Origin of the sequence: Sphingobium amiense (assembly GCF_003967075.1) — a bacterium.
Classification (GTDB): Bacteria; Pseudomonadota; Alphaproteobacteria; order Sphingomonadales; family Sphingomonadaceae; genus Sphingobium; species Sphingobium amiense.
The window spans coordinates 1,129,737-1,576,699 of record NZ_AP018664.1 but is presented as its reverse complement, the minus strand read 5'-3'; the positions used below and the strand labels follow the sequence as shown (position 1 = coordinate 1,576,699).

The window sequence follows — 446,963 nt, the reverse complement described above, 5'->3', positions numbered from 1 at the left end:
CTGGCGCAGACGCTGGCCAAGACGTTCGACGTGCCCTTCACCATGGCGGACGCGACGACGCTGACCGAAGCGGGCTATGTCGGTGAGGATGTCGAGAACATCATCCTCAAGCTGCTGCAGGCGTCGGACTATAATGTCGAGAAGGCGCAGCGCGGCATCGTCTACATCGACGAGATCGACAAGATCAGCCGGAAGGCGGAAAACCCGTCGATCACCCGCGATGTGTCGGGCGAGGGCGTGCAGCAGGCGCTGCTCAAGCTGATGGAAGGCACGACCGCTTCAGTGCCGCCGCAGGGCGGGCGCAAGCATCCGCAGCAGGAATTCCTTCAGGTCGATACGACGAACATCCTGTTCATCTGCGGCGGCGCGTTCGCGGGGCTGGAAAAGATCATCGGCGACCGTCTGGAAGCCAAGTCGATCGGGTTCGGTGCGCATGTCGCCGCGCCCGAGGAACGCCGCACCGGCGAGCTGCTTCGCCAGAGCGAGCCGGAGGATCTGCTGAAATTCGGTCTCATCCCCGAATTTGTCGGCCGTCTGCCGGTGATCGCGACGCTGGAAGATCTGGATGTGACCGCACTGGTCAAGATTCTGGTCGAGCCGAAAAATGCGCTGGTGAAGCAATATGGCAAGCTGTTCGACATGGAGAATGTGGAACTGAGCTTCACAGACGATGCGCTGACCGCGATCGCCCGGAAAGCGATCGAGCGCAAGACCGGCGCGCGCGGCCTGCGTTCGATCCTTGAAGCGATCCTGCTCGACACGATGTTCGACCTGCCGTCGATGGAGGGGGTGGGCGAAGTCGTGGTCGACAAGGATGTCGTCGCGGGCACGAAGGAGCCGATTCGCGTGTTCAGTGAGAAGGAAAAGCGGGCCGAAGACGCCGCTTAATCCAGATTAGAATTTGGGCAAAATGAAGGGGGCTGGCGATCGTTCGCCGGCCCCCTTTTTCGCGTTCTCTTCGCGTCGCCAAAGATTTTTGCGCTGCGTTGCAAAATTGCACCATCGTCAAACTGCTATAAAATTCCCTATTTTATGTATGTAATACAGCATTTTATTGACCGGTCCTGAGATCGCACATCCCTCGCGACCCGTCTATCCACCGTCCTGTCCCGGCTATCATGCTGCATTGTAACAAAAGTGCAGCCGCCGCATCACAAGGGCGACGCCGGCGGTCGCCAGAGAGCGGCTACAGCTTGCAGCAATCGCTTGGTGGAGCGGTGAACCGACCGCTTGGGAAAAAGGGACTAGGGGTCACATGAAACATCTGAAGATCTTGCTGGCGGCGAGCGTCGCCGGCATCGGCATGGCGGCAACCATGGGTGCGCCGGCGCATGCGCAGGAAACCACCTCGTCGATCCGCGGCACGGTGACGGCGGAGGGCGCGCCGGTCGTGGGCGCTCGGGTCCAGATCACGCATGTGCCGACCGGAACATCGGCGTCCGCCACCACCGATGCGTCCGGCGGCTTTTCCGCCACGGGCCTGCGCGTGGGCGGTCCCTACAGCGTTCGCGTCACCGCATCGGGCTACAGCGATGCGACGGTGACGGACATCCAGACCGTCGTCGGTCAGGAATTCTCCCTGCCCGTCGCACTGGTCAGCGAAGGCGACGCAATCGTCGTCACGGCGTCCAAAATTCGCGGCGCTGGCAATATCTCGGCGGGTCCGGCTCTCGTGTTGACAGCGGCGCAGATCAGCAAGATCGCGTCGGTCAATCGCGACATTCGCGACATCGCGGCGCGCGATCCGTTCGCGACGCTCGACACGAGCCAGACGACGGGTCGTCAGGTTTCCTTCGCGGGGCAGAACCCGCGCTTCAACCGGTTCACCGTGGACGGCGTCCCCATCACCGACAGCTTCGGTCTCAACCCCGATGCGCTGCCTTCGCGCCGGGGGCCGGTGCCGCTCGATTCCATCGGGCAGTTCGAAACCAAGGTCGCGCCTTATGACATTCGCGAAGGCTTTTTTCAGGGCGGCGTTTCCAACGCGATCCTGAAATCGGGCACCAACGAATTTCATGGCACCGCCTTCTACACTTTCAGTTCGGACGAACTGACGGGCAAGCGGACGAAGCCCTATATCCTCAACCCCACGGGGCGCATCGTGCAGCCCAATTTCACCAGCAAGGATTTCGGCGCGGAGATTTCCGGGCCGATCATCAAGGACAAGCTGTTCTTCATGATCGCGGCGGAGCGGGTGCGCGCGGCGCGTCCGGTCGCCTTCGGCACGCAGGAGGATAATGCGGGGACGCCGGTCATCAACGCGCGCGATGCCGACCTTGAGCGCATCGTTCAGATTTCGAAGGACAAATATGGCTTCGACCCCGGCGGCATCCTGCGGTCCGACGGAGACGAGGACGATCGTCTGGTCGGCAAGATCGACGCGAACCTGTCCGAAACGCAGCGCGTATCGCTGACGGGCCTGTATACCAAGGACTCGCTGAACGTCAGCACGACGACCGGCACGCGCGACCTTGGCCTGATGTCGAACGCCTACAAGAAGCCCAACAAGATGAAAGCGGGCATCGTCAACTGGAATGCCGACTGGACCGATGCGTTTTCGACCGAAACGCGCGCGCTCTACAAGACATATGACAGTGGCCAGTTCCCCCTCATGGGGCGGACGGCGCAGATGTCTGTCTGCGCCGCGCCGACTTCGGAGCCGCGGAATGTCCAAACGGGCACACCACCCGTGCCCAGCGTCGCGACCAATGTCAGCATCGTTTGCGGGACCGGCACCGGAACGCCGCAGTTCGTTCTGGGATCGGGCGGTCCCAGCCAGTCGAACATCCTGCGCATCCGCACCTGGGGCGGATCGGTGTCGGCCAAGCTGAAGGCGGGGGATCATAATTTCCGCATGCTCGCCGAATGGAACCACACCAAGTCGTTCAACCTGTTCGTAAATCCGTCAGCAGGCACATATTATTTCGACAGCATCCAGGATTTCGCCAACGGCACGGCGACATCGTTCAGCTATAATAACGCAGGGTCGCTCGACCCCAACGACGCGGCGGCGAGCTTCTCCTACGACGCATACACCTTCGGTCTGCAGGACGACTGGCGCGTCAACAGCCAGCTCAATATCGGCATCGGCCTGCGCTACGACCTGTTCGGAATGGACAGCAAGCCGGCGGTCAATCCGAACTTCGCCCGCCGTTACGGCTTCACCAACGCCAGCAATATCGGCGGCATCGGCCTGTTTCAGCCGCGGTTCGGCATCACCTACAAGCCGACGCCTCGCCTGACGATCCGTGGCGGCGGCGGCATCTTCGGCGGTGGATCGCCCGATGTCTATATCGGCAATTCTTTCTCGAACACGGGCGTCATCAATACGTCGATCACCGCGCGGCAGACGGACGGCGGCGTCTATCAGTTGAACGGATCGGCGGCGAACGGAGGCAGCGCGGCGGCGTCTTCTATCCTCAACAATCCGTCCTACACGAACATCCCCGCCGCCGCGAACACGGCGGTCCAGACGGCGGCTGCCGGCCTCTCGGCCAATCCCAACGCCACGACCTCGCTCAACGCCATCGACCCCAATTTCAAGGCGCCCAACCAGTTCCGGGGCACTTTGTCGGTCGATTATGAGGCCGATTTCGGCGCGCTGGGCGATGGCTGGCGTTTCGGTGCGGACCTGCTTTACAGCAAGGTGCGGCAGCAGGTGATCGTTACCGATCTGCGCTCGGTGCCGATCCCCGGATCGTTCACGCCGGACGGCCGCCAGCGTTATCAGAACCTGCTTCCCGGAACGACGCCCGGCTCGCGTTCGACCGACACAGGGCAGGATCTGCTGCTCACCAACACCAGTTACGGTCGCGGATGGATCGGCGTGTTGCGCGCGGAAAAGAGCTGGGACTGGGGTCTGACCCTGTCGGGTGCCTATACGCGGCAGGACGTCCGGGACGCGGGCGCGCTGACGTCTTCGCAGGCCAGTTCGATCTACGGCAACGGTGCCAATTATGACGCGAATTTCGGCGGCCGCGGCCATTCGAACGACGAAGTGCGGTGGGCGTTCCGATACAATGCGTCGTTCGAACGCGCATTCTTCGGCGACTATAAAACGCGCCTCGACCTGTTCGGCACGACGCGGGCCGGCGCGCGCTACAGCTATGTCATGCAGGATCTGTCGGGCGGCCGTTCGGGCGTATTCGGCACGGCGGGCAGCGCGTCGCGCTATCTCTTCTACGTCCCGACCGGCATCAACGATCCCAAGGTCATATATGACAGCGACGCCACGCGCGATCGCATCAATGCGATCATCGAAGGATCGGGCCTGAACGGCTATCGTGGCCAGATCGCGCCGCGTAACGCGTTCCGCTCCAAGGCGTTCACCCGGATCGACCTGCATGTGGAGCAGGAAGTGCCGTTGCCGCTCGGAGCGCGTTTCTCGCTCTTTGCCGACGTGGAGAATTTCACCAACTTCCTGAACCACAAATGGGGTCAGCAGTTGCGGTCGAGCTTCCCGTTCCGCAAGACGGTGGCGAAGGTGAGTTGCGTTGCATCGGGCGGCAATGCCTGCGCGCAGTATAAATATGAGCAGCCCTCGACCGATACGGTGCTGGCCGACGAACTGGTGACCACCAACGGATCTTCGCTCTATTCGGTGCGGGTGGGCGCGCGCATCAGCTTCTGACGCGAGCGAGATCGAGAAAGGAAAAAGGCGGGATTATCCCGCCTTTTTTCATTTGAGGCAGCCGTCCAGTCCATCCCGCTGAACAATCCCGATCCGCCGGGCGATGGTGTTGCCGTAGCGGCGCGTGAAGCCACCGGGCGCGACGGCGGCCCGTTTCTTGGGGAGGGGGAGGACCGCCGCGATGCGCGCGGCTTCGGCGCGGGAAAGCCTGCCCGCGCCGTGATGGAAATAGCGGATCGCGCCCGCCTGCACGCCATAGGTGCCGATGCCGGTTTCCGCGACGTTCAGGTAAACCTCCATGATGCGCCGCTTGCCCCACACAGCCTCGATCAGAACGGTGAACCACGCTTCCAGCCCCTTGCGCACGAAGCCGCCGCCCTGCCAGAGAAAGACATTCTTGGCGGTCTGCTGACTGATGGTCGACCCGCCGCGGATGCGTCCGCCGCTGGCATTGTGGATCGCCGCCTTGGCGATGGCGTCGACGTCGAAACCGTGATGTGTGCAGAATTTCCCGTCCTCCGACGCGATGGCGGCGCGCGGCATGTTCGGGTCGATCTCGTCCAGCGGTGTCCAGTCCTTCGTGATGCCGTTGGGATCGAACAGCATGGTCAGCGTCACTGGCGGCGGCACGAAGCGGTAGATCAGCACCATCAACAGCGACAGGGCGGCAAAGCCGAGCAGCAGCTTGAGCGGGAGGAGCAGCCAGCGGCGGCGGCGGGGTGCGGTTTTTGCGATCATGCCCGTTCGTAACGCGCTCGCACCGTCGGGTTCAAGCGGGACCGTCATGCAAAGAAAAAGCCCCGGATCGCTCCGGAGCTTTTCTTCTCGACCGATGAGGGACTCAGGCGGCGGCGAGTTTCGCCATCCGGCTCAGCCGGTCGCCCGCGATCCGCATCATCGCCTTCTGCAGCTTTTCGAAGGCGCGCACCTCGATCTGGCGGACACGCTCGCGGCTGACGCCATAGACCTGGCTCAGTTCCTCCAGAGTCTTCGGCTCTTCCGCGAGGCGGCGTTCGGCGAGGATGTGCTTTTCCCGATCGTTAAGATCGGTCATCGCCTCGACCAGCATCTCGTGGCGCTGGGTCTTTTCCTGCTCCTCGGCAACGCGTTCGTCCTGAAGCGGGTCGTTATCCTGCAACCAGTCCTGCCACTGACCCTCGCCATCCTCGCGCATCGGGACATTGAGCGACGTGTCGCCGCCCATCGCCATGCGACGGTTCATCGACACGACATCGTCTTCCGACACGCCAAGATCGGTCGCGATCTTCGTGACGTCTTCAGGATGCAGATCGCCGTCCTCGAACGCCTCGATGCTGTTCTTCATGCGGCGGAGGTTGAAGAAGAGCTTCTTCTGCGACGCGGTGGTGCCCATTTTCACAAGGCTCCACGACCGCAGGATGAATTCCTGGATCGAAGCCCTGATCCACCACATCGCGTAGGTCGCCAGACGGAAGCCGCGATCCGGCTCGAACTTCTTCACGCCCTGCATCAGGCCGATATTGCCTTCGCTGATGAGTTCGCTCACGGGCAGGCCGTAGCCGCGATAGCCCATCGCGATCTTCGCCACGAGGCGCAGGTGCGAAGTTACAAGCTGCGCCGCAGCTTCAGGGTCCTGATGCTCCTGATAGCGCTTCGCCAGCATATATTCCTGCTCAGGCTTGAGCAGCGGAAATTTGCGGATTTCCGACAGATAGCGGTTGAGGCTGGCTTCACCGCCCAGCGCCGGAACCGCAGGGACATTGCTCCTGGCCATGTCGTCACCTTTCCCTTTCATGCGCGGCGGGACCCAGAAGAGGCGTCGCTGCGCCGTCGCAAACTTATCCAAAACTATACGTGAAGCGCGCTTAACAGTTCCTGCATATCGCTCGGTAATGCACTTTGGAACAGCAGAGGCTTATCCGTTGACGGATGTATGAACCCCAGCGTTCTTGCGTGCAATGCCTGCCTTTTGAAACCCAGCGTTTCCAGTATCGTTTTGAAACCTTTTCTCTCTCTACCGTAAAGCGGATCTCCGATCAAGGGGTGACCCGCATGCGCCATGTGGACGCGAACCTGATGCGTGCGGCCGGTTTCGAGCCTGCATTCGACCGCAGCAGCGCCCCGCAGCCTTTCCATGATCCGATAATGGGTGACGGCATGTTTGCCGCGCCCTTCCCGATGAACCGCCATTTTCTTTCGATCGGCGTCGGACCGGCCGATCCATGTGTCGACGGTCCCGGCCGCAGACTGCGGATGGCCGTACACGATCGCGGTGTAGAGCCGCTGGATACTATGGTCCTTGAACTGCCGCGCCAGCCCTTCATGCGCCCGGTCGGTCTTGGCGACGACGAGCAGGCCCGACGTGTCCTTGTCGATGCGATGGACGATGCCGGGCCGGGCCACGCCGCCGATGCCGGACAACTGCCCGGCGCAATGATGCAGCAGCGCGTTGACCAGCGTTCCGTCGAGATTGCCCGCAGCGGGATGAACGACGAGACCGGCGGGCTTGTCCACGACGATCAGGTCCGCGTCCTCATGCACGATGGTGAGCGGGATATCCTGTGCCACCGTGTCGAGCGGCGTCGCTTCGGGCAAAGTCACCAGAAAGGACTGGCCGGCGGCGACCTTCATGGAGGCGGTCATGCGCCCGGCCTGATGGCTGCGCACATGGCCTGCGCCGATCAGCGCCTTGAGCCGCTCGCGCGACAGGTCGGGCAGCAGGTCCGCCAGCGCGCGGTCCAGCCGCAGCCCGTCCTGCGCCTCGCCGATGGCTGCCTCGATGATGGAAACCCCCGAACCCATGGACTAGGGATGTAGGAATGCGGGTTACAATATCAAGAGCCGATCTGGAACAAATCGTGACTGCGGCGGCGGGCAGCGAGGAGGAGATCTGCGGTCTGCTGCTGGGTGAAGGGGCGAACATCAGGGAGGTCCGCGCGACTCTCAACGTCGCTCCCGACCCCGCCCGGCATTTCGAGATCGACCCCGCCGCCCTGATCGCGGCGTACCGGTCCGCGCGGGAAGGGGGGCGGCAGGTGCTCGGCCATTATCATTCGCATCCTTCGGGCGTGGCGGCGCCATCCGCCACCGATGCCGCCTGCGCCTCGCCGGACGGGAGCCTCTGGCTGATCGTGGCGGACGGGAAGGCGGCCCTGTGGCGAGCCGGGGCGGACGACGCAGGGCAGTTGCGTTTCACGTCCGTTGCGCTGGACAGCCGGTGACCGAAAGGCGTCGAGCCGGGCTTGCATAGTCGAACCGGGCAGCGCATTAGCCTGATTGCGCTTTTTCTCCAATTATCCGGCGATCCCAAACCGCATGACCAACCCGACCGACAGCATCGAATTCGCCAGCCTGCTCTGCTCGCGCCTGTGCCATGACCTGCTCAGCCCCGTGGGTGCGCTGAACAACGGGCTGGAACTGATGGCGGACGAAACGGACCCGGAAATGCGCGCCCGCTGTCTGGAACTGCTGACCGATAGCGCGCGAACGTCCGCGAACAAGCTCAAATTCTTCCGCCTGGCCTTCGGTTCGGCGGGCGGGTTCGGCGACGCCGTGCCGCCCCATGAAGCGCGCGTTGCGATCGAGGGCATGTTCGCGACGGCGGGCCGGGTGAAGGTAGGCTGGATGGTCGAGGAGCAGTTGCTCGACAAGCTGGCGGCCAAGATCCTGCTTAATCTGGCGCTGATCGCGGGGGACGCGCTGGTGCGCGGCGGTCAGCTCGACATCGGGGCGGAAACGCGGCCCGGCGTGACCGAGATCGTCGTGCGCGCCGAAGGGCCAAAGGTCGTGCTCGATCCGGACCTGCGCGCCGCGCTGGCGGGCACGCTGCCGGTCGAGGGGCTGGCGTCGCGCACGGCAGCCGCCTGGATGATCCGTCAACTGGTGCTGGGCGCGAAGGGAGAGATCGCGCTCTCCCCGCCGGGCGAGCCGGTTCTGCTTTTCGGCGCGTCCATCCCCACCCGCGCCTGACACCGGCGGTCCGCCGCCAACCCGCGCTCAGCCGTCTCCGTCGCTGTCGCATCCATCAACGAAAAGCCCGGCCGCATCGCTGCGACCGGGCTTTTTCTTTACCGTCCTGATCGGGATCAGGCGCTGTAATACATGTCGAATTCGACCGGCGACGGTGCCATTTCCCAGCGGTACACTTCGGGCCACTTCAGCTCGATATAGGCTTCGATCTGATCCTTGGTGAACACGTCGCCCTTCAGCAGGAAGTCATGGTCGGCTTCCAGGCTGTTGAGCGCTTCACGGAGCGAACCGCAGACGGTCGGCACCTGGCTCAGTTCTTCGGGCGGCAGATCGTAGAGATTCTTGTCCATCGCGGCGCCCGGATGGATCTTGTTCTCGATGCCATCGAGACCGGCCATCAGCAGCGCGGCGTAGCACAGATAGGGGTTCGCCATCGCGTCGGGGAAGCGGAATTCCACGCGCTTCGCCTTGGCGCCCGCGCCATAGGGGATGCGGCAGGAAGCCGAACGGTTGCGCGCCGAGTAAGCGAGCAGCACCGGCGCTTCGAAGCCCGGCACCAGACGCTTGTAGCTGTTGGTGGTCGGGTTGGTGAACGCGTTGAGCGCCTTTGCGTGCTTGATGACGCCGCCGATGAAATAGAGGCAGGTGTCGCTGAGGCCCGCATAGCCGTCGCCCGCGAAGAGCGGCTTGCCCTTTTCCCAGATCGACATGTGGGTGTGCATGCCGCTGCCATTGTCCTGCGCGATCGGCTTGGGCATGAAGGTCGCGGTCTTGCCATAGGCCTGCGCAACCATCTGAACCACATACTTATAGATCTGCATGCGGTCGGCGGTCTGAACCAGCGTGCCGAAGGTCAGGCCCAGTTCGTGCTGCGCGGCGGCGACTTCGTGGTGGTGCTTGTCGCAGGGCAGGCCCATTTCGAGCATGGTCGAAACCATCTCGGCGCGGATGTCGGTGCAGGGATCGACCGGCGCGACGGGGAAATAACCGCCCTTGGCGCGGGGGCGATGGCCGAGGTTGCCGCCTTCATATTCCTTGCCGGTGTTGGTCGGCAGTTCAATGTCGTCGATCTTGAAGTAGCTCTGCGAGTAATCATTCTCAAAGCGGACATCGTCGAACATGAAGAATTCGGCTTCTGGGCCGACATAGATGGTGTCGCCGAAACCGGCCGACTTGACGAAGGCCTCCGCGCGCTTGGCGCAGGAGCGGGGGTCGCGGCTGTAGAGTTCGCCGGTGTCCGGCTCCACGATGTCGCAGAAGATGATGAGCATCGGCGTCGCACTGAACGGATCGACATAGACGGCGTCGAGATCGGGCTTGAGGATCATGTCCGATTCGTTGATCGCCTTCCAGCCTTCGATCGACGAACCGTCGAACATCAGCCCCTGGGTCAGTTCATCCTCGCCCAGCACGCTCGACACCATGGTCAGGTGCTGCCACTTGCCCTTGGGATCGGTGAAGCGGACATCGACCCATTCGATTTCCTTTTCCTCGATCATCTTGAGGATGTCTTTTGGCGTGTTGGCCATGTGCAGTTGCCCTTCTTTCATAAGGAACCCCCCCGAAGGGGTCGTTGACGTTGCGGATCGCCGGCCCCCTGCAAGCCGGCGGCGGAAATATCAGATGGCGTCGCTGTCGCGTTCACCGGTGCGGATACGCACCGCGCCTTCGATGTTGGAGATGAAAATCTTGCCGTCGCCGATCCGGCCCGTCTGGGCGGCGGCGCTGATGGCTTCGACGACGCGATCCGCAAGGCTGTCGTCGACGACGACTTCCAGCTTCACCTTGGGAAGGAAATCGACGACATATTCGGCGCCCCGATAGAGTTCGGTATGGCCCTTCTGCCGGCCGAAACCCTTGGCTTCGGTCACGGTGATGCCGGACACGCCCACTTCGTGCAGCGCTTCCTTCACCTCGTCCAGCTTGAACGGCTTGATGATCGCCTCGATCTTTTTCATCACTTCAAATCCCAACCCATGACGCTCGCCCATGGCAGCGGTGCGAAGCCCGCTGGCCCTGCCTCGAACAGACGATCATCATGCCCTCGAGGCGGCGCCGTCCATCCTTACCAAACAATTACCGTGCCAAGTCGCGAATCGCTAGGACATGCTTTCGGCGATGCAGCAATCTTTGTCCATATTGCCCGCTTTGCATGCAATTTTGCGGCGTCATGCCTGTTTTTTGAGCAACGCTGTTCTGCTATCAGGCGCCGTAGGGCGGGCAGTCCAGACCGGTCGGGCTTCTGGTGAAAATCTCGCAACCGGTTTCGGTGATGCCGATGCTGTGTTCGAACTGGGCCGACAGCGACCGGTCGCGGGTCACGGCGGTCCAGCCATCGTCCAGCATCTTCACGCCCGCCTTGCCGATGTTGATCATCGGCTCGATGGTGAAGAACATGCCGGGCCTCAGTTCCGGCCCGGTGTCGGGGCGGCCGATATGCACCACTTCGGGGCTGTCGTGGAAGACGCGCCCGAGACCGTGGCCGCAGAAATCGCGCACCACGCCGTAGCGGTGCTTTTCGGCGTGCCGCTGGATCACATGGCCGATATCGCCCAGATGATTGCCCGGCTTTGCCTGCTCGATGCCGAGCATCAGGCATTCATAGGTCACTTCGATCAGGCGGCGCGCCTTGATCGAGGTTTCGCCCGCCACATACATGCGGCTGCTGTCGCCATGCCATCCGTCGACCAGCGGGGTCACGTCGATGTTGAGGATGTCGCCGTCCTTCAGCCGGTAGTCGCCGGGGATGCCGTGGCAGATCACATTGTTGAGGCTGGTGCAGCAGCTGTGGGTGTAGCCCCGATAGCCCAGAGTCGCAGGCACGCCGCCGCCGTCCAGCGTCATCGCGCGCACGATGTCGTCCAGTTCGCCCGTGGTCACGCCCGGCACCACATGCGGCACCAGCGCGTCGAGGATCTCCGCCGCCAGCCGCCCCGCCTTGCGCATCCCGGCAAAGCCCGTTTCATCGTAAAGCTTGATCGCGGCGGAGCGCGTAACCGGCATGTCCGCCGTCATCGTCATATAATCCGTCATGCAGCGTTTATAGGGCGTCATCCCGGATATTGCGAGAGGCGCTAGGCAGGGCGCGATACGCGGGTTAAAGGCTGGGCATGGCCGACCACCAACGCATCTGGATCGCCGCGCTGATCGTGATCGGCGACGAAATTCTTTCCGGCAGAACGCAGGACAGGAATATCGCGCAGATCGCGGCCTGGCTGAACGTGCAGGGCATCCGGTTGCGCGAAGTCCGCGTGGTTCCCGATGTGACCGAAGCGATCGTGGAAGCCGTCAACAGCCTGCGCGTGCGCAACGATTATCTGTTCACGACCGGCGGGATCGGTCCCACGCATGACGACATCACGGTGGACGCGATTGCCGCGGCGCTTGGCGTCGGGGTGGTCGTCCATCCCGAAGCGCGCGCGGTGCTGGAGCGCTATTATGAAACGCGCGGCGGCCTGACCGAAGCGCGGCTGCGCATGGCGCGGGTGCCCGAAGGCGCGAGCCTGATCGAGAACCGCATGTCGGGCGCGCCGGGCATCCGGCACGGCAATATCTTCATCATGGCGGGCGTACCGCATATCACGGCGGGGATGCTCGACGCGCTGACCGGAACGCTGGAGGGCGGATTGCCGCTGCTGTCGGCCACGATCGGCTGCTGGGTGGCGGAAAGCGAGGTCGCCGACCTGCTGCGCGCGGTCGAAAAGGCGCATGGAGATTGCCAGATCGGCAGCTATCCGTTTTTCCGGGAAGGGCGGACCGGGGCGAATTTCGTCGTGCGCTCGACCGATCGGGCCGCGCTCGATGCCTGCGCCGGTGCGTTGACCGAGGCGCTGGGCGCGGGCGGGTGGATCGCGACGCAGGGCGGCATCTGAGCCCTCCCTCGCCGGAAACGAAAACGGCGCCCGACAGGGGGCGCCGTCTCCTCAAGTCAGTGCAGCGCGATCAGCGCTTGTCGACCGGCACATAGTCGCGCTCGGTCGGGCCGGTGTAGAGCTGGCGCGGGCGGCCGATCTTCTGCGCCGGGTCGGAGATCATCTCGTTCCACTGCGCGACCCAGCCCACGGTGCGGGCGAGGGCGAAGAGCACCGTGAACATCTCGGTCGGGAAGCCGATGGCCGAGAGGATGACGCCGGAATAGAAGTCCACATTGGGATAGAGCTTCTTTTCGATGAAGTAAGGATCGTTGAGCGCGATCTGCTCCAGTTCCTTCGCGACGTCGAACACCGGATCGTTGACGCCCAGCTTTTCGAGCACGTCCTTCGCGGTCTTCTGCATCACGGTCGCGCGGGGATCGTAATTTTTGTAGACGCGGTGGCCAAAGCCCATCAGGCGGAACGGATCGTCCTTGTTCTTGGCGCGGGCGATATATTCGGGGATGCGGTCCACTGTGCCGATTTCACGCAGCATGTTGAGCGCGGCTTCGTTCGCGCCGCCATGCGCCGGACCCCAGAGGCAGGCGATGCCCGCCGCGATGCAGGCAAAGGGATTGGCGCCCGAAGAACCGGCGAGGCGAACGGTCGAGGTCGAGGCGTTCTGCTCATGGTCGGCGTGCAGGATGAAGATCTTGTCCATCGCATCGGCGATCACCGGATCGACCACATATTCCTCAGCCGGGACGGAGAAGGTCATGCGCAGGAAATTGGCGGTGTAGCTGAGGTCGTTGCGCGGATACACGAAGGGCTGGCCCACCGAATATTTGTAGGCCATCGCCGCAATCGTCGGCATCTTGGCGATCAGGCGGTGGCTCGCGATGCGGCGCTGGGCGGGATCGTTGATGTCCGTCGAGTCGTGGTAGAAGGCCGAAAGCGCGCCGACCACGCCCACCATGATCGCCATCGGGTGCGCATCGCGGCGGAAACCGCGGAAGAAGGTGGTGAGCTGTTCATGCACCATGGTGTGACGCGTGATGGTGGTGGTGAACTCTTCCAGTTCCGCCTTCGACGGCAGTTCGCCGTTCAGCAGCAGATAGCAGACCTCCATGAAGCTCGACTGCTCGGCCAACTGGCCGATGGGGTAGCCGCGATGCAGCAGCACGCCTTCGTCGCCGTCGATATAAGTGAGGCCGGATTCGCAGCTCGCCGTCGAGGTAAAGCCGGGATCATAGGTGAACATGCCGGTGTTGGCGTAAAGCTTTCGCACGTCGATGACCTGCGGCCCTACGGTGCCATCCATGATGGCATAATCCTGGCTGTTCTCGCTGATGGTCAGACTGGCTTTGTTATCGGACATCTTGTTCTCCTTGAGTGCCATCAACCGGCTGAAGCGTGCCCTGCCGCAGCCAGTCGTTCCAAGCTCTCCTCTTTTCCCAGAAGGAAGAGGACATCAAAAATACCTGGCGAGACGGTGCGCCCGGTCAGCGCCGCCCGCAAAGGCTGCGCCACCTTGCCCAGCCCCAGGCCGGCATCCTCCGCCACGCGGCGAATTGCTTCTTCGATCGCCTCGACCGTCCAGAACTGGACGGGTCGGAGAGCGTCGGCTGTCCTGGCCAGCAGCGCGCGCGCGGGTTCGTCTAGCAGAGCCGAAGCCTTCTCGTCAAAATCGAGAGGGGCGATCTTGAACAGGAATTGCGCGCCCTCGGCGATTTCCACCAGCGTCTTTGCGCGCGGCTTGAGCTGGGGCATCGCCTGAGAGAGGAGAGCGCGGTCCTCATCCGACAGCGACTTGCCCGACCATGCCTCCAGCCGGGGCGCGACGAGAGCGGCGAGGCGAACGTCGTCGGCTTCGCGCAGATAATGGCCGTTGAGATTTTCGAGCTTCTTGATGTCGAAGCGGGAGGGCGAGCGGCCCACGCCGCCGATGTCGAACAGTTCGATGGCGCGGTCGAGGGAAATGATCTCCTCGTCGCCATGGCCCCAGCCCAGACGGAGCAGATAGTTGAGCACCGCTTCGGGGAGCATGCCCATCTCGTCGCGATAGGCGTCAACGCCCAGCGCGCCGTGCCGTTTCGACAGCTTGGCCCCGTCAGCGCCGTGGATCAGCGGAATGTGGGCGTAGACCGGCTCTTCCCAGCCCCCCTCGATATTGGCCATAGCCTTGATGATCGTCAGTTGCCGGAAGGCGTTGTTGAGATGATCGTCGCCGCGAATGACGTGAGTGACGCCCATGTCATGATCGTCCACGACAACGGCCAGCATATAGGTAGGCGTGCCGTCCGACCGTAGCAGGATCATGTCGTCCAGCTCTGCATTCTGCACGACGACGCGGCCCTGCACCGCATCCTCGATCACCGTTTCGCCTTCGCGCGGCGCCTTGATGCGGATGACGAAGGGCGCGGCTTCGGGCGCTTCCTCGGGCGAGCGGTCGCGCCAGCGCCCGTCATAGCGCAGCGGCTGTTTTGCCGCGCGCTGCTGCTCGCGCAGTTCGGCGAGTTCTTCGGGCGTGGCGAAACATTTATAGGCATGCCCTGCCGACAGAAGCTGATGCGCGACTTCGGCGTGGCGGGGCGTCCGTTCGAACTGGAAAACGGCAGGTTCGTCCCCGGCGAGGCCCAGCCACTCCAGCCCGTCGAAGATCGCGGCGACCGCCGCGTCGGTGGAGCGCGCCCGGTCGGTGTCTTCGATCCGCAACAGGAACCTGCCGCCATGGTGGCGCGCGAACAGCCAGTTGAAGAGCGCGGTGCGGGCGCCGCCAATATGCAGAAACCCCGTGGGAGAGGGCGCGAAACGGGTCACGATGGCTTTGTTCATTCCCGTTGCACTCGCCGTCATAATCTTCGACATTCGCCCTTGCGACCCATGAATGCGACGCCCCCTAGCATGGCTTTTGCGCCACGACAAACCTCCCTTGCGGGTGGAATCGCCCTTGCGGGCGCGCGGAGTTTTGCGAGTCTGGAAGCCGTTCTGGAGCGGGAGCGCGAGCAGATCGGCCTTTGGGTGCCGGTTGCGCTGGGCGCGGGGATCGCCGCGTGGTTCATCCTGCCCAGTGCGGCGCAATGGTTCGCCTTCTGCTGCGCGATGCTGTCTTTTGGATGCACTGCGCTCTTTTTGCCACAGGGCGCGCGTATTCGGCAGGTCGTGCTGGCGGGCGCGCTGCTCGCCTGTTTCGGCTGTGTCCTGATATGGGGCAAGGCAATGCTGTTCGGGCAGCCGCCGATGGCGCGTCCGCTGTTCACGCAGGTGGCCGGAGAGGTGCGGTCCGTTCAGGCCGTTCCCGCGCAGGCCATGGTGCGGGCGATGATCCGCCCGATCGCCCGGCCCGATCTTCCCGCGACGATCCGCGTCAATATCGCGGAGGTGGACGTGCCCGCAGGGCTGGGGGCAGGCGCGGTCATCCGGTTTCGCTCGCGGCTCATGCCGCCCGCCCAGCCGAGCCTGCCGGGCGGTTATGATTTCGCGCTGCGCGCCTATTTCCTGGGCATCGGGGCCACCGGCAAGGCGCTGAAGCCTGTCGAAGTCCTGAAAGCCTCGAATGCGCCGCCGGGCCTTCGGGCACGACTGTTCAGCCATATTCTCAGCCGGGTCGACGGACCGGCGGAGGGCATTGCGGCGGCGCTGGCGACCGGGGATCAGGGCGCGATTGCCGATGCCGATGCCGAAGCGATGCGGCGCAGCGGTCTGGCGCATCTCCTTTCCATCAGCGGGCTGCATGTCACGGCGCTGATCGGCGCGGTGATTTTCCTGCTGATGCGCGTGCTGGCGCTCAGCCGCCGGGCAGCGCTCGACTGGCCGCTCATGATGATCGCGGGGGCGGGGGGCGCGCTTGCGGGGATCGGCTATACGCTGCTGACCGGCGCGGAAGTGCCCACGGTGCGATCCTGCGTCGCGGCGCTGCTGGTGCTGGGCGGGCTGGCGATGGGGCGCGACGCGATCACGCTGCGGCTGGTGGCGGCAGGCGCGATCGTGGTGCTGGTCTTCTGGCCCGAAGCCCTTGTCGGTCCCAGTTTCCAGATGAGTTTCATGGCGGTGACGGCGCTGGTGGCGCTGGGCGAGCATCGGCGCTTCCGTGCCTTTGCGACGGCGCGGGACGAGCGCCGCTGGAGGAAGGCCGCGCGGCTGCTCGCCGTGACGCTGGCGACGGGGTTCGCGGTCGAGCTGGCGCTGATGCCGATTGCGCTGTTTCATTTTCACAAGGCGGGGCTGCTGGGCGCGTTCGCCAATATCGTCGCCATTCCGCTGACCACCTTCGTCGTCATGCCTCTGGAAGCGGCTGCGCTGCTGATGGACAGCGTCGGCGCGGGCGCGCCTTTCTGGTGGCTGACGCGGCAGGCGCTCGACCTGTTGCTGGCCATCGCGCATGGTGTGGCGGGCAGTCCGATGGCGACGATGCTGGCCCCGACGACGAGCGCCGCGGCATTCGGAATTGCGATGACGGGCCTGCTGTGGATGCTGTTGTGGCGGGGGCGGATGCGCTGGTGGGGGGCGCCGCCCCTTGTCGTGGCGATGGCTCTGGCGCTGCTCGCGCCCGCCCCGGACCTGCTCGTCACGGGGGACGGGCGGCATGTGGCGGTGCGTACCGCCGATGGCATGGCGATCCTGCGCGACCGGGCGGGGGATTATGTGCGGGACAGTTTTTCCGAAAGCGCCGGGTTCGATGGCGCGCTTTCAGCGCTGGCGGATCATCCCGCCGCCCGATGCTCGGACGATCTGTGCGCCATGCACCTGACCGGCGGCGGGCGAAAGTGGCGGCTCCTCTTCACGCGCAGCAAGGTCCGGATCGACCGCGATCCTTTCGAGAAGCAATGTGCCGACGCCGACATCATCGTCAGCGACCGCCGCCTGCCGCGCTGGTGCCGCCCCCGCTGGCTGAAGGCCGACAGCCGCCTGCTGCGGCGCACCGGCGGCCTGTCGATCGACCTGCGAAGCGGCGAAGTTCACACCGTTCTCCAGCCCGGCGACGCGCACCCGTGGATCGCGCCCGCCGCAGGCTGGCCGCGCCCTCAGTTATATCGGCGCAGCAGGCCAGCGAGCTTGCCCTGAATGCGCACCTGCCGGGGATCGTAGATCTGCGGTTCATAGGCGGCGTTGGCGGGATCGAGCCGGACGCGCGATCCGTCGCGGCGGAAATATTTGAGCGTCGCTTCGCTTTCGTCGATCAGTGCCACGACGATCTGCCCCTCGCGCGCGACGTCGGTGCGCTGGATCAGGGCGAAGTCGCCGTCGAGGATGCCCGCCTCCATCATCGAATCGCCCGACACTTCGAGCGCATAATGATCGCCCGCACCCAGCAGGGCGGCAGGCACGGACAGCATATTCTGCCCCTCCATCGCCTCGATGGGAACGCCCGCCGCGATCCGGCCGTGCAGCGGGATTTCGATCACGTCATTGGCAGCGACGGGAAGGGCGGGGGATGCCTTCGCCTTCGGGGCGATGGACGGCACCGGCGTGCGATGCATGGCGTCGGGGAGCTTGAGCACTTCGAGCGCACGGGCACGATTGGGCAGGCGGCGGATGAAACCGCGTTCCTCCAGCGCGTTGATGAGGCGGTGAATGCCCGACTTGGACCGCAGGTCGAGCGCGTCCTTCATCTCCTCGAAAGAGGGCGAGACGCCGCCTTCTTCCAGTCGGGTCTGGATGAAACTCAGCAATTCCTGCTGCTTCGGCGTCAACATCGCATCGGTCCTCCGTGGAACGTATGAGGAACGCATAGGAAACACATGGAGGTTCGTCAAGCGGCAAACCGTGTGGCGAGCCGCATGGAACGGAAGGATCAGCACGGCGTTCGTGCGGGGAAGCCGACGACGATCGGTGCAGGAGAGAATGCATGCCCGATACCCGCCCTGACCTCCGCCACAATCCGCCGGTGCGGGTCAGGGAGCGGGATGTTCGCCGCCTGCGGCCGCTCGACCGGCAGATGGGCGACGAGCAGCGTCACAATTCCCCTCCGGGCGAGCAGCAGTTCCGCTAGGCCAGAAGATTCACAGCGGCAGAATCGACACGATGTCGCCCGGTGCGGCAGGTGGGCTGCCAGCGGCGCGGACAATCAGGCAGTCGGCGAGCGAAAGGGCGGCCGTGGCCGCGCTGTCCTGCGATGTGACAGAGACGACGCCGCCGGCACCCCGATAGGCTCTCAGATAGTCGTCACGCTCCCCGACCTGCGGCAATGCGGAGGCGAGGCGTGCCTGAGCGGTGCGGGGGAGCGGGTCCGCCGCCCCGCTCATGTGGCGCACGAGCGGCAGCAGGAAGAGCGTGGCGGTGACGAAGGCCGATACCGGATTGCCGGGCAGGCCCAGGAACAGCGCATTCCCCATCCGTCCGGCCATCAGCGGCTTACCGGGGCGCATCCGGATCTTCCAGAAGTCGAGCGCGCCGCCCGCTTTATCGAAGGCGGGGCGGACGAGGTCGTGATCGCCGACCGACGCGCCCCCGGTCGAAACGATGATGTCAGCGTCCTTCGCGCGTTCGAAGGCGGTGGCGAGCGCCGGAAGGTCATCGGCGACGATGCCGATGTCGACGATGTCGCAGGGCGGCCCCGCCAGCATGGCCGCCAGCATCGGCGCGTTCGACGAAGGCAGCGACCCCGGCGGAACGGGCGCGCCCGGCGGGACGAGTTCATTGCCCGTCGACAGGATCGCGACGGTCAGGCGGCGGCGCACGGGCAGGCGATCATGCCCGGCGAGCACGGCGACGGCGATCTGGGCGGCTCCGATTGCAGCGCCGGACTTCAACAGAATATCGCCGGTCGCGAAGTCGGATGCGGCCTTGCGGACATGCTGGCCTTTGGCAAGAGGGTCGGGGGAGGCGGCGATGTGGTCGCCGTCGCGCCGGGCATTCTCCTGAATGAGGATCGCGTCCGCGCCGTCGGGCAGGGGCGCGCCGGTGAAGATGCGGCAGGCTTCTCCCGGCGCGAGAGGAAGGGGGAGCGGGCCGCCCGCCGCGCTTTCCTGCGCCACGCGCCAGCGGCCGGGATGCTCCGACGCGCGCACGGCATAGCCGTCCATCGCCGAAAGCGCCGCCCAGGGCTGATCGCGCAGCGCCCGCACGTCCCGCGCCAGCCATCGGCCGACCGCCTGTGCGACAGGCACGCCTTCTTCCGCCAGCGACTGGGCCAGAGCGAAGAGGCGCGCCTGCGCTTCCGCCACCGGCAGCAGGCTCATGCGCCGCGCTTCCAGTCGCCGGACCGGCCGCCGCTTTTGGCTTCAAGCCGGATGTCGCCGATGACCATCGCCTTATCCAGCGCTTTCGCCATGTCATAAATGGTCAGCAGCGTGGCGGAGGCAGCGGTCAGCGCTTCCATCTCTACGCCCGTCTGCCCCGCCGTGCGGGCGGTGGCGACGACCCTGACGCCATCGTCGAGCAGGTCAAAGTCAACGGTCACGCTGCTGAGCGCGATGGGATGGCACAGCGGGATGAGATCGGCGGTGCGCTTGGCCGCCATGATGCCCGCGACGCGCGCGACGGCGAGGACATCGCCTTTCTTGACGAGGCCGTCGCGGATGGCCTGCGACGCCGTGGCGCTCATGGCGATGCGGCCCGAAGCGACCGCCTCGCGCGCGGTCACGGCCTTGGCCGACACATCGACCATGCGGGCCGCGCCGTCCTCGTCCAGATGGGTGAGGCCGCCGGTCATGCGCCGGTCAGCAGCGCGCGGGTCGCCGCTTCGACATCGGCCTGCCGCATCAGCGTTTCGCCGACGAGGAAGCAGCGCACGCCATGATCCGCCATCGCGGTCAGATCGGCATGGCCGGTCAGGCCGCTTTCGGCGACGAAGGTGCAGCCTTCCGGCGCTTTCCCGACGAGTTCATAGGTGCGGGCGAAGTCCACGCTGAAGTCGCGCAGGTCGCGGTTGTTGACGCCGATGAGGCGGGAGCGCAGCGCAAGGGCGCGGTTCAGTTCCGCTTCGTCATGCACTTCGACCAGCGCGTCCATGCCAAGGCCGAGCGCGGCGTCCTCTATCTCCGCCATCTGGCGGTCGTCCAGCGCGGCGACGATGATGAGGATCGCGTCCGCGCCCAGCGCCCGGCTTTCGAGCACCTGCCAGGGATCGACGATGAAATCCTTGCGCAGCACCGGCAGGGCGCAGGCGGCGCGGGCGGCGACCAGATAATCGTCATGGCCCTGAAAATAGGGTTCGTCGGTGAGGACCGACAGGCAGGCCGCGCCGCCCGCGGCATAGGCGGCGGCGTGGGCCGGGGGATCGAAGTCGGGGCGGATCAGGCCTTTGGACGGGCTGGCCTTCTTGACTTCGGCGATGAGGCCGAAGCCGTCCTGCGCCGCCCGGTCGAGCGCGCGGCGAAAGCCCCTCGGCGGGGTCTGGCCAGCGGCGCGGGACTGGAGTTCGGCCACGCTGACGGCGGACCTGCGCCGTGCGACATCCTCGCGTTTGAATTCGCAGATTTCGGTGAGCTTGTTCATGAATAGGCTATCCAGCAATTGAGCAGCGCGTTGGCAAGGCCGCGGTCGATGGTTTCGGCGGCTTCCTCCACGCCTTCGCGCAGCGTCTCCACCGCGTCCGCCACCAGCAGCGCAGCGGCGGCGTTGAGCAGCACGGCGTCGCGATAGGGGCCATGTTCACCCTGAAGCAGCGCCCGCAGCGCAGCGGCGTTGTGCGTGGCGTCCCCTCCGCGAATGGCGGAAACGGGGTCGGTCGAAAGGCCAAGGTCGATGGCGGCGAGGCGGCGCATAGCGACCACCCCGTCACTGGTGACTTCGGCGACATCGTTGCCGCCCGCCAGCGACAGTTCGTCCAGCCCTTCATCGCCCGACACGACCATGGCGCGGTCGATGCCCAGGAGCGCCAGCGCCTGCGCGTAGATGGGCACATAGGCCGGGCGGGCTATGCCGACGAGCTGGCGGCGAACCCCCGCCGGGTTGGCGAGCGGTCCCATGAGGTTGAAGATGGTGCGTTCGCCGATCGCCTTGCGGATGGGGGCGAAGCGCTTGAGCGACGGGTGGTAATTCTGCGCGAAGAGGAAGCAGATGCCGAGATCGGCGAGCGTCGCCTGCGCCGTCGCGGCGGCCCTGTCGAGGTTGAGGCCCAGCGCTTCGAGCGTGTCGGCCGCGCCTGCTTTGGAGGAGGCGGCGCGGTTGCCGTGCTTGGCGACGGGGACGCCCGCTGCCGCAACGACGAGGCTGACGGCGGTGGAGACGTTGAGCGTGTGGTGGCCGTCGCCGCCCGTGCCGCAGACGTCGATGGCTCCGGCAGGTGCGTCGACCGGGATCATGCGGGCGCGCATCGCGCGGGCGGCGGCGGCGATCTCCGTCGCGGTTTCGCCCCGGCGCGCCATGACGACGAGGAAGGACGCGATCTCCTCCTCCGGCAGATCGGCATCGAACAGCAGGTCGAAAGCGGTCTCCGCCGCTTGCGGCGAGAGCGGGGTCGCAGGATCGGGCAGGCGGGTCATCGCCCTCGCCTTAGTCGGCGGGAGGGCGGGCTGTCGAGAGGGGCGCTTGCCCTTAGCTTCGCATATTTCCCGCAAATTTTGACATTTTCTGTCCTATTCCCGCAACATCCATAAAGAAGCAGCGTGCAGCTTAGGCCGCCCGTTACGGGATAGGACAGGATCAGGCCGCTTCGCGCGTCCGCACCGGAAGGCCCGCGAGGGTCATGAAATTGGCCAGCATCTCATGCCCATATTCGGTGGCGATGCTTTCCGGGTGGAACTGCACCGAATGGATGGGGAGGCTCGCGTGGCGGAAGGCCATGACCGATCCGTCCTCGCTGGTGGCGTTGACGACCAGCGCGTCCGGAATGTCCTCCACGATCAGCGAATGATAGCGGGTCGCGGTGAAGGGGGAGGGCAGCCCGGCGAAAAGGCCGGTGCCGTCATGCGTCACGGGCGACGTCTTGCCATGCATCAGGCCGCCGCGCACCACCTTGCCGCCGAAATGCTGGCCGATCGCCTGATGGCCGAGGCACACGCCGAGCAGCGGCGCGCCCGCATCGGCGCACGCGGCCACGAGGTCGAGGCTGACGCCCGCTTCGTTGGGGGTGCAGGGGCCGGGCGAAAGCAGGAAGGCCTTGGCTCCGGTGGACAGCGCCTGACCCGCTGAAATGGCGTCGTTGCGGACGACTTCGACCTTTGCGCCCAGCTCCATCAGATAATGGACGAGGTTCCAGGTGAAGCTGTCATAATTGTCGATGACGAGGATCATGGGAAAGCGCTGTAGCGCGGGAGGGGCGCTGGGGGAAGGGCGGAGCGAAAAGGGCGTTTTTGTCCCGGCTTCGTCATACCGGGCTTGATCCAGTGTCCCGCTTTTCACTTTTCCCTGCCGCGCAGGCGTCTGGCGCAAAGATGTAGCTGGACCCCGGATCAAGTCCGGGGTGACGATAAAATCAATATTGGTTTCATCCCTCGCGCCATTTTTGGAGCGCTTTTTCGTAGGCTGTGCGCTGCCCTTCCACCTTTCGGTCGAGTGTTTCGACGCTGCGCCGGGCCGCCGCGCGCATGCTGGCGATCCTGCGGTCGAGGCTGGCGCGTTCGGCTTCGAGAGTCGCGACCTCTTCGTCGAGCGTCCGGCGGCGGGCGTCGCGTTCATCCTCGGCGGCGCTGAGGGCGGCGCGGCTGGGACGAGGCGGCGGCTTTGCGGCGGCCCTTTTGCGTCCGGCCCTGGCGCGCCGGGGGGCGGGGGCGCTGGCGGCGAGATGATCCTCCGCCGTGCCGCGCGGGCGCCTGATGACATCGCCGGGCCGAGCGAGCGGCTCCTGCATCAGGGCTTCGTCCGTCACCTGTTCCGCCGCGCCGCGCGCGAACAGGTCGGCCTCCGCACCCCATGCTTCGAGCGCGGCTTGCGGCTGGGCGCGGCGACATAGGCGTCGTGAAAGCCGATGGGCGTGCGGAAAACCTTGAGCCGGGGCATGGCGCCTTTAACGCGCCGCTATGGCGGCGGCTCCGGCGACGGCTTGTAAAAGTGTGCGGGCGGGGCCATATGGGGACTGCCGGGTTCGCCCGGCTATGGTGATAAATCGTGTCGTGCAATAGGCGCAGCGGACCCGGGGGCAGTACCCGGCGGCTCCACCACAAAGGCCTTGCAAGGGGCTTTCTGACGGGGCCGAACTAGGATCGACGTGTGTTGAAAGGCGATGCTTTTACCCGGCCCGTGTAAGCCGTTAAACTGTGCAAAACTCACAAGTGCCAACGATAACGAAGCACTCGCCATTGCAGCGTAATTGATGGCCTCACGGCCTGACATTACTCTAAAATAGCGCGGTTGAACCCACCGGGCAACAGAAGGGAATTCAGCGGTTCGGGAGGCACCGGGCAACAGAAGCCTCCCACCTCATCCCTTTCCCTTGACCGGTCTCGATCGGGTTTCCCGACAGGCGCATCTGCGCCGCAATGATGGGTTGTGGGAGGGAAGGGTGGTCGGGGAGACAGGATTCGAACCTGCGACATCCTGCTCCCAAAGCAGGCGCGCTACCAGACTGCGCTACTCCCCGCGCCGCGCGGCCTTAGCGGTCCGGCGCTCGATCCGTCAATCGCGTTTCCGCGAAAAAGCGCCGACGGGGCGCGAAGTGTTCCGGCTTGCGGGCAAACGAAAAGGGCGGACCGCATGCACGGCCCGCCCTCCACGAAAATCTTGCTTACGCGAAGATTACATCGCGTTCGCAGCGTTCGCAGCGACGTTCGCCGAGTTGGCGGCAGCGTCGGCAGCGTTAGCGGCGTTGTCCGCAGCGTTGGTGGCGTTCTCAACGACGTTTTCGACAACGGCGTTCGAAGCATTCGCGGTTTCGTTGGCCGGCTTCTCACCGCAAGCGGCGAGAGCCATCAGGCTGGCCGAAGCGAAAACAACAGCGATCTTCTTCATTGTGTACGGCTCCCATAGCATTATGCCGCGTCTGGCACGTCCATAAGTGGCCCTACGCGAGCGACCGGCATTAACGTGTGCGATGCACAAATCAATGCTTTTCTGCGTCGGTGAAGCGGCAGAATCACGCGACGGAATGTTGTCTACCTCAAAAGTTCAGTTAGCGGACAATGTTTCTGAAGCATTGGCGACAAGGTTCAGCGTCACCGCCCAGGCCGCAACATTCTGCCGGAGCTGCACAGGGTCGATCTTGTCCAGCGTATCGTCGGGCGTGTGATGCAGGTCGAAATAGCGCGTTCCGTCCTGCTGAAGGTCGATGACCGGAACCCCGGCCTGCACCAGCGGGGCGATGTCCGCGCCGCCGCCCGCAACCTGTTCGCCCGAACCGACGCCGAGCGGCGCCAGACCCTGTTTGATCCGCGTCGCCAGAGCGCCATGGCCCTTGGGCAGCTTGAAATCGACGCGCCAGACCCGGTCCGCGCCGAAATCCGATTCGATGGCGAGGGCGTGCTTTTCAGCGCCATGGGCCTTGAAGTAAGCGCGCGATCCATCGCCGCCGACTTCCTCCGCGCCCGCCATCAATATGCGGATGGTCCGGCGCGGCGTTCCGGCTTTTGCGACCTGAAGCGCGGAAGCCACCGCGATGCCGCACCCGGCGGCGTCGTCTATCGCGCCCGTGCCCTGATCCCAGCTATCGAGATGACAGGCGGCCACGACCACGCCCGCGGCCGGATCGCTGCCGGGAATTTCGGCGATGACGTTGCCGGAGGGCTGGTCCTTCAGCATCTTCGACAGGAGCGTCAGATGGACCCGGACCGGCTGGCCGCGCTTTGCGATGCGGGCAAGCTGCTCGGCGTCGGGAACCGAAAGCGCGGCGGCGGGGATCGGCTCCACGCCATCGGCCCACATCTGCACGCCGGTATGGGGCACGCGGTGATGATCCGTGCCGACCGAGCGGATGAGGATGGCGATGGCGCCCTTTTTCGAGGCGATGCTCGGCCCCTGCCGCCGCGCCGCGCCGAAATAGCCGTAGGACGACCCGTCCTGCGTCGCGCTCATGCCATGGTCGACGAAGGCGATCTTGCCCTTGAGCGCGGCGTCGGGCGCAGCCTCCAGATCGGCAAGGCTGGGGAAGTAGACGACTTCGCCCTCGACCCCCTTCTCACCCGTCGACCCGCTGTTGCCCAGCGCCGCCAGCACGAGATTTTGCGGGAAGGGGGAGACGATGCGCGCGTCTTCGCGCCCGCGCAGCCACACGGGCATGGTGTAGGGTTCGGCGCGGACGTTGGAAAAGCCGAGCGCCTTCAGCCGCGCGACGGCCCATTCGCGCCCCCGTGCTTCCTGTGGGGTGCCGGCGGGGCGGGGGCCGACTTCGGTCGTAAGCCCTTCGGTGAAGGACCATGCGACGTCGTCCTTCAGCGCTGCTTCCCGAATCGCCGCGCTGTCGGCGGCGTCGGCGAGGGCCGGGGAGGAGGCGAGGAGGCTGCCGAGGAGCAGGACGGCGCGCGGGCCTGATCGGATTTTGTGCATGGGCCAAGGCTTAACCGGCGCGTCGCCATTTGCCAATGCGCTTGCCCTTCGCTAACTCCCGCCCAAATCCTTTCTCTCTTCCTTCCTGGAGCCTTGCGCGAACCATGTCCGCCTCATCGCAATATGCCTATGTCATGAAGAACATGACCAAGAGCTTTCCCGGCGCGCAGAAGCCGGTGCTCTCCAACATCAACCTGCAATTCTATCGCGGGGCGAAGATCGGCATCGTCGGTCCCAACGGCGCGGGCAAGTCGACGCTCATGAAGATCATGGGCGGCATCGACACCGATTTCACCGGCGAAGCATGGCCGGGCGAGAATATCACCGTCGGCTATCTGCCGCAGGAGCCGCAGCTCGACCCGACCAAGACCGTGCTGGAAAACGTCAAGGACGGCGCGCGGGAGATGGCGGACAAGCTGGACCGCTTCAACGAGATCAGCATGATTATGGCCGATCCGCCGGAGGATGCGGATTTCGACGCGCTGATGGAGGAGATGGGCACATTACAGGAAGCGATCGACGCAGCCGACGGGTGGACGCTCGACAACCAGCTTGAAATCGCGATGGAAGCGCTGCGCTGCCCCCCTTCGGACTGGGCGGTCGACAATCTGTCGGGCGGTGAAAAGCGCCGCATCGCGCTCACGCGCCTGCTGATCCAGAAGCCCGACATCCTGCTGCTCGACGAACCGACCAACCATCTGGACGCCGAAAGCGTCACCTGGCTGGAAAACCACCTCAAGGAATATGCGGGCGCGGTGCTGATGATTACCCACGACCGCTATTTCCTCGACAATGTGGTGGGCTGGATTCTGGAACTCGATCGGGGGAAATATTTCCCTTACGAGGGCAATTATTCCACCTATCTGGAAAAGAAGTCCCAGCGTCTCGATCAGGAAGCCCGCGAGGAATCGGGGCGGCAGAAGGCGATCAAGGACGAGCTGGAGTGGATCAGGCAGGGACCGAAGGGCCGCCAGACCAAGTCCAAGGCGCGTATCGCCAAGTTCGAGCAGTTGGTCGCATCCCAGGAAAACCGTACGCCGGGCAAGGCGCAGATCGTCATTCAGGTGCCCGAGCGCCTCGGCGGCAAGGTGATCGAGGCGAAGAACATCAGCAAGGCCTATGGCGACAAGCTGCTGTTCGAAAACCTGTCCTTCATGCTGCCGCCCGGCGGCATCGTCGGCGTGATCGGGCCGAACGGCGCGGGTAAATCGACGCTGTTCAAGCTCATCACGGGGCAGGAACAGCCCGATTCGGGCGAGATCGACATCGGTTCGACCGTGCGTCTGGGCTATGTCGACCAGAGCCGCGATCATCTCGACGCGTCGAAGAATGTCTGGGAGGAGGTTTCGGACGGCCTCGATTACGTCAAAGTCAACGGCCACGACATGTCGACGCGGGCCTATGTCGGCGCGTTCAACTTCAAGGGGCAGGACCAGCAGAAGAATGTCGGCAAGCTGTCGGGCGGCGAACGCAACCGCGTCCACATCGCCAAGATGCTGAAAAAGGGCGGCAACGTCCTGCTGCTCGACGAACCGACCAACGACCTCGACGTCGAAACGCTGGCGGCGCTGGAAGAAGCCATCGAGAATTTCGCGGGCTGCGCCGTGGTCATCAGCCACGACCGCTTCTTCCTCGACCGGCTGGCCACGCACATCCTCGCCTTCGAAGGCGACAGCCATGTCGAATGGTTCGAAGGCAATTTCGAAATGTATGAGGAAGACAAGCGCCGCCGTCTGGGCGATGCGGCGGACCGCCCGACGCGGCTTGCCTACAAGAAATTGACAAGATGAAATAATCTATGTGATCTGCCGTTTCAGCGGGGGATCATCATGGACATCGTTATTGGTGTTATTCTTGTCGGCGCCATTCTCGGCGCGATTTTTGTCAAGATGAGCGGTGAGGGCACGGTCGTTGAAGGCGCACTTCAAGGAGGGTGCGCTGCGGGTGGTTGCTTACTACAGTTATTGATTCCCGCCGTCGCCCTTCTTTTAGGACTGTGGTTGCTGCGCGCAATTTTAACCTAGTGCTTCGTGAATTTACGAGGCGACTTCCGGTTGCAATCTTTGCAACTGCGAAGGTTTGTTTCGCACTTGCGATGGTGACGCTACCACAGCATATCGGAGAGGCCTTTCAGGCATCCTCTCCTAAAAACTTCCGGCCGGTCCCTCATGGATCGGCCTTTTTTTATGCCATCATCGGTTGGCAGGCGGAGATCAGCGGACCCGCTTGATCCACGTCTGGCCGCCCTCGCGCACTTCGGTGATAAAGTTGGGAATGGCGGCGACGAGGTCGGACAGGCGCTTGAACCCATAGTTGCGCACGTCGAAGCTCGACCGGTTGCCGACGCGCTGGCCGACCGGTCCCAGCGCGACGAAGCCGCGCTCGTCGCGCTTCGCCTCGTCATAGGCGTCGATCAGAAGACGGACGACTTCGGGATCGACGCTCTTGGCCGGTGCGGCGGGCGCGGGCTGCGGGGCGGCAGGCGTTTCCGCTTTCGCAGCGGCGGGCGCCTTCGCGCGGGTGGGCGCGGCTTTCTTCGCGACGGGCACGTCTGCGGGCTTCAGCGCCGCCACGTCGATGAAGCGGGTGCAGGCGCGGCGAAATCCTTCGGGCGTGTTGGCGGTGCCGAAGCCGTAGACGGGAATGCCGTCCTGCCGCAGCCGCGTGACGAGCGGCGTGAAATCGCTGTCGCTGGACATGAGGCCGAACCCGTCGACGCGCCCGCTGCTGAGCAGGTCCATCGCGTCGATGGTCATTTTCATGTCGGTGGCGTTCTTGCCCTTGGTAAGGTCGAACTGCTGCTGCGGCTCGATCGCCTGCGCGACGGAGAGCGCCGCCCAGGTCTTGAGCGTCGTCTTGCTCCAGTTGCCATAGGCGCGCCGGATATTGACCGTGCCCAGCTCCGCCAGCACGGTCATCACCGGGTCGAAATGCGCCGCCGACGCATTGTCCGCGTCGATCAGCAGGGCAATATTGCCGCGGCCTTCCTGTCGTGTCGCCATCGGGCCGTCTCCATGAACAAGGGAATCAGGCGGGCGAGAATGTCCCGCCTGCCTCGTCGAGAATATGCAACTGGCCGTCCGAAATGGCGAAGAAGCTGCCGACGAGCTTCAGTTCGCCCGCCTTCTCCTTCTGCTTCACGCAGGGGAAGGTGCGCAGGTTAGCGAGGCTGACCTTGACGCCTTCCTGCTCCATCGCCCGTTCCGCGTTGCGGCTGCGGTCGTCACCATATTCGCCGATCACGATCTCGCGCGCCGGATCGAGCAGGCTGATCCAGTTGTGGACGAAGCCGCCTTCGCCCGGAGGCGCGTCTTTCAGGTCATGGCTGAGCGCCGCCTTGCAGCCGCCGCACTTGCCGTGGCCCATCACCACGATCTCGCCGACTTTCAGCACCTGAACCGCAAATTCGAGCGCCGCCGACACGCCGTGCAGGCCCGGAGTCGTTTCGAACGGCGGCACGAGCGCGGCGACGTTGCGCACCACGAAGATTTCGCCGGGGCTGGTGTCGAAGATCTGAGACGGGTCGACGCGGCTGTCGGAACAGGCGATCACCATGACGCGCGGGCTTTGCCCTTCGTTGAGTTCATCCCAGCGTTCGCGCTGCTGCGCCCAGCCGGTTTCACGGAAGCGGCGGTAGCCCGCCAGCATATCGGTAAAGTCTGTCATGGTCGGTCGCTCTGCCCCATCAACTCCGGACTGGCAAGAGCCGCTCCGGATCGCTATCTGGGGGCCATGAACGACATCAGCCCGCTTTCCGTTCCCGCCAGGCAGGAGCGCGTCCGCAAGCCCGACTGGATTCGCGTCAAGGCGCCGACCAGTCCCGGTTATCACGAGACGCGCAAGCTGATGCGCGAAAAGGGTCTCGCCACCGTGTGCGAGGAAGCGGCCTGCCCCAATATCGGCGAGTGCTGGACCAAGAAGCACGCGACGGTCATGATTCTGGGCGATGTTTGCACGCGCGCCTGCGCCTTCTGCAACGTCAAGACCGGCATGCCGCGCAAGGTCGATCCCAATGAGCCGCAGAATCTGGCGGATGCGGCTGCCGAAATGGGGCTGGAGCATATCGTCATCACTTCGGTCGATCGCGACGACCTGCCCGACGGCGGCGCGTCGCAGTTCGTCAAGGTGATCGAGGCGCTGCGCCGGACGACTCCGGGCACCACCATCGAAATCCTGACGCCCGATTTCCGCAACAAGCATGAGCGCGCGGTCGAGAAGATCGTCGCGGCGCGTCCGGACGTGTATAACCACAATCTCGAAACCGTGCCACGCCTCTATCCCACCATTCGTCCCGGCGCGCGCTATTATGCCTCGCTGCGCCTGCTGGAGACGGTGAAGAAGCTCGACCCGTCGATCTTCACCAAGTCAGGCATCATGCTGGGGCTGGGCGAGGAGCGGCTGGAGGTCCATCAGGTGATGGACGACATGCGCTCGGCCGACATCGACTTCCTCACCATGGGCCAGTATCTCCAGCCCACGCCCAAGCACGCGAAGGTAATGGAGTTCGTGACGCCCGCCGCCTTCAATGCCTATGCCGGCATCGCGCGGGCGAAGGGCTTCCTTCAGGTCGCGTCAAGCCCGCTTACGCGCTCAAGCTATCATGCGGGCAAGGACTTCGCCGAAATGAGGGCGGCGCGGGAAGCGCAGCTTGCAAGGGCTGCGGCGAAGGTCTGATCGTCGGTGCCAAGGCATAATGAAACCCGGCGCCTGCCCTATACGCCGGAGCAGATGTTCGACCTGGTCGCCGATGTCGGCGCCTATCCGCAGTTCCTGCCGTGGGTCAGCGCGATCCGCATCCGGTCGAACAGCGACACCGAAATGGTCGCCGACATGATCGTGGGCTTCAAGGGCGTGCGCGAGAGTTTCACGTCGCGGGTCGTCAAGGAAAGGCCCGCTCATGTCCGCGTCGATTATCTCGACGGGCCGCTCAAGCATCTGCACAACGAATGGGCGTTCCGCGACGACGGGGAGGGCGGGGTGCTCGTCGATTTCGAGGTCGAGTTCGAATTCAAGAACCGCATCTTCGAAATGCTGGCGGGGCAGTTTTTCGACAAGGCGCTGCGCAAGATGATCGGCGCGTTCGAAACGCGCGCCGCGCAGCTTTACGGCGCGTCGGGCAGCAGCAGTTCCAGCGCGCACAACGCCGCCTGAAGGCGCACGCCGCCCCGGCCGTTATCCTCGAAATGGCGCATGTCGGCGACGATCTTGTCGGGGCTGGCGCCGCGTTCGGCGCGGGCGAAGACGACCGTTCCGACGGGCTTGTTTTCCGACCCGCCGCCCGGCCCCGCGATCCCGGTGATCGCGACTGCGACATGCGCGTGGCTTTTGTTGAGCGCACCCTGCGCCATGGCCCAGGCGGTAGCGATGGACACGGCGCCGAAGGTTTCCAGAACGTCCTGCGACACCTTCAGAAGTTCGGTCTTCATATCGTTGGAATAGGTAATGAAACCCGCCTCGAACACGTCGGATGACCCGGCGATTTCGGTGAGGGCTGCCGACACCAGACCACCGGTGCAGCTTTCCGCGACCGCCACGGTGCGGCCCGCGCGGCGGTTGGCGATCACCACCCTTTCGGCAAGGGAGACGAGATCGGCGGGAAGGACGGTATCGGGCATGGCTTCAGGATAGCGCGGGGAGGGTGAGGGTGGCAACCGCCTGCGCCGCGATGCCTTCGCCTCGGCCGGCAAAGCCCAGCCGCTCGGTCGTGGTCGCCTTCACGCTGATCCGGTCGAGCGGAACCGCCAGTATCTCCGCGATGCGGGTGCGCATGGCGTCGCGATGCGGCCCGATCTTCGGCGCTTCGCAGATGATGGTGAGGTCGACATGCCCGATCGCGCCGCCGCGTGCCGCCACCCGATCGCGGGCGTAGGCGAGGAACCTGTCCGACGCCGCGCCGCGCCACTGCGCGTCGCTGGGCGGGAAATGGCTGCCGATGTCGCCTTCGGCCAGCGCGCCGAGAATCGCATCGACGATGGCATGCAGCGCCACGTCCGCGTCGCTGTGCCCGGCAAGCCCCCGGTCATAGGGGACGAGGACGCCGCCCAGCCATAGCTCCTCGTCGGGGGCGAGCCGGTGAACGTCATAGCCCATGCCGACGCGCGTCGTCCGCGCCAGAGCCTGATCCGCGCGTGCAAAATCCTCCGGGAAGGTCAATTTCGCCAGCCTTTCATCGCCTTGCACCAAAATGACGTCATGACCGCAGCGGCGCAGAATCTGCGCGTCGTCGGTCGCTTCTTCCGCCTCGTTCCATGCGCGATGCGCGGCGAGGATCGTCGCGAAGCGGAAGGCCTGCGGGGTCTGCACCCGGTGCAGCGCCGCCCGATCCACCGGGTCCGCCATATGGCCGTCCGCCCCCCGCACCAGCGTGTCGGCGACGGGGAGGGTGGGGATGGCGCCATCCGCATGCTCCAGCGCTTGCACCAGGCGGTCCACCACGGCGGCGGGCAGGAAAGGCCGGGCCGCGTCGTGGATCAGCACGGTTTCCGCGCCGCCAGATGCCGCGATGCTTTCCAGTCCGGCCCGCACCGATCCGCGCCGGCTGTCCGCGCCCGTGATGAAGGATGCGACCCGGCGATCGCCCAGCAGGGCGCGGGCGGCCCTTTCCTGCCCGTCGCCCAGAACGATATGGATAGCGTCCACGTCTTCATGCGCCGCGAGAGCATCGAACGCGTGGGCGATCACCGCCTTGCCCGCGATCATGCGGAACTGCTTGGGCACGTCTCCGCCCGCACGGTTGCCTTGTCCCGCTGCGACGATGAGGGCGACGGTGCTGGGAGGAACTGTCATGACGGGGCGCATAGCCGCTCCCATGCCGGACCGGAAGAGGGCGCGGCGCTCGCTTGCCGCCACCGGCGATTTCCGCTAAGGGCTGCCTGCTTTTTTGGCAGATCATCCGTTCAGACCATGCGCACCCTTGCTCCCATCTCCATCGGTCCCGTGACCATCGACATACCCGTGGCGCTCGCGCCCATGACGGGCGTGACCGACATGCCGTTCCGCACGCTGGTGCGCCGCTATGGCTCCGGTCTCAACGTGACGGAGATGATCGCGTCCGCCGCGATGATCCGGGAAACGCGCCAGTCTTTGCAGAAGGCGGCCTGGCATCCGCTGGAGGAGCCGGTTTCGATGCAGCTTGCGGGCTGCTCGCCGACCGAAATGGCGGAGGCTGCGAAACTGAACGCGGATCGCGGGGCGGCGATCATCGACATCAACATGGGCTGTCCGGTCAAGAAAGTGGTGAACGGCGACGCGGGCAGCGCGCTGATGCGCGACCTGCCGCTCGCCGCTTCGCTCATCAAGGCGACGGTGGAAGCGGTGGACGTGCCGGTCACGGTCAAGATGCGGATGGGTTGGGACCATGGCAGCCTCAATGCGCCCGAACTCGCCCATATCGCCGAGGATTTGGGCGCGAAGCTCATCACCGTGCATGGCCGCACCCGGTGCCAGATGTACAAAGGGTCCGCCGACTGGGCCTTCGTGCACAAGGTCAAGGATGCGGTGAAGCTGCCCGTCATCGTGAATGGCGACATCTGTTCCATCGCGGACGCGGAAACCGCGCTCGACCAGAGCGGCGCGGATGGCGTGATGATCGGGCGGGGCGCCTATGGCCGCCCGTGGCTGATCGGGCAGGTGATGGCGTGGCTGACCGATGGCACGTCCATCCCGGACCCCAGCCTTGATGAACAATATCGTGTGATCGTAGAACATTATCACGCGATGCTCGATCATTATGACAGGCACACCGGCGTCAACATGGCGCGCAAGCATATCGGCTGGTATACCAAGGGGCTGCCCGGATCGGCGGAGTTCCGCAACAGTGTCAATCAGGAGCCGGAAGCGGCGCGCGTGCTCGACATGCTGGCGCGCTTTTACGAACCGCTGATCGCCAGCGGCGCGGACGCGGCCGAACTTCGCCGGGCGGCGTGAACGCCTTGCTGGCGTCCATGCCCGGCCTTCGACCCGATCAGGAAGGGCCGTCGCTCGCCGAGCAGATGACTGCGCTGCCCGTCGCCACGCTGGTGGTGCGGCCGGACAACAGCATCGCCGACGCCAATGTCCGCGCCGAAACGCTGCTGAACATGGCGCGGTCCGCCATCATCGGCAGCGATGTGGCGCGGACCATCCGTATCGCCGAAGCGGGCGCGCGCTTCGACATCTGGCACAGCAACAAGGCGGTGGCCGCCTACGACATCAAGGTTCATGCCGGGCGTACCGCCGAAATGGAGCTGGACCTGATGATCGCGCCCATCGTCGATCATGATGGCTGGCGCGTCGTGTCGCTTCACGCGCAGAGCCAGGCGCGCAAGATCGGTCATCGCGGATCGTCCGGCGGCGCGCGGTCCGCCATGGGCGCAGCGGCGATCCTCGCCCACGAGATCAAGAACCCGCTGTCGGGGATTCGCGGCGCGGCGCAGTTGCTCGAGTCCAGCCACAATGGGCAGGACAGCGCGCTCACCCAGCTTATCTGCAACGAGGTGGACCGTATCGCCGCGCTGATCGACCGGATGCAGGATTTCACGACCGACCGGACGCTCGAATGCCAGCCCGGCAACATCTATCCGCTGATCGACCGGGCGGCGGGCATCGCCGCGGCGGGGTTTGCAAGAAATGTCCGTATTACAAAGCGATATGACCCATCCCTGCCATCGGCAAACATCAATGACGATGCGCTGGTGCAGGTGATGATAAATCTGCTCAAAAACGCTGCAGAAGCGCTGGAGCATGTTCCGAAGCCCCGCATCCGGGTCGAGACCGCCTTTCGCCACGGCGTGTCCGTCATGGTCGGCGATGGCAAGGGCAGCGCGGTGCTGCCCATCGAAATACTGGTGATCGACAATGGCCCCGGCGTGCCGGAACATATTCTCGACCACCTGTTCAATCCTTTCATCACGGCCAAGCGCGACGGGCAGGGGCTGGGCCTCGCGCTGGTCGACAAGCTGGTGCGCGACATGAACGGTTTCGTCCAATATTCGCGGGATAGGGAGGCGGGCGAATCCTGTTTCCGCATCCTGCTGCCGATGGGGATGGCCTGATGCCCGCAACCGGCGCGGTTCTGGTGGTGGACGACGATCCGGCGATCTGCGTGGTCGTGGGCGAAGCGCTGCGGCGGCAGGGGCACAAGGTGAAGACCGCCGCTTCCATCCGCGAGCGCGCCGCATTGATGGACAGCTTCGCGCCCGACGTGCTCATCACCGATGTGATGCTGCCCGATGGCGACGGGCTGGACGGCGTGGCCGACATATTGGCGGCGCGCCCCGACCTCAACGTCATCATCCTGTCGGCGCAGAACACGCTCAACACCGCAATCCGCGCGACGGAAAAGGGCGCGTTCGAATATCTGCCCAAGCCCTTCGACCTCAACGAGCTGACCCGTGCGGTGTCCGACGCCATCGGCGCGCGCGAAAGCGAAATCGCGAGCGAAGCGGGCCTGCCGCATGACGGCCTGCCGCTGGTCGGGCGGTCGCCTGCGATGCAGGAGGTTTACCGCACCATCGCGCGCGTGCTGTCCAACGACCTGTCCATCCTCGTGCTGGGCGAATCGGGCACGGGCAAGGAACTGGTGGCCGAAGCGATTCACAGCCTCGGTCAGCGCCGCACCAAGCCCTTCGTCGCGATCAACATGGCTGCCATCCCGCGCGAGCTGATCGAGGCGGAGCTATTCGGTTATGAGAAGGGCGCCTTCACCGGCGCCCATGCCCGCACCGCCGGCAAGTTCGAACAGGCGCAGGGGGGCACGCTGTTCCTCGACGAGATCGGGGACATGCCGATGGAGGCGCAGACGCGGCTGCTGCGCGTGCTCCAGTCGGGCGAGGTGACGACCGTGGGCGGCTCCAAGCCGGTGCGCGTCAATGTCCGCATCATCGCGGCGACGAACAAGGATCTGCCTACGCTGGTGGAGGATGGCCGTTTCCGGCAGGATCTCTACTACCGCCTCAATGTCGTACCCATCGCGCTGCCGCCGCTGCGTGAGCGGCGCGAGGACGTGATCCTGCTGGCCCGGCATTTCCTGGAGCGGGCCGCGCAGGAAGGGTTGCCGCGCAAGACGCTGTCCGACGACGCCGCCCAACTGCTGATGGCGTGGCACTGGCCCGGCAATGTCCGCGAGCTGCAAAATATGATGCAGCGGTTATCGGTTCTCACCCGTGAGAATGTCATCAACGCGGACATGCTCCGCCACCTGCTGCCGCTTGATGCGGTGCCGGCGGATTTCGCCGCGCCTGACGGTCATCTGGCGCACGCGATCCGCGACTGGGCCAAGCGGCAACTGGGCATCGGCCTGGGTCAGCCCAACCGGACGCTGCACGACGATCTGCTGGCGCTGGTCGAACCGGTGCTGCTGCATGAGGTGCTGGCGAGCGTCGATGGCAACCAGATCCGGGCCGCCGCGATATTGGGGATCAACCGCAACACGCTGCGCAAGAAGCTGACCGACTATGGCCTCGACCCGCTTTCGCTGCGCGTGGCGGACTGAAGCGCCAGGATTGAGGATGAATTGCAGCCTCAATTCGACCAGCGCCGTCGCCAGAATGAAATAGTGTGTTTGAGCGGGCACGGGGTTGTTGTAACAAAGCCACGATGAGTGCGAGCAACCTCCCGCGTCGGGCGACGGCATGGCAGCGACGGCTGCGCCTGCTCCTGCGCCAGAAGAGGCTTGCGGCGCTGGTTGAGGCGCTGACGCTTGCCCTGTTCCTCGGCATGGCGGGGCTGACTTACTATCTGCTGTCGGGCAACGTCGATTCCTACAGCCTGCTGACGCCGCCCATCGTCGCGCTGCTGCTGGTCGCCAATCTGGTGCCGGCCATCGCGCTGCTGGTGCTGCTGGGCCGGCGCGTGGCCAAGCGGCGCGCAGCGCAATCCGCCATCGGCAGCGACGGGCAGCTCCACGTCCGCCTCGTCGCGATCTTTTCCATCGTCGCCAGCGTGCCGATGCTGCTGGTCGTGATCTTCGCGTCGCTGCTGTTCCAGTATGGCGTGCAGTTCTGGTTTTCGGACGGCGCGCGCGGCATGTTGCAGAACGCCAGCGATCTGGCGCGCGGCTATTATGAGCAGAATCTGCGCGAGGTGAGCGACGAAACCGTCACCATGGCGGACGATCTGCGCAACTATCTGCGCGAATCGCCGGTTTCCAGTCCGCGCTTCGCAGAAGGCTATATCTATCAGGTCGTGACGCGGAAGCTGAACCGGTCGGCCATCATCGAGGTCGGCAAGGACGGCATCGCCCGCACCGCCGCCACGGTCGATCCCGAAAATCGCCCCGCGCGCGAGATGCTGTGGCAGGATGCGGTGGACCGGCTCGCCAGGGGCGAGAATATCGTCGTGCGGGTGCGGCCCAATCAGGTCGAGGCGGTGACGCTGCTCTACCCCAATTCCAAGGTCTATCTCTACGCCACGCGCAACGCGATCACGACATCCTTCTCCAATGTCGGCCGTGCGCAGAAGGTCATCGCCGATTACGACCAGTTCGCGGCGCAATCGCGTGCGCTGCAATTGCGGTTCAACGTGTTCCTGTTCGTCGGATCGCTGCTGCTGGTGGGGATCGCGGTCTATATCGCGCTGGCCGTGGCCGACTGGATGGTGCGGCCGGTGAACGAGTTGGTGACCGCCGCCCGGCGCATCACCGCTGGCGACCTGTCCGCCCGCGTCACCAGTCCGCAGGCCCGTGACGAGATCGGTACGCTGGCGTCCGCCTTCAACCGGATGACGCAGCGGCTGGAGGCCCAGACGGGCGCGCTGGTCGCCGCCAACAGCCAGCTCGACGAACGCCGCGCCTTCATCGAGGCGATTCTTTCGGGCGTCAGCGCGGGTGTGCTGTCGGTGGACCTGAGCGGCGTGATCCTGCTGCTGAACAAGTCCGCCGCCGCCATATTGGTCGAGGAAAATGACGATCCGCTGGGCAAGCCGCTGGCGCAACTGTCGCCCGAACTCGCCGAATTCGTGGCGTCGGACGAGGAGGCGGGGATCGTTCAGGTGCGCGCCCATGGCGACCTGCGCACGCTCGCGGTCACGCTGACCCGCGATGTGTCGGGCCATATCCTGACCTTCGACGACATCACGCAGCAGCTTTCCGACCAGCGCCGCGCCGCATGGTCCGACGTCGCCCGCCGGATCGCGCATGAGATCAAGAATCCGCTTACCCCGATCCAGCTTGCCGCCGAACGGCTCCAGCGCCGCTATGCCGACGAAGTGACGAATGACAAGGCGACCTTCACGCGCCTGACCGGCACCATCGTGCGGCAGGTGGGCGACCTGCGCCGGATCGTGGACGAATTCTCCTCCTTCGCGCGCATGCCCAAGCCCGTGTTCCGGCGCGAGGCGATCGGCGACATCGCCCGCCACGCGCTGTTTCTGCACGAGGTCGCGCATCCCGACATCCGCTTCAGTTACGAGGCGGAAGACCCGGATCTGGAAATGGTGTGCGACCGCCGGCAATTGGGTCAGGCGCTCACCAACATCGTCAAGAATGCGGTGGAAGCGATTGAACCTAAACCACAAAATGAAGAGGGCCAGCCGCGCGGCAGGGTGCAGATGCGGCTGGAGCAACGCGACGACGACATCGTCATCACCGTGCGCGACGATGGTGTCGGCCTGCCGCCCGAGCGCGACCGGATACTCGAACCCTATATGACCACGCGGTCCAAGGGGACGGGTCTGGGCCTCGCCATCGTCAAGAAGATCGTCGAGGAGCATCAGGGGGAAATCCGCTTCGACGATGCGGAGGGAGGGGGAGCATGCGTGACGCTGCGCTTTGCCGCGGGCGCGCTCGACAAACTGGAAGAAGGGCAGGTGATTGCCTTGCCCAAGGGAAAAGTGACGGCCAATGGCGCTTGATATTCTGATAGTCGACGATGAAGAGGATATTCGCGATCTGGTCGCGGGTGTGCTGGAGGATGAAGGCTTTTCGACCCGCACCGCCGCGAACAGCGACAGCGCGATCGACGCGCTCGACGCGCGGCGGCCTTCGTTGGTGCTGCTCGACGTCTGGTTGCAGGGGTCGCGGATGGACGGGCTGGACCTGCTAGACGAGATCAAGCGGCGCGACCCGACCATCCCTGTGCTCATGATTTCGGGCCATGGCAATATCGACACGGCGGTCGCCGCGATCCGCAAGGGCGCGGCGGACTTCATCGAAAAGCCGTTCGAGGCCGACCGGCTGATCCACCTCGTCGCCCGCGCCACCGAAACGGAGCGCCTGCGGCGCGAAAATCAGGTGCTGCGTGCCCGTTTCGGGCAGGATGACGAACTGACGGGCACCTCCGCCTCGATCAACGGCGTCCGCGCCACAATCAAGAAAGTGGCGGGGACGGGCAGCCGTGTCCTCATTTCCGGACCGGCGGGCGTCGGCAAGGAAGTCGCCGCGCGCATGCTCCATAGCTGGAGCGGGCGGGCGGATTCGCCCTTCATCATCGTCGCCGCCGCGCGCATGGACCCTGACCGGGTCGAGGAGGAGCTGTTCGGCGTCGAAGATCCGAGCGGCCTCGTGCGGCCCGGCTTCCTGGAACAGTCGCACGGCGGCACGCTCTATCTCGACGAGATTGCCGACATGCCGCTGACGACGCAGGGCAAGATCCTGCGTGTCCTCACCGACCAGAGCTTTACCCGCGTGGGCGGCCAGCGGCAGGTGAAGGTCGACGTGCGCGTCATTTCCTCCACCGCGCTCAATCTGGCGCAGGAGATCGAGGAACGCCGCTTCCGCGAAGACCTGTTCTACCGTCTGAATGTGGTGCCGCTGTCGATCCCGCCGCTGTCGGAACGGCGCGACGATATTCCGCCGCTGGTGGAACATTATCTCGCCCGCTTCGCCGCCGACCGCCGCGTGCCGCCGCCCGAAATCGCGAGCGACGCCATGGCCGCGCTTCAGGCGAATGAATGGCCGGGTAATGTGCGCCAGCTTCGCAACGTGATCGAGCGCACGATGATCCTCGCGCCGGGCGACCGGATCGCGCGGATCGAGCTGGACATGCTGCCCGCCGAACTGACGAGCGGCGGCGGCGGGGAGGGGATCGGCCAGTCCGCCATCATGGGCGCGCCGCTGCGGGAGGCGCGGGAGAGTTTCGAACGCGAATATCTGCGCATCCAGATCCGCCGCTTTTCGGGCAATATCTCGCGCACGGCGACCTTCATCGGCATGGAACGCTCCGCCCTGCATCGCAAGCTCAAGCTGCTCGGCATCACCGAAGACAAGGATTAGAGGGCAAATTTCCCGCGCCGCCCGGTCGGCCATGGACGCCTGTTCGCAATTGCGGTAGAAGCCCCCTGTCCCCGGTGCGCGGGGGCAGGCAAGACGCCCTGCTTAAGGGCGCGAGAGCGGGTAACGTCCCGCCAAGAACAGGACGGGTTTCGACCATGGCCGACAAGACGAACAACAATCTTCAGGATATTTTCCTCAACAGCCTGCGCAAGAGCAAGACGCCGGTGACCATGTTCCTGGTCAAGGGCGTAAAATTGCAGGGCATCATCACCTGGTTCGACAATTTTTCGGTGCTGCTGCGCCGCGACGGGCAGTCGCAGCTTGTCTACAAGCATGCGATTTCCACGGTCATGCCTGCACAGCCGATGGACCTGACCGACCTGCGCAAGGCGAGCGACGGCAACGGCAAGTCGAAGCTGCTTCAGGAAATCTTCCTGTCCGCCGTCCGCAAGTCCGGCAGCCCGGTGACGATGTTCCTCGTGAACGGCGTCATGCTTCAGGGCGAAATCGCCGCGTTCGACTTGTTCTGCATGCTGCTGGAACGCGACGGCATGGTGCAGCTCGTTTACAAGCACGCCATTTCCACCGTCCAGCCGCTGCATTCGCTCGATCTGTCGGGCGAAAATGAGCAGGACGATTGACCGGCCCGGCGCGCCGCGTTTCCGACAGGGGAGCGGCGCGCGCGCCTGAGCGTTGAGCCGATATGGCCATTTTCAACCGCGATTCCGATGACGAGGTGGCGCGCGGCGCGCGCGCCGTCGTCGTCCATGCCGAAACCCACGGTGCCGACCGCCGCGACAGCGACGCCCGGTTGGAGGAAGCGCGCGGTCTTGCGCTCGCCATCGGCATCGACGTGCGCGCGGCGCAGGCTTTCCGCGTGCGCGACCGCAAGCCCGCGACTCTGTTCGGCAGCGGGCAGGTGGACCAGATCGCGACGCTGGTGCGGCAGGAAGAAGCCGAACTGGTCATCGTCGACAACAGCCTGTCGCCGGTCCAGCAGAGCAATCTGGAAAAGGCGTGCGAGGCCAAGGTCATCGACCGCACCGGGCTGATCCTCGAAATCTTCGGGGAGCGGGCCGCCACCAACGAAGGGCGGCTGCAGGTGGAACTGGCGCATCTCGACTATCAGGCCGGGCGGCTGGTGCGAAGCTGGACGCACCTCGAGCGGCAGCGCGGCGGCTTCGGCTTTCTCGGCGGTCCCGGCGAAACGCAGATCGAGGCGGACCGCCGCATGATCCGCGACCGCATGGCCAAGATCCGCCGCGAGCTGGATCAGGTCACGCGCACCCGCGGCCTTCACCGCGCCCGGCGGCAGCGCGCGCCATGGCCGGTGATCGCGCTGGTGGGTTATACCAACGCGGGAAAGTCCACGCTTTTCAACCGGATGACGGGATCTGACGTCATGGCGGAAGATCTGCTGTTCGCGACTCTCGATCCGACGATGCGGCAGATCACGCTGCCCGGTCTCGACAAGGCGATCCTGTCGGACACGGTGGGCTTCGTATCGGACCTGCCGACGCAGCTTATCGCCGCTTTCCGCGCCACGCTGGAGGAAGTGCTGTCCGCGGACCTCATCGTGCATGTCCGCGACATCGCTCACCCCGACAGCGATGCGCAGCGCGACGATGTGCTCGACGTGCTGGGGGAGCTTGGCGTCGCTGGCGAAGCCGCGCTGGATCGCGGGGAAGGGGAGCCGGAGCCGCCGCCGATCATCGAGGCATGGAACAAGCTCGACCTGCTCGATCCGGACACCGAAGCGCTGGCGCGGGAGCAGGCATCGCGGCGCGACGATGTGGTCATTCTTTCGGCGCTGACCGGCGAGGGGGTGGACATGCTCCAGCGCACGATCAGCGACCGCATGACGCGGGGCGCGAAAGTCTATGGCCTGCGCATCCCGGTGTCGGACGGCGCGACGCTCGCCTGGGTGCATGAGCATGGCGAAGTGCTGTCATCGACCGTCGAGGGGGAAGAGAGCCGGGTGGAGGTGCGCCTCTCCGACGCTGCTTTTGCCCGCTACAATAAGCGCGGCCACGCCTGACCGGGTCGGATCAACGGAGTTTTTCGGCCGCCTTGGCGCGTTGCCACAGTGCCTCCTGAGCGTCGAGCGGAAGCGCCGGAAATTCACCCGCCGCCATATCCTCCATCGCACGAAACCGGCGCTCGAATTTGGAATTGGCCGATCGCAGAGCGACTTCCGCATCGACGTTCAAATGCCTTGCGAGATTGACCACGGCGAAGAGGAGGTCGCCGACCTCTTCCTCTCGCGCTGCCTGATCGGGGGCCGTGCGCACTTCGTCCAGCTCTTCCTCGACCTTCGCGATCGCGCCGCCGGTGTCCGGCCAGTCGAAGCCGGTCCGCGCCGCCCGCTTCTGCAGCTTTTCCGCGCGCAGCAATGCGGGCAGGGCGGACGCCACACCTGCAAGGGCGCTGGGGTCCGGGTCTTTTTCCGCCCGCTCGGCCGCCTTGATCGCTTCCCACTGGGCGTGCCCATCCTCGCGCGGCGTGCCTTCACAGAAGATATGCGGGTGGCGGCGGATCATCTTGGCGGTGATGCCGTCGATCACATCCTGAAGCGCGAACCGGCCCGATTGTTCGGCGATCCGGCTGTGGAACACGACCTGAAGCAGCAGGTCGCCCAGCTCGTCGCACAGCGCCGCCATATCGCCGCGCTCGATTGCGTCCGCGACCTCATAGGCTTCTTCGATGGTGTATGGCGCGATTGACGCGAAGTCCTGCGCAATGTCCCACGGACAGCCGGTCGCGGGATCGCGCAGCCGCGCCATCACCTGTGCGAGCGGCATGATGTCGGCGGGGCTGGCTTGGGTCATTCAGGCGTCCAGATTTCGAGAGGGGCAGATTGAGGGCAATGAATATTTTGTTCGATAATATATATTATGTAAAATTCAGATGCAGAAAACTCCGTTAGCTGTCTACATCGCTGTCTCTTTATCCCCCGGAGAAATCATGGCGTCAGCACCATTTCGCCATTCTGCACGCCCCAGCTTTTGAGCTTCGACAACAGGTTCATGCCCACCACGTTGATATTGCCGAACGCCGGTGACACCACGACCGGCAGATCGCTCGCCGCGACCGGACCGAACGCCAGGCGCGCGACGCTCGACCGCCGGGCCTCGACCTGACCGTTGGCTGTGGTCATGACGACGCCGGGTTCCCCGACATCATAGTTGAGACCGGCAGCCCGCGCGGTTTCCTCCGACAATGCCGTGATCGTCGCGCCGCTGTCGATCAGGAAGCGTGCCGGAGTGCCATTGATGGTGCCTTCGACCCAATAATGCCCGTCGGCCGCAACCGGAATGCGCAGCGTTTCTCCCTCCGCGCGGGCCTTGGGCAAGACCGGCGTCGTATCCTGCTCTCCCACCTCGCTGCTCTGCGCGCCCCAGCGGCCTGTCAGATAGCCCTGCCGCTGTCCGAAGCTGAACAGGCCGAGCAAGGCCGCGAAGATCGCGACCCAGAGCAATGCCATGCGCACCAGTCCGCCCAGGGCCACGCGCCGTCCGATCAGGGCCGACGCCACCAATATGATCGCCAGCACATACCAGATCGTCGATGCCGCCTGATCCGTGCCGCCCATCATGCCTCCCGTTCGTTCGAAGGAACCGTCACTATCATCCCGTCATAGCCCGGTTCAACGCCCGGCGGCAGGGTCTTGCAAAGGGTCGCATAATCCATGCTCTGATCCATATGCGTCAGGACCGCGCGCTTCGGGGCCGCCGCTGCGATCCCGTCCAGCGTCATGGCAAGATGCGGATGCGTGGGGTGCGGCTTTTCCCGCAGGGCGTCCACGACCCAGAGATCAAGCCCGTCGAACAGCGCCAGCATGTCCGGCGTTATATCATGAAAATCCGTGGCATAGCCGACATGGCTGCCGCCGTGGCTGAAGCGGAAGCCGGTGGAATATATGTGCCCATGCGGCATATCGACGCACGCGACCATGATGTCCCCGATCCGCAGCCCATCGGGCAGATCGTGCGCCGCGATGGTGGGCGGATAACCCTCCCGGCCTTCGAAGGCGTAGGTGAAGCGGCCGCGCAGATGCTCCATGGTTTTCGCCCGGCCATAACCCGGCACGGCGGCGCGGCGGCGATGGAATATCTGCCGCACATCGTCGATGCCATGGCAATGATCGGCATGGTCATGCGTCCACAGGATCGCGTCGATGTCGATCACGTCCGCCGCCAGCAACTGCTGCCGCATGTCGGGCGAGGTATCGACGAGGATTCGCGTCGTCGCGCTCTCGACCAGAATGGACACGCGCGTGCGCCGGTTCTTCGGCTCGTTCGGATCGCAATCGCCCCAGTCATTCCCGATGCGCGGCACGCCCGAGGAGGTGCCGCACCCCAGGATCGTGACGGTCAGGCTCATGCGACCTTCGAAAAGAGCGTGCGGAAGTTGGCCGAAGTCGCCTCGGCCAGTCGCTCGACGCTTTCCCCCCTCAGTTCGGCGAGGAAGCGGGCGGTATCGGCGACATAGGCCGGCTCGCACGGCTTGCCGCGATGCGGGACGGGCGCGAGGAAGGGCGAGTCCGTTTCGATCAGCAGCCGGTCGAGCGGCAGGCGCTTCGCCGTCTCCTGAAGATCCTTCGCGCTTTTGAAGGTCACGATGCCCGAAAGGCTGATGTAGAAGCCCAGATCCATCGCGGCATCGGCAAAGGCGCCGCTGGCGGTGAAACAGTGGATGACGCCGCCATAAGCCCCCTCCTCCCTCTCTTCGCGCAGGATGGCGAGCGTGTCCTTCTCGGCATCGCGGGTGTGGACGATAAGCGGCAATCCGGTCTCTCGGCAGGCGGCGATATGCGCGCGAAAGCTGCGCCGCTGACGGTCCCGGTCGCTATGGTCGTAATAATAATCGAGGCCGGTTTCGCCGATCCCGACGACACGCGGATGCGCCGCCCGTTCGACCAGCTTGGCGGTATCGACATGGGGATGCTCGTCGGCTTCGTGGGGATGAATGCCGACCGTCGCCCACACGTCCGGCGCGCGGATCGCGGTGCCGAGCACATCGTCCCACTCGCTTTCGCGGGTGGCGATGTTGAGCATCGTCGTCACGCCCCGGTCCCGCGCGCGTTGCAGGACGTTGCCCTGATCCTCGACCAAGCCTTTGTAATTCAGGTGGCAATGGCTGTCGATCAGCACGGCGTCACGCCTCCTGCGCGTCGGGCAGTTCCAGACGCGGGAAGAGCGGCCTCGGCGCTTCGATGGTGAAGCCGCTCTGGACAAGGTCATCATACCAGTTCGATCCGATGGCGTCATACCGGCGCTTGTCCGCCGGCACGCCCATATGGTCGAGCAGGGCGGCGGCGCTCGCCGGAATGACGGGCAGGATGGCGACCGCGAGTTGCGCGATGGCGACATAGAGCGTCGCCAGCACCACCTCCATCCGCTCGGGATCGGTCTTGCGCAGGGTCCATGGTGCCTGCGCGTCGATATACTGGTTGCAGGCGAAGGCGGCGCGCAGCCAGTGGTCGATGGCCACGGACGGGGCCAGTTCGTCCATGGCTTTGGGCATGTCCATCCGCACGGCGCGGTCGATCAGCGTGAGCAGTTCTTCGTCTGCCTCGGCCCGATTGTTGATCGCCGGAAGCCGCCCGCCCAGATTCTTGGCGATGAAGCTCAACGTCCGCTGAGCGAGATTGCCGAATGCGTTGCCAAGATCGCTGTTCGAGCGCTGGACGATGGCTTCCGCGCTGTAGCTGCCGTCATTGCCGAAGGTGACTTCGGACAGCAGGAAATAGCGGAGCTGATCGACGCCGAATGTGTCAGCCAGAGCCATCGGGTCGGCGACATTGCCGACCGACTTCGACATTTTCTCGCCGCGGTTGAGGAGGAAGCCATGGCCGAACACCCGGCGCGGCAGCGGCAGCTTCGCGCTCATCAGGAAGGCTGGCCAGTAAACGGTATGAAAACGCACGATATCCTTGCCGATGATGTGCGTGATGTCGCCGCCCTCCGCCCAGTAGCGCGCCATGCGATCGGCGTCGTCGGGATAGCCGCAGCCGGTCAGATAATTGGTGAGCGCGTCCACCCACACATACATGACATGCCCCTCCGCGCCCGGAACCTTGACGCCCCAGTCGAAGCTGGTGCGCGAGACGCTGAGGTCGGACAGCCCGCCTTCGACGAAGCGCAGGATTTCGTTGCGGCGGCTTTCGGGCTGGATGAAGTCGGGCTGATCGCGATAAAGCGCCAGCAGACGGTCCTGATAGGCGGACAGGCGGAAGAACCAGCTTTCCTCCACCGTCCATTCGACCGGCGTGCCCTGCGGCGAGAGCTTTGCGCCCCCTTCCCCCTCGACAATCTCTTTCTCGTCGTAAAAGGCTTCGTCGCGGACCGAATACCAGCCTTCATAGCGGCCGAGATAGAGGTCGCCGCTGGCCTCCATCGCCTGCCAGATCGCCTGACTGGCGCGGTGATGATCCGGCTCGCTGGTACGGATGAAGCGATCATAGCTGATGTTCAGCCTGTCGTTCATCTCCCTGAAATAGGACGCCATTTCATCCGCTAGCGCACGCGGTTCGATACCCCTCGCCCGCGCCGTCTGCGCCATTTTCAGGCCATGTTCGTCGGTGCCGGTCTGGAAGAAGACGTCGCGCCCCATCATCCGCTGGAAACGGGCGATCGCGTCGGTGGCGATCACTTCATAGGCGTGGCCGATATGCGGGCGGCCATTGGGATAGGAGATGGCGGTGGTGATCGTGAAAGGCTTCGACATGCCGCCTCCCTACCTTCTGATCGCCCCGCCGCAAAGCCGCTTTTCAGGGCGGTGGCGCAAGCGCGGAGACATGGCCCGCCAGTTCGAACACCACCGCTGCGGGATCGAGCGACAGGATGACGGCGCCGCCCGCCAGATGGCGCGCCTTCTCCCAACGGTCGAGCGCATCGCCCAGCGCCGCGCCCCGCCGGTGCCGCGCCGCTTCGGCGATGAAGGCGGGCGCGCGTTCCAGAAACGCCTCATATCGCGGTCTCGCCGATTTCAGCGCGAGCGCCTTCGCCAGAGCCAGCTTCTGCCGGTTGCCGGGATCGGGCGCGGACGCCAGCCCGGCCAGCGCCCGTTCGATGTCGGACAGATTGAGTCCCGCATAGCGCAGCGCCTGCCCCGGCGACCCGTTGCCCGCGCGCACCAGCGCATCGACCTCCTGCGGAGACAGTGTTTCGTCGGCTCCCCTCAGCACCGCGCGCATCGCCGCGTCGTCCAGCGGATCGAAGCGGAGCGTGCGGCAACGCGACCGGATCGTCGGCAGCAATCGTCCCGGCGCGTGGCTGACGAGGAAAAACAGCAGGTTGGCGGGTGGCTCTTCCAGAATTTTGAGAAGGGCGTTGGCCGCGCCGCGCTCCAGATCGTCGGCGCTGTCGATCAGGATGATCCGCCGTTCGGACAGCGAAGGCGCCGACTGGATCAGCCGCTGAAGGCCGCGCACCTGATCCACGCTGATGTTGCGGGCGGTGACGCCATCCTTCTCCAGTGGTGACAGTTCGGCATAGTCGGGATGCGCCGACGCTTCGATCAGCTTGCGGATCGGGTGATCGTCGGGCACATCCAGCCCGTCTCCGGGGACCGCAGGGCCAGCCGCGTCCGCCAGCAGCCGCATCGCCAGCGAGCGGGCGAAACCGCCCTTCCCGATTCCCCTAGGACCGGCCAATATCCAGCCATGATGCATCCGCCCGCCTGCGGCCGACGCGAGCAGCATCCGCGCTTGCGCATCATGCCCCAGCAGGCGCGTCACGGCAGCAGGTCCGCGATGGCGGCGAGGAGCCGGGCCGTCACATCCTCCACTTGACCGGAAGCGTCGACCGCCCGAACCCTCGCCCGCTCCGTTTCGGCAAAGCTGACGAAGGCTTCGCTGACCGCGCGATGAAAGTCGCTGGATCGCCCTCCGATCCGGTCCGTTGCGTCGCCATCGCGCGCCTGCGCCCGGCTCGCGGCCTGATCCTCCGGCAGGGTCAGAAGAAGCGTCCGGTCGGGCAGGAAGCCGCCGCTGCCGATGCGGTGCAGCGTCACGATGTCTGCGTCAGTGAGGTCGCCCTGCCCCTGATAGGCGCGGCTCGAATCGAGAAAACGGTCGGACAGAACCCATGCGCCCCGCACCAGCGCGGGGCGGATCGTCTTTTCGACATGGTCCGCGCGCGCGGCGGCGAACAGCAGCGCTTCGGCGCGTGGACTCCATCGGTCGGCGCCGCCCGTCAGCAGCAGCGTGCGGATCGCCTCCGCCCCGTCGCTGCCGCCCGGCTCGCGCGTCTCGACGACCTCGATGCCGCGCTGGCGTAGAGCCTGCGCCAGCGCGCGGAGCTGCGTCGATTTGCCCGCCCCCTCGCCGCCTTCCAGCGTGATGAAGCGCCCGGTGGTCAAGCGAAGAGCGACTTCATGCCGTTCCACAGCCGGCCGAAGAAGCCCGCCTCGCTCACATCCTCACCCGCCACCAGCGGCATGATCTGCGGCGGCGTGTCGGGCGTCTGCACGATGAGCTGCGCGATCTGCTGGCCTTTCGCGATGGGCGCCTTGATCGGGCCGGTGTAAACGACCTTCACCTGCACATTGGCAGATGCCGTGCGCGGCATCGTGACGGCCAGATTCTGCGGGGCGACCAGAGGCACGCTCGTCGCGCTGCCCAGTTGCACCTCGGCAGTTTCGACCGTCTGCCCCTTTTTGAACAGCGGCTGCGCCTTCCAAGCCTTGAAGCCCCAGTCCATGAAGCGGACCGATTCGGAAATCCGGCTGTTGAAGGTCGGCAGGCCCGCGACCACCATCACCAGCCGGCGGCCATCCTGTTCCGCCGATCCCGTGAAGCCATAGCCCGCTTCCTCGGTATGCCCGGTCTTGAGGCCGTCCGCCCCCGCGATCTTGCCCAGGATGGGATTGCGGTTGGCCTGCTGGATGTCGGCCCCGCCCATGGTCTTGCCCCAGGTGAAGGACGTGGTGGCGTAGAAGCGCTTGTAGAGGTCGGGCGTCTCCTCGACCGTGGCCTGCGCCAGCTTGGCAAGATCCTCCGCCGTCACATAGGTGACGCCTTCATCGGGCCAGCCGTTGCTGGTGCCGAAATGGCTGTTCCGAAGGCCGAGCCGCTTGGCCTCCTCGTTCATCAGCGCGACGAAAGCCTGCTCCGTTCCCGCGATCCCTTCGGCCAGAACGACGCAGGCATCGTTGCCCGACAGCGTCACGATGCCGTGCAGAAGATTTTCGACCGATACCTGCTCGCCCGCGGAAAGGAACATGGTCGAACCGGCGGCGGGACCGTGCCACTGCTTCCACGTTTCGGGGCGAACGGTGAATTTCGTGTCGAGCTTCAGATCGCCCTTCTGGATCAGGCGGAAGGCGACATGCGCCGTCATCATCTTGGCCATGGAGGCGGGCGGCATCCGCGTTTCGCCGCCCTTGTCGTAAAGCACCGCGCCCGACGACAGATCCTTCATATAAGCGATCGGCGCTTCGCTGGTATAGGGCGGCGCGGCGGCGATCAGCGGCGATGCCAGCAACCCGGCGGCGAGGAGGATAGCAAGGCTCTTCTTCATGGTCTTCAAGTCTTTCACTTCCCCGGAATCGCGTCTAGCGCCCGTCATGCGGGATGACGGAGCCATTCTCAACCCCCTTGGCGGCGGCAGTCTTCAGCGCCGCCTGCGCCGCCTCCCGCGTCGCGAACGGTCCCATCCGCACGCGCCAGAGAGCGCCCGCCTGTTCCACCCGTCCACCCACGCGACCGGCCAGAGCCTTCGCCCGCGCCTGCGTGGAAAAGGCGCCGAGCTGAACGATGTAGCGGCCATCGGGCGCGGTCGCCTTCACAGGCGCGGGAGCCGGAATGACCGCTTTTGGCGGCGCTTTGGGAGGTGGAGCGGCCGTTGGAGGAGACGGGCGGTCGAAGTCCGCGCCGGGGCGGGATCTGGCGACCGGCTCCGCTTTGGCAGGACGGACGGGCGGCGCTGCCGCATGGGCCGGAGCCGGAGGCAACTTCGCGCGCAGAGCCTTGAGCAGCGGGGCGGGCGTCGGCAGCCGTTCCGCCGCCCTGCCCCCGGACCGCAGGATGGCGCGCTCCTGCTCGGGCGGGTTTACACGCCGAACGCGCACTGCGCCCCCTGCCGCTACTCCGAGCTGCGCCGCTGCTCCCGGCGACAGGGCAATGATCCGGTCATTGGCCATCGGGCCGCGGTCGTTCAGGCGGCCAAGTATCGTCCGCCCGCTATCGAGCGCCGTCACTTCGACATAGGCTGGCAGCGGAAGCGTTTTATGGGCGCCCACGACGCTATCGGGGGCAAATGCCTCGCCCGTGACGGTCTTGCCGTCCCTGCTCCCAGCGTCGGTCAGTGCGGCATAGCCGACCTCGTCATAATAAACGGGATCGGCGGGTGTATAGGTCGTCCCGCCCACATCATAAGGCGCGCCCAGCACGGCTGGTCCGTCGACCGCCGGCCCACGGCTCTGCCCGAGTCCTGCGTCCGGCCATGCCGCCGCCAGCAGCAGGATGGCGAGCGCCGCGCCTTTATTGTTTGACCGCATCCGCCAGCAACCCCACCGACAAGGCATAGAAATTGGAACAGTTATAGTCCAGGATCGCGCGATAGTTGCCGGTCAGCAGATAGGCGGTCTTGCCCGGCCCGTCCGGCTCCAGCAGGGTCGCGAGCACCGTGTCGCCCGGCCAGATCGTCCCCTGCACCGCCAATCCCATGCGCCGCCATTCCGCCATCGTCAACCAGCGGCTGTGCCGGTTGAAGACGCGCGGGCAGCGCGGTGGATTGGTCCGCGCCGCGACGGAAGCGCGGTCGAAACCGGAGGGCACGGTGACGGCGACACCCCAAGGCTGCCCCCTGCGCCAGCCCGACTGCACGAAATAATTGGCGATGGATGCCAGAGCATCGGCCTCACTGGTCCAGATATCGGCCTTGCCGTCGCCATCGCCGTCCCTTGCGAGGCGCAGATAGACGCTCGGCAGGAACTGCGGATATCCCGTCGCGCCGGCCCAGCTCCCGACGAGGCGGCTGCGCGGGACGCCGTTGTCCAGCATCTTGAGTGTCGCGAGCAGCTCCGGTTCGAACAGGTCGCGCCGACGCCCTTCCCACGACAGGGTCGCGAGCGAGCGGATCAGGTCGAAATCGCCGACATAGGAGCCATAGTTCGTCTCATGCCCGTAGATCGCGACCATGATCTCGTCCGGCACGCCCGTTTCCGCCTCGATGCGGGCGAGCCTGGTCCGGTTCGCCTGATAGACCGCCCGCCCCCGGCCGATCCGCGCGGCGTCGACATGCGCGCGGCGATAGGGTTCGAAATTCGGAATGGGGGAATAGGCTCCGCCGCCCGGCTGGTTCCGGTCCAGCTCGACCACGCGGGGGTTGGGCGTCAGCGTCGGATAGACCGCATCGAGCGTCGCGTCGGAAATTCCCATCGCCCGTGCCCTTGGCCGCAGGCTTTCGAGATAGGCGCGAAATCCTGCGTCATCCTGCGCCCGTGCGGCCTGCTGCGGCATTAGCCCGCACGCGACACCCGTGACCGCGAGGAGCAAAGACAGGGAAAGAACACGCCAAGAATCTCGCATGCGCATGTTGTGGCACAGGCCATGCGACCCGCGAAACCCCTTATCGGACCATCCGCGCAATCGGGCGACGAATGGAGCGGGCGCGTTTTTGTTCTTGGCAAGCGGCACGGGCGCGCTAGGAAGCAGGCGACGGACAGGTGGCCGAGTGGTTTAAGGCAGCGGTCTTGAAAACCGCCGTGGGTTTACGCTCACCGTGGGTTCGAATCCCACCCTGTCCGCCATCCTTTAGGTGATCCATGAAACAGGCGGTGGCAATCGTTGGTTTGAGCGTTCTTATCAGCGCGTGTTCCGACCCTTGCGTCAATACCATTGTTTCGAAGGTCAATTCTCCCGATGGTCTGCATAGCGTCATTTTGTTCCAACGCGACTGTGGCGTAACAACCGGCTTCTCAACGCACATCTCCGTTCTCGTTAGGGACGAGGCGCTGACGGAGAGCGGCAATGCGTTCCGGGCCGATGACGACCATGGTGCTGCGCGTGTCGGTGAATGGGAAGGATCATGGGCAAGCGTGACGTGGCTCACCAATGACCAGCTACTCATTAGATACGCTCAGGCGTCTCGTATCTTCAAGCAGGCGGCAAACGTGGACGGCGTGCAAATCACTTACAAGGTTGATTGAACCGCACCCCACGCCCGAAGGCGCAGGGTGCTGGCAGCGTCAGGGCGGAAGGAGTGTCGCCCATCCCGCTGCTGCGGATGTTCGATTAACGAGGGACCGTCCGCTGGTCATCGGCGCGGCACCGTCACCACGCGGCGCTGGAGTGCCCGGAGGCCCGCCACCGTTCAGGCGTAGCGGTTCTGGCCGACGCGTTGCAGGGTGATGATCGGGGCTGTGTCCTGCATCAGTCTGGCGTCTTCGATGAAGGCATCGGGATCGACCGCGTGGCTCAGGAGCAGGCCGCAACGGTCCGGCCCTTCCCATATCACGGTGCCTTCTATCTCCAGCCCTCCCGCGACCAGCGTGACCTTTTTGCCGACCGGCGGCAGCCATCCGCCGATCAGCAGAGCGCCATAAATGGAGATATTGCGGATCGTCACCGGCTGCTGGAATTCCTCCCAACGGAGAGATGCGTCGATATCCGCATGGCTGCGGTTGTCCCGCGGCTGTTCGGTCCTCGCCCGATAGGAAACATGATCCAAGGCAGTTCTCCTGACCCGTCATCCCCACAAGCGAACATGATCGTGCCAAGAAGTTGATGAAGAGCCAAGAAAACTGGTTAATGCGTTCTAATCAGGCAGAAATATCATTCCTTCGCCGATGGGGTCAGGCCAGTGCGCCATGGCAGTGTTTGTATTTCTGACCCGAACCGCACGGGCAGGGCGCGTTGCGGCTGATGTCGAGGTTGGCGAACTCGCCGTCCTGTCCGCCGCCCACAGGTGCGCGAGGAATAGCTGTGGTGATGATGCCCTGCTGACCCGCGTCGATGTCGGCGCTGTTGTCCTCGCCCGAGAAGGGGTCGATGTGCGTCGTGATGAAATCGGGCAGCACGGGCAGCGCGAAATCCTCCATCGGCGGCTGCTCCATGCGGAACTGGACGCGGGCGATGGAGCCGGTCACATCCTCGCGGATATTTTCCAGCATGCGTTCGAACAGGGCGAAGGCTTCCTGCTTATATTCGTTGATCGGCGTTTTCTGCGCATAGGCGCGCAGATGCACCACCTGACGCAGCGCGTCGAGCGTCGCCAGATGCTCTTTCCAGTGATGGTCGAGGCTCTGGAGCAGGATCGACTTTTCGATCATGTGCCAGTCACCAGCGTCGAGTTCGGCGACCTTGGCGGCCACGGCTTCGTCGGCGAGGGCCACGAGCCTTTCCTCGATCATTTCGGGATCGACCTGATCCTCCGCGAGCCACGCGTCGAAGTCCGGTTCGAGGCCCAGTATTTCAACCGTGCGGGCCTTCAGCCGTTCGATGTCCCACTGTTCGGGATAGGTGCCGGGGGGGCAGGATGCGCCGACCAGATCGTTGACCGTTTCATGCCGCATGTCGGTGACGACATCGTCGACCGTGTCCGCGTCCATGATGTCGCTGCGCTGTTCGTAGATCACCTTGCGCTGATCGTTCATCACATCGTCATATTCGACGACCTGCTTGCGGATGTCATAGTTGCGCGCCTCGACCTTCTTCTGCGCGGTCTCGATGGCCTTGCTGAGCCAGCGCGAAGGCGGCAGCGCCTCGCCATCCTCGAGGTTTGAGCGGATCATCTTGGCGAACATCGTGTCCGGGCCGAAGATGCGCATCAGATCGTCGTCGAGGCTGAGGTAGAAGCGCGACAGGCCCGGATCGCCCTGACGGCCTGAGCGGCCGCGAAGCTGGTTGTCGATGCGGCGGCTTTCATGCCGTTCCGTGGCGAGCACGAAAAGGCCGCCCGCATCCAGAACTTCCTGCTTCTCGACTTCGATCTCCCCCTCGATCCGTTTGATCGCCGCTTCGCGCTCGGCTCCCTCGGGCACGTCGCGCAGTTCGTCCTCGACCCGCATTTCGAGGTTGCCGCCCAGCTTGATGTCGGTGCCGCGCCCGGCCATGTTCGTGGCGATCGTGACCGCGCCCTTGCGGCCCGCCTGCGCGACGATATGCGCTTCCATCTCGTGAAAACGGGCGTTCAGAACCGCATGCTCGACCCCTTCCTGCGTCAGGAAGTCGGACAGCATTTCCGATTTTTCGATGGAGACAGTGCCGACGAGGACAGGCTGCCCCTTTTCCTGATGTTCCTTGATGGTGCGCGCGATGCCGCGGAACTTGTCTTCCTGATTCTTGTAGAAAGTGTCTTCCTCATCCACCCGCTGCACCGGCCTGTTGGTAGGGATGGTGACGACATTCATCTTGTAGATTTCGTAAAATTCGGTGGCCTCGGTCGCGGCCGTGCCCGTCATGCCCGACAGTTTGGGATACATGCGGAAATAATTCTGGAAGGTGATGGACGCGAGCGTCTGGTTCTCCGGCTCGATCTGGACGCCTTCCTTGGCTTCCACCGCCTGATGCAGGCCATCGGACCAGCGGCGGCCGTCCATCATGCGGCCGGTGAATTCGTCGATAATGACGATCTTGTCGTCCTTGACGATATAGTCGATGTCGCGGCGGAACATGACGTTGGCGCGCAGCGCCTGGTTCACATGGTGAACGACGGCGGTATTTTCGAAGTCGTAAAGGTTCGCGCCCTGAAGCAGGCCCGCTTCCTCCAGCATCCGCTCGATCTTCTCGGTGCCGTCTTCGGTCAGCGTGACGTTGCGCTGCTTCTCGTCCTTCTCATAATCGCTTTCGACGATCTGCTTCACGATCTGATCGACGGCGACATAAAGCTCCGACTTGTCGTCGGTGGGACCGGAAATGATGAGCGGCGTGCGCGCTTCGTCGATCAGGATCGAGTCCACCTCGTCGACGATCGCATAGTTGAAGGGCCGCTGGACCATCGAGCCGCGATCGAATTTCATATTGTCGCGCAGATAGTCGAAGCCGAGTTCGTTGTTCGTTGCATAGGTGATGTCGGCAGCATAGGCTTCGCGTCGCTGGTCTTCCGACAGGTTGGGCACGATGACGCCGGTGGTGAGGCCCAGAAAACGGTAGACCTGACCCATCCATTCACAGTCGCGGGTCGCCAGATAATCGTTCACGGTGACGACGTGAACGCCCTTCCCCTCCAGCGCATTGAGGTAGGTCGCGAGCGTCGCGACCAGCGTCTTGCCCTCACCTGTGCGCATTTCGGCGATCTCGCCCCGATGGAGCACGATGCCGCCGACCATCTGCACATCGAAATGGCGCATCCCCAGCACCCGGATCGACGCTTCCCGCACGGTTGCGAAGGCCTCGGGCAGCAGGTCGTCCAGCGTCTCGCTCGCCGCCAGCCGTTCGCGGAAGCGCGCCGTCTGCGCCACCAGTTCGTCGTCGCTCATCGCCTGGACCGTCGGCTCGAAGGAGGCGATCCTGTCGACGGTCCTGCCCAGCGATTTCACATAGCGTTCGTTGGACGATCCGAAGATGGACTTGGCGAGTGCGCCGAACATGCAGATTCCTGACAAAAAGGGTGCGCGCAGACGTTGGACGACATGCGCGCGTGGATGCGCCGCGATTTAGGCACGGCACGTCCTTTAGTCAATCAGACTGGCCGTGATCCGGCGCTGAACCGAGGCTGCGGGCTTCCCCTGTCGCGTGGATGTCATGGGCGGCGGGCATGCGGCTTTGGTCCGGCCGTGGCGTCATGTGGCCGCAGGGTCTTTGGCCCGGCGCAGCCTTTCCGGCATCAGCTTGGCCCAAGGGATCGCAACCGCCATGTATCCAACCCTTCCCCTTGCGCCGCCGGGCCGCCGCGCGATGACGGGCGCAGCATTGCTGTGGGCGTCGCTGCTTCTCTGGTTCGTCGCGCTGGCGCTCGCTACGCCCTTCGATCATGATGAGAGCCAATATGTCGCGGGCGCGATGCTGAGCGGGCGGCTGACGATTTTCCGGGATTTCCTCTACCTCCAGCCGCCGCTGCACGCATGGGCCTATGCCCCGCTGGCATGGCTGTTCCCGTCGCATGTGCTGACGGCGATGCGGCTGGCGACTGCGTTCAGCGCCATTGGCGCTTTGTGGCTGATCCGTTCGGCGCAGCGGACCGCAGGCATATCGCGCGACAGCGCAACCCTGGCGCTCATGCTGATGGCGTCGACCGCCGCGTTCCAGTTCACGGCGGGCGTCGTGCGCAACGACATGCTGCCGACGCTCCTGCTGGCGGGCGGGACGATGCTTTCCCTGCGCGCGCTCAAAGAGCGGCGTCGCGACCTCTGGCTGGTGGCGGGACTGTGTCTGGGCCTCGCCATTTCGGCCAAGCTCAACTTCGCGCCGGTCGGCGCTGCCGTGGGGCTTTTTCTGTTGTTCGGGGACCGGCGGACCGGGTTTGGGGACGCGGGACTGTTGGCGGCGGGCGCGGGGTTCGGTCTTGTCCCGCTCCTGTTGGCATGGGCCGCCGCGCCCGAGGCGTTCGTCTATGGCGTCATCACCTATGGCGCCACCGCGCCCCACGCATGGTATGCCGCAAACGGAGCGGGCGACGAATTGGCGCTGTTGGGAAAGACGGCCCAGCTTCTTCTGGCTCTGGTAAAGGGACCGACGCTGATCGCCCTGCTGCTGATTGGCTGCGACCGCTTCATGACCCGCGACCGGCCGCGTTCGGCGGAAAGGCGTCTGGTCCTGTGGATGGTGGCGGGCGCGCTCACAGGAGCGGCTTTACCGACCCCGGCGCAGCTTCAATATGTGATGCCGCTGATCCCGCCGCTGGCGCTGGCGCTCGGCCATTTCCTCGACGATGCGCGCGACTGGAACGCGAGGCGGCGCCACGTCCTGCTGGGACTGCTGAGCGCAGGTGTGGTTCCCGGCATGATCGCACCGATCGGCGACATCGCAGCCATGACTTCTCGCGGATCGCCCGTGCTTGAAGCCGAAGCAGGCGCGGAATGGGCGGGCAGCGTCGTTCGCCACGAAACGCGCGGGGCCACCGTCGCTACCCTGTCGCCGCATATGATGGCGGGCAGCGGGCTGCGGCTCGATCCCCGTTTCGCTGCGGGGCCGTTCGCTTACCGCACCGGCTGGACGGTCCCCGTAACGCAGGCGCGTCGGCTGCACATCATGACGCCGCAGACGCTTTCGGATATGGATGCCGCCCCTCCGGCGGCGATCCTGACGGGCTATGAGCGCGGCACCCGGACCCTTCCCCTCGCAGTCGATGCGGGCCTCATCGCTTATGCGCGGCGGCGTGGCTATCGGGCGATGGCGATGCCGGACGGAACCGGCACATTATATGTGCGGATTCCGGCTGACCGCTCGCCTCTTCGGAGAGAGGCGCGACCGGTGCAAGCACGTTGACGCAAAGCGGCATTTGCATCATGCCGCCGCCATGACCGACCGTTCCCCCCTCGCCCCCGCCGCCTTTCCGTCCCTGCCGCCCGTCGAAGGCGTGACGCTCCGCGTGGCGCGCGCCGGGTACAAGGCGTGGGAACGGTGCGACCTCACCTATGTCGAACTCGCGCAAGGCACCGCGGTCGCGGGCGTTACGACGCAGAGCAAATGCCCATCCCCCGAGGTGGAATGGTGCCGCGACGCCATCCCGCTGGGGCAGGCGCGGGCGCTGGTGGTGAATGCGGGCAACGCCAACGCCTTCACCGGCCATCGCGGGCGCGCGGCGGTGGAAGCCATCGCCGCCAAGGTCGCCAATCGGCTCGACTGCCAGCCTTCGGACGTCTTCATCTCCTCGACCGGGGTGATCGGCGTGCCGCTGCCTGTCGACAAGGCCGAAGCGGGCTTGGAAGCCGCCTTCTCCGCTGCACCGTGCGGCTGGGAGGATGCCGCCAACACCATCGGCACCACCGACACCTATGCGAAGGGTGCGCATGCCTCCGCCCTGATCGGCGACACGCGCGTGGAGTTGGTCGGCATCGTCAAGGGGTCGGGCATGATCGCGCCCGATATGGCGACGATGCTGGGCTATATCTTCACCGACGCCGCCATCGAGCCGGGCCTGCTGCAACAGATGCTGTCCGCCGCCAACCGGCGCACCTTCTCCTGCATCACGGTCGACAGCGATACGTCGACCAGCGACACCGTGCTGGCCTTTGCCACCGGGAAGGCCGGGAATGCGCCGCTTTCGACCATGGACGATCCGGGCGCGGATGCTTTTGCCGCCGCCCTCGCCGACCTGTGCCGCCAGCTTGCCCATCTGGTCGTGCGGGACGGCGAAGGCGCGTCCAAATTCATCGAGATCACCGTGGACGGCGCGGCCAGCGACGACAGCGCGCACCGCATCGGCCTTTCCATCGCCAACTCGCCGCTGGTCAAGACCGCCATCGCCGGGGAAGACGCCAACTGGGGCCGCGTCGTCATGGCGATCGGCAAGGCAGGCGAACCGGCGGATAGGGACAAGCTGTCCATCCGTTTCGGCGCGACGCAGGTGGCGACCGGCGGCCTTGCGGTGGAGGGTTATGACGAAGCGCCCGTCGCCGCGCACCTAAAGGGGCAGGATATCGAGATCGGCGTGGACCTCGGCCTTGGCGACGGGCGTGCGACGATCTGGACCTGCGACCTGACGCATGGCTATATCTCGATCAACGCGGATTATCGCAGTTGATGCTGGAACTGCACGATCCGGTCGTGTCCCTGATGCGTCAGGTCGGGTGCGACGTCGTGATGCCGCGCTACCGCAATCTTGCCGCCGATGAGGTCAGTGAGAAGGCGGCCGACGATTTCGTCACCATCGCCGACAAAGAGAGCGAACTGCGCCTTGCCGAAGGGCTGGCCGCGATCCTGCCCGAAGCCGGGATCATCGGCGAGGAAGCGTGCGCCGCCGACCCCGCCATCCTCGACCGCGCGGGCGAAGGGCTGAACTGGATCATCGACCCTATCGACGGCACCGGCAATTTCGCGAGCGGCAATCCACCCTTCGGCATCATGATCGCTCTCAGCGATGGCGGGACGACGCTGGCGGGATGGATACTCGATCCGCTGACGGGCCGCCTGTGCCATGCCATGCTGGGCGGCGGGAGCCATATCGACGGCGAGAAGGTGCGGGCGCGCGAGAGTGGGCAGGCTCTGCCCATCGCCGCGCTCGCCGTCTATTTCATGACCGGCGAAGAGCGCGCCGACATTCAGGCGCGCGCGAAGGACCGCTTCACACTGGTCGACATTCCCCGCTGCGCCGCCGAACAATATCCGCGCCTCGTGCTGGGACAGAATGACGTATCGGTCTTTGCCCGCACCCTGCCGTGGGATCATGCGGCGGGCACGCTGTTTCTCAACGAAGCGGGCGGATGCTGTCAGCGGCTCGACGGCAGCGCCTACCGGGTGGGTGACACGCGGCGCGGGCTGCTGGGCGCATCGTCCCCGCGCCTCTGGGATCAGGCTGCGGACATCCTGATACGCCAAGGATAAAGCAACAGCAATGTGGACAGCAAAACGGCCGCCTCGCCGGGCGGCCGTTTCCCGTTTACCTGTCTACATCGCTGTCGCTTTAGAGGACGCTTTCGATCCAGCCCTTGAGCGCGCTCTTGGGCGCTGCGCCGACCTTGGTGGCGGCGGCTTCGCCATTCTTGAACAGGATCATCGTCGGAATGCCGCGCACGCCATATTGGCCGGGCGCTTCGGGGTTCTCGTCGATGTTGATCTTGGCGATCGTCACCTTGTCCGCCAGTTCGTCCGAAATCTCTTCCAGAGCCGGGCCGATCATCTTGCAAGGGCCACACCATTCCGCCCAGAAATCGACGAGCACGGGCTTGTCGGCATCAATCACGTCGGTCTTGAAGCTGGCGTCGGTAACTGCCTTGGTGGCCATGGTGGGAAACTCCTTTGCGTTGGAAACTATCTAGGATGGCTGCACGCCCGGCTCAACGGGCGGCAGGGGCAAAGTTTGCTGCGCGCCAACAAAGCCGGGCTTGTGCGCTTTGAGCAGGGCCGGGGGCAAAGCGATGAGACGCGGTGCGCTGGTGTAAAGCAGGCCCGCCTCGATGGCCCGTCCGGGGAAGATCGCGCCAAGCGCGGCGGCATAGGCCGCCATCTGCCGGATATGCGCGCCCGGCACTTCATCCAGCGTCAGCGGAGCCACCCGCCCCGTCTTGAAATCGACGAACTGGACGCGATCCTCGCCGATGCAGAGCCGGTCGACCGTGCCCGCGATCACCGCTTCGCCGACGACCGCCGCGATGGGCGCTTCGGCAAGGGCGTGGGGACCGAAAAGATCGGCGAAGGCGGGCGCCTCAATCACCCGCAACGCCTGTTCGACAAGGCCGGAGCGCTGCGCGGCGTCGCCCTGCCCCTGCTGCGTCAGCCAGCGGTCCGCTGCCTCCCGACGCCGTTCGGGCGGAAGGTCCGGCAAGCGTTCGAAGAGCGAATGGAGCAGGCGTCCACGCTCCGCCGCGTCGCGCATGGCCGGGGTGGGCGGCGGATAAGGCACATCGTCCTCCACCTGCGCCGAGGGTGCGAGCGGCCTTGGCGGGCGCGCTTCCGCCGGTGCGGGGCGACGCAGCCACGCAGGCGGTTCGACCTCCACCGCAGACGTCGCGACCTCCGCCTCCGCGCGCCGGGGCGCAAGCTGTTCATGACCGCGCCACCGCCGCACCGCGCCCCAGAGCGGATCGGCTTCCCACTCCGCGCCCAGCGACACCATCGCGCCCTCGACCGCCGCGAACCAGCTTTCGGGCTTCACCTCGCCCTTGGCGCGCGGCCCGAGCGATCCCGCGACAATCAGCTTTTCCTCCGCCCGCGTCAGCGCGACGTAGAGCAGCCGCCAATGCTCCTCGCGCTCGACCCGCGCCGCCGCTTCGGCCACCTCGCCGATCGGTCCCTGCCGCTCCGCCTTTCTCGGGGCGAGGATGGGCAGGCCGTTCCATTCCAGCGAATCGGCCCTGTTCCCCGCATCGGGATCGAGGCAGGCGTCGGCGAGGATGACGATGGGCGCCTGCAATCCCTTTGCGCCATGGACGGTCAGCAGCCGCAGCATGTCCCCCTGCCCCGCCGCGTCGCGCACGATTTCCACCTCGCCCCGGTCGAACCAGTCGATGAAGCGCTGAAGCGAGGGATGCTCGTCGCCTTCGAAGGCGAGCGCCGCGTTTAGCAGTTCTTCGACAGGGTCCGCCGCTTCGGTGCCCAGCCGCTCGATCAGCCGTCGCCGCCCGTCCATCGGCCCCGACAGGATCGCTTCCAGATAGCGATAGGGCGTGGTCAGGTCAGCCATGCCCAGCAGATCGCGCAGCGGCCGCAAAGCCGCTTCGTCCAGCGTCCGGGTCAGGTGTCTCCACAGGCCCGCTTTGCGGCGGATCAGCCGCTGCATCAGTTCGTCCTGCGTCCACCCGATCAACGGCGACACGAGCAGCGCCGCAAGGTTCAGCTCATCTTCCGGCTGCACCGCAAAGCGCAGAGCCGCCAGCAAGTCGCGCACGGCGAGCGGCGCGTTGAGCCGGAGCCGGTCGATGCCTGCGACTGCGACTTTTTCCTCATAGAGCCGCGCGACGATGAGCCGGGCCAATTCGCTGCGGCGGCGCACCAGAATCATGATGTCGCCTGCGCGGACAGGCCTGCCCCGGCTTTCCAGCATCAGGTCGGTGTCGATCCATTCCCGAACTTGCCGCGCGATCCGCGCCGCGAGCACCCGTTCCTGATCCGCCGCCCAGTCCTCCTCACCCTCGGCATCTTCGTTGAGGTGCGCGACGACAGGTTTCCAGAGCTGAACCTCGCCGGGATGGCGATTGGCGCTGTCGTGCCGCACCTCGCCCGGCTCCAGCCCCAGCCGTTCCGCCTGCACGGTCGCGATGGTGCGGTCCACCACGTCGAGCACGGCGGGCGTGGAGCGGAAGCTGCGGTCGAGAGAGAGGTTGAAGAAGGAATGTCCGGCGTCGCCCGCATCCCGCTCGAACAGGATCTGCGCGGCGGCGAAATTCTGCGGACTGGTGCCCTGAAAGCCGAAGATCGCCTGCTTGAAATCGCCGACGGTGAAGATGGTGCGCACCCTGTCGCCCTTCGCGCCCTCGCCCGCGAAGAACTCCGCCGCCAGCGTCCGCACGATCCGCCATTGCGCGGCGTTGGTGTCCTGCGCTTCATCGACAAGGATGTGGTCGATCCGCTGGTCGAGCTTGTAGCGTATCCATTCCGCGATTCCGTCGCGCTCCAGCAGCGCCGCCGTCCGTGCGATCAAATCGTCGAAATCGACCGCGCCCGCCAGCCGCTTCGCTTCGGCATAGGAGCGGGCATAGGCGCGGCCCGCATGGAGCGCCTGCGCCAGCAGGGCGGCATAATCGGCACGGAGTTTCGTGGCCAGCAGTTCGCCGCATGCGCCGTGCAGCCGGGCGGCAAGCTCGGCATAGCCGTCGACCGGCGGCACCCATCCTTTGGCGTCGATGATCCCGCCATCGGCCTTCGCCCATGCGCGATGCAGGTCGGCAAGGCCCGCTGCCCGCGCTGCGGGGTCGAGCGCCCGCCATGCCGCGATCCGGTCGCAACGCTCCAGCGCCCGCGCCGTGCCCCAGTCCGCATTGGCGCGGGTGAGCGCGTCGAGCGTCCGCATGTCGAACCGGTCGTCGCCGCACCGGTCCGCCAGCCATGCGTCCACGTCGCCGTCCGGCAGATCCATCTCCGCCGCCAGCCATGGCGCGATGTCGGCGGGCAGTGCGTCCATCGCTTCGGCCCGCGCGGCGCATCGCAGCAGGAACTGTTCTGCACCGCCTTCGCCCAGCCGCAGGCTGATCGCCTGAAGCGCTGCGATGAGGGCATCGTCCTTCCTTTCCTCCGCACGAACCGCCAGATCGGCAAGGCTTTGCCGCGCGAGCGCCGACTGCTCACGCTGGTCGAGCGGGCGGAAGCCGGGGGCCAGCTCCGCCTCCAGAGGGAAACCCGCCAGCAATTGCTGGCAGAAGCCGTGGATGGTCTGGATGCGCAGACCTCCGCCTGTCGATTCGAGCACTTCGGCGAAGAGGCGGCGCGCCTGTTCCTGCATGTCCGGCCCGTGATCCTCGCCCAGCGCCAGAAGATCGGCGGCGAGCGAAGGGCCGTCCATCTGCACCCATGCCGCGAGCCGGTCATGGATGCGGTCGGCCATTTCCGCCGCGCCCGCCTTGGTGAAGGTCAGGCAGAGGATATTTTCCGGGCGCACGCCCTGCAGCAGCAGGCGAAAGACCCGCGCCGTCAGCACATGGGTCTTGCCTGTGCCTGCCGATGCCGACAGCCAGACATGCGCGTCCGGGGCGGCGGCGCGGGCCTGCGTGCCGAGCAGCTTCTGCAAGGGACTGGGCCGTTTAGCCATCGTCGCGGCCATACCATTCCTCCAGCCGCATGAGCTGGTCATAGTCGCCGTAATTGGCGACTTCCGGATTGATCTCCGCGCGGAAAGGCGCGGTCCCGAGCAGCCACGCATCGGCGGCCTGCGTGAACTGGTCCAGGGCGAAGGCGGTAAAATCCTCCGTCACGATCCTGTCGCGCTTGCCCAGCGGATCGACCGGACGCTCGCGATAGCCGAACTGGTCCGCCTTCTTCGCCAATGACCAATATTCGAAGTCGCCAGCCCTCGGGCGATCGCCCAGTCCGACGAACCCCTCATGCTCGGCGATGAGGCCAAGCAGGCCGAGTTGCAGCGCGAAGCCCGCCTTCACCTGCCGGGCGCTGGGCGGCTTGCCGGTCTTATAGTCGATGATGCCGATGCGCCCGTCCGGCAGGCGGTCGATCCGGTCGGCCTTGCCCATCAGCGTGACGCCAGCAATCTCCGCGCGCCCTTCCTGTTCGACGGCGAGGATGCGGCGCCCTTCCGCCCTGTCGCGCGCGACTTCGGCGGCGATCCAGCGTATCGCCTCGATGAGGCGTGGCTGCCACAGGGCTTTCAGCAGCGGATGCACCTGCGGCTCGTCGAACATGGCGCGGGCGCGGCGTTCGAGATCGGCGGGATCGAGCGTGCCTGCCTCCGCCCAGCGTTGCAGCACGTCGTGCACTGCCGTCCCGCGCCATGCCGGACCTGCATCGGCATCCACCGGATCGAGCCGCGCGAGGCGGAGGATGCGCCGGGCGTAGAAAGCGAAGGGGTCGGCCTTCAGCCGGTCCACATCGGTGACGGGAATGACGGCGGGCCTTGCCTGGACCGGCGGGCATGGCGCGGGACGAGCGGCGGGCCTGTGATCGGGCGGGGCGTCGATGGCGGCGGCGAGGGCGGCGTAGCGGTCCGCGCTCTTCCACTGCGGCCCCGCCATAGCCTTCAGCCGTAGCCAGAAGCGGGACGCGACCGCCGGCCCGCCGCTCCCCCGCCGCGCGCGGGTGATGAAGATCTGGGGCGCGCCCAGCGCGCTCGCGAAATCATGCGAGGCAAGCCCGATCCGGGTTTCAAGGCCGGGCAGGCCCAATTCCCGCCGGATGCGTGGCGCGAGCCAGGGATCGGGCGCTGGCAAACCCGGCCAGGTGCCTTCGTTGAGGCCGCCCAGCACCATGAGGTCGGCCTGCACCAGTTGCGCTTCGATAAGGCCGAGGATCGCGATGCGGGGGTGGCCGCCCTGCGGCGGGCGCACCGCCACGCCGCCCAGCATATGATCGAGCAGGGCGGGCAGCGCGCGTGGATCGGCCTGACGCGGGCCATCGGGCGCGGCAGCTTCCATTTCGGCGAACAGTTCGGCCGCCGCGCGTCCCTGATGCCCGGCCCAGACCGCATCGCCGGTCAGCATGCCTGCCTGCTCACGCAAAGCGGCGAGTTGTCTGCCGAGGTCCGCTGCCTCCGCGAAGCCGGTTTCCAGCGGCTCCAGCAGGGCGCGGGCCTGCGGCCACCACTGGCTGACGCTTTCCCGCAGCGCGCGCTGCCGGTCGTCGGGCTTTTCCTCCAGCAGCAGGTCGATGCCACGTAATCCCGCCTGCGGTCGCGGCCCACGCAGCAACAGGTCGAGGCCGCGTGCGCCCTCCAGCCAATCGAGCCGCCCTTCCCCGCGCATCACCAGCGGATGCTTGAGCAGGCTGAGCAACGGCACCGGCGCAAAGCGTTCCGCCACCGCTTCCGCCATCGCGATCAGCAATGCGCCGGGCGGCAGGCGCGACAGAGGCTGGCCCGCCGAATCGTCCGCTTCTATTCCCCAGCGCCGCAGATGCGCCGACACGCGCGTGGCCAGTTGCCGGTCGGGCGTCACCAGCGCGGCAGTCCGGCCGGGCGTCTCCAGCGCCTCGCGCAGCGCGATGGCGATGGCCTGCGCTTCCTCACCCGGTGTGGCGACTTCCAGAGCCTCTACGCCGGAAAGCGAGCGATCCGCCGTCTTCAGATCGCGCCAGCGGCCGGTGAGGCGCGGCGGCAGCATCGCATTGGAGATGTTCCGCGCCCGGACGGCCCGCGCATCATGCTCGCTGCCCCAGCGCCACAGCGCCACATCGTCGCGCGTCGCGCTCATGCGGTCGAGCAGGCGCTTGAGCGCATATTGCGGATGGCTCTCCTGCCCCGGCGCGGCGCGGCCCGTGGCCGGATCGGCGTCGAACGGCCCGATGGCGTCCCACGCATCCTCGTCCATATGCTGATCGAGACCCGCAAACACCACCAGACCGCGCGGCAGTTCCGCTATTCGCCGCAAAAGGCCGGCAACGGCGGGCGCGGTCGTGGAAATGCCCGCCGCCGCGACGGAACCGGCGGGAGGATGCGCCGCCCAGCGGGCGCTCAGCCGATCGAACAGACGGTTACGCCGGTCGGCGAGGTCGATGCAACCTGTCCGTGCGAGCGCTTCGGGCCAGCGCGCGATCACGATTTCGAACAGGGCGAGCGAGGTCTGCCAATGCCGCGACAGATCCTCCGACAGCGAAAGGCCATCGCGCAGCGCGCCGGGCGGTACCCGCTCCACCTGCATCTGGTCCAGCACCGCGCCCAGCGCCTGCCCCAGCAGCAGCGCCTGTCCGGCGTCGGTGCCGGGCCTCTCCTCCTGAACCATGCGCGCCAGCATCATCTGCCGCCGTATTGGCGCAACGGCGGGCGGGATCGGATCGTCTTCGCCCAGAGGATCGAGTGCGCCGCCGACCTGTTCGCCCAGATCCGGATCGCCGATGGCGACGAGGCGGGGGAGCAAAAGCCCGCCGCCCGATTGCCGGACGAAAGCGTCGCTCACCGCCCGGACGGCGCGGCTGTTGGGCAGCAGAACCATGCCCTGCGCCAGTTCCATCGGGTCGCGGTGCAGCGCCAGAAGCCCCGTGACCAGCGCGTCGGCAAAGGCGCGATGCGCGGGAATGGTGAACAGTGCGGGCCGCGCCCTGTCACCCATGGGCGATCATCGATTCCACCACCGGGATCGCGCCGGGTGTTCCGACGTCGAACCACAGGCCTTGATGCGACATGCCGTAGAGCCGCCCGGCCTCTATCGCGCGGTTCCAGAAGATGTTGGTCGAAAACACATCGCCGGGCGGATCGGTGAGCAGCGCTGGCGAAAGGATCTGCACGCCGGTGAAAACGAAAGGCGCAACGTGCGCGGTCTTGCGCCGGGAGAGACGGCCTGTCGCGTCCATGTGGAAATCGCCCGGTCCCGCGTGGCAGGTCGCCCGCGCCAGCGGCACCAGCAGCAGGAGCGCGTCCATCCGCTCCGCATCCCACACGCGCTGCATCGCGCCCAGCGTTTCCTGCGGCCCGTCGATCCACAGATTGTCGCTGTTCGCGCAGAAAAAGGGGCGGTCGCCCAGCAATGGCTTCGCTTTCATGAGGCCGCCGCCGGTTTCCAGCAGCTTGCCTCTTTCATCGGAGATGATGAACTCTGTGCCGCAGCGGCGCGCCTTCAGATGCGCCTCGACAGTATCGGCGAGATAGTGGACGTTCACGACGACCCTGCGGATGCCGCCCGCTTCCAGCCGGTCGAGCGCATGGTCCATCAGCGGCTTGCCCGCGACCTTCACCAGCGGCTTGGGACGGGTCGCGGTGAGCGGGCGCATCCGCTTGCCAAGGCCCGCGGCCATCAGCATCGCCGTGTCGATCATGCGGGCGCGAACCCGGCGAGGGCGTCGTGCCGTTTGTCCACGGGGATATTCGCCGCGAACCATTCGGCGACGGGCGCCAGCGCCGGATGCGCCAGATCGCGTTCGAGCAGTCCCCACATGCGCGGCAGGAAGGAGAGGTATCGCGCCTTCCCGTCCCGCTTCCAGAGGCGCGTGAAGATGCCGATGATCTTCGCATTGCGCTGCGCCCCCAGCACGGCATAGGCGGCGTCGAAATCGGCGGGCGGAGACGCCATGGCCTTGTAATGGGCCAGCATCGCCGCTTCCACCTCGACCGGCACGTCGCGGCGGGCATCCTGCAGCAGCGATACGAGATCATAGGCGGGGTGCCCCGCCAGCGCGTCCTGAAAGTCGAGCAGGCCAAGGCCGTGGGGCGCGCCGCCTTCGATCAGCATGATATTTTCGGCGTGATAGTCGCGCAGGACGGTGACGACCGGGCTCGAGGATCGCTCGACCAGCGGCAGAACGGCGTCCCACGCGGCGACATAGGCTTCGGCATCGGCGTAGATCCCCGCCGCCGGGCAATACCATTCGGTCAGCAGGCCCGCCTCGCGCTGATAGACCGCCCGGTCATAGGGCGGGACATCGGCTGCGGGCAGCCGGTGCAGGTCCGCCAGAAGATCGACGGCGCGGCGATAGGTCGCCAGTTCCGCGCCCGGCTCAGCCTCCAGATGTTCCTTGATCCGCAGATCGCCGAAATCCTCGATCAGCACCAGCCCCTGCGCGAGATCGCGCGCGAAGATGCGGGGCGCTGCGAAACCATCCGCCTGAAGCTGTTCGGCGATGGATATGAAGGGGCGCGGGTCTTCGTGCGGCGGGGGCGCGTCCATGAGCACGGCGCGGCGACCGCCATCGAAGACGCGGAAGTAACGGCGGAATGACGCGTCGCCCGCCAGCGGCTCAATGGCCGCCCCTCCCCAGCCTGCGTCGGCGAGAAAAGCGGGCGCGGCGGCGGGCGGGATCATATCTGTGACCATCGCTCCGTCCAAGCGTCCGGCACGTCCGCTGTCAAGCGCCGCGCGCCATCCTCCAGCATCTCGATGGTGAGCCGCAGGCTGTGCGGCCAGAGCGCGTCGCCGAGCCGGGCGGGCCATTCCAGGATGAGCAGGCTGTCGGCCAGATAATCGCCCAGCGCCAGCTCCGCCGCTTCCTCCGCACCGTCCAGGCGATAGAGATCGACATGCGCGACCGGCAGCCGCACCTCGGGCACGTCATAGGGCTGGACGATGGCGAAGCTGGGGCTTGGCGCTTCGCCTTCAAGGCCCAGCGCCGCCAGCAGGCCGCGCGCGATGGTGGTCTTGCCCGCGCCCAGCCCGCCATAGAGCGCGATCACGTCGCCGATCCGCGCCTGCGCCGCGATCCGTGCGCCGAACGCCAGCATCGCGGTCTCGCCTTCGATGACGATGCCCGTATCAGCCACGCGGCAGCGCGATGGTCGCCATCGTCCCCTGCCCCGGCTGCGACACGAGATCGAGCGTCCCGTCATGCGCCTCGACCAGTTGCCGGGCAAGCGGCAGGCCGATGCCGGGCTTGCCGCCATTGCGCGCCTGATCCGCGCGGGCGGCGGCGTCGAACAACGCCTTCTGCCGTGCCGGAGGGATGCCGGGGCCGTTATCGGACACGACGATCCTCGCGCTGTTCTGGTCGCCGTCGCCATGCAGCAGGATGCGCGCGCCCTGCCCGCAATAGCGGATCGCATTTTCGAGCAACTGGTCGATGGCCTGACCGATGCGGCGCGCGTCGCCCTGCACCGTGCCGAGGCTGTCCTTGAGCGTGATGGCAAGGTCTATCCCCTTCGCCGTCGCTTCCGGCAGCAGCCGTTCCAGACAGGTCTGCGCGACCTTCGCCAGTTCGACCGGTGCGCGATCCAGCGGCAGCGTCCCGACCTCGCCCTGCGTCAGGTCCAGCACATTGTCGATCAGCGAGGACAGCCGCGCCGTGCTTTGCAGGATGCCGTCGACATAATCCTTCGCCGAATCGCTTAGCTCCCCGGCGTAGCCCGCGCTCATCATCTCGGCGAAACCCGATATGGTGGTGAGCGGCGTGCGCAGTTCGTAGCTCATATTGGTGACGAAGGCGGTCTTGACCTGATCGGCCTGTTCCAGAGCCTCGTTACGGTCGCGCAATATCTGTTCGACCCGACGGCTGTCGGTGACGTCCAGCATGGTGAAGAGCGCGTTGCCGTCCGGCAGCGGAATCGCCGCAAATTCGAAGATGCGCCCGTCCGCGAAGCCGACATGTCCGCCGCGCTGCTTGCGCTCGACCGTAGCGGCGCGCACCAGTTCGCGCACCAGTGTCGACTGCTGCGGCTTGGCGAGCTTGGCCTGCACCGCGCGCATGAGGTCGTCGATGCGGGGATGCGACGCCAGCAGTTCCTCGGGCGCGCCCCAGACACTGCGGAAACGGCTGTTCCACATCTGGAGCCGCCCGTCTGCCGAGAAGACGCCGATCGATTCGAACAGCGTGTCGAACGTGGCCGTCCGCACCCGCAGCAACGTGTCGCGCGCGCTCGACAGTTGCACCTGCTCGGTCCGATCCTCGAAGATCAGCAGCAGACCGCCGTCGGGCAGGGGCTGCGCATAGACGCGCAGATGGGTGCCGTCCTGAAGCAGCCAGTTTTCCTCCTGCGGGTCGGGCGAAAGGAACCAGTTGCGCCGCTCCGCCCGCCATGCGGGAAAGTCGCGATGTTCGGGCAGGCGGCGTGCGTCGCGCATCTGGTCGAGCACCCGTTCGAACAGCGGCGCATCCGTCAGCTCCTCCTGCCGCAGCCCGAACAGGCTGATGAATGGCTGGTTCCAGAACCGCAGCGCGCGGTCCGGCCCGAACCGCGCCACGCCTGCGGAAAGGCGGTCGAGCAGGTCGCGCTGCGCCGTCTCCAGCCGCCGGTGCTCGACCCGCGCCTGCTCCAGCTCATGCTGATCGACGGCATAGCCCGCAACGCCCGCCGCGCCCAACGGCACGTCCACGACCCGCATCGTGCGGCGCGCGCCGTCGATGGTCGCGGGCACCATCCGGTCGATGGGCTGATCCTCCGCCACCGCCTGCGCCGCCGCGGCCTGAGGCGTCACGCCGCCCGCCACCTCGACCAGTTCGACGCCGTTGGCGATCACCTCCGCCGCATTCTCGCCATCGACCGCACGGACATAGGCGCTGTTCACTAGGCTCAGGCGGAAATCGGGGGTGCGGTGCCACATCGGGAAGGGCGCAGCCTCGACAAGGCCCGCCAGCGCCTCCAGCGCTTCGCGCAGTTGCTCGACATGACCCTTCAGCGACTGGATTTCAGCCTGGCTCTCGGTCGCGTCGAACACCCAAAGAACCACGCCGCCGCTGGTGGCAAGGCCCGGTCCAGCAGGCGCGCCGCGCACCAGCAGGAGGCGCGACGATCCAGTGCCGCGCACGGGGAGCGAGAAGCTCTTGCCCGCACGCTGGGCCGAGGCGATCTCCAGCGCGAGTGCCGCTGCATCCTCCGGTTCCAGCCCGCCGTCGGGGGCCGTCAGTTCGGACACGAAGTTGGGGACGCGCGCCTTGCCCAGCCATTTGGCGAGGCGGTCGGCCGCTTCGAGCCGGCCATCGGGATGCACGATGATCGGCGCAGCCGGGGCCGAAGCGAGCAGTGTCGCGAGCCGTTCCAGCTTGCCCTGCGCCTGCGTCCCTTCCTGCCGCATCCGGCGTCCGACAGCCAGCGCCCAGACGGCCGCACCCAGCCATAGCGCCAGCACGACGCCCAATATGATCGCGGCATAGGGTGACAGAGACGTCATGCCGTCCGCGTCCCTCCGCGCTGCGCCTGCTGGTCCCTGTTCATGGTCAGACCGGGCCTAACCCAGATCGGCCGCATCGGGAAGGCGGCATGCGAAGAAAAAGGGCGGGGATCGCTCCCCGCCCTTATGGCATCGCCTAGTAGCGGTAATGGTCGGGCTTGAACGGCCCTTCCACCGGCACGCCGATATAGTCTGCCTGCCGTTTGCTGAGCTTGGTGAGCTTCACGCCCAGCTTTTCGAGGTGCAGGGCGGCGACCTTTTCGTCCAGATGCTTGGGCAGCACATAGACGTCATTCTGATACTGCTCGCTGCGGGTCCACAGTTCGATCTGCGCGAGCGTCTGGTTGGTGAAGCTCGCCGACATGACGAAGCTGGGGTGGCCGGTCGCGTTGCCGAGGTTGACGAGGCGGCCCTTCGACAGGACGATGATCTTCTTGCCGTCGGGGAATTCGACCTCGTCGACCTGCGGCTTGATTTCGGTCCATTTGAAGTTCTGGAGGCCGGCGATCTCGATCTCGCTGTCGAAGTGGCCGATGTTGGACACGATAGCCATGTTCTTCATGGCGCGCATGTGATCGACGGTCAGCACGCCTTCGTTACCGGTCGCGGTCACGAAGATGTCGGCGCGGGGCGCGGCTTCTTCCATCGTCACGACTTCATAGCCTTCCATCGCCGCCTGAAGCGCGCAGATGGGATCGACTTCGGTCACGAGCACGCGCGCGCCGCCGTTGCGGAGCGAGGCGGCCGAACCCTTGCCGACATCGCCGAAGCCCGCGACGCAGGCGACTTTGCCCGCCAGCATCACATCGGTGCCGCGACGGATCGCGTCGACCAGGCTTTCCTTGCAGCCGTAGAGATTGTCGAACTTCGACTTGGTGACGCTGTCGTTCACGTTGATCGCGGGGAAAGGCAGCTTGCCCTTCTTCGACAGTTCATAAAGGCGATGGACGCCGGTGGTCGTTTCTTCCGACACACCCTTGATGGACTGGACGGTCTTGGTGAGGAAGCCGGGACGTTCTTTGAGCACGCGCTTCAGGACGGCGCAGAAGATTTCCTCTTCCTCGTTCGACGGCGTGAACAGTTCCTCGCCCGCCTCGACGCGCGCGCCCCACAGGGCGAACATGGTGGCGTCACCGCCATCGTCGAGGATCAGGTTGCACACGCCGCTTTCATGATTGTGCCAGTCGAAGATGCGCTCGACATAATCCCAATATTGCTGGAGCGTCTCGCCCTTGATCGCGAACACCGGCACGCCCGATGCGGCGATCGCGGCGGCGGCATGGTCCTGCGTCGAATAGATGTTGCACGTCGCCCAGCGCACTTCGGCGCCCAGCGCCGTCAGCGTCTCGATCAGAACGGCGGTCTGGATCGTCATGTGCAGCGAACCGGTGATGCGCGCGCCCTTCAATGGCTGGCTCGCGCCAAATTCCTCGCGCAGCGCCATCAGGCCCGGCATTTCCGTTTCGGCGATCTCGATTTCCTTGCGGCCGAAACCGGCAAGGCCGATGTCGGCAATCACATAATCCTGCGCCTGGGTGGCGGGTGCGGTGGCCACGTGCGTGTCTCCGTTCTACTAGAATGGCCCGCCGGGGCCGTCAGGGCGCAAGGCGGAAGATGGCGGCGGCTTTACCAAGCGCACTGCCCGCTGGCAACCTATATAAACTTTTCTTTATGTCTATCAGGCAGAACCGGCGCCCGGAACGAGGTGCGACGCATCGACGCCCGCTGCGGCAAAGGCCTGCGACCATTTCCGCCTGCATGGCGTGTCGAACAACAGATCGGCGTCGCCATCGGCCAGAAACCAGCTTTCGCCCAGCATCTCCTGCTCCAACTGTCCCGCAACCCACCCGGCATAGCCTAGCGCAATCAGATAGCGGCTCGGTCCCCGGCCTTCGGCGATGGCCTTGAGGATGTCGAGCGAACCCGACAGCCCCCATTTTCCGCTCACGTCCACCATGTCCTGCCCGCCCCAGTCGAGCGAGTGCAGCACGAAGCCCCGGCGCGGCTCCACCGGGCCGCCGCGAAGGACCGGAACGTCCGGCACATCGCTCGCGTCGATGTCGAAACTTTCGAGCAGGTCGCGGAAGCGCACGCCTTCCATCTCATCACCCACCGCAATGCCCAGCGCGCCATTTTCGTCGTGAACGCAAAGGGCGATCACCGAATGGTCGAAACGCGTGTCGGCCATGCCGGGAAGAGCGAGCAGGAAGTGCCCGCCATAATAGCGCTCTGCTGTCATGTGGCCGAATATAGCCCTCCTCCCGCCCTTGCCAAGGACGACGAAGGTCCGGCGCGAGGCGGCGCGAGTTATTCGCGCGGCGTCTTGACATGGCCCCCTACAGGGCCGACCTCCCGCGCTCCACAGGCAGGAGCCGCAAGCATGACGATTTCCAAGGGCGACGAGATCCCCAGCACATCCTTCGCCACCATGACCGATCATGGTCCCGAAACCATTTCGTCCGACGATTTCTTCAAGGGCAAGACGGTCGCCATCTTTTCCGTCCCCGGCGCTTTCACGCCGACCTGCTCGGCCAAGCATCTGCCGGGCTTCATCGAAAAGGCAGGGGATCTCAAGGCGAAGGGCGTCGACGCCATCGCCTGCACCGCCGTCAACGACGCGTTCGTCATGGGCGCATGGGGCAAGCAGGCGGGCGCGGGCGATGCCGTGACGATGCTGGCCGACGGCAATGGCGATTTCGCCAAGGCGGTGGGTCTGACCATGGACGGCAGCAAGTTTGGCATGGGCACGCGCGGACAGCGCTTCTCCATGCTGGTCAAGGACGGTGTGGTCGAACAGCTCAACGTCGAGGAGCCGGGCGATTTCAAGGTGTCGTCGGCCGAACATCTGCTGGGCCAGCTCTGAATTCCGCATGACGCGCCGGCCAAGCCGTGCCGGCGCGTCATGCCCCGTCTTCCTTCCGTCACTCAAAGGCGGTAGCAGCGGGCGATGACACAGAGCATCGGCAGCGCCGCGGTCGCGCAACTCGACCGCATTTACCAGACATCCATCGAAACCCTGCGCGACGCCATGCGCGCCTATGCCCGCGACGGCAGCATTCCGCCGCCAGAGGCGCGGACGGACCGCCGCTTCTGCTATCCCGAACTGCGCATCACCTATCATGACGAGGGCAACGCGCCGCCGCCGGGCCGATCCTTCGCGCGCCTGTCGAAGCCGGGGCGCTATGTGACGACGGTGACGCGGCCAGCCATGTTCGCCGACTATATGGCCGAACAGATCGACCTGCTGGTCCGCGACTATGGGGTCGAGGTGGATGTGGGCCTGAGCGCCCAGCAGATCCCCTTCCCCTATGTGCTCGACGGTCTCGACATCAGCGCGCTGGACGGCACGCCGCCGACCGAGCTGGCGCGCCATTTTCCGGCCACCGAACTGGCGGAGATCGGGGACGAGATCGCCGACGGCCTCTTCATTCCTGACGCCAATGGCGACCGCCCGCTGGCGCTGTTCGACGGGCTGCGGACCGATTTCTCGCTGGCGCGCCTCAAACATTATACCGGCACGCCGCCCGAACATGTGCAGCGTTACATCCTCTTTACCAACTATCACCGTTATGTCGATGAATTCGTCGCCTGGGCCTGCGCCGAGTTGCAGCGGGACGGCAGCCGCTTCACCGCGCTGTCGGGCGCGGGAGGGGTGCATGTGACGCGGGAGACCGCCGATCCGCACGGAGCCATTGCCGAAGGGGCGTGGCGCAAGCACCAGATGCCCGCCTATCACCTGATTGCGCCCGACCGCAGCGGGATCACGCTGGTCAACATCGGCGTCGGGCCATCGAACGCCAAGACGATCTGCGACCATCTGGCGGTCGTGCGGCCCGAGGCATGGCTGATGATCGGTCATTGCGGCGGCCTGCGCCCCAGCCAGCGGATCGGCGACTATGTGCTCGCCCACGCCTATCTGCGCGACGACAAGGTGCTGGACGACATGCTGCCGCCGGAAATTCCGGTGCCCGCCATCGCCGAGGTGCAGGTGGCGATGGCGAGCGCAGCCGAAGCCATATTGGGCAGCGGCAATCCCGAGGATTTCAAGCGCCGCCTGCGCACGGGCACGGTCGTGACCACCGACGACCGCAACTGGGAACTGCGCTATTCCAGCTCGGCCCTGCGCTTCAGCCTGTCGCGCGCGGTCGGCATCGACATGGAATCGGCCACCATCGCGGCGCAGGGCTATCGCTTCCGCGTACCGTACGGCACCCTGCTGTGCGTGTCGGACAAGCCGATTCATGGCGAACTTAAACTGCCCGGGCAGGCCAACCGCTTTTACGAGGAAGCCATTGCGGGCCATCTGCGCGTCGGCCTCATGGCCTGCGAACTGCTGCGTCAGGAAGGGCCGAAGCTGCACAGCCGCAAGCTGCGTGCCTTCAACGAACCGCCGTTCCGGTAGTCGTCAGGCGGCTTCGCGCCAGATGGTGACGCGGTCCCTGCCGCCATTTTTCGCCATGTAGAGCGCGGCGTCCGCACGGGCGACCATGTCTTCCAGACTGGCGTCGCCCGAACGGAGTTCCGCCACCCCGAAGCTCGCCCGCAGGCCCGGTTCATCGAGGCGGGCAAGGGAAAGATTGGCGACTTCCGCCCGCACGCGCTCCATCACATCGGCGGCAGCGCGGGCGTCGGTGTCGATCAGCAGCAGGCCGAATTCGTCTCCGCCCATGCGCGCGACCACATCGCCGCGCCGCACCGTGCTTGCCAGCAGCCGGGCGAAGGCGGCAAGCGCCTGATCGCCGACAATATGGCCATGCCCGTCGTTGAGCGCCTTGAACCCGTCGAGATCGCAGACCACCAGCGCCAGCGGGCGGCGATGCCGCACCGCCAGCGCCATCGCCTGCTGCGCCGCTTCCTCAAGGCCGCGGCGGTTCAGCACCTGGGTCAGCGCATCGTGGCGGATTTCGCGGCCCAGTTGCTGCGCGAGATCGCCCGCGACCAGCAGCACGGCGGTGACGGCCGTCGCGACATAGTTGGTCGGCGTGAAGATGCTGAAGATCAGGCGATAGACCTGCTTGCCGTCTTCCGGCCCGCGAATGAGCAGCGCCGATGCTGCCAGTGCCAGTTGCACGACCGCAAACAGAAGGAGCGCCGCGAAGAAGGCCCGTTCCGGCGGGGTGAAGCGGCGCTCCCTCGGCCAGAGCGACAGGGCGCTGACCGCCAGCAGTCCGCCCACATAGGCGGGGATGATGAAACCCTGCATCAACTGGCTGCCGGTCGTCCCGATGGCTATCGCCATCGCCAGCACCACCGTCACACCCGGCACGGCGAATGCGGCGATGCGAAGGGGCCGCCCGGACCGCTGCCGCACCCCGATCGCAAGCAGCGATCCGCTGACGACCAGACCGATGCCGGTCAGGATGTAGAGGGGCGGACTTTTGAGGAAATAGCCGCCTGCGTTGGCTGCCCACTGCAATATGCCGACCGCATAGGAGGCAGTCCATGTCAGGACATGCCGCTGCCGCCCGAAGTGCTGCCATGCGACGGCAAGGGCGATCGTCATGACAAGGGCGGTTCCGAACAGCAGGGCAAGCAGGATGACTGGCGCGTTCATGCGCCAGCCGCCTACCAACTTTTACTGTTGCTTACCAGCCGCAAGACTTGCCTTTATTTTGCGCGATCAACCACTTCTGCAACGGCGCGAAGTAACTGACCAGAGCCTTGCCCGACATCTGGCGGGTGCCGGTGAATGCCTGAAGCGCATCGGGCCATGGTTTCGATGCCCCCATCGCCAGCATCGCGTTCAGCTTTTCGCCCACCGCCCTGTCGCCGTAGAAGGAACAGCGGTGCAGCGGTCCCTTCCACCCCGCCTGCCGGCAGGCCGCTTCGTAGAACTGGAATTGCAGGACGCGCGCCAGGAAATAGCGGGTATAGGCTGTGTTGCCGGGGATATGATATTTGCCGCCCGCATCGAATTTGGTCTCGTCGCGCTCCACGGGCGGGACGATGCCCTGATATTTCAGGCGCAGGTCGGTCCAGCTCTTTTCATACTGGCTTTGCGGGATCGACCCGTCGAACACGCCCCAGCGCCATTTGTCGATAAGCAGGCCGAAGGGCAGGAATGCGACCTTGTCCATCGCCTGACGCAGCAGCAGGCCGATGTCCTTGTCGGCACCGGGCACCTTCGCCGGATCGAGCAGGCCGATCTTCACGAGATAGTCGGGCGTGATCGACAGGGCGATGAAGTCGCCGATCGCTTCGTGGAACCCATCGTTCGCGCCGTCCAGATAAAGCGGTTTCTGGACCTGATAGGCGCGCTGGTAATAATTATGGCCCAGTTCGTGGTGGATCGTGACGAAGTCGTCGCCATTGACCTTCGTGCACATCTTGATGCGGATGTCGTCCTTGTTGTCGATGTCCCAGGCCGACGCATGGCACACGACTTCGCGGTCGCGGGGCTTCACGATCTGGGACCGTTCCCAGAAGGTCGCGGGCAGCGGGTCGAAGCCGAGCGAGCTGTAGAAGCCTTCGCCCGCCTTCACCATCTTCACAGGGTCGTAATTCTTCGCCTTCAAAAGATCGGTGACATCATAGCCAAGGTCGCCCGCACCCGCCGGTGCGACGATATCGTAGATATTGCCCCATTCCTGCGCCCACATATTGCCCAGCAGGTCGGCGCGGATCGGGCCGGTCTTCGGCTGGACCGCGTCGCCATATTTCTGATTGAGTTTGGCGCGGGTATAGCAATGGAGTTCGTCGTAGAGCGGCTTCACTTCCGCCCAGATGCGGTCGGTCAGCTTCGCGAAATCGTCGGCGGGCATGTCATATTTGGAGCGCCACATCGCTCCGGTGTCGGCAAAGCCCAGTTCTTTCGCGCCTGCGTTGGCGATGCCGACCAGCTTCGTATAATCCGTCCGCATCGGCGCGCCGACATTGTCGTGCCAGCTTACCCACATTTCCTTGAGTTCGTCGGGGTTGCGGTTGATACCCATCTGCTCTTCGATGTCGCTGCCGTTGATCGGCTGCCCCCTGAGCATCCCCTTGCCCTTGCCATAGGCGGACTGGAGCTTCGTCGCGAGGTCGTTGAGCTGCTCCGCCGCGCCCGGCGTCGTCGGCGCGGGGAGCGTCAGCGCGGTCCGCAGCAGGGTGAGGCGGCGTTTGGTTTCTTCGGTGAGGCCCGGCGCGGCGGCGAATTTGGCCGCTTCCAGCGCGTAGTCGACGCGCTGCTTCGTGTCGATTGCACCGAAATAGGAGGAGATCGCGTCGGTATCGTCGGTGATGTAGGTGGCGTTGATCCACGCCGCGCGGCCGCTGACGATCGACTGGTCGAACAGCGCCTTCTCCGCCTTCGTCAGGAAGGCTTCGGCATCGGCGGCGGTGGGCGGAGTCGTCTGGGAGGCGGCGGGAGACTGTTGCGCGGAGGCGGGCGAAACGGCGAGAGCAGCCGCGAGCGCGGTCAGCGAGAGTGCGATTTTCATGGGTATCCCCTTATGGCTATAGGGGAAAGGTGACTTGGTGCCGCGATACAGTCAAGCGGTCAGGAAGTCGGCGATTGCCTGTCCCAGTTCCTTGCGGGTGACGGCATTCATGTGATTGCCCGGCACTTCGAAATAGCGGCCGTCGCTGAGCAGGTCCGCCAGTTCATGCGCGCTGCCGTTGCTGTCATCGTCCCTGCCGCAGATCACGGCGGTGGGTTGCGGGAAGGCCGCGATCACGTCTGCCGGGGTGTCGACGAAGGTGCGCAGGATGCGGAGCAGCGCGATGGGATCGCCCTTCGTCGTCTTGAGGAAGGCTTCGGCCATCCATTCTGACGTGCCCCGCTCGAACGTGCCGAGATTGGTGAGGACGTTGGTGTAATAGCCGCCATTATCGAGCGTCTGCGTCAGACCGCGCAGCCCCATGCCGGACAGGATCACGCGGCGCGGCGTGGCTCCGTTCGCCAGCATCCGCACGGTCGTCCGCGCGCCCAGCGAATAGCCACCGAGGTCATAGTCGGTCAGGCCGAAATATTCGACCACGGCAAGATTGTCCCGCGTCAGCGCGTCGGGCGGATAGGCGGCGGGATCGTGCGGCTTTGCGCTTTCCCCGTGGCCGCGCAGGTCGGGCAGAATCAGGCGGAATCCAGCCTCGACCAGCCGCGCCGCATGGCCGTAGCGAATCCAGTTGGTCCGGGCGTTCGAGAAATAGCCGTGGATCAGCATCAGATCCCGCCCCTTCCCCGCGACATGCACGGCAATCGGCAGGCCGTCGAAGCCCTTGATCTCATGCCGTTCGAGGGGAAGGTCGGTCATGGTGGCGATCCTCGTCAATCAGCGGCTGCCGATATGGCGTCAGGCGCGGCGACGCAAGAGCAGGAGCACGGCCGCGATGCTGCCCACCTGCGCGCAGGCCATGTCTTTCTGCGCGTCCCACATGTCGCCCTGCTGGCCGTTATAATAGTCCGCCGTATCGCCAGCGGCGACGACGGTCAGGAGCCATTCGAATATCTCGTAGAGCGCGCTGCCAAGGCCGATGGCGGCAAAGGCGATGGCAAGGCTCCATCCCCTGCCCGCCCCGCCATAGCGCCGTGCCGCCTGCGCGACGGGCATGGTCCATAATGCGCCGAAGCTGAAATGCACCAGCCTGTCATAGCCGTTTCGCGCCATGCCGAAATGGCTGGATAAGTCGGTCCCGGTCAGCGCGCGCGACCACCGGTCATAGGGCACGTAGCTGTAGATCCACCGTGCGCCCAGCGTGTGAAGAAGCAGGAAGAGCAGAAGGCATGCCGCCGAGCCGTTAGACAGCGGCCATCGGCGCAACAGCCATGGCGAGGCCAGAAGGAGAATGACGGTCGGGCCGTGCTGGAGCGGCGCCAGATCGGGATAGGGCTGGGCCACATTGGCGAGCGCGACCGCCGCGGACAGTATCAGGATCATCCGGCGCTGCGCGGGTGGAAGCGATTTCCACGCTAGGGCAGCGCCGGCGATCATGGACGCCGTCAGCCCTTCTTGAGGTGACGGCGGCCGAGCAGTTCGGCGATCTGGACGGCGTTCAGGGCCGCGCCCTTGCGCAGGTTGTCGCTGACGCACCAGAGCGACAGGCCGTTGTCCACGGTGGAGTCCTCGCGCACGCGGCTGATGAAGGTGGCATAGTCGCCGACGCATTCGACCGGGGTGACGTAGCCGCCGTCCTCACGCTTGTCGACGAGCATGACGCCCGGCGCTTCACGCAGGATGTCCTGCGCTTCCTTGGCCGAAATCTCGTTCTCGAACTCGATGTTGAGCGCTTCGGAATGGCCGACGAACACGGGGACGCGGACGCAGGTGGCCGTCACCTTGATCTTGGGATCAAGGATCTTCTTGGTCTCCGCGACCATCTTCCATTCTTCCTTGGTCGATCCGTCGTCCAGGAACACGTCGATGTGCGGGATCACGTTGAAGGCGATCTGCTTGGTGAACTTCTTCGGTTCGGCGGGGTCGCCGACGAAGATGTTGCGGCTCTGTTCGAACAGCTCGTCCATGCCCGCCTTGCCCGCGCCGGAGACCGACTGGTAGGTGGCGACGACGACGCGCCTGATCTTCGCGGCGTCATGCAGGGGCTTCAGGGCCACCACCATCTGCGCGGTCGAGCAGTTGGGGTTGGCGATGATGTTCTTGCGCTTATAGCCGTCGATGGCGTCCGGATTCACTTCAGGCACGACCAGCGGCACGTCCGGGTCCATGCGGTAGAGCGAGCTGTTGTCGATCACGACGCAGCCGGCCGCCGCCGCCTTGGGCGCATATTCGGCGGTCGGGCCGCTGCCCGCCGCGAACAGGGCGATGTCCCAGCCGGTGAAGTCGAAATGCTCGATATTGCGGCATTTGAGCGTCTTGCCGGTGTCACCGAAATCGACGTCGGTGCCGTGCGACCGGGGCGAAGCGACCGCCGCGATCTCGTCAATCGGGAACTCGCGCTCGGCGAGAATGGTCAGCATCTCGCGGCCCACATTTCCGGTGGCTCCGACGACGACGACCTTATAACCCATGACAAAAGACTCCATGTGCAGCGCCTGATTGCGCAGGCGCGCCATAGCGGGGCGGCTGCGTTTGTCCAGAAAGAAGGGATTGGGTGGGACAAAGCGCGCAGCCGCTTAGCTTCGCATATTTCCCGCAAGTTTTGACATTAAATTGCAGAAGCAGGATATTTTTGGTCGCTCGGTCTTCAGAGCCGAAGGATCAGGATGGCCGCCGCCCCCCGGATAGGACAGCGGCCCGCCCCGTGTCACCGATCCGGCGCGACACCCCGGCGCGCCAGAAAATCCTCTATCGAGCGCCAGAGATGCACGCCGATCTTCGGCCCGCCCACGCGGTGCGTCTGCCCCGGATAGACCATCAGTTCGAACGGCACCGCCGCGCCCTGCATCTTTGCCATCAGCGCGGTCGAATTGTCGAACACGACATTGTCGTCCGACATGCCGTGGATTAGGAGAAGCGGGTCGGCGATCTTCACCGCGTCTTCGATGGCGTCCGAGGAAGGATAGGCGCTGGGCCTGTCCTGCGGCCGACCCAGATAGCGCTCGGTATAATGGGTATCGTAAAGCTCCCACTTCGTCACCGGCGCGCCGGAGATGGCTGCGGCGAAGGTGCCGGGCGCCTTTTCCAGCAGTTTCAGCGACATGTAACCGCCATAGGACCAGCCATAGGTGGCGATCCGCTTGGGATCGACGAAGGGCTGGTCCTTGAGCCATTCGACGCCCTTCAACTGATCCTCGACCTCCACCGTGCCCATTGCGCGGTAAAGCTGATCCTCGAACGCCTTGCCGCGATCGGGCGTGCCGCGATTGTCGATGGCGAAGACGATCCAGCCGCGGTCCACCAGATATTGATTCAGCGCCCCGCTCCATGTGTTCGTCACCTGACGCCCCGCGCCCGGCCCGCCATAATGGATCATGAAGACCGGGTACCGCTTCCCCGGTTCCAGCGGGGGCGTCATCATCTTCGTGTAGAGCGTCGATCCGTCGCGCGCCTTCACCGTGCCGAATATCGTCTTCACATGGCTGGCGAGATAGGGCGCATAGGGGTGGTCGCCCGTCAGCGCATTCTGCGAGAGCCACTGCATCTGTTTACCCGTGCTGTCGGCGAGGTAGACCTGCTTGGGCTGGTCGCTGTTCTGGCGCGTCACGATGACGCGCGTGGCCGCGCCGTCCATCACGGCATCGTTCCACCAGCCCTGCTGCGTCAGCGCCCGCGCCGCTTCGGGCTTGCGGAGCGAAGTGACGTAAAGCTGCTGTTCCAGCGGCGTTTCGCGGTTGCCGGTGAAGTAGACGAGACCCCTGCCCTCATCCACGCCGACGACCTGGCGCACTTCCCAGGGGCCGCTCGTCAGCGCCGTCCATTTGCCGCCGTCGATGCGATAGAGATGCCCATGGCCGGACTTTTCCGACCACCAGAGGAAGCTCCCGTCCTTGAGGGGATGGAAATTGTCGGACAGGTTGATCCAGCTTTTCGCGGTTTCGGTGAGCACCACCTTGGCCTTGCCCGTCGCAGGATCTACGGCCAGCAGATCGAGCCGCTTCTGGTCGCGGCTCTCCCGCTGCACGTAGAGTATGCGCCCGTCCACCGACCAGTCGACCCGCGCGAGGTAAATGTCCCGGTCCGGGCCGAGATCGACCTTCACCTGTCCCGATCCGTCCGGCCGCATGACATAGAGGTCGACGATGGCGTTGGGCGTTCCGGCGGCGGGGTAACGCTGCGTGTAGACCTTCGTCCCCTCCCCGCCGATGGCGGTGCGGGTTACGGTGCCGACCGGGCTTTCGTCCACGCGGGCGACGGCGATCAGGGTATCGTCGGGCGACCACCAATAGCCGGTGCGGCGGTCCATTTCCTCCTGTGCGACAAATTCGGCAACGCCCCAGCTTACCGTGTCGCTCGCGCCCTGCGTCAGTTGCCGTTCCTTGCCGCCCATCGGCTGCACGAACAGGTTACCGCCGCGCACGAAGGAGACGAAGCCGCCCTTCGGGCTGACGACGCCGTTGAGTTCGCCGTCGGGCGTATCTGTGAGGCGCGAGACCCTGCCATCGAGGCTGGCGAGGTAGAGATCGCCGTCGACGGGGACGAGGATGCTTTTACCATCGGGCGACCAGTCGTAGGTGGCGATGCCGGTGCTGCCCGCCACGGTCCGGTCGCGTTCGCGCTGCATCTTTTCGGCTTCGGAAAGGTCCGCGCCGCTGCCGGTCTTCTTCGAATCGACCAGCATCCGTTCTTTGCCGGTGCGCGTGTCGATGGCCCAGAGATCGAGCCGCTCCTTCTCGTCCGCGCGGGGTTTGAGCAGCGTCACCAGCGATCCGTCCGGCGAGAGCTTGAGCGCGCGGGGTTGAGGCCCGGCGAGATCGGGGCTGGCGAAAACGCGCTCCAGCGTCAGCGCCTGCTGCGCCTGCGCGGCAGCCGGGATCAGGCCCAGAGCGACAAGCGCCGCACCGGCTTTCCAATAAGGGGGCATGTTCATCCTTTCCGGCGGCATGACGCCGCAATCATGACCACGGCTTAACGCGCCGCGACGGAAAAGATCAACAAAGGGAAATAATCTGTCCTGCCATGCCCTGCCGGGTCATGGTGGGCGCGACAGGGATTGAACCTGTGACCCCACCCGTGTGAAGGGTGTGCTCTACCGCTGAGCTACGCGCCCCCTGCAAGGAGGAGGCGGCCCATTGGCATTGCGGGCGGATGCTGTCAAGCGATGAGGGCGAAAATCCGGCGGATCACTGCACCGCCCGGATCGTCGGGCCGGGGTCGCGCATCAGGCGGACGCCATCGCAGTCCGGCCCGCCGCAGGTGCACGCTTCGATCGTGTAGCGAACGCCGCACATCACCAGAACGTCCTGATCGAAGCTGTAGTTCGAAATGCCGGCGCGCTCGACCTTTTCCTGAGCCATGATTTTGAGAGTCATGCGCCGTGCTCCATCCCGTCATTTCCCTGTCATGATCCGTTGTGCACTGCACAATGTCAATCGGGGGCGCTTTGTTCCGCGCGTCCGCTGCCGGTGTTCCGTCGCGCACAGGGAACGTCCTGACGCGGATGGAACCGAGTCTTGCAGCGCCGACGCCCTCGTCCCATATGGCGGGCATGAACAGTTCCTCCTCGTCCGCCATGCCGGTCTGGCATGGCACCACCATCATGTCGGTCCGCAAGAACGGGAAGGTCGTCGTCGCAGGCGACGGCCAAGTGTCCATGGGCCAGACGGTGATGAAGCCCAACGCCCGCAAGGTCCGCCGCCTGCACGACGGATCGGTGATCGGCGGCTTTGCCGGCGCGACCGCAGACGCCTTTACCCTGTTCGAGCGGCTTGAAGCCAAGCTGGAGCGGCATAATGGCCAGTTGATGCGCGCTGCGGTCGAACTCGCGAAGGACTGGCGCACCGACAAATATCTGCGCAATCTAGAAGCGATGATGATCGTCGCGGACCGGGACGTGACGCTGATCCTGACGGGCAATGGCGATGTGCTGGAGCCGGTTGCCCATCCGAACGGAACCGTGGCCGCGATCGGGTCGGGTGGCAATTTCGCCCTCGCCGCGGCGCGCGCTCTGGTCGATTATGAAGCCGATGCCGAAACGCTGGCGCGCAAGGCGATGGGCGTGGCCGCCGACATCTGCGTCTATACCAACGATCAGTTGACCATCGAGACGCTGGACAGCGCGGCCTGAACTCCCCCCTTCTCCCAAGAAAAGATCCATGAACGACAATCTGACCCCCAAAGCCATCGTCGCGGCGCTCGACGCGCATATCATCGGCCAGCAGGACGCCAAGCGCGCGGTCGCGGTCGCGCTGCGCAACCGCTGGCGGCGGCAGCATCTGTCCGCCGACCTGCGCGACGAGGTGACGCCCAAGAATATCCTGATGATCGGCCCCACCGGCTGCGGCAAGACGGAGATCAGCCGCCGCCTCGCGAAGCTCGCCGACGCGCCCTTCGTCAAGGTCGAGGCGACCAAGTTCACCGAAGTCGGCTATGTCGGGCGCGACGTGGAGCAGATCGTCCGCGATCTCGTCGAGGAAGCCGTCCGACTTGAGAAGGACCGCCGCCGCGAAGCGGTGCGCGAGGCCGCGTCGGAGGCCGCCATGTCGCGCCTGCTGGACGCGCTGACCGGCAAGGAAGCGAGCGAAGCCACGCGCCTGTCCTTCCGCCAGCGGATCGAGGGCGACCAGATGAACGAGGTCGAAGTCGAGGTGGAAGTCGCCGACAGCCCGTCGATGCCGATGGAAATCCCCGGCATGGGCGGTCAGGTGGGCATGATAAACCTGTCCGACATGATGTCCAAGGCCTTTGGTCAGACCCAGAAGAAGCGGCGCAAGATGCGTGTGGTCGACGCTTGGGACAAACTGGTCGAGGAGGAACAGGACAAGAGGCTGGATCAGGACGATGTCGCCCGCGTGGCCATCACCAGCGCCGAGCAGAACGGCATCGTCTTCCTCGACGAGATCGACAAGATCGCGGTCAGTGACGTGCGAGGCGGATCGGTGAGCCGTGAGGGCGTGCAGCGCGACCTGCTGCCCCTGATCGAGGGGACCACCGTTTCGACCAAATATGGTCCGCTCAAGACCGACCATATCCTGTTCATCGCGTCGGGCGCTTTCCATGTCGCAAAGCCCAGCGACCTGCTGCCGGAATTGCAGGGGCGCCTGCCGATCCGCGTCGAGCTGAAAGTGCTGACCGAGGAGGATTTCGTCGCGATCCTGTCCGACACCAAGGCCAGCCTCGTCACGCAATATCGTGCGCTGCTGGCAACCGAGGAAGTGACCATCGACCTGACGCCGGACGGCATCCGCGCGGTGGCGAGGATCGCGGCGGAGGTGAACAGCGAGGTCGAGAATATCGGCGCGCGGCGGCTCCAGACGGTGATGGAGAAGCTGCTGGAGGATGTCAGCTTCGACGCGGAGGATCGCCGCGGCGAAACGCTGGTGATCGACGCGGCCTATGTCGAGAAGCAGTTGAGCGCGGTGGCGCGGGATACGGATCTGAGCAAATATGTGCTGTGACGGCTCTTTCCCCCTCCCGTAAACGGGAGGGGAGACAATTGCTCAATAACTCCGGCCGACCAGAACCCGCTCGACCGCCTTTTCGCCGGTGAAGATGCAGGCACCGTCCGCTTCCGCCGCACCCAACGGCACGTTGCGCAGGGTGAGCTTCTCGCCCTTCAGCCACTGGACCACCCTATCGAGCGCTTCGCCGGAGGGCTTGCTCCATTGGACCAGCGCCCAGCCGGGCTTGGCGCTGGCCTTGAAGTGGGCTTTCAGGGCGTCGATGTCGCCGATCGACGCGTCGATATTACCATCAAGGCGCGCCTTGGCTTCGGCGAAGAGCGTCGTCTGCACATCCTCCAGCATCGCCACCGCACCGCTGACGAAATCGCCTTTCGCGACGATCTGGCTGTCGAGCTTGCCGTCCTCGCGGTAGAGGCGGTCGCGGCGGATGACCGAGACGTTGCCGCCCGCCACGTCGCGTCCGCCCACTTCGATGACGATGGGCGCGCCCTTCTTGACCCAGCCCCAGCGTTTGGTCGCGGCCTTTGCGGGGCGCCTGTCGAGCAGCGCGCGCACCGGCTCGCGGAAAGCGTCCAGTTCGTTGAGCGAGGCGACCAGTTCGCCGCAATAATCGAGGATCGCCTGATCCTCTTCCGTGTCGCGCAGCATAGGCACGACGACGATCTGATAAGGCGCGACGCGGGGCGGGACGCGCAGCCCGTCATCGTCGCCATGGACCATGATGAGGCCGCCGATCATGCGGGTGGAGACGCCCCAACTCGTTGTCTGCGCCAGTTCCTGTTGCCCTTCGGCATTCTGGAAACGGATATTCTGCGCGGAGGAGAATGTGGTGCCCAGGAAATGCGAAGTGCCCGCCTGTAGCGCCTTGCCGTCCTGCATCATCGCTTCGATCGAATAGGTTGCGACGGCACCGGGGAAGCGTTCATTCTCGGGCTTTTCGCCAGCCACTACGGGGAGCGCGATGCACTCCTCCGCGAAGCTGCGATAGACTTCGAGCATCTTCAGCGTTTCGTCCATCGCCTCGTCCACCGTGGCGTGGGCGGTGTGGCCTTCCTGCCAGAGAAATTCGGCGGTGCGCAGGAACATGCGGGTGCGCATTTCCCAGCGCACGACATTGGCCCACTGGTTGATGAGCACGGGCAGGTCGCGCCATGACTGCACCCAGCGGCTGAACGCCGCGCCGATCACCGTTTCGGACGTGGGGCGCACGACCAGCGGCTCTTCCAGCTTCGCTTCGGGATCGGGGACCAGCCTGCCGTCCTTCTGGATCAGGCGGTGATGGGTAACGACCGCCATTTCCTTGGCGAAGCCGTCGACATGCTCGGCCTCCTTCTCGAAATAGCTGAGCGGGATGAAGAGCGGGAAGTAGCAATTCTCGTGCCCGGTCGCCTTGATCCGGTCGTCGAGCAGCTTCTGGATGCGTTCCCAGATGCCATAGCCCCACGGACGGATCACCATGCAGCCGCGCACGCCGCTTTCCTCGGCCATGTCGGCTTCGGAAATGACGGCCTGATACCAGGCGGCGAAATCCTGTTCGCGGGTGACGGAAAGGGCATGTTTCACAGGCGGGGAACCTTAAGGCTGGCAGGACGGAAAAGATGGCGCGCCATAGGACAGACGCGCCACCTGTGTCGACCCCCAGAGCGACAGGCGCGAAGGGCGGTCAGTCCGCCGCGCCCATCTGCGCCAGCCATGCCTTCGCCTGTTTCGGTTCCCCCACCGCGTCCGCCGCCACCGGGCCGCGCGCCGCCAGGAACTGCCGATGAAGCGTGAAGGGTTCCAGGCCCAGTTGCTCGCGCAGACGGTCTATATCGTCCGCCAGTTCTTCCAGTTGGTCGAGCGCGGGTTTGGCCGCCGCGCGCGCATGACGGTCGGCATGATGGCCGAACAGACCCCAGCGGCCCGCCGCCGTGGCGCGCAATGCGGCGATCAGGGCATCGCGATAGTCGGCCTCCAGTTCAGCCCGGCGCATGTCGAGCCGCTCCAGACGATCCGCCTTCGCCATGCCGGGATCAGCTCAGCCTGTCGATCTTTGCATTGAGGGCGGCGAGCTGTGCCTTGAGGTCGTTGATCTCGTCGTCCTTGCTGCCTTCCGATGCGGAGGGCGCGGGCGGGGTCATGCCGGGCATGCCCGGAACGCCGGTGCCGAACGCGCTCGCCGCCGCTTCGAACATCTGCATGTTGCGCTTGGCGATTTCCGCAAGCGGGCCGCCGCCGAACGCGCCCTTCATCGCTTCCTGAAACTGCTGCTGGTTCTTGCGGAAAGCGTCCATCGACGCTTCGAGATATTGCGGCACCATCGACTGCATGGAATCGCCATACATGGCGATCAACTGGCGCAGGAAGTTGACGGGCAGCATGTTCTTGCCGCGCTGTTCCTCTTCCATGATGATCTGGGTCAGGACATTATGGGTGATGTCCTCCCCGTGTTGATTTCCACTGAGAGTTGACCCGGGATTTTCATCGAGAAGTGACCCGGTTGGAAGGTATGTCCCGCTATGCGGGTGGTGGGTCAAGCGGGTTATTTTTCCTTTCGTGATTTGGGGTCCGCGGCGCTGGCCCTGAACCGAAAGCTGTCATTGCCGGTCTCGAGGATGTGACAGTGGTGGGTGAGCCGGTCCAGCAGAGCCGTTGTCATCTTGGCATCACCGAACACGCCAGCCCATTCGCTGAAGCTGAGGTTGGTGGTGATGACGACGCTGGTGCGCTCGTAAAGCTTGCTCAGCAGGTGGAACAGCAGCGCGCCGCCTGACGGGCTGAACGGCAAGTATCCGAGCTCGTCGAGGATGACGAGGTCGAGGCGCAGGAGCCGTTCGGACAGTTGGCCTGCCTTGTTCATGGCCTTTTCCTGTTCCAGCGCGTTGACCAGGTCGACGGTGGCGAAGAAGCGGACCTTCTTGCGGTGATGCTCGACCGCCTGGACGCCAAGTGCGGTGGCGACGTGCGTCTTGCCGGTGCCGGGGCCACCGATCAGGACGACGTTATGGGCGCCATCGATAAACTCGCCGCGATGCAACTGGCGGACCATGGCTTCGTTGACCTCGCTGGAAGCGAAGTCGAAGCCGGCCAGGTCCTTGTAGGCCGGGAACCGGGCCGCCTTGATCTGGTAGGCGATGGACCGAACCTCGCGCTCGGCCATCTCGGCCTTGAGCAACTGGGAGAGGATGGGGATGGCCGCATCGAAGGCGGGTGCCCCCTGCTCGATGAGGTCAGCGACGGCCTGGGCCATGCCGTACATCTTGAGGGAGCGCAGCATGACCATGACGGCGGCGCTGGCGGGATCATGACGCATGACGCAGATCCTTCCCGCGCAGCGTATCATAGCGCGCGACATTGGCCTTCGGCTCCCGGCGCAGGCTCAACGCCTGTGGGGTATCGATGGCGGCGATGCTGGTTGGCTTGCCGTCGAGCAGCCGGTGGAGGATGTTGAGGATATGGGTCTTGGTCGGCACGCCAGCTTCCAGCGCCAGTTCGACGGAACAGAGCACCGCCTGCTCATCATGTTGCAGGACCAGCGCGAGGATCTCCACCATCTCCCGGTCACCGCCGGGGCGCTTGAGCAGGAAGCCCTGCAACTGCCGGAAGGCCTCGGGCATCTCGGCAAAGGGCGCGCCGTTGCGCAGGGCGCCAGGCTTGCGCTGGATCACCGCCAGGTAATGCCGCCAGTCATAGATGGTCCGCCCTGGCTGGTCATGGGACCGCTCGATGATCCGGCCATGCTCGCACAGGACCTGGCCCTCGGCGGCGATGACGAGCCGGTCAGGGTAGACCCGCAGGCTCACCGGCCGGTTGGCGAAAGAGGCTGGCACGCTGTAGCGATTGCGCTCGAAGGAGACCAGGCAGGTCGGCGATACCCGCTTGGTGTGCTCGACGAAGCCATCGAAGGGCCGGCCCAGCGGCATCAGACTGGCGACCTCTTCGGCATGCACATCGGCGATGGTGCCGGGCAGGACGCCATGCTGGATCTGACCCCATTGCGCGATGCACTGCTCCTCGAGCCAGACGTTGAGCGCATCGATGTCGGGGAAGCTGGGCATGGGTTGCCACAGCCGGCGCCGTGCATCCTGCACGTTCTTCTCGACCTGTCCCTTCTCCCAACCGGAAGCCGGGTTACAGAACTCGGGCTCGAACAGGTAATGACTGGCCATCGCGGCAAAGCGCGCGTTGACCTGCCGAGCCTTGCCCGTGCCGATCCGATCAACCGCGGTCTTCATGTTGTCGAAAATCCCGCGCTGCGGCACGCCGCCCAGCACCCGGAAGGCCTGGGTCAGAGCGTCGAACAGCATCTCGTGAGTCTGGAGCAGATAAGCTCGGACGGTGAAGGCGCGGCTGTGTGACAGCTTGGTGTGCGCCACCTGCAGCTTGGTCTGCTTGCCGCCCAGCAAGGCCCAGTCCTCGCTCCAGTCGAACTGGAACGCCTCGCCCGGCGCAAAGACCAGCGGCACGAACGTGCCGCGACCACTGGTCTGCTGCTCGCGCTGACGATCGGCCTTCCAGGTCCGCACGAAGGCCGCAACGCGCCCGTATGAGCCGTTATAGCCCAGGACCACGAGATCGGCGTGCATCTGCTTCGCCGTGCGCCGCTGCTTGCGCGACTTGCCAGCCTCGATCCGCAGCCAGCCTGACAGCTTCTCCGCATACGGGTCCAGCTTGCTCGGCCGCTCGGGAACCTTGAACTGCGGCTCTACCGTGTCCGCCCGCAGGTACTTGCGGATCGTGTTGCGCGACAAACCAGTGCGCCGCTCGATCTCCCGGATCGGAACCTGCTGCCGGAAATGCCAGCGCCGGATTACACTCAATAACGCCATGTCGATCACTCCTGAATCCTCCGACCAATCAGCCAGAGGGAAGTCAAAACATGGGTCACTTCTCAGTGGAAACTTATGCCCCTCCCGGGTCAACTCTCAGTGGAAATCAACACTCCCCGGTCTTGGCGTCGACGACGGTGAACTCGCGCCCTTCGCGGGTCATCTGTGACAGAAGGTCGAGGGTGATGTAGCTGGAGGTTTCGGTGTTATAGAGACGCCGGTTGGCGTACTTCTTGATGACGACCGGTTCCGATTGATTGGCGGTCTTGGATTTGGTCATGCATTCCTCTCCCTCACCTGCATCTTCCGCAATAGCACAAGCCGTTGCCGCACCGCAACATGGGCCGCGGCCTTTACCCCTTTTCCTCAATATTTTATGGCGCGAAACGGAGGGCGATCCCGCGCTGCGGCAAAAGGCGATGGCGGGGCTGCGCAAATATCAGGAGGCGGCAAGGCCCGATCCCGTTCCTCCACCGCCCTGCGCCGCCGCTTGCGGGGCCGCGCGCCTGCTGCATTTCGGGGCGGACAATGGTCGCCATCCGGTTGTTTTCATTCCCTCGCTCATCAATCCTCCCGCCATTTTCGACCTGTCGGAAAAGCGATCCATGCTGCGCCACATGGCCGCAGCAGGGCATGACGCTTATCTGGTCGACTGGGGCACGCCGGAGCCGGACGACGCGGATCTGGGGCTGGACCATCATGTGACCGAAAGGCTGATGCCGCTGCTCGCAGGCCTGCCCCGCCCCCCTGTTCTCGTGGGCTATTGCCTTGGCGGAAGCCTGACGCTGGGCGCTGCAAGGGCGGTCGGTGCGAAAGCCGTCGCCACCATCGCGACGCCGTGGCGGTTCGATGCCTTTCCGGAAGAGGATCGCTCGCTCGTCATCAGGCTGTGGACGGACGCGCGGGCGGTGTGCGAGCGGCTGGGCTATGTGCCGATGGAGGTGCTGCAATCGGGCTTCTGGGCGATGGACCCGGCGCGCACGATCCGCAAATATGCGGCCTTTACCGACATGGAGCCGGGGTCCGAAGCGGAGCGCGCCTTCCTCGCGGTGGAGGACTGGGCCAATCAGGGCGCGCCGCTGACCTTCGCGGCGGGACGCGATCTGTTCGAGCGGCTTTATGCCGACAATGTGTCCGGGCGCGGCCTGTGGCAGGTGGCGGGGGAACGGGTGGAGCCGCAGGCGCTGTCCTGCCCTTCCCTCTCCATCGTGTCCGCATCCGACCGCATCGTGCCCGCCGCCGCCGGTCCGGCTCTCGCCGAACAATGGTGCCTGTCGCTCGGCCATGTGGGGATGGTGGTGAGCGGACGCGCGCGGGAAATGCTCTGGCGCCCCCTCTCCCTTTGGCTTTCCAGTCATGGCGGCTGATGCTATGTGCGCCTGCGAAGAGAACAGGCATACAGATTGAGGATCAGCCCATGTCAGACATCGTCATCACCGCCGCCAAACGCACCCCGGTCGGCAGTTTTCTGGGCGCTTTCGCGTCCGTTCCGGCGCATGAGCTGGGGCGTCAGGCAATCCTCGCTGCACTTGCTCAGGCCGGAGTCGCGGCGGACGAAATCGACGAGGTGATTCTGGGTCAGGTGCTGGCTGCGGGACAGGGGCAGAACCCTGCGAGGCAGGCCGCCGTCAATGCGGGCATCCCGGTCGAGCGCACCGCCATCGGCCTCAACCAGCTCTGCGGCTCGGGGCTGCGTGCCGTGGCTCTGGCGGCGCAGGCGATCCGGGCCGGGGACGCGCGCATCATGGTCGCGGGCGGGCAGGAAAGCATGTCGATGGCGCCGCACGCCCAGTTTCTGCGCGCGGGCGCGAAGATGGGTCCGGTCAGCCTTGTCGACACGATGATCCACGACGGGCTGACCGACGCCTTCAACAATTATCATATGGGCATCACCGCCGAAAACCTCGCGGAGAAATATCAGATCAGCCGCGAGGCGCAGGACGCTTTTGCCGTGGCGAGCCAGAACAAGGCGTCGGCGGCGCGCGCGGCGGGCCGCTTCAGGGATGAGATCGCGCCCGTCACCGTCAAGGGTCGCAAGGGCGACACCATCGTCGACACCGACGAATATATCCGTGACGGCGCGACGGTCGAGGCGATGCAGAGCCTGAAGCCCGCGTTCAAGAAGGACGGCACCGTCACCGCCGGGAATGCGAGCGGCATCAATGACGGCGCGGCGGCGCTGGTGCTGATGACCGCGGACGAGGCGGCGAAGCGCGGATCGGCCGTGCTGGGGCGGATCGCGGGCTTTGCGACCTGCGGCGTCGATCCTTCGATCATGGGGATCGGGCCGGTTCCGGCCAGCCGCAAGGCGCTGGAGAAAGCGGGCTGGTCGGTCGGCGACCTCGACCTCATCGAAGCGAACGAGGCCTTTGCCGCGCAGGCGCTGTCGGTCGGGCAGGAACTGGGATTCGATCCCGAAAAGCTCAACGTCAATGGCGGCGCGATCGCCATCGGTCATCCGATCGGCGCTTCGGGCGCGCGGGTGCTGACCACCCTGCTCTACGAAATGGGCAAGCGCGACGCGAAGAAGGGGCTTGCGACGCTCTGCATCGGCGGCGGCATGGGCGTCGCCATGTGCATCGAGCGCTGAGGCGTTGAGGATGCCGCCGGTCAGAGGATCGGCGGCCCTCGCTATTTTCCCCGGCGGCAGCGGTCGGAGCAGTAGACGACATGCTCCCAGTCGCGCGCCCATTTGCGCCGCCACGCGAAGGGGCGGCCACAGGCGGGGCAGGTCTTCGTCGGCAGGTCGCCCTTGGCCACGCCATTGGGCATCAGGCCCAGATCCGGTCGTATCGCGCGCCGAGGCCGGTCAGCAGTTCATATTGAGACAGGCCCGATGCCGCCGACCCTTCCCGCAGGTCGTAGGCGATGTCGAGCCAGTCGCCCTCCGCCACATCGGGTCGTGCAGTCACGTCCACCGCAATCAGGTCCATCGACACCCGCCCCAGCAGCGGCAGGCGCGCGCCATCGAGTAGCGCCGCTCCCCGGCCTGAAAAGCCGCGCAGATAGCCATCGGCATAGCCGAGGTTCAGGATCGCGACTTCATGCGTCCGGGTCGCGGTGAAGATGGCGTTGTAGCCGATGCTGTCGCCTGCGATCAGCGTGCGGCGTTGCAGTATCTGCGCCTGCGGCGTCACCACGGCGCGGATATGATCCTGCGCCTCCGGCCGGGGGATGCCGCCGTACAGCGCGAGGCCGGGGCGGGTCAGGTCGAAATGGAAGTCGCCGCCGTGGCAGATGCCCGCGCTGTTGGCGAGGCTGGCGCGCCTGGCCGTCACGGCCCCCTGCAACCCGGCGAAGCGGTCGCGCTGGACCCGGTTGAGCGGCCTGTCCTCATCCGCCGAAGCGAGATGGCTCATCACCGTTTCGATCCGCAGTCCTGCGGTCATCGCCGTAACGTCACCGCGCCAGTCGAGGCCGAGACGGTTCATGCCAGTGTCGATCATGACGTCGCACGCTCCGCCGCCCGCCTCGCGCCAGCGCGCGATCTGCGTGGGCGTGCTGAGCACCGGACGCGCGCGGGAGGCGAGCGCGTGACGCATGTCCTCGTCCCGGACGCCGTGCAGGACGGACAGTGACAGGCCGTCCTCGAGCAGCGGCTCCAGCGCCGCCGCTTCGCCCCAGTTGGACACGAAGAAGTCGCGGCATCCCGCCTGCGCCAGCCGCCGCATCACCTCTGCCGCCCCAAGGCCGTAGCCGTTCGCCTTGATCGCCGCGCCGCACGCCGCGCCGCCGCTCATGCCATCGAGCCAGCGCCAGTTGGCGACAAGCGCCGCGCCATCGAGGCGCAGGCGCAGGGGAGCGACATAATCCTGCATCATCCCGCCGATAGCGCCCCCATCGTCAGGCGTCGAGGGGGCGGTCTTTCGTTTCGGGCAGCGCGATGAGGCAGGTCAGCAGCGCGGCCGCCACCACCGCCAGCGTATACCACAGCCCGGCATAGGGATTGCCGGTGCGCGCGACGATATACTGGCTGACCAGCGGCAGGAACCCGCCGAAATAGCCGGTCCCGATATGATAGGGGATCGACAGCGAGGAATAGCGGATGCGCGCGGGGAAATATTCCGACAATAGCGCGGCGACGGGGCCGTAAGTCGCACCCGAGATGCACCAGAGCAGCAGCATGGCGAGGAATAACAGAGCCGCACGCGGCCAGTCCGGCGTCACCGCGCCGGTGGGATAGCCCGCTTCGCCCAGCGCCGCGTCGAGACCCGCCGGGGTCAGGTCGATGACCGCAGCGCCGCCGATACTGACGGCAGGCGCGTCGCCCGCCTGCTTGTCATAGGGGATGCCGCGCTTCGAGAAATGATCGAGCAGCCTGCCGCAGGCGGTGGGCTGCACTTTGGCGAAGGGATCGAAGCGGCAGTCGGGGCCGCTCACCACCACGGGCGCGCGCTCCGCCGCCTGCTCCAGCGCAGGGTTCGCGGTCGACCCCATGAACTGATAGATGGGCAGCGCCAGAAGCAGCATCAGCGCATAGCCGATGATGACGGGCCTGCGCCGCCCCACCCTGTCGGACAGCCAGCCGAAGAAGATGAACGCGCCCATGCCAACGAAGGCGCTGCCGCCCACCAGCATCTGCGCGACGCCGGGCGCGACGTGCAGGCCGCTCTGCAGGAAATAGAGCGCCTGGAACATGACTGTGTAGGCGATGACGGTGAAGCCCGCCGCGATGCCGATCATCGCCACCAGCATGCGCTTGACGTTGCCGGGGGCGGTGAAGGCTTCGCGCAGCGGGTTCTTCGCCTGCGCGCCTGCCGCCTTCATCGCCATGAAGACGGGGCTTTCGCGCAGCATCAGGCGCATCCAGAGCGAGATGGCCAGCAGCGCGAGCGAGAGGATGAAGGGAATGCGCCAGCCCCACGCGTCCCACGCCGCCTGTCCCACCACCGCCTGCGTCGCGACGACGACGATCAGGGAGAGGATGAAACCGCCGATCACGCCCGCCTGAATGAAGCTGGTGTAAAAGCCGCGCTTTCCGGCTGGGGCATGTTCGGCGACATAGATGGCCGCGCCGCCATATTCGCCGCCCAGCGCCAGCCCCTGCGCGATGCGCAGCGCGATGAGGATGACGGGCGCTGCGACGCCGATGCTGGCGGCGGCCGGGGTCAGCCCGACGCCTGCCGTGGCGAGTCCCATGAGGACGATAGTGGCGAGGAAAGTGTATTTGCGGCCCAGCCGGTCGCCCAGATAGCCGAACAGCACCGCGCCCAGCGGCCGGAACGCGAAGCCGATGGCGAAACCGGCCAGCGTGTAGAGCAACTCGACCGTGGGATTGTCGGTGGGGAAGAAGGTGCGACCGATGATCGGCGCGAGGACGCCGTAGATGTAGAAATCATACCATTCGAACACCGTGCCCAGCGCCGACGCGGTGATGACCAGCCGGTCCCGCCGCGCGTCCATGACATAGGCCGGTGCCGCCGCCTCGCTCATCATTCCCCCTTAGCTTCGCATATTTCCCGCAACTTCTGACATTTCGATGCGCGAGTGGGAAATCATATTTCCTATGGCGAAGGGGGGTGCGTTTCGCGAGGGGGATGGTCGCACGGGTTCGTCGGAATAGGACAGGAAGGTGGCGAGAAGACGCTGACCCTCCACCATGCTTCGCATGGTCCCCCTCCCCGAGCAAGCTCGGGGAGGAATTGACGCCTATTCCAGTTCGAGGATGACCGCGTCCACGGGCAGGCTTTCGCCCTGTGCGGCGGACACGCTCTTGACCGTGCCTGCCTTGCCCGCGCGCAGGATATTTTCCATCTTCATCGCTTCGATCACCGCGAGCGGCTGGCCGACTTCGACCTTGTCGCCTTCCTTGACGTTGAGCGCGACCAGCAGGCCGGGCATCGGGCAGATGAGGAAGCGCGACAGGTCCGGCGGCACCTTTTCGATCATGTGCACGGCGTGCTGCGCGGCATGGGCGGGCAGGATGCGCAGCTTGTGGCTCGCGCCATGGGCGGTCAGCACGAAGCCCGAACGCACCGGCGCGATCCGCACCGCCAGCGCTTCGTCTCCGAACTCCGCCTCGATCAGCCGGTCGCCCGGCGTATATTCGAGCGCCATGTCGAGCGCTTCGCCATCGACAGTCACATCATCGCCGTCGATGACGACATCGTGGATCGCGTCCCCGATCTTCACCTGCCATCCGGTCGGCGGGGCGAGGCGCTTGCCGAGCTGCCCCTCGATCCGGCGGGCGCGGTCGGCCTGCGCCATGGCGGCGAAGGCGCCGATGGCGGACAGGCGCTTGAGCAGTTCGGGCGATGCGGGCGCGCCATGGAAGCCTTCGGGATATTCCTCCGCGATGAAGCCGGTGGTGATGTTGCCCGAACGGAAGCGCTCATGCTGCATCAGCGCGGACACGAAGTCGATATTGTGGCCCGGCCCGTCGATCTCGAAACGGTCGAGCGCCTCGATCTGCTTGTCGATGGCTTCGATGCGCGTGGGCGCCCAGGTGATGAGCTTGGCGATCATCGGATCGTAGAACATGGAGACTTCGCCGCCTTCGGTGACGCCATCGTCCACGCGCACTTTCGCGCCGCTTTCGTCGGTGCCCGTTTCGGGCGGATTGTAGCGGATGAGGCGGCCGGTCGATGGCAGGAAGCCGCGATAGGGATCTTCGGCATAGACGCGGTTCTCGATCGACCAGCCGTTGATCTTCACATCGGCCTGCGTGAAGGCGAGCTTCTCGCCATTGGCGACGCGGATCATCTGCTCGACGAGGTCGACGCCAGTGATTTCCTCGGTGACGGGATGTTCGACCTGAAGCCGGGTGTTCATTTCGAGGAAGTAGAAGCCGTCGCCGGTCTTGTCCTCGCCCGACACGATCAGTTCGACCGTGCCTGCGCTGAAATAGCCGACCGCGCGGGCGAGCGCGACGCACTGTTCGCCCATCTTGCGGCGCATCTCGGGGCTGACGAAGGGCGACGGCGCTTCCTCCACGACCTTCTGGTGGCGGCGCTGGATCGAGCATTCGCGTTCGTTGAGATAGACGATATTGTCATGCTGGTCGCCCAGCACCTGAATTTCGATGTGGCGCGGGCTTTCGATGAACTTTTCGATGAACACGCGGTCGTCGCCGAAGCTGGCGAGGCCTTCGCGCTTGGTCGCCTCGAAGCCTTCGCGGACATCCTGTTCGCTATAGGCGAGGCGCATCCCCTTGCCGCCGCCGCCCGCCGACGCCTTCATCATCACGGGATAGCCGATCTCGTTGGAGATTTTGACGGCATGTTCGGTGTCGTCGATCACGCCGACATAGCCGGGGACGACATTGACGCCCGCTTCCATCGCGAGCTTCTTGGACTCGATCTTGTCGCCCATGGCGGCGATGGCGTTGGCGGGCGGGCCGACGAAGACGATCCCCTCGGCGTCCAGCGCCTTGCGGAAGGATTCCCGCTCGGACAGGAAGCCATAGCCGGGGTGGACCGCGTCGGCGCCGGTCTGCTTGCAGGCTTCGATGATCTTGTCGGCGATCAGATAGGACTGGGCGGCGGGAGATGGGCCGATATGGACGGCTTCGTCCGCCATCAGCACATGCGGCGCGCGCGCGTCGGCATCGGAATAGACCGCGACGGTGGCGATACCCATCTTCTTCGCCGTGCGCATGACACGGCACGCGATTTCGCCACGGTTCGCGATCAGGATTTTTTTGATCATCTGTCTTTGACCTGCCTCATGACTTGCTTGGCAATGGAATTTCCCAGGTATCGGCAGAACAGCCAACACAGGACGGCGTAAATCAACGTTGGGATGATGATCGCAACACTACCGACATCAACTGGCGGGAATGTTCCGGCGCTTCCTCGATAAGCGCTCACTATCATCATCCAGAGGCCCAGAACCCCGAACCAGTAGATCATAGAAACCAAGGTAAAGATGCGGACGAACCATCCGACCTTGATCCTCATCCTCTCACCCGGCATTTTTCACCCGTCATGCCGGACCTGATCCGGCATCCCGCTTTCTCTCCACACGACGGCAAGAAAGAAGCGGGACCCCGGATCAAGTCCGGGGCGACAGAGGGTGGTGAGTGGATCACTCCGCCGCCTCCAGATGGCCGTGCGGCTGCGCGGCCATCGCGCTTAGCCCCAGCTTCCCCAGCAGCGCCGCGTCCTTGTCGTCGCCGGCGTTGGCCGCCGTCAGCAGCTTGTCGCCGGTGAAGATGCTATTCGCGCCGGCCATGAAGCAGAGCGCCTGACAGGCCTCGCTCATGCTCTCACGGCCCGCGCTGAGGCGCACCATCGAGCGCGGCATGACGATCCGCGCGACGGCGACGGTCCGCACGAACTCCACCTCGTCGATCTTCGCGAGCGGCGTGTCCTTCAGCATGTCGCCCAGCACCGTGCCAGCAACCGGGACCAGCGCGTTGATCGGCACGCTTTCGGGGTGCGGCATGGTGGCGAGGGCGTGGAGGAACCCGATGCGGTCGCTGCGCGTCTCGCCCATACCGACGATCCCGCCGCAGCACACGTTGATGCCCGCATTGCGGACATTTTCCAGCGTTTCGATGCGATCCTCGAACGTGCGTGTCGTGATGACGTTGGCGTAGTTTTCGGGCGAGGTGTCGATATTATGGTTGTAATAGTCGAGGCCCGCGTCGGCGAGCTGCTTCGCCTGCCCCTCGTCCAGCATGCCCAGCGTCATGCAGGTTTCCATGCCCATCGCGCGGACGCCCTGCACCATGGCGACCAGCTTGGGCATGTCGCGCTGCTTGGGGTTGCGCCACGCCGCGCCCATGCAGAAGCGGCCCGATCCGTGATCCTTCGCCTGCGCGGCGGCTTGCAGCACGGCCTGCACGTCCATCAGCTTGGTGGCTTTAAGGCCGCTGTCCGCCTCGGTCGACTGCGAGCAATATCCGCAATCCTCCGGGCAGCCGCCGGTCTTGATCGACAGCAGGGTCGAAAGCTGCACCTCGTTGCGCGGGTGATTGGCGCGGTGGACCGACTGCGCTTCGAACATCAGGTCGTTGAAGGGCAGGTCGAACAGCGCGGCGATTTCCTCGCGCGTCCAGTCGGTGCGGGGAGTGGTGGGGGTATTCAAGCGGCTTCCTCCAGCCCGGCGGGGGGCATGTTGTGGCCGAGGAGGCGCAGCACGTCGGCGGCGCATTCCACGACATTGGAACCCGGTCCATAAATGCCCTGAACGCCCGCGTCACGGAGGAAGTCGTAATCCTGCGGCGGGATCACCCCGCCCGCGATCACCTTGATGTCGTGGCGGCCATGTTCGCGCAGGCGGTTGATGAGTTCGGGGATCAGCGTCTTGTGCCCCGCCGCGAGGCTGGACGCGCCGACCACGTCGACGCCGCTGTCGAGCGCCAGCACCACCGTTTCCTCCGGCGTCTGGAACAGCGGGCCGGACACCACATCGAAGCCCATGTCACCGAAGGCGGACGCGATGATGTTGGCGCCCCGATCGTGCCCGTCCTGACCCATCTTGGCGACGAGCAGTCTGGGCTTGCGACCGAGGCGCCGTTCGACGGCCTGCACGCCGTCGAGAACCTGTTTCCAGCGGCTGTCATCCTTGTAGGGCGCGCCATAGACGCCCTTCACGGGCGTGGGCTGGGTGCCGTAGCGCTGGAAGCTGTCTTCCATCGCGGAAGAGATTTCGCCGAGCGTCGCGCGGGCGCGGGCCGCTTCGACCGCATGGGCGAGGAGGTTGTTTTCGATGCTCTGCGGCCCCGCCGCCGCTGCGCGCAGCGCTTCGAGCGCGGCCTGACAGGCGGCCTCGTTGCGCTCCGCCTTGACGCGGTTGATGCGGGCGATCTGCGCTTCGCGCACCTTGGTGTTGTCGACCTCCAGCGTTTCGAGCAGGTCTTCGCTGGCGAGGCGATATTTGTTGACGCCGACGATCACGTCCTCGCCCCGGTCGACGCGGGCCTGCCGCGCGGCGGCGGCGGTTTCGATCATCGCCTTGGGCCAGCCAGCGCCCACGGCTTTCGCCATGCCGCCTTCGGATTCCACGCGGTCGATGATCTCCTGCGCGGCGTCCACAAGCTGCTGCGTCAGCGCCTCGACATAATAGCTGCCGCCGAGCGGATCGACGACATTGCACATGCCCGTTTCTTCTTGGATCACGATCTGCGTGTTGCGTGCGATGCGGGCGGAAAAGTCGGTGGGGAGCGCGATGGCTTCGTCGAGCGCATTGGTGTGGAGCGACTGGGTGCCGCCCAGCATCGCCGCCATCGCTTCGATGGTGGTGCGCATGACGTTGTTATAGGGGTCCTGCTCGGTCAGCGAGACGCCTGAGGTCTGGCAGTGGGTGCGCAGCATCTTGGAGCGCTCGTCGCGGGCGCCGAGCTTCGTCATGACCCGGTGCCACAGCACGCGCGCGGCGCGCAGCTTGGCGATCTCCATGAAGAAGTTCATGCCGATGGCGAAGAAGAAGGAGAGCCGCCCGGCGAACTTGTCGATGTCGAGGCCCGAGGCGACGCCGTAGCGCACATATTCGGCGCCGTCCGCGATGGTGAAGGCCAGTTCCTGCACCTGCGTCGCGCCCGCTTCCTGCATATGATAGCCGGAAATGGAGATGCTGTTGAACTTGGGCATCTCACGCGAGGTGTAGCCGAAAATGTCGCTGATGATCCGCATCGAGGGTTCGGGCGGGTAGATATAGGTGTTGCGGACCATGAACTCCTTGAGGATGTCGTTCTGGATGGTCCCGTCGAGCAGCTTGCGTTCGACCCCCTGCTCCTCGCCCGCGACGATGAAGAAGGCGAGGATCGGGATCACCGCGCCGTTCATCGTCATGGAAACCGACATCTGGTCGAGCGGAATGCCGTCGAACAGGATCTTCATATCCTCGACGCTGTCGATGGCGACGCCCGCCTTGCCGACATCGCCCACGACGCGCGGATGGTCGCTGTCATAGCCGCGATGGGTTGCAAGGTCGAAGGCGACCGACAGCCCCTTCTGCCCGGCGGCGAGGTTGCGGCGGTAGAAGGCGTTGGATTCCTCTGCGGTCGAAAAGCCCGCATATTGGCGGATGGTCCATGGACGGCCCGCATACATGGATGCACGCACGCCACGGGTGAAAGGCGCAAAGCCGGGCAGGCCGGGATCGACCGTCACGTCGTCGGCCGTGTAGAGCGGCTTCACCGTGATCCCTTCCGGGGTCTCCCAGTTCAGATCCTTGCCCTTCACCTCCTTGGCGGCGGCGGCGGCCCACTGGTCGATTGTGGGCTTTGGCGTTGGCTTGTCGGTCATCGTTTTCCCTTACCTCTCATCCCGTTCGGGCTGAGCTTGTCGAAGCCCCCGCCTGAGCGAAGCGAAGGCCTCACTCCGTTCGGCCGAGCCCTTCGACAGGCTCAGGGCGAACGGGTAATGCATCAATGCGCCTCTTTCGGCGTCTCCATGATCTCGGTCAGCACCCCGTTCATGTCCCTGGGGTGGACGAAGAAGATCGGGGTGCCGTGCGCGCCGATGCGGGGTTCGCCCAGCACCTTCTTGCCGAGGCTTTCGAACCACGCTTTCGCCTCGTGGATGTCGGGCACTTCGTAGCACATATGATGCTGGCCACCCGCCGGGTTCTTCGCGATGAAGCCGTGGATCGGGCTGTTTTCGCCGAGCGGCTCGATCAGTTCGATCTGCGTGCCCGCCGTGCCGCCCTCGCCCGGCGTGTCGACGAAGCAGACCTTCACCCCCTGCGCAGGCAGGTCGAACGGCTCATGGCTAAGCGTCGCGCCCATCACGTCACGATAATAGGCAAGGCTCGCCTCCAGCGAAGGCGTCGCGATGCCGATATGGTTCAGGCGTCCGAGTTTCATCCAGCGTTCCTAATCTTCGTCATTCCCGCGCAGGCGGGAACCCATCTCCCGCCTTGTCCCCTGAACGCAATGCCCGGAGATGAGTCCCCGCTTTCGCGGGGATGACATTCTCTAAAGCGGAATATTGTCGTGCTTCTTCCACGGATTTTCGAGGTTCTTGTTCCTCAGCTTCCGCAGGCCGAGCGCGATGCGCTTGCGGGTCGAGTGGGGCTGGATCACCTCGTCGATGAAGCCCTTGGATGCGGCGACGAAGGGGTTGGCGAAGCGGTCCTCATATTCCTTCGTGCGCGCCGCGATTTCCTCCGGCGTCTTGCCGCGGAAGATGATCTCCACCGCGCCCTTCGCGCCCATCACCGCGATTTCGGCGGTGGGCCATGCATAGTTGAGATCGCCGCGCAGATGCTTGGAGCTCATCACGTCATAGGCGCCGCCATAGGCCTTGCGCGTGATGACGGTGATCTTGGGCACGGTGGCTTCGGCATAGGCGAAGAGCAGTTTCGCGCCATGCTTGATGATGCCGTTCAGTTCCTGCTGCGTCCCCGGCAGGAAGCCTGGCACGTCGACGAAGGTCACGATCGGAATTTCGAACGCGTCGCAGAAGCGGACGAAGCGCCCCGCCTTCTTCGAAGAGTTGATGTCGAGCACGCCCGCCAGCACCATCGGCTGATTGGCGATGATGCCCACGGTCTTGCCCTCGATGCGGCCGAAACCGCACAGGATGTTGCCCGCGTGGGCCGGCTGAACCTCGAAGAAATCGCCCTCGTCCACCACCTTCCGGATGAGTTCGTGCATGTCATAGGGCTGGTTGGCGTTGGCCGGGATCAGCGTGTCGAGGCTTTCCTCGACGCGATCCCACGGATCGGCACTGGGCCGTTCGGGCGCGGCATCGCGGTTCGAGGCGGGCAGGAAATCGACGAAATCGCGCACCGCCAGCAGCGCCTCGATGTCGTTTTCGAACGCCACGTCGGCGACGCCCGACTTGGTCGTGTGCGTGATCGCGCCGCCCAGTTCCTCCTGCGTCACGACCTCGTTGGTGACGGTCTTCACCACGTCCGGGCCGGTCACGAACATGAAGCTCGAATCCTTCACCATGAAGATGAAGTCCGTCATCGCGGGGGAATAGACCGCGCCGCCCGCGCACGGACCCATGATGACGCTGATCTGCGGCACGACGCCGGACGCCATCACGTTGCGCTGGAAGATTTCGGCATAGCCGCCGAGCGACGCCACGCCTTCCTGAATACGCGCACCGCCCGAATCGTTGAGGCCGATCACGGGCGCGCCGACCTTCATCGCCATGTCCATGATCTTGCAGATCTTCATCGCGTGCCGTTCCGACACCGCGCCGCCATAGACGGTGAAGTCCTGACTGAAGACGAAGACCAGGCGTCCGTTGACGGTGCCCGATCCGGTGACGACGCCGTCGCCGGGGATATGTTCGGCATCCATGCCGAAATCGACGCAGTTATGCTCGACATACATATCCAGCTCTTCAAAGCTGCCTTCGTCGAGCAGGACGTCCAGCCGCTCGCGCGCGGTCAGCTTGCCCTTCGCGTGCTGCGCGTCGATGCGGCGCTGGCCGCCGCCCATGCGGGCAGCTTCGCGCTTCGCTTCGAGCTGTTCGATGATCGCCAGTTTCGACATGGTCGCTTGCGTCTCCCAAAATACGTGATGTCGCTCATTTCAGTCCGTCACATTTTTCGCAAATGCAAATTTGCCAATTTGCAAATCTCAACTTCGCAAAATAGAGTGCGGTTTATGGCACGCGGCAACCGAATCTTCGCAGGACCGCGCCTGCGCCAGCTTCGCCTCGATCATCGGATGGATCAGGCGACGATGGCGCAGGCGCTGGGCATATCCGTCTCCTATCTTTCGCAACTGGAGAATGACGACCGTCCGTTGACCGCCAAGGTCAAGGCGGCGGTCGCTAGCGCCTTTCCGACCGACTGGGCGAGTTTCGACGCGCGCGAGGAGGAACAGTTGCTGGGCGCGTTCACCTATGCGCTCGCGCATCCGGAGCTGCCCGGCGCGCCGATGGAGCCGGAGCGGATCGAGAAGCTGCACCTGCAATTCCCGGAATTCGCGGCGCGCTACGTCGATCTCTACAACGCGCATATGCGCGCGAACGAGCGCATCAACATGATCGAGGAAGCGATCGCCAACGATCATGAGGTGCAGGCGCGGCTGCCATGGGAAGCGGCGCGCGACTGGTTTCATGAGGCGGGCAACTATGTCCACGCGCTCGATTGCCTTGCCGAAGAGATGGCGGAGAGCTTTACCGCGGGGCAGGTGCTGGACGAAGGGATGCTGGTGGAGGCGCTCGCCCGCCGCCACGGCATCGCGACGCTGATTGCAGAGACGCCCGACAGCGCGCTGCGCGCCTATCGCGCCGCCGACCGGCAGCTCTTCATCAACGCTGCGCTGCCGACCGAGAGCCGCAAGTTCATGCTCGCGCATCAGCTCATGATGCTGGAGGGGCAGGCGGTGATCGCCGACGTGGTGCGCAAGGCGGCGCTCCCGGTGCCGGGCGCGGACCGGCTGCTGGCCATCGGCCTTGGCAATTATGCGGCGGGCGCGCTGCTGATGCCCTACGCCCCGTTCCGCGAGGCGGCGCGGGCGATGCGGCACGATATCGACCGGCTGGCGCGGACCTTCGGCGTCAGTTTCGAGCAGGCGTGCCATCGCCTCTCCACGCTGCAGAGGCCGGGGCTGCGCGGCATTCCCTTCTTCTTCTGCCGCGTCGACATGGCGGGCAACATCACCAAGCGGCATAGCGCCACCCGCCTGCAGTTCGCGCGCTTCGGCGGCGCGTGCCCCCTGTGGAACGTCCATGAAGCCGTCGCCGTGCCCGACCGGATCAACGTGCAACTGGGCGAGACGCCGGACGGGGTGCGCTATGTGTCGATGGCGAAGGGGCTGGTGAAGCCATCGGGCAGCTACAAGCGCACGCCGCGCCGCTTTGCCGTGGTGCTGGGCTGCGAGGTCGCGCATGCGGCGAACTTCGTCTATGCCGACGGACTGCAACTGGAGGTGGAGGGCGCAGCGACGCCCATCGGCATCACCTGCCGCCTGTGCCCCCGCCAGAGCTGCGACCAGCGCGCCTTCCCGCCCGCCGACCGGCCGATCCATGTCGACCCGGACAACCGGCAGATCGTGCCTTACTGGATCGGATGACCCCCCTTTCCCCCATCCACCCTGCGGGAAGCGGCCCTGCCGTTCGTTTTCGGCTGTCGATAGGATGACGGGATGAACGACACGGTCTGCCTTGCCCCAATGGACGACGCGCTGGCGCGGGACGGCTATGCGCGCGTCGCGGGCAGCACGTTGCTGGGCGATCTGTGTATCGGCGCGCAGGCGTGGGAGGCTCTGGCGGAAACGTGGAGCGATCTTGGTCCCGATCTCTATATGGCGGACGGCGGCAGATACCGGCGGCGGCGACATGCGGCCTTTGCGCTGGAGGGCGGGCGCTTCGTCCGCAAGCCGCACCAGCCCCATTATCAGAGCCGCGATTATAACCCCCTCAACGGCGACGTGCAGCGCTGGTTCGATCCTGTGGCCGACGCGACCGTCGCGCTGCCCGCGATGCAGGCGATCCTGTCCTTCTGCGCGGCGAGTTTCGATCCTGCGGCGGCGCGGCGCTGGCATGTCGAGATGCACCAGTTCCGCATCGAGGCGAGCGCCGCCGAAAGCGGCCAGCCGACTCCCGAAGGGATGCACCGCGACGGGGTGGATCATGTGCTGGTGATGCTGATCGAGCGGCATAATGTCCGCGAAGGGGTCACCCGCATCGGCACCGCGGCGGGCGAGCCGCTGGGCGAGTTCACCCTGACCGATCCGGCCGACACGATGCTGATCGACGACCGGCGCATTCTGCACGGGGTTACGCCGATCCATCCGCTCGATCCGGCCATGCCTGCGTGGCGCGACGCCCTGGTCGTGACGCTGGCGGAGGATCTGCCCTAGCGTTTGTGCCTGCCCCGCTTTGCCCCCATGTGGCGGATGTTGGCGGGGCGGCCGCGTTTGATGCCGGGGCGGGTGCGGTCGCGCTTCATCGGACCGCCGCGTGGCGCGGGACTGTCGGGCAGTTCGAAGCGGAGCGATCCGTTGATCGGATCGGCATCCGCCAGCCGCAGGTCGAGCCGCTGGCCGACCGTATAGCGATCTCCGCTTTCGACGCCCTGCAGCGCCCGGCCCGCCTCATCGTAGAAGAAATGTTCCGCCCCCATGGTGGACACCGGCACCAGCCCGTCGCCGCCCAGCCCTTCCACGGTCGCGAAGAAGCCGAAATTCTGCACGCCCGTGATCCGCGCGGGCATGATTTCGCCGACATGGGCGGCGAGATAGGCGGCGACATAGCGGTCGACCGTCTCCCGCTCCGCCTCCATGGCACGGCGCTCATGGCCCGAGATCATCTCGCCCACGCGGCCCATATTCTCATAATCGTCCTGGCTGAGCGCCGTGCGGTCGGGAATATCCTTCCCCTTGGGCGCGGGGAGTTCGAGACCGTAGGCTCCGACCAGCGCCCGGTGCACCAGCAGGTCGGCGTAGCGGCGGATGGGCGAGGTGAAATGGGCGTAGCTGCCGAGCGCGAGGCCGAAATGCCCCATATTCTGCGGGCTGTAATAGGCCTGCGTCTGGCTGCGCAGGATCATCTCCATGATCTGCGGCTTTTCCTCCGCCTCGCCGATCTTCGCGATCAACTGGTTGAAGGTCGATGGCTTCACCACCTGACCCAGCGCGAAGGATATGTCGAAGGTGGCGAGATAGTCCTTCAGCGACACCAGCTTGTCGCGGCTGGGCGGTTCGTGGACGCGATACATGACAGGCGCCTTCTTCGCTTCCAGCGCCTTGGCCGCCGCGACGTTGGCGGCGATCATATAATCCTCGATCAGCATATGCGCGTCGAGCCGTTCCCGCACCGCAACGCTGACGATCTGGCCGCGCTCGTCCAGCACGACGCGGCGTTCGGGGAGGTCGAGCGCGAGCGGATCGCGCGCCGCCCGCGCCTTGCGCAGCAGCGCCCAGCAGGCCCAGAGCGGTTTCAGCGCGGGTTCGAGCAGATCGTTGTCCTTCGTGCCGTCGATGGCCGCCTGCGCATCCTCATAGGCGAGCACCGCCGCGACGCGGATGACGGCGCGGGTGAAGCGCCATGCCGTCACCCTGCCCTGCGCATTGACGGTCAGGTGGCAGGCCATCGCCGCCCGGTCCTGCCCCGCGCGCAGCGAGCACATGTCCGACGACAGTTCGTGCGGCAGCATCGGCACGACCTGATCGGGGAAATAGACGCTGTTGCCGCGCTTCCTCGCTTCCTTGTCGAGCGCGCTGCCGGGGCGGACATAATAGCTGACGTCGGCGATGGCGACGATGGCCCGGTAGCCGCCCGGATTGGCCGGATCGTCATCGGGCGCGGCCCAGACGGCATCGTCATGGTCGCGCGCATCGACCGGGTCGATGGCAAGGATGGGCAGGTGGCGCAGATCCTCGCGCCTGTCTTCATGCAGAGGCAGGGCGGACGCCTTGACCGCCTCCTCCTCTACCCGGTCGGGGAAGACGTGCGGAATGCCATGTTTGTGGATCGCGATCAGGCTGAAGCTGCGCGGGGCAAAGGGGTCGCCGAGAATGTCGGTAACGCGCGCCGAAATGCGCGGGGGACGGCCATGGGGTTCGGCGAGGACGAGGTCGCCGGGCTTTGCGTCGCCCGCATCGCTGATCGGCGTGTCCTTGCGGATGCGCTTGTCGACGGGGCGGAGCCACAGCTTACCGTCCGCCATTTCCTCGACGACGCCCAGCAGTTCCTCGCTCGCCTTGGCGAGCTTCTTCATGACGTGTGCGATCCAGCCGCGCCCTGCCTCCTCCGTGCGGGCAAGGATGCGGTCGCCGATGGTGAGCGCGCCCCTTTTGCCGCGCTCCACCACGCGCAGGCGGGGCGCGGGCTGACCCTCCGCCTCCCACCGTTCGGGCGTGGCGATCAGCGTCGTGTCGTCCACGTCGACGATGCGCAGCACCGTGACCTTGGGCACGCCGCCCATCTTGTGAAAGGCGCGCGCCGGGCCGATGTCGATCAGCCCTTCGTCGGCCATGTCCCTGAGCAGCGCCTTGAGCGCGATCTTTTCCTGCCCCTTGAGGCCGAATGCCTTGGCGATTTCGCGCTTGCCGGCGGGCGTATCCGCCTCGGTGATGAAGGCCATCACCTGATCGCGAGTGGGGAATCCGGCGGGCCGCACCTTGCTTTTGGCGACGGGCTTCTTGTGCTTCTGGGTCGATGCCATGTTCCGGCTATAGGGACGCCCCGCCCCCCGCGCCAGCGATATGGCGGACTGCGGCAGGCGGACCGTTGATGCAGGCTATGATCGCCCTCCTCCTCGCCGCCGCCGCGCCCGCCGCTCCCGCCATCGTCCGGCGCGAGGGGGCGGAGCATTATGTCTGGGGCGGCGTCAATGACGGCTGGCATATGGTAAAGCGCGACGATCTGTCTGTGATCGAGGAAAGGCTCCAGCCCGGCAGCAGCGAGGTGCGGCATTTCCATACGAAGGCGCGGCAGTTCTTCTATGTGCTGCGCGGCGAACTGACGATGGAGGCGGGCGGCGTCACGCAGACGCTCACCGCCGGTCAGGGGATCGAGATCGCGCCGGGCGTGCCGCATCGGGCCGCCAACCGCAGCGCCGCCCCGGTGGAGATCCTCGTCACCTCATCGCCAAAAAGCCATGGCGACCGGGTGGAAGCGCCCGCGGACTAGAGGGAGAGCTTGCTGGCCCGGTCGCGCCAGACTTCGGCGAGCAGGGTCATGTCGGCAAGCTGTCGCACCGCGGCGGCATCGTGCCGGTGCCCGCCGCCGATCAGCAGGCGAAAAAGGCGCGCGACGCTCCAGTCGGGCAAGGGGCGGTCGAGCAGGTCCATGCGCCCGCCCGCCTCCGCCTCCCCTTCGCGAATGACACGGAAATAGACGCCGCAGCGCGCGGTCCTGATGATCGTCGTCATCACGTCCCGCCCGCCAAAGCGATGGTCGAGCTTCCAGCAGGGCTGGCGACCGTGACTGACCTCCACGATGGCGGTGCCCAGCGAAAAGCGGTCGCCGAGGCAGATGTCCTCCTCCGTCATGCCGCGCGATGCGATATTTTCCCCGAACGCGCCGGGCGCGGCCAGCAGCGGGTGGCCGGGCCGCCTCTCCAGCCACCAGTCATAATGATCCTGCGGGTAGAGGTGGATCGCCTTGTCCCAGCCGCCATGATGGATGCGGTCGGCAACGGCGTCGCCTGCAAAGCCGTCCCATGTGATGCGCACCGGTCCTGCCACCGGCTGTTTGGCGATGGCGCTGTGATCGTCCCCGCGAAAAGGGCGGGGCGTGCCCGTCAGCAGGGCATCGACGGTCATGAACGGTCGCGTCATCCCACCCCCATGCCATGTCCGCAAGGCCAAGGCGACAGCCTGTCAGCGGGAAATGGCTGGCCTCATGCTTCCTTGGGTTTTGCGCCGTCCTGCGTTAAGGGGCGGCGGATGGATGTCACGGGTCTGCGTGTCGCGCTTTTCAGCGGCAACTATAATTATGTGCGCGATGGCGCGAATCAGGCGCTCAACCGCTTCGTCGCCTATCTGCTGGGTCAGGGCGCGGCGGTGCGCGTCTATTCGCCGACCGTCGCCAACCCGGCGTTCGCGCCGACCGGCGACCTCGTCAGCGCGCCGTCCTTCGCCGTGCCGGGGCGCAAGGAATATCGCGTGCCCTATCGCCTGTCGGCGGGGCTGCGCCGCGACCTGCGCGCCTTTGCGCCCAACCTCGTCCATGTGTCCAGCCCTGACCCGCTGGGCCATCGCGCGGTGACATGGGCGCGGCAGCACAACCTGCCCACCGTCGCGTCGGTCCATACACGATTCGAAACCTATCCGCGCTATTACGGGCTCGCCTTTCTGGAGCCGCTGGTCGAATCGATGCTGCGCCGCTTCTATCGCCGCTGCGACGCCATCGTAGCGCCGTCCGAATCCATGGCGCAACTGCTGCGGGAACAGCGGATGAGCTATGATGTCGGCATCTGGACGCGCGGGATCGACCGCGACATCTTCAACCCCGGTCGGCGGGACATGGCATGGCGGCAGTCGCTGGGCATCGGCGACGACGATCCGGTGATCGGCTTCATCGGGCGGCTGGTGATGGAAAAGGGGCTGGACGTCTTTTCCGACACCATCGACCAGCTCAGCGCGCGTGGCGTGCGGCACAAGGTGCTGGTGGTGGGCGAAGGCCCGGCACGCGAATGGTTCGAGAACCGGCTGCCGCAGGCGGTTTTCACCGGGTTTCAGCAGGGCGCGGATCTGGGCCGCGCGGTCGCCAGCATGGACATGCTGTTCAACCCGTCCGTCACGGAGACGTTCGGCAATGTGACGCTGGAGGCGATGGCGTGCGGCCTGCCGACCGTCGCGGCGCGGGCGACCGGCAGCGAAAGTCTGGTGACGCAGGGCGTGACCGGCCGCCTGATCCGCCCCGGCGCGATCGGCGGCTTTGCCGACGCGCTGCAATCCTATTGCACCGATCCGCAGACGCGCGCCGCCGCCGGGCTGGCCGCGCAGGCGCGCGCGGAGCGTAACGGGTGGGATCAGGTCAATCAGGCGCTGGTCGATACCTATCTGCGTATCATCCGTCAGCGCGCGCAGGGGCTGGCGCCCCGGTCCAGCCCTGTTCCCTGACGACGAAAGCCACCCTATATCGGCATGGATGGCTGATCTTTTCGCGCCCGACGAACTTCCCGGCTCCGGTGACGGGACCGAAACCGCCCCGCTCGCCGACCGGCTGCGCCCCCGCGCGCTGGACGAGGTGGTGGGGCAGGAACATCTGACCGGACCCGATGGCGCCATCGGGCGGATGGTAGCGGCGGGGCGGCTGTCCTCCATCATCTTCTGGGGGCCGCCGGGCACGGGCAAGACGACCATATCCCGCCTGCTCGCCGACGCGGTGGGAATGCGGTTCGAGCCGATCTCCGCCGTCTTTTCCGGCGTCGCCGACCTCAAGAAAGTGTTCGCCGCCGCGAAGGATCAGGCGCGGCGCGGTGAAAAGACGCTGCTTTTCGTGGACGAAATCCACCGCTTCAACCGGGCGCAGCAGGACAGTTTCCTGCCCTTCGTCGAGGATGGCACGGTGACGCTGGTCGGCGCGACCACGGAAAATCCGAGCTTCGAGCTGAACGCGGCGCTGCTGTCGCGGGCGCAGGTGCTGATCCTGCGGCGGCTGGACGCGGCAGCGCTGGGCCTGTTGCTTGACCGCGCCGAGGAACTGATGCATCGGCCCCTCCCCCTCGATCCTGCGGCGCGCGAGGCATTGCTGGCGAGCGCGGATGGCGATGGGCGTTTCCTGCTCAATCAGGTCGAGACGCTCTATGCCATCGACATTGCCGAACCGCTCGATCCGGCAGGCCTGTCGGCGCTGCTCCACCGCCGCGTCGCGGTCTACGACAAGGATCGGGAGGGGCATTACAATCTCATTTCCGCGCTCCACAAATCGCTGCGCGGGTCCGATCCGCAGGCGGCGCTCTATTATCTCGCGCGGATGCTGACGGCGGGGGAAGAGCCGCTTTACGTCCTGCGCCGCCTCGTCCGTTTCGCGACGGAGGACATCGGTCTCGCCGATCCGCAGGCGGTGGTGCAGTGCCTTGCGGCGAAGGACGCCTACGAGTTTCTGGGGTCGCCCGAGGGGGAACTGGCGATCGTGCAGGCGTGCCTTTATTGCGCCACCGCGCCCAAATCGAACGCCGCCTATGCGGCGATGAAGGCATCCTTCCGCACGGCGCGAGAGACCGGATCGCTGATGCCGCCGATGAACATCGTGAATGCGCCCACCAAGCTGATGAAGCAGGTCGGCTACGGCAAAAATTACCAATATGACCATGACGCCGAAGGGGGCTTTTCCGGCGCGAACTACTGGCCCGAAGAGATGACGCCGCAGACCTTCTACACGCCCACCGACCGGGGATATGAGGCGCGGGTGGCAGAGCGGATCGCCTACTGGAACCGGCTGCGCACGGAACGCGGGACGGAGTGAAAAGGCTGTTCGAGCAGTTCGCCGTGATCGACTGGTCGGGTGAGGCGGTCGCGCGACCGAAGGGGCTGGCGTTGGCGATAGCGGAGCGGGACCGGCGCCCGCCTGTCCTGCTGCGCCCGGACGGCGGGTGGAGCCGGGGGGCCGTGACCGACTGGCTGCGCGAGCATGCGCAGGCGGGCACGCGATTGCTGGTGGGACTGGACCTGTCGCCCGCCTTCCCCTTCCTCGACCAGGGCGCTTATTTCCCCGGCTGGGACGGATCGCCTGCCGATGCGGTCGCGCTTTGGGCGATGGTGGACGCGATGGCGCAGGATGATCCGCATCTTTCGGTCGGAAGCCTGCTGCGCCACGCCGAGATGAAGCGGCATTTCCGGCTCCAGCGCGATTGCGGCGACCTGTTCCCCGCCGGGCGCGGGCGGCTGCGCCTGTGCGAGGTCGGTCAGGCGGCGATGGGGCTGTCGCCCTATAGCTGCTTCAACCTCGTCGGCGCGGCGCAGGTGGGCAAGTCGAGCCTGACCGGGATGCGCACGCTCCACCGGCTGCGCGGGGCGGTGCCGGTCTGGCCGTTCGACCCGGTGCCGGATGAAGGGCCGCTGATCGTGGAGATCTACACCGCGCTCGCCGCGCGCGCCGCGCTGGTGCCGAAGGGACGGTCGAAGATGCGCGACGGCGCGTCGCTGGACGCGGCGCTTGAAGCGTTCGGGACCGCGCCGCATCGGCCGCTTGCCCGCTATGACGATCACGCGACCGACGCGATCCTGACGACAGCGTGGCTGCGCCACGTCGCGGACGATACGCACCTGTGGAACCCGCCCGGCCTGACGCCGCCGATCGCGCGAACGGAGGGCTGGACCTTTGGCGTGATGTGACGCGCAATTCGTCAGAGAATAGCCAGGTCGCAACTCAGGCAAAAACGGTTGTTGCAGTCATCGACCTCCGCGCCGCATATTTCGCATGGAGAATGGCGGATCGCTTCTGCTTCCACTCTGACGGCCTTGCGCACACGCGCTTTTACGGACAGCGTCGTTGCGATCCGCGACAGCAACGACGGCCTGCGCAGCGATTCGATTTTGGTTGCCATGTCCACCCCCTGAACAAGGCAGTTTGTAATGATTTAAATTAAACGGCTCAACCCGAAAATCTCACCAACTGTCCCGACATTGACCAAGATGGTGTCGCCGCGCGAAAGACTACGCCTGTGCTGTCATGGAGCTTCCATAAGCATCGTAAATCTGGGCACGCGAGTTGCTGTCCTGCCTTTTCGGCGTTGACCAAAAATCCACGCTTCTCTACGGACACCGTCGGTGCGCCGGCTTAGCACAGCGGTAGTGCAGCGGTTTTGTAAACCGAAGGTCGGGGGTTCGATCCCCTCAGCCGGCACCATGTTGAAGCACATCGCCGATCTCCTAACGCAAAATGGGGGCCGGCATTGCTGCCGGTCCCCACTTCCGTCGAGTCTTGCGATCCGCTTTCCTGACGGAATGCGATCATCGGCTCGGCGTATCCCTCGTCAGCGCCTCAGGGCGAGGCGATAACATGGGTTTGCTCGGGGCTTCGGGCCTTAAGCCTTCTTCCCTTTGCCGGTCTTTCGATCCTGCTGCCCGACGTTCACTTTCGCGCGTACCCGGCAACGATCCCGATCGACCCGTCTTAGGTCCACCCGTCTGAAAGACGGCCGTCCCATCCGACAATCAAGCGCAAGGAATTTCCTGATTTCTCAGTCTTTTCCGTAGGTTCGGATTGCTCCGTTCCCGTCTCGATAAAGCCATGCTGTCACTGCCCGCGAGTCGTTCAAAGCGGAAAAAGATGCGGTTGAGGCAGGCCGTGCGACAAAGCTGTGGATATATGTGGATAAGTCGGGACGCCGCACGCCGCGGCGCGGCATGCGGTCCGGGCGTCGCAAATTTCTGCCTTTTCTTTCATGATGTTGCGCTGTTGCCGCACGTTCATGCAACCTGCTTCAAGGTCGGCGGGTTCAACCGCACAACGACGCAGATGGAGGAGATATTATGCGTAAAGCCCTGATGGCCCTGGCCGCCGTTTCGCTGGCCGTTCCCGTTTCGATGGCTGTTCCCACCGACGGCGCTCAGGCCCGTAAGCATTATCGCTACAAAGAGTGGCGCGGCCGCGACGGTCGCACCTATTGCCGCAAGTCGGACGGCACAACCGGCTTGATCATCGGCGGCGTCGGCGGTGCGCTGGTCGGCCGAGCGATCGACACGCGCGGCGACCGGGCGACCGGCACGATTCTGGGCGCTGCGGGTGGCGCGCTGCTCGGCAAGTCCATCGACAGCAAGCGCCGCTGCCGCTGATCCGAAAAGTCATCAAAAAGGGGGCGGAACCATGTGGCTCCGCCCCCTTTTTCGCATTGAAAATTATCAGTTGGAAGCGGCTCCGCGCGCATCCTCGACATCGAAGGCAACCTGCTCGTTGCCCGACACGCCCGAAACCTTGCCATTCTTGACGGCGAGATTGAACGCCACGGCGTCGGGATAGCGGCGGCCGGAAATTACCTTGCCCGCCTTAGTGTCCTTCACCTTGTAGACATAGGTGTAGCCTTCGTGCGTGAAACGCTGCTTCGCGGCGTCTTCGGCATGGGCGGCGGTGGTGGCGGCAGCGACGGCAACGGTCGCGATCATGAACTTGGACAGCATTCGCATGGGTTTACTCCTTGTGAATGCCGATCAAACACCTCTGAATATTCTTGTTCTGTTGAGGGCCAACCTAGGTTGCATCCTGAAATGGACAATCGCAAAACGCGTCGCGCCAGTTGCACCGCGCGCAACCATGCCCTGTGACCAAGCCTAAGCCTTTGACAATTCCACGATATGATCGAACTGTGCCTTCGTCAGCGGAGACACCGAAAGGCGCGACTGGCGCAGCATCACCATGTCCGCCAGCGCGGAATCGGCCTTCATTGCCTTCAGTGTCACCGGCTTCGCGAGCTTTTCCTTCGGCGCGACATGGACGGCGATCCACTTGCCGGTTTCATCGGTGCTGTCCGGCGCGGCCTCCTCGACGATGGTCATGATCCCGACCGCCTCGACACCGATATTGCTGTGATAGAAGAGCGCGAGATCGCCCTTCCGCATGGCCCGCATATGGCCCTGCGCCGCATGGTTGCGCACGCCGTCCCATTCCGCCTTCCCCTTTTTCACGAGATCGTCGTAGGAAAAGACGTCGGGTTCGGATTTCATCAGCCAGTGGTTCATTTTGCCTCCTTGCATCACCGGTCCGCCGCGATCAAGGATGCGGATATACGCGGGCGTCCTCATCTGTGGCTGCGACGCCCGGTCACGAAATCTGGAGAATGAACGTGTCGCAAACGGTGCTGGAGCAGGTGCCCGTCCTGTCCATGGCGGACCTCGCCAAACCCGATTTCGCAGAGGCTTTCGGCCAGTCCTTCCAGCGGTTCGGCTTCGCCATGGTGAAGGATCATGGCATGGACATTGACCTGATCGGTGAAGGGTGGGCGCTGGCGCGGCGCTTCTTCGCGCTGCCGGAGGAGGTGAAGCGGCGCTACGACGCGAAGCTGAACGGCGGCCAGCGCGGCTATACCGCCTTCGGGACGGAGATCGCAAAGGGCGCGAGCGAGAACGACCTCAAGGAATTCTGGCATGTCGGCCGCGACCTGCCCGTCGGGGACAGGCTGGCGCTGACGATGCCGCCAAATGTCTGGCCGGACGAAATGCCCGAGTTCAGGCCGGTGTTCGCGCGGCTCTATGCCGAGTTCGACCGCGTCGGCGCGGAACTTCTGTCCGCCATCGCCCTCTATCTCGGCCTGCCGGAACGCTGGTTCGACGGGCCGGTCGAAAATGGCAATTCGATCCTGCGCCTGCTCCATTATCCCCCGGTATCGCCGGAAGCGCCGGGCATTCGCGCGGGCGCGCATGAGGACATCAACCTCATCACTCTGCTGCTGGGGGCGGAGGAAGGCGGGCTGGAGCTGAAGGATCGGGACGGGAACTGGCTGCCGGTGGTGCCGCCGCCCGGCGCGCTGGCGATCAACGTGGGCGACATGCTCCAGCGGCTGACCAACCATGTGCTGCCTTCGACCAGCCACCGGGTCGTCAATCCGCCGCCCGAGCGGCGCGGCCATTCGCGCTATTCGATGCCCTTCTTCCTGCATCTGCGTCCGGACTTCATGATCGACGCGCTGCCCCAGTGCGTCACCGCCGACAATCCGCGCCGCGATCCGCCGATCAGCGCGCACGACTATCTGACCGAGCGCCTCATCGAAATCGGCCTTATCAGGAAGGACTGATCGCTATTTCCGCCCGCGGCCGAGCGTGATGCCGATCTGCTCGCCGCGTTCGGACAGAGCGAGTTTCACGATTTTCACCTCGACATGGCTGACCTTGTCGTCCTGAAGGAAGATCGTGTCGATGATATGGTCGGCCACCGCCTCGATCAGGGTGAAGTGCACGCCTTCAGGCAATGCGGTGGAGGCCGCATGTTTCAGGTCCATATAGTTTTTCGACCGGCTGAGCGGGGTCGTCGGGTCGTAACGATCGGCGATTCGCAGCCGCGCGCGGATCGAGATGCGCAGCGGCTGGGGAAGATGCGTCTCCTCCGAATAGATGCCGGTCAGCACATCGACATGAAGATCGTTGACCTCCAGCGTCAGAAAATCGTCAAATCCAGTCTGCATAGCCTGCCATATGCGGCCCCTGTCCCGGTTTCAGGCGGGCCTCTTTAGTCTTTCATTTTGCGGAAGGGGCGCTAAAGCCCCCCGCTCCGGCGCTGCCCATGCGCCATCAATGGCGGAACGGCAAGTCGTGTCTCACCTGTTGCCCCTGGACAGTCAGCCCGCAGAGGCGATCGAGGCGCTGCTGGACAGCGCTTTCGGCGCGGACCGCCATGGCCGCACTGCCTATCGCATCCGGGATGGGATGCCGTGGCTTCCGGCGCTCTCCTTCGCGGTGGTGGAGGACGGGCGCGGGCTGATCGGGTCGCTGCAGAGCTGGCCGGTGGCGCTGACCGATGCGGCGGGCGGGCAGATGCCGCTCATCATGGTCGGCCCGGTCGCTGTCGAGCCCGCGCATCAGAAGGGCGGCCATGGCCGCGCGATGATGGATGCCGTGGTGGCCGCCGCCCGCCATATGGGCACCGAGCCGCTGATGATGATCGGCGATCCGGAATATTACGGTCGCTTCTGGGGCTTTTCGGCGGAGGCGACAGCAGGCTGGGATGCGCCCGGCCCGTTCGAGCGGCACCGGCTGCTGGCGCTGTCGGTCGATGGCCGCCCCGTCGGCGGGCAGGGAATGCTGACGCCCCGGATCGCGGTCGCCGCCTGATTCCCCCTTTGCGTTCGGGGCGGGACGCCCCTATCTCCGCCCCATGCCCATGGAGCCGCTGCCCGACCTGTCCACCCTGTCGCTGACCGACATCGCGCGTCTGGCGCAGGAGAAGAAACTGCCGCCCGTCGAGCAGTGGAACCCCGATCATTGCGGCGACAGCGAGATGCGGATCGCGCGCGACGGCACCTGGTATCATCAGGGATCGCCGATCGGGCGGGAAGCGATGGTGCGCCTCTTTTCGAGCATCCTGCGCCGCGAGCCGGACGGCCGCCATGTGCTCGTCACGCCCGTCGAGAAGCTCGACATCGAAGTGGAGGACGCACCCTTCGTGGCTGTCGAGGTCAAAAGCGAGGGCGAAGGGCGAGACCGCACGCTGGCCTTCCGCCTCAACAGCGGCGATTTCGTGACCGCCGGTCCCGACCATGCGCTTGTGCTGCGGGAGACGCCCGACAGCCCGCATCCCTATCTGCATGTGCGCGGCGGCATGGAGGCGCTGATCGCGCGCAGCGTCTATTATGAACTCATGAACCTCGCCCTCGATGAAGAGAGCGAGCGCGTGGGTCTTTGGAGCGGCGGAGCCTTCTTTCCGCTGGACGGAGCGGCATGAGGCTCGCGGAGCGGCTGCGCGCCGCGCTGGACGAAGGGAGCCGGTTGATCCTGCCGCCCGAGGAGTTGCGCGATCCGCGCATCACCGGCGACATCGTGCTGGCACCGGCGGCGGTGCTGGTCGCGATCACCGACCGGCCCGACCCCGGCCTCATCCTTACCGAGCGGTCCTCCTCGCTGCGCAAACATGCCGGACAGATCGCCTTTCCCGGCGGCCGGGTGGATGCGGAGGACGCGGACGAAATCGCGGGCGCGCTGCGGGAAGCGCGGGAGGAAATCGCCCTTCCCTCCGAAAGCGTGGAGATTGTCGGCACGTCCGACCGATACCCGACCTTTACCGGGTTCGACATCGTGCCCGTGCTGGGCGTCATCCCGCCCGACCTGCCGTTGCGCGCGCAGGAGGATGAAGTCGCCGACCTGTTCGAACTGCCGCTCGCCTACGCGCTCGATCCGGCCAACCGCATCCGGCGCGAGATAGAGTTCGGCGGATCGACGCGGCATTATTATGAAATCTTCTGGGAGGGACGCCGCATCTGGGGGATCACAGCCGCCATTCTCGCCAATCTGTCGCGGAGGCTGGGCCATGACCGACTTGCTGCCTGACGCGCCGTGGCGGCATCGCGCGGGGCTGGACGGCCTGCTTGCGGCGCTGGATGCAGCGGGAGGCAGGGCGCGCTTTGTCGGTGGGGCGGTGCGCGATACCCTGCTCGGCCTGCCGGTGAACGATCTCGACATCGCCACGACGCTGGACCCGCACGCGGTGGTGGATCGCCTGAAAGACGCGGGGATCAAGGCCGTCCCGACCGGGATCGAGCATGGCACGGTGACGGCGATCCTGCCGGACGGCCCGGTCGAGATCACGACCCTGCGCCGCGATGTGAGCACCGACGGGCGGCGCGCCACCATCGCCTATACCGACGACTGGCGGGAGGATGCAGCGCGGCGCGACTTCACCATCAACGCGCTCTATGCCGATCCGTCGAGTGGCGCGATCAGCGACTTTTTCGGCGGGGTCGACGATCTGAAGGCCCGCCGCCTGCGCTTCATCGGCGATGCCGCCGCGCGCATCGCGGAAGATCATCTGCGTATCCTGCGCTATTTCCGTTTCCTTGCGCGATATGGCGGGGACGAACTGGATGCGGCTGCCTACGAGGCGTGCAGGGCGGCGGCGAACAGCCTGATGGCGCTCTCAAGGGAGCGGATTGCCGACGAACTGCTGAAGCTGCTGTCTGGCGCTGCGCCGGTCCATGCGCTGAAACTGATGGTCGAGGGCGGCATACTGACTCCGGTCCTGCCCGAGGTTACGGCAGACGGCGTGACGCGGCTGGACCGGCTCATCGCGCGGGAGAAGGAAGCGGGCGCGGAAGGTTCCGCCATTCGCAGGCTCGCGGCGCTGCTGCCCGCCGACCCCGCCGTGGCGGATCAGGTCGGCGCCAGGCTCAAACTGTCGAACAAGGCGCGCAAGCGGCTCGCCACGGCCAGCGAGCATGATACGGCCGAGCCTGCCCGCGTGCTGGCCTACCGGATCGGCGTGGAAGGCGCGACGGACCGCATCCTGCTCGACCCGGCGCGCGTTGCGGCGGATGTTGGCGAGCTTCGGGGGTGGACGCCGCCGCAACTGCCCATCGGCGGCGGAGCGCTGATCGCGCGCGGCCTTACGCCCGGCCCGGATGTGGCCAGAGCGTTGCAGGAGGTCGAGCGGGCATGGGTGGCGGAAGGCTTCCCCGATGCAGACCGGGTGGACGCCATCGCGGATCAGATCGTTTCGAAATTCCAGCGGGCGCGCCAATAGTCATAGGCTTCCGCCTCGGTCATGGCCTTGGCGAAATAATAGCCCTGCCCCTGCCAGCATCCCATCTGTTGCAGGGCGTGCGCCAGTTGCTGCGTCTCGATACCTTCGGCTGTCACCTTGAGGTTCAGCGATTCGGCGAGCGACAAGATGGTGCGGACGATCACCTGCTTGTCATGATCCTCCAGCATGGAGGTGACGAAGCTGCGGTCGATCTTCAATATGTCGATGGGCAGGCTGTGCAGGCTGGCGAGATTTGAATATCCGGTGCCGAAATCGTCCATCGCGATCGGCATCTGCAAGTCCTTGAGGGCCACGAGCAGCTTCCGCGCCTTGTCGGGGTCCGCGACGATGGCGCTTTCGGTGATTTCCGCGGTCAGGCGATGGCCCGCAACCCCGGAATAGCGCAGCGCTTCCTCGAACATCGAGGCCACATCGTCGCGCGCCATCTGGATCGGCGACAGGTTGACGTTGACGCCGACCGAAAGCGGCTGTCCGAACTTGGCGTCCCAGCGCGACAGCGCCTGCGCCGCCTCATAGGCGGCCCAGCGGCCGAGCGGCGTGATGAGGCCGCTTTCCTCCGCCACAGCGATAAATTCGGCGGGCGAGACGAAGCCCAGTTCCTCATCTTCCCAGCGGGCGAGCGCTTCGAAGCCGGTGATCTCGCCCGTGGGCAGATGGATGAGCGGCTGATAGGCGAGCGTCAGCCCGCCCCGCGCAAGCGCATCGCGCAGCCGGCTCTCGATGGAAAAGCGCCGCTGCGCTTCCTTGAGCACACCGTTGCGATAGATTTCGACCTTGCCCGTGCGCTTGGCGATCTTCACCGCTGCCTGCGCCTTGCGAACGACATCGTCGGGATCGTCATCCTGATTGATCGACAGCGCGCATCCGATGGCGCAGTCCACCCGGATCTGAAGATCGCTGAGGCGAATGGGCATGCTCATCGATTCGCGGATGCGCTGGACGATGTGCAGCGCGTCGGACAGGCCGTTGTTGAGCCGCGCGAAGATGGCGAAATCATTGCCCCCGATCCGGGCCAGCACATCGCCCTGCCGCAGGCTGGACTTCAGGCGCTTGGCCACGGTGATGAGCAGTTCGTCGCCCGCCATCGGGCCGAGCGATTCGTTCACCCGGCTGAACCGGCTGAGGTCGATGGCGATGATGCCGAACTGCGCGCTGTCGGGCCAGGCCGAATTGGCGATCCGGTCGTCGATCTCCTCGCCGAAGCCCGTGCGGTTGGGCAGTGCGGTCAGGCCGTCCGACAGAAGTTCGCGGCGGAGATTCTTCTCGATCGTCCGTTCGGTCGTCCGGTCTATGGCGGTGAAGAGATATTGCGCCTTCATCCCCTGCCTGTCGGGCAGGCGGCCGATGGTGCAGAGGAAATATTCCGGCCCCAGCTTGCCTTCGCGCCGCATCTCGAAACTGTCGGAGGCACGGCCCGACTGCACGAAAGCGATCACGCGGTCGCGCCATTCGGTCGCGGGCTTGTTGGTCTGACGCCGGTCGGCGGGTTCGCCAAATGCGGTCCGGAAGGGCAGGTTACCGTTGATCGAGGCGATGCCGCTGTCGTCGCAGGTCAGAATGGCGGCGGCCTGCGGCAGCGCAGCCAGCCAGTCCGTGAAGGGCATGCGCTGGGCCGGATGCGTCTCTCCCTCCCCAAGCAGAGGCGTATCGTCGGTCGTGTCGACCGTCCAATTGCGGACCGAGACGGAATCCATGCACCCGCTCTACCGCCAAGAAGTAAATTTTCGGGAAACGCTATGCGCTTCTGATTTCGTCAGAATTTATTGTCGCGGGGGAAGCCTGTCGGGGGCATGCGCCCCGCCGCGCCGCGTGCGACTTTCCACGGCAGCATGTCGCTTTCCGTGCGGGTCCGCCCCGTATCGCCGCCCATGGCCCAGCTCAGCCCGTCGCTCAGACGGAACGCCACCGCGTCGGACAGGCCGCCGTCCCGGTAGCGCTGCATCTGCACCCCCTGCCCGCGCGCCATGCGCGGCATTTCGGTGAGCGAGAAGACGAGCAGCTTGCGATTCTCGCCGATGACAGCGACGCTGTCCGCTTCCGCCGGAACCGGCCGGATCACCGCGAGCTTTGCGCCGGTGCGGACGTTGACAACCTGCTTGCCCTTGCGGGTTTCGGCCATGAGGTCGCCTGCCGCCGCGATGAAGCCGCGTCCGTCCGAGGAGGCGAGCAGCAGCTCGCCGCCGGTCCGGGCTGGCAGCAGCGCGACGATGGCGCCTTCATTGTCCATGTCGACCAGCGACCGCACGGGGTCGCCGAAGCCGCGCCCGCCCGGCAGCTTGTCCGACGCCAGCGTGTAGACCCGTCCGCTCGATGTCGCCATCAGCAGCTTGTCCGTCGTGTAGGCGTGGAAGGCGAACTGAGGCCCGTCGCCTTCCTTGAACTTCAGCGTATCGGCGGCGGACAGGTCGCGATGGCCGCTCATCGCCCTGATCCAGCCGCGTTCGGACAGGATGACAGTGATCGGCTCGCGCTCGATCATCGCCTCCAGCGGAATTTCGCGGGCGGGCGCGGCTTCCTCCACCAGGGTGCGGCGGCGGCCCATGTCGGTTTCCGGGCCGTAGCGCTTGCGGAGAGCGGCGAGATCCTTTTTCAGCCGGGTCCGCTGCCGCGCCGGGCTTTCGACCAGCTTCTCCAGCTCGTCCTTTTCCCTGAGCAGTTCAGTATGTTCGCGCCGCAGCTCCATTTCCTCCAGCTTGCGCAGGGAGCGCAGCCGCATGTTGAGGATCGCTTCGGCCTGCCGGTCGGTCAGGGAGAATTCGGCCATCATCACCTGTTTCGGTTCATCCTCTGTGCGGATGATCTCGATCACGCGGTCGAGGTTCAGATAGGCGATGATATAGCCGTCGAGCAGTTCGAGCCGATCGGCGATCTTGGCGAGGCGATGCTGCGCGCGCCGCACCAGAACGTCGATCTGATGCCTGAGCCATTCGATCAGCAGCGGCTTCAGCCCCAGCACGCGCGGCGTGTGTGTGGCGTCGAGTACGTTGAGATTGAGGGGGAACCGGGTTTCAAGATCGGTCAGGCGGAACAGGCTGTCCATCAGCACCTGTTCGTCCACGGTGCGCGCGCGCGGCTCTATGACGATGCGGATTTGGGTGTCGCTCTCATCGCGCACGTCCGCCAGGATCGGCAGTTTCCGGTCGTTGATGAGCGCGGCGATCTGTTCGATCAGCTTGGATTTCTGGACCTGATAGGGAATTTCCGTGATGACCGCGACCCATGTGCCGCGCCCGCCATCCTCCTTGTGCCAGCGCGCGCGCGTGCGGAATGCGCCGCGGCCGGTGGTATAGGCTTCCGAGATGATCGCGGCGCTGTCCACCAGCACGCCGCCGGTGGGGAAGTCCGGGCCGCGCACCACCTGCATCAGCGCGGCATGATCGGTATCGGGGTCTTCGATCAGCAGGTTGGCGGCGTCGATCAGTTCGGCAACATTGTGCGGCGGGATGCTGGTCGCCATGCCGACCGCGATGCCGGTGGCGCCATTGGCGAGCAGATTCGGGAAGAGGCCGGGAAACACCTCCGGCTCCTCATCCTCGCCATTATAGGTCGGGCGGAAATCGACCGTTCCTTCGTCCAGCCCCGCCATCAGGTCGGCCGCCGCCTGCGTCAGCCGCGCTTCGGTATAGCGCATGGCCGCCGCGTTATCGCCGTCGATATTGCCGAAATTGCCCTGCCCGTCGACCAGCGGCGTGCGCAGCGAAAAATCCTGCGCCAGACGCACCATGGCGTCATAGACGGAAGCGTCGCCATGGGGGTGATATTTGCCGATCACGTCGCCCACCACGCGCGCGCATTTCTTGTAGGCGGTGGTGTTGCGCGCGGGATTGGCGACCAGCACGTCAGGGTTCGCACCGCCCGGCTCCATCCGCAGCAGACGCATCGCCCAGAGCAGGCGGCGATGCACCGGCTTCAGCCCGTCGCGCAGGTCCGGCAGGGATCGGGCCGTGATCGTCGAGAGCGCATAGACGAGATAACGCTGCGACAGCGCTTCGTCGAAAGGATGATCCCTGATAGCGTCGAACGGGTCGCGAAAGTCACTCATCGCGTATCGGATAGCAAAGGCGGGACGAAACGGAAACGGTTTCGATTTTTGCGCGGCTCACCCGCGTGGAAATTGCGCGTCGGGCCAGAACAGGACTTGCCAAATCGCGGAGGAACGCCACCTTGCCCGCGTGACTCCGCCTCTGCCGTCTTCCAAAATCGCCCTCCCCCCTCCTCCGCCGTCGCTGCTGGCGGGAGCGGCGCTGTTCCTCGACTTCGACGGGACGCTGGTGCCCATCGTCGATAATCCCGACGATGTCGCGGCGGATGCCGATCTGCTGCGGGTGCTGCATGCGCTGCGCGCGGGGCTGGACGGTCGCCTGGCCATCGTCAGCGGACGGTCGGTCGCCACGTTGCGCGCCATGGGTCTGGGCGACTTCATCCTCGCCGGAACGCATGGGCTTGAATTTGCGGAGCCGGGCGCAGCGGTCGAAGCGCCGCACCGGCTGGCCGCCATCGACAGCATCGAAGCGGCCTTCAACGCCTTCGCCGCCAGACGGCCCGGCATGTTGGTGGAACGCAAGTCGATCAGCGTGGGGCTGCATTATCGCGGCGCGCCCCGGTTTGCCGACGACGCCGAAGCGCTGGCGATGGCGCTTGCCGCCGAAAATGGCCTGATGGTCCAGCGGGGCAAGATGCTGTTCGAAGTCCGGCCGGGCGGCGCGGACAAGGGCAGCGCGGTGCGCCGCCTGATGCAGCGCGCGCCCTTCGCCGGGGTCGCTCCGGTCTTCTTCGGCGACGATGTGACCGATGAGGAAGGCTTCGACGCTGCTGCCGAGCTGGGCGGCCATGGCGTGCTGGTCGGTCCGGCGCGCGAGACGGCGGCGCGCTTTTCCTTGGAACAGGTTGATGCCGTCAGGCATTATCTAGGTGAGGAGGCTGCCCGGCTGGTCCGATAGGCGGCCTATCCGCTTGGATAACGCACCATGGGGGCAAACCGATCAGCAATCGTTCCGACACTTCGCCCGCTGGGCCGCTGGCCGACGCCGCCCGCACCCTCGACCTCTGGCCGATCGGCAACTGCCAGGCCTCCGCGCTTATCGACCGGGCCGGGCGGATGGTCTGGGCCTGCGTCCCCCGTGTGGACGGCGATCCGGTCTTTTCCGCGCTGCTCGACGACAAGGACTGGGACGATGGCCAGTCCCGTGGCTTCTGGGCCATCGAGCTGGAAAACTGCGTCGCGGTCGAGCAGCATTATATCCGCAACACCCCGATCCTCGTCACGCGCCAGTCCGACGCACAGGGCAATGCAATAGACATCGTCGATTTCTGCCCCCGCCACCGGCATAAGGGGCGCATGTACCGGCCGGTCGCGTTCATCCGCATCGTCCGCCCGGTGTCCGGTTCTCCGCGTATTCGCGTGAAGCTGCGCCCCTCGACAAGCTGGAATGCGGACCATGTGCCGATCAGCTATGGCTCCAACCATATCCGCATGGTGCTGTCCTACATGGCGATGCGCGTGTCGACCAACGCGCCCATCGGCCTCATCAGTCAGGAAAGCTGGTTCCGGCTGGAGCAGGACATGCATTTCTTCATGGGGCCGGACGAGGGCTTCTCCGACGCGCTGCGCCCGGCGATCGAGCGGATGTTCGACGACACGGTGAACGAATGGCAGCTCTGGGTGCGCGGTCTCGCCATTCCGGCGGAGTGGCAGGAGGCGGTGATCCGTTCCGCCATCACCCTGAAACTCTGCCAGCATGAGGAGACCGGCGCCATCGTCGCGGCGCTCACCACCTCCATCCCCGAACATGCCGACAGCGGGCGTAACTGGGACTATCGCTACTGCTGGGTGCGCGACGCCTATTATACGGTGGAGGCGCTTAACCGGCTCGGCGCGCTCGATGTGCTGGAAACCTATCTCGTCTATCTGCGCAATATCGTCGATGGCGCGAAGGGCGGGCATATCCAGCCGCTTTACGACGTGCGCGGCAATGCGACGCTGACGGAGTGGGAGGCGGAAAGCCTGCCCGGCTATCGCGGCATGGGACCGGTTCGCGTCGGGAATGCCGCCTACAGCCAGATCCAGCACGATGCCTATGGCCAGATCGTGCTGTCGTCGGTTCAGGGCTTCATCGACCGCCGTCTGCTCCGCATGGCGGGCCATGCCGACTTCGAATCGCTGGAGGCGGTCGGCGAACGGGCGTGGCAGGTCTATGACCAGCCCGACGCTGGCCTGTGGGAACTGCGCACCCGCGCGCATGTGCACAGCTACAGCGCGGTGATGTGCTGGGCGGCGTGCGACCGGCTGGCCCATGCCGCCGCCGCGCTCGGCCTCGACCTGCGGGCGGCCCACTGGCAGAACCGCGCCGACACGATGAAGGCGCGCATCCTCGACATGGCGTGGCGGGAGGACAGCCGCGCGATTTCCGCCAATTTCGAGGATGACGCGCGCGACGCATCGCTGCTCCAGTTGCTCGACCTGCGCTTTCTTGCCGCCGACGATCCGATGTTCGTCGGGACGCTCGCTGCGCTGGAGGCGGACCTGCGGCGCGGCAACGACATGCTCCGCTACAGCACGCCCGACGATTTCGGCGAGCCTGTGACGGCGTTCAACGTCTGCACATTCTGGCTGATCGAGGCGCTCCACCGCACCGGGCGCACGGAGGAAGCGCGCGCCCTGTTCGAAGAGATGCTGTCCCGCCGCACCGCCGCCGGGCTTCTGTCCGAAGATATCGACCCCCAGAGCGGCGAGCTTTGGGGCAATTATCCGCAAACCTATTCCCTCGTCGGCATCATCAACTGCGCCGTCCTGCTGAGCAAGCCGTGGAGCGTAATGCGATGAGCCGCCTGATCGTGATATCCAACCGGGTGAGCAGGCCCAACAGCACCGGCAATCAGGGCGGACTTGCGGTCGCGCTGGCGCAGGCGTTGCGGGAAAGCCGGGGCATGTGGTTCGGCTGGTCGGGGGAAACCACCGACAGCTTCACCGGACACATCGCCTTTTCGGAGGATCAGGGCGTCAAGACGGCGACCATCGACCTCGAAGAACAGGATGTGGACGAATATTATAACGGCTATGCGAACAAGACGCTCTGGCCGCTTTTCCACTTCCGCATCGACCTTGCCGAATATGCCCGCGATTTCGAAGGCGGATATAACCGCGTCAACAAACGCTTCGCCGAAACCGCCAGCCCGTTGATCGAACCGGACGACATCATCTGGATTCACGATTATCACCTGATCCCGCTTGGCCAGATGCTCCGCGACCGGGGTCTGAAGAACCGGATGGGCTTCTTTCTCCACATCCCATGGCCTCCCACGCGTCTGCTCGTCTCGCTGCCCCATCACAGCAGGCTTGTCAGCACGCTGTTTGCCTATGACGTGGTGGGATTTCACACCGAAGAGTGGCTCGAATCCTTCCGCCATTATGTCGAGCGGGAAATGGGCGGCACGGTGGACGGCGATTATGTGACGGTCGGCGACCGCACGATTCAGGCCGTCGCCTGCCCCATCGGCATCAATGCGCAGGACTTCAAGGATGCCGCCGCCAGCGAGACCGCCCGGTCGATGTTCGACAAGGTCCGCGCCTCGCTTCAGGACCGCCCGCTGATCGTCGGGGTCGACCGGCTCGATTACAGCAAGGGGCTGGAGGAGCGTTTCGGCGGTTATGCGCGCTTCCTCAAGGACCATCCCGAACATCATCGCAGGATCGTGCTGACGCAGATCGCGCCGCCCTCGCGCGGGGACGTGGAAAGCTATCAGCAGATCCGTGCGACGCTCGATTCGCTGGCGGGGCGGATCAACGGCGAATATAGCGACGTGGACTGGACGCCGATCCGTTACGTCAATCAGGGCTATCCGCGCGACGAGCTGGCGGGCATTTACCGCGCGGCGCGGATCGGGCTGGTCACGCCGCTGCGCGACGGAATGAACCTCGTCGCCAAGGAATATGTCGCGGCGCAGGATGCCGATGATCCCGGCGTCCTCATCCTGTCGCGCTTCGCAGGGGCAGCGATGCAGCTTCGCGACGCGCTGCTCATCAATCCCTACAGCCCGGAGGAGATGTCCGATGCGATCCTGCGCGCGCTGGCCATGCCGCTCGATGAGCGCAGGCGGCGCTGGCGCGCGATGATGGACAGCGTGGAACAGCAGGACATCGGCTGGTGGCGCGAAGCCTTTACGAGCCGCCTCGCCGCTTCCGGTCCGGCGGCCGCGGCGGAAGTCGAAACAACCGCCGGTTGAACCTGCCCTCCGCTGCCGCTAGGCGATGGGGATGCAGCATGATGCCGAAGCCGAAGACGAACAGGGTGGCCTCTGGTCCGCGATCCGCGCCCGGTCGGGCGTGATCCTCGGCGCCGTAGGGCTTGTCGCCTGGCTTGCCCTCATCTGGTTCATGTTCGGCGACGTGCTTTAAGGGCGTTCCTCCAGCACCGGCAGGTCGCGCCCCGGCACGGCGCTGATCGCGACATTGCCGAACATGACAAGGCCCGCCACGATCATCAGCACGCCGCGCTTGCGGTCCTTGCGCCTGACGATGGCGTAGACGCCGCCGCCCGTCAGGATGACGCCCGCCAGCATCAATATGGACAGGATGATGTCGCTCATGATGGCCGCCCCTATGCGCGATTGCAGCGGGAAGGCCAAGGGGCCAGGCGCAGTCTTCGGCGCGGCAAGCGCTGCTTTACGCATCCCGCGCAAGACATCGTGGCCAAAAGCGCGCCGCGACACTAGATAGGCGCCGAGCACCCCGAATCACCTGTCGCGAGGTATCCATGCGCATCGCCATTGCTTCCGACCATGCCGCCGTCGACCTGAAGGCCGAACTCGCGGCGTGGCTGCGCGGCGAGGGGCATGAGGTCGACGATCTGGGACCGGAAACCGCCGACCGCGTCGATTATCCCGATTATGGTTACAAGCTGGCGACAGCGGTCGCTTCGGGCGCGGCGGAGCGGGGCATCGCTCTGTGCGGATCGGGCATCGGCATTTCCATCGCGGTTAATCGCAATCCCGCCTGCCGCTGCGCCCTGGTCGGCGAACCGCTTTCCGCCGCGCTCTCGCGCGAGCATAATGACGCGAACGTGATCGCCATGGGCGCGCGCCTGACCGGCATCGACATGGCGAAAGCCTGCGTCACTACTTTCCTGACCACCGATTTCGGCGGCGGCCGCCACGGCCCGCGCGTCGACAAGCTCTCTCATCCCGCGCTCTGAAAGGACATTTCGATGAGCACCGACACTCTCTCGCCCGCCATCCGTCAGGACGGCTTCTTCAGCGAAAATCTCGCCAGCGCGGACCCGGAAATCTTCGACGCGATCGGCAAGGAACTCAAGCGCCAGCAGGACAAGATCGAACTGATCGCGTCCGAAAACATCGCTTCCAAGGCAGTGCTGGAAGCGGCAGGCTCCATATTCACCAACAAATATGCCGAAGGTTATCCGGGCAAGCGCTATTATGGCGGCTGCGAATATGCCGATGTGGTCGAAACGCTGGCCATCGAGCGCGCCAAGACCCTGTTCGGCGCCAACTTCGCCAACGTCCAGCCCAATAGCGGCAGCCAGATGAATCAGGCGGTGTTCCTGGCGCTGCTCCAGCCCGGCGACACCTTCATGGGCCTCGACCTCTCGTCGGGCGGACACCTGACGCACGGGTCGCCGGTCAATATGAGCGGCAAGTGGTTCAACCCGGTCGCCTATGGTGTGCGTGAGGACGACCACCTGATCGACATGGACGAAGTCGCCCGCATCGCGCGGGAGAGCAGGCCCAAGCTCATCATCTGCGGCGGCACCGCCTATTCGCGCGTATGGGATTTCCAGCGCTTCCGCGAAATCGCGGACGAGGTGGGCGCCTACCTGCTCGCCGATATGTCGCATTTCTCCGGCCTCGTCGCGGGCGGTGCGCACCCCTCGCCGGTGCCGCACGCGCATGTCACAACGACCACCACGCACAAGTCGCTGCGCGGCCCCCGCTCGGGCATCATCCTGTCCAACGACGAAGCGATCGCCAAGAAGCTCAACAGCGCGATCTTCCCCGGCCTTCAGGGCGGACCGTTGATGCACATCATCGCGGCGAAGGCCGTCGCCTTCAAGGAAGCGCTGGCGCCCGAGTTCAAGGCCTATGCCCATCAGATCGTCGCCAACGCGCGCGCGCTGGCGGCGACCCTGGCGGATGCCGGTCTTTCCATCGTGTCGGGCGGCACGGACAATCACCTGATGCTGGTTGACCTGCGGCCCAAGAGCACGACCGGCAAGGCGGCGGAAAAGGCGCTCGACCGCGCCTATATCACCTGCAACAAGAATAATGTGCCGTTCGACACGGCCAGCCCCTTCGTCACCTCGGGCGTTCGCCTCGGCACGCCTGCGGGCACGACGCGCGGTTTCGGCGAGGAGGAGTTCCGCGAGATCGGCCGCCTGATCGCCGAAGTGGTGGAAGGGCTCAAGCGCAACGGCGACGAAGGCGACGGCCAGGTCGAAGCGCATGTGCGCGAGAAGGTGCTGGCGCTGACCGCGCGCTTCCCGATCTACTGAGGTCGAAGAGAGCCGTTCGTTTCGAGCTTGTCGAGAAACGGGTCTCACGCCAGGGTTTCCCGACGTCGCTCGAAACGAACGGAGAATGACGTAAATGCGCTGCCCCTTCTGTTCCCACGAAGACAGCCAGGTCAAGGACAGCCGGCCGACGGAGGATGGCGCCGCCATCCGCCGCCGCCGCCAGTGCGAAGCGTGCGGCGCGCGCTTCACCACGTTCGAGCGCATCCAGCTTCGCGACATCTGGGTGGTGAAGAGCGAGGGACGGAAGGAAGCGTTCGACCGCGACAAGCTCGCCCGCTCCATCGGCATCGCCTGCCGCAAGCGTCCCATCGACCCCAGCCGCCTCGAAAAGCTGATCTCCGGCATCCAGCGCCAGCTCGAAACCAGCGGCGAAAGCGAAGTCCCCGCCCGCTCCATAGGCGAAATGGTGATGGAGGGGCTGAAACGCCTCGACAGCGTCGCCTACATCCGCTTCGCCAGCGTCTACAAGGACTTCACCGACGCCAAGGATTTCGAGGAGTTCGCGGGGACCGTGCAGGAGGTCGCGCGTGAGTGAGGGGACGGCGCCCTACCCCGTCATTGTGCTCGTCCGCCCGCAACTGGGCGAGAATATCGGCAAGGCGGCGCGGGCGATGCTGAATTTCGGGCTGACGGAGATGCGGCTGGTGTCGCCGCGCGACGGCTGGCCCAATCCCGATGCAGGCCCGGCGGCTGCGGGCGCGGACATCGTGCTCGACGGCGCGCAGGTCTTCGATACGCTGGCCGATGCGGTGGCGGACTGCGCGCATGTCTATGCAACCACGGTGCGCAAGCGGGGCGTCACCAAGCCGGTGGTGACGCCGGAGGAGGCCGCGCGCGAAGTTCACACTGTTCAGGGCCGCAGCGCCTATGTCTTCGGGCCGGAGCGGTCGGGCCTTGAAACCGAGGATGTCGCGCTCGCCCGCAAGATCCTGACGGTGCCGATCAATCCCGATTTCGGTTCGCTCAACCTCGCGCAGGCGGTGATCCTGTGCGCCTATGAATGGTCGAAGCAGGCGAGCCTCGTCCAGCCAACCGTCACCGACCTTGGCGAACCTGCGCCACAGGAAGAGTTGGAAGGCATGATCGTCCAGTTCGAGGCGCTGTTGGAGAGCACGGGCTATTTCTTCCCGCCCGACCGCGCGCCCGCGACCAGGCGGACGCTGCGCAACCTGCTGACCAAGCCGGGCTGGAACCATCTGGAAGTGCGCACGCTGCGCGGCGTGCTGTCGTCGCTCGGCCACCCGCGCGAGCGTTAGCTGCGGGTGCGGTCGAACTCGTCCATTTCATAGGCGATGGACAGTTCGACCAGATGATCCCACAGGTCCGCGATCATCTCGCCCGGCAGGCCCGCGGCTTCCGCTTCGGCGCGGGCGTTCGCGATCACTTCCGCCTTGCGCGCTTCGTCGCGCACCGCACCGCGATCGCTCTTGATCCGCGCGGCGGCGCGCATATGGGCGAAGCGCTGGGCCAGCAGGGCGACGATCTGGCGGTCGAGATTGTCGACGCCTGCGCGCACCTGCGCCATGGTGGAGTAGCTGTCGGGGTTCATGCGGGCGTTGCTAGGCCGCTCGCCCGCCGCTGTCGAGGGGTTGACAGCGCCGCCCGCCCTCTTCATAGGCGCGCCTTCGCAATTGGCTCCGCACTCCGGTGAAGCGGCGGCCCTGCCCCTGAAATACGGGATACAGGCGAGACCGGAACCAACGTTAGAAGCAATTGAGGAAAATTTTATGTCGAAGCGCTCCAGCGCCAAGTACAAGCTCGACCGCCGGATGGGCGAAAACATCTGGGGTCGTCCGAAAAGCCCGGTGAACAAGCGTGAATATGGCCCCGGCCAGCACGGCCAGCGCCGCAAGGGCAAGATGTCCGACTATGGCATCCAGCTTCGCGCCAAGCAGAAGCTGAAGGGCTATTACGGCGACATCACCGAAAAGCAGTTCAAGAAGAACTATGTCGAGGCCGCCCGCATGAAGGGCGACACCGGCCAGAACCTCATCGGCCTGCTGGAGCGTCGTCTGGACGCGGTCGTCTACCGCGCCAAGTTCGCGCCTACCATCTGGTCGGCCCGTCAGATCGTCAGCCACGGCCACATCTATGTGAACGGCGTGAAGTGCAACATTGCCTCGCGCCTCGTGAAGCCGGGCGACGAAATCACGCTGGGCAAGAAGGCGCAGGAAATGGCGCTGGTTCTCGAAGCGCAGAGCCTGCCCGAGCGCGACATCCCCGACTATGTGTCGCCGGACGGCACCGCGAAGGTCACCTATGTCCGCGTGCCGACGCTGGACGAAGTGCCCTACCCGGTGAAGATGGAACCGAACCTCGTCGTCGAATTCTATTCGCGCTAAGTCTTCGGACCCACGAGATAAAAAAGGGCGGCCCCGGAAGGGAGCCGCCCTTTTTGTTGCGCGCAACAATCTTGCTTGCGGTTCCGGCCAGTGGCATCACCTGCCCATTCGTAAAACAGAGGTGCCACCCATGCGCAGTTCCATCGCGGCGATTGCCGCCATCCTCGCCCTTTCCCCGATTTTCGCCGCTCAGGCCGCTCCGGCCAGAAGCGCGGCCGCAAGGAACGCCGTCGCGCCGTCCATCGACACCATGAAGCGGCTGGTGAAGGAATTGTCGTCCGACGCCTATGAAGGTCGCGCGCCCGGCACGCCGGGCGAGGAAAAGACGCTGGCCCTCCTCGCGGCGGAGTTCCGCAAGCTCGGCCTCAAGCCGGGCAACAAGGGGAGCTGGTTTCAGGACGTGCCGCTGGTCGAGATCACGGCGAAGAACGTGTCGCCTCTGACCTTCACCGGCGGAAAGGGCGCGGTGAGCGCCGTCTATGGCCCCGAAATGGTGATCGGCACATACCGCACCACCCAGCCCCGCGTCGAGGTGAAGGACAGCCCTGTCGTCTTCGTCGGCTACGGGATCAACGCGCCGGAAAAGGGCTGGAACGACTATGCCGGGCTGGACGTGAAGGGGAAGACGGTCATCATCCTCGTCAATGATCCCGACTATGAGACAAAGGGTCTGACCGGCCCGTTCAACGGCCGGGCGATGACCTATTATGGCCGCTGGACCTACAAATATGAGGAAGCCGCGCGACAAGGCGCCGCGGCCGCGATCATCGTCCATGACACGGTTCCCGCCGCCTATGGCTGGAACGTGGTGCAATCGAGCTGGACCGGCGCACAGCAGGTCGCCGACAGCGCTGACGGCAACGCCGGTCAGTCCGCCGCGATCGGATGGGTGCAGAAGGACAAGGCCGCCGCCCTCTTCGCCAGCGCAGGTCTCAATCTCGACGAGCAGATGGCGGCAGCCAAGCGCAAGGGCTTCAGGGCTGTGCCGCTGACCGGCGTGAAGGCGAACGTCTCGTTCGACAATGCGCTGCGCAAGCATAAGAGCAAGAATGTCGTGGCCCTGCTGCCCGGCAAGGCGCGCCCGAACGAATATGTGCTCTACAGTGCGCACTGGGACCATCTGGGCCATTGCGAGGCTGCGCCCGACGGTGACGACATCTGCAACGGCGCGGTGGACAACGCCACCGGCACCGCCGCGCTGGTCGCTCTGGCGCAGGCCAATGTGAAGGCCGGGCCGACCGACCGCAGTCAGGTGTTTCTGGCCGTCACGGGCGAGGAATCGGGGCTGCTGGGTTCCGCTTATTATGGCGAACATCCGGTCTTCCCGTTCCGTCAGACGGTGGGCGGCGTCAACATGGATGCGCTCAGCGTTGCGGGGCTGGCGAAGAATGTCGTCGTCATCGGCAAGGGCAAGTCGCAGCTCGACGCCTATCTCAACCGCGCGCTGAAAGCGCAGGGCCGCGTGGCGAGCGACGAGCCGACGCCGGAAAAGGGCTTCTACTACCGCTCCGACCATTTCAGCTTCGCCAAGCACGGCCTGCCGATGCTCTATTTCGAAGGCGGCGAGGATCTGGTGAAGGGCGGCACGGCGGCGGGCATGGCCGCGGCGGAAGATTATACCAAAAAACGCTATCACGGGCCGAAGGACGAATATGATCCCAACTGGGACTGGAATGGCGTGCTCGCCGACCTGAAACTCTATTATGCGGTCGGCCGCGATCTCGCGACCACGAAAGACTGGCCCAACTGGATGCCGGGTGACGAATTTCGCGCGATCCGCGACAAGGATCGCGCAGGCAAATAAGCGGCGAAAGACGCTCCCCTTTGCGGCGGACGGCTGCTAGGGGGAGCGGCACCCTGCTTCCTCGTGTAAAGGCCGTTCCGATGACATTCCGCATGCCCGCCGAATGGGCGCCGCACGACTGGACCTGGATCGGCTTTCCCACCAATGCGGACGAATGGCCGGGCGCGTTCGACGCCGCCCGCCAGCAGATCGCCGCCTTCGCCAATGCGCTCCACGCCGGGGGCAAGGGCGAGGAGGTGCGGCTGGTCGTGGACAATGAAGCGGACGCCGCGGCGGCGCGGGCGATGGTCGATGAAGCTGTCCACATCGTTGTCGCACATCTGGGCGACGTCTGGCTGCGCGACACCGCGCCCATCGCCGTGCTGAACGGCGTGGGAGGGCGGGCCTTGGTCGATTTCGGCTTTAACGGCTGGGGCGGCAAATACCGGATGCCGGGCGACGAGGACATTGGGGCGAGGCTTGCCGCAGGCACCGGCTTTCCCACGCAGACCCAGCATTGGGTGTTCGAAGGCGGGGCGGTCGATACCGATGGCACGGGCCTGTTCGTGACGACCGAACAATGCCTGCTCAATCCCAATCGCAACCCGGATCTGGATCGTGGCAAGATCGAGACGCTGCTTGCCGGGTCGCTTGGCCTGTCGGACATGCTGTGGCTGGGCGACGGACTGCTCAATGACCATACGGACGGCCATGTCGACAACCTCGCCCGCTTCGTCGCGCCGGGGAAACTGGCGCTGCCCGTCGCGACCGCCGACGACGATCCCAACGCCGCCATCTACGCCGACGCCCGCGCCCGCGCGAAGGCGCACGGGATCGAGGTGGTGGACATGCCCTCCCCCGGCCTCGTCATGGTGGATGGCGACCCGATCCCGGCCAGCTACATGAATTTCTACGTCGGCAATGCGGCCGTCGTCGTCCCCGTCTATGGCCGGCCCAACGACCAGGCGGCGCTCGACGCCTTGCGTCCCTTCTTCCCTGGGCGGGATATTGTCGGGCTGCGCAGCGACGCCATATTGTCGGGCGGCGGCAGCTTCCACTGCTGCAGCCAGCAGATGCCCTCCCTCTGACATTGCCGGAATCGAGAATGACCAAGGTTACAGTCGCCGCCCTCCAGCTCGCCTTTTCGGACGATATGGGCGACAATATCGCCATGGTGGCGGGGCATGTGCGCAAGGCGGCGATACGCGGTGCGAAGATCATCCTGCCGCCCGAACTGTTCGAAGGGCCGTATTTCTGCCGGGTGGAGGACGAGGCGCTCTTCGCCACCGCCCAGCCGACCGACAGCCATCCTGCAGTGCAGGAAATGCGCAAGCTGGCGAAGGAACTGGGCGTTTACATCCCGACCAGCTTTTTCGAGCGGGACGGGCATCATTATTATAATTCGCTCGCCATGATCGACGATGAGGGCGAAGTGATGGGCGTCTATCGCAAGAGCCATATTCCGGACGGGCCGGGTTATGAGGAGAAATATTATTTCCGCCCCGGCAATACGGGGTTCAGGGTGTGGAGCACCCGCTACGGCACCATCGGCGTCGGCATCTGCTGGGACCAGTGGTATCCTGAAAGCGCGCGTGTCATGGCGCTGATGGGCGCGGAAATGCTCCTTTACCCGACCGCCATCGGCTCCGAACCCTATGACGCGGACCTCGACACCAGCCGCATGTGGCGGCGCGCGATGATTGGCCATGCGGTCAGCAACTGCATGCCCGTGATCGCCGCCAACCGCATCGGGGAGGAAGACGGCCAGAAATTCTACGGCCACAGCTTCATCAGCGACGAATGGGGCGATTTCCTCGCGGAAGCGGACGCGAAGGATAATGGCGCGCTGGTTGCGACGCTGGATCTGGCGAAGGCGAAGACGCATCGCGCGGGCATGGGCTTTTTCCGTGATCGCCGCCCGGAGCTTTACGCCCGCATCGCGCAGGATATCTGAGCGGCAGGGCGGCTAGTCGGGCCGTCCGTCCCCATGGAGTTGCTTCCAGAGAGCGCTCGTCCCGGCTTCCTGCGCGCGCGTGGTGAACTGCGCGGCGACCAGCCACCCCTTGATCGGGCGCAGCGGCAGGATGGTGGTGAGGAGCAGCACCGGTACGCCGACGACGATATGCACCCAGAGCGGCGGGCGCGCCAATATCTCCAGCATCAGGATGAAGATGACGCCCGGCACGCAGGCGAAAAGCTGGACGAACACGGCCGGACCGTCCGCCGGATCGGCGAAGCTGTAGTCGAGGCCGCACACCTCGCAATGGTCGCGCACGGCCAGGAAGCCGCGGAAGATATGCCCCTCTCCGCAGCGCGGGCAGCGCCCGAGAACGCCGGTTTCATGCGGCGGGCGCTTCTTCCAGCGCCTGCCCGCGCCATCGGTCCACCATGTTTCGCCCTGATCGGTCATGTTCGCTCCTGTGCCGCCCCCATGTCGTGTGGAGGAGCGGAAATGCAATTGCGCCTTTTGTCCTACACCGCACGCGCCCTGACCTGCATGACCAAGGCTGGCCTTTCGCGCGGCGAAGCGCTATCGGCGCGGCATCCGGTCATTTTCGTTCGTATAAGGCAATCAGATGGGTTTTCGTTGCGGTATCGTCGGCCTTCCCAATGTGGGCAAGTCCACCCTGTTCAATGCGCTCACCGAAACGCAGGCGGCGCAGGCGGCGAACTATCCCTTCTGCACCATCGAGCCGAACGAGGGCCGCGTCGCGGTGCCTGACGAGCGGCTTCAGGTGATCGCGAAAATCGGCGGATCGGCCAAGATCATAGAGACGCAGTTGAGCTTCGTCGACATTGCGGGCCTCGTGCGCGGCGCGTCGAAGGGCGAAGGCCTTGGCAACCAGTTCCTCGCCAACATTCGCGAGGTGGACGCCATCGTGCACGTCCTGCGCTGCTTCGAGGACGATGACATCACCCATGTCGAGGGCAAGGTCGATCCCATCGCCGACGCCGAGACGGTCGAGACCGAACTGATGCTCGCCGATCTCGAAAGCCTCGAAAAGCGCGTGCCCGCCTTCGCCAAGAAAGCGGCGCAGGGCGACAAGGATGCCAAGGCGGCGGCGTCCGTACTCGGGCAGGCGCTCGACCTGCTGCGCGACGGCAAGCCCGCCCGCCTCACGCAGCCGAAGGACGTAGAGGAAGAACGCATCTTCTCGCAGGCCCAGCTTCTGACCGCCAAGCCCGTCCTCTATGTCTGCAATGTCGAGGAGGAAGCGGCGGCGGAGGGCAATGCCCATAGCGCGCGCGTGTTCGAGAAAGCGGCGGCGGAAGGCGCGAAGGCGGTGATCGTGTCCGCCGCGATCGAGGCCGAACTCGTCACCATGCCGGTCGAGGAGCGCGCCGAATATCTCGAAGCGCTCGGCCTTTCCGAAGCCGGTCTCGCCCGCATCATCCGCGCGGGCTATGAACTGCTGGGCCTCATCACCTTCTTCACCGTGGGACCGAAGGAAGCACGCGCCTGGACCGTGGCGAAGGGCAGCAAGGCGCCGCAGGCCGCCGGCGCCATCCACTCCGATTTCGAGAAGGGCTTCATCCGCGCCGAAACCATGGCCTATGGCGATTATGTCCAGTTCAACGGCGAAGCAGGAGCCAAGGAAGCGGGCAAGTGGCGGTCCGAAGGCAAGGACTATGTGACGCAGGACGGCGACATCATGCTGTTCCGGTTCAACGTCTGACATCATGGCGCTGCGGCCCGGCCAGATGCCTGCGCAGCGCAAGGCCGCCTTCCCGCCCAGTGTCGATGCCGATACCCGCCTGCTGATCCTCGGCAGCCTGCCGGGGGAAGCGTCGATCCGGCAGGGCGAATATTATGCCCATCGGGGCAATGCCTTCTGGCATCTGCTGGGCGGCGTGCTGGAGGAAGACCTGCGCGCCATGCCCTACGCCATGCGCCTGAAGCGGCTCCGCGCACGGGGCGTGGGCCTGTGGGACGTGATCGAGAGCGCGGAACGCGAAGGCAGCCTCGACAGCAGCATCCGGGGCGAAGAACTGCGCGATCTGGGGCGGTTCGTCGAGCGGCTTCCGGCGTTGCGGGCCGTCGCGTTCAACGGAAAGACAGCGGCGGCGCACGGGCGCAGGCAATTGGGCGACCGGCCCGGCCTGACGCTCATCGACCTCCCCTCCTCCAGCGGCGCCTATGCCAGCCTGTCCCGCGAAAAGAAGGCGGAAGCATGGGCCGCGCTACGCCAATGGGCGGCTTAGGGCGCACCTTGTCCTGTCATATTGCGCGACTAGGGCAGCGGGCTAAGGTCCATGTCATCGAATCCGAAAAAGGTCGCCCGATGTTCACCCGCCGCCAGATACTGACCACCGCCACCGTCGCGCCCACGCTGGCCGCACCCGCGATCCTGAGGGCGCAGACATGGTTTGCGGGCTATCCCTTCGCGCTCGGCGTCACGTCCGGCGACCCCGCGCCCGACGGTTTCGTGATCTGGACCAAACTCGCCCCCCGTCCCATGGAGCCACATGGCGGAATGCCGATGGTGCCGCTGCCGGTGAAATGGGAAGTCGCGGGCGACGACCGGTTCAAGACGATTGTCGCGTCGGGCGAAGCGACGGCCCGGCCGGAGCTGGGGCACAGCGTTCATGTTGAGGTGACGGGACTGCAACCCGACCGCCCCTACTGGTATCGCTTCGCCATCGGGAACGACCAGTCGACGCGGGGCCGCGCCCGCACCCTGCCCTTGCCCGCGGCCAGCCTTTCCACGCTCAAATTCGGAGTGGCGGGATGCCAGAATTATGAGGATGGCTACTTCACGGCCTTCCGCCATCTGGCGCGCGAGGATGACCTTGCCTTCGTCTTTCACTATGGCGACTTCATCTATGAATATCAGCAGCGCACGCCCGATTATGACAAGGACGGCCTGCCGATGGACCAGGTCCGCCACCATGTCGGGCAGGACTGTTTCGACCTGACCGACTATCGCCTGCGTTATGCGCAATATCTGAGCGATTACGATCTTCAGGCCGCGCGCGCCCGGCATACATGGTTCCCGACCTTCGACGATCATGAGGTCGAGAATAACTGGGTCAGCGATTTCGACTGGAAGGACGCGCCGCCTGACATGTTCCGGCTGCGGCGTCAGGCCGGGATGCAGGCCTGGTATGAATATATGCCGGTGCGCGCCGCCCTGCTGCCCCGCAACGGCATCATCGCCAACGCTTTTCGGGAAGCGCGCTTCGGCGACCTGCTCTCCATCGATTTCCTCGACACCCGATCCTTCCGCTCCGACCAGCCCTGCGATGACGGATTCAAGACGCATTGCGCCGGGATCGACGACCCGAAGGCGCAGGTGATGTCGCCCGAGGAGGAAAGCTGGCTGGTGCGAAACCTGACCCGGCGGCAGACGAAATGGAACTGCGTCGCGCAGCAGGTGATGATGATGTCGCTCGACCGCCGCCGCTCCGCCGACGAGAAGGAGAAGATATACAATCTCGATAGCTGGGCAGCCTATGAGGCGCCCCGCAGGCGGCTGCTGGCGAAGATGCGCGGCCTCGACAATGTCGTCGTGCTGACCGGCGACGAGCATCAGAATTTCGCGGGGCTGCTGGAAAGCGAGGGCAAGCCGGTGGCGGTGGAGTTCGTGTCCACCTCCATCTCCTCGGGCGGCGACGGATCGGACCTGCGCGCGGGCAGCGACATCATGGTCCGCAACAATCCGCAGCTCAAATTCCTGAACGACCAGCGCGGCTATCTCACCTGCGAAGTGACGCCCGATGCATGGACCACGAAAGTACGCGTCATGGATCAGGTGTCCACGCCCGGCGGCGCAATCAGCACGCGCGCGACGCTGACGGTGCCGCGCGGTCAGGCGACCCTCGACGTCGCCTGACATTGACGTTAACGGAAACCGATCCTAGGTGTGCGTCGTCAACAGGAAGGAATGCAGCCGTGGCCGACGACATCATCTATTTCGAAGACCTGACGGTCGGCGACAGTTTCGATTTCGGCCCGATCACGGTCACGCGCGAGGAAGCCGTCGCCTTCGCCGCAGAGTTCGATCCGCAGCCCTTCCACCTGTCCGACGAGGCCGCCGCCTCCACCCATTTCGGCACCATCTCCGTCAGTGGCTGGCATACCACCGCCCTGTTCATGAAGATGTTCGTTCGCGCGATGCAGAAGGAGCCGGGCCGTCAGGCGGCAAGCCTCGGCGCGATGGGCGTCGATGAGCTGCGCTGGCTGCGCCCGGTGCGCCCCGGCGACACGCTGCGCGGACGCAACGAGGTGATCGACAAGAAAGCGTCGAAGAGCCGCCCGGAAATGGGCATCGTCCGCAACAAGGTCACACTTTTCAACCAGCAGGACGAGCCGGTGCTGACGATGATCCCCATCGCGATGTGGCGCACCCGGCCCGCCTGATCCGGCGTTACTGGTTGGCCTGAGCGTCGGCGGCCATGACGCGGATTTCGCGGGTCTTCGATCCCGCGATCTGCACCACATGGCGGCCGGGGGGAAGGTCGAACCAGACGATCTTGCGGATGCCCGAGCAGTCCGGCCCATGACCATGATCGACCGACGCCTGCACCGCCGTTCCAGTCACCACATCGACCCACGCCGGTCCCGAAAGCGCGATCCCGATCCGCGCCGCCTGCCTGACCGACAGGGTGAAGATGCCGCCGAAGCCCTGCCGGCCGTCCTTCCCCGGATCGGCGGCGAACTGCAGATAATTCGCCGGACTGAGCGTCGCAGTGACGGGCTTGCCCAGCAGCAGCGAAGGCGCGCCGTTCGGCTGGGTTCCGGCGGTCGCCGTCCAGCTTTGCGTCCAGCTCGTCCAGGGCACCGGCAGAAAGGGGGCGACCGCGCAGTCGGGCGCGGCGGCGGCTGCTGCCAGCATCAGAAGCGGACCCATCATCGTCATTTCCTTCCGAACAGCTTTTCGATGTCGCCATGGCCGAGCTTCACCCATGTCGGGCGGCCATGATTGCACTGGCCGGAGCGCGGCGTCACTTCCATTTCGCGCAGCAGCGCGTTCATTTCGGCGACGCTCAGCACCCGTCCTGCCCGCACCGATCCATGGCAGGCCATGGTCGCGGCGACGAGATCGAGCCGCTCCTTCAGTGACAGGGCCGTATCATAGGCGGCAAGATCGTCGGCAAGGTCCGATACCAGCCCCTGCACGTCCGACTGGCCCAGCATCGCGGGCGCCGCGCGCACCAGCATCGCGGACGGCCCGAACCGCTCCAGTTCCAGCCCGAAATCGCGCAGTTCGACAATGCGCGCCTCCAGCCGGTCGCACGCCGGTTCGTCCAGTTCCACCACTTCGGGCAGCAGCAGCGCCTGGCTTGCCACGCCCTGCCCTTCCATCGCGCGCCGCATCCGCTCCAGCGTCAGCCGCTCATGCGCGGCATGCTGATCCACGATGACGAGGCCGTCCTCGGCTTCCGCCACAATATAGGTGCGCGCTACCTGCCCGCGCGCGACGCCCAGCGGGAAGCTGGCGCCTTCGGGCGCGGGCGCGGTGGCGGTTTCGGCGCGGGCCTGCGGCGGCGGAGTAGTGAAGGACGGGCGATGATCCGCGACGCCCTGAAACAGCGGGTTGTAGCTGACAGGCCGCGCCGCCGCGTCGAAGATCGGCATCGCGCCGATGGGGGTGGGCGACACCGGCTCGGGCCGCCATGCCGCCAGCGCTGCCGGGTCCGCCATCTGCACCGCGCGAAATCCTTCCGCGTCGAGCGCGCGCCGGACGCCCGATACGATCATGCCGCGCATCAGCGCCGGATCGCGGAAGCGCACCTCCGTCTTCGCGGGATGGACGTTCACGTCGACCTCATGGGGCGGCACGTCGAGGAACAGCGCGACCACCGGATGCCGGTCCCGCGCCAGCATGTCGGCATAGGCTCCGCGCACCGCACCGATCAGCAGCCGGTCGCGCACGGGCCGCCCGTTCACGAACAGATATTGATGATCGCCCACGCCCCGGTTGTAGGTCGGCAGCGATGCGACGCCCGACAGGCGCACCCCTTCCCGCTCAAGGCTGACGATGACGTGATTGTCGGCCAATTGCCGGTCGGTGAGCGCGGCGACGCGATCTTCCCGCGCTTCCCCGCCCTGCACGCCCAGCACGCGCCGCCCGTCATGCTCGACGGAGAAGGCAACGGCAGGATGCGCCATCGCAAGTCGCCGCACCACGTCCAGACAGGCGGCATATTCGGCCTTCGCCGACCGCAGGAATTTACGCCGGGCGGGCACCTTGCCGAACAGTTGGTCGACCGTGATACGCGTGCCGGGAGGCAGCGCCGCCGGTCCTTCCGCCACAAGCTGACCGTTGTCGACGGTGCGGTTCCAGCCCTCCCCGCCGCGCGGGCGGCTGTCGATGGAAAGGCGCGCGACGCTGGCGATGGAAGGCAGCGCCTCGCCCCGGAAGCCCAGCGTCGCGACATTTTCGATGGCGTCGTCCGGCAGCTTCGACGTGGCATGCCGTTCCAGCGCGAGCGCCATTTCAGCCGAATCCATGCCGCATCCGTCGTCGCTCACCTCGATGCGGTCCAGCCCTCCGCCGGACAGCCGCACCGCTATACGGGTCGCCCCGGCATCGAGCGCATTTTCAACGATTTCCTTGAGCGCGCTGGCGGGTCTTTCGACCACTTCACCGGCAGCGATACGATTGACCAGATGTTCGGGCAGGCGGCGTATTGACATTGATTAGGGACTAGCCCAAGCGAGCGCTTTCCGCGAGCCGCGAACCTCATATTTTTTGCGCTGCAAGGGGCAAGGAACCGGGAGAGCGGACGAGCGAACAGCATACCGCCTCGCCCCGGCACGCGCGCGAGGGGACGGCGGGCGAAACAGGATAAGGCATGTCGATTTTTTCGCGTCTCTTCAAATTCTCCTCGCAGGATATGGCCATCGACCTCGGCACCGCTAACACGGTGGTCTATGTGCGCGGGCGCGGTATCGTTCTCAACGAACCGTCGGTCGTCGCAGTGGAGACGCTGAACGGCGTCAAGCGGGTGAAGGCCGTGGGTGAAGACGCGAAGCTGATGATGGGCAAGACGCCCGATTCCATCGAAGCCATCCGCCCCCTGCGCGACGGCGTGATCGCCGACATCGACGTCGCCGAACAGATGATCAAGCATTTCATCACCAAGGTGCATGGCGGCAAGCATAGCCCGTGGCGCGCGCCCGAAATCGTGATCTGCGTGCCGTCCGGCTCCACCAGCGTCGAACGCCGCGCCCTCCGCGACGCGGCCAGCAACGCGGGCGCGAGCCAGGTCTTCCTGATCGAGGAACCTATGGCCGCCGCAATCGGCGCGGACATGCCCGTCACCGAACCCATCGGTTCCATGGTGGTCGACATCGGCGGCGGCACGACCGAAGTCGCGGTGCTCTCGCTGCGCGGCCTTGCCTACACCACGTCGGTGCGCGTGGGCGGCGACAAGATGGACGAGGCCATCGTCTCCTTCGTCCGCCGCCATCACAACCTGCTCATCGGCGAAGCCACCGCCGAACGGATCAAGAAGCAGTTCGGCGTCGCCCAGCCGCCCGAGGACGGCGTCGGCGAAACGATCCATATCAAGGGCCGCGACCTCGTGAACGGTGTGCCCAAGGAAATCTCGATCAATCAGGGCCAGATCGCGGACGCACTCGCCGAACCGATCAGCACCATCGTCGAAGGCGTGCGCATCGCGCTGGAAAACACTGCGCCCGAACTGGCCGCCGACATCGTCGATCAGGGCATCGTGCTGACCGGCGGCGGCGCGCTGCTCAAGGGGCTGGACGACGAGCTGCGCGACGAAACCGGCCTGCCCGTCACCATCGCGGAAGATCCGTTGACCTGCGTCGCGATCGGCACCGGCCGCGCGATGGAAGATCCGATCTTCCGGGGCGTTCTCCAGACCGCCTGACGGGAGGGGCTTTGAGCGATGGCGCGGCCACCCAGCCGACGCCCTGGCATCAACCGCAGGGCGCAATATAGCCTGTTCGCCAGCTATGTGGTGGCGGTTGCGGGGGCGGCGGCGGGCCTGTTGCTGGTGGTCGTCGCGATCTTCGATCCTACCGGCTTTTCCGCGCTGCGCATCGCGGCGGCGGAAGTCACGCGCCCCGCCTCCGTCGCGATGAAGTCCATGGTGAGCGGTGTCAGCTCCATCGACGAGGTTCTGGCCGCCTATTGGCGCGCGGGATCGCAGAATGTGACGCTGCGCCGTCAGGTCGAGGCGGACCGCAACCGCATCATCGAAGCCAAGGCCATCGCGCAGGAAAATATCCGCCTCAAGAAGCTGCTGAAGCTGGTGGATGAGGACAATAGCGAGCTTTTGACCGCCCGGCTCATTTCGTCGTCGGCCACCAGCGCGCGCCGCCTCGCACGCCTCAACGCCGGAAGCTGGCAGGGTGTCCGCACCGGCATGCCCGTGCGCGCGCCGGAAGGACTGATCGGGCGGGTCCACAGCGTTACGCCCAACAGCTCCGACGTGCTGCTGCTGACCGACACCAGCAACATCGTGCCCGTCCGCCGCGCCAGCGACAATATCCCCGCCATCTCGACCGGCCTTGGCGACGGATCGCTGGAGATCCGGGCGCTGACGGCCGGGCGCAACCCGTTCAAGCCGGGCGATCTGCTGGTGACTTCGGGAACCGGGGGCGTCTATCAACCAAATATTCCGGTCGCGGTCATCGTGCGCGCACAGGGCGAGATCGCCTATGGCGTCCCGCTCGCCAATCCGGCGCGCGTCGACGCGGTCGTGGTCGAACGGGTGTTCGAGGAGGCGGTGACGCCTCCCGGCCCCGCCGCGACGCCGGTCGCCGCGCAGGACAATGCCGCGAACGGCGCCGCGCCCGCGCCATGATCGACCCGCATCTGCACCATGTGCCACGGCTCGGACGGCACCCGTCGCGCTTCCGGCTGGAAGCGACGCCCATCCTCACCGTCCTGATCGGCAGCGCGCTGACGGCGCTGCCCCTCGTCGCGCAGTCGCCGGTCATGCCGCCCTTCGGCCTGCTCATCCTGCTGTCGTGGCGGCTGCTGCGACCGGAACTGTGGCGGGCGTGGATCGGCGTGCCGCTGGGCCTGATGGACGATATGCTGAGCGGGCAGCCGATCGGATCGGCGATGTTCCTGTGGACTGTCACCCTGATCGGCATCGACGCCATCGAACATCGCATGGTGTGGCGCGGTTATCGGCAGGACTGGCTTATCGCGACGCTCGCGGTTATCTTCTGTCTTTCCGGCGGCCTGTTCTTCGCAAGGATCGCTGGCGGAGGTTCCGTGCGCTTTGCCCTCATCGCCCCCCAGATGATCTGGACGATATTGCTGTTTCCCTTTGTCGTCCGGCAATGCGCGCGGGTCGACCGCTGGCGCGTGATGGCATGAAGTTTCCCGGCCTCAAGAGCAAGACCCTCACCGAAGCATCGCAGACCCTGACCTTCAGCCGCCGGGCGATGGTGGTCGGCGGCATTCAGGGTCTGATCGGCGCGACCCTGATCGGCCGCATGGCGTGGATCAGCGTGGCGGAGAATGAGAAATACAGCCTTCTGTCGGAAAGCAACCGGGTCAACCTGACGCTCATTCCGCCGCGTCGGGGCTGGATCATCGACCGCAACGGACGCCCGCTCGCCAACAACCGCACCGACTTTCGCGTCGACCTGATCCCGCAGCGGCTGGTGGATGCCGACGCGACGATCAGGCAGCTCGCGCAACTGCTGAAGCTGGAAACGGACGATGTCGACCGCATCCGCGAGGAGCTGGAGAAATCCGCCGGTTTCCGCCCGGTGCAGGTGGCGGACAAGCTGAGTTACGACCAATATGCCGCGATCAGCGTGCGCCTGCCCGACTTGCCCGGCGTTGCGCCCAGTCAGGGTTTTTCCCGCAACTATCCCGCAGGGGCGGCGGTCGGGCATCTGCTGGGCTATGTCGGCGCGGCGACGGCGGAAGACTACAAGGCGCGCCGCGACCCCCTGCTCATCACGCCGGGGTTCAAGGTTGGCAAGGACGGGCTTGAAAAGACGTTCGACCGCCCGTTGACGGGCAAACCCGGAGCCAAGCGCGTCGAGGTGACGGCGCGCGGCAAGATCATGCGTGAACTCACCACCCGGCCGGATTCGCCGGGCCGGTCAATCAAGCTGACCATCGACGCGGGGCTGCAGGAATTTGCCGGCCGCCGCCTCGCCACCCAAAGCGGATCGGTGGTGGTGATCGACTGTCATAGCGGCGACGTGCTGGCGCTCGCGTCGATGCCCAGCTTCGACCCCAACAGCTTTTCCGACGGCATCAGCCATCTGGAATATGAGATGCTGTCGAAGGACGATCACGTCCCCCTGCGTAACAAGACGTTGCAGGGTCTCTATCCGCCCGGATCGACCGTTAAACCCATGGTGGCGCTGGCGCTGCTGGAAGCGGGCATATCGCCGGCCGAGACGGTCAGTTGTGGCGGCGCGATCCGTGTCGGCAACACCTTGTTCCACTGCCATAAGCGGCGCGGCCACGGCCCGCTCAACATGCGCGGCGCAATCGCGCAGAGCTGCGACATCTATTTCTACCAGATGGCCCAGCGCATCGGCATGGACCGCATCGCCAGCATGGCGCGGCGCGTGGGCATGGGGCAGAAATTCGACCTGCCTTTCCCCAGCCAGAGCTACGGCACCGTGCCGGACCCGGCGTGGAAGGAGCGGAAATACAAGCAGAAGTGGCAGGTCTACGACACGGTCAACGCCACCATCGGGCAGGGTTATATGCTCATCAACCCGCTCCAGATGGCGGTGATGGCCGCGCGCCTCGCCACCGGCAAGCAGTTGATGCCCAACTTCCTGTTCGGCGCCCCCCATGCCGCGCCGCAGCCGGTCGGCGTCAGCGAGGAGCATCTGGTCGTCATCCGCGACGCGATGAACGCTGTGGTCAACGGCGGGGGCACGGGCGGCGCGGCGCGCAGCTCCATCCCCGGCGTCATGATCGCGGGCAAGACCGGCACCGCGCAGGTCCGCCGCATCACCATGACGGAGCGCGCCGGCGGCGTGCGCGGCAATGCGGGGCTGCCCTTCAAGCTGCGCGACCATGCCCTGTTTCAGGGGTTCGCGCCGTTCGACAATCCGCGCTACGCCATCGCCTGCATCATCGAACATGGCGGCCACATCAACCGGGTCGAGGACGCGCCGATGATCGCGAGCGATACGCTGTCCTATCTGTTCGATCCGGCCAAGGCGATGGAAAAGCTGGAAACGCTGGAAAAGGACTGGGGCGGAACGCCCGCAGAGCGGCAAGCGAAGCAGATGGCGGCATTCCGCCTCGCCAAGGCTATCGAGAAGGGCGAAGCGCCTCCACCCGCTGCGCCCGAGGCGGCCAACGCCGCTGCCGACGCGTCGGCGGCCCCGGCGTCCGCGCCCGATCCTGAAGCCAGCGACCTGCCCGCCCCGCCCGGCTCCAACGCGACGGACGCGCCATGAGCATCGTCCCCAGACCCGTCACCGACTTTCCCTGGCGTATCCTGGCGCTATTGTTCGCGATCGCTTTGTTCGGCACCGTCGTGCTCTACAGCGCGGCGGGCGGCCACATACGGCCATGGGCCGTCAATCAGGGCGTGCGCTTCGTCATTTTCTCGATCATGGCGCTGGTGCTGAGCCGCGTGCCCGTGCAGGTCTTCGCCCGTTACGCTTTTCCCGCTTATGGCGCGGTGCTGGCGGCGCTGTTTCTCGTCGAACTGATCGGCGGCGTCGCGGGTGGCAGCCAGCGATGGATCAACCTTGGCTTCATGCAGTTGCAGCCGTCCGAATTCATGAAGCCCATCATCGTGCTGGCCATCGCCCGCTTCTACGCCATGCTGCCGGTGGGAGAGATACGCCGGTGGAACGCGATTTGGCCTGCGCTGGTGCTGATTGGCGTGCCATGGGCGCTGGTGCTGATCCAGCCCGACCTCGGCACCGCGACGATGATCGCGGCGGGCGGCGTCACCGTCATGTTCCTCGCCGGGTTGCCGCTCCGGCTGTTCATCGGCACAGGTCTGGCGGGCGCTGCCGCCATCCCCATCGCGTTCAGCTTTCTTCACGATTATCAGAAGAACCGCGTCCTCATCTTCCTCGATCCCGAAAGCGATCCGCTGGGCGCGGGCTATCATATCAGCCAGTCGAAGATCGCCATCGGGTCGGGCGGTTTCTGGGGCAAGGGCTTCCTGCAGGGGACGCAGAGCCATCTCGACTATCTGCCTGAGGGCCACACCGATTTCGTCTTCGCCACCATGGCGGAGGAATGGGGGCTGGTCGGCGGCACGCTGATGATCCTCGCCTTCCTCCTGCTGTTCCGCTGGGGCATACAGGTGGCGGTGCGCACGCAGGACAAGTTCGCGCGGCTGGCGGCGGCAGGCCTCACCACCACGATTTTCTTCTACGTCGCCATCAACCTGATGATGGTCATGGGGCTGGCGCCGGTGGTCGGCATTCCCCTGCCCTTCATGTCCTATGGCGGCTCCTCGATGCTGACGGTGATGCTGTGCGTCGGCGTCATCATGGCGATCGACCGGTCAGGCAGACGCAGGGCCAATCCCGGCCACTGGGCGTGACGCGGGCAAACCCGGAAAATTCCCTGCACCCGCGATTTTCTGTTTGCAAAGCACAAGCCGCCTGCTAACAGCCCGACCTCGCCGGCGGTTCCTGCCCCGGCCGATGGACGCATAGCTCAGTTGGTAGAGCAGCTGACTCTTAATCAGCGGGTCCTTGGTTCGAGCCCAAGTGCGTCCACCAAATTCTCTAGTGAAATCAATAGTATGCAAGGAAATCGCCGCAAGGTGATTTTCTCTTTTTGCGTTTTGCGCTACAAACTGCGCTACAGATTCCATGTGATGCGCGGCTCCAGGATGTTCAAAAAAGTGCCGGCACAGCTGATGCCCGGGGGCCGCATCCCGTCACGACATGACTGGCACCCGCATGGATGCACCGCGGGTACGGGCGATTCGCGTGTTCAGATAACGCGCGGAGTTCAGCCAGAGGCTGTTCTACACCGTTGGCGATGGGCGAATTGCCCCTGCGGTCCTAGGCGCGTGCCTCACGCGCTTTCAATAATGCGTCGCGATCGGCTTTACGCAGATCGATCCAGTCGTCGATTTCGGACGATATCCAGCGGTTTGTCCCGACGCCCAACTTTATCGGCGCGGGAAACCGCCCTTGCTTGATCAGGCGTGCTACATGCTGCCGGGTGAAAGGAATGCCCTTCGCCTTCAGGTCGGAGAACGCGAGCAGGTCAGGCATGGTAACATCCAATCTGACCGTCTGCTGACTCCAGAGGCGCGATTGGGGAAATGGAGCTACCGGCAGCGATCTCTCCACGGCTTGCGCTTTCTCCCTTCCCCCTCCTCTTCCGATAACTCTGAGATGATCGGACGATGCAGCGACCACAGGGTGCAAAAGGGCGCCACACTCGGCCAGAAGCATTCTGATTGAAATAGTGCATGGATCGCTGACCCGTCGGGCAGCGCGGGGAGACCACAACGCAATGTCAGGTTAGCATTTCACGGAAAGTCCCCAAAGGGGCCAAGATCGCATTTTTGGGCAATCCAGTGCCTACTTGTCGGCTCTCGGTGCTTTATAGCCTTACACGAGGCTAGGACGCCAAGGCTACCGCGCCAATACCACGCCGATCCTGAGGCGTGTCGCATTGCGGTCATAGTCGAACAGATTCTCGCCATAGCCGACGAAGAACTGCCTTCAGAAGGAAGACGAAGCCAAAGACAAATGCGGCTGTCCGCCCGGATTGGCGCGGATGAATGTCAGGCTGGCAATTGGGCATTGTCTTCCTCATGGCGCGCGCGATAGTCCTGCCCGGCAGCGTTCAGGCCCGCGAGCGCGAAACGATGCAAATGGTCCGCCAGCGCCCGGCGATCGATCCGCAATATGTCCCTGCCCGGTGCGGGCAGGTTATCGCCGGCGATCAGCAGCATGGCGCATGGCGCGGCCACGCTGATCAGGCAGCAGAGCAGTTCCGGCGCGCCGATGGGTATCCCGCTCACGTCGCTCAATATCCGCAGCGCGACGCGAAGCTTGGGCGGCGCTTCCTCGTCGCGCAGGACGGCAAAATGCGCGGACGGCGCCGCAAGTTCCCGAACCAGCACGGCAGTACTCCAATGCGAGGGCCCGGCGAGGCGGCCGACGATGGCATCGAGCAGCGTGCCAAGCTTTTCTTCGGGCATCACCTGGCTTGCAGATATCCGCTCGAGTTCCTCAAGCCGTACAAACCGTCGATGCGCCTCGACCAGCACGGCCCGGTAGAGGCCATCGCGATTGCCGAAATGATAGTTGATCGAGGCAAGGTCGACTTCCGCCTTCGCGGCGATCGCCTTGCTCGTGGTAGAGGCCAGCCCCTGCGACGCGAACAATGTGCCAGCGCTTTCCAATATGCGCGCGCGGGTCGCCGCACCGTCCGACCGGGGGCCTCGGAGGGGTTTGCCATTCATGATTTGCTCTTGAACCGGATCAGATTGTAGGACAAGTCGAACATTAAATCCGATTTAGACTAACATTCTTTTCGCCGCAGTCCTCACCGTCCGGAGTCGTCACATGCACAATCGCACCCTTAGTATCCTCGGCATGGCCGGACTGGCGCTGAGTGGGTGTGGCGGGAAAGATGCCGGCAAGACCGAACTTGTCCTTCAGGGCAATGTCGATGTGCGGCAGGTTTCGCTCGCGTTCGAGGACAGCGGCCGCATCGCACAAGTGCGGGCGGAGGAAGGTGACAGCGTGAAGGCGGGAAGCATCCTGGCCACGCTCGATACCGTGTCGCTCAACCTGCAGGCCGAGGAAGCCAAAGCCCAGGGCGAGGTGCAGCGGCAGAATCTGCTGCGCCTGCGCAATGGCTCCCGGCCGGAGGAAATCGCCCAGGCCCAGGCGCGCCTGACGTCGGTGGAAGCCGAGGCGGCGCGCGCGGAAGGTGATCTCGCGCGTCTTCGCGGCATTGCCGCCTCGACCCAGGGGCGCGGGGTCAGCGCGCAGGATGTCGATCATGCCAGCAAGACGGCAGTGGCGGCGCGGGCAAGGGCGCGCGAACAGGCCGAAGCGCTCCGCCTTGCCCGGCGTGGCCCGCGGGCGGAAGATGTCGCGGGTGGTGAAGCCCAGGTGAAGGCGGCGCAGGCGCAGGTCGCGCTGCTCCAGCACCGGATCGACCAGGGCGTGCTGCGCGCGCCGGTCGATGGGGTGGTGCGCTCGCGCCTGCTCGAACCGGGCGACATGGCCTCGCCGCAGAAGGCGGTGTTCGCCATCGCCCTCGCTGATCCCAAATGGGTGCGGGTCTATGTGAACCAGCCCGACCTTGGCCGCATCAAGCCGGGCATGGCGGCGAGCGTGGTCAGCGACAGCATGCCCGATCAACCGGTGCCCGGCAGGATCGGCTATATCTCGTCGGTCGCCGAATTCACGCCCAAGTCGGTCGAAACCGAGGAACTGCGGACCAGCCTCGTCTATGAGGTCCGGGTGCAGGTCGAGGACAAGGCCAACCGCCTGCGGCTTGGGCAGCCGGTGACGGTGCGGATCAATACCGGCAATGGCGGCGCGGCGCGGTGAGCGAGCCCGACATAACGGTCGCGATCGAGGGCTTGCGAAAACGCTTCGATGCGCCCGACGGCAAGCCGTTCGATGCGATCGACGACATCTCGCTGACCGTCCGCGCGGGCGAGCTGACCGCCTTCGTCGGTCCCGACGGCGCGGGCAAGACCACGCTCATGCGAATGATGGCGGGGCTGCTGCGCCCCGACGAGGGCAGCCTCAATGTGCTGGGCATCGACGTGCGCGCCGATCCGCAATCGGTGCAGAACCGCATCAGCTATATGCCTCAGCGCTTCGGCCTCTACGAGGATCTGAGCGTCCAGGAAAATCTCGATCTCTACGCCGACCTCCACGGCGTGCCGCAGGAGGTGCGCCGCGAGCGCTTCGGCCGGATGCTCGAGATGACCGACATGGCGCGCTTCACCGACCGGCCGGCGGGCAAGCTGTCGGGCGGCATGAAGCAGAAGCTGGGGCTAGCCTGCACGCTGGTGCGCTCGCCCGACCTGCTGCTGCTCGACGAGCCGAGCGTCGGGGTCGATCCGCTCTCGCGCCGGGACCTGTGGAAGATCATCGACCAGCTCATCGCCGACGAGCAATTGAGCGTCATCGTCAGCACCGCTTACATGGACGAAGCCGAGCGCTGCGGGCAGATTTTCGTTTTCCATCACGGCAGGATACTGGCCGACGGCCCGCCGGATGCGCTGCGAAAGAGGGCCGAAGGCCTCGGTTATGTGGCCGACGCCTTGCCGGATCGGCCCGCGCGGGTTCTCCAGGCCCGCCTGATCGATGCACCGGACCGGATCATCGATGCGGTTCCCAAGGGCGGCGACGTTCATTTCATTCGCAGGCCGCAATGCGACGAAGCAGCGCTGGCCGACCTGCTGTCCGACACAAGGGTCCAGCCACGCGACGCCGAACTCGAAGACGCCTTCATGCTGCTGTTGCGCGAGCATGAGAACGAGCCGGCACAAGCAGCCGATGATGCGAACACGAACAAGGAAGACGGGGATCGGTACGGTACGGCCGAAACCGCGTCGCCATCTGCCGGGGAACGGGACGGGCCAGTGATCGTCGTGCGGGATCTCGTCCGCAAGTTCGGCGATTTCACTGCCGTTGCCAGCACGTCCTTCGACGTGCAGCGCGGTGAGATCTTCGGGCTGCTCGGCCCCAATGGCGCGGGCAAGACCACCACATTTCGCATGCTGTGCGGCCTGCTCCCGGCGACCAGCGGTCATCTCGAGGTGGCGGGTGTCGATCTGCGCACGGCACGCGCCAAGGCGCGGGCACGGATCGGCTATGTCAGCCAAAAGTTCGCGCTCTACGGCAACCTCTCGGTCAGGGAGAATCTCGAATTCTTCGCCGGCGCTTATGGTCTGCGCGGCGAGCGGAAACGCGAGCGGGTCAAGGCGGTGATCGCGCAGTTCGATCTTGATGCGTCGGCGCAGAGCGGCATCCTGCCGGTCGGTTACAAGCAGCGGCTCGCCATGGCGGCGGGGCTGCTGCACGAGCCCGACATCCTCTTCCTCGACGAGCCGACCAGCGGCATCGACCCGCTCGCGCGCCGCGCCTTCTGGCGCACGATCACCAGCCTGGCGCAGGGCGGCGTCACGATCATCATCACCACCCATTTCATGGAAGAAGCGGAATATTGTGACCGCATCGCCATCCAGGATGCCGGCGAACTGCTCGCGCTCGGAACGCCTGCCGAGGTGCGCGAACAGGCCGGCGACGACGCAAGCGACATGAACGAGGCTTTCATCGCCATCGTCGAACAGAACCGTGCCCGCCAAACCAATGAGAAGGTGGCCGCATGAGCAGCGCCTCAGGCTTCCACAGGCGGCTGATCGCGCTGACCCGCAAGGAAGTGCGCCAGCTCCTGCGCGACAAGAGCAACCTGTTCGTCGGTCTGCTGCTGCCGCTCGCGCTCATCTTGCTGTTCGGCTACGGCCTGTCCTTCGACGTGAAGGATGCGCCGGTCGCGATCGTGCTGGAGGATCGCTCCCCCGCCGCTCAGGAAGCGGTCGCGGGGATCGGCGGCTCACCCTATCTCGTGCCCGTCGCAGCCGCGAGCATGGACGAGGCCGTCAGGCTGATCCGCGCGCATAAGGTCGAGGGCATCGTGCGTGTGCCGGTCGATTTCTCCCAGCGCCGAGCCGCGGGCGATGCGCGGATACAGCTTATCGTCAACGGCGCGGATTCGACGACAGCGTCCGCAATCGAAGGCTATGTGAACGGCGGGATCCAGACAGCCTCTCGCCATATAATGGATCGATCCGGTAGCGGATCGGGAGGCGGTATCACGCTGGTGCAGCGCACCTGGTTCAACGAGGCGGGCGTCAGCACCTGGTATCTGGTGCCCGGCCTCCTCGTGCTGGTGATGACCCTGATCGGCGCGTTCCTCACCTCGCTGCTGATTGCGCGGGAATGGGAGCGCGGCACGTTGGAATCGCTGTTCGTGACCCCGGTTCGCCCGCTGGAGCTCGTGCTCTCCAAGCTTGCGCCCTATGTGGTGATCGGCGCGATCGATATGGGCGTCTGCCTGATATCAGCGCGCTTCCTGTTCGAGGTGCCGATCCGCGGCTCGCTCCTCGTCATCATTGTCGCCTCGCTGCTCTACCTGATCGTCGCGCTGCTGCTCGGCCTGTTCATCTCGGGAACGACCCGTAACCAGTTCGCCGCCAGCCAGATGGCGCTGCTGGCGAGCTTCATGCCGGCGATGATGCTGTCGGGCTTTGTCTTCGACCTGCGCAATGTGCCGCTGGTGATCCAGATCGTCAGCCAGCTTCTGCCCGCAACGCACTTCATGGAGCTGGTGAAATCGCTGTTCCTCGCCGGGACGATCTGGCCAATGGTCCTCAAGAATTGCGCGATTCTCGCCGCCTACGGCGTCCTGCTGGCCTTCGTCACCGGGCGCACCTTGCGCAAGAGGCTGGACTGATGCGCGTTGCTGGACTGACACTCGGCGCCGACTTCATCGCCTGGCTCGCCCAGACCTTCGCGCTCGTCCGCAAGGAGATACTGGCGCTGGTCAAGGATCCCGCCAACCGCACGATCCTGTTCGCCCCGGCCCTCATGCAGGCCCTGCTGTTCGGTTATGGCGCGACCTACGACCTGACCCATGTGCCCTATGCGGTGGTCGACCAGAGCCGTAGCGCCGCCTCCACCGAATTGCTTGCGCGGCTCGACGGCACCGGCGTGTTCCGGCGCGAGGCGGCGCTCGCGTCCAACGCGCAGATCGGCGACCTCATCGACAGCGGCAAGGTGCTGCTCGCGATCAGCATCCCGTCCGACTTCGAGCATCGGTTGACCGTGGGCGATACCGCGCCGATCCAGATCATCCTTGATGGCCGCAACAGTTCGACGGCGGGGGCGGCGGCAGGCCAGATCGGCGCGATCGTTGCCGATTATGGCCGCTCGTTGGGCGGCAGGCCAGATCGGCGCGATCGTTGCCGATTATGGCCGCTCGTTGGGCGGCAGCCCGCCGATCACCGTCGAGCGGCGGGCCTGGTATAATCCGAACCTGGAATCGCGCTGGACGCTGATGCCCGCAATGATCGCGGCGCTGAGCTTTTTGCAGACCCTGCTGCTGTCGGCGCTGTCCGTCGCGCGCGAGCGCGAACAGGGAACGTTCGACCAGCTGCTGGTGACGCCGCTGGGTCTGATGCAGATCCTGATCGGCAAGGCTATTCCCTCGATCCTCGTCGGCCTCATCCAGTCGACCATCATCCTGCTCATCATCCGCTTCTGGTTCGAGATTCCGATGAACGGTTCCTACTGGCTGCTCTATCTGGGGCTCGTCACGTTCACGGCCGCGGGTGTCGGCATCGGCATGTCGATCTCGGCCCTGTCGCTCACCATGCAGCAGGCGATGCTCTATACCTTCCTGCTGGTGATGCCGTTGATGCTGTTGTCGGGCATGCTGACGCCGGTGCGCAACATGCCGCAGATCCTCCAACTCATCACCTACGTCAATCCGCTGCGCTTCGGCATCGATATGGTGCGCCGCATCTATCTTGAGGGCGCGGTCTTCGCCGATGTCGCCCTCGACTTCGTGCCGATGCTGGTGGTGGCAGCCATTACCCTGCCGCTCGCCGCATGGCTCTTCCGCAACCGCCTCGCCTGATGAACTGGACTTTCGCCATGCCCTTCATTCCGCCCGCATCTAGCATCCCGATCCGGCAGGCAATTGCTTCTTCCCTGATGGCACTTGCCCTGGCCGGCTGCACCATGGGACCGAACTTCACGAAGCCGGCGCCCTCCGCGCCCGCCGACTGGACGAGTTGGCGCAGCGGCGACGCCAGCCTGCATGGGGCCATCGGCACGGACGCCACATTGCCTGCCGATTGGTGGCGGGCGTTCAATGATCCCGTGCTGGATGAACTGGTGCGCCGCGGTTTCGCCGCGAGCCCGGACCTCCAGACCGCCGCGCTGCACGTCGCGCAGGCGCGCGTCCAGCGTGGTAGCGCGGCGGTGCAGGGCTTGCCGCAGATCAATGCCAGCGGGCAGGTGTCGCGCCAGCGCCAGAGCGAACATGGCGCCAGTACGCGGCTGCTCAACGTGGTATCGAGCTCCTCGTCAGGTTCTGATCGGGATGCCCTGGTCAAGCTATTGAGCGAGCCGTTCACGCTCTACCAGACCGGGCTCGACGCCTCCTGGGAGCTCGACCTTTGGGGCAAGGTCCGGCGGTCGCTCGAGGCGGCCGATGCGGGCGTCGCGCAGCAGGCCGCGCTGCTCGATCATGCCCGGCTCAGCCTTGCCAGCGACGTCGCGCGCAATTATTTCGATCTGCGCGCGACCCAGCGCAAGATTGCGCTCGCGCGGGAGGACATCACGGCGCTCAAGGAACGCACCGATCTTCTCTCGGCCCGCACCACGGGTGGGATTAACAATCACTTCGATCTCGAACGCCAGCGTAGCGAATTGCAGGGGATCGAGGCGCAACTGCCCGCGCTGCTCGCCCAGGAAGCCGCGCAGGCCAACCAGATCGCCCTGCTGCTGGGGGAACGGCCCGGCGCCCTAGGCGATCTGCTGAAGCCGGTGGCCGATGCCGGCAAGCCCGCGCTGCCCGATCTGGCGCTCGGCCTTCCCTCCGAGATCGCGTTGTGCCGGCCTGATATCCGCGCGGCAGAAGCCCGGTTGCACAGCGTCACTGCCAATATCGGTGTCGCCAAAGCGGACATGTATCCGAGCATCCGCCTCGGCGGTGGGTTCAACCTCGAATCCTATCGAGCCGAGAACCTGTTCGACTGGGCGAGCCGCGCCTGGTCGATCGGGCCGAGCGTCAGCCTGCCGCTGTTCGATGGCGGGCGGCGCAAGCGCGTCGTCCAGCTTCGCGAGCTGGAGCAGAAGGAAGCGGCGGTCTCCTACCAGCAGACCGTGCTTCAGGCCTGGCAAGAGATCGACGATGCGCTCAATGGCTATACCGCCGAGCAGCAGCAGAACGCGATGCTGGCCGCGCGGCTCGACAGCGCGCGGGCCGCGTTCGATCTGGCATCCGCGCGCTATCGGGGCGGGGTCATCACCTGGCTGGACGTCATCGACAGCCAGCGGACGATGCTGCAGGCGTCGCGCGATCTGGCGGACAGCAATGGGCGCCTCGCAACCCGCTATGCCGCGCTCAACAAGGCGATCGGGAACGCATCGGAATCGACGGCAGCTAAAGCGAATTGAGTGCGGCGCCAGAAGCGGCGATGAGCAAAGCCACCGATGTTCATCAACGTAAGGTGTTGTCAGGATGTTTGCCGGGCGCGCGCCGCGATGCGCTTGCGGGCCACGCCGATATGCGCAACCGGTGCCGCCTTAATGCCACGTTCTTCATTGGATCGATGATCGACGCGGACATCATATCCCAGCGCCGCGAACTTATCGTTCAGGACCCTCGCCCAAGCGGCACGGATGTCGAGCAGCTTCCCGCGACTGTTCCATTCGCGCGGTTTCTGGCCAAACAGCCCGTCAACGATCGGACGGGTCGGTATCAGCAGATAGCCATGGTGGCGCTTGCCCCTGGGCGTGTCGCCCATCTCGATCAGCGTCAGGTCGGCGGCAAAACCCGCGACGCAAAATATCTCGCTGGCGAAACGCCGCAGGACCGCGATCGACGCCGGCAGGTCCAGTTCATCGGGCAGCGCGACGTCGAACTGCCTGGCGAGCTGCGCGTCCTTGCGGATTTCGGCTGCTGCCAATGCGTTCCAGAAACACTCGCGATCCTCCCACTGCGCGGGGGCCCCGGACGGCAGTATCAGCGCCGACCAGGCGACCGCCCGCTTGTTCGCGAAATTGGAAAACCGGCCGTAGCGCTCATCGTACAGCCGGCAGCTGTTTTGCCAGGCCGCGGCCGCGACGATGCTGCGTCCAGCGCCGCGGCTGATGATATTCACATGGAAATGAAAGATCGCCATCTTTTCCTCCTGTCCCAGCGTCACGCCCGAACCGGACCGTCAATTTTCATGACCGGTCCTTCCCGTCGTTCCGCGACCATTCCGGCAAGAGGTCCTGTTTCAACCCGGTGATCACCGCGTCCGAGATCGCCTCGATGCACTTGCGCTCGATGTAGGCGAGGTCGCCGTGGATCAGTTGCCGCGGGAACCGCATGCGTTGGCCCGCATAGAGGACAGGCAGCGCGATATGCGCGGTCGATGCACCGAGCCGGAGCAGTGCGATCAGATGATCCTCCAGCCTTATCCCCGGATCGCCGGACTCGATCGCGCGATACCAGCGCAGGCTTCCGCCCATTTCGGTGGCGACCTCCAGCTGCGTCAAACCGAGCGCCTTTCGCGCCTGCCTGATCTTCTCGCCGGAGAGCTTCTTGAGTTCCTTGAAGATCGACAGGTCGACGTCGGCGAATTTTCCATCGGATGCCATATGTCCTTCCTCCCCGGTTCGGCCCGTCGGGCTCTGTGGGTTATCCGGCGAAGGTAGAATCGCGAAGCGGTCGGCATCAAGAATAGATGCCGATGATTTTAGAGGAATATTTCTGCTCATTTGCAACGGATGCGCGAGCATATTTATTTTCTGACGCGCAATGGGCAGATAATTTCCCGTTTCCTCCACATCGGATCATTCAGGAACTTCATTGTCGAACCGGCACCGGATCAGGCCATGTGATCCCGAAAGCGAGTTTATAAGGCTAAGTTCGCATATTTACGGCTAATATCGCCATTTCAGGCACTACGCTGCCGGGTCCTGTTGCAATCCTCTTCGTTTCAAATCACTCAGATCGTGTTCCGAGGGTTCAAGTCGAATCGGACCTGATACTTCGGACCATTAAGTATTCATCAACCATGGCGCGGGGCGCCAGCATGGAGTCGTGCATGATGCCGATTGCCAAAGCGATGACGGCTGCCCTGGGCGCACTGATCGTCACGACGACGGCCTGTGCCGGACCCGGCGGACATGGCCGACAGACAGTTGTCGCGCCGGTGGCCGAGCAGCCGCGCATCGTGGTGGCGACGGTCGATGGGTTCGTTCTGCGCGCCGCCGCGACGAACCGGACGGAGCCGATGCCCGCAACCGTCACCGCCGATCACATCCCGGTGGGAACGGGCACGCATATCGATGCGCGCCTGCTCTCCCGCCCCGCCAGCACTCTTCAGGAGACTTCGCATGCGCATCCGTAAGTTGGGGGCCACAACCCTCGCTCTCCCCCTGTTGGTTGCCGCTCAAGGCGCGGCGTTCGCGCAAGCCGCCGATCCGCTTACCGCCGCCGCGCGCGACGCGGAAAGCGAATTGCGGCAGACATTCGTCAATCTGCAATTCGAGGATTTCGGGCCGGCGCCCGTCAAGGGCCCGATCTATCAGGCGACGGCAGGCGGCCGCATCATCTATTATGCGCCTGACAGCGAACATCTGCTGTTCGCGGAAATCTACGACCGCAACGGCCAGAACCTCACCGCGCTGGCGCAGAACACCGCTTCAGCGAAGAAACTCGCCGGGATCGACACCGGCATGGCTCTCGCCATCGGTCCGGCGGGCGCGCCCACGGTTGTCGAATTCACCGATCCCGATTGTCCCTATTGCCGCGCGCTCGAGCGCTTCTGGGCGGCGAAGGCCGCCGAAGGCAAGCCGGTACGGCGCCTGATCTTCTTCGTCTCCGGCATCCACGCCGAGGCCGCCGCCAAGGCCGAGCATGTCCTTTGCTCCCCGGACAAGGAAGCGGCGTTCAAGGCGATCTACGCCGGAGCCGCGCCCACGCCTTTGCGCACATGCGCGGAAGGTAAGGCCAGGGTCGAGGCGCATGCAGGAATCGTCGGCAAGACCGGCATCACCGGCACGCCAACCCTGATCGCGGACGGACAGATGATTTCCGGTTTCCGGCAGGCCGAGATCGAGGCGTTCCTCGACGGTAAGAAGGCGCTCGCCAATGCCGGCCGCTGATCGCCTTCCGGCTCCTCACATCGCGAACGCGCGGTGCATCGGCCCTGCCGCTGCCGCGCAAATCCCAATGCCGGCGGCGGGACCCGAACCGGGCCGTCCAGCCTCGCCGTCGGCCGACAGCGATCCTCATCGATGCCGGCAAGCAGTCCCCGGAGCGGCCCATCTTCCCTGGAGCAAGTGCATGTTGAAAACACTCGGCAGACAATCCGCCTCAATCGCCAATGTCGGCATTCCCGTAACCCTGCTCGCGCTGCTCGGGGCCGGTGGGGCTCACGCCTTCTCGGCGCCGGCGGCCGGCGACCTCGGCTACGACATCTACGATATCGTGGTCAATCAAGGGGTCAAAGGCCCGCTCGGCTTCGTCGGCGGCGTCGCGGCCTTCCTGTTCGGCGTGAGCAGGCTCTTCTCGAACATCATGATCGGCATCCCGACCATCGTGGCGGCCGTCTGCCTGATCAAGGCGGACTCGATCCTCCAGACATTCGGAATGGTCATCTGACGGATTGGTCCGCCGCCGCGCCTGGGCGCGGTCGGCGGACCTCAACGGGCCAGGGCGCATGAGGCGCACTGGCGGGACAACCCCCGAAGTTCAACCAGCTTCGCAGGGAGGTCACGACGCAAGGAGGAGAAGGCTCGTGGACGAGCGGCTACCCCAATATCTGCACAAACCTGTCCAGATCCTGTGGTTTGGATCGGACGAGTTCGTGCTCGTGATCACGGTGATCTTCGTCGCCGTGATCGTGGGCGGGATGCTCGGTTGGGCGCTCGTCGCGGGTCTTCTCCTTTTCGTTCCCTGGCTCCGCACCAAGCCGCGCGGCTTCATCCCGCACATGGCCTGGCGCTGGGGGCTTGTCCGCTGGTCCAACTATCCGGGTCCGACCCAGACCCGGTTCTACGAGTGAGGCGGGCCATGTTCGGACGCAAATCCCCCGACACACCCCCACGCGATCCGCTGATCGGCAAGCCCGGCAGCTATGGCATCCACCGCTACCTGCAGGGAGCGAGCAACCTGTTCGAGGAGAACCGACTGCTGAAGCTCGCCGTCATCGGCCTGTTCGGTATCACGGCGGTGCTGGGCATGGTGATCTACACCTCCAACCAGAACACCCGGACGGTCATCGTCCCCTTCGGCGCGGGCGGCGACCTCTATGTCACGGGCGGCGAGCCGTCCGAGGCCTATCTGCGCTCGATGACTCGCAATGTCGTGTCGCTTTCGGGAACCTATTCAGCCTACTCGGCCGACCGGCAGTTCCAGGAACTGCTGAGCATCACGCATCCGTCCACCTACAACAGCCTGCGCGACAGCCTCAACCGGCTGCTCGACGAACTGGCCAACAACCCCACGCTCTCGATCGCGACCTACATCCGTCCCGATCAGCCCGTGACCTGGACCCGGACCGAGATACTCGTGCCGGTCGAGAAGGTCCGGGTGATCGGCGGCGTGATCCGCAAATTCCGGGGCAATCTGCGGATTCGCTACGTGATCGACAATGGCCGTTTCTGGCTGACCGCCCTTACCGAGGAAAATTTCGATGCGAACCCCCGTTAAGCGGGCGTTGGCGCTCGCCCTCCTGGCCACGCCATTGCCCTCAATGGCGCAGACCGTCACCGCGCTGCCCGATCAAACCAGCACCATTCGCCTGTCCAATCGCGACATCAACCATGTCGTCTGCGCGGGCGGCGAAATCGAGGACGTCAGGTTTTCGGCCGAAAAGGCGATCGCCGTCGAGCGTGCCGGATCGGACGCCTGGATCAAGTTCCTCGTTCGCGAGATCGACGATGCCGGGATGGTGACGCGCAGCTTCGTCACCGTACCGTCCGAATTCTTCATCACCTGCAACGGCGCGGTCTATGCGCTCTATGCCGAGCCGTCGGACATTCCGGCGCAGACGGTGTTGCTCCAGCCCGGTGCTCCCCAGCGCGCCCGCGCCAATGAGGAACTGCTAGGGCCCCTGGTCGAAGAAGAACGGGCGGTCTCGATCACGCTCTCGATGCTCCAGGACCGGATCCCGGCGAGCTTCACCAGCGTCGCGCCGCGATCAGGTCCGATCCGGCTCCGGGCGCTGCCGGGCGCCACGCTGGAGGAACGACGCCGGATCGAGATCGACGGGTCCGGCCTCTCGGCATCGGAATATCTGGTCTCTGCCGCTGGCGGCGCGCAGCTCGACGAACGCGGTTTTCTCGACGGCGCGCTCGGCGCCAACATCTTCGCGATCACGCTCGACCGGGGCAATATCGAGGCCGGGGAAGCCGCGCGGCTGATCGTCGTTCGCCGGGGAGCCGGGCAATGAGCGGCGGGGACTCTCGCGGCGGTCGCGGGCCCCGCGGGCGCGGTCCTGACGATCGCGCGGAGGAACTCGACCTCGACGGCTATGAGGCGGACCGCCCTCGTTCTGGCGAGAATACGCGCGGCCCCGCGCTGCTCGATCTCAAGACGCGGTGGCAAACGCTGACCGCACGCCAGCAGCTGCGCTTAAGGCAGCTTGGCGTCGCCGGCGCGATCGGCGTGCTGGGGCTCGGCCTCTATACGGCGAGCGGCAACAAGACCGAGCAGGCCGCGCCATCGCCCAGCTCGAAGCTCGACATGGGCGCGGGGCTTCGCGGCGACAGCCTCGAGGTCAAGCTGCGCGGCGACCTCCAGAAGATCCTCGACGGACAGCAATTGCTCGGCGATCGCGTCACCGCCATCGAGGAAGGCAAGGTCGTGCCCGGCGCCGGCACGCCGCCCCATGCGCTCGACGGCGATCTGCCTCCGGCAATACCCGGCTCGGTTCCCGATTTTCCCGAACCGCCCGCGACCGGTGACATCGATCCGTCCGTCGCGAAGCCGCCCTCACCGCCTGCCGCGCCGCCCGCGCCTCCGGCCCCGCCGGTCGAGAAGACCGTGGGCGCGATCGGCGCCGCGACCAGCCCGGTCGCGGCCGCCGATGGGGCACAGGCCGCTAAAAAAAAGACGCGGACCATCTATTTGCCACCTGGTTTCATGAAGGCGCGGCTCCTCACCGGGATCGATGCGCTGGCGAGCCGGGATGCGACCAACAATCCCGAACCATTGATCGCGCGGGTGCAAGCCCCCGCCGTCCTGCCCAATGACGTCAAAGCCAACCTCGCCGGCTGCTTCGTCATCGGCAACGCCACCGGGTCGCTCGCGAAGGAACGGGTCGAGGTCCAGTTGGTCAGCCTCTCCTGCGTCGATTTCGACGAACGCTCGGTCGTCGACCAGCCCATCAAGGGCTTCTTCGTCGACGCCGACGGCAAGAAGGGCCTCTCCGGCAAGGTCGTCACCCGCGCCGGGGCTGCGCTCGCCCGCGCGTTCATCGCCGGCACCATCACCGGGGTCGCCGATACGGTCCAGAACACCGTCGGTGACGTCTCGACCTCGGCGCTGGGTTCGGTGCGCACGCTCGATGCGGGCGACGCCGCACAGGCCGGCATCGCCGGCGGCCTGTCGCGATCGTCCGAGAAGCTCACGGATTTCTATCTCGATCTCGCGCGTCAGGCGGGGCCGATCGTCGAGGTCGGCGCGGCGAAGGACGTCGTGGTCGTGATTCAGGAGGGCGTCACCCTCGAAATCAAGCCGACCGCCGGGAGCAAATTCTGATGCGCCGGCTCCTCATCCAACAGGGAGTATCGCCCATGCGGCCTCTATCGCCCGCGCGCCGATCGCGCGCCCTCTCCCGGCTTCTTCCGGTCTGCGCCGCCTTCATGCTGAGCGGCTGCGCCACGCTGGGTTCGGTCATGTCGCCCTATAGCGAGAAGTTCAGCTGCAAGAACGACGATCATGGCCAATGCATCCATCCTGAGAAAGCCTATGCCGATGCCGTTGCGGGCGTCGCATCGAAGTCCGATCCGGCGGTCACCAGGGACAGGAAACTGCTCAAGGACGGCAAGTCCGCACGCAGTTCGGGCGGATCAGGCTCTGGCAAAGCGGCATCGGGCGCCTTCGCCGGTTATCGCGACAGCGTCTATCGCGAGCTGCAGGGGCTGATCGAGCAGCCGGTCACGCCGATGCTCAAGCCCCCGCGTTCGGTCCGCACGCTGATCCTGCCCTATGCCGACCGGCAGCGTCCCGACCGGCTCTACATGCCGCGCTATGTCTATTCGCTGGTCGAGCGCCCGCAATGGGTGGTCGGCGACTATCTTGTCGCCCCGGTTTCGCCCGCGTCCCGCGTGAACGTGCTCGAACAGGTCCGGGACCACCTCGACGATGGCCAGAATGAAGTGGGCCCCCGGCCATGACCAGCTATCAATCGGGCATGACGCTGGCGCGGCTGCGCCGCAGCGTCGAGCGCGACAGCTATTCCGACTTCCTGCCGCTCGCTGCCTGGGTCGAGGAAGAACAGGCATTCCTCACCATCGACGACGGCTGGGGATATAGCTGGGAGCTGGTCCCCTCCCCCTATATGTTCGCCCATGTCCATGAGGCGCTGCTGGGGCTGCTCAACGTCAATTTTCCCGAAGGCACGATCCTCCAGCTCCAGAGTTTCGCCGACCCGCTGATCGACGATGCGCTCGACGCCTTTCTCGACCTCAAGACACGGCCCGATCCGCTCATCCAGGCCTCGGCCCGGCGCACCTTCGACTATCTGCGCGCCGGCACCATGGGCTTGAAGGCCCTGCATGGCATCCCGATCCGCGATTTCCGCGCATTCCTGTCGGTCAAGACGCGCGCGCCGATGGACAGCGACCTGCGCCGCCAGATCGAGGAGCAGCTCGCCAAGCTCGGCATCCGCCCGATGGCGCCGAGCGAGATCATCTCGCTCTACCGGCGCATTTTCAACGGCGTTCATGCGCCCGCGCCCGGCGTCTTCACCCAGACCGCCGACGTGCCGCTGCGCCGCCAGATCATCGATGCCGGGCCGGCGCTCCGCTTCGACGGGCCGGAAGTATATCTGGGCAACCAGGTGGCGCGCTGTCTGACGCCCAAGTCGCCGCCGCGGCGGATCACCGCCGAACGTGCCAATCGTCTCACCGGCGGCATGCGCGGGTCGTCCGAGGACAGCGACCAGATCGGCGGGCCGTTCCTCTATACGCTCAATGTCCTCTTCGATCACTCGGCCTTCGAGATCCACAAGCGCGCGCAGATTCTCTCGGCGCAGAAGGCGGCGGGGTCCTTCGCGGTCGAGGTCGGCAAGCAGATCGAAGAGATCGGGTGGATCCTGGACGAGGCCGGAAACACCCGGTTCGTCTCGGTAATCCCCACCATGTGGGTGTTTGGCCGCGACCGCCATCAGGCCCGCGAGATGGCGGCGCGCGCCAAGCGGCTGTGGGAGAGCGAACCGCTGCCGTGGATGGTCCAGGAGGAATCCTACCTCAACCCGATCCTGCTGGCGGCAAGCCTGCCCTTCGGCCTGTACCCCGAGCGACGCACGATCGGTATGCTGCAGCGCGATTTCCGCGTGCCGGTGCGCGCGGGCGTGCTGATGTCGCCGATCCAAACCGATTTCCGGGGCGGCGGGCGGCCGGCGCTGCTCTATACGGGCCGCAAGGGGCAGCTCATCACGCTCGACCTCTTCGATCCGCGTATCAACAACTACAACTTCATCGTCTCGGCGGAATCGGGCGCGGGCAAGAGCTTCCTGCTCAATAACCTGTGCCAGCAGTATTTCGCGCAGAACGCGCTCATCCGCATCATCGACATCGGCGGCAGCTACAAGAAACTCTGCACGCTCTGCTCGGGCCGTTACATCGATCTGGGCGAAGAGCATCTCGTCCTCAATCCGTTCGACCTGGGGCTCGCTCTCGACGGCGACGATCGAGAGTCCGCGATCTCGATGGCGGTGTCGATCGTCGCGGAGATGGCCAACGCCGGGACGCGCAAGCCCGTCACGACGTCCGAATGGAACCTGCTCAAGTCCGCCGTGCAATGGGCGATCGAGAGCGGCCGCGCGGAAGCCGGGATCGATGCGGTGCGCGAATGGCTCGGCTCCTATCCGGCCAACACCGTCTCCGATCTCGACCGGGTCGACCACCTCGTGCCCACGGCGCGCGAATTGGCCTTCAACCTGCGTGATTTCGGGTCGGACGGAGCCTACGGCCATTATTTCAACGGTCCCAGCACGTTCGACATCTCGAACGATGAATTCGTGGTGCTCGAACTCGAGCGCCTGAAGGCCATGCCTGACCTGTTCAACGTGGTCGTCATGGTGGTGATCAACGCGGTAACGCAGGAACTCTACCTGTCCGCCCGTGATCGCCCCCGCTTCGTGCTGTGCGATGAAGCCGCGCAGTTCATGACCCGCGAAGAGGGCCAGGACCTGTCGCGCCTCGCCGAGGCGATCAGCCAGGGCTATCGCCGCGCCCGAAAATATCGCGGCAGCTTCGGCATCATTCTCCAGAGCATGAACGATCTGCTGCTGTTCGGCGGCACGGGACAGGTGATCCTGGAAAATGCCGCGACGCGCTTCCTCCTGCAGGGATCGACCTATGACAAGGCGGTCGAAAACAAGATCCTCGACTATTCGGGTTTCGTCCTCGACCTCCTGAAATCGGTCCGCAACAACAAACCGAACTATTCGGAAGTCTTCATCGACAGCCCGCTTGGCCTCGGCATCGCCCGGCTCGTCGTCGATCCGTTCAGCTACTGGATCAACACCTCCGCGCCCGAAGACGTGGCCGCGTTCGAGGCGCTGGTCCGCGCCGGACGCTCGCCGCTCGAAGCGGTGTGCGATCTCGCCGGCGTCGATCCCGCCGGGATAATCGGCACGTCCTTCGATGACGCAGCGCCGCTGAAGCGGAGTGCGCTGTCATGACGCGGCGCTCCCCCTCCCCCGACCAGTTGCCACTCCGGCTCGTGGAGAGCCCGGATGAGGATATCGAGCGGATCATCGAGGCGCGCGTCGCCGCACGGGCGGAAGCCGACGCATTGCGCTGGCGCTTCCGCCTGGTGGTCATCGAATCCGTGATGATCGCATCGCTCGTGCTCGCGGCCGGGCTGGTGCTCGAACAGCCCGCCGGCATCGTTCTTCGCGGCGCGGCGATCGTTGGCGGCGGCTGTTTCCTGACCGGGCTCATCCTCATCGGCCTGACCGGGGCCGCGGGCCGCTTGCTCGCAAAACTCAGGAGGAAAAGATGATGCTGGACATACTCCCGCCCAGTGGCGGCAATGAGCGCCTGACCCTCGTCGTGCGCAGGCCGGACGAATCCCTTCACGACTACCTGGTCCGCTGCCAGTGGGAACTGGGCGACCGGGTCCGGTTCCTCGCGTCCGTTCGCGATGCGCAATGGACCATCCTGGAAAGCGAGCGCCAGCGCTGGCGGCGGCATGCTCTCCTGCTGACCTTCACCGGGCCGGTCATCGCCGCCCTGGCCTATGCCGGCCTAGGGTTGTGCGGGGCCGCAGACAGCGTGCCCGTGCCGCTCGTGGCCGGGCTGATCGCCTGTGCCGGACTCACCGGCGCCGCGCTGGCGATCGGCATCGCCCGCATCATCGACAGCATCCCGAATTGGCTGGTCACGCGGAGGGCACGCAGATGGGCATGAACGGCAGCTTCTCCGGATCGCCCGACCCGTCGTCGATCCGCCCGCTGGTCGGCGACATGATCCGCTGGCTTGCCCGGCAGATCGACGGCGGGATCGACGAAATCCCTCCTCGTCCCGGAAAACGGTCGGAGGATCTTTTGGTCCGTCCAGGGATGGCGCCGCGCCTGCCGGGCGAGACGCAGGAAGCCTATGTCGAACGCCTGCATCGCTCGAATGAAGCCGTGCTCCTGATCATGGCCCGCGCCGCGCTTGCCATGGAATATACGTCCGGTCGGGACGAGAGGATCGCGGCTCTGCGCTTTCGGCAGATCGTGGGCCTCGAAGCGGCGGCGGCCTCGATCATCGTCGGCCTGTTCCTGCTCGTCCCGGAAATGCCCCTGTTCATGCGGGCGGCCATTATTGTCCTGACGCCGATCGCGCTTGTGCGGGGAGGACTTTGGTTCCTGCACCGCGCGTCGAGGATGGCAAATGCCCTCGCCCGACATGCCGAAAGGTGGGGCCGATGAACGGCATCTTCTCCGGCGCGCCTTGTCCGTCATCCATTCGCCTGCTGGTCGGCACGCATCTGCTGATGATCCTCCAGTCTTCGCTGGTGCTCTGGTCGGCCCCCGACCTCGGCGGCAGCCAGGCGCTGATCTGGCTCACGCTGTTCCTGGGCGTCACCGCGTTCATCTGCGCGGTCTGCGGCGAGAGTCGCACGCCTGCCGTTCCCTGGAGGGAGCGCCGCCGTGGTCGATAGACGTGTCCCCCAAGGCTGGCATGTCGTCGCCATCCAGTCCACGCTCATCGCCGGGTGTCTGGCCGGCGCGCTGATCGTCGCGGGGGTGGCCCACGCCGAGACATCGACCATCGGGCGCACCTGGCTGATCGCCGAGCCCGACGCGATGGCCGAGATCGAGGCGCGCGCCGCAAAGCAGCCGCCCAATATGGCGGAAAAGTTCGGACCGCGTTCGGGCTGGAGCGCATTGAAAGGCGCGACGCTCGGTGTCGCGCGCCAGACCCAGGTTCGCAGCGTTGTGCCGTTCTACACGCTCGATCAGGAAATCCGGCTGCCGGACGGCAAGCTGCTCTATCCGGCGGGCTTCACCTTCAACCCGCTGACCTATGTGTCGCTGCCGCAGAAGCTGGTGGTCGTGCATCCCCGCGATCTGGGCTGGGCGCTGAAGACCGCCGCGCTCACCGACTGGATCATCCTCACCGGCGGTGGGGACGCAAAGGACGATGCGCTCTCGCTTGGCGAGAAGCACGGCCGCGCCCTCTTCATTCTCGAGGAGCGCGTGAAGGAGCGGTTGGGCCTCACCGTCGCGCCCGTGATCGTCCGGCAGGTCGGCCAGAAGCTGGAGCTGACAGAGGTGCGCGCCGATCGCACTCCCGTACGAAAGGCCATCCCATGAGTCGGCTCATCTCGATGCTGCGCACCGGCGCGGCGGCCCTCGCTCTGGCGCTCGTCGCGCCCGCCACGCCTGCGCATGCCTCCAAATGCGAGGCGGGCACGGTGTTCAATCCGATCACCAAGGTGCGCTGGAACTGCATCTTCCCGATCACGATCGGGGGCGTGCGGGTGGGCTCCTACGATAAGCTCGACAAGGAACTGGACGCCCAGTCGGCCTCCAAACCGCTCTGCGCCTGCCGCAAGGGTGCGACCTTCTGGTTCGGGGTCAAGGTTTCGTTCTGGAGCCCGAACCGCATGATCGATGTCGTGACCGAGCCGGGCTGCATGATGGCGCTCGGCGTCGATCTCATGCCGACCGGCGGCAAGCTCCAGGGCAGCCAGTCGTCGATCTCCGACGGCACCAACACCCGCAAGATGTTCGCGCAGGCGCACTACTACATCAGCCCGGTCTGGAAGATGCTCGACATGTTCACCGACCTGCCGTGCATCGAAGATGACGGGTTCGACGTCGCGATGATCACCGAGGTTCTGCCGACCTGGCAGTCGGGGACGCTCGGCGCGATCATCCAGCCCGAAGGCATATTGTTCGGCAATCCGGCGGCGGGTCTTGCCTGCATGGCCGACAGCGCCGCGGCGGCCGCTGGCAAGGTCATTGACCCTCTATTCTGGTGCATGGGGTCCTGGGGCGCGACCTATCCGGTCGCCGGCGATATTCATTTTGGCGATAGCGTCGAGGCCTGGGCCGGGCTCGCCGCGCGCTCGACCTTCATGATGGGCAGGCTGGGCGCTCTCACGATCCATTCGGCGGACGGCTGCTCGTTCAAGGCGCAGCCGATCTGGACCAAGTCCCGCTACAAGCTCCAGATCATGGAGCCGGTCAAGGGCGGTAAGTGCGTCAATATCGGGCGGCCCGGCGCGCTCTGGACATCGGGCAAGCACGCGCCGGGCAAGGACAATGCCCAATTCATGTTGTTCGAGAAGGCGATCTGCTGCGCGGGGATTTCCACGCCATGAGCAGATCGCTTCCCCCAAACCGTGCGTCTCGCGCGGGTAGCTGCCCCGCTCGTCACGGAACGCTCCCCACCGTGAGCGGGCGCGCGGAAGGAGCGGCGGTGTGCCTTTCAACCGCCGCTCCCCCCTCGGTCAGCGCGGCCGAAAGCCCCCCGCCGGGGCCGGCAATGCCCCCTCCCGCCGTATCTCCGGTGGCGGCCGCGCTGACCATTTTTGAGGGACAGGCCGTCTTCAGGATACTCTCGCCCGGATCCAGCGCGTTCCGGGCGGGAGACATGCTGCGCTTCGCCCATGGCTCGCGAACCACCCGCGCGAGGACGCCATGGTGAAGCGCGGCATCCTCCTCCTCGCGGCCAGCGCTCTGGCGCCGGCGCCGCTCTCGGCCCAGACGGTCGAGGACCGCGCCCGCGCCGCCGCCGAAGCATCCCGCGCGAAGACCTCGGACAGCGATGCGATCCAGCAGAATTATCTGACGCCGGGGCTTGCCGGACAACCGATCTCGACAGTCGACAACAGCCGGACGTTCAACCCCAATATAGCGTGCCAGAAGACGGCGACGCTGCTCGAACTGATCGCGCAGCCGGCGGCGACCGGCGATATCGGCACGCTGCGGATATCGCGCGACAAGGATCTCGACGGCACGGTCGACCAGACATTGACCCTGCCGGTGCCGGTATCGGGCATTTGCGCCAATGGCGTCGTCTCCTGTCAGCCGGGCACCTGGAACCAGTGCAAGAGCTTCAAATGGGATGTTGCGTCAGGCGGCGATCTCAAGCTCGCGCAAGTCGACCTGACCGATCTCGCCGGTTGCTACTGCATCAACAACAGCTGCGGCAGCAACCTCGTCTGGGGCAATATGGCCTCGGTGCTGAAGGACCTAGGCGGCGGCGTCATCGGCGCGCTCACCACGGCCGATCCGCGCGTCGGCGTCGCGCAGGCGGTGATCGACGGCCCGGCCATCCGTTACACTGGCGCCCAAAGCACGGCCTGCTCGCCCAACCCCGCGCTCCCGCAGACGGCCTATCGCGCCAGTCCCGCCACGATCCAGGGCGATGCCGCGAGCGTCGCCGCATCGAACAGCATCTTCCAGGCGCTCAAGGGCTCGCCCGCCGGCGTCGGCAAGGCCGAGCAGATCCGGTCCTGCACGATCACGCGGGAGGTGTCGTTGAACGCCGTCAAGGCGGACGATGTGATCGCGCATCTCGGCGGCGCCTATGCGATCTATGCGCCCGCACCCGATCAGCTCACATTGCAGATGGGCTCGCCGCGCGACGACAGCCTGCGAGGCGGGAGCTGCCGCATCTTCGAGTTTTCCATGCGGCTGCGGATCGATGATCCCGATCGCCTCGCGCAGTTCCGGCTCTCGCACTATTTCTTCGACGACTGGCTCCAGCTTCGCATCGACGGCGAGCTCGTGCTGTCCAATCCGGCGAACTGGACCGGGACCGGCCTGCCGCCCGGCAAGTGCGAGCGGAAACGGACCTGGCATGCCTATCCCAATCTCGACCTCAAGCCGTGGCTGACCCGCGGCGAGCATGTCATTTCCATGCGCATCGCGGTCGGCGGTGAAGGAGAGGCCTTCGCGCAGTTCGATGCAATGCTCGATCTCAGTTGCAACCCGACCGAGCGGATCGTCGACCTGTGCGCGGGCTATGCCGGCGACGTCAATTGCGCGCTTCATGACGAAAGCGTCGATGGCGTCGAGACGTTCCGCAACGGCGTCGGCACCGGCCTTACGCCCCTCCCCCAGGCACGCCTGTTCGAGAGCGGCGCCTGCTCGCTCCGTCTCGCGCGGCCATGGTTCGAGCGTCAGCGCCGTTATCGTTGTACCGTCGATACCGGATCGATGCCGGAACCTGATCTGAGCCGCGGCGCCTATATCATCGACCATTCGACCGAGACCATGCTGGCCGACCGGACGAGGACCTCGGACGGGGGTTATGCCACCGCGTCACGGCCCTTCGCGCTGCCCGATCGCGGTTCGGTTCCGGCCTGCGAGCCGGTCTGCAAGACCCGCGCGCCCGCGCGCAATACGGCGGCTACCCTCGACGGAGTGGTCGGCACGAAACAGAATGCGCCTGTCGGGTGGGACACCTTCTACCATGCCTGCACGGCGGCAGGCGGCGGCGATGTCTGCCCTGTGGGTCCGGGCGAGGAAATCGTCTCGGCCTGCGGCTGCCTCGACGATTTTCCCGAAGCCGTCGTCATGATGCAGACCGTCCGCCTCGGTGGGGCCGACATGGTCTGCACGGGGGAAGTGCGATGATCGGGCGCCTCCTTCCCTGGCGGAAGCGCGCACAGCTGCTTGCGCTCGGCCTGTCCGGCTTGCTGCTCGCGGGGCATGTCACGCCAGCGCAAGCGCAAACGCTCCCGGTCTGCGCGGTCGATCTCGATGGCAACGGCGATGCCGGTGATCCTGGCGAGGTCGCGAACTGCACAATCATGGCGGATGAAGAATGGCTCTGCCCGATCCAGCAAGTGATGTGCGTGGCCGATGCCGAGGGCGCGTATAGCTGCCCGCTCGGCAGCCAGCACTCATGCCTGACGCCGGTCGGCGGCGGCACGCCGATGTGCTCGCCCAATGCCTGCACCGGCAGCGACGGCACCGGAATTGAGGACGATCCCATCGTCGACGATCCCGGCGCGCCTGCCGATGGCGAAGTCGACGCCGAAGGGCATTGCCTTGGCAATATCGAGATATTCGCGGGACGCGCGGTGCGCTGCCGCCCGGCGGGCCTCAAGACCACCTTTTCGAACTGCTGCAAGGACAAGGGCAAGATCGTCAAGGACGGGATGGGCTCATCCATCTCGTCGATCGGCACGAAGATCGCGGTGGCGAAAGGCGTCTTCACCGGCATGAAGGCCGCCTATGGTGCGTTTAAGGCGGGCGCGACCGCTGGCCAGGCCGCAAGCTCCGGCGCGAACGCGATCATCGCCGGGATCGATCCGACCTCGATCGCCATCAGTCTCGCCATCAACTTCATGATGGATTTCCTCCTGTCCGGCTGTGACAGCCAAGACATGGAAGTGGGCATGCTCCGGGGCTCGGGCATGTGCCACGAAGTCGGGACCTATTGCAGTTCGAAGATCCTCGGCATCTGCGTGCAGAAATCCAAGGGCCACTGCTGCTTCAACACCAAGCTTGGCCGCATCATCCAGGAACAGGGTCGCCCGCAGCTCAAGAGCTTCAACGGCTTGGGCTGGGGCACGCCGAAGAACCCCTACTGCCGCGGATTCACCCCCGAGGAATTCCAGGCGCTGGATTTCTCCAAAATGGACCTTTCCGAATATTATTCCGAGATCGAGGCCCGCGCCCAGGCCGACATCCAGATCGACATGAAGGACAAGATCGATGCGTATATGCGTGCGGTCACGCCATAGGCTGCGCGGTCTCTCCGCGCTCACCCTCCTCCTCGCCGCCTCCGCGCCCTCCCACGCGCAGGATGCCGCGCCACCGGTGAACGCCAGGGAACGCGCGCAGGCGCAAGGCGACGCGGCGATGGACCGGCTCGAACGCGCCACCGCCGCGCGAAAGGCCGAAGCGGAAACACGAGGTCCGACCGCGCTGCCCGCGCCATCGGAAGAGACCCGCCGCCGCGCCTTCGAGGGACTGCGCAAACGCGCCCCGTCGCCAGCGATGGACGCGCGGGCGCGCACCGCGCTCGACAAAGGGAGGCAAGCGATGGCCGCCGAGCGCGACGCCATGGCCAGACGGCTCGGCCAGGCGCTCGGTCTCGATGCGCCCGACATGGAGGCGGTCGCGGGCGCCACCGTACCGCCCGAGGCCAAAGGCTGGGTGCCGGTCCTGTTCGTCTCGTCCTCGATGCCGCTGACGACATTGCGCACCTATGCCGGGCAGCTCGAACGGGTCGGCGGCGTGCTGGCGTTCCGGGGAATGCCCGGCGGGCTGACGAAGGTCGCGCCGATGGCGAAGCTCTCGGCGGAAATCCTGCGCCATGATCCCGGCTGCGAAGGCCCGGCCTGCGCGATGCGCGACGTGCAGTTGATCGTCGATCCGCTCATTTTCCGCCAGCACGGCGTCACCCGCGTCCCCGCGCTCGCCATGGTGCCCGGCGATCCGGCGCTCCCCTATTGCGAGCGCGAGGATGATGCCCCGCGTGCCGCCCATGTCATCTACGGCGACGCGGCGCTTTCCGGACTTCTCGAAGAATATGCCCGCCTCGGCGGCAAGCAGGAGGTCAGCGATGCTCAGACTCGCCTTCAGGGCCGCTAGATCCGGCTGGGCCGAACTGAAGCTGCTGCCGCTGAAAGCCGCGGTCGCGCTCGGCAGTTCCGGCCTCGGCCAGCCACCCCGCCCCAAACAGCTCTGGAAGGCGTTCGGCATAGTCCTGCCGGTCGGCCTCCTGACCTGGTGGGCGATTCCCCAGGCAACCATCGTGATGAGTCCCTCGATCGACGCCTGGCTCGTCCGCAAGGCGCCGGGGCCGATCCACCGCGGCGATTTCGTATCGTTCACCCTGTCGCATCCGCTCGCCGGCCCCAGGCCGGTCGATGTCACCAAGATGGCTCTGTGCCTGCCGGGTGACCGCATCGACTGGATCGAGAAGCCGTCGTCTGCATCTGGCCCCATGCATCCCGGCGAATGGGATGGCTGGTACTATTGCAACGGCAAGCTGCTCGGCATCAGCAAGCCCTATGGGCACAATGGGCAGAAGCTCGACCATTGGCGGCCGTTCTATCCGACGATCCCCGCGGGCATGATCTATGTCGGCTCGTCACACGCCAGCGGGTTCGACAGCCGCTACTACGGCCCGGTCGAGATCGAGCGGCTGAAGCGCATGGAGAAGCTGCTGTGATCCGCGCCGCCCTCCTCATCGCGGCGGTGCTCCTGCCGATCCTGCCTGTCCATGCGCAGACCGTCGATCAACGCACCGGCTACTGGTGGTATCAGGCGCCGCCCAAACCCGCCGACGATGAACCCGATCCCGACGCGCTCGTCAAACCCCGCATTCCACCGATGGTCGAGCTGGCGACATGGACGCCGCCCAAGATCAGGAAGCTTATCGAGGAGCAACGGGATTACGCGGCGACCGTGCTGACGGTCGATGCGGTGGCGGATTTCTGGCGCCTGCAGGACTTCGCCCGGCGCAAGGCCCGCGCCTTCGCCGGCGTCACCCAGATCGCCATGCTGCAAAATCCCGAACTCAACGCCAAATCGGCGAACCCTATGGTCGGCGAGGCGCGCGATCAGCTTTCCGCGCAGAAGGATCAGGTCCGCCGCCAGTATCTGCGCAGCCGGTCCAATGAATTCGCGCTGGTCATGTTCTCGCGTTCGACCTGCGGCTATTGCCGTGTCCAGTGGCCGATCGTCCAGCGCTTCCAGGACGAGATGGGCTGGCAGGTCACGCTGCAGGACATCGATCGCAAGCCCGAACTCGCGCAGCGCTTCGGGGTCGAGGTCACGCCCACGACGATGGTGATCCGGCGAGGCAGCCAGCAGCGCATGGTGATCGCGAGCGGAGTCGAGGCCTATCCCAACCTCATCCAGATGGCCTACCAGGCAGTCCGGTTGCTAGCGGGCGATATCCGGCCCGAACAGTTCCTGACCGGTGCGGGCGAGGAAGACGGGTTCTTCGACGCGCTCGCCAACGGCCCGGTGTCGGCCACCGATCCGCGCGTGCTGGGGGGCGATCTGGTGGACGTTCGGATGGAGCCCCGGCCATGATCCGCTTCGCCCCCATCCTGCTTGTGGCGCTGGTCATGGCGAGTGCACCTGTTCAAGCGCAGGCGCCGACGCACGAACAGGCGATGCGCGCGGCGATCCACCCTGTCGCCACCGACCCGGAGATGCGCCAGTGGCTCGCCCGCGTTCCGGTGACGCGCGACTGGCCGCCCGACTTCGCCGAAACCATGAAAGGCCAGGCCCCCGCGTTCATCGTCGAGATGAGCACGGCGCCCGGTTGCATCCCCTGCGCCGATCTCTGGGCGCGGCTTGGAACCCTGGGGCAACGCTATGGCTGGAAGGTCCGCACGATCGGCAGCCAGGAAGCGATGCTGCGCTCCGGGCGTCTCGGCCTGCCCTGGGTCGGGCACCCTGTCGCCTGGGTCCGGCCCGTCTCCGACTCCAATCGCGTCATTCCCGTCGCGATCGGCACCGATCATGCGCCCAACCTCGCGCGCAATCTCTACCTCGCCGCCAAGATGCTGACCGGGGTGAAGCCCGCTGTCGGCGTGCGCGGCATGGCCAAGTTCACCGGAATCGTGGCCGCACCCACGCGTCCCTCCTCCAACAGGGCAAGGAACTGACATGGGGAGCCAGCCCCTTGCCCGCGTAAACGAAAGCTGCCCGCCATGGCAAACCCGCGCCGCCGCCTGACCCTGCTCGCCCTTCCCCTGCTGGCTTGTCTGTCCTTCGCCTCGCCCGCGTCCGCGCAAAGCTGGGCCGAAAGCTGGTTCGACAATGTGACCTACACCAGCCCCGGCTCCTTCGAGGACCAGACCCGCGGCTATATCACCGCGGGCGGCATGTCGGGCCGGATCGATGTCCATAACGACTATCTCATGTCGGTCACGCTGCCCAAGGTCCGCGCGGGCTGCGGGGGAATCGACATGTTTTTGGGCGGCATGTCGTTCCTCGATCCCGACTATCTCGTCCAGAAGCTCGAAAGCATCCTTCAGGCTGCCCCGGCTGTCGCTTTCCAGTATCTGTTGGAAACCCTCGATGAAAAAATGGGTAACATCATCTCGAAGATGGAGGCGGCGACCAATTTCCTGAACTCGATCCAGGTCAACGATTGCCGGCTCGCCAACCGCATGGTCCAGATCGCCCGGGGCGACGACAATATGTCGGGCATCATCGAGGAGATGACCGGCTACAAGAGCGTCCGCGAGGGCTTCTCCAAGAGCTATCAGCAGAGCCGCGAGAAGATCCAGGCGAACCAGGGCAATCCGACCGAGGATTTGCGCGATGCGCTGGAAAACTGCCCGGCGGAAGTCACGGAAATCTTCAAGACGGGCTCGCTGCTAGCCCATGCCGCCGCGCGTGTCGGCGCGTCCGACTGGGCCGGCGTCATGCGCGCCCGCGTTGGCGACGTCTATATGCGCTGGGACCCGGCGGACAAGGTTCCGCTGTTCACGGCCATCCCCGCCTGCGCACGGCAGGACACCGAGAGTGTCGACGATTTCCTGACCGGCAAGGTTCAGACCCGCGCGATCGCGGTGCCGCCGACCGCCGCCGACTGCTCGACCGACGGCAGCGGTAAGGGCGCGCTGGTGCTCGCACGCGGCCGGATGGAGTCGATCGCGGTCAAGATCCGCACGCGCGCCACTCTGACGACGGAGGAACGCCAGTTCGTCGCCAATGTGCGGACCCTGCCGGTCTATCGCCTGCTCGAATGGGGCGTGCGCCAGGGGCTGGTCGAGAGCGTGATCGGCGATACCGACGAGCTGGTTGCGCTGACGCTCGCCTATCAGATGCTCAACGACCTCACGCGCAGCATAGATTTTGCCGTGTCGAATGCCGAACGCGGCGTGACCGCCGCCGGTGCGGCCGATGCAGGCAGCGCCAGGATCTGCCAGACCCGCATCCTCGCCAAGGGCATCGAGCAATTGAGCGGGCTGCGCGACGAGGTGCTGCGCCAGCGCGCGCAGATGCGCCAGTCCTACATGGCTGCGCTGAACCAGGCGAACCTCTCGGCCAACTATGCCGGGGTCGTGCGCCAGCGCGACCGTGATGCGCGCGACGCCGCCGGCGCCGCCGCCAACCGCAACCGCTGACGGAGGGCCGCGTCATGCACCGCTTAGTTCGCGCGATCTCGGTCCTGATCGCTCTCTTCTCGGCCAGTCCCGCGCTGGCGATCGATGCGAGTTTCCACACCTATGACGGCTTTGCGGAGACGGTGGACGCCTTCCGCCTCGTCTCGATGATCTTCGGGGATTCGCGTTACGAGACATTGGTGCTGATCGTCGCGGTGGTGGGCATCGCGCTCGGCGTGCTGCTCGCGAGCATCCGCGGGCAAGGCATGGGGCTGGTCGCCTTCGGGTTCCAGATGCTGATCGGGGTCGGGCTGTTCGTCGGCCTGGTCGCGACGACGGGCACGGTCCACGTCTACGACCGCGTCCGCAACGCCTATCAGCCGGTCGGCGATGTGCCGAACCTGATCGTGCTGGTCGCGGGCATGACCAACATGATGGAACGCGCGCTGGCCGAAGTGATCGACGACAACACCACCGATCCCCATGCGAAGCTGGAGTTCGGCGCGGGCGGGCACAGCTTCGATCTGTTCCTCAATGCCGCATCCCCGCGCGGGCCGATGACGGACACCTTCCTCGACGCAACGATCAAGGACTATGTCCGCCAATGCTATCCGGTCGCGCGCGTCTCGCCCGCCTATGGCGTCGACGACGATCAGCTGTTCCGCACGGCGACCGATCTTCCTGCCGCCTTTGCCGCGATGGCGGGGCCGGCGACCTTCAGCACGGTGTTCACGTCCACCGACAAGGGCGGCACGACGGTGAGCTGCAACGAGGCGTGGGAACATATCTCGACACGCCTCTCCGAACCTGCGCTGTTCGACAATTATGTCGCGCAGGTCTGCACCCGCACCGGCTACGACATCGGCAACGCGACACAGCTTCAGCGCTGCCGGTCCAACATCGGCGAACTCGGCCAGATGATGATGGATACGCCGCTCTCGCTCCAGCAGTTCCTGACCAATGTGATGCTCGGCAGCACGGTGGGCGACGTATTGTTCGAGGATAGTCCGGCGACGGCGGCGCGCGTCATGGCCAATCGCGCCGTCGTCTCGTCTGGCCTCGCCACCATGTCGACCGCGAACGAGTGGATGCCGACGATCCGGGCGACCGTGTTCGGGATCATGCTGTTCATGATGCCCGTCGCGCTGCTTTTCATCCTGACCCCGATCAACCTGCGCGTCGCCAGCTTCGCCCTCGGCCTGTTCGTCTTCGTGGCGCTCTGGGGCGTGATCGACGCCGGCATCTATCAGCTGACGCTGGGCCGCGCGACCGATGTGCTGGCCGAGATGCGCGCCAACCATGTCGCGGCGAATGCCTGGATGCTGGCGCCGTCGTCCGCGATGAAGGCGCTTGCGATCTTCGGGAGTTTCCGCACCGCGTCCGCGGGCCTCGCCGGGGCCTTCGTGTTCACGGTTTTCCGGTTCTCCGGCAATGTGTTCACCTCGTTCACATCCGGCGCGCTCGGTGTGCAGGGTCAGGGCACGGCGGCGGCCGCGCCGCTTGCCACCAGCGAAGGCTATGCCGGCGCGCTCGAGGCGCAGGCGGGGGCCGCGGGCACGATGGCGCGCCGGGGCGCGGCCTCGAACTTCGGGGACTTCGGCGAACGCTCGACCTTCGGCGCCAACCGGGCGTTCGGTGCGGCGAGCAGCGTGCTCGGCGAACATGGCGGCGGCGCCAGCGGAACGGCCGCATTCGGCATGGGCAAGCTCGATGCGGCGCGCGAACTGGGCGGGCTCTCCCCTGCCCTCACCGGCCGCAGCCTCACCGATCCCGCGACCGTGCGCGCCGTGCGCGACAATGCCGCGACCAGCGCGATCCACAATTTCGCGGAGAAGGATGCGCTCCGCAGCCTTGGCACCGGCTATTTTGGAGAGGGACAGTCCGGGGAGCGTTCGTTCGCGGCCTTCACGCAGAAGATGGTCCAGTGGAAGGCGTTCGGGGATACGCGCGCCTATGACATGATGCTGTCCGGCGCGCAGCGGCATTTCGAGAGGAGCGGCTACGACCAGCAGGATGCCGCGCTCAAAGCCTCGACGGTGATCGCGCAGGCGTCGGCCGATCCGACCTTCGCCAAGCTGATCGCTAATACCTTCGACCAGGAGCAGATGCTGAGGAACGATCTGACCGGCGCGCAGATCCAGGTCGGCGCGATGGAAGGCAGGCGCGATTTTGCTGGCGACAATGTAAGGCGGATCGAGCGCGGCAATGTCGCGACCGAGCAGGCGCATAGGACCGGCAGCAATGAGGGCCAGCGCAACGCTTCCTCCATGCTCGGCCTCTCCGTTCAGGAAACCTCCCGACGCGTCGCCTTTATCAACGCGCTATCCGGAGAGGCTCGCTCCACCGCCATTTCCCAACTGTCGCGCGCAACGGGCAGAAATGAAGCGCAGGTCATGCGGGCGCTCGAAACCTACAATGCCGCCGTGCAGGTCGGCACCGCCGACGGTGCGACCGCCGAGGCCGCGCGCGAGGGCACCAGCGTCTATGGGCGCACCCGCGAGGCAGCGGGCTTCGATTTTGCCGAACGGTCGGGCAAGCTCGACGCGCAGCGTGAGGTCGGTCACGACGGGACACGGTCCGCCGCCCGGATCGGTGAGCAGCGGCGGCAGGCCGACAACGCCGGGTTCGCGGAAGGCGCGGCCGCGGCGGGCATGTCGGTGCGACAGGCCGCACATCTCGACAGCTTCATCCGCACGCTCAGCCAGGGTGCCGGCAATCAGGTCGATATGGCCGAAGGCGGCGCGGCAGGCATCGCTGATCGCGCCCGCAACGAACGGTTGACGCGGATCATCGACAATGAGCGCTTGACCCGCATGCAGAAGTTGCTGGCCGATCATGGGGTGGACATGTCGAAGCGCGAGATCGCCATGGCGCAGAATGGCGATCTGAGCCTCAATCTTACCCCGGAGACGGCGGCGCAGATGTGGCGTGGCGGGCTCATCAACGAAAGCCAGCTCGGCGCGGTCGCCAATGGCGGGCGGGCAAGGTTCTCGTTCGCCGACAACGATCTTCTCGTCTCCAGCTCGGTCGGGTTCCAGCAATCGGCACGCAACGACACCTCCACGCGGTTCGAGGCGGGCAAGCAGGCAGGCCCTGACACCATTGAACACTTCCTCAGCAGCGGCGAACAGGGCCAGGCGATGATGCAGAACTGGCTGCGCGGCGGGTTCGAGATGGATCGGCATGGCAACTGGCGGCTTAACCCGCAGGTGGCCGATACGCTTACGCGCGACGTCCAGGCGATCATCGCGCAGACCGGATGGCAGCGCGGGCTCTCACGATCCGCGCAGGACCAGACCACGATGGGGACCACTATCGGCGCTCATGTTGGCGGCACTATCAGTGCCAATGAGTCGGAAGCGACGGGCGGTCGCGGACAACCTAGCGGCAAAGGGCAACAATCGAACCAAAGCCCGATCACCCAAAAGGGACGCTCCACATCGGGGCGTGTCGGTGGGAGTCTTGGGTTTGAGAGCCGTGACGTTGGCACCACGAGCGAGACGGCGCAGTCAGCGATTGATATCGTGAACTACGACGTCCGCAATGCAATAGCAGCGGCTGAACGGGCGGCTGCCCGCTCCGGCAGCCCGGAAGCGGCCTTCTCGCGCGAACTATCGGAACGCATTCTTGGCCCGAACGGGATGCGCAATCGCTACCTGCAGGATGCGGATTCCGGGCGAGCTACGTTCGATATCACCGGTCCGCTCACCTCAATCGAACAGAATTCCGTCCTGAAAAGTGGTCGGTTCTCGACCGATCTCGATAACAGCCCCGGCGACGGGGACAGTAGCTTCAAGAAGCGTTAAAGTCGTTTGTGAGGCCAGTGAGAGCTCAAAGGATTTCCGATCCACAATGCACCAGACCTCGGATCGAGAATATCGGAGCTGGCATGGAGATCCTCCATTGCCCGATCATGCTCCTCCCATACATCGGCGATTCTAGCTACCGTTTCATCGGACAGCGAAGTTCCGTCACCCTGCTTTGGAAACTGCGCGAGCCAATGCTGTGCATAGCCGATTCCGAGCACCATAAGCGCCATCATCGGGAAGAACAGGACGTTGAGAAAACCGGCCGCCGCGCTGTCGTAGAACGCCTCAAGCGGCGCGATCCTGGTCGATGCAGCCATGCCGATCCACCAGACCGGAATTGCCGACCACCACAGCTTCGCGTACCACGGACGCCAAAGCCAATCGGCCGGTTTCAGCCGAGGCGATGCCGGTTCGGGCGCTTGAATATGGGCGGCGTTGTTCATCGCTATATCCTCACTGGAGGACTATAGCAGAATTCTGTCGGTGTTCCATCATTTGTGAATCGGCTCGATCTGGAAACCGATTGGGAACAACGCTTCTAATCTATCGGCATTGACCCATCTTTGCGAACAGGGATCGATGTGGCGGCGTCAATTCCAGAGAGAGGGTATTGGCGCCGCCGCAATAACCGTCACCAATGTCAATGCATGACGGTCGTTCTTGCCAGTTCCGGTAAATGTCGCGGTTGGGACAGCTTTTGCGGTGTCCAACACGGACTGCGTCTCAGCCGCTTCTGCTGGGCATATGACTTACAAGGTCGGCACGAGACCGTGCATTTTCCATATCTCGAGCATCTCCATCCCCGGGCAACCCCCTTCTCGGCACCTCCGCTGATGCGAGCGGCGGCGCGACCTGTAAGGCTGGCAGTCATGATGTTTTCAAAATCTGAAGTCCGGCTAACGGCTCGGAAACCATAAAATAGCGCATGGCACCTTCGCGCAAAGAGCCAGCGCACAACAATATCCAAGTTGGGGGTTGTTGTTGATGAAAATCCCGCGATTTCTGTCATGCTCCTCTGCAACTAAGAAGGAGGTGAGAGCATGGGGAGCGGTAACGAGCCGGGCAACGACGAATTAAAAGAACAAGCGCTGGAAATGATGGAGCAGTCCTTGGCGATCCTATACGCCTTGCAGGAACCCGCTGCTGCCGATCTCCACGATGTGATTGAGAGGGTCATGGGGTCGTCGGGCAAGATGGGGGAAGAAGGCGAGGTATGGGATTCTGTTTTTACCGATCTACCGCACCTGACCATGCGGGCCTTGTTCCTTCATCGCAATGACGGCTTTACCGTTGGCCAGATCGCACGCCGCCTCCGCATCAGCGAGGCCGACGCGGCGGAGCGCCTCGACCACGCTGTGCGCTATGTTCGCGCGCCTGCATCACCAAGAATATAGCCAGCGCTGGCGGAAAGACATTGCCCGGCCATTCCGCCAAAATCCATGTCGAACCGTAAGCCTTCAATGTACCTGCTGGTCCCAAACGCGAGCGGCTCCCTCTCCCATCACCTCCACCCTTTCCTCGCTGCTCCCGCACTTCACCTAACCACCACCCTTCCGCGCTGCTCGCCGCAAACAGGCTGACCTGCAGGCGTCGGAGGGGCGCCTGACCTATCCCGGCAGCAATTGCTTCTCCAACGCGGCAACAAGCTCCTGCCTCTTGCCAGGGTCCAACCGGTCCAGGTTACGTTGCTTCCACAAAACCGCGGGCAGTCGCCTCGCCTCATCAATGCCCGCAAGCGCCCAGTCCGGTTCACCACGCTTGAAGCCGACAAGGAATTGCCGATGAGTGTCAGGCATCCCGGCAACCATGCACGCGATGATGTCTTCACGCGCTGATTCCAGTTCCGCCAGAGTGATCGGCTGGTGAGTCATTCCGACGAAACCGCGCTCGAACTCCTCGGCGAGCGGTTTACGGGCGGGAGCGAGAACCTCGGCCATCGGGCGATTATGGCTGGCGAGGTAGACGAGAAATGCACGTCGCAAATCGTCTGTGACGCCTTCGTTCGCCAGCAAGTCGCGGACGTCGAAGAGGTCGCGAGGGTGCTGCCGGTCGAGCGCCGCCACGATTTTTCCCGCATAGAGATCGGCGAAGGACACCACCTGAATCTCAGCAAAACCAAAGGCGTCCTCGACTGCGGGAACGACACCCATAACGACGGGATCATAGACCGTCCCGCGCAACACTGGCGTGACCTCGATCTTGATCTGCACATCATCCGCACGAACGATGAGCTTGGTGACGATTTTTTCGTCAGCGGAACGCGACGCATGAATCCTGGCTCCGACCAGTCCTTCCTCGATGCGTTCCTTGATCCGCAGCATCGCCGCATCGATCGTGGCGAGCGAGGTCGCGCGGTCCTCGATCGGCAGATAGGTGAGGTCGATGTCCACCGAAAGTCGCGGCAGGTCACGCACGAACAGATTGATCGCTGTTCCGCCTTTCAGCGCGAAGATATCCTCCTTCGCGACGTGAGGCATAACACGCAGAAGAAGAGCGACCTGTCTCCGGTAGCCGTCGAGAAACGCCATACAGCTATTCTCCCGCCAGGTCGGAGGGCACGGTGATGTTGTAGCGCCGGTCGAGCTTCCCTCCTTTGACCAGGACGCGTTTGCCCGATCCGAGATCCAGGCGGGAAACATCGAGCTTCGAACGCCAGGCATGGCCATGGCGATCCGCGAAGAAGAGGAAGAGACGCTTCACTTTTACGCTCGCGCACGCCTCAAGAAGTGTCTGAAGGCGACGTGGGCTGAGGTCGCTCATTCCTTCCATCAGCATGTCGACCTGATGGAAGCTCTCATGGGGAAGCTCATCGAGCAGTTCGAGAACGGCGCGTTCCTTGCTCGAACAGCGGATCGGCAAGGTCGTGCCGGCGGTGCTGGACATCCGGGGCGCAGGCTCGGGAGGAATCTCGCCGTCGACTGGAAACAGCCGGAGGCTGTTATGCCAGCGGAACGAGACATCGAGTGGCAGGCTGTCGAGCCATGTCGGCGGCCGGCTTGGCCCATAGAGATGGACTTCGCGCACCGTTATGGAGAGATAATGAGCGTAGCCCTGCTGTTCGAGCGCTGTGCGCCCGCCAACTGTCAAAGGCAGGTCCAACAGGGATTGCAGTGAGATAACGGCCTGTTCCCAGGTGAGCGGTCCACGCGAGCGGCGATAGACGCGCCGGGTCGGGCTATCGAGCCATCCCGCGCGAACATATTGGCTCCGCAGCGATGATGAGTAACCATGGGCTTCCATCCATGCCGCGTCGACCAGCAGGCTCTCTGGGAGATCCCGTTGCAGCCGGTTTAATTTTCCTAATGTTTGCGAAGCCATGCTATGCATTTTGACAGATTGGGAAACTACTGTCGAGTTTATTAATTTCGAAATTAGCTAAGCCTTGCTTGGCATTATCAGAGCTCGGCAAACTGGATCGTGCGACCGTAGGTCAATACACTTATCCGCCCTAGGCATGGCGGTTCGCGGGCCAATTGACGGGATGCGCAACACGGCGACACCGACAGGACTGTCAAGGACTGCGCCGTTTCGCCCTGTGGCGCGGGCGGCGGGGTCCAGCCTCAATGATCCCTTGGTCGTTTCGAAGGATCTGCGCGTCGATGAGCGCCCTGGCGACAAGCTCTGAGCGCTTGTAGACGCCGTAACGCTGCTTTGCGTGGGAGACGAAATAGCGCACCGAGGTCTCGCTCAGACCGAGTATCTGGCTGATCTCCCAATCGCTCTTGCCGACGGCGACCAATGCCGTGCATTGAGCTTCGCGGCGCGTGAGCCTGGGTACGTCATGTCCGCGCGAGGCATGATGTAGTCTGAGGCCCGCCTTGAACCCGAAGGCAGCGACGATGTGGAGCGTCGTCAGTAGCGATGGCGAAGCCATGATCGGCTCCGCGCGTGCGAAAGTGCAAGACGCATGGGATTCGCTCGGTATGTGGAGCGGCACGGTGACACCGTGGACGAGACCATGCAGCCGCGCTTCTTCGAACAGGGCTGATTGTGTGCCTGTGAGATCGACATAACCGGGAATCTCGTCCCAGCTGAACGGGCGGTCCAGCAACTGGCTCACCTCATAGACTGGATCGATGACGTACGCGTGGCTCTCGGTGTAGAAACGCACGAACTCCGCCGGATAGTTGGTAATAACCAGCGCCCGTTCGACCAAGCGTGGGAGGCCGCCATGTTGGATCATCGCGACATAGGGGAAGCCCATTTTCGTGGCGGCATCAGCTAAGGCGGCGAGCAGCGCTTCCATTGAAGAAGCGACATTGAAGCGTGAGAGTGTCTCACGCAGTCTGGCATTGACATACATGGCATCCTCCTTGGGTTGTGTTGGCCGTGCACCGGCAAACGTGCCAGAAGAAGCCGTTGTGATACCTATGGGAGATAGGGGGCATTCACAGCCGTCAGCCAGCGCTATGGCTGACGCGTGAGGCTGCTAGGGCAATCGTGGATTCGCTGTTTCGAAAACCTGGCTCAGGATCCGTGACACCGCCGCCGGTATTATTCTCCTGCGAAACCTGCGCGGAACCGTTCGGCAATCGTTAGTCTGAAGCATCGTTACGATGCCCCACGCAATTTGGTGTTCTGACATTCGACTGCCTCCTCACGCCATCGTGCCGATGGTTCGCCGGAACCTCGCCAACGCAATGGCGAAGAAGATCGCGCCGATAGCAATGATAGCCAGGAACTGGGGCCAGACCACGTCAAAGCCCGCGCCCCGGTAAAGGATGGCCTGCGCCATCTTCACGAAATGGGTGGTGGGCGCGGCCAACATGACCGTCTGGACGAACTCAGGCATGCTTTCGCGCGGCGTCGAACCGCCGGACAACATCTGCAACGGCAGCAGCACCAGCATCAGCAACAAGCCGAACTGCGGCATGGAGCGCGCGATCGTCCCCATGAAGATGCCGATGGAGGTCGTGGCGAACAGGTGCAGCCCCGCTCCGGCGAGGAACAGCGCGATCGACCCTTCGACGGGAACGGACAGTACCCCTTCCACCATCGCGAAAAGCGCGAAAGCGCAGGCGACCAGGACAACGAGCCCCATGGCCCAGACCTTGCTGGCCATGATCTCGAATGGCGTCACCGGCATCACCAGCAAATGTTCGATCGTGCCGTGCTCGCGCTCGCGGATCAGGGCCGCGCCCGTCAGCACGATCGACAGCATGGTGACGCTGTTGATGATTTCCATGACCGCGCCGAACCAGCTTTGCGCCAGCGTAGGATTGAACCGCACGCGCAGCGCCAGCTCGACCGGGACCGGCGTGCTCGCACGCGTGCCTTTCATGAATTCGGCAACTTCGCCCTGCACGATCTGCTGGATGTAGCCGCCGCCCGTGAAAGCCTGGCTCATCCGCGTAGCGTCAACGTTGAGCTGCAAGCCGGGTTGGCGTCCCGCAAGTACGTCTCGCTGAAAATCGGGCGGGATGTCGAGAGCGAACGTATAGCGCCCGGCATCCAGCCCCTTGTCCACTTCGTTCAGTCCCACGATCGAAGGGGGCGTGAAGTGCGGCGGATAAAAGGCGCCGGTTATCCGGCTGGAAAGCTGCGACTGGTCTTCATCGACGATCGCGATAGGCGCCTTGTGCAGCGTTTCCGGCATGGCGGTTGCCGCGACGTAGATCCCCACCGAGAACGAATAGAGGATCAGGAACAGCATCATCGGATCGCGCCACAGGCTGCGCAGTTCCTTGATGCCGAGCCGGTAGATGTTGGCCGCGTGGCGCATATCAGCTCTCCTGCTTGCGCAGCAACGCGACACACAGCGCCAGGATGACGGGAAACGTCGCGAACAGCACGAGAAGGTCGGGCCAGAGGTCGGCGAACCCCAGCCCCTTGGAAAAGACGCCGCGGCAGATGGTGACGAACCAGGTCGCGGGATATATCGATCCGATCACCGCGCCCGCCCCCTCGAGCGAGGACACCGGGTTGATCAGGCCGGAAAACTGCACGGCGGGCAGGATCGTGCCGATGGCGGTGGCGAACATCGCGGCAATCTGGCTGCGCATGAAGATGGAGAACAGCAGGCCGATGGCCGTCGCCGACAGCGTATAGAAGAGAGCGCCCAGCGTCATCGCGAGGAAACTGCCCGTCAACGGCACGCCGAACATCGTGACGGCGAGGAACACCAGCAGGACATAGTTCAGCATGGCGAGCGCGACATAGGGAAGCTGCTTGCCCAGCAGGAATTCCACCTTGCTGATCGGCGTCACGTAGAAATTGACGATGGATCCCAGCTCCTTTTCCCGCACCACGCTCAAAGCCGTCAGCATCGCCGGGAACAAGAGCAGCATCATCGGAATCACGGCCGGCGCGATGGCCACAAGGCTTTTCACGTCCGGATTGTAACGATAGCGCAGCTCGATATTGACGAGACCCATCGATGGCCGCGCACCTGTTTCCTGCACGGCCATTTCACTGAGCCAGTGGGCATGCAGGGCCTGGACATAGCCTTGCACGGTCTCAGCCCGCTGCGGCATGGCGCCATCGACCCATACACCGATCTGCACCGGCACGCCCCGGCGCAGGTCGCGCGCGAAATTGGGCGGAATCTCCAGGGCCACGCTCAGTTCGCCCGAGCGCATCCGCCGGTCCAACTGGCTATAGTCGGTGATCGGCGGCCGTTCGATGAAATAGCGCGATCCGGCCAGGTTGAGGACGTAGTTCTCGCTGGTGGTCGTGCCGTCGCGGTCCAGCACGGCGAACGGCAAGTCCTCCACGTCCATGCTGATGCCATAGCCCATGATGAACATCAGGATGACGCTGCCGAGCAGAGCCAGAGTGGCGCGGATGGGATCACGGCGCAATTCCAGCCCTTCGCGCCGGGCATAGCTCATCATCCGGCGCCGCATGAACCATGGGGAGCGGGCCGGTGCAGCCGAAATGTCCTGATCGGCCGCGGCAGGCGCGCCCGCAGGAACCGGATCGTCCCTCTTTTCTGTCGGCGTCTCGCCGCTCGCATCCTGAAGATAGGCGATGAACGCTTCTTCCAGGTCCGCCGCGCCGCGGTTCTCGACAATGGCGGCGGGAGTGTCGCTGACCAGCACCTTGCCCGCATGCATCAGCGATATGCGGTCGCACCGCTCCGCTTCGTTCATGAAGTGCGTGGAAATGAAGATCGTCACCTTGTCGCGCCGGGACAGGTCGATCATCATCTGCCAGAACTGGTCCCGCGCGATCGGATCGACGCCGGACGTCGGTTCATCGAGGATCAGCATTTCCGGCTTGTGGATCATGGCGACGGCTAGGCTGAGCCGCTGGCGCTGGCCCAGCGGCAAGGCGCCGGGCAACGCATCCATGATGCCATCCAGGCCGAACCGCTGCGCCATTTCCCTCACGCGGGCCGGCACGTCTTCGGCGGGAACATGGAAGAGCTGGGCATGCAGCTCGAGGTTCTGCCGGACCGTCAGTTCCGAGTAGAGCGAGAAGGCCTGGCTCATATAGCCGACGCGCCGGCGCGTCGCCATGTCGTCATTCTCGACCTCGCGGCCGAACAGCCAGGCCTGGCCTTCGCTGGCTTTCAGCAGGCCGGTCAGCATCTTCATGGTGGTTGACTTGCCGCAGCCGTTGGAGCCGAGGAATCCAAAGATCTCGCCGCGCTCGATGCGAAAATCGACATGATCGACTGCCGTGAAATCGCCGAAACGCATGGTGAGCCCCTGCGCCTCGATGGCGATCTCGGCCTCGCCGCCGTCGCTGCGCGGCGGAATTTCCACCGGCTTGTGCCCGCGGCGGCGCTCCTCGGGAAGCATCGAGATAAACGCCTGTTCCAGCGACTGTTCGCCGGTGCGTGCATAGAAGTCGGCTGCGGTGCCGGTGGCCAGCACCTTTCCCGCGTCCATCGCGATCAGCCAGTCGAAGCGTTCGGCCTCTTCCATATAGGCCGTGGCGACCAGCACGCTCATGTGCGGGCGGTTCGCGCGGATGCGGTCGATCAGATCCCAGAATTGCGCGCGCGACATGGGATCGACGCCGGTTGTCGGCTCATCCAGCAGCAGGAAATCGGGATCGTGGATGAGCGCGCAGCACAAGCCGAGCTTCTGCTTCATGCCGCCCGAAAGCTTGCCCGCCGGGCGCTTGCGGAACGGCGCGAGGCCCGTGCTTTCGGTGAGGTCGGCAATGCGGCGCTCGCGTTCGGCCGCGTCCTGCCCGAACAACCGCCCGAAGAATTCGAGATTTTCGTCGATGGAGAGCGTAGGATAGAGGTTCTTGCCCAGCCCCTGCGGCATATAGGCGATGCGCGGACACACGGCGTTGCGGTGGCGGGCCTCGGCCATGTCGCCGCCCAGCACCTCGACCCGGCCCTCCTGGATGGCTCGCGCGCCCGCGATCAGGGAAAACAGGCTGGACTTGCCGACGCCGTCCGGGCCGATCATCGCCACCATGCGCCCGGCGGGGATTTCAAGATTCACATCATCGAGCGCCAGCACCTTGCCGTAATGCAGGCTCACGCCCGAAACGCGGGCGACAGCTTCCGTCATTGCGGCACGTTGACGGTCAGTTTCGCGGGCCATTCGGATTTCGGATCGATCCGCACATAGGCCATGCCCGGAAGGCCGGTCTTGACCTGGGTGATATAGCGATCGAGCAACTTGCGATCGATCTGCGCCTTCACGCGGAACATCAGTTTCTGGCGCTCGCTTTGCGTCTCCACCGTCTTGGGCGTGAACTGGGCCACATCGGCAACGAAGCTGACTTTCGCAGGGATCGCACGATCCGGAAGCGCATCGAGCACGATGCGTACATCGCTGCCCAGCGCCACCTTGCCCGCGACCGTTTCCGGCAGGAAGAAGGTCATGTAGACGTCGCCCAGATTGACCAGGTTGAGCACGCGCCCGCCGCCACCCACGACTTCGCCCGGCTGGGCGACGCGATATTGCACGCGGCCGGCCGTCGGCGCCTTGAGGTCGCTGTCGCGGATATCGGCCTCGATCCGCTGGATGGTGGCGCGCACGGCATCGACCTGCGAACGCGCGCCGATCACCTGGTTGCGCGCCGTCGTGATCGCCGCGTCGACGGCCGCGAGTTGGGCGCGAGCGGCCTCCACTGCCGCCGCCGCGCCTTCGACGCGGGCCTGATCGTCATCCCGTTCCTGCACGGCGGTCGCACCTTCTCGCGCCAGCGTTTCCGATCGCGCCAGCCGCTTGCGCGCCGCGTTCAGCTCCGCCTCACGCTGGCGGACGCCGGCGAGAGCCGCCGCCCGGTTGCTCTGCTGCTGCGCGACCTGGCTGGTCGCGATCTGGATGCCGTTCAGCGCCTGCGCCAGTTGCGCTTCGGCTTCGGCCCTCTGGGCACTCAGCACGTCCGTATCCATATGGGCGACGACTTGCCCCGCCTGCACGAACGCGCCTTCGTCGACCAGGATTTCGCGGATGCGGCCGGGCGATTTGGCGGAAACGTCGATTTCAACGTATCCGTCATCCCAGACCCACGTGGCGGAAACGTGCCGGTCAAGCGTCTTAAGAGGGGGCGTTGCGCCCGGCGATCTTGGGGAAGTGCCAGGGCATGAGGGAATCGAGGTCCTTGTTGCTATGACCGTTGGCAAGCTTGGTGAGGGTGGCGGTGAGCCAGGCGAGCGGATCGACGTCCGAGAGTTTGCACGTTTCGAGAAGGCTGGCGAGCACCGCCCAATTGTCTGCCCCGGCATCGCTGCCGGCGAACAACGAGTTGCGGCGCGACAGGGCAATCGGGCGGATGCTTCTTTCGACCGTGTTGGTATCGAGCTCGACGCGGCCGTCGAGCAGGCAATAGGTGAGCTGCTGCCAGTGGTTGAGCATATAGTTGATCGCTTCGGCCATCTTGCCCTTGGCGCTGAACCGGCCGAGGTTCTTCGAGAGATAGTCGCGCAGGTTATCGAACAGCGGCTTCAGTATCAGCTGCCGCCCTTCGAACCGCGCCTCGGGCGAGGTGTCCCTGAGCGTCGCCTCGATCTTGTAGATCGCCGAGAAGCGACGGAGCACCTCGTCGGCAACGGGCTCCTTTTCGCGGAAATCGTAGAACTTGCGCCGCGCGTGAAGCAGGCAGAATGCGAGGGTGACGCCATTGCGGCGCTTGATCTCATTGTAGCCGGCATAGCCGTCCACCTGGAGCACCCCGGCGAAGTCGCCGAGATGGTCGATCGGATGCATGCCGCCGCGGCCGGCGGCGTACATGTAGACGACGGCGGGCGGCGCGAGTCCGCCCCATGGCCGATCGTCGCGGGCATAGGCCCACAGCTGGCCGCTCTTGGTCTTGCCGGTCCCGGGCGCCAGCACGGGCATGCGCGTCTCGTCGGCGAACAGCTTCACCGAACTTCGCAGCTCGGCGAGCAGATGCTGCCTGAGCGGAGTCAGCCACCATCCGACGCGCCCGACCCAGTCGGCGAGCGTTGCCCGGTCGAGATCGATCCCCTGGCGGGCGTAGATCTGGGCTTGCCGGTAAAGCGGAAGGTGATCGGCGTAGCGCGCGACGATGACCTGGGCGACGAGCGCGTCGGTGGGCAGGCCCTGATCGACGATGAAGCTTGGCGCCGGCGCCTGGGTGACGCCGCCCTCGTCGCAGCCGCGGCAGCCATAGCGCGGACGGCGGGTGACCAGCACGCGGAAGATGGTGGGCACGACGTCGAGGCGCTCGGTGACGTCCTCGCCGATGACATGAAGATCGTTGCCGCAGCAGGCACACTGCTTGTCTTCGATGTCGACGACCTGCTCGATACGCTCGAGATGGGCGGGCAGCGCTCCACGGTTGTTGCGGCGGCGGCGCTTTGTCTCGCCGGTCGCGTCAGCCTGGTCGATCAGCGCTTCGAGCCCGGCCTCGGCGCGCGACAAGGCAGCTTCGAGCTCTTCGAGCACGAGCTGGTACTGGTCGGGATCGAGCCGCTCGGCGCTCTGGCCGAAACGGTGGCGCTTGAACTGGTCGAGAATGTCGTTGAGGCGCTTGACCTCATCGCGGGCGGCCGCGAGCGCGTCCTCCATCTCGGCGGCCTTCGCCTCGGCGATGACGGCGGCGTGTTCGGCCGCTTTCGCGGTGGCGAGCGCGATGATCTCGCGCGCCTCAGCTTGGGCCGCAGCGCGGGCGAGCGCCTCGTTCTCGGCGTTGATGCGAACGATCTGCTGGTCGCGTTCGGCCGCCTCGGCGGTCAGCTTCGCGATGGTCGCGAGCAGCGCAACTGGGTCTTTGCAGGAGGCCGTCAGCGGGTCCATGGCAGGCATCGAATCACATGCGTAACGACGCGTCCAGCGCAGTTGACTCGGCCTGTCGCGACTATCTCACGCATCAGCGAAACCCTCGATTTTAGGCGGATTTACGCGCCTTGGCGCGCGGTGCCGACGCCAGTCCATGCCCGAGGTGAGTGCTGCCATCTGCGCCGCCGTGATCGAAAAACTGCCATCGACCGCCGGCGGCCAGGCGAATCCTTCGGCGGCCTCGGCGCGCTTGGTCATCAGCCAGATGCCGGTGCCGTCGAACCACAGAATCTTCAGCCTGTCCTTCCTCTTGGAACGAAAAATATAGGCGACTCCGCGCCACGGATCCTGGCTCAACTCGTGCTGGACCTTGGCCACCAGCGTGTCGATGCCGCAGCGGAAATCGATCGGCTTGGTGTAGATCAGCACCTTGGCGTCGCTGCCCGGCCCGATCATCGCGCCCTCAGCAGCGCTGCGATTACCGAGGCGACCAGCGTCGAACTTGCGCCGTGGGCGACCATCACTGGCACGCCGCGCACTTCCATTGCGACCTGCACCACCGCGTCCGGCAGCAGCCGCGCGTTCGCGGCCTCCGGTTCGAGCAGCACCGCCGGCACCGATGTCGGCTCGATGACCGCCGGCAGGAACATCGCCCTGTCCTCGCGCGCCGCGTCCTCCGCCATCTCGCGCAACTCGCGGCGCCAGGCATATATCTGGGCCGGAAGGACATCGAAACACGCGGCCACCTCCGCCATGCTGCACGCCGGATCGAGCGACAGCTCCACCACCGCGCGCTTCTCTTCCAGCGTCCAGCGCCGTCGGCGCCCGTTCTCCACGCCGCCACTGCCGTCGATCTCTTGCTCCACAGTCACCCCGCCGAATCAAATTACGCGATATGCACGCGGGACACTCAAAGCTCATGGCCATCTACGCCACGTGGGTCTGGGATGACGGATACATTTCAACCGCTTCGATCCGGCCGTTACCGCCGACGATGCCTTCGGGCAAATCGCCGGGCTTGAGCACCTGCCAAAGGAGCAGAGCTACAACGACGAGCGCCGCCGCGATGCCGCCCCTGATGAGCCATGTCTTCCGGGACGCCGTCATCACCTGTGTTCTCCGCCTTGATCGTTGCTGTCGTGGACGACTTCGGCGGGACCCCCGCCAAGCGCCGCGTAGAGGGCTATGCCGCTCGCCAGATGAGCGCGGCGCAACTGGATCAGCGCCTGTTCGGTGTCGAAAAGGTCGCGTTGCGCGTCCAGCACTTCCAGATAGGCCGAACGCCCGTTGTCGAACCGCAACCCGGCCAGCCGAGCCCGTTCGCGCAAGGCGTCCAGCGAGCTGCGCGCGGTGTCGATCCGCAACGCCAGTTGCCGGCGCCGGACCAGCGCGTCGGAAACATCACGAAACGCGCCCTGCACGGTCTTTTCATAGCTGGCCACGGCTTCGACCTGCCGCGCTTTCGCCAGATCGAGGTTGCCGGAAAGGCGGCCCGCATTGAACAGCGGCAGGGCGATCGTCGGGGTGAAGCTCCACGCGCGGCTCCCGTCGCCGAACAGCCCGTCGAGATCGGAACTCGCCGTGCCGAAGGCACCCGTCAGGCTGATATTGGGAAAGAACGCCGCCCGCGCCGCGCCGATATCGGCGTTGGCCGCCCGCAATTGATATTCCGCCGCCACGATATCAGGCCGGTTGACCAGAAGGTCGGAGGGCAAGCCCGGCGGAAGGGCGATATCCGGTCCGGTTTCGGCAAGACCGAGGGGCCCAGGCACGATCTCCACGGGCCGCCCGACCAGCAGCGCCAGCGCGTTGCGGTTCACGTCGCGGTCCTGCTCAAGCGCTTGCAGCGCATCCTGCGCCTGCGCCAGCAGCAACTGCGCCTGGGTCATTTCCAGTTTGGAACCTGAACCAACTTCATAGCGGCGACGCATGATCCGCAGCGAGTCCTCGCGCGTGACGATCGTCCGCCGGGCAAGCGCGAGGCGTTCCTCATATTCGCGCTCCAGCAGATAGCCATTGGCGACCTGCGCGATCAGGCCGGTGGCAACGGCGCGCTTCGCCTCTTCCGTCGCCAGATAACGATTGCGCGCGGCGTCGTTCAGGTTGCGCAGACGGCCCCAGAAATCGATTTCCCAGCTCGCGCTCACCTGCGCGGTGACCTGCTTGATGTCATAGCTCTGCGTGCCTGCGCCCGGCAGGCTGATGATGGAACGACCCCGCGTGCCGGTGCCGACGGCGTTGAGTTCGGGATAGAGCGCCGATCCCTCGATACGCCAGGCCGCGCGCGCCTGATCGACGCGGGCCGCGGCGATACGGATATCGCGGTTGTTCTCCAGCGCGGCCGCGATCAGCGCACGCAGATGCTCTTCCCGGAAGAAATCATGCCAACCGATCCGCGCGATGGACGCGCCCAGCGCGGCTGGCGCGGGATAGTCCTGCGGCACCGGCTGGGCCGGCCGGACATTGGGCGGCGCGAAGGAACAGCCGGACAGGAAAGATGGCACGATCATCGCCGCCATGACGGCCCGGAACCCGCATAAACGGCCAGTAATATGAGCGCGGCGAGCCATCTAGTCCGGTTCCATTCTGGTTCAAACAGGCGGTACGCCTATGGGCAAGCACCTCTCCGGACTATTAGTATCTACACTTAGTGGTTTTGATATTGCCCGGTATCACTTGCCGATCAAGCGCGAAAGCTGGAATGAAGCAGCGATGGGCCGCGAGCGATTCATGAAAGATGACGGCGCCGCATCGGGAACCGGCTCGCGTCTGCCTGCCCGCGATCCCAGGGGAGGAAGGCCGCCACAGGAGGTCGCAGCCCGGCTTGGACATCATATCCTCGAGACGGCGCTTGCCCAATTCATCGCCGGCGGCGTCGAGGGTACGAGTATGGAAGCTATCGCCGCCGCCGCACAGACATCGAAGCGAACGCTCTATTCCCGCTTCGGCTCAAAGCTCGCCCTGCTCGTCGCCGCCATGGAACACGGCCTTGCCCGCTATCTCGATCCGATCGCGGCATCGGTCCCTCGAGGAAGCACCCGCAAAAAAATCGCCTATATCGCTCGCAGGATGCTCGACCTGTCGCTTCAAGGCGATGTCGTGGGCATCGAAGCGCTCATCATCTGGCTGGCAAACCACAATCCGGGCATGATGCGGGCACAGCCCGCGATCGGCACCCAGTTCGGCATCGATCTGATGCAGACGATCCTTGCCGAGGCGAGCGAACCGAACAGCGAGGAAGCAGGCGATCTTCCGTTCCTCGCTGCTTTTCTCTTCGACGCGCTGGTCACCGTGCCGCGCCAGCGCATCCTGCAGCGCCATGATCTGCACAACACCACCCGGACAAAGGCTGCCTATATCGAGCGAGCGCTCGACCTCATGGCAAAGGCCATTCCGTTCCTGAACGAAGGGCGCGGTAACCGCCTCACATCCTGAAGCCCTCGCCAAGATAGCGATGCCGGACTTCGGGGTTGTCGAGTACCGCTTCTGGGCCGCCCTCGAACAGCATCCTGCCCTGATCGATGATATAGGCCCGCTCGACCAGTTCGAGCATCTCATGCACATTGTGGTCGGTCAGAAGGATCGCCACGCCTTCTCGCTTGAGCTTTCGCACCATCGCCTTGACGTCGGCGATCGACATGGGATCGATGCCCGCGAACGGTTCATCGAGCAGGATGACCGAGGGCGCTGCCGCCATGGCCCTGGCGATCTCGCAGCGCCTGCGTTCCCCGCCGGACAACCGCTGTGCGGGAACGTCGCGAATGTGGGCGATATTGAACTCGGCAAGAAGTTCATCGAGCCGCGCGGCAGCTACATCGCGATCGGCGATATGCAGTTCGAGCACGGCCGCGATATTCTCCGCAGCCGTCATGCCGCGGAAGATCGATCCTTCCTGGGGAAGATAGCCGAGGCCCAGCTTCGCTCTTCGATCCATGGGAAGCGCGGTGACATCCTGACCGCCAATCTCGATCCTGCCGGCATCCACGCTCATCAGGCCGGCAATCGCATAGAAGCAGAGCGTCTTGCCGGCCCCGTTTGGCCCCAGAAGCCCCACGATTTCGCCTGCCCGCACTTCGAGCGCGACATCGTCAAGCACCTTCCGCTTGCCAAAGGACTTCTCGATCCCGGCGATCGAAAGAACCGTCGGCGCGCGCTCGACTGCGACCGGTCCGATTGACGCGGGCGCAAGCGGCTCGCTCTCCGAACGCGCGGCCGGCGATACGAGTTGGGCATCATGCCCGAGATTTCCGCCAAGGTCCCTCAAAAGCCGGGTCAGTACGCGTCTCCATCCCGGCCGGCCAGCACCAGCGCAACCGCTGCCATCATGGCGATCTCGCGGATCATCCATTCTCCTTCAATTTCCCGCAAAATTGCCCGGGATGACGACCGCCGTACACTGTATCTCCAGGCAATGCATCGCCATCGTGAACTATACCTAGTGGCTTTACGCTCAATGATTGAGGCTCCTTTTTCTCCAGCAGGCCATGGCCGAATATCCCCGCGCCCGCGGTTGCGACTGGCCGTCAGACAGCCGTCCGGTCGCAACCAAGCTCCGTGCGGCTTGCATTCTATCTTACCTATGCAGTACCGTTCGGCATAAGAAGAACCGGGAGGGGCGGCCCAAACATCTGCTGTGGAATCCTGTCGGAGAGACGAGGCACCTTCCAGCGGAACTCGGAGTATATAGTCATGGCCACGTCCCCTCCGCCTTCCGACGATCCGCTGGACGGAATCAGCGAAACGCTCGACCGCACGGCATCGGCGGCCATCGCGCAGACGACTTTCGGCCTTTCGCCGGCCACGCTCCTGCTTGCCATGGCCGATTGGGGGATTCATCTCGCCACGTCGCCGGGCAAACAAATGCAGCTTGGCGCCAAGGCCATCCGCAAGCATGCCCGGCTTTTCGACTATCTGCAGCGCCGCATGGAAGACAGCGAGGCCGAACCGGCCATCGAACCATTGCCGCAGGACCGGCGCTTCGCCGATCCCGCCTGGAAAGAATTACCTTTCAATCTCGTCGCTCAGGCCTTCCTGCTCAACCAGCAATGGTGGCACGCCGCGACGACAGGCATTGGCGGTGTCTCGAAACATCATGAAGACATGGTGGAATTCGCCGCACGGCAGATGCTGGACATGCTCGCGCCGACCAACTTTCTCGCCACCAATCCCGTTCTCCAACACAAGATCGCGGAAACAGGTGGCCAATGCCTGGTCGACGGCTTCCGGCACCTGGTCGAGGACATGCAGCACATGGCGCGCGGCCTGCCGCCGGTCGGCGCCGAAGCCTTTCGCGTGGGCGAAAACGTCGCCACTGCCAAAGGCAAGGTCGTCTACCGCAACAAGCTGATCGAACTGATCCAGTATGAACCGACCACGGACACCGTGCGGCCCGAGCCAATCCTGATCGTGCCCGCGTGGATCATGAAATACTATATTCTCGACCTGTCGCCCGAGAACTCGCTGGTCCGCTGGCTGACGGCGCAAGGCTTCACCGTGTTCATGATTTCGTGGCACAATCCCGGCAGTGCCGACCGTGACCTCGACATGGACGCCTACCGGCACCTCGGACCGATGGCGGCGCTCGATGCGGTGACGGCGATCACCGGCGCGACGGGCATCCATGCCATGGGCTATTGCCTTGGCGGCACGCTGCTTTCCATCGCGGCCGCGGCCATGGCGCGCGACGGAGATGACAGGCTCGCCAGCGTCACACTGCTGGCCGCACAGACGGAATTCAGCGAGCCGGGGGAATTGGGCCTGTTTATCGACGAAGGCCAGCTCAACCTGCTGGAGAACATGATGTGGAGCCGGGGCTATCTGGACAGCAGCCAGATGGGCGGCGCCTTCCAGGTCTTGCGTTCCAACGACCTGGTCTGGTCGCGTGTGCTCGCCACCTACCTGATGGGCGAGCGCGAACCGATGAACGACCTCATGGCCTGGAACGCCGACGGCACACGGATGCCCTATGCCATGCACAGCCAGTATCTGCGCCGCCTGTTCCTCGACGACGACCTGGCCGAAGGAAAATACCGGGTGGATGGGCGAACCATCAACCTTGCCTCCATCCGCAAACCGCTGTTCGTGGTCGGAACCGAGCGCGATCATGTCGCGCCGTGGCATTCCGTCCACAAGATCCACCTGCTGACCGGGGCCGAGATCACTTTCGTCCTGACCAGCGGCGGGCACAATGCCGGCATCGTTTCGGAACCGGGCCACAAGGGCCGCCGCTACCGCGTGTTGACCCGCGAGGTCGACGGCACCTCCTACGATCCCGAAGAATGGGCAAGCCGCGCCGAGCAAAAGCAAGGCTCATGGTGGACGGCGTGGGGAGAATGGCTGGCCGCGCGTTCGGGAGAACCTGGTGCGCCGCCGCCCATGGGCGCAGCGGACAAGGGCTATGCGGCGATCGCCGATGCTCCCGGCCATTATGTGCTGGAGCATTGAGCAATGACTGACGGAACCATGATCGAGAACCGCACCTTCGACGAGATAAAAGTGGGCGATACCGCCAGTATCTCGCGCACGCTGACCGAAGAGGACATCCAGCTTTTCGCGCTCGTGTCCGGCGACGTGAACCCGGCGCATATGGACGCCGACTATGCCGCGACCGACATGTTCCGCCGCGTCATCGCGCACGGACTATGGGGCGGCGGTCTCATCTCCGCCGTGCTGGGCACCGAACTGCCCGGCCCCGGCGCGATCTATCTCAGCCAGTCGCTGCAGTTCACGCGGCCGGTAGGCCTTGGCGACACGATCACGGCGTCGGTGACGGTGGCGGAAAAACGCGCGCACCATGATATCCTGTTCGATTGCCGCTGCGTCAACCAGGACGGCGAGGAAGTCATCAGCGGCCAGGCCGAAGTCAAGGCGCCGGCCGAGAAGGTCCGCCGCCCCCGTGCGGCGCTGCCGGAGGTCAGCCTGCGCGACCATGACGGCTACCGCAAGCTGATCGAGATGACCGCCAATGGCGTGCCGGAACCGACGGCGGTGGCTCATCCCTGCAGCGCGGCCGCCATGCTGGCCGCGATTGAAGCCGCCGAAGCCAATCTCATCATGCCGATCCTGGTCGGGCCGGAAGCGAAGATCCGCAAGGCGGCCGAAGACGCCGGCAAGGACATTTCGCCTTTCCGCATCGTATCCGCCGCCCATAGCCACGAAGCGGCGGCAAAGGCCGTGGACCTGGTGCGCGGCGGCGAAGCGAAGCTGTTGATGAAAGGCTCGCTCCATACCGACGAACTGATGGGCGCCATCGTGCGCTCCGCCACGGGCCTGCGGACCGAACGGCGGATCAGCCATGCCTATATCATGGACGTGCCGGGCCATCCGACGCCGCTCATCATCACGGATGCCGCGATCAACATCGCCCCGACGCTCGATGAAAAGGCGGACATCATCCGCAACGCCATCGACCTTGCCCATGTCATCGGCATCGAGAAGCCGAAAGTGGCGATCCTTTCCGCCGTGGAGACGGTCAATCCCGCGATGCAATCCACGCTGGACGCTGCCGCCCTGTGCAAGATGGCGGATCGCGGGCAGATCACGGGCGGCATTCTGGACGGGCCCCTGGCTTTCGACAACGCGATCAGCGAAGCCGCCGCCAAGGAGAAAGGCATCGTCTCGCTGGTGGCGGGCAAGGCCGAAATCCTCGTCGTGCCCAACCTGGAAGCGGGCAATATGCTGGCCAAGCAGTTGACGTTCCTGGGCGGCGCGGACGCGGCGGGCATCGTGATGGGCGCGCGCGTGCCGATCATCCTCACCAGCCGGGCCGACAGCCTGCGCACCCGCCTCGCCTCCTGCGCGGTCGCGGTGCTGATGGCGCGCGCCGCCACCAAGGCCGCGCCCGGCCTGCCGGGAGCGGCGAGCGCATGAAAGCCGTCGTCGCCATCAACTCCGGTTCGTCCAGCATCAAGTTCTCGCTGTTCACGCTCGATGGCCGGGACGGGCTGACGCTCTCGGCAGGCGGCAAGATCGAGAAGATCGGCATCGCGCCCAGCCTGCGGGCCCGCTCCGCGACGGGGGAAACGCTCATCGAGCGGGACTGGCCGGACGGCGCCGCGCTCAGCCATGCCGACCTGCTTATGGACCTCTTCGCCTGGGCAGGAGACCATCCGCTGGAAGGGCGGGACGTGATCGCCATCGGCCATCGCGTGGTGCATGGCGGCCTGGACTTCGTCACGCCCCGCCTGGTCGATGCCGACCTGCTGGACAGGCTGGAAACGCTGTGCCCCCTCGCCCCGCTGCATCAGCCGCACAACCTCGCGGCGATCCGCGCGATCGCGAAGCTGAAACCCGACCTGCCGCAGGTCGCCTGCTTCGATACGGCCTTCCACCACGACAAGCCGGACGTCGCCTCGCGCCTGGCCATCCCGCGCAAGTTCCACGATCAGGGCATCCGCCGCTACGGCTTTCACGGCCTGTCCTATGAATATGTCGCAATGCGTCTCGCGGAGATCGACCCGGCGCTGGCCGCGGGCCGCGTGGTCGCGGCGCACCTGGGCAACGGGGCCAGCCTCTGCGCCATGCGGGACTGCAGGAGCGTCGATACGACCATGGGCTTCACTGCGCTCGACGGCCTGGTGATGGGCACGCGCTGCGGCACTATCGATCCCGGCGTGATCCTGCACTTTCAGCTCCGCATGGGCATGAGCGCGGCCGATGTGGAGGACATGCTTTACCGGCAGTCCGGCCTGCTCGGCGTGTCCGGCCTGTCGAGCGACATGCGGGCGCTCGCGGCCAGCGATGCGCCGGAAGCGGAAGAAGCCATGGCGCTGTTCGCCTGGCGCGCCGCGCGCGAGACGGCCGCGCTCGCCTCGTCGATGGGCGGGCTGGACGGCATCGTCTTCACCGCCGGGATCGGAGAGAACGACGCCGCGATGCGCCAGCGTATCTGCGCACGCCTCGCATGGCTGGGCGTGGAACTCGACGAACAGGCGAACGCTGCCGGCGCCCCGCTTGTCAGCACGCCCGGCAGCCATGTCGCGGTGCGCGTCATTCCCACCGACGAGGAACGGATGATCGCGCTCCACACCTTGCACGTGCTGGGGGAGAATCCATCATGAGGCGCGCGATAAGCCTTGCCACCATCGCGCTTGCCGTCCCTGCCGCGGCTCATGCCGCATCGCCCGTCGAAATCCTGATCAGCGATGCCGGGCAGGAGGACGAAACCGGCGCTGTCCTAGTCGATCTGCGCCTGCTCAATGACAGCGGCGATCCGCAGGGCATGGCCCTTCCGGACCGCATCGAAGCGCAGGTGGAGCAGAGCGGCGTCTCTCGCACCGCCTGGCTGGAGCGCATGGCGACGACGCCTCCAAACCCGATCATTCCACCTGGCGGTTTCACGCGCGCGACCTACCGGCTTGCGCGGAGGACCAATCTGTCGCTGGAAGGCGCCGCGATCTCCGTTCCCGCATGGGGCACGCGGCAGATCACGCTGGCATTGCGGCCCGCGGACCGAGGGGCGCAAATAGCCACGAACACCTCCGCGCAATCCGGGCCTCCCAACGCGCCGGGGTTGGAAAACAAGGCTGTGCCGCCTCCCTCGGACCGGTCGGCGGGCAACGCCTTTTTCGCCAACCTGTCGGCCTATGAACCGATCTATGCTGTCTATGGTCCGGGCACCGACAGCGCCGCACGCATCCAGATCAGCTTCAAATATCAGATTTTCGGAACGAGACGCGCCCAGGGCTTGCCACTTTCCTGGCGCGACGGACTGCATTTTGCCTATACCCAGCGCATGTTCTGGGATCTTGGCGCGGATTCCTCGCCGTTTCGTAACATCGACTATCAGCCGGAACTCTTCTACCTGACCCCTTCAGCTACGTTGACACGCGGCATCTCGCTGAGCGCACAGGGCGGCTTTCGCCATGAATCCAACGGTCGCTCCGGTCTCGATTCCCGCAGCCTCAACACGCTCTATGTGGCGCCGATGGCCGCCTTCCCGCTCGGCGGCGGCTATCGCCTGTCGGTAGCTCCGCGCTTCTCCCTCCTTGTCGGCGACAAATCCGACAATCCCGATATCCGCCGCTACAGAGGCAATAGCTCGCTCTTCCTGGAAGTCGGGAAAGATGACGGCCTACGCCTTACGACATCCACGCGGTTCAGCGTCTCCAGCGGCAAAGGCGCACTCGCCGCCGATTTTTCCTATCCGCTCTCGCGGCTATTGGGCGGGGGACCCGACTTCTATCTCTTCGGCCAGAGCTTCATCGGCTATGGCGAGAATCTGCTCGACTATGATCGCCATACGACCCGTTTTCGTCTGGGCGTGGCACTGGTGCGTTGAAACCCGCCTTCATGCACATCACGCACTTGAGCGACGCCTCCTGCGACATCAGCGCTTCCTGCTCGACTTGAGGTTGCACTCTGGCAATAGTCGACACGCTCACAGCAAAAGTTCCGAGTCACCAAGAAGGAGCCCTTCACATGCCGTCACAATCGAGGCGCTATTCCAGCCCCTATGGTATGGCCGACCCGGCATTGGAGACCAGTTGGGGCTGGGTCCTGGCTTATGGGCTGCTCGTGATCCTGATCGGCGTTTTTGCGCTCCTCAACCCAATCGCGACGGGCTTCGCGACAGGTGTTTTCCTTGCCGTGGCGCTCCTCATATACGGAATACTGGCTATCGCGGCCGGGTTGTCCTCGCTCTCCCGGCGCGCACGCTGGATCGAGATCCTCCTCGGCGTGCTGAGCCTCGTCGCGGCCGCCATCACTTTCTTCAATCCCTTCGCCGGGGCCTTGACGCTCGTCGCGCTGATCGGCGCCTGGTTGCTCATCATCGGCGTTTTCGAAATCGTCGGCGCATTCCAGTCTGCGCATGACCGGGGCTGGCGCCTGCTACTCGGCGTTCTCGACACTGTTCTGGGCGGTCTCCTCCTGTTCAGCGATCCCGCGACCGGACTTGCCTTCCTGGCATTGGCGGTCGGCCTGAGCTTCCTGCTGCGAGGAACCTTCCTCATCATCCTCGCCATGGGTCTGCGCCGCATCGGTAAGCTATAGACTTAGTGCGGCAAGGGTGCCCTGCCCCGAACAACAAAGGAAACGCCAGGATGATCGGAGGATACAAACCGCTTTCGGTCTTGCTCATCCTGGCGGCAACGGTCGGAAATGCTCCGGCATCGAGCATTTCCGGGACTATCTGGCGCAACCCTGCAAACAGTGTGCATATCCGCGCGCAACCGTGCGACGACAGGATGTGCGGTGTCGTCGTCTGGGCTAACGACAAGGCGAAAGCCGATGCGCGCAAGGGCAGCCCGGATCCTCTGGTGGGCGCACAGCTGTTTCGTGATTTCGAGCAGGAGCAGCCCGGCGTGTGGCGCGGCCGCGTTTTCGTGCCCGATATCGGCCGGACCTTCACCGGGCGCGTCACGGTACTCGACAGCAACAGGCTCGAGGCGAACGGCTGCCTCGTCGGGCGCATCGGGTGCCGGTCGCAGATCTGGACGCGCGTCGAGAAGTAGACGCATGGATTGACAGGCTGAAAGACACCTCTCCCATCCGGCTCGCTGACCCTGCGCAAATGCGATAACGCCGAAGGCGAAATGACCGCGTGCCTGATTCTCTTCCTGATCGTCCTTGGTATCAACCTGTTGCCCGCGTTCGGTCCCCCGACATGGTCGATCATCGTTCTCTATGGCCTGACGACCGATCTGCCTGTCGCCTTGATCGTGTTCATTGGCGCGCTCGCGGCCGCTCTTGGACGTTTGCTGCTTGCCTGGGGCTTTCGATTTCTCAAGGACTATTTGCCCGCGAAACAAAAGCGCAACCTCGAAGCAGCGAAAAAAGTCGTCGAGGACCGACCGAAAAGCGCGATTTTCGGGCTCGCGTTGTTCGCGCTCTCTCCGCTTCCCTCGGCGCAACTGTTCGAAGCGGCCGGCCTTGCGGGTATCAGGCTGGGGAAGTTCACAGCAGCGTTTTTCGTCGGGCGTCTCGTCTCCTATTCGATCTATGCCGCGACAGCAGGCGTGATCCGCAAATCGAGCCTGGGTGACGTCTTTACCGAGCGCCTCACCAGTCCGTGGGGCATCGCGATGCAGATCGGCATGATCATCCTGCTTGCTGCGCTCGCCCAGATCGACTGGAGCAGATTTCTGCGCTCCGACAACGATCCGCGCTCAAGCGCATGATCTCAAGGAAACAGGTCCCCGTCGCAGACGGTCCATTCGTCGGCAACACGCAAAATTGAAGACGGCGCCGAAAGCCTGCTTGGGTCAAAGCTGCGATTCCAGCGGCAGAAGGCCAATGGCCTGTGCGGTTAGTCTGCGCCAGAACGAGGCTTCCGGTTCCCGGTCGTATCGGACGGGCACGCCGTTCCGGCTCCCGGCCCATGCCACGTCGCCATCCGACGTCAGACAGACCTCATAGCTGCGGGAGGGCGCGGTATCGCGCTGCCAGATGGCAGCCATCTTCCGGGCCAGGGCCTCGGACTCGAAGAGGACGCCCATTTCCGTGTTGAGGGAAGCCGAACGAGGATCCAGGTTCATCGAGCCGATGAACCCCATATGCCCGTCGGCAGTGAAAGCCTTGGTGTGCAGGCTTGCCCGGCTCGATCCTCGCAGGGAAAAGTCCCGCTCCTGATGCTCGGGGCGCAATTCCCAGAGCTTGATCCCTGCCTCGAGCAGCGGAACACGGTAGCGCGCATAACCGCCATGGACCGCGGCGACATCGGTTGCCGCAAGAGAATTGGTCAGGACCGAGACCGAAACCCCCTTTGCCGCAATCGCGGCGAGCGCCGCCGTGCCTTCCTCGCCGGGGATGAAATAGGGCGAAGTGATTTCAAGCCTTTCCCGCGCCGCATCGAAGACCGGCAGCAGGTCGTGCATCAGCCAGTTCTTGCCCTCCTTGCCCAGCACCTTGCGCGGCGGATCGGCGATCACGCGGGCGGCGCGAGTCCAGTCGGGCCGCGTGGTCTCGGGATCGAGAAGCGAGAGCCGTTTGGCGATGCGCTCCAGATAGGGGCGCGCGGCAGCCTCATTGGCAGCGTTGCTCAATTCGGCGGCGATCCGCGTCAGCGCCGCGCCAGGATCTTTCAAGGGCGAAAGCCTATCGACCGGCAACGCCAGGCCGCTGTTCCAGTAATCGTCGAAGATCTTCTCCGTCTGGGCGACGGCTGGCCCCATCACCAGCACGTCCATGTCGCGGAAATTGGTTTGCGTCGCGGCATCGAAATAGGCGTCGCCGATATTGCGCCCGCCAAGGATGGCAACGCGGCCATCAGCGATCCAGGCCTTGTTGTGCATGCGCCGGGTCACGCTGAAGGCGCGCAGCATCATTTCGATGCCGCGCCGCAAGCCGCCCTGCCGCGCCCGGGTCGGGTTGAAGATACGGATCTCGATATGCGGATGATGCGCCATGGCGATCATCGCATCAGATGTATGGCTGGTGCCGATGTCGTCGATCAGGATCCGCACCCTGACGCCGCGATCGGCCGCGGACAGGGCCTCGGCCAGAAGAAGGCGGCCGGTCAGATCGTCGTGCCAGATGTAATACATCAGATCGAGCGAGCGCTCGACCTTGCGCGCCGACAATCCACGTGCCGCGAAGGCGTCGAGATTCTCGTCCAGCAAAAGCAGGCCGCTCTCACCGGGGTGCGCATCCGTCGTGGCGCCGATACGCTGATCGAGCGGCGTCCGGCCGCGTTCGATCGACAGTGCGTAGGAAGGCTCCCCCTGCGCGCGACTGGCGAACAGGCCGTAGACCCAAGTCGCGAGCATCGACGCCGCGACGAAGCCCAGGCAGGCAAGGATGACGATCCGGATCAGACGGCAGCATCCGCCTGCGGCTGCTGGCGCACGAGCAGGACATCGCAATCGAGACGGCTGAGCAGCGCCCGCGCCGTGCTGCCGAGCACCGCCACCGTCAGGGCCGATCGACCGTGCGTTCCGATCACGGCCAGGTCGGTTTCGCTCAGCTTCACATGATTGCGGACAACCTCGCAAACCTCGCCATAGTCGACATTGATATCCAGCCTGTCGCGTGCGTCGGCGGGCAGATCGGTCCTGTCCAGAAAGGCATCCAGATCATAGGCTATCCTGGCCTGCAGCGCAGCTGCCGGCCCTTCCCGGCCCCGAAGTGCCTCCAGCGGCACGTGATAGGCGTGAACGAGAGTGATCTCGGCAGCGGGGAATGCGGCCATGGCCGTGCGAAGCGCCTGGGCCGAGCAGCCGGAGAAATCGGTTGCGACCAAGACCCGGCGATAGTGGTGCTGGGTCTTTTCCTTCACGATAAGCACCGGCGCATGAGCATGGCGTATCATGCGCTCCACGGTCGTGCCGATCAGGAAATCCCCGATATCGTCATGGCGCGAGATGCCGGTCACGATGAGATCCGCCCCGCATGCGGTTGACGCTTCCAGCACCGCCTGCGAGACGGCGCCGGTGGCGAGGCGTGTCTCGACCGGAATATCCGGGTCCGCCACCTCCGCCCGCAAGCGGGCATGAAGGCGACTCTCGGCGGCCTGCAGTCCGTCGAGCATGTCTGCGGGATCGGGATCCCTCTGAACGTGGAGAAGAACCAGATGTGCGCGCCACTCGCTCGCCAGCTGTATCGCGCGGTCGCGGGCTCGGTCGCAGCGACCGCTAAAATCGGTTGGAAACAGAATCGTTCGCGGGGTCATATCGACGCAACATATCAGCAGTGGTCCGCCAACCAAGGAACGTGTCGCCGTGTATTTGCAGGACGGACAGAAATGTTCTTCGGCAAGGATTCGCTGGCCGTCGCGAAGCAGACCGATATTATGGCCTGATCAGAAGAGGATGGATAAAATCACAACACCAGACATCATATTGCGAACCCCGACGCTCACTGCCGTGGCAACGGCCGGCGCATCCCACGCACCATCGACACGCTTCTCGCGCCGAACGCTTCTTGCCGGCACCATGACTGCCGCGCTCTGCCTGACCGCCGCTCCGATCCGCGCTATGGCGCTTGATCCAGGATCGATCGCGGCGAGCGTGGAAGCGTTACGGCCAGGAGAGTTCCTGTGGGCGCCCGAAGCGGCTCCCGATGGTCCGGTGGTCATCATCGTCAGCCTCGCCAGGCAGCGGGCCTATGTCTATCGCAACGGCGTCCTGATCGGCATCTCGACCGTTTCCACCGGCGCAGCCGGCCACGAAACGCCGACCGGGGTTTTCACCATCCTCCAAAAGAAAGTCGCGCACAGATCGAACCTCTACAATGACGCGCCGATGCCCTACATGCAGCGCCTCACCTGGGACGGGATTGCCATGCACGCCGGCAATCTTCCGGGCTATCCCGCCTCGCACGGATGCATCCGGTTTCCCCTGACGTTCGCCGAGCACCTCTATGATGTCACGCAGCTTGGCCTGACGGTCATCATCACGCAGGCAAGCGAGATTCCGCGCTTTGCCCCAGCTCCCCGTATCCTGCAGGATACGGCCCGGCGCTCGTCGTTCGGGAATGCCTTTTTGACGGTCTGGCAGCCAGAGAAAGCACTCACAGGGCCGATCTCCATAATCGTCAGCGCGGCGGACCAGCGCGCCGTGGTGTTGCGAAACGGCATCGAAATCGGTTCGGCGCCTGTCGCCATCCGCGGCAAGATCTCCGGCCTTCAGGCCTTCAACCTCGCCTCCATCGACGAACACGGGACGCATTGGATGTTCCTCCCTGTATTTGGCGGTGCACAGACGGGGGAAGTCTCGCGGCAGGACCGGGAGCGGCTAATCCTTCCCGAGGACTTCAGACGGGGCCTGCTGTCGGTGCTCAAACCGGGAAGCACGCTGATCGTCACGGCCGATACCCTCGAAAGCGGGAGTACAGGCACATCCCTGACCGTGCTCACGGGCGAGGATGCCCAAGCGGATACAAACGAACGATGACGTTGCGCAATCCCGACTTCGCGTCCATCGCAGCGTCTTACCGCCTGATTCCAAACAGCCCCCTGCCATAATTGCGAAGACCGGCCTAATTACGACATACTCACCAGAGGATTTGACTTCGATGTCCCGATCATTGCGCGTTCCAGTTTCCCTTGCCGCCGCCATCCTGCTGGGGCTGTCCTCGGCGGCTCCGTCACTGGCTGAAACCGCGCCCGCTGCGCCGCCTTCGGCCGACGCCACGGCAATCGCGGTACCCGACGGATTTGAGTTGGCGCCGGACGGCACAACTCTTGTCCACGTGGCCAGCGGCCTGCGCTTCCCGGAGGAATTCGAGGGCTTTACCCGCCTCAGGGAACGGGCATTCGATCCGGGCGGCGAGTATATCGCCATCGGCTACGACCGGCCACTCGGCACCGGCGACGATCGCATCGTGGTGCGGATGGCGGTGGTCCATATCGACCAGATGTCGCCACGCGACCACTATATGATCATGCGTCAGGCTACGATGTCCCATTTTGCCGCGCCGACCATCGTGTCGGAAGGACCGGCGACGATCCCAACCAATCGCCGCCTCAAGGCCTATCGCGGAACTTTCACCGGCTATCGCGACGGCAAACCATGGCGTTCCAGCCTGACGACAGTCGACTATGGCTATTGGAGCGGACGCATGACGGCCGCCTATCCCGAAAGCGAAGCTGCCGAAGCTGAGAAATATCTTGGCGTGCTGCTGGCGGAAATCCGCGCGCAGCGCCCAAAGGCGCCGAAACGGTAGACTGGGGACGATGCCCGCGCGAAACCGCTCACTTTGACGGAGCAAGCAGCGAGAGGAGGCGCCGCCAATCTTGTTCGATCATCCGCCAGCGAAAAACGGCAAGCATGTGGGTCAGCAATCGGGAAAGATAATTCCTTTCCCGTGATCGGGCTACGATTTCGTGGACCTCCCTTTCGGTCCACGGCTTCCATTGTCCAGCGACGGCGATCATGTTCGAGCGGAAGGCCGTATCACTTCATCTCGCAATATACGCTCGGTTTCCGTTATCCGAATGGGGATTGCCGCAGTTATTGAGCGACGCAGTGCAAGTTATCCTTGCCCAGTTCGGCTCCCGTTCCGCTATTTCCTGGGCTGGAAGCTGATGCGGCTTGTAAGCCCCTCTAACGCGCCTCTCACTCATACGCGACGTTCCGCAGCGATCAAAGCGGCCTGATAGGCCGCATCCTCACCCATAATCGCACGCGCTGTCGCGATTAGTTCAGGACTCGCATTACGTGGACGACCCGTATCGAACGGGGGGCTGGATCATATTCGATCGCGAGTTACGTAATTTTTGCAGTCTCTTCACCCCGAAGTTTCGCAAGAAGACGGATTCCGAAATCGATCCCCGCGGTCATGCGAAGGCCAAAGCTGTGAACATAGCCGTCATGCACGTCGAAACCATATTGGAGGCAGCCGTCGAACCGGATGATCTGGAATTGGCGCTGCCTCTCATGAGCCGCCTGCAGGAGGCCATGATCACATGAACTAGGCCGGGTCTCTCCAATCTCTATGGATTCAAGCGTGACGGCCCCTTCACCGAGTGCCGATTTCAGCGTGGTGCGACAAATGTAGACCGATTCAAGTAGGGATTGCTGAGCTATGCCGGCTACCAATCATCGTCAGGGTTTCGTCAGGAAAGACTGTTGAACTTTTTCACGGCATTTTACGAAGGACACCATGAGCCGACTAAGATCCCATCCCGAACGCCATGCGGTGTCACGCATCGGCTGGCTACGCGCGGCAGTGCTGGGAGCCAATGATGGGATCGTTTCGACCGCGAGCCTCATCGTCGGCGTCGCAGCCTCCGGCGCGGGCAAGGCCAATATCCTGGTCGCAGGGATGGCGGCGCTGGTGGCAGGCGCCATGTCGATGGCCGCCGGCGAATATGTCTCGGTCAGCTCTCAGGCGGACACGGAGAATGCCGACCTCGCCCGGGAAAGAGGTGAACTCGCCGTTCAACCGGTGCTCGAGCATCAGGAACTGGCGGACATCTATGTCAAACGCGGTCTGAATGAGGAACTGGCCCGGCAGGTAGCCGACGAACTAATGGCAAAGGATGCGCTGGCCGCGCATGCCCGCGACGAACTCGGCATTTCCGAAGTCGTGACCGCCCGCCCTATCCAGGCCGCGCTCACATCCGCCGCAACTTTCAGCACAGGCGCCCTCATGCCCCTGTTGTTGGTCGCCGTCGTTCCGCATGATAGCCTCGTCGCAATCGAGGTCGCGGCAACCCTGTTGTTTCTCGCACTGCTGGGCGCGCTTGGCGCCTGGGCCGGGGGCGCCCGCCCCATGAAATCAATCCTACGGGTCACATTCTGGGGCGCGCTGGCCCTGGCTGCGACCGCGGGCATCGGGAGGCTGTTCGGAACAGTGGTTTGAACCACGCTGCTCACATCGTCAGGATTCGGTCAGTGAACACCCGTAGCCCTTCCAGCTGGAAAGGCGAACGTGATGACAAATTCTGAATATACAAGGACATTCAAGGTTTGGGACACGCCGCTACGGCTATTCCATTGGCTGCTGGTCCTAGCGATCTCGATCGCGTTTCTCTCTTCCGACGACGATAGTCCGATCGCATCGTGGCATATGGTCGCAGGATGGTCTGCTGCTGCCTTGCTTGCGTTCCGTCTGATCTGGGGCTTCGTCGGAGGCGAGCATGCCCGGTTCGTGAATTTCATTCGGCCAACAGCAATCGCCACCCATGCACGCGACCTTCTAGCTGGCCATCCTCGACGTTCCGTGGGTCATAATCCACTGGGCGCGATCGCAGTCGTGGCGCTGATCGGATTGACCGGAATCGTCATCTGGAGCGGCAGCAGCGTTGCGGCAGGCGGCATGGACAAAGACCTTCATGAAACCCTCGCCTACAGCCTGCTTGCTTTGATCGGGCTTCATGTCGGCGCCGTGCTGTTGATGTCGCTGCTCACCGGCGAAAACCTTGTTCGCGCGATGATCAGCGGCCGCAAGAAGAACAGCCTCTATCCGAATGTGCGTGAGGCTCGGGGACCAGGCTTGTTTGCGGCTCTACTTGGTGCCGCAGCGATCGTTCTGGCAATCATCGCCATTGTCATGGTGGATCCGACCGCCTTCGCGCCGCAGCAACGCCATTCCCATCACGGTTCGCACGAGGAAAGGGATTGAAAACATCGGTTGATGGTCTGGTAGAAAGCTTCAATCCTTCTTGCCTTTCGTTCCTGGTGGAAAGTCTACATTAAACCCATGCGCCTTCTCATCGTCGAAGATAATGAGCGAATGGCGGCACTGATCGCCGACGGTCTTCAGCGCCGGGGCTTCGTGTGCGATGTTGCCCATGATCTCGCACAAGCCGACGCTGCGATGGGCAGCGCGAGCTATGATGCCATCATACTCGACCTCGGCCTGCCCGACGGCGACGGGATCGACTGGCTCGCGAGCCGCCGAAAATATCAGCAGATGCCGCCTGCCATCATCCAGACCGCGCGTGGGGCGCTGGAGGATCGCGTCACCGGTCTCGATTCCGGCGCAGACGATTATATCGTCAAACCCTTCGAGATCGACGAGCTCGCCGCGCGCATCCGCGCCCTGCTGCGCCGGCCTGGCGTTCGAACCCAGCCCGTCATCGAAGTCGGCATGCTGCGTTTCGACACGGCAAGCCGCTCTGCCAGCATTGGCGATCGCGAGATCGACCTTTCGCGCCGCGAGGCGGACCTTCTGGAACTGCTGATGCGGCGAGCCGGCACGGTGGTCCATCGCGAAGTGATCGAGAACGCGCTCTACAGCTTCAACGATCCGGTGACCCCCAATGCGGTCGAAGCCGCCATTTCGCGTCTGCGCCGCAAGCTCGAAGACACGGGCGTGGCCGGCGCGCTCCATACCGTTCGGGGTGTCGGCTATATGCTGAAGGACGGGAAGGCATGACCGTGCAGCGCTCCATCTCACGGCGCCTCAAACGCGGTTTGGGCCTGATTGGTGTGGCGGGCACCGTTCTGCTGCTGGCGGCGGTCGCCTTCTTCTACAGTGTCACCTTCACACATCTCGATGCACGCGCGGCGATGATCCGCGCGATCAAGGAAATGCTTGAGCATGTCGCTCTGCCGCTTGTCGTCCTGCTCGTTCCCGTCGCGATCATGGTGCTCCGAGTGATCCGCCAGGCCTTCGCACCGCTGGAAGATGCCGCCGCCCGGATCGAGGCTGCACAGGGCCACGAACGAGGGTTCCGCATCGATGCGTCGCAAATGCCCGCCGAGGCGCTACCCTTCGTCTATGCGGTCAACGATCTGTTGGCGCGGCTCGATCAGGCCGCGCGGCGGCAGGAAGCGTTCGCCGCCGACGTCGCGCACGAGTTGCGCACGCCGCTCGCCCTCCTGTCTCTCGAACTCGACCGGCTTGACTATGACGACGCCGCGCGCCTCAAGGAAGACGTGGCGGCCATGCGCCGGCTGATCGACCAACTCATGCTGCTCGCGCAGATCGACGCGGCGGAGGCCGCCCAGACCGCTCCCGAACAGGTGTCACTCGCGGATGTGGCGAGCGAGGTCGTCAGCGCCGTGGCGCCGGGGATCATCGCACAAGGCAAGCTGATCGCGTTCGATACCCGCGGTCAGGCTGCGGTCGTGAACGGCAGGCGCGAAGCGATTGCGGCAGCGCTGCGCAATCTGATCGAGAATGCCGCGCGCGTGACGCCGGCTGGTGGCACGATCCAGGTCTTCGCCGGCCCCCACGCGCTATTGGGCGTGCGGGACGAGGGCCCTGGGCTGGCGCTCGAAAGGTTGCGCGACCTTGTGCAACGCCACCGCCGCGCCGACCATGCGAGCAAGGATGGCGCCGGCCTCGGCCTCGCTATCGTCGACCGGATCATGGCGGCCCATGGCGGCACGCTTGAGACCGATCCGGCCGACCGTGAACTGGTGCTGCGTTTTCCCGCGACCTGATCTTCAATCCTCATATCCCGTCAGGGTTCGGTCAGGAACGCTCCCTAGCCCGAGCGCATGTCCAGACGATACACCCTCATTGCGGGCGCCGCGACGATCGCCTTGATTCTATCAGGCCTGTGGTGGTTCGCCAGTCGACCGGTCGAGACGGGCAACTCCGCGCCGGCAAGCAACGCCCAACCGACAGATGGGATCCTGGCGGTGGATGCGCGCCGCGCCGCGCAGATGGGTATCCGCCTTATGCCCGCGACGGCAGCCGCGGATGCGGCGCTCGCCACCATCCCCGCGATGATCGAGCCTCCCGCCAACGCCCGGGTGGCGGTGGCCGCGACCTTTCCCGGCACCGTGTTGCGGACTCTCGTGGTCGAGGGCGACAGCGTGCGGCGGGGCCAGCCGCTGGCGATCATCGCCAGCCGCGACGTGCTGACGATCGGCGCGGACCTCAGCCGCGCGAACGCGCGGCGTGGCGTAGCCGAGGCCAATGCCGCGCGGCTCTCCCTGCTCAGCCGCGAAGGCATCATCGCAGGCGCGCGCGCTGACGAAGCCAATGCCATCGCAGCCGAGGCTCGCGCCGACGTTTCGGAAAAGTCGCGCATCCTGGCGATGGTGGGCGGTCATGGCGCCAGCGGCTCCTATACGCTGACGGCTCCTATCGCGGGTCGCGTCACCAGCGCCTCCATCCAGACCGGCAATCCGGTGGACGGCACCACCGCGCCCTATGTGATCGACGCGACGGATCGCTATGAAGTGGTCGGCCAATTGCCCGAACGGCTGATCGGGCAAGTGCGCCCCGGCATGAGCGTGCGGCTACTTCCCAACCTCACCGGCCGGATCGTCGCGGTGGGAACGGCCATCGATCCCGCGACCCGTTCGGCCGGCCTCAAGGCGGAGATTCCGGCCGGACCCGGTGTTGTCGCGGGGCGCGCAACCAGCATCGTCATCGTCGGCCCGGCGCCGGCGGGCGCGGTCAGCGTGCCCGATACGGCGGTCACCATGATCGACGGCAAGCCGGTTGTGTTCGTGACCGCGCGCGGCGGCTTTGCCGTGCGCGCCGTGACCGGCGGCAGCGGCAGTGATGGCCGCACGGTGCTGCTCTCCGGGATCAGGCCCGGTGAACAGGTGGTGGTTTCCGGTACGAGCGCGCTCAAGGCGCTCGCCACCGCGCAATAGGCTCTCCCGATGCTGCGTTCGCTTGTCGCCACCGCGCTGTCCTATCGTCTGCTCGTCCTGATCCTTGCCGCCGCCACGGCCGGGCTCGGGGTCTGGGCTTTTGTCAACTTGCCGGTCGATGCCTATCCCAACATCGCGCAGACCCAGGTGAAGCTGATCCTCAAAGCCCCCGGCATGACGCCGGAGGAGGTCGAGAGCCGCGTCATCACGCCGATCGAGACGGAGATGCTCGGCATTCCCAACCAGGCGATCCTGCGCTCGAGCGCCAAATATGCCATCGCCGACATAACCATCGACTTTACCGACGGCACCGACATCTACTGGGCGCGCCAACAGGTCGCCGAACGGCTGGCGGGCGTGACGGGCGATCTGCCTGCTGCCGTGACCGGCGGTCTCGCGCCGATCTCGACGCCCCTGTCCGACGTCTACATGTTCACGATCGAAGGGCCGCTGTCTCTCCAGCAGAAACGCGAACTGCTCGACTGGACGATCCGCCCGGCGCTGCGCACAGTGCCCGGCGTCGCGGACGTGAACGCGCTGGGCGGCTATGTTCGTACCTTCGAGGTCCGGCCTGATCCGGTGGCGCTGGCGAGCGCGAAGCTCTCGATCTCCGATCTGCGCACCGCGATCGAAAGCGGCAATCGCAATGACGGCGCGGGGCGCCTGACCGATGGCGAGGAATCGCTGATCGTCCGAGCCGTGGGCGCGATCCGCAGCGTGGAGGATCTGCAAACGCTGGTCATCGCCAGCCGGGACGGCCGCATCGTCCGCCTGGGCGACGTCGCCACAGTCGGCACCGGCAGCCTCACCCGCTATGGGGCGGTGACGCGCGGCGGCAAGGCCGAGGCGGTGGAGGGCCTGGTGATCGCGCTGCGCGGCGCGGATGCGCGGGCGGTGGTCGATGGCGTGCGGACGCGGCTTGCCGGGCTTCAGCACAGCTTGCCCGCAGGCACGCAGATCCATGTCTTCTACGATCGCTCCGATCTGATCGGGCGCGCGGTCGGCACGGTCGAGGAGGCGCTGCTGGAAGCGACCGTGCTGGTCGTCGTGCTGCTGATCCTGTTCCTCGGCGACTGGCGTGCGGCCACGATCGTCGCGGCGACCCTGCCGATGGCCGCGCTCATCACCTTCCTGTTCATGCGCGGCATGGGGCTGTCCGCGAACCTCATGAGCCTCGGCGGGCTCGCCATCGCGATCGGGATGCTGGTCGACGGCGCGGTGGTGGTGGTCGAGAATGTCGTCGAGCGCCTGAGCCATGCCCAGGGCGAGGACACGCCCCGACTCAACCACGTATTCCGCGCAACCAGCGAGGTGATCGTGCCGGTGTCGGCGGGCATCGTCATCATCGCGCTCGTGTTCCTGCCCCTGCTTTCGCTGCAGGGGCTGGAGGGCAAGCTGTTCGCGCCCGTCGCGCTCACCATCGTCTTCGCGCTCGCGGGCTCCCTGCTGCTCGCCCTGACGCTGGTGCCGGTCCTTGCCTCCTTCAGCCTCAGGAGCGGCCATCATGGTGAGCCATGGATCATGCGGCAGATCGGCCCACGCTACCAGGCGCTGCTCGACGCGGCGTTCGCGCACAAGAAGCTGGTCTATGGTCTCTCCGCCACCGGGCTGGTGCTGGCGGGCCTCGCTTATGGCGCGGCCGGGAAGACCTTCATGCCGACGATGGACGAAGGCTCGGTGATCGTGCAGCTTACCAAGCTGCCCTCGATCAGCCTGGACCAATCGGTGGCCGGCGACATGGCGGTGCAGCGCGCGCTCCGCACCGTGCCGGAGGTGGAGGACGTGATCGCCCGCGTCGGCTCCGACGAGATCGGTCTCGATCCGATGGGACCGAACGAGACCGACAGCTTCGTCCAGTTGAAGCCGCGCTCGCAATGGCGCGGGGACAAGGATTTCGTCGTCGGGGAAATGCGCAAGGCGCTGGACGGCCTGCCCGGTATCCAATCGAGTTTCACCCAGCCGATCGAGATGCGCGTCTCGGAGATGCTCACCGGCGCGCGCGGCGATCTAGCGGTCAAGATTTTCGGGCCTGACACCGCAACGCTCGCCGAGCTCGCGGGTCGGATCCAGCATATCCTGTCCGGCATCCACGGCTCATCGGAGGTCCTGACGGTCGCCAACGACAATGTGGACTATCTCCAACTCGACATCGACCGCGCGGCAGCGGGGCGGTTCGGGATGCCGGTCGACCAGCTCCAGGACGCGCTGCGCGGACAGGTCGAGGGCGTGCGGTCCGGGGTCGTGGCCGAAGGTCAGAAACGCATTCCGATCGTCATTCGCGGTGACGACGGCATCCGGAGCGATCCGGCCCGTTTCGCCGACCTGCAATTGCGCACGCCCGATGGCACGCTGGCGCGTGTCAGCGACATGGCGCGGGTGGAGCGCACGCAGGGACCGGTGAAGCTCGATCACGAGAACGGCTCGCGCTTCGCGCTGGTGCAGGCCTTCGTCTCCGGCCGCGATCTGGTCGGCTATGTCGATGAGGCGAAGGCGCAGGTCACCGCCAAGGTACGGCTACCGGCAGGCTACAGCATCGTCTGGGGCGGTCAGTTCGAGAACCAGCAGCGCGCATCGGCCCGGCTGATGATGGTGGTGCCCGTAGCGCTGGTGTTGATCTTCCTCGTCCTGCTGGCGGCGCTGCGCTCATTGCGCGCCGCGCTGCTGATCCTCTCCAACATCCCCTTCGCGATGGTCGGCGGGCTGATCTCGCTGTGGCTGTCGGGCGAGTATCTCTCGGTCCCGGCGTCGGTGGGGTTCATCGCCCTGCTCGGCATCGCCGTGCTCAATGGGTTGGTGCTGGTGGCCTATTTCCGCCAGTTGCGCGCCGACGGGGTGGGTATGGCCGAGACCGTGCGCCTGGGCGCGCAGCGTCGGCTGCGACCGGTGCTGATGACTGCCGGCATCACGGCCTTCGGCCTCGTCCCCCTGCTGTTCGCCAGCGGGCCGGGGTCCGAGATCCAGCGGCCGCTCGCGATCGTGGTGATCGGCGGCCTCATTACCTCCACTTTGCTGACGCTGGTCCTGCTGCCGATCCTGTTCGAGCGCTTCGGGGAAAGCGCCGGGGAGGCCGCTAATGCCTGACCTGCTGTTCACCCTCCATTGCGCCACCCGCGATACCGAGCTTCTCGTGGACGCGATCCGCGCCGTCTCCCCCACGCCAATCCATGTCCGCGGGGAAGCTGTGCGAGGTCGCGATTTTGGCGATGCGGGAACCGCCGAGCGCGTGTCGGGCGAATTGAAGCGTTCGACGCTCGAACTGATCGTGAGCGCGGACGCGGTGCCCGACCTGCTCCGCACCGTAAAAGACGCGCGGCGCGATCTGCCGGTCCGGTGGCGCACGACGCCCCTGCTCGATCATGGAAGGATCGCCTGATGCGGATCGTACTCGCCGCTCTCGGCCTTCTGACGGCCGCGCCTGCCCTGGCCCAGCATACCGATCTGCCGCCTGCCGACAAGGTCAACGAAGCGCTCGACAATCACCCCAGCGTCGCCGCCGCAATTGCGCGCGTCGAAGCCGCACGGGCACGCGGCGATATGCTGCGCAAAGGCCCCCACGAAGTGACGGTGAGCGGCAGCTACATTCGCCGAACCGTCGATCGCGAAGGCGGGTTCGACGAATTCGATACGACAATCAGCCGCCCATTCCGCCTGCCGGGCAAGGCCGCGCTCGACCGCGAAGCCGGTGCGCTCGGCATTGAGGTCGCGGAAAACCAGATGGAGGATGTCCGCCATCAAACCGCGCTGCTGCTGGCCGGCTATTGGCACGACTGGCTCACTGCGGGAAGCCATTATCGCAACGATCTCGACAGCGTCCGCGGGCTGGAGGAGGCAATCGCCGCCATAAAGCGGCGGGTCACGCTGCGAGACGCCGCCCAACTCGACCTCGACCAGGCGCAGGCGGCGCTGGCTCAGGCGCGCGCGCAGGCCGCATCGTCACTCTCGCTGCGCGAACAGGCGCGCGTGACCTTCGCAGCGTCCTTTCCGGAAATCCCGCTCCCCTCCGAACCACCAGAACTGGCCGACCCCATGCTGCCCGCCCAGGGGCTGGAAGCGATGCGCGACCTGGTAATCGAGCGCAGTCACGAGATCCGCGCCGCCGACAAGGAAGCGCAGCGTCTGAACGTGACTTCGCGTCGGGTGCGAGCGGATCGCATCGCAGACCCGAGCTTCGGCGTCCGCCTGTTCAGCGAGCGCGGCGGCGCGGAAGCCGGCGCGGGCGTGGTGGCTTTAATCCCGCTCGGCGGTGGCTATCGCAGAGCCGCAGCCGATCAGGCGTCAGCCGAGGCCAATGCCGCGCGCATGGAACTCGCGGCCGTGCAGCGCAGCATCGAGGCGACCGCCAATGCCGACCTTTCCAACGCGCACACCCGGCTCGATGCCTGGCGCAATGCCGACGCTTCGGCGCGCAGCGCCGGCGACGCCGCCGAAAGGACGGTGCGCGGTTACCAACTCGGGCAGATCGACCTCTCCGATATGCTCTATGCCCGCCGGCAGGCCAATGACGCGCGCCGAATGGAAATCGAGGCGCGCTCCGAAGCCGATCGTGCTCTGCTCAAGATCCAGATCGATTCCCACAGCATCTGGGCACCAGATGAAGCGGGGCACGACTAGCTAACATACGGCAAGCAAACATTCTCGACATGAAACGAGCCTGCACTTAGAGGATGCTGCGTGACCGAAGCTCGCAAATTCCTTGTCCGGCACCATTGGCTGTGCGCGCTCCTGCTAGGCGCTGCGCTGCTCGTGAAGGCGTTGGTGCCGGCGGGTTTCATGCCGGTCGTCTCGAATGGCGTGATCCTGGTCCAGCTGTGCTCGGGGCAAGGGCCTCAGAAGATCGCAATCAAGTTGCCGAGCAAAGGCGGCGAGCAGGACCATGACGAGCACAAGAAGGCGGAAGCGCCTTGCGCCTTTACCGGCCTGTCCTCGCCATCGCTCGCGGCCGTCGATGCGCTGCTCCTAGCCGTCGCCCTCGCCTTCATCCTCGCAACGGTTTTTCGGCGTCCAAACCGCCTAGTCCTCCGGCGCGGCACCTATCTGCGCCCGCCGGCGATCGGTCCTCCCACCACCTGATTCCTTCGACATTCCCCGTTGATGGGCGCCCCTCGCCGGGGCGCCGCATGTGAATCAGGATTCCGACATGACGATTATGCTTGATTCCGCGCATTGCGCGGCAACCACCATGCCTGCCTTCGCTCGCTCCACCAGCAAGCAACCAACTTTCAAGGTTCGCCTCGCCGGGAGCTTCGCTTTTCCCGCACTCGTCGCTGTGCTGGCGGGCGCCCCCATCTCGCGAGCCTTCGCCCAGGACGGGACGCCGCTGCCAGAGGTCGACGTTAGCTCGGCGAGCGAGGCGGGGTCGACGGTTTCGGGTGAGCGGCTTTCCCCCTCGCGCCTGCGCGACCTTCAGGTCGGCTCGAGCGATACCGCAGCGATCCTGCAAAGCGTACCCGGCGTCAGCGGCTATGGGGCCGGGGGCTTCTCGACCTTGCCGGTGATCCGGGGCCTTGAAGCGCAGCGCTTGACCGTGCTGGTCGACGGCGTGGCGATTGCCTCGGCCTGTCCGAACGATATGAATCCGCCCCTGTCCTACACCGATCCGCAAACCGTGAGCGCGATCGACGTCATTACCGGCGTTTCGCCAGTCAGCTATGGCGGCGACAGCATCGGCGGGATCATTCGCGTCGAGAGCGCTCCGCCCCGCTTTGCTAAGCAAGGGGAAACGCTGCTGACCGGCGAAACCTCGGCCTTCTATCGCAGCAATGGCGACGGGTTCGGCGGCGCCCTGTCAGTGACGGCCGCGAGCGACAAGGTCAGCCTGACTTACAATGGCTCCTACACTCAAGCCGACAATTTCAAGGGCGGCGGCTCGCTGGGCGTCGTGCGATCCAGCGAATATGCCAAGACCGACCACAGCCTCAATCTCGCAGCGCAAGTCAGCAACGGCCTGATCGAGCTGAAAGGCGGCTATCATTTCGCGCCCTATGAGGGTTTCCCGAACCAATATATGGACATGACGTCCAACAAGTCGTGGTTCCTGAACGGCCATTATGCCGGCGTCTTCGATTGGGGCAATCTCGATGTGCGGGCGAGCTGGCGCGACACCGACCACGTCATGAACTTCCTCGCCGACAAGGGCGGGACCGCGACCGGCGGGATGCCGATGAACACGGAGGTCCACAGCGCGAGCTATACCGTCCAGGCGGATATATTGCTCGGCGGCGGCACGCTGCGCCTGGGCAGCGAATTCCAGCATCAATGGCTCAACGACTATTGGCCGCCCGTTGTGGGCAATATGATGATGGGGCCGAATGCGTTCATCAACGTCAACGGGGCCAAGCGCGATCGGCTCGGCACCTTCCTCGAGTGGGAAACGCGCTGGGATAGCGGTTTCTCCCTCATCGCCGGCATCCGTAACGATCAGGTCTGGATGAACACCGGCAAGGTCGCGCCCTATGGCACCGGCATGATGCAGATGGCCGATGTCATGGCGGCAGCGGCGTTCAACAAGGCCGACCGCAAGCGCCACGACAGCAATTGGAGCGGCAGCCTGCTGGTCCGCTACGCGCTTTCGGACGGGGCGGATATCGAGATCGGCTATGCCCGCAAGGTTCGCTCGCCCAATATCTACGAGCGCTATAGCTGGGGCCGGGGCAGCATGGCGAGCCGCATGATCGGGTGGTTCGGCGACGGGAACGGCTATGTCGGCAACCTCGACCTTCGCCCCGAAAAGGCCGATACGCTGAGCGCCGCCCTGGCCATTTCCGGAGGCGGCAAGGATGGCTGGTCGTTCAAGATCGCGCCCTATTACACCCATGTCGACGAATATATCGACGCCTTTAAGCTGGCGGACTTCACCGACATGATGGGCAGTCCGACCGGGTTCGTTCAATTGCAGTTCGCCAACCAGAAGGCAGAGATCTACGGCATCGACATATCGGGCGCCGTGCCGCTATGGTCATCGTCGTCGGCCGGCACCGCGCGTCTGACCGCGCGCGCGAGCTGGCTGCACGGCCAGAATCTGACCGACCACGCACCGCTCTATCACCAGATGCCGTTCAATGCGGCGCTGAGCCTCGAGCATCGGATCGGCGGCCTCGAAACCCGGATTGACCTCGACATCGTGACGGAAAAGGATCGCGCCGATCCGACCCGCAACGAACCGCGGACGGGCAGCTACGCGCTGCTCAATGTCCAGCTCGCCTATCGCATCGACAAGGTTCGCCTGACGCTCGGCGCCGACAATCTGTTCGACAAGGCCTATTATGCTCCGCTTAGCGGCATGTCGCTCGGCGATCTGAAGGCGACCGGCGTGCGCCGCCCGGTTCCGGGCCGGGGGCGATCGGTCAACGCCGGGATCACGATTGCGTTTTGAGCGCCCATGCTCCCGAACTCGCACGACATGAACGAGGAGCCGAGGGCAGGCTATGGCCAGCCCTCGGCCTGGTCGCAGCGCCTGGGCGCGGGCCTTGCCGCCGCGTCATGCTGCCTGCTGGTGCTAGTGGCGCTCAATGCCAATCTATCGGGACGGCTGCGAATGACGCAGCCTGTGCAGGTGAGCCGCTTCCGGTTGTTTACCCCGTCGCCACCGTCACCACCGCCTTCAACGTTGTCGCGATCGCGGACAGACGAGGCCCGCCTATCGCCGGAGCGGCGCCCTGCGCACCCGCCCGAGCTGGCTACGACGGGAGAAAGAGGCGGACCAGCTTCGTCGCCTATACCCGCTGCTCCAGCAATCGCCTCTCCGTTCGCTGTCGCGCCGGTAAGCAGACCGCCCGCGCCGGAACCCGAGGTCGCGCCGCCGCAAGCCCAGGATGATAAGAAACAGTCCGCGCTTGCGGCCTATCAGCGCCAGCTCTGGGCGCGAATAGCCGCGCGCAAGCCCGCGGGGATCCACCTCGACGGGGTCGCAACGGTCCGCTTCATCGTCGGGGCTGACGGCGCGCTGATTGCCGTCGAGCTGGCCGGCAGCAGCGGGAATGCCGCGCTCGATCGCCTGGCGCTCCGCACGGTGCGCAATGCTGCTCCTTTTCCAACACCGCCTATGGGCGTGGAAAGCGAGCAGTTGGTCTTTACGATACCATTCAGCTTTCATTGAGGCCGCATGGCGGACGAGGATGGCTCGATCGTCAATAGGGCGACGCGCACACGTTCCAGAAACAAAACACGGTGATCGTCGCGAGCCTTGATGGCAGCCTGCGCCTCATCGACAAGAGCCTGTCCGGCACGTTGCCCATGCGTCTCGATCAGTGCGAGCGCCGCCGCTATTTCCTCGGAATTGGCAGCGTCACCATCGGATGAACCTTTCCCCGGAAGCCGAAGCGATAGCTTCTTGCGCGCCATATTATCACCCTTTTCTTGAATGCTCTCAGGCCCGTGCGCTCACCAGCCAGGCCTTCGCCCCCATATGAACGCCATTCTCATCGCAATGGCGCTCGAACAGCTCGACAAGATGCTGGTGAATGGCCTTGCGTACCTCTGCCCCGTTCTGTCGAACAAGATCGCCGATCTGCATCCCCTCAAGCACGAAGCGAGCGGCGCTCTCGGGATCACTGCCGGGGCCGCCCACGCGCTGCTCACCTGTCCAGGCATCGAATCTGACCTCGCAGAAACCCGCGCTTTGGAGAAGGTCGATCACATAGTCCTGCTCGCCGAGCGCGAATGGTCCCGGCGCGCGCGACTGCGGCGTCGGCAGGTCCATATGCTCCTTGATGATGCCCATGACACTAAGCTGCCACGGATTGTCAGCGATGGACGCCCAGACAGCGATGTCGAGCCGCCCGCCATCGCGCAACATCCGGCGCAGATTGGCGAAAGCGGGATAAGGCTCAGCGAAGAACATCGAACCGAAGCGCGAGAACAGCCGATCGAACGGCGCTTCCTCCAGCATCGTCGTCGCGGCATCGCCCTGCTCGAAGCGGATATTGGCAAGGCCCGCGCGCTGTGCCCGTTCCCTGGCCATCCCCACCAGATCGGGTGAGATGTCGAGGCCGAGCGCAAATCCGGTGTTGCCGACGGCCGTGGCGATCTGCCGCGTGGTCCAGCCACCGCCGCATCCGACATCGACCACCGTTTCGCCGGCGTTGTATGCGGCCTGGGCAAGCAACGCCCTGCCGATCGGCTCGATCATGCTTTCGAAGCGGTCGAGCTGGGCGAGCCAACGCATGCCCGCCTGGCCGGCCCAATCGTGCGCGGCCAAACCTTCCCTGTTCTCGCCAGCATCGTTCATCGATGTACTCCCATCGTCGTTTCAAGAATCAGCCCAGGATCGCGGCGGTACTTTGCCACAGCATGTAGGCGGCAACCGCAAAGATCAGCAGTGCGAATATCGTATTGAGCGCCCCCTTGTGCGCCGACAGCCGCCGAGAGAGCGCCGCGCCCACAAGGCCGCCGATGACGCCGCCGGCGATGAACGCCGCAGCAAGCCCCCAATCAACCAAGCCGGAAAGGGCATAGTTGAGCGCGGCCGTCAGACCAAAAGCGGTGACGGCGACCAGCGACGATCCGACGGCGTTGCGCATCGGCATCCCGGTCGAAGCCATCAGTCCCGGCACGATCAGGAAGCCCCCGCCGATGCCGAAGAACCCGGAAAAGAGACCAGTGGCGGCCCCATAACCGATCACCTTGGGCGCATTCTCGCGCCGGCATTGGACATCGGGATTGCCGGGATCGCCCCGGCTTTTTAGCATCAGCCCGCCAACCAGGACCATCAGCAGAGCGAACAGGAACAGCAGCTTCTGTCCATCGAACGCTTTACCGAGTGTCGATCCGGCATAGGCGCCGGCGACACCAGCAGCGGCGAACATGCCGGCGCAACGCCATTTGATCGTCCGCTGGCGCGCGTGGGGAACGAGATTGGCCCCGGCATTGGCGGCGACCGCCAGCGCGCTGGTGCCGATCGCGACATGCGGCGAGGCGACGCCGACCAGATAGACCATGAGCGGGACGGCGAGGATTGAGCCCCCACCGCCCACCAGCCCCAGCGTGAATCCGACGAGCGAGCCCGATCCGGCACCAAGCAGATATTGGATGGATTCGAGTGCCATGGCCTTACAGCGCGTTTATCGGCAGCTTGAGGTAGCGCATGCCATTGTCTTCCGGCTCGGGCAGGTGGCCGCCGCGCATGTTGACCTGGATGGACGGCAGAATGAGGCGCGGCATCCCGAGCGTCGCATCGCGCGCCTCGCGCATGGCGACGAACTGGTCCTCGCTCACCCCGTCGCGAACATGGACATTATGCTCTCGCTCCTCGCCGACCGACGTTTCCCAGGCATAGGTGTCGCGCCCGGGGGCCTTGTAGTCGTGGCAAAGATGAAGGCCGGTCTGATCGGGGAGCGACAGCAGGCGGCGGATCGACCGATAAAGCGTGCGCGCATCGCCGCCCGGGAAGTCGGCGCGGGCCGTGCCGTAGTCGGGCATGAACAGCGTGTCGCCGATGAACGCCGCATCGCCGATCACATAGGTCATGTCGGCGGGCGTATGGCCCGGCACATGCAGCGCGATCGCCTCGATCGAGCCGACCCTGAAACGGTCGCCGTCATCGAACAGCCGGTCGAACTGCGAGCCGTCGCGAGCAAAGCGCGTTCCCTCGTTGAAGATCTTGCCGAAGACCTCCTGCACGGTGAGAATATGGCGACCGATCGCCAGCGTGCCGCCCAGCTTCTCCTGAAGATAGGGCGCGGCCGACAGATGGTCGGCATGGGCGTGCGTCTCCAGCAGCCATTCGACCTCGAGCCCTTCGCTCCGGATATAGTCGATCACCTTGTCGGCCGACGCGAAGGAGGTGCGCCCCGAAGCCGGATCGAAATCGAGCACGCTATCGATGATCGCGGCCTTGGCCGTGGCGGGATCTGAGATGACGTGGGTCACGGTAAACGTGTCCTCGTCGAAGAAGCTGCGGATGACGGCGGGCCGCGCATTGCTCGCGGCCTCGACGATGCGGGTGGCTTCACGGATTTGCGGGTCGGCCATGGCCTTGTCCTTTCCTGTCTGGCCCGGCGTACCGGCTTCGCACTTGGGACGCGAAGCCGGCCCAGCTGCCTCAGAGGGTCTTCTTGCTGAAATACCAATCGGTGTAGTCGTAGCCTTCGTCCTTGCGGGCCCTGGCGGCTTCGGCCGTCGCGGGCGGCGGCACGATCACCGGCTCGCCGGGCTGCCAGTTTTCAGGCGTCGCCACCTTGTTGGCGTCGGACGTCTGGAGCGCGGTGAGCAGGCGGACGAATTCATCGACCGAGCGGCCGTTCGACATCGGATAATAGACCATCGCGCGGACAATGCCTTCGGGGTCGATGATGAAGGTGGCGCGAACGGCCGAGGTGTCCGAGGCACCGGGATGGATCATGCCGAAGGCCTTGGCGACGTTCATCGACAGATCGTCGATAATCGGGAACGGGATCTCGACGCCGAACTTCTCCTCGATGCTGCGCATCCAGGCGATGTGCGAATGCACCGAGTCGATGGAGAGGCCCAGCAACTCGCAGTTGAGCGCCTTGAAGCGGTCGGCGGCCTTGGCGAAGCCCATGAATTCGGTCGTGCAGACCGGCGTGAAGTCGGCGGGGTGGGAAAAGAGAACGAGCCACTTGCCCTTGTAATCGTCGAGCGAGCGTTCGCCGTGGGTCGTCTTGGCCTTGAAGGGAGGCGCCGGTTCGTTGATCCGCGGCATGGAGGGAGTGACCTGGTCTGTCATTTTATCATCTCCTATGACTGAGTGAGTGACAGACATTGAATACACATTTCTATTAATCGTGATAACACGATAAATCTAATTCCTTTGATCGGATTTTTCAATCACTTCTGCAATCGGCCGAATTAGGCCGGATTCGCAGCGCACGGGACCAGAGGCGCGAACACGTCAAAGCATCGTTTATGCTAAGTATGGGGTCATCACACCCCGAATCAGGCGGTGACGAGCGCCTGCCTTGTCCAGGCGACGAGTCGCGCACGGTCCATCGCCCCGGCCTGTCGGGCGACCTCGCGGCCACCCCTGAACAGGATCAGCGTCGGAATCGACTGAATGCGGTAGCGCCCGGCAATACCCTGCTCAGCTTCGGTATCGACCTTCAGGAGCCGGACATGCGGCTCCAGCTCCGCAGCGGCCGCCTTGAACGCCGGCGCCATGGCGCGGCAAGGTCCGCACCAACTCGCCCAGAAATCGACGAGAACCGGCAGGCTTCCGCGACCTACATGCCGATCGAATGCCGCCTGGTCGACATCGACCGGCTGTCCCTGGAAAAGCGGCATTCCGCATTTCCCGCAAATTGGCGCCGCGCCGATCTTCGCTGCAGGAACGCGGTTGATGCTCGCGCAAACCGGGCAGGCTACCAGCGGGACATCGGACATGCGCTTCTCTCCTGTGGAACGCCAATACCGCTTAATCGTTTACCCGCATGATGTAACCGTGTAAGGGAGAGGGTTCAAGACTTGCCTCTCTGCAGGAGTGAGAAAGTTGAACTCGAACGCAGACGACAATGCCGTGTGCTCCCCTATCCAGATCGGCGATCCCGCGCCTGATTTCCGCGCCCGCACGACGATGGGCGACATGACCCTGTCCGGCCATCGCGGCCGCTGGGTACTGCTGTTCTCTCATCCCGCCGATTTTACGCCGGTTTGCACCAGTGAATTCGTCGCCCTCTCGCGCGCCAGCGATCGGTTCAAGGCGCTCGGCTGCGACCTGGTCGCGGTGTCGGTCGACAGCCTCTATTCCCATCTCGGATGGATCAGGGCGATCCGCGAGCATTTCGGCGTGACCATCGCTTTCCCGATCGTCGAAGATCCCTCGATGGTGATCGGCCGCGCCTATGGAATGCTCGCGGACAACGCCCCCGACGCGGCCACGCTGCGCTCGACCTTCTTCATCGACCCCGAAGGCATTGTCCGCGCCAAGCTCTGCTATCCAGCCACCATCGGGCGATCGGTGGAGGAGCTGCTTCGAGTCCTGACCGCGCTGCAACGGGTCGACAACGACAACATAGTGACCCCCGAAGGCTGGCATCCCGGCGATGACGTGCTTCTTCCGCCCTATCAGGACCAGCACGGTGCGCTCGATGCGGCGGGCGATGGCTGCTGGTTCCACCGCACGCAGCCCGACAAGCATGGGAAGACAGGCAAGTGATGACTTTCACCGATACGCAGCTTGAAGAGGCTGCCAGCGTCCTCAAGGCGATCGCCCATGACGTCCGCCTGAAGCTCCTGCGGACGCTCCTCGAACATGGCGAGAAGTCTGTAGGCGAACTCGAAGCCCTCACCGGCATCGGTCAACCGGGCCTGTCCCAACAACTCGCAATTTTGCGCAAGGCGGAACTGGTTCAGACGCGCCGCGATGCGAAACTCGTTTTCTATAGCATCGTATCGGCCAATATGGAGGGAACAGCGAAATTGCTATGCGCTCTAGCGGGAACTCCGATAAATAGAGGAGACACTGCCGCGAAAACAAAGCGACCTTTTCCCCAGGGATCGGTCGCTACCTTCGCCAAGATTTTGTGACGATATTGTCCTGGACGATGTCTTCCAAGAAAGTTCTGAACATCATCGCTGCAACGTTAGAGAGCATTTCGAGGCTTGTGGAATACCATAACTGCAAGCATTCGCCGTAAGCGCCTCGCCTGATCCGCTCCAGCGCCCGGCTCATGGGAGCAATTTCGCGGTCAAGAAGCGAGGTCTGGCCTTCGAGGGCGGCATCGTCCTCCATTTTCCCTGCTTGAGCTCAACCAGTTCGCGGACGTCGCCCACGTCCTTGCAAGAACTCCATGGAATCAATCTCAGCGCCACTATCGATCCGGGCTTCACCGATCAAATTCGGAACCATACGTAAGGACAGACGAAGATCGGCGAGTTTACAGATGATTGGCCTGCGACCCGCGCATAACCAGCCTATTGGACCGCCGGCGAGAGAATGAGAGGACCGATGAGTAGCGTACCCACCATAACCTTCCACGGCGCTGCCGGCACAGTCACTGGTTCCTGCATGGAACTACGCCATGGCGGAAAGACGATCCTCATAGATTGCGGCTTGTTCCAGGGATCCCGGACGCTGGAAACACTCAATCGCGACCCCTTCGCGTTCGACGTGCGCAAGATCGACGCCGTTGTCCTGACGCACGCGCATATCGACCATAGCGGCCTGCTGCCCAGGCTCACGGCGGAAGGGTATCGCGGGCCGATCTTCGCGACACCGCAAACCCGCGACCTTCTGTATTACATGCTGCCCGACGCCGGACGAATTCAGGAGGGCGATGCGGAGCGCCGCAATCGACGGCAGGATCGCCGGGACGAGGAGCCGATCGAACCGATCTATACCGAAGCGGATTCCAAAGCGGCCTATGAACAGGTCGAGACAGTAGCGCTGCACGACTGGTTCGCACCTGCCGCCGGTTTTCGGGCGCGCTTGTGGAATGCGGGCCATATCCTGGGTTCCACATCCGTGGAGATCGAGGTCGGTGGCGTGCACTTGCTCTTCTCCGGCGACCTGGGTCCAGACCACAAGGCCTTTCATGCCGATCCCGAGGGTCCGGCAGGACTCGATCATGTGTTCTGCGAGAGCACCTATGGCGACCGCGTCCGCGAGGACGTGACGATCGAGCAGCGCCGGACTTTGCTGGAAGCCGAGATCAATGCAGCGCTTACGCGCGGCGGCAACCTCGTCATTCCCGTTTTCGCGCTCGAACGCACCCAGGAATTGCTCCTCGATATCGCGACCCTGATCAACACCGGACGCCTGGCGCATCCGCAGGTGTTCATCGATTCGCCACTTGCGACCCGCGCGACAGAGGTGTTCGCCAAACATGCCGGGGAACTCGAAGACATGGGCTCGGGTGAAATCTTCCGTCACCCCTCGTTCCACTACACTGCCAGCACGATGGAATCGATGCGGCTCAACGACATGTCCGGAGCCATCATCATGGCGGCATCCGGCATGTGCGAAGCGGGACGCATCCGTCACCATCTGCGGTACAATCTCGGCCGCCGTGAATCGACGATCCTGTTCGTCGGTTTCCAGGCCGCAGGCACCCTTGGCCGGACAATCCTCGATGGCGCGAACCGCGTGCGCATCTGGGGGCAGGACGTCGCGGTGCGCGCGCAGATCCGGCGGATCGACACTTATTCGGCGCATGCCGACCAGAAGGATCTGCAGCGCTGGATAAGGGCGCGGAAGCCGATCGATGGCAGCCTGTTCCTGGGACACGGCGAAGAGGGCTCGATCGAGACGTTCCGCCGCCTGATGCAGGCGGACGATGCCGCGGCATCGATTGTCACGCCGAAGATCGGGGAAACCTATTCACTGCCGTCACGCGCCCCGTCCAAGCGCCTGAAGACCGGAAAGCCGGAACTACAGGAGGCTGTCGGCCGCGATTGGCAGAATGACTATGCGGATTTTTCGACCCATCTGAAAAAAGAACTGCAGAATATCGAGAGCGCGTCGGGCCGGCGCGAGGCACTCGCCCGCATGGCCGAGATTCTGCATTCCTATCAGGCCTATCGCGAGCATCGTAAGAGCCGATCGAGCTGATCGGCGAAAACAAAGTGACCAGCCCCAGACATAAACGGGTGCGGCCACCCGCGAATTCGCTATATATCATAGTTTCATCAAAGGAGTAATTATGTCGAATACCCCCCACACCCTGAGCGAGGAATTCCCCGGTCAGATGGACAAGATTCACGCCTTGAAGGCTTCGGACTCTCGCTTCGCGCAGCTTCTTCTCGATTATGATGTCGTGAATGACGAAATCCACGTGGCTGAAACCAATATCGAACCGACCTCGCAAGATCACGAGACCGAACTTCGCAAGCGCCGCCTCGCGATCAAGGATCAGATCGCCGAAGCCCTGTCGCAGGCCGCCTGATCTGCCCAAGGGCCGGATGCCGCGCGTTCGGCCCTTACGACAATAGCCGGCCATGGCTCTGCGTCGCCACAAATTCACGGCCAGCAACGAAAGCGCGCATCCCCGCTCAGGAATGGACCTGAACCAGCTTCGAACCAGTCACGAGCTGCCCGCTCATCGCTCCTAGCGAAACACCATGAGCGCGGCGATACCGGCAGCAGATGCCAGAACTGATGCGAAGAGTGGGCCGGACGCCTTCCAGCCTTGCTTTGATGGCCCTGCCAGTACCAGCGTGAGTACAGCCTTCCACATCGTGTTGGCGAGCACGGGCACCGCAAGCACCAGTCCGGCCGTGTCGGGTTTCAGCATATCCTCAGGCAGCCCCGCGAGCGTGAGTACGGCTGCGTCCACATCCCACATGCCCGTAAGGCCAAGCACAACGACAATGCCCTGATCGCCGAACCGCGCGAGCGCCCAACGTGCCGGGACAGCAATCAACGCAACCGCGCCCGCCAGCAGAAGCGCCGGCCCGAAATCCAGCGGATTGCCCAGCTTCACCTCGCTGGCGCCATCACCATCCACCTTGGAGCGTAGCGCCAGAAGGGTTGTCAGACCGCCGACGACGAAAGCCGGAACCATTGCAAGCGCGAGCGATGTGCTGGCGTAGGGGATGAGGGTAAAAGAGAGTATCTGGACGCGCGCGAACATCACGAGCGAGGCGAGCGCAATACCAGCAATCAAGGGGCCTTGCGGACCATCATTGGCGCGCAAACGCCGGGCATAGGCAACAGTGACCGCCGTGGACGATACCAATGCCCCGAACAAAGCGGTTATCATGACCCCCTTGTCCGCGCCGAGCCGACGACTGGCGACATAGCCGGCGAAGGAGAGTCCGAGCACGACGACGACGACCATCCAGATTTGCCGCGGGTTCCAGGCCTCAAAGGGGCCGTAGCTCGCATCCGGCAGCAGCGGCAGGATGACCAACGCGACGATCGCGAACGTGGCGATCGATTCGACCTCCTTGTGGCTCATCCCTTTGAGCATGGCGTGGGATTGCTGCCTGAGCGTCAGGATCAAGGTGGTTACCGCCGCGACGGCCAGCGTCTCGCTCACCAGGCCCTGCCCGGCCATATATCCCAAGGCGAAGGTGATAATGCCGACCAACGTATTGGTGATGGACAGGCTGGCCGTGCGGGCTTGTTCGCTGCGATATCCAAGAACCAGGCTGGCAGTGACCGCCAGCCCGATTACCGCCGCAAGGCTTTCGGGCATATGGCTGGCAAGGCCGCCGGCAAGACCGAGCAGGCCAAAGGTGCGCAAACCGCTGACCCGGCTGCCATCCGCTGCCTCGCGCTGCCGCCAGCCTCGCTCGATACCGATCAGCACGCCTACCGCGAGCGCCGCAGCAAGCGAACGAAGCAGTTCCATATCAAGCGATATCAAATGATCACTCCACGGCAAGGTAATCGATCGGGAACGGTAGTATGAACGCGGCAGATAGGCTCCTCCTTATGCGCGACGTGGATTGAATGGATTTGATTACGCGCGCCAAATCGATCCGCCCCCAGGCCAGCTACAGATATCCCTATATTAGCGGCGATCCTTCAAGTTGATTGTTCGACCCTTGCCGACGAGACTCAAGAAAATCGGTCGATGACTCACCACCACGACTCCGGTCCCTGTCTCGCGAAGCCACGCGTCGAGGTGGCCCGCAAGCCGCGCCTCCGTCGCCATGTCCAACCCCTCGCTCGGCTCGTCGAGCAGCAGCCACGGCCTGCCGGCAAGCAAGGCGCGGGCGATCGACAACCGCTTGCGCTGGCCGCCCGACAACCGCGCTCCGCCGTCGCCGACCCATTGGTCAAGCCCATGCGGCATCGCGCGAATATCGACAGCGAGGCAGGCGACTTCCAGCGCCGCCCAAAGCCGTTCGTCGCTGAGGCCGGGGCGCGCCACACGCAAATTGTCGCGGATGGTTCCCGACAGGAGCTGGGCATCCTGGGGCGAGAGCGCGAATGCCGCTCGCACGTCCTCGGACGGCAGGGAAGCAAGAAGCTGGTCATCAAGAGCAATGCCGCAATGCTCGCCAGCGGGCCGAATACCAGCGAGCGTTTCCAGAAGGCTGGTCTTGCCGCTGCCGGATTTGCCTGAAATCCCCAAGCGCTCGCCCGCCATGATCCGGATATTCATGCCGTCCCGGTCAAAGGCAATGGTCCGCGCGGGCGCCATGGATGCCGTCGCCTTTCGGACAGGCGCAGACGGTTGACCCGCCATGCCCTCCAATCGCGAGAGGGCGGCCGCGACCAGCGCGCCGCGCGACACCCCGCGCACATAGCCGGAAAGCGCTTCGATCGCGCCCGCCGCCGCCAGCACGGCAAGGACCGTCACCGGCAGGGAGGCATGGGAGAAGATCAGCATCGCGCCCATGGCGATGCCCCCACCCAACACGAGGCCCGCATCGATGATCGCTTCGCCGCGCGCGAACCGAGGTCGCGCGCTGTCCAACTCGGCCGTCTCGACCGCGAGGCTTCGCCCGATCGCCGGAGCGAGATCGTAGGCAAGGATTTCGGGCGAAGCGGCGGCATAGTCCACCATGCTCGCCTTGAGCCGCGCCAGCGCCTCCGCCATATCGGTCGCGGCGCTCGCCAGCAGGCGGGGGGTCGCCAGATGCGCCCAGAGGACAAGACCGGCAAGCAACGCCAGCAAGGCAAGGCTCGTCCAGGGGCTGGCCAGCCACGCAAGGGCAAGGCCGATGGCAGCGCCGGCGAACGCGGCGGGCAATGCCGGCTTACGGACCAGATTGTCCTCCAGCGCGCCGATGTCCTGCACGAGCCGCGTCACGGCATCGCCCGCCGATACGGCCCGCACGTCGCGCACCGACAGGATGCGGTCGAACAGGCGCGCGCGAACCGCGGCGAGCGCCATCAAGGCCGCGCGGTGGCCATAGAGCCGTTCGCCGTAACGCGCCGTCGTCCTTACGATCGCGAGCAGCCTGATCATCGCGCTCGGCACCAGGTAGTTGAAACCCTGCGCGGCCAACACGCCGCCCAGCCCGGCCAGTGCCGCGCCGGTGATGAACCATCCAGACAGGCCCAGCAGCAGGACCGCGGCGATTGTCGCAGCGGAGGCAAGCAAGCCCGCGATTCGGAAGGCGCGGCGTTCGGGGCCGATAGCTTCAGCGAGCAGCAGGTCCATATCCGCGCGGCTCATGAAAGCACCATTTCTTTGGTGGCGATCGCGGCCAGCTCGGCGCTGTGCGTCACTATCAGGACCGTGCGGCCCTTTGCGGCGGACGCCAGTATCCCGGCGATGTCGGCCGCCGATCCCGCGTCGAGATCCGCGGTCGGTTCGTCGAGCAGCCAGAGCGGCGCGTCCTTGAGCAACACGCGCGCGATGCCGACGCGCCGGCGTTCCCCACCGGACAGGCCCGACCCGCGATGATCGAGCGGCAAGGCCAATCCCTGTCCGCGCGCTTCGATCATCGGCCCAAGGCCTGCCAGATGGGCCACGGCTTCGACTGCCGCATCGTCGGCATCGGGACGCGCAAGACGGATATTGTCGGCCAGCGTGCCCGGGACGAACGCAACCGTCTGGCCCGCCCAGCCGACATGGCCGGGAAGCGCAACCTCGGCCGCATCCCGGCCGTCAACCAGAATCCGTCCCCCACCAATGGGGGCCAGCCCCAGCAGCGCATGGAGCAGGCTCGATTTGCCGACCCCGGTGCTTCCGCGCAGGGCAAGGCTGGTGCCCGCCGGGATATCCAGCGTGAAGGGACCGATGGCCGTCTCGCCATAGTCGATCACCACGCCGTCAAAGCGCAGCGCTGGCGGCCCTTCGATCGCGGGTTTCGGCGCGGGCGGAGAAGCGGGCGCGAGCGCTTCAAGGCGTTCCACCGCAGCCTCCCCGACCTGCTTGTCGTGATAGGCGGCGGCAAGGCGGCGCATGGGAAGATAGAATTCCGGCGCGAGGACAAGAACAAACAGGGCTTGGCCCAGGGTCAGCTTTTCGGGAGCCGGAAAGGGCAGGATGCCGAGCAGGTTGAAGCCGCAATAGAGCGCGACCAGCGCCACCGACAGCGCCGCGAAGAACTCGATGATCGCGCTCGACACGAAGGCGACCTTGAGCACATCGATCGTGCGCGCGGCGACCTCGCGGGTAGCGTCGGCAAGGTGGCGGCCGATACGGTCCTGCGCGGCGAAGGCGACGATCACCGGGAGCGCGCGCACCCGGTCGACGAACAGGCCCGACAGGCGACTCAGCGCATCGAGCTGGCGCGCGGCGGCCCGCGCGGCCGCCGTTCCTGCGAGCGCCATGCCCATGGCAAAGGGAATCAGCGTCGCGAGCATGATCACGCCGGCGACCCAGCTCCCAAATACGGCAGCAATCGCGATTATGAGCGGGGACAGGACCGCGGCGCGGCGCAGCGGCAGGAAGCGGGCATGGAAGCCGCCCAGGTCCTCGATCCGGTCGACGGCATCGGCGACCGCCTCGCCCAGCATCCGGCGATCCCCCGGCGCGGCGACGAGAATGCCTGGATACACCCGCTGGCGCCAGTTCGTCTTGACGCGCATAGCAGCCGCTTCGCCGGCGTTGGTCGCACCGATCTGCATCCCGGCGCGAAGCAGGGCGGCGGCTATCAGTCCGCCCGCGGCAAGCGCAAGATGGCCCTGCCCCGCCCCTTGCTCCATTGATGCCACGGCTCCGGCCAGCGCCGCCGCCATGAGGATCGCCGCGCCGCTGTCGCCGATCCAGAAAAGGGCCGCAGCCTGTCTATCTAACGGGTTGCTCATATACTCAATTACGAGTAACGAATAATCATAATCTTTTCAACCGACTCAGGACACCCATGGAAGCCGGGCCGGAACGCAAGGAGTCTTGCCATGGACATGGCTGTGATCGAGCTTTCACGCCTCCAATTCGCCCTGACGGCTCTCTACCATTTCCTGTTCGTCCCCCTGACGCTCGGCCTCTCCTTCATCCTCGTCATCATGGAGAGCATCTATGTGATGACGGGCCGTGAGATCTGGCGCACCGTCACGCGCTTCTGGGGCAAGCTGTTCGGTATCAACTTCGTGCTGGGCGTCGCTACCGGCATTACCATGGAATTCCAGTTCGGCACCAACTGGTCCTACTATTCGCATTATGTCGGCGACATCTTCGGCGCGCCGCTCGCCATCGAAGGGCTGATGGCCTTCTTCCTCGAAGCGACGTTCGTGGGCCTCATGTTCTTCGGATGGGACAAGCTGTCCAGGGTCGGGCATCTGCTCACCACCTTCATGGTGGCTCTCGGCTCGAACCTATCGGCGCTGTGGATCCTCGTCGCCAATGGCTGGATGCAGAATCCGGTGGGATCGCGCTTCAATCCCGAAACGATGCGGATGGAAGTCTCCGACTTCATGGCGGTGCTGTTCAATCCGGTCGCGCAGGCGAAGTTCGTCCATACGGTGAGCGCGGGCTATGTCTGCGCCTCCGTTTTCGTGCTGGGCGTCTCGGCCTGGTATCTGCTCAAGGGCAAGTGGGTCGCGGTCGCGCGGCGCAGCTTCACGGTCGCCGCCGCCTTCGGCCTTGCCTCGTCGCTGTCGGTCGTCGTGCTCGGCGACGAAAGCGGCTACGCGCTGACCGATAACCAGAAGATGAAGCTCGCCGCGCTCGAGGCCATGTGGCACACTGAGCCCGCGCCCGCGGGCATTGCCGTTGTCGGCTTTCCCAGCGTCGCCGACCGCGAGACCTATTTCGAGGTCAAGATCCCCTATGTGCTCGGTCTCATCTCCACGCGCAGCCTGACGGGCGAAGTCTCCGGCATCTTCGAACTGGTCGCCAGGGCGCAGGACCGCATCGAGAACGGCATCAAGGCCTATGATGCGGTGGAAAAGCTGAAGGTGGACCAGAAGGACATGGTCGCGCGCGAGGCATTCGAGGAAGCCAAGGCCGATCTTGGCTATGCCCTGCTGCTGAAACGCTTCGTCGCCGATCCGCGGCAAGCCACGCCCCAGGACATCGAAAAGGCCGCATGGTCGACCGTGCCCAATGTCCCGGTGATGTTCTGGGTGTTCCGGGTGATGGCCGGCCTCGGCTTCTTCTTCATCGCCTTCTTCGGCGCCGCCTTCTGGATGGCTTCGATCCGCAAGCTGAACTGCGACAGCCGCTTCTGCCGCACCTTCCTGCGCGCGGCGGTCTGGGTCATCCCGCTGCCGTGGATCGCCATCGAATTTGGCTGGATCCTGGCCGAGATCGGCCGCCAGCCCTGGGCGATCGATGGCGTTCTGCCGACGTTCCTTGCCGCCTCGAGCCTGACCGTCGCGCAGCTCTGGACGACGATCATCGGGTTCACGGTGATCTATGGCGCGCTCGCCGTCATCGAAGTGCGGCTGATGCTGGCGGCAATCCGCAAGGGACCGGACCAGCATCGGCCTCCGGCGCCATCCCCCGAAACCCACAGCGGCTACGCGCCCATCCCTGCCGAATAAGGAGAACAGGTCATGGCACCTCCCATCGACTATGAAACGCTCCGGCTGATCTGGTGGCTGCTGATGGGCGTCCTCCTGATCGGCTTCACTCTCACCGACGGCTTCGACCTCGGCACCGCCGCGCTGCTGCCCTTCGTCGCGAAGACCGACGCCGAACGGCGTCTCGTCATCAACTCGATCGGCGCGACCTGGGAAGGCAACCAGGTCTGGTTCATCCTCGGCGGCGGCGCGATCTTCGCGGCCTGGCCGTTCGTCTATGCGGTCAGCTTCTCGGGCTTCTATCTGGCCATGTTCCTCGTCCTCGCCGCGCTCATCCTGCGGCCCGTGGGCTTCAAATACCGCTCGAAGAAGCCCGATGCCACATGGCGCTCGCGCTGGGATTGGGCGCTGTTCGTCGGCGGGTTCGTGCCTGCGCTGGTGTTCGGCGTCGCGGTCGGCAATGTCCTGACCGGCATCCCCTTCCGGCTCGATAGCGATCTGCGCTCCTTCTACGAGGGCAGCCTGCTCGGCCTGTTCCATCCGTTCTCGCTGGTCGCCGGGCTGCTCTCGGTCGCCATGATCGTGCTGCACGGCGCGAGCTGGCTTGCGATCAAGATCGAACGCGGCGTCGTGCATGACCGCGCGCGCGCCTTCGGCAAGGTCGCGGCGGTCGCGTCGATCCTGCTGTTCGCGCTGGGCGGGGTCATGGTCGCGAAAATGGGCATGGGCTTCCGCCTGACCCATGCGGCCGATCCGCTCGGCCCGTCCAATCCGCTGCTGTCGGGAACGGTCGCGGCGCCGGGGGCCTGGCTCAACAATTATGGCGCCCATCCCTGGATGCTGATCGCCCCGATCCTCGGCTTCGCGGGGCCGCTGCTGGCGTGGATCGGCATCCGCAAGGGCCGCGAGGTTCTGGCCTTTGGCGGCTCATCGATCGGCGCGATCGGCATCATCGCGACCGTGGGCCTCTCGATGTTCCCGTTCATCCTGCCCAGTTCGATCGACCCGGCCTCGAGCCTGACGGTCTGGAACGCCTCGTCCAGCCATGTGACTTTGTTCATCATGCTGGCCGTGACGGTGATCTTCCTGCCGATCATCCTGCTCTACACCGCCTGGGTCTACAAGGTCCTGTTCGGCCGCATCACGCTGCGCGATGTCGACACCAACCCCGACTATTACTGAAAGGACGACTTTCCATGTGGTATTTCAGTTGGATTCTGGGCGTGGGCCTCGCCGTCGGGTTCGGTATCCTCAACGGCATGTGGCATGAATTCCACGCCGATCCCGATGAGGACATTGCGGCCTGACCGCGACGGATCATGATTGCCATCGGCCCTCTCGCGCTCGCGTTGGAACGGCTGTTCGCGATTCTCGGGATCATCGCCTTCCTGGCGGCGGCGAACTGGATAGGCCGCCGTCGCGGCGTGGATTGCGATACGGCCGCGTGGCGGGCATTGCTCGCTGGCCTCGTTGCAGCTCGCGCGGGTTTTGTGGCGCAGAACTGGCATGCCTTCGCCATCGAACCCGCAACCATCCTCTATGTCTGGCAAGGAGGTTTCTCGCCGCTCCCCGGTCTGGTGACTGCCGCAATCGTGCTGGGCGTGTCACTACGGCGATCTCGCGCCCTAGCACCTTTGACACTCGTCTTCGCGGGCTGCGTCGCGGTCACATCCGGCGCCACGGCAGCGGCCCTTGCCTCGGCGCAGCGACCTCTACCGCAAGGAATCGTTCTCCAGTCGCTGGACAGCGGAACGAGCCTGCTCGACGATCGCCGGGGCAAGCCGTTCGTCGTCAATCTCTGGGCAACCTGGTGCCCGCCGTGCCAGCGTGAAATGCCGATGATGGTCGTAGAAGCGGCACACTCGGCCGTGCCGATCCTGCTTGTCAATCAGGGCGAGGATGCAGACAACGTACGTGCGTGGCTGGACAGCAAGCGCCTTGAAGCGGCGCACGTCCATCTCGACCGCGACCTGCGCATAGCTGCCGCGACCGGCTCGGCCGGGCTTCCCGCGACGCTGTTCGTCGACAGCAAAGGCGTGATCCGTGCGCTCCATGTCGGTGAAATCTCGCGGGCCGCCCTGCTCGCGGGACTACGCGATCTGAAGTAGAGTTTCGATCAAGGAGAAGACCATGACCAGACAAGTGAATATTGGAATCGGCGAGGAAGATCGGGTTGCGATTTGCGAAGGCCTGAGCCGCCTCCTGGCGGACACCTACACTCTCTATCTGACCTCGCACAACTTTCACTGGAACGTGACCGGGCCGATGTTCAACAGCCTCCATGCCATGTTCATGACGCAATATACCGAGTTGTGGAACGCGATCGACCCGATCGCCGAACGCATCCGCTCGCTCGGACAGCCCGCACCCGGTTCCTACGCGCAGTTCGCCAAACTCAGTTCCCTGCCCGACGCGCCGGAAGTGCCGCCGAAGGCGCTCGACATGGTCGACATCCTCGCCAAGGGGCATGAAGCGGCCGCCCGCACGGCGCGCACGCTGTTCCCTCTGGTCGAGAAGGCGAGCGACGAGCCGACCGCGGACCTGCTCACCCAACGGATCGGCGTGCATGAGCAGGCCGCATGGATGCTGCGCGCCCTGCTCGAAGAGTAAGACACGCTCAACGACTGGCCCCGGCCGCGCAATCTCTGCGAGGCCGGGGCCGTTAGCGAACTGCCGCCATTGAAAGGACGAGACCTTGGCTACGTCAAAGCTGGCAAACATCCTCCTCGATGCGCTCGAAGACGAGCGGAAGGCGGAGGCGACCTATGCCGCCGTGATCGAAAAGTTCGGCCCTGTCCGGCCCTTTTCCAACATCATAGAGGCCGAACAGCGCCATGCCGCCGCACTTGAGCGCCAGCTTGCCCGGCTGGGCATCGACGTACCGCCCGATCCATGGACGGGGAAAGTGGCGGCACCAGCTTCTCTCGCGCAGGCTTGCGAAAGCGCGGTCCAGGGCGAGATCGAGAATATCGCGCTTTACGACCGGCTGATCCCGATGGTCGACGACCCCGCGGCGCGCCAGGTGATGGAAAACCTGCAGGCCGCCTCGCGCGAGCGCCACCTTCCAGCTTTCAGGCAATGCCTGGAGCGGGAACGCGATCGCCGTTCGTGACGGCCTCCCTCAATCGCGATCACTCAGGCACAGGCTGCTTTTGGGATCCGTAATCGACGGTGGATGGCATCGACAGAGGGCGCGAGGCATGACCTGTCGGCGTCAGCGCCTTTGGCGTTCCTCGAACAGCTGCGCTTTCTCGTACATTTCCTTCGCCTCGGCGAGGCACACATCACGTCTGTTCAGATAGACATCGCTGTTTCGGACTGCCGGCTTGAGATCCGGTTTCGGAATCATTCCATAAGCCTTTGTGTTCTCGATGGACGCTGAACCTCGGCGAGCGCGACCTCGTCGCTCACTCCATGACCGCGGGCGAGATAGTCCTGCGATCCCATTTCGTTGAGGCGCGAGATCGTCCGCTCGAACTCGAAGGCGTCGTCTGCCGCGCAATACAGCGCGTCGGGTTCGCGATCGGCGGAAGCCAGCAGCTTGACGCCATTTTCATAGAAGGCGTCGATCAGTGTCTTGAATCGCGCCGCTTCCGATTTCCGGTTTGCGTCGAGAACGGGGATCCCGACCAGGATCACGGTGTGATAGCGGTAGGCCAATGCAAGATAATCGGGAATGCCGCGCGGTTCGCCGCATAGCCGCTTGAATGAGAAGACGGCCACGCCTTTCAGCGACTTGGGCACGAACAGTTCTCGTCCGCCCTTGATTGCCAGTGTTTCGGAGGGAACATGCTCCCGGTCCTCGACCGGAAAATCGGTCAACCGGAAGAACGCCCGGCTCAGGGCTTCCGTCGCCGCATCGCCATTGGGCACGTGCCAGGTCTGGAACCCTCCAAGGCGCTGCATGCGATAGTCAGTCGGCCCATCCAGGGTGAGCACATCGAGCCGATCCTTGAGGAGCGCGATGAATGGCAGAAAATGTTCGCGGTTGAGGCCGTTCTTGTAGAGGTCCTGAGGCGGCCGGTTGGATGTAGCGACCACGGTAACGCCATGTCCGATGATCCGGGTAAACAGCCTCGACAGGATCATCGCGTCAGCCGAATTGGTTACGATCATTTCGTCGAAGGCGATCAGCCGCGCTTCGGCCGCGATGGCATCGGCGACCGGCAATATCGGATCGCCGGTCTCCTTGGCGCGTTCGGAGCGTAGCCGGTCATGCACCTCCTGCATGAACTCGTGGAAGTGGACGCGCCGTTTCCCGGCGATCTCGACGCAGTCGAAGAAGAGATCCATCAGCATCGATTTGCCGCGGCCGACCCCTCCCCAGAGATAGACTCCCCGCACGGGATCGGGTTTGCGCCTGACGAAACGCGACAGGAGGCCCTGACGGCGCGCCTGTGCTTCCAATTCCGCAACCGCCTTGCCGAAACGCAGAGCGACCTGCCGCTGGGCGTCGTCAGGGCGCAGCTGACCCGTTGAAATGGCGTTCACGTAACGCGTCAGGACTTTGCTCTGAGGCAAGACAAAGTTCTCCGGCAAAAAGTTGAATTTGAGAAGTCGCGCATCGGCCCGACAGCCTCATACCCTGGTCAATCTCGAGACTGGCCACGGCCGAAGCTGAAGATCATGTATCGGCGTCGTCCGGAATTGCTCCCGGGCGTTCCCTGCGAAACCCATGCATGCCGAACCACCACTGCAAGGCAATGATGGCTCCCTTGGCGGGCTGAAGCAGCCCGACCATCAGGAGCAACGCCAACGGAAGCAGGATCGCCATCAACATCGGCACGGACATTTCCGCGCGACTGGTCACGGCGATAATGAGCGGCGCCATCAGATGCCCCGTCACGAAGATCGAGACATAGGCCGGGAAATCATCAGCTTGCTGATGCGTCCAGTCCTGGCCGCATTGCGGGCAATGAGGGATCGGTTTCAGGAACCGCATGAACAGGCGCGCCTCGCCGCACCGGGGGCATCGCCCGCGCAACCCGCGCAGGATCGCGGCCCAACCTGTGACCGGCAAGACAAGCTTGCCGGTTACCGATCCCTGTTCATGAGCGGGCATGGATTCTGGCTTTTCGTGAAACTTGTCAAAGGGGAACCGGATGAGGTCAGGCATCGAACCATCCGGGAGGGGCCGCCGCGCGGATGCTTTCGTCGACATGAGCGACAAACTGCGTGAAGTTGCGCTTGAAGCGGTCGACCAGGGAACGCGCCGTGCCGTCATAGGCGGCCCCATCAGCCCAGGTGGAACGCGGGTCGAGAATACTCGAATCCACACCCTCTACAGCAACGGGGACCACGAAGCCGAAGTTGGGATCGGTGCGGAACTGTGCGCCTTCGAGAGTCCCGGAAAGCGCAGCATTGAGCAGTGCGCGCGTCACCTTGATCGGCATCCGCGATCCCGTTCCATATTGGCCGCCGGTCCAGCCGGTGTTGACCAGCCAGCAATCGACATTCCCCGCGGCGATACGCTTGCGAAGCAGATTGCCGTAGACGCTGGGATGCCGCGGCATGAACGGCGCGCCAAAGCAGGTCGAGAACGTCGCTTCGGGTTCGGTGACACCGAGTTCGGTGCCCGCGACCTTGGCTGTGTAGCCGGACAGGAAATGATACATCGCCTGTTCGGGCGTTAGCTTCGCGATGGGCGGGAGCACGCCGAAGGCATCGGCCGTCAGCATGATGATGTTCTTCGGCACCGGCCCCATGTTCTCGGCGGAGGCATTGGGGATGAAGTGGATCGGATAGGCGCCCCTGCTGTTCTCGGCGAGCGAGGCGTCGTCGAGGTCGAGTGCGCGGGTTTCCGGATCCATGACGACATTCTCGAGGATCGTACCGAAGCGGCGGGTGGTCGCATGGATTTCAGGCTCCGCCTCGGCCGAGAGACGGATCATCTTGGCGTAGCAGCCGCCTTCGAAATTGAAGACGGCGCTGTCCGACCAGCCATGCTCGTCGTCGCCGATCAGCGTGCGCGAAACATCAGCGGACAAAGTGGTCTTGCCGGTGCCCGAGAGGCCGAAGAAGATCGCGGTGTCGCCATCGGGACCGATGTTCGCCGAACAATGCATCGGCATGACGCCCTTTTGCGGCAGCACATAGTTCAGCACCGAGAACACCGCCTTCTTCATCTCGCCGGCATAGCCGGTGCCGCCGATCAGGATCAGCCGGTGGGTGAAATCGATCGCGATGATGGTTTCCGACCGGCAGCCATGGCGTTCGGGATCGGCGCGGAAGCCGGGCAAGTCGATGATGGTGTAATCCGCCGTGAAATGCGTGAGTTCATCCGCCGTCGGCCTAACCAGCATGGTGCGCACGAAATGCGAGTGCCAGGCCAGTTCCGTGACGACCCGGACTCCGACACGGAATTCCGGCTGCGAGCCGCCGAACAGATCCTGGACGAAGACGTCGTCGAGTGCGGCAAGATGCTTGAGGAAATCCTCGCGCAGATTGGCGAAGGCTTCTTCCGACATCGGCTTGTTGGAAGCCCCCCACCAGACATCATCCCTGGTGACCTCATCACGGACGATGAATTTGTCCTGGGCCGAACGGCCGGTATGTTTTCCGGTTTCAACCACGAAGGCGCCATGCTCGGACAGGCGGCCTTCACCGCGCCGCAAGGCGATCTCGACGAGTTCGGGCGTATCGAGATTTTCGTGAAGCGTCCCACCGGATTTGACCGTGATGTCCAAAGCTGCGGGGATCTGCGTGATTTTGCTGTGTGGCCTTTCGGATCGGGTTGGAAGGAAGCAGGCGGATCGGGCGTCGCCCGAACCTGTTCCGACGGGAAGTTTCAGCCTGAGCTTCGGGCGCCGAAGACGATCGGGTTGCGACACCGGACTCGCCGCCGCCGGGGCATCCGATGGCGGCGCCTGTCGACCTGCACCTTTGCGGCGGTGCTTTTTCTCCACGATCATTTGCTCATCTCCGATCTGGAGGCTCGAAGGTCGCAGCCCTCAAGACCATCGGCTTTCTCAGACGCGGAAATACCTCACCCCGACAAAGCGCGTGTGATCGATTATCCGGTACAATGCACATATACAACTCCCTCCTAATTTGTTAAGAGTGATATTTGATGTATTAAACATCATGGAGCCAACATGATCACGTCGCAGCAAATGCGCGCCGCGCGCGCCCTCCTCGGACTTGATCAACGCCAGCTCGCCGCGCTGGCCGGCCTCTCCCTGCCGACCATCCAGCGCATGGAATCATCCGATGGCCAAGTGCGCGGTGTGGTCGACACGCTGGTCAAGGTGATCACCGCGCTGGAAGGCGCAGGCATCGAACTGCTGGGCGAGAATGCGCCCAGCACGGGCGTGGGCCGCGGTGTGCGTCTGCGCGAAACGACCGCGGGAAAGTCCGGCGGCCAGGGGCAGTCGCTTCTCTATGACAAGGCGGAGGAACCGGTCAGGTGAGCGCGAAAGCCTATACGCCCAAGCTCATCACGACCTTGCGCGAAGGGTACACCGCTCAGACCTTCCGCGCCGACGCCATAGCGGGCCTGACGGTCGCGATCGTCGCGCTGCCTCTTGCCATGGCCCTGGGCATCGCCAGCGGCGCTTCTCCCGACAAGGGGCTTGTCACGGCCGTGGTGGCGGGGTTCCTGATTTCCGCGCTCGGCGGATCGCGGGTCCAGGTCGGCGGACCCACGGGCGCCTTTGTCGTCGTCATTTTCAATGTTATCGCCCAGCACGGCTATGATGGGCTGCTGATCGCGACGCTCCTGGCAGGCATCATCCTCATTGCCGCCGGTGCGTTTCGCCTCGGGCAGATGATCAAATTCATCCCCCATCCGGTCGTCACCGGATTCACCGCGGGGATCGCCGTTATCATTGCCTCGAGTCAGGTGAAGGACTTCCTCGGGCTCTCGATGACCGAGGTCCCGGCTGAGTTCCTGCCCAAATGGCAGTCCTATCTCGCCGCTCTGCCGAGCACCAGTTGGGCAACTCTAGGCGTCGGGGTCGGAGCACTTGCGACCATCATCGTGCTGCGCAAACTCGCGCCCAGACTGCCCGGGTTCCTGATCGCGGTCGTGGTAAGTTCCCTCGCCGTCGCTCTGCTCAAGCTCCCGGTCGACACTATCGGCTCCCGCTTCCCGGACATTCCTTCCGGCCTGCCGATGCCGTCCCTGCCGGAATTCACCTTCGCCAAGATCAATGCGGTGATGCCTTCGGCATTCACCATTGCATTTCTCGCCGGCATCGAAGCCCTGCTGTCGGCCGTCGTCGCCGATGGCATGGCCGGAACGCGGCATCGCTCCAACCAGGAATTGATCGGCCAGGGCGTCGCCAATATCGGATCCGCCCTGTTCGGTGGGCTACCCGCGACGGGCGCGATTGCGCGTACCGCCACCAATATCCGCTCCGGGGCCAGAACCCCGGTTGCCGGAATCATGCATGCCGTGTTCCTTCTTCTGTTCATCCTGTTCGCCACGGACCTGATGGCATTCGTACCCATGGCCGCGCTTGCCGCGATCCTGTTCATGGTCGCCTGGGGCATGAGTGAATATGAGCGGTTCATTGCCTTGCTGCACATGCCCAACAGCGACCGGGCCGTGCTGCTACTGACATTCGGCCTGACGGTACTGGTGGATCTCACCGTCGCAATCGGCGTCGGCGTAACTCTGGCCTCGCTCCTCTTCATGGCCCGCATGAGCGAGGCTGTCGAGGTCGACAGCAGCGGCCGGCAGGACATCGATCTCGATTCCGAAGACGTTCACCAGCGCGACGCGTTGCCGGAGGGTGTCGAGGTGTTCCGGATCACCGGCCCGTTCTTCTTCGGCGTAGCAGGCGAACTGCTCGATACGCTGCGCCGCGTCGGTCAGTCGCCCAAAGTCATCATCCTGCGCATGCGGCTCGTTCCCCTGCTCGATGCAAGCGGCGTCCAGGCGCTCGAACAGTTCATCGAACAAGCGCGCGTCGCCGGCGCAACGGTCGTGTTGTCCGGCGTGCAGCCGCAACCGAAGTCGATGCTTGCGCGCGTTCACCTGGAAGCTGGTTCGGACAAGCTTTTCTATGCCGCGGACTTCGCCAGCGCCCAGTCGCTCGCGGTCAGCTTGCTCGAAGCGCCCAAAACTCAGCCGCACTGATCGGCGCACCCTGCTGCGGTTCGGGCGAACATATTGTCGAAAGGAAGGAAATTTGAACGACGTCGTGATCCTGTCGGGTGTGCGCACCGCTATCGGGGATTTTGGAGGCAGCCTTAAGGACGTCGCGCCGTGGGAGCTTGGCCGCATCGTCATTGCCGAAGCCATCAAGCGGGCCGGAATCGAACCAGGCCATGTCGAGCATGTTGTCCTTGGCCAGGTCATTCAAAGCGAACCCAGCGATGCATATGTCTCGCGAATTGCCGCTATCGCGGCGGGGATTCCCGATCGGACCCCGGCGCTCACCCTGAACCGCCTTTGCGGATCGAGTGTGCAGGCGATTATTTCCGCCGCCCAAATGATCGCATTGGCCGAGTGTGACATCGCCGTTGCTGGCGGTGTCGAGAGCATGAGCCAATCCCCACACGTTCTCAAGGGCCTGCGCTGGGGGCGCAGGATGGGCGATGAAATGATGATCGACGCGATGAACGCGACGCTGAGCGATCCGTTCGGTGCAGGTCACATGGGGGTCACTGCCGAGAACGTTGCCGAACGTCATGGCATCACCCGGGCCGAGCAGGACGCGCTGGCGGCCGAAAGCCATCGCCGGGCAGCAAGAGCACAGCAGGAAGACCGTTTTCGCGAGCAGATCGTTTCCGTCGAGGTCAAGGGCCGTAGCGGCACCTTTATGTTCGAGGCCGACGAGCATGTGCGCACCGACGTTTCCAGCGAAGGCCTCGGCGCACTCACGCCCATCTTCCGCAAGGATGGCGGGACCGTAACGGCGGGCAACGCCAGCGGCATCAACGACGCTGGCGCGGCTCTGGTGCTGGCTTCCGCCGCCGCCGCCGAGAGACACGGCCTGACACCCCGCGCCAGGGTTGTAAGCTGGGGACATGCCGGTGTTGCCCCCGAAGTGATGGGGCTCGGTCCCGTCGAAGCCGTGCCCATCGCCCTCAAGCGGGCCGGACTATCGCTTGACGACATCGACGTGATCGAGGCGAACGAGGCTTTTGCCGCGCAGGCTTGCGCGGTCGCCAAACTGCTCGATTTCCCGCCCGAGAAGGTCAATCCCAATGGCAGCGGCATTGGACTTGGGCATCCCGTCGGGGCAACCGGCGCCATCATCACCATCAAGGCGCTTTACGAGCTCGAGCGTATTGGCGGCCGCTACGGGCTTGTGACCATGTGCATTGGCGGCGGACAAGGCATTGCACTCGTGATCGAGCGATTGCCGAGCCAGGATGCGTAAGAGGCGAGCATGAGCGAACCGGATCGGACAGGCAGACGGCCCAGCTCCCTGGATATCGGCAGAGCGCAGCGCGCGCTGGTCCAACTGGCCGCCATGCTGGCGGCCCTTGCCGGCGCGATCAATGCAGCCGGCTTTCTGGCATTCGGGCACGTCTTCCTTGCCTCGCCCGAGGCCAACGCCACTGTTCTGGGCACGAGCCTTCCCGGTGGCTTTGGTATCACGAAATTTGTGGGCGGAATGATCTTCAGCTTCGTGGGGGGTGTGGTCCTCACGACCTTGATTACGCACTGGCTAGGCCGGTACCGGCGCACAATCGCGCTCGTTTGTACCGCAATCGCGTTGGCCGCCGCCTATCTGACATTCCTCTCGCATCTGGCGATCATCCCGGCCGTGCTGATCGCGATGGCCATGGGTAGTGCTCATTGCACTTTTGAGAGGGATGATCCCGACCTGCAGGAGGCTATTTCGCCCTCCACGCAGGTCGTGCGGTTCGGGGAGGCATTGGCCGGCGGACGGCATCACGCGAACTATCGCCAGCTTGGCTTGCATGCATCCTTTTGGCTGGTCTTCCTTATTGGCGGGCTTGCAGGCGCTGTTGCGTGGATCACGCTCGACGCCAGAGCCTTTGCCGTGGCTGCCCTCGTCGCCGCATTGCTGGCAATGCGCGCCTGGCTGATTGAACGCGATCTGTTCGGTGCCTGACGCACATTCCTGACCGATGGAGAACTCCATGAGCGAAGATGAATATGTCTACGATGAAGAATCCGGTGAATGGATGGCTGCATCCGAACTGAAGGAACGGCGCGCCACCGCGGACCGGATCGAAGTCCGCGATGCCGTGGGCAACCTGCTTGCCGACGGCGACCAGGTCACGTTGATCAAGGATCTGGTCGTCAAGGGCGCCGGCCAGACTCTGAGGCGGGGAACGCTGATAAAGTCGATCCGCCTCACGGATGACCCGCAGGAAATCGACTGCCGGTATGAAGGCATCAAAGGTTTGGTGCTTCGTGCGGAATTTGTCCGCAAGCGCAGCTGACCGGTTATTGCGGTTGTTCGGCGCAAAGCTTCTTGAGAAGGATCAAGGCATTTTTCTCATCTCGCTGGCAATATGAAAATTGATGGGAGGTTCGCCATGAGTACAACCGATATCCGTAACCGCTTCTCTTCCCTGTCGATCACTCTGCACTGGCTCATGGTGCTGCTGATCTCGGTCGTTTACGCTACCATTCTCCTGCGGGAGAACTATCCCAAGGGAACCGACATCCGCGAGGGGCTGAAAACCTGGCATTTCATACTCGGACTCACCGTTCTGGCGCTGGCGATCATCCGCCTGCTGGCACGCCTCAGCCAGCGCACCCCCCCGATCACGCCGGAACCGCCGTCATGGCAGACGCTTTTAGCCAATGCGACGCATCTCGCACTCTACGCGTTCATGCTGGCGATGCCCTTGGCGGGCTGGGTGATCCTGAGTGCGTCGGGCAAGCCGATTCCATTCTTCGGTCTGGAACTGCCGGCTCTTGTCGGCCAGAGCAAAGCCCTGGCGGGACAGATGAAGGATTGGCACGAGACAGTCGGGACCATCGGATATTTCCTGATCGGCTTTCACGCCCTTGCCGCTCTCTTCCATCATTACATCGTCAAGGATGATACCTTGCGCCGAATGCTGCCGGGCCGAACCTGATGGCAAAGCACTCTGGCGATCACGGCGCCGCTGAGCGGTAGGCGACAGCTGCCGCAGCGCTGTAAAATCGGGCCAGCGCAAGCGCGCGCAAGATCGTCATGGGTGCAGACCTCGCTGCGCGCCCTCCCCGCCTTTGATCGCACGCGCCAGGGCTGCCTCCTCCCACCGGATCGAAAAGGCGCCCCGAAGCTGGCCGGAAGCAAAACCCGTCGCCTGATCTGCGGGATAATGCGCGCGGATCGCCGCCATCACCTCCGGGGCGACATTCTCGCCATGGCAAGCGAGGCACATGGGCATGGTCGGTATGGCGCGCATATAGCGATATTGCCCGCCCTCATACGCCGACCAGCGCCTGGGCTTGCCGTCGACGCCAAACGGCGCGGCGGCCCAGCTCTCCATGACGCGGCGTTCGGTAGCGTCAGGACTGGCAGCGGGATTACGCGTGCGCAGCGCCGTGCGCCGGACGGTCGCTCCGCTTTCCTCGGAGATCTGCGCGGCGAGCGCGGGCGCTATGCTCGAACAGACGCTGATCGCGCCTTGCGGACCATCCGCCGCCATCGCGGCGGTCAGCGCGCTCAATAATTCCTTCTGGAAGCGGTCGGCCAGGATATCGGAGCGCGCTTGTGCCTCCTGCACCATCACCGCCGGATCCGACGGCGGCTCATTCGAGGCGCAAGCCCCGAGAGAGACCATGGACAGGAGCGGAAGGACGGCGCGTCGCATCGGATTTCTCAGGATTGTCCAGCACCGGGACCGAAGCGATCGCAGAGCATGTCGATCAACTTGCGGACGTCGCTGTCAGCAAGGCTGTAGTAGATCGTCGTCGCCTCGCGCCGGGTCTTGACCAGACCCCCTTCTCGCAATTTCCCCAGATGCTGGGACACGCTGGATTGCGATTGCCCGCACAACTCCACCATCTCCCCGACGGAGAATTCGCCCTGGGTCAGCCGGCACAGGATCAGCAGACGCTGTTCATTGGCCAGCAGCTTCAGCACGCTCGCCGCATGGGCGGCGTGCTCGGCGAGTTGTGCAAGGGGCGTCTCAAGCGGCATCATCTGGTCGCGGGTTTCCCATCATCTCGAAGCACGATGTAAATGGCCGGAATAACCAGCACGGTCAGCAGCGTCGAGGACGCAAGGCCGAACAGCAGCGAGATCGCCAAACCCTGAAAGATCGGATCGGTCAGGATCACGGCCGCGCCAATCATCGCCGCGGCGGCCGTGAGAACGATCGGCTTGAACCGGATCGTGCCGGCTTCCAGCAGCACGTCGCGCAGCGATTTGTCCGGCGTGGCCGAATGGCGGATGAAGTCGACCAGCAGGATCGAGTTGCGCACGATGATACCGGCGAGCGCGATGAACCCTATCATCGAGGTTGCCGTAAACGGTGCACGGAACAGCATGTGGCCAATGACGATCCCGACCAGCGTGAGCGGCACCGGCGTCAGGATCACGAGCGGCAGGCGGAAGCTTTTGAACTGCGCGACGACGATGATGTAGATCGCCAGCAGCGCGACCATGAAGGCGCCGCCCATGTCGCGGAACGTGACCCAGGTGATCTCCCATTCGCCATCCCAGAGCAGGGACGGCACGCTCTCATCCTCGGGCTGACCGTTGAGACGGATTTCCGGCTTCTGGAGGCCCTTGGCCGCCCAGTCATAGGCATCGACCGCGCGGTTCACTTCGATCATGCCGTAGATCGGCGCTTCATAGGCTCCGGCCAGCTCGGCCGTGACCATGTCGGCATATCGACCGTCACGGCGGAAGATCGCAGGACTCCCCGTCTCGGTGCGCGCTTCGACCACCGCGCCAAGGTCGATGAGCTGGCCGCCCGGCGTCTGTGCGACAGGCATACTCGACAAGGCTTGCGTCCAGCTGCGGTCCTTCTGTTCCAGCGCGATTGTAATCGGTAGTGGGCTGCGGCCATCGCCGCGCGGCGCGTAGCCGACAGTCTGGCTCCCCATGAGCATACCGATGCTGTCGGCGACCTGCCGCTGGGAAAGGCCGTAATAATCGAGCCGGTCGCGCTGCACGTCGAGGCGGAGCTTCGGGCGCGCCTCGCCGAAGCTGTTGTCCACGTCGACGATGAAGGGGACGGACTTGAAGATCTTTTCCAGCTCGGACGCTGTCTTCTGGCGCGTGACTTCGTCGGGGCCATAGACCTCGGCCAGCAGGGTCGCGAGGACGGGCGGTCCTGGAGGCGTCTCGACCACCTTGATAGATGCGCCATTGGGCAAGCGCAGCGCCTTCAGCCGCTGGCGCAGGTCGAGCGCAATCTGATGGCTGGACCGGCTGCGATCCCCCTTGGGCAGCAGCGTCACCATCACATCGCCCTGCTCGGGCTGCGAGCGCAGGAAATAATGGCGGACAAGGCCGTTGAAGTTGAACGGCGCCGATGTGCCGACATAGGCCTCCATCGCCGTCGCTTCGGGCAAGCCTCGCACCACGCCGGCAACATCTTCCAGCACGCGGCCCGTGTTTTCGAGCGCGGTGCCTTCGGGCATATCGACCACGACCTGAACCTCCGACTTGTTGTCGAAGGGCAGCAGCTTCACGGTAACGGCCTTGAAATAGAACATCGAGCAGGCGACCAGTGTCGCCACGCCCACCGCGATCAGGAAATTGCGGGCGGACTTCTTCGTATCGATGACGCGATGCGCGACACGGGCATAGAGCTGCCCCAGCTTGCCGCCGCTCTCGTCATGGCCGTGGCCAGAGCCGAGCGTCTTGCGGGCAAAACGGATCATCAGCCACGGCGCAATGACCACGGCGACGAAGAAGGAAAAGATCATCGCCGCCGACGCATTGACCGGGATGGGAGCCATGTAGGGGCCCATCAGGCCGGAAACGAACAGCATCGGCAGCAGCGCCGCAACCACGGTCAATGTCGCGACCACCGTGGGATTGCCGACCTCCGCCACCGCCTCGATCGCGGCCTGGGTACGGTTGCGGTCATCGTCCATCGCCCAATGGCGCGCGATATTCTCGATCATGACGATCGCGTCGTCGACGAGGATGCCGATCGAGAAGATCAGCGCGAACAGGCTGACGCGGTTGATGGTGTAGCCCATGAGGTTCGAGGCGAACATGGTCAGCAGGATCGTCGTCGGAATGACCACGGCGGTCACGCCCGCCTCGCGCCACCCGATCGCGAAGCCGATCAGCACGACGATGGAGACGGTCGCCAGCGCCAGATGGAACAGCAGCTCGTTGGCCTTCTCGTTCGCCGTCTCGCCATAGTTGCGGGTGACGGCGACCGTGACGTCATCGGGGATGAGCTTGCCTTTCAGGCTCTCGACGCGCTCGAGGATCGCATCGGACACCACCACGGCATTGGCGCCGGCGCGCTTGGCGAAGGCGATGCTGACGGCGGGGGCGCTATGCCACTTGCCGTTTTCCTCCTTCGCCCAGCGCCACGCCCGCGCCTGATCCTCGCGCGGCCCCTGCGTTACGCTGGCAACGTCGCGCAGATAGACGGGCGAGCCGGAGGCAGAGCGCACGGTCAGAAGTCCGACCTCCTGCGCCGATGACAGGGTGCGGCCCGCCGTGACGCCGACCGCCTTGCCGTCCTCGCGGATATTACCCAGCGGAAAGGACCGATTGGCCTGGCTCGCGGCCTCGATCACGCTCCCCAGCGGCACGCCATACTGGCGGAGCCTGGCCGGATCGGGCGCAATGCGGATTTCCTCGGGGCGGCCACCGACGAGGAAGCTGATCCCGACATTGTCGACCTTGGCGATCTCGGTGCGCAGCTTCGCGGCGAGTTCGTAGAGGCTGGCATCGTTCCACTGCCCTGCCGCGCCGGGCTTGGGGGCAAGGGTCAGGACGACAGCGGGAACGTCGTTAATGCCGCGCACCGTCACCTTGGGATCGGGGATGCCGACCGGCTTACGATCCCAATTGGCGCGCAGCTTCTCCTCGATGCGGATCGCTGCATCCTCCGGGTTCGACCCGACGAGGAAGCGCGCCGTCACCATTACGCCATCGTCCTGCGCCTGGGTATAGACATGCTCCACCCCGTCGACGCTCTTGACGATGGTTTCGAGCGGAATGCCCACCAGCTCGGTCGCATCGGCGGCGGACAGGCCGGGCGCCATCACCTGAATGTCCACCATCGGCACGCTGATCTGCGGTTCCTCCTCCCTTGGGATGGAAAGAAGAGCCAGCAGACCGACAGCGATCGCCGCCAGCAGAAACAGCGGCGTCAGGGGGGAAGCGATAGTGGCCCTGGTGAGGCGACCGGAAACACCGAGATTCATGGCCGCGGAGCCTTGGCCGGCTTACCGGGGGCGAACAGCACGTCGCCGGCGGCCGCACCGCTCAATATCTCGACCAGGGCGGGATCGGCCGTCGGCGCGATCTGGACCGGCACCATGCTGAGCCGCTTGCCTTCCGCGACGATCTGCACCTGATCCATGCCATAGCGCGTGGTGATGAAGGAGCGCGGCACGACCAGCGCCTTGCGCGTGCCGATCTCGACCGACGCGCTCACGCGGCGGCCGATGAATTGGGTGGAAAGCCCAGGCAAAGTCGCATCGACGCGGACCTGGCCGCCAGTGATCGCGGGATAGACCTGCGCCACACTGCCTTCGCGCTGCCCGGACGGCATATCCGCTTCATTGACGATCACGCGCGCACCGGGATGGACCTGTCCGGCAACCGACTCCGGCAGCATCAACCGCAGCACCGGCGGCCCCGCGGTAACCGTCGCGATCGACATGCCCGGCGCCACCGGTGATCCGGCGGGAATATCGGCGCGAAGCACCCGACCGCTCGCCGGGGCGATCACCGCCCCCTGCCCCGCGACGCTGACGCTTGCGCCCTGCTGCGCCCGAGCGGCAGCAACCTGCGCATCGGCCGCGCGCGCGGCCGCAACGGCCTGATCCAGGCGCGCCTTGGCATAGACGCCTTGGCCATAGAGATCGCGAATGCGGGCGAGATCGGCATTGGTCCGCGCGGCTTCGGCCTGGGCGGCGGCGGTCTGGGCGCCATAGGCGCTTGTCTCATAGCCGAGCCGCGAATCGACGATCATGCCGATCCGCTGGCCCTTTTGCACCGTGTCGCCGGCACGGACGGAAAGCGACGTGAGGATGCCGGGGATGCGGGCGAGCACTTCGGCCTGGTCGCGCGTGGCGATCTCCGCGCCGACTACCTTCATGTCCGGGATTTCGGTTGCGGCGAGCCGCAGAGTTTCCCCGGCGGGTAGCGTCGCCGCCGCCTGCTCCTGCTCCGGCTTGCTCCCGCATGCCGACAGCGCCAGCGCGGCGCCCGCCAACCAGAGCCACTTGCCCCTGCCGCTCATCATGCCGCCGATACCCCTCTTTTTTGGTTCTCTTTCAGGCTCTCAATCACCAACGACCGGGAAGCCGGCGTCTTTCCACGCACCGATCCCGCCAGCGAGGTGGGTGTCGATCGCGCTCTGCGCCGCCGCGCATTGATCGAGTGCCTGGCCCGAGCGCTTTCCGCCCGCGCATTGCAGCACGACAGTCCGGCCCTTGGGATCAGGGATGTTACGAGGTGAAAAGCCCGACAGTGGCATGTTTATTGCGCCCAGTATGTGGCCGGCGGCGAACTCGCCTGTCTCGCGCACGTCGATCAGGAGCGCCTTGCCGCCCTTCAGCATGGCGTCCAGCTCGGCGGGGCCGATCTCACGGTGGGCATCACGTTTCTTGAATCCGAACATGGCAGCTTCCTCAACTTTGTTATTTGCATATAACGTGTAATGATGATATTCGTCAATGCCATTGAGACATGGAAGGATCGCAGATGGGCAAGCCTTTGATCGTGGTGCTGGGCGCGGGTCTGGGAGGCACGATCGCCTCCTATGAGATCAAGGCTGCCGTCAAAGACCGCGCCGACGTGATGACGGTATCCGATAGCGATACCTACAACTTCATCCCGTCCAATCCCTGGGTCGCCGTGCGCTGGCGCGAGCCTGAAGCCATCCAGGTCCACCTCCCTCCCGTGTTCGCCAAAAAGAAGATCGGCTTCACCTCGGTCGGCGCGAAGCGGCTGCATGCCGGCGAAAAGCGACTCGAACTCAATGACGGCTCATCCATCAATTACGATTATCTTGTAATCGCTACCGGCCCGGAACTCGCGTTCGACGAGATCGAGGGGCTGGGTCCGCATGGCGGCCATACCCTCTCCATCTGCCAGACGCCCCACGCCTCAGCCGCCGCCGATGCGTTCGATGCCTTTGCACAAAATCCCGGCCCGATCGTCGTCGGCGCGGTGCAGGGCGCGTCCTGCTACGGCCCGGCCTACGAATTCGCGATGATCCTCGACACCGAACTGCGCAAGCGCAAGATCCGCGACAAGGTGCCGATGATCTATGTGACGCCCGAACCCTATATCGGCCACCTTGGGCTCGACGGCGTCGGCGATACCAAGTCGCTGCTCGAGAGCGAGCTGCGTGATCGCCACATCAAATGGATCACCAACGCCCGCGTCACCAAGGTCGAGCCCGGCGTCATGCACGTCGAGGAAGTCGGCGAGGACGGCGCGGTGAAGAAGACGCACGACCTGCCCTTCGGCTTCTCGATGATGCTCCCTGCGTTCCGGGGCGTCCCCGCGGTCAGCAATATCGAAGGGCTGGCCAATCCGCGCGGCTTCATCATCGTCGACAAGCACCAGCGCAATCCGGCCTTCCCCGAGATATTCGCGCTCGGTGTCTGTGTCGCCATCCCGCCGACCGGCCCGACGCCGGTTCCGGTGGGCGTGCCCAAGACCGGTTTCATGATCGAATCCATGGTCACGGCGATCGCCGCCAATCTCTCGCTGGTTCTCGACGGCCAGGAGCCGACGGCGGAAGCGACGTGGAACGCGGTGTGTCTCGCCGATTTTGGCGACGGAGGCGTCGCCTTCGTCGCCCAGCCGCAGATCCCGCCGCGCAACGTCAACTGGTCGTCCAGCGGCAAATGGGTCCATCTGGCCAAGGTCGGCTTTGAGAAATATTTCCTGCGCAAGGTCCGCAAGGGCGAGAGCGAGCCCTTCTACGAAAAGCTCGCCATGCACGCGATGGGCATCCGCAAGCTGCGTTTCTGATGCCCCGGCTTCTGGTTTCCCAAGCGAAGGAGTGAGACTGATGACTCTCGATCGTGCCGTGATGGCGTTCGCCGGTTGTGTCGTACTGCTCGGCGTCGTCCTGTCGCTGACCGTGCATCCCTGGTGGATCGCGCTCACCGCCTTTGCCGGCCTCAATATGCTTCAGGCAAGCTTCACTGGTTTCTGCCCGGCTGCGATGGTGTTCAAGGCGTTCGGCGTCCGTCCGGGAACCGCCTTCAAATGACGCTCAGGCGGACGATCCCCCTCCCCCTGCTCGCCGGCCTGCTGGCGAGTGTCGCCATGCCCGCGCAGGCAACGACGCTTGAAGAAGCCATTGCGGCCGCCGTGAACCACGCGCCGGAAATCGAGGCGGCGGGGGCCGATGCCGATGCGGCCGACGCCCGGATCAGGGAAGCACGCGGCCAGGGTCTGCCAACCGCGACGCTGAGCGGGACGATCGGCTATGGACGACTCGATCCGCAGGGTTTCTTCGGGCTTCCGGCGGCCAACGTCACGCCGCGCGCGGCGCAGCTCACTATCGAACAGCCCCTCTTTATGGGCGGCAGGGTCAGCGCCGGGATCGCACAGGCGAAAGCGGGCAGCGAAGCAGCACGCGCCGGTGAAACGATGACCCGCAGCCAGATCGTTGTCGCGACGGTCCAAGCCTATGGCGACGTGCTGACCACGCACCGAATGATAGCGCTCTATGAACAGATGGTCGGCCAGATGGAGGAGATCCAGCGCCAGGCCCGGCTCCGCTTCAAGGCAGGCGAAAGCCCCAGCACCGATGTTGCGCAGGCGGCGGCGCGCCTTGCCGAAGCACAGGCAGCCCTTGAAGGCGCGCGCGGCTTTGCCATCTCGGCCGATGCGCGATTCACCAACCTCACTGGCCTTGCCCCGCAGGATCTCCAGCCCATTCCGGCAAGTCCGGTCCTGCCTGCCTCGCTCGATGAAGCGCTCGACAGCGCCCGCGGGAACAACCCGGCGCTGGCGCAAGCCGAAGCGGCATTGGATGCCGCCCAGGCCGGCGCGCGGGGCGCGCGGGCCGAACGCCTGCCCACGATCGGCGCCTTCGCCGAAGGTTCGACGGTGCGTGACCAGTTCTTTCCCGATTATCGCTCCGATGCCGCCACGGTCGGCGTGCGGGCGCGCTGGCAGATATTCGCGGGCGGGCGAGTCTCAGCCAAGATTACCGAATCCGATAGTGCGGTCAGGGCCGCCGATGCGCGTATGCGCGCCGCACGCGCCGCCGTCGATGAACAGACGATCAGCGCCTTTTCCGGGGTGCGCTCGGCCGCCCTGGTCGAAGCGGCTGCTTCCCAGCAAGCCCTTGCCGCCGGACAGGCGCGCGACAGCGTGCGCCACGAGGTTCGCGTGGGGATGAAGCCCCAGCTCGATCTGCTCGATGCCGAACGCGAGGCAACCGCCGCAGCGGTCAGCGAAGCTCGCGCGCGAAGCGATCGCATCGTCGCGGCTTACCGACTGCTTGCCCTTCTCGGACGCTGAACTTTACAGGAGACGATATGCACAAGGACTGGCCGAAAATGGCGACCGAGCTGAATGGCGCCATCAAGGAAGTGCGGCTCGGCACGCCCGACGTGATGCAGGCCTTTTCCGCCATGGCGACTGCGGCCACCAAGGCCGGGGCGCTCGATGCCAAGACCAAGGAACTGATCGCTCTTGCCATCTCGGTCGCCATCCGCTGCGACGGCTGCGTTGCCTTCCATTCGAAGGCCGCCGTCAAGCATGGCGCCACGCGCGATGAAGTGATGGAGACGATGGGCATGGCGCTCTACATGGGCGCTGGCCCCAGCCTCATGTATGCCGCGCAGGCGGTCGAGGCCTTCGATCAGTTCTCCGATCAAGCGAAACAATAATACGCCGTGAAATCGAAACAGCCGAACACTTGACCGGCAGTGCGCCGAACCGGTCGCGAATTTCGCGACCGGGAACCACGATCATGAACTGGTCGGTGGAGTACGCTCAAGTTCAACGCAAGGTTCAGGAGGCTGCACGGACCTGCGAATAGAGCCGCCGGATGTCTTCGGGTCGCGCAAGATCGTGCCCCGGATTCATCACGGCCGCCGCGCCTGCCGCGATGCCGAAGCGGAACGCTTCTTCGATCTCCCAGCCTGAGGAGATAGCAAAGACCATCGCCGAAAGGAAACTGTCGCCCGCGCCGACCGCGCTTCTGACCTCGATGTCCACTGCGGGAAGCAGGAGTTGGCGCTCGGCCGAGGCAAGGAGAGCGCCCTCGTGCCCCATCGTCACCGCCACATATTGCGCATGACCGCCCCCGACGATCTGCATGGCCGCCCGTCCCACCGACTCCGTGTCGGGAAGATCCCGACCGGTGAACTGGCGCAACTCGCCAATGCTGGGCTTGACGAGGAAGACGCCGCCTTGCTCAAGGCCTCCGCGCAGGCCAGCGCCTGAACTGTCGAGCACGACCGGTATATTGCGTTCCGTCATCATCGCGACGACCTGGCCATAGAAATCATCCGGAATGCCGGGTGAGAGCGAACCGCTCGCGACCAGATAGTCACATTGTGCCGTCTGGAGCTGATTGAGGCACTGCCGCCATTCTGCAGGTTCGACCATCGGTCCGGACGGAACGAGGCGATATTCCTTCCCGCTTTCGCGCTCGAGCACTGCGGTGGCCACCCTGGTATGCCCCTTGATCGGGATACGGTTGCGCACCAGCTGGTGCAGGTCGAGCAGACCATCGAGCGCGTGGCCGGTTGCACCGCCCGAAAGATAGTAGCTCCGCGCGTTCCCGCCGAGCCGGACATAGACACGGGCCACGTTGATTCCCCCGCCACCCGGCGAATAGAATTCTGTCTTCGTCCGCATTTTACGGGTGTGGTAGACATGATCGACTTCATAGGCGACGTCGATCGTCGGGTTCAGGGTGAGGGTCGCGATGTTCATCATGGCCGCCATTGAGGGACCCGGATGGGCTCGGGTCTATCCGGGATTTCCCTAATCGTTACGCTATCGCGGGTCCACGAATGCGAAGGCTCCGATCGAAAGGGTGCGAAGTTCTACCGGGATCGAAAGACCCGCGTTAGCAACCTGACAGCAGCAGCCACCGCCTGCGACCCAAAATCACTGGATAATAGACGAAAGGCGGGAAAATCGCGGCGTTGTCAAAAGATGCCCTCGCGCTTTCCTTATCGGTTAAATCCGATCATTGATCAAATAGGCAAGATATAGCAAGTAGGCACTCACAAACATTCCACCCTCGAACCGCGAAATTTGGCGTCCGCTGATGAATACGGGAATGCAGGCCAGCGCGACCCCCAACATGACCGGGATGTCGACCCGGATCAGTTGCGCGCTGACCTCGATCCCGTTCGACGGAAACAGGCAGGCCGCGCCGAGAATCACCAGAATATTGTAAACGCTGCTGCCGATCAGATTGCCGATCGCGATGTCGCGCTCGCCACGAATCGTCGAAATGATCGTCGTAACGAGTTCAGGAGCGGAAGTACCGATCGCAACGATCGTCAGTCCGATAAAGGCGTCCGATACGTTCCACAACCGGGCAAGCGCGACCGCACCATCCACCAGCCAGTTGGCGCCCACGACGATCACGACGAGGCCGATGGCCAGCATCGCCATTGCGGAGAAACCGTGGCGGCGGGAAAAGCGCGGCGCCGCGAATTCCCGCGCGAACTCCAGCTTCACCGTGATGCTTTCCCGCCGGGCGACGCGAATGACGGTCAGCGTGAAGGCCATTCCCATCGTGATCAAAAACAGCCCCTCAAGGCGCGAGAGCACACCGTCCCAGGCAAAGACGAGTAGCGCGGCCGACGCGATGACGATGACAGGCAGTTCCAGACGCAGCGTCTGCATCCGAATGGCAAGTGGTTGCAGCATCGCGCTGAGGCCGAGGATAAGGAGGATGTTGACGGTGTTGGTGCCGGCGATGTTGCCAACCGCGAGCGAGCCGTTTCCCTGGAGCGCCGCCTCGATCCCGACGGCGAGTTCGGGCGTGCTCGTTCCCAGCGCCACGATCGTGAGGCCGATGAGCAGCGGCGAAACGCCCAGCCGCGCGGCCAGCGCCGAGCCTCCCCTCACCAGCCACTCCGCACCAGCGATCAGGGCGGCGAGCCCCATGAGGCTGGAAACGATCGCCAGCGTCATCCGGCCGGGTTCACCTTGCGCCTGGCGGGATCGGGTACGAGGAGGACATCGCCCGGGACCGCATCAAGGATCTTGCGCGCCGTACTGCCGATCATAGCCTCATAGACGAGGCCACCGCCATGGGTTCCAACGACCGTCAGGTGACGTGCGGCATTTTCCGCACGGTCGCGAAGCAGCGCTTCGGGAACCCCGTGCTCGATCATGCGCGTGACGTTCCGGGCCGCCACATCAGACAGTCCCGCTTCGGCAAGGAACTTGTCGGCCGCAGCCTCGCCATAACCCTCGAATTGCCGTTCGATTTCCGATCGGCCGAGATAGCCCGCGAAGGGCACATCGTAGGCGTGGAAAAGGGAGATAGCCGCATCGGGAAAAAAGCGGACGGCGGTCTCCAGAGCGATCCGGGCGGGCGCGGAGAAATCTGTCGCGACCACCATGGCGCGGTAAGGCTCGAAAGCGCGGTCGCGTACGATCAGGATCGGAACGGGCGCCTTGCGGATCAGCCGGTCCACGGTATCGCCGAGCAGCATCCGGGCCAGCGGCCCATCGCGAGCCACGCCGGTGACGATCAGGCCCGCCTCGCCCTTTCCGGCGATATCGAGGACGACCGGTGCCGGCGAGCCGGTTTCGACGTGGACCGAAATGTCGATTGGCGGCGCCTCGCGAACAAGGTCGTGGTAGATGCGATGGCGCGCCGCCCGCACCGGGTCTTCGAGAGGCCGACGCCAGGACGGCAGATCGCCGAGTCGGACGGACAGCATCCCGTCTTCCGGCGGGTTCAGCGCGTGGATGACCATAAGCTCCGCCCGCCATGCCTGGGCTACCAGCAGGGCGCGATCGAAGGCGCGGTCGCAACGATGGCTGAGGTCGGTCGCGAGCGCGATGCATTTAGGGAAACCGTCACGCGTCATGGCATGTCCTCCTGATTATTAAGTTCGCTAAACCAGCCCAGTCGCCGCATCACATGCTTCTCCACCTCCAGCGACAGCATGAGAAGCATGCCGCACGCCACCAGCAACACCCAGTCCGCGAAGCCCAGCGGCTGCGAGTGGAAAATCGCGTTCATGAACGGCGCATAGGTGAAGAGCGCCTGGCCGATGACGAGAACGCCGATCGCGATCAACACGGCGGGAGTACCGATCGCGCCGCGCCATGTCAGGGACGTCATGTGGAGATAGCGGACGTTGAAGAGGTAGAAGATCTCCGCGATGATGAACATGTTGACGACCATGGTGCGCGCCATCTCCAGGCTCCGGCCTTGCGCCAGAACATGGAAAAAGATTCCGAGAGTGACGGCCGCGAACAGCACAGAGACGAGAAGGACACGCCAAAGCAGGAACGGCGAAAGCAACGGCGCGCCGCGCTCCCGTGGCCGGCGCAACATCGCACCGGGTTCCGTGGGCTCGAACGCCAGCACGAGGCCGAGCGTGGCGGCGAGGACGAGGTTCACCCAGAGGATCTGCGTCGCCGTCATCGGCAGCGCGAAGCCCAGCAGGATCGCCAATACGACCGCCAGTGTTTCACCGCCGTTCGTAGGGATTTCCCAGGAAATGACCTTGCGAATGTTGTCGTAGACCGTTCGGCCTTCGCGAACGGCGCTGACGATCGAGGCAAAATTATCGTCGAGCAGCACCATGGAAGCCGCTTCTTTCGACGCTTCGGTGCCCTTGATGCCCATGGCGACCCCGACGTCGGCCTGCTTGAGGGACGGCGCGTCGTTCACGCCGTCCCCCGTCATCGCGACGATCTTTCCCTGAGCCTGCAGCGCACGGACGATCCGCAATTTATGTTCCGGGCTGGTCCGGGCAAAGACCGAGACATCCGCGACCGCTTGCTCCAGTTCGGTGTCCGGAAGCTTTTCCAGTTCCAGCCCGGTCAGCACGCGCGGGTCGTCGGCAAGGTCGAGTTGCCGGGCGATCGCCAGCGCCGTCGCCGCATGATCGCCAGTGATCATCTTGACGCCGATTCCGGCGGACCGGCATTCGGCGATGGCGTCCTTGACCTCCGCACGAGGCGGATCGATGAAGCCGACAAGGCCCAGGAGGCACACGCCAGTCGAGAGATCTTCGAACGAGATCCGTTCGCTGCCGGCAGGCATTTCCTTCGCGCCGAAGGCGAGAACGCGCTCGCCATCGCTTCCGGCGGTAGCGATGGAACTCTCCCAATAGGAACAATTGTCGGGCGCGGTCATCGCCAAGAGCGCTTCGGGCGCGCCCTTCACGAACAGCAAGCGCGTGCCGTTGGAACCCCGGCAGAGCGTCGCCATGAACCGATGCGCGGCGTCGAAGGGAATCTCGTCGAGCCGCTCCCATTCCGCCCGCTCCTGCTCCGGATCGATGGCCGCCTTCATTGCCAGGGCGAAGAGGGCCCCCTCCATCGGATCGCCCTCGACACGCCATTCCGCACCGACCTTGCGCAGCGCGGCATCGTTGCACAGCAGCCCGCAGCGGATCAGTGGCATCGCATCGGCCATAGCCTCTGCCTGGTCCCCGGACCCGACGATCCGGATTTGACCATCGGGAACATAGCCGGATCCGCTCGCGATCATCGTATGCCGCTCGGTGATGACGCGGCGGGCCGTCATTTCGTTGCGTGTGAGCGTGCCGGTCTTGTCGGTGCATATCACCGAGGTCGCGCCGAGCGTTTCGACGGCCGGGAGCTTTCGGATGACGGCGTTGCGCCCCGCCATCCGCCGCACGCCGATCGCGAGAGTAATCGTGATGACCGCCGGCAGCCCTTCCGGCACGATCCCCACGGCGAGCGCGACCACGGCGATCAGCGCGTCGATCCAATCGTAATTCCGCGCCAGAACGGCAAAGGCGAACAGCGCAAGCCCCCCCGCGAGTACGAACCAGGTGAAGCGCCGGGCAAAACCGTCGATCTGCTTCAGCAGCGGGGTTGCCAGTTGTTCGACCGACTGGATAAGCGAACTGATCCGTCCGATCTGCGTGCGAGATCCGGTGGCAACAGCGAGCCCGCTTGCGTGCCCAGCCGCAACCATCGTGCCCGAAAAGGCCATATTACGCCGATCCGCCAAATCGGTCTGCTCGGGCAGCACCGCTTCCTGCTTTTCGGCAGCCACCGATTCGCCCGTCAGCAGCGCCTCGTCGATAAGCATTCGCCGCGCATGGAGAAGCCTGAGATCGGCGGGAACGCGATCACCGGCCTCGATCATCACGAGATCGCCGGGCACGATCTCGCGGACGGGAATCGTTTGCCTCACGCCGTCACGCACCACGCTGGCCTTGGGCGCGATCATCTGCTGGATGGCCTCAAGCGCCTGTTCAGCCTTTCCTTCCTGGATATGCCCGATCACCGCATTCACGATCACGACGGCGACGATGACCACCGCGTCGATCATGTGATCGAGCAGCGCTGCGGCCAATGCCCCGGCAAGAAGCACATAGATCAACGTGTTATGGAATTGCGCGAGGAACCTAAGGAACACATTGCGACGCGCCGACCGGGGTAGCGCGTTCGGCCCAAAGCGGGCCGATTGCCGATCCACCTCCGGAGAAGAGAGACCCGCACAACCGACGTCGAGTGCCGTGGCAACTTCGCTGGTTGACAGCATATGCCAGCGCACTTCGGAAGTTTCCATGGGTCCTGACATCAAATCTCTTTCGTATTACATCAAACCATCTCGTGTTGAGCATGCGGAGCGAAGACCGTGCGGACCGGTTTCATTCCCGGCCCGCGGTTCCGCGCTTGCGTGCCGCCGATTGAATGGGCTTCAATGCGCAAACAGCAGCGGCAGCGGCGCGCCAGTGAGCAGGTCGCGCGTGACGCCGCCCAGGATCATCTCGCGCAGGCGAGAGTGGCCATAAGCGCCAAGCGCGAGCATCCCGGCGCCACGCCGGTGAGCCGCTTCGACCAGCGCCTCCGCATCCGACACGTCACCGCCCTGGATGGGAACTACGGTCGACGTAAAGCCATGCCGGGCGAGATGGTGGGCGACATCGGCTCCCGGTTCGGAACCGTGGCCCTGGGCCGTCGGCTTCGCATCGAGGATGAGTATATCGATCCTTGCCCCAGGCGCCGCGAACATGGTCGCGTCGCGCAGCGCGTGCGTCGCCTCGCGGGTCGCATTCCAGCCGATCGCCAAGTGATCGATGGCGGCCGGTTTATAGCCGGTGGGCAGGATCAGAACGGGACGCCCAGATGCGAACAGGCAACGCTCAAGCGTATCACGTCGAATTGGCGGATGGTCGTAATTGTCCGAAGGACCGAACAGGACGAGGTCGGCATAACGGGCATAGACCGCGGTCTTGGCGAAGATCACCGCCGGCTGGTCCGAAATCGTCCTCACCTCTACGTTCGTGGAGCGGGCGAGCATCGCGATCCGCTGCTGCTTCGCCTCCACCGCTTCAGTATAATCGGGAAGAAGTACATAAGGCAGTGCAACCGTCAGGGCATAGTCGCTCGCGGGGAGAGCCGACAGCACGACGATGGCAAGGCTGGCGTCGTGGAACTCGGCAAAGGCAAGCGCATCGCGCAAAAACCGCTCGTCCTTGTCTCCGGTATCGACGACGGCGAGAATGTCCTTGATAGCCATATGTCCCTCCAGCTTTGAGCTATTCCTGCTACCCAGCGCCGTGATGGGATTCATTCGGGTGTTATACGTAGCCGACCGGCGCCCCCTTCCATCTGCCGGGCCAGCGCATCGCCAAGCAGTGCGCCAAGAGTGATCGCGTTACTGGCATGCGAGATACTTTCGGTCGTAACCATGCGGCAGCCGACTTCCCTGAGCAAAGCCTCGGCACCAGCCGCGAAGAGGCCGTGAACAGCCAGGCAGATCGGCGGAGGGAAGCCCTGGTCGATGATCTCGCGCGCGGCGTTGGCAAGGGTGTGTCCCGACGAAATCACGTCATCGACGAGGATCGGCGTGCGGCCTTTCCATGCCCCCAGGTCCGAGGCCGCGATAAGGACGTCCCGATCACCGCGCCGCGATTTCGCGAAGACCGCATGGGGCGCTCCGATAAGCCTGGCGATTGCGCCCGCCCACTGCTCGCTCTCGCTGTCGGGTCCTATGATGAGCGGTGCATCGACATTGGCCCGGACCCAGTCCGCCAGAAGCGGAGATGCCGCGAGCGAAGCCGTCTCCATCGAATAGATCTCCCCCAGATCCGCGTAGCGGTGGAGATGCGGATCGACGGTCACGAGCCCATCGAACTCGGATGAAAGGAGCTGGGCGAACTGGCGGGACGTCAGCGCTTCGCCATCCTTGAACCGCCGATCCTGTCGCATATAGGCAAGATAAGGCGCCACGAGATGGACCGACCGCGCCCCGCTCTCGCGCAGCAGCCTTGCAGCAAAGAGCAGCCGCATGATCTGGTCGTCGGGCCGCGCGAGCGTGCATATGACGGCCACGGCTGATCCCGACACCCCGGAGCGGAGCCGGACATAGCTCTCCTGATCGGGAAACCGGCGAACCTCGAGCGTGCCTGTCGCCCACCCGGTATGTTCCGCGATGGATGCGGCCAGCCGTTCGTTCCCGGGCATGGAAAACAGCATCGCCGTCATGGCACGATCGCAAGCATGTCGGCATTGGCGGCGGCGTAGGTCAGCGCATAAGCCATTTCACCCTGCGACTGGGCGTGGAGGGTCAGCAAAGGCTGGCCAGCGATAACGTCGTCGCCCAGGCGAACATGAAGAAGCATGCCCGCGGCCGGCGAGTCGGGCGCGCCCGCCAGCTTCGCAAGGCGCGCTATCCGGCGATTGTCGATATGGGTGACGCGGCCGCTATGCGCCGCCAGGATCGGATGGGTGAGCCTGGCCGTGGGCGGGGTGCGCATGCCGCCCTGGGCCTGGCATATCCTTTGGAACCTGTCCCAGGCGCTGCCGTCGGCCAATGTGCGTTCGGCGCGCGCGCGTCCCTGGCCTTCTTCCGCGACCTTCCCGAGTTCGAGCACCACGCCGGCGAGCGTGCAGGCGCGGTCCCGAAGGCCCGGCGGAGCATCGGCATCGCCTGTCAGCACCGCCAGCACGTCGCGCGCCTCCAGGGCGGGCCCGATCGCCCGGCCGACGGGCTGGGTGCCATCGGTCTGGACACAGCGGATAACAAGGCCAAAACGGGCGGCGACGGCGCCAAGCGTGGCTTCCAGCCGTTCGGCCGCCGCGACGCTGCGCACCTTGGCGGTCGGCCCGATCGGAATGTCGAGCACCACATGGGTCGCGCCCGCCGCTATCTTCTTCGACAGAACGGAGGCGATGAGCTGCCCCTCCGTATCGATGTCGAGCGCGCGTTCCACGCCGATGAAGATGTCATCGGCGGGACTGAGGCAGACCGCGCCGCCCCAGGCGAGGCAGCCGCCCTCGACCGCCACCACGCGCTGCATGGCGCCAAGGTCGAGATCGACCCGGGTGAGCGTCTCCATGGTATCGGCCGTTCCCGCCGGGGACGTGATCGCCCGCGACGACGTCTTGGGCATGGTCAGACCGCAGGCGGCAGCGATGGCGACGACGATCGGGCTCGTGCGGTTGCCCGGCAGACCGCCAACGCAATGCTTGTCGACGACGATCTCGCTCGGCCAGCGCAAACGGTCGCCGGCCTCGACCATCGCCCTGGTGAGATGGTAGGTCTCGTCCTCGTCGAAGGGAAGCGTGGCGGTAGCCGTGAGGAAGGCGGCGAGGTGCACATCGGCATAGCGGCCCGCCACCACGTCACCGACGATGCTGGTCAGCGCGGCCCCGTTCAGCCTGTGTCCGTAGATGCGCTGGCGGACGCAGGCGATCGATTCGAGGGGCGGCGCATGACCGACCTGGACAACGGTTCCCTCCTCCACGCCAAGCGCGACCCAGGCCGCTTCGGACAGACCGATCTCGTCGCCGGCCAGGAAGTCGCCCTCCACCTGATAGAGCGTGGCCGCGATCGGCTGGCTGCCGTTGCGGATATAGACCTGGGTGTGCGCGGCAAGGCCCTCGGCATGGCACACCGGGCTGTCGGTCCGCATGATCGCGACCAGCTCATGATGCGTGTGAAGGCGCAGCCGGCGCGCGCGCGCGAACGATGGTTCCGCCGGTTCGGAACTCCCTATATTCGGATGGAATTGCTGCGCATCGCCCGGAATATCGCTGGAAACCCCGATCACGTGTCGATCACCACCTTCAAGGCATGAGTATCGGCTGCGCGCGCGAACGTCTCATACGCCTCCAATATGTCCGACAACACGAAACGATGGGTGACGAGCTGTTCGGGCCGCAGGCGCTTGGCCTCGACCGTCTTCAGGAGCATCGGCGTGCTGACGGTGTCGACGAGCCGGGTGGTGATGGTGATGTTGCGCGACCAGAGTTCCTCCAGATGGAGGTCGACCTTGGCGCCGTGGACACCGACATTGGCAATTACCCCGCCGGGCGCGACCAGTTCTTCGCATAACGCGAATGTCGCAGGGATCCCGACTGCTTCGATAGCCGTATCGACCCCCTTGCCGTCGGTGAGCTCTCGAACCAGGCTCACGACCGGATCACGTCCGCTGTTGAACGTGTCCGTCGCGCCGAACTTGCGCGCGACGGCGAGGCGATTGTCGTCGAGATCGATCATGATGATCCGGGCCGGTGCATAAAATTGCGCAGTCAGCAGGGTCGCCAGGCCGATCGGTCCAGCGCCGACGATCGCGACGCTGCTGCCCGGTGCAACCTTCCCGTTCAGGACGCCGCACTCATAGCCCGTCGGAAGAATGTCGCTCAGCATGACGAGGGCATCCTCATCGGCCCCCGGCGGGATCGCGTGAAGGCTGTTGTCGGCATGGGGGATGCGCACGAATTCGGCTTGCGTGCCATCGATCCTGTTGCCCAATATCCAGCCGCCCTCGACGCAATGCGAATACATGCCGCGCCGGCAATATTCACACCGGGCACAAGAGGTGATGCAGGAGATCAGGACATGATCTCCGGGCTTGAAGGCTCCAACCGCGGTTCCGACCTCCTCCACGATCCCGACACCCTCATGTCCGAGGATCCTGCCCGGCTCGCACGTCGGCACATCCCCCTTCAGGATGTGCAGGTCGGTGCCGCAAATGGTGGTCTTCGTGATCCGCACGATCGCATCGCCGGGTGCCTGCAAGGCCGGCCTCGGGCGATCCTCGAGACTCTTCTCGCCGGGGCCATGATAAACGAGAGCTTTCATGATCTCCTCCGTTCAACCGTTAGACGGATTCGCCAGTCAGTGTACGAAAACGATCGGCAGGCGCTGATGATCGATCAGTTCCCGCGTCACGCCGCCAAGCACGAACTCGAGTGCGCGCGAACGCCCATAGCCACCGATCACGAGCACATCGGCTTTCTGCTCCACTGCGTAATTCTGAAGGACAGCCGACGTATCCTTACCGGATGAGCTGATCGGACAAACGCCGCCGCTATGGCCATGTCGCGCGAAAAGGCGGGCGATCTGGACACCGCCCCGGTGCTCCCCGGATTCGACACCCGGATCATCGACAATCGCAACGTCGATACGGGCATCGGGTTCGGCCAGATTGAGAAGCGCCCTCGCGGCGCGGAACGATTCAAGTGATGCGTTCCAGCCCAATACGGCGTGATCGATGGGACCAGGATTCCAGGAGGCCGGCAAAATGACCGTCGGCACGCCCGTAAACAGAAGCGCCTCGGAGATACGGCGCCTCAAGCCATCCCTTTGCCAGCGCCCGACACCCGGAATCAGCGCGATATCCGCGTACTGGCCTTCAGCCTTCACGAGACCGGGTATCAGCCCGCTGGCCTCGAACACCGAGTGAACCTCTACTTCGATCGCGGTATTCCTGGTTCGTTCGCGAACGGCCGCCAGATGTTCGTCGCGCTGGTCCTCGGATACCGTGATGGCCTGCGCGAAAGCCATCGCATCAGCCGCCGCGGCGAATGCGAGATTTTCGGTCACGACGACGATCGTAAGCGCCGCTTCATGCATACCGGCATAGGCAAGCGCCTGATCAACGGCGGTCAGGGAATGCTCTGCACCGTCCACGACGACGAGCACATGTTTGATCTGTGAAATGCTGCTCATGATCGCATCATGGCCCCGGCCATTGATGACCGCACTCCGTAACTTTACAGAGGCACCGCGTGACGCGCACTCGCCCCTGGGGCCGTGAAGAGGGCGCTTCGCGGCGAGTGCATACTCAAGCCTTCGCGTAGTTCGATGGCACCAGGACGGCCGCTCCAACAACGGCGCCACTGCGCAACCGCTCAAGCGCGACATTGGCTTGAGCCAGCGGAAAGACCGTCGTCACGGATTTGACGTTGGCTTTCTGCGCGATCTCGAAAAAGCTTGTGCCGTCTTCGCGGGTCAGATTAGCCACCGATGCAATGGTTCGCTCACCCCAGAGGTCAGCATAGGGGAACGACGGAATGTCGCTCATGTGGATCCCTGCGCAGATCACCCTGCCTCCCTTGTGGACTGCACGCAGCGCGCGCGGAACAAGATCACCGACGGGGGCAAAGAGGATCGCCGCATCGAGTTCCACGGGCGGGTCATCCTCCGATGATCCGGCCCAGGCGCAGCCGAGTGATCGCGCAAAAGCCTGTCCCTCGTCGTCTCCCGCCCTGGTAAAGGCATAAACCGCCCGGCCCTGCCACAGCGCAATCTGGGCGATGATATGCGCGGCGGCGCCAAATCCGTAGAGACCGATCCGCGTTCCCTCCCCCGCAGCGCGCAGGGACCGCCAGCCGATCAGCCCGGCGCACAGCAAGGGCGCGGCTTCTTCATTGGAAAAGGCGTCGGGTATCCTGAAGCAGAAGCGAGCGTCCGCAACCGTATGGGTCGCATAACCGCCATCCCGGGTGCATCCCGTGAATGCGGGACTATCGCACAGATTTTCATGACCTGTTCGGCAATAGTCGCAATGGCCGCAGCTATGTCCGAGCCAGGGAACGCCGACGCGATCACCGATCGCGACATCGGCGACCCCTTCCCCCGCCGCAACAACGATGCCGACAATTTCGTGCCCGGGAACGATGGGGAGGCGGGATTCGATCTCCCCATCGACGATATGCAGATCGGTTCGGCAGACGCCGCAAGCAGCGACCTCGATGAGAAGCTCGCCTCGACCAGGCGTTGGAACCTGTCGCGCAACGAGCCGCAGCGGCGTGCCGACCGCTTCGAGCTGCATCGCGAACATCTCGGTCATAGTGATTTCTTCGCCTGTTCGCGCCGCGGGGTCACGCTGCCGACGCGGCACGCGCCGCCATGCCCTGCGCCATGTTCGACAAGGCTTCGGCCATCTTGACGCCCAGGGCAGGATCTACCGTCGAATCAGCGATGGCGCGGCGCATCGCGTCACACCACTGATCCGCTGTCTCACCAGTGATCGGCAGGCGCGCATGGGCCGACATCATGCAAACGCCAGGGTGATCATCAAACCAATCTCGCGGTCCGCCCAGCCATGCGTTGAGAAAACCGGCAAGCGAAACGCGCATCGGCCCCAACTCCGGGGCGTGTAGCGCACGCAACTCCCGATAGGCGTCCTCCTGATCCATCAGATCATAGAAGCGGTCTACGATATTCCGGACGACGACGGCCCCTCCAACCAGATCATAGGGCGCCTGCTGTTTCTGTTCCGCTGCTGTCACACGTTTCTCCTGTTATGCTGCGCACTCCCTTTTGGTCGAGCGTCGTTTCAAATGCGCTTTCCCACGCCCGTCAGCCTGGCAAGCGCGCCAGTCAGCGCATGTTCCCGCAGGGGCTTTTCCAGAACCTGGGCGAACCCCTGCGCCAAGGCACGCTCGGTCAGTTCGGCCGATGGGAACGCGGTGATGAGTATGGCTGGACCCGGCCAGCCACGTTCGCGCAGGCGGCAAAGCACCTCGATGCCATCGCTCTGCTCCAATCGAAAATCAGCAACGAAGCAGCAGGCATCCCCCGATAACGGATCGTCCAGAAGCGCCGCACCAGCCGCATAGGCCCGGACGTCAAAACCCTGCGCACGAAAGAGAAGCTGCAGTGAACGGCGAACACCGGCGTCATCCTCGACCAGAAGAAGACGCGGGCGTTCCCGCAACGGGGCCGCAATATTCTCGCCTGACATCTCACACCATCGGCCCAGCGGCATTGCTGGTCCCTCGGACGATGTCAGGAAACGATCCCCGGGTCGCTACGTAAGTGTCCCGATCCTCAGCCCGTGATCCCCGCGGAAAACGCGATACGGAGCGCCTCCGACAGGCTGCGAACGCCCAGCTTGGTCATGAGGTTGGCGCGATGCACCTCTACGGTGCGCGGCGAAATCCCAAGATCATAAGCGATCGTCTTGTTTGGCAGTCCTCGCGCAAGCCCCTTGAGCACATCCTGTTCGCGCCCGGACAGAGCGGCGATGCGGATCGTTGCGTCGGCGGCGCGGGTTGCCCTGCCTTCAACGTCGGCAAGCCGTTCGAAGGCACTTTCAATAGCCGCGAGCAACACCGCCTTCTCGAACGGTTTCTCGATGACGTCGACTGCGCCGGCCTTCATCGCGCTTACAGCGATCGACACATCGCCATGCCCGGTCAGGATGATGACGGGCATCGCGATACCGCGTTCGTTCAATTCCTTTTGGACTTCGAGCCCATCCATCTGAGGCATACGCACATCGAGGAGAATGCAGCCCTCGGCCGCGTTCCTCACGTCTTTCAGAAATTCAACACCGGAGGACCAGGTTTCGACCGAGAAACCTGATTTCTTGAGCATGAAACCGGCAGATCGACGGATTGCATCTTCATCGTCGACGATGTGGACGATCCGCTTATCCTCCATAAGATTGCTCCCTATCTGCCCTGACCAGTGTGAAATGGAATTGCGTGCCGCCCCCTTCCGCAGGCTCCATCCAGATGCGCCCGCCATTGGCTTCGACAATCGTTCGACAAATCGAGAGACCCAACCCCATGCCGTCCGACTTGGTGCTGACAAAGGCCTTGAAGAGCTGGGCAGCGACCTCGGGGGCCATTCCCGTGCCGGTATCGGACACCGTGACACGCACAAAACCCGCCTGGTCGGGACCGGTGCGGATGGTGAGCACAGGCCTGGCGCGCGCATTCATGGCCTCGACCGCATTGCGGATCAAGTTCACGAGGACCTGCTGGATCTGGACCTTATCGACGAGGACCGTCGCAGCTTCGTGATCGATGTCCATGCGGGTTTCGATCGATTTCTCGCCCGCGCCCATCAGGCCGAAGGCAGCCGCTTCGTTAATGAGGTTGGGCAAGTTCTCGACAGTCTTCTCGACCTCCCCCCTGGCAACGAAATCACGCAAACGGCGCACGATATGACCCGCGCGCATCGCTTCCCCCGCGGCGTCTGTCAGCGCCTCCCGGATGTCGGGCAGATCATCGGGATCTGGCTGGTCGAGCAGGTCCCGGACCGCTTCGAGATAGTTGGCTACGGCGGTGATCGGCTGATTCAGCTCATGGGCGAGCGTCGACGCCATCGTCCCCATCGCGCTGACGCGCGCGACGTGGATCAGTTCGGATTGAAGCTGCTCTAGCCGCTCCTGTGTCCTTTGGCGATCCGTCAGATCGCGAATGAAGCCGGTGAACAGCCGCTGGCTCTCGCCGGCCGCTTCTCCAACCGACAACTCCATCGGGAAGGTCGTCCCATCCTTTCGCAGTGCAAAAACCACGCGTCCGATCCCGATGATGCGCCTCTCTCCTGTACGCAGATAGCGCTCGAGAAAACCGTCATGGCGTTCGCGATAAGGCGAGGGCATCAACATGCTGACATTGGAACCCAGGACTTCCTCCTGAGTGTAACCGAACAAACGCTCGGCCGCCGTGCTGAACGACACCATCGTGCCGCCTTCATCGATGACGATCATTGCATCGGGGACCGTCGACAAAATCGAACGAAGATGCGCTTCACTGTTGCGAAGAGAGCTCAGCGTTGCTCGCTGGTCGGTGATGTCGTGGACAATTGTCGCGAAACCGCCCAACGATCCGTCGGGTTTTTTCAACGCGGTGATGGAAATGTGAGCCAGAAACTCACTGCCATCCTTACGAATCTGCCACTCGTCGATCTCGATCTTGCCACGGTGTTGTGCTTCGGCAAGCAAGGACGTCGGCTTGCCGCTGGCGACGACATCGGCCGGATAAAACCGATCTGTAAGCTGGCCGGCCATCTCGGCCTCTGTCCAGCCTTTCAGACGCTCGGCGCCCCCGTTCCAGATCGTGACCCGTCCTTCAGCATCGAGCATATAGATCGCATAATCTTCCGCCCCATCGATGAGCAGGTTCAGTTCTGCGGCCAGCATCCTCGTCCCGTCCGCGAGATCGCGAGCGCGTGAGAGAGTACGATGGTGATTCCGCCAAAGCAGAGCCATGGCGGCGAGAAACAGGAACAGGGCAACCCACTGTTCTGCCACGGTCGGCCAACCGTCAACGATTGCGAGCGTCGTAAGGGTAACGAGCGTGACGCCCGCCAACACCACGATATCCGGCCTGAGCGCCACGAGCACCATACCGGCCACGCCGAGAGAGACGAAATAATGAACGCTCTCGTCGATCTGCCGGCCAAGCTGCCATCGTGTGACCACCGCGATGACGGCGATAGCCAGTCCCGCAAGGGACGCGGTCAAAAGCCGGGCATGGATCGAACGGTCAACCAGTGGCGCAATGGCACCCGCTTGCCATGAATGGAGGAATTTCCCGGATCGCGGAGCGGTTTTAATGATGACTCTGCCTCTTCGTCGTCAGAAGGAAGCAGCAAGCGCTGATACCCCTTTCTGTCTCAAGCCTATCAACAGCGCCTCGTGCGATCCATTAAAATTGGCAACCATCTCAACGATGATGTTACTTGCTTTGGAGTTCAGCGCTGGAAACATGTCCAGACCGTCGCATCCACGAGCTTCAAACCGTCGGCGTTCTTTAGGCCGGGCTCTTCGGATTGTCATCATCCGTGCGACTTGCGCGCTGCTACCTGAACCAATGGACCCGCGGGTCCATTGTGAGATGGTGAGCGCCCCAAACGCCCCTCAGTAACTTTCCGGATAGAGCCCACCCAGGCAACCGCATAGCCTCCTCCTCGCTCGAGGGCCGGATCGCTGTTGGCCTGATTCATCGGCCATCCCCCCCCGCCCAATCCGGACCTCGAGCATTCATTTCGCAGGAGGTCCGCCATGAATGATCAGGTTCCAGCGACCACGTCCAAGGCCAATCCGATCAGCCCAATTCTCGATCATCCGGTTGATTGGCTTCGCACGGAGATTGACCGCCTCTTCGAAGATTTTGGCCGCCCCGCCGCCAGTCTGTTCGGTGTCGGCAATCGATCTTCAATCGCGCCAGTTCCGGCTGTTGAACTTGTCGATGAGGACAAGGCCTATCGCCTCACCGCCGAGCTCCCTGGCCTGTCCGATGATGATATCGATATCAGCGTCGCTGACGGTCTCCTGACGATAGCCGGCGAAAAGAAGGAGGAGACCGAACGCAAGGACAAGGGCTATGTATTCAGCGAACGGCGATATGGCTCCTTCCGGCGCCAGGTATCCTTGCCCAGCGACGTTGACCCGAACGCGATCACCGCTGCATTCAAGGATGGTGTCCTCACCGTCACACTGACCAAGGATGAAAATGCGCCAGCGCGGAGTCGGAAGATCGAAATCGGGCAGGCATAGCAGTTTGCCGGAGGCTTCGACGGGACCTCGGCACCACGCAGACCCGCAAGCCGACGTCATAACCCTTCTCGAGGGACGAGCCTTCGGCTCTGGAGAGCCCATGCGTCGGATCGACACGCATGCGGCGCGTCTATTCCTCGTCGGCGATCGCGCATGGAAGCTCAAGCGTGCCGTCCAGTTCGACTATCTGGATTTTTCAACCGCCGATAGACGCCGCGCCGCCCTGGAAGCGGAGCTACGGCTTAATCGCAGGACCGCGCCGGAACTCTACCTGGCGGTTCGCCCGGTATCCAAGAATTCGGCGGGCTGCCTGAACCTCGATGGCGACGGAGAACCTGTCGATTGGCTTCTGGAGATGCGCCGCTTTCCCGATGACGCCTTGCTCGATCATGTGGCAACCCAAGGTGGCCTGACCGATGTGCTGATCACGCAGCTCGCAGACCGGATCAAGGCATTTCATGATGGCGCCGAGACGTGCCTGTCCGGATCGGGGCGCAGCCGTTTGGAAGCCGTCATTGCCGGGAATGATCGAAGCATGGCTCGATTCCCCGACATTCTTCCCGCTCGGCTCGTGAGAGACCTGATCGACAGGCAAGTCGCCCTGCTGGCCCAGCACTCCGATCTGCTCGATTCACGTGCGCGAAGCGGGCGCGTGAGACATGGCCATGGCGATCTGCATCTGGGTAACATTGCCGTGATCGACGGGAGCCCCGTCCTGTTCGACTGCCTGGAATTCAGTCCCGAACTTGCGACCGGCGATGTCCTTTACGACCTTGCGTTCCTACTCATGGATTTATGGGGCCGCGGCCTTCATTGCGAAGCGAATGCCCTGTTCAATCGCTATCTGGACATTTCCCCTCAGGACGATGCCGGCGTGGCCCTTGTGCCGTTGTTTCTTTCGATCCGAGCCGGGATTCGCGCCCATACATCGGCCGCACAGGCGAGCGATGGTTCAGACGAAGCTCTGACCCAAAAGGCCAGCGCCTATCTGACGCTGGCGCGCGCAGTGCTCGAACCGGTGCCCGCGCGGCTCGTCGCCATTGGCGGGCTTTCCGGATCCGGCAAGTCCACAATAGCGAAACTGATCGGCCATTCCCTCGGCGAGGTTCCAGGCGCGCGTATTCTGAGATCCGATGTGCTGCGGAAGCGACTTGCCGGCGTGCCGCCAGAATCGCCGCTTCCCAAAGACGCATATACCCTGTCCGCGAACGCAGCGATTTACACAGAGCTGAGACGGCTGGCGGGACACATGCTTTACGCCGGGCATTCGGTGGTGGCCGACGCTGTCCATGCGAAGCCTGAAGAGCGCACGGAGATCCATCAGGTCGCACTGCGACGAGATGTGCGGTTCGATGGGATATGGCTCGACGCATCACCCGATATGCTGACGGCGAGGGTATCCGCCCGGACACATGACGCTTCCGACGCCAACGGCGCCGTTGTCGAATTGCAGACTCGCTATGATCTGGGTGAGATCGACTGGCACCGCGTCAACGCGGCGGATGACCGCAAGACGGTCGCAACGCAAGTCATGGACGTCCTGGATGTTCGCCATTTGTGACGGGGAATGATGCAGGCCGCGCATGTCGCCCCAGCCGAAGGGATTCTCCATCCGGTGAGGTCGCGATGCCGATCATTGTTCGGCGCGCGCGCAATCGATGCACAATGCTGCCTCCGGCCGTGCATCCAGCCGAGCCGGTGCAATCTGCGACCCACAACGAACGCATTCGCCATAGGTGCCCTTCGCAATTCGCTCCAGGGCACGATCGATCGAAGCGGCCTCCCGCACGATCAAGCTTGCCTCGGCTTCCAGACCCGCATCATCTTCGACTTCGACGGCCTGTTCCGATGAGTCCGCATTAAGGGGCTCAGCCAGATCCGCATTCACTCGCGTCAGCCGAGCGCGAAGTTCCGACAGTCGCTCTGTCAGGCGCTCTTCTATGGCGGCTGTGTCAGTCACGGAGATTCCTTCAGAACAGTAGGTACCGAAATCGGCTTGGGGTTCGGTGCAGATTTATAGCGCCTTCTTCAGACGCAGGTAAGCCGAACGAAGTTCATCAGCGAGCACCTGGAGCGCGGCCTTGATGTTACCGCCGCTCTCCTGAAGGCGAGCTTCTGCAACGAAATGGTGCCATTTGGTTTCGAGCTCGTCCCACTCCTCGCGAGCTTCCATCGCGCCCAGATGCACCTGGACCTTGGCTTCGTCCCGGAGCTTGGCAAGATCAGCCTTAAGTTCTTCAATGGTGCTCATCGGTCGCTCCCCGGCAACAAGGTGTTGAGAAGTGTTCCTGTAGCCGAGCCTGAAGCACTGGGCGCTACGTAAAGCACCGGATACACGTTGGCCCCGGTCCTGGATTGCTCTTCAGGCTCGCTGCGCAACCCGCACGACGACTATCCGCGTATGATCGTTCTCGGGGAACGGGATTCCGCGTGCGTCCCAGAGCGTCCCTTCAACCTCGATTACCGGTTCTTCGCTCTCCAGAGTATCATCCGTCTCGATCGTCACATGAATAGACCCACGGCCTCGCCGCAGGGTCAATTCGACGCTCTCCCAGTCCCTGGGCAAGACGGGGCGCACCTGAAGTTCGCCGCCCACGAGCCGAACGCCAAGAATCTCCTCTACCGCCAACCGCCATGTCCAGGCTGCGGCACCCGTGTACCAGGTCCAGCCACCTCGGCCGAGGTGGGGCTCCATGCCGGCAATGTCAGCCGCCACGACATAAGGCTCGGTTCGATAATGGGCGGCGCTGCGAGCCGTCGCGGCATGCTGAATAGGATTGATTCGGTCGAAGAGCGCCTTGGCCCCATCACCATCCCCCGCGCGCGCGAACGCGAGCGCGAGCCAGCTTGCCGCGTGGGTATACTGGCCTCCATTCTCGCGAATTCCCGGCGGATAGGCCTTGATATAACCCGGCTCACGCGGCGTGCGGTCAAAGGGCGGATCCAGCAGACGCACGAGACTGTCGTCATCCCGAACCAGATATCGTCTGGCCGAAGCGAGCGCCGATCGGGTACGCTCGACCTTGCCGGCACCCGACAATACGGACCACGACTGCGCGATGGAATCGATGCGGCATTCCTGTTCTTCCGACGCGCCCCATGGACGGCCGTCGTCGTCGAATGCGCGCAAATACCATTCGCCATCCCACCCCGACCGTTCCACCGCGGCCGCAAGCGTCTCTGCGCGGCCGTTCCAATGGTCGCGGAACTCGTTCCGGTCCGCATCCACACAATGACGCGTGAAATTTCGGATGGTCGCGATGAGAAACCAGGCGAGCCATATGCTTTCGCCATGCCCCCGGTTGCCCACGCGATCCATGCCGTCATTCCAGTCCCCTGCACCAATCAGCGGGAGGCCATGAGACCCGAGGCGGTAGGCGTGGGAAAGCGCGCGCTCGCAATGAACGAACAGGGATTGCGTGTAGTCACTCACCTCGAAACGCGCATAGCGATCGGTTTCTTCGGCCGTGAGCGGGGGCGCCCGCAGAAAAGGAACCAGCTCGCTCAGGATGGTTTTGTCTCCGGTCGCCTCAACATAATGAGCAACGGCGTACGGTAGCCAGACCAGATCGTCCGAGCAGCGCGTGCGGACGCCGCGATCCAATGGCGGATGCCACCAATGCAGCACGTCGCCTTCCTCGAACTGATGGGCAGCCGCGGCAAGGATATGCTGCCGTGTTGCATTCGGATCGGCATGGATCTGTGCCAGAACATCCTGCAGCTGGTCGCGAAAACCGAAAGCGCCGCTCGCCTGATAAAAGCCCGCGCGAGCGCGGATGCGGGCGCTGAGCGACTGGTGCGGCAGCCACCGGTTGACCATCAGGTCAAAGGCGGGATCGGGCGTCTTGACCTGCACCGCGTCCAGCCTGTCCTTCCAGAAACCGGCACACTCCCGCGCCGCGGTCTCGAAGGCCGATGGGTCCTGCCAGCGACGGACAAGGTCACGCGCGTGATCCAGGTCGTCGCCCTGCCCCAGCACAAAGCAAACTTCTGCGGTTCCTTCAGCCGGGATATCAAGATGGACCTGCAGGGCGGCGCAGCAGTCGTCACCGGCAGCATGCTGCCGGTGACCAAGATCCCAGTTCAGAAGTCCGAGGGGACTGGTGGGGTCGGCGTCATCGCCGTGAAAATCGTAGCGTGAGGTGGTGAGCGTGTGGACCGGAAGTGTCGAAGCAAGAAAGGAGATGCGGTCGGCAAATTCGTCGGTCCAGGGATTTTGGCCGAGAATCGCGTGCGAGATCGGATCATAGAATGAGCGGCGCAGGGGCGCCTGTTCTCCTTGCACAGCGCCCATCAGCCATTCGGCATAGTAGGTAGCCGTGATCCGGCGCGGACGCGGCAACTGATTACGCAAGCGAAGCCGGACAAGCTTCACGGTGTCGTGCGTCGGCACGATGACGGAGAGCTCCTGTTCAAGGCCTTCGCTATGCCGGTGCCAGGACGTACGGTCGGGGCCGTGATCGATGCGGCATGCCGTGTCTCCACCGGCCGGAAGCGGCGTCGGCGTCCAGAGCCGTGCGTTTTCCTCATCGCGCAGATAAAGGCGTTCGCCTTGAGGATCTTCGACAGGGTCGTTGAACCACGGCGTGAGACGGTTTTCACCACTGTTTATCGCCCAGGTGAAGCCCAGACCGCCCTCGGTCACGATCGTCCCGAAGCCGTCGTTGGCGAGGACGTTGGCCCAGGGCGCAGGGGTCGGCGCACCGGGTTCCAGATAGATAGTATAGTCGCCCGTATCCGGATCGAAGCCTCCCCACCCATTATCGAATTGCAGATCAGCCGGGCGCGGTACGGGCGCCGTCATGATTGTACCGGAGTTCGCCCCGACCGGCGCGAACAGCGGGCCCGGATGCGGCGGCTGGTCGTATCGCGCAAGCTGGTCGACTAGGCTGCCGCCGGCTTCGTCAAGGATGAGGCGGGCAACCTGATCGAGAAGCGCCGCCCGCTCGCCATCGGATGGACCGATGCCGACGAGGTGTATCCCGGCATGGGTGCCAAGGCGATCCTGTAGCCCGGCATCCTTCAGCACTTCCAGAAGACGCTCGCGGACGGGCTCGATATAGCCCGACGTTCCTTCATGCGTCACCACCAGGTCGATCGGCATACCACGCTGCCGCATGAGCTTGTGGAAGGAGAGAAGCTGTCGAAGCAGGTCCTGCTGCTCCGCGGTTCCGGAACGCAGCATCAAAATAGGATGGTCGCCCGATATCCCGAGCGCCCAAAGGTCCCCGCGCCGAAATGTGCGCGCGCCGGCCGATCCCGGCTCTGCCGCTCTGGTGAGAAGAGTGGACAGCAACGCCTGCGCCTGCGGCACGATGTGCGGCTGCAGGCCCAGCTTGTGCATCTCGCGCGCCGCCGCACTTGCCGTATCGCTCACAGCCCAGTCGAGTGACGGCAGGGTGGTAAAGCGCTCGGCAAGTTCGAGGGCCGATTGCCGGGATCCAGCCGCAATGGTGACGAAGGCGAATTCACGTCGCGCGCGCGGAGGCAGTTCCACCGTCATCCTGATCGCGCAGATCGGATCAAGCGTCCAGCCGAGCGGGCCACCAGGCAGTTCCCCGGTCAACAATGCGGGCCGCCTGGGGCACCCATATCGTCCGATGAAAGCGCTGCGATCGGCTTCGAGACCGAGCAGGGTAACGCCATCTTCATCCCCGATCACACGGGTCAGCAGGACGGGCGGACGTTCCGCCGAACTGCGCGGCCGCCGCGTGAAAAGCAGGCCGTCATTGCCAGGCAAGGCTTCCGCCCCCACGAACAGCTTGCTGAAGGCAGGGTGGCGCGCCGCGTCCTGGGCCGGAGCCAGAACGATCTGCGCGTAGCCCGTGACTTCGATGGTCCGGGGCTTATCGCTATCATTGACAAGAGCGACACGCCGGATCTCCAGGTCGTCGGCATTGGCGACATTGATCGTTGTCGTGACCGACAAGCCGTGGGCGCGCTGGTGGAACTCCACCTGATGCGCTTGGAAGATCACCTCCGGCGCGTCTTCGGGTCGAGAAAAGGGGCCGCCCGTTGCCGACCAGGTAACATCTGCATCCCGGTCGTGCAGATAGATCCAGAAACCTGCGCCCCCACGGGTCAGGGCATGCTGGTTCCAGCTCAGCCCACCTGCACCGTCTGTCCGAATGCGGCTCGAAAGCCGGCCATTGCCGAGAATCTGCCACGCGTGCTCCCCACGGCGCCGAGTGGGTGCCCAGCCGTAAAGGCCCGGAATCAGTTCGTCGGGTTCCGGCTGTGGCTCACGAACCTCAAGCCGCGCGATCTCGGGCGGCAGCTCCCATGGAATCCTTTCGTTAAGGAGCAGGTCGACGGTGCGGATATGAGGATCGGTGTGGAACCAGCGCACGAGCATGTCATCGCACAACGCGTTTCCGAGCGCGGCAAGGCTCATGCCATGATGATGAGCCATGTAGGAGCGCACGACGGCAAAGCGTTCACCGTCAGGCGCCCGCTCGGGCGTGAAGTCGACCGCTTCGAAAAATCCGTATCGGCCGATGAGGCCAAGATCCGCCAGAGTTTGAAGGTTGCGCGTCGCCAGCGCGGGCCGGATCGTCAGCGCCAGCGCCGTCGCATAGGGGCTGATAACCAGATCGCGCCCCAGACCTCGCTGGAGGCCGAGCGCAGGGACGCCGAATGCGTGATATCGGTAGACGCGGTCCTCGCCCATCGATGCGAAGGACGACTCCGAAATACCCCAAGGCATATCATGTGACCGCCCGAATGCGATCTGGATAGCAATCGCGGTCCGGTCACTCATTCCGAGCAGGGTTTGGGGATCGCTCTGCAGGAAGATGTTCGGCATCAGATATTCGAACATCGAGCCGTTCCACGATATCAACGCCAGGCCTGCGTGCTGCTTGGTGATGGGCCGCCCGAGATGGAACCAGTGCAGAGGCTCTATGTCGCCCTTCGCGATGGCGAAAAAGCTGGCGAGGCGTGCTTCGCTGGCGAGCAGATCGTAGTGGTGCGGATCTATTCGATCGGCGCTCACATTGTAGCCGATATGAAAGAGCCGGCTGCCGGCATCGAACAGGAACGAGAAGTCCATGGCGTGCGCGGCGGCGTTAGCGCGACTGGAGAGGTCATCGAGGCGGTCATGAAGCGCTTGCCGGGCCGCCTGGCCTTCCTCGATCGCCGCCTGGAGATCGTGCGCCCATTGCCGGCTTTCCGCCGGTAGCTGGTCTCTCGCCGCATTGAGGACGCCAATTGCTGCCGCGGCGCCCGCGTGCGTGGACGGCAGCCGGTCGTTCGCCAACAGGTCGGCGACTTTTGCCGCGACGTTCGAACACTCTGCCGGATGCGCCGCGAGCGTCTCCCACCAGGGCGAGAACAGCCGAAGGTCTCGCCGCATGCCGGACAGATGATGTTCGAGCCGCTCCAGCCAGGCTTGGACATTCCGCAGGGAGGCGATTTCATCCTCGCCGACGCTTTCGGCCATCAGGGTAATCTGCTCGCGCAGGCGAGGAAGATCGATCGACAGGAGATCGTCGATCCTCTCGGCCCAGTCTTGCCTCCCTTCCTCAATCCTGCGGGCGGTTTCCCGCATAGCCTCAAGGATCGAGCCGGCGGCGGAGGCCGCTTCGAGGTCGATCGTCGCAATCGCTTCGGCGAGCAACTCGATATTGTCGTCAAACCCTCGCCACAAATCCGTGGCGACCGGTGGCAAGCTTCTGGCTTCCTGAAGGGCTCGCGCGACGGTGATCAGACTGACCGCGAGATTTCCGCTGTCGACGGTCGAAACATATCGGGGCTCCAGGGCCGCGAGCGTTCTCGTCTCGTACCAGTTGAGAATATGGCCGCGGTAGCGGTCCAGGCGATCCAACGTATCGAGCGTGTTGTGAAGCCGTGTCGCAACCTCGTTGAGGCCGATATGTCCGAGGCGCCAGGCAGTGAGGACCGATACCATCATCATTCCGATGTTGGTCGGCGAGGTTCGGTGCGCGATTTCCTCGTCGGGCGGCTCCTGATAGTTATCGGGTGGCAGCCAGTTGTCCTCGGGGCGCACAAAGGTCTCGAAAAAGAGCCAGGTGCGCCGCGCCATCAGTCTCAGGAACTTTCGATCGTTTTCGGACAGCGTGTCCTTTGCCGGCTCAATCGGACGGCTGATCCGGATCGCGATCTCAGGCGCAATGAACCAGAGCAGCAGCAGGGGAGCCGCGACAGGCAGGGAAGCGGGCGCCGCAAGGAACAGACCCGCGCCGATGATCAGCGCGAACACCGGAGAGGCGGCCATGTCACGCCATGCCGCCAGTCGCGGATGTCGCGCCGCGTTGCGCGTCGCCATGTGGGCGGCCGACGTCCATTCGAGCTTTCTTTGGCCCGAATGGAGACGCCATAGGGTGATGGCAATGGCATGCAGCGCTATCATCGCGTCACTGACGAGAAAGACGATAGCGAGAAACCAGCGACCCGCGTGATCCGCCAGACGTCGCAGCAGGTTCTGCATGACGCCGCGGCGGCGGCCCTGCGCGAGGCCGGTCACGAGGTCCGTAAAGAGATATGCACCGGGCGCGATGACGGCAAGCAAGGTCCAGACCCAGGGCTGCCCATGGAGAAGAAACCATCCACCCACCAGCAGCGCCACAATACTCGCTGGAATTATGCTGCGCCGCAAATTGTCGAATATCTTCAGCCGATCGAACCAGCCGAGCCGGTTGCGCAGCCATCGGCCATCGCCGCCGGGCACGAAGGGAAAGAGCCATGGCAGGATCTGCCAGTCCCCACGGACCCATCTGTGCCAGCGCCAGGTGAAGTCGAGATAGCTGGTCGGGAAGCTCTCATAAACGATCGCATCGCTGACCAGCGCCGCTCGCCCGTGCAGTCCTTCGAACAGGTCATGGCTGAGAAGTGTATTCTCGGGAACGCGCCCTTCGAGGCTCCGATGAAAGGCCGCCACATCATAGAGGCCCTTGCCCACGTAGACGCCTGTGCCGAGCAGATCCTGATAGACGTCGGATACGGCGCGCGAATAGATATCGATGGTCGTGTCACCGCCATAAAGGCGCGAAAACAAGGATTGGCCGGTCGCTTCCGGCGCCAGCTCAACGCGCGGCTGAAGAACCGTATATCCTCGTTCGACCGCGCCGGTCGCAGCGTTGAAGTGGGCGCGGTTAAGGGGATGAGATAGCGTCCCCACCAGTCGCCGGACGATGCCGGCCGACAACCTGGTATCGGCATCGGCCGTCATCACGAAACGGCATCGCCGCAACCGTTCGATGCTACCGACGGTCACATTGAAGGGGGACGCATCTCCGTTCAGGATGAAGGCGTTGAACTGCTCAAGCTTTCCGCGCTTTCGCTCCCAGCCCATCCAGCAGCCCTGGGCCGCGTTGAACCGTCGTGGCCGATGCAGCAAATGGAACGGCCCATGTCCCTTGGCATTGGCAAAGCGCGCGTTGAGTTCCTCGATCCCGCTGGTCAGCGCGCGAACGATATCGGCATCGACCGAGACACTTTCCTGTGACGCATCGGCGAAATCGCTGAGCAGCACGAATTCGAGCGCGGCATCGGGATTGGAAAGGCGGTGTGCCTCCAGGCGCCGAAGCAGCGGCGCGATATCCGACAATCGCGCGACCAAGACAGGCATCACGACTGCCGTCGCCGAACTTTCGGGGATGCCGTCCTTGAAATCGAGCTTGGGGAGTACGTTCGGCCGAACGATGTGGGTCACGAGCCAATTGACGAAGGTGATGCTCAGGATCGATGCGGGTAGCAGGGTGAGCGCGATCCCTAGAAGCCAGGATCCGGCGGTGGCGCCGGTGGAAACCAGATAGGCTGCGGGTAGAGCAAAGCCCGCAAGGCCCGCGAGCAGCAAGGCGGCTGCATAAAGCAGGCCTGGATAACGCAGCGCGCGTCGCAATATCGAGCCCGGCGTCCATGGACGAGGATCGATCGCGTCGGCAAAGGCAGGCCGTCCGATATCGATGAGCCAGAAGCCTACATGGCCCGATGGCGCTTCGTCGCTGCTATAGCACTGGCGCAAGGCACGCTCGGCGACATCCCATTCCGGGAGTCCCGACTGGTCGGCAAGCTGCTCGACCGCATGGCGATATCGATCGCGCGTATCGAAGTCCATATGTGGATAGACGCCTGCCGGGTCGCGCCGGAGGATGGCTTCGACCTGGCTCGTTCGATCGAAGAAGTCGTTCCATTGAATCGTCGCGATCACGCCAAGGTTCGCGATTGCGCGCGCGACGCATTCCGTATCGTCAAAACCAACCATCGCCGTGTCGGGCGTCTCGACGATCTCAAAGGGCGGCTCGACCTCCGGGAAGAGGTGGCTGAAACCTCCGATGAGCAATTCCAGGCAGACTATGCGCAGCATGGTCGGGAAGGCCCAGGTCTCGGCGATGCTGAGCGGCATCTTCTTTTGATATTGCTCTACGAACAGCACCGCGCCATTCAGCGAGACCTGCAGGTGAGAAGCCTGCAGCAAGGCATGGGCAAGCTGATGCACGCGAGGGCGACCGAGCCCGTCCCCGGAGATCGCCGGAAGTTTCGCGTAGAACTCTCCGGGAAGATCCTCGCGGATCTGCAGGATGGCGCGTTGTATCTGATAATCGTTGTCGAGCAGCCATTCAGCCGCGGCGCCTGCGCGCTTGTCGGCCTTGGCGGCCGCCTGTCGGGCCTGCCTCAGCCAGGTCTTCATCTCCTCGAGATGCGCCCATGCGGGCAGCGGCACCGACTTGCCGAGCAGTCCTGTCAGGCGATGACGGTCGGCGACCTCCTCCGCCGCCCCGGCGAGCGGATCGCGCTCCTCATAATCGGCCATCAATCAGACCTGAATGGCCGTTGGCAATCTCACGCTCTGGCTGGCGGCAGGCGAAGTCATTTGCGCCTTGCGACTCGCCGAAGGCAGGACGAGCATCGGGACACTGCAATGGGCCATCAGATAGGAGGCAACCGTTCCGTACGGGACGTCCCTGACATGCTGATGCCCGTGCCCGCGTGCGGACATCACCGCGAGATCAGCCGCTTCGCGATCGATCAACGCGCAAAGCGTGTCGCGAACGTCGCCGCCACGGATGACAATCGCGCGAGCGCGAAGGCCCATCGCCGAAAGATTGGACCTGGTCCGATCCAGATAGCTGCGCGCGGCCTGCTCGTTGCGTTCGATCAGGTTTTCGCGCAGCGTCTCGTCTTCGGTTTCCAGGGGTCGCGCCTGGATCATTTCGGGCGTGGGGACGACATGAACGAGCAGCAGCTCAGCGTCGGCTGCCTTCGCGAGGCGCACCGCAAGGGGCAGCACGCTTTCGGCCCAGCGCGAGCCATCGAGCGGCACCACGATCCGTCGATAGGCCGAACCCGGGACGGGCGCTTCCACCGGAACAAGCAGGACAGGGCCTGGTGCCTGGGACAGCACCTTGTGGACTGTGCCCCCGACGCCGTCGCGGCCGGCTTCCTTTCGTCCGCGCCTGCCCAGCACGACCATCCCTTCGTCACACTCCCGCACGTACCGGCAGATTTCCTCCGCCGCCGGTCCTTCTGCGAGCTCAATGGTCGTTTGAGATGAGGACGGTTCGATCGTCGCAGCACAACGATCGAGCACCCGCATGGCCTCGCGGCGACGAAGATTGCACTCGATGGGGTCAGGCCGTGCGTCGGGCGACGCGTCTCTGTCCAAGACCTGAAGCAGCGTTACCGGAACGTCGAGCGTTGAAGCCAGAGCAAGAGCGTGTGGATAGATCCACGCGTTGCGATCGGTGCAATCGATGCACGCGACGACGCCGGATGTCTTCCCGGACATTCGGGGCTGGGAGAAGGATGGAAAGGCAGATACGGCAGACATAGGAAAACCTCCTGTTGCCGTCCGTCTCCCCGCTACCGGCGGCGCTCATTCCGACTGTTGCTATCAACGTCATCTGGCCGGACCCTGTTCCCCGATTCCAGCCAGCACTCAAAGGCTATCGGCGGTTCCAGGATGGGGCCATTAGGGCTTTTACGAATGCCGCCGGACTCAGACGACGTTCTCGGGTAACCTTCCCGAGCTCGCGATTGCGCGACAATATGCGGGTGAACCCAGGCGGATCAGCACCGGTAGACGCAATTTCCTGTACCTCGCATCAGTGTCATTTCACCCGGCGCTCAGCCCGATTGTCCCTCCGCCTCCGCGACGGCCTTGATCGTTCGCACGAAGCTGTCGGGATTGAGCGACATGGAATCGATACCCTCCGAAATCAGGAACGCCGCAAAGTCCGGATGGTTGCTCGGCCCCTGGCCGCATATGCCGATCTTGATGCCCGCCGCGTGCGCCTTGCGAATGGCTTCCGAGATCATGCGGGTGACGGCTTCGTCTCTTTCATCGAAGAGATTGGCCAGAATCCCGGAATCGCGGTCGACACCCAACACAAGCTGGGTGAGGTCGTTGGAGCCGATGGAAAATCCGTCGAAGCGCGTAGCGAACTGCTCGGCGAGAATGACGTTCGAGGGTATCTCGCACATCATGTAGATTTGCAGCCCATTCTCCCCGCGGCGCAAACCGTTCTCGGCCATCGCTTCGAGCACGCGATCCGCCTCGGCCGGCGTGCGGCAGAAGGGGACCATGACGATGACGTTCGAGAAGCCCAGTTCCTCCCGGACCCGCTTGAGCGCGCGGCATTCGAGAGCGAAGCCTTCGCGATACCGTTCATCGTAATAGCGCGAGGCGCCGCGGAAGCCGAGCATCGGATTCTCCTCATCCGGCTCGAAGGCGTCGCCGCCCACAAGGTGCGCATATTCGTTCGTTTTGAAATCGCTCAGGCGCACGATGGCGGGGTGCGGGTAATAGGGACTTGCAAGCTTCGCGATGCCGCGCGCGAGGACATCGACAAAAAACTCCGATGGGTCGGAATACCCCTTGGTCAGATCGCGTATTTGCCGTTGAGCTTCAGCGCTCACGCGATCCGGGTGAACCAGTGCCATCGGATGCACCTTGATATGCGCGTTGATGATGAACTCCATGCGCGCAAGGCCGACCCCTCGGGCAGGAAGCCGCCACCACTGGAATGCCGCCGCCGGGTTCGCGATATTGACCATGATGTCCGTCCGGGTGGCCGGCAGGGAGCCGATATCCACGTCCGTCACGGAAAAATCGAGTATGCTGGCGTAGATTGTTCCGACGTCACCGTCAGCGCAGCTGATCGTGATCTCGCTGTTCTCGGCAATGATCTCGGTCGCGTTTCCGGTGCCGACGATTGCGGGAACACCGAGTTCGCGGCTGACGATGGCAGCGTGGCTGGTGGTGCCGCCATGATTGGTCACGATCCCCGCCGCGCGTTTCATGACCGGAACCCAATCGGGGTCAGTCGTCTCAGTGATGAGAATAGACCCGTCCCGGAACTGGGCGATGTCGGCGGCGGTCCGGATGACACAAGCCTTGCCAGCAGCGATGGCTGTTCCCACCGCCGCGCCCGTCAATAGCGGGTCGCCTTTCTCCTTGAGGCGGTAATGCCGGAATGTCGAAGTGCTGGCCTGGGCCTGAACCGTTTCGGGACGCGCCTGGACGATGTAGAGTTCACCAGTCTCGCCGTCCTTCGCCCATTCCATGTCCATGGGACGCTGGTAATGGTCCTCGATTGCCACGGCCCACCGCGCGAGCTGGACGATATCGCTGTTATCGAGAACGAAGCTCTGACGCTCCTGCTCGGTTGTCTCGACGATCCTCGTACGGTGGCTTCCGCCTTCCCCATAGACCATGCGGAACGCCTTACCGCCCAACTCCTTGTCGATGATCGGTTCGGTCCCCGGCTGCGCGAGAAGCGGTTTGAATACGACATATCTGTCCGGGTTTACGCTCCCCTGGACGACGGTCTCGCCCAGCCCCCAGGCGGCGCTGATGACGATAGCATTTGGAAAGCCAGTTTCGGTATCGATCGAGAACATGACGCCCGATCCGCACAGGTCCGAGCGGACCATCTGCTGAATGCCGATCGACAGCGCAACCTCGAGATGATCGAAGCCTTTCGCATCGCGGTAACTGATCGCGCGATCGGTGAACAGCGAGGCGAAGCATCGACGACAGGCCGCCAGAAGTGCGGCCCGGCCCCGGACATTGAGGAAGGTTTCCTGCTGGCCCGCGAAGCTCGCATCCGGCAGATCTTCGGCGGTCGCGCTGCTGCGCACGGCAACGGCGGGACGCTCTGTGCCGGTACGCCGGCCAAGTTCCGCATAAGCGGACACAATCTCCTCGGCGATATGGGAGGGCATTTCCGCTTCCAGAAACAGACTCCTTATAGCCTGCCCCGCTTCCTGAAGGGTGCATCCGCCGGAGTGGAAGGCGGAGAGATGTTCCGTAATGCGGGGTGCAAGCTCATTGTCGTGAATGAACGCCCTGTAAGCGTCCGCAGTGGTGGCAAAGCCAGAGGGCACCTTCACGCCCTTCTGAGCGAGGGCCGCGGTCATCTCGCCTAAAGACGCGTTCTTGCCGCCTACGGCCTGCACATCAGCGATACCGATGTCTTCGAACCACAAAATCATCGGCTTGGACATAGCTCATCTCCAGCTTGCGTAAGGTGCCAGAGGCCGCCTCAAGGTTTCACCCAGCCACCTCTTTTGTGGTCACCATCACCGCGCCGACTGGCAACGTCACTACGTAAGGCTCCTGAGTGTATCGATGGACTTCGGCTCGATCATCAGATTGACCGGATCAGCTCCGGCCGGATGGCCCAAGATCGAGAGCAGGTTATGGGCAACACAAATGCATGATCGACGAACTGCGGGCGCGGGCGTAATACTCACCCTATCGCGCCATTGCCTGCCTGTCGTCAGTTTCACCGATCAGCAGATCGCAGGCCGTCCACCAAGCCTGCCAAGCTGTGCAAGTCCGCCAGCCCCATCGAAGGAGTACACTGACGTAAGAGGACGGCGAACGACGCATCGCTGAATTGGGGCGGAAGCTGCAAAGCGCAGGTGGCCAGCGCACGATCTTAGGTACGATCCCAGTGTTCGCTGAAAAGGGATGACCTCGGAGGGCAGATGCAGCGAACGGGCTGCCTGCCCAGCCTTGGAGTCCAGCGTTGAAAGCTATTCAACCGCTTGTATTCATCGCCCAAAACTACCTCACCAGGTTCCCGCGGCTTGCCGCAAACACGTCCGGGCCAAACCGCCGACGCATGTGGCTTGCGACCTTCTTCGCATAGGCGACCTGCCTCGCCTCGGTTGGGCTATGATAGACGCCAACCGCTTTCCAATAGTCTCCGGTCGCTTCCAGCCCGGACAGGAATATCCAGCGTGCCGCCTCGACATTAAAACAGGGATCGTAGCGCAGCCAATGACGGATCTGCTCCTGGGGTCGTTCGAGCAGTCGGGACATTTTCGGCACCCAGCTACTGTTGATCTGAAGCGGCCCGAGATCGTGGGTGCCGTTGGTATTCGCGATCTCCGCGCCCAGCCAGCCAGCCTCCTGTGTCCGCAAGCCCCAAAGCGTCTTTTCAAGCCAGGCACGCCCCCGCGCGGCGACGCGGATGCAACGGGCGATTTCGGCGACCTCACCAGGTGCAGCTTGCTTCGCCAGCACAGGAGCCGGCGTCAGTATGACGGACAGGATCGCTATACTGGTGAGCGCCCTTCCCGCTACCGAGGCCTGGAAAATCATTGATCGACACGCCCTCATTGCACTATCCGATCACGAAAATCGGAGGGGCCACGTCGAAGAAGATCGCGAGACGGCAGACCATCCGGCTCGAACGGAGCGCCGGTCAGCAGCGCAAGCAATCGCTGCCCGGAGACGATTTCGATGCCATCGGCGCTCGAACAGATCGTGCGGCTCATCCCGCCGGTGCGACCGGTGTGGATGAACATGCCGCGCCGCCGCCGCGCAGCGCAAAGCATGGCGAACTCACGCACATGTTCAGGCTTGATCGCATCGCGATACCGCTTCGCCTGGATCAGCCAGCGCCGGCCATCGATGATGACCTCCCCGTCGACGCCGCCGTCCCCGGTATAGCGGCGATTACGGATGACGCGGTGCCCGCGCTGCTCGAAGGCTTCGAGCAGTAATTCCTCGAACGCCAGCGGATCCATCGCGCGCAGCCGGGCATAGTGCAAGACGGCGGGCTGATCGCGATCCGGTCCGCGCAGCTGCTCGCACATCGTTCGAGCCTGTCGGCGTCGCCAGCGATGACGGATCGGAACGCGATAATGGCGGTATAGCAGGGCAACGAGGGCGGCGCAGGCGATCGCCATCAGCAAAAGTTCCATCATCTTCTCCTATCGGTCATGCCCGCCGCCACGATCGCCATGATCGTGCTGCGGCTGAGGTTGGGATTGGGGTTCTGGTTGGTGGACAGGCTCGCGCGTACCCGCGCGATCGGGCTCCGCCGGCGCGTGCTGACGGTCCCGTTCGATCGTGCCGCGCAGGAAGCGGTCGACCAGCGAGGCAGCCTCCTGCGCGCGGCCGGCGAGGATCTCGGCAAGACTGTTCGGGCGGGGTTCGGAGCGGCCCTGCCGTTTCCGCTCGCGCTGCTCCCGCTCGGCATTACGGGCGGCGCGCTCGCGGGCATTCTCCTCGCGGGAGCGGTCGTGCCGGTCCTTGTGGCGAAGTCCCCGCATCTTGTGGCTGTCGGCCCTGATCCGGCCGAGCCCTTCGAGCGACGAGGTCTTCTCGCCCGATCGCGAGGCGAGCTTTTCCGCGAGACGTTGCTGGCTCTCGGTCCAGAGCTTCACGCCATAGGCGGCGCGAGTGATGGCGGTGTAATAGTTCTGACCGTTGACGAGGCCGGATTCCACAGGCGCCAGCGCATAGACGCGGTCATAGGTCTTGGACTGCGACGAATAGACGGTTTCCGAATACCCATGATCCCAGGTCCGGTGGACCGAGAGATCGACCTGCTGGACGCGCTCGCCGCGGTCCCATCTGATCGTCGCGATATTGCCCTCGAGCGCCAGAACGGTGCCGCGTTCGGCATTCTTGACCTCGAGTTCCTTGTTGACCAGCCGCCACTGGATGCGGTCGCCCTGGGCAAGGTCGCGCTTCTCAGGCAGGAACACATTGACATGCGCCGCCTTGCCGAGGCCCGGACGCCATTCGATCTGGCGGCCATGCTCGTCGACCAGGCGCACGACCTGGCGGCCATGATTGTTCCGGCCGACCCCGACGACGCGATAGTCGGCGTCGCGTGCGATCCCCAGCCTGGGATTGTCGCGCGTGAACTTGAGCACCTGGCCCGCGCTGTAGAAGCGCGCCATCTGCTTTTCCTGGTCGGTCAGGCCGGACGGGGTCAGCACTTCGAGCCGATGGTCTTCGGCCGCGACGGTGCCCTCGCGTTTCAGGACTTCGCGGATATGGCTGTTGACGATCAGACGGGTCGCGTTGTCGAGGACGAGGATATTGGTTTCGCCCCGTATCTCCGGTTTGAGCCGGGTCCAATCGGCGACCATCGCCTTGGCGAGGTTCTCCGCGGTGTCGCCGGTGGTCACGCGATCCAGCGCGGCGAGCGACGCGGCATAGTCGCCCTTGCGCGCCATGTCCGCGGCCTCCTGCGTCGCGTCGGTCAGGTGGCGCCGCGACTCCTTGAGCTGGCTAGTCGGCAGCCCGAGTTGCTGGAGCAGCCAATAGGCCTTGCCCTGCTCGATCGCGCCCGTCTGCTTATTGTCGCCGAGGAATATGAGACGCGCGCCGGTCGCGCGGCTGATCTCCAGCACGCGCAGCGCCTGGCGGTTGCCGAGCTGGCCCGCCTCGTCGAGCGCGAGAATATGCCTGTCGGTAATGCCATAACCGCCGCTCGCGAGCAGCGAGGCGAGCGTGCGGGATTCGATGCCCGCCTTGTGCCCGAGTTCCGCCGCCGCCGAAGAGGTCGGTGCGAGCGCCACGGTGGTATAGTCGTCGCGGGTCGCATCGACCAACGCGGCGACCAGGGTGGATTTGCCTGCGCCGCCGACACCATGCACGCCGACCGCCCGGTTTGTACCGCTGCCGATGGCGATCAGCGCCGCGGTCTGTTCGGGCTTCAGCCTGGCGGCCGTCGCAGCCTCTTCCAGCCGTTCACGGGTGGCAACCGGCTTCGCATCGCCCATGGCCAGCGACAGATGCTCGGACAGGGCGAGTTCGAGTTTGGCGGTCCGGCGCGATGTCCGGCCGCGCGGAAGCGGCTGGTCGCCGGTCTGGCGCACCGTGACCAGCAGCTTGCCCTTGTTCTCCTGCGCATCGTAGAGCGGCCGCACGTCGCCCAGGCGGACCTCACCGACATGCGATGCGAGCGCGGTGCGATAGAGACGGCCTATATTGTTGACCGCCTCGCGCGTTTCATTCTGGCGGATGCCGAACAGAGCGGCGCGGCGGGCAACGCGCGGATCGGTCTCGATGGTTCGTTCACCCCGCTCCTGCGCCGCGGCCTGGAGCCTGTCGAGATCTTCACGATAGGGTTCAGCACGCACGCGCCATTGCTCGCGCAGGTCATCGAGGCCGATCGTCTCCTTGGCCTTTCGGGTCGCGAAGAAGGAGATCCGGCGCTGGGCCTGTCCCTCAAGCCCGTGCTCCGCGGCATGCTCGTTGATCTGCTCGGCGCGCTGCGAATAGTCACGGATAAGCTGGCCGGGCATGCCTTCGACCTCGAACAGCCCCTTACGCGGATCGAACACGATCTCATGCCCCAGCGCGCGCACGTCGCGGGCAATCTCGTTGCGATAGATCTGACCCATGACGAGCTGCTCGGCATACATCGAGCGCGTCTCGAGACTCGACATGCGGTCGCCATTGAGATGGTTGGTCATGTTGAGAATGACGACATGGGTATGGAGCTGCGGGTCGTGCTCGCGGCTGGCATATTCGGTGAAACGCGCGAACAGCAGCCGGCCCGTCGTCTCGTGGACGATCTCGCCGTCCACCCGGCGGCGCAGCTCGGCATGTTCCTCGGCATAGGCAAGCGCAACCCCGACCGCCCGCTCGTGCGCGGCAAGGATGCGCTCGTCGCCCGTGACCAGCGCCAGGATCGAGATCGACTTGGGCGCGCTGATCGTGAAATCCCAGCCGGGATGATGCTGGATGCCTTCCTTGCGCCGGCGACCGAGCTGCTGGTCGCCGACCTTGCCGGCGAGCAGTTCCTCGAACTGCTTGGGGTCGACAGGCCCGGACAGGCCGAGGCTGGCGGCGAGCTTGCCGCCCCATTCGGAGGGTTCGTTGCCGCCCTTGGTATAATAGTCGCCGATTGTATAGTAGCGGCCGATATTGGCGGGTGTCCCCTTGAGGCGGCGAGGATGGATCATGCCGGCTTCGCCTTCTCACGCGGGCCTTCGGAACGGCCATGGCTGTCGAGCCGCACACGGATCGTGCCGCGCGTCGCCCCCAACAAGGGGATGGGGGTGGCAACCCTGTTCTCCTCGTCGGGATGATCGTCGATCGGCGCTCCCTCGTCCGTCATGCCGGAATCGCTGTGGTCGGTGGGTCCGAACACCTCATCCTGCGGCACGGCGTCCTGGGGATCCGGCAGGCTGGGCGGCTCCTGGGTCGGCTCCCGCGCCGGCGGGGGATTGGCCTCGCCGGTAAAAAGATCGCCTTGCCCCGTTCCGGGAGACGGCGGCGTGTCCGGATGTCCCGGACCCTGCCCTCGCCTCGCGGCCTCCTCCCGCGCCTGGCGCGCGCGGCGCTCTGCCCACGCCTGGGAGATGATGGCCTTGCCGAGCGGCAGCCTTTTGGGGGGCTCGGTGCGTTCAACGAACGCGGCCGCGATCGAAGGCAGCGGATTGAAGCGATCGGTGAAACGGACGACGGGGAGATTGCGCCCGAAACGGAGGAAACCCGAAAGGTTCGGCAGATGGGTGACCTCGGTGTCCAGAACCAGCGGGCGGGTCACCTGCATGCGACTGAGGTTCACCCCGTCGCGCATGTCATTGACGCCGTAGCTCATCCCCTCGTTGGCTTCGACCTGCTCGACCCGGCCAAGGTTTTTGGAGATAAGTTCCGAGGTGTCGCTATCGTTCGCCCGGAGCGCGACCCAGGTCGAGCAGTAGCCGGTGATGGCCGCCGCATCCTCCTTGCCGTAGGTCGCGGTCAGCTGGGGATAGGACTGGAACCCCAATATGCCGCAGCCGCCATATTTGCGCGCACGGGCGAGGAAGTCGGATAGGCTGGGGAGCTTCTGGAGCGTCGGCAATTCGTCAATGACGCAATAGAGCCGCCGGTCGCGGTCGGGCGTGAGGCTCATGATCGCGCTGATCGCGATGTCGAGCCAGACCGTGATCAGGGGGCGCAGCGAAGGAAGCTGGTCGGCCTTGACGGTGACGAACAGCCAGCTGTCGTCCTTCTCGTCCTCGACCCAACGCCGGATCGAGAAGCCGTCCTCGGTATCGTCGAGATAGGCGAAGCTGCGCATGACCGAGGCAAGCTCGGCCTGGACGCCGGCCGAGGTGCGCTCTCCCTCGGCGGAGATGAAAGCGGCGGCATCGGTGCCCTTCACATAGGCGGCAAGATCGGCGAGCGGGGAACGCAGCACCCGATCAAGCAGGACCGAGATGAGCGTGTGCTTCTGCCGCGCGAGCTTGCGCAGGACGGCGACCAGCGTGCCGCGCGCGGCCTTGCTCCAGAACGGATCGCCATGTTTGTCGGGGATCGTAGATTCCGCGATCTGGTCGTAATGATACTCCCGCGGAACATCGACCCAGGGACTCCAGATGTCGGTGCGCTTGTCGAGCGGGTTGAGCAGGATGTCCCTGCCGGGGCGATAGAATTTCTCAACGAAGCTCCCGGCCGTGTCATAGACGATCGCCCGCTTACCCTGCTTGCGGATGCCTTCGAGCATGGTGGTGATGAGGTTGGTCTTGCCCGTTCCTGGAGCGCCGACCAGCAGGATATGTTCGGGCTCGAAGGCTTCCGGCACGGCGACGCCGCCGATTGTGAGCGCCCCCTTCTTCTGCCCCCGGAGCGCGCGCCGCACTTCCGAGGCCGTCCCGAAGCGGGCGCCGCGCAGATATTCGTTGGAGCCGAGCCCCTTCCCAGTTCTGGTAAAATAGAACCAGGCACTGACCAGTCCGAAGAGGGCGACCACACCGGCAATGGCCGCCCCGTGGATGAGGTCCTTTTCGAGTTTGTGGAGCGCCTGCTTCGCGACACCGGAGTCGGCGAGGGTGTCGGCCGAGGTCCAGTATTGGCGCCCGTCGGGGGTGCGGAACAGCACCGGGTCATTGGTCCCCGGCGCCGCATCCGCCTTGATGGTCGCCTCCACCAGCTTGGCGAGGACGAAGCGCTGATAGTCGGTCGACTTTTCGAACGCATACCAGCAGGTCCCCATCAACCAGAGGATCAGCCCGGCCAGCACGGTCTGGAAAAAGACCTGGGTGGTCATGCGGACATTGTGGACGATCGCCTGCCCGCCCCGCGTCCAGCTCCCCAACGTGTCGTTGCGGAAGATGCTCATGGCCGGCCCCTCCCCCGAACGGCTGGCGGTGCGCTACGGCATGCCCCCGGATTTGGGATGGCCCTGACCGGCAGGGAATAATCGCAGGCAATCGCGCGGCCGGACGGGAAGCCCGCCGAGGGGGAACGCGAGGCCGGGCATGTGTCCGCGAGGTGGGGATCCGCGCGCCGGGTCATGGCTGTTCGTCCGGTGAGAGCAGCCCCTTTTCGAGGAGCAGCGCCCTGGCGTCGGCCATGCCCTGTTCGAGCGTCTCGGGCGACCGGCGTCGCACCGATGCCGCGAGGATAGAGAGCGTCTGCAGGACGCAGGAGAGGATTTCGTCCTGCGTCGTGTAGACGTAGCCGCCGCGGGGATCGGCGGTCTGGTCGATCGCGGGGCGGAGGAGTTCGGCGACGCTGACGCCGACTTTACGGGCACGGCGCTGCAGCCGCTCGTAAAGGGCATCGTCGATCCGGATTGTGACCCTTGCCAAGGTGATGCTCCGACTGGAGCTTCGACAAGGAGGTCACGACGCACAGCAACTATAGCGCAGACAAGCGACGATCACAATAAAATCAGCGTGGCGGACGTGTCTGCCAGCCGGAAACGGCGGAATTGCGGGGCTTTTTCGGGCAATAGTACTGAGGCGGCAGACGCGTCAGCCAAATAACGTGAAATCTGGCTGACGCGTCTGCCAACGGAAACCATTGATTATAGGGCAGTTTCAGGCCACAGCACCCGTGCGTACGGTGCATTACAAACCGCGAAGCGCGTGCGTCGCTTGCCCGCAGCAACGGAGTTGCTGCGTCATCCCTACCGCTGCCGGGCGCACCCATTGCGGTGGTGGTCGATGTGGGGAGATAGGTCGCGCTATGCGGTGGGGTCGCTTGTGGCGCGGGTGCGCCTGTGCGACAAGGATCGCGTGACGAGCGGGCCAGCCTGAGAAGGAAACTGGTCATGCCTAAAATGTCTGAACGCGATAGGCTCGCTGATCTGGAAGATCGCGAGAAGAGGATTGCGGTCGAGAAGGCTGCGCTACGCAAGCGGCTACGCGATCGCTATGCGGCAATGGTGACGGCGCTGCCGGTCGAGCAATTGACGGAACGCGAGTTCCGGGACGTGCTGGGCCATGTGTTGCGGTTGGGCGGCGCTGCCGCGCTGGCTGCGCTCAAGGGGGCGTCGGGTGCCTCCGATGCTTCCCATTCGGGGAAAGCGCCAGCCGCGCCAAGGCCCGCAAAGGGGGATGACGGTGGGGCGCTCGGCCCTTCGGTGGGGGCGTGAACCTGTCGGCCCTTCCCCTTTTGGTTCTTCCCGCCGCCGCGCCGTCAGGCGCGGCGGCGGCCGGGGGCACGACAAAAGGCCAGCGCGCGGGGATGCGCGCCAGCCTTGGCGGGTCTCGTGTGATGGGTAGCGCGGCGCTGGGGGAAGCGCCGCGCCGTTTGGTTTCAGGCGCTGCGCCGTGCTTGCCTGAACGTGTCCCCCTCGCCGTTCTGCGGCTTGCGGGATGCGGGGGCATCCTTGGGCTTGCGGAAAGCATGGATGGGAACGCCTTGTTTCCGCATGGTCTGATAGAGATTGGCTTGGATGCCGGACCCTTCGCAAAGGACGGCTTCCACCGGCTCAAGCTCGCCCATCTTGCGGTTTCGCTGATAGGGAGCCTTGCGCCCGCCTCCATAGAGGCCATAAGCGACAACGGGGACGCCTTCCCGCGCTGCCCATGCCGCCGCGATGGCGTCCGCCCCTTTCCGCTGCCCGGTGGTAACAAGCGTCATATGCGGAACGCGGGCCTTGATCTCTGTCAGCTTCGCCCAAAGCGGTTCCCATTCGTCCCAGATGGCGGGGCCGGAAAAGATGACGACGGGGCCTTGCGGCTGGTGCTTCTCGCGCTTGGCAAGGGCGCGTTCCTGCAAGAAATCCAGCGCATTGATATAGCTTGCGGTGGTGACGGATGACGCCTTGCTGCCCTTGGTCGGTGCCCATGCGCGACGCCAGCAAGCGCGATACATGGCGGCGGCATAGTCGCGCATCGTTTCGATGGCGGCGCGCTGTTCCGCAAGCGAGCGGCATTGAAGCTGGGTATCCTCAAGGTCTTTGTTGAATACCTCGCCCGGTTCCATGCACCGCGTCATATCGCGGATTTTGTCGGCTAGGCGATCCTCCCGGCGCTCCACCGTTCCAGCGACAAAATGGAAGCTGTTGACGATACCCCAAGCAATATCCGGGGCGAGCGGGTCAAGCCGCGTGTCCGTCAAGAGGCAATAAAGCGACGTGATAAGTTCGCCGCAAACCTTCTGCGCGGTGAACGGTTCGGGCATCTCATGTTCGCCCGGTTCGTCGCCGTGTTCGATGATGGACAGCGGCAACGGATCGCCAAAGGATGCTTCAAAAGCGGGGGTTGCGGTTTCCTCCGCGATAAGTTCCGGCAGGTCGGCAAATGTGCTAACGGCCTTCTTAGCTGACTTCTTCGTCATGGGTCTGACTCCTGATGGCAGGATGATCGGTTAGGGTCCGGGGAAGCGTTGCTGCGCTCCCCCGGCCCGTCTTGGTCCGGTTCCTAGACTCTCACCTCGTCGTCAAAATCGGATGCGGCCCCTTGGCTGGACAGTCCGCCGCTTCCATCGGCGGTGCTGTCACCGAAACCGTAGTCATCGCCACGGTTGCCGGAAGGCGCATTGTCGCGGGGGGTGCGAATGGCGGGGCCGAAATCGTCGCGCTCCTGCCTGCGCCATGCCACCCGATAGCCTTCCTCCACCGAGCCGAAAAGCGCGATGGGCAGGGCTTCGGGCATCGACGGGTCATCAACATGGCCTTGCAGGAAAACCTCGCCGGTTTTCTTGGCGACGGCTTCCCAAAGCGCGCCGACCTGAACGACACGGCCCCCGACATTGGGCGCGATGATCTCATAAGCCGGGGCCAGTTCGTTTTCGCTTTCCACCGGGCGCAAGGCCAGCTTGGGCAGGTCGATTGCGCGGGTGGCAATCCATCCGATGATGCGGCCCTTGTTAAGGTTAAACTCACCGATATTCATAGCCTTTACTCCAAACGATGCTTCCGGGGCCAATCCCCATCTGCACCTATACTTATACCCCCTCCCCTTTTTCGAGTATATTCTATTGTTTTCTTGACAGTATTTCATCGCATTTGGTGAGCCAGAGCCAATAATACGGACGCGGTAGCGTCTCGAACAAAGAAAAATATGGCGAAGCCATTCCTTCCTGATCAGCGGAGGACGCGACGGTGGCCGTCTGTCATCGCATTCGGAGCCGCCGTCGCCGGGGCTCAAGGGTCAGGGCTGGTCGGGGCAAGCAAGGGACGTCGCGCTGCGGCCTTTAGAAAAGCTTGGAGTAGAAGGGGCCTGCCGACCGCTTACCCCAAGCGACAACGTCGGCAGGCCCCTTCTACTCCTAGGTTTTCTTGGCCGGAGGCAGCCCTTGCTTGCCCCGACCAGCCCTGGCACGCCGAGACCCTGCGAGGCGGCGCAGAATGTGATGACAGACATCGTGCGACGCTGATTGCGGGCCGAGGCGTCCTCGCCGAGGTCCGCGGCGACGGTGCCGCAAGCGCGACGTTTGAGGAAGGAAACAGAGCGTGCCTCTGGGGATGCTACGCCGGCCCGAGCCAGAGAACGTCGAGGAGGCTGGGGCTCGCCTTGCGTCCCTCGACGACGACGACTGCGTCCACCAGCGGCGGGAAATCCTGCGCGCCATTGAGGCGCCAGACGTGGCCATCCTCCATATCGAGGAGGAAACCGCGCTCGGTTCGACGCAGGCGTCCCCGGAGACGCAGGGGTGCGACCGTCCCGATCACGGCGCGGGATGCCGGCCGATCGGGGCGGCCCATGCGGAAGACGGATTCATGACCGCGTTCCCGTTGCGAGGATCATTTCCATTGTGACTATGTTTGCCCTATGTTCCAGTGATGGATGAAAGGACTTTCCCCATGATCGCGGACTATCTCGCCACCTTCGATTTCAACCTGTCGCTGATCGATGCGGTCAACGACCCCGACATCGCGGATGTGCGCAGCCAGATCGCCGCCCTCGCGCTCGGGGAAGATCTCGACAGCGGCTACTATGCGACCCAGGAACTGGCTGAGGCCTTTCTGGAGGCGGCCCGCGAAGCCAATGCCGAGATCACCGATCCCCATAGCCCCGCGCGGGAGAAGCTGGTGGATATCCTCGACAGCGGTCCACCCTATCAGCGTAACCTGTTCGACGCGGTAGCCACGTTGCCGTTGGCGGACGCTGCGAGCCATCTCGCCTGGCTTACGGGTGTAATGCGTGATCGCGCGGACATGTATCGGCCGGTCGAGGCGGCGCGTCTATCGACACGCTGAAGACCCCGCACCCACCTGCGGCATCCGGTAATTTCGCTCGGAACCGACTGGCAGTTGCTGCCCGGTTGGTTTAGAGGAGCGTGTCCGCCGGTGGCGGGCCGGAGAGTCGAAACTCCGAACAATAGAGTCGGCGCATGCCTTGCGGCCGGATTGCCTGTATTATGTCCAGGCTCCGGCTAAAGATCAGGCACGCGTTCTATTGTTCGCGTCTTTCGACCGTCCGGCTCAGGGGCCGGCATCCTCCTCCGGGGAGGGTGCCCGCCGACTGAGCGCGACGGGACGGAGAAGCACACATGACAGACGAAGAGCCAAGGCTGGAAAACGCCATCAAGCACATGGAGGCGGCACTTGAGTGCCTCGTCGACCCCAAGGACCAGGTGGTGGCGATAAGGCTTTCGCACGCACTTGACCTCGCACGGGAGCGATTGCTCGAAAGAACCTGAGGAAGGATATCCTTCCCCCAACTGGTCAGGATAGCGCCAGTGTCGTGGGATCATCCTCCCACGGATTGAATATGGCCGCACCGCTGTGACGCACATCCTTGACGTTGCGGGTCACGAGATAAAGCCGGTGCTCGATCGCGGTGGCCGCCAGCATCGTGTCGACAACGCTCGGTGTATGGCCCGTGCCTAGCTTGACGTCGCCGGAGATTGCTCCCCATCGCCGGATGATCGCGTCATCAAGGGACAGAATGCGACCTTTGAAACGCGCTTCGAGTGCATCGCGAGCCCCGATATAGCGTGACCGCTCAGAATGGTCGGCAGGTATGGCGTGGATGCCCTTGTCATATTCACCGAGCGTCAGGATGCTGAGGAACAGCGCTTCTTCGGGCTGCTCCGACGCCCATGTCTTCACGCTCGGCGCGCCGCCCGGATTGATGAGCGCGGCAATCACATTGGTGTCGAGAAGCCAGCCGATCACAAGACGATATCCCGTCCGCTATCGCGTTCGCGTGTCAGATCGACGCCGTCGAGGTGCAGTCCTTCGAGAAAGGCGACGAGCGGCTTCTTACGCTCGGGCGGCAGCAACCTTTCGAGTTCGTCGGCGCTGATGATAACGACGGCATCCTTGCCGCGGACCGTGACGCGTTGCGGCCCTTCGCTGCGGGCCAGGCGAACGACCTCGCTGAACCGCGCCTTGGCGTCTTCGAGCTTCCATCCGCGCGCCGCTGGTGGAAGCCTGGAACCACCTTTGCGTGCGGGGCCGTCACCGGCCCGTTTGGGTGTAGTCATGAGAATTCTCCATCTGACCAGCTAGTCAGATATAATGGCCCAGCTGTATCGGCGCAAGCTCGATCCGGCATCGGCGGGTCCCGTGCGTCATGCTGGCCTGATCCAATCGCGGGCGGGTGCCCATCCGAGAATGTCACTGCCGCTGTCGCCGACGGCCTCGCCCGATATGTCCCGCCAGGGCGATCGAGGCCGATAGACCGGCATATAGCGGGCGGTGAGCACTTCGAACGTAGAGCAGATATAGCCGCTGAGACGGATGGCAAGAACGGGCCGATCGTCGTCCGGAAGGCCTGTGAAGACCGAAAGGAAGCCGGGCGGGATCGGGAACAGCGTGCTTTCGATCATGGCGCGGGCAAGCCGCGTCTCCAGTTCGCCCGCTTCGGAGCCCCAGGGATGAGCATCGATGTCGAAGCGATCGACGGCATCCGGCGACGGGCGGATCGAGAATTCACCAGACCAGCAGCGACTGTCCGGGTTCAACGCGGGGACCTCTGCCTTGGCGGCGTTATTGCCCGTATCGGCACGAAACCAATCCGCCATCGCCGGCGTAAGCTGGCCGGTCAGGGCCCATGCCTTGATAGGGTCCGGATCGCGCTCGGGAAATTCGACAAGCCACCATTCGGCGCGATGATGGAGAATCACGCCATAGCAATGACGCTCGGCCGAATTGGATTCGGGACACTGGGTCACGGATACCTCCTTTTTGCGGGCTTGAAGGCCGCAATTGCCCCCATCGGCACAGCCAGGCCGTGCGGCGACGGTGATCGGTGGTTGCAACCGCGCGTCGTTCACGCCAATCTGGCGGTCAATCTTGTGAATTCGCAGCGACAGGCGTAATCGGAGCGTCTCGGACCTGTGAAAAACGGGCGGTCGCCTATCGCCGCTTTGAAAAAGAAACAAAGTGCTCCGACAGGGATGCTCGTGATGAACCTGCCTATCGTGTATCAGCCGCATGCCGTTTCTGATGACGGCGCAATGAGCTTCATGCTCTTTATGGCGGATGCCTGGGCCAAGATGCAGCCGAAGAAGCTAACGCTCGCAGATATGGACGAGTATTGGAACTTCTGTCGGGATGACGAGGTGAGGCGGGCGAGGAGATGATTCGATCGATGGGCAAGACCCTGCGTGGCGTCCTCGACCTTATAGGCCGGTGAGTTCTTCGCACACCGCATAGGTCAGCGACCGAGGCTAAATTCACCAGGACCTGCGTTACTACGTGGCGCTATAGGTTTCAGCCGCCCACTGCGCGACCCACCCTTCGGTGATTTGCTCGTGCGCGATCTCCCCTTGTTCGATCAAAGTGCGGATTTCCGCCCGGGCGAGATCGAGTGCTCTGTCCCATGCGTTTCCGGCCGAAAGCGCAGGTTTCGTGAGCGGCAGATGATGCTGGAATGCGGCGTCGCCCCCGTCGAGCCGGGCCTGCTGCCGGCGTTGCCATCGCTCCATATGACCGGCAACGAACTCGTCGGTCTTCGAAAAGCCTTCGCGCCACGCCTCGATCCGCGCGGCCAGAGAATAGGCGCAGGAATCGAGGCTGGCGATGCGATGCGCAAGCGGCCGCAAATAATGGAGGGCTGTTCCCTTCACACCGAAAAGGTGGAAGCGGAGCGCAGGGTCTGCGTCCCGGTCGAGCCGGCTTAGCACCGCGAGAAGCCCATCAGGACCGGACACCGTGCGGCGGCACATGGAGCCGATACCGACAACCATGCCTGGCCGAAGGATACCGGCAATGCCGTCGAGGCATCGCAGATAGTCGTCGGGATGCCGTCCCTGGATGACGGGCATGAACCGGGCATCGATTCCGCGATCGGCGGCTCTTGCATGACAGGCATGATTGAGCGCGATGGTGCGCGAGATACGGTCGAGGACTTCGTCGCGGTCGCGGGCAATTTCCTCTTCGGTGCACAGGTCGAGGCTCGCGAAGCGCCGAAATGGGTAGCTTGCGGCCAGTTCGATATAGTCATCGGCCGTCCAGGGCAGCCCGCGGTAGCGATGAGCGACGACAAAGCCGGCGGAGTCGAGGTCGATCGACACCAGGCGCGAGGCATTGGCCAGCGAACGCAGGTTCCAGCCCGCCCAGCGCGCATAGCCCTCGCGGCGATCCCATCGCGACAGCGCGTTCGCTGAAATGAGGACCGGATAGCGCATCTCGATCGCGCGCTGGAGAAGCGGGCCACGATTGAGATGCGGGAGGCCGACGATGATCTCTATGTTCATGCTGGCCTCCGCGACGTCACGCTTCTCAAGCGAAGGGTCGGTGAGACGAAAGACGGTTACGCTTGCGGGAGCCGGAAATCCTCCTGCCCTTCTAGAACCAGCTATTGCAAAGGTTGCAACGACTCCACCAGTAACCGTGCTTGTCGCCGACCTTATAGGCGTTGATGTTGAACCGCTTGCCTGTGGGGCTCGTGGGATCATCGTAGCACTCGGCTGCGCCGCAGTTGGGGCAGGTAATGCTGTCGATTACGACGATTTCGGGGATGTTCGTGGTTTGCTGGCTGCTGGACATGGTTGGTGAACTCCCAGATGAAACTCATCCACCAACCACCCCCTTTCCCCCTGTGGAGAGCGCGAAGGGCGCCATGTTGCCGCCCTGTTGTTGCACCAGTCTGTCGCGCCAATGAGCGGGCCGATATGGGGCCGGGTTAGCCCAACCCGGTCACCAGCGCATGGGCATCGGCTTCGCAGGCCGCCGCTCCAAGCCAGACGGAACTGCCATCGCGGCGTCCGGCATAGAGTCCGAAGAACTGCGGCGCGACACCCACCGTTTCGGCGGACATGCGGGCGCGCGAGTCCTGCACCAGGCCGACGATATCGACGTGGCCATTCCAGTCGACAGGCAGGGGCAGCAAGGGACTGAATGCCTGGTTCTTCGAGAGCCCCTCGGACCATTCGGGATGATGATCGTCGAGAAAGGCGGCCACGATGCGGAATGCGCCGCTGTGGTCATTATGGATCGCCTCCAGCAGCGGAGGCATCGCGAGCAGCTCGTCCATCATGCTCCGCACATAGATTTTGAAGACAGGATCCTGCCGCCGGCTTCGTTTGGCGGTAGCGAGTGCCGTCTGGAGTTCGAAGAGTTGGGCGCGGGCGTGTGCGAGCGGCGTTCCGGTTGTCAGGTCGGGTTGATCGAAGATGTTCCCGAAGCGCCCGCCCGTCGGTGCCGTGCAGGTCTGTTCGAAGATCGTTACCGACAGCGCGTCCCAGCCCGCGGTCGATATGGCTTCCGGATTGGTATAGAAGTCGGGTTCCATGCCGGACAATTGATCGAGGGCATCGACCCTTATCCGGGCATTGGCGATCCGACACGAACCTGCTTTGATATCCTTTTCAAGCGCGATCTGGAGTTCGATTGCGGGAAGCGCGATACGCCGCGGACCATTGGCGGGGTCATGAGGAAAAAGGCCACGCCTTTCGATCAGCTGGTCGATCTGCGATGCGTCGCGTTCATCGGAGCGTTCCTCGAACATGTCGGCGGCAAGGGTATGCCAGACGGAAAGCGTGAATGTGTCGAACGGAACGATCTGGCGCGCGGCCATGCAGTCGTCCTCGCTTTCCATATATTCGACCCAGAGATCCCCTTCACCAAGGGCGTCGTTTTCAGGGTCATAGGCAAGCCTGCGCGCAACCATCAGCTCGTTGCTGGACAGCGCGACAAGATCGGCGGACGGCTGGGAGGAAGTGTCGACGGCGGGTTCGGTCGCGGGACCGGATGGCTGATGGATGGGCATGGGTTGTTCCTTATGGAGATCGGAGGATCCATGATGGCCCCTCGCCCATCACCTCCTTCCTCCTCTTCTGCGGTCCAGACCCGCTAGAAAATGCGTCTGGCGGCAAGCTCGTCCGACAGGCGCATGGCGGGTTTCCCAAAGTGTGGTTGCTGTGCGTGATCTCGCTCATCGTATCGAACGGGTGGAAGGACAATCTACAGGTCCGACCGGCGCCAGACATTCTTGGCGCTATCGGCGTGAAAGGCTGCGAGGCCCTGTCCATCCAGTTCGGCCTCGACGCAGCAGGCAAGATCGCCGGTCTCGCCGATGCCGGGCCGCTCATAGACATAGAGGTCGAACAGTGCCGTGCCGTTGGCGAGCGTATGACGCTCACGGATGCGCGACCAGGGATGTGTCGTGTGCAGATCGGTATCTTCCCAGTCGGGATCGTCGGTGATCGCACGAATGTTGAGGCCAGCGGCGCCGGTGGCGAGGTTGACGCGTTCGGCAATCTCGATTGCGAAGCGACGGGCGGAACTATGCCGCCGTGCAATCTGTTCGGCGGTCGAACGAAGCTGGCGGATATCATTGGCCGTCAGCCGGACGGTGGCTTGCATGTCGAAGCTCCTTCAGTTCGCGGGGATGTCCCAGCGCATTGCTGCTCGTCCCTATCGGTCGGGAAGCGTGATCGTGACGCCTGCGAGGAAACCGCTTTCGTCGACGGCCACGCCTTCGGGCAGCGCACCCATGCGGAGGAAGTTCGCGATGCCATTCTCTTTCAGGGCGCGCGTCACCATGGCGAGGAACAGGTCGCTGTTCGCATAGGCTCCGAATTTTCGTGAGCGGCGAAAGGCGTTCATATCGCAGAGGTGGCGCGCGATGCTGGGGATCTTGATCCGGCGATACGCGATGGTGTCGTCCGTGTAATAGATCGTCACGATTTTCGCCCGGAACTGGATGGTGAGCATAAGAACCTCGCAAGAAATGGCGGGATTGCGTCCAACGATGGACCGTCAGCGATCAGGAAACGCCGGCGTTGAACCGCTCGAGCCAGCTTCCGATGGTCGGGAGTTGATCGGGCGGCAGCCTCGCCACGACGTCGAGGAAGCCGATGAGATCGGTGGACGCTTAGGCAACGATATGATCGAACTCGTCGGGATCGAGCAGGCGCCGGTCGCAGATGAACTTCGTCATCGAGCCGGGCCGCACCTCCCATTCGCGAAGACTTTGCGTCGAGGAGTGCCAGAGTCATTCGCAGCTGCGCTAGCGTGGCGCCGCCCGGGTCAGACCTATGCGGAAATCCGCTTCAGCATGTCCGCCGGCGTCAGGATCGTAATCGCTGGCAATCCCTGAATGTCCAGCAAATCCCTGTCGCCACTCACAAGCCAACGGGCCGATCCGGCAATGGCGGCGCGGATGAACATATCATCATCCGGATCTCGGCTGCTGACCGGAAGAGCATCGTCATTCAGTTCCACCCAGTCGGCGATTGCACTGAAATCGTGTAGAATCTGATTTCGACGCTCGATGGTCAGATATCTGTCGAATTTCGGACGCCAAAGACGGGAACGAAATTCCTCGAAAGTGGCCTCGGCGAAGATCAGCCGGGCATGGGCGATCACCCAGAGCGTCACCCTTGCGGGGGTCGAATCTGCTGAAAGCGCGGCGCTGATGAGGACATTCGTATCGATAACGAACCTGTCACCCTTCATCGGACAGCAGACGCTCCAGTTCGCTATCGGTAAGGCCCTTCTTCGCGGCCTCGTTGGCGGTTTCGCGTAGCGTGCTGGCGAGCCTGTCCGCGTAGAACGCCCGCATGGCTGCATAGTCTTCCGGGGAAACCATCACACCCACAACCCGATTGCGGCGGGTTACGCGCACCGGCTCGCGCTGTACGCGGTCGATAAGTTCGCCGAAGCGGGTCTTGGCTTCGTTGGCGGTGATGGTCTGCATAGCTGCCTCCATTCGACCGAATTGATCGAATCGTTCGATTCACTATCTAAGAAGGAGAAGCCTGTCTTTCAAGCGGTCTGTGCGCCGGCGCTTGCGCGCGCGCCGTGCATGACGGCGCTACCAGCAGTCCGAAAAATCGGGAGCCAGCTGATAGGCGCTGTCCCTACCCGCGACGGCAATATGTCGATGTCAGAAGAGGGCATGATCACACTCCATCGCTATGGATAGATGACGCCAAAAACGCCATCCGTTCCGCATCGCTGGCGAGGGTGACGAAACGGTCTTCAGGGCGAAGATAGACGACGACATACCGCCCGCGCTCGCATAGTCGCCGGATGTTGGCGCGACTGCCCTGACTCGCTCCGTCCCATATGACGAATCCGACACCGGCGAGGCGGCACATTTCCCGATCTTTTGCGCTATGGAAGGCGCGCGTGCCCGCAGGAGCATCTGCTCGGATCTGCCGGACCGGCCATATGCCGATATTGTGCCGGGGGACGGAACCTCCGCAGAAGATCGTGACGTGACGCACACCGCAATCGGCAAGAAATCGTTGGACGGCCGCATCCGCGCCAGGGGCGTCGCCGATCACGACGGGTAACTCCTTGTCGATGACGGCGCCGAGCCGCTTCATTACGCTGGCCGGAAGCTGTCGGATGGAGAGCGATCCGGAGATGAATATGGGCGGCGTGGATACGCGATGGTATGTGGCAGAATCGCTGGCGGTCATGGCAAGCTCCCAGGGAAGTTCACCGCCAGCCCCTCCTACTCCCCTCCTTGCGGGCCCTTTCGCAATGGCCGATCCTGTGGTCCCCTCCGAGGGCGCGCGCATATCTTGCCGGCGCGATCCCGTCATTCTCGATGTTGCGCGATGATCCGTCGGGCGAGCACCTCGATTTCCTGACGATCGGCGGTTTGCGTGCAATCGCCCGGATAGACGATGAGATCGTCCGCCGCCGCGCTGCCCTTGCTGATGTATATCCGCCAGACATTCCGGCGAATTTCTGCCTGCTCACGCGCTTCGGTCAGAGGATTTAACAGGTCCGCCCACTGGCGCCGGTCGGGGTCATCGGAGAGATCGGTCCAGTCACTCAACATCCCCCAAACGGTATAGCCGTCGATCTGGGCATGATGCTCGCGCGTTGCACGCCGCTCGGCCTCGCGTTTCGGTGCGTCGCGTCTTGCCTTGGCCTCCGCCTGTTTCCAGCGGACCGACGACAGACCCTGTTCGAGGCCCTGGATGACGCCGGCCGCCACGGCTTCCTGTCGCTTGGGCACGATATAAGAGTGGTGCGCGGCCGCAATCTGTTCAGCGCCGTATCGCGCGAGCGCAAGCAATGCCTGCAGTTCGGTCTTGCTGAGAGTGACCCGAAGGCCGCTCGCCATCGCGTGCGTTTTCATGGGCGGCGTTCCTTGTGCCAGGGTTTGAGGCCCGCGAGCGGGAGCTTGTATTCCCGCGCGGTGTGATGACGCTCCTCGGAAAAGAAGCCCCAATGGCCGGTCGATGAATATCGCAGGAAGAAGAGCTTCTCGTTTTCCTCGGTCCTGATCCACATACCCGGCTCGATCGGGTATCGATCGGCAGCGTTCATTGGCGCCTCCTCGACGATAGGATTTGTCTCAGGCGACGTGCAGAACGAGATTTTCGTCCCTCGCCGGCCGGGTCTCCGTGACGCGGAACGGCTGGAGCGGGCTGCCGGTGCGGATGACATACTGGTTGCGGCCGGTGGCGCTGCGGCGCTGAATCGCGCAGGCATATGCGTGCTCGGCGCTCGCCAAACGCTCGCGAAGGGGAGAGAGTTGGGCCATGATATCCTCCATGATGTTGAGGTGAGGCAGCTTTGCTGCCCGGTAGGCAGGCATAGCCGATGCGGGATCAGCCTTGTCGGGACGGGCCTTCCTGATCGTCGGAGGCAACCGGGCGACCGATGCTGTCGATCACGATGCGAGCCGATTTCTCCCAACCGGCCTGATCGAGGATATCGGCGGCTTCCATCCTGGCAGCATCGAGTTCGCTCTGGGTAGAAACGAGCGCTACTCGCCTGAGCGCGCTAAGCGCCAAGTGCATCTCGATCATGGGGAGACCGCCTCCACGGCGATGCGGAAGGCGGAATGATCGTCCAGAACGAGGTAGATTTGCGTGCCCATTTCGATCTCGCAGATCGCGAGGCTGTCGATATTGGCGCTGGTTCCGTAAACTTCCGAGATCACATGCCGCGGGCGGTCATTGGCACAATCGCCGCCCTCGTCACACTTTTGGGCATGGGTTTCCAGCAGCTCGGAGATCAGAGCAGCAATCGTGCTGGAGCGGGTCGGATTGTCGCTGCCGCTGTCGGTCCTGTCGATTACCTCGCGCAGAATCGGCGTCAGCGCGTCATTGATCTGGAAAAGCAGATCCGACCTTTCACTATCGCGAAGACCGTCCAGCACAGTGTCGGGAATGAGGTCGTTGACCGCATGGGTAGCGTCATCGACCAGCGCGTCGAATTGATCGTCGTTCATCGAAAATCTCCTTCGCGGGCGCGACCGGACGCGGCGCACGAGGTGTCCGGTGCTATGTCGGGGATGGACGGATTGTTGGCGGCCTCAGAGCCGCTTCATCATCCTGGCCCGGACGCTCTCGATCCATTGCGCCGGGTTGCTATGGTGGTCGAGGCACTCCTGCGATCGCGCGAATACCCTCTCGGTATCCGGCTCGATCATATCGAGCGCGTCGCCATATTCGGGGTGATGCGCGCCTTTAGGCTCGGCGCTTATGATCCCAGGCTCGCCGCGATCTGCGATGAAGAGCGGATATCGGTTTTCCAACAGCACAAGCGTAACCTCGACCGAGCTATCCTCGATCTGGAGGCAGGGCGGGCTTTCACCCGGATCGAAGATCATGCGAATGCATTCCCCGATGTCGGGATCGTCCTCGGTCCCGTACATCTCCTCGAAGTCGCCCTGATCGGCTGTGCCGTTCTGCTCCTCGTAGGTCCCGTATGCGTGCTGCCAGAGCTCCTTGGCGTCGAACACCTCGACATGGAGGGTGACGCGTGCGTTGATGCGTTCCGCCATGATCATGCTCCTGCCCGCAAGGTTTGCAGCGTCTCCTTCATGAGCCACCGGGTCGAGCCGCCGAATATCTCGGTATCGGTGACGACATAGTAGCCGCCTCCGAAACCGTCAGCGATGTCCTTGTCGGCCACCTCCGCCCATTGAAAGCCGAACGGCAGCGCGGATTTGCAGACTTTCTGGATCAGCGATGCGAGGGCCGGAACGTCGGCTTCATGGCCGCTGATGAACGCGAACTGTGTCTTGGCCTCCGGGTCGCCTTGAATGATGAGATCGGCATCGAACTCGGGAAAGCCCGGATCCGACCAGAGATCGAGAAAGTCCGCGAAAGGATCTTCCTCCTCCGGTTTGTTCGGGAAGGTGTTCCTGAATCCCTCGCTAAGCGACGCGTAATAGGTCTTCACCGCTTGCATCCCGTTAGACGAGAGTTCGGCGAAGTCGCTGGACAGTTGGGTCGATACGGCGAAGCATTCCTTGAGCAGGATTGCTTCCTGCGGCATCAGCGGAATGGCGAACGCCGTTTGCAGATAGTGATTGGCCATCTTTCAGCTCCTGGATGGAAAGGATGGAACAGCACCCGGCAGGCTAGATCGCCGGCCCGGACGGCAGCCGGTGGTCGATCTCATCATCGGTAAGGCGTTCGAGCAGTTTCAAAGCGGAACCGCCGTCCGGTTCACAAATGACGATCGTGCGTTTGCCCCGGTCTTCCGGGGGCCACGCATCGGGATCGGCCTCGCCTGCAAGACCACGAAAATCAGCGTGCGTGCGCGACCAGATCAGTTCGAGCTTCTGCTCGCGGTTCATGCCCCGAGCGGCGGCTGTCTCATGGGCTATGATTGCCGCCCGCATCGCGTCGGGGCTATGGCGATCTCCAAGATTGCAATAACCGGTAAACCAGCGCTTGCGTCCGATCGTGATGGCGAAGAAGACCGAACCGACGAAACCGGCCTTGAGTTCAGACCAGGCGAACATCCCGGCGCGCATGAAGAGCGGCGGCAGTTCCCCGAGCATGGATTCGTAGGATTCGAGTTCAATCTCGAACCATGTATTCTCAAATGCCTTCCCCGAAATGCGATCCTCGAACGGGCAATCGGGAACGCGGTTGAACAGTTCGAACATCTGCTCGCGCGTCGCGACGCCGTCGAAAATCTTCCTGAATGGCAGAGCCTGGGTCATGGGACGATTCCTCATGGACATGGCGTGCCGCGGCGCGCGTGATGACGCGCCGGGCAGGCCGGAAAGAGAATGGGTTATTCGGCGGCGCTGAGAGCGGCCTCGTCGTCATTGTCCGCGAAGCTGGCCTCGACCAGATAATTGACAGCCTGCATCCGGATTGCCCGATCCTTGGGGATCAGCCAGGCGACATGCTCGCGGATCGCCTCGCGGACTCGTTCGAGGACCGCGGCATCTTCGCCGAGCAGCAACATGTTCGCGGTAAAGCGCGCCTGCATGTCGAATGCCGCCTGCTGGGTATGATAGCTGTCGGCATCACAATCGTCGACGTGGTAGAAGCAGGCGGCTTCGAGCAGCCAGGCGAGTTCGCTGGGTGTGATCGTACAGTCGGCGCTGAGCAGGATGGCGACGTTCTCCAATTCGGTCGAGCAGTCATCGGGAACGATCAGCACATCCGCAGGCAGCGAGAGGATTTCGGCAGGTTCCTCGGAAACGGCTGACGCCTGCATGGCGATTTCGAGTTCGATCGCGTCGACGCGCCCGGAGACCAGGACCTGCGACAGCTGCGTATCAGCCGCATAGTCGAAGACGTCGCCCTCGCCCCGGTCGACCCGGAAGGACCATCCGAGCACGCGCGGAAGTTGATCATACCAGGCGTATCCCGCGAAATCGTCGACGGGCTCGACCGGGGTCGCGCCGTGCAATTGTCCCGACGCGAGGGCGCGCGCGGCGCACTGCTCGATATGGGCCTGGTCGGTCGGCATCAGGATCATCGGTTCACCCGCCACCCGCTCGCCGAACATGGTGCTATCCGCTTCCGCGGTGCGCGGCGTCCAGGCCGAGAGCCAGGGCGCGGCTTCAGGGAGGAACACGCCGAGCGCCTTGGCCCGCAGCCAATGGGCATGGGACAGCCGATGGTGACCCTTGTGGGCGATAGTGCGGAAGATCGCCGCCTCGCAGGCCTCGTGCAACGCCTCGAGCGCGGGCCCCTGCACCATTTCCTTGCGTGCAGGTAGCACGAGTTGCAGGTGGCCTGCATCTATGATGTCGACCTTGGCATACCAGCCAGGATCTCCATCCCCGTCATGGATATGCGGCAGCCGGCAAGGCACCGTGAGACCATGGAAGTTGATCCGCGCCAATTCGCGTGGAACATGAATGGTGTCGCTGTAGATGCCGATGTTGCACCCGTTCCATTTCTCGACGCGCGCCGCACCGGCGAGGAAGCTTTCGTGGGGTTGCCTCTTGCCGTCGAGCCAGACCGGCACCGGGCAGAAGCGCGCGGCGTCCTTCACTGCCTGCTCGAGTGCGTTCACCCAGTCTTCGGCCATGTCGACCTCGATCTCGGTGCCCTTGTCGATGGCCGTCGGCGCAAGATCGAGCGGCATGCCGCTTTCCCAGGCGTCGGGGGTGATGGTCACCTGCCAGGCCGCGTCCAGTTCGGCCGCGTGGGAACGGACCGTGACATGGCGCCCCGCAAGGCTGAATACGCCCATGCCCGCTGGATCTTCGGATCGGGCGATCTTCTCATCCCAACCGGAGTCGCCCAGCGTCAGGAACTTGACCGGATCGGCGATGCCGCACCCGTCGTCACGAATACGCAGCACAGGCCCCCGATCGCTCTCGATCCGGGAAATATCGATCCGGGTGGCGCCAGCCCGGCGTGCGTTCTGGATGGCCTCGATGAGACACGCAGAGACCGATCCGTCAAAAAACCTTGTGATCCTTGTCAGCAGGGAATCTCCGACCGTGGTTTGGATAGTGGTGGGGAAAGTCATGTGAGTCTCCGGAAATGCAGCGATCTCATCGTCGCTCCCACATCCCGCCCCCTCCCCTTCATGGCGCAATTGCGCGGTCGAGACGCGGGAAGTCGACGGACTCCTGCGATCGAGGAATGGGCGAAAATGGGATCGGCTGACCGGGCAGTCAGGCGGCGATGCGCCGATAGACGGACTCTCCGTTGGAGAAGCTGCCCAGACGGACAAGCGTCGCGAACCGCTGCTCGAATTTTGGCCCGATCCGGTCGAACCATTGTTCTGCCAGCCCTTCCCGGCCGGCGTCGATGTCGTTCCGCAAAACCACCCAGTATGCGATGCAGCCACAATATTCCGAAATGCCGAAGCGGGCATAGCCGTTCATGGCGACAATCCGGTCTTCACGGTCGATCCAGCCGTCATGGGACCATGCCGAAGGATAGAGTGCGAGCACCTGCTCTCGAAAATCCGCGACGATGAAGTCCCAATCGTCCTGTGCGGCAAGTTCATCGAAATGGCGGGTGTCAGGATCGTCATCGTCCTCGATCCAGCCCGCGTCCCACTGTGCGAACGCGACATGCGCTCCGCTGGGATAGGATACCGAGCGCCCCATGATCAGTTCCCCTCGTCGGCAGACGGCCGCCATGCGGGCGGCTGGGCGGTGACTGGTTCGTCGGTCGGAGCACGATCGGGATCTTTCGGCACGGGTTCCGGCCTGATCGTGGGATGAGCAGGATCGGACCAGTCGATATGATCGATGATCCAGCCTGGCACGTAATCCCAATCGAAAGACAGATCGTAACTGTCGGCAACCACGCTCCACGCCGCCTCGACCGCGCTGGTCCAACCCACGACTGTCAACCGCAGGTCAGCTGTGCCGACCGCATTGCAGGTTCCGCAGATGGCCAGCGCCAAGGCGATGGCGCCCGGGTCTGAACTGGGATGATCGCGCAATGTCAGCACAGCCTCCCAGAGGCAGGCAGCGGTCTCAAGAGCGGATTCGACACTGGCCGTCGGCATGACGCGGCGTTGGGTTTCCGCAGCGGGCACGATCTCAGCCTGTGCGAAAACGCTGCGCGGCTGGACCGCAATCCGTGATGGCTCTGCGGGCCGGGAAGAGACGCCGGTTTTCATGCTGCGGCCTCCTCGGCCGCGGCATGGCGGGCATCGGCTTCCAGAGCGTCGAGGTCGATCGGCAACGGCTTGCCCGGTTTGTCGGTGATGACGACGACGGCGTCCGGCTGGTACATTTGGAGGCCGAGCCCAGCGATACGGATGCGGGCGACAGGCTCGCCGGACCGCACGCGCTCATGCCCCTGCCATTTCATTCGCACGGGGCGACCGTCGGCAGCTATCTCCACCGTTTTGAACACGTCATAGTCGCCCTTTGAATTAGCCGAATAAAAGGCCTGCTCCGTCTCACGGACTTCGTTGGGCTTGGCAGCACTTTGCTTGCCCTTGCGGGCTGCGATCATGCGCAGGTTCCATATCTCCTGAAGTTGTTCGGCCTGCTCGCGCGATGGATTGATCAGCGGTACTGTGCCCGGCTTACCCGCCCGGCGAGCCTTTCTCTCCGGCACGGTGTAGCCGCAAGCCTGCATCAGGTCGCGCCAGTCATCCTGGTTCAGTTCAAGAGAGGATGCCGACGCGATATGCGCCGGAAGCGGAACCGGGCTTTCGAGCCGGAAACGGCCCGCAGCGATCACGGTGCATTTGGGGCTTTCGGCGCCATGCTCGCGGGCAAAGGCCTGGATGATGACCGGGGTGAACTCGCCATCATAGCGAGGCACATCGCCCAGCATGGAACGCTCGAACGCGAGCCGGTGCAGGATGTGCTCGATCCAGCGGCGGCGGTTGGGGCCATTGACGGTGACCATTGCCCCGTCGATGCACTGTTGCCGTGCGTCGCCGGGCGCGATCTCGCCCTTGTCGACCTTGTAGTAGAGATCATAGCCCGACCAGAGTTCACGGGAATCCCTGTTGCGGAGCGCGTCGCGGATCTGTTCGTCGGTCGTGATTTCGTCCCAGATCGCCAGTGCCGTATGGGCTCTATTGATGCCGCGCTGAAAGTCTCGCAGCTCTGCCAGCAAAGTCTTGATCCGGTTGGCGCGGACGCGCGGGTCATTCTTCCTGCTGGCGTAATGCTCGGCGCTGCTGGCGCGGCCGAGCCAGTAGCCTGCCGCTTTTTCCGCCTTTACGGACGCCGTCATGGCCGAGTGCATGCGTTCCTGGGTCTTGCGCGCCCCACGTTCGCTATGATGGCCGACCAGGATCGGCTGGCCCATATAGAAGGCCTGCGACAGTTCGTCTGCGCGGCGTGCGAAGGCGTTGGATTGCGCATGGCGCTTGTCTGCAAGATCTTCGAGCCGTTCAGCTTTCATCGCGGCGCGCTCGGCCAGGGTCATCTCTTCCGCCTCGATCTCGCCAGCCAGTTTGATGGCCAGGTCCTCGCGTTGCGGAGTCCACCTGGGAGCGACGAAAAGCTCCTGCTTCGGAGCCCATTTGAATCCGGCCTCCTTGACCTGTGCATAGGTTTCCGCATCGAGGCGCGATGACGCGTAAATGCGGATCTTGTTGTCCTCTGGACTATAGGTTGCGGTAAAGCTGATCATCGATCGTCCTTTCGAGGGCCCCGCGGTCATCAGATTTCGGGGCGAAGCGGTGCATCTGTGTTCCCCGGAATCATGAAGCCCGGCGCGATGGCCGGGCTTCATGGAAAACAAGGAATGTCGGTGTCGGGGAGCTATTCGCGCAGGTCTCCGGCGGCGAGATCGCCAATCCAGGAGGCCCCCTCCTCGAAATCGGCGTCGTCATCTTCGACCAGGGCGGCGAGCGCGACAGCGCCCGTGCGGCCGAGCTGACCGAGACGCTGAATGGCGGCATAGGCAACCGGAGCGAGCTGCTCTGCGGTTGCGGTATCGATATCGGAAGTGGTCATGCAGAAATTCTCCAGATTGTAGAGGGCTGCGGTCGGAAACGACCCGCAAGGGGTCATGCGATCCGGCGCGTCCGACCAGTCGCACCAGGATTTCTAGGTGGCCGGCTCAACCGCCATTTCAGGCGAATTCGACGCCGACCTCATTCACCGCGGGTTTCCGCTAACGCTCATGGCAGGCATTCCGCCGTCATCTGCTTCGTGGCTCGGTGGTCCGCAGCATTGGCTGCATCGAGGCGGGCTATCCATTCCGGATCAATGCAGGCGCCCTCAACTGCCCAACAGCTGACGGATGCGGAGACGGGATCGCCATTGTCCTGTGGGACCATGAGGAGGCCGTCGGGATCGGCGCCCTCGACATCGTAATCGACAATGCGCACCGTGATCGGCCGGTCGGCGACGACACCCTGAACAAGACCGCCATCAAGCGTGATGACGATATTGGCTTCGAGAGGGAGCTGCTCGGCGCCATTGATCCGCATGCAAAGATCCTCGATCTCGTCCGGGTTCAGTGGTTCGTGTCGGCCGAGATTGCTGGCAATGTCAGGATCGGACCCACAGTGGCGTCGCTGGTGGTCGCGCAACGCGGCAAGCACGGTCGAGAGTTGCCGATCGTTAAGTGCGAGAACCGATATCCCCTGGAGTTCGGCCTTTTCGATCCACACATTGAAGCCTGCGGTTTCGGCGAGATCATCGGGGTCTATGTCGGCAATTTCGATGCTCTGTGCGGTGAGGTGGCGGAATTGCACGCCGACCAGCCCCAATTGCCAGCTGCTCGTATCGACTGGCGGCAAGCCCTCGGCATCGAGGTCGGCGCGGAGCTGGTTCACCATATCGGTCGCGGCGATCTGTGCTTCGTGTTCGCTGGCGTGATAGCTCGCGATCTTCGACGGTGCTGAGAAGTGCGTTCCGTTGGCGACGAAAATATCCATGTCGAATTCTCCGGGTAATGTGGATGCGGGATCGGTGCGCGCATCAGGCGGCGCAGCGGCCAGCGTCCTGACGAAGGCCGAGATCGAAGGCGGTGAGGTTGCCGTATTTCGGCTCGAGACGATCGAAAGCGGACGTCAGGTCGTCGATGTCGATCCAGGTGAAGGCGTCGCCGGGATCGGAGTCGAGCTGGAAGACGATGGGTGTGAAGGCCGCGGTCATCTCCGGGAAGCTGGCCTGGATGATCAAGGTTTCGATCCGGCGCCCGAGGGCGGCAATGCCGGAGGCGAACTCCGCTCGCTCGGCATGCGCCATCGTGAAATAGCGGTCGGGCGCCAGCAACGGTGCGATACGGACGCATGGGAGACGCCCGACATGTTGTGGCCCGGCAACCGTGCCGGTCAGTGCCCGGCGTTCGGCCGTGACCTTGTCGGCGGGGACCAGCGCGCGATAGGCATAGTGCGGCAGCGTCCCCGCGATGCGGGAACGGGTGACGATGATTTCCATGGTGACTGTCCTCAGGCGAAGAGCCGGGTCGCAGCGGCGTCCGGTTGGGGAAGATCGAGATCGCGGCGGATACGTTCAGCGAGCCTGGCAGGCTCGATCAGTTCCGCTACCGAAGCGAAATGGTTGCGGCCACCGACATAGTCCTTGGTCCCCGAGCAGGTGCGGAACATGACCTCGTAGCCCGGTCCCATGCAGCCCAGATCGAACTGGATATAGAGATGAGCGGCATGAATCGTAATTTCGCCCGAGCAGGCGATACCCGCCATGTTGGAACGCAACTCGAATTGCCCGCGTTCGAGACCGAGCGCCTTGGCGAGCCGCGTCATCGCCTTGCGGCCCTGTTTGTGAAAAATGGCCTTCGCGTCGCTGTCATAGTCGACGCCGCGTCGCGCCAGCGTCACCAGGATCGGCGTGCGTTCGACAGCGCCGACGGCTTCGACGCAAGCACGGCGCAACTCGGCCTGGGACGGACGGTTCTCGGTCGCAATGTTGCCGAGATGACGCGCCAGCAGCAGAACCGCCGGATCGCACTCCGCATCGACCTGGTTGCGATGGCACTCGTCGATTGCCTGGATCAGGACGTTCAGCCCTCCGGCAAGCGTGGTCAGCGCGGAAGGGTCGAGCGCCTGTTGAAAGCGAAACGCGGCGTCATAGGACATGAGGTTCTACTCCTGGGGCCTGGGCGCATCCACACGCCCGCCTCAATCTCTCCCCCCTCCCCCTCGATCAGACCGTCACCATTCGTAACAGGGGAGCCGATCGGTCGTGGAAGCATCACGGTCCAGGATCAGGTAGTTGCAGCCCAGTCCTCGCGCGAATGTCAGCGCATGGAAGAGATCAGCCGGTATTTCCGATTTATCCCCGAACGAGGACGGAGCCGTGGCTATGACCCAGCCATAATGGGTATCGGCTATGCTGACGGGACGGTGGCACGGATCGAGTGTAATCCATTCGTCGATCTTTTCCGTCGTCGGCCATGATATATGGCTGGAGGACAAGGCGATATAGTTCCCGATCTCGAGGCGTTCGGGATCATAGCCGAAGTCGGGATCGATCCATTCCATGCGGCTGGTCAGCTGGTCTTCGGGATGGAGGTTGAAATAGTCGCGTATCACCATGGCATCGTCGAGGGACCCCGGATCGCGGCTGTCGTTGATTTCGCCCCATTGTGAGCGGCAGAAGGTCGCGACCTGCACCTGCAGCCCTCGATAACTGACCGCGACGACATTGGTGGTTCCGTGGCCATGCCCGATCGTGGCGAGATAGACGGGAATGGACCAGGCCACGGGCGCCCGGTCGATCGATAAAATTGCGGTATCGAGGTCGGCGATGATCTCCGCAATGTCGGCGTCCCCTTCGGCATGGGAGGCCAGCGCAGCCCTGGCGCGCGCCAGCAAATCGAGGTGCATGGATCGCGGATGATCTTTCATCACAATCTCCTTCTTCATGGGTGATTGAATAATTGCGCGGAGATCGCGCCCGGTCGTGGTCGCGGGATCCGCAACGCCGGGGGACATCAGCGGCTTGGGCATGCCGATGGTCTTCTCGATTTCATTGTCGCAATGCCAGGCTCAGAAGAGGCTGAGCTGGCGTGGCGCGGCACGTTGTTCCGGGCGTTCCACTGTGGACGGCGGCAGAAGTATGTCCATCGGAACGGGATGATTCTCGATTGGACCGGTGGTTGCCATCAGCTCGGTATCGCGCCGTGCAAGTTTCGCCGACCATCCGCCCATGATGTGCGCTGGCGTATACCAGTAGCTGCGTATTTCGAGTGAAAGCGAGTTTCCGACGACCACCACGGCAGGAATGTGCAGGAGACTGAACTGGATATACGCCATGTGGGCGACCCGCGCGTCGATATCGACGGCGGTCACATGGAGGTGCCGCTGATAGTTGATGCCTTGCGCGCGCATGGTTTGTGCAAGGGCGATAACCGTTGCACCCGCGCCGCAGGCAGGTTCCATTGCGCGCACAAAACCTTTGCACGCTATCAGATCCTGGATCAGCTTCGGGCCCCCAAGCGTCGCCTCTGCCATCATTTGACATATGGGCCACGGCGTGAAGAATTGCCCCTTGTCGGCGCTCGATAGTTCAAGGTTGTTATACACCGTGCCGAGCGCATCGCGGGGTTCGGCCTCCAGCGCCATCATGATCTCCGCAAAGACCTGAGGAAAAAGCTCGACGATATCGCGCTCATACTGGCCGACGATATCGAGATAGCGCTTCTCGCGTGCTTCGCGGTTGCGCAGATCCATGCTGTTGGAGATGCTGATCGCACTCGCCTCCATGCAATCCGAAAACAGTCGGTGCAAATCATGGCAATAGGCGCAGGATCGCAACAGCCTGGTCACGTCTGCGACGTGGCGTTCGTGAGGAGTCATGATGATGTCCTGATTGACGGCCGCACGTCAGCGGCTCCAGGGGCCGGCAGACCCAGGTTCGCGAAGTGCATGGCGCACATCGAGAACGGGCAACGCGTTCGAGACGCACGCCACCATGCCAGACCGGGATGGCCGATATGGAACGGCGACGATGACGGTCGACCGATCAGGCGTCGATCAGGGTTTCGCACCGGCTTCGCGGCGACGAATGCACAGGCAACCGCGGCTCGAGGTGGTTCCGGACGAAACCGCTCGTGATCCCCAGCTCGCCGGATGCGACCCTGGCAAGCTGCTCCTCGAAACTGAGCTTGCGCATCGCGGCGGCTTCGCGTGCGGCCCTTGCCGCCTCGCGCCGGGTGTCCTGCCAATGCGCTTTCGCCTCGGCGAAGCCCATCGTGCCGAGGAGACGCCGGAACGCGTACATTTCCTGAGACGAGACCGGAGGCCAGGACGGATTGCGCACGGGCGTGCGGCGAACCCGGCCGGGCCGCCGGGGAGGCGGCAGGGCCTGACCCTCCGCGGCCAGTTCAGCGGCAAATGCATCGCGAAGATGATAGGCGGTCGAGGCGCCGATCACGAGTTCGCGCGCGGCTCGCTGGACGGGCATGCGATCGAGGAGCATCGCGCGCAGTAGCTCTTTCTGCTCATCGGTGACGAAGCGCGCGCTCTCGGCATGGACATGGCGGACCCCGGCGGCATCGCATCCGGGGAGCACTTCGCCCCTGCGGCGCAGGCGGCGGAAGAGCCGGGTCCTGATGCGTGTGCAGCTCGTCCGTGACACGCCGGTGTGCTCGGCGATCTTCTGGGTGCCAAGTCCCTGCAGGAAGAGTTGCTCGACCTGTTTGCGTTTCGCCGGCGACAGCCTGGCGCCGCTATAGGCCTGGCCGCCTCCGGGCGGTGGTAGCAGCGCCTTGCCGCGTGCAAGCAGTTCCCGATTATATCGGCGACGCTGCTCGGAAACGCAGGCCGCCGACACGCCGAGGCGCAACTGGATGTCGATGCCCTTGAGGCCCTTCTTCAGGGCATAGCGTAGGCGCTCGATACCTTCGACGGTCAGGCGACCATGCTGATCGCGCTCCGCGGGACGGTATCCACGCCGGACACACAGCGCCGTCGTAACCGCGTTGGAGGCGCTGGCCTCACAGACCCCGAAATGCTTGCCGATCGCGCTGAACGACCAGTTTTCGACCTCGCGCAGTCTGACGGCCTCATCGAGGGCTTCACCCTGAAGGCGCGATTTGGGCGCGGAGCTTCTATGGGCCGTCGTCAAGCCAAGCTTGTTGGCCTTGACCTGCAGGGCATGGACGCTGCGGCCTGGTAGCCGCGGCGCGATGCCATGTCCTTCGGCCGGATACCAGGCGCGCAGAATGGCGATTTCCTGCGCCGTCCATGGCGCGGATCTGGGAGTGGTCATGGGAAATGTCTCCGAAGAAGGGAGAGCCTGGTGGTCCGTGGTCCCTTCGGACACACTCGCCTGCTCCTCTCCCTGCTTCCCCCTCCACTCTTTATTGCCGTCCATGCCGTGGGCGACTTTCCTGGTTGTGTTCGCCGTCACCCTGATCGGTCAGCTCGTCGAGACGTCAGAAACAGGCTGATCCTCTTCAGCGAATCCAGGGCGCACGCAGGCGGCTGCCCTCGCGGAAGCGATCGGCGCCCAGGGTCGCAGCCAGGTCATCGCGGATGGCCGCGAAGGGCCGGACCACGTCGATCACGGTAGCTGGCTCCAGGATTTCGCCGTAGCGGGTTCCGATCCAGAGAAGGTCGCGATCATCATCGTCAACATCGTCGTCCTCCCGCTGGACGATCGCGAAATAGCTGTTCAGGGGCGCGTCCCATCCAATGGCGATGCTCAATGCGCCATGGGTGCTGGCCGCTTGCGCGAGCGGATCGAGTTCGTGCCGGCTCATGGTGCGTCCATTCCCTCATCCTCGGGTGGGCCGAGACGGTTTTGCATCGCCTGGCGAAACTGGCGCAGCATCTCGGCTTGCTCGGGGTATCGTTCCTCCCACTGGGCGCGAGGGATCAGGAAGCCGACATCGACCAGTTCGCGCCGGAGCGCCTCTGTCACGGTCTGCTTGACGGTTTCGGGAATGGCGAGGGGAAAGGACTGAAACTGGCACAACCAGGAGCAATCGTCGGGTTCCTGGTGCCGCCGGAAATGATCGGCGTCGAAGATGAGATCGGTCCGAACGACCGCATCATCCTTGACCGCGATCACGAATTGACCGCCGGCCGGGGTTCCGTTTCGCGCGGAGGCGATCATGCGTTCATGCCAGGTGTGCGCCGCGGCCAGCGCCACGCCATAGTGGGAGCCGTAGGCAGCGTGGAGGATCCAGCTGACGGGATGGCTGGCGGCACCGAAGTGGAAGGTGATTTCCATGCGGGTGACTCCTCGATTGGAGATGGGACAGAGGTTTGGCGAAGCGGGTTTTTCCGCGGCCAGTGTTCAACTATGCTGCGGGATCGTGGTGGGTTCGCCGGTGCGCTCATCCGCAGGCATACGGACAACGCTGAGAGATGCGCTTTGTCTATGATCGGCTCTCGTTGCCCGCCTGATTTTGACAATCTTTGCCAAATATGCCATATAGTCTCTTAGAGGTGTTCCCATGGCGACAATGAATGTTTCCCTCCCCGATGCGATGAAGGAATGGGTCGAAGGTCAGGCCGGGACAGGCAGATACAGCAATGCCAGCGATTATGTGCGCGACCTGATCCGTCGCGACCAGGAGCGGCGGGAGAAGATCGCAGCCATGCAGACCATGGTCGATGAGTCTCTCGCCTCCGGCATAAGTCCCAATTCCATCGATGACATGATGAAGGAAGCCCGGCGTCGCGCAGGCGTCGGTCATGGCCTATAGACTCACGCGTAACGCCGAAAAGGATCTCATCGGTATATATGTCGGCGGCGTCGGAGAATTAGGAGAAGCCGTCGCGGAAAAATATCAGGCCGGTTTGCATCGGGTTTTTGGATTTCTCTCCGACTTTCCCTATTCGGCAAGAGCGCGCGCGGAAATTTCACCACCGGTCCGGGCACATCCCTACAAGTCCCATATCGTCGTCTATATCATCGAAGGACAGGACATCCTGATCCTCGGCGTCCGTCATGGACGGGAAGACTGGCAGGCATCCGACCAGCTTTCCTGAAATTGCGTTCACGCCTGTGGAACAGGTCTCGCTCTATGACTGGTGCCGGTCAGGCCGCTTGCGGAACCTCAGCGCCTTCGTTGCTCGAAGGCGGTGCCAGGATTGCGTCCTCATCGTTCCCCGGCTCGAACTCCCCTTTGGTCGTCGCCAGGTCAGCCTCCAGTTCCGCGAGTTCCCGCAACTTGTCCTCGAGCAAGGCGGCGTCGGGAAACTCCTGGTCGAGACGCGCCTCGAAGGCCGGAAGGCGCCGCTCGTTCGCTTCGAGATCGGCCTGCACGGCGGCAAGTTCGGCGTCGAGATTGAGAATGGAGGATTCGAGCCGGCCCAGCGCCGTGGTCCATCGCGTCTTGTCGGATACTTCGAACGCGTTACGCTCGCCGTGGTGGAGTGCCGCGACAGACGTGCGGATGCCGCGCTCGCCATCGTCGTCCACGGCCTCATAGCCTGAAAGTTCCACATCGATGCCGTTGACGGTGCCGAGCAACTGCCGGGCCTGGCCGCCGTGCAGTCGCAATTCGAAGGCCTGCCTCAGAATGCGTTCGCCGGCGGCCTTGCGGTCGGTGACCATGGTGCCGCCGCAATCGAACAGGACCTCGTCGTGACGCGGAAGAACCCGGCGTGCGATATCGGCCTCCAGCTTCGCGATCAGGTTGGCGCCGTCGATGATGGCGTCCGCGGTTCGCTTGATGGTCCTGCGGATATTATACTGGTCGTCGATATGCGCGTCGCGCAGGCGTTCGAGCCTTGCGACCTCGGCATCGAGCCCAGCCTTGCGCATCAGGCGATCGTCGCCGGACGCCAGCGCCTTTGCGAGCGCGAACTGATTGACGTTGGAGCCGACATCCTCGATCCGGCGAATGGAGCGATCGCCCGACATCGCCATGTTGATGAAGCGGGCTTTTCTTTCGAGCATCTGCCAGTTGGTCGCGTCCATCGAGCCACTGGTCGCATAGCCGTATAGCTCGATTTCGTCGTTCTGGTTCCCCTGGCGCTCGATCCGGCCTTCGCGCTGCTCGATATCAGAGGGTATCCAGGGAACGTCGAGGTGATGCAGGGCTTTGAGGCGCTGCTGCGCGTTGACGCCCGTTCCCATGGTGGGCGTGGAGCCGATGAGAATGCGCTTGCGCCCCTGATTGAGGTCGTTGAACAGGCGCTGCTTGGCGCTGTTCTTCTTATAATGCTGCATGAAGGCGATCTGATCGGCCGGTATGCCCATCTCGATCAGCTGCTCGCGGATCCAGACATAGGCGGAGAAGCCGCGTGTCTCGATGGCGTTCTCGGTGCCGAGATCGGAGAAGATCATCTGCACGGCGCCGGGCAGCGGATAAGGTCGCCCGGTTTCCGGGTCGGTGTAACGATTGTCGGCCGTATCGCGCCAGATACGATGGACGTTCTCGATCAGGAGATTGAGCTTGTTGCCCTCCTCGTTCCCCATCATGGGGTCCACGAAGCGGAGATCGATCGCCGAATGCCGCCCGTCGGTGATCACCGAAAGCAGGATATCGTCGCCCTTCTGGGGTCGCCCGCTGCGGTTCTCGATCGCCTTGATGCGTCCGGCCAGCACCTTCTGATAGGCCTTGAAGGGCGCCCCGGACTGGGCGACGATGATCTTGCGCTTGCCACCCTTGATGGTGGGCAGCCGGACATATTGGCGCAAATCGTCCTTGAGTACGACATCGGCAACGCTGCGGTACATCGCCATCAGGTCGGCGACGTTGACGAATTCGCAGAAGCGCGTGACCGGCTTGTAGCTGCCGCTCGGCTGAAGTTCGAGTTCGGTGCGCGTGTCGCCGAAGTTCGCGGCCCAGGCGTCGAACTCGTGCAAGCCCTTGGCGTGCAGTTCGTCGGGCTGCATGAACCGCTGCAGCGTATACATCTCGCCGAGCGTGTTGGTGATGGGCGTGCCCGACGACAGGATCAGTTCGCGCCCGGGATTGATGTCGGCAAGGTATCGGCCCTTGACGAACAGATCCCATGCCCGCTGCGAGCCGGCGGGATCGACGCCCTTGAGGTCGCCCAGATTGGTCGCGAAAGTGAGTTTGCGGAACTGCTGGGCCTCGTCGACCAGAATCTGGTCGATGCCGATCTCGCCGATATGAACGAGGTCATCCTTGCGGGCCTGCAGGTTCTCTAGCCGCCGCTGGAGTCCTTCCTTCAGGCGCTCGACCCGCTTGCGCGAGACGCGATCGTCGCTCTGAATGCCCGTGATCAGCACCTCGTAGCTGGCGAGCTGGTCTTCGATCAGCTGCTTTTCGAAGGCTGCCGGGGTGGGGATGAACTTGAACGCATCATGGGTGATGATGATCGCGTCCCAGTTGCCGGTCGCCGCGCGGGCCAGGAACCGCCGCCGCTTCTCCTTGATGAAGTTGGTGTCGTCGGCGACAAGGATGCGCGCCGTGGGATAGAGCATCAGAAACTCGCGCGCGATCTGCGCGAGACAATGATTGGGCACCGCGATCATCGGCTTGTTGGCAAGGCCGAGACGGCGCTGCTCCATCACGGCGGCGCACAGGCTGAAGGTTTTGCCCGCGCCGACGCTATGAGCTACATAGGTCGAGCCCGCGGCGACGATCCGCCAGACAACGCGCTTCTGATGGTCGCGCATCTGGATGGTGGTCGACGCGCCCGGAAGCGTCAGATGCCTGCCGTTGAACGTCCGGGGAACGAGGTTGTTGTAGGCGTCGTTGTAGATGCGGACCAGGCGATCGGCGCGTTCGCTGTCTTGCCAGACCCAGGTCTCGAAGGTCGACTTGATGCCTGCAAGCTTTTCCTTGGCGGCTTCGGTGTCGGTGACGTTGAGCTCGCGGCGCTCCGAACCGTCAGCTTCGCGGTGAACATCGTAGATCTTGGGGATATGGGAATTGAGGGCATCTTCGAGCAGGTCCGCGGCGCCGCGGCGCGCCGTGCCCCAGGTCGAGGTGGAACTGACATGTCCGGCGAATGGGAGCTTGTCGACGGTCCAACTCGCAATATCGACGGTATGATAGATGGTGGTCTCGACCTCCATGATCTCCGCGACGAAGGTTTCGATGACCCTGGTAGGAATCCAGGGCGCGCCGAGACGCGCGGTGATCTCGCTGGGTTTGAGGTCGACCGGCTGGACCGCTTCGAGCGCGGTGGCGACGGCATGGAAGCGCGGATCGGCTTCGGCATTCTCGCGGGCAAGAGCGAGCTTGGTCCGCACCGGTCCTGACAGGGCTTCGTCCGCCGTAACCCAGTTGTCGAAATGGGGCGTGGTGCGGACGGGGTCGAGATAGACGTCGTCGGCGAGATCCGCGAGGGCCTCGGCCTCGGTGACGCCGAGCAGGCCGGCGATCAGCGGGAGATCGACGCGGCCGCGCTCGTGGAGCGACACCGCCAGCGCATCCTGCGCCGAGTGGATTTCATGGGCGACTGGCGGTTTGACGACACGTTCGGTGAAGATCGCGCCCGGCGTGCCGGTATCGCTCGCCTCGTCATAGGCCTCGATCGACGCGACCAGCCAGACGTCGGGATCGTCAAGGAAAGGCTGGAGGTTCGGGCGGCGCTGATATTCCTTCTCGGCGCCGGTGTCGGGATCGGCGCGGATGCTGGTGATGGTCCGGTTGATCGGGCCGTATTTCTTCGTGAACTGCCGATAGTGCGCGAGCAGCTTCTCCTGGGACGCCGCATAGGGCTGGTCGTTCAGCTGCGCCCGCAGGATCGCGCGAACCGCATCGCGGATCGGGATCAGCGCCTTGATGATACTGGCGTGCCTGCCGAACAGGCCCGTGGTGCCTCGCCCTGATTTGACATCGACGACGGTCGGCATGCCGTCGACGATCTGGTGCAGAACGCCGCCCGATACGAGATAGCTGCCTTCCTTGAACTCGGCCTCATCCGCCGCCGTACCGATCTCAAGGTCGAGCGAGACGTCGACCCGGTCACGCAGCGACGTCGTGCGATGGATGGGGCGGCAGGTGCCTTCGTATCGGGATGCGATTCCCGACAGGGTAGCGATGAGAGCCTGCCCAAGGTCGATGCCCGGCTCGGCGGCGCAGTGATAGTCCATGCCGAACTGGCCGCTTTTCCATTCATGGCGCCCAAGGACATGACCAGGATTGTCGAGGAAATAGCGGTTGATCCGCAGCGGTCCCTCGCCCTCGTCGCTATCGGGAATATCGGCCAGATCGATCCACTTGTGTCCGGCGCCGAGGTTGTCTGGCTCGCGCTTGCGGAAGAGTAGGATATCGACGACGACATCGGTGCCCGCTTCCTGCCGCATGACCCGGCCGGGAAGACGCACCGCGCCGAGGAAATCGGCGATGGTATCAATATGACTGCGGGCCTTGGGGTCGCTCTTGTCGAGCGAATAGCGCGAGGTCACGAACAGGGCGACGCCGCCGGGGCGAAGATGCTCCAGCGATTTCGCGATGAAGAAATCGTGGAGCGACAGGCCAAGCCGGCCGAGGCTGGTCTTGTTCTGGATGCTGAGGTTCGAGAACGGGGGATTGCCGATGGCGAGGTCGAAGTCGCGCGGCAGCGAAGCCTTGTCGAAATCGATGCAGCGGATGATCTGCCCCGGATAGAGCGCGCTCGCGACGCGGGCGGTGACGGGATCGTTCTCGATGCCGACGAACATCGTGTCGCTCGCCAGCCAGTCGGGCCGCAGCCCCATGAACAGGCCGCTGCCGCATCCGGGTTCCAGAACCTGGCCGCCGGTGAAGCCGAGGATGCGGGCGGCATCCCACATGGCGCGGACAATATATTCGGGCGTGTAATGGGCGTATTGCGTCGCCCGCTTGAGCGACTGGAGTTCGGCATCGGTCGTCTCCGCGGCAAGGCCCTGCCCCAGTTCCTCCCAGCCATCGCGGAATGTGCCCGCGCGATCGGCGAAGATATTGTTCGCAAGCTCGGAGGCGCCGAAGCCGATGAACTTCGCGATGGCTTCCTGCTCGGCCGGCGTCGCCCCTCGTTGTTCGCGGTCCAAGAGGTTCAGCAGCCGGATCGCCTCGATATTGTCCTGCGCGCGGCCCTTCCATGACGACGCCAGCACCCGACCGGCGGCGAAGGAGAAATCGATGGGTTCGGCCGGAGGCGGATCGGCAAGCACCTCCGCCGGTGCCAGCGAGAAGAGCGTGGGCTCGCAAAGCTGGGAGACGATCGCTGCATCGGGCGCTGGATCGGGCGGTCTGGCGGGCTGGTCGAAGTCGAGGCATAGCTGGAGAGCCAGCGCGGATGCACTGTTTCGCATGGAATGCTTCCTTTTTTGGTGGGTTCGCGGGCGCAGCGCGGCGGCCCACAAGCGTGTCGGGCTGGTCGGGGATCAGGGCGTGATGGGAAGCCCCGGGTCGGGCGTCGTTTCAGGCGTCAGGTCAGCCGAGACGAAGCGACGCGGCATATTGGCGCAGCAGATCGGCTATCGCGGTCCGGGCATGCGCCTTGTTGCCGATCACGATCTCGGGCTGGAGTTCGCGGCCGAGCGGCGTGCGGTATCCGAGCGCCAACCTGCCGCTCATGTCCTCGACGATGATCCGGTGGCCGCGGGGCCGCGCCGGACCGGCATAGCGCGCGGTGAAATCCCCGAGGCGGCCCGACAGCCCGGCGGCCATCTTGCTCCAGCGGATATGGCCACCGGCAAATTGATCGCCGGGCGCTCGGCCTCGTGCGAGCCAGAGGCGGAACTGGGCTCGCTGTTGCAGCGCCGAATTGCGCGTGCGCTCCATTGTTCGGGTGAGCGGGAGGATATCGGCGTCCGCATCGAGCCGTTCGAGTTCAGTGGGGTCCACGACGACGAGAATATCGGAATAGTCGCCTTGGCGCAGAGTCTGGCGCGTCACCGTCGCGTCGGCAGGCGTAGGCCCGGACGAGAGCGAAAAGGGGCGGAGCCCGGTTTCGGCGCTAACGGCATAAAGCGCGATAGCTTCGTGTCCGGGTCGTTCGCGTAGCATGGCCAGGATGCCGATTGTGCCCGTCGCGAGTTCAGTCGCGCCGAGCAGAAGGACGCGGCGATGCCAGGATGCCGGTGCCGGGACGTCGGTGGGGTGCGACCACTCGCTGGGGAGCGGCCGTCCCGGCTGCGCATTCTCGGTGCGATTGGGCTCGGAGGGTGTGGCAGCGAAAGCTCGACGGGCGACGTCGAAAATGTCGTCTGGTTGGCCGCCGCCATCCAGAAATCCGTGGCGGTAGGCAGGTCGTCGGACATCGGGATCCCCCGGTCGTGGCGGCGACGGCGGCCTGGATTCCCATCCCGCCCGGGCAGCGTAGAGTCCGTCGGCGTAGGCGACGGCAGCATCCCAGCCATAGCCATGGACGTCACGGCCGTGGAGGATCGCGGGGTTTCGGCTGTCGGTGCTGCCCTGGGCGATCTGGCGCTCGATGCAGGCAAAGTTCGCGGCCACGCGCTGGCGCTCGGTTTCCTGGGCGATCGCTTCGTTGAGGGGACGAAGCGCCTGAACCCGCTCGCGGGAACGCGCCATGCGGGCGTCGAGGGGCGCATCGTTCGGCAGGTCGGGGAAACGGCGCCAGGCATCGGCCAACGCATGGGCGTGATGAGCCGGACGGCCGCGCGCCATCCAGCATCCCGCATCGGCGGGATCGAAACTGTCGGTCATGACGATCTCCGGCCTGGAATGTCAGCGGCTGGCGAGAAGCAGGTCGAGCGCGCGCGCGAACACCGCGTCGCCGGCGTCGTTGACGATGACCGCGGCGGGATTGGTGGCGCACACGGCGCGGGCGACGATCGCGAGCGGCCGCTTGCGCAGCGGATATTGCAGGATTTGATCGTTTTCGATCGTGACGATGTTGGTGCGTAAAAGGCGCTTTAGGCGCCGGGACTCGAGTTCGCGCGCGAGAAGGTCGGCTACCTCGATCTCGAGATCATGGTCGCAGCCGAGATTTTCATCCAGGGTGCGCACCGGCCGGTTGGCCTTGAGCCAGGCATCGACCTCGGCCACGGTCCACCGGCCAACCTGGTGATAGAAGTCCGCTCCGCCCGTTCCCTGGTTTCGGGCATGAAAGGCGAGTTCGCCTTCGATCCAGACTTCCGCCGAGAAAGCCGCGGTTTCCTGCGATAGCGCGGCGCTGTAGGAGATACGCCGTAGTTCGATTTGCATGGGGATTCTCCAGACTGCTCCATCATGCGGAGCACCCTCCCCTGTTCCCTCTCCCCCTTTCTAGGCGCAGCCCGGACTGTCGCCCGCGCCGCAAGGCCGGTATTCGGCATCGTAAGAGCAGCTGTTCTCGAATTCGGGATCGTCGGTTTCATCGACCAGATAGCCGGTGACCTCTTCAGCCGGCTCCGCCTCCAGCACACCAGCGGCGTTCGGAAGGAGACGAACGGGGAATATCCCGCGTCCGACGATCGCGTCAGCCTGCCGCATGGCGTCCGCATGATCATCGGCGGTCACCGCGACCTTGACTCTGATCGTCGTATAGACATGGACATGAAACCCTCTCATGCCGGGAGCTCCGACCAGCCACCGGCGTCGCTGATCCAAACCATTCCGAGCGCCCGGAGCGGCATTTCCATGCAATCACTGGTCTCAGCGAGGGGATCGCGCACGAACACGCTGCCGCGGTCGTTGGCACGCTGCGGGGCGCGTCCGCCGAGCACCATCAAATCGTTGGCCCCACCCGGCATGGGGACGATATCCCCCGGCCTGACCTTGGCGGCCAGCACCCGGCCAATGGTATAATGAAGGGTCCAGCCCCTCTGGGAAAGTGACGCCATGTTTGGTCTCCTTGTGTGAATTTGCGAAGGCGCGATTCTCCCGCCGCTCCGCCGGACTGGCGTGCGGTTCCGGCCGGTGCAGGCCGACTGACACGGGGTGATGCGGGTAGGTTCAGTCGCCGCGCGGCAACGGGATCGGGACGGCCTGACCGCTGGCGAGGTTGAGGAATGCGCCGGCGTGACCGATGGAGCCGCGTCCGAGAAGGTCGAACAACAACGCCAGGGCATGGCTCGCAACGACGCGGTTGACGAACAGCGACTGGCGTTCAAGCGCTTCGGCGACCGAGCAGGAAGGGGCATCGTCGTCGGGCAGGTTTTCGTCGGCGAGTTCGGGAAAATATTCGAGCACGGTCGGCAGGCGATGGCGGTGCTTGTTGGAACGGTGCTCCGGGGAGCCTATGAGGTATTGCCCGTCGCTCGCGCGATTGCCGAGATCCATCCAATAGGCGGGAACGGTCCCGCATTCGGCGAGCGCGGCACCGATCGCGCGGCGGGCCGATGCCGTGTCGACACAGGTGATGACGATGTCGGCGCCATCCATACTAATGGCTTCAGGGGCGCGGCCGTGCACTGCCTGCCAGGCCAGGCCGTGTGCGAGGTTGATCCGTTCGGTGAGCGTGCGGGCCTTGGAACTGCCGACGTCGCCCCGGTAATATGGCTGCCTGCCGAGATTGGCTTCGGTCACGATGTCGTCGTCAATCACGGCGACATGCAGCGATCGCGAGGAGATCGCGCGCAGCGCGGTGTCGAGCGAGGCGAGTCCCATCAGCATCTGCCCGCCGTTTCCGCCGCAACCGACCAGCAGGATGTTGATCGTGCGATTATCGAACCCGGCGGGCAGATAATGACGATCCGTGAGGTCAGTCGGCATGACGGTCTCCTGAAAACGGGCTCCGTGGTAACGGCAGGAACATGCCGTCGGCGCAAAGGCGCGCGAGCATCACCGGGCCGCCGGGGTCACCGAGCCAGCCGACGACGATCGCGATCTTCGTCGCATGGGCGTCATCGGCATCGTCGGTGGTGCTGAAGAAGGCGGGACCGACCCCGTGGCTGTGAAAATCGCAGAGGACATGCCAATCGGGCTGCGGGACCGGCGTGCGGTAGACGAGGCGCGAGGGCGTGGCTTCGTCGATGACCGGAAACTCCACTGCGAATTCCCGGGTCGCTTCGTTCCAGAGAACAAACGCCGCGGCTTCATTGGGCAAGGCTGCGCGAAAATGATCGAGAATATGATCGAGATGCTCGCGTGGAATGAGCCCGCAGCGCAGTTCGGCGCGGCAGGCGCCCGTGCTGCCATAGGGCACGTGGAGGGAAAGCGGCGTCGTGATCGGGAAATCGAGTTCCAGCCAGGGCCGGCGCAGGACGAGCATGACGCCGTCTATCCCGATCGCAAGGCCGCGCCCGGCGCGGGCAGCGCGCAGCGCGTCGAGGGCCGGCGATCGCCCCTGCGGCGGAACCGGATAACAGGGCACGGCGGCAAGGACCGCGGCCGCAGTGGGATCGTCAGCAAGCACGGTCATTGGTTCGCCCCTCTCGCAATGAGCTTTCCGAGAGTCATCGGATCGGTCCGGGTTGCTCGCCGGGAGGCCTGTCGTGTCCGACCGGGATCGAATGGCCTGAGACGCCTGACCGGAAAGCGCTTCGCCTTGCGCGCGGCGAGGTCGTCCCAGAGCCGAACCAGACCACCTTTGCCGGTGATGGTCAGTTCCTGTCCGGGATTGGGGTGGGTGGACCAGCTATCGAACACCCCGCGCTCGAATTCCGGGATGGAGGCTGTCGTCAGCGTTTTTGGCTTCGGAATGTTGCCCCAGCAAAGTTGCCCGTCGAGATAGACATTGAGCACCGGCGAGTGCAGCACCGGGGTATCGATGCCGGGGCGTTCGTTTGCCGGCAAGGCGTAAACGCCGAACCCCGATCGGGTCGCGATGAACAGATGCGGCGGATACGGGACCGGCATAGTGGTTCGCGCGGCGAGCACCTGCAGGCCGGCGGGCGGATCCGTGAGAGCGAAATAGGCCGGGCGAACCTGGGTCGGGATCCACCATGCGAGCATGTCGGGATGAGCGACCAGCACATTGTCAGGCAGGAATTCGGGAAGAGCGGTCCGGCCCAGGGCCTCGGTCCATTGACGCAGATGCGCGCGCGACAGCGATGTGCCCGCGCCGATGATCGGCTTTCCCTCATCGTCATGCTCGATCGCATGGATGCTGGCGAATGCGGCGGCGCCCGCGCGAGCGGTGGCATAGGGACTGGCGTTGCGGATCGGCTGGCTGCGGTAAAGGAGAATGGCGTTGGTCAGCGCGAGGCCGCCGGCGGTCGCTTCGAACTGGGTGCGGTGGTCGGACATAAGGAACCTCAAAGGTTGGCTGGATCGAGCTGGATCAGGTCCTGCGCGGCGAGCAGGAACCGCGCGCCGACACGCAAGGACGCGAACCAGTCGTCGATCGGGACTGAATCTGGCAAAGGGCAGAAGCCGGCGATGTCCATGAAGCCGTATTCCATCCCGTGGCGTCCGACGTCATCGACCTCGCGTGCGAACTGCTCGACCGGAACGAGCGTCAGCGGGGGCAATGTCGAGCATTCCTCGATGCCGGGGAGATACTCTTGGGCAATCTCGATATCGAATTGCCAGGCGCTGCGCTCCGGTCGGAGTTTCCCGAGAGCGGCGTACGCCTTGCGGAGTTCCTCCAGTTTCCGGTGTAAGCCGTTCGGAAGTTCCGCCGATGCCCCCGCGTTTGCCGCGATCATCCAATCGGGTCGGCGAGACTCCATGTTGGATGGCAGAGTGAGTTCCTCGATATCGTCAGGATCCATGCCCTGATATTCGACGATCCACTGCCGCGCGGTTTCATCATCGGTCGCGCCGTCCCAATAGTACATAGAGATTTCATCGAAGAGGTCCTGGTAGCCGAAGATCGGAAGGGCGCGGCCCAGCATATCGTCGAGGGCCTTGTAGGCTGCGGCGCGCCAGGGAATGGGCGCATCGCTGTCTTCGATCCATCCGAGGTCGAGTTGCCCCATGCTGTCGCAGATCACCGCGATAGCCGGCGGATAACCTTCGTTCCCGTGAAGAACCGCGACCCTGAAGTCCGCGAATTCGACGGAGCCCAGAATGTCGAGCACCGCCTTGTCGAACAGTCGTTCGATGCGCTGGCGCGCCTGGTCGCGAGTATAGCGTTTAGCCGTCGTTTCCCGAGACGTGGCCCAGCGGCCTATCAGCTTGTGATGGGACGCCAGTGGAGCATCGAAGAGGGCGGGAATGTCGCCGGACAGTGCAACGGCCCGCCCCGCGAGGTCAGCCGAGGGGTGGAAGGCGCAGGCCCGGTGGCGGCGGGAGCGGCCTGGGAGCCTTGCTCCCGCCGTCCCCGGACGCGAGAAGGATGCACGCGTGGAGCGCCTGGGTTTGCTCGCTGCAGATTGGCTGGGTGAATTCGGATGTGTCGCCATTGCCGGGCTCGATCCATTCGATGAGCGTTTTACGAACTGCGGACGGGATCGCCGCGCTGCTGCCGCGCGCCACGGTCAGCCCTTGGTGCCGACGGCGCGCCGGTATTCGGTGACGTGAGCGCCGCCCGACACGCCGGCGTCGACCATCTCGGCGTTGAGAACCGCGGGGTAGAGCGTGGCATGGTAGGCACGCAGACCGTCGGGATCGTTGGCGAGATGCGGCGGAACCGGAAGGTCGATGCCGTCATAGCGGTACGCGCGGGTGAGATGGTTGATCTGCATGAGGTAAAACTCCCGGCTTGGGTCGTGGCGAGATTTGAGCGGAGTCCGGTCAGAACAAGGTGGCGGGTTGGTCCGGTTTGGCGTCGACCGGCGGGGTGACCGCGTGCTGGAGCTTCGGAGGACTCACAGGCACCGTCGTCTTTGCTGTCGCGGCCTTCGTGGCGGCCTTGGCCTTCGCGGCCTCCGCTGCGGCGATCCTTGCGTCCTCGGCCGCCTGGCGCTGATCGGCGATCTGGTCGGCAAGGGTCTTGCGCGTAGCGATGAGCTGGCCGAGTGCGCCGTCCGATCCACGGCCAAGTTCCGCATCGATCTCCACGGCGGTTGCGGTGATCGAGATCGGGCGGGTCTCGCCGGATTCGAGACCGTGCTTCGCGCCTTCCGCCTTGCGGGGAATGACGGTCAGCGTGACGGTATCGTCGGGGCCGGCGACAAGATCGAAACCGAGCGAATAGTTGGCGAGAAGCGGCAGCAGGTTGGCAATCAACATGGGCGTTGGTCCTTGTCTGGAAGGGTGAGGGTGTCGGTCAGGCGGCGATTTGCGAGATGGGAGCGTCGGCCGGCTGGGCAGCACGATCCGGGGGCGGTCCATAGGCGCCATCGAGCGTCATGCAGCCCGGCAGACGTCCCGCCCAATCGAACCCGATGCGATTGAGCATGCTGGTGACAAGCTCGGTCTTTTTCGATGCGAGCAGCTTGGCGAACCGTTTCTCGCCGACATGCGCGATCAGGCCGCATTCCTGGGCGATGAACTTGAGCTCTTCCTTTGTGTAGCGCTCGAGAAAGGTCTGATCGACCTGCCACGTCTCGCGCAAGTCGACCTCGAACACTCTCGCAAGGTCCGCGACATGATCGAAGCTGAGCACATCCTTGGCGTAAGCGCCGCCGATGACGGCCAGCACATTGGCGGCCCGCGCATCGGCAAGCGCCCGGATTTCCGCGATCTTGCCCTTGAAGTCGAGGTCCGGGAACGAGGCGCCGACGAGGATGCCAGCGCGGGACGTCAGCGTGTCGGGCTTGATCTGCGAAAGCGTGCCCGACATCGCCGCCACAAGGATCGTGGTCCGGGCGTGGACAGCATTGCCCGCGAGCGCACGGGCAAGCGCGGTTCGCCATGTCGCCTCGCGAAGCTCGGCGGTTCGGGTCGCGATCGACCTGGCCGTGACGGTCGGCTTATGCGCCGTCGACGCGGCCGGCACGGTCTCGGCAGTGCGTGGCGGGGGAGGCTCGCGGTTTTCGACAGCACTGGATGATATGGCGCCGCGTTCCGGCTGCGGCTGGAGATCCATCGATGGCGCGGGTTCGACGGTGACATCGTCCTGCGCATCAGCGTCGGCATCATCGGCAGCAGGAGGCATCGCTCTCCTGGCCGCCTTCGCGGCGCGCTCCTCTTCCTCGAAACGGATCACCTCGGCGGCTTCGGTCTTGAGCTTGAAGCATCCCGGATTGGTGCAATGGCCATCATCGACATGGGTTTCGAAAAGGACTTGCTGCGCCGCCGAGTTGAACGGACAGGTGGCGCACTCGGTCTTGTCGAAACAGGCGCTCGCGAGGCTATGCGTGATGCGCATCAGTTCCTTGCGCGTATCGTTCACGTCAAGATTCAGGCGCAGGATCGTGTCGAGGGCCGTGTCCTGCTTGTCCTTGGGGATGACGGCGAGCAGTTCGGCGTGACCAACCTTGATCCGGCGCTCATCGAGGGCGGTCTTAGCGGCGTCGGTGAGTTCAGCGAGCGCCAGGCGGCGATCAAGCTTGGCGCGGGACCAGGCCAGTCGCCGTGCGGCCTCGGCGCGGTCGCCGTTGCATGCCGCGAGGTAGCGGACGGCGGCATCGGCCTGCTCGGTCTCCGACGGATCGTCACGGTCGTCATTCTCGGCGATCGCGGCATCGAGCGCTTCCTGGTCCGTCATCACGCGGATGATGACCGGCACTTCGCCGTCGAGCCCATAGACTTCCAGCCCTGCCCTGTACCGACGCTCGCCGGCGACGATGGCATAGACGTCGTCCTTCGGCCGGAGCAATATGGGCTGGAGTATGCCGCGCTGCCGGATGGAAGCCACCATCTCCTCGTGCTTCTTCCGGTCGAAATACCGGCGGGGATTGTCGCCCTTCACGATACTGGCGAGCGGCAGCGTGGAGGGATAGCTCGGTTGTAGCGAGGTCAAGGCTCGTCTCCTGTGTGGATTGTAGCAGGCTCGCGTTCAGGGTTGGCTGGACGCCCATGCCGCTGCGCGTGTCGGAATGTGCGGGACGCGGCCGATCATCAGCCTGCATTCCGCAACCATCTCCCTCCCCCTCCCCCTTCCCCTCGCCCGGTAGAGGTCGTTCCAGTCATTGAAGCCCGGCGGTGGAGGCAGCGGCTCGATCGACCGGCCGTCTCGCGCATGCGCCTGTTTCGCCCGTGCCGCGCCGCGCCGACCGGAAAGGTCGTTGTCGTGAAGGAGGAAGAGGCGTTCAACCCGCTCAGGCACAGTGACCAGGGGGAAGCGGTCAGCACCAAGCGCGGCCCAGACGGGGATGCCGAGCAGCAAATGAGCGGACCAGGCGGTCTCCCAGCCCTCGGCCAGCCCCAGCACATCGGTGGCGGCCCCGAAACGGACGGTGCCACCGTGCGGGCGACCCAGCATCAGTTTGGGCGGATCGAGATCAGTGGCCGGCAATCCGGTCCGGGGGTCGAGGAACAGCCGTTCGAGTGCTGTGACGCCGGTGTCGGCTTCAACGGCGGCGAGCAGCGCCGGACGGAAACGGACGTCGGCGCCCCGGCCGAGCGGCACATGATCATGGTAGCGCAGCGCCGGATGCGGCTCGTTGAAACCACGCGTCGCCATATAGACGCCCGCCGGCGTATCGGTAACGGCACGCGCTTCCTTCCAGAGCGAACGGATCCGGCCGGCCAACCGTCGCTCGCTGCCATCCGCGCGTGCGAATTCCGCTTCAGCGTCGGCCGTCGGGATAGGCCGCCTGTCGCTGCGCAGCGCGCGGATGACATCAATCGTGGAACAGCCGGCAAAGCACTTGAACAATATGCTATGCTCGCCGACCCGGACCGACAGGCTGGGGCGATGGTCGTCGTGCGCAGGGCAACGGCACATCGCGCCCGATGGCTTCCATGTTCCACCGAGTGATTTGACGATATTGGCGGCAGCGGCATGCAGGCGCGGATCGGCGCTCGTGCGCGACAGGGCCATGGGAGGAACTCCAGCATAGGGAAAACTCCCTCGCCCCACTCCTCCTTCTCTTCAGGCCGCGGCCGACGCCCGCTGTCAGTATGATCGCAGGTCGTATCAACGGGTAGCGCGTGCCCGTTTCACCGGCATAGCACTGAACGCTACGTCGGCCTATTGATCGACTACCGATATCGGCTCCGAGCTTCTAACGCCGAAACTGGCGGACACCGTCAATCGCGATGCAGAACGGGACTTCCTGCCGGGCCCCGTCTGGAGCGTCTCCGCATTTGCGGGCGCAGTCGTGACAGGTTTGCGCATATCCGGACAGCAAGGTCTGGAAGCAGGCATCCATCTTATCCCGCCCAGTCGCCGTCAGCCGAACATATATGCGGCGTTTGTCGAAGGGATCAGGGAAGCGCTCGACGATGCGTTGCGCCTCCATCTCGGCAAGGCATCGCCGACCGGTCATCTCCGACGCTTTCGACGCGAGGCAGAAGCTGGTGAGAGAAGTCTTCAATCCCTGGCTGTCGCGCCAGTAAAGATCGAGCAGCATTTCGCATCCTGGATCGGAGCATAAAGAGCCGAACATGGTGGCCGACTCCGCTCTTGCGCTGATGATCGACCTGCAAAGAGGTGCAAAAACAGCCGGACGGCCTGTGTCGTCCAGCATGGGTTCAATTCGGGCTTCCTGTCGCATGGGCATTCGCTCTCCATCCCATTCGGGTGCATCGGGCGAACCGTGCCGATGCCCCAACGTCTGGTTGCCCCCCGGCTATTCTGAACAAAATAGTCCAATGAGCATGATGCTCGAATTCATCCGTCCGGCAAGGTGCCTTTCGGAGGGGAATTTCGGTGCCGAATTGGTTAACATAAACGAATATTCCTACGTCCTCTGCCCCTTTAACGATGCAGGAGAACATCTCGCGCTACACCGCAAAACCATGGCAATACCCGTCCGGCAGCCGCGTCGCCTTCTCTATGGCGGGATGCCCAATCGTATGCGGCTGGTTTTCTTGGCAAAGCATCGCAACTGATGCCTTGCCCGCCTGCGTCGCCCATGCGACCATGTCGTTATGCCTTAAGCAATAGAGCCGGACTGATCCATGCACGACGAGGAGATGCAGCTTACACCGGAAATGCGTCAGACGATGGCTGAGCCCGATCCCACCGTTCTGGCCATAGAAAAGCTCATCCATGCCGCCAAAGGAGATGATAGAAAGATCGAAAAAATCGTGCGTGGATATTTGCGCAATGCGATTTTCGTTTTCCAAAGCCACATGGTGAAACGTGCGCTGCGTGATCTCGATCTCAAACAAGATGAGTTGAGCGATGAACTGCTGGCGCAGATCGCTGCCGATGCAGGCGGCTATATGGGCAAGTTTCGGGATTGGCTTCTCATCGAGCTGAACCGCGCCAACGGAAAGCCAAAGTCGACAAACTAGCGCGCGGTCCTGTGCCCGACGGACGAGAAGCGTGAGCCCGCCCAGCAGCATTTCCGTGGCACATTTAGGGAAACGAAGGGTAATCAGGGGCAATTGGCATACCGCAAATCAAGGGCTTGCTTCCCCTGCTTTACCCCGAAGGCCCAGTTCCACATCCGTAGGTAAAGCTAGTTTATAGCAGTTCTTTCTGCTTCTGCCTTTTGCTCCATTTGACTGTTCGATCGAGACCGGCTGCGAGCCTTCATCGGAACGACGTTGTCCTTCGGATTGAGTATCCGCGCCACCAATGACGCAAGCTGACGAAGGGCTTCCGTCTTTTCAGCGAGGTAGTCGTGCTGATCATAGACACCTTCTACGCCTGGAATGACATGCCCAAGCACTCGCTCAGAGACATGCGGCGAGACGCCTGCTCGTATCATCAGCGTCTTTCCGGTCCGGCGCAGATCGTGCAGGACCCAGTGTGGGATAGGGTGACCGGCGATTTCCTCCATCTTGGCATCCAGTTCCGCCTTGGCGTCAGTGAAGCCGTTGATCGGACCAGCCAAGCGTCCCTGGAAAACAAATGGTCGGGTCGGCGTCGTAGGCTGCTTCTTAACGATCTGCATCGCCATGGGAGATAGCCGAACATACTCGGCATTACCCTTCTCTCGATCTTCCGTCGGGATCGTCCACAGTCCATCGGACGTAACATAGTCCCGGTGCATCAACCGCAGTTTTTCGCGCCTCTGAAGAGTCAGCAACAATAGCTGGCAGAAAACACCGAATACCTCCTGCGTCCCGCAAGCCTGCCAGAATATGCGGATTTCCTCGTCACTCAGAATACGCTTGCGTTTGCGCTCGGAAGATTTAGTTCGCTTCATTCCCCGCACAATTGGAGACACGAAATCGTCTCCCCGCGCCGCGTACCAGTTGAACATGGAGCTGAGCTGTGCGAGCACGGCATCCGCTTGAGTAGCTCCATTGTTATCCTGAATTGTATCGAGTAACTCGGTTACATCGCGGCGCGTGATTGAAGCGATCGGACGATTTCGCCACCGCTCATTGCCGGTTAGGTCTTCCAAGATATAGTGATCGAAAATCCGCTTGATCTCCTTTGCAGAACGCAGCGGAGCCAGAGGTCTACCACGGCCGTCCTTCTGACCCTCTTTCATAACATGGCGCTTGAAAAACTCGACAAAAACCGTCGCAATCGTCTCCAATACCGCCTGCGGCTCTTCATCTACCGGCTGAGCAGGTCGACTAGGGTCAATGCCATCCGCAATCGCGGCCTTCCATTCTCGGGCCTTCTGCCGCGCTTCGTCCAAGGCAAGGGCGGGCACACCCTTCTTGACAATGTAGATGCGATCCTTGGCGTCCGCAGGACAAAAATCTCCTAGCACTCTGCGACTAGGAGCTCCGCACGTCCCATCTCCTTTCGGGTATCGCGCATAGAGCCAGAATGTCACCCGACGCTTGGGATTGATCGTAACTAATAGTCCTGTTTCGGCCTCGTCGTGCCACTCGTCCCGTCCCCCTTCTGGGGCGGCCTTCAGGCCGCGAATCCAAGGATCAGAAAATTTCTTCGTTGCCATGTCAGCCTCGATTTTGCGCTACAAATTGCGCTACAAATTGGAAGGGATGCCACACACCTCCATGTTCGGGAGGATGACGCAATTTTACCATTAATACAAGGAAACATAAGGGAATTTCCTGTAACATGGTGACGCGATGTACTATGAAATTTCGCGGTGAGACGTTGAATCCAATTTCTCTTAATCAGCGGGTCCTAGGTTCGAGCCCTAGTGCGTCCACCATTTTCCCATGAGAATTACGCTTCACCAAAGCCGTGCCGACTTGTAGCCAGCACAGCAGGCTCGCTGACATCGCAGTCCAGGAAAAAGCGCGCGTGGCCCGTGGGCCGCGCGCGCTTCAGGGTCTCTCAGGGAGCGAGAGCGATGTTACCGACCGGCGAACTGCCGTCCGCGCGTGGCGAGCGCCCAGCGCTGCAGCGTCGCGTCGGGGCTGGTCTGCCGTACGAAGCACTGACCGCTCTGCGCGCGGATGGCGCGGCAAAGGCCCAGTGCGTCGGCACGTCCGCCAAATCCGCTGACGGCGAGGCGGTGATAGGCCTTGCCATTGACGGTCGCCTGGCTGGTCACGACCGGAAAGGCCGCGATGGTGCCGTTGCGACGCGCCATGGCGAACCATTTTTCCTTGGCGACCGCTGCGCTGTCATAGGCGCCGAGCTGCACCACCCAGTTGCTTGCGGCACCGGTAGCGGGACGGAAAGCCGGAGCCTTGGCGACGCGGGCGCTCAGCCTTGGCGGCGCGGTGTCATTGAGGCGCGCCCTGATCGCGGCGCGCTCGGCAAAGCTGATCGGTGCAGGCGCAGCCTCGTCGACCGCATCCGCGACCGCGACGGCTTCCGGCTGCGGCGCCTCCACAGGCGCGGCGGCCTCCGGCGCGGGATCGGCCTGCGCAAGCGCCATGGGCGCGGCAACGGGCGCGGCCAGCGCCAGCGCGACCGGCTGGCCCGGATCGGCGGCGGGCGTCACGCCCATCAGCGCCGCGACGCGCAGCGGGGCGAGCGAAGGCTCGGCCATCTGCGCCCAGTCGGAAATGCGCTTGTTCGCCGCAAGCGGCTCCATGTCGAGGCCAGCCATCAGGCGCGCATCCTTCCACCGGCCCGCCAGTGCGTAGGCATAGGCAAGGTTCTGGCGGGTGCGGGCGGTGGCCGACGGATCATGGATCGCTTCGGACAGAACGCGAACGCCCTCCCCCGCGTCGCCCGCCATCGCCATGGCAAGGCCATAGTCACCGGCGGGCACCGTGTCGGCATGATCGGCGAGCAGGGCGCGTGCTTCGTCGGCACGGCCCTGCGCCACCTGCACCAGCGCAAGGCTGACGATGGTGGAAGCGTCCGAATTGCCGAGCGCCATCGCATCCGAAAGCGCGCTCTGCGCAGAGGCGAAGCGGCCAGCCGCAATATAGGCGCGGCCAAGCAGATGGCGGTAAGCGGCGTTTTGCGGCGAAAGCTGCACGGCGGCCTCGGCGGCTTCCACCGCCTTTGCGCCATCGCGACCGGCAATCGCCTTTTCGGCGGTGGCGGCCAGCCTGGCGGGGTCGCCCTTGACCTGAGCGGCGGAGGCCGAAGGGCGGAAAGCCGCGCCGGTGCAGCCCACCATCGTGGTCGCGATCATCAGCGACGACAGCGCCACCTTGTGAAACATCTTGCGGTTCATGGCTCTATCCACCCTTATGCATTGCCGCCGCGCACGCGCGGGAGCTGTTCGGCCAGCCGGTCGATCTCGGGCTGGTCGCTGAGGAAATCGTCGAGCGCCTGCGTCACGATCTGCTGGGCGGACCGCCCGCTGACCGCGCAGGCGAGGCGCAGTTTGAGATGGCGCTCCGCGTCGAGGCGCAGCGTGAAGGCCGCCTTGCGGCCTGCGGCGGGAGCCGCTTCGGGCGCAACCGGCCTCGTCGCCAGACGGCGGGCCAGCGTCTTGCGCTGCCTGACCACGGGCGGTTCGAGCGGGACGGGCGCCATCGGCGTCAGGCCGACCGGAGCGACCGGCTCTTCCAGCGGCTGCGGTTCCGGTTCGACATCGAATCCCATGTCGTTCCAGCCGAGATCGTCCTGCGCCAGCGCCGCCGGACGGCCGAAACCGAGCATCGGACGGCGCATCGCGGGCTGCGCCGCGCCCTTGCGCGCCAGCAGGCCGGAGGTCAGCGAGGCGAGAGGTTTGGGTTCGGCCATGGTCCTTGCTCCCCTCACTGGCCCATCACGCGGCGGCCGAAGCCCTGCCCCGGCTGGCGGCTGGGCACGGTCCCTACGCTGCCATGGGGCACGGTGAAGACGGTGCGGCGAAAATTGCGTTCGAGCCGGTCGGAGACATAGGCCCACAGCGCGGTGACTTCCCCGGCCGACCGGCCCTTGGGATCGACTTCCATGACGGTCCGGCCGTCGATCATCGAGGCGGCGAAATCGGTGCGGTGGTGCAGCGTCACCGGCGCGACCGTGCCATGCTGCGACAGGGCGACGGCGGCTTCGGAGGTGATGCGCGCCTTGGGCGTTGCGGCGTTGACCACGAAGATCAGCGGCTTGCCTGCACGTTCGCACAGGTCGACGGTCGCGCCGACCGCGCGCAGGTCATGCGGGCTGGGGCGCGTCGGCACGACAATCAGTTCGGCGACGGAGATGACGCTCTGGATCGCCATGGTGATGGCCGGCGGCGTGTCGATGACGGCGAGCTTGAAGCCCTGTTCGCGCAGCGTTTCGAGGTCGGTGGCGAGGCGCGCAACCGTGGTCTGGGCGAAGGCGGGATATTCCGCCTCCCGCTCGTTCCACCAGTCAGCGAGCGATCCCTGCGGATCAATGTCGATCAGGACGACCGGGCCAGCCCCGGCGCGTTGCGCCTGCACGGCGAGATGGCCCGACAGCGTGGTCTTGCCCGATCCGCCTTTCTGCGATGCCAATGCCAAAATCCGCACGCGCACGTCCCCCAAGGAAATTCAGTTGCCGGGAGGGATGCCATGGCCGGGCCTAAAAATTGGTTAACTGCGGATTCTTCGATCAGGCCCGTTAAAAAGGCGGGGTGGAGCGCGCGTCACTAACAGGACTTTAACCTTGTGCGATGATAAGCACTCCTGAATGACTGGTCTGGCGGAAGTGGCGCGCATGAAGCGGATGTGGGAAAGCCTGATGGTGACGGCGATGCTGGCGACGGCAGCGCCTGCTCTGGCGGATGTGAAGGCTGGCGTCGATGCGTGGCAGCAGGGCGACTATGCCAGGGCGATCGCCCAATGGCGGCCCCTTGCCGAAGCGGGCGATCCCGACGCACAGTTCAACCTCGGTCAGGCCTACAAGCTGGGCCGGGGGGTTCAGCCCGATTTCGACGCCGCGCTCGACTGGTATCGCAAGGCGCAGCGGCAGGGGCATTTGCGGGCGGAGGATAATCTGGGCCTGTTGCTCTTTCAGCAGGGCGACCGTGACGGCGCGATGCCCTTCCTTCAGAAATCCGCGAGCCGGGGCGAGCCGCGCGCGCAATATATCGTCGCGACCACGCTCTTTAACGGCGATGTCGTCGGCAAGGACTGGGTCCGCGCCTATGCGCTGATGACGCGCGCATCGGCGTCCGGGCTGCCGCAGGCGACGGCCAGCCTTGGCGAGATGGATAAATATATCCCCGAGGACCAGCGGCAGAAGGGGCTTGCGCTCGCCGCCGGGATGGAGCGCGGGGACAAGGATGCGCTGGCGTCCGCAGCCGCCCCGGCACGCGCCCAGCCCAAGCCCATCCGCAAGGCGGAATTGCCGCCATCGAAACCGGCGGAAACCGAGTCTTCGAAGCCCGCCGCGCCCAAGCCCGCACCGCAGGTCGCGGCGAGCAGGCCAGCGCTTGCCCCCTCTCCCTCTCCCTCTCCCTCTCCCGCTGCCGGCGGGTGGCGCGTGCAACTGGGCGCGTTCGGCGAAGAGGCACGCGCCCGCGCGCTCTGGGGCCAGCTTGCGAAGAATGTGGGCGGGCTGTCGGCCTACAGAAGCTATTATGAAAAGGCGGGCGGCGTGACGCGGCTTCAGGTCGGACCGGTCGCGAGCGCCGCCGACGCCGCGCGCCTGTGCGGGCGCATCAAGGCCGCAGGATCGGACTGCATCCCCAAGAAAATCTAGCCGTCGCTCGCCTGATCGACCATCCAGTCGCGAAAAGCGCGCAGCGGCCCGTCGAGGCCGTTTTGCGGATAGACCAGATAATAGGCCTGATCGGTCGACAGCGGCCGGGCGAAGGGCACGACCAGCGTTCCCGCCTCCAGTTCCGGCTGGATGAGGAAGCTCGGGATCAGCGCCACGCCCGCGCCCGCCGCGCACGCCTGCGCCAGCATCAGAAAATGCTCGAACGCCGGTCCCGGCTCCCATTTCGACGCGTCGACGCCCGCCGCCGCCAGCCAGCGCGGCCACGCGTCGCGGCGCGAACTCTGGCTCAGCAGCGGAACCGTCAGCAGATCGGCAGGGTCGCGCAGCGGATGGGCCGCGAGCCATGTCGGCGAGCAGACCGGCACCGCCTCTTCGCGAAACAGGAAGTCGGCGACCGCGCCCGGCCATTCTTCCGCGACACCGAAGTGGACAGCCGCATCGAAATCTTCATGGCCAAAATCGAACGGTTCTGACCGCGCGGCGAAATCCACCACCAGATCGGGGTGAAGCGCCGTCAGCAGCGGCAGGCGCGGCGCAAGCCATCGCATCCCGAAGCTCGGCAGCGTGGCGATACGCAAGGCCCGCCGCTGCCGTTTCGCCGACGCGCGAACAGTGGCGCGGCGGATCGCGTCCAGCGCGGGCAACAGCTCGTCGGCATAGGCACGCCCCGCTTCATTCAGGCGCACCCGGCGACCGATCCGGTCGAACAGCGGCGTCTGGAGCATCGCCTCCAGTTGCGCGATCTGGCGGCTGACCGCGCTCTGGGTCAGGCCGATCTCTTCCCCGGCGCGGGAAAAGCCGCCATGGCGCGCGGCGGCCTCGAACGCGGTGAGCGCGCTCATCGGGGGCAGCCATCTGGGATCGTTCTTCATTCCAAATCCGCATCTACAGATGATGATGTGCCATTTTGAATTATCCGCAAATGCTATCATATTGTCGAAGCGAAGTGGAGCCGATGATGCGGTTTGAGAATATGGGTCATGTCGAGGCGATTGCCCGCGCCGCGCTGGGCGACGGCAGGGGGCGCGAGACCCTCGCGATGCTCGACATTCTTGAATCGCTGCTCGCCGAACGGGGCGGAATCGTGTCGCGCGCCGCCTTTGCAATGGCGATGAATGTCGGCCTGTTCCACGACCTGATCGGCCGGGTGCCGAGCGGCAGAGCCTATGTCGGGGACGCGCTGGCGCAGGGGCGACGCATCGTCTTCGATCATGGCGCGCTGCGCACGATCCGCTTCCCGGATGGTCCCACCGGCGCGCTTCCCGGCGGGGAAGACGCCTTCACCCGCATCTTCCTGCCGCTGGGTTATGAGATGGCGGCGGTCTATCCGCTCGACCGGCTGCGCATGACCGGACGCGCCTATCGGCATGTGGATATGCCCGATAGCATCCCGCAATTCTTCCTGTCGGAACTCCATGTCGACCGCTTCGACGAGTCCTTTGCGCAAGCGGCTGCGCGCGTCTTCGGCGGTTCGCGCGATCCGCTCGACGATAGGGCAAAGGACGTCCTGCGCCGCTACGAAGCGCATGAAGCTGTCCACCTCGCTGACGCCATAGCTGTGATGCCGACGATCCTCTCCGCCTTCGACCGGCATCATGCGCCGCCCTCTTTCGAGGATTATCAGTTGCTGCTGGGCCAATCGAACGAAGCGGCATGGATCGCGACCGAGGGCAACGCCTTCAACCACGCGACCGACCGGGTCGCCGATGTGGCGGCGCTTGCCGAGCGGCTGAAGGCAGAGGATCGCCCGATGAAAGAAAGGCTCGAAATCTCCTCCAGTGGCCGCGTCCGCCAGACGGCCTTTCGCGCCGACCGGGTGGAGCGCCCCTTCGCCGACGGGACGACGCGCGCCGTTTCCGGCTCCTTCTTCGAATTTATCAGCCGGGACATTGATCCGGAAACGGGCACGATCGACCTTGCCTTCGACACCGGCAACGCGACCGGCATTTTCGCCATGACCGGCGCGGCACGGTGAGCGCCATGCTGCAATCCTTCGATCCCGCCTCGCGCGAACTGGTCTGGGAAGGCCCGGTATCGAGCGCAGCGGACTGCCAGCGCGCGGTCGCCGCAGCCCGCGCCGCGCTCGCGCCGTGGCGCGCCCTGCCGGTCGAAGATCGGATCGCGGTCGTGCGCCGCTACGCACAGGTGCTGGGCGAACGCCGCGCCGCGCTGGCGGAACTCATCTCGCGCGAAACCGGCAAGCTGCTGTGGGAAAGCGACGCCGAAGTCGGCTCCATGATCGCCAAGGTCGAAGTGTCGATTGATGCCCATGCCGAACGCACGGGCGAGCGCGCCGCCGACATGCCGTTCGGCCGCGCCGTGCTGCGCCATCGCGGCCATGGCGTGATGGCGGTGCTTGGCCCCTACAACTTCCCCGGCCACCTGCCCAACGGCCATATCGTCCCGGCGCTGATCGCGGGCAATGCGGTCGTCTTCAAGCCGTCTGAGATCACCCCAGCGACCGGCACGGCCATGGCGCAAGCGTGGACCGCAGCCGGTCTGCCGGAAGGTCTGCTGACGGTCGTGCAGGGCGGGCGCGCGACCGGGGAGGCGCTGGTCGCCGCCGACATCGACGGGCTGCTCTTCACCGGATCGGCGGGCGCCGGCGCGGCGCTGCGCCGCGCGCTGGTCGACCGGCCCCATGTCATCATGGCGCTGGAACTGGGCGGCAATAATCCGCTGATCGCGTGGGATTCGCCCGAAAGCGCCGCATCCATCATCGTCAATTCCGCCTTCATCACCACCGGCCAGCGCTGCTCCTGCGCGCGCCGTCTGATCGTGCCGGAAGGCGCAGCCGGTGACGCCATTGTAGAGGCGACGGCCACGCTCGCCGCGCGGCTGCCAGTCGCGGCATGGAACGAGGCGGGCGAAGCGTTCATGGGTCCGCTCGTGTCCGATCAGGCCGCCGCCGCCGCACACCGCGCCGTCAGCGACCTGATCGCGCGCGGAGCCAGGCCGATCCTGCCCTTTCATGGCATGGATGGCCGCAGCAGCGCCTTCGTGACGCCGGCCCTGCTCGACCTGACGGGCGTCGAGGCTCCGGATGCGGAGATTTTCGCGCCCGTTCTGTCCGTGATCCGCGTGCCCGATTTCGACGCCGCCATAGCGCAGGCGAACTCCACCGCCTTCGGCCTGTCCGCCGGTCTGGTGTCGCAGGATGCTTCGCTGTGGGACCGCTTCGTCGAGGAAAGCCGCGCGGGCGTGGTCAACCGCAATCGTCCGACGACCGGCGCGGCGGGCAACATGCCATTCGGCGGCCTCGGCGCGTCCGGCAACCACCGCCCCAGCGCCTATTACGCCGCCGATTACTGCGCCTATCCCATCGCCAGCTTCGAAGCGGACGGGGTGGAACAGGTGGCCGTGGCGGGCCTTTCGCGCTGAACCTTACAGTCCCAGCTTCGTCCAGAAATCGTCCGCTGTGATGGCGGCGGCAGCCCGCGCGGGCGGCTCCCTGCGGGTCCAGCTATGGTGCGGAAGGAAGATGCGGGCGGCGGTGCGGCCGGTGGCCGATTCGCGATTCGGGCGGGTCTTTGCGGTCATTCGTCTTCTCCTTGTCAGGGAACACGAAACCCGCGTCGTCGCGTCGGCGCCGTGCGCTTTAGCCGTTGGTGACGCGGAGCAAGCTGACATCCATCAAAAGCCGCGAGGCGATAACGCCTGGACCCTGTCTAACATGGTCCTGAAAAAGATCGAAAAACTTTTGGTTGGCCGACACGCAGCACAGGTTTGCGGCGGCGACTTTCGTCAGGTGACGATGCTGTAGAGGAACCAGCCGACGATCAGCAGGCTCGATACAATGCAGACACGATCACCGAAAACGTCGATCCGTGACATCAGACATCATCCTTCCATCCCCGGCAATCTGCGTCGCCGTGGAAGGAGACTAGTCCAAAGCCAGCCTGCTGCAAATACTAAAATCGCGGTTCGGTTTCAGTAGGCGGCGATCACTGCGAGGCGTTGTGGCGTTTCAGCCAGGCCTGCGTCGATTCCGCCGGTCCGCGATAGGCTTCCTGCGCCTCCGCGCTCCAGTATTTCAGATCCTCAAGGTCGATGCGCGCGCCCGAGACCGCGCACAGAACGAACTGGCCGGGCCGCACGATGTCGAAATCGGCGGCGTTATAATGAAGCACCGCCAGCCCCTGAATATCCGCCACGCTCAGTCGCCGGTCAGGATACGGTCGACCAGTTGTTTCACGGTCGGCACGAACCCGTTGGAATAGAAAGGGTCCTGCTTGAACTTGTAGGCACCATGACCCGCGAACAGCAGATTCTTGTCCAGATCGCCGCCATGGACCGCTTCCTGGAGCGATTTCTGGATGCAGAAGCTGCGCGGATCGGCGAGGCGGCCGGTGGAGTTGGTCTCACTATCCATCCAGCTTGAAAAGGCGCACTGCGACAGACAGCCCATGCAGTCGGTCTGGTCCTTGCGGATTTCGGCCTTCTCTTCCTCCGTCACGAAGACGAGCGTGTTGTCAGGCGTCTTGAGCGCGGAAGTGAAGCCCTGACCCACCCATTCGCGCGCACGGGTCAGATCGCCGACCGTCACCCAGAAATTCTTGCCCTTCACGCCCACGTCGAGCTGATGGGTGTGGTCGCCCGCCTGTTCGGTGCTGAACGGAATCTGCCGCTCCGACCGCGCTTCGAGCAGGCGCAGGAAGGGATTGCGGACCGCCGAGCTGTAGAAGCCGGTCGGCGAAAAGCGGTGGAGCAGCACATCGCCCGGCTCCAGCTCCATCAGCCGCTCCTTCCAGAGCTGCGGGATGGGGCTTTCCTGTGTCAGCAGCGGCCGGGTGCCGAACTGGAACATGATCGCGCCGAGTTCAGGATTGTCGATCCAGTCGTTCCAGTCCTTGAGGTGCCACACGCCGCCCGCCATCACGATGGGCACATCGTCGGAAATGCCGCCTTCGCGCATCGTGGCGCGCAGGTCGCGGACGCGCGGATAAGGGTCCTGCGGCGCGCGCGGGTCTTCCGCGTTGGACAGGCCATTATGCCCGCCCGCCAGCCAGGGGTCTTCGTAAACCACCGCCGCCAGCCATTCCGACGCCTTGGAATAGGCGCGCTTCCAGAGCGCACGGAAGGCGCGGCCCGACGATACGATGGGCAGATAGTTGACGCCGTAGGATGCGGCAATTTCGGACAGCTTGTAGGGCATACCCGCGCCGCAGGTGACGCCCGCCACCATGCCGCGCGTCTTTTCGAGGACGCCGTGCAGCACGCGCTGCGCTCCGCCCATTTCCCAGAGCACGTTGATGTTGATCGCACCCTTGCCGCCCGCGATCTCGAACGCGCGCTTCACCTGCTCGACCGCCCCGTCGATGGCGTAAGCGACCAGTTCCTCGTGCCGGTCGCGCCGGGTGCGGCCATGGTAGATTTGCGGGATGGGATTGCCGAAACTGTCGTAGCTGTCGGCGTTCACCGCCGACACCGTGCCGATGCCGCCCGCGGCCGCCCACGCGCCAGAGCTTGCATGGTTCGATACCGCCACGCCCTTGCCGCCCTCGACCAGCGGCCAGACTTCACGGCCACCATAGACGACAGGCTTCAACCCCTTGAACAACGACATCTCCAATATCCGTCCCGGTCCCCCGACCGGGTAAAAGCGACCCTATAGCAGCATAAGCCGCCGGTGACGAATTTCGCGCGCCCTAGCGCAAAATATGCGGACTTGCCAGAGCTTCGCCATAGAGGCGCGCATAAGCCTCCACCATCGCGGATTCGGCAAAGTCCCGGCTTGCCCGCACCCGGTTCGCGTCCCCCAGCCGCCTGCGCAGATCGGCGTCCGCCGCCAGCGTGCCAAGTGCCTCCGCCAGCCCCGCCTCGTCGCGCACGACCAAGGGCCGATTCTCCGGGGCGACCATGGCGGCGACATCGCCCACATCCATGGACGCGACCGGAACGCCTGCCGCCATCGCCTCCACCAGCGAGATCGGAAACTGCTCGCTGTCCGACGACAGCGCGAAAATGTCGAACAGGCCAAGGAACCGCCATGGCCGGTCCATGAAGCCCGCCATATGAATATCCTCCAGCCCCTGCGCGGCGGCTTCGGCAAGGATCGCGTCCCGCTCCGGCCCCTCGCCTACCACCACCAGTTGCAGCAGGTCGCGGTGCGGGGCCACCGCGCGGACGAGGCGCGGGATATTCTTGACCGCCCGCAGCCCCGCCAGCGTGCCGACCAGCAGCTTGCCCGGCGAGCGGACGAGACCGGGGATCGCATCCGGCTCTGGCGGGGGGGCGTAGCGCTCCACGTCAATGCCGTTGCGGATGAGGTGCAGCCTGCCCTGCGGCTGTTTCCAGACAGTCCGCCCAATCTCCTCCAGCCGGGCGGAGGGCACGACGAGCGCGTGCGCGCCCTGCAAAGCGATCCGGCGGAACAGGTTGCGCTTCACCTTCAGGCCATCGGCCTCATCGGCGTTGAAACCGTCCTCATGATGGATGAGCGGCGGCAGTCCAGCCCCGCGCCCCGCAAGCCGATGCGCCATCACCGCGTCCATCGCCCCCCAGTTGTAAGTGAGGATGAGGTCGAACTTTCCGAGGAAAGCGCGAATCTGGCGATAGCGGCCGGGGCCGGGCTTGCCCGCAAAGGACGGGCCGTCAGGGAAATCCACCTCGACGGCGGGATCAATGGCGGCGCGCGCGCCCATCGCTTGGCGGTCGGCGCTCACGATGCTGTGCCGCGCCCGGTGGCCCCAGATGTTCATAAGGCGGACGGCGCGCGCTTCCTTACCGCCCAGAGTGAAGCTGCCATGGACGTGCAGGATGTGCGGCCGTCCCGCCCCCGCCCCGTCAGCCATGCAGCACGCGGGCCAGCAGCCGGTCGATGGCGGCAACGCTTTCCGGTTCGTCGAGCATCGGGGCATGTCCCACATCGGCGACGGTCGCCAGTTCGGCGCTCTCGCCGATCTCGCTCGCCATGCGCAGCGCCGTCGCCTCGCTCAGCAGGTCGGAGCGCGCGCCCCGCAACAGCAGCGTCGGCATGCCGGAAAAGGCGCGCATCACCGGCCACATGTCGACGCCCGCCTCGCTCCCCATGGCGCGGATCGGTTCGGCGATCTTCATGTCGTAATCCAGCACGATGCGCCCGCCGCTGTTGAGCCGGTAAAGCCGCTTGGCCATCGCCAGCCAGTCCTCCAGCGCGTAGCGCGGATAGACGCCGGCATTGGCTTCGGCCAGCGCACGCGCGGCGTGAACCCATGTCGGATGCGACTGGCCCACGCCCACATAGCCGCGGATGCGCGCAAGCCCTTCCTCTTCCAGCACCGGCCCCACATCGTTGAGCAGCGCGCCCGCCAGCCATCCGCGGTGCGTCGCTGCGATCAGCATGGTGATGATCCCGCCCAGCGATGTGCCGATGGCGACGCAACGCGGGATCGCCAGATCGGCGAGCAGGCGGCTGATGTCCTGAAGATAGGTCAGCGGGACATAGGTCATCGCGTCCTTGGCATAGGCGCTTTCGGCCCGGCCCCGCATATCCGGGCAGACGAGCCGCCACTCGCCCGCCAGACGCGCGGCCAGCGGCTCGAAATCGCGGGCGTTGCGCGTCAGGCCCGGCAGGCACAGCAGAGGCGGACGCCCGTCCGCGCCGCCCACATAGTCCCGGTAATGGAGCCGCAGCCCATCGGGGGACCACCAATATCCGTCCGTGTAGCCGGTCAAGCTTGATCCTCTGGCTGCTCAACCCCCATATCGCCGCATGAGCCACACCCCGCAAGCCGCCATTTACAGCCCCGCGACCGAAATCGACGCGCTGATGCCCGACATCGCTGCGCCCGTCGCGGCGGCCGACTTCCCCCAGACGATCCTGCGCTACCGCAACGACCGCGCGGCGGCTTCGGTCGGGCTGGAGGGATTGAGCGACGAGGACTGGCTGCGCCATTTCGGCCGGTTCGAGCCACTGGAGCGCAACCTGCCGCAGCCGCTGGCGCTGCGCTATCACGGCCACCAGTTCCGCCATTATAATCCGGACATCGGCGACGGACGCGGCTTCCTCTTCGCGCAGTTGCGGGACGGCGCGGGGCGTCTGCTCGACCTCGGCACCAAGGGGTCGGGGCAGACGCCCTACAGCCGTTTCGGCGACGGCCGCCTGACACTGAAGGGCGGCGTGCGGGAAATATTGGCGACGGAGATGCTGGAGGCGCTGGGCGTCAATACGTCCAAGACTTTCTCCCTCATCGAAACCGGCGAAGCGCTGGAGCGCAACGACGAGCCTTCACCCACGCGCGGATCGGTGATGGTGCGGCTCAGCCACTCGCATATCCGCATCGGCAGTTTCCAGCGCGCGGCTTTCCATGACGATAAAGCGCTGCTCGAACGGCTCGTCGATTACGCACTGACGCGGCTCTATGGCGAACAGCCTGGCGAAGACCCCGCAGCGCAACTGCTAGGCCGCGTGGTCGAACGCACGGCCGATCTCGCGGCGAGCTATATGGTGGCGGGCTTCGTCCATGGCGTGCTCAACAGCGACAATATCAACGTCACGGGCGAAAGTTTCGACTATGGCCCGTGGCGCTTCACGCCGCTTTGGGACGCGGGCTTCACCGCCGCCTATTTCGACCATGCGGGCCTCTACGCCTTCGCGCGGCAGGCGGAGGCGATCCACTGGGACGTGGCGCAACTGGCGGTGTCGCTGCGTCCGCTGACGCAAGCGCAGCCGCTCGTCGCGCAACTGGAGCGCTTCCCCGCTCTCTACGCGCAGGCGATGCAGCGCCGCTTCTGCTGGCGGCTGGGTGTCGAGCCGACCGGGGACGCCAGCGCCATGGTCGAGGCAGCCGTGCGCGGCATGGTGGCGACGGGGACGCCGATCGACCGCTTCTTCCTCGACTGGCGCGGCGGCCATACCGCTTCGGGTTATGAGAGTGCGGACTGGTCCGCGTTCAGGGACACCATCGCGGCGTTTACGCCCGTCTCCGGCGCGCGCGATCATGCCTGGTGGGCCGATGCAGCCCCGTGCTCCATGCATATCGAGGAGGTCGAGGCGATCTGGAGCGCCATAGACGAGCGTGACGACTGGCAGCCGCTCCATGCAAAGGTCGCGGCGATCCGGCGCATGGGCGCGGCGCTCGGCCCACCGCCGCCTCTCCCCTGAGCCTCTTCTTTCATTAACCATTTTCCGGCATAGCGGACACAAATGACCGCTCCCCTCACTTCGTTCGAACCCGCTACCGGCGCGCTTCTCTGGCAGGGTCAGTCCGGCGACGCGAATGCGGAGGTGGAGCGTGCCTGCGCCGCGTGGCCGAAATGGGCGGCCCAGCCCATCGCCTACCGGATCGAAACGCTGCGCCGCTTCGTCAATGTCGTGCGCCGCCACGAGGATGCGCTGACGGACCTGATTGCCCGCGAAACCGGCAAGCCTCTGTGGGACGCGCGCGCCGAAGTCGCGGCCGTCATGGGGAAGGTCGACATCAGCGTCGCGGCCTATTCGGAACGCACCGGACAGCGCAGGCTGGAGGCCAATCTCGGCGCGCGGCAGTCGGTCCGGCACAAGCCCCATGGCGTGATGGCGGTGCTCGGACCCTATAATTTCCCCGCGCATCTGCCCAACGGCCACATCGTCCCCGCCCTGCTCGCGGGCAACGCCGTGGTGTTCAAGCCTTCTGAAAAGACGCCAGCCGTGGGCGAGATGCTGGTGAAACTCTATCATGAGGCGGGCGTGCCGACCGATGCCGTGCGGCTGCTGCTCGGCGGGGCCGACGCGGGCAAGGCGCTGGCGGCGCATCCCGATGTGGGCGGTATCCTCTTCACCGGGTCGGCGCAGACAGGCCTTGCCATCAACCGGCAGTTCGCCGGGCAGCCCTCCAAGATCCTCGCGCTGGAAATGGGCGGCAACAATCCCATCGTTGTCTGGGACACGCCCGAAATCCACGCCGCCGCGACCATCGTCGTCCAGTCCGCCTTCATGACCAGCGGACAACGCTGCACGGCGGCGAGCCGCCTGATCGTGCGCGACGGCATCGCTGACCGCCTGATCGCGGAGATCCGGAAGATCGCCGACCGGCTGATCGTCGATCATCCCCATGCCGATCCCACGCCCTATATGGGTCCGGTGATCGACAATGAGATGGCGGACGGCCTGACCGAAAGCTTCCTCTACCTGATGAGCAACGGCGGCAGGCCGATCAAGCATATGGTCCGCCCGCAAAAAGGCCTTCCCTTCGTCAGCCCCGCGATCATCGACGTGACGGATGTGAAGGACCGGCCCGATGTCGAACTGTTCGGCCCGCTGCTCCAGATCATTCGCGTGGCCGATTTCGCGGACGCCATCGGCGAAGCGAACAACAGCCGCTACGGCCTGTCGGCATCTCTGATCGGAGGGACGCCCGAGCAGTATAACCAGTTCTGGTCGAATGTCCGCGCCGGTATCGTCAACTGGAACCGCCCCACCAACGGAGCAACCTCCAACGCACCGTTCGGCGGCGTCGGCATTTCCGGCAATCACCGGCCCAGCGCCTTTTATGCGGCCGACTATTGCGCCTATCCGGTGGTTTCGGCGGAGATCGAAAGTCCGCGCGCCTCCATCGGCGTCGGCCTCAGGGACATCGACGTCAGCGCCATGGGCGAGTGACGGACATTCACCCGTCCAAACATTTCCTTATCCCCGCCATACCCATTCTGAATTGAACCGCAGCCGCACTTTCGCCATGTGACGACCATGGCTTACACCACCCCTGCCACCGTCTTTCTCGTCGGCGCAGGCCCGGGCGACCCGGATCTGCTGACGATCAAGGCCGCGCGCCTGATCGGGCAAGCGGACGTGATCGTGCATGACGGGCTGGTGTCCGCCGAAATTCTGGCGCTCGCGTCGCCCGATGCGGACTATATTTCCGTCGCCAAGCAGCGCAGCCGCCATTCCATGCCGCAGGACGCGATCAACGCGCTGCTCGTCGATCTGGCGCGCGAAGGACGCCGGGTCGTGCGCCTCAAGGGCGGCGATCCCTTCATCTTCGGGCGTGGCGGCGAGGAAATGGAGGCGTGCCGCGCCGCGAGAGTTCCGGTCGAGATCGTGCCCGGCATCAGCGCCGCCATCGGCAGCGCCGCGCAGGCGCAGCTCCCCCTCACGCATCGCGCCGCTTCGAGCGCCGTCAGCTTCGTCGCGGGCCAGTGCAAGGGGCTGACGGATCAGGACTGGTCGGGCCTTGCAGGCAAGGGCCGCACGCTCGTCATCTATATGGGCGTGGCGACCGCGCGCGCCATCGCAGACAAGCTGATCGCCGACGGCGTATCGCCGACGCTTCCCGTCGCGGTGCTGGAAAACGGCACCCGCGCCGACATGCGCACGCTGCGCACCCTGCTCGCCGACCTTGGCGACATGGTGGCGCGGGAGAAGGTCAAAAGCCCCGCCCTGATCGTGGTGGGCGAAGTCGCAGCCTATGCCGACGCGCAGGATGTGCTGGCGGGCTGGATGAAGGAATATGGTTCGGAGATGCGTGCGTGAAGATTTTGACGGGCAATGATCTGGTGAGCGGCGACGTCATCTGGTGGGCGGGCGACGGCTGGTCGCGCCAGGTGAGCGACAGCGTCGACGTGGGCGCGCAGGGCGACGACCTCGCCCGGTCGGAAGAAGCCGCGCTGCGCGTGGTGGGCGCCTATGTCATCGACGCCAGCGTCACCGACGACGGCATTCGCCCCGCCCATATCAAGGACCGCATCCGTGCGCTGGGGCCGACCGTGCGCCCCGACCTGACCCTTAAACCGAACGATGCCGACGCCGGCAACTGGGTGATCTGAACCATGTATCGTTATGACAGCTACGACCAGTCGATGGTGGACATTCGTGTCGAGGAATTTCGCGAACAGGTGCAGCGCCGCCTGACCGGCGCCCTCACCGAAGACCAGTTCAAGCCGCTGCGGCTGATGAACGGCCTCTACCTCCAGTTGCACGCCTATATGCTGCGCGTCGCCATTCCCTATGGCACGCTGTCGGGCAGGCAGTTGCGCAAGCTGGGCGAAATCGCGGCGAAATATGACCGCGGCTACGGCCATTTCACCACACGGCAGAACCTTCAGTATAACTGGATCAAGCTGGCCGACGCGCCTGACATCCTCGCCGAACTGGCGAGCGTGGAGATGCACGCCATCCAGACCAGCGGCAACTGCATCCGCAATATCTCTTCGGACCAATATGCCGGGGTCGCCGCCGACGAACTGACCGATCCCCGCCCCTGGGCCGAACTGCTGCGCCAGTGGTCGAGCTTCCACCCGGAATTCACCTACCTGCCGCGCAAGTTCAAGATTTGCGTGATCGCGGCGGAGGAGGATCGGGCGGCGATGCGGCTGCACGATATCGGATTGAAGCTGGTGGAGCGCGACGGACGGATCGGCGCTGAAGTCTATGCCGGTGGCGGCATGGGGCGCACGCCCATGATCGCGCCGCTTATCAGGGACTTCGTGGGCGAAGACGAGATCATCTCCTATCTCGAAGCCTGCCTGCGCGTCTACAACCGCTACGGCCGCCGCGACAACAAATACAAGGCGCGGATCAAGATCCTCGTCCATGAACTCGGCGTCGAGGAATATAAGCGGCAGGTCGAGGAAGAATATGCGCATATGCGTGATCTGGGTCTTAACCCGCCGGTTGAGGAACTGGCCCGCATCCGCGCCTTCTTCGCGTCGCCCGCTTATGAAACCGGCCTGTCCGAAGAGGTCGATCGCACCGATCCCGCCTTCGCGCTCTGGGTCGACCGGCAGGTCGCCGCGCACAAGGCGCCGGGCTACGCCATCGTCAACATCAGCCTGAAACCGCTGACCGGCATCCCCGGCGACGCTTCGGCGGAGCAGATCGCGGCCATCGCCGATCTCGCCGAACGCTATTCGCTGGATGAGGTCCGGGTAACGCACGCGCAGAACCTCGTCCTGCCCCATGTGAAGAAGGCCGATCTGCCCGCGATATGGCAGGCGCTGGAAGATGTGGGTCTGGCCGAAGCCAATCTCGACCTCATCACCGACATCATCGCCTGTCCCGGCCTCGATTATTGCGCACTCGCCAACGCCCGCTCGATCCCGCTCGCGCAGAAGATCGCGCAGCGCTTCGCCGACGCGGAACGGCAGGCCGAACTGGGCGAACTGAAGCTCAAGATCAGCGGCTGCATCAATGCCTGCGGCCACCATCATGCCGGGCATATCGGCATCCTGGGCGTCGACCGGAAGGGCGTGGAAAATTTCCAGCTCCTGCTCGGTGGCTCCGGCGCGGAGGACGCCGCGCTCGGCCAGATCACCGGCCCCGGCTTTTCCGAGGACGGCGTGGTCGATGCGATCGAGAAGGTGACGGACATCTACCTCGCCCAGCGCGAGCAGGGGGAACGCTTCCTCGACACCTATCGCCGCATCGGCATGAAGCCCTTCAAGGAGGCGATCTATGGTTGAGTTCCTCTCCTTCCGCGACGGTGAAGCCAGTCAGGAACCGGGCGTCACGGTCGAATCCTTCACCGGCCAGTCCAACTCCACCGCCGTCCGCATCGAAGCGGGCGAGGATGCGCGCGAACTGCTGCCCTACCTCGACCGCCTGTCGCTCGTGGAAGTGAACTTCCCGGCCTATGGCGACGGGCGCGGCTATTCCGCCGCCCGCATCCTGCGCGAGGCGGGCTATGCGGGTGAGCTGCGGGCCGTCGGCGACGTGCTGGTCGACCAGATCAACGCCATGCGTCGCTGCGGCTTCGACAGTTTTCATCCCGCCAGACCGCTGGACGACGCTGCCGTCGACCGCGCGCTCAATCGCTACGCCGATGTTTACCAGAAGACCATCGACGGCCGCAGCCCCATCTGGGCCAAGCGGCACCCGGAGACATCAGATGGCTGAACCTGCCCGCCAGATCGACATCATCGACGCTCGCCCCGTCTTCACCCAGGCAGACGCCGACGCGCTCAACGCCCGGTTTGAGGGCGTGGACGCGCTGACGATGCTCAGGGCCGTGTTCGCGGAAAAGCTCGCGGGCAATGTCGGCGTCGTCTCTTCCTTCGGCACAGAAAGCGCGGTGCTGCTCGATCTGATCGCGAAAGCCGATCCGACCGTGCCGGTGATCTTCGTCGACACGCTCAAGATGTTCGCGGAAACGCTCCATTATCGTGATCTTCTGGTGAAGCGGCTCGGCTTCACCAACAGCAGTGTCGTCGCGCCCCGGCCCGAAGTGCTGGCGGCGAAGGACGAAACGGGCCTGCGCTGGTCCTACGATCCGGACGGCTGCTGCGACATCCGCAAGGTCGAGCCGATGAAGCGCGCCAAGGACAGCCTCGACGCGTGGATTTCGGGCCGCAAGGCGTTTCAGGCTTCGACCCGCAAGAACCTGCCCCGGTTCGAGGTCGAGGACGGAAAGCTCAAGATCAATCCGCTGGGCGACTGGACCAAGGCCGATCTCGACGCTTATTTCGTCGAGCACGACCTGCCCCGCCATCCGCTCGAAGCGCAGGGCTATCTGTCGATCGGCTGCGAACCCTGCACGTCGAAGGTGCTGCCGGGCGAAGACCCCCGCGCCGGGCGCTGGAGGGGCTGGGACAAGGTGGAATGCGGCATCCATTCGCCGGTTTCCCCGGTGGACAAGCCTGCCGTCGATCCGGACGATCCCGCGAACCTGCCGGTCTTCTGACCGGCGGGCCGCCTCACTCGTAGCTCATATCCTCATAGCCGTCCTCGGCGAGGTCGGAGAAGCGCGTGATCTTCGCGTCGAACTTCATGCGGATGCGCCCGGTCGACCCGTGGCGCTGCTTGGCGACGATGACTTCCGCCTTGCCGTAGATGCGGTCCATATTCTCGCGCCACGCGGCATAGGCGGTTTCGTCCTCGACCTTGGGTTCCTTGGCCGCTTCGTAATAATCCTCGCGGAACACGAACCAGACCATGTCCGCGTCCTGCTCGATCGAGCCGGATTCGCGCAGGTCGGAAAGCTGCGGACGCTTGTCCTCGCGCTGCTCGACCGCGCGGCTGAGCTGGGACAGCGCGAGCACCGGCACATGAAGTTCCTTCGCCAGCGTCTTCAAACCGCGCGAGATTTCGGAAATTTCGTTGACGCGATTCTCGTTGCCGCGCCCGGTGCCCTGAAGCAACTGGAGATAATCGACGACGATGAAGCCGATGTCGTGCCGCCGCTTCAATCGCCGCGCCCGCGTGCGCAGCGCCGCGATGGTGAGGCCGGGCGTATCGTCGATGAACAGCGGCAGTTCCTGCAAGTCCCGCGCCGCGCGGCTCAGATTCTGGAAGTCGGCGCGGCTGATCTTGCCCATGCGCAGCGCCTCGCCGCTGATGCCCGACTGTTCGGCCAGCACGCGCGTCGCGAGCTGATCGGCGGACATTTCAAGGCTGAAAAAGGCCGTCTTCGCGCCCATATTCTTTTCCGGCGGAATGCCGTCCGCATTATCGCGGACCCATCGCGACGCCGCATTATAGGCGATGTTGGTCGCGAGCGAGGTCTTGCCCATGCCCGGACGTCCCGCCAGGATCATCAGGTCCGAATTGTGCAGGCCGCCGATCTTGGCATTGAGGCTGTTGATGCCGGTGGTGATCCCCGAAACATGCCCGCCGCTGTTCAGCGCGCGCTCCGCGACCTGCACCGCCATGGTGGAGGCGGCGAGGAAGCTCTTGACCGATCCGCTCTCGCCCTCGCCCTCCGACACCTTGTAGAGCGCGACTTCCGCCGCCTCGATCTGCTCGCGGGGATTGACGTCCTCGCTCGTATCCATTGCGTTTTCAACCAGTTCGCGGCCAACACTGACAAGCTGCCGCAACAGCGCGAGATCGTAAATCTGGCTGGCGAAGTCTCGCGCACCGATCAGCGCCGCGCCATTGCCGGTCAATTGCGCGAGATAGGCCGCGCCGCCCAATTCCTTGAGCGCCGGGTCCATATCCAGCATCGGCTTCAGCGTCACCGGATTGGCCACCATGTCGCGATCCAGCAGACGCATGATCGCGTCATAGATGCGACCGTGCAGCGGCTCGAAGAAATGTTCGGCCTTGAGCTTGAGCTGAACATCCTCGGCAATACGGTTGTCGATCATGATCGCGCCCAGCAGCGCGGCCTCCGCCTCGACATTGCGCGGCAGTTCGGTGGCCCCGGCGTCGGGCGGCGTGATCTTCAGCAATTCAACCATGCGCCCTCTTTCCTCCCAAGGCTCCGCCTGTGCAAGGGGCAGGTTGGAAACCTTCTGTGGAGGCATCTGTGGATAAGTCGCGCTTGCATTTCCCCGCCCGCCGCCGCACTGACTGATCGCTTCGATTATGGCCGATCCCCGCATCATAGACATTCAGCTCGACCAGCGCACGATCCTGTGGCGCAACGCCGATGTGGAGCAGGAACGGCGGATCGCGATCTTCGATCTGCTGGAGGATAATCATTTCGCGCCGCAGCGCGTCCATGAGGATGGCTATGCCGGTCCCTACAAGGTGCTGCTGCGCGTCGAGGAAGGCCGTCTGGTGATCGAAATCCGGCGGGAGGACGACAGCCCGCTGGAAGCCCTGATCCTCAGCCTCGGGCGCTTCCGCCGCCCGATCCGCGACTATTTCGCCATCTGCGACAGCTATTATCAGGCGATCAGCAATGCGTCGCCGCAGCAGATCGAAACGGTCGACATGGCCCGCCGCGCCATCCACAATGACGCGGCGGAGTTGCTGAAGGAACGGCTGGAAGGAAAGATCGACGTCGATTTCGATACGGCGCGGCGTCTCTTCACGCTCATCTGCGTGCTGCATATCAAGGGATAGGGTCATCGGGGGGTTGAGTTTCGGGGGCATGTTCGTCCGTTTCGGGGCGGGGCTTGCGGCGGTCGCGGTGCTGGCGGCGGCGCTGTGGCTCTACGCGCGCGCTTGGACGCCCGACCGTGCCGAATATCCGACGCAGGGCGTGACGATCGACAGCGGCGACGGTCAGGTCGAATGGGACACGATCGCGGCGCAGGGCGCGGATTTCGCCTATATCCGCGCGACCGACAGCCAGGCTGCGCGCGACCCGGCCTTTGCCGACAACTGGCGCAGGGCGCGGCTGGCCGGGCTGCGCTACGGAGCCTTGGTGGAGTTCAGCCTGTGCCGCCCGCCCGCGGATCAGGGCACGGCCTTCATGACGACCGTGGCGCGCGACAATGCCGCCCTGCCCCCCGCCATCCGCCTCGCCTTCGACCCGCGCTGCACGGCCCGGCCGGGGCGCGACCGCCTGCTTTCGGATCTCAACACGCTGGTGAACCTGATCGAAGGCCATGCGGGCAAGCCGGTCCTCATCAACGTGACGGAGGATTTCAACGAAACCTATCGCATCGGCTCCGGCATCAACCGGACGCTCTGGCTCGACCGCAATTTCTTTCCGCCCGATTATACCGGCGGGCCATGGGTGATGTGGACAGCCAGCGACATGCGGCATATCGACGGCGTTGACGGCCCGGTCCGTTGGAATGTGGTGACGCCCTAATGCCTCATGACGCCCAGATGCAGCAGTTGATCGCCGCCGCGCGCGGGGCGATGACGCATGCTCATGCACCCTACAGCCGCTTTGCGGTCGGCGCAGCGGTACGGCTGACGGACGGCGGCATCGTCACCGGCTGCAATTTCGAGAATGCGAGCTACGGCCTGTCCCTCTGCGCCGAAACCGTCGCGCTCGCCAGCGTCAACGCGCAGGGGCGCCTTGCCGATGTGGAGGCCATCGCGGTCCTCGGCGGGGCGATGGACGGCGGCGCGGAAGCGCTCGTCACGCCGTGCGGCCGCTGCCGCCAGATCATGAACGAGGCGGAGCAGATGGCCGGCCGCGCGCTCGCCATCCACTGCGCCACGCCCGGCGGCGAGCGCATCCTCACCTTCACTCTCGCGCAACTCCTCCCCCACGCCTTCGGCCCCGCCGACCTCGGCATCGGCCCCCAGACAAAGAGCTGACCATCCATGTCCATCCTTTCCGACAAGTGGATTCGCGAACAGGCGCAGACGACCGGCATGATCGAGCCGTTCGTCGAAAACCAGAAGCGGGACGGCTGCATCAGCTACGGTCTCTCTTCCTACGGCTATGACGCGCGCGTGGCGGACGAGTTCAAGATCTTCACCAATGTCGACAGCGCGGTGGTGGACCCCAAGGATTTCGCCGCCAACAGCTTCGTCGACCGCAAGACCGATGTCTGCATCATCCCGCCCAACAGCTTCGCCCTTGCCCGCACGGTCGAATATTTCCGCGTGCCGCGCGACGTGCTGGTCATCTGCCTCGGCAAATCCACCTATGCCCGCTGCGGCATCATCGTGAACGTGACGCCGCTGGAGCCGGGCTGGGAAGGCCATGTGACGCTGGAATTTTCCAACACCACGCCCCTCCCCGCCAAGATCTACGCCAATGAAGGCGCCTGTCAGTTCCTCTTCCTCAATGGCAACGAGCCATGCGAAGTCAGCTATGCCGACCGGGCGGGCAAATATATGGGGCAGCAGGGCGTCACGCTGCCACGGCTCTAGCGTCCTCTACGTCGATTGGCGGCAAATGGCGGCAGCTTCGTTGACACAGGATAAGGCGGCTGGGGGGCCGCGCCGTAAAGGAACGGGCATGCGCATGCGGCTGGCCGCGGCGGGGCTGGCTCTCGCCATCAGCCTTCTCTTCACATCGCCTGCCAGCGCCACTCCGGCGTCACCCGATCCGCAACTGCAACAACGCCACCGCTTCGACATACACGTCCAGCCGCTGAACGAGGGGCTGCGACTGCTGGCAATGCAGTCAGGCGTGCGCATCCTCTTTTCCTACGATGTCGCCGCGTCGATCCGGGGACGCCGGGTCGAAGGTTTCATGTCGACCGAAGAAGCGCTCAGGCGCCTGTTACAGGGAACGGAACTCAAATATTCGCGGGCGGGCGTGGGCGTGCTGGCGATGCATTATCGCCAGCCGGCCTCCTGCGCCGCCCTTTCCGCCGCAGCGTCCGCGGCGTCGCCCGCCATCAGGGATTCAACCGTCGCCATGAGGCGCGGATCGGCGGACGCCGCCTGCCGGTAATCGCTCGTCTGCGCCGCGCCCGGCAGCGCCTGCTCGACGCGCCAGTCCTGCCCGTCGCGGCAGGCGACACCCGCCACCGCCCCGTCGAAGGTCCGGCACCAGCCGCCGCCTTTTCGACGAAAACTCAGGCCCATGCGGATCGCCGCCCCGTCCTGCGCCGACGCAAGCTGCCGGTCGAGCGCGTCAGCAAGCGGACCCTGCGCCACCATGACGCCATCCCGGACGCCGATGGGACCGGCCTCCCCGCCCGACATCCGGCCGATGCCAAGGCCCAGCACCAGACTGGCCGCAATCGCGCCGCCCATCGCCCATCCCGCCATCCGCCGCTTTGGACGGATTATGGGCGTCACCGTCGCCGCCTCTTCGAGCAAAGCCTGCAGGCGGGGCGGCACCGGCTCCTGCGCGACGGGCGCATAATGGGCCGATAGCTGCTCGCGCAACCGCCTATGGTCGGCCAGACGCGCGGCCAGTGCCGGGTCGTCCGCGACCGCCCGTTCCACCCGGCGGCGATTCACCTCGTCCAGTTCGCCATCGACCAGCGCGATCAGCATGGCTTCGTCGATCCCGCTCATGCCGCTTCTCCCATCATCGCGATCAGCGCCCCGCGCCCGCGCACCAGCCGGGACGTCAGCGTTCCCATCGGAATGTCCAGCACCGCAGCCGCCTCCTTGTAGGAAAGCCCTTCCACCAGCACCAGCGCGACCGCCTCCCGCTGTTCGTCGGGCAGCGCCTGCATCGCCCGGTCCACATCGGACAGCGTCACCAGCGCCTCGATCCGGTCGTGACCGGCGTCGCCGACATGCTCGCCCGCCTCCTCCGGCGCGAAGGTCCGCCCGGCCCGCTGCCGCGCCCTTGCCTCGTCGATCCACAAATTGCGCATGATCCGATACATCCAGCTATCGAGACGGGTTCCCGGCTGCCACTGGTCGCGCGCGCGCAGCGCCTTTTCGACCGTCGCCTGACACAGATCGTCGCCATCGGCGCGATCCCGCGACAGGCTGAGCGCGAAGCGCCGCAGCCGGGGCAATATCGCCAGCATGTCGCGTTCGAAAGACAATGCCGTCTCCGTCCAATCCTCGTTCCATGGATGAAACGCGCGGGCGCAGCCGTTTCATCCCGGACAATCAACTCCGATGGACATTTTTCTGCAATGGATCATTTTGACCGCGAAAGGACCGGCGATCACCCGATGAAATGGACACGTCCCTGGATGGCCGCCGGGCTGCTGCTCGTCGGTCCCGGCGCGCAGGCGCAATTGCTCCCCGGCGGCGGGATCGGCGACGCCGGGCGCATCGTCCCGGGCGTGATCGACCGGCTGGAAGAGGGCGTGGACGGCGCGGCGCTCGACCGGCTCTCTCCCACCCGGCTCGTCCGGCAACTCGCCGCCGCCCGGACGGCGCGGATCGACGCACTGGTGCGCGCGCATGGCGACCGGGTCGAGCTGGACGACCGGCGCGAACCCGCGCGGCGCGGCGTCATCCTGCTGACCGGAGCCAGCGAGGCGTCCTCGCGCGGCCTGCGGGCGGCCGGTTACGATATTACGCAAGAGGCGGTGGAAGGCATCGACCTGCCGATCCTGCGCCTCAGCGTGCCCACCGGCCGCAATCTGGCCAAGGCGTTGCGCGAAGTGCGTGCGCTCGCCCCCGAAGCGCAGGCGAGCGCCGACAATCTCTATTTCGCGAGCGGTCGGGCGGCCGCCGAAGGCAGCGCGCCGCTCGCCGCCAACCCGGTCGGCGGGAAGGCCGTGGGCCTGATCGACGGCGGCGTCGCGCGGCACCCTTCGCTCACGGGCGGCGTGGAGCAGCGCGGCTTTGCCGAAGGCGCGCCCCGCGCCAGCGCCCATGGCACCGCCGTCGCATCGCTCATCAGCGGCAACGGGGCGATCCGGGGGGCCGCGCCCGGCGCTTCGCTGCTGGTCGCCGATGTCTATGGCAACGATCCGGCGGGCGGCGGCGCGTTCGCCATCGTGCGCGCGCTGGGATGGATGACGGCGCGCGGCGTCAGGGTCGTGACGGTCAGCCTTGTCGGGCCAGCCAACCCACTGCTCGAAGGTGCGATCCGGCTGGCGCGGGAAAAGGGCGTCACGGTGGTGGCGGCGGTCGGCAATGACGGTCCCGCCGCCCCGCCCTCCTATCCGGCGTCCTACAGCAGCGTGCTGGCGGTAACGGGCATCGACGGCAGGGGACGAACGCTTCCCGAAGCGGGCCGTGCGCTCCATGTCGATTTCGCCGCACCGGGCGCCGACATGCGCGCCGCAGGCCTGAGCGGCGGCGCGGACAAGGTGCGCGGAACCAGTTTCGCCGCGCCGCTGGTGGCGGGCCGCCTGTTCCTGCGCGGCAGCCGGGACGCGCTGGCCGCCGAAGCGGACCGGCGCGGGAAACCGCCCGTTGTCTGCGGAAATTGCAGAAATATTGATTGAATAACAATGATTTGAAATTTTTTATCTCGTCCGGGATGAAAAATGCGACCTCCCCCGTTTTGCCTTCATCGCATCGAGAAACACCAAGGAGATGAGCGATGAAAGCGAAGTTTCTGATTGCCGCAACCGTTATTGCAATGACCGGCGTTGCTCCCGCTTCGGCCCAGTTGCTGGGTGGCAGCGGTGGCCTTGGCGGCACCGTTGGCGGCGCTCTGGGCGGTGGCGGCAGCGGCATGCTGGGCGGCACGCTCGGCGGCTCTGGCACCCTCGACCGCAGCGTCGATCTGGATCGTGGCAGTGTCCGCGCCAGCGGCTCCAAGCAGGCCCGTGGAGCGGGCGAAGCGTCGGTGACGCGCAATGGCCGCACCCGCAGCGCTTCGGGTTCGGCTGAAGGTTCGGCCAGCGGAAGCCTCGGGGTGGACGCCGTTGGCCTGAACGACGCACGCGGCGCTGTTGCCGGTGCGCAGGACAGGGTCGGCAGCGCCCGTGATCGCGTCACCGACACTGCCGGGGCAGCGCGGGATCGGGCAGTCCGCACGGCGGAAGCAGCCCGCGAACGGACTAGCTCGACCGCTTCGTCCGTCAGGGATCGCGCCGGAAACGCAGCCGCGAATGCCACCGGCGCCGTGGACAATGCCGCCTCGGTGAACGCCAGCGGCGAGATTTCGGGCAGCGGCCAGGGTTCGGCATCGACCGGCTCTGCTGCCCCGGCTCAGGCGAACTGACCCCCCTCACAGGAGATCAGGCCGGGCGGGCAAGTTGCGCCCCGCCCGGCCCCTCCGCCGCCTGAAACGGGAAGGCCGGCGATCCCTGCGGATCGTCGGCCTTATCCTTATGCTCCGATTTTGCGAGGCGTATCAGGCTACGGCTTCGACCATCGCCCGCGCCCGTTCCGTCGCGGTGCGCGTGTCGCCCGCCAGCTTCTTGACCTCGGTCGCAACGACCGCGAAGCCGCGTCCGGCCTCCCCCGCCCGTGCCGCCTCGATGGCGGCGTTGAGCGCCAGCAGATTGGTCTGGTTGGCGATCAGGCCGATCCCGTCCACGATCTCCACCAGCCCGTCGACCATCGCCCGCAGCTCCGCGCGCAGCATCTTCGAAGCGGTGATGTCGGCCGCAATCTTGAGGATGCGCTGCACCTTTCCGTCCGCATCGAACACGGGATTGTAGGTCGCCTGCAACCAGACGTCGCGTCCGTGCTTGGTGATGCGGCGATATTCGCCCCCGTCATGCACCCCGCGCGCCAGCTTCTTCCAGAATGCCGCATAGTCGGGCGATTCAGCGTCGCCCTTGTGGCAGAACAGCCGGTGATGACGCCCGGCGATGTCCTCCAGTGCATATCCCGTCAGGTTGAGAAACAGGTCGTTGGCCCACAGGATCGTTCCGTCTGGGGCGAACTCAATGACGGCCTGCGACTTGCAGATCGCGTCCCACGCGGCGTCCGGACTATGATAGCTTGCTTGGCCCACACAAAACTCCTTTCCCTCCGTTTAGGAAGGATTGGTAAACGAGCCATTAGCATAAAGCCGCGCTATTCCGCCGTTTTCCGGAAATGCGACGAACCGAAAATGGCCGGCCCGTCATCGGGGCCGGCCATCGCAGGGCTGAATTTTTTCGGGAAGGATCAGGCGACCTTGGCCTGCGGTTCCGCCACCTCGTCCGGATCGCGCAGCACATAGCCGCGGCCCCAGACGGTCTCGATATAATTGTCCCCACCGCATGCCAGCGCCAGCTTCTTGCGCAGCTTGCAGATGAACACGTCGATGATCTTGAGTTCCGGCTCGTCCATCCCGCCATAGAGGTGGTTGAGGAACATTTCCTTGGTCAGCGTCGTGCCCTTGCGCAGCGAGAGAAGCTCCAGCATCGCATATTCCTTGCCGGTCAGGTGCACGCGGTTGCTGTCGACCTCGACCGTCTTGGCGTCCAGATTGACCGACAGCTTGCCGGTGCGGATGACCGACTGCGAATGGCCCTTGGACCGGCGCACGACCGCATGGATACGGGCGATCAGTTCCTCGCGATGGAACGGCTTGGTGACATAATCGTCCGCGCCGAAGCCGAAGGAGCGGACCTTGCTGTCCATCTCGCTGATGCCGGACAGGATCAGCACCGGCGTCTGCACCTTGGCCGCCCGCAGCTTTTTCAGCACGTCATAGCCGTGCATGTCGGGCAGGTTCAGGTCCAGACAGATGATGTCATAGTCATAGAGCTTGCCGAGGTCCAAACCCTCTTCGCCCAGATCCGTGGTATAGACGTTGAAGCCTTCGGTCGTGAGCATAAGCTCGATCGCCTTGGCAGTCGTCGGTTCGTCCTCAATCAGCAGCACGCGCATATGAAGCCCCTTGGTGTCGCGGTCCGTTCACCCCACCAGAACGGTTTCGCATCGCAATCATTAACCAAAAAACTTCTGAAGGACAAAGGTTAATTTTTCCCTAACCCGCAGGAATCCACGAGTCGGTTGATTTTGAATCATATTTCAACGGCATAGCCTCGAAAAAAGGCAGGTAGAGTCAAGGTCAATTCGCCTGTGAAACGAGATTTTGCCCCTGTCCGGACAACTTCCTTTTAGACCAAAGTCTTAAAGAAAATCGCCGTCCCGATAAGCTTTTTCAGCAACCATGATGACGCGCGATGAAATCGAGCAGCGCTTCCACCCGCGCGGGACGCAGGCGCGAGGGTGGCGTCACCAGATGCAGCCCCACCGGCGGCGGCACCCAGTCGGTCAGCACTTCCTCCAGCTCGCCCGACGCCAGTGCATCGCCGACGATGAAGTCGGGCAGGCGGGCAATCCCCACACCCTCCCTCAGCGCAGGCAGCATCGCTTCTCCGCTGTTGACCGTGATCCGGCTGCGCACCTGCACCGTCACCGTCTGCTGGCCCGGCCCGGCGAAGCGCCAGACATCGGGCGTCGCGACGTTCGAGTAACAGAGGCAGTCATGCATGCCGAGGTCGGATGGGTGCTGCGGCCTGCCCCGTTCCGCCAGATAGGCGGGCGATGCCACCACATGCATGGTCACATCGCTCAGCCGCCGCGCGCGCAGCGAACTGTCGGGCATCTCCGCGATGCGGATCGTGGCGTCGAGGCCCATTTCGATGATGTCGATCCGCGCATCGGACAGATGCAGGTCGATGTCCACCAGCGGATGCGCCTTGGTGAACTGCGCCACCAGCGGCGCGATGCGCAGCAGCCCGAACGTCATCGGCGCGCCCAGCCGCACCACGCCCGACAGTTCCGCCGTCTCGTCGCGCGCCGCTTCCTCCGCCGCCTGGCCTTCCGCAAGGATGCGTTGCGCATGATCGACCAGCCGCCGCCCGCTTTCGGTCAGCGCCAGACGGCGGCTCGTCCGGTTGAAGAGGCTGGTGTCGAGATGTTCCTCCAGCCGGGTCACGGCCTTGGAGACGGTCGCCTTGGACACGCTCAGCGCCTTGGCCGCGTCGGTGAAGCTGCGATGCTCGACCACGGCGGCGAACATCGCCCATGCTTCGAAATCAGGTAAGCGCATCGGAAACAATCCGTTTCAAAACTGCCGGTTTATGAAACGATACTGACGACTAGATTGGAGGAAATCAAGCGCGGGACGAACCCTCCCGCCCGAAAAGGCACAGACCATGACCACCACCACGCAAAACCGGATCGAGCGCCGCCCGTTCGCGTCGCTGGGGCGTGCGGACCATGGCTGGCTCAACGCCCGCCACCATTTCTCCTTCGCCGACTATTATGACGAAGACCGCATGGGCTGGGGCGCGATCCGCGTCTGGAACGATGATGAGATCGCCCCGCGCTCGGGCTTTCCGCCGCACCCGCATGCCGACATGGAGATCATCACCTATGTCCGCACCGGGGCGATCACGCATCAGGACAGCCTGGGCAATCGCGGACGCACCGCTGCGGGCGACGTTCAGGTGATGTCGGCGGGCACCGGCATCCGCCACGCCGAATATAATCTGGAGGAGGAGAAGACCACGCTCTTCCAGATCTGGATCATGCCGTCGACGCGCGGCGGGCAGCCGAGCTGGGGCGCCAAGCCCTTCCCGGCGGGCGACCGTTCGGGCAGGCTGGTGGTGCTGGCCAGCGGCTATGACGAAGACCGAGACGCGCTGCGCATCCGCGCAGATGCCCGCCTGCTGGGCGGCACGATCAGGGCTGGCGAGAGCGTCACCTATGACAGCGCGGCGGGCCGCCACCTTTATATGGTGCCCGCGACAGGCCGCATCGACATCGACGGCCAGATCTTCGAAGCGCGTGACGGCGCGGCGATCATCGGCGGTTCCCCCGTGACGATCACGGCGCTGGAGGATGCGGAGGTCGTGCTCGTCGACAGCCTATGACCCTGTGGCTCGCCGCCGCTCCCATGGCGGTCGAGCCACGGCCGCCCGCGCATCCCCCCTTCCTCCGCGCGGGCGGCCTCCTTTTCCCCGAATAAGCATTGCCCATCCAAGGAGACATCACGATGGCTAAGGTTCTGGTTCTCTATTACTCCTCCTACGGCCATATCGAGGCCATGGCGAAGGCCGTCGCAGAAGGCGCGGCATCGGCGGGCGCTCAGGTCGACATCAGACGCGTGCCCGAAACCGCGCCGCTGGAAGTCGCGAAAAACGCCCATTTCAAGCTGGATCAGGAAGCGCCGGTCGCCACCGTCGCCGATCTTGCCGACTATGACGCGATCATCGTGGGCACCGGCACGCGCTTTGGCCGCATGTCGAGCCAGATGGCGGCCTTCCTCGACCAGGCGGGCGGCCTCTGGGCGCGCGGCGCGCTCAACGGCAAGGTCGGCGGCGCCTTCACCTCCACCGCGTCCCAGCATGGCGGGCAGGAAACGACGCTCTTTTCGATCATCACCAACCTGCTGCATTTCGGCATGGTGATCGTCGGCCTCGACTATGGCCACACCGAACAGATGGGCGTGGACAAGGTGCGCGGCGGCGCGCCCTATGGCGCGACCACCATCGCGGACGGCGACGGCAGCCGCCAGCCTGCTGCGGAAGAACTGGAAGGCGCGCGCTATCAGGGCCGCCGCATTGCCGAAACCGCGATCAAACTGCACGGCTGATCGTCAATATGGGCGGCTCGACGGACGCGCTGCGCCGCCCATATCCTATCGCACGAGGCCCGTCTAAAATCGCACCGTCACCCCCCGCTTTGCGTAAGGAAAGATCGGGAGACGGAAATTAAATGTCAAAACTTGCGGGAAATATGCGAAGTTAAGCGAAAGCGGCGTCAGGCGACCAGCGCCTCGACAAGCGCCTTGACCTTCTTCTGCCGCCATTGCGGCAAGGGAGCGATCAGCCAGTAGCCGAGCGATGTCGGCGTGGCGTCGCCCACCTGCCTCACCCGCCCGCCCGCAATGTCCGCCTGCGCCAGCAACAGCGGCACGCAGGCGCGGCCGAACCCGCTCGCCGCCGCCTCGATGGCAAGGCCTGCGTCGGCCACGCGGATCGTCGCGGGCCTGTCTTCCGCCGGACATCCGGGCCAGTCGACCCGCTGATCGGGACCGCCCGCCGCCGCTTCGACTGTCACATAGGCAGCCTCGCCGATCCGCACGCCCTCATGCTCTCCCGCCCCGTCAGCCAGCCGCACGGCGAGGTCCAGATTGGCCTCGGTGAAATCGAGCGCCTCGTCCGCGGCGATCAACTGGAAGCTCAGCTCCGGCTGGCTCGCGGCATAGGAGGCAAGGCGCGGCTGGAGCCATTTCGCGGTGATGTCGCGCGGTGCTGCAATGGTCAGCGCATGGCTCGACTGCCCCGCCTGCATGGCGCGCACCGCTTCCTCGAACTCCAGGAACCCGGCGCGCAGAGCATCCAGCCCCGCCTCCGTCTCCGGCGTCAGTTCCAGCCCCTTGGGCGTGCGGCGGAACAGCACCACGCCCAGCATATCCTCCAGCGCGCGGATCTGCTGCCCCACGGCAGCAGGCGTCACCGCCAGCTCGTCCGCCGCGCGGGTGAAGGACAGGTGGCGCGCCGCCGCGTCCAGCACGCGCAGGCCATTGAGCGGCAAATGGGTGCGCTTCATTCGGCCACCGCCGGGGCGATCAGGGCGAAATGGGGAATGGCGACCTCGAACGTCTCGCCATCCGCGCCGATCATGCGATATGCCCCCTTCATGGAGCCGGTCGGCGTATTGAGCGGACAGCCCGAAACATAGTCATAGCTTTTCCCCGGCTGCACCACCGGCTGTTCCCCCACCACGCCATCGCCATCCACCCGATGCTGCGCGCCGCGCCCGTCGGTGATGACCCAGTGGCGGGTCAGCAACTGCACCGGCTGGTCGCCCACATTCTCGATACGGATATGATAGGCCCAGAACCATCGGCCCCGGTCCGGCTCCGACTGTTCCGGCAGGAAAGTGACCGCGACATGGACTATGACGTCCCGCGTGGTCGCATGAAAGGGGAAGAGCGCGTTCACGGCGTCAGAAATGCGCTGCAAACCCCTCGCCCGTCAACGCCCTATCGCCTTGAGCGCCTGATCGAGATCGGCGATCACGTCATCGGGATCTTCCAGCCCGACATTGAGGCGCAGCATATCCTCGGTGATGCCGACTTCCAGCCGCGCCGCTTCCGCCATGCCATAATGGGTGGTGGACGCCGGGTGCGTCATCAGAGACCGCGAATCGCCGATATTGTTGCTGATATCGACCAGTTGCAGCGCGTTGAGCAGACCATGCGCCTCCGCCCGTCCGCCGCCGGTGTAGAGCGAGAAAATCGGCCCGGCCATTGCCATCTGCTTCATGGCAAGGGCGTGCTGCGGATGGCTCTCCAGCCCCGGATAGAGCACCTTTGGCAGCCGCGTTTCGAGGAAGGCGGCGACCTTGAGCGCATTCTCGCTCTGGCGGCGGATGCGCAGGTCCAGCGTCTCCAGCCCCTTCAGCACCACCCACGCATTGAACGCCGACAGCGTCGGCCCGGTGTTGCGGTGGAAGGGCAGCAGCACATTGTCGATCCAGTCCCGCGTGCCGCACACCGCGCCCGCGAGCACCCTGCCCTGCCCGTCCATCATCTTGGTCGCGCTATAGGCGACGACATCGGCACCGAACTCCATCGGCCGCTGCAGGGCGGGCGAAGCGAAGGCATTGTCCACCACGGTCGTGATGCCCCGCGCCCTGGCGATGGCGCACACGGCGGCGATGTCCACCACATCCATGGTTGGATTGGCGGGCGTTTCGAAGAAGAAGACCTTGGTATTGGACTTTGCCGCCGCTTCCCACGCATCGGTATCGCGCGCGTCGATGGTCGTCGTCTCGATCCCGAACTTCGGCAGCAGCGTATCGGTCAGCCAGCGGCAGGAGCCGAACGCCGCCTTCGCCGCCACCACATGATCGCCCGCCGACAACTGGCACAGCAGAGCCGCCGTCATCGCCGCCATGCCCGTCGCCGTGGCGCGGCAGGCTTCGGCGCCTTCCAGCAGGGCGATGCGCTGCTCCAGCATCTCGACGGTCGGGTTCTGGAGGCGGCTGTAGGTCATGCCGACCTGCTCGCCCGCAAAGCGCGCGGCGGCGTCCTCCGCGCGGTCGTAGCTGTAGCCGCTCGTCAGGAAGAGGGCTTCGGACGTCTCGCCAAACTCGCTGCGCGCCGTGCCGCCGCGCACCGCGAGGGTCGCCGGCTTCCAGTTCTTCGTGATCTCCCGATCCTGCCCGCTCTTCCGCTTCATATCGCTTTCCGCATATCCATCGTCACGCGCGGCGTCCCGCCGCCCAGTATCTCGGCCATCTGGCTCCTGTCGCCATTACCGCCCGACAGGATTACCGCAACCCGCTTGCCGCGCATCGCCTCTTTTTCCTGCATCGCCGCTGCAAGCGCCACAGCCCCCGCGCCTTCGGCAAGGTTATGCGTGTCCTCCCAATAGGCGCGGATGGCGTCGGCCACTTCATCGTCCGTCACCGCCACGAAGCGGTCGGCCCGCGGCCCGAAATAGTCGAGCGCCGCCTGCACCGGCGTGCACACCGCCACCCCATCTGCAAAGGTGTGCGCCGTAGGGCTGGAGATCAGCCGCCCGGCCTCGAAACTGCGCTTGGCGGCATCGGCATGCGCGGACACGACGCCGACGATCTTCGTCTTAAGGCCCAGCGCATAGCGCGCCGCAATCGTGCCGCACAGCCCGGACCCGCAACCCACGGGCACATAGACGGTGTCGATGTCCGCAACCGCCTCGAACAGTTCGAGACCGTAGCTGGCGACGCCCCGCACCAGTTCGTCATGATAGGGCGGCACCATGTGCAGCCCCTGCTCCGCTGACAGGCGCATGGCTTCCGCCTTGGCGCTGTCGAAATCATGGCCATGTTCGATCAGCGTCGCGCCGAACGCCCGCATCGCCGCATTCTTCTCCCGCGCATTGCCATGGGGCACAACGATGGTGACGGTGAGGCCCGCCGCTTTGGCCGCGCGCGCCTGCGCCTGTCCGTGGTTGCCGCGCGTCGCGGTGATGATCCCTCCGACTTCGGGGTGAGTGCGGCGCAGCCAGTCGATATAGGTGATGGCCCCGCGCACCTTGAAGGCGCCGGTCGGCACATGATTTTCATGCTTGACCCAAATGTCGCATCCGGTGCGCTGCGCCAGCAGAGGCCAGGCATATTGCGGCGACGGCGGAACCTGCGCATGCACCATGGCAGCGGCGGAGCGAAGGGAAGCGAGGGAAAAGTCGGTCATCCTGCGCCATTACCCGCCCGGTCGCCGGAGCGACAAGGACCGATGGCGCGCGACTGGCCTTCGTTAGGCGGCGGCGCGATCCCCCGCGCGCGGCAGCAGCGGGTGCAGATGCGCCTCCTCCCACGCCATGCGATCCATCAGCGCATTCTGCAATTCGATCACGGCTCGGCGATACCCCGCCCAGTCCTCCTCCACCTGCGCCGGTGTCCAGCGTTTGAGATGTTCGCTGTAACGCAGGAAAAGCGACACCACGGCACGGCCATGCTCGCAAGCGGTCTGGAGATCGCGCGTCGGCGTCTCGCTCCGCCGCATGGCGTTCACCGCAGCGTCCTCGCGGGCCATGTGGCTGCGGAACAGTTGCGAAAATTCGATCCGGCGCCGGGCGATGTCCGGCATATCCCGGCGGTCGAGCGCCTGAACGAAATCCCGCATGATGGTGCGGAGAGCGCCATGATCCTGCGCCAGTTGATGTTTCATGAAATGCGACCCCTTTTGATCCCTAGATCGGGGGAATCGCTTTCCAAATTCCTAATTTTTTGAAGAATCAGGAGAATTTAAAGCGATGCCAGCACGGCATCGCCCATTTCGACGGTCGAAAGCGATCCGCCAAGATCCGGCGAACGCGCCCCTGACGCCAGAGCGCGCGCCACCGCCGCCTCGATCCGGTCGGCATGATCGGACAGGCCCAGCGAATAGCGCAGCATCATCGCGGCCGACAGGATGGTCGCCAGCGGGTTGGCCTTGCCCTGCCCCGCAATGTCGGGGGCAGAGCCATGGATCGGCTCATACAGCCCCTGATTGCTGTCGTTGAGCGTCGCCGACGCCAGCATGCCGATGGACCCGACGCACATGCTCGCCTGATCGGACAGGATGTCTCCGAACAGATTGCCGGTGACGATGACGTCGAACTGGCCGGGGTTGCGCACAAGCTGCATGGCGGCGTTGTCGACATACATGTGGCTCAGCGCCACATCGGGATATTCCGCCGCAACCGCAATCACCACGTCGCGCCAGAGCTGGCTCGTTTCGAGCACATTTGCCTTGTCGACCGAACAGAGCGTGCCGCGCCGCGCCCGCGCCGCCTGAAACCCTGCATGGGCGATGCGGCGCACCTCCGCCTCGTTATAGGACATGACGTCATAGCCTTCGCGAAGGCCGTCGGCGGTGGTGCGGAAACCCTTTTCGCCGAAATAGACGTCGCCGTTGGTTTCCCGAACGATCAGCAGGTCGATGGCGGCCGCCACTTCCGGCCGCAGCGCCGATTCGCCGGCCAGTTCGGGGAACACCTTCGCCGGGCGCAGGTTGGAGAAGAGACCCAGCTCCTTCCGCAGCCCCAGAATCGCCTGTTCGGGACGCAGATGCCGTTCCAGCCCATCGCAATCGGGGTCGCCCACAGCGCCAAACAGGATCGCATCGGCGCGCCGCGCGATGGCGAGCGTCTCGGGTGGCAGAGGATGCCCCACAGCCTTATAGGCCGCGCCGCCGACCAGACCTTCCTCATAGGCGAGGCCGTCGATCCCCAGCGCGTCGAGCACGCGCTTTGCCTGCGTCACGATCTCGGGGCCGATGCCGTCTCCGGGAAAAAGGGCGATGAGCATGGCGGAACTCCTTTTATTGCGTGCCCGCCCCTTATGGAGACAGAGGCTTTCACGCAACCGCCCTTTTGAGGCGCTGGACCAGTCGCTCGCGCCCGGCCAGCACATCGGCGCGGCGGTCGGTCAGGATCGAGCGTTCGAGGAAGAAGCCGGTCAGGCGCAGTCCGTCGATAATCTGGTCCCAGTCGCCCATGCCCCCTTCCAGCAGAAAGGGCGGGAGCGGCAGAAGGCGGCTTTCGTAACCCAGCGCCCCGGCACGGCTGACCGCGGCGGCGCTGCGCGGGCTGACGAAGGCGAGGTCGACTGCCTCCCCCGTCGCCGCGCAGCGCGTCAGATCGAGGCCAAAGCCCATTTCCGCCAGCAGCAGCATCTCATATCGCACCAGCGCCGCAGCCCATCCGCGTGCGGCGGGCGCGGCTTCCACTGCATCGAGCAGGCCGGACAGCGCCTGATGAAGCGCCGGGTGCGGCGTTCCCTCCGACAGCGCCACCGCCGTCAGCGCGCAACTCCATTCGATTGCGGCCGCGGGAAGCGGCTCGCCATGGAGGGGCGCGCGGCTATGCGCCAGTTCCACCGTCAGGCCCGCAAGCTGATCGTCCGTCCGCGCCCGAAATTCCGCCATAACCACATTGCCCGGCAGCAGCACGGGTCGCGCAGCCCGTGACCGCCCGCCGCGCACATAGCCGGGCAGCAGCCCGTGACCGGGCGTCAGCAGCCGCGCAATCGCGCCATACTCGCCATGCTGGCGCACGGCGCAGATGATGGCGGAAGTGGCGAGCGACGGCATGCATCAAGGCATAGAGCGATCGTCCGCCCGGCGATAGGCGCCAGCGCTCTCACGCGGTGACAGCCGGAGCCTTTCACCCGTGGAAATAGTCGTAGACCTGCTGCGCCACCGCCTTCGATACGCCGGGCGCGCGTTGCAGGTCTTCCAGCGCGGCGTCGCGCACTGCCCGCGCGGTGCCGAAATGCATCAGCAGCGCCTTCTTGCGGGCGGGGCCGATGCCCGGCACTTCATCCAGCGACGACACGGTGATCGCCTTGCTGCGCTTCGCCCGATGCGCGCCGATGGCGAAACGGTGCGCCTCATCACGCAGGCGCTGGAGGTAGAAGAGGACGGGGTGGTTCAACGGGAAGGTGATTTCCCGCCCGTCCATCAGGTGAAACACCTCGCGCCCCTCGCGTCCGTGATGCGGTCCCTTGGCGACGCCGATCATGGTGACGTCCTCGATCCCCATTTCCTCCAGCATCGTGCGGGCGGCAGACAATTGTCCCTTGCCCCCGTCGATCAGGACGAGGTCTGGCCATTCGCCGCTCTCGCGGTCGGGATCTTCCTTCTGGGCGCGACCGAAGCGGCGCTCGAACATCTCGCGCATCATGGCGAAGTCGTCGTTCGACGTTTCAGGATTCTTCATGTTGAATTTGCGGTAAGCGCTCTTGCGGAAGCCCTCCGGCCCGGCGACGACCATCGCGCCGAGCGCATGCGCGCCCTGAATATGGCTGTTATCGTAGATTTCTATCCGGTCGGGCACGCCCTCAAGCCCGAAGGTCTCGACCAGCTCATCCATGATCCGGCCCTGACTGGTCGTTTCTGCGAGCCGCCGGTCGAGCGCCTCCACTGCGTTGCGCTGCGCCTGTTTGATGAGGCGGGTGCGCTCGCCGCGCTGGGGCACTTCGATCCGGACTCGGCTGCCGACACGCTCCGTCAGCGCCTGCGCCATCAGTTCGCACTCGGCCGGTTCGCGGTCGGCAAGGATCAGCCTGGGCGGCGGCACTTCCTCGTAGAATTGCGCCATGAAGCTCTCCAGCACTTCCTCCGTCGCGACTTCTGCCGTGTGCACGGGGAAGAAGCTGCGATGCCCCCAGTTCTGGCCGCCGCGAATGAAGAAGGCCTGGATGCACATCGCGCCGCCTTTCTCCGCCAGCGCGAAGATGTCGGCGTCGCCCAGCCCCTCCGCATTGATCGCCTGACTGCCCTGAATGAAGGTCAGCGCCTTGAGCCGGTCGCGGATCACCGCCGCCTGCTCGAAGTCCATGGCGTCCGAAGCCTGCTGCATCGCCGCGCCGAGCTTCTTCTGCACGGCGGTCGACTTGCCGCCGAGGAAGTCCTGTGCATCACGCACCAGCTCGGCATAGCCCGCTTCGTCGATGCGGGCGACGCAGGGAGCCGAACAGCGCTTGATCTGGTAGAGCAGGCACGGCCGCGAGCGGTTGGCGAAGAAGCTGTCGGTGCAGGACCGCAGCAGGAACAGCTTCTGCAACGCGTTGATCGTCCGCGTCACCGACCCGGCGCTGGCGAACGGGCCGTAATAGCGGCCCTTCGCCTTGCGCGCGCCGCGATGCTTCTGGACGCGCGGAAAGGCGTGATCCTCCCGCAGCAGAATGAAAGGGAAGCTCTTGTCGTCGCGCAGCAGCACATTGTAGGGCGGGCGGTAGCGTTTGATGAGCTGCGCCTCCAGCAGCAGCGCTTCGGCTTCGCTGTTGGTGGTGACGATGGTCATGCTGCGCGTCTGTGCGACCATGCGCTGAAGCCGCTTGGGCAGGCGGTCGACCTGCGTGTAACTGGCGACCCGGTTCCTGAGCGCCCGCGCCTTTCCCACATAGAGCACATCGCCGCGCGCATCCTGCATGCGATAGACGCCGGGGCGCACCGGCAGCGTCTTGAGCACCAAGCGGATCGCCGCCACGCCGGCGTCTATATCCGGCTGGCTGCCCGTGACGGTGTAGGTGGCCTTGTCTTCGTTAAAACGGTCGGGAGATTGCGGGCCGGACATGGATGTCAGATAGCGCCGCCGCGCAGTTTGGCAATGGCAGGCCGGCCGCTAGAACGGGATGACGGAGCCGTCCCAGGCGAGGCAGCGGCCCGATTGTTCCGGGGTCAGACCGTCGATCACCTCCAGCAGGCGCTGCGCGGCGTGGTCAGCAGAAAACAGCCGGTCCTTTGCCACAGCGCGCTGGAACGGCGCCGACAGATCCGTATCGACCGTGCCGGGATGCAGCGTCACAGCGATCGCCTCCGGATTGATGCGGGCAAGCTCAATCGCAATATTGCGCACGATCATGTTGAGCGCCGCCTTCGATGCGCGATAGGCGTGCCAGCCGCCGAGCCGATTGTCCGAGATCGACCCCACACGCGCCGAAAGCGCCGCAAAGACGAACCGGCCCGTTCGCGGCGGGCTGACCAGCATATGTCTGGCGATCAGCGCAGGCCCGGTCGCATTGATCGCGAAGAGCCGCGCATAGGCGTCCGCGGTCTGTGCTTTCAGCGACTTTTCAGGCTGGATGCCATTGCCGTGAAGCATGCCGGTCGCCACGATGATGAGGCGCGGCGGGGCATCCGCCATCATCATGGCGGCCTTCGCCAGCGACGCCTCATCTTCAAGGTCGAAGAGAAATGGTCTGACCTTCCCGCTCGCCTTCATCGCGGAACGTGCGCCTGCATAGACGACGGGCACATCGGCCCGGTCTGCCAGCCGTGCGGTCAGCGCCGCTCCGATACCGCCGCTCGCGCCGAAGATACATGCGGACAGATCGCCCATGATGACAGGTTAGTACGCGGCAGCCTCTGCCGCCATGTGCCCGATCGGACAGTCAGAGCGCGCATCAATGCAAAAGGGCCGGCGCGACGAACGCACCGGCCCTTTTGCGATAAACCGACGACCGGTCAGTTGACCGTGCCGATGCCCCCGATGGCGCGATCGACCAACGCCTTGTCGGCCTGCGCGTCATGCCCCTGCGCGATCAGCGTCGTGGCCGCGACCGTCGCGGCATTCACCGCCCGCGCGCGGATACCGGCGACCGCAGCCCGTTCCGCAGCGCCGATCTTGTCCTCCGCCATCTTCTGCCGGCGAACCACCAGCGCGTCCGCATTCGCCTTGGCATCGGCAATCAGCGCCTCGGCTTCATGCTCGGCAGCCTTGCGCAGCGCTTCGGCCTCACCGGCGGCGGCGGAGAGCTTCGCTTCATACTCGCCCTTGAGCGCTTCGGCTTCGGCGCGGAGCCTGGAGGCTTCCGCGAGCTGCTCCCTGATCTGGGCGATGCGCCCATCGAGAGCGCCGCCTATCAGCGCGGGGACTTTCTTGACCAGCAGGATCAGGATGAACACCGCCATGGCGAGGCTGACCCACGCCGTTGCGTCCATGCCGACTGCCTTGGGATCGGTGTGCGGCGCGACGCCTTCGTGCGCCACGGTGCCGACCGGCTCCATCCCCTCGGAATGGATCGCCTGATCGAGGTTCGGCGCCGTATCAGCGCCGTGCTGCTGTGCTGCTGCCTCAGCCATGGGCCAGTGCCGCCTTTACTGCGTTGCGGGCCGCTTCGTCCGACGCTTCCACGCCGGAAATGCGCGCCACCATGTCGCGTGCCGCATCGGCAGCGACGGTTTCGATCTGCGCCAGCGCCGCGTCACTCGCCGCCCGGATGCGTGCTTCGGCGGCAGCGATCTTCGCCGCTGCTTCGGCATCGGCAGCGGCGAGCTGCGTCTCCGAAGCCTTGGCTGCGTCCGCCTTTGCCTTGGCCACCACCGCCTGAGCGGTCGAGCGGTTCGCGGCATCGCGGACCTTGTAGTCAGCTTCGGCTTCGTCCGCGCGGGCGAACGCCGCCTTGGCCGCGTCCAGATCGCCGCTGATCTTCGCATCGCGAGCGTCCGCCGTGCCCTGCACCTTGGGCACCATGCCAAGGCCGATGACGAAGAAGACGAAACCGAACGTCAGCAGCAGCCAGAAAATCTGGCTGGCATAGGTATCGGCGATTTGCGCGATTTGAGGCATCTTACGGGTCCGTCCGGTCAGAGGGCGGTCAAAAATTCAGAGGATGCGGGCGGTGGGACGTCTATCACGCCGCTCCGCCCGCTTCCAGATCGGGCTGTTCAGGCCACGAACACCAGGATCATGGCGATAACGAACGCTAGCAGACCCAGAAGTTCCGCCGCGGCGAAACCGATGAACAGGCGGCCCTGCTGGCCGTCGGCAGCGCCCGGATTGCGCAGCGCGCCTTCCAGGAAGCTGCTGAACACGTTGCCCACACCGAGGGCGGCGATGCCCGCACCGATTGCGGCCAGGCCAGCACCGAGCAGCTTTGCGGCTTCTGCGTCCATGTCGTAAACTCCCTTGTTAAATCAGAAAAAGGTTGAGGAATGAGGTTGAAATCTCAGTGCAGATTCTCGGCGTCGTTCAGATAGACCGAGGTCAGCAATGCGAACACATAGGCCTGGATGACCGCGACCAGCATTTCGAGGGCGCTGATCCCGACCATCAGGATGAAGCTGGCCGTGCCGACCGTGAAGCCAAGCGCCGGCGAGGCATTCGCGCTGTTGATGACAAAGCCAGCCAGCACCTTCAGCAGCACGTGGCCCGCGGTCATGGCGACGAACAGTCGCAGCCCGAGACTGAACGGCCGCACCATGAAGGACACGAGTTCGATGAAGAAGAGCGGCACCACCATCAGCGCCGGGGTGCCATGCGGCACGAACAGCGAGAAGAAGTGCAGGCCATGCTTCCAGAAGCCGACAATCAGGACGATCGAAAAGCTCATGATCGCGAGCACGCCGGTCGCCGTGAAGTGACTGGTGAAGGTGAAGGGGTGCAGCCCGAAAAGGCCGAGCGGCAGCAGACCCAACAGGTTCGCCAGCAGGATGAACATGAACAGCGAGAAGACGTAGGGAATATATTTCCGGCCTTTGTCGCCGATATTGGCGATCAGCAGGTTCTTGATGAAGCCGGTCATATATTCGACCGCCATCTGCCAGCGGCCCGGCACCAGCTCGCGCTTCATGCCGCCGACCACGAAGATCCACAGCACGACCGCAGCAGCGACCATGTAGAGCGCGCTGTTGGTAAAGGCGATGTTGAAGCCGCCGATCGACAGATGATCCGTACCGAACAGAGGTTCGATGGCGAATTGATGCATCGGATCGATTTTGCCGGATTCTGCCACGTTGACCCCTGTAACGCTTCGCTGGTCGGACTAGGGTGAGGACGGTCCCTGTTCGTCGGGACGCTTCACCGTCGTCAATCTGATGATGTTCCTGAACGCCGCCACGATCCCGAGACCGAGGAAGACGAGCAGAAGCCATGGGGATGTGCCGAACAGCCTGTCCAAGACCCAGCCGATCAACGCACCGCCGACAAGACCGCCGATCAGTTCCGCAAGCACCCTGTTGCCGAGGCGAGACCCGTCGTCCGCCTGCTGCTCCGTGGCCCCCTGCCTGATCTTTTCGGCGCGCTCGGCCTTCGCGATCCGCTTCTCAAGGGAAGCGATGCGCGAGTCCTCGCCCGCCGGGTCGTGTCCGGGTGTGTCCGCTGCCATGATCCTGCTCCACAAGGGGTCGATCCCCGTGGCAAGTCGGCATGGCGCTTGCGGCTGCACCCGTCAAGGCGGGGTCGCTTTAGAAAGGCAACGGAGGAGTGTCAACCCGCCTGAAAGCAGGAAAATTCCGGACTTTTCCCATCGCCGTCCGATCCTTGCATTTGCCTGATTTCCTATTTAGCTAAATGCGCATGGACAGGATCTTCAAGGCGCTGGCGTCCGAACCGCGCCGCCGCATTCTTCGGTATCTGGGCCATGAGCCGATGACGGTGGGGGAAATCGCCGACAATTTCGAGATGACGATGCCGTCCATCTCGAAACATCTGGCCGTGCTGCGGGACGCGGCCCTCGTGCGCGAACAGAAACATGGGCAATATGTTCTCTATTCGCTGTTGCCCGATCAGTTGACGGGGCAAATTTACGCGTTTCTGTCGGACTTTTGTCCCGACGCGCGCGCAATCATCGAAAGTCGCAAAGGAAGGCGTAGCCGCCCTCAGGCTCCGGCGCAGTAGGACGGCAGGCCGATCGGGTCGGCACCCTTGGTCTGCCACCCGCCAGCGCCAATCCGATAGACCTGCCCCTGTTTCAGCCGCCCCAGCGTCTGACACGCCGTTGCCGCCGCGACATCCTGCACCGTCACGCCGCGCTGGCTCGCCAACTGGGTATAGGCGGCGCGGCGCTTGATGTTGATGGCGTCAACCTCCGTGCGCACGTCCGCGCCGACCGATCCGGCGATGCCGAGATAGCCATCGGCCTGCTCGCCCACCGCTCCGGCGTTCATCGCGGCGGCCACCGCACCCGACTGCGCCCGCGCGGGGGCGGAAAGCATGATGCCGCCAGCCAGCGCGACAGCGGCACCGGCGGCGATCAGGATGATCTTGCTTGTCATTGCGGGAACAGCTCCGGATTGTTCTGGATGAGCGACTGCGCGTCGCGTTGGAGGCGGACGACGACTTCCTGCTGAACCTTGACGTTCAGGTTGATCTCGATGGGTTTGTCGGGTGCCTTCACCTGAATGCATCCCCCCAGCGACAGGCCTGCGATCCCGGCCATGATGAGTGCGCGTGTCTTCATTTCGGTTCCCCGTTTCGCATAGTGTCGCTGTCCAAAGGCTGAACCGCAAGCCCCTGCGCGCCTTGCGCGCGCATCTTTTCCTGCGCCTGCCTGCCGATTTCGTCCCGGATCGTCTGCGTCGGGTCGATATAGGACTGCGCGGTTTTGAGGAGGCCGCGGAAAGGCGCGGCGATCTTCACGTTGAAAATGAAGGGCAGACCGGTGAAATTGCGGACCAGCCCCGCCGGGGCATCGCCGATCTTTCCGCGGTTTACGCCGTTGAAAACGACATTCGTCACCATCTCGCCATCGAGCGCGCCGTCCATCAGGATGCTGAGGCATTTATATTGCAGATCCTTGAGAGCGTCGAAGGCGATCCTGCCCATCGCTCCCAGATTTTCGTTCGACACCGGTCCCACATAGGACAGAACGCCGCCCTGCCTCTTGGGATCGCAGGGGATGGTCGGCAGCACGCCTTCGGGCATGACAAGCGGCGGCAGCCCCTGCTGCCGCGCGACCAGAACGCCGCCCGCGATACGCCCACCCTGCGCGTTGAAAATGAGCGGCATGATGCCATCGAACGTGCCTGTCGCCGACACATTCTCCAGCTCCATCGCCTGAATGAACGCCCCGGCGTCGAGGCCGATGACGCGAAATGTCAGGTAGCGGTCGACATCCGCCGAAAAATCCATGGTCGTGGGCAGCAGCACCAGTTCCCCGCCGGAAAAGGGCCAGCCGCCCCCTTCGATCCGCACCTTCTGCCCCGGTTCCAGATGATAGCGTACGATGCCGTCGCGCACTTCAACGCCCGGATTGACCGACCTGATACGCACCTCCTGCCCCGGCGCGCTGACGAGGCCGATGAGGTCGGTGAAGCGGATTTCGCCCGAAAGCCCCTCGACCGGGCCGAACGCGGCGGCGAGGCTGGCATTGTCGGTGCGGAACGTGCCGGTGCTGGTGACATTGGCGCCGGTCCAGTCGATCCGGCCCGTGCCCGTCACCGTGGCCGCGACATTGGCGATGACGCCGACCGTGAGGTGCGTCACCTCCTCGGGCTGGAGCGACGGTCCGAACTTCAGGCCCGGCACATTCAGGTCGGCATGTCCGCGTCCGCTGCCAAGATCATGCGCGATGGCGACGTCCGCAACCTTCACCCCGCCGCGTCGGGTGGTGAGCGTGCCCGCCGCATCGATGCGGCCGCCCTTCATCGTGAGCCGCGCGTCAGGGATGGCCAGCGGCTCGAACCGCGCCGGCAACGCTGCATCGCGCACCTCCGTCGCCGCACGCAGGCTGAGCGCTCCGGATGCGAAGCGCCAGTCGCCCTTCCCATCCTGAAGGATCAGCGGCACGGACCCGATCTGGCCGCCCATGCCGCTGACCGTGCCGGTAAAGCCCTGCGCACCCGGTCCGCCTTCCAGAGCCGCAGCAGACAGGCGCACCGGCGACTCGCCCGCACCGATACGCAGAGCGGCGCCGGACAGCGCAACGCGATTGCCGCGGAGTGCGAAGGTGGCCCGTTTCGCATCGAACCGCATCGGACTGCCGCCGTTCCGGCCATTTAGTGCCAGACCGCGTGCGGAAAAGCCTCCGTGCAGACCGGATTGGTTCAGCGTCAGCATCGCGCCGCCCTCCAGCGGACAGACTTGCTGGCGCGTCGGGCCGGCCATGAAGCTGGCATAGCGCAATTCTTCCCACGCCACCGTCGCGCAGTCCGGATTGATCGCGACCGATCCGTCCGCGGCGATTCGTCCGCCGACCGGCAGGACCAGTGCGCGCACGCGACCGTCCGGCAACGGTCCATCGAGCCGCGCTGTTGTAGCAAATCGCGTCGCGCCGCCCCTGTCCGCGACGAACCTCACGCGGTCGACCGCGAGCCGGGCATCGCCTGCGGCATAGGGGTCGAGAAACAGATCGCCGCCAAAGCCGCCCGCAGGACGCCGCGCCAGCCGCAAGGCTCCATGCGGCAATCCGCCGCCGCCGGTGGTGAACGACCCGTCGAGCGTCCAGTCGATGCCACCTCGTCTGCCGGGCCATAGCAGCGCAAGACTGCTGCCCTGCCCTAGGCCAAGCCGCGCACCGCTGACCGAAGTAAGCGCCGCATGCGAAATCGTGAGGCTGCCCCGACCGCCCGGCTGATGAAAGGCGAAGCCCGCCCGCAGGCGGTTCGCACGCTCCGCCTGCCGGACCGAGGAGGCGATACGTTCGACCAGTGGCCCGACCGGCGTCGCCCGGCTGCTCGCCACAAACGATGCCATTGCATCCCGCCCCGTGCGTCGCAGGTCGCTCGCGCTCAACTGGCCGCTGGCGCTGATCGCATCCCGGCCCAAAGCCCATTGCCCGCGCAGCAGCGCGTCGCGCATCCCCACGCCCGCTCCGCCCAGCGCCTTGGCCGCGACTGTCGCGCCGCCTTTCGTGCCCTTTGCGGACCCTTCGAACGACAGGCGGCCTTCCGGCCTTGCGAGCGTGACCATGCTGACGCGCATGGCTTCGCCCTTGAGGTCGGCCTGCCCTTCCCAACGTTCCATCGCCGGGCCGAGGGTGAGGTCGATCAAGCCCTCCGGTCGCGCAAGGCTGAAGCCGGCGGCCGGGCAGCCGAGCGCTCCGGCCTGAACCGGACCTTTGATGCCGGGACGTCCCGCTCTTGTCGTCACGTCCAGCATCGCCCGAACGGCGGTCGCACCGCATCCGCCAGCGCTGGCCTTGACCATCGCGGCGGCCAGTCTGCCGCTGAACCCCGAGCGCAGATTGCCGCTGCCGTCGATCTGCATTCCCACCCGGCCCGCATCGGTGTCGAGCGTCAGGCGCGCGTCGCGCAGGCCGAGCACAAGGTCCGGAAGGCTGAAAGGCTCTTTTGAAGCGGGGTTGCGAAACTTGTCGACCTCCCCCAGCGCCAGCGCGCCATCGCGGATCGCGCCGCGCAATCTGACGCCGCCTGCCCGCACCGCCGCGACCTGCGGCGTCAGTCCGGCAAAAGCGATGTCCACCTCCACCCACCGCGCCGTCAGATCGGGCCGCGCCGGATCGCCCAGCACCAGATTCTCGATCCGCTGGGTTCGCAACCCGACATCGACCAGATCATAATCCGCCCGGACATCCCGCCGGGCCAGTTCGCGATTGACGAAATTTTCGGCGATAGGGGACCGCTGCGTCCACAGGGCGACCAGAACCAGAGCGAGCGAACCCGTGCCGACTCCCAGCCAGCGCGCCCACCCCCGGCGCACCCTGTCTTCGCCGTCCGTTTCTTCCATTCCTCTGGTCAACCCCGGCTTACGGCCCTGTGCGTCCGTGACGCATCCATAACGTCCGGCTCTCTCTAAATATCCTTGCCGCTCAAATCCGCAACGCATAGCGTCGAACGAGAGGGGCCGAAGGCAGACGGGGGATTTAAGTCACTTGGCCGAAAAGGATAGCAAAGTAGCGCATGATGGCGCAGGCCATCGCGCGCGCCTGCGTCAGAAGCTGGCGGACAGCGGCGGCGAATCGCTGCATGACCATGAGCTGATCGAATATCTTCTGGCGCTTGCCATTCCGCGCCGCGACACCAAGCCGCTGGCCAAGGCGCTGCTCCGCGAGTTCGGCGGCATCGGGCGTCTCATGGCCGCGGACTGGGCGCAGATCGCACGCGTCCCCGGCATGGGCGACACCAGCATCGCGGCAATCAAGATCGTGCAGGCGACCGCGCTGCGCATGCTGCGCAACGAAGTGGCCGCGCAGCCCGTGCTGGCGAGCTGGCAGGCGCTGCTCGACTATCTGCGCGCCGACATGGCCTATCTGACGGTGGAGCGCGTGCGTGTGCTGCATCTCAACAGCCGCAACATGCTGATCCGCGACGATCATATGGGGGACGGGTCGGTCGATCAGGCGGCGATCTATACGCGAGAGGTTATCAAGCGCGCCATCGACCTTGGATCGGCCGCCCTCATCCTCGTCCACAACCATCCCAGCGGATCGCCCGAACCCAGCCGGCAGGACATCGACGTGACGCGTCAGATCATCGACGCGGGCAAACGGCTCGGCATCGGCGTGCATGATCATATCATCATCGGAACGCAGGGCCATGTGAGCCTGCGCGCCAAGGGGTTGCTCTGACGTCAGGCAAGCCACCACCGCGCTGTGGGAGAGCGCGCAATCAGGATCGAAAGCCCCCACGGCCCCGCCAGCGCCAGAACGAGCAGCCATGGCTTGCCGAGATATGGCGTCAGATAATGGATGATGGCGACATGGAGATACATGATCGTCAGCGAGGCCCGGCCCAATGATGCCAACGGCGCGGCAAAAGGCGCAATCCCCATGGAGAGCCGGAAGATCAGCAGCGACGTCGCCACCCCCGCCGCGATGGACAGCAGCGGCGCACCATAATTCGCCGCCTTCATATTGAGCGTCGGGACCAATCCCGCCAGCCCGACGATGGCGAGAAGGGCCAGCGGCAGGAGCATCGCGCGATGCCAGCCCACTCTTCCCCACACCAGTCCGGCCCATAGCAGCACAACCGCCATCGGCACGGTCAACAGGCCCAGCGGCGATGCCTGCGTCCACCAGCCAAGGACGTATGCGGAGGCCAATAAAGGCGGAAGCGTCAGGGTCCACCTGCGGTCGAACGGGTCGGGCGAACGGCTCAGGATCAGGTTGAAGAGGATGCGCGCGCCGACAAGGCAGGGCACGAACCAGAAGATCGTGAACGGACCCCGAAGCCAGGAACCGCCCAGCAGGATCGGCAGGACATCCTCCGGCCACCGGTGAAAGATCGGCACGCCGCCCTTCGCCCGCTCGATGATCTGGTCGGCGAGGATCAGCAGCAGCAGCCAGGCGGCGTAGGGGCGCATCTGCGTGACGGCCAGCCGCCGCGCGAACGGACCGGCAGGCTGGGGCCGCGCCAGCATCCCGGATAGCAGGAAGAAAAGCGGCATGTGAAAGCTGTACATGGCGCCGCGCAGGCTGCCCCGCGTCCATACATGGCCGACCACGACCGCCACTATGCCGATGCCACGAGCGACATCCACCCAGTCGAGCCGCTCCGTTGCCGGGCGCGGCCTGCCGTCCTGTTCCCCCCTGTTGTCCATCGCCACCACGACCTATAGGAAGGCGCGATTGCGTCAACCGCTCACCCCCTTCCGATCGGACTTCCATTTGCCTCTGCTTACCGACCATGTGCTGTTCATAGACGGCGAGGCGCTGATCCTCGATAAACCTTCGGGCCTCCCGGTGGACGCCCCGCGCGATGGGTCGATGTCGCTGGAAAATCATCTGTCGTCGCTGACGTTCGGCTTTCAGCGCTGGCCGCTGCCCGTTCACCGGCTTGACCGGGATACCAGCGGCTGCCTGCTCCTCGCCCGCAATCCCAAGGCGCACAAGCGGTTCGCCGCCGCGTTCGAGGCGGGCACCGTCACCAAACGCTATGTCGCGGTGCTCGACGGGGTGCCAGCGGAGGAAGAGGGCACAATCGCGCTGTCGCTCAAGAAGGTGAGCAGCCCGACACAGGGCTGGCGCATGATCGCGGCGAAGGCGGGCAAGGCCGCCGTCACGCACTGGCGCAAGATCGCCGAACATGGCGGACGCGCGCTCGTCGCCTTCACACCCGAAACCGGCCGCACCCACCAGATCCGCGTCCATGCGGAACATGGTCTGGGTTTCGGCATCATGGGCGACCCCGTTTATGGCAGGGGAGAAGGGCCGATGCTGCTCCATAGCCGGTTCCTGAGCGTGCCCCGCGGCGACAAGCCCCCGGCGCAGGCGACCGCCCCCCTGCCCGCAACCTTCGCCACGGCTGGCTTTACGCCGGAAATGCTGGACGATGCCGGACTTTGAGATTCCCGAAGATGCGCTGGAAGAGCGTTTCATCACCGGCGGCGGCCCGGGCGGTCAGAATGTGAACAAGGTCGCGACGGCGGTGCAACTGCGCGTCAGCCTTTTCCGCCTCGGCCTGCCGGTGCACGCCTATCGCAAGATCAAGGAACTGGCGGGATCGCGGCTGACCTCCGCGAACGAAATCGTCATTCAGGCCAACCGCTTCCGGACGCAGGAAGCCAATCGTCAGGACGCCCGCGACCGCCTGGGCGACATGATCGCCAAAGCCATGGAACGCGACGCCCGCCGCATCGCAACCAAGCCCGGCAAGGCTGCAAAGGCGCGCCGCATCGACGCCAAGAAAGCGCGCGGATCGGTGAAGCAGGCGCGCGGCAGGGTGCGGATAGACGGATGACGACCACAGAAGGCGCCGCCCGGAACTGGCTCGACCGCGCAAGCGTCGTACTCCCTCTTTTTGTCGGCTGGTTATAGCGCGAATGCGGCCCTATATCGGACGCATGTATGATTTCGCGCCTACCGACCCCGCAGACCGCCAGACACTACATGCCGATCTCCTGTCCGCCGCCGACGCGCTGACGGCCGGGGAGCCTGACGCTATTGCCAATATGGCCAATCTTGCCGCGCTCATCTGGCAGTTCTTGCCGGATCTGAACTGGGCGGGGTTCTATCGTATGGTGGGGAGCGAACTGGTTCTTGGCCCCTTCATCGGTAGGCCAGCCTGTATCCGCATCCCGATGGGCCGCGGCGTTTGCGGGGCCGCCGCAGCGACCCGCGAAACGCAACTGGTGCCGGATGTCCATGCCTTTCCCGGACACATCGCGTGCGATACGGCGAGCGCATCTGAAATCGTTGTGCCTGTCATCCATGACGGGCAGCTGATCGGCGTCCTCGATCTGGACAGTCCCGTGCCCGCGCGCTTCGATGTCGACGACGCCCGTGCACTGGAGGCGCTGGTGGCAAAGGTCGCGCCTCGTCTGGCCTAGCGCACGCCCCGTTTCGGGACAGATTACCGCTGCTCCGCGAATGGATGGCGGCGGTGCATCATGCTAAACGAAGGGTTACCATGCGATCAGCCCGCCTTTCGTCGGCGTGCAACAGGGAGCGTCGTTCATGAAGATTTCCGTCTGCCTGGCTGTGGGTGCAAGCGCCATGATAGCCGCCTTGTCCGGTCCTGCGATAGCTAAGGGCGGTCCGCGCCCCGGCGCTCATATGGGACGACCGGGCGTTGCATGGCAGGGCGGTCATCGCTGGGGTCCACGCTATCAGGGGCGCTGGTATGCGGGATGGCGCGCGCCGGGCGGCTGGAGCGCCTATCGCCGCCCTGTCGTCGGCTATGTGCTGCCGCGCTACTGGGTCAGCCCCAATTATTATATCGGAAATTACGGCGCTTATGGCCTTCCCGCGCCTGCCTATGGCTATGGCTGGTCGCGCTATTATGACGATGCGGTCATGACCGACCGCTATGGCCGGATCACCGATTATCGCAGCGATGTCGACTGGAACCGCTATGAAGGCGGCTATGGCCCGGACGAAGACTATGCCGAGGGCGCGCCGCGTCGCGACGATGGCGTCGGCGGCGCGGCCATCGGTGCCGTGGTCGGAGGCGTGGCGGGGAACCGCATCGCGGGGCGCGGCAACCGGACGGCTGGCACCCTGATCGGCGCGGGCGTCGGCGCTGTCGCAGGTGCGGCGATAGACAGGGCGGAGGATGGCCCCCGTGGCGAAGCCTCGCCCCCACCGCCACATCATCGCCCCGGTGCAGCCTATGACGGCAGCTATGATTATGGCGACGACAGCGTCACCACACACAATGATTATGAAGGCCGCTGGACCGGCACATGGACGACTGACGACGGGCGCAAGGTAAGCGGCACCTATGATGGCCGGTTCGAAGGGCAGGTAAGGGGCGCGGGCGTGGATTATCCGATTCCCCCCTATGCCGCCGCTCCGCATTGGGGGGCAGCACCTGCGGGCGGTTATGTGTCCGGGGGCTATTATTATCCCGCGCCGATCGTCACCACCGTGACTGTCCAGCCTGCCGTGACAACGACGACAACGACGACCTACGTCACCGAAAGGGTCGCGTATCGCAAACCGGTTCGCCGCCACGCCGCCTGTCGTTGCAAATGATCGAGTAAAGCGCCGCTCCTTCGGGAGCGGCCATCGCTCTCAGCGGCCCAGGATCGCCGCCAGTTCCTGCGGCATCGACGTGTCGATGCCTTCACCGGCTCCTGCATCGCCGCATTCCGGCTCGAACGGCACCCAGCCATGGCGGCTGAGTTTTTCGAGCGGGCGATAGCGGATCTTATACTGCATCCGCTGCGACCCCTGGACCCAATAGCCGAGATACACATAGGGCAGGCCCGCCGCCGCCGCGCGCGTCAGGTGATCCATGATGATAAAGTTGCCCAGCCCCTGCCGGTGCGGCAATTCGGTGTCGAAGAAGCTGTAGATCATCGACAGCCCGTCACCCTGCCGGTCGGTAAGGCACGCGCCCACCAGCTTGCCGGGCCGCCCGCCCACGCCCGGCTCGCGATATTCAACGACATAGCTGTCGACCGGGGTCTGTTCGACCATGTCGGCAAAGTCCATCTCGTCCATCTCGGTCATGCCGCCGCCCGGATGCCGCGCGTGGAGATAGCGCTGAAGCAGCGCATATTGCTCCTCCGTCGACCAGGGCTTGCACGCCGTTACCTGAAGGTCGCTGTTGCGACGGATCAGCTTGCGCTGCGTGGCGTTGGGCGTGAACTGTTTGGCCAAGACGCGCACCGAAACGCAGGCCGAACATTCGGCGCAACTCGGCCTGTAGGCGACGTTCTGGCTGCGGCGAAAACCGATGCGGCCCAGCGCGTCATTCAGTTCGGACGCATTGTCGCCGCTAAGCTCTGTAAACACCTTCCGTTCGCTCTTGCCCGGAAGGTAGGGGCAAGGCGAAGGATTGGTGACGAAGAAGCGCGGGAATCGGAACGCGGCTGTCACGCCTCGCCCCCCGATTCTCCCATCCGCGCCCTGCCCATCATCGTGCCGTTATGCCTTCCCCGCGCGCGCGAGAAAAGGGGATTTACCACGAAAATTGCTGAACGATGACAGTTCAGGCCACCTCGATCGGCGCGACCTCGTAACCCGCTTCCTTGAGCGCCGCGATCAGACGCTGGAGATGGCTCCCGTCGCGCGTCTCGCACTCGACGTCGAGGCTCAGTCCCTTGGCCGGCAGGTTGGTGAAAATGCGCTGGTGCGACAGTTCGAGGATGTTGACCGCTTCCTGATCGAAGATGCGCGCCACATGGAACAGAGCGCCGGGCCTGTCCTGAAGGATGATGCGAAGGCGCGCCAGCCGCCCGGACCGCGCAAGGTCGCGCAGCAGCACGTTGGCGAGCAGCCGCGTGTCGATGTTGCCGCCCGTCAGCACCAGCCCGACATGGCGGCCCACGAATCGATCCCGATGGGTGAGCAGCGCCGCGAGACCCGCCGCCCCCGCTCCCTCGACGACGGTCTTTTCGATCTGGAGCAGCAGGCTGACCGCTTCCTCCAGCGTCCGTTCCGTCACCAGCAGCACATCGTCCGCCAGCCGTTCGACGACGCGGCGCGTGATCTCGCCCGGCTGCTTGACGGCGATGCCCTCGGCGAGCGTATCGCCGTCGCAGGCCAACTCGTCGCCCTTGATGTAGTTATACATCGACGGATAGAGTTCCGCCTGCACGCCCATCACCTGAATGTCGGGCTTCATCGCTCGGGCCGCCGTCGCCATGCCGGAAAACAGGCCGCCACCGCCGATGGGGATCACCAGCGTGTCGATTTCCGGCGCATCCTCCAGCATTTCGAGCGCAACGGTGCCCTGCCCCGCCATGATGTCCGGTTCGTCGAAGGGGTGAATGAAGGTCAGCCCCTGCTCTACCTCCAGTTTGCGGGCATAGGCGTAGGCGTCGTCGAACTTCTCGCCATATTGCACCACCGTCGCGCCATGGCCGCGCGTCTGCGTCACCTTAACGATCGGGGTCGTCGTCGGCATGACGATGGTGACCGGCACGCCGAGACGCTTGCCATGATAGGCAAGACCCTGCGCATGGTTGCCCGCCGACGCCGCAATCACGCCCTTTGTCTTCGACGCCTCGTCGAGTTGCAGAAGACGGTTGAGCGCGCCGCGCTCCTTGTAGGCGGCGGTGAACTGGAGATTCTCGAACTTCAGGTAAACCTTGCAGCCCAGCATGTCCGAAAGCGTCTGGCTAATCAGCGTCGGCGTCTTGACGATGGCGCCCGCGATGCGGGTGCGCGCGGCAAGGATGTCATCGACGGTGATGGGCAGCGGCAGGGCGCTTTCGATCCGGGCAAGCGTATTCATGCGCCGCCCCTAACCGAAAATTGCCCGCGAAGGAACTGGCACTGTCGGAAAACTCTCCGTATGGCAGGGGCGCACGCATCAAATGCACGAGGCATATGGCTAACATCGCGTTTATCGGCCTGGGCGTCATGGGCGGCCCGATGGCGGGGCATCTGGCGCAGGCGGGTCATCGCCTCACCGTCTACAACCGGTCCATCGGCAAGGCGAAGGTCTGGGCGGAAGCCTATGGCGGCGAAGTCGCGATCAGCCCGGCGAAGGCGGCGGAGGGTGCGGACATCGTCATAAGCTGCGTCGGCAACGACGATGACCTGTCGCAGATCACGCTGGGCCGCGAAGGCGCATTCCGGTCCATGCGGGAAGGCAGCCTTTTCATCGACCATACCACCGTGTCCGCGCGCATCGCCCGCCAGCTTTTCGTGGAGGGCGAAAGCCGCGGCGTTCATACGGTGGACGCGCCTGTGTCGGGTGGTCAGGCGGGCGCGGAAAATGGCCGCCTGTCGATCATGTGCGGGGGCAGCGACGCCGCCGTAGCCGCTGCGCGGATCGTCATGCAGGCCTATGCCGCGCGCATCGTCCATGTCGGCGGCGCGGGCGCGGGTCAGACGACAAAGATGGTGAACCAGATCTGCATCGGCGGCGTTCTCCAAGGCCTGTCCGAAGCGCTGCGCTTCGCGCAGGCCGCCGATCTGGATCTGGATCGGGTGTTCGAAGCGATCTCGGGCGGGGCCGCGCAAAGCTGGCAGATGGAGAACCGGTGGAAGACGATGGCGCAGGACAGTTTCGATTTCGGCTTTGCGATCGACTGGATGCGCAAGGATCTGGGGCTCGCGCTGGAGGAAGCGCGGGCAAACGGCGCCACCCTGCCGGTGACGGCGATGGTCGATCAATTCTACGCCGACGTTCAGGCGATGGGCGGCAACCGTCAGGACACGAGTTCGCTCGTCCGGCGGATCACCCGCGTATGAAGGCGCGCCTCTTCACGGCCCTCGCCGCGCTCGCCCTGCCCTTCCCCGCGCTGGCATCGGGCGTTATCGACAATGTGAACGGCATCGCGCTGGACTCCGGCGGCAGGATCGTGCGGTTCGGCGCGCTCGTCATCGACGACGATGGCAAGGTCGAGAAGCTCGTGCAGGGCCGCTATCAGGAACCGGAATATAAGCCCAAAAAGCCCAAGCGCGGCCAGCCCTGGCCCGAACGCCCCAAAGGTCCGGCGTTCAAGCTGGATGCGGGCGGCAGGACGCTGATCCCCGGCCTCATCGACGGGCACGGGCATGTGATGGGCTATGGCCTTTCGCTCGTGACGCTGGACCTGTCGGATACGAAATCGCTCACCGAAGCGCAGGCGAAGATCCGCACCTATGTTCAGGCGAATCCGGGCCTCAAATGGGTGATCGGGACGGGGTGGAATCAGGAAAAATGGGGTCTCGGCCGTTTCCCCACTGCCGCTGAACTCGATGCCGCCGAAAACGCGACGCCGGTCTGGCTGGAGCGGGTGGACGGCCATGCGGGCTGGGCCAACAGCGCCGCGATCCGTGCGTCAGGCGTGACCGCATCGACCAAATCGCCGACCGGGGGCCGGATAGAAATGGCGGCGGGCCAGCCTGCCGGAGTCTTCGTCGACAAAGCGATGGATCTCATCCAGCGCATCGTCCCGCCGCCCGCGCCCAAGGACCGGGACATCGCGCTCGAAAAGGCGCAGCGCGCGCTGCTGGCGGTCGGCATCACCAGTATCGCCGACATGGGCACCAGCATAGAGGACTGGCAGGCGTTCCGCCGTTCCGCCGACCGCGGCGCCCTGCGCGTGCGGATCATGTCCTACGCCATGGGCCTCGACAATATGGTGATGATCGCCGGGCCGGAGCCGACGCCGTGGCTCTATGACGACCATCTGCGCATGGGCGGGATCAAGCTGCTGCTCGACGGCGCACTCGGGTCGCGCGGGGCGTGGCTGCGCGCGGACTATGCCGATGCGCCCGGCCAGCGCGGCCTGCCGATGATTTCCGACACACAGCTCCGCAATATCATGAGCCGGGCGGCGATGGACAATTTTCAGGTCGCCGTCCACGCTATCGGCGACGCCGCCAACCGCGAGGTGCTGAACGCGGTCGAGGAACTGAACGACACTTACAAGGGCGACCGGCGCTGGCGCATCGAACATGCGCAGATTATCGACCCTGCCGACCTGCCCCGCTTCAAGCCGCTGGGGGTCGTCGCCTCCATGCAGCCGGTGCATGAAGCGTCCGACTGGCGCATGGCGACCGCGCGTCTGGGCGAAGCCCGGCTGAAGGGCGCTTATGCGTGGAAGACGATGCTCGACAATGGCGTGCCGCTTGCGTTCGGATCGGACGTGCCGGTCGAAAGCCCCAACCCCTTCGCCGGGATCGCCGTCGCGATGAGCCGCGAAGACTCGCAGGGGCAGCCGGTGGGCGGATGGATGCCCGACCAGCGGATCGGCTTCGAAGCGGCGCTCGATGGCTTTACGCGGCAGGCGGCCTATGCGGGCTTTGCTGAAAAGAGGTTCGGCAGTCTCCAGCCCGGCCAGCGCGCCGACTTCGTCCTGATCGACCGGGACATTTCGGCTGCTTCTGCGGCGGACATCCGCCAGACGCAGGTGCTGGAAACTTGGATCGGCGGCAAGCGGGTCTATGTGAAGGGGCAGTGAAGCCCCGCTTCAATAGGCCTTGTGGTGGAACAGGACGCCCAGCGTCGCCACGATGATGCGCAGGTCGCGCCAGATCGACCAGTCGCTCACATATTCGAGGTCTGACTGGAGCCGGTCGATCAGATCCTGATGATGATCTGTCGCGCCCCGATGCCCGCGCACCTGCGCGAGGCCGGTCATGCCCGGTTTGATGCAATGCCGCGCCCAGTATCGCGCATCGACTTCCCAATAAAGGCTGTCCCCGGCTTTGGCGGCCGCGGCATGGGGGCGCGGGCCGACGATGCTCATGTCACCGAGCAGCACATTGAAGAGCTGCGGCAGTTCGTCGATGCTGCTCCGGCGCAGGAACGCCCCAACCGGCGTCACCCGGTCATCGTCGCGCTTCGTCAGCGTCGCCGCCTTGTGATCGCTCATCTCCGCGCGCATCGAACGGAACTTGTAGATGGAAAAGGGCCGTGCATCCTTGCCGATACGGGGCTGGCGGAAGAGAATCGGGCCGGGGCTGGTCAGCTTGATCGCCAGCGCAGCGGCGATCAGGATCGGCGACAGGAGGACCGTCGCGATGCTCGCCAGCAGCAGGTCGAACAGCCGCTTGATGAGCCGGTCGCGGAACATCAGCGGACCGCCCGCGACGATGATCGTGGGTTGCCCGCCAAACTGGTCGACCCGCGCCGGGGCGAAGCGCAGCAGTTCGGGCACGACGATCTCCCCTCGCGCCGACAGCGACTTCAGGGCCGCCGACCAGTCGTCCATGCGTTCCAGCGGGCAGGCGACGATCACGCGCTCCGCCGTGCCAGCCGCCGCCGCCAGCCGCGCCGCCATGTCCGCGTCGTGCCGTTCAGGATGCAGCCCCGCCGCCTGCGCCTCAATCATATCGACATGCGGTCCGGCGTCGATGCTGACGCCATCGAGGATGACGGCAGTCAGGTGCGGCACTTCGCCCAGCGTCCGCACGGCGATCCGCGCCACCGCCAGCCGCACCGCCGCCAGCGCGCCGCCGCCCAGCACAAGGCCGGTGACGAAGGTCAGACGCGACAGTTGCTCGGCGATCTTGCCGAGATAGACGATCAGCAGCATCAGCAGCGCCGCCTGCACCAGCGCCCAGAGCGCGCGCGATATGCCGCGCCGCACCCGCTCGATGGTGGCGATCCCATAAGCGCCGCCCTTGATGCCGAGCAGGGCATAAAGCGGCGCGATCATCGCGAACATGACGAGTCCGTGGGGCTTGCCCGGCTCGCCCCAGAGCGCACCAAGCACGAACCAGTTGGCGGCAAGGAACGCGCAGAAAAGCCCCGCCATGTCCCCCGCAAGGCACAGGACATAGAGGCGCAGGCGCACCATTTCCTTGGAGACGGTCGTCCTTTTCCGGTCAGTCATGCCGCGCCCGTTGGCACTGCCCGGCATCGGTTGCAAGGGTGAGGTCATGCGGCGAACAGGCGGGTCAGCGCCTTGTCCAGCATCAGCAACTGCCACAGCAGCCGACCATGATCGGACACGCCCGCGCGATGGTCGGCGGCGACCTTGCCGAGCATCCGCGCATCGAACCATTCGGTTCGAGCCAAGGCAGAGCCGCCCGCGATGGCAGTCGCTTCCCCGGCCAGAGCGCCGCGGAACCATGCGCTGATGGGCGTCACGAAGCCCATTTTCTGCCGGTAGAGGATGTCCTGCGGCAGGAACGGCTCCATCGCCTTCTTCATCAGATATTTGCCGCTGTTACCGCGAATGCGCTGGGCGACCGGAAGGCGGGCGGCGAATTCGACGAGGCGATAGTCGAGCAGAGGTTCGCGCGCTTCCAGACTGACGGCCATGCTCATGCGGTCGGTCTTGGTCAGGATGTCAGCGGGCAGCCAGATGCGCAGGTCAGCATATTGCGCCCGGTCCAGCGCATCGCGCGCGGGCGCATCCGCCATCGCCTTCACATAACGGTCTTCGGCGCGATAGGCGCCCAGCCGGCTGCGCATATCCTGACTGAAAAGCTGACGCCGGAGAGTGTGGGGCGTGACGCCCACCGATGCGGCATAGGCTTCGCCGCCCTCCCCCGCCAGTTCGAGGAAAGTCGATTTGGCCCGCAGCGCGCGCGGCGCCCAGTCTGCCTTGGGATACCAGCGGCCGAGCGTTCCGAACAAGGGCTGGCGCACCGATGCGGGCAGCAGACCACGCACCCGCTCCCCCTGCAACTGGAAGCGGTGGCGGCGGTATCCTGCAAACGCCTCGTCCGCGCCGTCGCCCGACAGCGCGACGGTCACCTCTTCGCGTGCCAGTTCGCACACCCGGTAGGTCGGCAATGCGGAGGCGTCCGCGAACGGCTCGTCGAAATGGAAAGCGAGCGTGTCGATAAGGCCATAGTCGTCGGGCGATACGATGCGGGTGCGATGATCGGTCGCGAAGCGGCGGGCGACGCGGTCGGCATAGGCGGTTTCGTCGAGACTGGCGACGTCGAAGCCGATGGTGCAGGTTTTGACCGCGCGGCTCGACGCTTCGGCCATCAGCGCCACGACGCTGCTGCTGTCCACGCCGCCCGATAGAAACGCGCCCAGCGGCACGTCGGACACCATGCGCGACCGCACCGCCTGCCGCATCAGTGCGACCAGCTCCTCCTCCAGCGCCTGTGGCGACGTTTTCGTGCGCTCGGCAAAGCTCACGTCCCAATAGCGTTGCGGCGCGCCCATCGGCCGCCCGCGCACCAGTCGCAGAGTCTCGCCCGCGCCCAGTTTCCGCACGCCCGCGACCAGACAGGCGTCGTCGGGCACATAGCCATAAGCCATATAATCCTCGACCGCCGAAAGATCCGGCGCGCGGCGCAGAAGCGGATGGGCGAGCAGGCTCTTCAGTTCCGATCCGAAGATCAGGCTGCCGTCCGACAGCAATGCGTAATGGAGCGGCTTTACCCCCAACCGGTCCCGCGCCAGCCACAGCGACTGCGCCCGCGCATCGAACAGGGCGAAGGCGAACATGCCGTTGAAGTGCTGCACGCAATCTTCGCCCCACTGGCGATAGCCGTGCAGGATGACTTCAGTGTCGCTGTGGGTGCGGAAAACATGGCCTTTCGCTTCCAGCTCGGCGCGGACTTCGGCGAAATTGTAGATTTCGCCGTTGAAGACGACTGCCAGGCTTTCGTCCTCGGTCAGCATGGGCTGCGCGCCGCCCGCTAGGTCGATGATCGACAGCCGCAGATGGCCAATTCCCACGCCCGGCGCGGTCCATATCCCGCTGCCGTCCGGCCCGCGATGGGGCATCGCATCCAGCATCGCGCGGACCCGCGCCGGATCGACGGGCTTGGCCGTTTCGAGATGGAAGATGCCCGCTATGCCGCACATGGCGGATACCCCTAGCGGATGCCGATGCTGCGGTCAGCCAAAAGCTGCATGTCGCCTGAATCATGGATGAAATCGGCGATGGCTTTATCGGCGGCACGCCCCTCGCCGACTTCCGCCGAAACGAGGATCGCGACGGCCCGCTGGTCGCCGCCGGACAACCGGGTCTTCAGCGTCGCGAGCTTTACTTCCGCCTTGCTGCCCGTCAGCGCCCCGCCGCCGATGCCGAAGAAGCTGACAACATGGCGCACCACCGGCCCCGGCGCGGTGATCTGCTCGCCCAAGCCGTTCTGCGGCGCGGGCGCGGGTGACGACCAGACCCACTGGCTGTCGGGATCGGCGGCTCCCTGTGCGAAACCCACGAGTTCGCGCCCCTCCTCCTGCCGGTCGAAGGTCGCGATGGCGACATCGACAATCCGTCTGTCGGCATTGCGATAGCGCCCCATGACGAGGTGATCGGCCCCATCGAAGCGCGGCTTCCATGGATAGGCGGGGCGCAAGTCGGTTCGGTCCCAGCCCGCCACCTGCGGAAGGCGCAGCTCTGTCGGCAGCGGATCGGCTGCCGCGCTGCTGACCGCCAGCCACAACGGCGCAGCGGCGACCAACGCCAGCGCCATGCCGCCCGCCATCAGGGGGTTGACCGTAGCGCGACGCACCTCTTTCAACGCCTTCGGATCGAACCACGGGTCGCCCGGTTTCCGGTCGAAGAAAGGCCATGCGGCGGCCATCACCAGCACCATGACGATGGCGAAGAAGACCCAGCCATAGACGACATGGTCGAACCCGACCGCCGCGTCGACGCTGGTCAGGTGCGCGACGAGGATCGTCGCGAACGCCCGGACGCCGTTCGCCAGCACGGACAGTCCCAGCGCCCCGGCGAGGAACAGGGCGCGGCGCGTCCAGCTTTTGAAGCAGACATTGCAGACCAGCACGCCATAGGCCGCCATCGCGATCACGAACTTCGCGCCGGAACAGGCTTCCGCGACCTCGAAATAGCCTGTCGGGGTCGTAATGAAGATGCCCTCCAGATGGGCTGGCACGTCCACCATATCGAGCATGACCATCGCGAGGCGCGCCGTCACCAGTTGCAGCGGCGGCACCATCTCCTCGCCGAAGGGAACCATGAAGAAGCCGTAGAACAGCGGGAAAAGCAGCGCCCGGCTGACCGCCCTGCCCAGTAACGCGACCGTCGCACCCTGAAGCATCAGCACCAGCGCGGCGTGGCGGAAGAGCGCCACTCCCGCCGCCGCGCCCAGCAGCCAGAGCAGCGCGCCGCCACCCAGCCATAGCAGGCCCGGCAGCCAGACCGATGGCTCTAGCTTGCGCAGACCGGGCAGCCTCTGTTGCACCAGCCAGCCGATCAGCAGCGGCACGAACAGGCAATGACCGAAGGTCGATGCCGTCCACCAGATCGTCACCATGCTCCGCACATCAGCGAAGAACAGCGCCATGATCGCGAAGGCGACGATGCCGAGCGTGGCGAGATGCGCGCGCCATTCGCCCGCCATGGGCAAGGGTGCGGATCTCAGCGGCAGCGCCTCCTCCCTCATGTGGCGGCACCCGGCCAGAGCAGGTCGGGCACCTTCGCCAGCGTCGCGGCCCATCGGTAGCGCGCCTCCATGCGCGCCCGCGCCGCCCGCCCAAGCGTCATCCGTGCCCCGGCATCCGCCAGCACATCCAGCACTCGCGCGGCTTCGTCCTGCGGGTTGGGAGCGATCAGCAAATGCTCGCCATCGGTCGCGTCGATCCCCTCCGCCGCCTGCGGCGAAGCGACCACCGGCCGCGCCATGGCCATGGCTTCCAGCACCTTGTTCTGAATGCCCCGCGCGATTCGGAGGGGTGCGACGACCACATCCGCCGCCGCCAGCCACCCGCGCACATCGGGCACGCCGCCGGTCACAATGACGCCCGGCTCCTTCGCCAGCGCAAGCACGGCGGGTGTCGGAGCGCGGCCGACGATGGCGAAGCGGACATCAGGGTGAACATGCCGGATCGCGGGGAGCGCCTCCGCGACGAAGCTCTCCACCGCCTCGACATTGGGGCGATAATCCATTTGCCCTGTGAAGACGATCAGCGGCCCGCCGCCATGATCCGCCGGAGTAAAGGTCAGCGCCGGATCGAAATAGTCGAGCGCGACGCCATTCTCGATGGCGACCACCCTGTCGGCGCCCAGTTGTAGCGTGTCGCGGAAGAGCGCCGCTTCCGCTTCGCTCACGAACGCGCTGACACTCGCGCGCTCAGCCGCGCGCCGCTCGAAATCGAGCAACACTCGCCCCTCGCGCCGGTTGATCCACGCCATCGGGCCGGACCCCTGCGCGCCATAGGCGGCATATTTGGCCGAATCGAAATCCACAAAGTCCATCAGAAACGGCATGTCGGCGGGGAGCGGCGGCACGAAATGCGCCATCTGCGCGGAATAGGCCACGACCGCGCGGATTGGCCTGTCCCTCATCGTCCCGGCAACCCAATGATGGAGCGACGGATTATCGAACAGAGCAACCAGCATCGGCTGACGCTTTGCAAGGCCCGCGAGGCCAGCGACCAGTTTCGACCGGTCCCGCTTCACGACCCGCTGGCTCGCGGTCAGCTTTGCCATATCGTCGGCAAAGCCGATGTCGCGGTCGTCGTCGGCGAAACAGCCGACATGTACCGGGCCAAGCTCCGCCAGACGATGCAGCAGGTGGTATGAGCGGATCTTGTCCCCGCGGTCGGGCGGATAGGGGATGCGGTGGCACAGGAACAATATGTCGCCGCCGCTCACCCCAGCCCCCGCGCGATCAGCGGGCCGATCAGGTTGGCGACCGGCAGCGGCAGCTTCTTCCACAGGTCGATGCGCCGCTGATATTTGGGGTTGTTGGGGTTGATGTCGCGGCTTGCCCCATCCGCCGACCAGCTGTGATAGGCGAGCGGGCGCGGTTCGAAACCGAAACTCTTTTTCCACGCCGCCTGCCCGCTGCCGACCTTGGACCGGCCGAAGTCGAAATGCGTCATGCCTTTGCTGCGGGCATGACCCATCAGGCGATAATACATGAGCTCGTTGGAGCGCAGCCGACGCGCGTCGGCGATGCCGCCGCCCCAATAGGGCATGACATGGCGGTTATGATAGAGGCTGAGCACGGCGGACACCGGCCGTGCGCCCTCGCGCACCAGCAATATGTCCGCATCCTCGCCGAAATGCCTGAGGACGGCGCGGAACAGACTTGCGGGAAAGACCGGCGTGCCGAGATTGTGAACGCTCTGCGCGTAAACCGCGTAATGCGCGCGGATCAGCGCGTCGCTCCGACCCGTTTCAACCGTCAGCGCGGGGTTGGCGAGCGCCTTGCGCAGTTCGGCGCGATGTTTGCGGGGGACCGCCAGCAATTCGGCCTCGTCATCCGCTGCGAGAGGACGGACGAAGCCGAGATGACTGTCGCGATGCTCGGCCCAGCTCGCGCCCGGCGCTGGGCCGCCGCGCAGTTCCACGGGCGGATTGCCCTGTTCGCCCGCCAGAGCCTGCGCCGCTTCCGCCAGCCGACCGACGACGCGCGGATCGTCGGCCAATATGCCGCCATCGACGGCAAAAGCAGTCGACACGATGGCGTCGCCGAACAGGCGGCTTTTGACATGGTGCAGGGGCAACAGCCCCGCAATCTTTCCCGAAGGCGCGACCGCCGCCAGCAACATGGCGCGGTGCCCGGTCGCTTCGTGGATCGCGCGCAGCCATGCGGTGCGGTGGAAAGGCGTGCCCTCGTCATGCGCCATGACGAAAGCGTCGATGGCCGCAGCCTGATCGGCGTCGGTGACGTCCATGCGGGTGATCGCAAGGTCAGGCATGGCGCCCCCGATCATGCCGCACGCGCCGCTTCGGCCGCCGCCAGCGCATCGACCCGCGTCCAAGCGAAATCACCGGTCAGGCGGCGCAGCTTGGGAGCCATGACGGACAAGTTGCTGTAATGACGCAGCTTCGAACGGAGCGGTGCATCGGTGACGCGCGGCTGATCCGGGTCGATTTCCCACGGATGGAAATAGATGATCGCGGGCCGGCCAGCCTCCTTATTCACCTGCCGGATGGCCCACCGCGAAAAGGCGTAGGGCAGCAGCCGGAAAAAGCCGCCACCGCCCGCCGCCAGCGTGCGCCCGCCCCATCTGGCGGTCGTCACGGGCAGCTCGACCAGCGGCGATCCCGCAACCGGCTTCCACGCGAAGCGCGGGGAGTCGGGCCAGCCATAATGATCGTGCCGGATCGGCGCCACGCTGGAGGAATAGGCATAGTCTTCTTCGGCGAGGATCGGATGCGCCCATGGCGTGCGCGCGTCGATGGAGAAGCTGGGCGCGCGGTATCCCGTCACCGCCTGCCCGCTGGCATCCTCCAGAATGGCGCGCACCTTGCGCAGATCGGCGCGGAACTGATCGGGCGTGAAGGTGAAGACGCGCGCATGATCGTAACCGTGGCTCGCGACCTCATGCCCGGCCTCAGCGATCCGCCGCATCAGCGCGGGATAGCGTTCCGCCACCCAGCCCAGCGTGAAGAAGGTCGCCTTGACCTTAACCTCCGCGAACAGGTCCAGCACCGCGTCGGTGTTGCCCTCCACCCGATGCGTCAGCCCGTCCCAGTCGGCACGGTCGATCGTGCGCTCGAACGCGCCGACCTGAAACCAGTCCTCGACATCGACAGACAGGGCATTCTGCATGGATTGCGTCCGTTGAGCGTTGCGCGTCAGGCGACGGCCTGCATGTCCGCGTTCTGCTCCTCGCGCTCGACCCAGTCGATCAATAGTGTAAGGACGCGGCGCAGCGCCGTATCCTGTTCCTCGGCCCGGAACTCCAGCGACGCAAGCCTCTCCTCGATCAGGGTGAAGCAACTTTTGAGCGCATCGGGGTCGATCTGCACTTCGGGGTTCGGGGCGAAGGGCGCATGGGCCTGCATCGCGCGCAGCGATGCGATCTCGCCGCGCAGCGCTTCGATCTCGGCCATCATGTCGTGGCGTAGCTGCTCGGCTGCGAACCCATCGGCGGTATTGACGGCTTCAACGCTTTCAGAAGCCTCCTGCACATCCACCTCGGGCGCAGCGAACGGGGCGTCGATGACCGGTTCCTCCATTGCGCTCTCCTCCGGTTCGGGGTTGATTTCAGCGGACCGATCTTCGTCCTCGACCAGCGCGAAGTTCGCCACGCTGCCTTCGGCGTCTTCGATGGTGTCGAGCACGGAGGGGGCAGCGGGTTCGGGCGCGATGTCCGCGTCCAGCCCCATGTCTTCGACGACAGCGCCCACCACATTGGCGTCGATCACGGCCAGTTGCTCGATCGCGCCGAGCAGCAGCACGCGGCTCACCAGCGCGTTGAGGCGGCGGGGAACGCCGCCCGTTGCGGCATAGAGCGCATCATAGGCCGCCGGGGTGAAGGACGGGTTGCCCTGCCATCCCGCGATCGACAGGCGGTGCAGCACATAGGGTTCTACCTCGCCCGCCATCATGGGCTCCAGATGGTGAGTCGCGATGACGCGCTGGCGCAATTGCTCCAGCTCGGACGATTTCAGCAGGTCGCGGAACTCGGGCTGACCCAGCAGGAATATCTGGAGCAGCGATTGTCCGCCAAGCTGGAAGTTGGAAAGCATCCGCAGCTCTTCGATGGCGGACACCGAGAGGTTCTGCGCTTCATCCACGATCAGCAGCGTCCGCCGCCCGGCCCGCGCCTGTGCGTAGAGGAAGCTTTCGATCTGGCGCAGGGTCGCGGCCTTGGTCTGTCCGTCGGTCGCGAGGCCGAAGCTCTGCGCGGCGAGGCGCAGCATGTCGTCGCCCTCGACCTGCGTCGACACGATCTTGACCGCCGTGAGCCGCGCCGGGTCGATGGTCTGCATCAGATGCCCGACCAGCGTCGTCTTGCCCGCGCCGATATCGCCGGTGATGACGATGAAGCCCTCTCCCTGCGCAAGGCCGTAGCCGAGGTAAGACAGCGCCTTGCGGTGCGTCGCGCTCTCGAAATAATAGGCCGGATCGGGCGTGAGCTGGAACGGGCGGCCCTGCAATCCGTAGAACTGATCGTACATCTTCTCGTCTCCAAGGCTTCCGGTCAGAAGCTGTAGCGCAGGCCGACCTGCCCCATCGCGTTGATGAGCGATTCCAGGTCGTCGGGCTTCACCCCGTCGATCCCCAGCGACGCCGAAGCCGACAGGCGGCGGCCGATGGTCCGGAAATAGCTGCCGTAAATGCCATAGTTCAGCACATCGAGCCGATTGCCGCTGGCGTCGAAATAGTTGAGGTAGGTGACGACATCCACGCTGTCGCGGCTGCTGAGCGCGTAGCTCATCGTCGCATTGCCATACCAGTTCTGGTCCTTCGACCCGCGGATGAGGACGCTCGTGCCTTCGGGCGTGATGAACTTGCGCTGCGAATAGCCAGCGCCGAGGCCGAAACCCCAAGGCCCGCGCTGCAACGCATATTGGCCTGCGACGCCGCGATAGCGGAAGTTCGCGCCCGTGATCCCGGCCAGCGCGTCATTGAAGCACTGTCCCCCGCCGGTTGCGGAGAAGGCGCAGCCGGTGAGGTCGCCGCTGAAGGGGTTGCGGATGAGGTTGAGGTTGCTGCCCGACAGCGCGGCCACATCGCCGGTCACGACCCGCCCAAAGCTGTCGATCCCGTCGAACAGGGCGATGGCGATGCTGCTGTCGCGGCCCTGCCAGGTGAAGCTGCCCTGATAGGTCATGCTGCCATAGCGTTCGCCGATCCGCGCTTCCAGACTGGTGCGGCGGCTGGGCCGCCAGAGCACGCCTACATCCCAGATGATGTCATCGAAGTCGTAAAGCAGAGCGCGCGGCGAGCTTTTGTTCGTGACGTAACGGCCATTGCGCACCTGCGGCACGCCGTTGGCGTCCAGCAGCGGCGCGCGCTGGCTGATCTCGATCTTTTCATAGCCGATGCCGCCGACCGCCGCGAGCGTGGGGGAAACAGGGACGGTCGCATCGACCCGGCCCCATGCATCCTCGAATCGCTGGTCGAGCTGCCGCGCATCCTCGCGCGTGTAACCCGCGCTCGCCACCAGCCCGACGCCGGGAAGGACGGTGTTGGGCGCAAAGCCGACCGATCCCAGCAGCGTGTGGGTCCAGCTATCGGTGAAGGCGCCGTTGGGTTGTGCGCCCGGAAGATCGAAATTGACATCGTCCTCGACCCGCGCATAGCCCAGCGTGTAGGCGGCAGTGACGTCGAAATCGCCGAGCTTCGTCGCATAGGCGGGGCCGACATAGCCTGCCCAGACCTGACTGGAGAAACTGTCCCGCTGCGCCAGCGCGCCGGACAGGCCATCGGTGCGCACCCGCGTGCCAAGGCCGCCTGCACGCAGCGACAGGCTGCGCGACAGCGCAACGTTGGTGGTGACGATGCCGCTGATCGTATCCTGATCGGGCGTCTGGCTGCCCCAGCCGAAGCTGTGCATATATTGCAGGTCCGCGGCCGCTTCGACCCGGTGCGTCTGCACCGAAGCGGTGACGCCCGCCGTCACGTTGGTATAGGTCAGGACGTCGCCGTCGCCCTTCATGGGCGCGATGACGACCTGATCGACGCCGAGATAGGGCGTCACGTCGACCTTTCGCGGCTTTCCGCTCTGCGCGAGCGCGGCGGGCGCCGCCACAAGAGCGAACGCCGCACCCGCGAGGATGATGGGCCGCCGGATCACTGGACGTCTCCCTCATCATAATAGCCGGTGAAGCGCCGCACACCGCCGCGGAAACGGACGCCGTTCAGCAGGAGCTGCACCTGCGCCCCGCCCTTGAGCATCCCTGCCGCCTCGCGCACCGCGCTTTCGGGCGTCACGTCGGCGCGCACGACCAGCAGTGCGATCGCCGCGTGACTGGCGAGCACCGCAGCCGCCGAAGCGGCGAGCAAAGGCGGCGAATCGAAAACGACGATCCGTTCGGGCCGCTCCGCCGTCAGCCGGTCCAGCAACTGTTCGGTGCGGGCGGAGGCAAGATATTCGGTGTCGCTGTTGCTCCGCTGACCGGCGGGCAGGACGCCGAGCGTCGGAATGTCGGTGCGGATGACGATGTCCTCGACCGCGATCATGGGGTCGGCGAGCGCGTCCATCAGGCCCGGCCCGGCTTCCAGCCCCAGCCTGGCGGGCAGGCCGGGCTTGCCGAAGTCGGCATCGACCAGCAACACTTCGCGTCCCTGCTCCGCCGCGAGGCTGAGCGCGAGATTGATCGCGCAGAAGCTCTTGCCCTCGCCGCTGTGCGCCGAGCAGACGAGGATACGGTTGCCGCGCTTCGCGCCCTGCAACTGCCCGAGCAGGTCGCGCTTGAGCAGGCGGAACTCTTCGCTGAGCGCCGTGACCGGAGCATCGGGAAGGAGAAAGCCGCCTTCGGCCAGCGCGATGCGATCGAGCGGCTGGATGGGGCCGCGCCAGTCCGGTGCGCGGAAAGCGGCGGGTATGGGAGCGGCGGCGACCGGCGCAGCGGGTTCCACCGGCTGATCGGCGGGCAGATCGACCGCAGGCGCGGCGCGCCCACGCAGCGCGGCGTTGAAATCATAGATTTCGGTCGCCCGCTCGATCAGCGATCCCCGGTTCGCAAGGGGGGTAAACTGGTTCATTTTCTCTGGTTCCTTCACGCCCCGGCCACTCTTCAAGCCATGCCGCGCTGGATGAATTCGACGACGATCAGCAGCAGGCAGACCGCGACCAGACCGCCGCTCGCGCCCGCGAACCATTTCAGCCGCTGCTTTTCGAGCGCCTGCTGCGCGGCGGTCAGCGTCTGGCTGATCGAGCCGGCGACGGGCAGGCCGATGGCCTTTTCAAGCCGGGCGGCGGTGGGGAAGCTGCCCTTGAGCTGGCCGAGCGCGAAGGCGACGCCGACCCCGGCGGCAAGGCCCAGCACCAGCACACCCAGCAGCAGTAGCGGGCGGTTCGGCGCGGACGGCGCGTTAGGGCTGCTCGGCGGGTTGATGACGCGGAACTGGACGGAGCCGGTTTCGGTCTTCACCTCGCCGCGCAGGCGAAGATCCTCCCGGTCGGCGGCGAGCTTGTCATATTGTGCCTTGAGCGCCGCATAGTCGCTGTCGATCTTTTCCTGTTCGGACGCGATGCCGGGTTCGTCGACCTGCTTGCTCATCATGATGTTGATGTCGGACTGGAGCTGCGCCTTGCGGGCGCTCAGCGCCTGCACGGTGGCGGCGCGTTCGGCCTGCATCGACTTGATCGAGAGATAGGCGGGATTGGGAGTGCCGCCCGCTGCGCCGCCGCTGCCGCCCGCATGGCGGAGCGCATCGACTTCACGCTGGGCCGCGATCACGTCGGGATGGCTGGCGGTCCAGCCGCGCGCGCGCATCGAAGCGAGGTTCGATTGCGCCTGAGCCAGCGGCGAAGCGCCGCCCCCCGCGCCGACGCCGGGCAGCGTCTGCGGCGTGCCGGCCAACTGGCCGTTCATCGCCGACAGCGCGCTTTGCGCCTGCACCAGTTGCGAGTCGATGTTGCTGATTTCCATGCGCGCCGCGTCCATGCGCTGCCCGATCGAGCCTGCGCCGGGCAGCAGTCCGCTGTAGCGCTGCGCAAATTCGACGCGGCGCTGATCGGCGGCCTCGAGCTGCTTCGCGCGCTGGGCGATCTGCTGGTCGAGGAAAGCGAGGCTCTGCTTCGTTTCGTTGCGGCCGCCGGAGAGATTTTCCTCCTGGAAGATGTCGATCAGCTTCTGCACCACCTGCTGCGCGATGCGGGCGTTCGCGCCGTCCGACAGGCTGGAATCGGCGGACACCGCGCTGATGTCGACCATGCTGGGATCGGCGAGCGCGACGACGGTGATGTTCTCGCGCAGTTTCGTGATCTTCGCCGCCACGTCGCGCGGGCCGGATATGCCCTGCGACAGGTCGGTGTCGCGAACGACCTTTTCCAGATTTTCCGCGCTGGTCAGCGTGTTGCGGACGCGGTCCAGATCCTGCTGCGACTGGACGGGGGTGATCCCGACCTTGTCTTCCAGCACCGACTGGGTGTTCACATAGACGCGCGCCTGACTCTTGTAGCTGTTGGGGACGAGCGCGACGCCAAGCCAGCCGAGCATGCAGACGCCCCATGCCACGGCCAGAGCCACCCAGCGGCGGCTCCAGATACCGTGGAGCAGGACCATCAGTTCGTCGTACAGACCCGCCATCAGAACATGCTTTCCGGAATGATGATGACGTCGCCCGGCGCGAGCATGACGTTGGCCTTCGTATCGCCCTTCTTGAGCAGGTCGTTCAGGCGCACCTGATATTCGGTCTGCTTGCCGCTATTCTTGTCGAAACGGACGAGGCGGGCGCGGTTGCCCGCCGCATATTCGGACAGGCCGCCGACCGCGATCATCGCGTCGAGCAGCGTCATGTTGGCGCGGTAGGGGATCGAGGCGGGCTTTTCGGTCGCGCCGACGATCCGCACCTGCTGGCTGAAGGTGCCGCTGAAATTATTGACGATGACCGACACCAGCGGATTTTCGATATATTGGGTCAGGGCGAGCTTGATGTCTTCGGCCAGCATCTTGGGCGTCTTGCCCACGGCGGGCATGTCGGTGATGAGCGGCGTGGTGATGCGTCCGTCGGGCCGCACCTGCACCTTTGCGCCCAGTTCCGGGTTGCGCCACACGAAGATGGTGAGGTCGTCGAGCGGGCCGATCACATATTCCTCGCCCGGCCCTTCCTGCGTCGACACGAAGGAAGCGGGCGGCAACTGCCTGCCCGGCGCCGCTCCACCCGATGCGCAGCCCGACAGGACAAGAGCGGGCAGCGACGCCCCGATCAAAAGCCTGAAAACCGACAGGAAACGCATAGAAGAACCCCTTGATCCCGCCGCGCGCCGCCTGCGCCGCCGGACGGAGTCGGCGGTGCTCGCGGCACGGGGCTTTGGGCCTCTTCATGGCTCCAAAGGGTAAAGATACCGTTAGGAGTTAAATCCCGAACAAATCAGCCAAGTAAAAGCTGACGGGGACTTGGGTGGCCAAGAAACGCTGCGGGACTGGCCGACGCGCCATAGGCTCCGGCGAGGAAGACCGCGACGAGGTCGCCTTCCTGCACCTGCGGGAGAGCCACGCGGTCCCCCAGCCGGTCGAGGGGGGTGCACAGGCACCCCACCACCGTGACCGGATCGGCAGGCAGCGCACCGAAGCGGTTGGCGACCGCGATCGGATAGTTGCGCCGCACGACCGTGCCGAAATTGCCGCTGGCGGCGAGCTGGTGATGCAGGCCGCCGTCAACCACGACGAAGGTTTCACCCTGGCTGATCTTCACGTCGATGACGCGGGTGAGGTAGACGCCCGCCTCCCCCACCAGCCAGCGCCCGAGTTCGAGCGCGAACCGGCTGTCGCGCAGGATGTCGGCCCGCTCCTCCAGCGCGGTGCCGAGCGCGACGCCGATGGGGCGGATGTCGAGCGGTTCGTCGCCGGGGAAATAGGCGAGGCCAAAGCCGCCGCCCAGATTGACGAGCGGAGGGGACGCGCCCACTTCGTCGGAGAGGCGCGCGGCCAGCGCCATCGTCGCCGCCTGCGTCTCTATGATTGCCATGGCGTCGAGATTCTGGCTGCCGGCGAAGATATGCCAGCCCCGCCAGTCCGCCCCGCCCGCGATCACCGCTCGGGCCAGAGCGGCGGCGCGGTCGGCATCCACGCCGAAGGGCTTGGCACCGCCGCCCATGCGCATTCCCGATCCCTTGAGATCGAAGTCCGGGTTCACCCGCACCGCGAGGCGCGGCGTCTTGCCGATGCGGTCGGCGATGGCGAGCGCGCGGCGGCCCTCCCCTTCGGATTCGAGGTTGAGGGTGACGCCAGCGAAGATCGCGGCTTCCAGTTCGTCGTCGCGCTTGCCGGGGCCGGCAAAACTGATCCGATCCGGCGCCATTCCCGCCTCCAGCGCCATCGCAAGTTCGCCGCCCGAGGCGATGTCGAACCCGTCGACCTGCCCTGCCATCCGCGTCAGCAGCGGGGCATAGGGGTTGGCCTTGATCGCGTAGTGCAGGTCGACCGCCTTTGGCATGGCGTCGCGGAAGCGGCGGACCTGCGCTTCAACGATGCCCATGTCGTAGACGAAGAGAGGCGTGTCGCCCGCTTCGTCGATCAGGCTCGCCGCGCCGCATCCGCCGATCAGCAGCATCCCCTCCTCGCTGGCGAACCAGGCCGGGATCGGTCCCATCGGCTTCATGCGCCATGCTCCTGCGCCAGCGCCACGCGGTCGATCTTGCCATTGGGATTGCGGGGGAAATGGTCGAGCAGGAGGATGTCGCGGGGTTGCATGAAATTGGGAAGTTCCTGTTTGAGATGAGCCGCGACGCCTTCGACAACCGCCGGATCGTCGCCGCGCAGCAGCAGGCGCACGGCCTGTCCCAGCCGGTCGTCCCTGATCCCCAGCGCGACGGCTTCGGTGACTCCGGGGACGGCGGCGGCGGCTTCCTCGATCTCGGTGGGGCTGATGCGGTTGCCTGCGGACTTGATCATCGCGTCGTCGCGGCCGACGAAATAGAGCAGCCCATCCGCGTCGCGCCGCACCGTGTCGCCCGACCAGACCGCGCTGCCGCCGTAGCGCGAGGCGGGCGGCGCGGGCCGGAAGCGTTCGGCGCTGCGGGCGGCGTCGCGCCAATAGCCCTGCGCCACGAGCGGGCCGCAATGGACCAGTTCGCCCGGCTCGTCATCGCCGGTCAGGCTGCCGTCCGGGCGGACGACGAGGATTTCGGCGAACGGGATGGCGCGGCCCATCGAGTCGGGATGGCTCTCGACCAGAGCGGGGGGCAGGTAGGTCGAGCGGAAGGCTTCGGTCAGGCCATACATGGGATAGAGGTCGGCCTGCGGAAAGAGCGCGCGCAATTTCTCCACCAGCGGGCGCGTCAGTGCGCCGCCGCTGTTGGTCAGACGCCGGAGCTTCGCGGCGGTTTCCGCGGGCCAGTCCAGTTCGGTCAGTTGCACCCAGAGGGGCGGCACTCCGGCCAGCGTCGTGATGTCGCGCCGGTCCACCAGCTTCATCACGTCGCGGGGCGTCAGATAGTCGAGCGGATAGACGCAGCCGCCCGCGATCCATGTCGAGAACAACTGGTTCTGCCCATAGTCGAAACTGAAGGGCAGGACGCAGGCGGTGCGGTCGTCCGGCGTGAGGCGCAGATAGTCGGCCACCGCCACCGCGCCGAGCCAGAGATTGACGTGGGTCAGCATCACGCCCTTGGGCCGCCCGGTCGATCCGCTGGTGTAGAGAATCGCGGCGAGATCGCCTGGGTCGGCGGCAGACGGGCCGATCCCCTCCCCCCCGCTCATGGCGCAGGCGGCGTCTTCCTCACGATGGAGCTGGCACCCGGCGGGCACATCTCCGTCGCCCAGCGTGTCCAGCCGCGCGGCGCTGCCGATCATGGCCGCCGCGCCGCTGTCGGCAAGGATATGCGCGACCTGTGCATGTTTGAGCAGCGGGTTGACGGGAACATTGACGAGACCGGCGCGCGGTGCGGCCAGCGGCATCAGCGCGGCGACCGGACCCTTCGCCATCCAGCTTGCGACGCGCGCGCCCGGCTCCAGCCCGAACCCGGCGAGCCACCCCGCCAGCCGGCCCAGCGTGACTTCCAGTTCGGCATAGTCGTAGCTGCCCGACCGCCCGTCCAGCGCCGGACGCGTCGGATCGCCGCGCAGCAGCAGATGGTCGATGGGCCTGACCTCCGCTCCGTCGATCATGGTCCGATGCTCAGTCACGGACGCTTAACTCCATGGCGATGTTTTGATCCTATGCGTGAAGCCGTGAGTGCGCATGGAGATAGTCGGTTGGTGATGGCAAGGGAATATCGCAGCATGGCGGAGGTGCGGCAATGGCTCGCGCCCCGGCTGCGCGACGCCGCGCCTTTGCTGTTCGCGCAGGCCGAATGGTTCGACGCGCTGCACCGCCATTGCTTTGCCGACATGCCGGTAAGGGTGGCGATGGCGGCGGAGGGCGGCGCGGAGGTCTGGCTTTTCCTGCATGACCGGGGTGAGCGCAAGGCGGGCGCGCTGGCCAACTGGTACAGTTTTTCGTGGGCGCCGCTGTTTCTGGGCAATCCCGACGAGAGGACGCAGGCGCGTCTGCTGGAGCGGGTTGCGGCGGAGCTGTTGCGGGACTGCGCGCAGATCGACCTTTATCCGCTGGAGGAGAGCGGCGCTGTGCTCGCTGCCTTGCGCAAGGCGGGGTGGTTCGCGGTGACGCGGGCCATGGGCGGGCGGCATGTGCTGGATGTCCAGGGGCGCAGCTTTGACCGATATTGGGCCGGGCGGCCGGGGCGGCTGCGCGAACTGGTGCGGCGCAGGGGGCGGGACCGGCCTTTCGAATATGCCGTCCACCATGAACTGACCGATGGCCTGTGGCGGGACTATGAAGCGGTTCATGCGGCGAGCTGGAAGGAGCCGGAGCCGGAGGGCGGCCTTGCGCTGCTGCGGGAGATTGCCGGGCGGGAGAGCGCGGCGGGCCGGCTGCGTATCGGCTTTGCGCGGCAGGGCGAGCGGGCCGTCGCGGCGCAGCTCTGGACGCTCGACGGCGACTGCGCGCTCATCCACAAGCTCTGCCATGATGCGGCGTTCGATGCACAATCGCCGGGCACGCTGCTGAGCCATAGCATGTTCGCCCACGCCATCGACACCGACCGGGTGGCGCGGATCGACTATGGGACGGGCGATAACGCCTATAAGAGTGACTGGATGGAGCGGCGCATTCCGCTTCATCGCGTCGACGCCTTCAACCCGCGCTTCGCGTCGGCTTGGCTGCCCGCCGCCCGCGCCGCCATTTCGGCGCTTGTCGGCTAGGCCGGGAGCGATTACGTAGCGCCCATCATGCAGGTTCCCCAAACCCAGCCGGTCGACCGGACGCCCGATGTGGAAAACCGGCTTCGCGCATTGCTCCGCGATGTCCTTGGCCTCTCGCAGGAGCGGGTCGATGCATTCGACGATGACACGCCGCTGTTCGGCGCTCTGCCCGAACTGGATTCCATGGCGGTCGCCGGACTGCTGACCGAGATGGAGGACCGTTTCGGCTTCCTGATCGACGACGAGGATATTGACGGCGACACGTTCGAGACGTTCGGGTCGCTGCTGGCGTTCACGACGACGAAGGTCGGCTGACCCTCGCCGTCGGCAAGGGCTTAAGCCTCCACCAGTTCCTCGAAATCCTGTTCCTGAAGGAAACGCTCGACATCGAGCGCGGCCATGCAGCCCATACCCGCCGCCGTCACGGCCTGCCGGTAGATCTTGTCGGTGACGTCGCCCGCCGCGAAGACGCCGGGGATGGCGGTGTGGGTCGTGCCCTTCTCCACCACGATATAGCCTTCGTCGAGCGGCAGCTTGTCCGCGAAGAGTTCGGTCGCGGGATGGTGGCCGATGGCGACGAAGCCGCCGTCGGTCGGGATATGGCTCTTTTCCCCCGTGACCGTGTCGATGAGGTCGACGCCCACCAGCCCCTCGGGCGTGCCGCCGCCGACGAAGCGCTCGACCGCCTTGTTCCAGACCACCTTGATGTTGGGGTGGGCGTGGAGCCGCTGTTGCAGGATCTTTTCCGCGCGCAGGGAATCGCGGCGGTGGATCAGCGTCACGTCATGGCTGTGGTTGGTGAGGTAGAGCGCTTCCTCGACCGCGGTGTTGCCGCCGCCGATCACCACCACCTTCTTGCCGCGATAGAAGAAGCCGTCGCAGGTGGCGCAGGCCGAAACGCCCTTGCCCTGAAGATGCTCCTCGCCCTCGACGCCCAGCCACTTGGCCTGCGCGCCGGTGCAGATGACGAGCGTGTCGGCCACATAGAGCGTGCCGCTGTCGCCGCGCAGGCGGAAGGGGCGTTCGGACAGGTCCACATCGACGATCTGGTCATACATCATCTGCGCGCCGACATGTTCGGCCTGCGCCTGCATCTGTTCCATCAGCCACGGCCCCTGGATCACTTCGCGGAAGCCGGGATAATTCTCCACATCGGTGGTGATGGTGAGCTGCCCGCCCGGCTGCATCCCCTGCACCACGATCGGCGCGAGGCCCGCGCGCGCGCCATAGATGGCGGCGGACAGCCCGGCGGGGCCGGAACCGAGGATCAGCATGCGGGTGGAATGGGTGGCGCTCATGTCAGGCTTTCAGTTATGATTCGCTATGGCCGAGAGATAGGCAGCGCCGCCCGTCCCGCCAAGCGATGGATTTGCTTGGGGACCACGAAGCGGCGCTGCGGAACGCGACAGTGAAGCGACACCGGATCGGGGGCCGAAGTTCACACCGTTGCAGGGTGGCGCGAAACCGCGCTTTTCGGGCAGAATCGCGCCGCCCACGCGCCATCGAAGCGCCGCGCAAGCGCCCGCGAAGCGACAGCGACGCGCCGGTCACGCGACAGCGACGCGACAGTCAGGCGACGGGGTGAGCGGGGGTGGAGCGGAGGCGGTCATCCAGCAAGGCTAGGCCGTGGCGATGGCGGTAGGACAGCAGCCTGATCTCAGCGGGCCGCCGGGGCTGCGTTCGCCAGCGTCGCGGTGGCGATCAGGGCGCGATAATCGTCCACGGCGTCATCGAAGAAATGCAGGCGCGGCGCGTCGAACGTCGCCATATAGAGCTTTCCGCCGATCAGCGTGGCGCGCGCTTCGCCCTGGCGCGGCAGCAGGTCCGCATCGGTATAGTCATAGGTGAAATAGACGCCGGGATTGCCGAGGAACGGCTCGGGCGTCGAGCCGGTCAGGGTGAAGGTGCCGCTCTGCTTATAGGCGCGATAGGTGCCCTCCAGCAGTTCGGGGATTTCGGCGAGCAGGGTCGCGGAGGTGAATTTGGGCAGCGGATCACGCTTGCGGCTGCGTTCGCGCACGAGCGGCTCGCCCGGCGAAATCCCGGCGTAAAAGGTGACATCGTTGAGCTGGTCGCCGTCGAGCGTCCATGTTTCGGCATGTTTGCCGGGCCGGATGTCGAGCCGGTTCCAGTCGCGCGGGGGCGTGACAGTGAAGGCCGTGTCGCCGATCTGGGCGGGCTTGGCCTTTTCACGCCAGGCATTGGCGTGAAGCGGACCGGCGCAGGCGAGCGCGAGGCCCATGGAGAGAATCGCGCGTTTCTTCGGGGTCATTGGCCGTCTCCGGTAGCGTTCAGTGTCATGCGGATCATCGCGGCGTCGGGCGCGGCGGGTTGAAGCGCAAGATAATGTTTGAGGGCGTCGCGCCCTTCTGTCGTGCGGCCGGTCTTGATGAGCGAGAGACCGAGGCCGCGTTGCGCCTCCGCCATCGACGGGTCGAGCGCGGCGGCCTTCCCATAGAAATCGGCGGCGTTCATGAGGTCACGCGGCGCGCCGCGCAGGCGGAACAGATCCCCCCGCGCCCGCCAGAGCGTCGCGGTCCAGCCCGGCTCGGCGAGACGCTGGATGATGAAATCGCTCGCGCCGAAATCGTTGAGCCTGATCTGGTCGTCGAGGAACATCGGCAGCCATGGCGCGAGCGCGGCGGCATAGCGGTCGGCCCCTTCGTCCCTGTCCGCCCCGTCGGGTGCGGCAAGGCCGTAGAGATAGTCGGCGCGCTCGCCCGATGCCGGGTGCGAGGCGAAGAAGGCGACGTGATCGAAATCGGGCTTGCTCAGTCCCCGCGCCGCCGCCGACGCTTCCTGTTCGAGGATGAAATTGCGCCATACGCGCGACGCGGCGGTGGCGCGCAAATGTCCCTGATTGAGGTAGCCGAGACCCATGAGGTCGGCCTCCCGCTCCTGATCGCGGCCGTATCGCGCCAGACCGCCCAGCACCGACAGTTGCATGTCGTTGAAGCTGCGATAGGCTTGCGCGCTGCCCGACATGGAGGTGAGGACGGCGGCCCAGCTCAGCAGATCGGTGCCGCGACGCTTCGCCTTGAATTTTTCGAGCGTGTGCCGCTTTTCGAAATGGCCGAATTCATGGCCCAGCACCGACGCCAGTTCCGCTTCGCTCCGCACCCGCAGCAGCAGGCCGGTGTAGATTTCCATCGTGCCGTTGGGCGTCATGCTGGCGTTGAAGAGCGGCAGACGGACGATATAGGGCCGCACCGAAGCGCAGCGATCCGCGCCGATGGCGGAACAGAGCACCTTGCGCACATAGGCGTTGAGCGCTTCGTCGCGGAGCACCAGCGGCGAGTTCGCCAGTGCGCGCTCCTGCTCGTCGGACATGCGCCACAGGCCGATCTCATCGACGCCCTGCGGCTGATATGCGCCGCTATAGGGGGCCGGCAAGGGCGCTGGCGCGGCCGGCTTTGGAACGGCGGCGGGAGCGGCGGGCGCGAACGCCAGCGCAGCCGCTGCGGCGAGCGCCAGCCTCATGGTTGGGCCGCCACGGGCGCGGCGCTGCCGGGAAACTCCTCGAGCAACTGACCGACGCGCTTGATCGCGCCATCGGCTTCGCGGACGTCGCCGCCCATCTGCGCGTCCGCGTTCAGCCACAGGAGGTTGCCGGTGCGAAGGTCGACCAGCCCGGCATAGCCCGCATGTTCGCCCGATGTGACCCCTACCCCTCCCAGAGCCGCCGCAAACTGCAACAGCTTGCGGCCCGTCGAGCCATAAGCGTCCTTGTTATAGAGAAAGAGCGCATAGTCGGCTTCGCGCGCGCCGGGCAGCGAACCGACTTCTTCGCCGAGCGACCATTCGAACACGCCAGCCTTGTTATCGCGCTTCTTGGTGGGGAGGCGGTTGCCGACGAAGAACTGATACTGGATCACTGCCTGAGAGACGGCGGCGAACAGCTTGGTATATTCCTCCACCCGGCGGGCGTCTTCGCCATAGCTTTCCGGGGCCATGACGACCCGGTTGCCGAGGCTCGCCTGCCGCGCAAGGAGCGCATCGTCGATATTTTTGCGCGCGCTGTCGGTCCAGTCGGCATTGGGTTCGAACATGCCGCCGGTCGACTGCGCACCGACGCTGACGCTGGGCCGGAAGACGAGGATGGTCTTGCCGCTGTTGGCGGGCAGTTCGAAACCGGCTCTCACCGCCGTGCGCTCCTGCGCGGCGGCGGGCGTCGCAACGGCAAGCGCCGCCGCGGCGAGCATCACTCTCCACATATGGATAATCCCCCGAATGTCCCCCGAGTCCCTTCCCCAAGGAACCCGTGCAAAGCAGGCTATGCGCGAGCCAACCCGCTGACAAGAGGGATTTTAATCCGAAACTGATTTACGGCAGCAGCAGCGAACTGTCGCCGTAGGAATAGAAGCGGTAGCCCGTGGCGATGGCGTGGGCGTAGGCGCTCTGCATCCGTTCGCGGCCCATAAGCGCGCTTACCAGCATGAAGAGCGTCGACTTGGGCAAATGGAAGTTGGTCATCAGGCCGTCCACCGCGCGGAAGCGGTAGCCCGGCGTGATGAAGATGCGGGTTTCGTCGGCGAAGGGGCGGATCACGCCGTCTTCCCCACACGCGCTTTCGAGGAGGCGAAGCGAGGTGGTGCCGACCGCGATCAGCCGCCCGCCCGCCGCGCGCGCGGCGTTGAGGCGCTCCGCCGTCGCGGCGTCAATGCGGCCCCATTCGGCGTGCATGCGGTGATCGTCGGTATCGTCGGCCTTGACCGGCAGGAAGGTGCCAGCCCCGACGTGAAGGGTCAGCGTTTCGGTGAGGACGCCCGCCTGCGCGATGGCGGTCATCAGGGCGGGCGTGAAGTGCAGCGCGGCGGTGGGCGCGGCGACCGCGCCATCCTCCCGCGCGAACATGGTCTGGTAATCGCTGCGGTCGCGTTCGTCGGTGGGGCGCTTGCTGGCGATATAGGGCGGGAGCGGCATCCGTCCTGCCCGTTCCAGCAGGATCTCGACCGGCTCTTCGCCCTCGAAATCGAGCGTCACGCCGCCATCCTCATCGCGCGGCCCGGCGATGGCGGTGACGCCTGCGCCGAAGTCGATCCGGTCGCCTGCGCGCACCCGCCTGGCGTTGCGCAGGAACGCCTGCCACTGGCGCAGGCCGAGCCGCCTGTGCAGCGTCGCGCCGATGCGCGCTTCGCCGCGCTTGCCTTCAAGCTGGGCGGGAATGACCTTCGTATCGTTGAAGACCAGCACGTCGCCTGAGCGCAGGAGCGAGGGCAGATTGCGCACGATATGGTCCTGCATCGCGCCGTCGCCGGGCACCAGCAGCAGCCGGGCGCTGTCGCGCGGGGACGCCGGGCGCAGGGCGATATTGTCCTGCGGCAGGTCGAAATCGAACAGGTCTACGCGCATGACGAGGTTGGCCCGGAGAGCCGCTTACTTCTTTTTGGGTGCGGGCTTTTTCGCGGGCGTCGGAACGATCGACGGGGCCGGTGCGGGCGGCGGAGGCGGCGCGGCGGTCACGGGCGGCTTGCCGTCGCTGTCGATCGACGCCTGGAGGATGACGGTCGGGTTTGCCGGCGGCTCGCCTTCCGCGATGGCGTCGACATATTGCATCCCGTCGATCACGCGGCCGAAGACGGTATATTTCTTGTCGAGCTGCATGCGGGGCAGCAGCACGATGAAGAACTGGCTGTTGGCGCTGTCGGGGCTTTGCGCGCGCGCCATCGAGACGGTGCCGCGAAGGTGCGGCATCGGGTTGAATTCGGCCTTGAGGTCGGGAAGCGTGGAGCCGCCCGTCCCGTCGCCCTTGGGATCGCCGCCCTGCGCCATGAAGCCGGGGATCACCCGGTGGAATTTGAGGCCGTTATAGAAGCCCTGCCGCGTCAGTTCCTTGATCCGTTCGACATGCGCGGGCGCGATGTCGGGGCGCAACTGGATGCGCACGCGCCCGCCGCTCGACAGGTCGAGATCCCAGATATTCTGGGGATCGGCAGGGACGGTCGCGGGCGGCAGCTTGGGCGTAATGTCGGTGCCCAGCGTCTTGAGATTTTCCTGCGCCTTCGCCGCGGTTTCGGCCTTCTTCATTTCCTCGGCCTGTCCGCGGCCACCGCCCTGGGCGAACGCCGGAATGGACGCGGTAAGGGCGAAACCGATCGCCACGGTCTTGAGCGCGCGGGTGAAACGCATGGGAGAAAGGCTTTCCTTCAAATGATCGGACCGGGCGGGTCGCTCCGCCCTGATAGCGCGCTGATCGCGATTGGCAACTGAACGCAGGCTGAAACGGCGCGTCACGCCCCCTTGCGGCCCAGCCGATCGACGCGCGTGGTCACATCGTCGCACACGGCGGGGCTGACGAATTTGTGGATCGGCCCGCCGTAGAGCGCGATTTCCTTGACGAGGCGGGATGCGATGGGCTGCAGCGACACGTCCGCCATCAGGAAGACGGTTTCGACACGGCCGTTGATCTGCTGGTTCATGCCCGCCATCTGATATTCATATTCGAAGTCGGCGACGGCGCGCAGGCCGCGGATGATGACGCTGGCCCCCTGCGATTCGGCGAAGTCCATGAGCAGCGAGTTGAAGCCTGTGACGACGATTTCGGTGTCGACGCCCGCGCATTCGCGGCGGACCATCTCCAGCCGTTCCTCGTCGGTGAACATGGGCGATTTGGCGATGTTGGTCGTGACGCCGATCACCAGCTTGTCGACCAGCTTCGCGCCGCGCCGGATGATGTCCATATGCCCCAGCGTGATGGGGTCGAAAGTGCCGGGATAGACGCCGATACGCTGTGTGCCCATGGGTTAGCGGTCCCTCTCCACGATATAGTCAGCAATGGCGCGCAGCAGGTCGGCTTCCGCGCCGTGCCCGTGCAGATGCGCCTTGGCCTGATCCACCAGCATCGCCGCCTGCGCGCGGGCGCGCTCGACGCCCAGCAGCGACACGAAAGTCTCCTTGCCCGCCGCCGCATCCTTGCCCAGCGCCTTGCCCGCGAGCGCGGGGTCGCCCTCCACATCGAGCAGGTCGTCGGCGATCTGGAAGGCGAGACCGATGTCGCGGGCATAGCCGTGCAGCGGCACGCGCGCTTCGGCGGGCAGGCGCGCCATGATCGCGGCGGCCTCCACGCACACCTCGATCAGCGCGCCGGTCTTGAGATTCTGGAGCCGGGTGACGGTGGCAAGGTCGAAGCGGGTCTTTTCCGCCTCCAGATCCATCATCTGCCCGCCCGCCATGCCGGCAGGGCCGCTGGCGAGCGCGAGCGCCCGCACCAGTTCGATGCGGACGAAGGGGTCGGGATGCGTGCCTTCATCCGACAGGATCTGGAAGGCGAGATCGTGGAGGCAATCCCCCGCGAGGATCGCCGTCGCCTCGTCGAACGCCTTGTGCACCGTGGGCTTGCCCCGGCGCATGTCGTCGTCGTCCATGGCGGGGAGATCGTCGTGGATCAGCGAATAGACATGGATGCATTCGATTGCGAGGCCGACGCGCAGCGCCGCTTCCCGGTCAATATGGAAAAGGTCGGACGCCGCCTGCACCAGCAGAGGGCGAAGCCGCTTGCCGCCGCCGATGGCGGCATGGCGCATCGCTTCGTAAAGGCGGCGGCGCGCATCGTCCGGCACGGCGAGCAGCCGGTCGAACGCCGCGTCGACCTGCGCCGCGAGTTCGGCCGCGCGCGCGGTCACGATGGCGGTCGCGCTTGCCCCCCTCTCCCCCATCGCGGCGCTTTCAGTCCGCGCCGAAGGGTTGCGCACCGACTGGCGCGCCGCTGGCGTCCAGCGTCAGTTTCTGGATGCGCGCCTCCGCAGCCGCGAGCCGTTCGGTGCAGCGTTTCCGCAGTTCCTCGCCCTGCGCATAGAGTGCAATCGATTCGTCGAGCGGCACGTCGCCGCTTTCGAGCCGGCGGACGATCTGTTCGAGCGCGCGGAGCGCTTCCTCGAAGGACAGGCTCGCCGGATCGGGAAAAGAGGATGTCTCGGCCATGCTGCCTGCATTGACCGCCCCCCGATGCCGGGTCAAGCCCGTATGGCCCGAATCGGTGCGCCCGCCCCCGCTCCCGCCCCTGCGGTCACGAAAGCGTCATGACGTCATTGCAGGGCGCATGGCGGAAAAGCATAGTTTTTGCGTTGACGCACCATGACGCCCGTGCACATAGAAGGATCGCTATGAAACTTTATTTCCCCCTGATCGCCGTTGCCGGTCTCGCCATGCTGTCGGCCTGCAACAAGAATGATGAACCCGAAGTCGTGGGCGGCCCCGCCGATCCCATGGCCGAAAAGCTGGCCAATGCCGCGCCGGTCGAGCTGCCCCCTTCGGTGAAGGCGAACAAGCAGTATCGCTGCAAGGACAACAGCCTGATCTTCGTCGACTTCCTGAGCGACGACAAGACCGCGAACCTCCGCACCGACAAGACCGGATCGCCCACGAAGCTGGTCGCGCCCGAAGCGGGCAAGCCCTATGTGGCCGAGGGCGGCTACGAAGTGTCGGGTCAGGGCAATGATGTGACCATCACCGTTCCGGGCAAGGGCGCGCAGAGCTGCCACGTCTGATCCCAAGGGACATTTCCGCTTTTTCCGGCCGGACCTTCACAAAGGTCCGGCCTTTTTCTTTTGGGGCGAAGAATGTGGTGAGGGAGGATGGGCGCGTTGCGCCGACGCCGCCATTGCCCTTCCCGCGCGCCGCCGCTAAAGGCGCGGGCATGTCCAGCACCGCTCCCCAGATCACCCCGGAAACCGTCGCCGAACATGGCCTTTCCCCGGAAGAATATGACCGCGTTCTGAATGCGCTCGGGCGCGAGCCGAACCTTACCGAACTCGGCATCTTTTCGGTCATGTGGTCGGAGCATTGCAGCTATAAGTCGAGCCGCATCCATCTCAAAAAACTGCCCACCACCGGCCCGCAGGTGATCTGCGGCCCCGGCGAGAATGCGGGCGTCGTGGACATTGGCGACGGGCAGGCGGCGATCTTCAAGATGGAGAGCCACAACCACCCGTCCTACATCGAACCCTATCAGGGCGCGGCGACGGGCGTCGGCGGCATCCTGCGCGATGTGTTCACCATGGGCGCGCGCCCGGTCGCGAACATGAATGCGCTGCGTTTCGGGCGGCCCGATCACCCGAAGATGAAGCATCTCATCAGCGGCGTGGTGCACGGCATCGGCGGCTACGGCAATTGCGTGGGCGTGCCGACGGTGGGCGGCGAAGTGAATTTCCACCCCGCCTATGACGGCAACATCCTGGTCAACGCGATGACCGTAGGCGTCGCGGACACGGACAAAATCTTCTATTCGGCAGCGTCGGGCGTCGGCAATCCGATCGTCTATGTGGGGTCCAAGACCGGACGCGACGGCATCCATGGCGCGACGATGGCGTCGGCGGATTTCGGCGAGGACAGCGAGGAAAAGCGCCCGACCGTGCAGGTGGGCGACCCCTTCACCGAAAAGCTGCTGATCGAGGCGTGTCTGGAGCTGATGGCGTCGGACGCCATCGTCGCCATTCAGGACATGGGCGCGGCGGGCCTCACCTCCTCCAGCGTCGAGATGGCCTCCAAGGGCGGCGTCGGCATCGAACTCAACATGGACGCCGTGCCGCAACGCGAAACGGGCATGACCGCCTATGAGATGATGCTGTCGGAATCGCAGGAGCGGATGCTGATGGTGCTCCAGCCCGGCAAGGAAGCCTTTGCCGAAGCGATCTTCCGCAAGTGGGAGCTGGACTTCGCGGTCATCGGCCATGTCACCGACACGGGGCGCATGGTGCTGGTGCACAAGGGCGAGACGGTGTGCGACATCCCGCTCGCGCCGCTGGCCGACGACGCGCCGCTCTATGATCGCCCGTCACTGTCGCGGGAAGACTATAAGGCATGGGCGAAGGTCGAACCGCTGGGCGACCTGCCCGCCAGCGCGGATGTGGGCGCGGACCTCGTGGCGCTCATGGGATCGCCCGACATCGCCAGCCGCCGCTGGATATGGGAGCAATATGACCATATGGTCGGCGCGGACACGGTGCAGCGCCCCGGCGGCGACGCGGCGGTCGTGCGCGTGCATGGATCGCAGAAGGGCATCGCGATCAGCACCGACTGCACGCCGCGCTATTGCTATGCCGACCCCTATGAAGGCGGCAAGCAGGCCATCGCGGAATGTTATCGCAACCTGTCGGCGGTGGGATCGACCCCGCTCGCCGTCACTAACTGCCTGAACTTCGCCAACCCCCAGCGGCCCGAAATCATGGCGCAGTTGACCGGCTGCCTCGACGGCATGGGCGATGCGTGCCGCGCGCTCGACTTCCCGATCGTGTCGGGCAATGTCAGCCTCTATAATGAGAGCAAGGCGACCGGCGGCGGCTCCGCCATCCTGCCGACGCCCGCCATCGGCGGCATCGGGCTGCTGGCCGACATCGACGCGATGGCGACCGTCGCGTTCAAAAATGCGGGCGATGCGATCTGGCTGATCGGCGGAGAAGGATCGCATCTCGGCCAGTCGATCTGGCTGCGCGAGATTGCGGGCTGTGAGGCGGGCGACGCGCCGAAGGTCGATCTGGCAGCGGAACGCGCCAACGGGGATCTGGTCCGCTCGCTGATCGCGGAAGGCAAGGCGAGCGCGGTGCATGACGTTTCGGACGGCGGGCTGCTGGTCGCGATTGCGGAAATGGCTCTGGCGGGCGGGATCGGCGCGGCGCTGACCACCGCCTTCACGCCGCAGAGCGCGTTCGGCGAGGATCAGGGGCGCTATATCGTCACCGCGGCGCAGGGCGTCGAGGTGCCGGGCGCGGTGCGGATCGGCACGGTGGGCGGCGACAGCGTCGCGGGCGTGCCTCTGGCCGACCTGCGCGCCGCGCATGAGGGCTTCTTTCCCAAGCTGATGGACAGCGAGCTTTAAGAGACGTCAGGGGCGGCGGAAGATATATTCATGGTCGGTCCAGTCGCCGACCGGGAAGCCATATTCGCCGACCTTCTCAAACCCGCGCTTCGCATAGACCGCCTGTGCGCGCTCATTGCCCGACCAGACGCCGAGCCAGACCGGCCCCGGCATCGCGCTCGCCAGCCAGTCGAGCGCGGCGTCCATCAGTGCGCGGCCCACGCCCATGCCCTGCGCGGCGTTGAGGGCGTAAAGCTGGTAGAGTTCGCCCTGATCGGCGCGCGCCTCCGGATGCGGAAGCTTGCACGGGCCGACATGGGCATAGGCGAGCAGCCGTCCGGCATCCTCCGCCACCCATGTCGCATGGGCAGGATCGGCCAGTTCGGCCGCGATCTTCGCCACCCCGTAGCTGTCGGCCTCGAACCGGGCGAGATCGGCGGGGGGATAGGGCACGGCGAATCCGTCGATGAAGGTTTCGCGGAACGCCGCCAGCTTGAGGACGGAGAGCACGGCGGCATCATCCGGATGCGCGGGACGGACGGTGAAGGATTGCGAAGCCATGATCGCGCCATGCCATTGCGGCCGACGCGCCGCAATCAGCGTGTGCGGGTGATGCGCGCGAAGAGCAACTGATAGGCGTCACGCCCGCCCGCCGCGTCATAGGTCGCCATCACACGGCGCAGGTCGCCCGCTGACAGCGGCGCGCGCCCGGCGTGGGGCACCACAGCCCCGATGCCCTTGAGATGCGCGAGGAGCGTGCGCGCGCCCTCCCCCTCCAGCGCCACCGTCTCGTCGAAGGCGAAGGCATCTTCATGGCGCGCCAGCATCGCGCGCAGATCGGCGAGCGAGGGATAGTCGGGCACGCCCGCGCGCAGGCCGCATGCTTCATGCGCCGCCCGCCACGCCGCGAAGCTTCCCTGTCCCATGGTCGAGAAGAAGAGGCTGCCTCCCGGCTTGAGCAGAGCGACGATCCGTTCCAGCGCGGCGGGGAGGTCGTCGAACCACTGGAAAGCGAGGCTGGAGAGGATGAGGTCGAACCATGGCTCGTCGAAGGCCGGATGCTCGCCGTCCATCGCGAGGAATGTGCCGCCGAGCCAGCCGCCGTCCGCGGTCTTTTCCACCATGCGCGGCGACAGGTCGGTCGCGATCAGTTCCGCGTCGGGCCAGCGTAGCGGAACCTCGCGCGTCAGGAAGCCGGTGCCGCAGCCGATCTCCAGGATGCGGGGGCGTCCGCCCGGCTGCTGACGCCCGGCAAGGTCCGCGACGAGGCGCGCGGCGAAGCGCTGCGGCCCGGCATGATCGTCGTAGCGATCCGCCGCCGCGCCAAAGGCTTCGCTGATCCGTTGCTTGCGCGGGTCGCTCATGGGCGATGCCTTGCGTAATGGCGCGCCAAAGGACAAGAGCTTTCCCGCAAAGACACGTCGCACGAAGGACCGCCCCGCCATGACCGCCGCCCGCATTCCCGCCATGGACGTGCTGCGCGGCTGCGCCGTGATGGGAATCCTGTGGATGAATGTCACCGCGTTCGCCCTGCCCCAGAGCGCCTATTTCAACCCGGTGGTGGCGGGCGCGCTCTCAGCAGGCGACATCGCTTTCTGGGCGGTCAGCCTGATCCTGGTGGACGGCAAGATGCGCGGTCTTTTCGCGCTGCTGTTCGGCGCTTCGATGCTGCTGCTGATCGACAGGGAAGAGATGGCGGGGCGCGACGGGCGGCGGACGCAGACGATCCGTTCGGGATGGCTGTTCGTGATCGGCTGCCTCCACTTCTTCCTGCTGTGGTGGGGCGACATATTGCGCGTCTATGCGATCGTCGGCCTGTTCGCGCTGCTGTTCGTGGGGCTGGAGCCGCTGGCGCTGGTGAAGCGGGCCTTCCTCTGTTTCCTGCTCCAGTTCCTGCTCGTGGGCGCGTTCATCGCGGGCCTTTATCTCTGGAGCCATGCCGCCACCGCGCCCGATGCCGCTGCCGCCACGCGGGATGGGTTCGCGACCTTCATGGCGACGCTGTCCGATTCCGCCAGCCCCGCGACACAGGCGGAGATCGCCACCTATCGCGGGAGCTTCACCGGCATAGTGGCGATGAAGGCCGCGGCTTTTCCGGGCGAGTGGGTCTGGGGTTTCCTGTTCAACGCATTCGAGACACTGGGCTTCATGCTGCTGGGTATGGCGATGCTGAAGGGCGGGTTCCTGACCGGTAGCTGGGACACGGAACAGTATCGCCGCACCGCGCGCCACTGCTTCCTGATCGGGGCGCCGCCGATGGCGGCGCTGGCGATCTGGGTGTGGTGGAGCGGGTTTGCGCCGCTCGTCAGCTATGGCGTGGCGCTGGCATGGTCGCTGCCCTTCCGCATTCCGCTGACGGTCGGGTGGGCGGCGCTGACCCTGTGGATGCTGGCGCGGCATCGGGACAGCGGGATGGTGGCGCGAATCGCGGCGGCGGGGCGGATGAGCTTAAGCAACTATCTGCTCAGCAGCCTGATGATGGCGGCGATGTTCTATGGCTGGGGTTTCGGGCTGTTCGCGCAGGTGCGGCCCGCGCTGCTGCCGCTGTTCGTCTTGCTGGGCTGGGCGGTGATGCTGCTCTGGTCGAAGCCATGGGCGGAGCGATTCGCCCTTGGCCCGGCAGAGTGGCTGTGGCGCAGCCTTTCCAGCGGCCAGACGCAAAAGATTCGCAAGAGCAGCTAGATTACTATTGCGACCTATTATCAGATGCACTATTTCCCGTTGCATTGGGAGAATGGTGTCGATGGTCGTCTGCGTCTGCAATGCTCTTCGTGAAAAGGATGTCCGGGAAGCCGCGCGCAACGGGGCCGATACGCCGTGCAGCGCCTATGCCCGCTATGGCCGCCGCCCCAAATGCGGCCAGTGCGTCCCCTTCGCGCGCACCATCATCGCCGCCGAACGCGCGTCCGTCTGAGCTGCGGCACTGCGTCGTAGTCGCAGCGCGCGTGCGCGATCCATTCGCGATAGCAGGACGAAAACCCGCCAGATTCCGCGGCTTTCGGCCTTAACAGGCACCGCCCGCCGGGCTATAGCTTACCCCTTCCCCACGGTCAGCCGGAGTGAGACGCCATGAAGGGCGACGCCAAGGTCATCGAATATCTGAACGAGGTGCTCAAGAACGAGCTGACCGCGATCAACCAGTATTTCCTCCACTATCGCATGCTCAACCACTGGGGCATCGAGAAGCTCGCCAAGTTCGAATATGAGGAATCCATCGACGAGATGAAGCATGCCGACAAGGTGGCGGAGCGCATCCTCTTCCTCGACGGCCTGCCCAATTTTCAGCTTCTGGGCCGGCTCAAGATAGGCGAGACGGTGGAGGAGATCCTCAAGGCCGACCTCGAACTGGAATATGAGGCGCTGCCGGTGCTGCGCGACGCCATCGCCTACAGCGAATCGGTGCGCGATTTCGTGAGCCGCGACCTGTTCCAATATATCCTCGAAAGCGAGGAGGAGCATGTCGACACGCTCGAAACCCAGTTCGAGATGATCGAACGGATGGGCATCCAGAATTATATCCAGCTTCAGAGCAAGGCGAAGGAAGACTGATCCTTACCGCCTGACTGAAAGCCGAAGGGCGTCCCTGTGGGGCGCCCTTTTCTTGTTACAGCATCGCGTCGAGCAGACCGATCAGCGGCAGGTCGGCGGGCGGCATCGGCAGCGCATACATCTGCGCCGGACGAACCCATGTGAGCGCGGTCGCGTGGCGCGCCTGCGGCACGCCTTCCCATTTGCGGCAGACATAGAGCAGCAGCAGCAGATGCCGGTCGCCCAGCGTTTCGCTGGCGAAGGTCGCGGGCGCGAGGCAGCTCCGGTGCGTGCGGATGCCCAGTTCCTCCTCCAGTTCGCGCACCAGCGCGGCCTCGGGCGTTTCGTCCGGCTCGACCTTGCCGCCGGGAAATTCCCACAGTTCGGCCATCGGCTTGCCCGGCGGCCGCTGTTGCAGGAGCACGCGCCCGTCGCGGTCGACCAGCGCCGCCGCCACCACCAGCAGGGGAGAAAAACGCGTCATTTCGGCTCCGTCAGGAGGGGTTTGTTAACCGTGGTTCCTTTACACGGCTTTCGGGGACTGTCTGTAGGCATCAGGGGAATTTCAATGCGCGCGCTGATCCGGGTCATGACGAAGAGCGGCCTGGCCCGGTCCGAACGCGGGGCGACGGCGGTCGAATATGGCCTGATCCTCGCCCTGATCGTGCTGGCCATGATCGCCGCGCTGAACAGCCTGGCGACCAAGACCGTCGGCATGTGGAACAACGTCGCGACAGAGGTTGCGAAACATTAACCATCAAAAATTTACAGGCGCGGATCGGCATTAAGTAATTTTCAACCGAACCGGCTTAATTCCACCCTTGTCGACCACGAATTACCAAGCGGGGCGGCCGGGTAGTAAATGGCAGTAGTTGCTTTTTCAAGGAGAAGACCAATGAAGTTCATCCGCAAGATGTTCAAGGACAACAAGGGTGCCACCGCGATCGAATACGGCCTGATCGCCGCTCTGATCGCCGTCGCCGCGATCACCGCGATGAGCAGCCTCGGCACCAAGCTGAGCGGCACGTTCAACAACGTGAACGGCAACCTGAAGTAAGCTTCGGCGCTTCGGCGAAAAGAATGAGGCGGCGGACAACGGGTCCGCCGCCTTTTTCATGTGCATCGCGATCAGTTGGTGACGATCTTCACCCGCGCGCCCGGACGCAGGGTGGCGTCGCGGCCCAGCGCGTTGATCGTCAGGAACCGTTCGAGCGGATAGTCGGTATAGGCCATCCGCTTCGCCAGCGACTGAACGGTGTCGCCCGCCTTGACCGTCACCACCTGCACCCGGCGCGGCCGGATCGCGGCGGCATCCTGCGCGGAAAGTCGCTGCATCGATTCGACAAGCGGCGCGAACGGGCCGACCCCCTGCCCCGCAGGCGTCAGCAGCAGGAAATGATAATATTTGCCGCCGAAATCATAGGCGAAGACCGTCGCGTCGACCTGCTGCGACTGGGTGGAGGCGCGGACCGTCCGCCATGCGGCGGGCAGGCCGTTGATCGTCGTGCGCTGGACCTCACCCTGCGGCGCGCCGCCGCTGTTGCCGCCGAGTCGGGCGAAAACGGCGCTCACATAGGCGTCGAGCGATCCTGCCGAAGCGCCGCCGCTGAACTGCGCCTGCCCGCCCGATCCGCTGATCGACACGGCGTCGGTGCCGTTTTCCATGCCGAATCCGCTGGGCGCGGTGAAGGCGAGGCGCAGGTCGGGGTGGCGGAAGCGGTTGCCGTCGATCACGCCCTGCTTGGGATCGTCACCGTAGAGAACGCCGTCCACCGCCGTCAGGAAGGCGTCGCGATTGCGCGTCGTGGCTGCGGAGCGCGTGGCCTGCGCCGCCTGCAGGGCGCGATTGACGCGCGAGGCGGGATCGGGGTGCGTGCTCGCCCATTCCGGCATGGAATGCGCGTTGCCCGATAGCTGCGCGTCGAGACTGCTCTGCGCGGCCAGAGAAGCCAGCATGCTCGACAGCGCCCTGGGATCGTAGCCCGCCGAGGCGAGATAGCGGATGCCAAGGTCGTCCGCCTCATATTCCTGGGTGCGGGAGAATTTCAGCGTCAGGAGCTGGCTGCCGGTGCCGATGCCCTTCTGCACGACCCCGGCCAGCCCCGAATCGCCGAGGAAAGCGCCCGCCAGCGCGCCCAGCAGCGCCCCGCCAATCGCGTTGCGCTGCGCCGCCTTCTGCCGACGCTGGCCATGTTGAGCCGCGACATGGCCGACTTCATGGCCGAGCACGCCCGCGAGTTCCGCCTCGTCGTTCATCAGCGCCATGAGCTGCCGCGTCACATAGACATAGCCGCCGGGGATGGCGAAGGCGTTGTTGACCGGCGAATTGAGCAGAGTGACGGTGAAGTCGCCCTGCGCGTTCGACAGGCCGGACTGGACCGCGATCCGCCGCCCGACCGTTTCGACATAGCGCGCCTGCGGACCGGCATAGGCGCCGCCAAACTCCTTGAGCAGTTCGGGATGCTGCTTCGCGCCGCTCGCCTTGTCCTGCGCGCTGATGTTGGAGACGGTGCGGATCGCGCGCTGCTGCCCGATCACCGCAGGCGCGCCCAGCGCCACCGCCATCGCCGCACCCGCGCAGCCCAGCGTCATCTTCCACTTCATGCCTCTCACCCTCTTCCCGTTACCGGAACGAAACGAGCGGAGTCCCATCGCGTTCCCGCGCAGCGAAGCATCAGGCACCGATGGCGAGAAACTTGTCGGCCCGGTCGGTGCGCAGCGCCTGCGCGTCCATGCCACCCAGCGAATCGAGTTCCGCCTCGATCGCCGCGCCCAGACTGGCGATGGCCTGCACCGGGTCGCGGTGTGCGCCGCCGACCGGTTCGGGCACGATCCCGTCGATGACGCCCAGCGATTTCAGATGCTGCGCCGTCACCTGCATCGCCGTGGCGGCGTCGCTCGCCTTGTCGGCGGTGCGCCAGAGGATCGACGCGCAGCCTTCGGGTGAAATGACCGAGTAGACCGCATGTTCTAACATCAGCACGCGATTGGCCGCCGCCAGTGCGATTGCGCCGCCCGATCCGCCCTCGCCCACCACGGCGGCCACCATCGGCACGCCGAGCCTCAGGCAGGCTTCGGTCGAACGGGCGATGGCTTCGGCCTGACCGCGCTCTTCCGCCTGAACGCCGGGGAACGCGCCGGATGTGTCCACCAGCGTCACGACCGGCAGGCCGAAGCGGTCGGCCAGTTCCATCAGACGGATCGCCTTGCGATATCCCTCAGGCTTCGCCATGCCAAAATTGTGGCGCACGCGGCTGGCGGTGTCGTCGCCCTTTTCATGGCCGATGACCATGACGCGCCGTTCGCCCAGCGTCGCGAAGCCGCCGAGAATCGCCTGATCGTCGGCAAAGGCGCGGTCGCCCGCGAGCGGCATGAAATTGTCGAACAGACCCGCGACATAATCCTTGAAATGCGGCCGGTCGGGGTGGCGCGCGACCTGCGTCTTCTGCCACGGCGTCAGCTTCGCATAGGTATCGCGCAGCATCTTGCCCGCGCGGGTTTCCAGCGTCGCGATCTCGCCGTCGATGTTGATGTCGCCGACGCTGGCCGTGGCGCGCAATTCGACGATGCGCGCTTCCAGTTCGGCGATCGGCTTTTCAAATTCCAGAAAGCTAACCATGGTCGGTGCGTTAGGGCGCTGACGGCGCGTCGTCAACGCGGGGATGCGGAGCGCGCGCGGTCATGGTCGCGAGCGGATGGCGCCGGTTCACCAGTTCGACGAGGCGGCGGCTGTCGACATGGGTGTAGATCTGCGTCGTGCCGATGTCCGCATGGCCGAGCATGGTCTGAAGCGCCCGAAGGTCAGCCCCCCCTTCCAGCAGGTGCGTGGCGAAGGCGTGGCGCAGCACATGCGGGCTGACGCGCTGCGGCGGGATACCCGCAGCGGCGGCGAGCGCCTTCACCATCTGATAGAGGCGGATGCGGCTGAGATGGCTCTTGCCCGACGGGAAGAGCCAGGGGCTGTCGGCGGGAACATGGGTGAGCCAGAGAGCGACGGCAGCGCGGGCGCGGTCGGAAATCGGCACGAGCCGTTCGCGCCCGCCCTTGCCCCGGAGGATCAGGAAAGGCCGGTCGGCGGCCAGCGCGCGGCGGGGCAGCGACACAAGTTCGCTCGCGCGCAGGCCCGATCCGTAGAGAAGTTCGATAAGAGCCGAGAGGCGCAGGTCGAGCGGGGACGGATGCTCCGCCGCGAGCCGCTCCGCAATCAGGGCGAAGAGGCGGTCGACTTCGGCGGTGGACAGAATCTTCGGCAAAGGCCGCCGGGTGACAGGGCGCGGCAGGGCGGCGGCGGGATTGTCGGCGCGCAGCCCCTCCTCCTCCAGAAAGGCGTAGAAGGCGCGGAGCGCGGACGTCTTGCGCGCGAGGGACGAAGCGGCGAGGCCCGCCCAATGTTCCGCCAATGTGCCGAGCGCGTCCTTGTCCGCCTGGGCAAGCCCCCCGACCAGCGCCGCCGCGCCGTTGAGGTCCGTGCGGTAGGCGAGCATGGTGTTGCGCGCCGCGCCGCGCTCCGCCGCCATCATTTCGAGGAAGCGGTCGATCAGGGCGGCATCCTCCTGCGCCATGATCAGGTCCGGCTGATCGCCTCTGCCGCGATCATCCGCGCTTCGGGGTCGAGGCCCACGCGGTGCAGCGCCGCCACGACATGATAGAGATGCGACGGGGGCAGGCTGCTCCAGTCATTGCCCTGCATCCCGACCGCCACCAGCAGCGCCACGGTCGCCTTTTCTCCGCGCGCCGCCGCCGCCGCGATGGCGCGCGCCCAGCGGCTGTTGGCGGCAAGAGAGACGCCATGTTCCTGCGCGAGCGACTGCGCGTCACTGGCGGGCAGGCGGGAAAGACCGGCGAGCGCGGCGATCAGCATCCGCCCCCTGCCCGCTCCCGCCTCGTCGAGATAGGATGACGCGCGGCTGCCGCTGATCTCCACCACCGGGCTGGGCGCGCCGACCGCGAGCAAGGCCCAGAGCTGCGACGCGCCTGCCCCGTCAAGCTGCCCCGCGGCCCGCGCCCAGCGCGCGGCGTTGCGGTCATAGCCCGCGCTCAGCATCGAAGCGACGAGGTTCGCGGCGTCCTGCGCATCGGTCTGCGCCACGGGCAGCGCGGCGGCGGCGCGCGCGGTCGCGATCAGACCGACATAATCGGGCGAATCGGATTCCTTCCACCACGTCCGCATGCCCCCCAGCCGGTCGCCCACGGTCGCCCCCGACGCCGCGCTACGCAGAGCGTCGATCCGGTCGGCGACATCGTCGGGCACATCGCCATCGCTGCCGATCTGGCCGTAGAAACCCACCAGCGCAGCGTTCGACAGCACGCCGAGCCGCGCGGCGATCTCCGCGCCCTGCCGCCGCTTGAGGGGGGGCAATGCCGCCGCGCGCGCCTGCCACGCCCGGACATGCGACCCCGCCGCCGCCATCAGCGGGTCGGGAATATCGACATTGAGCGCGGTGGCGAGGCCGTAGCGCCAGGAGGTGAGCCGATCGACGCCGCCCCACTCGATCTTGACCGAACGGCGCGCGTTGAAGCCGGTGCCGACGACCTTTTCCGCCAGCCGATAGTCGACGCCGCGCACCACACCACGCCGCTGCGCCTGATTGAGCGCGCCGCTGGCGCTGCCCTGATCGCCCGAAAGCGCGGGGCAGATCGCGCGGGTCATGTCCCAACCCGGTGCCTTGCTGGTGCGCAGCGCGCCATCGGACAGCGGACACAGTCCCGCCGGGTCCGATGTCGCGAGATAGGTTTCCATCGCCACCGCATAGAGGCGCGGCGTGAAGCGATCCGCGTCCACGCTCTGCACCATCAGGCGCGCACTGTCCGCTTCGCCCATGCGCAGCAGCAGCCATGCACGCTCGGCCGCCCAGTCCGCCCCGTCGATGCCGCGCGGCGTATCGACGCTCGACAGCAGAGCGCGGCGCAGCAGGATCGACGCCCAGCGCGACACGATGGGCGCACGCGTTTCCCGCATCAGCACGGCGAGATATTTGCCCGATTCCTGACCGAAGGCGCTGGCTTCGAAGCCGCGCGTCTGCGGCGTCAGCGGCCCGATGCGGTCGAGCGAGCGGCGCGCGCTGTCGGGCAGGTCATATTTGGCCTTTTCCGCCGCCAGTTCCTCTGGCGACATGTCGTTGCCCGCGTCGGCGACGTCGGCCAGCGAGGGATCGACGGCGGGCGGGACCAGAGGCTGAACCATCGGCGCGCCTGCCGGTTGCGGGGGCGTGCCGGGCGCGGGCTGGGCCGAGCGGGCGGGCGGAGGCGCTTCGGGCGCATCGCCGAAGCCCGGCGGCAGGAGCGATTCGGGCGCCTGCTGCGCGACGACCGGCAGCGCCAGAGCCAGCGCGAAGCTGCCCAGCGCCCAGCGCGTATTCCCCCGCGACCAGCGCATCGGCCTTACCGGCCCAGCTTTTCTTGGCCGATGACCTTTTCGACGCGCTGCTGCGGCTTCTCCCCGCCGCGCGACCAGAAGAAGGCGAGCAGCGCGATCACCAGCACCGCGATGGCAATCGGGATGATCGGCAGGCGTGTGCCACGGCGGCGCTGGCCGCCTTCGAAACTGCTGAAGCTGCTGCGATTATTCTTCATCGGTCCTTGGCTTGTTCTGTTCGGCCGGGAAACGGCCAGGGGACGCGGGGAAAGTTGCGATTTGCCTCCGCGAGCCGGGGCTGTATAGCCCGCAGCGCCATGCAGCGAAACAGCAAAATCCCCGACGGCACGCCCGGCCGTGGCCCCATCGTGCTGGTGGGGATGATGGGCGCGGGCAAATCGACCGTGGGCCGCCGCCTCGCCGCGCGGCTCGGCCTGTCCTTCGTCGATGCCGACGAGGAGATCGAAAAGGCCGCGGGCATGACGGTGTCAGAGATTTTCGAGCGCTATGGCGAAGCGCATTTCCGCGACGGCGAACGCCGCGTCATCGCCCGGCTGATGGACGGCGCGCCCAAGGTCATCGCAACCGGCGGCGGCGCCTTCATGCAGGACGAGACGCGCCGCCTGATCCTGGAGAGCGCGACGGCGATCTGGCTGGACGCGGACATCGACGTGCTGGTCGACCGCGTGGCCCGGCGGGACAGCCGCCCGCTGCTGAAAGGCCGCGATGCGCGCGCGGTGCTGACCGAACTCGCGGCGGTGCGCAATCCCGTCTATGCACTCGCCCCCATCCACATCAAAAGCATCGCCGCCCCGCACGAGGTCGCGGTCGAGAAGATCATGGAGCAGCTTCCCCAATGGCCCTAGTCCGGGTCGCGCTCGGCGCGCGCAGCTATGACATCGTGATCGAGGAAGGCGCGCTGGACCGCGCGGGCGACTGGCTGGCGGCCTATGCCCGCAAGGGGCGGCTGGTGGTCGTGACCGACAGCCATGTCGCGACGGCGCAACTGCCCCGGCTGGAGACCGCTCTGCACGGCGCGGGAGTGAGCGTCGAACCGATCGTGCTGCCTGCGGGCGAGCAGACGAAGAGCTGGCGGCATCTGGAGCAGTTGCTCGACGCCCTGCTGGCTCTGGAGGTCGAGCGCGGCGATCATGTCGTGGCGCTGGGCGGCGGGGTGATCGGCGATCTGGTGGGCTTTGCCGCCTCCATCCTGAAGCGCGGATGCCACTTCATTCAGGTGCCGACGACGCTGCTGGCGCAGGTCGATTCGTCGGTCGGCGGCAAGACCGCGATCAATACGCGGGCGGGCAAGAATCTCGTCGGCAGCTTCTATCAGCCTTCGCTGGTGCTGATCGACCCGTCGACGCTCGCCAGCCTGCCCCCGCGTGAAACGCGTGCGGGCTATGCCGAGGTCGTCAAATATGGCCTGATCGACGATCCCGATTTCTTCGCCTGGTGCGAGAGCGACGGGCATCGGCTGCTCAGCGGCGACCCGGAAGCGCGCGTCCACGCCATCGAAAAGAGCGTGCGCGCCAAAGCGGCCATCGTCGCCGATGACGAACGCGAGACGACCGGCCGCCGCGCCCTACTCAACCTTGGCCATACATTCGGTCATGCGCTGGAGGCGGACACCGGTTTTTCCGACACGCTGCTGCACGGCGAAGCTGTGGCGGCGGGCATGGCGCTGGCGTTCCGCTATTCGGCGCGGCTGGGGCTGTGCGCTCAGGCGGATGCGGACCGGGTGACGGCGCATCTGAGGGATGTCGGCCTGCCCTTCGACCTCGCGTCCGCGCATGTGAAGGCGAATGGCGCGGCGCTGGTCGCGCATATGCTCCACGACAAGAAGATGGCGGCGGGCACCCTCCCCTTCCTGCTGGCGCGGGGGATCGGGCGGACGTTTCTATCGAAGGATGTCGTGCTGGACGATGTAGCGGCGTTTCTGGATGAGGAACGGGCGGCAGGGTAATCGACGACCGCAGCCATCCCCCTATCGTCACCCTGAACTTGTTTCAGCATGGCGAAAATGGGGATCTTACGAAAAGTAGCCTTTCGTCATGCCGGGCTTGACCCGGCATCCCGCTTCTTCCCCAACAAGGTAGCGGGACCCCGGCTCAAGGCCGGGGTTACAGTCGCTCAACAAAAAAGGCGCCCCTCGCGGAGCGCCCTCTTCGTTCAAACCCTGTCAGGCCAATTACTTCTTCAGCGTCAGGCCGCCGAAGCGCTTGTTGAAGCGCGCCACCTGGCCGCCTGTGTCGAGCTGGCGGTTGCCGCCCGTCCAGGCCGGGTGCGACTTGGGGTCGATGTCGAGCGCCAGCGTGTCGCCTTCCTTGCCCCAGGTCGAGCGGGTCTGGAAGGTGGTGCCGTCGGTCATCTGGACGGTGATCATGTGGTAATCGGGGTGGGTATCGGCCTTCATGGCGGTGTGCTCCTTTGGTGGCCGGTTTCCGACCGGCCGGATGCGATAGAAATGCGAAGGCGCGCCGTTAGCCTGTTCGGCGCGCATTGGCAAGGACAAAGCCCCCCATCCGCCGCGTCATCCGCCCCCGCCCGCGACAGACGGGGAGATGCCGGCCTGCGCCGGTATGACGGCAGGGAAAACGTCAGTCCCTGGGCGGATCGGTGATCATCGCGACGAACTGCGCTTCGGACGCGAGCTTGCCGTCCAGCATCGCCTTGCCGCTGAACTTGCAGATCGCGCCGCGGTTCTGGGTCACTTCGACATGGAGGTCGAGCAGACAGCCCGGCTCCACCGGAGCGCGGAACTTCGCGCCGTCGATGCTCATGAAATAGACGAGCTTGCCCGCTTCGGCGAGGTTCATCGATTCGACCGCGAGCACGCCCGCCGCCTGCGCCATCGCCTCGACGATCAGGACGCCGGGCATGATCGGGCGCGTGGGAAAATGCCCCTGAAAGAACGGCTCGTTCACCGATACCGCCTTGATCGCGTGGATCGACTGGTTGGGCACCAGCGACACCACGCGGTCGATCAGCAGCATCGGGTAACGATGCGGCAGGGCGGCCATGACCCGACGGATGTCCATCGGGCCACGCGCGGTCGATTCAACCTCGTCCGTCATGGATCAGCGCGACTTGGGCGCCTGAGCCGGGGACGCGGGCGCAGCGGCGGCGGCAGGCGCCGCTCCGGCCTGACCCTGACCGCCGGGCTGCCAGCCGGCAGGCGGCGTGATGCCGACGCTGGGGACCAGAGCGTTGAGTTCGGTGATGACGGACGGCGTGATGTCCGCGCCTGCGCCGAAGCTTTCGGTCGCGCCCTTCTTGAACACGATTTCCGACTTGGTCTTGGCGGTCGCGGACTTGAGCGCGTCGTCCAGCTTCGCGACGATCTGTTCCTCGACATAGGCGCGGGCGAGCGCGACCGGCTGGCTCAGGCGCTGAAGTTCGGCCTGGCCGTTCTGCTGCGCCTGCTGGAGCTGCTGATACTGGGTTTCGATGGCGGGCGTGGGCTTGTTGCCCGCAGCCTTGTAGGCGGCCTGCAGCGCGTCATTCTTGGCCTTGAGATCCGCCTCGATCGCCGTGCGGCGCGCGTTGATCTGGTCAAGCTGCGGCTTGTACGTGGTCTGCATCTGGGTCATCGCGGTGGTGAAGGCGGCGCTGCGGGCGACGGCTTCCTCCAGATCGACGACGGCGATGCCCGACTTGGTCTGGGCGGCGGCGGGCACGACGGTCAGCGCGGCCATAGTGATCGGCGCCAGCGTGAGCGCGGCGGCCTTTGCAATCATCTTCATCAGAATTGAGTCCCTACGTTAAAGGTAATGAGCTTGGTGTCGTCCCCTGGTTCCTTCAGCAGGGCTTTGGCGATGTCGATGCGGAACGGGCCGAAGGGCGAGTTCCAGTTGACGCCAAAGCCCACGGAAACACGCGGCTTGAGCGTGTCGCCGAGATAAACTTCCTCGAAATTGCCGCCCGCGAAGCTGTAGTTCGCGCCGCAAACCGGGTTGCGCGCGGTGCCCGTTGCGCGCACGCGGGCCGATCCGGTCGGCGCGCCCGTGCCGGGATCGCAATAGCCCGCGAAGCTGCCGGTGCCGTTATTGACGAGCACCGGGTCCTTGATCCCCGCGACCGCGCCGGCATCGACGTAGACCGACGGACGCAGGCCCATTTCGCGCGCGCCCGATCCGAGCGGAATTTCCAGTTCGGCGCGGGTCATGTAATACATCCGCCCGCCCAGCGCGTCGTCCTGCACATTCTGGCGGCCATTCACCCGTTCATAGCCGGTGGTCGCGCCGTTCGAATCGGTGGTCGCCTGCAGGAAGTAGCGCTTCACGCGCGGGCCGACGCCGCGAATGTTGAAGCCGCGAATCTGCGGTTCGCCGAGGAAGAAGCGGTCGACGAGGCGGATGCGCTCGGTCGGGAAGCCGTCCGCGTCCACCCGCTGACCTTCGAGCGAGTGGATATAGCCCGCCTCGCCCGTCAGCGAGAAAACGAAGCCGCCGCCCAGCGCGAAATATTTGCCGCCGTTGAGGCGCGTGCGGACATATTTGACGCTGCCGCCGAGGCCCGCGACATCCTGGCTCAGGACGAGCTGCTGGCCGCGCGTCGGACGGATGCGGTTGTCTCGCGCGTCGTAGATCAGCGAATAGCCGAGGCTCGACGTGGTGCGCTTGCCGATCGCGTCGCAGAGATAGCGCCCGGCGAGCAGCGGGTCGCAGCGTGAAGGCAGCGGTCCCGCGCCGTCCGGATCGGAATAGTAAACATCCTTCGCCAGCGTCACATCGTCGAAGTTCAGGCTGTAGCGCAGCGCCAGCGAGATATATTCGGTGATCGGCACGCCCGCGCGGAGCTGGAAACCGGTCGTCTGCTGCTTGTAGGTGGTGCTGCGGTCGTTGACGCTGTTGCCGAGGAAGCGGAAGCTGTTGAGGTCGCGGCGGTAGATGTCGCCGCCCAGCGCGATATTCTTGTCCATGAAATAAGGCTCGGTGAAGCCCAGTTCGATCGACTTGGAATAGGCCGAATAGTTGACCGAGGTGCGCAGTTCCTGGCCCTTGCCGCGGAAGTTGCGCTGCGTGACGGATGCCGACACGATGAAGCGTTCGAGCGAGCTGTAGCCCGCCGACAGCGACAGTTCGCCGGTCGATTTTTCCTGCACGTTGGTTTCGAGCACGATGCGGTCGGGCGCGGAGCCGGGCTTCTGTTCGACGTCCAGCTTCTCCTGGAAGAAGCCGAGCGAATTGATGCGGTCCTTCGAGCGCTTGACGAGGAAGCTGTTGAAGGCGTCGCCTTCGGCAAGGCGGAACTCGCGGCGGACGACCTTGTCCTGCGTCAGCGTGTTGCCGTTGATGTCGACCCGCTCGACATAAACGCGCGGCGCGTTGGCAATGCGGAAATTGATCCCCATCGTCAGCGTATCCTTGTCGCGGTTGAAGTCCGGCGACACATCGGCGAAGGCGTAACCGAACAGACCCGCCGTTTCACTGAGCGTATCAACGGTGTCTTCGACCTTCTTGGCGTTATACCAGTCGCCCTTCTTCATCGACAGCGTCTTGGTGAGCGCTTCGCCCGACAGGTCGCGAATGTCCGATTCGACCTTCACGTCGCCGAACTTGTAGCGGTCGCCTTCCTCGACGACATAGGTGATGATGAAGTCCTGCTTGTCGGGCGTCAGTTCCGCCACGGCGGAAATCACGCGGAAATCGGCATAGCCTTCGGTCAGGTAGAACTGGCGCAGCTTCTGCTGGTCATAGGCGAGCCGGTCGGGATCGTAGCTGGTGCCCGAGGAGAAGATGCGGAACCAGCGCGACTGCTTCGTCACCATCTGGCTGCGCAGTTCGCCGTCCTTGAACTTCTCGTTGCCGATGATGTTGATCTGGCGGACCTTCGACTTCGGGCCTTCGCTGATTTCGAACACGATATCGACGCGGTTCTGGTCGAGCTGGACCATCTTCGGTTCGATGGTGGCGGCGAAGCGGCCCTGCCGGCGATAAAGCTCGATGATGCGCGCCACGTCTGCGCGCACCTTCGACCGGGTGTAGATCTGGCGCGGGGCGAGCTTGATTTCCGGCCGGATCTTGTCTTCCTTCAGCCGCTTGTTGCCTTCCAGCACGATGCGGTTGATGACCGGATTTTCCTTCACCTGAACGGTGATCGCGCCCTTGTCGTTGCGGATCTGGACATCGGCGAACAGTTCGGTTTCGTAGAGGTCGCGCAGCGCCTGATCGAGGCTTTCCTGGCTGAAGGGCTGGCCCTGCCGCAGCTTGGTGTAGGACAGGACGGTGTCCGGCTCCAGCCGCTGCGTGCCCGCGACGGTGATGGAGCCGATCGTGCCCTGCGGCACGCCCGCGCCTGCGGCGGGCGGGGTCGCTGCCGCACCGGCGCCCTGCGCCATGGCCGGGAGCGCAGGCACGCCCGCGATCATCGTGGTCGCCAGAAGGACGGCCAGGACCGGGCGCTGCCTCATGCTGCTGTTCATCGCTCTCACCCGCTCCACCTTGAAAAGATTCCTAAACGACCCAGATTAATGTGTCTGTCGCAACAGACGCCGCCGACCGGCGCTTCCCTGCCCCAAGCGCGTCAGCCGATCAAGCCGGACAGGCTCTTCCAAAGACCGAAAGACGACAAATCGTTGAAGGTGACGAGCAGCATCATCGCCATCAGCACCGCCAGACCCGACCTGTAGGCCCATTCCTGCGCCGCCGGGCTGACGGGCCGCCGCCGCACCGCTTCGATCCCGTAGAAGAGCAGATGCCCGCCATCCAGCATCGGAATTGGCAAGAGGTTGATGAACCCCAAGTTAATCGAGATGAGCGCGACGAAGAAGATGAAGCTCTCCACCCCCATCGTCGCCGCCTGCCCCGAAACCTGCGCGATCTTGAGCGGGCCGCCCAGTTCCTTGACCGAACGGCCGCCGCCAACGATCTGCCCCAGCGTTTCCACCATCGTGCGCACGATGTCGCCGGTGCGCTCGACCGCCACGATGGGTGCGCGCCAGAGCGGCACCGGCTCGATCACGGGTTCGCCCGGCGCAAGGCCAAGCCGGCCGACGGCGAATGTGTTGCCGAGGCCATCGTCTTCGGAAACGCTGCCGATCCGGCCAGCCTTGACGATGCGCTGCCCGTCGCGCTCGATCACGATCTCAACCGGCTCGCCGGGGCGGATCTGCGCATAGAGGCGGATGTCGTCGAACGTCTCCATCGCCCGTCCGCCCAGCGAGACGATGCGGTCGCCGGGCGCGATGCCCATCGCCGCGGCGGCGCTGCCGGGCTGCACCTGCCCCGCCACCGCGGGCGTGCGGCTTTCGCCGTGGATGAAGGCGAAGGCGGCGAGGATCAGGATCGCGAAGAGGAAGTTGATCGCCGGGCCAGCCGCGACGATGGCGGCGCGCTGCCACAGGGGCTTGCCGGGAAAGCTCTCCGCCCGGTCCTTTGCGGGCATTTCGAGCCAGGCGGGATCGGTCATGCTGGCGGCGTTCATGTCGCCCTTGAAGCGGACATAGCCGCCCAGCGGCAGCGCCGCGACCCGCCAGCGGGTGCCGCGCCTGTCGATCCAGGCGAAGATTTCCGGGCCGAAGCCGATGGAGAAGGCTTCCGCCTTCACCCCACACCAGCGGCCGACGAGATAGTGACCCAGCTCATGCACGAAGACGAGCGGGCCGATGACCGCGACGAAGGCGAGAATGGTCAGCAGAAAACCGGGACTGTGGATCAAACCGTCAATCTTTCCATCACTCGGCCCGCCTCCAAGCGGGCCTGCGCGTCCGCCGCCAGCACATCGTCGATGGAGCCGGGCGCAGGCGCGCTATACCGGTCCAACACATCCTCCACAATCATGGCAATATCAAGGAAGCCGATGCGGCCCGAAAGGAAGGCGGCGACCGCGACTTCATTGGCGGCGTTGAGGATCGCGGGTGTCGCACCGCCATCCGCCGCCGCCGCGCGCGCAAGGCGCAGCGCAGGGAAGCGTTCCGGATCGGGCGCTTCGAAATCGAGCCGGCCGATGGTCGCGAGGTCGAGCGGCTGGCAGGGCGTCGCGATCCGATCCGGCCAGGCGAGCGCGTGGGCGATCGGAATACGCATGTCGGGCGAGCCGAGCTGCGCCAGCGTCGAACGGTCGCGATATTCGACCATCGAGTGAATAACCGACTGGGGATGGACCAGTATCTCGATACGGTCGAGACCGACGGGGAAGAGATGCGCGGCCTCGATCAGTTCGAGACCCTTGTTCATCATCGTCGCGCTATCGACACTGATCTTCGCGCCCATCGACCAGTTGGGATGCGCGACCGCCTGCGCCGGGGTGATGTCCCGCATCTGCGCGCGGCTGCGGGTGCGGAAAGGGCCGCCGCTGGCGGTGAGAATTATTCTTGCGACATTATCGTAAGAGCTTCCGGCAAGGCACTGGAATATCGCATTATGCTCACTGTCCACGGGCAGCAGGGTCGCGCCGGACGCACGTGCAGCGTCCATCATCAGCCCGCCCGCCGACACCAGCGATTCCTTGTTGGCGAGCGCGACCGTGGTGCCTGCTTCCAGCGCCGCCATGGTGGGTTTCAGCCCCGCGCAGCCGACGATGGCAGCCATGGTCCAGTCCGCATCCAGCCGCGCGGCATCGACCAGCGCATCCTCACCCGCCGCCGCTTCGACCCCCGACCCCGCCAGCGCATCTTTGAGCGCGCCGTAAAGATGCGCCTGCCCGATCACGGCGACCTGCGCGCCGCTCTCCCGCGCAACCTGCGCCAAGCTGTCCACATCGCTGTTCGCGGTGAGCGCCACGATGCGATAGGCGTCCGGCTGCCGCCGCACGAGATCGAGCGTGGACTGGCCGACCGATCCGGTGGCGCCGAAGATCGAGACGCGCTTCACTGGCCCTGCACCAGCAGGATATAGAGCAAAGCGGCCAGCGGCGCTGCGGCGACCACGCCGTCCAGCCGGTCCATCACACCGCCATGGCCGGGCAGCAGCGATCCGCTGTCCTTGACGCCTGCGCGCCGCTTCATCCCGCTTTCGAGCAGATCGCCCAGTTGCGCGGCGACCGCCAGCAGCCCGCTCGCTGCCGCCAACTGGATCGGCAGACCCGCGAGACGGTGGAGCAGAAAGCCGACGACCAGCGCGGCGAGCACGCCCCCCGCAAGTCCCGCCCAAGTCTTTGACGGGCTGACGCGCGGCGCCAGTTTCGGCCCGCCGATGCTGCGCCCCGCGAAATAGGCGCCGATGTCGGTCGCCCAGACGAGGCCCAGCGCCCAGAAAGCGAGCAGCAGACCATGCGCGTAAGGCGGCTGCCCCCGCAGGAACATCAGCGCAACGATGGGCAGGCAGACATAGGGAATGCCAAGCGCCAGCTTCATGTTGCGGCTGGTGAAAGCGACGAAGAAGAAGGCGGCCGCCCCCGCGATCAGCACCGGCCAGTCGATCCCGGCTGCAAGCGGACAGAGCAGCGCCAGCGGGAAAGACACGGCGAACATCGCCGCCTTGCGCTGCTGCGCGTCCGCACCGGTGAGGTCGCCCCACTCGCCCTGCATCAGCACGCCCGCGACGACCAGCAGCAGCCAGAATATGATCCCGCCAGCGAGCAATGCGCCCAGCGCCAGCGCGATAAGGGCAACGCCGACGACGGAACGGGTGCGCAATTCGCTGGTCATGCGCTCACAGGCCGCCGAAGCGGCGGTCCCTCAGGCGAAAGGCGTCGAGCGCACCCGCCAGCGCCCCGGCGTCGAAATCGGGCCAGAGCATGTCGGTGAAATAGAGTTCGGCATAGGCCGCCTGCCACAGCAGGAAATTGCTGAGCCGCAGCTCGCCCGATGTGCGGATAAGGAGGTCGAGCGGCGGCAGGTCGGCGGTGTAGAGCGCGGCGTCGATGGCCTCCACGCCGATGGCGGCGGGATCGACTTCGCCGCGCGCCGCCCGGTCGGCGAGGCACCGCACCGCGCGAACCATCTCATCCTGCGCGCCGTAATTGAGCGCGATGGCGACGATCGGTCCCGTGTTCGCCGCCGTCCGCGCCATCGCCCCTTCGATCAGATCGACCAGCGAAGGATCGAGCGCGCGATAGTCGCCGATGATGCGCAGACGCACGCCATTGGCGTGAAATTCATCGAGATCGGACTGGATGAAGTGCCGCAGCAGGCCCATGAGGTCGGACACTTCGCTCGCCGGGCGCTTCCAGTTTTCGGAGGAGAAGGCGTAGAGCGTCAGGCATTCGAGGCCCAGATCCTGCGCCGCGCGGGCCACACGGCGCACCGCCTCCACCCCGGCGCGATGCCCGGCGATGCGCGGCAGCAGCCGCTTCTTCGCCCAGCGCCCGTTGCCGTCCATGATGATAGCAACATGGCGCGCGCCATGGGCTGGCGCGGCGCTGGTCAGATCGGGCTTGGCTTGGCTGGCCATCAGAAGGACATGCGTTTTTTGGCCGCGAAAGAAAAGCCCCGGCTTACTGGCCGAGGATTTCCTTCTCCTTGGAGGCCGCGGCGGCGTCGATGTCGGCGATAGTGCTGTCGGTCAGCTTCTGGACTTCGGTTTCCAGCCGCTTGCGCTCATCCTCGCTGATTTCGCCCTTCTTCTCGTCGGTCTTGAGGCTGTCCATGCCGTCGCGGCGGACATTGCGCACCGCAACGCGCGCGCCTTCGGCATATTTGCTGGCGAGCTTGGCCAGTTCCTTGCGGCGCTCCTCGGTCAGGTCGGGGATCGGCAGGCGCAGCGTCTGCCCGTCGACGATGGGGTTGAGGCCGAGGCCCGCCGAGCGGATCGCCTTGTCGCAGGGGCCGACATTGCTCTTGTCCCACACCTGCACCGACAGCATGCGCGGCTCGGGCGCGGAAACAGTCGCAACCTGATTGAGCGGCATGTGCGCGCCATAGACTTCGACCGTGACGGGATCGAGCAACTGGATGTTCGCGCGGCCGGTGCGCAGGCCGGAAAGGTCGCCCTTCAGCGATTCGACGGCGCCCGCCATGCGGCGTTCGAGGTCTGCCTTGTTATATTGCGGCATGGAGTTTCAACGCTCCTGATTTTGCACGATGGTTGCCACGCCGTCTCCGGCAAGCACCTTGGCGAGGTTGCCCGTCTCGCGGATGTTGAAGACGACGATGGGGATATTATTCTCACGGCACAGCGCGATGGCGCTGGCGTCCATGACCTTGAGATTGTCGTTCAGCACCTGATCGAAGCCGATCTGGTCGTACCGGACGGCGTCCGCCACTTTCTTGGGATCGGCGTTATAGATGCCGTCGACGCTGGTGCCCTTGAACAGCGCGTCGCAGTTCATTTCGGCGGCGCGTAGCGCAGCGGTCGTGTCGGTGGTGAAGAAGGGGCTGCCGGTGCCCGCCGCGAAGATGACGATGCGGCCCTTTTCCATGTGCCGCTCTGCCTTGCGGCGGATATAGGGTTCGCACACGCTGGCCATCGGGATGGCGGACTGGACGCGCGTGTCGTAGCCGCGCTTTTCGAGGGCGTTCTGCACCGCAAGCGCGTTCATGACG

445 protein-coding genes, 5 tRNA genes, 1 other RNA gene and 4 pseudogenes (2 of these 455 cut by a window edge) are annotated in these 446,963 nt (G+C 64.9%); 187 read left to right on the top strand and 268 right to left on the bottom strand.

Annotation, left to right across the window (positions count from 1 at the left end):
- Positions 1-888, top strand: the 3' portion of a protein-coding gene (gene clpX / locus SAMIE_RS07555; RefSeq protein WP_066697081.1) for an ATP-dependent Clp protease ATP-binding subunit ClpX. 381 nt of this gene lie to the left of the window's left edge; the window shows 888 of its 1,269 coding nt (coding positions 382-1,269); its start codon lies off the left edge, out of view; the stop codon is at positions 886-888.
- 367 nt (positions 889-1,255) lie between these two features.
- Positions 1,256-4,630, top strand: coding sequence for an outer membrane beta-barrel protein (locus SAMIE_RS07550; protein ID WP_066697079.1), 3,375 nt, complete (start codon positions 1,256-1,258; stop codon positions 4,628-4,630).
- A 48-nt stretch (positions 4,631-4,678) separates the two neighbouring features.
- On the opposite strand, the gene mtgA is transcribed toward SAMIE_RS07550, so the two are convergent.
- The 3 genes from mtgA to SAMIE_RS07535 all read right to left on the bottom strand — a co-directional run bounded on the left by mtgA (position 4,679) and on the right by SAMIE_RS07535 (position 7,411).
- The gene (mtgA, locus tag SAMIE_RS07545; protein WP_066697076.1) at positions 4,679-5,368 is read right to left on the bottom strand and encodes a monofunctional biosynthetic peptidoglycan transglycosylase; all 690 of its coding nucleotides are present in this window, start codon (positions 5,366-5,368) and stop codon (positions 4,679-4,681) included.
- Between the two features lie 103 nt (positions 5,369-5,471).
- A complete protein-coding gene (gene rpoH / locus SAMIE_RS07540; RefSeq protein ID WP_066697649.1) occupies positions 5,472-6,383 on the bottom strand; it encodes an RNA polymerase sigma factor RpoH in 912 nt (303 codons plus the stop codon).
- A gap of 74 nt (positions 6,384-6,457) precedes the next feature.
- A complete protein-coding gene (locus tag SAMIE_RS07535; RefSeq protein ID WP_066697074.1) occupies positions 6,458-7,411 on the bottom strand; it encodes an RluA family pseudouridine synthase in 954 nt (317 codons plus the stop codon).
- A gap of 17 nt (positions 7,412-7,428) precedes the next feature.
- Between SAMIE_RS07535 and SAMIE_RS07530 the strand changes: the two genes are divergently transcribed.
- Together SAMIE_RS07530 and SAMIE_RS07525 are read left to right on the top strand one after the other, a co-directional pair.
- A complete protein-coding gene (locus tag SAMIE_RS07530; protein ID WP_066697071.1) occupies positions 7,429-7,830 on the top strand; it encodes a M67 family metallopeptidase in 402 nt (133 codons plus the stop codon).
- 94 nt (positions 7,831-7,924) lie between these two features.
- Positions 7,925-8,578: a histidine phosphotransferase family protein gene (locus SAMIE_RS07525; protein ID WP_066697647.1), complete on the top strand. Its 654-nt coding sequence runs from the start codon at positions 7,925-7,927 to the stop codon at positions 8,576-8,578.
- A gap of 116 nt (positions 8,579-8,694) precedes the next feature.
- Here the strand turns inward: SAMIE_RS07525 and glnA are convergent, their stop codons facing one another.
- The 3 genes from glnA to map form a co-directional block, all read right to left on the bottom strand.
- Positions 8,695-10,107 (bottom strand): type I glutamate--ammonia ligase, encoded by a 1,413-nt coding sequence (glnA, locus tag SAMIE_RS07520; RefSeq protein WP_066697069.1) that lies wholly within the window; start codon positions 10,105-10,107, stop codon positions 8,695-8,697.
- Positions 10,108-10,197: 90 nt separating this feature from the next.
- Positions 10,198-10,536 carry a P-II family nitrogen regulator gene (locus SAMIE_RS07515; RefSeq protein ID WP_066697646.1) on the bottom strand — a complete coding sequence of 113 codons (339 nt, stop codon included), beginning with the start codon at positions 10,534-10,536 and terminating at the stop codon, positions 10,198-10,200.
- 244 nt (positions 10,537-10,780) lie between these two features.
- On the bottom strand, positions 10,781-11,611 hold the full coding sequence (gene map / locus SAMIE_RS07510) for a type I methionyl aminopeptidase (protein ID WP_066697641.1): 831 nt from the start codon (positions 11,609-11,611) through the stop codon (positions 10,781-10,783).
- A gap of 77 nt (positions 11,612-11,688) precedes the next feature.
- Here map and SAMIE_RS07505 point away from each other — a divergent pair, with 77 nt between their 5' ends.
- Positions 11,689-12,450: a competence/damage-inducible protein A gene (locus SAMIE_RS07505; RefSeq protein ID WP_066697067.1), complete on the top strand. Its 762-nt coding sequence runs from the start codon at positions 11,689-11,691 to the stop codon at positions 12,448-12,450.
- A gap of 70 nt (positions 12,451-12,520) precedes the next feature.
- On the opposite strand, the gene SAMIE_RS07500 is transcribed toward SAMIE_RS07505, so the two are convergent.
- Positions 12,521-13,807 (bottom strand): citrate synthase, encoded by a 1,287-nt coding sequence (locus SAMIE_RS07500; protein ID WP_066697639.1) that lies wholly within the window; start codon positions 13,805-13,807, stop codon positions 12,521-12,523.
- A 20-nt stretch (positions 13,808-13,827) separates the two neighbouring features.
- The gene (gltX, locus tag SAMIE_RS07495; RefSeq protein WP_066697065.1) at positions 13,828-15,264 is read right to left on the bottom strand and encodes a glutamate--tRNA ligase; all 1,437 of its coding nucleotides are present in this window, start codon (positions 15,262-15,264) and stop codon (positions 13,828-13,830) included.
- A 69-nt stretch (positions 15,265-15,333) separates the two neighbouring features.
- Here gltX and SAMIE_RS07490 point away from each other — a divergent pair, with 69 nt between their 5' ends.
- The gene (locus SAMIE_RS07490; RefSeq protein WP_083952366.1) at positions 15,334-17,493 is read left to right on the top strand and encodes a ComEC/Rec2 family competence protein; all 2,160 of its coding nucleotides are present in this window, start codon (positions 15,334-15,336) and stop codon (positions 17,491-17,493) included.
- Here SAMIE_RS07490 and lexA read toward each other — a convergent pair.
- Positions 17,454-18,125: a transcriptional repressor LexA gene (gene lexA, locus SAMIE_RS07485; RefSeq protein WP_066697063.1), complete on the bottom strand. Its 672-nt coding sequence runs from the start codon at positions 18,123-18,125 to the stop codon at positions 17,454-17,456. The two genes, SAMIE_RS07490 and lexA, sit on opposite strands and share 40 nt — an antisense overlap.
- A gap of 152 nt (positions 18,126-18,277) precedes the next feature.
- Between lexA and SAMIE_RS23330 the strand changes: the two genes are divergently transcribed.
- Positions 18,278-18,421 (top strand): hypothetical protein, encoded by a 144-nt coding sequence (locus SAMIE_RS23330; RefSeq protein ID WP_157077749.1) that lies wholly within the window; start codon positions 18,278-18,280, stop codon positions 18,419-18,421.
- A gap of 10 nt (positions 18,422-18,431) precedes the next feature.
- On the opposite strand, the gene SAMIE_RS07480 is transcribed toward SAMIE_RS23330, so the two are convergent.
- The 7 genes from SAMIE_RS07480 to SAMIE_RS24110 all read right to left on the bottom strand — a co-directional run bounded on the left by SAMIE_RS07480 (position 18,432) and on the right by SAMIE_RS24110 (position 23,313).
- Positions 18,432-19,610 (bottom strand): molybdopterin molybdotransferase MoeA, encoded by a 1,179-nt coding sequence (locus SAMIE_RS07480; protein ID WP_066697061.1) that lies wholly within the window; start codon positions 19,608-19,610, stop codon positions 18,432-18,434.
- Positions 19,607-20,083 carry a cyclic pyranopterin monophosphate synthase MoaC gene (moaC, locus tag SAMIE_RS07475; RefSeq protein ID WP_066697058.1) on the bottom strand — a complete coding sequence of 159 codons (477 nt, stop codon included), beginning with the start codon at positions 20,081-20,083 and terminating at the stop codon, positions 19,607-19,609. Before moaC ends, SAMIE_RS07480 begins: the two co-directional genes overlap by 4 nt.
- The gene (gene trpC, locus SAMIE_RS07470) at positions 20,080-20,868 is read right to left on the bottom strand and encodes an indole-3-glycerol phosphate synthase TrpC (RefSeq protein ID WP_066697056.1); all 789 of its coding nucleotides are present in this window, start codon (positions 20,866-20,868) and stop codon (positions 20,080-20,082) included. The genes moaC and trpC overlap by 4 nt, the downstream gene beginning before the upstream one ends.
- On the bottom strand, positions 20,865-21,857 hold the full coding sequence (trpD, locus tag SAMIE_RS07465) for an anthranilate phosphoribosyltransferase (RefSeq protein WP_066697055.1): 993 nt from the start codon (positions 21,855-21,857) through the stop codon (positions 20,865-20,867). The genes trpC and trpD overlap by 4 nt, the downstream gene beginning before the upstream one ends.
- A gap of 160 nt (positions 21,858-22,017) precedes the next feature.
- Entirely contained in the window at positions 22,018-22,608 is a 591-nt protein-coding gene (locus SAMIE_RS07460) for an anthranilate synthase component II (protein WP_066697053.1), read from the bottom strand.
- 193 nt (positions 22,609-22,801) lie between these two features.
- Positions 22,802-23,182: a hypothetical protein gene (locus SAMIE_RS07455; protein ID WP_408641259.1), complete on the bottom strand. Its 381-nt coding sequence runs from the start codon at positions 23,180-23,182 to the stop codon at positions 22,802-22,804.
- A complete protein-coding gene (locus tag SAMIE_RS24110) occupies positions 23,179-23,313 on the bottom strand; it encodes a hypothetical protein (RefSeq protein ID WP_408641258.1) in 135 nt (44 codons plus the stop codon). The genes SAMIE_RS07455 and SAMIE_RS24110 overlap by 4 nt, the downstream gene beginning before the upstream one ends.
- A gap of 39 nt (positions 23,314-23,352) precedes the next feature.
- On the opposite strand from SAMIE_RS24110, the gene ssrA reads away from it, so the two are divergent.
- Positions 23,353-23,695, top strand: a transfer-messenger RNA (tmRNA) gene (ssrA, locus tag SAMIE_RS07450).
- Positions 23,696-23,816: 121 nt separating this feature from the next.
- Here the strand turns inward: ssrA and SAMIE_RS07445 are convergent.
- From SAMIE_RS07445 to SAMIE_RS07435, 3 genes are all read right to left on the bottom strand, one after another.
- A tRNA-Pro gene (locus tag SAMIE_RS07445) sits at positions 23,817-23,893 on the bottom strand.
- Between the two features lie 155 nt (positions 23,894-24,048).
- Positions 24,049-24,261, bottom strand: a complete 213-nt coding sequence (locus SAMIE_RS07440; RefSeq protein WP_066697044.1) for a hypothetical protein — start codon at positions 24,259-24,261, stop codon at positions 24,049-24,051.
- Between the two features lie 156 nt (positions 24,262-24,417).
- Positions 24,418-25,791, bottom strand: a complete 1,374-nt coding sequence (locus SAMIE_RS07435) for a M28 family peptidase (RefSeq protein WP_066697042.1) — start codon at positions 25,789-25,791, stop codon at positions 24,418-24,420.
- 104 nt (positions 25,792-25,895) lie between these two features.
- On the opposite strand from SAMIE_RS07435, the gene ettA reads away from it, so the two are divergent.
- Together ettA and SAMIE_RS07425 are read left to right on the top strand one after the other, a co-directional pair.
- On the top strand, positions 25,896-27,581 hold the full coding sequence (ettA, locus tag SAMIE_RS07430; protein ID WP_066697039.1) for an energy-dependent translational throttle protein EttA: 1,686 nt from the start codon (positions 25,896-25,898) through the stop codon (positions 27,579-27,581).
- Positions 27,582-27,620: 39 nt separating this feature from the next.
- Complete coding sequence (locus SAMIE_RS07425; protein ID WP_126516768.1) at positions 27,621-27,815, top strand: hypothetical protein; 195 nt, start codon at positions 27,621-27,623, stop codon at positions 27,813-27,815.
- A gap of 189 nt (positions 27,816-28,004) precedes the next feature.
- Here the strand turns inward: SAMIE_RS07425 and SAMIE_RS07420 are convergent, their stop codons facing one another.
- A complete protein-coding gene (locus SAMIE_RS07420) occupies positions 28,005-28,793 on the bottom strand; it encodes an NYN domain-containing protein (protein WP_066697029.1) in 789 nt (262 codons plus the stop codon).
- Between the two features lie 25 nt (positions 28,794-28,818).
- On the bottom strand, positions 28,819-29,457 hold the full coding sequence (locus SAMIE_RS07415) for a carbonic anhydrase (protein WP_066697027.1): 639 nt from the start codon (positions 29,455-29,457) through the stop codon (positions 28,819-28,821).
- A gap of 66 nt (positions 29,458-29,523) precedes the next feature.
- Here SAMIE_RS07415 and lipA point away from each other — a divergent pair, with 66 nt between their 5' ends.
- Complete coding sequence (gene lipA / locus SAMIE_RS07410; RefSeq protein WP_066697025.1) at positions 29,524-30,465, top strand: lipoyl synthase; 942 nt, start codon at positions 29,524-29,526, stop codon at positions 30,463-30,465.
- Between the two features lie 6 nt (positions 30,466-30,471).
- Positions 30,472-30,942: a type II toxin-antitoxin system RatA family toxin gene (locus tag SAMIE_RS07405; protein ID WP_066697023.1), complete on the top strand. Its 471-nt coding sequence runs from the start codon at positions 30,472-30,474 to the stop codon at positions 30,940-30,942.
- On the opposite strand, the gene SAMIE_RS07400 is transcribed toward SAMIE_RS07405, so the two are convergent.
- The gene (locus tag SAMIE_RS07400) at positions 30,894-31,406 is read right to left on the bottom strand and encodes a CinA family protein (protein ID WP_066697012.1); all 513 of its coding nucleotides are present in this window, start codon (positions 31,404-31,406) and stop codon (positions 30,894-30,896) included. The genes SAMIE_RS07405 and SAMIE_RS07400 overlap by 49 nt on opposite strands.
- Positions 31,407-31,410: 4 nt before the next feature.
- Positions 31,411-32,589 (bottom strand): bifunctional 2-C-methyl-D-erythritol 4-phosphate cytidylyltransferase/2-C-methyl-D-erythritol 2,4-cyclodiphosphate synthase, encoded by a 1,179-nt coding sequence (locus SAMIE_RS07395; protein WP_066697009.1) that lies wholly within the window; start codon positions 32,587-32,589, stop codon positions 31,411-31,413.
- A gap of 105 nt (positions 32,590-32,694) precedes the next feature.
- On the opposite strand from SAMIE_RS07395, the gene dusB reads away from it, so the two are divergent.
- The 7 genes from dusB (at position 32,695) to hflX (ending at position 42,017) form a co-directional block, all read left to right on the top strand.
- Positions 32,695-33,717: a tRNA dihydrouridine synthase DusB gene (dusB, locus tag SAMIE_RS07390; RefSeq protein WP_066697005.1), complete on the top strand. Its 1,023-nt coding sequence runs from the start codon at positions 32,695-32,697 to the stop codon at positions 33,715-33,717.
- Between the two features lie 17 nt (positions 33,718-33,734).
- The gene (locus SAMIE_RS07385; protein WP_066697003.1) at positions 33,735-34,823 is read left to right on the top strand and encodes a two-component system sensor histidine kinase NtrB; all 1,089 of its coding nucleotides are present in this window, start codon (positions 33,735-33,737) and stop codon (positions 34,821-34,823) included.
- Complete coding sequence (gene ntrC, locus SAMIE_RS07380) at positions 34,823-36,262, top strand: nitrogen regulation protein NR(I) (RefSeq protein WP_066697002.1); 1,440 nt, start codon at positions 34,823-34,825, stop codon at positions 36,260-36,262. Before SAMIE_RS07385 ends, ntrC begins: the two co-directional genes overlap by 1 nt.
- A gap of 104 nt (positions 36,263-36,366) precedes the next feature.
- Positions 36,367-38,619 (top strand): sensor histidine kinase, encoded by a 2,253-nt coding sequence (locus SAMIE_RS07375; RefSeq protein WP_066696997.1) that lies wholly within the window; start codon positions 36,367-36,369, stop codon positions 38,617-38,619.
- Positions 38,609-39,979 carry a nitrogen assimilation response regulator NtrX gene (gene ntrX, locus SAMIE_RS07370; protein ID WP_066696995.1) on the top strand — a complete coding sequence of 457 codons (1,371 nt, stop codon included), beginning with the start codon at positions 38,609-38,611 and terminating at the stop codon, positions 39,977-39,979. Before SAMIE_RS07375 ends, ntrX begins: the two co-directional genes overlap by 11 nt.
- Before the next feature lie 98 nt (positions 39,980-40,077).
- Positions 40,078-40,620 (top strand): RNA chaperone Hfq, encoded by a 543-nt coding sequence (gene hfq, locus SAMIE_RS07365; protein ID WP_267886501.1) that lies wholly within the window; start codon positions 40,078-40,080, stop codon positions 40,618-40,620.
- Between the two features lie 62 nt (positions 40,621-40,682).
- On the top strand, positions 40,683-42,017 hold the full coding sequence (gene hflX / locus SAMIE_RS07360; protein WP_066696991.1) for a GTPase HflX: 1,335 nt from the start codon (positions 40,683-40,685) through the stop codon (positions 42,015-42,017).
- Between the two features lie 10 nt (positions 42,018-42,027).
- On the opposite strand, the gene mazG is transcribed toward hflX, so the two are convergent.
- The 10 genes from mazG to SAMIE_RS07310 all read right to left on the bottom strand — a co-directional run bounded on the left by mazG (position 42,028) and on the right by SAMIE_RS07310 (position 51,515).
- The gene (gene mazG, locus SAMIE_RS07355) at positions 42,028-42,807 is read right to left on the bottom strand and encodes a nucleoside triphosphate pyrophosphohydrolase (RefSeq protein WP_066696989.1); all 780 of its coding nucleotides are present in this window, start codon (positions 42,805-42,807) and stop codon (positions 42,028-42,030) included.
- A gap of 134 nt (positions 42,808-42,941) precedes the next feature.
- Positions 42,942-43,571: a retropepsin-like aspartic protease family protein gene (locus SAMIE_RS07350; RefSeq protein WP_066697634.1), complete on the bottom strand. Its 630-nt coding sequence runs from the start codon at positions 43,569-43,571 to the stop codon at positions 42,942-42,944.
- Positions 43,571-44,362, bottom strand: a complete 792-nt coding sequence (locus tag SAMIE_RS07345; protein WP_066696987.1) for an MBL fold metallo-hydrolase — start codon at positions 44,360-44,362, stop codon at positions 43,571-43,573. The genes SAMIE_RS07350 and SAMIE_RS07345 overlap by 1 nt, the downstream gene beginning before the upstream one ends.
- Entirely contained in the window at positions 44,359-45,132 is a 774-nt protein-coding gene (locus SAMIE_RS07340; protein WP_066696984.1) for a TatD family hydrolase, read from the bottom strand. Before SAMIE_RS07340 ends, SAMIE_RS07345 begins: the two co-directional genes overlap by 4 nt.
- Before the next feature lie 4 nt (positions 45,133-45,136).
- Positions 45,137-46,708, bottom strand: coding sequence for a methionine--tRNA ligase (gene metG / locus SAMIE_RS07335; RefSeq protein ID WP_066696981.1), 1,572 nt, complete (start codon positions 46,706-46,708; stop codon positions 45,137-45,139).
- Between the two features lie 43 nt (positions 46,709-46,751).
- Positions 46,752-47,720 (bottom strand): AAA family ATPase, encoded by a 969-nt coding sequence (locus SAMIE_RS07330; protein ID WP_066696978.1) that lies wholly within the window; start codon positions 47,718-47,720, stop codon positions 46,752-46,754.
- Complete coding sequence (tmk, locus tag SAMIE_RS07325; protein ID WP_066696975.1) at positions 47,717-48,343, bottom strand: dTMP kinase; 627 nt, start codon at positions 48,341-48,343, stop codon at positions 47,717-47,719. The genes SAMIE_RS07330 and tmk overlap by 4 nt, the downstream gene beginning before the upstream one ends.
- Entirely contained in the window at positions 48,340-49,503 is a 1,164-nt protein-coding gene (locus tag SAMIE_RS07320) for a D-alanyl-D-alanine carboxypeptidase family protein (protein ID WP_066696973.1), read from the bottom strand. The genes tmk and SAMIE_RS07320 overlap by 4 nt, the downstream gene beginning before the upstream one ends.
- A gap of 34 nt (positions 49,504-49,537) precedes the next feature.
- Positions 49,538-50,482: an SPOR domain-containing protein gene (locus SAMIE_RS07315; protein WP_066696970.1), complete on the bottom strand. Its 945-nt coding sequence runs from the start codon at positions 50,480-50,482 to the stop codon at positions 49,538-49,540.
- Positions 50,466-51,515: a lytic murein transglycosylase gene (locus SAMIE_RS07310; RefSeq protein ID WP_066697632.1), complete on the bottom strand. Its 1,050-nt coding sequence runs from the start codon at positions 51,513-51,515 to the stop codon at positions 50,466-50,468. Before SAMIE_RS07310 ends, SAMIE_RS07315 begins: the two co-directional genes overlap by 17 nt.
- 131 nt (positions 51,516-51,646) lie before the next feature.
- Between SAMIE_RS07310 and SAMIE_RS07305 the strand changes: the two genes are divergently transcribed.
- Positions 51,647-51,736 (top strand) — tRNA-Ser (locus SAMIE_RS07305).
- 15 nt (positions 51,737-51,751) lie between these two features.
- Positions 51,752-52,135 carry a hypothetical protein gene (locus tag SAMIE_RS07300; RefSeq protein ID WP_066696968.1) on the top strand — a complete coding sequence of 128 codons (384 nt, stop codon included), beginning with the start codon at positions 51,752-51,754 and terminating at the stop codon, positions 52,133-52,135.
- 164 nt (positions 52,136-52,299) lie between these two features.
- Here SAMIE_RS07300 and SAMIE_RS07295 read toward each other — a convergent pair whose 3' ends face one another.
- Both SAMIE_RS07295 and secA read right to left on the bottom strand, forming a co-directional pair.
- Positions 52,300-52,656 carry a PilZ domain-containing protein gene (locus SAMIE_RS07295; protein ID WP_232037393.1) on the bottom strand — a complete coding sequence of 119 codons (357 nt, stop codon included), beginning with the start codon at positions 52,654-52,656 and terminating at the stop codon, positions 52,300-52,302.
- Positions 52,657-52,780: 124 nt separating this feature from the next.
- Positions 52,781-55,516, bottom strand: coding sequence for a preprotein translocase subunit SecA (gene secA / locus SAMIE_RS07290; RefSeq protein ID WP_066696966.1), 2,736 nt, complete (start codon positions 55,514-55,516; stop codon positions 52,781-52,783).
- 307 nt (positions 55,517-55,823) lie between these two features.
- On the opposite strand from secA, the gene SAMIE_RS07285 reads away from it, so the two are divergent.
- From SAMIE_RS07285 to SAMIE_RS07275, 3 genes are read left to right on the top strand one after another with little or no spacing between them, the layout of a single operon-like run.
- Positions 55,824-57,353 carry a glycosyltransferase family 39 protein gene (locus SAMIE_RS07285; RefSeq protein ID WP_126516920.1) on the top strand — a complete coding sequence of 510 codons (1,530 nt, stop codon included), beginning with the start codon at positions 55,824-55,826 and terminating at the stop codon, positions 57,351-57,353.
- Positions 57,354-57,384: 31 nt separating this feature from the next.
- Positions 57,385-58,611 (top strand): bifunctional glutamate N-acetyltransferase/amino-acid acetyltransferase ArgJ, encoded by a 1,227-nt coding sequence (gene argJ / locus SAMIE_RS07280; RefSeq protein ID WP_066697628.1) that lies wholly within the window; start codon positions 57,385-57,387, stop codon positions 58,609-58,611.
- Positions 58,608-59,411, top strand: a complete 804-nt coding sequence (locus tag SAMIE_RS07275; RefSeq protein ID WP_126516767.1) for an inositol monophosphatase family protein — start codon at positions 58,608-58,610, stop codon at positions 59,409-59,411. The genes argJ and SAMIE_RS07275 overlap by 4 nt, the downstream gene beginning before the upstream one ends.
- Before the next feature lie 79 nt (positions 59,412-59,490).
- Here the strand turns inward: SAMIE_RS07275 and trxA are convergent, their stop codons facing one another.
- From trxA to SAMIE_RS07230, 9 genes are all read right to left on the bottom strand, one after another.
- On the bottom strand, positions 59,491-59,811 hold the full coding sequence (trxA, locus tag SAMIE_RS07270) for a thioredoxin TrxA (RefSeq protein WP_066696955.1): 321 nt from the start codon (positions 59,809-59,811) through the stop codon (positions 59,491-59,493).
- Between the two features lie 30 nt (positions 59,812-59,841).
- Positions 59,842-63,282 carry a double-strand break repair helicase AddA gene (gene addA / locus SAMIE_RS07265; RefSeq protein ID WP_066696953.1) on the bottom strand — a complete coding sequence of 1,147 codons (3,441 nt, stop codon included), beginning with the start codon at positions 63,280-63,282 and terminating at the stop codon, positions 59,842-59,844.
- Positions 63,263-66,232: a double-strand break repair protein AddB gene (addB, locus tag SAMIE_RS07260; protein WP_066696951.1), complete on the bottom strand. Its 2,970-nt coding sequence runs from the start codon at positions 66,230-66,232 to the stop codon at positions 63,263-63,265. The genes addA and addB overlap by 20 nt, the downstream gene beginning before the upstream one ends.
- A complete protein-coding gene (locus SAMIE_RS07255) occupies positions 66,225-66,935 on the bottom strand; it encodes a nucleotidyltransferase family protein (protein ID WP_066696949.1) in 711 nt (236 codons plus the stop codon). The genes addB and SAMIE_RS07255 overlap by 8 nt, the downstream gene beginning before the upstream one ends.
- Positions 66,932-67,918 carry an aminoglycoside phosphotransferase family protein gene (locus tag SAMIE_RS07250; protein WP_066696948.1) on the bottom strand — a complete coding sequence of 329 codons (987 nt, stop codon included), beginning with the start codon at positions 67,916-67,918 and terminating at the stop codon, positions 66,932-66,934. Before SAMIE_RS07250 ends, SAMIE_RS07255 begins: the two co-directional genes overlap by 4 nt.
- On the bottom strand, positions 67,915-68,358 hold the full coding sequence (gene tsaE, locus SAMIE_RS07245) for a tRNA (adenosine(37)-N6)-threonylcarbamoyltransferase complex ATPase subunit type 1 TsaE (RefSeq protein WP_408641273.1): 444 nt from the start codon (positions 68,356-68,358) through the stop codon (positions 67,915-67,917). The genes SAMIE_RS07250 and tsaE overlap by 4 nt, the downstream gene beginning before the upstream one ends.
- Before the next feature lie 7 nt (positions 68,359-68,365).
- The gene (locus SAMIE_RS07240) at positions 68,366-70,714 is read right to left on the bottom strand and encodes a PAS domain-containing sensor histidine kinase (protein ID WP_066696943.1); all 2,349 of its coding nucleotides are present in this window, start codon (positions 70,712-70,714) and stop codon (positions 68,366-68,368) included.
- 136 nt (positions 70,715-70,850) lie between these two features.
- Positions 70,851-72,269, bottom strand: coding sequence for an adenosylhomocysteinase (gene ahcY, locus SAMIE_RS07235; RefSeq protein ID WP_066696942.1), 1,419 nt, complete (start codon positions 72,267-72,269; stop codon positions 70,851-70,853).
- A gap of 123 nt (positions 72,270-72,392) precedes the next feature.
- The gene (locus SAMIE_RS07230; RefSeq protein WP_066696941.1) at positions 72,393-72,953 is read right to left on the bottom strand and encodes a YqgE/AlgH family protein; all 561 of its coding nucleotides are present in this window, start codon (positions 72,951-72,953) and stop codon (positions 72,393-72,395) included.
- Positions 72,954-73,094: 141 nt separating this feature from the next.
- Between SAMIE_RS07230 and SAMIE_RS07225 the strand changes: the two genes are divergently transcribed.
- Positions 73,095-73,577 (top strand): peroxiredoxin, encoded by a 483-nt coding sequence (locus tag SAMIE_RS07225; protein WP_066696939.1) that lies wholly within the window; start codon positions 73,095-73,097, stop codon positions 73,575-73,577.
- An 84-nt stretch (positions 73,578-73,661) separates the two neighbouring features.
- Positions 73,662-75,116, top strand: a complete 1,455-nt coding sequence (locus tag SAMIE_RS07220; protein ID WP_066696937.1) for an AMP nucleosidase — start codon at positions 73,662-73,664, stop codon at positions 75,114-75,116.
- Between the two features lie 3 nt (positions 75,117-75,119).
- Here the strand turns inward: SAMIE_RS07220 and SAMIE_RS07215 are convergent, their stop codons facing one another.
- From SAMIE_RS07215 to SAMIE_RS07180, 8 genes are all read right to left on the bottom strand, one after another.
- Positions 75,120-76,268: a GGDEF domain-containing protein gene (locus SAMIE_RS07215; protein WP_066696935.1), complete on the bottom strand. Its 1,149-nt coding sequence runs from the start codon at positions 76,266-76,268 to the stop codon at positions 75,120-75,122.
- Positions 76,269-76,299: 31 nt separating this feature from the next.
- Complete coding sequence (locus tag SAMIE_RS07210; RefSeq protein WP_066696932.1) at positions 76,300-78,132, bottom strand: M2 family metallopeptidase; 1,833 nt, start codon at positions 78,130-78,132, stop codon at positions 76,300-76,302.
- A 51-nt stretch (positions 78,133-78,183) separates the two neighbouring features.
- Entirely contained in the window at positions 78,184-78,945 is a 762-nt protein-coding gene (locus tag SAMIE_RS07205) for an alpha/beta fold hydrolase (protein WP_066696929.1), read from the bottom strand.
- Between the two features lie 39 nt (positions 78,946-78,984).
- Positions 78,985-79,623 (bottom strand): DUF2238 domain-containing protein, encoded by a 639-nt coding sequence (locus tag SAMIE_RS07200; protein ID WP_066696923.1) that lies wholly within the window; start codon positions 79,621-79,623, stop codon positions 78,985-78,987.
- An 8-nt stretch (positions 79,624-79,631) separates the two neighbouring features.
- The gene (locus tag SAMIE_RS07195) at positions 79,632-80,657 is read right to left on the bottom strand and encodes an aspartate-semialdehyde dehydrogenase (RefSeq protein WP_066697626.1); all 1,026 of its coding nucleotides are present in this window, start codon (positions 80,655-80,657) and stop codon (positions 79,632-79,634) included.
- A gap of 236 nt (positions 80,658-80,893) precedes the next feature.
- Positions 80,894-83,110, bottom strand: coding sequence for a S9 family peptidase (locus tag SAMIE_RS07190; RefSeq protein WP_066697624.1), 2,217 nt, complete (start codon positions 83,108-83,110; stop codon positions 80,894-80,896).
- Between the two features lie 111 nt (positions 83,111-83,221).
- Positions 83,222-83,296: transfer RNA gene (locus SAMIE_RS07185), tRNA-Val, on the bottom strand.
- Between the two features lie 73 nt (positions 83,297-83,369).
- Positions 83,370-83,558: a hypothetical protein gene (locus SAMIE_RS07180; RefSeq protein WP_066696920.1), complete on the bottom strand. Its 189-nt coding sequence runs from the start codon at positions 83,556-83,558 to the stop codon at positions 83,370-83,372.
- Between the two features lie 200 nt (positions 83,559-83,758).
- Here SAMIE_RS07180 and hslV point away from each other — a divergent pair, with 200 nt between their 5' ends.
- Together hslV and hslU are read left to right on the top strand one after the other, a co-directional pair.
- Positions 83,759-84,313 (top strand): ATP-dependent protease subunit HslV, encoded by a 555-nt coding sequence (hslV, locus tag SAMIE_RS07175; RefSeq protein WP_174522203.1) that lies wholly within the window; start codon positions 83,759-83,761, stop codon positions 84,311-84,313.
- 28 nt (positions 84,314-84,341) lie between these two features.
- Entirely contained in the window at positions 84,342-85,643 is a 1,302-nt protein-coding gene (gene hslU / locus SAMIE_RS07170; RefSeq protein ID WP_066696917.1) for an ATP-dependent protease ATPase subunit HslU, read from the top strand.
- Positions 85,644-85,685: 42 nt separating this feature from the next.
- On the opposite strand, the gene proS is transcribed toward hslU, so the two are convergent.
- The 6 genes and pseudogenes from proS to SAMIE_RS07140 all read right to left on the bottom strand — a co-directional run.
- A complete protein-coding gene (proS, locus tag SAMIE_RS07165) occupies positions 85,686-87,212 on the bottom strand; it encodes a proline--tRNA ligase (RefSeq protein WP_066696914.1) in 1,527 nt (508 codons plus the stop codon).
- 100 nt (positions 87,213-87,312) lie between these two features.
- Entirely contained in the window at positions 87,313-87,654 is a 342-nt protein-coding gene (locus SAMIE_RS07160) for a hypothetical protein (protein ID WP_066696905.1), read from the bottom strand.
- 7 nt (positions 87,655-87,661) lie between these two features.
- Positions 87,662-88,189, bottom strand: a complete 528-nt coding sequence (locus SAMIE_RS07155) for a polyhydroxyalkanoate synthesis repressor PhaR (RefSeq protein ID WP_408641272.1) — start codon at positions 88,187-88,189, stop codon at positions 87,662-87,664.
- A complete protein-coding gene (gene istB / locus SAMIE_RS07150) occupies positions 88,171-88,941 on the bottom strand; it encodes an IS21-like element helper ATPase IstB (protein WP_066704332.1) in 771 nt (256 codons plus the stop codon). Before istB ends, SAMIE_RS07155 begins: the two co-directional genes overlap by 19 nt.
- The gene (gene istA / locus SAMIE_RS07145; RefSeq protein ID WP_066704330.1) at positions 88,931-90,457 is read right to left on the bottom strand and encodes an IS21 family transposase; all 1,527 of its coding nucleotides are present in this window, start codon (positions 90,455-90,457) and stop codon (positions 88,931-88,933) included. The genes istB and istA overlap by 11 nt, the downstream gene beginning before the upstream one ends.
- 112 nt (positions 90,458-90,569) lie before the next feature.
- Positions 90,570-90,737: pseudogene (locus SAMIE_RS07140) on the bottom strand (polyhydroxyalkanoate synthesis regulator DNA-binding domain-containing protein); the annotation flags it as partial.
- Between SAMIE_RS07140 and SAMIE_RS07135 the strand changes: the two are divergent.
- Together SAMIE_RS07135 and SAMIE_RS07130 are read left to right on the top strand one after the other, a co-directional pair.
- Entirely contained in the window at positions 90,736-91,824 is a 1,089-nt protein-coding gene (locus SAMIE_RS07135) for an alpha/beta fold hydrolase (protein WP_083952504.1), read from the top strand. The pseudogene SAMIE_RS07140 and the gene SAMIE_RS07135 overlap by 2 nt on opposite strands.
- Positions 91,825-91,874: 50 nt before the next feature.
- Positions 91,875-93,047: an acetyl-CoA C-acetyltransferase gene (locus tag SAMIE_RS07130; RefSeq protein ID WP_066700932.1), complete on the top strand. Its 1,173-nt coding sequence runs from the start codon at positions 91,875-91,877 to the stop codon at positions 93,045-93,047.
- A 41-nt stretch (positions 93,048-93,088) separates the two neighbouring features.
- On the opposite strand, the gene SAMIE_RS07125 is transcribed toward SAMIE_RS07130, so the two are convergent.
- From SAMIE_RS07125 to SAMIE_RS07085, 9 genes are all read right to left on the bottom strand, one after another.
- Positions 93,089-93,229: a DUF2256 domain-containing protein gene (locus tag SAMIE_RS07125; RefSeq protein WP_083952503.1), complete on the bottom strand. Its 141-nt coding sequence runs from the start codon at positions 93,227-93,229 to the stop codon at positions 93,089-93,091.
- The gene (gene alr, locus SAMIE_RS07120; protein WP_066700939.1) at positions 93,229-94,275 is read right to left on the bottom strand and encodes an alanine racemase; all 1,047 of its coding nucleotides are present in this window, start codon (positions 94,273-94,275) and stop codon (positions 93,229-93,231) included. The genes SAMIE_RS07125 and alr overlap by 1 nt, the downstream gene beginning before the upstream one ends.
- A gap of 25 nt (positions 94,276-94,300) precedes the next feature.
- Positions 94,301-95,890 (bottom strand): MFS transporter, encoded by a 1,590-nt coding sequence (locus SAMIE_RS07115; RefSeq protein ID WP_066700938.1) that lies wholly within the window; start codon positions 95,888-95,890, stop codon positions 94,301-94,303.
- 216 nt (positions 95,891-96,106) lie between these two features.
- Positions 96,107-98,104 (bottom strand): acetyl-CoA carboxylase biotin carboxylase subunit, encoded by a 1,998-nt coding sequence (locus tag SAMIE_RS07110; protein WP_066700931.1) that lies wholly within the window; start codon positions 98,102-98,104, stop codon positions 96,107-96,109.
- Entirely contained in the window at positions 98,101-98,355 is a 255-nt protein-coding gene (locus SAMIE_RS23325) for a hypothetical protein (protein ID WP_126516766.1), read from the bottom strand. The genes SAMIE_RS07110 and SAMIE_RS23325 overlap by 4 nt, the downstream gene beginning before the upstream one ends.
- Positions 98,356-98,482: 127 nt before the next feature.
- Entirely contained in the window at positions 98,483-99,487 is a 1,005-nt protein-coding gene (gene bioB / locus SAMIE_RS07100) for a biotin synthase BioB (RefSeq protein WP_066700929.1), read from the bottom strand.
- Positions 99,484-101,649 (bottom strand): methylmalonyl-CoA mutase, encoded by a 2,166-nt coding sequence (gene scpA, locus SAMIE_RS07095; RefSeq protein WP_066700928.1) that lies wholly within the window; start codon positions 101,647-101,649, stop codon positions 99,484-99,486. Before scpA ends, bioB begins: the two co-directional genes overlap by 4 nt.
- Positions 101,650-101,771: 122 nt before the next feature.
- The gene (gene mce / locus SAMIE_RS07090) at positions 101,772-102,209 is read right to left on the bottom strand and encodes a methylmalonyl-CoA epimerase (RefSeq protein ID WP_066700927.1); all 438 of its coding nucleotides are present in this window, start codon (positions 102,207-102,209) and stop codon (positions 101,772-101,774) included.
- Between the two features lie 111 nt (positions 102,210-102,320).
- Positions 102,321-103,853: an acyl-CoA carboxylase subunit beta gene (locus tag SAMIE_RS07085; RefSeq protein WP_066700926.1), complete on the bottom strand. Its 1,533-nt coding sequence runs from the start codon at positions 103,851-103,853 to the stop codon at positions 102,321-102,323.
- Between the two features lie 114 nt (positions 103,854-103,967).
- On the opposite strand from SAMIE_RS07085, the gene SAMIE_RS07080 reads away from it, so the two are divergent.
- Together SAMIE_RS07080 and SAMIE_RS07075 are read left to right on the top strand one after the other, a co-directional pair.
- The gene (locus SAMIE_RS07080) at positions 103,968-105,383 is read left to right on the top strand and encodes a helix-turn-helix domain-containing protein (protein WP_066700925.1); all 1,416 of its coding nucleotides are present in this window, start codon (positions 103,968-103,970) and stop codon (positions 105,381-105,383) included.
- 72 nt (positions 105,384-105,455) lie between these two features.
- The gene (locus tag SAMIE_RS07075) at positions 105,456-106,172 is read left to right on the top strand and encodes a 2OG-Fe dioxygenase family protein (protein ID WP_066700924.1); all 717 of its coding nucleotides are present in this window, start codon (positions 105,456-105,458) and stop codon (positions 106,170-106,172) included.
- Here SAMIE_RS07075 and rnr read toward each other — a convergent pair.
- On the bottom strand, positions 106,169-108,478 hold the full coding sequence (gene rnr, locus SAMIE_RS07070) for a ribonuclease R (protein WP_066700923.1): 2,310 nt from the start codon (positions 108,476-108,478) through the stop codon (positions 106,169-106,171). The two genes, SAMIE_RS07075 and rnr, sit on opposite strands and share 4 nt — an antisense overlap.
- Positions 108,479-108,546: 68 nt before the next feature.
- On the opposite strand from rnr, the gene SAMIE_RS07065 reads away from it, so the two are divergent.
- Positions 108,547-108,945, top strand: a complete 399-nt coding sequence (locus tag SAMIE_RS07065; protein ID WP_066700922.1) for a cupin domain-containing protein — start codon at positions 108,547-108,549, stop codon at positions 108,943-108,945.
- On the opposite strand, the gene SAMIE_RS07060 is transcribed toward SAMIE_RS07065, so the two are convergent.
- Positions 108,942-109,595, bottom strand: a complete 654-nt coding sequence (locus tag SAMIE_RS07060; RefSeq protein WP_066700921.1) for an MOSC domain-containing protein — start codon at positions 109,593-109,595, stop codon at positions 108,942-108,944. The two genes, SAMIE_RS07065 and SAMIE_RS07060, sit on opposite strands and share 4 nt — an antisense overlap.
- Positions 109,596-109,703: 108 nt before the next feature.
- Here SAMIE_RS07060 and SAMIE_RS07055 point away from each other — a divergent pair, with 108 nt between their 5' ends.
- Genes SAMIE_RS07055 through SAMIE_RS07045 form a run of 3 tightly spaced genes read left to right on the top strand, consistent with a single transcriptional unit; the run spans position 109,704 to position 113,099 of the window.
- A complete protein-coding gene (locus SAMIE_RS07055; RefSeq protein ID WP_066700920.1) occupies positions 109,704-110,882 on the top strand; it encodes a glycosyltransferase family 4 protein in 1,179 nt (392 codons plus the stop codon).
- A 28-nt stretch (positions 110,883-110,910) separates the two neighbouring features.
- Complete coding sequence (locus SAMIE_RS07050) at positions 110,911-112,230, top strand: replication-associated recombination protein A (protein ID WP_066700919.1); 1,320 nt, start codon at positions 110,911-110,913, stop codon at positions 112,228-112,230.
- Complete coding sequence (locus SAMIE_RS07045; RefSeq protein ID WP_066700918.1) at positions 112,227-113,099, top strand: hypothetical protein; 873 nt, start codon at positions 112,227-112,229, stop codon at positions 113,097-113,099. The genes SAMIE_RS07050 and SAMIE_RS07045 overlap by 4 nt, the downstream gene beginning before the upstream one ends.
- 11 nt (positions 113,100-113,110) lie before the next feature.
- Here SAMIE_RS07045 and SAMIE_RS07040 read toward each other — a convergent pair whose 3' ends face one another.
- Positions 113,111-113,311, bottom strand: a complete 201-nt coding sequence (locus SAMIE_RS07040; protein ID WP_066700917.1) for a hypothetical protein — start codon at positions 113,309-113,311, stop codon at positions 113,111-113,113.
- A 227-nt stretch (positions 113,312-113,538) separates the two neighbouring features.
- Here SAMIE_RS07040 and SAMIE_RS07035 point away from each other — a divergent pair.
- Positions 113,539-113,613 (top strand) — tRNA-Thr (locus SAMIE_RS07035).
- Between the two features lie 626 nt (positions 113,614-114,239).
- Positions 114,240-114,542 (top strand): glycine zipper 2TM domain-containing protein, encoded by a 303-nt coding sequence (locus SAMIE_RS07030; RefSeq protein WP_066700916.1) that lies wholly within the window; start codon positions 114,240-114,242, stop codon positions 114,540-114,542.
- 66 nt (positions 114,543-114,608) lie between these two features.
- On the opposite strand, the gene SAMIE_RS07025 is transcribed toward SAMIE_RS07030, so the two are convergent.
- Positions 114,609-114,884: a hypothetical protein gene (locus SAMIE_RS07025; protein WP_066700915.1), complete on the bottom strand. Its 276-nt coding sequence runs from the start codon at positions 114,882-114,884 to the stop codon at positions 114,609-114,611.
- 150 nt (positions 114,885-115,034) lie between these two features.
- Entirely contained in the window at positions 115,035-115,442 is a 408-nt protein-coding gene (locus tag SAMIE_RS07020) for an EVE domain-containing protein (RefSeq protein WP_066700914.1), read from the bottom strand.
- Between the two features lie 104 nt (positions 115,443-115,546).
- On the opposite strand from SAMIE_RS07020, the gene SAMIE_RS07015 reads away from it, so the two are divergent.
- Positions 115,547-116,494 carry an isopenicillin N synthase family dioxygenase gene (locus SAMIE_RS07015; protein WP_066700937.1) on the top strand — a complete coding sequence of 316 codons (948 nt, stop codon included), beginning with the start codon at positions 115,547-115,549 and terminating at the stop codon, positions 116,492-116,494.
- 3 nt (positions 116,495-116,497) lie between these two features.
- Here the strand turns inward: SAMIE_RS07015 and SAMIE_RS07010 are convergent, their stop codons facing one another.
- Complete coding sequence (locus tag SAMIE_RS07010; protein WP_066700913.1) at positions 116,498-116,881, bottom strand: dihydroneopterin aldolase; 384 nt, start codon at positions 116,879-116,881, stop codon at positions 116,498-116,500.
- Positions 116,882-116,990: 109 nt separating this feature from the next.
- Between SAMIE_RS07010 and SAMIE_RS07005 the strand changes: the two genes are divergently transcribed.
- Genes SAMIE_RS07005 through SAMIE_RS06990 form a run of 4 tightly spaced genes read left to right on the top strand, consistent with a single transcriptional unit; the run spans position 116,991 to position 119,928 of the window.
- Positions 116,991-117,527 carry a GNAT family N-acetyltransferase gene (locus SAMIE_RS07005; protein WP_174522227.1) on the top strand — a complete coding sequence of 179 codons (537 nt, stop codon included), beginning with the start codon at positions 116,991-116,993 and terminating at the stop codon, positions 117,525-117,527.
- 43 nt (positions 117,528-117,570) lie between these two features.
- Positions 117,571-118,137, top strand: a complete 567-nt coding sequence (locus SAMIE_RS07000; protein WP_066700912.1) for a DUF1285 domain-containing protein — start codon at positions 117,571-117,573, stop codon at positions 118,135-118,137.
- On the top strand, positions 118,134-118,739 hold the full coding sequence (locus SAMIE_RS06995) for a CoA pyrophosphatase (RefSeq protein ID WP_066700911.1): 606 nt from the start codon (positions 118,134-118,136) through the stop codon (positions 118,737-118,739). Before SAMIE_RS07000 ends, SAMIE_RS06995 begins: the two co-directional genes overlap by 4 nt.
- Entirely contained in the window at positions 118,720-119,928 is a 1,209-nt protein-coding gene (locus SAMIE_RS06990; protein ID WP_066700910.1) for a CCA tRNA nucleotidyltransferase, read from the top strand. Before SAMIE_RS06995 ends, SAMIE_RS06990 begins: the two co-directional genes overlap by 20 nt.
- Here SAMIE_RS06990 and SAMIE_RS06985 read toward each other — a convergent pair.
- Positions 119,892-121,643 (bottom strand): putative bifunctional diguanylate cyclase/phosphodiesterase, encoded by a 1,752-nt coding sequence (locus SAMIE_RS06985; protein WP_066700909.1) that lies wholly within the window; start codon positions 121,641-121,643, stop codon positions 119,892-119,894. The two genes, SAMIE_RS06990 and SAMIE_RS06985, sit on opposite strands and share 37 nt — an antisense overlap.
- 59 nt (positions 121,644-121,702) lie before the next feature.
- Entirely contained in the window at positions 121,703-123,991 is a 2,289-nt protein-coding gene (gene parC / locus SAMIE_RS06980) for a DNA topoisomerase IV subunit A (RefSeq protein ID WP_066700908.1), read from the bottom strand.
- Between the two features lie 130 nt (positions 123,992-124,121).
- Here parC and otsB point away from each other — a divergent pair, with 130 nt between their 5' ends.
- From otsB to SAMIE_RS23320, 4 genes are all read left to right on the top strand, one after another.
- Positions 124,122-124,889: a trehalose-phosphatase gene (otsB, locus tag SAMIE_RS06975; protein WP_066700907.1), complete on the top strand. Its 768-nt coding sequence runs from the start codon at positions 124,122-124,124 to the stop codon at positions 124,887-124,889.
- A gap of 113 nt (positions 124,890-125,002) precedes the next feature.
- On the top strand, positions 125,003-126,772 hold the full coding sequence (locus SAMIE_RS06970) for a glycoside hydrolase family 15 protein (RefSeq protein ID WP_267886511.1): 1,770 nt from the start codon (positions 125,003-125,005) through the stop codon (positions 126,770-126,772).
- Positions 126,769-128,172 (top strand): alpha,alpha-trehalose-phosphate synthase (UDP-forming), encoded by a 1,404-nt coding sequence (otsA, locus tag SAMIE_RS06965; protein WP_066700905.1) that lies wholly within the window; start codon positions 126,769-126,771, stop codon positions 128,170-128,172. The genes SAMIE_RS06970 and otsA overlap by 4 nt, the downstream gene beginning before the upstream one ends.
- A 31-nt stretch (positions 128,173-128,203) precedes the next feature.
- Positions 128,204-128,344, top strand: a complete 141-nt coding sequence (locus tag SAMIE_RS23320) for a hypothetical protein (RefSeq protein WP_162849039.1) — start codon at positions 128,204-128,206, stop codon at positions 128,342-128,344.
- Here SAMIE_RS23320 and SAMIE_RS06960 read toward each other — a convergent pair.
- Entirely contained in the window at positions 128,341-128,535 is a 195-nt protein-coding gene (locus SAMIE_RS06960; protein ID WP_066700935.1) for a hypothetical protein, read from the bottom strand. The genes SAMIE_RS23320 and SAMIE_RS06960 overlap by 4 nt on opposite strands.
- A 167-nt stretch (positions 128,536-128,702) precedes the next feature.
- On the opposite strand from SAMIE_RS06960, the gene rpiB reads away from it, so the two are divergent.
- The 4 genes and pseudogenes from rpiB to SAMIE_RS06940 form a co-directional block, all read left to right on the top strand.
- A complete protein-coding gene (gene rpiB, locus SAMIE_RS06955) occupies positions 128,703-129,140 on the top strand; it encodes a ribose 5-phosphate isomerase B (RefSeq protein WP_066700904.1) in 438 nt (145 codons plus the stop codon).
- 12 nt (positions 129,141-129,152) lie between these two features.
- Positions 129,153-130,454 carry a serine hydroxymethyltransferase gene (gene glyA, locus SAMIE_RS06950; protein WP_066700903.1) on the top strand — a complete coding sequence of 434 codons (1,302 nt, stop codon included), beginning with the start codon at positions 129,153-129,155 and terminating at the stop codon, positions 130,452-130,454.
- Positions 130,455-130,548: 94 nt separating this feature from the next.
- Positions 130,549-131,010, top strand: a complete 462-nt coding sequence (gene nrdR / locus SAMIE_RS06945; RefSeq protein WP_066700902.1) for a transcriptional regulator NrdR — start codon at positions 130,549-130,551, stop codon at positions 131,008-131,010.
- A 7-nt stretch (positions 131,011-131,017) separates the two neighbouring features.
- Positions 131,018-131,731: pseudogene (locus SAMIE_RS06940) on the top strand (RNA methyltransferase); the annotation flags it as partial.
- On the opposite strand, the gene SAMIE_RS06935 reads toward SAMIE_RS06940, so the two are convergent.
- The gene (locus tag SAMIE_RS06935) at positions 131,728-132,024 is read right to left on the bottom strand and encodes a chorismate mutase (protein ID WP_066700934.1); all 297 of its coding nucleotides are present in this window, start codon (positions 132,022-132,024) and stop codon (positions 131,728-131,730) included. The pseudogene SAMIE_RS06940 and the gene SAMIE_RS06935 sit on opposite strands and share 4 nt — an antisense overlap.
- Before the next feature lie 178 nt (positions 132,025-132,202).
- On the opposite strand from SAMIE_RS06935, the gene rpsD reads away from it, so the two are divergent.
- From rpsD to aguB, 4 genes are all read left to right on the top strand, one after another.
- Positions 132,203-132,817, top strand: coding sequence for a 30S ribosomal protein S4 (gene rpsD / locus SAMIE_RS06930; protein WP_066700900.1), 615 nt, complete (start codon positions 132,203-132,205; stop codon positions 132,815-132,817).
- 130 nt (positions 132,818-132,947) lie between these two features.
- Complete coding sequence (locus tag SAMIE_RS06925) at positions 132,948-134,621, top strand: M28 family peptidase (protein ID WP_066700899.1); 1,674 nt, start codon at positions 132,948-132,950, stop codon at positions 134,619-134,621.
- 80 nt (positions 134,622-134,701) lie between these two features.
- Positions 134,702-135,688: an agmatine deiminase family protein gene (locus SAMIE_RS06920; protein WP_066700898.1), complete on the top strand. Its 987-nt coding sequence runs from the start codon at positions 134,702-134,704 to the stop codon at positions 135,686-135,688.
- Between the two features lie 17 nt (positions 135,689-135,705).
- Positions 135,706-136,554 (top strand): N-carbamoylputrescine amidase, encoded by an 849-nt coding sequence (aguB, locus tag SAMIE_RS06915; protein ID WP_066700897.1) that lies wholly within the window; start codon positions 135,706-135,708, stop codon positions 136,552-136,554.
- 12 nt (positions 136,555-136,566) lie between these two features.
- Here aguB and SAMIE_RS06910 read toward each other — a convergent pair whose 3' ends face one another.
- A complete protein-coding gene (locus SAMIE_RS06910) occupies positions 136,567-137,010 on the bottom strand; it encodes a DUF983 domain-containing protein (RefSeq protein ID WP_066700896.1) in 444 nt (147 codons plus the stop codon).
- Positions 137,011-137,176: 166 nt separating this feature from the next.
- On the opposite strand from SAMIE_RS06910, the gene ychF reads away from it, so the two are divergent.
- The 4 genes from ychF to SAMIE_RS06890 all read left to right on the top strand — a co-directional run bounded on the left by ychF (position 137,177) and on the right by SAMIE_RS06890 (position 140,961).
- On the top strand, positions 137,177-138,277 hold the full coding sequence (ychF, locus tag SAMIE_RS06905) for a redox-regulated ATPase YchF (RefSeq protein ID WP_066700895.1): 1,101 nt from the start codon (positions 137,177-137,179) through the stop codon (positions 138,275-138,277).
- 4 nt (positions 138,278-138,281) lie between these two features.
- Positions 138,282-138,803, top strand: coding sequence for a DNA-deoxyinosine glycosylase (locus tag SAMIE_RS06900; RefSeq protein ID WP_066700894.1), 522 nt, complete (start codon positions 138,282-138,284; stop codon positions 138,801-138,803).
- 80 nt (positions 138,804-138,883) lie between these two features.
- Positions 138,884-140,434: an alkaline phosphatase D family protein gene (locus tag SAMIE_RS06895; protein WP_066700893.1), complete on the top strand. Its 1,551-nt coding sequence runs from the start codon at positions 138,884-138,886 to the stop codon at positions 140,432-140,434.
- On the top strand, positions 140,323-140,961 hold the full coding sequence (locus SAMIE_RS06890; protein WP_083952501.1) for a MaoC family dehydratase: 639 nt from the start codon (positions 140,323-140,325) through the stop codon (positions 140,959-140,961). Before SAMIE_RS06895 ends, SAMIE_RS06890 begins: the two co-directional genes overlap by 112 nt.
- Positions 140,962-140,968: 7 nt before the next feature.
- Here the strand turns inward: SAMIE_RS06890 and SAMIE_RS06885 are convergent, their stop codons facing one another.
- Positions 140,969-141,454, bottom strand: coding sequence for a hypothetical protein (locus SAMIE_RS06885; RefSeq protein ID WP_232037392.1), 486 nt, complete (start codon positions 141,452-141,454; stop codon positions 140,969-140,971).
- A gap of 2 nt (positions 141,455-141,456) precedes the next feature.
- Positions 141,457-143,241, bottom strand: coding sequence for a DNA mismatch repair endonuclease MutL (gene mutL, locus SAMIE_RS06880; protein ID WP_066700890.1), 1,785 nt, complete (start codon positions 143,239-143,241; stop codon positions 141,457-141,459).
- Between the two features lie 158 nt (positions 143,242-143,399).
- Between mutL and SAMIE_RS06875 the strand changes: the two genes are divergently transcribed.
- The 6 genes from SAMIE_RS06875 (at position 143,400) to SAMIE_RS06850 (ending at position 149,265) form a co-directional block, all read left to right on the top strand.
- Positions 143,400-144,446, top strand: coding sequence for a rod shape-determining protein (locus tag SAMIE_RS06875; RefSeq protein ID WP_126516765.1), 1,047 nt, complete (start codon positions 143,400-143,402; stop codon positions 144,444-144,446).
- An 18-nt stretch (positions 144,447-144,464) separates the two neighbouring features.
- On the top strand, positions 144,465-145,385 hold the full coding sequence (gene mreC / locus SAMIE_RS06870; RefSeq protein WP_066700889.1) for a rod shape-determining protein MreC: 921 nt from the start codon (positions 144,465-144,467) through the stop codon (positions 145,383-145,385).
- A complete protein-coding gene (gene mreD / locus SAMIE_RS06865; RefSeq protein WP_066700888.1) occupies positions 145,382-145,909 on the top strand; it encodes a rod shape-determining protein MreD in 528 nt (175 codons plus the stop codon). Before mreC ends, mreD begins: the two co-directional genes overlap by 4 nt.
- Entirely contained in the window at positions 145,906-147,975 is a 2,070-nt protein-coding gene (mrdA, locus tag SAMIE_RS06860) for a penicillin-binding protein 2 (protein WP_066700933.1), read from the top strand. Before mreD ends, mrdA begins: the two co-directional genes overlap by 4 nt.
- A complete protein-coding gene (rodA, locus tag SAMIE_RS06855) occupies positions 147,972-149,084 on the top strand; it encodes a rod shape-determining protein RodA (protein ID WP_066700887.1) in 1,113 nt (370 codons plus the stop codon). Before mrdA ends, rodA begins: the two co-directional genes overlap by 4 nt.
- Positions 149,085-149,189: 105 nt before the next feature.
- Positions 149,190-149,265, top strand: a tRNA-Lys gene (locus SAMIE_RS06850).
- Positions 149,266-149,553: 288 nt separating this feature from the next.
- On the opposite strand, the gene SAMIE_RS06845 is transcribed toward SAMIE_RS06850, so the two are convergent.
- From SAMIE_RS06845 to SAMIE_RS06835, 3 genes and pseudogenes are all read right to left on the bottom strand, one after another.
- Entirely contained in the window at positions 149,554-149,769 is a 216-nt protein-coding gene (locus tag SAMIE_RS06845; protein WP_013846807.1) for a helix-turn-helix transcriptional regulator, read from the bottom strand.
- A gap of 366 nt (positions 149,770-150,135) precedes the next feature.
- Positions 150,136-150,210, bottom strand: a pseudogene (locus SAMIE_RS06840) (phospholipase A); the annotation flags it as partial.
- Between the two features lie 77 nt (positions 150,211-150,287).
- Positions 150,288-150,971 (bottom strand): TetR/AcrR family transcriptional regulator, encoded by a 684-nt coding sequence (locus SAMIE_RS06835; protein ID WP_013846808.1) that lies wholly within the window; start codon positions 150,969-150,971, stop codon positions 150,288-150,290.
- 103 nt (positions 150,972-151,074) lie between these two features.
- Here SAMIE_RS06835 and SAMIE_RS06830 point away from each other — a divergent pair, with 103 nt between their 5' ends.
- The 6 genes from SAMIE_RS06830 to SAMIE_RS06810 all read left to right on the top strand — a co-directional run bounded on the left by SAMIE_RS06830 (position 151,075) and on the right by SAMIE_RS06810 (position 157,725).
- Entirely contained in the window at positions 151,075-152,073 is a 999-nt protein-coding gene (locus SAMIE_RS06830) for an HlyD family efflux transporter periplasmic adaptor subunit (protein WP_013846809.1), read from the top strand.
- Positions 152,070-153,869 (top strand): ATP-binding cassette domain-containing protein, encoded by a 1,800-nt coding sequence (locus SAMIE_RS06825; protein WP_013846810.1) that lies wholly within the window; start codon positions 152,070-152,072, stop codon positions 153,867-153,869. The genes SAMIE_RS06830 and SAMIE_RS06825 overlap by 4 nt, the downstream gene beginning before the upstream one ends.
- Entirely contained in the window at positions 153,866-154,993 is a 1,128-nt protein-coding gene (locus SAMIE_RS06820; protein WP_013846811.1) for an ABC transporter permease, read from the top strand. The genes SAMIE_RS06825 and SAMIE_RS06820 overlap by 4 nt, the downstream gene beginning before the upstream one ends.
- Positions 154,993-155,568: an ABC transporter permease gene (locus SAMIE_RS23970; protein ID WP_267886510.1), complete on the top strand. Its 576-nt coding sequence runs from the start codon at positions 154,993-154,995 to the stop codon at positions 155,566-155,568. Before SAMIE_RS06820 ends, SAMIE_RS23970 begins: the two co-directional genes overlap by 1 nt.
- On the top strand, positions 155,462-156,178 hold the full coding sequence (locus tag SAMIE_RS06815) for an ABC transporter permease (RefSeq protein ID WP_267886509.1): 717 nt from the start codon (positions 155,462-155,464) through the stop codon (positions 156,176-156,178). The genes SAMIE_RS23970 and SAMIE_RS06815 overlap by 107 nt, the downstream gene beginning before the upstream one ends.
- 77 nt (positions 156,179-156,255) lie before the next feature.
- Complete coding sequence (locus SAMIE_RS06810) at positions 156,256-157,725, top strand: efflux transporter outer membrane subunit (RefSeq protein ID WP_232037391.1); 1,470 nt, start codon at positions 156,256-156,258, stop codon at positions 157,723-157,725.
- Between the two features lie 59 nt (positions 157,726-157,784).
- Here the strand turns inward: SAMIE_RS06810 and SAMIE_RS06805 are convergent, their stop codons facing one another.
- Positions 157,785-158,453: a MobA/MobL family protein gene (locus tag SAMIE_RS06805; RefSeq protein ID WP_013846814.1), complete on the bottom strand. Its 669-nt coding sequence runs from the start codon at positions 158,451-158,453 to the stop codon at positions 157,785-157,787.
- Positions 158,454-158,499: 46 nt separating this feature from the next.
- Entirely contained in the window at positions 158,500-159,057 is a 558-nt protein-coding gene (locus SAMIE_RS06800) for a helix-turn-helix domain-containing protein (protein WP_232037390.1), read from the bottom strand.
- 329 nt (positions 159,058-159,386) lie between these two features.
- Here SAMIE_RS06800 and SAMIE_RS06795 point away from each other — a divergent pair, with 329 nt between their 5' ends.
- The 23 genes from SAMIE_RS06795 (at position 159,387) to SAMIE_RS06685 (ending at position 181,836) form a co-directional block, all read left to right on the top strand.
- Entirely contained in the window at positions 159,387-159,671 is a 285-nt protein-coding gene (locus SAMIE_RS06795) for a hypothetical protein (protein WP_126516764.1), read from the top strand.
- Positions 159,658-160,428 (top strand): DsbC family protein, encoded by a 771-nt coding sequence (locus tag SAMIE_RS06790; RefSeq protein ID WP_013846817.1) that lies wholly within the window; start codon positions 159,658-159,660, stop codon positions 160,426-160,428. The genes SAMIE_RS06795 and SAMIE_RS06790 overlap by 14 nt, the downstream gene beginning before the upstream one ends.
- Before the next feature lie 181 nt (positions 160,429-160,609).
- A complete protein-coding gene (locus SAMIE_RS06785) occupies positions 160,610-160,927 on the top strand; it encodes a hypothetical protein (protein WP_013846818.1) in 318 nt (105 codons plus the stop codon).
- A gap of 136 nt (positions 160,928-161,063) precedes the next feature.
- On the top strand, positions 161,064-161,330 hold the full coding sequence (locus SAMIE_RS06780) for a type IV conjugative transfer system protein TraL (RefSeq protein WP_013846819.1): 267 nt from the start codon (positions 161,064-161,066) through the stop codon (positions 161,328-161,330).
- Positions 161,331-161,338: 8 nt separating this feature from the next.
- Positions 161,339-161,977, top strand: a complete 639-nt coding sequence (locus SAMIE_RS06775) for a TraE/TraK family type IV conjugative transfer system protein (protein WP_013846820.1) — start codon at positions 161,339-161,341, stop codon at positions 161,975-161,977.
- The gene (locus tag SAMIE_RS06770; protein WP_013846821.1) at positions 161,961-162,719 is read left to right on the top strand and encodes a type-F conjugative transfer system secretin TraK; all 759 of its coding nucleotides are present in this window, start codon (positions 161,961-161,963) and stop codon (positions 162,717-162,719) included. The genes SAMIE_RS06775 and SAMIE_RS06770 overlap by 17 nt, the downstream gene beginning before the upstream one ends.
- Positions 162,716-164,029 (top strand): TraB/VirB10 family protein, encoded by a 1,314-nt coding sequence (locus SAMIE_RS06765; RefSeq protein WP_013846822.1) that lies wholly within the window; start codon positions 162,716-162,718, stop codon positions 164,027-164,029. Before SAMIE_RS06770 ends, SAMIE_RS06765 begins: the two co-directional genes overlap by 4 nt.
- Positions 164,030-164,064: 35 nt before the next feature.
- A complete protein-coding gene (locus SAMIE_RS06760) occupies positions 164,065-164,667 on the top strand; it encodes a TraV family lipoprotein (protein WP_013846823.1) in 603 nt (200 codons plus the stop codon).
- Positions 164,664-167,180, top strand: a complete 2,517-nt coding sequence (locus SAMIE_RS06755; protein ID WP_013846824.1) for a TraC family protein — start codon at positions 164,664-164,666, stop codon at positions 167,178-167,180. Before SAMIE_RS06760 ends, SAMIE_RS06755 begins: the two co-directional genes overlap by 4 nt.
- Positions 167,177-167,503, top strand: coding sequence for a hypothetical protein (locus tag SAMIE_RS06750; protein WP_013846825.1), 327 nt, complete (start codon positions 167,177-167,179; stop codon positions 167,501-167,503). Before SAMIE_RS06755 ends, SAMIE_RS06750 begins: the two co-directional genes overlap by 4 nt.
- Complete coding sequence (locus SAMIE_RS06745) at positions 167,500-167,910, top strand: hypothetical protein (RefSeq protein WP_013846826.1); 411 nt, start codon at positions 167,500-167,502, stop codon at positions 167,908-167,910. Before SAMIE_RS06750 ends, SAMIE_RS06745 begins: the two co-directional genes overlap by 4 nt.
- On the top strand, positions 167,907-168,416 hold the full coding sequence (locus SAMIE_RS06740; RefSeq protein WP_145988117.1) for a hypothetical protein: 510 nt from the start codon (positions 167,907-167,909) through the stop codon (positions 168,414-168,416). Before SAMIE_RS06745 ends, SAMIE_RS06740 begins: the two co-directional genes overlap by 4 nt.
- On the top strand, positions 168,413-168,649 hold the full coding sequence (locus SAMIE_RS06735) for a hypothetical protein (protein ID WP_013846828.1): 237 nt from the start codon (positions 168,413-168,415) through the stop codon (positions 168,647-168,649). The genes SAMIE_RS06740 and SAMIE_RS06735 overlap by 4 nt, the downstream gene beginning before the upstream one ends.
- Positions 168,639-169,304 (top strand): conjugal transfer protein TraW, encoded by a 666-nt coding sequence (locus SAMIE_RS06730; RefSeq protein ID WP_013846829.1) that lies wholly within the window; start codon positions 168,639-168,641, stop codon positions 169,302-169,304. The genes SAMIE_RS06735 and SAMIE_RS06730 overlap by 11 nt, the downstream gene beginning before the upstream one ends.
- Positions 169,301-170,317 carry a TraU family protein gene (locus SAMIE_RS06725; protein ID WP_013846830.1) on the top strand — a complete coding sequence of 339 codons (1,017 nt, stop codon included), beginning with the start codon at positions 169,301-169,303 and terminating at the stop codon, positions 170,315-170,317. The genes SAMIE_RS06730 and SAMIE_RS06725 overlap by 4 nt, the downstream gene beginning before the upstream one ends.
- A 319-nt stretch (positions 170,318-170,636) precedes the next feature.
- Positions 170,637-172,580, top strand: coding sequence for a hypothetical protein (locus SAMIE_RS06720; protein ID WP_013846831.1), 1,944 nt, complete (start codon positions 170,637-170,639; stop codon positions 172,578-172,580).
- Positions 172,577-173,695, top strand: coding sequence for a conjugal transfer protein TraN (traN, locus tag SAMIE_RS06715; RefSeq protein WP_013846832.1), 1,119 nt, complete (start codon positions 172,577-172,579; stop codon positions 173,693-173,695). Before SAMIE_RS06720 ends, traN begins: the two co-directional genes overlap by 4 nt.
- The gene (locus SAMIE_RS06710) at positions 173,667-174,548 is read left to right on the top strand and encodes a type-F conjugative transfer system pilin assembly protein TrbC (RefSeq protein WP_013846833.1); all 882 of its coding nucleotides are present in this window, start codon (positions 173,667-173,669) and stop codon (positions 174,546-174,548) included. The genes traN and SAMIE_RS06710 overlap by 29 nt, the downstream gene beginning before the upstream one ends.
- Positions 174,520-175,131 (top strand): S26 family signal peptidase, encoded by a 612-nt coding sequence (locus SAMIE_RS06705; protein WP_013846834.1) that lies wholly within the window; start codon positions 174,520-174,522, stop codon positions 175,129-175,131. The genes SAMIE_RS06710 and SAMIE_RS06705 overlap by 29 nt, the downstream gene beginning before the upstream one ends.
- On the top strand, positions 175,128-176,000 hold the full coding sequence (locus SAMIE_RS06700) for a conjugal transfer protein TraF (protein WP_013846835.1): 873 nt from the start codon (positions 175,128-175,130) through the stop codon (positions 175,998-176,000). Before SAMIE_RS06705 ends, SAMIE_RS06700 begins: the two co-directional genes overlap by 4 nt.
- Complete coding sequence (locus SAMIE_RS06695) at positions 175,997-176,581, top strand: hypothetical protein (RefSeq protein WP_013846836.1); 585 nt, start codon at positions 175,997-175,999, stop codon at positions 176,579-176,581. The genes SAMIE_RS06700 and SAMIE_RS06695 overlap by 4 nt, the downstream gene beginning before the upstream one ends.
- A 45-nt stretch (positions 176,582-176,626) precedes the next feature.
- Positions 176,627-178,051 (top strand): conjugal transfer protein TraH, encoded by a 1,425-nt coding sequence (locus tag SAMIE_RS06690; protein WP_013846837.1) that lies wholly within the window; start codon positions 176,627-176,629, stop codon positions 178,049-178,051.
- 14 nt (positions 178,052-178,065) lie between these two features.
- Positions 178,066-181,836: a conjugal transfer protein TraG N-terminal domain-containing protein gene (locus SAMIE_RS06685; RefSeq protein ID WP_013846838.1), complete on the top strand. Its 3,771-nt coding sequence runs from the start codon at positions 178,066-178,068 to the stop codon at positions 181,834-181,836.
- Here the strand turns inward: SAMIE_RS06685 and SAMIE_RS06680 are convergent.
- Entirely contained in the window at positions 181,833-182,282 is a 450-nt protein-coding gene (locus tag SAMIE_RS06680) for a hypothetical protein (protein WP_013846839.1), read from the bottom strand. The two genes, SAMIE_RS06685 and SAMIE_RS06680, sit on opposite strands and share 4 nt — an antisense overlap.
- A 597-nt stretch (positions 182,283-182,879) precedes the next feature.
- Here SAMIE_RS06680 and SAMIE_RS06675 point away from each other — a divergent pair.
- Entirely contained in the window at positions 182,880-183,233 is a 354-nt protein-coding gene (locus SAMIE_RS06675) for a hypothetical protein (protein ID WP_013846840.1), read from the top strand.
- A gap of 213 nt (positions 183,234-183,446) precedes the next feature.
- Here the strand turns inward: SAMIE_RS06675 and SAMIE_RS06670 are convergent, their stop codons facing one another.
- From SAMIE_RS06670 to SAMIE_RS06620, 11 genes are all read right to left on the bottom strand, one after another.
- A complete protein-coding gene (locus SAMIE_RS06670) occupies positions 183,447-184,367 on the bottom strand; it encodes a nucleotidyl transferase AbiEii/AbiGii toxin family protein (RefSeq protein WP_013846841.1) in 921 nt (306 codons plus the stop codon).
- 4 nt (positions 184,368-184,371) lie between these two features.
- Entirely contained in the window at positions 184,372-185,157 is a 786-nt protein-coding gene (locus tag SAMIE_RS06665; protein WP_021690794.1) for a type IV toxin-antitoxin system AbiEi family antitoxin, read from the bottom strand.
- Positions 185,158-185,350: 193 nt separating this feature from the next.
- Entirely contained in the window at positions 185,351-186,142 is a 792-nt protein-coding gene (locus tag SAMIE_RS06660) for a helix-turn-helix transcriptional regulator (protein ID WP_013846843.1), read from the bottom strand.
- 294 nt (positions 186,143-186,436) lie between these two features.
- Positions 186,437-187,561 (bottom strand): ABC transporter permease, encoded by a 1,125-nt coding sequence (locus tag SAMIE_RS06655; RefSeq protein WP_030090407.1) that lies wholly within the window; start codon positions 187,559-187,561, stop codon positions 186,437-186,439.
- Between the two features lies 1 nt (position 187,562).
- A complete protein-coding gene (gene rbbA, locus SAMIE_RS06650) occupies positions 187,563-190,313 on the bottom strand; it encodes a ribosome-associated ATPase/putative transporter RbbA (RefSeq protein ID WP_030538167.1) in 2,751 nt (916 codons plus the stop codon).
- Positions 190,310-191,377 (bottom strand): efflux RND transporter periplasmic adaptor subunit, encoded by a 1,068-nt coding sequence (locus SAMIE_RS06645; RefSeq protein ID WP_126516762.1) that lies wholly within the window; start codon positions 191,375-191,377, stop codon positions 190,310-190,312. The genes rbbA and SAMIE_RS06645 overlap by 4 nt, the downstream gene beginning before the upstream one ends.
- Positions 191,292-192,785, bottom strand: a complete 1,494-nt coding sequence (gene tnpC / locus SAMIE_RS06640; RefSeq protein ID WP_066522435.1) for an IS66 family transposase — start codon at positions 192,783-192,785, stop codon at positions 191,292-191,294. Before tnpC ends, SAMIE_RS06645 begins: the two co-directional genes overlap by 86 nt.
- Before the next feature lie 294 nt (positions 192,786-193,079).
- Positions 193,080-193,451: an IS66 family insertion sequence element accessory protein TnpB gene (tnpB, locus tag SAMIE_RS06635; protein ID WP_062346440.1), complete on the bottom strand. Its 372-nt coding sequence runs from the start codon at positions 193,449-193,451 to the stop codon at positions 193,080-193,082.
- Positions 193,448-193,861 carry a transposase gene (locus SAMIE_RS06630; protein ID WP_062346444.1) on the bottom strand — a complete coding sequence of 138 codons (414 nt, stop codon included), beginning with the start codon at positions 193,859-193,861 and terminating at the stop codon, positions 193,448-193,450. Before SAMIE_RS06630 ends, tnpB begins: the two co-directional genes overlap by 4 nt.
- 61 nt (positions 193,862-193,922) lie before the next feature.
- A complete protein-coding gene (locus tag SAMIE_RS06625; protein ID WP_126516761.1) occupies positions 193,923-194,102 on the bottom strand; it encodes a hypothetical protein in 180 nt (59 codons plus the stop codon).
- Complete coding sequence (locus SAMIE_RS06620) at positions 194,102-195,514, bottom strand: efflux transporter outer membrane subunit (RefSeq protein ID WP_232037389.1); 1,413 nt, start codon at positions 195,512-195,514, stop codon at positions 194,102-194,104. The genes SAMIE_RS06625 and SAMIE_RS06620 overlap by 1 nt, the downstream gene beginning before the upstream one ends.
- A 211-nt stretch (positions 195,515-195,725) precedes the next feature.
- On the opposite strand from SAMIE_RS06620, the gene SAMIE_RS06615 reads away from it, so the two are divergent.
- Positions 195,726-196,430 (top strand): TetR/AcrR family transcriptional regulator, encoded by a 705-nt coding sequence (locus SAMIE_RS06615; RefSeq protein ID WP_081873244.1) that lies wholly within the window; start codon positions 195,726-195,728, stop codon positions 196,428-196,430.
- Here SAMIE_RS06615 and lptB read toward each other — a convergent pair.
- A complete protein-coding gene (gene lptB / locus SAMIE_RS06610; protein ID WP_047169120.1) occupies positions 196,420-197,169 on the bottom strand; it encodes an LPS export ABC transporter ATP-binding protein in 750 nt (249 codons plus the stop codon). The two genes, SAMIE_RS06615 and lptB, sit on opposite strands and share 11 nt — an antisense overlap.
- Before the next feature lie 515 nt (positions 197,170-197,684).
- On the opposite strand from lptB, the gene SAMIE_RS06605 reads away from it, so the two are divergent.
- From SAMIE_RS06605 to SAMIE_RS06575, 7 genes are all read left to right on the top strand, one after another.
- A complete protein-coding gene (locus tag SAMIE_RS06605) occupies positions 197,685-199,439 on the top strand; it encodes a PHA/PHB synthase family protein (protein ID WP_030090402.1) in 1,755 nt (584 codons plus the stop codon).
- 3 nt (positions 199,440-199,442) lie between these two features.
- Positions 199,443-200,864, top strand: a complete 1,422-nt coding sequence (locus SAMIE_RS06600) for a bifunctional enoyl-CoA hydratase/phosphate acetyltransferase (RefSeq protein ID WP_030090401.1) — start codon at positions 199,443-199,445, stop codon at positions 200,862-200,864.
- Positions 200,861-202,054, top strand: a complete 1,194-nt coding sequence (locus SAMIE_RS06595; protein ID WP_030090400.1) for an acetate/propionate family kinase — start codon at positions 200,861-200,863, stop codon at positions 202,052-202,054. The genes SAMIE_RS06600 and SAMIE_RS06595 overlap by 4 nt, the downstream gene beginning before the upstream one ends.
- Positions 202,051-203,274: a phospholipase A gene (locus SAMIE_RS06590; RefSeq protein WP_030090399.1), complete on the top strand. Its 1,224-nt coding sequence runs from the start codon at positions 202,051-202,053 to the stop codon at positions 203,272-203,274. Before SAMIE_RS06595 ends, SAMIE_RS06590 begins: the two co-directional genes overlap by 4 nt.
- Positions 203,275-203,414: 140 nt before the next feature.
- Positions 203,415-203,987, top strand: a complete 573-nt coding sequence (locus tag SAMIE_RS06585; protein WP_021246274.1) for an HdeD family acid-resistance protein — start codon at positions 203,415-203,417, stop codon at positions 203,985-203,987.
- 50 nt (positions 203,988-204,037) lie between these two features.
- A complete protein-coding gene (locus SAMIE_RS06580; RefSeq protein WP_021246273.1) occupies positions 204,038-204,448 on the top strand; it encodes a DUF2147 domain-containing protein in 411 nt (136 codons plus the stop codon).
- Positions 204,449-204,577: 129 nt separating this feature from the next.
- Positions 204,578-205,114 (top strand): hypothetical protein, encoded by a 537-nt coding sequence (locus SAMIE_RS06575; protein ID WP_232037388.1) that lies wholly within the window; start codon positions 204,578-204,580, stop codon positions 205,112-205,114.
- Positions 205,115-205,198: 84 nt separating this feature from the next.
- On the opposite strand, the gene SAMIE_RS06570 is transcribed toward SAMIE_RS06575, so the two are convergent.
- Both SAMIE_RS06570 and SAMIE_RS06565 read right to left on the bottom strand, forming a co-directional pair.
- The gene (locus tag SAMIE_RS06570; protein WP_051743722.1) at positions 205,199-206,701 is read right to left on the bottom strand and encodes a phospholipase D family protein; all 1,503 of its coding nucleotides are present in this window, start codon (positions 206,699-206,701) and stop codon (positions 205,199-205,201) included.
- Between the two features lie 44 nt (positions 206,702-206,745).
- Complete coding sequence (locus SAMIE_RS06565) at positions 206,746-207,603, bottom strand: universal stress protein (RefSeq protein ID WP_021690797.1); 858 nt, start codon at positions 207,601-207,603, stop codon at positions 206,746-206,748.
- Between SAMIE_RS06565 and SAMIE_RS23755 the strand changes: the two genes are divergently transcribed.
- From SAMIE_RS23755 to SAMIE_RS06555, 3 genes are all read left to right on the top strand, one after another.
- Positions 207,490-207,732, top strand: coding sequence for a hypothetical protein (locus SAMIE_RS23755; RefSeq protein ID WP_162180676.1), 243 nt, complete (start codon positions 207,490-207,492; stop codon positions 207,730-207,732). The two genes, SAMIE_RS06565 and SAMIE_RS23755, sit on opposite strands and share 114 nt — an antisense overlap.
- Positions 207,733-207,796: 64 nt before the next feature.
- Positions 207,797-208,825, top strand: coding sequence for a L,D-transpeptidase (locus SAMIE_RS06560; RefSeq protein WP_232037387.1), 1,029 nt, complete (start codon positions 207,797-207,799; stop codon positions 208,823-208,825).
- Positions 208,826-208,946: 121 nt separating this feature from the next.
- Positions 208,947-209,597 carry a hypothetical protein gene (locus SAMIE_RS06555; RefSeq protein WP_051749579.1) on the top strand — a complete coding sequence of 217 codons (651 nt, stop codon included), beginning with the start codon at positions 208,947-208,949 and terminating at the stop codon, positions 209,595-209,597.
- A gap of 28 nt (positions 209,598-209,625) precedes the next feature.
- Here the strand turns inward: SAMIE_RS06555 and SAMIE_RS23315 are convergent.
- Positions 209,626-209,811, bottom strand: a pseudogene (locus SAMIE_RS23315) (DUF7079 family protein); the annotation flags it as partial.
- A gap of 280 nt (positions 209,812-210,091) precedes the next feature.
- On the opposite strand from SAMIE_RS23315, the gene SAMIE_RS06545 reads away from it, so the two are divergent.
- The 12 genes from SAMIE_RS06545 (at position 210,092) to SAMIE_RS06490 (ending at position 223,034) form a co-directional block, all read left to right on the top strand.
- Positions 210,092-210,343, top strand: coding sequence for a hypothetical protein (locus SAMIE_RS06545; RefSeq protein WP_021246267.1), 252 nt, complete (start codon positions 210,092-210,094; stop codon positions 210,341-210,343).
- A 193-nt stretch (positions 210,344-210,536) separates the two neighbouring features.
- Complete coding sequence (locus SAMIE_RS06540; protein ID WP_030538172.1) at positions 210,537-211,238, top strand: VIT1/CCC1 transporter family protein; 702 nt, start codon at positions 210,537-210,539, stop codon at positions 211,236-211,238.
- A 72-nt stretch (positions 211,239-211,310) separates the two neighbouring features.
- Complete coding sequence (locus tag SAMIE_RS06535) at positions 211,311-212,000, top strand: cytochrome b/b6 domain-containing protein (RefSeq protein WP_030538173.1); 690 nt, start codon at positions 211,311-211,313, stop codon at positions 211,998-212,000.
- A 78-nt stretch (positions 212,001-212,078) separates the two neighbouring features.
- Entirely contained in the window at positions 212,079-212,756 is a 678-nt protein-coding gene (locus SAMIE_RS06530; RefSeq protein ID WP_021246264.1) for a response regulator, read from the top strand.
- Positions 212,753-213,769 (top strand): sensor histidine kinase, encoded by a 1,017-nt coding sequence (locus SAMIE_RS06525; protein WP_021246263.1) that lies wholly within the window; start codon positions 212,753-212,755, stop codon positions 213,767-213,769. The genes SAMIE_RS06530 and SAMIE_RS06525 overlap by 4 nt, the downstream gene beginning before the upstream one ends.
- Positions 213,770-213,826: 57 nt before the next feature.
- Positions 213,827-214,939, top strand: a complete 1,113-nt coding sequence (locus SAMIE_RS06520) for an efflux RND transporter periplasmic adaptor subunit (protein WP_030093018.1) — start codon at positions 213,827-213,829, stop codon at positions 214,937-214,939.
- A gap of 9 nt (positions 214,940-214,948) precedes the next feature.
- Positions 214,949-218,020 (top strand): efflux RND transporter permease subunit, encoded by a 3,072-nt coding sequence (locus SAMIE_RS06515; RefSeq protein WP_030538175.1) that lies wholly within the window; start codon positions 214,949-214,951, stop codon positions 218,018-218,020.
- Positions 218,013-218,312 (top strand): DUF3240 family protein, encoded by a 300-nt coding sequence (locus SAMIE_RS06510; RefSeq protein ID WP_021246260.1) that lies wholly within the window; start codon positions 218,013-218,015, stop codon positions 218,310-218,312. Before SAMIE_RS06515 ends, SAMIE_RS06510 begins: the two co-directional genes overlap by 8 nt.
- On the top strand, positions 218,312-219,550 hold the full coding sequence (locus SAMIE_RS06505; protein ID WP_021246259.1) for a TolC family protein: 1,239 nt from the start codon (positions 218,312-218,314) through the stop codon (positions 219,548-219,550). Before SAMIE_RS06510 ends, SAMIE_RS06505 begins: the two co-directional genes overlap by 1 nt.
- A 60-nt stretch (positions 219,551-219,610) precedes the next feature.
- Positions 219,611-220,009: a DUF2946 family protein gene (locus SAMIE_RS06500; protein ID WP_231746293.1), complete on the top strand. Its 399-nt coding sequence runs from the start codon at positions 219,611-219,613 to the stop codon at positions 220,007-220,009.
- A 109-nt stretch (positions 220,010-220,118) separates the two neighbouring features.
- On the top strand, positions 220,119-222,311 hold the full coding sequence (locus tag SAMIE_RS06495) for a TonB-dependent receptor (RefSeq protein WP_119035245.1): 2,193 nt from the start codon (positions 220,119-220,121) through the stop codon (positions 222,309-222,311).
- A 27-nt stretch (positions 222,312-222,338) separates the two neighbouring features.
- A complete protein-coding gene (locus SAMIE_RS06490) occupies positions 222,339-223,034 on the top strand; it encodes an energy transducer TonB family protein (protein ID WP_232037386.1) in 696 nt (231 codons plus the stop codon).
- On the opposite strand, the gene SAMIE_RS06485 is transcribed toward SAMIE_RS06490, so the two are convergent.
- The 6 genes from SAMIE_RS06485 to trxC all read right to left on the bottom strand — a co-directional run bounded on the left by SAMIE_RS06485 (position 223,028) and on the right by trxC (position 227,275).
- A complete protein-coding gene (locus SAMIE_RS06485) occupies positions 223,028-223,279 on the bottom strand; it encodes a hypothetical protein (RefSeq protein WP_030538178.1) in 252 nt (83 codons plus the stop codon). The two genes, SAMIE_RS06490 and SAMIE_RS06485, sit on opposite strands and share 7 nt — an antisense overlap.
- 25 nt (positions 223,280-223,304) lie before the next feature.
- On the bottom strand, positions 223,305-224,165 hold the full coding sequence (locus tag SAMIE_RS06480) for a class I SAM-dependent methyltransferase (protein WP_030091407.1): 861 nt from the start codon (positions 224,163-224,165) through the stop codon (positions 223,305-223,307).
- 28 nt (positions 224,166-224,193) lie between these two features.
- Positions 224,194-224,982 (bottom strand): sulfite exporter TauE/SafE family protein, encoded by a 789-nt coding sequence (locus tag SAMIE_RS06475; protein WP_030091406.1) that lies wholly within the window; start codon positions 224,980-224,982, stop codon positions 224,194-224,196.
- Positions 224,983-224,986: 4 nt separating this feature from the next.
- Entirely contained in the window at positions 224,987-225,907 is a 921-nt protein-coding gene (locus SAMIE_RS06470; protein WP_021246252.1) for an MBL fold metallo-hydrolase, read from the bottom strand.
- Between the two features lie 70 nt (positions 225,908-225,977).
- Positions 225,978-226,622: a peroxiredoxin gene (locus SAMIE_RS06465; protein ID WP_030091405.1), complete on the bottom strand. Its 645-nt coding sequence runs from the start codon at positions 226,620-226,622 to the stop codon at positions 225,978-225,980.
- A gap of 209 nt (positions 226,623-226,831) precedes the next feature.
- Positions 226,832-227,275 (bottom strand): thioredoxin TrxC, encoded by a 444-nt coding sequence (gene trxC, locus SAMIE_RS06460; protein WP_021246250.1) that lies wholly within the window; start codon positions 227,273-227,275, stop codon positions 226,832-226,834.
- Between the two features lie 106 nt (positions 227,276-227,381).
- On the opposite strand from trxC, the gene SAMIE_RS06455 reads away from it, so the two are divergent.
- On the top strand, positions 227,382-228,047 hold the full coding sequence (locus SAMIE_RS06455) for a peroxiredoxin (protein ID WP_030091404.1): 666 nt from the start codon (positions 227,382-227,384) through the stop codon (positions 228,045-228,047).
- Positions 228,044-228,418 carry an ArsR/SmtB family transcription factor gene (locus SAMIE_RS06450; protein ID WP_030091403.1) on the top strand — a complete coding sequence of 125 codons (375 nt, stop codon included), beginning with the start codon at positions 228,044-228,046 and terminating at the stop codon, positions 228,416-228,418. Before SAMIE_RS06455 ends, SAMIE_RS06450 begins: the two co-directional genes overlap by 4 nt.
- Here the strand turns inward: SAMIE_RS06450 and SAMIE_RS23555 are convergent.
- Complete coding sequence (locus tag SAMIE_RS23555) at positions 228,396-228,623, bottom strand: hypothetical protein (protein WP_030091402.1); 228 nt, start codon at positions 228,621-228,623, stop codon at positions 228,396-228,398. The genes SAMIE_RS06450 and SAMIE_RS23555 overlap by 23 nt on opposite strands.
- 216 nt (positions 228,624-228,839) lie before the next feature.
- Between SAMIE_RS23555 and SAMIE_RS06440 the strand changes: the two genes are divergently transcribed.
- Entirely contained in the window at positions 228,840-230,441 is a 1,602-nt protein-coding gene (locus SAMIE_RS06440) for an MBL fold metallo-hydrolase (RefSeq protein ID WP_030091401.1), read from the top strand.
- A gap of 91 nt (positions 230,442-230,532) precedes the next feature.
- The gene (locus SAMIE_RS06435) at positions 230,533-230,775 is read left to right on the top strand and encodes a YdcH family protein (protein WP_030091400.1); all 243 of its coding nucleotides are present in this window, start codon (positions 230,533-230,535) and stop codon (positions 230,773-230,775) included.
- Between the two features lie 162 nt (positions 230,776-230,937).
- Here SAMIE_RS06435 and SAMIE_RS06430 read toward each other — a convergent pair whose 3' ends face one another.
- From SAMIE_RS06430 to cydD, 3 genes are all read right to left on the bottom strand, one after another.
- On the bottom strand, positions 230,938-232,185 hold the full coding sequence (locus SAMIE_RS06430) for an MgtC/SapB family protein (RefSeq protein ID WP_021246244.1): 1,248 nt from the start codon (positions 232,183-232,185) through the stop codon (positions 230,938-230,940).
- Between the two features lie 162 nt (positions 232,186-232,347).
- Entirely contained in the window at positions 232,348-233,964 is a 1,617-nt protein-coding gene (locus tag SAMIE_RS06425) for an amino acid ABC transporter ATP-binding/permease protein (RefSeq protein WP_030091399.1), read from the bottom strand.
- Positions 233,961-235,544 carry a thiol reductant ABC exporter subunit CydD gene (gene cydD / locus SAMIE_RS06420; protein ID WP_030091398.1) on the bottom strand — a complete coding sequence of 528 codons (1,584 nt, stop codon included), beginning with the start codon at positions 235,542-235,544 and terminating at the stop codon, positions 233,961-233,963. Before cydD ends, SAMIE_RS06425 begins: the two co-directional genes overlap by 4 nt.
- A 90-nt stretch (positions 235,545-235,634) precedes the next feature.
- Between cydD and SAMIE_RS06415 the strand changes: the two genes are divergently transcribed.
- The 6 genes from SAMIE_RS06415 to SAMIE_RS06390 all read left to right on the top strand — a co-directional run bounded on the left by SAMIE_RS06415 (position 235,635) and on the right by SAMIE_RS06390 (position 240,312).
- Positions 235,635-237,221 (top strand): cytochrome ubiquinol oxidase subunit I, encoded by a 1,587-nt coding sequence (locus SAMIE_RS06415; protein ID WP_030091397.1) that lies wholly within the window; start codon positions 235,635-235,637, stop codon positions 237,219-237,221.
- Between the two features lie 12 nt (positions 237,222-237,233).
- Complete coding sequence (cydB, locus tag SAMIE_RS06410) at positions 237,234-238,382, top strand: cytochrome d ubiquinol oxidase subunit II (protein WP_030091396.1); 1,149 nt, start codon at positions 237,234-237,236, stop codon at positions 238,380-238,382.
- A gap of 14 nt (positions 238,383-238,396) precedes the next feature.
- Positions 238,397-238,507, top strand: a complete 111-nt coding sequence (gene cydX / locus SAMIE_RS06405) for a cytochrome bd-I oxidase subunit CydX (RefSeq protein WP_030091395.1) — start codon at positions 238,397-238,399, stop codon at positions 238,505-238,507.
- A 12-nt stretch (positions 238,508-238,519) separates the two neighbouring features.
- Positions 238,520-239,308, top strand: coding sequence for a TlpA disulfide reductase family protein (locus tag SAMIE_RS06400; RefSeq protein WP_030091394.1), 789 nt, complete (start codon positions 238,520-238,522; stop codon positions 239,306-239,308).
- Between the two features lie 22 nt (positions 239,309-239,330).
- Positions 239,331-239,810 (top strand): Dps family protein, encoded by a 480-nt coding sequence (locus SAMIE_RS06395; RefSeq protein WP_021246237.1) that lies wholly within the window; start codon positions 239,331-239,333, stop codon positions 239,808-239,810.
- Positions 239,811-239,895: 85 nt separating this feature from the next.
- Entirely contained in the window at positions 239,896-240,312 is a 417-nt protein-coding gene (locus tag SAMIE_RS06390) for a ferritin-like domain-containing protein (protein ID WP_030091393.1), read from the top strand.
- Between the two features lie 233 nt (positions 240,313-240,545).
- Here the strand turns inward: SAMIE_RS06390 and zapE are convergent, their stop codons facing one another.
- The 3 genes from zapE to SAMIE_RS06375 all read right to left on the bottom strand — a co-directional run bounded on the left by zapE (position 240,546) and on the right by SAMIE_RS06375 (position 243,886).
- The gene (gene zapE, locus SAMIE_RS06385; protein ID WP_030538179.1) at positions 240,546-241,691 is read right to left on the bottom strand and encodes a cell division protein ZapE; all 1,146 of its coding nucleotides are present in this window, start codon (positions 241,689-241,691) and stop codon (positions 240,546-240,548) included.
- A gap of 133 nt (positions 241,692-241,824) precedes the next feature.
- Positions 241,825-242,262, bottom strand: a complete 438-nt coding sequence (locus SAMIE_RS06380; protein ID WP_051743820.1) for a DUF983 domain-containing protein — start codon at positions 242,260-242,262, stop codon at positions 241,825-241,827.
- Positions 242,263-242,308: 46 nt separating this feature from the next.
- Positions 242,309-243,886 (bottom strand): phosphoenolpyruvate carboxykinase, encoded by a 1,578-nt coding sequence (locus SAMIE_RS06375; protein ID WP_030091390.1) that lies wholly within the window; start codon positions 243,884-243,886, stop codon positions 242,309-242,311.
- 408 nt (positions 243,887-244,294) lie between these two features.
- Here SAMIE_RS06375 and SAMIE_RS06370 point away from each other — a divergent pair, with 408 nt between their 5' ends.
- The 6 genes from SAMIE_RS06370 to SAMIE_RS06345 all read left to right on the top strand — a co-directional run bounded on the left by SAMIE_RS06370 (position 244,295) and on the right by SAMIE_RS06345 (position 249,212).
- On the top strand, positions 244,295-244,609 hold the full coding sequence (locus tag SAMIE_RS06370) for a helix-turn-helix domain-containing protein (protein WP_030091389.1): 315 nt from the start codon (positions 244,295-244,297) through the stop codon (positions 244,607-244,609).
- Positions 244,606-246,282: a SulP family inorganic anion transporter gene (locus SAMIE_RS06365; protein WP_037446394.1), complete on the top strand. Its 1,677-nt coding sequence runs from the start codon at positions 244,606-244,608 to the stop codon at positions 246,280-246,282. The genes SAMIE_RS06370 and SAMIE_RS06365 overlap by 4 nt, the downstream gene beginning before the upstream one ends.
- 52 nt (positions 246,283-246,334) lie before the next feature.
- The gene (bktB, locus tag SAMIE_RS06360) at positions 246,335-247,531 is read left to right on the top strand and encodes a beta-ketothiolase BktB (RefSeq protein ID WP_030090341.1); all 1,197 of its coding nucleotides are present in this window, start codon (positions 246,335-246,337) and stop codon (positions 247,529-247,531) included.
- Between the two features lie 9 nt (positions 247,532-247,540).
- Positions 247,541-248,233, top strand: coding sequence for a DUF1275 family protein (locus SAMIE_RS06355; RefSeq protein WP_030090340.1), 693 nt, complete (start codon positions 247,541-247,543; stop codon positions 248,231-248,233).
- Positions 248,234-248,261: 28 nt separating this feature from the next.
- A complete protein-coding gene (locus SAMIE_RS06350) occupies positions 248,262-248,567 on the top strand; it encodes an alkylphosphonate utilization protein (RefSeq protein WP_030090339.1) in 306 nt (101 codons plus the stop codon).
- 96 nt (positions 248,568-248,663) lie between these two features.
- Positions 248,664-249,212, top strand: a complete 549-nt coding sequence (locus SAMIE_RS06345; protein WP_030090338.1) for a cytochrome b — start codon at positions 248,664-248,666, stop codon at positions 249,210-249,212.
- Between the two features lie 96 nt (positions 249,213-249,308).
- Here SAMIE_RS06345 and SAMIE_RS06340 read toward each other — a convergent pair whose 3' ends face one another.
- The 5 genes from SAMIE_RS06340 to SAMIE_RS06320 all read right to left on the bottom strand — a co-directional run bounded on the left by SAMIE_RS06340 (position 249,309) and on the right by SAMIE_RS06320 (position 254,894).
- Positions 249,309-249,851 (bottom strand): Tll0287-like domain-containing protein, encoded by a 543-nt coding sequence (locus SAMIE_RS06340; protein WP_231746296.1) that lies wholly within the window; start codon positions 249,849-249,851, stop codon positions 249,309-249,311.
- 92 nt (positions 249,852-249,943) lie between these two features.
- Positions 249,944-250,267: an ArsR/SmtB family transcription factor gene (locus tag SAMIE_RS06335; protein WP_030090336.1), complete on the bottom strand. Its 324-nt coding sequence runs from the start codon at positions 250,265-250,267 to the stop codon at positions 249,944-249,946.
- On the bottom strand, positions 250,264-253,470 hold the full coding sequence (locus tag SAMIE_RS06330; protein WP_030090335.1) for an efflux RND transporter permease subunit: 3,207 nt from the start codon (positions 253,468-253,470) through the stop codon (positions 250,264-250,266). Before SAMIE_RS06330 ends, SAMIE_RS06335 begins: the two co-directional genes overlap by 4 nt.
- Complete coding sequence (locus SAMIE_RS06325; RefSeq protein ID WP_030090334.1) at positions 253,467-254,516, bottom strand: efflux RND transporter periplasmic adaptor subunit; 1,050 nt, start codon at positions 254,514-254,516, stop codon at positions 253,467-253,469. Before SAMIE_RS06325 ends, SAMIE_RS06330 begins: the two co-directional genes overlap by 4 nt.
- Positions 254,517-254,555: 39 nt before the next feature.
- A complete protein-coding gene (locus tag SAMIE_RS06320; protein ID WP_021246226.1) occupies positions 254,556-254,894 on the bottom strand; it encodes a rhodanese-like domain-containing protein in 339 nt (112 codons plus the stop codon).
- An 83-nt stretch (positions 254,895-254,977) separates the two neighbouring features.
- Between SAMIE_RS06320 and SAMIE_RS06315 the strand changes: the two genes are divergently transcribed.
- From SAMIE_RS06315 to SAMIE_RS06300, 4 genes are read left to right on the top strand one after another with little or no spacing between them, the layout of a single operon-like run.
- Complete coding sequence (locus SAMIE_RS06315) at positions 254,978-256,258, top strand: NAD(P)/FAD-dependent oxidoreductase (RefSeq protein ID WP_030090333.1); 1,281 nt, start codon at positions 254,978-254,980, stop codon at positions 256,256-256,258.
- Positions 256,259-256,298: 40 nt separating this feature from the next.
- On the top strand, positions 256,299-256,502 hold the full coding sequence (locus SAMIE_RS06310) for a YgaP family membrane protein (RefSeq protein WP_021246224.1): 204 nt from the start codon (positions 256,299-256,301) through the stop codon (positions 256,500-256,502).
- A complete protein-coding gene (locus SAMIE_RS06305; protein ID WP_030090332.1) occupies positions 256,499-257,764 on the top strand; it encodes a TolC family outer membrane protein in 1,266 nt (421 codons plus the stop codon). The genes SAMIE_RS06310 and SAMIE_RS06305 overlap by 4 nt, the downstream gene beginning before the upstream one ends.
- 17 nt (positions 257,765-257,781) lie before the next feature.
- Positions 257,782-258,135, top strand: coding sequence for a carboxymuconolactone decarboxylase family protein (locus tag SAMIE_RS06300; protein WP_030090331.1), 354 nt, complete (start codon positions 257,782-257,784; stop codon positions 258,133-258,135).
- A gap of 124 nt (positions 258,136-258,259) precedes the next feature.
- On the opposite strand, the gene SAMIE_RS06295 is transcribed toward SAMIE_RS06300, so the two are convergent.
- From SAMIE_RS06295 to SAMIE_RS06265, 7 genes are all read right to left on the bottom strand, one after another.
- Positions 258,260-259,192 (bottom strand): 1-phosphofructokinase family hexose kinase, encoded by a 933-nt coding sequence (locus SAMIE_RS06295; protein WP_030090330.1) that lies wholly within the window; start codon positions 259,190-259,192, stop codon positions 258,260-258,262.
- Positions 259,193-259,438: 246 nt separating this feature from the next.
- Positions 259,439-260,407: a calcium/sodium antiporter gene (locus SAMIE_RS06290; protein WP_030090329.1), complete on the bottom strand. Its 969-nt coding sequence runs from the start codon at positions 260,405-260,407 to the stop codon at positions 259,439-259,441.
- Positions 260,404-261,315, bottom strand: coding sequence for a universal stress protein (locus SAMIE_RS06285; RefSeq protein WP_021246219.1), 912 nt, complete (start codon positions 261,313-261,315; stop codon positions 260,404-260,406). Before SAMIE_RS06285 ends, SAMIE_RS06290 begins: the two co-directional genes overlap by 4 nt.
- On the bottom strand, positions 261,312-264,005 hold the full coding sequence (locus SAMIE_RS06280; protein ID WP_162849038.1) for an HAD-IC family P-type ATPase: 2,694 nt from the start codon (positions 264,003-264,005) through the stop codon (positions 261,312-261,314). The genes SAMIE_RS06285 and SAMIE_RS06280 overlap by 4 nt, the downstream gene beginning before the upstream one ends.
- Before the next feature lie 132 nt (positions 264,006-264,137).
- Positions 264,138-264,452 (bottom strand): universal stress protein, encoded by a 315-nt coding sequence (locus SAMIE_RS24105; protein ID WP_374411714.1) that lies wholly within the window; start codon positions 264,450-264,452, stop codon positions 264,138-264,140.
- A gap of 557 nt (positions 264,453-265,009) precedes the next feature.
- Positions 265,010-265,918 (bottom strand): ribose-phosphate diphosphokinase, encoded by a 909-nt coding sequence (locus SAMIE_RS06270; RefSeq protein WP_269472507.1) that lies wholly within the window; start codon positions 265,916-265,918, stop codon positions 265,010-265,012.
- Between the two features lie 5 nt (positions 265,919-265,923).
- Positions 265,924-267,357 (bottom strand): thymidine phosphorylase family protein, encoded by a 1,434-nt coding sequence (locus SAMIE_RS06265; protein ID WP_232037384.1) that lies wholly within the window; start codon positions 267,355-267,357, stop codon positions 265,924-265,926.
- A 15-nt stretch (positions 267,358-267,372) separates the two neighbouring features.
- Between SAMIE_RS06265 and SAMIE_RS23750 the strand changes: the two genes are divergently transcribed.
- Positions 267,373-267,522, top strand: a complete 150-nt coding sequence (locus tag SAMIE_RS23750) for a hypothetical protein (protein WP_169800202.1) — start codon at positions 267,373-267,375, stop codon at positions 267,520-267,522.
- Here SAMIE_RS23750 and SAMIE_RS06260 read toward each other — a convergent pair.
- From SAMIE_RS06260 to SAMIE_RS06230, 7 genes are all read right to left on the bottom strand, one after another.
- Positions 267,492-268,529, bottom strand: coding sequence for a zinc-dependent alcohol dehydrogenase family protein (locus tag SAMIE_RS06260; protein ID WP_013846844.1), 1,038 nt, complete (start codon positions 268,527-268,529; stop codon positions 267,492-267,494). The two genes, SAMIE_RS23750 and SAMIE_RS06260, sit on opposite strands and share 31 nt — an antisense overlap.
- A 36-nt stretch (positions 268,530-268,565) precedes the next feature.
- On the bottom strand, positions 268,566-269,399 hold the full coding sequence (locus SAMIE_RS06255) for a universal stress protein (RefSeq protein ID WP_013846845.1): 834 nt from the start codon (positions 269,397-269,399) through the stop codon (positions 268,566-268,568).
- A gap of 115 nt (positions 269,400-269,514) precedes the next feature.
- Positions 269,515-270,522, bottom strand: a complete 1,008-nt coding sequence (locus SAMIE_RS06250) for a zinc-dependent alcohol dehydrogenase family protein (RefSeq protein WP_013846846.1) — start codon at positions 270,520-270,522, stop codon at positions 269,515-269,517.
- A gap of 31 nt (positions 270,523-270,553) precedes the next feature.
- Positions 270,554-270,964 carry a group II truncated hemoglobin gene (locus tag SAMIE_RS06245; RefSeq protein ID WP_013846847.1) on the bottom strand — a complete coding sequence of 137 codons (411 nt, stop codon included), beginning with the start codon at positions 270,962-270,964 and terminating at the stop codon, positions 270,554-270,556.
- 47 nt (positions 270,965-271,011) lie between these two features.
- Positions 271,012-271,443, bottom strand: coding sequence for a response regulator transcription factor (locus SAMIE_RS06240; protein WP_013846848.1), 432 nt, complete (start codon positions 271,441-271,443; stop codon positions 271,012-271,014).
- Between the two features lie 62 nt (positions 271,444-271,505).
- Positions 271,506-272,120: a response regulator transcription factor gene (locus SAMIE_RS06235; RefSeq protein WP_066699145.1), complete on the bottom strand. Its 615-nt coding sequence runs from the start codon at positions 272,118-272,120 to the stop codon at positions 271,506-271,508.
- Positions 272,110-273,933, bottom strand: a complete 1,824-nt coding sequence (locus SAMIE_RS06230) for a PAS domain-containing sensor histidine kinase (protein ID WP_013846850.1) — start codon at positions 273,931-273,933, stop codon at positions 272,110-272,112. Before SAMIE_RS06230 ends, SAMIE_RS06235 begins: the two co-directional genes overlap by 11 nt.
- A 540-nt stretch (positions 273,934-274,473) precedes the next feature.
- Between SAMIE_RS06230 and SAMIE_RS06225 the strand changes: the two genes are divergently transcribed.
- Both SAMIE_RS06225 and SAMIE_RS06220 read left to right on the top strand, forming a co-directional pair.
- On the top strand, positions 274,474-274,968 hold the full coding sequence (locus SAMIE_RS06225) for an Hsp20/alpha crystallin family protein (RefSeq protein WP_013846851.1): 495 nt from the start codon (positions 274,474-274,476) through the stop codon (positions 274,966-274,968).
- Positions 274,969-275,068: 100 nt separating this feature from the next.
- Entirely contained in the window at positions 275,069-276,529 is a 1,461-nt protein-coding gene (locus SAMIE_RS06220; protein WP_119034650.1) for a bifunctional aminoglycoside phosphotransferase/ATP-binding protein, read from the top strand.
- A gap of 72 nt (positions 276,530-276,601) precedes the next feature.
- Here the strand turns inward: SAMIE_RS06220 and SAMIE_RS06215 are convergent, their stop codons facing one another.
- From SAMIE_RS06215 to SAMIE_RS06170, 10 genes are all read right to left on the bottom strand, one after another.
- Positions 276,602-276,928, bottom strand: a complete 327-nt coding sequence (locus tag SAMIE_RS06215; protein ID WP_013846853.1) for a TraR/DksA family transcriptional regulator — start codon at positions 276,926-276,928, stop codon at positions 276,602-276,604.
- A gap of 54 nt (positions 276,929-276,982) precedes the next feature.
- The gene (locus SAMIE_RS06210; RefSeq protein WP_013846854.1) at positions 276,983-277,219 is read right to left on the bottom strand and encodes a hypothetical protein; all 237 of its coding nucleotides are present in this window, start codon (positions 277,217-277,219) and stop codon (positions 276,983-276,985) included.
- Positions 277,220-277,330: 111 nt separating this feature from the next.
- Positions 277,331-285,742 carry a GH36-type glycosyl hydrolase domain-containing protein gene (locus SAMIE_RS06205; RefSeq protein WP_066699143.1) on the bottom strand — a complete coding sequence of 2,804 codons (8,412 nt, stop codon included), beginning with the start codon at positions 285,740-285,742 and terminating at the stop codon, positions 277,331-277,333.
- A 3-nt stretch (positions 285,743-285,745) separates the two neighbouring features.
- Positions 285,746-286,717 carry a universal stress protein gene (locus SAMIE_RS06200; protein ID WP_083952435.1) on the bottom strand — a complete coding sequence of 324 codons (972 nt, stop codon included), beginning with the start codon at positions 286,715-286,717 and terminating at the stop codon, positions 285,746-285,748.
- Positions 286,718-287,055: 338 nt separating this feature from the next.
- A complete protein-coding gene (ppsA, locus tag SAMIE_RS06195; RefSeq protein ID WP_030090317.1) occupies positions 287,056-289,437 on the bottom strand; it encodes a phosphoenolpyruvate synthase in 2,382 nt (793 codons plus the stop codon).
- 565 nt (positions 289,438-290,002) lie between these two features.
- Positions 290,003-290,542: a lytic transglycosylase domain-containing protein gene (locus SAMIE_RS06190; protein WP_013846858.1), complete on the bottom strand. Its 540-nt coding sequence runs from the start codon at positions 290,540-290,542 to the stop codon at positions 290,003-290,005.
- A 14-nt stretch (positions 290,543-290,556) separates the two neighbouring features.
- Complete coding sequence (locus SAMIE_RS06185; protein WP_231746298.1) at positions 290,557-291,150, bottom strand: restriction endonuclease; 594 nt, start codon at positions 291,148-291,150, stop codon at positions 290,557-290,559.
- Positions 291,151-291,156: 6 nt separating this feature from the next.
- Positions 291,157-294,150 (bottom strand): MobF family relaxase, encoded by a 2,994-nt coding sequence (gene mobF / locus SAMIE_RS06180; protein WP_013846860.1) that lies wholly within the window; start codon positions 294,148-294,150, stop codon positions 291,157-291,159.
- A complete protein-coding gene (locus tag SAMIE_RS06175; RefSeq protein ID WP_013846861.1) occupies positions 294,147-296,297 on the bottom strand; it encodes a type IV secretion system DNA-binding domain-containing protein in 2,151 nt (716 codons plus the stop codon). Before SAMIE_RS06175 ends, mobF begins: the two co-directional genes overlap by 4 nt.
- Positions 296,298-296,469: 172 nt before the next feature.
- Positions 296,470-296,769 (bottom strand): ribbon-helix-helix domain-containing protein, encoded by a 300-nt coding sequence (locus SAMIE_RS06170; protein ID WP_013846862.1) that lies wholly within the window; start codon positions 296,767-296,769, stop codon positions 296,470-296,472.
- Between the two features lie 464 nt (positions 296,770-297,233).
- On the opposite strand from SAMIE_RS06170, the gene SAMIE_RS06165 reads away from it, so the two are divergent.
- The gene (locus SAMIE_RS06165; RefSeq protein ID WP_013846863.1) at positions 297,234-297,557 is read left to right on the top strand and encodes a hypothetical protein; all 324 of its coding nucleotides are present in this window, start codon (positions 297,234-297,236) and stop codon (positions 297,555-297,557) included.
- Positions 297,558-297,721: 164 nt separating this feature from the next.
- Here the strand turns inward: SAMIE_RS06165 and SAMIE_RS06160 are convergent, their stop codons facing one another.
- From SAMIE_RS06160 to SAMIE_RS06150, 3 genes are all read right to left on the bottom strand, one after another.
- Positions 297,722-298,747, bottom strand: a complete 1,026-nt coding sequence (locus SAMIE_RS06160) for an SLOG family protein (protein WP_013846864.1) — start codon at positions 298,745-298,747, stop codon at positions 297,722-297,724.
- An 83-nt stretch (positions 298,748-298,830) separates the two neighbouring features.
- Complete coding sequence (locus SAMIE_RS06155; protein WP_030538182.1) at positions 298,831-299,304, bottom strand: DUF736 domain-containing protein; 474 nt, start codon at positions 299,302-299,304, stop codon at positions 298,831-298,833.
- 575 nt (positions 299,305-299,879) lie between these two features.
- Positions 299,880-300,083, bottom strand: coding sequence for a DUF5818 domain-containing protein (locus SAMIE_RS06150; protein WP_126516759.1), 204 nt, complete (start codon positions 300,081-300,083; stop codon positions 299,880-299,882).
- Positions 300,084-300,215: 132 nt separating this feature from the next.
- Between SAMIE_RS06150 and SAMIE_RS06145 the strand changes: the two genes are divergently transcribed.
- Together SAMIE_RS06145 and SAMIE_RS23310 are read left to right on the top strand one after the other, a co-directional pair.
- On the top strand, positions 300,216-300,611 hold the full coding sequence (locus tag SAMIE_RS06145) for a hypothetical protein (protein WP_013846867.1): 396 nt from the start codon (positions 300,216-300,218) through the stop codon (positions 300,609-300,611).
- A gap of 293 nt (positions 300,612-300,904) precedes the next feature.
- The gene (locus SAMIE_RS23310; RefSeq protein ID WP_013846868.1) at positions 300,905-301,054 is read left to right on the top strand and encodes a hypothetical protein; all 150 of its coding nucleotides are present in this window, start codon (positions 300,905-300,907) and stop codon (positions 301,052-301,054) included.
- Positions 301,055-301,079: 25 nt separating this feature from the next.
- Here SAMIE_RS23310 and SAMIE_RS06140 read toward each other — a convergent pair whose 3' ends face one another.
- The 3 genes from SAMIE_RS06140 to SAMIE_RS06130 all read right to left on the bottom strand — a co-directional run bounded on the left by SAMIE_RS06140 (position 301,080) and on the right by SAMIE_RS06130 (position 302,533).
- A complete protein-coding gene (locus tag SAMIE_RS06140) occupies positions 301,080-301,532 on the bottom strand; it encodes a type II toxin-antitoxin system VapC family toxin (protein ID WP_013846869.1) in 453 nt (150 codons plus the stop codon).
- Positions 301,529-301,843, bottom strand: a complete 315-nt coding sequence (locus tag SAMIE_RS06135; protein ID WP_013846870.1) for a type II toxin-antitoxin system Phd/YefM family antitoxin — start codon at positions 301,841-301,843, stop codon at positions 301,529-301,531. The genes SAMIE_RS06140 and SAMIE_RS06135 overlap by 4 nt, the downstream gene beginning before the upstream one ends.
- A gap of 87 nt (positions 301,844-301,930) precedes the next feature.
- Complete coding sequence (locus SAMIE_RS06130) at positions 301,931-302,533, bottom strand: hypothetical protein (protein ID WP_013846871.1); 603 nt, start codon at positions 302,531-302,533, stop codon at positions 301,931-301,933.
- Between the two features lie 231 nt (positions 302,534-302,764).
- Between SAMIE_RS06130 and SAMIE_RS23305 the strand changes: the two genes are divergently transcribed.
- Positions 302,765-302,944: a hypothetical protein gene (locus SAMIE_RS23305; protein WP_158511166.1), complete on the top strand. Its 180-nt coding sequence runs from the start codon at positions 302,765-302,767 to the stop codon at positions 302,942-302,944.
- 111 nt (positions 302,945-303,055) lie between these two features.
- On the opposite strand, the gene SAMIE_RS06125 is transcribed toward SAMIE_RS23305, so the two are convergent.
- The 29 genes from SAMIE_RS06125 to SAMIE_RS05985 all read right to left on the bottom strand — a co-directional run bounded on the left by SAMIE_RS06125 (position 303,056) and on the right by SAMIE_RS05985 (position 322,620).
- On the bottom strand, positions 303,056-304,060 hold the full coding sequence (locus SAMIE_RS06125; protein WP_013846873.1) for a deazapurine DNA modification protein DpdA family protein: 1,005 nt from the start codon (positions 304,058-304,060) through the stop codon (positions 303,056-303,058).
- A 91-nt stretch (positions 304,061-304,151) separates the two neighbouring features.
- Positions 304,152-304,352, bottom strand: a complete 201-nt coding sequence (locus tag SAMIE_RS23300; RefSeq protein WP_013846874.1) for a hypothetical protein — start codon at positions 304,350-304,352, stop codon at positions 304,152-304,154.
- 136 nt (positions 304,353-304,488) lie between these two features.
- A complete protein-coding gene (locus SAMIE_RS06115) occupies positions 304,489-305,574 on the bottom strand; it encodes a hypothetical protein (protein WP_013846875.1) in 1,086 nt (361 codons plus the stop codon).
- A gap of 194 nt (positions 305,575-305,768) precedes the next feature.
- On the bottom strand, positions 305,769-306,170 hold the full coding sequence (locus SAMIE_RS06110) for a hypothetical protein (protein ID WP_030538185.1): 402 nt from the start codon (positions 306,168-306,170) through the stop codon (positions 305,769-305,771).
- Positions 306,171-306,221: 51 nt separating this feature from the next.
- Positions 306,222-306,521, bottom strand: coding sequence for a hypothetical protein (locus SAMIE_RS06105; RefSeq protein WP_013846876.1), 300 nt, complete (start codon positions 306,519-306,521; stop codon positions 306,222-306,224).
- 321 nt (positions 306,522-306,842) lie between these two features.
- Entirely contained in the window at positions 306,843-307,265 is a 423-nt protein-coding gene (locus SAMIE_RS06100; RefSeq protein WP_013846877.1) for a putative toxin-antitoxin system toxin component, PIN family, read from the bottom strand.
- Positions 307,255-307,506 (bottom strand): type II toxin-antitoxin system prevent-host-death family antitoxin, encoded by a 252-nt coding sequence (locus SAMIE_RS06095; protein WP_013846878.1) that lies wholly within the window; start codon positions 307,504-307,506, stop codon positions 307,255-307,257. The genes SAMIE_RS06100 and SAMIE_RS06095 overlap by 11 nt, the downstream gene beginning before the upstream one ends.
- Positions 307,507-307,711: 205 nt before the next feature.
- Complete coding sequence (locus SAMIE_RS06090) at positions 307,712-308,236, bottom strand: hypothetical protein (RefSeq protein ID WP_119034652.1); 525 nt, start codon at positions 308,234-308,236, stop codon at positions 307,712-307,714.
- A 122-nt stretch (positions 308,237-308,358) separates the two neighbouring features.
- A complete protein-coding gene (locus SAMIE_RS06085; RefSeq protein ID WP_013846880.1) occupies positions 308,359-308,907 on the bottom strand; it encodes a hypothetical protein in 549 nt (182 codons plus the stop codon).
- On the bottom strand, positions 308,904-309,098 hold the full coding sequence (locus tag SAMIE_RS06080; RefSeq protein WP_013846881.1) for a hypothetical protein: 195 nt from the start codon (positions 309,096-309,098) through the stop codon (positions 308,904-308,906). The genes SAMIE_RS06085 and SAMIE_RS06080 overlap by 4 nt, the downstream gene beginning before the upstream one ends.
- Before the next feature lie 28 nt (positions 309,099-309,126).
- Positions 309,127-309,369, bottom strand: a complete 243-nt coding sequence (locus SAMIE_RS06075) for a hypothetical protein (RefSeq protein WP_232037383.1) — start codon at positions 309,367-309,369, stop codon at positions 309,127-309,129.
- A 13-nt stretch (positions 309,370-309,382) separates the two neighbouring features.
- Positions 309,383-309,583, bottom strand: a complete 201-nt coding sequence (locus tag SAMIE_RS06070; protein ID WP_013846883.1) for a hypothetical protein — start codon at positions 309,581-309,583, stop codon at positions 309,383-309,385.
- Positions 309,580-310,008, bottom strand: a complete 429-nt coding sequence (locus tag SAMIE_RS06065; RefSeq protein WP_013846884.1) for a hypothetical protein — start codon at positions 310,006-310,008, stop codon at positions 309,580-309,582. Before SAMIE_RS06065 ends, SAMIE_RS06070 begins: the two co-directional genes overlap by 4 nt.
- An 84-nt stretch (positions 310,009-310,092) precedes the next feature.
- Positions 310,093-310,563, bottom strand: coding sequence for a hypothetical protein (locus tag SAMIE_RS06060; protein WP_013846885.1), 471 nt, complete (start codon positions 310,561-310,563; stop codon positions 310,093-310,095).
- A gap of 2 nt (positions 310,564-310,565) precedes the next feature.
- The gene (locus SAMIE_RS06055; protein WP_013846886.1) at positions 310,566-311,102 is read right to left on the bottom strand and encodes a hypothetical protein; all 537 of its coding nucleotides are present in this window, start codon (positions 311,100-311,102) and stop codon (positions 310,566-310,568) included.
- Positions 311,103-311,145: 43 nt separating this feature from the next.
- A complete protein-coding gene (locus tag SAMIE_RS06050) occupies positions 311,146-311,736 on the bottom strand; it encodes a DUF1419 domain-containing protein (protein ID WP_013846887.1) in 591 nt (196 codons plus the stop codon).
- Positions 311,737-311,810: 74 nt separating this feature from the next.
- The gene (locus SAMIE_RS06045; protein WP_232037381.1) at positions 311,811-313,340 is read right to left on the bottom strand and encodes an ATP-binding protein; all 1,530 of its coding nucleotides are present in this window, start codon (positions 313,338-313,340) and stop codon (positions 311,811-311,813) included.
- Between the two features lie 319 nt (positions 313,341-313,659).
- On the bottom strand, positions 313,660-314,100 hold the full coding sequence (locus SAMIE_RS06040) for a hypothetical protein (protein ID WP_013846889.1): 441 nt from the start codon (positions 314,098-314,100) through the stop codon (positions 313,660-313,662).
- Positions 314,101-314,102: 2 nt separating this feature from the next.
- Positions 314,103-314,621, bottom strand: a complete 519-nt coding sequence (locus tag SAMIE_RS23550; protein ID WP_013846890.1) for a hypothetical protein — start codon at positions 314,619-314,621, stop codon at positions 314,103-314,105.
- A complete protein-coding gene (locus SAMIE_RS06030) occupies positions 314,618-316,099 on the bottom strand; it encodes a DUF3560 domain-containing protein (RefSeq protein WP_013846891.1) in 1,482 nt (493 codons plus the stop codon). Before SAMIE_RS06030 ends, SAMIE_RS23550 begins: the two co-directional genes overlap by 4 nt.
- A gap of 131 nt (positions 316,100-316,230) precedes the next feature.
- On the bottom strand, positions 316,231-316,425 hold the full coding sequence (locus SAMIE_RS06025; protein WP_013846892.1) for a hypothetical protein: 195 nt from the start codon (positions 316,423-316,425) through the stop codon (positions 316,231-316,233).
- 167 nt (positions 316,426-316,592) lie between these two features.
- Complete coding sequence (locus SAMIE_RS23540) at positions 316,593-317,354, bottom strand: hypothetical protein (RefSeq protein ID WP_013846893.1); 762 nt, start codon at positions 317,352-317,354, stop codon at positions 316,593-316,595.
- Positions 317,355-317,397: 43 nt separating this feature from the next.
- Positions 317,398-317,859, bottom strand: a complete 462-nt coding sequence (locus tag SAMIE_RS06015) for a hypothetical protein (protein ID WP_013846894.1) — start codon at positions 317,857-317,859, stop codon at positions 317,398-317,400.
- An 11-nt stretch (positions 317,860-317,870) separates the two neighbouring features.
- Positions 317,871-318,518, bottom strand: a complete 648-nt coding sequence (locus SAMIE_RS06010; protein ID WP_013846895.1) for a hypothetical protein — start codon at positions 318,516-318,518, stop codon at positions 317,871-317,873.
- Positions 318,519-318,593: 75 nt separating this feature from the next.
- Complete coding sequence (locus tag SAMIE_RS06005) at positions 318,594-319,289, bottom strand: DUF5983 family protein (RefSeq protein ID WP_013846896.1); 696 nt, start codon at positions 319,287-319,289, stop codon at positions 318,594-318,596.
- Positions 319,290-319,430: 141 nt separating this feature from the next.
- Positions 319,431-320,147 (bottom strand): DNA methyltransferase family protein, encoded by a 717-nt coding sequence (locus tag SAMIE_RS06000; RefSeq protein ID WP_119034653.1) that lies wholly within the window; start codon positions 320,145-320,147, stop codon positions 319,431-319,433.
- Between the two features lie 259 nt (positions 320,148-320,406).
- Positions 320,407-321,654: a hypothetical protein gene (locus SAMIE_RS05995; RefSeq protein ID WP_013846898.1), complete on the bottom strand. Its 1,248-nt coding sequence runs from the start codon at positions 321,652-321,654 to the stop codon at positions 320,407-320,409.
- A 187-nt stretch (positions 321,655-321,841) separates the two neighbouring features.
- A complete protein-coding gene (locus tag SAMIE_RS05990; RefSeq protein WP_013846899.1) occupies positions 321,842-322,147 on the bottom strand; it encodes a hypothetical protein in 306 nt (101 codons plus the stop codon).
- Positions 322,144-322,620 (bottom strand): hypothetical protein, encoded by a 477-nt coding sequence (locus SAMIE_RS05985; protein ID WP_013846900.1) that lies wholly within the window; start codon positions 322,618-322,620, stop codon positions 322,144-322,146. The genes SAMIE_RS05990 and SAMIE_RS05985 overlap by 4 nt, the downstream gene beginning before the upstream one ends.
- A 226-nt stretch (positions 322,621-322,846) precedes the next feature.
- Between SAMIE_RS05985 and SAMIE_RS05980 the strand changes: the two genes are divergently transcribed.
- Both SAMIE_RS05980 and SAMIE_RS05975 read left to right on the top strand, forming a co-directional pair.
- Positions 322,847-323,098 (top strand): type II toxin-antitoxin system ParD family antitoxin, encoded by a 252-nt coding sequence (locus SAMIE_RS05980; RefSeq protein WP_013846901.1) that lies wholly within the window; start codon positions 322,847-322,849, stop codon positions 323,096-323,098.
- Positions 323,088-323,384 carry a type II toxin-antitoxin system RelE/ParE family toxin gene (locus SAMIE_RS05975; protein WP_013846902.1) on the top strand — a complete coding sequence of 99 codons (297 nt, stop codon included), beginning with the start codon at positions 323,088-323,090 and terminating at the stop codon, positions 323,382-323,384. The genes SAMIE_RS05980 and SAMIE_RS05975 overlap by 11 nt, the downstream gene beginning before the upstream one ends.
- 49 nt (positions 323,385-323,433) lie before the next feature.
- Here the strand turns inward: SAMIE_RS05975 and SAMIE_RS05970 are convergent, their stop codons facing one another.
- The 14 genes from SAMIE_RS05970 to SAMIE_RS05900 form a co-directional block, all read right to left on the bottom strand.
- Positions 323,434-328,596, bottom strand: a complete 5,163-nt coding sequence (locus tag SAMIE_RS05970; protein ID WP_066699141.1) for a lactate dehydrogenase — start codon at positions 328,594-328,596, stop codon at positions 323,434-323,436.
- A 121-nt stretch (positions 328,597-328,717) separates the two neighbouring features.
- A complete protein-coding gene (locus tag SAMIE_RS05965) occupies positions 328,718-329,956 on the bottom strand; it encodes a hypothetical protein (RefSeq protein WP_013846904.1) in 1,239 nt (412 codons plus the stop codon).
- 21 nt (positions 329,957-329,977) lie between these two features.
- Entirely contained in the window at positions 329,978-330,457 is a 480-nt protein-coding gene (locus tag SAMIE_RS05960) for a hypothetical protein (protein WP_013846905.1), read from the bottom strand.
- Positions 330,458-330,517: 60 nt separating this feature from the next.
- A complete protein-coding gene (locus SAMIE_RS05955; protein ID WP_013846906.1) occupies positions 330,518-330,802 on the bottom strand; it encodes a hypothetical protein in 285 nt (94 codons plus the stop codon).
- On the bottom strand, positions 330,799-331,074 hold the full coding sequence (locus SAMIE_RS05950) for a hypothetical protein (protein WP_013846907.1): 276 nt from the start codon (positions 331,072-331,074) through the stop codon (positions 330,799-330,801). The genes SAMIE_RS05955 and SAMIE_RS05950 overlap by 4 nt, the downstream gene beginning before the upstream one ends.
- Before the next feature lie 112 nt (positions 331,075-331,186).
- A complete protein-coding gene (locus SAMIE_RS05945; RefSeq protein WP_013846908.1) occupies positions 331,187-331,945 on the bottom strand; it encodes a PRTRC system ThiF family protein in 759 nt (252 codons plus the stop codon).
- Positions 331,935-332,594, bottom strand: coding sequence for a PRTRC system protein A (locus tag SAMIE_RS05940; RefSeq protein ID WP_013846909.1), 660 nt, complete (start codon positions 332,592-332,594; stop codon positions 331,935-331,937). Before SAMIE_RS05940 ends, SAMIE_RS05945 begins: the two co-directional genes overlap by 11 nt.
- On the bottom strand, positions 332,591-333,421 hold the full coding sequence (locus tag SAMIE_RS05935; protein ID WP_013846910.1) for a PRTRC system protein B: 831 nt from the start codon (positions 333,419-333,421) through the stop codon (positions 332,591-332,593). The genes SAMIE_RS05940 and SAMIE_RS05935 overlap by 4 nt, the downstream gene beginning before the upstream one ends.
- 8 nt (positions 333,422-333,429) lie before the next feature.
- The gene (locus SAMIE_RS05930) at positions 333,430-334,521 is read right to left on the bottom strand and encodes a hypothetical protein (RefSeq protein ID WP_013846911.1); all 1,092 of its coding nucleotides are present in this window, start codon (positions 334,519-334,521) and stop codon (positions 333,430-333,432) included.
- A 75-nt stretch (positions 334,522-334,596) separates the two neighbouring features.
- Positions 334,597-334,803, bottom strand: coding sequence for a PRTRC system protein C (locus tag SAMIE_RS05920; protein WP_013846912.1), 207 nt, complete (start codon positions 334,801-334,803; stop codon positions 334,597-334,599).
- 49 nt (positions 334,804-334,852) lie between these two features.
- Positions 334,853-335,290 (bottom strand): PRTRC system protein E, encoded by a 438-nt coding sequence (locus tag SAMIE_RS05915; protein WP_013846913.1) that lies wholly within the window; start codon positions 335,288-335,290, stop codon positions 334,853-334,855.
- Between the two features lie 37 nt (positions 335,291-335,327).
- Entirely contained in the window at positions 335,328-336,965 is a 1,638-nt protein-coding gene (locus SAMIE_RS05910) for a PRTRC system ParB family protein (RefSeq protein ID WP_013846914.1), read from the bottom strand.
- A gap of 36 nt (positions 336,966-337,001) precedes the next feature.
- On the bottom strand, positions 337,002-337,988 hold the full coding sequence (locus SAMIE_RS05905) for a DUF7146 domain-containing protein (RefSeq protein WP_066699139.1): 987 nt from the start codon (positions 337,986-337,988) through the stop codon (positions 337,002-337,004).
- A gap of 184 nt (positions 337,989-338,172) precedes the next feature.
- Complete coding sequence (locus SAMIE_RS05900) at positions 338,173-338,520, bottom strand: helix-turn-helix domain-containing protein (RefSeq protein ID WP_030540648.1); 348 nt, start codon at positions 338,518-338,520, stop codon at positions 338,173-338,175.
- A 34-nt stretch (positions 338,521-338,554) separates the two neighbouring features.
- Here SAMIE_RS05900 and SAMIE_RS05895 point away from each other — a divergent pair, with 34 nt between their 5' ends.
- Together SAMIE_RS05895 and SAMIE_RS05890 are read left to right on the top strand one after the other, a co-directional pair.
- On the top strand, positions 338,555-339,001 hold the full coding sequence (locus SAMIE_RS05895) for a hypothetical protein (protein WP_126516758.1): 447 nt from the start codon (positions 338,555-338,557) through the stop codon (positions 338,999-339,001).
- 69 nt (positions 339,002-339,070) lie between these two features.
- Positions 339,071-339,409, top strand: coding sequence for a hypothetical protein (locus SAMIE_RS05890; protein WP_013846917.1), 339 nt, complete (start codon positions 339,071-339,073; stop codon positions 339,407-339,409).
- A gap of 167 nt (positions 339,410-339,576) precedes the next feature.
- Here the strand turns inward: SAMIE_RS05890 and SAMIE_RS05885 are convergent, their stop codons facing one another.
- From SAMIE_RS05885 to SAMIE_RS05870, 4 genes are all read right to left on the bottom strand, one after another.
- Positions 339,577-340,980, bottom strand: a complete 1,404-nt coding sequence (locus SAMIE_RS05885; RefSeq protein WP_013846918.1) for a tyrosine-type recombinase/integrase — start codon at positions 340,978-340,980, stop codon at positions 339,577-339,579.
- A gap of 366 nt (positions 340,981-341,346) precedes the next feature.
- Complete coding sequence (locus tag SAMIE_RS05880; protein WP_066699129.1) at positions 341,347-342,630, bottom strand: SPOR domain-containing protein; 1,284 nt, start codon at positions 342,628-342,630, stop codon at positions 341,347-341,349.
- A 14-nt stretch (positions 342,631-342,644) separates the two neighbouring features.
- Positions 342,645-343,145 carry a hypothetical protein gene (locus SAMIE_RS05875; protein WP_066699127.1) on the bottom strand — a complete coding sequence of 167 codons (501 nt, stop codon included), beginning with the start codon at positions 343,143-343,145 and terminating at the stop codon, positions 342,645-342,647.
- Between the two features lie 14 nt (positions 343,146-343,159).
- Complete coding sequence (locus SAMIE_RS05870) at positions 343,160-343,879, bottom strand: ParA family protein (RefSeq protein WP_066699159.1); 720 nt, start codon at positions 343,877-343,879, stop codon at positions 343,160-343,162.
- A gap of 187 nt (positions 343,880-344,066) precedes the next feature.
- Here SAMIE_RS05870 and SAMIE_RS05865 point away from each other — a divergent pair, with 187 nt between their 5' ends.
- On the top strand, positions 344,067-345,053 hold the full coding sequence (locus SAMIE_RS05865) for an SPOR domain-containing protein (RefSeq protein WP_066699157.1): 987 nt from the start codon (positions 344,067-344,069) through the stop codon (positions 345,051-345,053).
- Here SAMIE_RS05865 and gcvA read toward each other — a convergent pair.
- A complete protein-coding gene (gene gcvA, locus SAMIE_RS05860) occupies positions 345,050-345,946 on the bottom strand; it encodes a transcriptional regulator GcvA (protein ID WP_066699125.1) in 897 nt (298 codons plus the stop codon). The genes SAMIE_RS05865 and gcvA overlap by 4 nt on opposite strands.
- Before the next feature lie 86 nt (positions 345,947-346,032).
- On the opposite strand from gcvA, the gene SAMIE_RS05855 reads away from it, so the two are divergent.
- The gene (locus tag SAMIE_RS05855; protein WP_066699155.1) at positions 346,033-347,049 is read left to right on the top strand and encodes a 2-oxoadipate dioxygenase/decarboxylase family protein; all 1,017 of its coding nucleotides are present in this window, start codon (positions 346,033-346,035) and stop codon (positions 347,047-347,049) included.
- Between the two features lie 5 nt (positions 347,050-347,054).
- On the top strand, positions 347,055-348,455 hold the full coding sequence (astD, locus tag SAMIE_RS05850; RefSeq protein ID WP_066699119.1) for a succinylglutamate-semialdehyde dehydrogenase: 1,401 nt from the start codon (positions 347,055-347,057) through the stop codon (positions 348,453-348,455).
- 3 nt (positions 348,456-348,458) lie between these two features.
- Here astD (SAMIE_RS05850) and SAMIE_RS23295 read toward each other — a convergent pair whose 3' ends face one another.
- The 5 genes from SAMIE_RS23295 to SAMIE_RS05830 all read right to left on the bottom strand — a co-directional run bounded on the left by SAMIE_RS23295 (position 348,459) and on the right by SAMIE_RS05830 (position 352,730).
- The gene (locus tag SAMIE_RS23295; RefSeq protein ID WP_162849037.1) at positions 348,459-348,614 is read right to left on the bottom strand and encodes a hypothetical protein; all 156 of its coding nucleotides are present in this window, start codon (positions 348,612-348,614) and stop codon (positions 348,459-348,461) included.
- A 404-nt stretch (positions 348,615-349,018) separates the two neighbouring features.
- Positions 349,019-349,228 (bottom strand): DUF2093 domain-containing protein, encoded by a 210-nt coding sequence (locus SAMIE_RS05845; protein WP_066699112.1) that lies wholly within the window; start codon positions 349,226-349,228, stop codon positions 349,019-349,021.
- A 2-nt stretch (positions 349,229-349,230) separates the two neighbouring features.
- Complete coding sequence (locus SAMIE_RS05840) at positions 349,231-350,634, bottom strand: NAD(P)H-dependent flavin oxidoreductase (protein ID WP_066699150.1); 1,404 nt, start codon at positions 350,632-350,634, stop codon at positions 349,231-349,233.
- A gap of 88 nt (positions 350,635-350,722) precedes the next feature.
- A complete protein-coding gene (locus SAMIE_RS05835) occupies positions 350,723-351,868 on the bottom strand; it encodes a glycosyltransferase (protein WP_066699109.1) in 1,146 nt (381 codons plus the stop codon).
- The gene (locus SAMIE_RS05830) at positions 351,861-352,730 is read right to left on the bottom strand and encodes an alpha/beta fold hydrolase (RefSeq protein WP_066699107.1); all 870 of its coding nucleotides are present in this window, start codon (positions 352,728-352,730) and stop codon (positions 351,861-351,863) included. Before SAMIE_RS05830 ends, SAMIE_RS05835 begins: the two co-directional genes overlap by 8 nt.
- Before the next feature lie 37 nt (positions 352,731-352,767).
- Between SAMIE_RS05830 and SAMIE_RS05825 the strand changes: the two genes are divergently transcribed.
- The 7 genes from SAMIE_RS05825 (at position 352,768) to SAMIE_RS05795 (ending at position 359,650) form a co-directional block, all read left to right on the top strand.
- A complete protein-coding gene (locus tag SAMIE_RS05825) occupies positions 352,768-354,159 on the top strand; it encodes a protein adenylyltransferase SelO family protein (RefSeq protein ID WP_066699104.1) in 1,392 nt (463 codons plus the stop codon).
- Positions 354,160-354,201: 42 nt separating this feature from the next.
- On the top strand, positions 354,202-355,635 hold the full coding sequence (gene astD / locus SAMIE_RS05820; RefSeq protein WP_066699100.1) for a succinylglutamate-semialdehyde dehydrogenase: 1,434 nt from the start codon (positions 354,202-354,204) through the stop codon (positions 355,633-355,635).
- Between the two features lie 87 nt (positions 355,636-355,722).
- On the top strand, positions 355,723-356,505 hold the full coding sequence (gene cobA, locus SAMIE_RS05815) for a uroporphyrinogen-III C-methyltransferase (protein WP_066699096.1): 783 nt from the start codon (positions 355,723-355,725) through the stop codon (positions 356,503-356,505).
- On the top strand, positions 356,502-356,798 hold the full coding sequence (locus tag SAMIE_RS05810; protein ID WP_066699092.1) for a DUF2849 domain-containing protein: 297 nt from the start codon (positions 356,502-356,504) through the stop codon (positions 356,796-356,798). The genes cobA and SAMIE_RS05810 overlap by 4 nt, the downstream gene beginning before the upstream one ends.
- A gap of 3 nt (positions 356,799-356,801) precedes the next feature.
- Complete coding sequence (locus SAMIE_RS05805; RefSeq protein WP_066699089.1) at positions 356,802-358,433, top strand: nitrite/sulfite reductase; 1,632 nt, start codon at positions 356,802-356,804, stop codon at positions 358,431-358,433.
- Positions 358,426-358,866 carry a DUF934 domain-containing protein gene (locus tag SAMIE_RS05800; protein ID WP_066699087.1) on the top strand — a complete coding sequence of 147 codons (441 nt, stop codon included), beginning with the start codon at positions 358,426-358,428 and terminating at the stop codon, positions 358,864-358,866. The genes SAMIE_RS05805 and SAMIE_RS05800 overlap by 8 nt, the downstream gene beginning before the upstream one ends.
- Positions 358,859-359,650, top strand: coding sequence for a phosphoadenylyl-sulfate reductase (locus SAMIE_RS05795; RefSeq protein WP_066699081.1), 792 nt, complete (start codon positions 358,859-358,861; stop codon positions 359,648-359,650). The genes SAMIE_RS05800 and SAMIE_RS05795 overlap by 8 nt, the downstream gene beginning before the upstream one ends.
- Positions 359,651-359,663: 13 nt before the next feature.
- Here the strand turns inward: SAMIE_RS05795 and SAMIE_RS05790 are convergent, their stop codons facing one another.
- Positions 359,664-361,148 carry a replicative DNA helicase gene (locus tag SAMIE_RS05790; RefSeq protein WP_066699079.1) on the bottom strand — a complete coding sequence of 495 codons (1,485 nt, stop codon included), beginning with the start codon at positions 361,146-361,148 and terminating at the stop codon, positions 359,664-359,666.
- A gap of 127 nt (positions 361,149-361,275) precedes the next feature.
- On the opposite strand from SAMIE_RS05790, the gene SAMIE_RS05785 reads away from it, so the two are divergent.
- The 5 genes from SAMIE_RS05785 to SAMIE_RS05765 all read left to right on the top strand — a co-directional run bounded on the left by SAMIE_RS05785 (position 361,276) and on the right by SAMIE_RS05765 (position 364,003).
- Positions 361,276-361,758: a UPF0262 family protein gene (locus SAMIE_RS05785; RefSeq protein WP_066699078.1), complete on the top strand. Its 483-nt coding sequence runs from the start codon at positions 361,276-361,278 to the stop codon at positions 361,756-361,758.
- 28 nt (positions 361,759-361,786) lie between these two features.
- Positions 361,787-362,455 (top strand): GH25 family lysozyme, encoded by a 669-nt coding sequence (locus tag SAMIE_RS05780; protein ID WP_066699076.1) that lies wholly within the window; start codon positions 361,787-361,789, stop codon positions 362,453-362,455.
- Positions 362,455-362,913 carry a cytidine deaminase gene (locus SAMIE_RS05775; protein ID WP_066699075.1) on the top strand — a complete coding sequence of 153 codons (459 nt, stop codon included), beginning with the start codon at positions 362,455-362,457 and terminating at the stop codon, positions 362,911-362,913. Before SAMIE_RS05780 ends, SAMIE_RS05775 begins: the two co-directional genes overlap by 1 nt.
- 6 nt (positions 362,914-362,919) lie before the next feature.
- A complete protein-coding gene (dcd, locus tag SAMIE_RS05770; protein ID WP_066699072.1) occupies positions 362,920-363,474 on the top strand; it encodes a dCTP deaminase in 555 nt (184 codons plus the stop codon).
- 88 nt (positions 363,475-363,562) lie between these two features.
- Positions 363,563-364,003, top strand: a complete 441-nt coding sequence (locus SAMIE_RS05765) for an STN domain-containing protein (RefSeq protein ID WP_126516757.1) — start codon at positions 363,563-363,565, stop codon at positions 364,001-364,003.
- Here the strand turns inward: SAMIE_RS05765 and SAMIE_RS05760 are convergent.
- Both SAMIE_RS05760 and SAMIE_RS05755 read right to left on the bottom strand, forming a co-directional pair.
- The gene (locus SAMIE_RS05760) at positions 363,886-364,575 is read right to left on the bottom strand and encodes an anti-sigma factor family protein (protein ID WP_066699069.1); all 690 of its coding nucleotides are present in this window, start codon (positions 364,573-364,575) and stop codon (positions 363,886-363,888) included. The genes SAMIE_RS05765 and SAMIE_RS05760 overlap by 118 nt on opposite strands.
- Entirely contained in the window at positions 364,572-365,060 is a 489-nt protein-coding gene (locus SAMIE_RS05755) for an RNA polymerase sigma factor (RefSeq protein WP_066699066.1), read from the bottom strand. The genes SAMIE_RS05760 and SAMIE_RS05755 overlap by 4 nt, the downstream gene beginning before the upstream one ends.
- A 93-nt stretch (positions 365,061-365,153) precedes the next feature.
- Here SAMIE_RS05755 and SAMIE_RS05750 point away from each other — a divergent pair, with 93 nt between their 5' ends.
- Together SAMIE_RS05750 and SAMIE_RS05745 are read left to right on the top strand one after the other, a co-directional pair.
- Entirely contained in the window at positions 365,154-366,422 is a 1,269-nt protein-coding gene (locus tag SAMIE_RS05750) for a S8 family serine peptidase (protein WP_066699056.1), read from the top strand.
- A gap of 98 nt (positions 366,423-366,520) precedes the next feature.
- The gene (locus SAMIE_RS05745) at positions 366,521-367,147 is read left to right on the top strand and encodes a hypothetical protein (protein ID WP_066699054.1); all 627 of its coding nucleotides are present in this window, start codon (positions 366,521-366,523) and stop codon (positions 367,145-367,147) included.
- 132 nt (positions 367,148-367,279) lie between these two features.
- Here the strand turns inward: SAMIE_RS05745 and SAMIE_RS23965 are convergent, their stop codons facing one another.
- The 3 genes from SAMIE_RS23965 to SAMIE_RS05730 all read right to left on the bottom strand — a co-directional run bounded on the left by SAMIE_RS23965 (position 367,280) and on the right by SAMIE_RS05730 (position 369,922).
- Positions 367,280-367,888 (bottom strand): methyl-accepting chemotaxis protein, encoded by a 609-nt coding sequence (locus SAMIE_RS23965; protein WP_066699052.1) that lies wholly within the window; start codon positions 367,886-367,888, stop codon positions 367,280-367,282.
- Positions 367,889-368,043: 155 nt separating this feature from the next.
- Positions 368,044-368,751 (bottom strand): response regulator transcription factor CtrA, encoded by a 708-nt coding sequence (ctrA, locus tag SAMIE_RS05735; RefSeq protein ID WP_066699050.1) that lies wholly within the window; start codon positions 368,749-368,751, stop codon positions 368,044-368,046.
- A gap of 277 nt (positions 368,752-369,028) precedes the next feature.
- Positions 369,029-369,922 carry a LysR family transcriptional regulator gene (locus SAMIE_RS05730; protein WP_066699044.1) on the bottom strand — a complete coding sequence of 298 codons (894 nt, stop codon included), beginning with the start codon at positions 369,920-369,922 and terminating at the stop codon, positions 369,029-369,031.
- Between the two features lie 106 nt (positions 369,923-370,028).
- Here SAMIE_RS05730 and SAMIE_RS05725 point away from each other — a divergent pair, with 106 nt between their 5' ends.
- Positions 370,029-370,748 (top strand): pirin family protein, encoded by a 720-nt coding sequence (locus SAMIE_RS05725; RefSeq protein ID WP_066699040.1) that lies wholly within the window; start codon positions 370,029-370,031, stop codon positions 370,746-370,748.
- Between the two features lie 122 nt (positions 370,749-370,870).
- Positions 370,871-371,470: an NAD(P)H:quinone oxidoreductase gene (wrbA, locus tag SAMIE_RS05720; RefSeq protein WP_066699520.1), complete on the top strand. Its 600-nt coding sequence runs from the start codon at positions 370,871-370,873 to the stop codon at positions 371,468-371,470.
- A gap of 167 nt (positions 371,471-371,637) precedes the next feature.
- Here the strand turns inward: wrbA and SAMIE_RS05715 are convergent, their stop codons facing one another.
- The 14 genes from SAMIE_RS05715 to SAMIE_RS05650 all read right to left on the bottom strand — a co-directional run bounded on the left by SAMIE_RS05715 (position 371,638) and on the right by SAMIE_RS05650 (position 382,962).
- Positions 371,638-372,429, bottom strand: coding sequence for a LysR family transcriptional regulator (locus tag SAMIE_RS05715; protein ID WP_066699523.1), 792 nt, complete (start codon positions 372,427-372,429; stop codon positions 371,638-371,640).
- Complete coding sequence (gene apaG, locus SAMIE_RS05710) at positions 372,426-372,824, bottom strand: Co2+/Mg2+ efflux protein ApaG (protein WP_066699768.1); 399 nt, start codon at positions 372,822-372,824, stop codon at positions 372,426-372,428. Before apaG ends, SAMIE_RS05715 begins: the two co-directional genes overlap by 4 nt.
- A gap of 33 nt (positions 372,825-372,857) precedes the next feature.
- Positions 372,858-374,066, bottom strand: a complete 1,209-nt coding sequence (locus SAMIE_RS05705; protein ID WP_066699530.1) for a trans-sulfuration enzyme family protein — start codon at positions 374,064-374,066, stop codon at positions 372,858-372,860.
- Positions 374,063-375,061, bottom strand: coding sequence for a threonine dehydratase (locus tag SAMIE_RS05700; RefSeq protein ID WP_066699533.1), 999 nt, complete (start codon positions 375,059-375,061; stop codon positions 374,063-374,065). Before SAMIE_RS05700 ends, SAMIE_RS05705 begins: the two co-directional genes overlap by 4 nt.
- A gap of 63 nt (positions 375,062-375,124) precedes the next feature.
- Positions 375,125-375,538, bottom strand: coding sequence for a hemerythrin domain-containing protein (locus SAMIE_RS05695; protein ID WP_066699536.1), 414 nt, complete (start codon positions 375,536-375,538; stop codon positions 375,125-375,127).
- A 77-nt stretch (positions 375,539-375,615) separates the two neighbouring features.
- Positions 375,616-376,659 (bottom strand): 3-isopropylmalate dehydrogenase, encoded by a 1,044-nt coding sequence (gene leuB / locus SAMIE_RS05690; protein ID WP_066699540.1) that lies wholly within the window; start codon positions 376,657-376,659, stop codon positions 375,616-375,618.
- A 49-nt stretch (positions 376,660-376,708) separates the two neighbouring features.
- Entirely contained in the window at positions 376,709-377,443 is a 735-nt protein-coding gene (gene recO, locus SAMIE_RS05685) for a DNA repair protein RecO (RefSeq protein ID WP_066699543.1), read from the bottom strand.
- Between the two features lie 73 nt (positions 377,444-377,516).
- Positions 377,517-379,430 carry an excinuclease ABC subunit UvrC gene (uvrC, locus tag SAMIE_RS05680; RefSeq protein WP_066699546.1) on the bottom strand — a complete coding sequence of 638 codons (1,914 nt, stop codon included), beginning with the start codon at positions 379,428-379,430 and terminating at the stop codon, positions 377,517-377,519.
- Between the two features lie 48 nt (positions 379,431-379,478).
- Entirely contained in the window at positions 379,479-380,195 is a 717-nt protein-coding gene (locus tag SAMIE_RS05675) for an SDR family NAD(P)-dependent oxidoreductase (RefSeq protein WP_066699548.1), read from the bottom strand.
- Between the two features lie 125 nt (positions 380,196-380,320).
- Complete coding sequence (locus tag SAMIE_RS05670; protein ID WP_066699551.1) at positions 380,321-380,938, bottom strand: F0F1 ATP synthase subunit B family protein; 618 nt, start codon at positions 380,936-380,938, stop codon at positions 380,321-380,323.
- The gene (locus tag SAMIE_RS05665) at positions 380,931-381,425 is read right to left on the bottom strand and encodes a F0F1 ATP synthase subunit B family protein (protein WP_066699552.1); all 495 of its coding nucleotides are present in this window, start codon (positions 381,423-381,425) and stop codon (positions 380,931-380,933) included. Before SAMIE_RS05665 ends, SAMIE_RS05670 begins: the two co-directional genes overlap by 8 nt.
- Before the next feature lie 98 nt (positions 381,426-381,523).
- Positions 381,524-381,751, bottom strand: a complete 228-nt coding sequence (locus tag SAMIE_RS05660; RefSeq protein WP_004207392.1) for a F0F1 ATP synthase subunit C — start codon at positions 381,749-381,751, stop codon at positions 381,524-381,526.
- A gap of 53 nt (positions 381,752-381,804) precedes the next feature.
- Complete coding sequence (locus SAMIE_RS05655; RefSeq protein ID WP_066699553.1) at positions 381,805-382,590, bottom strand: F0F1 ATP synthase subunit A; 786 nt, start codon at positions 382,588-382,590, stop codon at positions 381,805-381,807.
- A gap of 30 nt (positions 382,591-382,620) precedes the next feature.
- Positions 382,621-382,962: an AtpZ/AtpI family protein gene (locus SAMIE_RS05650; RefSeq protein ID WP_066699554.1), complete on the bottom strand. Its 342-nt coding sequence runs from the start codon at positions 382,960-382,962 to the stop codon at positions 382,621-382,623.
- 191 nt (positions 382,963-383,153) lie between these two features.
- On the opposite strand from SAMIE_RS05650, the gene SAMIE_RS05645 reads away from it, so the two are divergent.
- A complete protein-coding gene (locus SAMIE_RS05645) occupies positions 383,154-383,474 on the top strand; it encodes a metalloregulator ArsR/SmtB family transcription factor (RefSeq protein ID WP_066699558.1) in 321 nt (106 codons plus the stop codon).
- Here the strand turns inward: SAMIE_RS05645 and SAMIE_RS05640 are convergent.
- Genes SAMIE_RS05640 through SAMIE_RS05630 form a run of 3 tightly spaced genes read right to left on the bottom strand, consistent with a single transcriptional unit; the run spans position 383,456 to position 387,263 of the window.
- A complete protein-coding gene (locus SAMIE_RS05640; RefSeq protein ID WP_066699559.1) occupies positions 383,456-383,851 on the bottom strand; it encodes a YdbL family protein in 396 nt (131 codons plus the stop codon). The two genes, SAMIE_RS05645 and SAMIE_RS05640, sit on opposite strands and share 19 nt — an antisense overlap.
- Entirely contained in the window at positions 383,848-384,036 is a 189-nt protein-coding gene (locus SAMIE_RS05635; protein WP_066699560.1) for a YnbE family lipoprotein, read from the bottom strand. The genes SAMIE_RS05640 and SAMIE_RS05635 overlap by 4 nt, the downstream gene beginning before the upstream one ends.
- Positions 384,033-387,263, bottom strand: coding sequence for an intermembrane phospholipid transport protein YdbH family protein (locus SAMIE_RS05630; RefSeq protein ID WP_066699562.1), 3,231 nt, complete (start codon positions 387,261-387,263; stop codon positions 384,033-384,035). Before SAMIE_RS05630 ends, SAMIE_RS05635 begins: the two co-directional genes overlap by 4 nt.
- 145 nt (positions 387,264-387,408) lie before the next feature.
- On the opposite strand from SAMIE_RS05630, the gene radC reads away from it, so the two are divergent.
- A complete protein-coding gene (gene radC / locus SAMIE_RS05625; protein WP_066699564.1) occupies positions 387,409-388,104 on the top strand; it encodes a RadC family protein in 696 nt (231 codons plus the stop codon).
- Between the two features lie 2 nt (positions 388,105-388,106).
- Here radC and SAMIE_RS05620 read toward each other — a convergent pair whose 3' ends face one another.
- Entirely contained in the window at positions 388,107-389,075 is a 969-nt protein-coding gene (locus SAMIE_RS05620) for an acyltransferase family protein (RefSeq protein ID WP_066699566.1), read from the bottom strand.
- Positions 389,076-389,142: 67 nt separating this feature from the next.
- Here SAMIE_RS05620 and SAMIE_RS05615 point away from each other — a divergent pair, with 67 nt between their 5' ends.
- The 4 genes from SAMIE_RS05615 (at position 389,143) to SAMIE_RS05600 (ending at position 391,950) form a co-directional block, all read left to right on the top strand.
- Positions 389,143-389,820 (top strand): RluA family pseudouridine synthase, encoded by a 678-nt coding sequence (locus SAMIE_RS05615; protein ID WP_066699769.1) that lies wholly within the window; start codon positions 389,143-389,145, stop codon positions 389,818-389,820.
- The gene (gene arfB, locus SAMIE_RS05610) at positions 389,807-390,214 is read left to right on the top strand and encodes an alternative ribosome rescue aminoacyl-tRNA hydrolase ArfB (protein WP_066699571.1); all 408 of its coding nucleotides are present in this window, start codon (positions 389,807-389,809) and stop codon (positions 390,212-390,214) included. Before SAMIE_RS05615 ends, arfB begins: the two co-directional genes overlap by 14 nt.
- 103 nt (positions 390,215-390,317) lie before the next feature.
- Positions 390,318-390,803, top strand: coding sequence for a GAF domain-containing protein (locus tag SAMIE_RS05605; RefSeq protein ID WP_066699770.1), 486 nt, complete (start codon positions 390,318-390,320; stop codon positions 390,801-390,803).
- A gap of 127 nt (positions 390,804-390,930) precedes the next feature.
- Positions 390,931-391,950, top strand: coding sequence for an RcnB family protein (locus SAMIE_RS05600; RefSeq protein WP_066699573.1), 1,020 nt, complete (start codon positions 390,931-390,933; stop codon positions 391,948-391,950).
- A gap of 39 nt (positions 391,951-391,989) precedes the next feature.
- On the opposite strand, the gene SAMIE_RS05595 is transcribed toward SAMIE_RS05600, so the two are convergent.
- A complete protein-coding gene (locus SAMIE_RS05595) occupies positions 391,990-392,799 on the bottom strand; it encodes an arginyltransferase (protein ID WP_066699577.1) in 810 nt (269 codons plus the stop codon).
- Positions 392,800-392,911: 112 nt separating this feature from the next.
- On the bottom strand, positions 392,912-394,159 hold the full coding sequence (locus tag SAMIE_RS05590) for a threonine ammonia-lyase (protein ID WP_066699580.1): 1,248 nt from the start codon (positions 394,157-394,159) through the stop codon (positions 392,912-392,914).
- Between the two features lie 95 nt (positions 394,160-394,254).
- On the opposite strand from SAMIE_RS05590, the gene SAMIE_RS05585 reads away from it, so the two are divergent.
- The gene (locus SAMIE_RS05585) at positions 394,255-395,124 is read left to right on the top strand and encodes an NAD(P)-dependent oxidoreductase (RefSeq protein WP_066699583.1); all 870 of its coding nucleotides are present in this window, start codon (positions 394,255-394,257) and stop codon (positions 395,122-395,124) included.
- Positions 395,121-396,821, top strand: coding sequence for an amidohydrolase (locus tag SAMIE_RS05580; protein ID WP_066699587.1), 1,701 nt, complete (start codon positions 395,121-395,123; stop codon positions 396,819-396,821). Before SAMIE_RS05585 ends, SAMIE_RS05580 begins: the two co-directional genes overlap by 4 nt.
- A 9-nt stretch (positions 396,822-396,830) precedes the next feature.
- Here SAMIE_RS05580 and SAMIE_RS05575 read toward each other — a convergent pair whose 3' ends face one another.
- The 13 genes from SAMIE_RS05575 to SAMIE_RS05515 form a co-directional block, all read right to left on the bottom strand.
- A complete protein-coding gene (locus SAMIE_RS05575; protein WP_066699776.1) occupies positions 396,831-398,198 on the bottom strand; it encodes a sugar transferase in 1,368 nt (455 codons plus the stop codon).
- 44 nt (positions 398,199-398,242) lie between these two features.
- On the bottom strand, positions 398,243-400,138 hold the full coding sequence (locus tag SAMIE_RS05570; RefSeq protein WP_066699590.1) for an XrtA/PEP-CTERM system amidotransferase: 1,896 nt from the start codon (positions 400,136-400,138) through the stop codon (positions 398,243-398,245).
- An 11-nt stretch (positions 400,139-400,149) separates the two neighbouring features.
- Positions 400,150-401,685: an exosortase A gene (gene xrtA / locus SAMIE_RS05565; protein WP_066699778.1), complete on the bottom strand. Its 1,536-nt coding sequence runs from the start codon at positions 401,683-401,685 to the stop codon at positions 400,150-400,152.
- Positions 401,682-402,896 carry a TIGR03087 family PEP-CTERM/XrtA system glycosyltransferase gene (locus SAMIE_RS05560; RefSeq protein WP_066699592.1) on the bottom strand — a complete coding sequence of 405 codons (1,215 nt, stop codon included), beginning with the start codon at positions 402,894-402,896 and terminating at the stop codon, positions 401,682-401,684. The genes xrtA and SAMIE_RS05560 overlap by 4 nt, the downstream gene beginning before the upstream one ends.
- Positions 402,893-403,963, bottom strand: a complete 1,071-nt coding sequence (locus SAMIE_RS05555; protein WP_066699594.1) for a FemAB family XrtA/PEP-CTERM system-associated protein — start codon at positions 403,961-403,963, stop codon at positions 402,893-402,895. Before SAMIE_RS05555 ends, SAMIE_RS05560 begins: the two co-directional genes overlap by 4 nt.
- Entirely contained in the window at positions 403,960-404,805 is an 846-nt protein-coding gene (locus SAMIE_RS05550; RefSeq protein WP_066699597.1) for an XrtA system polysaccharide deacetylase, read from the bottom strand. Before SAMIE_RS05550 ends, SAMIE_RS05555 begins: the two co-directional genes overlap by 4 nt.
- A gap of 26 nt (positions 404,806-404,831) precedes the next feature.
- A complete protein-coding gene (locus tag SAMIE_RS05545; RefSeq protein WP_066699605.1) occupies positions 404,832-406,160 on the bottom strand; it encodes an XrtA/PEP-CTERM system-associated ATPase in 1,329 nt (442 codons plus the stop codon).
- A gap of 23 nt (positions 406,161-406,183) precedes the next feature.
- The gene (locus SAMIE_RS05540) at positions 406,184-407,782 is read right to left on the bottom strand and encodes a hypothetical protein (RefSeq protein ID WP_066699607.1); all 1,599 of its coding nucleotides are present in this window, start codon (positions 407,780-407,782) and stop codon (positions 406,184-406,186) included.
- Entirely contained in the window at positions 407,779-408,693 is a 915-nt protein-coding gene (locus SAMIE_RS05535; RefSeq protein ID WP_066699610.1) for a P-loop NTPase, read from the bottom strand. Before SAMIE_RS05535 ends, SAMIE_RS05540 begins: the two co-directional genes overlap by 4 nt.
- Positions 408,694-408,725: 32 nt before the next feature.
- The gene (locus tag SAMIE_RS05530; RefSeq protein ID WP_066699612.1) at positions 408,726-410,243 is read right to left on the bottom strand and encodes an XrtA system polysaccharide chain length determinant; all 1,518 of its coding nucleotides are present in this window, start codon (positions 410,241-410,243) and stop codon (positions 408,726-408,728) included.
- Entirely contained in the window at positions 410,243-410,893 is a 651-nt protein-coding gene (locus SAMIE_RS05525) for an XrtA/PEP-CTERM system exopolysaccharide export protein (protein WP_066699614.1), read from the bottom strand. The genes SAMIE_RS05530 and SAMIE_RS05525 overlap by 1 nt, the downstream gene beginning before the upstream one ends.
- 134 nt (positions 410,894-411,027) lie before the next feature.
- On the bottom strand, positions 411,028-412,257 hold the full coding sequence (locus SAMIE_RS05520) for a pyridoxal-dependent decarboxylase, exosortase A system-associated (protein ID WP_066699616.1): 1,230 nt from the start codon (positions 412,255-412,257) through the stop codon (positions 411,028-411,030).
- Positions 412,254-413,765, bottom strand: coding sequence for an acyl-CoA ligase (AMP-forming), exosortase A system-associated (locus SAMIE_RS05515; protein ID WP_066699618.1), 1,512 nt, complete (start codon positions 413,763-413,765; stop codon positions 412,254-412,256). The genes SAMIE_RS05520 and SAMIE_RS05515 overlap by 4 nt, the downstream gene beginning before the upstream one ends.
- A gap of 87 nt (positions 413,766-413,852) precedes the next feature.
- Between SAMIE_RS05515 and SAMIE_RS05510 the strand changes: the two genes are divergently transcribed.
- Positions 413,853-414,860, top strand: coding sequence for a GNAT family N-acetyltransferase (locus SAMIE_RS05510; protein WP_066699620.1), 1,008 nt, complete (start codon positions 413,853-413,855; stop codon positions 414,858-414,860).
- Between the two features lie 27 nt (positions 414,861-414,887).
- On the top strand, positions 414,888-415,175 hold the full coding sequence (locus SAMIE_RS05505; RefSeq protein ID WP_066699622.1) for an acyl carrier protein: 288 nt from the start codon (positions 414,888-414,890) through the stop codon (positions 415,173-415,175).
- Between the two features lie 20 nt (positions 415,176-415,195).
- Here the strand turns inward: SAMIE_RS05505 and trxB are convergent, their stop codons facing one another.
- The 9 genes from trxB to SAMIE_RS05460 form a co-directional block, all read right to left on the bottom strand.
- On the bottom strand, positions 415,196-416,158 hold the full coding sequence (gene trxB, locus SAMIE_RS05500) for a thioredoxin-disulfide reductase (protein ID WP_066699626.1): 963 nt from the start codon (positions 416,156-416,158) through the stop codon (positions 415,196-415,198).
- A gap of 359 nt (positions 416,159-416,517) precedes the next feature.
- Entirely contained in the window at positions 416,518-417,132 is a 615-nt protein-coding gene (locus tag SAMIE_RS05495) for a hypothetical protein (RefSeq protein ID WP_066699628.1), read from the bottom strand.
- Positions 417,129-418,340, bottom strand: coding sequence for a M48 family metallopeptidase (locus tag SAMIE_RS05490; protein WP_083952440.1), 1,212 nt, complete (start codon positions 418,338-418,340; stop codon positions 417,129-417,131). Before SAMIE_RS05490 ends, SAMIE_RS05495 begins: the two co-directional genes overlap by 4 nt.
- Positions 418,337-419,074, bottom strand: a complete 738-nt coding sequence (locus SAMIE_RS05485; protein ID WP_066699630.1) for a hypothetical protein — start codon at positions 419,072-419,074, stop codon at positions 418,337-418,339. The genes SAMIE_RS05490 and SAMIE_RS05485 overlap by 4 nt, the downstream gene beginning before the upstream one ends.
- A 109-nt stretch (positions 419,075-419,183) precedes the next feature.
- The gene (gene queA / locus SAMIE_RS05480) at positions 419,184-420,212 is read right to left on the bottom strand and encodes a tRNA preQ1(34) S-adenosylmethionine ribosyltransferase-isomerase QueA (RefSeq protein WP_066699632.1); all 1,029 of its coding nucleotides are present in this window, start codon (positions 420,210-420,212) and stop codon (positions 419,184-419,186) included.
- A gap of 24 nt (positions 420,213-420,236) precedes the next feature.
- Entirely contained in the window at positions 420,237-420,989 is a 753-nt protein-coding gene (locus SAMIE_RS05475) for a peptidylprolyl isomerase (RefSeq protein ID WP_066699633.1), read from the bottom strand.
- 101 nt (positions 420,990-421,090) lie between these two features.
- On the bottom strand, positions 421,091-421,600 hold the full coding sequence (gene coaD, locus SAMIE_RS05470) for a pantetheine-phosphate adenylyltransferase (RefSeq protein ID WP_066699635.1): 510 nt from the start codon (positions 421,598-421,600) through the stop codon (positions 421,091-421,093).
- Between the two features lie 3 nt (positions 421,601-421,603).
- Positions 421,604-422,515 carry a polyprenyl synthetase family protein gene (locus SAMIE_RS05465; protein ID WP_066699637.1) on the bottom strand — a complete coding sequence of 304 codons (912 nt, stop codon included), beginning with the start codon at positions 422,513-422,515 and terminating at the stop codon, positions 421,604-421,606.
- Between the two features lie 10 nt (positions 422,516-422,525).
- Entirely contained in the window at positions 422,526-422,780 is a 255-nt protein-coding gene (locus SAMIE_RS05460) for an exodeoxyribonuclease VII small subunit (protein WP_066699639.1), read from the bottom strand.
- A gap of 182 nt (positions 422,781-422,962) precedes the next feature.
- Here SAMIE_RS05460 and SAMIE_RS05455 point away from each other — a divergent pair, with 182 nt between their 5' ends.
- A complete protein-coding gene (locus tag SAMIE_RS05455) occupies positions 422,963-423,346 on the top strand; it encodes a hypothetical protein (RefSeq protein ID WP_066699642.1) in 384 nt (127 codons plus the stop codon).
- Positions 423,347-423,495: 149 nt separating this feature from the next.
- Entirely contained in the window at positions 423,496-425,673 is a 2,178-nt protein-coding gene (gene purL, locus SAMIE_RS05450; RefSeq protein WP_066699644.1) for a phosphoribosylformylglycinamidine synthase subunit PurL, read from the top strand.
- A 6-nt stretch (positions 425,674-425,679) separates the two neighbouring features.
- Here purL and SAMIE_RS05445 read toward each other — a convergent pair whose 3' ends face one another.
- Positions 425,680-426,213: a GNAT family N-acetyltransferase gene (locus SAMIE_RS05445; RefSeq protein WP_066699647.1), complete on the bottom strand. Its 534-nt coding sequence runs from the start codon at positions 426,211-426,213 to the stop codon at positions 425,680-425,682.
- 35 nt (positions 426,214-426,248) lie between these two features.
- Positions 426,249-427,016, bottom strand: coding sequence for a methyltransferase domain-containing protein (locus SAMIE_RS05440; protein ID WP_066699649.1), 768 nt, complete (start codon positions 427,014-427,016; stop codon positions 426,249-426,251).
- Positions 427,017-427,095: 79 nt separating this feature from the next.
- Here SAMIE_RS05440 and SAMIE_RS05435 point away from each other — a divergent pair, with 79 nt between their 5' ends.
- From SAMIE_RS05435 to bfr, 3 genes are all read left to right on the top strand, one after another.
- Positions 427,096-428,334, top strand: a complete 1,239-nt coding sequence (locus tag SAMIE_RS05435) for a DUF418 domain-containing protein (protein ID WP_066699782.1) — start codon at positions 427,096-427,098, stop codon at positions 428,332-428,334.
- A 61-nt stretch (positions 428,335-428,395) separates the two neighbouring features.
- Positions 428,396-428,566 carry a (2Fe-2S)-binding protein gene (locus SAMIE_RS05430; RefSeq protein WP_066699784.1) on the top strand — a complete coding sequence of 57 codons (171 nt, stop codon included), beginning with the start codon at positions 428,396-428,398 and terminating at the stop codon, positions 428,564-428,566.
- A gap of 155 nt (positions 428,567-428,721) precedes the next feature.
- On the top strand, positions 428,722-429,201 hold the full coding sequence (gene bfr / locus SAMIE_RS05425; RefSeq protein ID WP_066699651.1) for a bacterioferritin: 480 nt from the start codon (positions 428,722-428,724) through the stop codon (positions 429,199-429,201).
- A gap of 55 nt (positions 429,202-429,256) precedes the next feature.
- On the opposite strand, the gene SAMIE_RS05420 is transcribed toward bfr, so the two are convergent.
- Entirely contained in the window at positions 429,257-429,664 is a 408-nt protein-coding gene (locus SAMIE_RS05420) for a (deoxy)nucleoside triphosphate pyrophosphohydrolase (protein WP_066699652.1), read from the bottom strand.
- Positions 429,665-429,748: 84 nt separating this feature from the next.
- Between SAMIE_RS05420 and SAMIE_RS05415 the strand changes: the two genes are divergently transcribed.
- Together SAMIE_RS05415 and SAMIE_RS05410 are read left to right on the top strand one after the other, a co-directional pair.
- The gene (locus tag SAMIE_RS05415; RefSeq protein WP_066699654.1) at positions 429,749-429,934 is read left to right on the top strand and encodes a Flp family type IVb pilin; all 186 of its coding nucleotides are present in this window, start codon (positions 429,749-429,751) and stop codon (positions 429,932-429,934) included.
- Positions 429,935-430,075: 141 nt separating this feature from the next.
- Positions 430,076-430,237 (top strand): Flp family type IVb pilin, encoded by a 162-nt coding sequence (locus tag SAMIE_RS05410; protein ID WP_066699656.1) that lies wholly within the window; start codon positions 430,076-430,078, stop codon positions 430,235-430,237.
- A 71-nt stretch (positions 430,238-430,308) separates the two neighbouring features.
- Here SAMIE_RS05410 and SAMIE_RS05405 read toward each other — a convergent pair whose 3' ends face one another.
- The 5 genes from SAMIE_RS05405 to SAMIE_RS05385 all read right to left on the bottom strand — a co-directional run bounded on the left by SAMIE_RS05405 (position 430,309) and on the right by SAMIE_RS05385 (position 435,753).
- Positions 430,309-431,784 carry a M48 family metalloprotease gene (locus tag SAMIE_RS05405; protein WP_066699658.1) on the bottom strand — a complete coding sequence of 492 codons (1,476 nt, stop codon included), beginning with the start codon at positions 431,782-431,784 and terminating at the stop codon, positions 430,309-430,311.
- A gap of 70 nt (positions 431,785-431,854) precedes the next feature.
- Positions 431,855-432,799, bottom strand: a complete 945-nt coding sequence (locus SAMIE_RS05400) for an acetyl-CoA carboxylase carboxyltransferase subunit alpha (protein ID WP_066699660.1) — start codon at positions 432,797-432,799, stop codon at positions 431,855-431,857.
- 10 nt (positions 432,800-432,809) lie between these two features.
- Positions 432,810-433,742, bottom strand: coding sequence for a tyrosine recombinase (locus tag SAMIE_RS05395; RefSeq protein WP_066699662.1), 933 nt, complete (start codon positions 433,740-433,742; stop codon positions 432,810-432,812).
- A gap of 2 nt (positions 433,743-433,744) precedes the next feature.
- Entirely contained in the window at positions 433,745-435,556 is a 1,812-nt protein-coding gene (locus tag SAMIE_RS05390; protein ID WP_066699664.1) for a hypothetical protein, read from the bottom strand.
- A 5-nt stretch (positions 435,557-435,561) separates the two neighbouring features.
- The gene (locus SAMIE_RS05385) at positions 435,562-435,753 is read right to left on the bottom strand and encodes a cbb3-type cytochrome oxidase assembly protein (protein ID WP_066699666.1); all 192 of its coding nucleotides are present in this window, start codon (positions 435,751-435,753) and stop codon (positions 435,562-435,564) included.
- 99 nt (positions 435,754-435,852) lie between these two features.
- Between SAMIE_RS05385 and SAMIE_RS05380 the strand changes: the two genes are divergently transcribed.
- Entirely contained in the window at positions 435,853-436,401 is a 549-nt protein-coding gene (locus tag SAMIE_RS05380; protein ID WP_066699668.1) for a shikimate kinase, read from the top strand.
- Entirely contained in the window at positions 436,392-437,501 is a 1,110-nt protein-coding gene (gene aroB, locus SAMIE_RS05375; RefSeq protein WP_066699670.1) for a 3-dehydroquinate synthase, read from the top strand. Before SAMIE_RS05380 ends, aroB begins: the two co-directional genes overlap by 10 nt.
- Before the next feature lie 225 nt (positions 437,502-437,726).
- Here aroB and rpmE read toward each other — a convergent pair whose 3' ends face one another.
- From rpmE to pyrH, 10 genes are all read right to left on the bottom strand, one after another.
- On the bottom strand, positions 437,727-437,951 hold the full coding sequence (gene rpmE, locus SAMIE_RS05370) for a 50S ribosomal protein L31 (RefSeq protein WP_009822308.1): 225 nt from the start codon (positions 437,949-437,951) through the stop codon (positions 437,727-437,729).
- A 184-nt stretch (positions 437,952-438,135) separates the two neighbouring features.
- A complete protein-coding gene (gene fabZ / locus SAMIE_RS05365; RefSeq protein ID WP_066699672.1) occupies positions 438,136-438,612 on the bottom strand; it encodes a 3-hydroxyacyl-ACP dehydratase FabZ in 477 nt (158 codons plus the stop codon).
- 3 nt (positions 438,613-438,615) lie between these two features.
- Entirely contained in the window at positions 438,616-439,281 is a 666-nt protein-coding gene (locus tag SAMIE_RS05360; protein ID WP_066699673.1) for an OmpH family outer membrane protein, read from the bottom strand.
- The gene (gene bamA / locus SAMIE_RS05355) at positions 439,281-441,962 is read right to left on the bottom strand and encodes an outer membrane protein assembly factor BamA (protein ID WP_066699674.1); all 2,682 of its coding nucleotides are present in this window, start codon (positions 441,960-441,962) and stop codon (positions 439,281-439,283) included. Before bamA ends, SAMIE_RS05360 begins: the two co-directional genes overlap by 1 nt.
- Positions 441,963-442,063: 101 nt before the next feature.
- The gene (gene rseP / locus SAMIE_RS05350; RefSeq protein ID WP_066699676.1) at positions 442,064-443,197 is read right to left on the bottom strand and encodes an RIP metalloprotease RseP; all 1,134 of its coding nucleotides are present in this window, start codon (positions 443,195-443,197) and stop codon (positions 442,064-442,066) included.
- Entirely contained in the window at positions 443,194-444,351 is a 1,158-nt protein-coding gene (locus SAMIE_RS05345) for a 1-deoxy-D-xylulose-5-phosphate reductoisomerase (RefSeq protein WP_066699678.1), read from the bottom strand. Before SAMIE_RS05345 ends, rseP begins: the two co-directional genes overlap by 4 nt.
- The gene (locus SAMIE_RS05340) at positions 444,348-445,127 is read right to left on the bottom strand and encodes a phosphatidate cytidylyltransferase (RefSeq protein WP_066699680.1); all 780 of its coding nucleotides are present in this window, start codon (positions 445,125-445,127) and stop codon (positions 444,348-444,350) included. The genes SAMIE_RS05345 and SAMIE_RS05340 overlap by 4 nt, the downstream gene beginning before the upstream one ends.
- A 4-nt stretch (positions 445,128-445,131) precedes the next feature.
- A complete protein-coding gene (locus SAMIE_RS05335; protein WP_066699682.1) occupies positions 445,132-445,872 on the bottom strand; it encodes an isoprenyl transferase in 741 nt (246 codons plus the stop codon).
- Between the two features lie 43 nt (positions 445,873-445,915).
- Positions 445,916-446,473: a ribosome recycling factor gene (frr, locus tag SAMIE_RS05330; protein ID WP_066699684.1), complete on the bottom strand. Its 558-nt coding sequence runs from the start codon at positions 446,471-446,473 to the stop codon at positions 445,916-445,918.
- 6 nt (positions 446,474-446,479) lie between these two features.
- Positions 446,480-446,963, bottom strand: the 3' portion of a protein-coding gene (gene pyrH, locus SAMIE_RS05325) for a UMP kinase (RefSeq protein WP_066699686.1). Its footprint extends 242 nt past the window's final position; the window shows 484 of its 726 coding nt (coding positions 243-726); its start codon lies off the right edge, out of view; its stop codon occupies positions 446,480-446,482.

What these genes read in the sequence shown, in the direction of transcription:
- SAMIE_RS07550 (WP_066697079.1), top strand. Translation starts at nt 1,256, where the DNA reads ATGAAACATCTGAAGATCTTGCTGGCGGCGAGCGTCGCCGGCATCGGC.
- mtgA (WP_066697076.1), bottom strand. Translation starts at nt 5,368, where the DNA reads ATGATCGCAAAAACCGCACCCCGCCGCCGCCGCTGGCTGCTCCTCCCG.
- rpoH (WP_066697649.1), bottom strand. Translation starts at nt 6,383, where the DNA reads ATGGCCAGGAGCAATGTCCCTGCGGTTCCGGCGCTGGGCGGTGAAGCC.
- SAMIE_RS07535 (WP_066697074.1), bottom strand. Translation starts at nt 7,411, where the DNA reads ATGGGTTCGGGGGTTTCCATCATCGAGGCAGCCATCGGCGAGGCGCAG.
- SAMIE_RS07530 (WP_066697071.1), top strand. Translation starts at nt 7,429, where the DNA reads ATGCGGGTTACAATATCAAGAGCCGATCTGGAACAAATCGTGACTGCG.
- SAMIE_RS07525 (WP_066697647.1), top strand. Translation starts at nt 7,925, where the DNA reads ATGACCAACCCGACCGACAGCATCGAATTCGCCAGCCTGCTCTGCTCG.
- glnA (WP_066697069.1), bottom strand. Translation starts at nt 10,107, where the DNA reads ATGGCCAACACGCCAAAAGACATCCTCAAGATGATCGAGGAAAAGGAA.
- SAMIE_RS07515 (WP_066697646.1), bottom strand. Translation starts at nt 10,536, where the DNA reads ATGAAAAAGATCGAGGCGATCATCAAGCCGTTCAAGCTGGACGAGGTG.
- map (WP_066697641.1), bottom strand. Translation starts at nt 11,611, where the DNA reads ATGACGGATTATATGACGATGACGGCGGACATGCCGGTTACGCGCTCC.
- SAMIE_RS07505 (WP_066697067.1), top strand. Translation starts at nt 11,689, where the DNA reads ATGGCCGACCACCAACGCATCTGGATCGCCGCGCTGATCGTGATCGGC.
- SAMIE_RS07500 (WP_066697639.1), bottom strand. Translation starts at nt 13,807, where the DNA reads ATGTCCGATAACAAAGCCAGTCTGACCATCAGCGAGAACAGCCAGGAT.
- gltX (WP_066697065.1), bottom strand. Translation starts at nt 15,264, where the DNA reads ATGAACAAAGCCATCGTGACCCGTTTCGCGCCCTCTCCCACGGGGTTT.
- SAMIE_RS07490 (WP_083952366.1), top strand. Translation starts at nt 15,334, where the DNA reads ATGGCTTTTGCGCCACGACAAACCTCCCTTGCGGGTGGAATCGCCCTT.
- lexA (WP_066697063.1), bottom strand. Translation starts at nt 18,125, where the DNA reads ATGTTGACGCCGAAGCAGCAGGAATTGCTGAGTTTCATCCAGACCCGA.
- SAMIE_RS23330 (WP_157077749.1), top strand. Translation starts at nt 18,278, where the DNA reads ATGCCCGATACCCGCCCTGACCTCCGCCACAATCCGCCGGTGCGGGTC.
- SAMIE_RS07480 (WP_066697061.1), bottom strand. Translation starts at nt 19,610, where the DNA reads ATGAGCCTGCTGCCGGTGGCGGAAGCGCAGGCGCGCCTCTTCGCTCTG.
- moaC (WP_066697058.1), bottom strand. Translation starts at nt 20,083, where the DNA reads ATGACCGGCGGCCTCACCCATCTGGACGAGGACGGCGCGGCCCGCATG.
- trpC (WP_066697056.1), bottom strand. Translation starts at nt 20,868, where the DNA reads ATGAACAAGCTCACCGAAATCTGCGAATTCAAACGCGAGGATGTCGCA.
- trpD (WP_066697055.1), bottom strand. Translation starts at nt 21,857, where the DNA reads ATGACCCGCCTGCCCGATCCTGCGACCCCGCTCTCGCCGCAAGCGGCG.
- SAMIE_RS07460 (WP_066697053.1), bottom strand. Translation starts at nt 22,608, where the DNA reads ATGATCCTCGTCATCGACAATTATGACAGCTTCACCTGGAACCTCGTC.
- SAMIE_RS24110 (WP_408641258.1), bottom strand. Translation starts at nt 23,313, where the DNA reads ATGCCCCGGCTCAAGGTTTTCCGCACGCCCATCGGCTTTCACGACGCC.
- SAMIE_RS07440 (WP_066697044.1), bottom strand. Translation starts at nt 24,261, where the DNA reads ATGAAGAAGATCGCTGTTGTTTTCGCTTCGGCCAGCCTGATGGCTCTC.
- SAMIE_RS07435 (WP_066697042.1), bottom strand. Translation starts at nt 25,791, where the DNA reads ATGCACAAAATCCGATCAGGCCCGCGCGCCGTCCTGCTCCTCGGCAGC.
- ettA (WP_066697039.1), top strand. Translation starts at nt 25,896, where the DNA reads ATGTCCGCCTCATCGCAATATGCCTATGTCATGAAGAACATGACCAAG.
- SAMIE_RS07425 (WP_126516768.1), top strand. Translation starts at nt 27,621, where the DNA reads ATGGACATCGTTATTGGTGTTATTCTTGTCGGCGCCATTCTCGGCGCG.
- SAMIE_RS07420 (WP_066697029.1), bottom strand. Translation starts at nt 28,793, where the DNA reads ATGGCGACACGACAGGAAGGCCGCGGCAATATTGCCCTGCTGATCGAC.
- SAMIE_RS07415 (WP_066697027.1), bottom strand. Translation starts at nt 29,457, where the DNA reads ATGACAGACTTTACCGATATGCTGGCGGGCTACCGCCGCTTCCGTGAA.
- lipA (WP_066697025.1), top strand. Translation starts at nt 29,524, where the DNA reads ATGAACGACATCAGCCCGCTTTCCGTTCCCGCCAGGCAGGAGCGCGTC.
- SAMIE_RS07400 (WP_066697012.1), bottom strand. Translation starts at nt 31,406, where the DNA reads ATGCCCGATACCGTCCTTCCCGCCGATCTCGTCTCCCTTGCCGAAAGG.
- SAMIE_RS07395 (WP_066697009.1), bottom strand. Translation starts at nt 32,589, where the DNA reads ATGCGCCCCGTCATGACAGTTCCTCCCAGCACCGTCGCCCTCATCGTC.
- dusB (WP_066697005.1), top strand. Translation starts at nt 32,695, where the DNA reads ATGCGCACCCTTGCTCCCATCTCCATCGGTCCCGTGACCATCGACATA.
- SAMIE_RS07385 (WP_066697003.1), top strand. Translation starts at nt 33,735, where the DNA reads ATGCCCGGCCTTCGACCCGATCAGGAAGGGCCGTCGCTCGCCGAGCAG.
- ntrC (WP_066697002.1), top strand. Translation starts at nt 34,823, where the DNA reads ATGCCCGCAACCGGCGCGGTTCTGGTGGTGGACGACGATCCGGCGATC.
- SAMIE_RS07375 (WP_066696997.1), top strand. Translation starts at nt 36,367, where the DNA reads ATGAGTGCGAGCAACCTCCCGCGTCGGGCGACGGCATGGCAGCGACGG.
- ntrX (WP_066696995.1), top strand. Translation starts at nt 38,609, where the DNA reads ATGGCGCTTGATATTCTGATAGTCGACGATGAAGAGGATATTCGCGAT.
- hflX (WP_066696991.1), top strand. Translation starts at nt 40,683, where the DNA reads ATGGCCATTTTCAACCGCGATTCCGATGACGAGGTGGCGCGCGGCGCG.
- mazG (WP_066696989.1), bottom strand. Translation starts at nt 42,807, where the DNA reads ATGACCCAAGCCAGCCCCGCCGACATCATGCCGCTCGCACAGGTGATG.
- SAMIE_RS07350 (WP_066697634.1), bottom strand. Translation starts at nt 43,571, where the DNA reads ATGGGCGGCACGGATCAGGCGGCATCGACGATCTGGTATGTGCTGGCG.
- SAMIE_RS07345 (WP_066696987.1), bottom strand. Translation starts at nt 44,362, where the DNA reads ATGAGCCTGACCGTCACGATCCTGGGGTGCGGCACCTCCTCGGGCGTG.
- metG (WP_066696981.1), bottom strand. Translation starts at nt 46,708, where the DNA reads ATGTCGAAGCCTTTCACGATCACCACCGCCATCTCCTATCCCAATGGC.
- SAMIE_RS07320 (WP_066696973.1), bottom strand. Translation starts at nt 49,503, where the DNA reads ATGAAGAAGAGCCTTGCTATCCTCCTCGCCGCCGGGTTGCTGGCATCG.
- SAMIE_RS07315 (WP_066696970.1), bottom strand. Translation starts at nt 50,482, where the DNA reads ATGCGGTCAAACAATAAAGGCGCGGCGCTCGCCATCCTGCTGCTGGCG.
- SAMIE_RS07310 (WP_066697632.1), bottom strand. Translation starts at nt 51,515, where the DNA reads ATGCGAGATTCTTGGCGTGTTCTTTCCCTGTCTTTGCTCCTCGCGGTC.
- SAMIE_RS07300 (WP_066696968.1), top strand. Translation starts at nt 51,752, where the DNA reads ATGAAACAGGCGGTGGCAATCGTTGGTTTGAGCGTTCTTATCAGCGCG.
- secA (WP_066696966.1), bottom strand. Translation starts at nt 55,516, where the DNA reads ATGTTCGGCGCACTCGCCAAGTCCATCTTCGGATCGTCCAACGAACGC.
- SAMIE_RS07285 (WP_126516920.1), top strand. Translation starts at nt 55,824, where the DNA reads ATGACGGGCGCAGCATTGCTGTGGGCGTCGCTGCTTCTCTGGTTCGTC.
- argJ (WP_066697628.1), top strand. Translation starts at nt 57,385, where the DNA reads ATGACCGACCGTTCCCCCCTCGCCCCCGCCGCCTTTCCGTCCCTGCCG.
- trxA (WP_066696955.1), bottom strand. Translation starts at nt 59,811, where the DNA reads ATGGCCACCAAGGCAGTTACCGACGCCAGCTTCAAGACCGACGTGATT.
- addA (WP_066696953.1), bottom strand. Translation starts at nt 63,282, where the DNA reads ATGGCCGCGACGATGGCTAAACGGCCCAGTCCCTTGCAGAAGCTGCTC.
- addB (WP_066696951.1), bottom strand. Translation starts at nt 66,232, where the DNA reads ATGGGTGACAGGGCGCGGCCCGCACTGTTCACCATTCCCGCGCATCGC.
- SAMIE_RS07255 (WP_066696949.1), bottom strand. Translation starts at nt 66,935, where the DNA reads ATGATCGACACGGCGATGCTGATGGCCGCGGGCCTTGGCAAGCGGATG.
- SAMIE_RS07250 (WP_066696948.1), bottom strand. Translation starts at nt 67,918, where the DNA reads ATGATCCCGCCCGCCGCCGCGCCCGCTTTTCTCGCCGACGCAGGCTGG.
- SAMIE_RS07240 (WP_066696943.1), bottom strand. Translation starts at nt 70,714, where the DNA reads ATGACGTCTCTGTCACCCTATGCCGCGATCATATTGGGCGTCGTGCTG.
- SAMIE_RS07230 (WP_066696941.1), bottom strand. Translation starts at nt 72,953, where the DNA reads ATGACAGCAGAGCGCTATTATGGCGGGCACTTCCTGCTCGCTCTTCCC.
- SAMIE_RS07225 (WP_066696939.1), top strand. Translation starts at nt 73,095, where the DNA reads ATGACGATTTCCAAGGGCGACGAGATCCCCAGCACATCCTTCGCCACC.
- SAMIE_RS07220 (WP_066696937.1), top strand. Translation starts at nt 73,662, where the DNA reads ATGACACAGAGCATCGGCAGCGCCGCGGTCGCGCAACTCGACCGCATT.
- SAMIE_RS07215 (WP_066696935.1), bottom strand. Translation starts at nt 76,268, where the DNA reads ATGAACGCGCCAGTCATCCTGCTTGCCCTGCTGTTCGGAACCGCCCTT.
- SAMIE_RS07210 (WP_066696932.1), bottom strand. Translation starts at nt 78,132, where the DNA reads ATGAAAATCGCACTCTCGCTGACCGCGCTCGCGGCTGCTCTCGCCGTT.
- SAMIE_RS07205 (WP_066696929.1), bottom strand. Translation starts at nt 78,945, where the DNA reads ATGACCGACCTTCCCCTCGAACGGCATGAGATCAAGGGCTTCGACGGC.
- SAMIE_RS07200 (WP_066696923.1), bottom strand. Translation starts at nt 79,623, where the DNA reads ATGATCGCCGGCGCTGCCCTAGCGTGGAAATCGCTTCCACCCGCGCAG.
- SAMIE_RS07195 (WP_066697626.1), bottom strand. Translation starts at nt 80,657, where the DNA reads ATGGGTTATAAGGTCGTCGTCGTCGGAGCCACCGGAAATGTGGGCCGC.
- SAMIE_RS07190 (WP_066697624.1), bottom strand. Translation starts at nt 83,110, where the DNA reads ATGCCCCCTTATTGGAAAGCCGGTGCGGCGCTTGTCGCTCTGGGCCTG.
- SAMIE_RS07180 (WP_066696920.1), bottom strand. Translation starts at nt 83,558, where the DNA reads ATGACTCTCAAAATCATGGCTCAGGAAAAGGTCGAGCGCGCCGGCATT.
- hslV (WP_174522203.1), top strand. Translation starts at nt 83,759, where the DNA reads ATGCCGGTCTGGCATGGCACCACCATCATGTCGGTCCGCAAGAACGGG.
- hslU (WP_066696917.1), top strand. Translation starts at nt 84,342, where the DNA reads ATGAACGACAATCTGACCCCCAAAGCCATCGTCGCGGCGCTCGACGCG.
- SAMIE_RS07160 (WP_066696905.1), bottom strand. Translation starts at nt 87,654, where the DNA reads ATGGCGAAGGCGGATCGTCTGGAGCGGCTCGACATGCGCCGGGCTGAA.
- istB (WP_066704332.1), bottom strand. Translation starts at nt 88,941, where the DNA reads ATGCGTCATGATCCCGCCAGCGCCGCCGTCATGGTCATGCTGCGCTCC.
- istA (WP_066704330.1), bottom strand. Translation starts at nt 90,457, where the DNA reads ATGGCGTTATTGAGTGTAATCCGGCGCTGGCATTTCCGGCAGCAGGTT.
- SAMIE_RS07135 (WP_083952504.1), top strand. Translation starts at nt 90,736, where the DNA reads ATGCATTCCTCTCCCTCACCTGCATCTTCCGCAATAGCACAAGCCGTT.
- SAMIE_RS07130 (WP_066700932.1), top strand. Translation starts at nt 91,875, where the DNA reads ATGTCAGACATCGTCATCACCGCCGCCAAACGCACCCCGGTCGGCAGT.
- SAMIE_RS07125 (WP_083952503.1), bottom strand. Translation starts at nt 93,229, where the DNA reads ATGCCCAATGGCGTGGCCAAGGGCGACCTGCCGACGAAGACCTGCCCC.
- alr (WP_066700939.1), bottom strand. Translation starts at nt 94,275, where the DNA reads ATGCAGGATTATGTCGCTCCCCTGCGCCTGCGCCTCGATGGCGCGGCG.
- SAMIE_RS07115 (WP_066700938.1), bottom strand. Translation starts at nt 95,890, where the DNA reads ATGAGCGAGGCGGCGGCACCGGCCTATGTCATGGACGCGCGGCGGGAC.
- SAMIE_RS07110 (WP_066700931.1), bottom strand. Translation starts at nt 98,104, where the DNA reads ATGATCAAAAAAATCCTGATCGCGAACCGTGGCGAAATCGCGTGCCGT.
- SAMIE_RS23325 (WP_126516766.1), bottom strand. Translation starts at nt 98,355, where the DNA reads ATGAGGATCAAGGTCGGATGGTTCGTCCGCATCTTTACCTTGGTTTCT.
- scpA (WP_066700928.1), bottom strand. Translation starts at nt 101,649, where the DNA reads ATGACCGACAAGCCAACGCCAAAGCCCACAATCGACCAGTGGGCCGCC.
- mce (WP_066700927.1), bottom strand. Translation starts at nt 102,209, where the DNA reads ATGAAACTCGGACGCCTGAACCATATCGGCATCGCGACGCCTTCGCTG.
- SAMIE_RS07085 (WP_066700926.1), bottom strand. Translation starts at nt 103,853, where the DNA reads ATGTCGAAACTGGCGATCATCGAACAGCTCGAAGCGAAGCGCGAAGCT.
- SAMIE_RS07080 (WP_066700925.1), top strand. Translation starts at nt 103,968, where the DNA reads ATGGCACGCGGCAACCGAATCTTCGCAGGACCGCGCCTGCGCCAGCTT.
- SAMIE_RS07075 (WP_066700924.1), top strand. Translation starts at nt 105,456, where the DNA reads ATGAACGACACGGTCTGCCTTGCCCCAATGGACGACGCGCTGGCGCGG.
- rnr (WP_066700923.1), bottom strand. Translation starts at nt 108,478, where the DNA reads ATGGCATCGACCCAGAAGCACAAGAAGCCCGTCGCCAAAAGCAAGGTG.
- SAMIE_RS07065 (WP_066700922.1), top strand. Translation starts at nt 108,547, where the DNA reads ATGCAGGCTATGATCGCCCTCCTCCTCGCCGCCGCCGCGCCCGCCGCT.
- SAMIE_RS07060 (WP_066700921.1), bottom strand. Translation starts at nt 109,595, where the DNA reads ATGACGCGACCGTTCATGACCGTCGATGCCCTGCTGACGGGCACGCCC.
- SAMIE_RS07055 (WP_066700920.1), top strand. Translation starts at nt 109,704, where the DNA reads ATGGATGTCACGGGTCTGCGTGTCGCGCTTTTCAGCGGCAACTATAAT.
- SAMIE_RS07050 (WP_066700919.1), top strand. Translation starts at nt 110,911, where the DNA reads ATGGCTGATCTTTTCGCGCCCGACGAACTTCCCGGCTCCGGTGACGGG.
- SAMIE_RS07040 (WP_066700917.1), bottom strand. Translation starts at nt 113,311, where the DNA reads ATGGCAACCAAAATCGAATCGCTGCGCAGGCCGTCGTTGCTGTCGCGG.
- SAMIE_RS07030 (WP_066700916.1), top strand. Translation starts at nt 114,240, where the DNA reads ATGCGTAAAGCCCTGATGGCCCTGGCCGCCGTTTCGCTGGCCGTTCCC.
- SAMIE_RS07025 (WP_066700915.1), bottom strand. Translation starts at nt 114,884, where the DNA reads ATGCTGTCCAAGTTCATGATCGCGACCGTTGCCGTCGCTGCCGCCACC.
- SAMIE_RS07020 (WP_066700914.1), bottom strand. Translation starts at nt 115,442, where the DNA reads ATGAACCACTGGCTGATGAAATCCGAACCCGACGTCTTTTCCTACGAC.
- SAMIE_RS07010 (WP_066700913.1), bottom strand. Translation starts at nt 116,881, where the DNA reads ATGCAGACTGGATTTGACGATTTTCTGACGCTGGAGGTCAACGATCTT.
- SAMIE_RS07005 (WP_174522227.1), top strand. Translation starts at nt 116,991, where the DNA reads ATGGCGGAACGGCAAGTCGTGTCTCACCTGTTGCCCCTGGACAGTCAG.
- SAMIE_RS07000 (WP_066700912.1), top strand. Translation starts at nt 117,571, where the DNA reads ATGCCCATGGAGCCGCTGCCCGACCTGTCCACCCTGTCGCTGACCGAC.
- SAMIE_RS06995 (WP_066700911.1), top strand. Translation starts at nt 118,134, where the DNA reads ATGAGGCTCGCGGAGCGGCTGCGCGCCGCGCTGGACGAAGGGAGCCGG.
- SAMIE_RS06990 (WP_066700910.1), top strand. Translation starts at nt 118,720, where the DNA reads ATGACCGACTTGCTGCCTGACGCGCCGTGGCGGCATCGCGCGGGGCTG.
- SAMIE_RS06985 (WP_066700909.1), bottom strand. Translation starts at nt 121,643, where the DNA reads ATGGATTCCGTCTCGGTCCGCAATTGGACGGTCGACACGACCGACGAT.
- parC (WP_066700908.1), bottom strand. Translation starts at nt 123,991, where the DNA reads ATGAGTGACTTTCGCGACCCGTTCGACGCTATCAGGGATCATCCTTTC.
- otsA (WP_066700905.1), top strand. Translation starts at nt 126,769, where the DNA reads ATGAGCCGCCTGATCGTGATATCCAACCGGGTGAGCAGGCCCAACAGC.
- SAMIE_RS23320 (WP_162849039.1), top strand. Translation starts at nt 128,204, where the DNA reads ATGCAGCATGATGCCGAAGCCGAAGACGAACAGGGTGGCCTCTGGTCC.
- SAMIE_RS06960 (WP_066700935.1), bottom strand. Translation starts at nt 128,535, where the DNA reads ATGAGCGACATCATCCTGTCCATATTGATGCTGGCGGGCGTCATCCTG.
- rpiB (WP_066700904.1), top strand. Translation starts at nt 128,703, where the DNA reads ATGCGCATCGCCATTGCTTCCGACCATGCCGCCGTCGACCTGAAGGCC.
- glyA (WP_066700903.1), top strand. Translation starts at nt 129,153, where the DNA reads ATGAGCACCGACACTCTCTCGCCCGCCATCCGTCAGGACGGCTTCTTC.
- nrdR (WP_066700902.1), top strand. Translation starts at nt 130,549, where the DNA reads ATGCGCTGCCCCTTCTGTTCCCACGAAGACAGCCAGGTCAAGGACAGC.
- SAMIE_RS06935 (WP_066700934.1), bottom strand. Translation starts at nt 132,024, where the DNA reads ATGAACCCCGACAGCTACTCCACCATGGCGCAGGTGCGCGCAGGCGTC.
- rpsD (WP_066700900.1), top strand. Translation starts at nt 132,203, where the DNA reads ATGTCGAAGCGCTCCAGCGCCAAGTACAAGCTCGACCGCCGGATGGGC.
- SAMIE_RS06925 (WP_066700899.1), top strand. Translation starts at nt 132,948, where the DNA reads ATGCGCAGTTCCATCGCGGCGATTGCCGCCATCCTCGCCCTTTCCCCG.
- SAMIE_RS06920 (WP_066700898.1), top strand. Translation starts at nt 134,702, where the DNA reads ATGACATTCCGCATGCCCGCCGAATGGGCGCCGCACGACTGGACCTGG.
- aguB (WP_066700897.1), top strand. Translation starts at nt 135,706, where the DNA reads ATGACCAAGGTTACAGTCGCCGCCCTCCAGCTCGCCTTTTCGGACGAT.
- SAMIE_RS06910 (WP_066700896.1), bottom strand. Translation starts at nt 137,010, where the DNA reads ATGACCGATCAGGGCGAAACATGGTGGACCGATGGCGCGGGCAGGCGC.
- ychF (WP_066700895.1), top strand. Translation starts at nt 137,177, where the DNA reads ATGGGTTTTCGTTGCGGTATCGTCGGCCTTCCCAATGTGGGCAAGTCC.
- SAMIE_RS06900 (WP_066700894.1), top strand. Translation starts at nt 138,282, where the DNA reads ATGGCGCTGCGGCCCGGCCAGATGCCTGCGCAGCGCAAGGCCGCCTTC.
- SAMIE_RS06895 (WP_066700893.1), top strand. Translation starts at nt 138,884, where the DNA reads ATGTTCACCCGCCGCCAGATACTGACCACCGCCACCGTCGCGCCCACG.
- SAMIE_RS06890 (WP_083952501.1), top strand. Translation starts at nt 140,323, where the DNA reads ATGGACCACGAAAGTACGCGTCATGGATCAGGTGTCCACGCCCGGCGG.
- SAMIE_RS06885 (WP_232037392.1), bottom strand. Translation starts at nt 141,454, where the DNA reads ATGATGGGTCCGCTTCTGATGCTGGCAGCAGCCGCCGCCGCGCCCGAC.
- mutL (WP_066700890.1), bottom strand. Translation starts at nt 143,241, where the DNA reads ATGTCAATACGCCGCCTGCCCGAACATCTGGTCAATCGTATCGCTGCC.
- SAMIE_RS06875 (WP_126516765.1), top strand. Translation starts at nt 143,400, where the DNA reads ATGTCGATTTTTTCGCGTCTCTTCAAATTCTCCTCGCAGGATATGGCC.
- mreC (WP_066700889.1), top strand. Translation starts at nt 144,465, where the DNA reads ATGGCGCGGCCACCCAGCCGACGCCCTGGCATCAACCGCAGGGCGCAA.
- mreD (WP_066700888.1), top strand. Translation starts at nt 145,382, where the DNA reads ATGATCGACCCGCATCTGCACCATGTGCCACGGCTCGGACGGCACCCG.
- mrdA (WP_066700933.1), top strand. Translation starts at nt 145,906, where the DNA reads ATGAAGTTTCCCGGCCTCAAGAGCAAGACCCTCACCGAAGCATCGCAG.
- rodA (WP_066700887.1), top strand. Translation starts at nt 147,972, where the DNA reads ATGAGCATCGTCCCCAGACCCGTCACCGACTTTCCCTGGCGTATCCTG.
- SAMIE_RS06845 (WP_013846807.1), bottom strand. Translation starts at nt 149,769, where the DNA reads ATGCCTGACCTGCTCGCGTTCTCCGACCTGAAGGCGAAGGGCATTCCT.
- SAMIE_RS06835 (WP_013846808.1), bottom strand. Translation starts at nt 150,971, where the DNA reads ATGAATGGCAAACCCCTCCGAGGCCCCCGGTCGGACGGTGCGGCGACC.
- SAMIE_RS06830 (WP_013846809.1), top strand. Translation starts at nt 151,075, where the DNA reads ATGCACAATCGCACCCTTAGTATCCTCGGCATGGCCGGACTGGCGCTG.
- SAMIE_RS06820 (WP_013846811.1), top strand. Translation starts at nt 153,866, where the DNA reads ATGAGCAGCGCCTCAGGCTTCCACAGGCGGCTGATCGCGCTGACCCGC.
- SAMIE_RS23970 (WP_267886510.1), top strand. Translation starts at nt 154,993, where the DNA reads ATGCGCGTTGCTGGACTGACACTCGGCGCCGACTTCATCGCCTGGCTC.
- SAMIE_RS06815 (WP_267886509.1), top strand. Translation starts at nt 155,462, where the DNA reads ATGGCCGCTCGTTGGGCGGCAGGCCAGATCGGCGCGATCGTTGCCGAT.
- SAMIE_RS06810 (WP_232037391.1), top strand. Translation starts at nt 156,256, where the DNA reads ATGGCACTTGCCCTGGCCGGCTGCACCATGGGACCGAACTTCACGAAG.
- SAMIE_RS06805 (WP_013846814.1), bottom strand. Translation starts at nt 158,453, where the DNA reads ATGGCGATCTTTCATTTCCATGTGAATATCATCAGCCGCGGCGCTGGA.
- SAMIE_RS06800 (WP_232037390.1), bottom strand. Translation starts at nt 159,057, where the DNA reads ATGCTCGCGCATCCGTTGCAAATGAGCAGAAATATTCCTCTAAAATCA.
- SAMIE_RS06795 (WP_126516764.1), top strand. Translation starts at nt 159,387, where the DNA reads ATGACGGCTGCCCTGGGCGCACTGATCGTCACGACGACGGCCTGTGCC.
- SAMIE_RS06790 (WP_013846817.1), top strand. Translation starts at nt 159,658, where the DNA reads ATGCGCATCCGTAAGTTGGGGGCCACAACCCTCGCTCTCCCCCTGTTG.
- SAMIE_RS06785 (WP_013846818.1), top strand. Translation starts at nt 160,610, where the DNA reads ATGTTGAAAACACTCGGCAGACAATCCGCCTCAATCGCCAATGTCGGC.
- SAMIE_RS06775 (WP_013846820.1), top strand. Translation starts at nt 161,339, where the DNA reads ATGTTCGGACGCAAATCCCCCGACACACCCCCACGCGATCCGCTGATC.
- SAMIE_RS06770 (WP_013846821.1), top strand. Translation starts at nt 161,961, where the DNA reads ATGCGAACCCCCGTTAAGCGGGCGTTGGCGCTCGCCCTCCTGGCCACG.
- SAMIE_RS06765 (WP_013846822.1), top strand. Translation starts at nt 162,716, where the DNA reads ATGAGCGGCGGGGACTCTCGCGGCGGTCGCGGGCCCCGCGGGCGCGGT.
- SAMIE_RS06760 (WP_013846823.1), top strand. Translation starts at nt 164,065, where the DNA reads ATGCGGCCTCTATCGCCCGCGCGCCGATCGCGCGCCCTCTCCCGGCTT.
- SAMIE_RS06755 (WP_013846824.1), top strand. Translation starts at nt 164,664, where the DNA reads ATGACCAGCTATCAATCGGGCATGACGCTGGCGCGGCTGCGCCGCAGC.
- SAMIE_RS06750 (WP_013846825.1), top strand. Translation starts at nt 167,177, where the DNA reads ATGACGCGGCGCTCCCCCTCCCCCGACCAGTTGCCACTCCGGCTCGTG.
- SAMIE_RS06745 (WP_013846826.1), top strand. Translation starts at nt 167,500, where the DNA reads ATGATGCTGGACATACTCCCGCCCAGTGGCGGCAATGAGCGCCTGACC.
- SAMIE_RS06740 (WP_145988117.1), top strand. Translation starts at nt 167,907, where the DNA reads ATGAACGGCAGCTTCTCCGGATCGCCCGACCCGTCGTCGATCCGCCCG.
- SAMIE_RS06735 (WP_013846828.1), top strand. Translation starts at nt 168,413, where the DNA reads ATGAACGGCATCTTCTCCGGCGCGCCTTGTCCGTCATCCATTCGCCTG.
- SAMIE_RS06725 (WP_013846830.1), top strand. Translation starts at nt 169,301, where the DNA reads ATGAGTCGGCTCATCTCGATGCTGCGCACCGGCGCGGCGGCCCTCGCT.
- SAMIE_RS06720 (WP_013846831.1), top strand. Translation starts at nt 170,637, where the DNA reads ATGGTGAAGCGCGGCATCCTCCTCCTCGCGGCCAGCGCTCTGGCGCCG.
- traN (WP_013846832.1), top strand. Translation starts at nt 172,577, where the DNA reads ATGATCGGGCGCCTCCTTCCCTGGCGGAAGCGCGCACAGCTGCTTGCG.
- SAMIE_RS06710 (WP_013846833.1), top strand. Translation starts at nt 173,667, where the DNA reads ATGCGTATATGCGTGCGGTCACGCCATAGGCTGCGCGGTCTCTCCGCG.
- SAMIE_RS06705 (WP_013846834.1), top strand. Translation starts at nt 174,520, where the DNA reads ATGCTCAGACTCGCCTTCAGGGCCGCTAGATCCGGCTGGGCCGAACTG.
- SAMIE_RS06695 (WP_013846836.1), top strand. Translation starts at nt 175,997, where the DNA reads ATGATCCGCTTCGCCCCCATCCTGCTTGTGGCGCTGGTCATGGCGAGT.
- SAMIE_RS06690 (WP_013846837.1), top strand. Translation starts at nt 176,627, where the DNA reads ATGGCAAACCCGCGCCGCCGCCTGACCCTGCTCGCCCTTCCCCTGCTG.
- SAMIE_RS06685 (WP_013846838.1), top strand. Translation starts at nt 178,066, where the DNA reads ATGCACCGCTTAGTTCGCGCGATCTCGGTCCTGATCGCTCTCTTCTCG.
- SAMIE_RS06680 (WP_013846839.1), bottom strand. Translation starts at nt 182,282, where the DNA reads ATGAACAACGCCGCCCATATTCAAGCGCCCGAACCGGCATCGCCTCGG.
- SAMIE_RS06675 (WP_013846840.1), top strand. Translation starts at nt 182,880, where the DNA reads ATGGGGAGCGGTAACGAGCCGGGCAACGACGAATTAAAAGAACAAGCG.
- SAMIE_RS06670 (WP_013846841.1), bottom strand. Translation starts at nt 184,367, where the DNA reads ATGGCGTTTCTCGACGGCTACCGGAGACAGGTCGCTCTTCTTCTGCGT.
- SAMIE_RS06665 (WP_021690794.1), bottom strand. Translation starts at nt 185,157, where the DNA reads ATGGCTTCGCAAACATTAGGAAAATTAAACCGGCTGCAACGGGATCTC.
- SAMIE_RS06660 (WP_013846843.1), bottom strand. Translation starts at nt 186,142, where the DNA reads ATGTATGTCAATGCCAGACTGCGTGAGACACTCTCACGCTTCAATGTC.
- SAMIE_RS06655 (WP_030090407.1), bottom strand. Translation starts at nt 187,561, where the DNA reads ATGCGCCACGCGGCCAACATCTACCGGCTCGGCATCAAGGAACTGCGC.
- rbbA (WP_030538167.1), bottom strand. Translation starts at nt 190,313, where the DNA reads ATGACGGAAGCTGTCGCCCGCGTTTCGGGCGTGAGCCTGCATTACGGC.
- tnpC (WP_066522435.1), bottom strand. Translation starts at nt 192,785, where the DNA reads ATGGAGGACGCGCTCGCGGCCGCCCGCGATGAGGTCAAGCGCCTCAAC.
- tnpB (WP_062346440.1), bottom strand. Translation starts at nt 193,451, where the DNA reads ATGATCGGGCCGGGCAGCGACGCCAAGGTGCTGATCTACACCAAGCCG.
- SAMIE_RS06625 (WP_126516761.1), bottom strand. Translation starts at nt 194,102, where the DNA reads ATGACGGCGTCCCGGAAGACATGGCTCATCAGGGGCGGCATCGCGGCG.
- SAMIE_RS06620 (WP_232037389.1), bottom strand. Translation starts at nt 195,514, where the DNA reads ATGGCGGCGATGATCGTGCCATCTTTCCTGTCCGGCTGTTCCTTCGCG.
- SAMIE_RS06615 (WP_081873244.1), top strand. Translation starts at nt 195,726, where the DNA reads ATGAAAGATGACGGCGCCGCATCGGGAACCGGCTCGCGTCTGCCTGCC.
- SAMIE_RS06605 (WP_030090402.1), top strand. Translation starts at nt 197,685, where the DNA reads ATGGCCACGTCCCCTCCGCCTTCCGACGATCCGCTGGACGGAATCAGC.
- SAMIE_RS06600 (WP_030090401.1), top strand. Translation starts at nt 199,443, where the DNA reads ATGACTGACGGAACCATGATCGAGAACCGCACCTTCGACGAGATAAAA.
- SAMIE_RS06595 (WP_030090400.1), top strand. Translation starts at nt 200,861, where the DNA reads ATGAAAGCCGTCGTCGCCATCAACTCCGGTTCGTCCAGCATCAAGTTC.
- SAMIE_RS06590 (WP_030090399.1), top strand. Translation starts at nt 202,051, where the DNA reads ATGAGGCGCGCGATAAGCCTTGCCACCATCGCGCTTGCCGTCCCTGCC.
- SAMIE_RS06585 (WP_021246274.1), top strand. Translation starts at nt 203,415, where the DNA reads ATGCCGTCACAATCGAGGCGCTATTCCAGCCCCTATGGTATGGCCGAC.
- SAMIE_RS06580 (WP_021246273.1), top strand. Translation starts at nt 204,038, where the DNA reads ATGATCGGAGGATACAAACCGCTTTCGGTCTTGCTCATCCTGGCGGCA.
- SAMIE_RS06570 (WP_051743722.1), bottom strand. Translation starts at nt 206,701, where the DNA reads ATGCTCGCGACTTGGGTCTACGGCCTGTTCGCCAGTCGCGCGCAGGGG.
- SAMIE_RS06565 (WP_021690797.1), bottom strand. Translation starts at nt 207,603, where the DNA reads ATGACCCCGCGAACGATTCTGTTTCCAACCGATTTTAGCGGTCGCTGC.
- SAMIE_RS06555 (WP_051749579.1), top strand. Translation starts at nt 208,947, where the DNA reads ATGTCCCGATCATTGCGCGTTCCAGTTTCCCTTGCCGCCGCCATCCTG.
- SAMIE_RS06540 (WP_030538172.1), top strand. Translation starts at nt 210,537, where the DNA reads ATGAGCCGACTAAGATCCCATCCCGAACGCCATGCGGTGTCACGCATC.
- SAMIE_RS06535 (WP_030538173.1), top strand. Translation starts at nt 211,311, where the DNA reads ATGACAAATTCTGAATATACAAGGACATTCAAGGTTTGGGACACGCCG.
- SAMIE_RS06530 (WP_021246264.1), top strand. Translation starts at nt 212,079, where the DNA reads ATGCGCCTTCTCATCGTCGAAGATAATGAGCGAATGGCGGCACTGATC.
- SAMIE_RS06525 (WP_021246263.1), top strand. Translation starts at nt 212,753, where the DNA reads ATGACCGTGCAGCGCTCCATCTCACGGCGCCTCAAACGCGGTTTGGGC.
- SAMIE_RS06520 (WP_030093018.1), top strand. Translation starts at nt 213,827, where the DNA reads ATGTCCAGACGATACACCCTCATTGCGGGCGCCGCGACGATCGCCTTG.
- SAMIE_RS06515 (WP_030538175.1), top strand. Translation starts at nt 214,949, where the DNA reads ATGCTGCGTTCGCTTGTCGCCACCGCGCTGTCCTATCGTCTGCTCGTC.
- SAMIE_RS06510 (WP_021246260.1), top strand. Translation starts at nt 218,013, where the DNA reads ATGCCTGACCTGCTGTTCACCCTCCATTGCGCCACCCGCGATACCGAG.
- SAMIE_RS06505 (WP_021246259.1), top strand. Translation starts at nt 218,312, where the DNA reads ATGCGGATCGTACTCGCCGCTCTCGGCCTTCTGACGGCCGCGCCTGCC.
- SAMIE_RS06495 (WP_119035245.1), top strand. Translation starts at nt 220,119, where the DNA reads ATGCCTGCCTTCGCTCGCTCCACCAGCAAGCAACCAACTTTCAAGGTT.
- SAMIE_RS06490 (WP_232037386.1), top strand. Translation starts at nt 222,339, where the DNA reads ATGAACGAGGAGCCGAGGGCAGGCTATGGCCAGCCCTCGGCCTGGTCG.
- SAMIE_RS06485 (WP_030538178.1), bottom strand. Translation starts at nt 223,279, where the DNA reads ATGGCGCGCAAGAAGCTATCGCTTCGGCTTCCGGGGAAAGGTTCATCC.
- SAMIE_RS06480 (WP_030091407.1), bottom strand. Translation starts at nt 224,165, where the DNA reads ATGAACGATGCTGGCGAGAACAGGGAAGGTTTGGCCGCGCACGATTGG.
- SAMIE_RS06475 (WP_030091406.1), bottom strand. Translation starts at nt 224,982, where the DNA reads ATGGCACTCGAATCCATCCAATATCTGCTTGGTGCCGGATCGGGCTCG.
- SAMIE_RS06470 (WP_021246252.1), bottom strand. Translation starts at nt 225,907, where the DNA reads ATGGCCGACCCGCAAATCCGTGAAGCCACCCGCATCGTCGAGGCCGCG.
- SAMIE_RS06465 (WP_030091405.1), bottom strand. Translation starts at nt 226,622, where the DNA reads ATGACAGACCAGGTCACTCCCTCCATGCCGCGGATCAACGAACCGGCG.
- trxC (WP_021246250.1), bottom strand. Translation starts at nt 227,275, where the DNA reads ATGTCCGATGTCCCGCTGGTAGCCTGCCCGGTTTGCGCGAGCATCAAC.
- SAMIE_RS23555 (WP_030091402.1), bottom strand. Translation starts at nt 228,623, where the DNA reads ATGGAGGACGATGCCGCCCTCGAAGGCCAGACCTCGCTTCTTGACCGC.
- SAMIE_RS06440 (WP_030091401.1), top strand. Translation starts at nt 228,840, where the DNA reads ATGAGTAGCGTACCCACCATAACCTTCCACGGCGCTGCCGGCACAGTC.
- SAMIE_RS06435 (WP_030091400.1), top strand. Translation starts at nt 230,533, where the DNA reads ATGTCGAATACCCCCCACACCCTGAGCGAGGAATTCCCCGGTCAGATG.
- SAMIE_RS06430 (WP_021246244.1), bottom strand. Translation starts at nt 232,185, where the DNA reads ATGGAACTGCTTCGTTCGCTTGCTGCGGCGCTCGCGGTAGGCGTGCTG.
- SAMIE_RS06425 (WP_030091399.1), bottom strand. Translation starts at nt 233,964, where the DNA reads ATGAGCCGCGCGGATATGGACCTGCTGCTCGCTGAAGCTATCGGCCCC.
- cydD (WP_030091398.1), bottom strand. Translation starts at nt 235,544, where the DNA reads ATGAGCAACCCGTTAGATAGACAGGCTGCGGCCCTTTTCTGGATCGGC.
- SAMIE_RS06415 (WP_030091397.1), top strand. Translation starts at nt 235,635, where the DNA reads ATGGACATGGCTGTGATCGAGCTTTCACGCCTCCAATTCGCCCTGACG.
- cydB (WP_030091396.1), top strand. Translation starts at nt 237,234, where the DNA reads ATGGCACCTCCCATCGACTATGAAACGCTCCGGCTGATCTGGTGGCTG.
- cydX (WP_030091395.1), top strand. Translation starts at nt 238,397, where the DNA reads ATGTGGTATTTCAGTTGGATTCTGGGCGTGGGCCTCGCCGTCGGGTTC.
- SAMIE_RS06400 (WP_030091394.1), top strand. Translation starts at nt 238,520, where the DNA reads ATGATTGCCATCGGCCCTCTCGCGCTCGCGTTGGAACGGCTGTTCGCG.
- SAMIE_RS06395 (WP_021246237.1), top strand. Translation starts at nt 239,331, where the DNA reads ATGACCAGACAAGTGAATATTGGAATCGGCGAGGAAGATCGGGTTGCG.
- SAMIE_RS06380 (WP_051743820.1), bottom strand. Translation starts at nt 242,262, where the DNA reads ATGCCCGCTCATGAACAGGGATCGGTAACCGGCAAGCTTGTCTTGCCG.
- SAMIE_RS06370 (WP_030091389.1), top strand. Translation starts at nt 244,295, where the DNA reads ATGATCACGTCGCAGCAAATGCGCGCCGCGCGCGCCCTCCTCGGACTT.
- SAMIE_RS06355 (WP_030090340.1), top strand. Translation starts at nt 247,541, where the DNA reads ATGAGCGAACCGGATCGGACAGGCAGACGGCCCAGCTCCCTGGATATC.
- SAMIE_RS06350 (WP_030090339.1), top strand. Translation starts at nt 248,262, where the DNA reads ATGAGCGAAGATGAATATGTCTACGATGAAGAATCCGGTGAATGGATG.
- SAMIE_RS06345 (WP_030090338.1), top strand. Translation starts at nt 248,664, where the DNA reads ATGAGTACAACCGATATCCGTAACCGCTTCTCTTCCCTGTCGATCACT.
- SAMIE_RS06340 (WP_231746296.1), bottom strand. Translation starts at nt 249,851, where the DNA reads ATGGTGCAGGAGGCACAAGCGCGCTCCGATATCCTGGCCGACCGCTTC.
- SAMIE_RS06335 (WP_030090336.1), bottom strand. Translation starts at nt 250,267, where the DNA reads ATGATGCCGCTTGAGACGCCCCTTGCACAACTCGCCGAGCACGCCGCC.
- SAMIE_RS06330 (WP_030090335.1), bottom strand. Translation starts at nt 253,470, where the DNA reads ATGAATCTCGGTGTTTCCGGTCGCCTCACCAGGGCCACTATCGCTTCC.
- SAMIE_RS06325 (WP_030090334.1), bottom strand. Translation starts at nt 254,516, where the DNA reads ATGATGAGCGGCAGGGGCAAGTGGCTCTGGTTGGCGGGCGCCGCGCTG.
- SAMIE_RS06320 (WP_021246226.1), bottom strand. Translation starts at nt 254,894, where the DNA reads ATGTTCGGATTCAAGAAACGTGATGCCCACCGTGAGATCGGCCCCGCC.
- SAMIE_RS06315 (WP_030090333.1), top strand. Translation starts at nt 254,978, where the DNA reads ATGGGCAAGCCTTTGATCGTGGTGCTGGGCGCGGGTCTGGGAGGCACG.
- SAMIE_RS06310 (WP_021246224.1), top strand. Translation starts at nt 256,299, where the DNA reads ATGACTCTCGATCGTGCCGTGATGGCGTTCGCCGGTTGTGTCGTACTG.
- SAMIE_RS06305 (WP_030090332.1), top strand. Translation starts at nt 256,499, where the DNA reads ATGACGCTCAGGCGGACGATCCCCCTCCCCCTGCTCGCCGGCCTGCTG.
- SAMIE_RS06300 (WP_030090331.1), top strand. Translation starts at nt 257,782, where the DNA reads ATGCACAAGGACTGGCCGAAAATGGCGACCGAGCTGAATGGCGCCATC.
- SAMIE_RS06295 (WP_030090330.1), bottom strand. Translation starts at nt 259,192, where the DNA reads ATGATGAACATCGCGACCCTCACCCTGAACCCGACGATCGACGTCGCC.
- SAMIE_RS06290 (WP_030090329.1), bottom strand. Translation starts at nt 260,407, where the DNA reads ATGACGCTGGCGATCGTTTCCAGCCTCATGGGGCTCGCCGCCCTGATC.
- SAMIE_RS06285 (WP_021246219.1), bottom strand. Translation starts at nt 261,315, where the DNA reads ATGACGCGTGACGGTTTCCCTAAATGCATCGCGCTCGCGACCGACCTC.
- SAMIE_RS06280 (WP_162849038.1), bottom strand. Translation starts at nt 264,005, where the DNA reads ATGGAAACTTCCGAAGTGCGCTGGCATATGCTGTCAACCAGCGAAGTT.
- SAMIE_RS24105 (WP_374411714.1), bottom strand. Translation starts at nt 264,452, where the DNA reads ATGTTCGCGGCGCCTGGGGCAAGGATCGATATACTCATCCTCGATGCG.
- SAMIE_RS06270 (WP_269472507.1), bottom strand. Translation starts at nt 265,918, where the DNA reads ATGCTGTTTTCCATGCCCGGGAACGAACGGCTGGCCGCATCCATCGCG.
- SAMIE_RS06265 (WP_232037384.1), bottom strand. Translation starts at nt 267,357, where the DNA reads ATGCGGACCGACAGCCCGGTGTGCCATGCCGAGGGCCTTGCCGCGCAC.
- SAMIE_RS23750 (WP_169800202.1), top strand. Translation starts at nt 267,373, where the DNA reads ATGATGCGTGTGAAGGCGCAGCCGGCGCGCGCGCGCGAACGATGGTTC.
- SAMIE_RS06260 (WP_013846844.1), bottom strand. Translation starts at nt 268,529, where the DNA reads ATGAAAGCTCTCGTTTATCATGGCCCCGGCGAGAAGAGTCTCGAGGAT.
- SAMIE_RS06255 (WP_013846845.1), bottom strand. Translation starts at nt 269,399, where the DNA reads ATGAGCAGCATTTCACAGATCAAACATGTGCTCGTCGTCGTGGACGGT.
- SAMIE_RS06250 (WP_013846846.1), bottom strand. Translation starts at nt 270,522, where the DNA reads ATGACCGAGATGTTCGCGATGCAGCTCGAAGCGGTCGGCACGCCGCTG.
- SAMIE_RS06240 (WP_013846848.1), bottom strand. Translation starts at nt 271,443, where the DNA reads ATGCCGCTGGGCCGATGGTGTGAGATGTCAGGCGAGAATATTGCGGCC.
- SAMIE_RS06235 (WP_066699145.1), bottom strand. Translation starts at nt 272,120, where the DNA reads ATGGAGGATAAGCGGATCGTCCACATCGTCGACGATGAAGATGCAATC.
- SAMIE_RS06225 (WP_013846851.1), top strand. Translation starts at nt 274,474, where the DNA reads ATGAATGATCAGGTTCCAGCGACCACGTCCAAGGCCAATCCGATCAGC.
- SAMIE_RS06220 (WP_119034650.1), top strand. Translation starts at nt 275,069, where the DNA reads ATGCGTCGGATCGACACGCATGCGGCGCGTCTATTCCTCGTCGGCGAT.
- SAMIE_RS06210 (WP_013846854.1), bottom strand. Translation starts at nt 277,219, where the DNA reads ATGAGCACCATTGAAGAACTTAAGGCTGATCTTGCCAAGCTCCGGGAC.
- SAMIE_RS06205 (WP_066699143.1), bottom strand. Translation starts at nt 285,742, where the DNA reads ATGGCCGATTATGAGGAGCGCGATCCGCTCGCCGGGGCGGCGGAGGAG.
- SAMIE_RS06200 (WP_083952435.1), bottom strand. Translation starts at nt 286,717, where the DNA reads ATGTCCGGGAAGACATCCGGCGTCGTCGCGTGCATCGATTGCACCGAT.
- ppsA (WP_030090317.1), bottom strand. Translation starts at nt 289,437, where the DNA reads ATGTCCAAGCCGATGATTTTGTGGTTCGAAGACATCGGTATCGCTGAT.
- SAMIE_RS06190 (WP_013846858.1), bottom strand. Translation starts at nt 290,542, where the DNA reads ATGATTTTCCAGGCCTCGGTAGCGGGAAGGGCGCTCACCAGTATAGCG.
- SAMIE_RS06185 (WP_231746298.1), bottom strand. Translation starts at nt 291,150, where the DNA reads ATGATGGAACTTTTGCTGATGGCGATCGCCTGCGCCGCCCTCGTTGCC.
- mobF (WP_013846860.1), bottom strand. Translation starts at nt 294,150, where the DNA reads ATGATCCATCCTCGCCGCCTCAAGGGGACACCCGCCAATATCGGCCGC.
- SAMIE_RS06175 (WP_013846861.1), bottom strand. Translation starts at nt 296,297, where the DNA reads ATGAGCATCTTCCGCAACGACACGTTGGGGAGCTGGACGCGGGGCGGG.
- SAMIE_RS06165 (WP_013846863.1), top strand. Translation starts at nt 297,234, where the DNA reads ATGCCTAAAATGTCTGAACGCGATAGGCTCGCTGATCTGGAAGATCGC.
- SAMIE_RS06160 (WP_013846864.1), bottom strand. Translation starts at nt 298,747, where the DNA reads ATGACGAAGAAGTCAGCTAAGAAGGCCGTTAGCACATTTGCCGACCTG.
- SAMIE_RS06155 (WP_030538182.1), bottom strand. Translation starts at nt 299,304, where the DNA reads ATGAATATCGGTGAGTTTAACCTTAACAAGGGCCGCATCATCGGATGG.
- SAMIE_RS06145 (WP_013846867.1), top strand. Translation starts at nt 300,216, where the DNA reads ATGATCGCGGACTATCTCGCCACCTTCGATTTCAACCTGTCGCTGATC.
- SAMIE_RS23310 (WP_013846868.1), top strand. Translation starts at nt 300,905, where the DNA reads ATGACAGACGAAGAGCCAAGGCTGGAAAACGCCATCAAGCACATGGAG.
- SAMIE_RS06135 (WP_013846870.1), bottom strand. Translation starts at nt 301,843, where the DNA reads ATGACTACACCCAAACGGGCCGGTGACGGCCCCGCACGCAAAGGTGGT.
- SAMIE_RS06125 (WP_013846873.1), bottom strand. Translation starts at nt 304,060, where the DNA reads ATGAACATAGAGATCATCGTCGGCCTCCCGCATCTCAATCGTGGCCCG.
- SAMIE_RS23300 (WP_013846874.1), bottom strand. Translation starts at nt 304,352, where the DNA reads ATGTCCAGCAGCCAGCAAACCACGAACATCCCCGAAATCGTCGTAATC.
- SAMIE_RS06115 (WP_013846875.1), bottom strand. Translation starts at nt 305,574, where the DNA reads ATGCCCATCCATCAGCCATCCGGTCCCGCGACCGAACCCGCCGTCGAC.
- SAMIE_RS06110 (WP_030538185.1), bottom strand. Translation starts at nt 306,170, where the DNA reads ATGCAAGCCACCGTCCGGCTGACGGCCAATGATATCCGCCAGCTTCGT.
- SAMIE_RS06105 (WP_013846876.1), bottom strand. Translation starts at nt 306,521, where the DNA reads ATGCTCACCATCCAGTTCCGGGCGAAAATCGTGACGATCTATTACACG.
- SAMIE_RS06100 (WP_013846877.1), bottom strand. Translation starts at nt 307,265, where the DNA reads ATGAAGGGTGACAGGTTCGTTATCGATACGAATGTCCTCATCAGCGCC.
- SAMIE_RS06095 (WP_013846878.1), bottom strand. Translation starts at nt 307,506, where the DNA reads ATGCAGACCATCACCGCCAACGAAGCCAAGACCCGCTTCGGCGAACTT.
- SAMIE_RS06090 (WP_119034652.1), bottom strand. Translation starts at nt 308,236, where the DNA reads ATGACCGCCAGCGATTCTGCCACATACCATCGCGTATCCACGCCGCCC.
- SAMIE_RS06085 (WP_013846880.1), bottom strand. Translation starts at nt 308,907, where the DNA reads ATGAAAACGCACGCGATGGCGAGCGGCCTTCGGGTCACTCTCAGCAAG.
- SAMIE_RS06080 (WP_013846881.1), bottom strand. Translation starts at nt 309,098, where the DNA reads ATGAACGCTGCCGATCGATACCCGATCGAGCCGGGTATGTGGATCAGG.
- SAMIE_RS06075 (WP_232037383.1), bottom strand. Translation starts at nt 309,369, where the DNA reads ATGCCTGCCTACCGGGCAGCAAAGCTGCCTCACCTCAACATCATGGAG.
- SAMIE_RS06070 (WP_013846883.1), bottom strand. Translation starts at nt 309,583, where the DNA reads ATGATCGAGATGCACTTGGCGCTTAGCGCGCTCAGGCGAGTAGCGCTC.
- SAMIE_RS06065 (WP_013846884.1), bottom strand. Translation starts at nt 310,008, where the DNA reads ATGAACGACGATCAATTCGACGCGCTGGTCGATGACGCTACCCATGCG.
- SAMIE_RS06060 (WP_013846885.1), bottom strand. Translation starts at nt 310,563, where the DNA reads ATGGCGGAACGCATCAACGCACGCGTCACCCTCCATGTCGAGGTGTTC.
- SAMIE_RS06055 (WP_013846886.1), bottom strand. Translation starts at nt 311,102, where the DNA reads ATGGCCAATCACTATCTGCAAACGGCGTTCGCCATTCCGCTGATGCCG.
- SAMIE_RS06050 (WP_013846887.1), bottom strand. Translation starts at nt 311,736, where the DNA reads ATGACCCAGGCTCTGCCATTCAGGAAGATTTTCGACGGCGTCGCGACG.
- SAMIE_RS06040 (WP_013846889.1), bottom strand. Translation starts at nt 314,100, where the DNA reads ATGGGGCGCTCGGTATCCTATCCCAGCGGAGCGCATGTCGCGTTCGCA.
- SAMIE_RS23550 (WP_013846890.1), bottom strand. Translation starts at nt 314,621, where the DNA reads ATGAAAACCGGCGTCTCTTCCCGGCCCGCAGAGCCATCACGGATTGCG.
- SAMIE_RS06030 (WP_013846891.1), bottom strand. Translation starts at nt 316,099, where the DNA reads ATGATCAGCTTTACCGCAACCTATAGTCCAGAGGACAACAAGATCCGC.
- SAMIE_RS06025 (WP_013846892.1), bottom strand. Translation starts at nt 316,425, where the DNA reads ATGACCACTTCCGATATCGATACCGCAACCGCAGAGCAGCTCGCTCCG.
- SAMIE_RS23540 (WP_013846893.1), bottom strand. Translation starts at nt 317,354, where the DNA reads ATGGATATTTTCGTCGCCAACGGAACGCACTTCTCAGCACCGTCGAAG.
- SAMIE_RS06015 (WP_013846894.1), bottom strand. Translation starts at nt 317,859, where the DNA reads ATGGAAATCATCGTCACCCGTTCCCGCATCGCGGGGACGCTGCCGCAC.
- SAMIE_RS06010 (WP_013846895.1), bottom strand. Translation starts at nt 318,518, where the DNA reads ATGTCCTATGACGCCGCGTTTCGCTTTCAACAGGCGCTCGACCCTTCC.
- SAMIE_RS06005 (WP_013846896.1), bottom strand. Translation starts at nt 319,289, where the DNA reads ATGAAAGATCATCCGCGATCCATGCACCTCGATTTGCTGGCGCGCGCC.
- SAMIE_RS06000 (WP_119034653.1), bottom strand. Translation starts at nt 320,147, where the DNA reads ATGGAGGCGAGTGCGATCAGCATCTCCAACAGCATGGATCTGCGCAAC.
- SAMIE_RS05995 (WP_013846898.1), bottom strand. Translation starts at nt 321,654, where the DNA reads ATGACCACTCCCAGATCCGCGCCATGGACGGCGCAGGAAATCGCCATT.
- SAMIE_RS05990 (WP_013846899.1), bottom strand. Translation starts at nt 322,147, where the DNA reads ATGAGCCGGCACGAACTCGATCCGCTCGCGCAAGCGGCCAGCACCCAT.
- SAMIE_RS05985 (WP_013846900.1), bottom strand. Translation starts at nt 322,620, where the DNA reads ATGGAAATCACCTTCCACTTCGGTGCCGCCAGCCATCCCGTCAGCTGG.
- SAMIE_RS05980 (WP_013846901.1), top strand. Translation starts at nt 322,847, where the DNA reads ATGGCGACAATGAATGTTTCCCTCCCCGATGCGATGAAGGAATGGGTC.
- SAMIE_RS05975 (WP_013846902.1), top strand. Translation starts at nt 323,088, where the DNA reads ATGGCCTATAGACTCACGCGTAACGCCGAAAAGGATCTCATCGGTATA.
- SAMIE_RS05970 (WP_066699141.1), bottom strand. Translation starts at nt 328,596, where the DNA reads ATGCGAAACAGTGCATCCGCGCTGGCTCTCCAGCTATGCCTCGACTTC.
- SAMIE_RS05965 (WP_013846904.1), bottom strand. Translation starts at nt 329,956, where the DNA reads ATGACCGACAGTTTCGATCCCGCCGATGCGGGATGCTGGATGGCGCGC.
- SAMIE_RS05960 (WP_013846905.1), bottom strand. Translation starts at nt 330,457, where the DNA reads ATGCAAATCGAACTACGGCGTATCTCCTACAGCGCCGCGCTATCGCAG.
- SAMIE_RS05955 (WP_013846906.1), bottom strand. Translation starts at nt 330,802, where the DNA reads ATGAGAGGGTTTCATGTCCATGTCTATACGACGATCAGAGTCAAGGTC.
- SAMIE_RS05950 (WP_013846907.1), bottom strand. Translation starts at nt 331,074, where the DNA reads ATGGCGTCACTTTCCCAGAGGGGCTGGACCCTTCATTATACCATTGGC.
- SAMIE_RS05945 (WP_013846908.1), bottom strand. Translation starts at nt 331,945, where the DNA reads ATGCCGACTGACCTCACGGATCGTCATTATCTGCCCGCCGGGTTCGAT.
- SAMIE_RS05940 (WP_013846909.1), bottom strand. Translation starts at nt 332,594, where the DNA reads ATGACCGTGCTTGCTGACGATCCCACTGCGGCCGCGGTCCTTGCCGCC.
- SAMIE_RS05935 (WP_013846910.1), bottom strand. Translation starts at nt 333,421, where the DNA reads ATGTCCGACCACCGCACCCAGTTCGAAGCGACCGCCGGCGGCCTCGCG.
- SAMIE_RS05930 (WP_013846911.1), bottom strand. Translation starts at nt 334,521, where the DNA reads ATGGCGACACATCCGAATTCACCCAGCCAATCTGCAGCGAGCAAACCC.
- SAMIE_RS05920 (WP_013846912.1), bottom strand. Translation starts at nt 334,803, where the DNA reads ATGCAGATCAACCATCTCACCCGCGCGTACCGCTATGACGGCATCGAC.
- SAMIE_RS05915 (WP_013846913.1), bottom strand. Translation starts at nt 335,290, where the DNA reads ATGTTGATTGCCAACCTGCTGCCGCTTCTCGCCAACTATTCGCTCGGT.
- SAMIE_RS05905 (WP_066699139.1), bottom strand. Translation starts at nt 337,988, where the DNA reads ATGGCCCTGTCGCGCACGAGCGCCGATCCGCGCCTGCATGCCGCTGCC.
- SAMIE_RS05900 (WP_030540648.1), bottom strand. Translation starts at nt 338,520, where the DNA reads ATGCTGCTCGATCTTTACTGGCGCGACAGCCAGGGATTGAAGACTTCT.
- SAMIE_RS05895 (WP_126516758.1), top strand. Translation starts at nt 338,555, where the DNA reads ATGGTGGCCGACTCCGCTCTTGCGCTGATGATCGACCTGCAAAGAGGT.
- SAMIE_RS05890 (WP_013846917.1), top strand. Translation starts at nt 339,071, where the DNA reads ATGCACGACGAGGAGATGCAGCTTACACCGGAAATGCGTCAGACGATG.
- SAMIE_RS05885 (WP_013846918.1), bottom strand. Translation starts at nt 340,980, where the DNA reads ATGGCAACGAAGAAATTTTCTGATCCTTGGATTCGCGGCCTGAAGGCC.
- SAMIE_RS05880 (WP_066699129.1), bottom strand. Translation starts at nt 342,630, where the DNA reads ATGAACCGCAAGATGTTTCACAAGGTGGCGCTGTCGTCGCTGATGATC.
- SAMIE_RS05875 (WP_066699127.1), bottom strand. Translation starts at nt 343,145, where the DNA reads ATGGCCGAACCCAAACCTCTCGCCTCGCTGACCTCCGGCCTGCTGGCG.
- SAMIE_RS05865 (WP_066699157.1), top strand. Translation starts at nt 344,067, where the DNA reads ATGAAGCGGATGTGGGAAAGCCTGATGGTGACGGCGATGCTGGCGACG.
- gcvA (WP_066699125.1), bottom strand. Translation starts at nt 345,946, where the DNA reads ATGAAGAACGATCCCAGATGGCTGCCCCCGATGAGCGCGCTCACCGCG.
- SAMIE_RS05855 (WP_066699155.1), top strand. Translation starts at nt 346,033, where the DNA reads ATGCGGTTTGAGAATATGGGTCATGTCGAGGCGATTGCCCGCGCCGCG.
- astD (WP_066699119.1), top strand. Translation starts at nt 347,055, where the DNA reads ATGCTGCAATCCTTCGATCCCGCCTCGCGCGAACTGGTCTGGGAAGGC.
- SAMIE_RS23295 (WP_162849037.1), bottom strand. Translation starts at nt 348,614, where the DNA reads ATGACCGCAAAGACCCGCCCGAATCGCGAATCGGCCACCGGCCGCACC.
- SAMIE_RS05835 (WP_066699109.1), bottom strand. Translation starts at nt 351,868, where the DNA reads ATGGCTGACGGGGCGGGGGCGGGACGGCCGCACATCCTGCACGTCCAT.
- SAMIE_RS05825 (WP_066699104.1), top strand. Translation starts at nt 352,768, where the DNA reads ATGAGCCACACCCCGCAAGCCGCCATTTACAGCCCCGCGACCGAAATC.
- astD (WP_066699100.1), top strand. Translation starts at nt 354,202, where the DNA reads ATGACCGCTCCCCTCACTTCGTTCGAACCCGCTACCGGCGCGCTTCTC.
- cobA (WP_066699096.1), top strand. Translation starts at nt 355,723, where the DNA reads ATGGCTTACACCACCCCTGCCACCGTCTTTCTCGTCGGCGCAGGCCCG.
- SAMIE_RS05805 (WP_066699089.1), top strand. Translation starts at nt 356,802, where the DNA reads ATGTATCGTTATGACAGCTACGACCAGTCGATGGTGGACATTCGTGTC.
- SAMIE_RS05800 (WP_066699087.1), top strand. Translation starts at nt 358,426, where the DNA reads ATGGTTGAGTTCCTCTCCTTCCGCGACGGTGAAGCCAGTCAGGAACCG.
- SAMIE_RS05795 (WP_066699081.1), top strand. Translation starts at nt 358,859, where the DNA reads ATGGCTGAACCTGCCCGCCAGATCGACATCATCGACGCTCGCCCCGTC.
- SAMIE_RS05790 (WP_066699079.1), bottom strand. Translation starts at nt 361,148, where the DNA reads ATGGTTGAATTGCTGAAGATCACGCCGCCCGACGCCGGGGCCACCGAA.
- SAMIE_RS05785 (WP_066699078.1), top strand. Translation starts at nt 361,276, where the DNA reads ATGGCCGATCCCCGCATCATAGACATTCAGCTCGACCAGCGCACGATC.
- SAMIE_RS05780 (WP_066699076.1), top strand. Translation starts at nt 361,787, where the DNA reads ATGTTCGTCCGTTTCGGGGCGGGGCTTGCGGCGGTCGCGGTGCTGGCG.
- SAMIE_RS05775 (WP_066699075.1), top strand. Translation starts at nt 362,455, where the DNA reads ATGCCTCATGACGCCCAGATGCAGCAGTTGATCGCCGCCGCGCGCGGG.
- dcd (WP_066699072.1), top strand. Translation starts at nt 362,920, where the DNA reads ATGTCCATCCTTTCCGACAAGTGGATTCGCGAACAGGCGCAGACGACC.
- SAMIE_RS05765 (WP_126516757.1), top strand. Translation starts at nt 363,563, where the DNA reads ATGCGCATGCGGCTGGCCGCGGCGGGGCTGGCTCTCGCCATCAGCCTT.
- SAMIE_RS05760 (WP_066699069.1), bottom strand. Translation starts at nt 364,575, where the DNA reads ATGAGCGGGATCGACGAAGCCATGCTGATCGCGCTGGTCGATGGCGAA.
- SAMIE_RS05750 (WP_066699056.1), top strand. Translation starts at nt 365,154, where the DNA reads ATGGATCATTTTGACCGCGAAAGGACCGGCGATCACCCGATGAAATGG.
- SAMIE_RS05745 (WP_066699054.1), top strand. Translation starts at nt 366,521, where the DNA reads ATGAAAGCGAAGTTTCTGATTGCCGCAACCGTTATTGCAATGACCGGC.
- ctrA (WP_066699050.1), bottom strand. Translation starts at nt 368,751, where the DNA reads ATGCGCGTGCTGCTGATTGAGGACGAACCGACGACTGCCAAGGCGATC.
- SAMIE_RS05730 (WP_066699044.1), bottom strand. Translation starts at nt 369,922, where the DNA reads ATGCGCTTACCTGATTTCGAAGCATGGGCGATGTTCGCCGCCGTGGTC.
- SAMIE_RS05725 (WP_066699040.1), top strand. Translation starts at nt 370,029, where the DNA reads ATGACCACCACCACGCAAAACCGGATCGAGCGCCGCCCGTTCGCGTCG.
- wrbA (WP_066699520.1), top strand. Translation starts at nt 370,871, where the DNA reads ATGGCTAAGGTTCTGGTTCTCTATTACTCCTCCTACGGCCATATCGAG.
- SAMIE_RS05715 (WP_066699523.1), bottom strand. Translation starts at nt 372,429, where the DNA reads ATGAAGCGCACCCATTTGCCGCTCAATGGCCTGCGCGTGCTGGACGCG.
- SAMIE_RS05705 (WP_066699530.1), bottom strand. Translation starts at nt 374,066, where the DNA reads ATGAAGCGGAAGAGCGGGCAGGATCGGGAGATCACGAAGAACTGGAAG.
- SAMIE_RS05700 (WP_066699533.1), bottom strand. Translation starts at nt 375,061, where the DNA reads ATGACCGACTTTTCCCTCGCTTCCCTTCGCTCCGCCGCTGCCATGGTG.
- SAMIE_RS05695 (WP_066699536.1), bottom strand. Translation starts at nt 375,538, where the DNA reads ATGAAACATCAACTGGCGCAGGATCATGGCGCTCTCCGCACCATCATG.
- leuB (WP_066699540.1), bottom strand. Translation starts at nt 376,659, where the DNA reads ATGCTCATCGCCCTTTTTCCCGGAGACGGCATCGGCCCCGAGATCGTG.
- recO (WP_066699543.1), bottom strand. Translation starts at nt 377,443, where the DNA reads ATGCCGTCGCTCGCCACTTCCGCCATCATCTGCGCCGTGCGCCAGCAT.
- uvrC (WP_066699546.1), bottom strand. Translation starts at nt 379,430, where the DNA reads ATGTCCGGCCCGCAATCTCCCGACCGTTTTAACGAAGACAAGGCCACC.
- SAMIE_RS05675 (WP_066699548.1), bottom strand. Translation starts at nt 380,195, where the DNA reads ATGGGCGATCTGTCCGCATGTATCTTCGGCGCGAGCGGCGGTATCGGA.
- SAMIE_RS05670 (WP_066699551.1), bottom strand. Translation starts at nt 380,938, where the DNA reads ATGGCTGAGGCAGCAGCACAGCAGCACGGCGCTGATACGGCGCCGAAC.
- SAMIE_RS05665 (WP_066699552.1), bottom strand. Translation starts at nt 381,425, where the DNA reads ATGCCTCAAATCGCGCAAATCGCCGATACCTATGCCAGCCAGATTTTC.
- SAMIE_RS05660 (WP_004207392.1), bottom strand. Translation starts at nt 381,751, where the DNA reads ATGGACGCAGAAGCCGCAAAGCTGCTCGGTGCTGGCCTGGCCGCAATC.
- SAMIE_RS05650 (WP_066699554.1), bottom strand. Translation starts at nt 382,962, where the DNA reads ATGGCAGCGGACACACCCGGACACGACCCGGCGGGCGAGGACTCGCGC.
- SAMIE_RS05645 (WP_066699558.1), top strand. Translation starts at nt 383,154, where the DNA reads ATGGACAGGATCTTCAAGGCGCTGGCGTCCGAACCGCGCCGCCGCATT.
- SAMIE_RS05640 (WP_066699559.1), bottom strand. Translation starts at nt 383,851, where the DNA reads ATGACAAGCAAGATCATCCTGATCGCCGCCGGTGCCGCTGTCGCGCTG.
- SAMIE_RS05635 (WP_066699560.1), bottom strand. Translation starts at nt 384,036, where the DNA reads ATGAAGACACGCGCACTCATCATGGCCGGGATCGCAGGCCTGTCGCTG.
- SAMIE_RS05630 (WP_066699562.1), bottom strand. Translation starts at nt 387,263, where the DNA reads ATGGAAGAAACGGACGGCGAAGACAGGGTGCGCCGGGGGTGGGCGCGC.
- SAMIE_RS05620 (WP_066699566.1), bottom strand. Translation starts at nt 389,075, where the DNA reads ATGGACAACAGGGGGGAACAGGACGGCAGGCCGCGCCCGGCAACGGAG.
- arfB (WP_066699571.1), top strand. Translation starts at nt 389,807, where the DNA reads ATGCCGGACTTTGAGATTCCCGAAGATGCGCTGGAAGAGCGTTTCATC.
- SAMIE_RS05605 (WP_066699770.1), top strand. Translation starts at nt 390,318, where the DNA reads ATGTATGATTTCGCGCCTACCGACCCCGCAGACCGCCAGACACTACAT.
- SAMIE_RS05600 (WP_066699573.1), top strand. Translation starts at nt 390,931, where the DNA reads ATGAAGATTTCCGTCTGCCTGGCTGTGGGTGCAAGCGCCATGATAGCC.
- SAMIE_RS05590 (WP_066699580.1), bottom strand. Translation starts at nt 394,159, where the DNA reads ATGAATACGCTTGCCCGGATCGAAAGCGCCCTGCCGCTGCCCATCACC.
- SAMIE_RS05585 (WP_066699583.1), top strand. Translation starts at nt 394,255, where the DNA reads ATGGCTAACATCGCGTTTATCGGCCTGGGCGTCATGGGCGGCCCGATG.
- SAMIE_RS05580 (WP_066699587.1), top strand. Translation starts at nt 395,121, where the DNA reads ATGAAGGCGCGCCTCTTCACGGCCCTCGCCGCGCTCGCCCTGCCCTTC.
- SAMIE_RS05575 (WP_066699776.1), bottom strand. Translation starts at nt 398,198, where the DNA reads ATGACTGACCGGAAAAGGACGACCGTCTCCAAGGAAATGGTGCGCCTG.
- SAMIE_RS05570 (WP_066699590.1), bottom strand. Translation starts at nt 400,138, where the DNA reads ATGTGCGGCATAGCGGGCATCTTCCATCTCGAAACGGCCAAGCCCGTC.
- xrtA (WP_066699778.1), bottom strand. Translation starts at nt 401,685, where the DNA reads ATGAGGGAGGAGGCGCTGCCGCTGAGATCCGCACCCTTGCCCATGGCG.
- SAMIE_RS05555 (WP_066699594.1), bottom strand. Translation starts at nt 403,963, where the DNA reads ATGATCGGGGGCGCCATGCCTGACCTTGCGATCACCCGCATGGACGTC.
- SAMIE_RS05550 (WP_066699597.1), bottom strand. Translation starts at nt 404,805, where the DNA reads ATGCAGAATGCCCTGTCTGTCGATGTCGAGGACTGGTTTCAGGTCGGC.
- SAMIE_RS05545 (WP_066699605.1), bottom strand. Translation starts at nt 406,160, where the DNA reads ATGTACGATCAGTTCTACGGATTGCAGGGCCGCCCGTTCCAGCTCACG.
- SAMIE_RS05535 (WP_066699610.1), bottom strand. Translation starts at nt 408,693, where the DNA reads ATGAACCAGTTTACCCCCCTTGCGAACCGGGGATCGCTGATCGAGCGG.
- SAMIE_RS05530 (WP_066699612.1), bottom strand. Translation starts at nt 410,243, where the DNA reads ATGGCGGGTCTGTACGACGAACTGATGGTCCTGCTCCACGGTATCTGG.
- SAMIE_RS05525 (WP_066699614.1), bottom strand. Translation starts at nt 410,893, where the DNA reads ATGCGTTTCCTGTCGGTTTTCAGGCTTTTGATCGGGGCGTCGCTGCCC.
- SAMIE_RS05520 (WP_066699616.1), bottom strand. Translation starts at nt 412,257, where the DNA reads ATGAAGCCGATGGGACCGATCCCGGCCTGGTTCGCCAGCGAGGAGGGG.
- SAMIE_RS05515 (WP_066699618.1), bottom strand. Translation starts at nt 413,765, where the DNA reads ATGATCGACGGAGCGGAGGTCAGGCCCATCGACCATCTGCTGCTGCGC.
- SAMIE_RS05505 (WP_066699622.1), top strand. Translation starts at nt 414,888, where the DNA reads ATGCAGGTTCCCCAAACCCAGCCGGTCGACCGGACGCCCGATGTGGAA.
- trxB (WP_066699626.1), bottom strand. Translation starts at nt 416,158, where the DNA reads ATGAGCGCCACCCATTCCACCCGCATGCTGATCCTCGGTTCCGGCCCC.
- SAMIE_RS05495 (WP_066699628.1), bottom strand. Translation starts at nt 417,132, where the DNA reads ATGACCCCGAAGAAACGCGCGATTCTCTCCATGGGCCTCGCGCTCGCC.
- SAMIE_RS05490 (WP_083952440.1), bottom strand. Translation starts at nt 418,340, where the DNA reads ATGAGGCTGGCGCTCGCCGCAGCGGCTGCGCTGGCGTTCGCGCCCGCC.
- SAMIE_RS05485 (WP_066699630.1), bottom strand. Translation starts at nt 419,074, where the DNA reads ATGTGGAGAGTGATGCTCGCCGCGGCGGCGCTTGCCGTTGCGACGCCC.
- queA (WP_066699632.1), bottom strand. Translation starts at nt 420,212, where the DNA reads ATGCGCGTAGACCTGTTCGATTTCGACCTGCCGCAGGACAATATCGCC.
- SAMIE_RS05475 (WP_066699633.1), bottom strand. Translation starts at nt 420,989, where the DNA reads ATGCGTTTCACCCGCGCGCTCAAGACCGTGGCGATCGGTTTCGCCCTT.
- coaD (WP_066699635.1), bottom strand. Translation starts at nt 421,600, where the DNA reads ATGGGCACACAGCGTATCGGCGTCTATCCCGGCACTTTCGACCCCATC.
- SAMIE_RS05465 (WP_066699637.1), bottom strand. Translation starts at nt 422,515, where the DNA reads ATGGGGGAGAGGGGGGCAAGCGCGACCGCCATCGTGACCGCGCGCGCG.
- SAMIE_RS05460 (WP_066699639.1), bottom strand. Translation starts at nt 422,780, where the DNA reads ATGGCCGAGACATCCTCTTTTCCCGATCCGGCGAGCCTGTCCTTCGAG.
- SAMIE_RS05455 (WP_066699642.1), top strand. Translation starts at nt 422,963, where the DNA reads ATGAAACTTTATTTCCCCCTGATCGCCGTTGCCGGTCTCGCCATGCTG.
- purL (WP_066699644.1), top strand. Translation starts at nt 423,496, where the DNA reads ATGTCCAGCACCGCTCCCCAGATCACCCCGGAAACCGTCGCCGAACAT.
- SAMIE_RS05445 (WP_066699647.1), bottom strand. Translation starts at nt 426,213, where the DNA reads ATGGCTTCGCAATCCTTCACCGTCCGTCCCGCGCATCCGGATGATGCC.
- SAMIE_RS05440 (WP_066699649.1), bottom strand. Translation starts at nt 427,016, where the DNA reads ATGAGCGACCCGCGCAAGCAACGGATCAGCGAAGCCTTTGGCGCGGCG.
- SAMIE_RS05435 (WP_066699782.1), top strand. Translation starts at nt 427,096, where the DNA reads ATGACCGCCGCCCGCATTCCCGCCATGGACGTGCTGCGCGGCTGCGCC.
- SAMIE_RS05430 (WP_066699784.1), top strand. Translation starts at nt 428,396, where the DNA reads ATGGTCGTCTGCGTCTGCAATGCTCTTCGTGAAAAGGATGTCCGGGAA.
- bfr (WP_066699651.1), top strand. Translation starts at nt 428,722, where the DNA reads ATGAAGGGCGACGCCAAGGTCATCGAATATCTGAACGAGGTGCTCAAG.
- SAMIE_RS05420 (WP_066699652.1), bottom strand. Translation starts at nt 429,664, where the DNA reads ATGACGCGTTTTTCTCCCCTGCTGGTGGTGGCGGCGGCGCTGGTCGAC.
- SAMIE_RS05415 (WP_066699654.1), top strand. Translation starts at nt 429,749, where the DNA reads ATGCGCGCGCTGATCCGGGTCATGACGAAGAGCGGCCTGGCCCGGTCC.
- SAMIE_RS05410 (WP_066699656.1), top strand. Translation starts at nt 430,076, where the DNA reads ATGAAGTTCATCCGCAAGATGTTCAAGGACAACAAGGGTGCCACCGCG.
- SAMIE_RS05405 (WP_066699658.1), bottom strand. Translation starts at nt 431,784, where the DNA reads ATGAAGTGGAAGATGACGCTGGGCTGCGCGGGTGCGGCGATGGCGGTG.
- SAMIE_RS05400 (WP_066699660.1), bottom strand. Translation starts at nt 432,799, where the DNA reads ATGGTTAGCTTTCTGGAATTTGAAAAGCCGATCGCCGAACTGGAAGCG.
- SAMIE_RS05395 (WP_066699662.1), bottom strand. Translation starts at nt 433,742, where the DNA reads ATGGCGCAGGAGGATGCCGCCCTGATCGACCGCTTCCTCGAAATGATG.
- SAMIE_RS05390 (WP_066699664.1), bottom strand. Translation starts at nt 435,556, where the DNA reads ATGCGCTGGTCGCGGGGGAATACGCGCTGGGCGCTGGGCAGCTTCGCG.
- SAMIE_RS05385 (WP_066699666.1), bottom strand. Translation starts at nt 435,753, where the DNA reads ATGAAGAATAATCGCAGCAGCTTCAGCAGTTTCGAAGGCGGCCAGCGC.
- SAMIE_RS05380 (WP_066699668.1), top strand. Translation starts at nt 435,853, where the DNA reads ATGCAGCGAAACAGCAAAATCCCCGACGGCACGCCCGGCCGTGGCCCC.
- aroB (WP_066699670.1), top strand. Translation starts at nt 436,392, where the DNA reads ATGGCCCTAGTCCGGGTCGCGCTCGGCGCGCGCAGCTATGACATCGTG.
- rpmE (WP_009822308.1), bottom strand. Translation starts at nt 437,951, where the DNA reads ATGAAGGCCGATACCCACCCCGATTACCACATGATCACCGTCCAGATG.
- fabZ (WP_066699672.1), bottom strand. Translation starts at nt 438,612, where the DNA reads ATGACGGACGAGGTTGAATCGACCGCGCGTGGCCCGATGGACATCCGT.
- SAMIE_RS05360 (WP_066699673.1), bottom strand. Translation starts at nt 439,281, where the DNA reads ATGAAGATGATTGCAAAGGCCGCCGCGCTCACGCTGGCGCCGATCACT.
- bamA (WP_066699674.1), bottom strand. Translation starts at nt 441,962, where the DNA reads ATGAACAGCAGCATGAGGCAGCGCCCGGTCCTGGCCGTCCTTCTGGCG.
- SAMIE_RS05340 (WP_066699680.1), bottom strand. Translation starts at nt 445,127, where the DNA reads ATGACCAGCGAATTGCGCACCCGTTCCGTCGTCGGCGTTGCCCTTATC.
- SAMIE_RS05335 (WP_066699682.1), bottom strand. Translation starts at nt 445,872, where the DNA reads ATGGCCAGCCAAGCCAAGCCCGATCTGACCAGCGCCGCGCCAGCCCAT.
- frr (WP_066699684.1), bottom strand. Translation starts at nt 446,473, where the DNA reads ATGCCGCAATATAACAAGGCAGACCTCGAACGCCGCATGGCGGGCGCC.